This is a genomic window from Roseococcus thiosulfatophilus (assembly GCF_017311575.1).
Taxonomy (GTDB): Bacteria; Pseudomonadota; Alphaproteobacteria; order Acetobacterales; family Acetobacteraceae; genus Roseococcus; species Roseococcus thiosulfatophilus.
In genome coordinates this window covers 1-417,281 of the sequence record NZ_JAFFQY010000011.1, presented here as the reverse complement: position 1 = coordinate 417,281, position 417,281 = coordinate 1, and the positions used below count along the sequence as shown (strand labels likewise).

The window sequence follows — 417,281 nt, the reverse complement described above, 5'->3', positions numbered from 1 at the left end:
CTAGGCCGGGCCGTCCACCAGCCGCGTCTCGAATGTCGCGGGCGAGGTGATTTCCACCAGTTCCAGGTCATCCGAATGCGCGATCTCGCGGTGGCGCACGCGCGGCGGCTGGTAGACGCTGGTGCCGGCGGTCAGCGTCACCTCGCCGATATCCTCGTATTCGAAGCGCACCCAGCCCCGCACCACCCAGACCATCTGGAAGTCGAGCTCGTGCAGGTGCCATTTGGGCTCCGGGTGCTCGCCCGGGATGGCGCGGATGACATGGGCGCCGAAACGCCCCTCGGTGGCGCCGGCGATGCCGAGGTCGCCATATTCGAAGAAGGCGCGCAGGCCGCGGGTGAAGTCCCGCCCCTCCGCATGGGTGACGGTTGTTCGCATGCGCGCTCTCCTTCTCAGCTCATCGGCACGGCGATGTGGGTGGCATAGCCCGGGCGCTGCTTCAGCCGCGCATGCCAGGCCTCGAGGCGCGGCTGCGCCTTGCGGGTGATGGGCAGGTTCAGCCAGCGGTGCAGGTAGGGGCCGAGGGCCACGTCCGCCAGGCTCGGTTCCGCGCCGCCCAGGTAGGGGTCGTCGCCCAGCGCGTTCTCCACCATGTCCCACAGCGCCTCGGCCTCGTTCCGGGCGGCGGCGGTGGCCACCATGTCGCGCTTCTCCTCGGGCGTGCGGACATAGGTGAAGAAGATCACGGTCATGGGCGCGTTGAGGTGGCCGAGCTGCCAGTCCATCCAGCGCTCCGTCCGCGCCCGCGCGCGGGGTTCGGTGGGGTGCATGGCGTGGCCGGGGGCGCGGGTGGCCACCAGGTAGCGGCAGATGGAGTTGCTCTCCCACAGGGTGAAGCCATCGGGCTCCTCGATGGTGGGCACGCGGGCATTGGGGTTCATGGCCAGGTATTCGGGCTCGCGCGTGCGGCCGAAGGCGCCGCCGGCATCCACCCGCTCATAGGGAATGCCCAGCTCCTCGCAGAGCCAGAGCAGCTTCATGACGTTGGACGAGCTCGTGCGGCCCCAGATTCGCAGCATGGACAATGGCCTCCCTTGATGCGGGAAGCGTAACGTGGCCGCCGGGCATTGCGGAAGGGCCGGGCACAGGGCACATGCGCCCCCATGTCCGGTGCCCTTCTTGTCGCTCTGCTGGCCGTCGCCGCGCCGCTCTTCGCGCATGGCAGCGAAACCTGGTTCGAACTCGTCCCCTGCGAGCTGTGCCTGTGGCAGCGCTGGCCCTATTGGGCGGCGGCGGCGCTGGCGCTGGCGGCGCATTTCGTGGCGCGGCGCCGGCTGCTCTGGGCGGCGGGGGCGGCCTGCCTCGTCTCGGCCGCCATCGCGGGTTTTCATGTGGGGGTCGAGTTCCGCTGGTGGCCCTCGCCCCTGCCGGGCTGCGCCGCCCCCACGGCCGGCGGCGCCATGACGGTGGAGCAGATGATGGCGAGCCTCGCCGCCGCCCCCACCAAGCCCTGTGACGAGCCGGTGTGGCTGATTCCGGGCGTGCCCCTTTCCATGGCCGCCTTGAACCTGATCTATGGTCTTTCCCTGGCGGGGCTCGCCCTCGTCATCGCCGAGAGGAGCCGCCGCCGATGAGCACCACCCCCCGCCGCTACCTGGAGCAGGTCATCCGTGTGGATCATGCGGGCGAATACGGCGCGAAGCGGATCTACCAGGGACAGCTCGCGGTGCTGCGCGGCACGAAGCACGAGCCCACCATCCGCCACATGCAGGAGCAGGAGCAGGAGCACCTCGACACCTTCTCCCGCCTGATCGCGGAACGCCGGGTGCGCCCCACCGCCCTGCTGCCCTTCTGGCACGTGGCCGGATTCGCGCTGGGCGCGGCCACCGCCGCCATGGGCCCCCGCGCCGCCATGGCCTGCACGGTCGCCGTCGAGGAGGCCATTGACGAGCATTACCAGGAGCAGGAGGCGAATCTCGGCCCCGACGAGGCGAAGCTGCGCGAGGACATCGCCCGCTTCCGCGCGGAGGAGCTGGAGCACCGCGACATCGGCCTCGCCAACGAGGCGGAGCTGACGCCCGGCTACCGCGTGCTCTCGGCCGCGATCAAGCTGGGCTGCAAGGTCGCGATCAAGGTGGCCGAGCGGGTCTGAGACCTTTCGCAACAGGCCGCCACGACTCTGGCATGATCCTTGCCTTGACCCCGGCCCGGCCCGGCCCCCATACAAGGCCTGTGTCCAGCCTGCGTCCACCCCCTGCCGCGCCCTGGCCCGCCCGCGCCCGCGTGGCGCCCGGGCGGAGCTGCGCTCGCGCCGGGGAAGGGGGGGTGGCGTGGCCGACCCGGTGAACGCCAACCGCCCGGTGCGCCAGGACTTCGCGGTGCTGCCCACCGAGCGCGACCGCGGCCTGGTCCCCTCGCGCGCCCGCATCGCGCCCAGCAAGCGCGCGCTGACCCGGCGGCGCTGGATGGTGCGGCTGGCCAAGCTCGGCCTGCCGCTGCTGGCGGCGGGGCTGTTCTCCCTGATCCTGTTCTGGCCGGACATTGACGGGCGCGACGCGCGCCTGTCCTTCCGCCGCGCCACGGGGCCCGAGCCCGAGGCCCTGCAGATGCTCGCCCCGCGCTACCAGGGCGTGGACGAGGTGAGCCGCCCCTATACCGTCAGCGCCGCCGGCGGGCGGGTGGCGCGCGGCGAGGAGGGCCGGCCCGAGGGGCAGGAGATCGTGGTGCTGGACCAGCCCAAGGCCGACATCCTGCTGACCGATGGCGGCTGGGTCTATCTCGAAAGCCGGGACGGCCGCTACGACCGCGCCGGCGCCCTGCTGGACTTGGAGGGCGATGTGACCGTCTTTCACGACAACGGGATGATGTTCCGCACCCAGCGCGCGGCCGTGCGCGTGACCGAGGGCGCGGCCAGCGGCCAGAGCCGCACCCGGGCCCAGGGCCCCTTCGGCACCATCCATTCGGAAGGCTTCGAAATGACCGATCGCGGCGCCGTCGTCATCTTCACCGGGCGCGCCCATGCGGTGCTGGAGGCGCGGGAATGATCCGCACCCTGGCCCTCCTCGCGCCCCTGCTGTGGGCCGGCCCGGCGCTGGCCCAGACCATAGACCTCAGCCAGGGCGGGCCGGTGGACATCACGGCCAATGACGGCATCGAGTGGCGCCAGGCCGAGCAGGTGGTCGTGGCGCGCGGCGGTGCGCGGGCGGAGCGCGCGGGCACGGCGGTGGATGCCGCCCGGCTGCTGGCGCGCTACCGCCCCCTGCCGGGCGCGGCCCCGGCGGCGCCGGGCAACGAGGCGCTGGGCGGCAGCAACGAGATCTGGCGGCTGGAGGCGGAGGGCAGTGTCCGCATCTCCACCGCGACCGACGTCGCGACCGGCGACCGCGCGGTCTATGACATGGACCAGTCGGTGCTGGTGCTCTCCGGCCGCAACATCAGCCTGACCACGCCGCAGCAGGCCATCACCGCGCGCGACAGCCTGGAATACTGGACGCAGCGCCGCATGGCGGTGGCCCGCGGCAACGCCCTGGTGGTGACCGAGGACGGGCGGCGCATCACCGCCGACGTGCTGGTGGCCTACCTGCTGGAGGACGCCAACAACCCGCAGGCCGCCGCCGCCCGCGCGGCGCCACGCCCGGGCACCCAGGGCGCCGCCTCGCCCCCTCCGGGCCAGGGGCGGCTGGACCGCGTGGAGCTGTTCGGCAATGTCGAGATCCGCAGCGCCGAGGAGGTGGTGCGGGGCGACCGCGGCGTCTACTCGGCCGAGACGGGCCAGGCGCGGCTGCTGGGCAATGTGCGGATCACGCGCGGCCAGAACCAGATCAACGGGCAGGAGGCGCTGGTGAACCTCAACACCGGCGTCTCCCGCCTGGTGGGCCAGCCCGGGCAGCGCGTGCAGGGCGTGGTGGCCCCGGGCACGCGGGAATCCACCCTGCCAGGCCAGGGCGCAAGGCCATGAGCGGCGGAAAGGACACCGCCCCGGAGGGGCGCGCGCCCGCCGCCGCGCCGACCCCGGCGCCCGCCTTCACCACGCCGGGCCGGAGCACGACCCTGGCGGGGCTGCTGGTGGCCGTCGCCACCCCGCCGGAGGTGCGCGTGGGGCAGGGGGGCGCGCCGCCCGCGGCCACAGCCTCCGGGCCGCTGGCGGCCACGCCTGCCGGGCCACCCGCGGCCACGCCGTCCGGGCCGCCCGCGGCCACGCCGTCCGCGCCGCCCGCGGCCACGCCCTCTGCTTCGGCTCCGCCCGCCGTTGCGAAACCCGTGGCGTCTCCCCCGGCGGAGGCTGCCGCATCCACGTCCCCGCCGCCCGAGGCGGCGGCGCCGGGCGCGGCGAGGCCTGTGCCACCGGGACCCCACCCCGCGACTCCGCCGCACACCGCCGAGGCCACGCCGCCCAAGCCCGCGCCGGTTCCGCCCGCTGCGCCGGCCCGCGCCGCCGCGATCTCGCCCCTGGCCGCCGAGGCCGCGCCATCCAAGCCCGCGCCGGCCTCGCCCGCCGCGCGGGCGCGCCCGGCCGGCACCCCGCCGCCGGCTGCCCCCGCCGTCATCCGCAACGCGCCCGCGCCGCGCCCCGCCACGCCGGCCCTGACCGCCGTCGAGGGGTCGGGCGGGCTGGTCGCGACGGGCCTCGGCAAGCGCTACAAGAAGCGGCCGGTGGTGCGGCAGGTCTCGCTGCACCTGAAGCGTGGCGAGGCGGTGGGGCTGCTCGGCCCCAATGGCGCGGGCAAGACCACCACCTTCTACATGATCACGGGCCTGGTGCGTCCCGACGAGGGCAGCGTCACCATGGACGGGGCCGACGTCACCCATATGCCCATGTATCGCCGCGCGCGGCTGGGCCTCGGCTACCTGCCGCAGGAGGCCTCGATCTTCCGGGGCCTCTCCGTCGAGGACAACATCCGTGCCGCGCTGGAGGTGGTGGAGCCCAAGCGCGACCGGCGCGAGCAGATGCTGGACAGCCTGCTGGCCGAATTCGGCATCGCGCACCTGCGCCGCGCGCCCTCGCTCGCGCTGTCGGGCGGCGAGCGGCGGCGCTGCGAGATCGCGCGCGCACTCGCCACCCACCCGGCCTACATCCTGCTGGACGAGCCGCTGGCGGGCATTGATCCCATCGCGGTGGGCGAAATCCGCGACCTGGTGAAGCACCTGAAGAACCGCGGCATCGGCGTGCTCATCACCGACCACAATGTGCGCGAGACGCTGGAGATCATTGACCGCGCCTACATCATGCATGACGGCCAGGTGCTGATGGAGGGCCGCCCGCAGGAGATCGTCGCCCATGAAGGCGTGCGGCGCGTCTATCTGGGCGAAAAATTCAGCCTTTGAGGGGGCCGGTGCCACCTGCCTCCACCCCTGACGGCGCCTGATGGCCTCCATGCTCGGCCCCCGCCTCGACCTGCGGCAGTCGCAGTCGCTGGTGATGACGCCGCAGCTGCGGCAGGCGATCAAGCTGCTGCAATCCTCCAACATGGAGGTGATGGCCTTCGTCGACGAGGAGCTGGAGCGCAACCCGCTGCTGGAGCGCGACGAAGCGCGCCTCGTGGCCGTGGCCGCCGAGGCGCCGCCCCCCGACGCCGCCGCCGCCGCCAGCGCCGATACCTTCCCCGAACCGGCGCTCGATGCCGATTATTCCAACGTGGTGGATGCGGGCGAGGCGCATACGCCCGATTTTGGGCCGGTGGGTTCCGGTGGCCGCGCGGATTTCAGCGATGACCTCTCGGGCATCGAGGAGATGGCCGGCGCCGGCCCTTCGCTTCGTGAGCGCCTGGCCGAACAGCTCCGCCTCAACCTCCCCGAGGGGCAGGAGCGGCTGATCGGCGCGGCGTTGCTGGCGATGGTGGAGCCCAGCGGCCGCCTGACCCTGGACGCCGACGCCATGGCCGCCCGCCTGGGCTGCGATGTCGCGGTGGTCGAGCGCGTGCGCCGCGCCATGCAGCGCTTCGAGCCGGTGGGCATGTTCTGCCGCGACCTGCGCGAATGCCTGCAGGTGCAGCTGGAGGAGCAGGGCCGCTACGACCCCTACATGGCCCGCCTGCTGGACCACCTGCCCCTGCTGGCCCGGCGCGACATGCGCGGGCTGATGGAAGCCTGCGGCGTGGATTCCGAGGACCTGGCCGAGATGGTGGCCGAGCTCAGGCGGCTCGACCCCAAGCCTGGCGCCGGCGCCGATGACACGCCCTTGCAGACCATCCAGCCCGATGTGCTGATGCGGCCCTCGCCCGAGGGCGGCTGGGTGCTGGAGCTGAACCCCGAGACCCTGCCCCGCGTGCTGGTCAACCGCGGCTTCGCCGCCCGCGCCGTGGTGAACCTGCGCGACCGCGAGCAGAAGACCTTCCTGGCCGAGCAGCTGCAATCCGCGAACTGGCTGGTGAAGAGCCTGGAGCAGCGCGCGAACACCATCCTGAAGGTGGCGGGCGAGATCATCCGCCGGCAGGACGCCTTCTTCCGCCATGGCGTCGAGCACCTGCGCCCGTTGATCCTGCGCGACGTGGCGGAAGCCGTGGAGATGCACGAGAGCACCGTCAGCCGCGTCACCGCCAACAAGTATCTCGCGACACCGCGCGGCACGCTGGAGCTGAAGTATTTCTTCACCACCGCCATCGCCGGTACCGCGGGTGGCGAGAGCGTGAGTGCCGAGGCGGTGCGTCATCGCATCCGCGGAATGATCAGCGCCGAGACGCCCTGCGCCATTCTTTCGGATGATGCAATCGTGTTGCGTCTACGTGAAGAAGGCGTGGACATCGCGCGCCGAACCGTGGCCAAATACCGGGAAGCGATGCGCATCCCGTCATCGGTGCAGCGCAAGCGCGAAAAGGCCGTCACGGCCTGAAGGGCGACCTCCCTGCTGGCCGGATGACGGCTGGACAGAGGAAAGGTAGCCCATGCACATCACTGTCGCTGGCAAGCAGGTCGAGACATCGGACGCGCTGCGCGTCCATGTGGCCGACGGACTGGAAGCGATCACGGGCAAGTATTTCGACCACGCGCTGGAAGCGCGCGTCACCTTCCACAAGGGCGCCAAGGGCAGCAGTGGCGGGCATTTCGCCTGCGACATCAACCTCCATGCCGGGCGCGGGCTGAGCCTGCGCGGCGAAGGGCAGGGGCCCGACGCGCAGCGCGCCTTCGACGAGGCGGCCGAGCATGTGGCCAAGCGCCTGCGCCGCTACCGCCGCCGCGCCAATGAGCATGCCCGCGGCCAGGCGTCGGAGCGCGAGACGTCCGAGGTGCTGCGCGAATATGTCGTCACGCATGATGAGGACGCGGAGGAGGGCGAGGCCATCACCAGCGCCGACCACCCCGCCGTGGTGGCGGAGCCGCTGGGCGAACTGCATGTGCTCTCGGTGGGCGAGGCGACCATGCGGCTTGATCTCTCCGGCGCGCCGGTGGTGGTGTTCCGCAACAGCGTGAGCCGCACGATCAACGTGGTCTATCGCCGCGCCGACGGGCATGTGGGGTGGATAGACCCCGGCTGACGCCGGTGCCGGACCTGCTGGAACGGGACACGCGATTCACGCCTCCGGGCTGCGCCCTACGGCGATCGCGTGTCAGTGATGAAACAGGTCCGGCTCCTCATACCCCAGCAGGTCGAGCTTTCCGCGCGTGGGGAGAAAATCGTAGCAGGCCTGGGCCAGTTCCAGCCTGCCCTCGCGCTTCAGCAGCGCCTCCAGCTTGGCCCAGAGCGCGTGCAGGTGCAGCACGTCGCTCGCGGCATAGGCGCATTGCTCGGGGGTGAGTTCGAGGGCGCCCCAGTCGCTCGTCTGCTGCTGCTTGCTGATCTCGACGCCCAGCAATTCGCGCAGCAGATCCTTCAGCCCGTGCCGGTCCGTGTAGGTCCGCACCAGCTTGGAGGCGATCTTGGTGCAGCGCACGGGGCGGATGTCCACGCCCAGCGCATGGTGCAGCAGCCCCACGTCGAAGCGGGCGAAGTGGAACAGCTTCACCACGCCCGGGTCGCTCATCAGCGCGGCCAGGTTGGGCGCCTTGTAGCCATGCCCGCCCAGGCTCTCGGGGATGAGCTGCACCAGATGCGCCGCGCCATCGCCGGAGGAGAGCTGCACAAGGCACAGCCGGTCGCGCCGCGCGTCCAGGCCCATCGCCTCCGTGTCCACCGCCACCACCGGCCCGAGGTCGAGCCCCGCGGGCAGGTCGTGCAAATGCAGGTGGACGGGGCCGGCCGGCGTGAACATGGTCTTCGCCATCGGGCGCACCTCGATCTCTGTCTGGGGGAGTGCGGAGAGGGATAGCCCCGGCCCCGGCCAGGCGGCAAGCCACCGCAGGCTGCGACCGCGCCCGGCGCCGCGATGCAGGGTTGGCAAATGGCGCGCCCGCCTTGACCCTGGCCGCGCCGCGCCCGTGAATGAGGGCAGATGAGCCACCACGACCTGCTTCGCCCCGGCCAGACCTGCTGGCGCACCGTCCGCGCCGACCGCATGGCCGTCGTCGTGGACGCGGCCGATTATTTCCGCGCGGCGCGCGACGCCATGCTGCGGGCGCGCCGGCGCATCATGCTGATCGGCTGGGACTTTGACGCGCGCATCGAGCTGACGCCGGGCGAGACGGAAGAGGGCGCGCCGCCCCGGCTGGGCGACTTCATCCTGTGGCTGGTGCGGAGGCGGCCGGAGCTCGAGGTCTTCATCCTGCGCTGGGATCTGGGCGCGGTCCGCACCCTGTTCCGCGGCACCACCTTCTTCACCCTGCTGCGCTGGAAGGCGCATCCGCGCATCACCGCGCGGCTGGATGGCGCGCACCCCGTGGGCGGCTCGCAGCACCAGAAGATCCTGGTGCTGGACGACGCCATCGCCTTCTGTGGCGGCATCGACATGACGGGCGAGCGCTGGGACACGCGCGACCACGCCGATGACGAGCCGCGCCGCATCCGCCCCAATGGCGCGCCCGAGAAGCCCTGGCACGACGCGACCACGGCGCTGACCGGGCCGGCCGCCGCGGCACTCGGCGAACTCGCGCGCGAACGCTGGAAGATCGCGGGCGGTGCCGAATTGCCGCCGGTGGAGGGCGGGGGCGATCTCTGGCCCGACTGGCTCGCGCCGCAATTCGAGGATGTCGAGATCGGCATCGCGCGCACGCGGCCCGAGATGCCGGATACACCCGCCATCCATGAGATCGAGGCGCTGTATCTCGACCTCATCCTGCGCGCGCGGCGGCACATCTATGCCGAAAGCCAGTATTTCGCCTCCCGCCGCATCGCCGAGGCCATGGCGCGGCGCCTGGCCGAGCCCGACGGGCCCGAGATCGTGCTGGTGAACCCGCACACCGCCCAGGGCTGGCTGGAGCCCATCGCCATGGACACCGCCCGCGCGCGGCTGCGCGAGGCGCTGCGCGGGCACGACCCGCATGGGCGCTTCCGCATCTACCACCCCGTCACCGCGGCCGGCCGGCACATCTACGTCCACGCGAAGGTCATGGTGGTGGACGAGGAGGTGCTGCGCGTCGGCTCCTCCAACATGAACAACCGCTCGCTGCGCCTCGACGTGGAGTGCGACGTGGTGCTGGAGGGGCGCGACGACGCCACGCGCGCCTCCATCACCAGCGTGCGCGACGGGCTGATGGCGGAGCATCTGGGTGTGGCGCGCGAGGAGGTCGCGGCGCGCATCGCGGAAGGTGGTTCCCTCATCGGCGCGATCGAGGCGCTGCGCGGCGAGGGGCGCAGCCTCGTGCCCTATGAGACGCCGGACCTGAACGCCGTCGAGACCTGGCTCGCGGACAATGAGGTGCTGGACCCGGAGGGGCCGGGCGAGGCCTTCGAAAGCCTGGCGAAGCGTGGCCTGTTCCGCCGCTTCGGGCGGCTGCGCCTCGCGCGGTCCCGGCGCGATTGACCCATCCTGGCGCGGGGCGCAACTTCGCGCCAAACCCGGAGGAGAGACCCATGCTCGAAACCCATCCCCGCCGCGAACTCCGCATCTCGTCCATGCACGACAAGGTGAGCCCGGCCGAATGGCAGGCCCGCGTGGACACCGCCGCCGCCTACCGTCTGGTGGTGCTCTACGGCATGGACGACATGGGGGCGAACCACATCTCGACGCGCGTGCCGGGCGAAGGGCACAACTTCCTCATCAACCCCTATGGCATGATGTATGACGAGATCACGGCCAGTTCGCTCATCAAGATTGACGAGCATGGCAATGTGCTGGGCAAGCCCGACTACGGGGATTTCGACTTCGGCATCAACCGCGCGGGCTTCGTCATCCATTCCGCCGTGCACATGGCGCGCGAGGATGCGGGCTGCGTCATCCATACCCACACCTGGCCGGGCATGGCCGTCTCCTCGCTGGAATGCGGGCTGCTGCCGCTGACGCAGACGGCGATGCGCTTCGCCAAGGTGCGCTACCACGACTTCAACTCCGTGGTGCTGGACCTCAGCGAGCAGGACCGGCTGGTGCGCGACCTGGGCGACGCCAACTGCATGGTGCTGCGCAACCACGGGCTGCTGGTGACGGGCAACACGGTGGCGGAGGCCTTCAACTGGCTGCACCGCATGGAGAAGAGCTGCATGGCGCAGCTCGCCGCCATGGCCTGCAACTCGCCCCTGCAGAAGGTGGCGCCGGAGGTCATCGAGAAGACCTGGCTCGCCTACCAGCCCGGCACGCGCCGCCCCTATGGCGTGATGGAATGGCCCGCCCTGCTGCGCCAGCTCGACCGGAAGAACCCCGGCTACGACGTCTGAGCCACGGGCAACCAAGCGGCGCGTGGCGCGCTTTTCCCTAGAGACGGCCTGGTCCGGGCCGTCACGGGGACAAGGAAGGCCGCCATGGTCGCCATTGCCACGCCGGGGCTCGCGAGGCCCCTGCATCCTTTTCACGCCATACTGCTTGCCTTCCCGCTGCCGCTCTTCCTGGGCGCGCTGCTGAGTGACCTGGCCTATGGCGCCAACTACCACCAGCAATGGGCCAACTTCGCCTCCTGGCTGATCGCGGGCGGGCTGCTGATGGGCGGCCTCGCGCTGCTCTGGGCGGTGGTGGAGCTGTTCCTCCTGCCGCGGCCGCTGCGCCGCTGGCACGGCTTCTACATCCTGGCCCTGCTGGTCATGTGGGGGGTGGGCTTCATCAACGCCCTGATCCACGCAAACGACGCCTGGGCGAGCATGCCGGAGGGCCTCTGGCTTTCCATCGCGACGGTTCTGCTGGCGCTGCTGGCGAGCTGGATGGGCTATTCCCGCTTCGAACGAGGAGATGTGCGATGAAGCGCCGCAGCTTCGCCACCGGCGTGGCCACCCTCGCGCTCGCCGCCTGCAACGAGGAACCCGGCGCGGTGCAGACGGGCCAATCGCCCAACCTGCCCCAGCCCAGCCGCGGCCTGCTGCCCGACATGACCATCCCCCGCCCGGCTGGCTGGGGCAATGACATGCCAGTGGTGCCCGAGGGCTACACCATCACCGCCATCGCGACCGACCTTCGCATTCCGCGCCAGACGCTGCTGCTGCCCAATGGCGACATCCTGGTGGCCGAGGGGTCGGGCGGCAACGCGCCGGTTCTGCGCCCGAAGGACTTCATCGCGGGCATCATCAAGTCCTGGGGCCGGAGCGGCGTCTCGGGCGGCAACCGACTGACGGTGCTGCGCGATGCCGATGGCGACGGCGTCTATGAGACACGGCGCGTCTATGCGGAGGGGCTGAACGCGCCCTATGGCCTCGCGCTGGTGGGCGGCACGATCTACGTGGCGAACCAGGATGCGCTGGTGGCCTTCGACCATGCGGAGGGCACGCTGGAGGCCATGGGTCCGCCGCGCCTGGTGGCGCGCCTGCCATCGGCCATCAACCACCACTGGACCAAGGCCCTGACCGCGAGTGCCGATGGGCGCTTCCTCTATGTGGGCATCGGCTCCAACAGCAACATCACGGAGCGCGGCTGGCCGGCCGAGGAGAACCGCGCCATGGTCTGGGAGATCGACGCCGCGACCGGCGCGCACCGCCCCTACGCCACCGGCCTTCGCAACCCCACCGCGCTGACCATCCAGCCCGACACCGGCCAGCTCTGGGCCGTGGTGAACGAGCGCGACGAGATCGGCCCCGACCTGGTGCCCGACTACCTCACCTCCGTGCGCGAGGGCGGCTTCTATGGCTGGCCCTACAGCTACTGGGGCAACCATGTGGATGAGCGCGTGCGCCCGCAGGACCCGGAGCGCGTGGCCGCGGCACTCACGCCCGACTACAGCCTGGGCGCGCATGTGGCGGCACTCGGCGTCGCCTTCTCGACGCCCGCCATGGGGCCCGCCTTCGCGGAAGGTGCCTTCGTGGGGATGCACGGCAGTTGGAACCGCACGCCGCCCTCGGGCTACAAGGTGGTCTTCGTGCCCTTCCGCGACGGCCGCCCCGTGGGCGAGGCGGTGGACTTCATCTCGGGCTTCCTCGACGCCGAAGGCAACGCGCGCGGAAGGCCGGTGGGCGTCACGGTGGACCCGCGCGGCGCCCTGATCATGGCCGATGACCTCACCAACACCATCTGGCGCGTGACGGCGCCCGGGGTGACCTAGCCGCCAGCGCCCCTCACGACTTCGGCGCGGCCAGGAATGCCAGCACGGCCGCGTTGAAGTCGGCCGGGTTGTCATTGTTCAGCCCGTGCGTGGCGCGTGCGATGGTCACGCGCCGCACATGGGGAATGACGCGTTCCAGCGCGTCCATGATGCGCCCGAACTGCGGCTGGCTCTGGTCGCCTCCCAGCAGCAGGGTGGGGGCCTGGATGGCCTCGGCCGAGGCGCGGGAATAGGGCGCGCGGCGCTCATCCACCTGGCCCAGCAGGGTGCGGGCGTTGTCGCGGCTGATGCGCTTGCGGTCCTCCGGGCGGCGGGCCCAGGCGCCGGGGCCGCCCGTCGCCTCGGCGGCGTGGGTCAGGCCGCCCTCGACATCCCCCGAGCCGATCATGGCCGCGGCGCGCGCGAAGGCGGCCCCCTGCGCGCCAGAGGGCGGCGCGCCGCCCAGGCTTTCATCCAGCTCCCCGCCCGGCTCGGCCAGGACCAGCGCGCGAACGAGGTGCGGGTGGCGCTCGGCCACGCGGAAGGCGATGTGCCCGCCGCGCGAATGGCCCAGCAGCGCCACCGGCCCCGCGCCGAGGGCGGCGATGACGCCCGCCACATCGGCCACGTGGCGGTCTATGGTGAAATCACCGCCTTCCTCCCACTGGCCGGGCCAGCAATGCCGCATGCTGAGCGCCATGACGCGGTGGCCGGCGGCGGCGAAGGCCTCCATCTGGGGCGCGAAGCTGCGCTGGTCGCCCAGGGTGCCGTGCACCAGCAGCAAGGGCGGGCCCTGGCCCGCTTCGGCATAGGCGATGGGATGACCGTCCACGGTGATGCTGGGCATGACGTTCCTCTTCCTGCCGCAGCGTCCCATGCCGCGGCCGGGACGTGAAGACGGCCGTGCCAATCTCAGGGTGTTGGCAAGGAATGGGAGTGCTACTCTGGGGCGGTCACGAGGAGGGCCCGCATTGCACCCTGACCTGGGCCGCGGCAGCCTGCGGCCCATCCCCGAACTGCCCGGCGGCGCGCCGCTGCTGGGGCATCTCCGCGCCATGGCCGCCGCGCCGCACCTCTTTCCGGTGCGCGCGCTGGCCGCGCATGGCGGCCTCGCCGCCTGGCGGGTGGGGCCGCGCCGCGTGGTGGCGGTGGGTCGGGCGGACCTGGCGCGGCATGTGCTGGTCACGGCGGCCGATCGCTATCCGCGCGGGGCGGTGAACCGCAACCTCGGCACCGTCATCGGCGACGGGCTGCTGGCGACCGAGGGCGAGCCCTGGCTCGCCCGCCGCCGCGCGCTGCAACCCGCCTTCCGGCCCGACCGCCTGCACGCGCTGGCCGCGGCCACCCACGCCGTGATGGGCGAGGTGCTCGCCCGCTGGCACGCCGGCGAGGTGCTGGACGCGCTGACGGAGGCGCGGCGCATCGCCATCCGCGTCATCGGCCGCGCGCTGCTCTCGCTCGACATTGACGAGGCGCGGGGGGCGGAATTCACGACGGCGGTGCAGGAGAGCCTGTGCATCTCTCGCGCCGCAACTGGTCGCTGCTGCGCCTGCCGCTCTGGATGCTGACGCCGCTGCACCGCGCCCTGCTGGGCACGCGCCGCACGCTGGATGATTTCGTGGGCGCGGTGATTGACGCGCGCCTGGCCGACCCCGGCGCCGCGCCCGATGACATGCTGGCCGCCATCATGGCCGGCAAGGCGGAGCTGTCGCGCGCGGCGCTGGTGAACGAGACCAAGACGCTGTTCGTGGCCGGCTTCGAGACGACCGCGACGGCGCTGACCTGGCTGTTCCATCTGCTGTCCCGCCACCCGGCATGGGCGGCCTCGCTGGGCGAGGAGGCGCGCGCGCTCGGCCGCCCGCCCGGCCTGTCGGACCTCCGGCAATTGCCCCGCATCGCGGCCACGGTGGAGGAGGCCATGCGCCTCTACCCGCCCGTCTACAACATGGGCCGCGAGGCGGCGCAGGACGACCTGCTGGACGGGCACGCCGTGCCAAAGGGGGTGACGGTGCTGGTCTCCATCCTCGCCATCCATCGCGACCCGGCCGCCTTCGAGGAGGCCACGCAGTTCCGCCCCGGGCGTTTCCTGGGTGACGGCGCGGCCGCGCGGCGCGCGCTGCTGCCCTATGCCTGGGGGCGGCACCAATGCATCGGGAACCACTTCGCCGACCTGGAGCTGGCGCTGGTGCTGGCGCGCATCGTGGCCGCGCGGCGGCTGCTGCCGGTGGAGGAGGGGGAGGTGGGGCTGCTGGGCCGCACCACCCTGGTGCCCGACCGGCCCATCCGGCTGAAGGTCGCGCCCCTGGCGCGCGGTGAGGTCGCGCCGGCATGAGCGCGCGGGCGGAGGAGGCGCCGGCCCAATGGCGCATCCTGGACACCGATGACGCCGCGGCCGTGGCGGAATACGAGCGCGCCTTCCACCGCGCCTTCCGCGACATCCGCCCTGACGGGCTGCTGCGGCGGCTCTGGCATTGGGATGACGCGGCCGGCCGCCTCGCCTCGCCCGTGCCCTATGCGGAGCAGCGCGTCTATGTGGAGGAGGATGCCGCGGGCCAGGTGCGGCGCGGCATGGCGGTGAACCTCACGGGCCGCATCCAGCAGGCGGGGCGCTTCGGCTTCACCCTGCCGCTGCACGAGCCGGGCAGCGCGGAAATCCTGGTCTTCTTCATTGACGGCGCCTGGAACTTCGCGGGCACGGTGGGCTTCTGGGCGCGCTGCGCGGCGGATCTGCAGGGGCTGGGCCTCGTCACCGGCTATGGCACCACGGCGCCGCGCCCGCTTCCCATCTATCGCCGCTTCGGCGCCGAGGTGGTGGAGCGGCGGGAGCTGGAGGGCGAGACGCGCTTCCTGCTGCGCTTCGACTTCCGCCGCAGCTGGTTCGTGCCCCGCCGCGAGGGCGGCGCATGACGGACGACTTCACCACCCAGCCCTGGCCGAAGCTGCGCGACGTGGTGCTGGACATGCTCTCGCTCGCGCGGCCTCTGACCTGCCATGGCGCGATGGAGGCGGACATCACCGAGGCGCTGGCGCTGATCCGCGCGCGCCGGCGCCAGGACCGCCAGCCCGTCTCGCTGCACGCCTTCCTGCTGCACGCCCTGGCCCATGCGGCGGCCGAGTGCCCGGAGGTGCTGACCTTCCGGCATGGACGCCGCCTGGTCACCTTCCGCGACGCGGATGTGGCGACGGTGGTGGACCGCAGGCAGCCGGACGGCACGCGCCTGCCCATGGGCCTGACCATCCGCGCGGCCCAGACCAAGACGGTGATGCAGATCCATGACGAGCTGCGCGCCGCCATCCGCGGCGACCTGACGCGCACGGCGGAGGTGAAGCGCCGGCGGATGCTGGGGCGCCTGCCGAAATTCCTCCGCAAACTGATCCTGCGGCGCATCGCGCAGGACCCGCATCTGCTGCGCCGCGTGCAGGGGACCATCGGGCTGACCAGCCTGCAAAGGCCGGGGCTCGATTTTCCCTTCACCGCCTTCCCGCCCAATGTCTTCACCATCACGGTGGCGGTGGGCGGCATCGCGCGGCGGCCCTGCCCTGAGGGGGGGCCGCCGCGCCATGTCGTGCTGCTGGGGGGTGCCATGGACCACGCCGTGCTGGACGGCGCGGCCCTGGCCCGCTTCAGCGTGGCCCTGCGGCGAAGGATCGCCTCCGCCGAGGGCCTTCGCTGAACCTTACTCGGCCGGGGCCGCCGCCGGGTTGGGCCGCCGCCGCTTGGACAGCCCGGCCATGATCGAGCCCGTGATGCCCTTGGGCATGTAGATGATGAAGAGCACCAGCAGCAGCCCGTAGATGGTGCCGTCCAGCCCATGGATGTCATGGCCGAAGGTGACGCGCAGCGTCTCGGCCAGCAGCAGGGTGAAGACGGCGCCGACGGTCGGGCCCAGCTGCGTGAACAGCCCGCCCGCGATGACCGCGAAGACGATCTGCAGCGAGATGGCGATGCCCGACACCGTCTCCGGGTTGATGTACATCTGGTACTGCGCGTAGAGCGCGCCGCCCAGCGTGGTCATGGCGGCGCTGATCATCAGGATCATCAGCTTGGCGCGGGTGACGTTGACGCCGACCGAGGCCGCCGCGTCCTCGTCTTCCGACGAGGCCTCCAGCGCGTAGCGCAGCATGGAACGGTCCACCAGGCGCCAGATGACCAACCCGCCCAGCCAGACCAGCAGGGCCACGTAGAAGAAGGTCGCGCGGTCGCCGAATTGCAGGGCGAGGAAGGAGGTGCCCTCCGGCACGCCCGTCACCGTCATGCCGAGCGAGCCGCCCGTCTGGTCGCGCAGGCCCACGATGGTGAGGCGCACCACCTCGCCCAGCGCCAGCGTGACCAGCGCGAAGTAGTGGCCCACGATGCGGAAGCGGAAGCAGGGGTAGCCCACCAGCAGCGCCATCGCCATCGAGACCAGCATGGCCACCGGAATACTCACCCAGGGCGTCAGCCCCATGGTGTTCCAGAGCATGGTGGCCACATAGGCGCCGACGCCGAGGAAGGCGCCATGCCCCAGCGACACCATCCCGAAGCGCCCCATGATGGACCAGGAGGTGTAGACGAAGCCCCAGATCAGCACCGTGATGAGCAGGTGCAGGTGGTAGTTGCCCAGCCCCAGCAGCGGCACCACCGCCAGCGCCGCGATGCCGATGCCGCCCCAGATGCGCGTGTCCATGAACCTGCTCCCCTCAGCGGCTGAACAGGCCCTTGGGCCTGATGAACATCATGGCGATGAAGAAGCAGAAGGCGATGACGTAGCCCCACTCGATCTGGAACAGGTAGCCGCCCACCGAGATGAACTGCGCGAAGATGAAGGCGGCGACGAAGCCGCCCAGCATGTTGCCGAGCCCCCCCATCACGCAGACCATGAAGGTGATGGGCCCGAAGCTGAGGCCGATGGCCGGGTGCACGTCGTATTGCAGCACCAGCAGGCTGGCCGCCACACCCGCCATGCCGCCGCCGATCGCGGAGGTGATGAGGTAGATGCGCCGCGGATCCACGCCCATCAGCGGCATGATCTCGCGGTCCTGGGAGATGGCGCGGATGGCGGTGCCCAGATAGGTGCGCGTCAGGAACAGCCACAGCAGCAGCACGCCCACCAGGGCGGTGGCGAAGGCCAGGATGCGCGCGAAGCTGAAGAACATGTCCCCGAACTCGACCACCGGCATGCGGATGCCGATGTTGCGGAACTCGATCCCGAAGGCGAGCGTCGCGGCTGCCTGCAGGAAGAACAGCACGCCACCCGTCACCAGCAGCTGGTTGATGGGGGCCGTGCCCAGCACGGGTTCGATCACGAAGCGGTGGAGTATGACGCCCAACAGCGCCACCCCCAGCACGGCGGCCGTGATGGCGCCTGGCAGCGGCACCTCGTAGTACACGTAGAGGAAGAAGATGGCGTACATGCCCACCATCACCAGCTCGGCATAGCAGATCCAGACCACGTCGATCACGCCGAAGACGAGGTTCAGGCCCAGCGCCAGCAGCGCCAGCACGCCCCCCAGCAGCAGCCCGTTGATGATGGATTCGAGCAGGAAGCTGTCGAACATGTCGGGGTTCCTAAAGCGGGATGCGTCGAGGCGGGAACGCCGAAGACGTTGAATCCCGCGCTCCAATGCAGCTGTGGCCATGATGCGTCAGCGTCATGGTCACAGCCCGAGATAGGCGCGGCGGATTTCGGGCGAGGCGAGCAGATCGGCCGAGGCGCCGGACTGCTTGATGGTGCCGACCTCCAGCAGGTAGGCGCGGTCCACGACCTGCAGCACCTGATGGATGTTCTGCTCCACGATCAGCACGGTGTAGCCCTCGGCGCGGATGCGCTTCACGAGCTCGAACACCTGCTGGACGATGACGGGGGCGAGGCCCGCCGAGGGCTCGTCCATGAGGAGGAGTTTCGGCCCGCTCATCAGCCCGCGGCCGATGGCGCACATCTGCTGCTCGCCGCCCGACATGGTGCCGGCCATCTGCAACCGGCGTTCCTTCATGCGGGGGAACAGCTCGTAGACGAAGTCCAGCCGTTCGGCGAAGCGGCGCCGCGCCTCCGGGTGGAAGGCGCCCATGCGCAGGTTCTCCTCCACCGTCAGGCGGGGGAAGAGGCGCCGGTGCTCGGGCACATGGGCGATGCCCATCTCGACCACGCGGTGCGCGGGCACGCGCGAGAGGTCCTGCCCCTCCATCACCACGGTGCCGGCGGTGGGCGAGATGATCTTGGAGATGACGCGCAGCAGCGTGGTCTTGCCCGCGCCATTGGGGCCGATGACGCCCACCGCCTCGCCGGCGCGGACCTCCAGGCTCACGTCGAAGAGCGCGCGGAAGCTGCCATAGCCGGCGGAGACGCCCTTCACCTCCAGCATCGGGGGGGCGCTCAAGACCGGGCCTCGTCGAAGGTGATCTTCTCGGAACCGAGGTAGATCTCGATCACGCGCGGGTCGCGCGCCACCTCGCGCGGCAGGCCCTCGAAGATCTTCTCGCCATGGTCGAGCACGATGGCGCGGTCCACGACGCGCATCAGCACGCCCATGATGTGTTCCACCCAGATGATGGTGATGTTCTTCTCGCGCCGGATGTGGTTCAGCATGTCGGCGGCCGCGTTCATCTCGGTCTCGTCGAGGCCACCCAGGCTCTCATCGGCCAGCAGCAGGCGCGGCTGGGTGGCGATGGCGCGGGCCAGCTCCAGCTTCTTCAGGCCTGCGGCGCCAAGCGACGCCACCTCCGCCTGCGGGTCGGTCGGCAGGCCCACCAGCGTCAGCGCCTCCTCCGCCTGGTCCAGCGCCTTCGCGCGGCTGACGCTGCCGCGCTGGCCGTAGAAGGCGGCGGTGACGACATTGTCCAGGATGGTGAGCTGCTTGAACGGGCGCGGAATCTGGAAGGTGCGCCCGATGCCGCTGTGGCAGATCTCGATGGGCGCGAGACCGCCGATCTCGCGCCCCTCCAGCCGGATGGAACCCTCGCTGGGCTTCAGCAGCCCCGCGATCATGTTGAAGGTCGTGCTCTTGCCCGAGCCGTTGGGGCCGATCAGCCCCAGGATCTCGCCTTGTTCGAGCGCGAAGGAGATGCGGTTCACGGCCACGAAGCCGCTGAACCGCTTGGTCAGATTCTCGACCCGCAGCATGCTCTAGCGGGCGGCGTAGGCATGGCCCGCGGGCAGCGGGAGCACGGGGTCGGCGGTTTTCAGTGCCTCCGGCCACACGATCTTCGTCTGCCCGTCCACATACTGCATCACCACCGGCGTCGAGCGCGCATTCTGCCCCGCCATCGGGTGGCCCGGCGGGTTGAACTGCACGCCATAGCCCTGGATGGTCCCGCCCACCGGAATGTCGGTGGCGAGTGCCGCCTGGCGCAGCGCGTCGGGCGTGAAGCCGCCATGGTTGCGGATGGCGCGCGGCAGCACGTCCGTCAGCAGGATCCAGGTCTGGTTGAAGCCCATGGAGGTGTGCGGCGGCACCTCGGTCACGTTGGTCTCGGCGCGGTAGCGGCGGACCATCTCGGCCGTCACGTCGCCGAGGCCCGGCGCGAGCGAGGCCGGGTTCAGCAGCTGCGCCGCCACCGGGTCCACGTTGTAGATGTAGTTCGCGTCCTGCCGGAAGGTCTGCTGCAGGCGGTCAATCTGCCCATAGCCCGCCCCATGCCCGATCAGCGCGCGCCAGCGCAGGCCCAGCTCACGCGACTGGCGCAGGAAGAGTGTGATGTCGGGGTTGTAGCCGGTGTGCAGGATGACGTCCGGCCGCTCGCGCCGCAGCTTCGTGACCAGCGAGGAGAGGTCGGGCGCGGTGGCCGCATAGCCCTCCTTCAGCACCAGGCGCAGGCCGAGTTCGCGCGCGGTGGCCTCGTTGCCGGCGGCCACGCCGGCGCCATAGGGGCCGTCCTCGTAGATGATGGCCACGCGCACGTCGCGCACGGGCTTGCCCAGGCGGGACTGCGCGTTCTCCGCCACGAAGCGGCAGGAGGCCTCGCCGAACTGGTCGCTGTGCACCTGCGCGCGGAAGACGTATTCGAGGTTGCGGTCCTTGAACACCGACGACGCCACGCAGACATTCGCCCACATGAAGCGGCGCTGCTGGTTCACGCGCTGCGCCATCGGCACGCAATGCGCGGACGAGAACACGCCCATGATGATGTCCACGCGCTCCTGCTCCAAGAGGCGCGTCATCTCGTTGATGGCGACCTCGGTGCGGGACTGCGCGTCGGCGTAGATGGCGTTGAGGCGATGGCCTTCCACGCCGCCACGCTCATTGATCATGTCGATGGCGTGCTTGGTGCCGATCGCGGAGGCGAGCGAGCCGCCGCCCGCGAAGGGCCCGGTGTAGTCATAGATGACGCCGAGCTTGATCTCGCGCTGCTGCCCGAAGGCCGTGGCGGGGACCAGCGGCAGCGCGCTCGCGCCACCCAGCAATCCGCGCCGGCTCAGATGATGGTGCATCCTGTCCCTCCCTGTCGTTCCGATTGTGCGGCTCTGCTGGCCGTTGGACGTTCCGGGGGTGAGTGCAGCGGGCGAGGGGATTGCTGTCAATGGGGAAAAGCGGTGGGGGGAAAAGCGCCGGGCGATGCACCGCCCGGCGCGTCGTGCCTCAGCCCCCGCGGTGGAAGGCGGCGCGGTCCATGCGGCCGAGTTCCGTCAGCAGCAGGGGCCACAGCCGCAGCCCCTCGTCGAAGGAGGAGAGGCGGAAGAACTCGTTGGGCGCATGCGCGTCCTCGTCCGCGCTGGACAGGCCGAACATCAGGCTGTCCATGCCGAGCTTCTCCTGGAAGATGGTGGTGATGGGCACGGTGCCGCCCAGGCGCGTCAGCGCGGGCTCACCACCCTTCTCCCGCCGCAGCACGGCAGTGGCGGCCGCGCGCAGCGGGTGGTCGCCGCCCAGCGTGTAAGCGCGGGTGCCGCCCGGCTGGTATTCGAAGGTGAGCGCCACGCCGGGCGGCGCGTGGCGTTCCAGATGCGCCTTCACCGCGGCCTGCGCGCCCTTCGGGTCCTGGCCGGGAATGAGGCGCATGGTCAGCTTCACATGCGCCTCGGCCGGGGTGACGGTCTTGCCGCCCTCGCCGATATAGCCGCCCCACATGCCGTTTACCTCGACGGTGGGGCGCAGCGTGGTGCGTTCGCGCACCGTATAGGCGGGGTCGCCGAAGGGGGTCGCGTCATAGAGCGCGTACCAGGCCGCCTCGTCGAAGGGCAGGGTGGCCGCCTCGGCGCGCAGCGCGTTGGTCATGGGCGGCGCGCCGGCCTCGAAGCCCTCCACCACCACGCGGCCATGCTCGTCGTGCAGCGTCGCGATCAGCCGCGCCATCTCGTGCAGGGCGTTGCGCAGCGCGCCGCCCACCTTGCCCGAATGGGCGTCCTTCCTCGCGGTCCGCAGGCTGAAGCGCAGCGAGGTGATGCCGCGGCAGCCGATGTTCAGCATGGGCTGCGGGCCCGAGGCGCCGCCGCCATCGGCCGAGAGCATGGCGTCCGCCGCCAGCAGCTCGCGATGCGCCTCGATCAGCACGGGCAGGCTCGGGCTGCCCACCTCCTCCTCGCCTTCCAGGAAGAGCTTCACGTTCACGGGGCAGCCGCCCTCGACCGCCAGGAAGGCGCCCACCGTCTCGATGGCGATGGTGGTGGAGCCCTTCACGTCCGAGGCGCCGCGCGCATAGATCCGCCCGTCGCGGATGGTGGGCTCGAAGGGCGGGGAGTGCCACAGCTCCATCGGGTCCGCGGGCTGCACGTCGTAATGGCCGTAGATCATGATGGTGGGCTTGTCGGGCCCCGCGCCCAGCCAGGCGCCATAGACGGCGGGCTGCCCGCCCTTGGGCATGCCGGGCGCGTCCAGCAGCCGCACATCCTGCAGGCCCAGCGCGCGCAGCCGCTCCAGCAGGAATTCCCGCGCGCCGCGCATGCCATGCTCATAGGCCGGGTCGGTGCTGACCGAGGGCAGGCGGATCAAGGCCAGCAGCCGGTCCAGGATGGCCTCGCGCTGGCCGGCCAGGTGACGCGCGACTTGTTCGCTCATGCAGGGATCTCCGCTTTTCCGCGGCCGAGGCTAGATCAGCGGCGAGGGGCTGGGAATTGGCGCGCCGGGGGCACACCTTCCGATGCTGGCATCGCCGATGCGCTGTGATAATCTGCGGCGGTCGCGCAGGCGGCGGAAGGGAAAGCAGGACATGGCGTTCCGGCCAAGGATGTCTCCGGTTGCAAGCGGGGCCGCGCGTCTCCACGTGCGGGTGTGATGGCTGCCATCCGCGTCGCCTCCGTCCGCCACATCCACCCCGATGTCGCCGCGCGTTTGTGCCGGCAGCGCCTGGGGCCGGAAACGCCGGCCATGCTGCTGGTCTTCTGCGGCGGCAAGCATGACCCCGAGGCCATGCTCGCGGCGCTGCGCGCGGAATTCGGCCCGGTGCCCGTCCATGGCGGTTCCGCGGCCGGCGTCATCGGCCGCGAGGGCTGCGGCTATGCCGGCTTCGAACTGGGCGTGCTGGCCATCATGGACCCTGGCCTCGTTCCCCAGGCGGTAATGACCGAGGGGCTGCGCCAGGACGAGGTGGCGGCCGGCGCGGAGCTGGGCGCCGCGGTGGGCGCCATCGCGAGCCCCGATGCCGCGGTGATGCTGCTGTTCGACAGCGTGGCCTCCCGCGCGCCGCCGCGGCTGCACTTCGCCAGCTCCATCGTGGAGGGCTTCCATGACGGCTTCGGCAACACGCCGCTCCAGCTCTTCGGCGGCGGGCTGCTGACCGACATGAATCTGACCGGCGGCTGGGTCTTCGCCGGCGACCGCGTGCTGAAGCACGCCGCGGTCGCGCTGGTGTTCCCGCCCGGCGTCGCGGTCGAGACGGTCATCATGCATGGCTGCCGGCCCATCAGCTCCTTCGTGGAGATCACGCGCATCCAGGGCGCCGAGGTGTTCGAGCTGGATGGCGAACCGGCACTCACCGTCATCGAGCGCATGCTGGGCCTGCCCCCAGGCGAGGTGCGCGGGCAGGAACTCTCGCTGACGGTGACGCTGGGCCAGAAGCTGGGCGACCCCTACGCCCCCTACCAGGAGGGCGACTATGTCAACCGCCTCATCCTGCGCGCCACGCCCGAGGCGGGCTCGGTCACGCTGTTCGAGCCGGACTTCGCCCTCGGCGCCCAGGTGCAGATCATGAGCCGCGACAACTCGCTCATGCTCGATTCCGTGCGCCGGGGTGTCGCGGCGATGAATGCGGGGCTGGTCGGCACCGACCCCCTCTTCGCCCTCTACATAGACTGCGCGGGCCGCGCGAGTGCCCGCAGCGGCGCCGCCATCGAGGAGGCGGAGCTGGTGGCGCAGGGCTTCGCGCCCGAGGTGCCGCTGCTGGGCTTCTATTCCGGGGTGGAGGTGGCCCAGGTGGGGGGCGGCATCGGGCGTTCCCTCGACTGGACCGGGGTGCTGGCCGTGCTGCGCCGCCGATGAGCCGCCACCCACCCCCGCAGAACCCGATCGAGCGCGAACTCGCCTACTACAGGCGCGAGTGCAACGACCTGGGTGCGAGGCTGCTGCGCCTGCAGGAGGAGCAGAGCCAGGCCTTCCGCGAGGCGCGCCGCAGCCGCACCGTGGCCAAGCTGATCCGGGAGGCGCACCGGCTGACCGATCTCTGCGAACTGCCCGGCGAGATCGGCGAGCCCATGCTGGAAGTGGTGGTGGACAACGCGCTCTGCGACCGCGCGGCCTTCCTGGAGCGCCTGGGCCAGGAGGAGCCGCCGCGCTTCCGCATCACCCACATGATCGGCATGGGCGGCGAGGCCTGGCAGCAGGAGGTGGTGCTGCCCACGGCGCCCGGTTTCTTCTTCACCACCTCGCGCACGCCGCTCGAGCCGCCGGCCTATGAGCTGACCTCGATCCTCCGCACGCCCTATGTGCTCTGGGCGCATGACCCCGGCAGCGGGGTCGCGCTCATCATGGGCAACCACAGCGAGGGCAACGTCACCCGCCCCTTCGAGGCGCGGGACCAGGAGTTGGTGGAGGGGGCGCTTTCCGTCTACATCGACGTGCGCGCGCGCAAGGCCGCGGAGGCGGAGCTGCGCGCGGCGAAGCTGGCCGCGGAGGCGAGCGGCGCCGCCCGCGCGCGCTTCCTGGCCACGCTGAGCCATGAGCTTCGCACGCCGCTGAATTCCATCATCGGGTTTTCGGAGATCCTGGCGCCGGGCTCCACCATCTCGCCCACCCCGGCGCAGCGCGGCGCCTATATCGCGCAGATCCATGACTCCGGCCGCATGCTCCTGGAGTTGATCGACAACATCCTGGACTACGCCAGCCTGGAGAACGCGACCCCGCAGCTGCGGCGCGAATGGATCGCGGGGCGGTCGCTGCTGGACGCGGCCCTGGGCGAGGCGGGCTCCATCGCGCTGCGCCAGGGGGTGGAGCTGGTCTGCGACCCGCCCGAGGAAGGGCTGCAATTGCATGTGGACCGGCTGCGCTTCCGCCAGGTGCTGACCAACCTGCTGGGCAATGCGGTGAAGTTCACGCCCGCCCGCGGCCGCGTCAGCCTCTCCATTCTGGCCACGACCGAGGGCGGGGCCCCCAACGGTGGAGCCATGGTGTGCGTGACGGATACGGGCATCGGCATCGCGCCCGAGGACATCCAGCGCGCCCTCGAACCCTTCCAGCAGGTCTCGGACGGGCATAGCCGGAGATTCGCGGGCACCGGCCTCGGCCTGCCCATCGCGAAGACGCTGGTGGAGGCGCATGGCGGCACGCTCCACATCGAGAGCGTGCCGGGGGAGGGCACCATCGTCACCGTGTCCCTGCCCCCCGAGGCGGTGCGGCGGCCGGGCGAGGGTTAGCGACCAATGGTGGCCGGCGCGGTCGCGGCCAGGGTGGCGAGGTTGCTGTCCACCGCCTCGAACAGGCCCCAGCACTCCGTATAGCCCTGCGGGAAGCCGGGTGAGCCGGCCTCGGCATCCTGCTGGCGCGCATGGATGTAGTTGGTCCAGCGGCGGGTCGCGGGGCGGCGGTGGTGGAAGTCGTGGCAGGGGGCATCGCCCACCAGCACGAAGAGCCGCACGAAGAGCTGCACGGTCAGCATGTTCAGCCACCAGCCGGCCCATTGCGCGAGGCCGCCCAGGCTGTCGGCGCGCCCGTTCGGCACCGGCCGGCCGGCGAAGACGCCCGTCGTGGCCTCGCAGACGAAGTGCTTGTCGCGCAGCGCGATGAAGCGCGCGTCGGGGAAGCGGTGCTCGCAGAGGATGCGGTAGATGGTCGCGACCTGGAGCAGCACGGTCACGGGCAGCACCCAGAGCAGCAGCAGCTCCATCACCGTGCCGGTCGCCAGCGCCAGGGCGATGAGGCCGGCCCAGAAGGCGCGGCCCATCCAGTCATGCCCGCGGTCCCCGGTGAAGAGGGAGGCCTGGATGCGGCGGCGCAGGAAGCGCAGGTGGAAGGCGGGCGAGACGGTGATCAGCGCCACGCGCCGCCACAGCTCGGCCTTGGGCAGGCCGGGTTCCAGCCGGCACATGCCCAGCACGAAATCGGCGAACTCATCCTCCTCGGTCAGCAGCTTCTTCGCGCTGTGGTGCATCATGTGCTCGCGCTGGTAGTCGTCGAAGCGCTTGAAGAGCAGGAAGGCCGAGACCATCCGCCCCACCTGGCGGTTGCGCCCGCGGTTGGCGAAGACGGTGCCGTGCGAGCAGTGGTGGAAGATCACCACCTGGAACAGCCCGAGGCCGGAGGAGGTCAGCAGCCACCCCAGCGGCAGCAGCAGCCAGGCGGCCAGCGGAGGGGCGGCGAGCATCAGGGGCAGGGCGCCGAGCGCCATGCCGCCCAGCACCAGCGCCAGCGCGCCGGCGACGAAATGCGCGGCCGGGCGGTCGGCGCGCGTCTCGCCTGGGGCCGGCATGGCGGTGAGCCAGGTGAGGAAGGGTTGCAACGCCGCCGGGAGACGGACGGCCATGGCTTCGCGGGGGTTGCGGAGGGCTGGCGCGGGGCTGAAGGCCGGCGCCTCCGCGGCGAAAGTGTCGCGGGAGAGAAACATCGGCAGCGTTCCTTGTCGAATGTCGCACTTTGTGGACTGGCGCCACCATACAACGTTCGAAAGGAATGCACGGCATAGGATCAATCATGAATGCGCGACGGGGCGGGCGCCGCATCGCGTTCACTTGAACCCTATTGTCTGGAGAGGGGTGGTGCCCAGGAAAGGACTCGAACCTTCACGACCTTGCGGTCACTGGCACCTGAAGCCAGCGCGTCTACCAATTCCACCACCTGGGCACGATGGGGTGAGCGGCCAGATAAAGGGGGGCCGGGGGGCCGTCAATCCCACCCCGCGCGGTTTTCGTCATCGCCGGCGCGGAGGAACCCCCTGGCCCCACGCGCCCGCCCCCCATATGGTCCGGCGCGACCGGAGGATGGTGCGATGCGCAAGGTGGCGACGGTGTTCGGTGGTGCGGGTTTCCTGGGGCGGCAGATCGTGCAGCGCCTGGTCCGCGAGGATTGGATGGTGCGGGTGGCCGTGCGCGACCCGGTGCGGGCGCATGGCATGCACACCATGGGCCGGGTGGGGCAGGTGGCGGCACTCGCCGCCGATGTGACGCGCGATTCGGGCGTGGCCCGCGCCGTCGAGGGTGCCGGCGTGGTGGTGAACTGCGTGGGCATCCTGCACGGCAATTTCGAGGCGGTGCAGGCGGAAGGCCCGGCGCGCATCGGGCGCCTCGCGGCCGCGGCGGGGGTGGAGAAGCTGGTCCATATCTCGGCCATCGGCGCCGACGCGACCAGCGAGAGCCGCTACGCCCGCAGCAAGGCGGCGGGCGAGGAGGGGCTGCGCGCCGCCTTCCCCAGCGCGACCATCCTGCGCCCCTCCATCGTCTTCGGGGCGGAGGACGCCTTCTTCAACCGCTTCGGCCAGATGGCCATGATCTCGCCCATCATGCCCGTGATCAGCGGCGAGACGCGCTTCCAGCCCGTGCATGTGGGCGATGTGGCCGATGCGGTGATGGCCGCCCTGGCCCGGCCCGAGGCCGCAGGGCGGACCTATGAGCTGGGCGGGCCGCGCGCCTGGACCTTCCGCGAGCTGCTGGCCTTCATCGTGAAGGAAACCCATCGCAAGCGCCGGCTGGTGAATATCCCGCTCGGCGTGGCTCGGTTGCAGGCGCGTTTCGCGGAGCTGCTGCCCAACCCGCCGCTGACGCGCGACCAGCTGATCCTGCTGCAAAAGGACAATGTGGTGGCGCCGGGCGCGCTGACGCTGCGGGACCTGGGCATCACCCCCGCCGCGGTGGAAGGGCTGGTGCCGGCCTATCTGGCGCGCTTCCGCCCAGGCGGAAACCGTCGGGAGCGGCCGGGGGCGGCATAGGTCCATTTCGGACCAATATAGCCAGCCAGGGTCACGACACTTTACCCGATCTCGGAACGATCTGGAAAAATAGGACAGATAGACTGCCCTTTATGTCGGTTTTTGGCTGGCGCCCAGGGGGATGAGCCGTTAATGGACCCTGCAAGGGAGAAGGCCGCGCGTCGCTGCACGGCCTTGCCCAATTCCCAGGCCGGCCCCCGCCGGACCCCAGGTTGCAAGGATCGCCCATGGCCGAGCGCATGCTCCAATTCGTCCGCCTGCAGCAGCAGACGCCGGACAAGCGCCCCGCCAGCGCCCGCCGCGAGGATTTCGACGAGATCTACGCCCGCTTCGACCCGGCGCGAGCGGCCGAGCAGGCCAGCCGCTGCAGCCAATGCGGCGTGCCCTTCTGCCAGGTGCATTGCCCGCTGCAGAACAACATCCCCGACTGGCTGAAACTCACCGCGGAAGGCCGGATGGAGGAGGCCTACGAGGTCGCCGCCGCCACCAACACCTTCCCCGAGATCTGCGGCCGCGTCTGCCCGCAGGACCGGCTCTGCGAGGGCAATTGCGTCATCGAGAAGGGCTTCGAGAGCGTCACCATCGGCTCGGTCGAGAAGTACATCGTGGACACCGCCTGGGAGAATGGCTGGGTGAAGGCGCCCACCCCCACGCGGGAACTGCCCCATTCCGTCGGCATCATCGGCGCGGGCCCCGCGGGGCTGGCGGCGGCCGAGCGCCTGCGCGTGCGGGGTTTCCAGGTGCATGTCTATGACCGCTACGACCGCGTCGGCGGGCTGATGATCTACGGCATCCCCAACTTCAAGCTGGAGAAGGAGGTGGTGCTGCGCCGCTGGGAGCAATACGCGGCGGGCGGCATCCATTTCCACATGAACACGGCGGTGGGCCAGGACGTGACGCTGGAGGAACTGCGCGCGCGGCATGACGCCATCTTCATCGCGACCGGCGTCTACAAGGCGCGCGACGTGGAGCTGCCCGGCGCTGACCTCGCGGGCGTCGTGCCGGCGCTGGACTACCTCACGGCCTCCAACCGCCAGAACCTGGGCGACACGGTGCCGGACTACGAGAGCGGCGCGCTGAACGCGGCGGGGCGCGAGGTGGTGGTGATCGGCGGCGGCGACACCGCCATGGATTGCGTCCGCACGGCCATCCGCCAGGGGGCCGAATTGGTCACCTGCCTCTATCGCCGCGACAAGGCGAACATGCCGGGCTCCATGCGCGAGGTGCACAATGCGGAGGAGGAGGGGGTGCGCTTCCTCTGGCTCTCCGCGCCTGAAGCCTTCCTGGGCGCGGGTTCGGTCACCGGCGTGCGTGCGGCGAAGATGCACCTCGGCCTGCCCGACGCCACCGGCCGCCAGCAGGTGGCGCCCATCGAGGGCAGCCATTTCGTCGTCCCCGGCAGCCTCGTCATCAAGGCGCTGGGCTTCGACCCCGAGGACCTGCCCACGATGTTCAATGAGCCCGCCTTGGCCGTGACCCGCTGGGGCACGCTGAAGGTGGACCACCGCACCATGATGACGGACCTGCCGGGCGTGTTTGCCGGCGGCGACATCGTCCGCGGCGCCTCGCTCGTGGTGTGGGGCATCCGGGATGGCCGCGACGCGGCCGAGCAGATCGCGCAATACGTGCTGGCCAAGGCCAGCCTCCAGCAGGCGGCGGAGTAAGCGACATGACCCAGGAAACCGGCGCGCAATTCGTCGAAAGCTTCGCCCGCAACCAGGAACTGCTGAACGCGGCGGGCATTGACACCACCGAGCATGACGCCTGCGGCGTGGGCCTGGTCGCAGCCCTCGACGGCAAGGCCTCGCGCGCGGTCGTGCAGGCGGGCATCGAGGCGCTGAAGGCCGTCTGGCACCGCGGCGCCGTGGACGCCGATGGCAAGACCGGCGATGGCGCGGGCATCCATGTGGAAATCCCGCAGGAGTTCTTCGCCGAAGCCGTCCGCAATGGCGGCGACAAGATCAAGCCCGGCCCCATCGCGGTGGGGCAGGTGTTTCTCCCGAAGACGGATTTCGGCGCGCAGGAACGCTGCCGCCAGATCGTGGAGACCGAAATCCTCGCCATGGGCTATGGCATCTATGGCTGGCGCCAGGTGCCCATCCACACCGCCGTCATCGGCGAGAAGGCGAACGCGACGCGGCCCGAGATCGAGCAGATCCTGATCCATGACCCCGAGTTGCGGGACGTGGAGACGATGGAGCGCGACCTCTACGTGATCCGCCGGCGCATTGAGAAGCAGGCCATCGCGGCGCAGATTCCGGAGCTGTACCTCTGCTCGCTCTCCAGCCGGTCCATCATCTACAAGGGCATGTTCCTGGCCGAGGCGCTGAGCGAATTCTACCCGGATCTGCAGGATGCGCGCTTCGTGTCGCGCTTCGCCATCTACCACCAGCGCTACAGCACCAACACCTTCCCCACCTGGCGCCTGGCGCAGCCCTTCCGGATGATCGCGCACAATGGCGAGATCAACACGCTGCACGGCAACGTCAACTGGATGAAGGCGCACGAGACGCGCCTCTCCCACCCGCTGCTCGACGCCTACCTGGATGACATCAAGCCCGTGATCCAGGCGGGCGGGTCCGACACCGCCAGCCTCGACAACGTGTTCGAGCTCCTGGTGCGCGGCGGGCGCGACGCGCCCATGGCCAAGGCCATGCTGATCCCGGAGAGCCTCGGCAACAACGCGACGATGCCGCCGGCGCACCATGACCTCTTCCTCTACTGCAACGCGGTGATGGAGCCCTGGGACGGGCCGGCGGCACTCTGCGGCACGGATGGGCGCTGGGTGGTGGCGGGGCTGGACCGCAACGGGCTGCGGCCTTTGCGCTACACCGTGACCGATGGCGGGCTGCTCATCATCGGCTCCGAGACGGGCATGGTGAAGGTGGCGGAGGACCGGGTGATGGCGAAGGGCCGCGTGGGCCCCGGCCAGTTCATCGGCGTGGACCTCGACAGCGGCCGCCTCTACCTGGACCACGAGCTGAAGGATCTGCTGGCCGCCCGCAAGCCCTTCGGCCAGTGGGTGAATCGCACCACGCGCATTGACGGCATCGTGAAGGCGCAGCCCGCCGCCCCCGCGCCGCTGACGGGCGAGGCGCTGCGCCGCGCGCAGCTCGCCGTCGGCTACACGCTGGAGGAGCTGGAGCAGATCCTGCACCCGATGGTCGAGGACATGGCCGAGGCCGTGGGCTCCATGGGCGACGACACGCCGGTGGCGGTGCTCTCGTCGCAATATCGCGGCCTGCACCACTACTTCCGGCAGAGCTTCAGCCAAGTCACCAACCCGCCCATCGACAGCCTGCGCGAAACCCGCGTGATGACGCTGCGCACGCGGCTGGGCAACCTCGGCAACATCCTCGACGAGGACCCGACGCAGTGCGACATGCTCATGCTCGACAGCCCCGTGCTGTCAAGTGCGGAGTTCGGCGCGATGCGGGCGCATATGGGCGCCTCGGCCTGCGAGGTGGACTGCACCTTCCCGGTCAGCGAGGGCGAGGCCGGGCTGCGCCGCGCGCTCGACCGCATCCGCCGCGAGAGCGAGGATGGCGTGCGCTCCGGCTGCCAGCACGTCATCCTGACCGATGAGGCCCAAGGGTCCGACCGCGTGGCGGTGCCGATGATCCTGGCGGTCAGCGCCGTTCACACGCATCTGGTGAAGACCTCGCTGCGCACCTTCACCTCGCTGAACGTGCGCTGCGCGGAATGCCTGGACGTGCACTACTTCGCGGTGCTGATCGGCGCCGGCGCCACCACGGTCAACGCCTATCTCGCGGAAGCCTCGGTGGCGGACCGGCACCGGCGCGGACTGTTCGGTGAGCTGACGCTGGACGCCGCCATCGCCCGCTACAAGAAGGCGGTGGACAAGGGGCTGCTGAAGGTGATGTCCAAGATGGGCATCTCGGTCCTCTCCTCCTATCGCGGGGGGATGAACTTCGAGGCCATCGGCCTCTCCCGCGCGCTGGTGGCGGAGTATTTCCCCGGCGTGCCCTCGCGCATCTCGGGCATCGGCCTGGCCGGCATCGCGCGGCGCGTGATGGCGCTGCATGAGCGTGCCTTCGGCTCCGAGGTGGTGACGCTGCCCGTGGGCGGCCTCTACAAGCTGCGCCAGCGTGGCGAGGCCCATGCCTTCGGCGGCACCTTGATCCACATGCTGCAAAAGGCGGTGGACACCGACAGCTACCAGACCTTCAAGCGCTACAGCGAGGCGGTGCGCCGCCAGCCCCCCGTGGCGCTGCGCGACCTGCTGGATTTCCGCGCCGAGGGCCGCCGCGCCATCGCCATCGAGGATGTCGAGAGCATCACGGAAATCCGCAAGCGGCTGCTGGCGCCGGGCATCTCGCTGGGCGCGCTGAGCCCGGAGGCGCATGAGACGCTCTCCATCGCCATGAACCGCATCGGCGCGCGCAGCGACAGCGGCGAGGGCGGGGAGGACCCGGAGCGCGCGAAGCCCCGCCCCAATGGCGACAACGCCAACAGCGCGATCAAGCAGATCGCCTCGGGCCGCTTCGGCGTCACGGCGGAGTATCTCAACAACTGCCGCGAGATCGAGATCAAGGTCGCCCAGGGCGCCAAGCCGGGCGAGGGCGGCCAGCTTCCGGGCTTCAAGGTGACGGGGCTGATCGCGAAGCTGCGCCACTCCACGCCCGGGGTGACGCTGATCTCGCCGCCGCCGCACCATGACATCTACTCGATCGAGGACCTGGCGCAGCTCATCTACGACCTGAAGCAGATCAACCCCGAGGCCACGGTCTGCGTGAAGCTGGTTTCGCGGTCGGGGATCGGCACCATCGCGGCCGGTGTGGCGAAGGCCAAGGCGGACGCCATCCTGATCTCGGGCCATTCGGGCGGCACGGGGGCCTCGCCGCTGACGTCCATCAAATATGCGGGCCTGCCCTGGGAGATGGGCCTCAGCGAAACCCACCAGGTGCTGCTGCTGAACCGGCTGCGCCACCGCGTGAAGCTGCGCACTGATGGCGGGCTCAAGACCGGGCGGGACGTGGTCATCGCGGCCATGCTGGGGGCCGAGGAATTCGGCATCGGCACCGCCTCCCTGGTGGCGATGGGCTGCATCATGGTGCGGCAATGCCACTCCAACACCTGCCCCGTGGGCGTCTGCACCCAGGACGAGGCGCTGCGCGCCAAGTTCGTGGGCAGCCCGGAGAAGGTGATCAACCTGTTCAGCTTCGTGGCGGAGGAGGTGCGGGAGATCCTGGCCGAACTCGGCTTCCGCAAGCTGGAGGACGTGATCGGCCGCACCGACCTGCTGAAGCAGGTGAGCCGTGGCGCGGAGGATCTGGACGACCTCGACCTCAACCCGCTGCTGGTGAAGGCCGACAGCGGCCCGCACGCGCCCTTCTGCACCCTGGAAGGCCGCAACGAGGTGCCGGAGACGCTCGACGCCGACATGCTGCGCGACGCCGCCCCGCTCTTCGAACGGGGCGAGAAGATGCAGCTCGCCTACAACATCCGGAACACCCACCGTGCCATCGGCACCAAGGTGTCGTCCCGCATCGTGCGGCAATACGGGATGACGGGGCTGCAGGAAGGCCACCTGACGGTGCGGCTGCGCGGTTCCGCCGGCCAGTCGCTGGGCGCCTTCGGCGTACGGGGCCTCAAGCTCGAAGTCTTCGGCGACGCCAATGACTATGTGGGCAAGGGGCTGTCCGGTGCGACCGTCGTGGTGCGGCCGGCACCTTCCTCAGGCCTCGTCTGGAACGAGAACACCATCATCGGCAACACCTGCCTCTATGGTGCCACAGCCGGCGCCCTCTTCGCCGCCGGCCAGGCGGGCGAGCGCTTCGCCGTCCGCAACTCCGGCGCGGTGACGGTGGTGGAGGGCTGCGGCGCCAATGGCTGCGAATACATGACCGGCGGCACCGTCGTGATCCTGGGCGAGGTCGGCGACAATTTCGGCGCGGGCTTCACGGGTGGACAGGCGTTCATCCATGACCCCGCGGGCACCTTCGAGCGGCGGGTGAACCCCGACACCCTGCTGTGGCAACGGCTGGAGAGCGCCCATTGGGAAGGTGAGCTCAAGCGCCTGATCGAACGCCATGTGGCCGAGACGGGCAGCCGAAACGCGGCCCGGCTGCTCAATGACTGGTCGAGCGAGCGGGGGCATTTCTGGCACATCGTGCCCAAGGAATACGCCCGTTACCTGCCGCGGCCGATGCGCGAAGTGGCCGAAGCGGCCGAGTAGCGTCCTTCACGCGACAGGGGCGAGGTGGCATAGAGTCCGGCGTGCGGATTCTCCACCACCTCCCCCTCTCGCCCTATTCGCGCAAGGTGCGCCTCGCCCTTGCGGAGAAGCGGATTCCCTTCGAACTGAAGACCGAGCGCGTGTGGGAGCGGCGCGAGGAGTTCCTCGCCCTGAACCCCGCCTGCACCGTGCCGGTTCTGGTGGAGGAGAACGGCTTCGTCATCGCCGACAGCTACGCCATCTGCGAATATCTGGACGAGGCCTATCCCGACACGCCCCTGATGGGCCGGACGCTGGGTGAGCGCGCGGAGGTGCGGCGCCTGGCGGCCTGGTTCGACACGCGCTTCGCGGGCGAGGTGACGCGCAACCTGATCTGGGAACGGCACCTGAAGCGGGCGCTGGGCCAGGGCAACCCGGACGCGGCGGCGATCCGCGCGGGCTATGCGAACCTCAAGCCGCATCTCGACGTGATCGGCTGGCTGGCGGAGGAGCGGCCGTGGCTCGCGGGGCCCAACCTGTCGCTGGCGGATTTCGCGGCGGCGGCGCATCTCTCTGCGCTGGACTACTGCAATGACGTGGACTGGGACTACAGCCCCGCGGCAAGGGACTGGTACAGCCGGGTGAAGTCACGGCCGGCGTTCCGGGGGCTGCTGGCGGATCGCGTCAGCGGGCTGGAGCCGCCGGTGCACTACGCTGACTTGGACTTCTAGGGTTCCCCACGAAACCGCTGCGCGCTTTCGCGGGGGCCCCGGAGCGGTGCCGGTCCTGGTGAGGGGCGCCGCCTGCCGAGGCGAAGCCTCGGCAGGGCATCGGAGCGGGAAGCGGAGGCGGGTCCGCGCGCCTGTCGCCGTCAGGCCTGCCGGGGGCTAAGCGGCAATCTCCACCCAAACCGGCGCATGGTCACTCGGGCTTTCCTCCGCCCGCGCCTCCGTATCCACCCCGCAGGCCACCAGCTTTTCCGCCAGCTCCGCGCTCAGCAGCGCGTGGTCGATCCGCAGGCCCCGGTTCTGCTCGAAGGCCGAGCCGTAATCCCAATAGGTGAAGGGCGCATCCGCCGGGTGCAGCGCCAGCACGGCATCCGTCAGTCCCAGATGCGTCAGCGCCCGCCAGCGCGCGCGGCTCTCGGGGTGGACCAGGGCGTCGGCGGGGGGCAGGGCGCCGGGGGCGAGGTCGGAGGCGGTGGGGCAGACATTGTAGTCGCCCAGGATGGCCAGCGGCCGGAAGGCGTCGAGCTGCGCCGCCGCCCAGACCCGCAGCCGGTCCATCCAGCGCCACTTATAGGCCATGCCCTCGGCACCGCCGGAATTGCCGTTGGGGAGGTAGATGCCTGCCGCCACCATGCCCGCGACCTCCACCGCCAGGAAGCGTGCATGGCCATCCTCATCCTCGCCGGGCAGCGACTCGGCCAGGATTGTGAAGGGCAGGCGCGACAGCACCGCCACCCCATTGCGCCCGCCATGCTGGCCGACGGCATGCAGGCTGTAGCCGCTGCCCTCGAATTCCAGCGCCGGGAATTCCTCCGTCTTGCACTTGGTTTCCTGGAGGAAGACCACGTCCGGCCCATGCCGCTCCAGGAAGCGGCGCAGATGCGGCACGCGCCGGCGGATGGAGTTCACATTGAAGGTGGCCAAACGAAGGGAAGAGGGGCGCATGGCGTGATCTTCACTGGCCACGCCGCCGGCGCAAGCCCGTCAGGCGACGGCGAAGCTCGTCCCGCAGCCGCAGCCGCTGACCGCCTGGGGGTTCCGCACCACGAAATGCGCGCCGATCAGCGCCTCATGCCAGTCGAGTTCCGCGCCGCGCACGAAGTCGAGCGAGACCTCGTCCACGAAGAGCGTCACGCCGTCCACCTCGACCATCACGTCGTCATCCTGGCGGATATCCTCCAGCGCGAAGCCATATTGCAGGCCGGAGCAGCCTCCGGCCGAGACGGTCAGCCGCAGCCCCGCGCCCGGCCGTCCCTCGCGTTCCGCGATGGCGCGGATTTCCTCGGCGGCGCGGGGGGTCATGGTGAAGCTGCCGTCGGGCATGGTGATCTCCTTGGCCTTCAATCTAGGCATGCCGACAAAGGATTTCCACCACCGCCCCCCGGCTGATAGGCAGGCGCGATGCTGGACGCCCCCACCTCCACCCCCAAGGCCCCCTATGCCGTGCGGACCACCCGCGGCCGCCTGCACGCCGAGCCGGAGGACCAGAGCCGCACCCCCTGGCAGCGCGACCGCGACCGCATCATCCATTCCCGCGCCTTCCGCCGGCTGCAATACAAGACGCAGGTCTTCGTCTTCCATGAGGGCGACCATTTCCGCACCCGGCTGACGCATTCCATCGAGGTCGCGCAGATCGCCCGCAGCCTGGCCCGCCGCCTGCGCCTGGACGAGGATCTGGCCGAGGCCCTGGCGCTGGCGCATGACCTGGGCCACCCCCCCTTCGGCCATGCGGGGGAGGAGGCGCTGGACGGCCTCATGCGCAGCCATGGCGGCTTCGACCACAACGCGCAGAGCCTGAAGCATGTGACGCAGCTCGAACGCCGCTATGCCGGCTTCGACGGGCTGAACCTCTCCTGGGAGACGCTGGAAGGGCTCGCCAAGCACAATGGCCCGGTGCGGCGGCCGGCGCCCTATCTGGCGCGCTACAACGCCGTGCAGGACCTCGAACTCGGCACCCATGCGAGCGCGGAGGCGCAGGTGGCCGCGCTCGCGGACGACATCGCCTACAACAACCATGACCTGGAGGATGGCCTGCGGGCGGGCCTCTTCACGGTGGAGGAGGTGGCCGCCATGGCCCTGCCGCGCCAGGCCCTGGCCGAGGCGCGGGCCGCCCACCCCAACCTGCCCGCCGACCGCGCGGCGCCCGAGATGGTGCGCCGCGTCATCGGCGCCATGATCCGCGATGTGGGCGAGGAGACGGAGCGCCGGCTGGCCACCCTCTCACCTGCCAGCGTGGATGCCATCCGCGCCGCGCCCCAGCCCGTGGTGGCCTTCGGCCCTGCGATGCGCGAAGCCAATGCCGAGATGCGCGAATTCCTGTTCGAGCGGATGTATCGGCATTTCCGGGTGAACCGGGCCACGCAGAAGTCCAAGCGGGTGGTGCAGATCCTGTTCCAGCTGCTGCATGGCGGCCCGCAGATGCTGCCCGATGAATGGCGCGCCCGCGCCGGAGAGGCCGGCAGCCCCCAGGCCGCCGAGACGGTGGGCGACTACATCGCCGGCATGACGGACCGCTACGCGCTGGAGGAATACCGTCGGCTGACGGACCCGCATGTGGGGGGGTAGAGCGCTGAATAGCATGACGAGGTGGTCGTGAAGCGTGACATGGACTTCGTCCGGGACATCCTGATTGCCATCGAGCAGGACTCCAGGTTCGACGCAACAAGCAGGTGGCAAATCGACGACCCCACAGAGATCGGCTTAGCGGGCCGCACGCCCGAGGAATTCGCCTATCACCTGACGCTTTTGATCGAGGCGGGTCTGATTGTAGGCGAGCCGAGAATGCATGGGCCGGTCATCGGGCGGCTGACATGGCAAGGTCATGAGTTCGTTTCGGACGTGCGTGACCCGGCCATTTGGCGCCGGACGAAGCAAGGCGCCAACGCTGCCGGGAACGCCGGCATCCAGTTCATGTGGGAACTTGCCAAGGCATACGGAAAGCAGGTGGCCAGGGAAAGGTTAGGTATCGACCTTCCGTAAGTCGGCGTCCACAGCTTGCGGCGCGAGATGCCAATCCCCGGCGCTCGCCGGGGGCGTGCCTCGGCCGCCGATGTTTCTACCGCCCCGCCTCCACATCATCCCCATAGCGGTTCGTGAAACGGTCCCCCTGCTGGCACAGCCAGAACAGCAGGGGAATGATGCCGATCACGGTCGGGATCAGCAGCAGCCACCAGCCGGAGCGGTTCACATCATGCAGCCGCCGCACCGCGAGGCCGAGCGAGGGCAGGATCAGCAGCAGCGAGGTCACGTTGCTCACCGGCTGCGGCGCGCCCCAGTAATAGCCGTAATTGTTGCCGTCGATCGTGCCCGTCACCATGCCGAGCAGCACCGTCGCCAGCACGAAATACCAATGCGCGGCGCGCGACGACCGCCCGCTGAAATTCACATAATTCTTCAGCGCCAGCGCGATGGCCTGGCCGAAGCCCACCACGCGGTGCGGCGGCACCTGGCCGCCCGAGAGGTTGTTCAGCACCGAAAGACGTTCCTGGTATTCGGCGGCGGAAATCTCGCCGCGCGCGAAGCGCTCTTCCAGCAATTGCCGTGCGTTGCTCATGAAATCCGTCCGGGTGATGGGCTTGGGCGGAAGTTTAGGCCATGCGCGGCGCGGGGGCACCCCTTGCCGAAACGCCCCCCCGCGCCGCACAACCCGCCCATGAGCCTGCCTCCCGCCCCCGCCGACATCTTCGCCCATCTGCGCGCCCGCATCGTGGAGGCGCTCAGCGCCCTGCTGCCCGAGCTGCCGGAGGAGGCCTTCGCCCGCGTCACCGTCGAACCCCCACGCGAGGCGGCGCATGGCGACATGGCGACCAATGCGGCGCTGGTGGTGGGCAAGGCGGCGAAGCAGGCCCCCCCCAAGCTCGCCGCCGCGCTGTCCGAGAAGCTGTCGGCCCTGCCCGAGGTGGCGGAAGCCAGCCCCGCCGGGCCGGGCTTCGTGAACATCCGCCTGGATGAGGGCTTCGTCCGCGCCCAGCTCGGCGTGATCCTGGCCGCCGGCGAGACCTATGGCCAGGGCGCGCCGCGGCCGGGCCGGGTCAATGTGGAATATGTCTCGGCCAACCCGACCGGCCCCATGCATGTGGGCCATTGCCGGGGGGCCGTGGTGGGCGATGCGCTGGCGGCGCTGCTGGCCAAGGCGGGCCACGAGGTCTGCCGCGAGTACTATATCAATGACGCCGGCGCGCAGGTGCAGGCGCTCGCCTATGCCGCCTATTGGCGCTACCTCCAGGCGCTCGGCACCACGCTGACCGAGGATGAGTATGCCCAGCTCATCCCCGGCGGGCTGCAATATCGCGGCGAATACCTGGTGCCGGTGGGCGAGGCCCTGGCCCGCCACCACGGCGATGCGCTGGCCGAAACCGGCACCGCCCATGGCCCGGGCCTGGCCGGCCCCGACCGCTGGTTTGCCACCGTGCGCGAAACCACCGTCGCCATGATGATGGACATGATCCGCGACGACCTCGGGGCTTTGGGCGTCCAGCACGACATCTTCATCAGCGAGGCCGCCATGGTGGCCGAGGGCAAGCTCGACGCCGCCGAGGCGCTGTTGAACGCCCAGGGCCTGATCTATCGCGGCGTGCTGGAACCCCCCAAGGGCAAGACCCCGGAGGATTGGGAGCCGCGCGAGCAGACCCTCTTCCGCGCCACCCAGTTCGGCGACGAGGTGGACCGGGCGCTGCGCAAATCCGACGGGTCGGGCACTTACTTCGCCAATGACATCGCGAACCACCTGGGCAAGATCGAGCGCGGCTTCGACGCGCTGGTCCATGTCTGGGGCGCCGACCATGGCGGCTATGTGAAGCGCATGCAGGCGGCGGTCGCCGCCCTGTCCGACCGGCGCGTGAGCCTGGACGTGGTGCTGGCGCAGATCGTCCATGTGGTGAAGGACGGGCAGCCGGTGCGGATGTCCAAGCGCGCCGGCACCTATGTCACGCTGCGCGACCTGATCGACGAGGTCGGCCGCGACGCCGTGCGCTTCACCATGCTGACCCGCAAGGCGGACGCGCAGATGGAGTTCGACCTCGATCTCGTCGTCCAGCAGTCGCGCGACAACCCGGTCTTCTACGTCCAATACGCCCATGCGCGCTGCCGCTCGGTGCTGCGCGCGGCGGGCGAACCGGCGGACCTGGCCGCGGCCCCGCTCGACGCGCTGACGGATCCGGCCGAACTGGCCCTCATCCGCCGCATGGCCGGCTGGCCGCGCGTGGTGGAGGCCGCCGCCGCCGCGCGGGAACCGCACCGGATCGCGTTTTTCCTGAGTGACCTCGCGGGTGATTTTCATCTATTGTGGAACAAGGGCAGGGAGGATTCTTCCCTGCGCTTCATCCAGGAAGGCGACCCCGAGGGGACACGGGCGCGCCTGGCCCTGGTGGCCGCGACGGCCGCGGTGATCAGGTCCGGGCTCGGCGTGATGGGGGTCGCGCCGGTCGAGGAGATGCGATGAGTGACACGACATTGCCCTCCTGGCGGGTCCGCCCGCCAGAGAGGGCGCGGGCGGGATGGGGGATCCCGCCCTTGGTCTGGCTGCTGGGGGGCGGCCTGATCGGGGTCAGCGCGCTCGGTGCGCTGTTCCTGTGGGGGAGCAACGCGCTCTCGCCCGGCGGGGTGCCGCTGATCGAGGCCGATGACCGGCCCTTCCGCGTGCGCCCGGAGAATTTCGTGGCGGCACCGGCCCCACGGCCTTCCGAGACCATTTTCGAACGCCCCGGCGCCCGGCAGGAACGTATGGGCGAGGCGCGCCTCGCGCCCGGGCCCGAGCGCCCGGTGCCGGAAGGCTGGCGCCAGGCGGTGGTGCCGCCGCCCACGCCGCTGCCGCCGGTGGCACCCGGTGGGTCGGGGCTGCAGCCGGCCATCACGCCGCCGCCCGTCGCGGCCCCTGCGCCCGCGCCCACCCCAGCCCCGCGCCCGGTGGCCGGCGGCGTGCAGGTGCAGCTGGGCGCGCTGCCGAGCGAGGAGGGTGCCATGGCGGAATGGAACCGCCTGCGCGGCCGCGTGCCCGAACTTGGCCCCTTCAGCCCCAATGTGGTCCGCTTCGACCGTGAGGGCCGCCCCACCTTCTGGCGCCTGCGCGTGAGCGGCCTGCCCGACCGTGACGCGGCCCAGGCGCTGTGCGAGCGGGTGCGCGCCAGCGGCGGCAATTGCGCGGTGCTGGGCAGTTGAGGGCAGGGGGCCGCAAGCCCGCCATCATCGGGCTGGCGGGCCCCACCCTGGCACCGGAGGAGGTGGCGCTCCTGCGGGCGGAACGCCCGCTCGGCGTCATCCTGTTCCGCCGCAATGTCGTGGACCCCGCGCAGCTGCGGGCGCTGACCGCCGCCATCCGTGACATCCTGGGGGCCACCACGCCCATCCTGGTGGACCAGGAGGGCGGGCGCGTGGCCCGGCTGCGCGCGCCGCACTGGCCCGAATTCCCGCCGCCCTCGGTGTTCGAACACGGCCCCGCCGAAGCCGCCCGCGCCAATGCCGAGGCCCTGGCCCGTATCTGCGTGGCGGAAGGGCTGGACGTGGTCTGCGCGCCCTGCCTGGATTTGCGCCTGCCCGGCGCCCATGACGTGATCGGCGACCGTGCCTTCTCGGCTGACCCGGAGGAAGTCACGCGCCTGGGGGCCGCCTGGATCGCGGGGCTGCGCGCCGGGGGCGTCATGCCGGTGCTGAAGCATATCCCGGGCCATGGCCGCGCCACGCTGGACAGCCACCTGGCCCTGCCGGTGGTCGAGGCGGACCGCGCCACGCTCGCCGCCGATTTCGCCCCTTTCCGGACCCTGGCGGCCCCCGATCTCTGGGCGATGACCGCGCATATCCTCTACCCGGCGCTGGATGCCGAGCGCTGCGCCACCCTCTCGCCCCGTGTGATCGCGGAGGTGATCCGGGGCGAGATCGGCTTCACGGGCTTCCTCATCTCCGACGATCTCGCGATGAAGGCGCTGGACGGCACGCCCGGCGCGCTGGCCATGCAGGCGCTTGCGGCGGGGTGCGATGCGGTGCTGCATTGCTCGGGCGTGCTGGCCGAGAGCGTCGCCGTGCTGGAAGCCTGCCCCATGGCGGCCGCCGCCTGATGCCCGACTGGTTCCCCGACGTCACGGCGGTGGTGATCGCCACCATCATCGCCATCACCTTCCACGAAGTGGCGCATGGCTGGGCCGCCCGCGCGCTGGGCGACCCGACGGCGGCACTCCTGGGCCGGCTCTCCTTCAACCCGCTGCGCCATGTGGACCCGGTGGGGACGGTCCTTGTGCCGGGCATCCTGCTGGTGTCGCAGCTCATGGCCACGGGCGGCGTGCAGATGATGTTCGGCTGGGCCAAGCCCGTTCCGGTGGACGTCCGCAACTTCGCCAATCCGCGCCTGGGGATGATGTGGGTGGCCATCGCCGGCCCGGCCATGAACTTCGCGCTGGCGGTGCTGGCGGGCCTGCTGATCCATGTGGCGGTGGCGGGGGATGCGTTTCTCTCGGCCGAATCGCTCGCCTGGGTCTATCGCTTCGTCAGCTTCGCGATCCTGGTGAACCTCGTGCTCGGCCTGTTCAACCTCATTCCCGTGCCGCCGCTGGATGGCGGGCGCATCGCGGTGGGCCTGCTGCCCTACCGCGCCGCCATGGCCTATGCGCGGCTGGAACATGCGGGGCTGTTCCTGGTGCTGGGCGTGCTGTTCCTGCTGCCCATGGCCATCCCCGCCTTCCGGCCGATGGACTGGTTCATCTTCGAGATCGTCCGCCCCGTCTTCGACTTCGTGGTCTGGCTGACCGGGAATGCGGGGCGATGAGCGAAGCCACCGCACCCGAGGCGCTGCTGCTGGACATCGAGGGCTTCCAAGGCCCGCTCGACGTGCTGCTGGAACTGGCGCGGGCGCAGAAGGTGGACATCCGCTCCATCTCCATCCTTTCGCTGGTGGACCAGTATCTCGCCGTGATCGAGGGCGCGCGCGGCGTGCGGATCGAGCTCGCGGCCGATTGGCTGGTCATGGCCGCCTGGCTCGCCTGGCTGAAATCCCGCCTGCTGCTGCCCGAGGAGGAGCGCGGCCCGGACGAGGAAGACCCTCTGCTCGCCGCCGCCCGCCTGACGGAGCGCCTGGCCGAGCTGGACCGCATGCGCGCCGCCGCCGAATGGCTGGGCCGCCGCGCCCAGCTGGGGCGCGAGACCTTCGCCCGCGGCGCCCCGGAATCGCTCCGCGTGGAAGACCGTTCGGGGCTGGTGACCGACCTCACCACCCTGCTGCGCGCCTATGCCGCCGTCCGCCGCCGCGCCGTCGCCTCGCGCCCCTTCACGCCCCGCCCGCGCAAGCTGTGGTCGGTGGCCGAGGCGCTGGGCCGCCTGCGCGCCCTGCTGGGCGAGGCCGGCACGGGCTGGTCCACGCTGGGCCAGTTCCTGCCGCCCGACATGCTCTCGCCGCTCGACCGCCGGGCCGCCATGGCCTCGACCCTGGTGGCGGCGCTGGAGGCGGCGCGGGGGGGCGCGGTGGAATTGCGCCAGGACACCGTCTTCGGGCCCATTCATCTGCGAAAAGGCGAGGGGGAGTTGCCGCATGTCGCCTGAACAGGACACCCACCCGGACTTCACCCGCGCCCTGCGGGTCGCCGAGGCGCTGGTCTTCGCCTCGGACAAGCCGGTGCCCCTGCCGCGCATCCAGTCCGCCCTGCCCGAGGGGGTGGATGCGGCCTCGGTGATGACGGCGCTCGCCGCCCGCACGGCGGGTGCCGCGGTGGAGCTGGTGGAGGTGGCCGGCGGCTTCGCCTTCCGCACCGCGCTGGACCTCGCACCCGCCATCACCCGCGTGGTGGAGGTGCCCCGCCGCCTGCCGCGCGCGGCCATGGAGGCGCTGTCCATCATCGCCTACCACCAGCCGGTGACGCGGGCCGAGATCGAGGAAATCCGCGGCGCTACCCTGTCCCAGACCACGCTGGACGCGCTGCTGGAGGCCGACCTCGTCACCCCCCGCGGGCGGCGGGAAAGCCCGGGGCGGCCCACCCTCTGGGGCACCACGAAGCATTTCCTGGACCAGTTCGGCCTGAAATCCCTGAACGACCTGCCTCGGCGGGAGGAGCTGGTTTCGGGCGACCTGGCCGTGGGCCCGCGCGACGGCGCGCCGCCGCTGGTGCCCGATGGGGGCGTGCCGCAGGCGGCGTGACGCCGCCCGCCATGGACAGGCGCGGCCCGGCCCGCCACAAGGCGCCCATGCTGCCCCCCATCATTCCCGCATGAGCCTCCGGCTCGAGGACATCCACCACGCCTATGGGCCGAAGGTGGTCCTGCGCGGGGTCAGCCTGGAGGTGGCGGCGGGCGAGATCGTCTGCCTGCTCGGCCCCTCGGGCGATGGCAAGACCACGCTGCTGCGGCTGGTGGCGGGGCTGGAGCCGCTGCAACAGGGGCGCATTTCGCTGGGCGGGCGCGTGCTGGCCGCCCCCGGCCAGGATGTGCCGCCCGAATCCCGCCATGTGGGCTTTGTCTTCCAGGACTATGCGCTGTTTCCGCATCTGACGGTGGCCGACAACGTGGCCTTCGGGCTGCGCCGCATCCCGCGCGGCGACCGCGGTTGGCGCGTGGCCGAGGCGCTGGCCCGGGTGGGGCTGGAGGCCTACGCCCAATCCTGGCCGCACCAGCTCTCGGGCGGGCAGCAGCAGCGCGTGGCGCTGGCCCGCGCGCTCGCCCCGCGCCCCGAGGCCCTTCTGCTGGACGAAGCCTTCGCGAGCCTCGACGCAAGGTTGCGCGAACAGGTGCGCGACGACACCCTGCATGTGCTGCAACAGGCCGGCATCCCCGCCCTGATCGTCACCCATGACGCGGAGGAGGCCATGTTCATGGCCGACCGCATCGCCCTGATGCGCGAGGGACGGGTGGTGCAGCTGGGCACGCCCGAACAGCTCTACCTCCACCCCGCCACCCCCTTCGTCGCCACCTTCCTGGGCGAGGTGAACCGCCTGCCCGCCCGCATCCGCCAGGGGGCCGCCGAGACCGTCATCGGCGCCGCCCCCGCCCGCGGCCTGCCGGAAGGGGCGCCGGCCGAATTGCTGCTGCGCCCCGAGGGGCTGCGCGTGATGGAAGCCGGCACATCGGGCAGCGCGCTGGCCGAGGTGCAGGCCTGCCGCCTGCTGGGCGCCACCACCCTGGTCCATATGGCGGTGGCGGACGGGGAGGGGGGTGTCCTGCACCTCCATGCCCGGCTGCCGCCCGGGGCGCGCCTCTCGCGCGGGGACCGGGTGGGGGTGGCGCTGGACCCCGAGCGTGCCTTCGCCTTCCCTTCCGAAAGCTCATGATCCGAATCCGCGCGGGCGGGGTGCAAGCGGGCCCTGGCGGGACTAAGTAGAAGCTTGCCGCATTGGCGCGGCGTGGCCCGGCTGGTATCCATGGCCCCCTTGAGGGCTAAGCAGAGGACTTGATGTTCAACCTCGCCTGGACAGAGATCCTGCTGATCATCATCGTCGCGGTGGTGGTCATCGGGCCCACGCAGCTTCCGGGCGCCATCCGCGGCATGGCGGACGGCATCAAGAAGGCGAAGCGGCAATTGGCGGCCTTTCAGCAGCAGGCTGATGAGCTGGTGCGCGAAGCCAAGCTCGAAGGCGTGCGCGATCAGATCGCCGACGTGAAGGGCGCCATCAACGAAATCCGCAGCTTCGACCTGAAGGGCCATATCCAGAAGGCGGTGGACGAGGACGGGACGCTGACGCGGACCTTCAACGAGGACCCGCTCTCGGGCTCCACCACCACGGCCAGCACGCCGGCCTGGACGCCGCCGCCCACGGCCCGCGACACGCCCGACGCGCCGGCCATGATCCCGCCGCAGACCATGGCGCCCTACAAGCCGCCGCCGGAGCCGCCCAAGCCCGAGGTGCCGGCCTTCCTGCCGCCCTCCACCCCCGCGCCGCTCAACATGGCGCCGCCGCCCCCGCCGCCTGAGCCCGCGCCCGTGGTGGCGCCGGCGGCCCAGGACGCGCCCGCCGAAATCCCGCCGGCCGAGGTGCCGCGGATCGAGAACGCCGCCACCGAAGCCCCCGCGCCGGCCCCCGTGCCGGCCAAGACCGCCTGAGGCCCCGCCGTGTCGGACATCACCAAGGACGATCCCATCAACGACAAGCCCATGTCGCTGATGGAACACCTGATGGAGCTGCGCGCGCGCCTGCTCTGGTCGGTGGGCACTTTCATCGTGATGTTCATCCTGTGCTACTACTACAGCGCACAGATCTACGGCTTCCTGGCCCGCCCGCTGGCCGACATCCTGATGGCCCAGGGCGCCGGCGCCGGCGACCGGCGGATGATCTTCACCGCCCTTTATGAGGCCTTCTTCACCTACCTGAAGGTGGCCTTCTTCGGCGCGGTCTTCTTCAGCTTCCCGATGTGGGCCACGCAGCTCTGGCTGTTCATCGCGCCCGGCCTCTACCGCTCCGAGAAGCGGACGATCATGCCCTTCCTGCTGGCCTCGCCCGTGCTGTTCGTGGCCGGCGCGGCGCTGGTCTACTACTTCATCTTCCCGCTGGCCTGGCACTTCTTCATCAGCTTCGAGACGCCGGCCGGGGCGGGCACCGTCGCCATCCAGCTGGAGGCGAAGGTCAGCGAATACCTCTCGCTGGTCATGCACATGATCCTGGCCTTCGGGCTGGCCTTCCAGCTGCCCATCCTGCTGGTGCTGCTGTGCAAGGTGGGCATCCTGAGCGTGGACAGCCTCCGCAAGGGGCGGCGCTATGCCATCGTGGGCATGTTCGTGGTGGCGGCCGTCATCACGCCGCCGGACATCATCAGCCAGGTGGGTCTCGCGGTGCCGCTGATCCTGCTCTACGAGGTGTCGATCCTGCTGGCCTCCTGGATGGCGCCCAAGCCCGCGAAGCTCGATCCCGACTGATTTTCCGGAACGCCTGACCCATGCATGACATCAAGACGGTCCGGACGGATCCGGCGGGCTTTGACGCGGCCCTGGCGCGGCGGGGCCTGCCGCCGCAATCGGCCGCCCTTCTCGCGCTGGACGAGGCGCGGCGCGCGGCCATCGGGCTGGGCGAGGGCGCCCAGGCCCGCCGCAACGCCCTCTCGCGCGAGATCGGCGCCGCCATGAAGCGCGGCGACACCGCGGAGGCCGAGCGGCTGAAGGCCGAGGTGGCGGCCGCGCTGGCCGAGGCCGCCGCCGCCGACCCCGTGGCGCGCCAGGCCGAGCTGGACGACGCGCTCTCGCGCCTGCCCAACACGCTGGACCCCGAGGTGCCCGAGGGCGCCGACGAGAGCGCCAATGTCGTGCTGCACCAGCACGGCGAACCCGCCGAAATCCCGGATGCGAAGCAGCATTTCGAGCTGGGCGAGGCGCTGGGCCTGATGGACTTCGCCACCGCCGCCCGCCTCTCCGGCAGCCGCTTCGTGGTGCTGAAGGGCGCGCTGGCGCGGCTCGAGCGCGCGCTCGGCCAATGGATGCTGGGCGTGCATGTGGACCGGCACGGCTACACCGAGGTGAACCCGCCCCTGCTGGTGCAGGCGCCGGCCCTCTACGGCACGGGGCAATTGCCCAAGTTCGAGGAAGACCTGTTCCGCGCCGGCGACCACTACCTGATCCCGACGGCGGAAGTGCCGCTGACCAACCTCGTCGCCGAGCAGATCATCCCCGAACCCGAACAACCGCTGCGCTACACCGCCCTCACCCCCTGCTTCCGCAGCGAGGCCGGCAGCGCGGGGCGCGACACGCGCGGCATGCTGCGCCAGCACCAATTCCCCAAGGTGGAGATGGTCTCCATCACCCGCCCCGAGGACAGCGCCGAAGAGCATGAGCGCATGACGCGCTGCGCCGAGGCCATCCTGACCGAACTCGGCCTGACCTGGCGGCGCATCATCCTTTGCGCCGGGGATACGGGCTTTGGTGCCGCCCGCACCTATGACCTCGAAGTCTGGCTGCCCGGGCAGCGCGCCTGGCGGGAAATTTCCTCCTGCTCCAACTGCCGGGACTTCCAGGCGCGGCGCATGAAGGCGCGCTTCAAGCGCGGCAAGGACAACCTGTTCGTCCACACGCTGAACGGCAGCGGCGTGGCCGTGGGCCGCGCGCTGATCGCGGTGATGGAGACGCACCAGCAGCCGGATGGCTCCATCCGCGTGCCGGAGGTGCTGCGGCCGTGGATGGGTGTGGAGAAGATCGGCAGCGTCTGATCGGCTTCGGTGGGATCACCGAAGGCGTGAATCAGCCGCGCAAAATTCCTAAACCGGCAGCCGCATCCGCGCCCGCAACCCCCCCATCGGGCTCTCCTCCAGCGCGATCTCGCCGCCATGGGCGCGCACCACGTCGCGCGCGATGGCGAGCCCGAGCCCCGTTCCGCTGGCCGAACCGCTCATGAAGGGCTTGAAGGCCTCGGCGCGCTGGGCCGCCGGGATGCCCGGGCCGTCATCATCCACCAGCACCTCCGCCCAGCCGCCCTCGGCGCCGACGGGCGGGCGCACCGTCACCGCGATGCGCCGCGCGTGGCGGCGCGCATTGTCCAGCAGGTTGCCGAGCGCGCGGGCCATGGCGTCGCTTCGCAGCCGGAGCGGCAGGGTCTCCGGCAGTTCCAGCTCCACCGTGGCCCCGCTGCGCCGCGCCTTGGCCGCGGCCTCGCTCACGATGGCGACGAGGTCCGCCGGCCGCGCCGCCTCCGTGCCCTCGCCGCGGGCGAAGGCCAGGTAGGCCTCCACCATCCGCTCCATCTCCTCGACATCCTGCGTCAGGGCCGCGATGTCCGCCTCGGTCTCGGGCGTGCGGGGCAGCATGGTGAGTTCCAGGCGCATGCGCGTGAGTGGCGTGCGCAGGTCATGGCTGATGCCGGCCAGCATCTCGGTGCGCTGGTTCACGAAGCGCAGGATGCGTTCGCGCATGGCGTTGAAGGCCACCGCCGCCTGGCGCACCTCGCGCGCCCCCTCGGGCTTGATGGGGCCGTTGTCGCGGCCGAGGCCGAAGGTCTCCGAGGCCTCGGCCAGCCTGCGGATGGCGCGCACCTGGTTCTTCATGAACAGCACCGCCACCACCGCCAGCAGCACGGCCGAGCCCACCAGCCAGATGACGAACACATAGAGCGTGGTGGTGATCAGCCGCCGGCGCGAGGCCTCGACGTTCAGCACCCCGTCGTCCAGCTGCGCGCGGATGATGATGACGTTGGGGTCGCTGTGCCAGTCCACGTCGAAGGGCAGGGCCAGGCGTTCGCTCAGCGCGCGGCGCAAATCGCCCTCCAGCGGCAGCAGGCGCATCCAGGCGGGGCGGTGGGGGATGGGGCCGAGGGCCGCGTCCGGCTCGAAGCTGAGGGCGAGGCCCAGCCGCCACTGCGCCTCGCGCATCACGAAGGGCCGCGTCTCGGGCGAGGCCGCCTCCACCATCACCGCGACGAAGCCCACATCGCCCGCGAGCCCCGAGGTGAGGCGGCGCGAGATCACGTCCAGGTGCCCGCCGTAGAAGAGCTGCAAGGCCACCCCCTGCAGCACCACCAACGGCAGCAGCAGGATCAGCAGCACGCGCGCGAGCAGGCCCCGCGGCAGCACCGCCGAGAGCCGCCTGGCCAGCGACTTGTCCGGCCGCAGCAGCGTGGCGAGCCAAGTGGCGCGCGCGGGCCGGCTGGTGCTCACGGCCCGGGCCGCAGGACGTAGCCGCGGTGGCGGATGGTGTGCAGGAAGCGCGGCTCGCGCGGGTCGGCCTCGATCTTGCGGCGCAGGCGCGTCACCTGCACGTCCACGCTGCGTTCGCCGGCATCGGGGGTGCCGAGCGCGGCCGCGATGTCCTCGCGCGAGAGCACCTCGCCGGCGCGGCGGGCCAGGGCCGTCAGCAGCGCCGTCTCGCCGCCCGTCAGGCGCAGCACGCCCTCGGGGGTGCGGAGTTCCGCGCGCTCCGCGTCGAACCAGCGCTCGCCGAGCTGCACGAGGCCGAGCGGTGCGGCGGCCGGGGCGGCGGGCTGGGCGCGGCGCAGGATGGTGCGGATTCGCAAAGCGAGTTCGCGCGGGTCGAAGGGCTTGGCCAGGTAGTCGTCGGCGCCGTGCTCGAAGCCCGCCACGCGGTCATCGGGGTCGCCGCGGGCGGTCAGCATCAGCACCGGCGTGTCGCGCCCCTCGCGGCGCAGGGCTTCGACGAATTCGAGGCCCGTCTCCCCCGGCATCATCACGTCCACCACCAGCAGGTCGAACTCCATGCTGGCGAGCGCGGCGCGCGCGGCGGCGGCATCGGCCGCACCCGCCACGCGGTGGCCCTGCTCGGCCAGGAAGCGTTGCAGCAGGGCGCGCAGCCTGGCGTCATCGTCCACGACCAGGATGTCGGCGGCGGGCTCGGCCATGGCGTCAGGCGCTCCGGCGGGCGGGCATGGGCGCGAAGGCCGGGGTGGTGCGGCCCGGGGCCGCCGCGCGTTCCAGCGCCTCGAACTGCGTGCGGGCCTCGGGGCCCATCAGCCCGCGCATGACGCGGCGGAAGCCCTCCACCGCCTCGGGCCCGGCCTCGCGATAGGCGCGCAGCACCCATTCGCGCTGGGCGTCGAAGAGGCGGCGTTCCAGCGCCTCGCCCTGCGGCGTCAGGCGCAGCAGGCGCTGGCGCTTGTCCTTCAGGCCGGGCGCCTGGTGGACATAGCCCTGGTCAATGAGGGGCTGCAGCACGCGGCCGAGGGATTGCTTGGTGATGGAGAGGATCGCCAGCAGCTCGCCCACCTTCATCCCCGGCGCGCGGCCCACGAAGTGCAGCACGCGGTGGTGCGCCCGCCCCATGTCGAGCTGCGCCAGGATGCGGTCCGCCCCGGCCGTGAAATCGCGATAGCCGAAATAGAGCAGGTCCTGGGCAAGACGGAGCTCCTCCTCGCGCAGGAACAGCAGGCTGCGCGCCGGCGCGCTGTCCGGGCGCATCACGTCCTGGTGCAGGCTGGGGGGGCGGTCCGGCATGGCTGCCATGCTCCTCTTTTCGGTCAGGTTCATTGACACATTTTTTCCGGACATTCTAGAAGCAAGGGGCATCACGCAATGATGCTGCGCCGCAAGGTGTCCGGGCATTCCTTTCCGAACATCCACCACGGCGCAAGCGCAATGTGCCAACAAGCGTGGAGAAACGCCCGTGGCCCTGGTTCCCTATGACGACCGTGACGGCTTCATCTGGTGGAATGGCGAGTTCCGCCCCTGGCGGGACGCCAAGCTGCACGTCCTGACGCACGGGCTGCACTACGCCTCCGCCGTCTTCGAGGGCGAGCGCGCCTATGGCGGGCAGATCTTCAAGCTGCGCGAGCACAGCGAACGCCTCATCAACTCCGGCCGCATCCTGGGCTTCGAGATTCCCTGGAGCGTGGAGCAGATTGACGCGGCCTGCCAGGAGACGGTGGCGAAGAACGGCCTCACCAACGCCTATGTGCGCCCCATCGCCTGGCGCGGCGCGGAGGAGATGGGCGTGGCCGCGCAGGCCACGAAGGTCCACATGGCCATCGCCGTCTGGGAATGGGGCGCCTATTTCGGCGTGGAGCAGCGCATGAAGGGCGTGAACCTGGCCTGGGCCAAGTGGCGCCGCCCGCACCCCGAGACGGCGCCCACCGCGTCGAAGGCCACCGGCCTCTACATGATCGGCACCATGAGCAAGCACGCCGCCATGGATGAGGGCGCGGACGACGCCATGATGCTCGACTGGAAGGGCGACATCGCGGAGGCCACCGGCGCCAACGCCTTCTTCGTCTTCGACGGCGAGATCCACACCCCGACGCCCACCTGCTTCCTGGACGGCATCACGCGGCGCACCGTCATGGGCCTCGCCCGCAAGCGGCAGATGAAGGTGGTGGAGCGCGTCATCAAGCCCGAGGAACTGCCCCGCGCCACCGAGGCCTTCCTGGCCGGCACGGCCGCCGAGGTGACGCCCATCCGCCGCATCGGCACGCAGGACTTCACGCCGGGCAGCATCACCGAGACGCTGATGAAGGACTACGAGGCCACGGTGAACAACCGGGCGTGATGTTGCGCCCGGCGTGATCCGCGCGCGCGGATCACGCAAGTCTTTTTCCGCGTGCGTGATTCGCCTCTCCGCGCGCGGAACGCCCGCGAAGCCTTGACGGCTGCGCCCCGCGCTGGAATGCAGGGGTCAGCCGGAGGTGAAGCGGAAGATGCCTGTGCCCAATGCCACGCAACCGCAGCCCGGCCGTCCCTCGCGGGCGATGCCGGCGTGATCGTCCGCGCACTGCGGCGTTGGCGCCTGCGCCCGGCCCTGCGGGCGCTGCGCGAGGCCGATGCGGCGCGTGACGCCGGGCGCTGGGCGCAGGCCGCGCAGCGCTACCGCCGCTACCTGCAGGACAGGCCGCAGGATGCCCCCGTCTGGGTCCAGCTCGGCCATGCCGAGAAGGAGGGCGGCGAGCATGCCCGCGCCGAGGCCGCCTATCGCGAGGCCATGCGGCTGCGCCCCGACGACCACGACGCCCCCCTGCACCTCGGCCATGTGCTGAAGCTGCAAGGCCGGCTGGTGGAGGCGACCGAGGCCTACGACCTTTCGGCCCGCCTCGCCCCCGTCAACCACGCGGCGACGGAGCTGCGCGCGCTGCGCCCGGAGCCGGAGGCCGACGCCCCACGCGGCCTGTTCCGCCCCGCCCCCGTGGCGCGGGTTGTGGAGCGCGAGGCCCTCGTCGCCGCCCAGCGCGCCGCCGAGGCCGCGCCCGAGGACCGCGAGGCCCGCCGTGCCCTGGCCGAGGCGGCGCTGGCTGCGCATGAGCACCTGCTGGCGCGCGAGGCCGCGCTGGCCTGCTGGGCGGCCCAGCCCGACCGGCGCCACTGGCAGCTCGCCCGCCGCACCACCGGCGCGCCGCCGCCCTCCTCCGGTGCGGCCGCCCCCGGCGCCACCCTCTACGATGTCACGGACCTGCTCAGCCTCGTGCGCCAGACTGGCCGCGCGACGGGCATCCAGCGCGTGCAGCTCGGCCTCGCCGAGGGCATCCTGGCCGACCCCGTGGCGGCCGCCGAGGCGCGCTTCGTGGTGCTGGCCGAGCGCATGGGCCCGCTCTGGACGCTGGAGGTGGCGGACCTTCGCGCCATCCTGACCTATTGCCTGGCCGAGCGGCACGACCCCGACCGCGCCCGCGCCCTGGTGGAGGCGGCCCATGACCGCGCCCGCCCCACCGACCTCACGGCCGCGCGGCACTTCGTCATCCTGGGTGCCTTCTGGTTCTGGACCGGGGCGCCGGCCGCGCTGGCGCGGCTGCGCGCGGCGGGCATCCGCATCGGCGTGCTGGTCTATGACCTGATCCCCGCGACCCACCCCGAATACACCAGCGAGGGCACGGTGCTGGCCTTCCGCCAGGGCCTGGCGGAGGGCGCCCAGCTCTGGGACTTCGCGCTGACCATCAGCGAATACACGGCGCGCGAGCTGCGGCGCGCCCTGCAGGAGCTGGGCGCGCCCGCCATTCCCATCCGGCCCGTGCCGCTCGCGCACCGCATGAACGCGGCCCTGCCGGAGACGGGCGAGGCCTGGCCCTCCGCGCTGGAGGGGCTGCGCGGGCAGGACTACATCCTCTCCGTCTCGACCATCGAGGCGCGGAAGAACCACCTGGCGCTGTTCCAGGCCTGGCGCCTGCTGCTGGCCGAGGGGTTCGAGCCGCCGTCGCTGGTCATCGTGGGGCGGCCCGGCTGGCGGGTGGACGACCTGATGGCGCAGCTCGAATCCACCCGCTACCTCGATGGGCGCATCCGCATCGTCCATGGCATCTCGGACCCCGAGCTGGACGCGCTGTATCGCGGCTGCCTGTTCTCCATCTTCCCCTCCTTCACCGAGGGCTGGGGGTTGCCGGTGGGCGAATCGCTGGCGCTGGGCAAGCTCTGCCTGGCCAGCCCCGAGGGCGCCACGCCCGAGGCCGGCGCGGGCTTCGCCGAACCCATTGACGCCTACAGCCCGCGCGCCATCGCGGAACGCGTGCGCCATTTCGTCACCGACCGCGCGGCACTCGCCGCCGCCGAGGCGCGCATCCGCGAGGGCTTCCGCGCGCGCAGCTGGGCCGAGGTCTCGGCCGATTTCCTGGCGGGCATGGCCGAACTCACCGCCGCCCCGCCCCCGCAGCGCGAGACGCCCACGCCGCCGCGCCTCGCCCCCGGCGAGCGCTGGGTGCTGAGCCAAGGCGCCCCCGCCTGCATGCTGCTGGGCGCGGGCTTCGAACCGCCCGAGGAGGGCGGCGCGCCCCTGCTCGGCGCCCATGGCTGCCTGGAGGTGACGCTGGACGCGCCCGCCACCCTGCTGCTGCGCCTGGCCGCGCGCCCCTGGGCCGAGATGAACCGCCTGGGCGCCTTCGCCGAGGGCGCCCAGCCCCGCTGGTTCGGCCTGATGCCGGGGCAGGAGGCGGCGGCGGTGCTGGACCTGCCCGCCGGCACGCACCAGATCGGCCTCGTGCTGGACGGCCCGCTGGAACCGCCGCCCGGCCACCCGGACCCGCGTCCCATCCGGGTGGCATTGCGCGAGGTGACGGCGGTGGCCCCGGGTGCCGCGCGCCTGCCGCCCCGGCGCTGCATCCAGCTCGGCCCGCTCGCCGAGAATCCCGCCTGGGCCGCCATGCTGGCCGAGGGGTGGGACCTTTCGCCCGACATGGTGGGGGTGCAGCCCATCTCGCTCGCGCCCGTCATCGCCTTCGCCGCCGAGGGGGTGGAGGCGGGCGAGGGGCTGCGCGTGCTGCTGCACCTCGCGGTCCAGCCCGGCGCGGGCGGGGTGCTGCGCCATGCGGAGGGCGAATTGCCGCTGCCACACGGGGGCGGGCCCCTCATTCTCCCGCAGCGCGTGGAGGCGGGCGAGGGGGGCCTTGTCCGGCTGCGCCTCTCCATGGCCGAGGGCGGGGTGCCGCCGCTGCGCCTCGTGGGGCTGCAATGGGCCGCGGAGAATGACACGGAGGGCCGGCTTGCCCTGCTGGAAGGCCTGCTGATGACGGGCGGCGAGGGGCTCGGCCTCTCGGGCGCCGAGCGTATCGCGCAGATCGAGGCGCGGCTGCAGCGCGGCGCCGGCGCGGCGCCCCTGCCGGGCGGCGAGGCGGGCCGGGCCGCCCTGCGCCTCGCCGGCGCGCGTCGCACCTGACCATGCGCGTGCTGCTCGACATGCAGGGCGCGCAGGGGGCGTCGCGTTCCTCGGGCGTGGGGCGCTACCTGCGGGGCCTCGCGCATGGCATGGCCCGCGCGCGCGGCGGGCGGGAGCTGCACCTGCTGCTCAATGCCAGGCTGCGCGAATCCGCCGCGAGGCTGGTGGAGGAGTTCACGCCCATCCTGGGGCGCGAGGCGCTGCACCTCTTCACCCCCCCCGCGGGCTGTGCCGCGGGCGACAACCCGCAATCGCCCCGCCGGCGGCTGGCGGAACTGTTGCGCGCCGAGGCGGTGCACGACGCGACGCCGGACCTGCTGCTGGTGGGCTCGGTCTTCGAGGGCTGGCGCGACGAGGCCGTCACCACCTGGCCCGCCAGCCTGCAACGCCCGCACACGGCGGCGGTGCTCTATGACCTCATCCCGCTCTCGCTCAGGCCCATGTATCTGGACGGGCTGTGGCGCGAGGCGGGGCTGCTGCCCTGGTATTTCCGCGCGCTGGACGAGGTGGCGCAGGCGGAGACGCTGCTCTGCCTCTCCGAGGCCACGCGGGAGGAGGCGCTGCGGCACCTTCGCAAGCCGCATGAGCGCCTGACGGTGCTGGGCGGCGGCGTCGAGCCCCACTTCGTGCCGCCCGAGGTGCCGGACCCCGGCCTGCCCGCGCGCTACGGCCTGCCGCCCGACTACCTGCTCTTCCTGGGGGCGGGCGACCCGCGCAAGAACGAGGCCGTGCTGCTGGACGCGCTGGCCCTGCTGCCGCCGGCGCTGCGCGCGCGCCACCCGCTCGCCATCGGCCATGTGAACCCGCCGCACCTGCGCGCCATGGCCGAGGCGCGCGGCCTGACGCCCCGCGAGGTCATCACGCTGCCCTTCGTGGCCGAGGCGGACCTGCCCGGCCTCTACGCGCAATGCGCCCTGCTGGTCTTTCCCTCGCTGGCCGAGGGGCTGGGCCTGCCGCTGATGGAGGCCATGGCCTGCGGCGCGCCCGTGATCGCGAGCAACCTCTCCGCCATGCCGGAGGTGATGGGCCGCGCCGACGCGCTGTTCGACCCCGAGGATGCGCCCGCCCTGGCCCGCATGATCGAGGCGCTGCTCCGTGATCCCGACCGCCTGGCCGAGATGCGCGCCTATGGGCTGCGCCGCGCGCGGGAGTTCAGCTGGGACGCCGCCGCCGCCCGCGCCTGGCCGGCGCTGGATGCCATGGGCGCGCGGCGCGGCTATTGGCGCCCGCTGCCGCGCCCGCGCCTGGCGCTGGTGGCGCCCCTGCCGCCCGCGCCCACCGGCATCGCGGACTACACGGCGGAACTCGCCCCCGCGCTGGCGCCGCACTACGCCGTGACGCTCGTTTCCGACACCCCGCCCGAGGGCGCGCTGCGCGGCCGCTTCCCCTGGATGCCGGAGACCGAGTTCCTGGCCGAGGGCGCGCGCTTCGACCGCATCCTCTACCAGGTGGGCAACAACGCGCTGCACGCCTCCACCCTGCGCCGCCTGCTGCCGCGCCACCCCGGCATGGTGACGCTGCACGACCCCGTGCTGACCGACCTCCGCAACTGGATGCTGACCGACCGCGCCGAGCGCGAGTCCGCGCTGGCCCGGCGGGTGGAGGAGGAAGGCTACCCCGCCGCCCTGGCCGGCCAGCCCGGCGCGGGCAGCGCGGGCGTGCTGGCCCAGGCGCTCGGCGTGCTGGTCCATTCCGCCCATGCGCGGCGCCGCCTGCTCGAGGAATACGGGGCGGAGGCCACCCGGCATGTGCGGGTGCTGCCGCATCTGCGCGCGGGGCCGGCCCTGCCCACCGCGCCGCGGGCGCGGCGGCTGCTGGGCGTCGGGCGCGGGGCGCTGGTCGTCGCCGCCTTCGGCCTCGTCACGGTCCGGAAGGGGCCGCTCGAACTGCTGGCCGCCTTCGCCCGCATCGCCACGCAATTTCCCGAGGCCCGGCTGGTCTTCGTGGGCGGCGCGCAGGATGCGCTGGACCAGCGCATCAGCGACGTGGCGCGGCGGCTGAACCTTGCCTCGCGCGTCATGGTCACGGGGCGCCTGCCGCTGCGCGACTACCGCCGCTGGCTGGCCGCGGCCGACCTCGCCGTGCAGCTGCGCGCCGACAGCACGGGCGAGACCTCGGGCGCGGTGAAGGATGCGCTGATGGCGGGGCTGCCCGTCGTGGTCAACGCCCATGGCGCCATGGCGGAACTGCCGGAGGAGGCCTGCCAGGTCATCCCCGACAACTTCACCGAGACGGAGCTGGCCGAGGCCATCGGCCGCCTGCTTGCCTCGCGCGAGGCGCGGGAGGCCCTGGGGCAGGCGGGCCGCGCCTGGGCGCAGGCCGCCCTGGCGCCGGAGGATGTGGGAAGGCGGCACCGGCAGCACATCGAGGAGGCCTATCTCTTCGGTCCCGGCGCCGGCGGCCATGACGTGACGCGCTGGGCGGCGGAGCTGCCGCTCTCGGCCGAGGATGCGGCGGCGGGCGGCGTCGCCATCGCGCGTGCCTGGACCGGGGCGCGCCGGCCCCGGCTGTGGCTGGACACCGCCGCCCCCGGCTTCGAGCCGGGCCTGCTCGCCCTGCTGCGCGAGGGGGCGGGGCGCTTCCGGCCGGAGCCCTGCCGCCTCGGCCCCGGCGGCTTCGTCACCGACCATGGCTGGGCCTGGGAGAAGCTCTCCCTGTCCGGCCTGCCGCCCGCCGAGGGCCCGGCCGCGCTGACCCCCTCCGACGCGCTGCTGACCGCCGCCCCCGCCGGCGGCGAGGCCGCCCTGATTGCCGGCTGCCGGCTGCTGGCCCCGCCCACCGCCGGCGCGGGCGAGGCCCAGCGCGCGGCGGTGCTGGATCAGCTCACGGATTGACCGTGATGCGCGCGGTGTTCTGCCGCGCGAAGAAGCTGGGGCGGTACATGTCCACCACCTCCGCCCCCGGCAGCTCGAAGCGGCCCGGCGTCACCACGCGGATGCGTGCGGCGATGCGGGCCTCACGCGCCTCGCGGGTGAAGGTGAGGGCGGCGGCCAGGCGGTCATCCAGGGCGGGCATGGCGTCCACCTCGGTCAGCGGGCCGAGGTCGGGCAGGTTCGGCACGGGCCCCGCGGGCAGGCGCGAGACGATCTCCCACCCCGCGGGCAGGCCCTGGGTCAGCATGGCCATGTGCTCCTGCCCGCTCTCGGCGCGGGCATCGAGCACCAGCAGGAACTCGACCCCGGGACGCAGCGCGTCGAGGTTCTGCGCCTGGCCATCCAGCGCCACGAAGCGGCGGCGGATGGTCATCTGCTGGCGCCCGGCGGGGGCGGCCTGGGCCGGCGTGCCGGAGATGGCGATCTGCACGGGCAGGGGCGCCTCGCCCGCGTTGCGGAGAACGCCGCCGCCGGTCACGTCCAGCGCGCGCGCCTGGGTGGCGCTGCCGTTCCAGGCGGCGCGGACGGGCCGCGCATCCTGGCCGAGGGTGACTGCCGCCAGCACCGCCCAGGCCTGTTCCTGGGTGGAGGCGCGCTGGGGCGTCAGTTCCGGCCCGGGCTGGCGGGCCGCGGCGGCGCTGACCTGGGCGGCGGGCAGTCCGGCCTCGCGCGCCAGCACCACCAGCGCCAGGGCGTCGCGCGCGGCGCTGCCATAGTCGTAGAGCCAGTCCGTGCGCGCCGTCATGGCCAGGGCCTCGGCGAAGGCCGCGTTCGCGCGTTCGGTGTCGCCCGCGCGGGCGAAGCTGGCGGCGAGCTGCGCGCGAGCGAGCGGCGTGGGCAGGCGCGAGGACACCTCCAGAAGCCGCCGCGCCGCGCCCAGCCGGTGCCGCCCGGCCAAGGACAGCGCGTTCAGCCGCGCCGCCTGGGCCGCGAACTGGGTGGGTTCGGAGGGGCTTTGCTCCAGGCGTTCCTCGAGGTCCGCCAGCGCCGCCTGCAAGGGCGCCTCGGGCACGGTGGCGCCGGCGGCCCGCGCCCGCAGCAGCGCCTCCACGGCATAGGCGGAGGTCCAATATTGCGGCTCGCCCTGCGCCGACCATAGGCCGAAGCTGCCGTCGAAGCGCTGCCGCGCCAGGATGCCGTCCACGGCGCGTTGCAGGGCCACGGCGTCGCGGGCCGGGCTGCCCTCGTTCAGCGCGGCCGCCATGCCGATGGCCTGGGAGGAGACCTGCTCCAGGCAGGCCAGCGGGAAGGCCTGCAACGCAGCCAGCATGCCCGCCGCGTCATAGCGCACGGGCGAACCCAGCCGCGCCACGGCCCGCCAGCCGGGCAGGAAGGCTCCGGCCGCAGGCGCCAGTCGCGCCTCGGCGCCGGGTGCCACCTCCAGCGTGGAGAGCGCGGTGGCGATGGGGCGGGAGGACCGCACCGTGATCCGCGCCTCGCGCGTCGCGGTGAAGCCGCCGGGGCCGGAGACGGCGAGGCGAAGCACGCCCTCGCCCGGCGCCACGGCCCGCAGCGGCAAAGGCGGCTGGGCGCGGGCGCCCGCCTCCAGCTGCGCCGTGATGCGCGCCTCGCCGCGCAGCGCCAGCGCTCCTTCGGCCGTGACGTTCACCACCACCTCGCCCGCCGGCAGTTCCAGGTTGTGCAGCAGCAGCGCCGCATCCGCCTCGTCGCCGGGGGCGAGGAAACGGGGCAGCAGCGGCTCGGCCAGCAGCGGGTCGCGCACGGTGAGCGGGCGCGAGGCCGCGCCCACCCGCGCCTCGGCCCAGGCCACGGCCATCAGGCGCAATTCGCCCGCGAAATCGGGCAGGTCGAGGGGGATGGTCGCGCGGCCCTGCGCGTCCGTCTCCACCACGCCGCTGAACAGCGCGACATTGCGCTGGGGCGGCGTGAGGGCGGCCAGCCCGTCCATGTCGTCGCCGCCCTGGCGCAGCGTGACGGGCGCGCCCTCGGGCGGCGCGATCAGCCGGCCGTAATCGTCGCGGATGTCCACGCCCAGCGTGCGGCGGCCCATGTAGTGCGTCAGCGGGTCGGGGCTCGCGAAGCGGGTCAGGCGCAATATGCCCTCATCCACCGCGGCCAGCGTCAGCCGCACGGGGCCGGAGGCGCCCGTCACGGTCACGGGCAGCTCCACGCGCGTGCTGGGGCGCACCCGGTCGGGCGCGTCCAGCGTCACCGCCAGCGCCCGGCTGTCGCGCGACATCTGCACCCAGGCGAGGCCCAGCGCGCGCCCCGGAAGCTGCGGCCCGGCCTCCGGCCGGAAGACGGTGACGGCCACATAGGCGCCGGCGCCCCAGGCCGCGTCGGCGGGCAGGGTGATTTCGGCGCCGGCCTCGGGCACCTCCATCTCGCGGATCGAGAGCAGGCGGTCGGTCAGCACCGCCACGGCGGCGCGGCCGGCGAAGGGGGGCGTGATCCGCAGCGTCACCGTCTCGCCCGGCGCGTAGCTGGCGCGGTCGGTGGCCACGTCCACGCGGTCGGGCACCTCGGCGCTCTCGCTCGCCACCCAGCCGGAGCGGAAGCGGATGGACGCCAGCGCCATGCCGCCCGCCTCCTGCGCCTCCAGCCGGTAGCGGCCGAAGGGCAGGGTGCGGGTGAAGCGGCCGGGCTCGGTGCCGGTCAGGCGGATGGGCGTGCTGTCCACCGGCTCATCGGTCCAGACCGTCTCGTAGCGGGGGGTGCCGCCGCGGACGACGATGCGCCAGTCGGGGCGCTCGCGCACGAGGCGCAGGTTCACCTCGCCGGCCAGCGGGTTGCCCTCGGCGTCGGTCATGATGACCTGGATGGCCGCCTCGGCCCCCGCATCCACGGCGGCGGGCGCGGCGAGGCCCAGGAAGCGCGGCTGGGCGGCCACCGCGAGGTCCAGCGTGGCGCGCGAGGCGCGGCCGCCCGGTTCCTCCACCAGCACCATCAATTCGCCGCGCAGCGGGCGCGTGGTGTCGGGGGCGCCGGGCAACTCCAGCCGCAGCGTGGCGCGGCCATCGGCGTCGGTCTCGGGCAGTTCGGCCTGGATCAGGTCGGGCGCGAAGCTCTCCTCCTCCAGCCCGAAGCGGAAGTCGCGCCAGCGCTCGAAGGGGCTGCGCTGGGTGGTGAGGCGCAGTTCGGCGCTGCCCGACAAGCCGCTGCCCGGCGCGCCATAGAGGAAGCGCGCCGTGACGGGGATCTCCATGGGCTGGCCGGGGCGCAGCGGGCCCGGGGCGGGGCCGGCCTCGACGGCCAGGCGCTCGGCCACGAAGCTGTCCACGCGGAAGGTGAGTTGGCCCACGGGGGGCGCATTGGGGTCCGCCACGGCCTCCAGCGTCCAGGCGCCGGCCTGGGCGGCGGCGGGAAGTGCCACGGGCCAATGCCCGCCATCGCGCACCACCTGCTCGGCCAGGATCTGCCCGTTGGGGCGGCGCAGGCGCAGGCGCAGCGGCGCGTCCACCGGCGCGCCGCCCGCATCGCGCAGCAGCGCCATGGCCTGCACCGTCTCGCCCGGCCGGTAGATGCCGCGATCGAGCCAGAGGAAGGCATCGAGCGGCCCGGGATGGGCGCGGCCGGCCACGCCCCGGTCGGAGAGGTCGAAGGACGCCGCCTCCAGGTTCAGCGTGACGAGATCGTCGTCCGTCATGGCGTGCAGCGCCACGGGCGCCATCGGCCCCTCGCCGCGCAGCAGGGGGGCGTGGAAGCGCGCCAGCCCGTCGGGGCCGGTCGTGGCCTCGGCCAGGATGTCGTTGTTGCGGGCCATCAGAGCCACCCGCACCCCCTCGCGCGGGGCGGCGGAGGCGAGCCCCCGCACCTGGGCCGCCAGCCCCCCCGCGCCGCGCCAGGCCGTCAGGCCAAGGTCCGTCACGATCAGCGGCTGCGCCGCCGTCAGCCCGCGCGAATCCCGCGCGCCATCGGCCGGGCGGGCCACCATGATGTAGAGGCCGGGGCCGGCCGTCCGCACCGCCTCCGGCAGGGGCACGGAGAGGCGCTGGAAGCGGTTCGCCTCGCCGCGGGGAAGCTCGATGGCGCCCTCCCACACCACCTGGCCCCATTCCTCGTGCAGGTAGCCGGCGGTCCAGCCGCTGATGGCCTCGCCCAGCCGCGTCTCGCGCGAGAAGGGGATCAGGCTGCGCTCCGTCAGGCGGATCACGCGCATCTCGATGGCCGAGATGTTCATCAGCGCCATGGGCACGCGGGCCTCGGCGCGGTCGCGCGGCATCAGGTAGTGGCCGGGGTCGAAGGCGAGGCGCGGTGCCCGGTCGGGCATGGCGATGTTCAGCACCTGGTCCTGGTTCACGCGCAGCCCGTCCTCGCCGGGCATGCCCGCGCGCAGGATCACGCGCGTGGTGCGGCCAAGCGGCAGGCCCAGGATGCAGATGGAATCCCGCTCGCGCGTGAAGCCGAGGCCGGGGATGGCGGGTTCGGCGCGCAGCCAATCCTCCGGGCGCCAGTCGTCGCGGCGGGCGGGCGGCGTGGTGAAGCCGAGGCAGGCGCGGGCGGGCTCGGCGTCCGGCTCGGTGTTGAGGCGGCGGACCAGCACACCCACCTCGCGCCGCGCGGCGGCGAGCGCCTGCTGGTGGCGGGGGTTCGACGGGTCGCGCTGCAACACGGCCTCCAGCGCGGCGAGGCGCGGCAGGGGGCGGTTCTGCGCGGCGAGCGCGTCCGCCATCACCAGCAGCGAGGGGATTTCGGGCGCGCCGCCCGGCACCTCGATGAAGTTTTGCCAGGCGGCGCGCAGGGCGCGGACGCCATCGGGCGGCGTGCGGCGGAGTTGCGCGCGGGCCAGCGCCAGCCATTGCTCGGGCGTGGCCTGGCCGAGGGCCACGCGGGCCTCCCAGGCCTCGGCGGCGGCGGCCCAGTTGTTCTGGCGTTCGGCGGTGGCGGCGCGGCTTTCGGCGGCCTGGCGCTGGGCCGGGGTGCCGCCGGCGGGGTAGCGGCGTTCCAGCTCATTGCGGTAGCGCTGCGAATCCTGCCACAGGCCGGGAATCTCGAAGCCCTGGGCGGCCAGCGGCGCGGCGGGCATGGTGAAGGCCAGCAGGAACAGCAGGAACAGGCGCCGGAACATGGGCAGGCTTCCTCGACCATTGCCGGGCGGCTGATTCACGGCATCGGTGATGTCACCGACGCCGATCAGGCGCCCCCAGGGAGGCGTCCCCCGGTTCGGCCCCAGCATGGCACGAAACAGGCGCGGCGGAAGCGCCTCAGCGCGGCGTCACCGAAAGCGTCATCCCGCCCCGCGGCCGCACGCTGAGCCGCGCGCGCGGCATGGGGCGCGTCGTCTCGGGCACCGCGAAGTCGAGGCGCTGGAGCAGCACGGCCAGGAAGGCCGTCATTTCGGCCTGGGCGAAGGCCGCGCCCGCGCAGATGCGCGGCCCCAGCGAGAAGGGGATGTAGCCGAAGCGCGGCGGCTTGCGCGGCGCGTCGGGCAGGAAGCGCTCGGGGCGGAAGGCGTGTGGTGCGTCCCACAGCTGCTCATGCCGGTGCAGCAGCCAGGGCAGGGCCATGACGGTGTCGCCCGCGCGCACCGTCACCTGGCCGATGCGGTCGGCCTTCGCCGCCTCGCGCGAGAGATAGGGCACGGGCGGGTAGAGGCGCATGGCCTCCTGCGTCACGGCCTTGGTGAAGGGCAGGCGGGGCAGGTCCGTGTAGTCCGGCGCGCGGCCGCCCAGGACTTCCGCGTGTTCGGCGCGGAGCCGTTCCAAGGTCGGTGGGTGGCGGGCGATGAGGTAGAGCGACCAGGTCAGCGCATTGGCCGAGGTCTCGCTGCCCGCCAGCAGCATCATGCCCAGTTCATTCACCAGGTCCTCGGCGTCGAGCAGCGGCTGGCCATCGGGGGCCAGGGCCGCGCGCATCTCGGCGAAGAGTCCGCCTTCCTCCGGGTCGGCGGCGGCGATGCAGCCCGCGATGGTGGCGCGGACGTCACGCGCATGGCGCAGCGCGCCGCGCAGCTGGAAGCCCGAAAGCCGCTCGGGCAGGCCCAGCAGATGGGCGAAATCCACCGCCAGCACGGATTGCTCATATTCCGCGAAGCTGGAGGCGATGCGGCGCGCGGCGGCTTCCGTGCCGGTGCGGGGGAACAGCGCGCGCATCACCGCGAGGGCCGTCGTGCCCGCCAGTTCCGCCGAGACATCCACCTGGCCGCGCCAGCGCGCCGCCATCTCCTCGGCTCCCTGCACGAACAGCGGAAAAAAGCCCGCCGTGCGCGAGGGGTGCAGCAGCTTCATCACGACGGCGCGCCGCTCGGCCCAGAGGGGGCCGTGGTTGCCGAACATGCTGTCGCCCAGCACGGGCGAGACGGCGGAGCGGAAATGCCGGCTCTTCGCCTCGTAGTCGGCCCCGCGCAGGATGAAGACGTGCCGCACCAGATCGGGCTCGTTCACCACCAGGGTGCGCTGGCGCAGGGTGCGGATGGGGATCAGGCGGTGGCGGAAGCCCGTCTCGGGGAAGAAGCGCAGCAAATCCTGCGCCGAGGTGCGGATCATCGCCCAGGGGCCGGGAAAGCGGGCGGGCAAGGCGGGGCGCGGCGGGATCAGGTCCGGCACGGACATCAGGCGGAACTCCAGGGCGCCAGAAGGGCGGCGCGGGGGAGTGGCTAATCCCGTGGCGGGGGCGCGTCCAGGGCGGCCAGTTCGTCGGCGATGGGTCCTTCCAGCGCCGCCTGCATGGCGGCCATGGCGCGGATGGCGTCCGACCCGTCCAGCACCCGGTGGTCCATGGCGAAATGCAGGTTCACCCCGCCATCGGGGGCGATGGGACCGAAGCTCAGGAAGACGGGCACGATGCTGACGCTGTCCAGCAATTCCGCCCCATGCTCGCCCAGCGCCGAGATGGCGTAGTTGCCGCCCAGCCGCAGCACGGGCCAGCCGAGGCCCATGGAGAGCGCATAGCCCGCGCGCCGCAGCGGCCAGGGGAGGCGGCCCGTGGCCAGCATCCAGCGCAGGGCGGGGCTCGCTTCGCGCGGGCTGGCCTTCACCGCGGCGAGTCGCCGGGCAAGGTCGGGCAGGGGCGCGTCATGGGCACGGAACAGGCGTGCGGGGGCGAGCAGTGTTTCTTCCCCGTCGCGCGCCTCGACCATCACGCAGCCCTGGGCATGCGGCGCCTCGATCAGGTGCGGCCAGGGCAGGCTGGCATGCACGCGGCGCAGCGGCGGATGCTGCTGGGCGGCCATGGCGAAGGCCTTGGCGAAGAGGGTGGTCCAGGGCGGGCGGGGCGCGGGCAGCGCCGCGCGGGCGGCGCGGGCGCGGGGAATGGAAAGCCGCCCGCGGATGAGAAAGCGCGGCACGGCGCGCGAGGCGGCGGAGAGATCGCCCATCAGCCGCCGCCCGGGGCTCAGGGGGATGCGCCGGTTCATCTCTTGCCGCTGACCTCCGCCCCCACGTCCCGCGGCAGCCGGAGTGCCAGCGGCGCCGCGCTGGCCACCACCAGCCCCGCCACCAGGAAGGCCGTCGTGAAGTCCGCCACCGCCAGCGCGTCCCGGCCGGCCAGGTGCTGGCTGACCTCCAGCGCGGTGGAGGCGATGACCACGCCGATGGCCGGCGGCAATTGCTGGGCGGTGCCGTAGAAGCTGGTGCCGGCGCTCAGCCGCTCGCGCGGGATGTCCGCGAAGGCCAGCGTGTTCAGCGAGGTGAATTGCAGCGAGCGGAACAGCCCGCCGAGGGCCAGGGCCGCGAAGAGTGCGGCCACCGGCCAGGCGGGTGAGAAGGCGGCGCCCACCGCCACCCCCGCCGCCGCCAGCAGCCCATTGGCCACCAGCACGTTGCGGAAGCCCCAGCGCCGCAGCACGGGCCGGGCCAGGGGCTTCATGGCGAAGGCGCCCAAGGCGGTCGCGAAGGCCACCAGCCCCGCCTGGGTCGCGCTCCAGCCGAAGCCAAGTTGCAGCAGCAGCGGCACCAGGAAGGGCACGCCGCCGGCGCCGGCGCGGAACAGGCTGCCGGCCAGGGTCGCGTGGTGGAAGGAGGGGAAGCGCAGCAGCGTCAGGTCAATGGCCGGGCGCGTGGCCCGCCGGCAATGGCGCAGCGCCAGAAGCGCCACGATGCCGCCCAGGACCAGCAAGGCCGCCGGCATCCCGGCGGGCAGCACGCCGCGGCCCACCGTCTCGAACCCGGCCATGAGGGTGGCCAGCGCGCCGCCGACCAGCAGCAGCCCCTTGATGTCCGGCGGGCCGGGGTTCTGGACGGGCAAAGGGGTGATCTTCCAGGCCACCAGCGCGAAGCCCAGCAGCGCCACCGGCACGTTCAGCCAGAACACGCTGCGCCAGCCGAACAGGTCCGTCATGATGCCGCCCAGGGGCGGCCCGGTGATGGGCCCCAGCATGGCGGGCATGGTCAGCCAGGCCATGGCCGTCAGCATCTCGTCCTTGCGGATGCCGCTGAGCAGCAACAGCCGCCCCACGGGCACCATCATGGCGCCGGCCATGCCCTGGAAGACGCGCGCCGCCACCAGCTCGCCCAGCGAATTGGCGAAGCCGCAGGCGGCGGACGCCGTGCCGAACAGCAATATGGCCATGAGGAAGACGCGCTTCGCCCCGAAGCGGTCCGCCACATAGCCGCTGACCGGGATGAACACCGTCAGCGCCACCAGGTAGGAGGTGATGGCGACCCCCAGCCGCGCCGGGTCCTCGTTCAGGTCGCGCGCCATGGCGGGCAGGGCGGTGACGACGGCCGAGCTGTCGAGGTTCTGCATGAACAGCGCCGAGGCGACGATGATCGCGGTGGTGCGTGTTCCTGCCATGCCCCGCAGGGTAGGGTGGCCCGCACCGCGCCGGAAGCAGGGCGAAACCCCTTTTCGCGGGCGCCGATTCCAGGCAAGGGCAGGGAATGCCCGACATGCTCCTCCTCACCCCCGGCCCCGTCCAGACGCACCCCTCGGTGCGCGCCGCCATGGACGAGGACATCGCCCCCTGGGATGCCGAGTTCCGCCCCTTCTACACGCGCCTGCGCGAGCGGCTGCGCGACCTCGCGGGCGGGGCCGAGGGGGTGCACGCCACCCTGCCGCTACAGGGTTCGGGCCATATGATCCTGGAGGCCGCGCTCCGCACCTATGTCGCGCCGGGCGCCACCCTCCTGGTGCCGATGAACGGCGAATACGCGGTGCGGATCGCGCGGCTGGCGCGCGAGGCGGGGCGCCTGGTGGTGGAACTGCCGGCCCAGGACACCCACGCCGTGACACCCGAGGCCGTGGCGGCGGCGCTGGCAGCCCACCCGGAGGCCACGCACCTCGCCATGGTGCAGAGCGAGACGGGCAGCGGCATCGTGAACGACGTGGCCGCCATCGGCGCCGTGGTGCGCGCGGCGGGGCGGCGGATGATCGTGGACGCGGTCTCGGCCTTCGGGGCGCTGCCGCTGGACATGTCGGCCCAGCCGGAACTGGACGCGGTGGTCTTCACCTCGAACAAATGCCTGGAGAGCGTGCCGGGCTTCGCCTTTGCCGTGGCGCGCATGGACCGCACGGAGGAAGGCGCGGGGCAGGCGGGGTCCTGGAGCCTCGACCTCTCGGATGTGCTGGCCCAGGCCAGGCGCAGCGGCTGGGGCAGCCTGCGCTTCACCGGGCCCGTGCAGACGCTGCGGGCGCTGGAAGTGGCGCTGGACCGGCTGGATGCGGAGGGCGGGCCTGCGCAGCGCCTTGCGCGCTACCGGGCCAATGCGGCGCGGCTTTACGCCGGGCTGTGCGGGTTGGGGCTGCGCCCCTACCTGAACCAGGCCGAGCAGGGGCCGGTGGTCGTCACCTTCCACCAGCCGGACGGCATGGATTTCGATGCCTTCGTGCGGGCGCTGAAGGCGCGCGGCGTGAACATCAGCGCCTACTACACGACCGAGGCGCCGACCTTCCGCGTCGGCGCAATCGGCGATGTGGGCTTGGCCGAGATGGACCGCGCCGTGGCGGCCATCGCCGAGACCCTGGCCGCGATGGGCAAGCTGCCCGCCGCGGCCTAGGGGGCGTGTGATCGCCGCAGGGCGAATGCCCGGAGGCGTGAATCACCCGCGCGAAAGGGCGTGTGATCGCCGCAGGGCGAATGCCCGGAGGCGTGAATCACCCGCCCCAATAAATCTCAGAACCGGTAGCGCAGCGTGGCCCCCAGCACGAAGGGGTTGATATCGGCCCGCGCACGGATGGTGCCGCTGTTCACGCTGACATCGGGCTGCATCAGCACCCATTTCAGGTCGAGGTTCGCCACCCAGTTGGGCGAGATCTCGTAGTTGAAGCCGATGCTGGGCGCCACGCCGACGCTCGGCTGCACGCGCACCCGGTTCACCGCGCCCGCCCGGCTGCCGCCATGGCCATAGAACCAGGTGGCGTTGAGGCCCAGGCCCACATAGGGGCTGAAGCGCGAAGCGGGCATCGGGTGGTATTGCACCGTCAGCGTGGGCGGCAGCGCCCAGACATGGCCGAGGCTCACATCGCCCAGCGCCGAATTCCGCACCCGGATGTCATGGCGCGTGGTGGCCGCGATCAGGTTCGCCGAGAAGTTGGGCGTCATGAAATAGGTGAAGTCGAGCAGGGGGCTCGCGCTGTTGGTCGCCTCCGGCCGGCCGCCGATCACGCCCACGCTGCCGCCATTGGTGGGCAGCACGCCCACGGCGCCGAAACCCACCATGAAATCGCCGGCGCGCAGGCCGCGCACCTCCTGCGCCCCCGCCAGACCGGTCGTCGCCACGAGCGCCGCACCGGCCAGCAATCCCAAACCACGCATGTCCAAACTCCCTTTCGCGGCATCCCGCCGCGCCGGAGCACTACGGCCGGGAAGGAAGCTGGACTTTGATGCACATCAACGGGTTTGCGCCTTGCGGCGGCGCCGTGGCCGCAGGGTCACGGCCAGGCGGCGCGCGACCCTGCGGTTGAGATCCTCAGTCCACCTTCACCCAGCGCAGATAGGGGCGTTCGGCCTTCCAGCCCTGGGGGAAGCGGGCCTTGGCGTCCTCGTCGGGGATGGAAGGGAGGATGATGGCGTCATGCCCCGGCTGCCAGTTCACGGGGGTGGCCACCTTCGCGCGGTCGGTCAGCTGCAGGCTGTCAATGACGCGCAGCACCTCATGGAAGTTGCGGCCCGTGCTGGGCGGGTAGGTGAGGGTGAGCCGCACCTTCCGCGACGGGTCCAGCACATAGACGGTGCGGACGGTGACCGAGGGGTCCGCCTCAGGATGGATCATGCCATAGAGCTGCGAGACATGGCGCGAGGGGTCCGCGATCATGGGGAAGTTCAGCGCATGGCCCTGGGTGTCCGCGATGTCCTCGGCCCAGGCGGCGTGGCGGTCCAGCGGGTCCACCGAGAGGCCGATCACCTTCACGCCGCGCTTGTCGAATTCCGGCTTGAGGCGCGCGGCCTCGCCGAGTTCGGTGGTGCAGACGGGGGTGAAATCTTTGGGGTGGGAGAAGATCACCACCCAGGAATCGCGCGCCCAGTCGCTGAAGCGGATGGGGCCTTCGGTGGTCTCGGCCTCGAAATCGGGCGCGACCTGGCCGAGGGTGAGGGGCATTCCGTATTGGAGGCTCATGGGCTCGTCTCCCTTGCCGCAGATTTGGGCGTGCGGGTTTGCGAATTGTGCCCGGGTATATGCGCGACCGGCGGCGCGAATTTAAGGGCCGTGCCGGGTAAAATCCGCGATAAATAACTATAATATATAGTGAATTATGGAGCGCATCCGGTCGCGCCCGCCGGCCGCGGGTCTTGCCCCCCGCGCCGCGCGGCGCCATTAGCGCCCCAACCCAGGGAGAAGCATCCGGAATGTCCATAGACCTCGAGATCGCCCGCGCGGCCACCCTCGCGCCCATCACGCGCATCGCGGCCGCCGCCGGCATCCCGGAGGAGGCGCTGGAACCCTACGGCAAGTTCAAGGCCAAGGTGGGCCTCGATTTCGTGGGCCGCGTGCGGGCGGAGCGGCCGCTGGGCAAGCTGGTGCTGGTGACCGGCATCAACCCGACGCCGGCGGGAGAGGGGAAGTCCACCACCACGGTCGGCCTGGGCGATGCGCTGAACGCCATCGGCCACCGCGCCATGATCTGCCTGCGCGAGCCGAGCCTCGGCCCCTGCTTCGGCGTGAAGGGCGGGGCCACGGGCGGCGGCCACGCGCAGGTGGTGCCGATGGAGGACATCAACCTTCATTTCACCGGGGATTTCCACGCCATCACCGCCGCCAACAACCTGCTGGCCGCGATGCTGGACAACCACATCTACTGGGGCAACGCGCTGGGCATTGATGCGCGGCGCATCTCCTGGCGGCGCGCGCTGGACATGAACGACCGCGCGCTGCGCTCGGTGGTGGGTTCGCTGGGCGGCACCGCCAATGGCTTCCCGCGCGAGGACGGGTTCGACATCGTCGTCGCCTCCGAGGTGATGGCGGCCTTCTGCTTGGCGCATGATTTGAAGGACCTCCAGCAGCGCCTGGGCCGCATCATCGTGGCGCAGACGCGCGAGGGGAAATCCGTCACCGCGGCCGACCTCAAGGCCGATGGCGCTATGGCCGTGCTGCTGCGCGACGCCTTCGCGCCCAACCTGGTGCAGACCCTGGCGGGCAGCCCCGCGCTGGTGCATGGCGGGCCCTTCGCCAACATCGCCCATGGCTGCAACAGCGTGGTGGCGACGAAGCTCGGCTTGCACCTCGCGGATGTGGTGGTGACGGAGGCGGGCTTCGGCGCCGACCTCGGCGCCGAGAAATTCCTCGACATCAAGTGCCGCCTGGCCGGCCTCGCCCCCGATGCCTGCGTGGTGGTCGCGACGGTGCGCGCGCTCAAGATGCATGGCGGCGTGGCGAAGTCGGCGCTGGGGCATGAGGATGTCCCGGCGGTGAAGCGCGGCGTGGTGAACCTCGCCCGCCATGTGGAGAACATGCGCAAGTTCGGCCTGCCGCCGGTGGTGGCGCTGAACCGCTTCAACGGCGACACGGCCGCCGAAATCCAGGCCGTGCAGGAGGCGATGGCGGCACTCGGCGTCGAGGCCATCCTCTGCACCCATTGGGCCGATGGCGCCCAGGGCGCGGTGCCGCTCGCGGAGGCCGTGATGCGCCGTATCGCGGCGGGCGAGGCGCGCTTCACGCCACTCTATCCGGACGACATGAAGCTGGCCGACAAGATCGGCACGATCGCCCGCGAGATCTACCGCGCGCGTGAGGTGTCCATCCCCGAATCGGTGCGCGCGAAGCTCTCGCGCTTCGAGGCGCAGGGCTTCGGCGGGGTGCCCGTCTGCATCGCCAAGACGCAATACTCCTTCAGCGCCGACCCCACGGCGCTGGGCGCGCCCGAGGGCCATGTGCTGCCGGTGCGCGACGTGCGGCTCTCCGCCGGGGCGGGCTTCGTGGTGGCCATCTGCGGCGATGTGATGACCATGCCGGGCCTGCCGCGCGTGCCGGCGGCGGAGAATATCCGCCTGGATGCGGAAGGCCGCATCGAGGGTTTGTTCTGAAGGTGAGGGCGATGGCACGCGACTCGGTGCCCATCGCGCATTTTCATGTTAATCTCTCCGAGAGAGAGAAGCAGCGGGCATTGTGTTGCGCCAAGGATATTGGCGCCGATCGTTCGGGCGAGGAGTGAGAGGCCGGGGGGCGGCATGGCCCACGGCATGGACATGGTCTTGGCAGGGGCGACGGGCGCGGGTGGAGCGGGAGATTGGCAATGTCGTGGCGGATGTGGGCCTGAGGGGCTTCCGCTATCTGAGCTTTCCGCCCGTCCTCTTCGAGGCGCGCCCGCGTCCGGTGGTGGCGTCGGAACCCGCGCCGGCGGCGGAACCGGCGCCCGCGCCACCTCCGCCGCTGGAGGCAGCGCCGCCGACACCGGTGGTTCAGGCCACCCCACCCGCGCCCGCCATGCCAGCCGCGGCACCGCCGCCCGCGGCCACCCGCTTCGCGGACGGCCTGCCCCGCTTCGGTGTCACGGCGCTGCCGGCCGGGGCCGCGGCCGCGTCCTCCGGCGGCATCGGCGGCGGCGGCCTTTTCGCGCCGCAGCCCGCCGCGCCGAGCTTCACCGCCCCCCCGCCTTCCAGCCCGGCCCCGGCCTTCGTGATGCCGGCCGCGCGGGCCGAAGCCGCGCCCAGCCCCGGGGCCGCGCTGTCGCTGTCGCTGCCGCCGGCCGTGGCGCCCCTGGCGGCGCAGGCCGTCATCCCGCCGCAACCGGCGACGCCCGCCGCCGTCCCGCCGCAACCGGCGCCGCCCGCCGCGCCGCCCGCCGCCGCCTGGCCCGATCCCTTCGCGCCCGCGACCCTGCCCGAGGCGCCACGGCTGCGTCGCCTGGCGGAGTTGCACGGCCTGGCGCCGCCACCGCCGCCGCCGCGCCCCACCGGCACGCGCGCCTACGCGTTGCTGCAGGATGTCCATGCGGAGCTGTCGGGCCGCACCCCAGCCGCGCCGCCCGCCCGGCGCGACCCTCCGGCATGACCGGCTGATGCCTCTGATCACCTTCGCATCCCCGAAAGGGGGGGTGGGCAAGACCACCCTGGCCGCGCATGTGGCGGCCCTGCTGGCGCGCGCCGGCCTGCCCGTGGTGGCGCTGGACCTCGACCCGCAGAACGCGCTGCGCCTGCATCTGGGCCTGCCCCTTTGGGAACCGGCCGCCTTCACGGCCAACATCGCCCAGCGGCCCAACTGGCGCGAATGCCTGGTCCAGACGGAATCCGGCGTGCGCGTCCTCCCCTTCGGCCCGGGTGACGCGGTGCGGGCCATGGGGGTCGCGCAGGCGCTGGCCACCAGCCCCGAGCTGCTGGCCGAGCCGCTGCGCGAGATGCTGGCGGTGCCGGGCCTCGTCGTGGTGGCGGACAGCCCGCCCGGCCCGAACCCGGCGCTGGCGGCCATCTCCCCGCTGACCGACATCCTGGTCATGGTGCTGCTGGCCGATGCCGGGAGTGCCGCGGTCATTCCCCAGATCGCGAGCAACCGCATCCTGGGCCGCGGCACGCTCGCGGCCCGGGTGGGAGAGCGCGCGGTGATGGTGCTGAACCAGGTGGAAACCGGAAATCCCTTGAGCGAGGCGGTGTTGGACATGGCCCAGAATGCCCTCGGGCCGCGTTTCCTGGGCGTGGTCTGCCGCGATCTCTCCGTGGCCGAGGCGCTCGCCGACCGGCGCATGCTGCTGGAGGGCGAGCCCGGTGCCGGCGAGGACCTGCTGGTGCTGACCGATGCGCTGGCCAAGCGGCTGCGCCCCCCGGCCCCCGGCTATGGCGCCCCCGGCTATGGCCCGCCCCCCTCCAGCGGCGCGCCCTGGAGCCGGCCATGAGCTTCCCCGCCCCCCCCGACCGCAAGATGCGCCTGCTGCGCGGCGCCTCCGGCGCGCTGGGCCTGCTGCTGGCCTTCGTCTTCATCACCCTGCCCATGGACGCGACGGCGCAGGCCTGGCTGACAGTGGCCGGCATCGGCGTCTTCCTGGTGCTGAACCGGAACAAGTCACGCCTGGTCAGTGTCATCCTGGTGATGCTCTCGGTCACCATCACCAGCCGCTACCTCTATTGGCGCGCCACCGAGACGCTGGAATTCGAAACCTTCCTCCAGACCATCTTCGGCTCCCTGCTCTTCCTCGCGGAGGTCTTCGCGGGGCTGCTGATGACGCTGTCCTACATCCAGACCACCTACCCGCTGAACCGCAAGCCGGTGCCGCTGCCGCGCGACGTGGAGAGCTGGCCGATGGTGGATGTCTACATCCCCACCTACAACGAGGATTTGGACCTCGTGCGGCCCACCGTGCTGGCCGCCATGAACATGGACTACCCGCGCGACAAGCTGAACGTCTGGATCCTGGATGATGGCCGCCGCCCCGCCTTCCGCGAATTCGCGGAGGAAGTCGGTTGCGGCTACATCATCCGCCCGGACAACAAGGGGGCCAAGGCCGGCAACCTCAACCACGCGATGAAGCACACGCCGGGCGAGTTCATCGCGATCTTCGACTGCGACCACGCGCCGACCCGCGCCTTCCTCCAGCTCACCCTGGGCTGGCTGGTGCGGGACAAGAAGCTCTCCATGGTGCAGACGCCGCACCACTTCTACAGCCCCGACCCCTTCGAGCGGAACCTCGCCCGCAAGCGCGCCGTGCCCAATGAGGGCCTGCTGTTCTACGGCCTGATCCAGCCAGGCAACGACCTGTGGAACGCCGCCTTCTTCTGCGGCTCCTGCGCCGTCATCCGCCGCTCCGCGCTGGAGGAGGTGGGGGGCGTGGCCCACGAGACCGTGACGGAGGACGCCCACACCGCCTTCCGCATGCAGCAGAAGGGCTGGGACACGGCCTATATCCGCATCCCGCTGGCCTCGGGGCTGGCCACGGAGCGCCTCGCGCTGCACATCGGCCAGCGGATGCGCTGGGCGCGCGGCATGCTCCAGATCATGCGGATCGAGAACACGCTCTTCGCCCGCGGCCTGACGATGATGCAGCGGCTTTGCTATTTCATCGCGCAGTTCGGCTTCATGTTCGCCATCCCGCGCATCGTCTTCCTCACCTCGCCGCTCGTGTTCCTGTTCCTGGGCGAGAGCGTCATCGCGGCCTCGCCGCTCGCCATCATCGCCTATGCGGGCGGGCATATCTTCCACGCCATCGCCACCACGGCGCGGCTGAACGGGCCGCACCGGCATTCCTTCTGGTCGGAGATCTACGAGGCCTCGCTCGCGGCGCAGCTCGTCCCGGTTACCATCCTCACCCTGCTCGACCCCAGGAAGGGAAAGTTCAACGTGACCGACAAGGGCGGCACCCTCGACGAAGGCTATCTCGACGTGCAGGCCGTGCTCGCGAACCTCATCCTGCTGGTGCTGGTGGGCATCGGCTTCGTCATCGGCCTGGTGGGCTACATCATGGCCGAGAGCGGCAGCCTGGAGGCGCGCGCCTACCTGCTGAACACCATCTGGGCGGGCCTGGCGCTGGTGCCGCTCTCGGCCGGCGTGGCCGTGGGGCGGGAGCGCGAGCAGTCGCGCCTGCGCGCGCGCGTCGCCGCCCATGTGCCGGGCGAGCTGGTGCTGGCCGATGGCACGCGCCTGCCGTCCATGACGCAGGACCTCTCGCTCTCCGGCACGCGGCTGCGGCTGGACCGTCCCCTTGGCCTCGCCGATGGCGACCGGGTGGACCTGCTCCTCCATTCGGGCGGCGAGGAAATTCCCCTGAAGGCGACCGTGGTGCGCTGGGAGGGCAATGACGCCTACCTGCAATTCCTGATCGAGGACCTGCAGGACGAATCCAACGTGGTGCGCGCCTTCTTCGGCCGCGCCGATGCCTGGCTCTACTGGGACAAGTGGCCGCTGGACCGGCCGCTGCGCTCGCTCGGCAATGTGGTCGCGGCCACGGCCGACGTGGTGTTCAACAAGTATCGCTTCGGCCGGGTGCGGCCGGGGCACAAGCCGGTGCCGCCCGAGGCGCCCAAGCCCGCCACCGAGGGGCGCGCCTCGGGCGTGGTGCCGCCACGCCGGCAACAGTCGTCGGGCGCCGCCACGGTGGTGACGGCCGGCGCGCGGGTGGTCGCGGGGCTCACCGGCCTGCTGCTGCTGGTGGGCACAGGTGGCGCCTTCGCGCAGCAGCCCCGGCCCGCGCAACGTGCCCCCACGCCCGCCCAGGCGCAGCCGGCGCCCGAGCCGCCGCCGCCCCTGGTGGCACCCGCCCCCCTGCTGCCGCCGGCGCCGCTGCCGGAGCCCGCGCCGGCCCTGGCGCCCGCCCCCAGCCTGCCGCCCCCGCCCAGCGGCGCGCGGGTGGTGACGCGCACCCTGCGCGACCTGGGGCTGACCGGCCCCATGCAGCTGCGCGGCATCCAGGATTTGCAGGGCGTCCTTTTCGGCCTGCGCGCCGATGAGGTGGTGACGGAGGCGAGCCTGATCGTCTCCGGCGCCGCCTCGCCCTCGCTCATCCCCTCGCTGAGCCAGGTGGCGGTGACGCTGAACGAGCAGGCGGTGGGCGCCATTCCGATAGATTCCGCCCGGCAGGCCTTCGGCCCGCTGGAATTTCCGGTGGACCCGCTGTTCTTCTCCGAGATCAACCGGCTGAACTTCCGCTTCTCCGGCCGCTACACCACCGAGTGCAACGACCCCAATTCCGGCCTGCTCTGGGCGAATGTGTCGGACCTCTCGACCATGCGGATGCGGATCGAGCGGCTGCCGCCCCAGCGCGACCTCTCCCGCCTGCCCGAGCCGCTGTTCGATCGGCGCGTGCTGCAAGGCCAGGTGATCATCCCCGTGGTCATCCCCGAGGGCGCGGGCCCCTCCGCGCTGCGGGCGGCGGGCATCGCGGCCTCCTGGTTCGCGGTGCAAGCCGATTATCGCGGCGCGACCTTCCCCGTGGGCCGCGCGCTCCCGCGCGAGGGCGATGCCATCATTCTCGCCACCGGCCCGGATGCCGTGCCGGGCCTCACCATGCCGCGCATGGACGGGCCCACGCTCGCCATGCTGCCGCATCCGGACGACCCCTTCGGCACGCTGCTGGTGCTGGGCGGGCGCAGCGAGGCGGAGCTGGTGCCGGCGGCCCTCGCCCTGGTGGCCGCGCGCGGCACCCTGGCGGGCGAGATGGCGCGCGTGGTCGCGCCCACCATTCCGCCGCGCCAGCCCTATGACAGCCCGCGCTGGGTCCGCACCGACGCGCCGCTGATGCTGGGTTCGCTGGTGGAACGGGAGGCCTTGCAGGCGACCGGCTATTCCACCGGTGCCATCCGTGTGCCGCTGCGCACCTCGCCCGACATCCTGACCTTCCGCGGGCGCGGTTTTCCGGTGGACCTCAATTTCCGCGCGCCGGAGGGGCCCATCATTGACGTCTCCTCCTCGCGGCTCGATGTCTCGGTCTCCGGCTCCTACCTGCGTTCCTTCCGCCTGGCGGACCCGGAGCCCTGGATCCCGACGCGCTGGGCCACCGACCCCTTCTGGGAGTTGCTGGGCTTCGACACCGCGCGGCGCAGCGGCCGCGCCATCATCCCGCCCTACCTGCTGCTGGGCCGCGACGAGCTGCAATTGCGCTTCGACATGCGGCCCCTGAACCGGGGCGAATGCGTGGACATCCCGGCCCCGCCGCGCGCGGCGCTGGAGCCGGACAGCACCATAGACCTGCGGCGCATCCATCGCTTCGCCCAGATGCCCAATCTCGGCTTCTTCGCCAGCGCGGGCTTCCCCTTCACCCGCATGGCGGACCTCTCGGGCACCGCCGCCGTGCTGCCCGAGCGCGCGAGCACGGTGGAGCAGGGGGCCTTCCTCGACGCCATCGGCCAGCTTTCGGCCATCACGGGCATCGCGGCCACGGGGCTGCAGGTGGTCACGCCGCCGCAGCTCGCCTCCGCCGCCGCGCGGGACCTGCTGGTGATCGGCGCGCTGGGCCGCCAGCCGGCCCTCAGCACCCTGCTGCGCGACGCGGCGGTGCGGATGGAGGGCGAACGCCTGTCCATCGCCCTGCCGGACGCCTTCCAGGAGGCGCGCGCCCTGATCCTGAGCGCGCCCTCGCGCGATGAGCGCAGCCGCGCCTCGGCGGCCCTCGGCACGCTGGGCGAGGGCTTCGGCGCGGTGCTGGGGGCGGAAAGCCCGCTCCAGTCCGGGCGTTCGGTCGTGGCCATCACGGGGGCCACCCCGGCCGCCGTGGCGCAGATGGTCCAGGCCCTGCGCGACCCGGTGCAGGCGCCGGCCATCCAGGGCGACACGGCGGTGCTGTCGGGCGGCACGGTGCAATCCTTCCGCACCATGTCGCCCTACCATGTGGGCGAGGCCCCCTGGTGGCTGCTGCCGCAGATCTGGCTGGGCGACCGCCCGGAACGCGCCCTGCTGCTGCTGCTGGCCGTGGGCGCGCTGCTGGGCCTGCCGGTCTACTGGATCCTGCGGCGGCGCGAGGTGAACCGCCTCAGAAGCCGCAGTTGATGGTGGCAAAGCGGGGGCACGGCCGTTATCCTGTGGGACGGTGCCGCCATGGGGATGGCGGTAGCCGAACGCGCGGGCCGTGGCCCGGCGCCGGGGGGATGTGATGCGTAGGCTGCGGGCCACTTTGCTGCTGGGCGGCGCCGTGCTGGTGCCGGCCTCGGGTCTGGCGCAGGCCGTCCCGCCCGCCACCAATGGCGTGGCGGCCGAGGCCGGTGCCTCGCGCGCCGTGGACATCCTGCTGCGGCAGGCCGAACGCTGGCTCTCCCTCGAACAGAACGACCAGGCCGCGGCCGCGGTGCAGCGCGCCCTGGCCGCCGACCCCCGCAATGCCGAGGCGCTGGCGCTTTCCGCCCGCATCGAGGCCGCGCGCGGCAACCAGGCGGGTGCGGCCGCCTTCACCCAGCGCCTGCGCGAGGCCGGCGCCACGCCCGAGCAGACCCGCGCCGCCGAACAGGCCATCCGCGGCGCTGCCATTGACCGCAACGCCATCGAGGAGGCGCGCGCCCTGGCCCGCGCCGGCCGCGCGGAGGAGGCCGCCGCCCGCTACCGCGCCATCTTCGGCGCGCAGGGGCCCACGCCGCCCTTCGCCCAGGAATACTTCCAGGCGCTGGCCGCCACCCGGGCCGGGGCCGCCGAGGGGCGGCGCGGCCTGGAGACGCTGGCCGACCGGCCCGATGCCTCGCCGCGCGTGCGCCTCGCCGCCGCCCAGACGCTGACCTTCCAGCCCGGCACCCGCGCCGAGGGCATCCGTCGCCTCGTGCCCCTGGCCGACAACCCCGAGGTCGCGGCCGAGGCGCGCGCCGCCTGGCGCCAGGCCCTGGTCTGGAGCGCGGGCGACCCCGCCTTCGTGGACGCCACCCAGGCCTATCTCCAGCGCTTCCCGGCCGATGCGGAGCTGCGCCGCTCGCTGGCCGCCATCCCCCGCCCCGACCCCACGGCCGAGGCCCGCCAGGAGGCCTTCCAGCGCCTGGAAGCCGGCGCCCCCACCGACGCGGCGCGGCGCTTCGAGGCCATCCTCGCCACCAACCCCAATGACGCGGATGCGCTGGGCGGGCTCGGCATCGTGCGCCTGCGCGAAGGGCGCGCCGCCGAGGCGCGGCGCCTGCTGGAACAGGCGGTGGCCGCCGACCCCTCCCGCGCCCAGCAATGGCAGCCCGCGCTGGACGGCGCGGCCTATGGGCTGGAACTGGCCGCCGGCCGCGCCGCGCTCAACCGCGGCCGGCTGGACGAGGCCGATGAGATCGCCCGCAGCGCCGCCCGCCGCACCGTCGAGGACCGCACGGACATCGAGGTGCTGCTGGGCGACATCGCGCTCCGCCGCCGCGACTTCGAGGCGGCCGAGCAGCGCTATCGCGCGGCCCTCGCCCGCCGCCCCGCCTTCGCCCCCGCCCAGGTCGGGCTGAACGCGGCCCTGCGCGGCCAGGGGCGCCCGGGCATCGCCCTGCCGCGCACAGCGGGCGGCGGCGAGGCTGGCGGCACCACCACCACCCCCGGCGAAGCCGGCCGCCTGCGCGCCGAGGCCGCCCGCGCCGCCGATGCGGGCGTGGCCGCCGCCCTGCTGCGCCAGGCCGTGCAACTCGCCCCCGACGACACCTGGCTGCGCCTGGACCTCGCCCGCGTGCTGCGCCGCCAGGGCCGCGCCATCGAGGGCCGCGCGCTGATGGAGGAGTTGGCCGCCCGCCGCGGCAGCCGCGACGACCTCTTCGCCGCCGCCCTGCTGGCCGAGGAGGAGGGGCGGCTCACCGAGGCCGAGGGCTTCCTCAACCGCATCCCCCCCGCCCAGCGCACGGCCGATATGGGGCGGCTCGCCACCGGCATCCGCGCCCAGCGCGACGTGCAGCGCGCCGCCCAGGGCCTGGCGCGCAGCGCGCCCGAGGCGCGGGTGCAGCTGGTGACGCTGGCCGCCCGGCCGGACCCCACCGGCGCCACCGCCGCCGCCGTCATCCGCGCCTTCGCCGATGCCAATGACCGTTTCGGCGCCGCCGAGGCGGCGCGGGTGGGCGAGGCCGCGAACCGCGCCGCCGGCGCCACGCCACGGCTCGCCATCGCGGGCGCGCTTCTGAGCGCCGGGCTCGACGCCGAGGCGCTGGCGCTCGCCGACCAGATCGAGCAGGGGCGCGTGACGGCCGAGCAGCGGCGCGACATCGCCTCGCTGCGGGCGGGCGCGGCCATCCGCGCCTCCGACCGGCTCAACAACGAGGGCAACCAGGCCCAGGCCTTCGAGCAGCTGCGCCCCGTGCTGCAACGCGACCCGGACAATACCGAAGCCCGCCTGGCACTCGCCCGCCTGCACCAGGGGGCGCGCGAGCCGGCCGAGGCCCTGCGCATCGCCGAGGGCATCCTGGCCCGCAACCCGCGCAGCCTGGATGCGCGGCAGGCGGCGCTGGATGCCGCCGTGGCGATGCGCGACTTCAACCGCGCCGAGGCGCTGGTGACGGAAGGCCTGCGCCTGCACCCGCGCGACAGCCGCATGTCGGTCCTGGAGGCGCGCTATGCCCGCGCCACCAACAACGAGGCCCGCGCCCGCCGCGCCCTGGAACAGGCGGCCGAGGCAAGGCGCGCCGAACTCGGCTTCCAGACCATCCCCGGCACGCCCGGCCTGCCGCCCGCCATGCTGCCCAACCCCTTCGCCCGCGCGGGCGCCGTGGCGACCAGCGCGCCCGCGCCCGGCGTGCCGCAGGACCGCGTCTCCCGCGAGATCGCGACGGAACTGGCCAGCCTGGAGCGGGAGACGGGCTTCATCGTCACCGCCACGCCCAGCTTCCGCCAGCGCTCGGGCAGCGCGGGGCTGGACCGGATGCAGTCCATCATCGCCCCCGTGGAGGCGGAGATCACGCCGCCGGGCATCGGCGGGCGGCTGACGGCGCGGATGACGGGCGTTTCGCTGGACAGCGGGACCCTGGGCACGGACCTGGCCACGCGCATCCGCTTCGGCGGCAACCCGCTGCTGGGGGCCGGGGCGGGCACGCCGCGGACCAATGCGGCCGGCGTGAATGTCGGCATGGCCTATCGGCGCGACGACTGGCTGCGGGCGGATGTCACCTCGTCGCCCATCGGCTTTCCGCGCGCGACCATCCTGGGCGGCGTGGAACTCGCCCCGCAGATCGGCGGCGTGCGGCTGCGCGTGGTGGGTGAGCGGCGTTCGGTGCAGGACAGCCTGCTCTCCTGGGCCGGGCAGCGCGACCGGCTGGCGGGGCGCGATTTCGGCATGGTGGTCCGCACGGGCGGGCGGGCGCAGGTGGAAATCCCGGTGGGACCGGGCTTCGCCTATGTCGGCGGCGGCTATTCGATCTTCGAGGGGCAGGAGGTGGCGCGCAACACGCGCGTCGAGGCGGGGGCGGGCATTTCCTACCCCATCCTGCGCAGCGAGGGCGGCGAACTGACCGTGGGCGGCGACCTGGTCTATTTCGGCTACCAGCGGAACCTGCGCTTCTTCACGCTGGGCCATGGCGGCTACTACAGCCCGCAGAGCTTCTTCGCGGCCAATATCCCGGTGGATTACCGCGGGCGTGCGGGGGACTTCACCTATCGCCTCGGCGGCACGGCGGGCTTCGCGGTGTGGCGCGAGAACCCGAGCGACGTGTTCCCGAACAACCGCTTCCTGCAGAACCAGCTGATCGCGGCGGCGGCGCAGGATGCGACGAACACGCTGATCACGCGCTATCCGGGGCAGAGCCAGCAGAACTTCATCGCGGGGCTGCGGGGGAATATTGATTACGCGATTACGCCGCGGATCAATATCGGGGCGGGGTTCCAGTACGACAAATCGGCGAACTGGGATGAGACGGTGGTGCAGCTCAGGTTGCAGGGGCGGTTCTGAGGGAGGCGCCTGATCCGCGAGGGCGTCGCGGGATCAGGCGCTGAAAGGCGCGTCAGCGCCCCCGAAACACCGGCGCCCTTTTCTCCCGGAACGCCGCCAGCCCCTCCTTCAGGTCCTCGCTCGCCTGGCTCTGATTGGCCCGCGCCAGCGCGCCGGCCTCGTCGAAATCCTGCCGGGCGATCTCGTTCAGGCTGCGCTTGATGCCCTGCACGGCCAGCGGCGCCATGGCGGCAAGGCGTTCGGCCAGCGCGCGCACCCGCGCGTCCAGCGCCTCGGCCGGCAGCATCTCGGTGAGGTAGCCGATGGCCAGCATCTCGGGCGCCTTGATGGTCTCGGCCGTCAGGAACAGCTTCTTGGCGGCGTTCAGCCCCAGCCGGCTCACATAGCGCAGCATGCCCGAGGGGTAGTAATGCACGCCCAGCTTGGCGGCCGGCATCATCATCTCGGCCGTGTCCACGCCGATGCGGAAGTCGCAGCACAGCGCGAGGTCCGTGGACCCCCCATAGACCCCGCCATTCAGCCGGCAGATCACGGGCACGCGCAGGTTTTCGAGCTGCGTCGCCACCCCCTCGAAGGAGGGCCCATCCGCCCGCGCCGTCACCTCCGCCCCCGGCCGCGCGGCCAAATCGCCCAGATGGTAGCCGGAGGAAAAGGACTTGCCCGTGCCCGTCAGGATGGCCACGCGGATGGCCGGGTTGGCCTCGATGGCCGTCAGGTGTTCGGACAGCGCCAGCAGGTCCGCCGGCTCGATGCGGTTGTGCACGCGCGGGCGGTTGAGGCGGATGGTGGCGATGGCGCCCTCCACCGTCAGGACCGGCGTGGTCGCCTCCTCCGTCATGCCGTCCATCGCGCATCCTCCCCTTGCTGGCGAAACAAGCGATAGCGCGGATCGGTCGCCCGGTCATCCGCTTGCGGCGCGCGGCGTGATGGCGCAATGCCCGGTTCATGCTCATCCGCGACAGCCGGGCAGGGGATTTGCCCGCCATCACCGCCATCTACGGCCATTGGGTCCGGCATGGCCTGGCCAGCTTCGAACTCGATCCGCCCGACCTGGAGGAGATGACGCGCCGGCGCGACGCCTTGTTGGCCGGCGGCTACCCCTACCTGGTGGCGGAAGAGGACGGCCGCGTGCTGGGCTATGCCTATGCCGGCGCCTTCCGCACCCGCCCGGCCTACCGCTTCACGGTGGAGGACAGCGTCTATGTGGCGCCGGACGCCGGGCGCGGCGGGGTGGGGCGGGCCCTGCTCGCGGCGCTGCTGCCGCGCTGCGAGGCATTGGGCGCGCGGCTGATGGTGGCCGTCATCGGCGACAGAGGGAATGCGGCCTCCATCGCGCTGCACGCCGCACTCGGCTTCACCCATGCCGGTGTGCTGCCGGGCACGGGCTGGAAGCATGGGCGCTGGGTGGACACGGTGCTGATGACGCGCGCATTGGGCGAGGGCATGGCGGCGCCGCCCATTCCCTGATGGCGACACAACCCCCGGTGGTGCTATGTCCTTCCGCGCACAGCGGGGGCGCAGGCGGCCATGGACGACACCCGGCGGAACATGGAACTGATCCGCAAGGTCTATGAGGTGGGCTTCAGCGCGGGCGACGTGGACATCATGGATGAGGCCTTCGCGCCCAACTATGTCTGCCGCTTCCCTGGCCTGCCGCCCATCATCGGCTTCGCGGCCTGCAAGGCGGCCATCGGCGCCTTCCTCACGGCCTTCCCCGCCCGCTACACGGTCGAGCACCTGCTGGGCGAGGGCGACCGCGTGGTCTGCCGCTGGAGCGCGGTGGGCACCCATGCCGGCCCCTTCACCGACCTGACCGACCCCGGGCGCGTCTATCCGCCCACCGGCCGGCCCGTCACCTTCAGCGCGACGGACATCTACCGCTTCGAGAACGGCAAGGTGGCGGAGGAGTGGAACAGCATCGAGGAATACGGGCTGCTGTTCCAGATCGGCGCGCTGGTGCGGCCGGGCTGAGGTTCAGACGGCCGGCAGGGGCATGAGGCGCTGGGCCAGCCGCTCCTGGTCCGCCCGCGCCATGTGCAGGCCAAGCTTGGTGCGGCGCCACAGCACGTCCTCGGCGGTGCGCGCCCATTCGTGGCGGCGCATCCAGTCCAGCTCCGCCTCGGTCAGCCCCGCGCCGAGGTCCTCGCCCAGGGCACCGCCCGCGAAGACCTCGGGCAGCAGGCTGCCATGGGTGCGGATCAGGCGCGGCAGGTGGCGCGCATCCAGGAAGGGCAGGGCGCGCGCCATCTCGGCCGCGAAACCCGCGCGGTCGGTGATGTCGCCGCCGGGCAGGGCGGCGGTCGCGGTCCAGGGCGTGCCGGCCCGGCCGAGCGCCTCGCCCACCTGGCCCGCCGCCTCCTCCGCCAGCCGGCGGAAGGTCGTGATCTTGCCGCCATAGACGCTGAGCAGGGGCGCGGCCTTGGTGTCCAGCTTCAGCACATAGTCGCGCGTGACGGCCGAGGGGTCCGCCGCGCCATCGTCATAGAGGGGCCGCACGCCCGAATAGCTGTGCACCACATCGGCCGGCGAGACGGGCCGGCGCAGCTGGCGCGAGACGGCGGTGCAGAGATAGGCCGTCTCCTCCGGCGTGCAGATGGCGGGGCCCCCCTCATGCGGCACATCGGTGGTGCCGATGAGGGAGAATTCCCCCTCATAGGGGATGACGAAGACCACGCGCCGGTCGTCATTCTGCAGGATGAAGGCGTGCTCGCCCTCATGGAGGCGCGGCACGATGATGTGGCTGCCGCGAATGAGGCGCACCGCACCCGGCCGGGGCACGGCCGTGGAATCCAGCGCCTCCTGCACCCAGGGGCCGGCGGCGTTGACGATGGCGCGCACGTGGAAGCGCTGCCCTTGCGCGTCGGGGCCACGCAGCCGCACCTCCCAATGGCCGGCATGGCGGGTGGCGCCTTCGAATTCGGTGCGGGTGCGGATGTCGGCGCCGCGCAGCGCCGCGTCGCGCGCCAGCAGCAGGACGAGGCGGCTGTCCTCCACCCAGGCGTCGGAATAGGCGAAGGCGTGGGTGATGGCGGGCTTCAGCGCCGCGCCCAGCGGGTTAGCCTCGGTGCGGAAGCCCTGGGCCGCGGGCATGGACACGCGCCGCGCCAGGTGGTCATAGAGGAACAGCCCCGCGCGGATCATCCAGCGCGGCCGCATCTCCGGCCGGTGCGGCAACACGAAGCGCAGCGGCCAGATGATGTGCGGGGCCACCCGCAGCAGCACCTCGCGCTCGGCCAGGGCTTCGCGCACCAGGCGGAACTCGTAATGCTCCAGGTAGCGCAGCCCGCCATGGATCAGCTTGGACGAGTTGGAGGAGGTGGCGCCCGCCAGATCCCCCCGTTCGGCCAGCAGCACCGAATAGCCGCGCCCCGCCAGGTCCCGCGCGATGCCCGCGCCATTCACCCCGCCCCCGATGACGAGGATGTCGTAGGCATGGGAAGAAGGGGGGAGGGCGTCGGTCGTCATGCAACGCCATGTGGAAGAGCGCGGGCGATCCGTCCAGGGTCTTATGGGGGGCCTTCCGCGCATGGCCCCTCTTCCCCATGTAGCTGCCATGAACGGGAAGGAGGGCATCATGGAATACGCGACGCTGGGCGGGGGGTGCTTCTGGTGCCTGGACGCCGCCTATCGCGACGTCTCCGGGGTGCGGCAGGTGGTCTCCGGCTATGCCGGGGGCCATGCCCAGAACCCGACCTATGAGCAGGTCTGCGGCAAGAAGACCGGCCATGCGGAGGTGGTGCGCGTGGGCTTCGACCCGGAGGTGGTCTCCTACGCCGACCTGCTGCGCATGTTCTTCACCCTGCACGACCCCACCACCAAGGACCGCCAGGGGGCGGATGTGGGCCCGCAATACCGCTCCATCATCCTGGCCGAGGACGAGGCCCAGATGGAGACGGCCCGCGCCGTGATGGCCGAGATCGAGGCCGCCGGCATCTGGGGCGCGCCGCTGGTGACGGAACTCGTCCCCGCCGGCGCCTTCTGGCCGGCGGAGCCCGAGCACCAGGATTATTTCCGCCTGAACCCCTGGTCCGGCTACTGCCGCGCCGTCATCGCGCCCAAGGTGGCCAAGTTCCGCAAGAGCTTCGCCGCGCGCCTCAACCCCGTGGGGGCCTGAGCCATGTTCTTCAAATCCAAGCCCGCCACCACGGACTTCCCCATCCAGCGCAGCGAGGAGGAGTGGCGCGCGGCGCTGGACCCCATGGCCTTCCGCGTGCTGCGCCAGCACGCGACGGAACGGCCCGGCACCTCGCCCCTCAATGCCGAGAAGCGCGCGGGCGTCTTCCACTGCGCCGGCTGCGGCACGCCCCTGTTCGAGAGCGACACCAAGTTCGAGAGCGGCACGGGCTGGCCCTCCTTCCATTCCCGCATCGAGGGCAATGTGGGCGAGACGGAGGACAACAGCTTCTTCATGCGCCGCACGGAGGTGCATTGCGCGGCCTGCGGCGGGCATCTGGGCCATGTGTTCCCGGATGGCCCGGAACCCACCGGGCTGCGCTACTGCATCAATGGCGCCGCGCTGGAGTTCAAGCCCGTGTAACGCCGCGCGCGCCATGCTATGGATGGATGACATTCCCGCCCGTTGAAAGCCTTGCCCATGCGGCGCCTGTTCCTTGCCTTCCTGTTCCTCAGCGCGGCTTTCCTGCCGGCCCGGGCGGACACCATCTTCGTGCTGAATTCGGGCGATGCCTCCATCTCGGTGATAGACGCGGTGGCGCGCGAGGAAATCCGCCGCATCCCCGTGCTGCGCGAGGTCCACCACCTGGTCGTGACGCCCGATGGGCGCGAATTGGTGGTGGGCGATTCCGGGGGGAATGAGCTGCTCTTCCTCGACCCCGTGAGCGGCGAGGTGCTGCGGCGGCTGCGCATCAGCAACCCCTACCACCTGGAATTCAGCCCTGACGGCCGGCACTTCGTGGTGGCCAGCCTGCGCCGCAACCAGGTGGACATCTATGACGCCGCCACGCTGGAGCTCCAGCAGCGGCTGCGCCATCCGGGCATGCCGAGCCACATCGCCTTCAGCCCCGACAGCCAATGGGCCTATGTGACCCTGCAGGGCCGCGGCCAGGTGGCGGCGATCGAGATGGCCAGCATGACCACCGCCTGGGTGCAGGATGTGGGGCCCGAACCCGCGGGCATCATCTGGCACCGCGGGCGGCTGCTGGTGGGGCTGATGGGGCGCGACGACTTCGTGGCGCTGGACCCCGAGACGCGCGCCGTCACCACCGCCTTCCGGGTGGGGCGCGGGGCGCACAATGTCTTCCCTTCGCCCGATGGGCGCTTCCTCTACGCCACCTCGCGCGTGGAAAGCCGCATCGCCGAGATTGATGCCGAGACGCTGGAGGTCCGGCGCATCTTCGAGGTCGCGGGCGGGCCGGACTGCATCGCCTTCGACCCCGATGGCCGCATCTACGCCACGCTGCGCTGGATCGGCCGCGTGCTGATCCTGGACCCCGCGACGGGCGACCACGCGCAGGTCCGGGTGGGGCGCAGCCCGCACGGCATCTTCGTCATGCCGCGCCGGCCCGGCGTGGGGGCCGATTTCGCCCTGCGGATGCCGGGTGCCGCCAGCGGCCCGCGCCCCATGGAACTGGCCCTGGCCGAGCAGGCCGACGCGCCCACCCGCGTGAACGCGGCGCCGGGCCGGTGAGGCGCCGGGCGCTCGCGGCCTTCCTGGCGGCGCCGGCCGTCGCGCGGGCGCAGCCCACGGGCGGCACGCTCTACCTCACCATAGACACCGGCTGGTCGCGCGAGGCCGAGCAGATCGCCGCCACGCTGCGCCGCCACGCCATCCGCGCCACGCTCTTCGTCGCCAATGAGCGCACCCATCGCGGCGACCGGCAGCTGGAAGAAAGCTGGGCGCCCTTCTGGCGCGCGCGCGCGAATGAGGGCCATGTCTTCGCCAGCCACACCTGGCGCCACTGGTATTTCCGGGGCGACCCGGGGCCGGGGCGCGTCACCTACACCTCCCGCCAGAATGAGGGCAGCGAGGTGCTGGACCAGGCGGCGCTCTGCGCGGAACTGGCCCGGCCCATCACGGCCCTGCGCGCCCTGGCGCCGGGTGCGGAGGTGCTGCCGCTCTGGCGCGCGCCGGGCGGCATCACCACGCCGGGGGCGCGCCGCATGGCCGAGGCCTGCGGGCTGCGGCACCAGGGCTGGACGCCCCGCGGCTTCCTGGGCGACGAATTGCCCGCCGATGCCCACCCCAATGCCGCCCTGCTGCGCCGCAACCTCGCCCAGATCCGCGATGGCGAGGTGCTGGTGATGCATTGGGGCGTCCGCTCCCGCCGCGAACCCTTCGCCGGCATCTTCGACGCGCTGGTCGAGGGGCTGCTCGCCCGCGGATTCCGCTTCGCCACGCTTCCCCCCCAGGGCATTCCGACATGATCGCCGCCATCGAGGACCTCTACGACCAGGTCACGGCCTGGCTTTTCCACGCCTGGGTCCAGCCGGTGATGTATGAACTGGGCCTCATGGCCTGGGCGGATGACGCCTTCGACTGGGTGGGCTTCTTCCTGTTCGGCGTGGTGCAGGTGGCGGTGGTGGCGCTGGTCTGCCTGCCGCTGGAACGCTGGCGGCCGGTGGAGCGCTGGGAGTCACGCCGGGTGGTCTGGACCGATGTGACCTACACGCTGCTGGCGCGCCTCGGGCTGCTGCCGCTGCTGGGCTTCGTGGTCTTCTCGGGGGCGGCGGTGGCCATCGAGGGCGCCATCGCGGATAGCGGCTTCGTGCCGCCCACGCTGGAGACGCTGATCCCGGGTCTGCGGGAATGGCCGCTGCTGGCGCTGGCCCTCTACATCATCATCCTGGATTTCGGGGAATACTGGCGCCACCGCTTCCAGCACCAGTTCCGCTGGTGGTGGGCGCTGCATTCCATCCATCACGCCCAGACGCAGATGACCTTCTGGACCGATGACCGCAACCATGTGCTGGACGACATCATCGCCGCGGCCTGGATCGGCGTCATCGCGGTCGCCATCGGCGTGCCGCCGGCGCAGTTCCCCGTCATCCTCCTGGTGCTGCGCCTCGCGGAAAGCCTCAGCCACGCCAATGTGTGCCTGGATTTCGGGCGGGTGGGGGAGCGGCTGCTGGTTTCGCCCCGCTTCCACCGGCTGCACCATGGCGTGCTGAGCGTGGGGCAGGCGGGCAAGAATTACGGCGTGCTGCTGCCCGTCTGGGACTGGATCTTCGGCACGGCGGATTTCAAGCGCGACCACTACCCCCGCACCGGTGACCCCGGCGCGCCGCCCGCCTATGTCACGGGCGGCTGGCTGCGCCAGCAGGGGCAGGGGCTGCGCGAGGTGTGGCGCGCCCTCAGACCCCCACGACAAGGCTGAGCACGAGGCCCAGCCCCGCCGAGACCGCCAGCGTCGGCACCAGCCCCAGCTTCAGCAAGAAGAGCGCCACGCCCGAGACCACCACCAGCACCAGCGCCAGGGGCTGCACCGAGGCGGGGTCCGGCAGGCTCAGCGCGAAGGGGCCAGGCTCCATCCGCGCGAAGATGACGCGCAGGGCGAACCAAAGTGCCAGGTTCGCAATGACGCCCACCACCGCCGCCGTCACCCCCGCCAGCGCGCCCTTGAGGCGCGGCTGGTCGTGCAGCCGCTCCACATAGGGGGCGCCCAGGAAGATCCAGGCGAAGCAGGGCAGGAAGGTGACGTAGAGCGTCAGCGCCGCGCCCAGCACCGCCCAGAGGGCGCCGCCCGCCTGGAACCCCGCCAGGAAGCCCACGAATTGCAGCACGAGGATGAGCGGGCCGGGCGTGGTCTCCGCCAGCCCCAGCCCCACCAGCATGTCGCTGGCGGTGAGCCAGGCGTAGTTCTCCACCGCCTGCTGGGCCACATAGGCCAGCACCGCATAGGCGCCGCCGAAGGTGACGACCGCCATGACGGAGAAGAAGCCCGCGATGTCGGCGAAGACCCCGCCCTGCACCCAGAGCAGCGCCACCGGCCAGACCCAGAAGGCGAGGCACACCAGCCCCGCCCGCCGCGCCGCCGCGGCCATCATGCCGATCCGCCCCGGATCGGCCGCCAGCGCGGCATCCAGCGCCGAATGCGCCACCCCGCGCCCGCCGCCATGCCCGCCGGCGGCGAAGGCCTGGGGCAGCGCCGCGCCCACGCCGGCGGCCAGCAGCACCACCACGGGGAAGGGCACGCCGAAGACGAAGAGCGCCGTGAACGCGGCCGCCGCCACCGCCCAGGGGACGGCGCCATGCAGCGCGCGGCGCGCCACCTTCAGCAGCGCCTCCAGCACCACCACCAGCACCGCGCATTTCAGCCCGAAGAAGAGGCCCGCCACCAAGGGCACCTCGCCCGCCCAGGCGTAGATGAAGGACAGCGCCAGGATCACGCAGGCGCCGGGCAGGATGAACAGCAGCCCCGCCGCGACGCCGCCCTTCACCCCGTGCATCAGCCAGCCGAGATAGGTGGCGAGCTGCATGGCCTCGGGCCCCGGCAGCAGCATGCAGAAGTTCAGCGCGTGCAGGAAACGCGCGTCGCTCACCCAGCGCCGCTGGTCCACCACCTCGCGCTGCATGAGCGCGATCTGCGAGGCCGGCCCGCCGAAGGAGAGCAGGCCGATGCGCGCCCAGACGCGCAGCGCCTCGCCGAAGCTGGGGAGTTGGGGCGCCTCGGGCGGGAGGTGGGTGTCGGGCATGGCGGTATCTGGCCCGAGCTTCCCGCGCGGGGCAAGGCTACTCCGCGGCTTGGGGGGTCAGCAGGCTTTGCCCCGGGCGGAGGCGTGTGAAGGCGACCTCCCGCCAGGAGAGGCGCACTTGGCCTTCCTCCAGCGTGACGAGGGTGTGGTGGAGGCCCGCCGCGTCGTCCTGGGTGTGGGGGAAATCCTCGCGCCAATGGGCGCCGCGGCTCTCCTGCCGCGCCTCGGCCGCCGCCACGATGGCGCGGCTGATGAGGATGAGGCTTTCCAGGTTCAGCCAGTCGGCCCAGGAGAGGTTGAAGCCGCGCATCCCGTCCGCCACGCCGGCCGCGTGGAGTTCCGCCTCCAGCGCATCCAGCCCGCTGCGCGCCTCGGCGAGGCCGGCCGCATCGCGCAGGATTCCGGCCTTGTCCCACATCAGCGCCGCCAGCGCGTCCCGCAGGGGACCGAGCGGCTGGGGCCGGCGGCCGAAGGGGGCCAGGGCCGCGCCCATGGCGGCGTCCAGCGCCGCCTCGTCCGGGGGGGCGAGTTCGCCCTCGGCGGGGACGAAGCGCGCCATGGCATCGCCCGCCAGCCCGCCGAAGACGGTGGAGTTGGCCACGCCATTCCCGCCCAGCCGGTTGGCGCCATGCACGCCCCCCGTGTCCTCGCCGGCGGCGAAGAGGCCGGGCAGGGCGGTGCTGCCATCGGCGCGGAACACCACGCCGCCCATCATGTAGTGGGCGGTGGGGACGACGGGCACGCGGTCGCCCGCCAGGTCGAAGCCCATATCGGCGCAGCGCTCGACCATGCCCTTGAACATCTTGGCCACCTTCTCGGGACCGAGATGCTTCATCTCCAGCCAGAGCCCGCCCGCCGCGTTCACGCGGCCGGCCTGGATTTCGCGTTCCATGGAGCGGCTGACGATGTCGCGCGTGGCGCGCTCCCCGCGCGGGTCGTAGTTGTGCATGAAGCGCTGGCCGCTGCCGTCCAGCAGATAGCCGCCCGCGCCGCGCAGCCCTTCCTCGATGATGGTGCCCGTCATGCGCGTGCCGGGGCCGGCCAGCACGCCCGTCGGGTGGAACTGCACCATCTCCATGTCGCGCAGTTCGAGGCCGGCGCGCAGGGCCATGGCCATGCCGTCGCAGGATTTGTCGCCCGAGGGGGTGTGGTACTTGTACATGGTTGGCCCGCCGCCGGTGCCGAGCAGCACCGCCTTGGCCTGCACGAAGACGAAGCCCCCGCGCCGGATGTCCAGCAGCAGCACGCCGCTGATGCGCGCGCCATCCGCGCTGCGGATGAGGGCGATGGCGCGGTGTTCCTCCAGCCGTTCGATGCCGCGCGCCCAGACCTGTTCGGCCAGGCGGTTGATGATCTCGATGCCGGTGAGATCACCCTTGTGGACGGTGCGGTCGAAGGTCTGCCCGGCGAAGGCCTTCTGGTGGATGGTGCCGTCGGGGTTGCGGTCGAAGAAGCAGCCCCAGCGGTTTTCGAGTTCGCGGATGCGGGTCTGCGCCTCGGTGACGAGGGTCCAGGCCAGGTCCTGGTCGTTCAGCCACTTCCCGCCGTCGAGCGTGTCCATGAAGTGGCGTTCGGCGGAATCCCCCGCGGCCAGCGCCACGTTGTAGCCGCCCTGCACCATGCGGGTGCAGCCGGATTTGCCGAGCAACCCCTTCACGGCGACCGTGACCCGCAGCTCCGGATTGGCGGATTTGGCGTGCAGCGCGGCCAGCAGCCCGGCGCCTCCGGAGCCGAGGATGAGGATGTCGGTGCTGCGGCGTTCGATGTGGGTCATCTCGGGCCTCGCGGGTTGGTAGGCACGCCGCAGCCGCAATCCTCGGCGGCGGGTGCGGGCGGGGGCGCGGGCTGCGCGGCGGCGGGCAGCGCCAGGAGCAGGGTGAGCAGGAGCGTGCGCATCACGCCCCCAGCTTAGCCAGCACCGCCGCGCGCCGCGCCTCCACGCTCGACTGCACGTCGCGGTAGAGGCTGCCGCCATGGGCATCCATGCCCACGATCAGCGGGCCGAAGTCGCGGATGGCGAAGCGCCAGAGGCTTTCGGGGTTGAGGTCGTCCAGGTCCACGTCCTCGATGGCCGTGATCCAGGTGGTCTCCAGCGCCGCCGCCCCGCCGATGACGGCCAGGTAGCAGCCGCCGAGTTCCTGGAAGGCGCGCGCGCTGTCGTCGCGCAGCCCGCCCTTGCCGATGATAATGCGGACCCCCTCGCGCTCCATCAGCGGCCGGGTGAAGCGCTCCATGCGGTCGGAGGTGGTGGTGCCGATGCAGACGGCCTCGTAGCCCGCCTGGTTCGTCCCGGTGGGTTCCACCTTCCGCACATTCGGTGCCGTGTGGATCACCGCATGGCCGTTCAAATCGAAGCGCGTGCGCCGGCCGCGGTCGAACATGTGGATCTGCGTGGCGTCGCGGATGCCGAAGAGCGTGTCCTGCAAGGTGACGGTGTCACCCACCCGCAGCTTGCGGATGTCGGCCTCGGTGCAGGGCATGTGGAGGGTGTGGTGGGCCATCGTCTAGAACCCCACCTCGACGCCTTCCGGCGTGAAGGTCGCACTCGCCCGCCGCGCCGAATGGCATTGCACGTTCACGGCCACGGGGTTCATGGTGATGTGCGTCGCCGCCACTTCCACATGCACCGCGAAGGCGGTGCTGTCCCCGCCCAGCCCCTGCGGGCCGATGCCGAGGCTGTTCACCGCCTCGGAAAGCTCCACCTCCAGCTTCGCCCCTTCCGCATCCGCGCAGACCGAGCCCAGCGGCCGCGTCGCCGCCACCTTGGCGAGGTGCATGCAGAGGTCGCTGGTGCCGCCGACACCCACGCCCAGGATGGTCGGCGGGCAGACCTTGCCGCCCGCCTTGATCGCCGCATCCACCACGAAGCGCTTCACGCCCGAAAGCCCATCGGCCGGGATGAGCATCTGTAGGAAGGAGCCGTTCTCGGACCCGCTGCCCTTCGGGATCATTTCCAGCCGCAGGGTGCGCGGCGTCTCCACGAAATCAATGTGGATGACGGGCACATGCGCCCCGCAGGAGGTGTGCGCGTTCACCCGCGTGATGGGGTGCACCACGGAACTGCGCAGCGGGTGCTCGCGCGTCGCGCGCTCGGTGCCGCGCGCGATGGCCTGCTTCAGCGCCCAGCCATCCACCTCCACATCGCGGCCGATCTGCACGTTGAAGATGGGAATGCCGGTGTCCTGGCAGAGCAGGTTTTCCGTGCGCTCGGCCACCGCGATGTTCTCGATCATGGTCGCCAGCACGGACTTGGCCAGCCCGTCCGTCTCGGTCGAATCCAATCGGAAAAAACCCTGCTTGATGTCATCGGGCAGGATCTTCAGCGCGCGGATGTAGAGAAGCTTCGCGGCCTCCTCGATCGCATCGGGGGTGACGCGCAGCTTGTCGGGGGCGGAGATCACGGACATGGGCGTTTCCCTCACAAAAGCAGAAAGATGCCGGAGACCAGCAGCAGCGACAGCAGCACCAGGCGGAAGCCCTGCGCCGGCAGGCGCCGGCCCGCGCGCAGGCCAAGCCAGGTGCCCAGCAGCAAAGCGGGCACGGCGGTCGCGGTCAGGATGGCGGCCTCGCGCGTGAAGAAGCCGGTGAAGGCGAGGCCCAGGATGGTGATGGCCTGCATGATGGCGATGAAGGGCTGCATCAGCGCGCGCGTGTCGCGCGGGGCCATGGCCTGCATATCGGCCCACATGCCCACCAGCGCGCCCACATAGCCGCCGATGCCGCCCAGGATGCCCGAGGCGAAGCCCACCGCGGCGTCCCGCCCCGTGCTGGCATGCAGGCGCGCGGGCGCCATCCGCAGCGCGATGCGTGCGAGCGTATAGCCCGCATAGACCACCAGCAGCACGCCGACACCCGCCACGATCCAGCGCGCGGGCCCCAGCGCCAGCACCGCGATGCCGAGCGGAATGCCCAGCGTCGCCGTCCCCACATACAGCCACATGCGCGGCCACGGGATGTCGCGCCAGACGGCGACGGTGCCGATGCCCTGCACGATCAGGCTGCCGATGACGAGAATGGGCGCCACCAGCGCCGGCGCCATGAATTGCAGCAGCACCGCGGCCCCCACCAGCACGAAGGCGAAGCCCGCGATGGAGGCGCAGAAGGCGGCCAGAAAGCCCCCCGCCGAGACGAGGAGGATCTCAGCCCACATTGAGGAGGAACAGCACGCCGGCCGCGAAGGCGAGGCCGGCGCTGACCGCCACCATGTCCTTCTGCCGGGCGCGCCAGCCCAAGAATTCCAGCGCCATCACGCGCAGGCCGCCGGCCAGGTGCAGCGCCAGCAGCACCACCAGCGCCCATTCGGCGGCCTTCACCAGCGGGTTGTCGGCCCAGCGCAGGAAGCCGTCCAGCGCGGCCTCGCCCTGGATCGCCTGGCCCAGTGCCCAGAAATGCAGCGGCAGGAACAGCGCCAGCAGCAGGCCCGAGACGCGATGCAGGATGAAGGCCACATAGGTGGGGTGCGACCGGCCGCGCATGTCAGGACGCATAAAGCCCCCAGGCGGCGCGGATGCCGAACAGCGCGGTGACGACGCCGATGCCGAGCCACGCCATGTCGAAGCCCCGCCCGCGCCAGCCCAGCCACTCCATCGCGATGTTGCGCAGCCCGATGGCGCCATGCAGGCCGGCCGCCAGGGCGAAGGCGGCGTAGAAGGCGAACCAGCCCGTCGCGCCCTGGGTGCGCCCCAGGATTTCCGTCGCACTCAGCCCGCCCCGCACCGCGACCATGATGGTGACCAGGTGCACCAGCACCGCCACACCCAGGAACATGGCGGTGACGCGCTGCGCCACCCACATGTGCCGGCCCGCCCGCGCGCTCATCGCAGCCTTCCCCACAGGCTGTCCCAGAACAGCGTCCGCTTCAGCCCCGCGATGGCCGAGGAGGGGTCGAGGTTCTTGGGGCACCTCTCCGTGCAGGATTGCGTGGAGTGGCAGGAATGGCAGCCCGCATCGCCACTGACCGCCTCCAGCCTTTCGCGCCGCGCCCCGTCGCGCACGTCATTCACCAGCGTCCAGGCGCGGTTCATGGCGGCGGGGCCGAGATAGTCCGGGTTCCAGGCCACGATGTCGCAGGAGGCATAGCAGACTCCGCAGCCGATGCACTCGATGCCCGCATCGGCCTCGCGCCGCTGTTTCGACTCCGGCGGCACCACGGAGAATTCCGCCGGCACCGCGCCATCGGGCGCGTCCTTGGGCTGGAAGGTCCCGCCCGCCCGCGCCCATTTGTCGAAGAAGGGCGCCATGTCGGTGGCCAGGTCGCGGATCACGGGCAGGTTGGCGAGCGGCCGGATCTCCAGCGCCTCGCCCGGGGCCGCTACGCGCTTCACATGGGTGCGGCAGGTCCAGCGGGCGCGGCCATTCACCTCCATGGCGCAGCTTCCGCACATGCCCACCCGGCAGGCGAAGCGGTAGGCGAGGTCGGGTTCCTGCTCGCGCTGGATCTGCGTCACCACGTCCAGCACCGTCTGGTTCTCGCGCGCGGGGACGGCGTATTCGCGGAATTCCCCGCCCGCCGCATCCCCGCGCCAGACCCTGACTTTCAGGGTGTCTTGGGCCTTTTCGCCCTTCGGGACCGTTTCCATCCCCGCACTCTGCCCCGGGCTTGAGTCTTATACAAGACCGGGGCAGGCTGCCGCCCTCTGGAGAGGGGAAACGAGACATGCAGCACGAACTCCGCGGCGCGGACATCCTGTGGGGGGCGCTCAAGCGCGGCGGCGTGACCCGCGTGTTCAGCCTCTCCGGCAACCACATCATGGAGGTCTATGACGCGGCCTTCGGCGACAACATCAGCATCATCCATGTCCGCCACGAGGCCGCCGCCGTCCACATGGCCGAAGCCTGGGCGCGGCTGACGGGCGAGGTGGGCGTGGCGCTGGTCACCGGCGGCCAGGGCCATTCCAATGCCTGCGCGGCGCTGCCGACGGCGATGGCCAGCGAGGTGCCGGTGCTGCTGCTCTCGGGCCACGCGCCGACCGACCAGCTGGGCATGGGCGCCTTCCAGGAGACGCCGCAGGTGGCCATGGCCGCGCCGCTGACCAAGGCCGCCTGGCTGGCCGAGAACACGGCGGGCCTCGCGCAGGATGTGGCGAAGGCGTTTGCCATCGCGCGCGGCGGGCGGCCCGGCCCCGTGCACATCTCGCTGCCGACCGATGTGCTGGAGGGTAAGGCCAAGCCCATCCTGCCCGACGAGGCCGCCTATCTCGCCCCGCCCATGCCGCTCTCGCCCGAAAGCTGCAAGGCGGTGCTGGGCGCGATCAACGCGGCCCAGAAGGCGCTGATCGTCGTCGGTTCCGCGCTGAACAATCCCGAGGGCAACGCCGCCCGCGCCGCGCTGGAGAAGGCCACGGGCCTGCCCAGCATCATGATGGAAAGCCCGCGCGGGCTGAACGACCCCTCGCTCGGCTCCATCGCGGAAGCCCTGGAGCAGGCGGACCTGGTGGTGCTGCTGGGCAAGCCGCTCGACTTCACGCTGAAATTCGGCAACGCCGCACCCAAGGCCCGCTTCATCGCCATCGAGCCGGACGGCGCGCTGGTCACGCGCGCGCAGAAGGGGCTGGGGGCGCGGCTCGCCATGGTCGCCATGGCCTCACCCATCGAGGCCTGCAAGGCGCTGGCCGAAGCCGCTACCGCGCACCCCAACCCCGCCTGGGGCGATTTCACGCGCGAGGTGCTGGCCTATCGCCCCCCCGCCTGGGCGCAATACCAGGACCGCGCGGGCGGCCCCATCCACCCCGCCACGCTCGCCATGGCGCTGCAGAGGCACCTGGGGGAGGACACGTCGCTGATGCTCGACGGCGGCGAGGTCGGCCAATGGATGCAGGCCATCCTGAAGGGCCGCGAGCGCATCACCAATGGCGTGGCGGGTGCCATCGGCGCCGTCACCTGCTTCGCCATCGGCGCCCGCGCGGCGCGGCCCGAGGGCAAGGTCGTGGCCTGCATGGGCGATGGCACCTTCGGCTTCCACATGGCCGAGTTCGACACGGCGGTGCGCCACAACCTCCCCTTCGTCTGCGTCGTCGGCAATGACGGGGTGTGGAACGCCGAATACCAGATCCAGAAGCGCGACTACGGTGCCGACCGCGCCCATGGCTGCGAACTGGGCCGCGCCACGCGCTATGACCTGGTGGCCGCCGCGCTGGGCGGGCATGGGGAATTCGTGACGCGCTTCGAGGAACTCCACCCCGCCCTGGAACGCGCCTTCGCCAGCGGCAAGCCCGCCGTGGTGAACGTGCTGATCGAGGGCCAGCCCGCCCCCGGCCTGCGCCGGCCCGCCGCTTGAAGACACAGCCGGCGCCCCTCTACGCCCGCATCGAGGCCGCGCTGCGCGCGCGCATCGCGGCGGGCGAATGGGCGCCGGGTGCCGCCTTGCCGACCGAACCCGTGCTCGCCGCCGAATACGGCATCAGCCAGGGCACGCTGCGCCGCGCCTTGGCAGCGCTGGAGGCGCAGAACGTCATCGAACGCCGCCAGGGGGCGGGCACCTATGTGGCCGAGGCCACCTCGGCCCGCGCCCTATTCCACTTCTTCCGCGTGGAGACGCCGGACGGCACGCGCCCCGTGCCCACCTCCATCGCGCATCTTCTGGAAACCCGCCCCGCGCGGGCGGAGGAGGCGGAGGCGCTCTCCCTCCCGCGCCGCGCCCGCGTGGTGGCGCTGGAACGCCTGCGCCTGGTGGAAGGCCGGCCCGTGGTGCTGGAATCCATCGCCCTGCCGACGCCCCTCTTCGCGGGCTTCGCCCTGCCGCTGGGCCAGGTGCTGGAGGATGAGCTCTACGTCCACTACCAGCGCCACCATGGCGTGACCGTACTGCGGGTGGAGGAAAGACTGACGGCCATCGCGGCCCCCGCCGAAGCCGCCGCGCGGCTGGGCGTGCCGGAGGGGACGCCCTTGCTCGCCATCTCCCGCGTCGCCTTCGACGTGCTGGACCGGCGGGTGGAGCACCGCCACACCCTGCTGCGGACGGACGCGCTGCGCTACGCGGTGGAGTTGCGCTAAGGCGGCGCCAGCAGCCGCCCATCCCAGGCCGCGCGCAGCGTCAGCGCCAGGATCACGCCGATCACCCCCGTCACCACCAGCAGCGCCGCCCAGGCCGGCCAACCCGGCGCCACCAGCGCCATCACCGCCGCGAAATTGGCCAGCGGGAAGGTGAAGGACCACAGCGCCGGGGTGAAGCCCGCCGCCAGCATGTAGGGCAGGCCCAGCACCAGCAGCGCCAGCAGGAAGGCGGACAGCCCGAACAGCGCCAGCACCCAGGGCCCCACGCCCGCGAGCGAGGCCACCGCCAGGCTGCCCACCGTGGGCGGCGCCAGGAAGATGGCGAGCGAAGGGCGCAGCGCCGGCGCCAGGTCCGGCCGCGCGATCAGCCGCCACAGCAGCAGCGGCATCACCAGCAGCCAGAGCAGGCCGCCCACCCCCAGCAGCATCCATCCCAGAAGGTGCATGCCGAGGGGCGCGCAGAACATCGCCGCCACAAGATGCCCCACCAGCGGCATCAGCAAGGGCGGGGCCAGCATGTCCACATGGCCGCGCCCGCGGATGCAGCGCGCCAGCAGCGCCAGCGCCACCCCCACATGCGCGGCGATGGCCAGCAGCAGCAGCCCGCGCGCCAGGCCCGGCGCCCAGGGGATGAAGGCCGCCGCCACCTCCATGGCGCCGATGCTGCCGGCGGCGAAGAAGCTCGCGCGCACCGGGTGGCGCCAATCCTCGGCCACCGCATCGGGGTGGCGCAGCGCGCGCAGCAGGTGCAGGCCGATCAGCAGCCCCCAGGCCAGCACGGCGAGCAGCATCACCGCCTCGCCCACCAGGGCCGAGGCGCCATGGTTCCGCGCCGCCTCGCGCCAGGTGAGGCCGAGCCCGCCCAGCCCCATCGGCATGGCGAGCAGCGGCAGGGGCAAATGGCGGAGTTGCACTGCCCCGGTCAGACCCCGCCGACCGCGATCCGCGCGGGGTCGAGCGTCACCCCATGATCGAGCGGCCCATGCCCCGCGCCGAAGCCCGGCGCCGACTGGATGGCCGCGCGCACATAGCGCCGCGCGCGCTCCACCGCGGGCAGCAGCGCCATGCCCTGGGCAAGGCCGGCCGCGATGGCGGAAGCGAGGGTGCAGCCCGTGCCATGGGTGTGCGGCGTGGCGATCCGCCGCTCCTCGAAGCGGGTGACGCCCTCGGGCGTGGCCAGCAAATCCACCAGCACCTCGCCCTCCATATGCCCGCCCTTGAGCAGCACGGCGGGTACGCCCAGCGTCAGCAGCGCCTCGGCCGCGCGCAGCATGTCGGCCTCGGACCGGATGTCCATCTCCGCCAGCACCTCGGCCTCGGGGATGTTGGGCGTCAGCACCGTGACCAGCGGCATGAGGCGGCGCTTCAGCGTCTCCACCGCGTCGGGCGCCAGCAGCCGGTGGCCGCCCTTGGCCACCATCACGGGGTCCGCCACCAGGGGCACGCCGGGGGCGCGGGCCAGCAATTCATCGCAGACCAGGTTGATGGTGGGCGTGTCGTGCAGCATGCCGGTCTTGATGGCGTCCGCCCCCAGGTCATCCATGACGGACGCGATCTGCGCCGCGATGAACTCCGTGGGCACGGGAAAGACGCCCTGCACGCCCAGCGTGTTCTGCGCCGTCAGCGCCGTGATGGCCGTCATGGCGAAGCCGCCCAGCGCGGTGACGGCCTTGATGTCCGCCTGGATGCCCGCGCCGCCCCCGGAATCGGAGCCCGCGCAGATGAGGACGCGGCCCTTCATGCCGCACCCGCCTTGGCGCGGATGGGGCCGCAAAGCCGGTCGAGCGATTCGTTCAGCAGGCCTTCCTCCTCCGCCTCCACCATCACGCGGATCAGGGGCTCGGTGCCCGAGGCGCGGATTAGCACGCGGCCCTGGGCGCCGAGGCGCCCCTCCTCCTCCGCGATCAGCGCCTGCACGCCCGTATCCTTCAGCGGCGAGGGGCCGGCGAAGCGGATGTTCACCAGGCGCTGGGGCAGGGGGGTGAAGCGATTGCAGGCCTGGCTAGCGGGGCGCCTCTCCTCGACCAGCGCGGCCAGCACCTGGAGGGCGGCCACGAGCCCGTCACCCGTGGTGCCGAAATCATTCATGATCATGTGGCCGGATTGCTCCCCGCCCAGGTTGCAGCCCAGTTCGCGCATGCGTTCGCCCACATAGCGGTCGCCCACCGGGGTGCGGTGCAGGGTGATGCCCTTGCGGCCGAGGAAGCGTTCCAGCCCCATATTGCTCATGACGGTGGCCACCACCGCGCCGCCCTTCAGCCGCCCCTCCCGCGCCCAGGATTCCGCGATCAGCGCCAGGATCTGGTCGCCATCCACCGGCGCGCCGCGCTCATCCACCAGCACCAGGCGGTCCGCGTCGCCATCCAGCGCGATGCCGATGTCGGCCCGCCGCTCCCGCACGATCTCGGCCAGCTGCTTGGGCGAGGTGCTGCCCACGCCGCGGTTGATGTTGAAGCCATCGGGCTGCACGCCGACCGAGACGACCTCGGCCCCCAGCTCCCACAGCACGGTGGGGGCGACCTTGTAGGCGGCGCCATGGGCGCAATCCACGATGATGCGAAGCCCCTCCAGCGTCAGGCCGCGGGGGAAACTGGCCTTCGCGGCCTCGATGTAGCGGCCCGGCGCGTCCTCGAGGCGCGAGGCGCGGCCGAGCTTGTCCGGCGCCACCAGGGCGGCGCTGAGGTCGCCGCCCATCAGCGCCTCGATCTCGCCCTCCTGCTCGTCCGAGAGCTTCAGGCCGTCGGGGCCGAACAGCTTGATGCCATTGTCCTCGTGCGGGTTGTGCGAGGCGCTGATCATCACGCCCAGGTCCGCGCGGAGCGAACGGGTCAGCAGCGCGATGGCGGGTGTCGGCAGCGGCCCCACCAGCACCACATCCATGCCCGCGCCGATGAAGCCCGCCGTCAGCGCCGGTTCCAGCATATAGCCCGACAGCCGCGTGTCCTTGCCGATGACCACGCGGTGGCGGTGCGTGCCCCGGTTGAAGAAGCGCCCCGCGGCCTGGCCGAGGCGCAGCGCCGTGCCGGCATCCATGGGCGGGCGGTTGGCCACGCCACGGATTCCATCGGTGCCGAAGAGTTTGCGCGGGCGTGCCGGCGGCAGGCTGTCGGGACTCATGGCATTTCTCTCTGGCCGCTGTAACTCAGGAAGTGCTAGCGCCGCCTTGGTCCTGCGTCCATCTTGACGGGCCGTGCGGGCGGCGCACCCTGGCCGCATGACCTCCGCCCGCGCCCGTGCCGATGCCTTCTGCGCCCGCTTCGGCCTGCGCCTTCCCATCCTGCAGGCGCCCATGGCCGGCGCGGCCCCGCCGGCGCTGGCCGCCGCCGTGGCCAATGCCGGCGGCATGGGCGGCTTCGGCGCGCTGCAATCCTCGCCCGCCGAGATCGCCGCCTGGGCGGCCGCCTTCCGCGGCGCCAGCAATGGCGCCTTCCAGGTGAACCTCTGGACGCCCGACCCGCCGCCCCCCCGCGACGCGGCGCGCGAGGAGGAAGCGCGCCAGGCGCTGGGCCGCCTCGGCCCCCTGCCGCCCGAACCTGGCGAGGGGCCCTTCCTGCCCGACTTCGCCGCGCAGTGCGAGGCGCTGCTCTCCGTGCGTCCCGCCGTGGTCTCCACCATCATGGGGCTGTGGGAGCCGGGCTTCGTGGCCGCGCTGAAGGCCGCCGGCATGCTCTGGATCGCCAACGCCACCACGCTGGACGAAGCATTGGCAGCCCAGGCCGCCGGCGCGGATGCCGTGGTCGCCCAGGGCGCCGAGGCGGGCGGGCATCGCGGCAGCTTCGACCCCGCGCGGGGCGAGGCCCAGGCCATCCCCCTCTTCGCCCTGATCCCCCGCCTGGCCGATGCGCTCAGCGTGCCCGTGGTGGCGGCGGGCGGCATCATGGACGGGCGGGGCATCGCGGCCGCGCTGACCCTGGGGGCCAGTGCCGTGCAGATGGGCACGGCCTTCCTCCGCACGCCCGAGGCCGCCATCCCCCCCGCCTGGGCCGACGCGCTGGCCCATGCGGCGCCCGAGGACACGGTGCTGACCCGCGCCTTCTCCGGCCGGGCGGGTCGGGGCCTGCGCAACGCCGCCACCGAGGCCTTCACGAAACTTCCCGCCGCGCCCTACCCGGTGCAGCGCAGCCTCAGCGCCCCCATGCGGGCCGAGGCCGTGGCGGCGGGCGACGTGTCGCGCATGCAGGCCTGGGCCGGGCAGGGGGCGGCGCTGGCCCGCGCCGAGCCGGCCGCCGAGATGGTGCGCCGCTGGTGGGCGGAGGCCGAGGCGCTGCTGCCCTGACGCGCGCGGCCGGCGCTTGGAGCAGGATGCGTTGAGGTGGAATCACCGAAAACGTTGAATCCCGCTCGCCACGAAGGCTGGAGCAGGCTGCGTGAACGCATGGGAACGCAGCATGATCTAGGCCGGCACGGCCTCGGCATGGGCGCGCATCAGCATGATCTCCGGCATGATGACCCGCGCGCCGCGCGGATGGGTTACGCCGTCGGGCAGGCGGACCAGCAGCTGGAACCCGCGGCTGCCCTTCGGGATGGGCAGCTCCATCATGTGCTTGCCTCCCTCGCCCTCCAGGCTCACGCTTTCCTTCCCCGCATCCGGCGGCCCCAGCCATTCCAGCTCCACCACCACGGGGTGGCCCGGCGCGCGGAGGTTGACGCGGATGCCGCCGAACTTCGCGAAGCCCGGCCCCGAGACCTCCAGCGCCGGCTTGGGCTGGTTCGGCCTGTTGGCGCTGAGCTTGGCGCCGAGGGGCGGCCGCAATTCGCAATGGGCGTTGGGGTGGCGCAGCTGGACCTCCACCCCCTCCGCCTCGAGGATGGGCGTGGCGAGGCCCGCCGCGCGCTCGGACAGCGCCTGGTCCTTCGCCTGCATGATGTCCGCCGCAGCGCGGAGCTTGTCGAGCATATGCGGGCCGAGCAGCGCGACGGAGCGCCAGGCCGGGTGCGGCGCGGGCGGGTGGGCCGCGATCCGGGCCAGGGCCGCCAGCGTCAACTCCGTCCCCCGCCACGCCACCGAGGGGTCGAGGTAGTGGTCCCGGAAGGCGGTGGAGCGGGTGGCGGAGCCGGGCAGCACCACCTCCGCGGCGGGAATGGGCGTGAGGTGGTGATAGCCGCGCGCCGTGCCCGTCTCCAGCAGCACGAAGGGCCGGTCCGCCAGGGCCGCCTCCAGCAGCGCGGTGGACTGGGTGCAGATGACGACATCCACCGCCCCCACCAGCGCCTGGAAGGTCAGGTTCATGCACAGCAGCATGGCGTCCGTGAGGAAGAGTACATTCTCCCCCACCTCCAGCTCGGCCGCCTTGATGTGCCGCTCGACCGGGTGGAACTTCCACAGGAAGAGCCAGTCCGGATGGCGGCGGGTGATGTCGGCGATGGCGGCCAGCATGTCGGGCTGGCTGTGGCCGTGGTTCAGCCAGTGGGTGTTGGCCGCGATCAGCGCCACATGGGCGTAGCGCCTTGTCCAGGGGCCGAATTGCAGGGCGAGTTCCGCCCGCCCCGCCAGCAGGTCGAATTTCGGGCAGCCGGTCACGACGAAATCCGGCGGGTCGCGCAGGCCCGCCTCGGCCAGGGTGGCCTCGTGTTCCGGCGCCCAGGACAGGACATGGGTGCTGAACATGCCGAAGGGGCGGGGGTCGGGCGGCGGCAGGAAGATGCCGTGCTGCATCTGCGCCGCCGGCAGCCCGTGGCCGCGCGCGGCGGCGGCCGCCAGGCTCGCCGTCACCGAGTTGCGGCTGAATGATCCCTCATGCGCGGACAGGAAGAGGCCTCCGGGCGCCAGCCGCGCCTCGGCCCATTCCGCGGGGTCCTCGAACCATTCGACGGCGAAGCCCCGCGCGGCCAGGAAGGCCTCGATCATGCCGCCGTCGAAACCGACCGTGCCCAGCCCCACGCTCCGCAGGCCGATCCGCCATTGGGACGGGGGCATCGCCGCCAGCAGGGGGCGCATGATGGCCAGGTCCTGCAAGGTGGCCAGGTGCAGCATCACCGGGCCCTGCGGCACCTCCGCGGCCGGCGCCGCGCGCCCGAGGCGCGGGTCGAGAACCGGGAAGAGGGCGGCGAAGCGCACGCGCATCGCCTCGCGCGGCGGCGTCTCGCCCCGCTTACGCAGCACGAGGCAGGAGGAGGCGAAGGGCGCCGCCGCGCGGAAGGGGTTGAGCGTGATCCATTGGCTGAGCAACAGGTCCGACACGCCCCGCGGCGGCAGGGCGGGCTTCACGAAGGGCGGCGTGTTGACCAGCACCACCTCGAAGCCAGCCGCCTCCAGCATGGCGCACCAGGTCTCCACGGGCAGGATCGCCGCGTGGAATCGGTTGAACTGCGAGGAGGGGCGGTGGCTGACCGTCACCACCAGCCACTCATGGGTCAGCAGGTGCAGGCTGTGCAGCGCGGCCCAGATCTCGGCGGGGTCAATGTGTTCCAGCGCGTCCAGGCAGGTGGTGAGCCAGGGGCCGGGCCAGCCCTCCCGCGCCGCGTCGCGCTTGGCATCGGGCACGGGCGCGGTCAGGTCCAGCGGCAGGACGCCCGCCTCCTCCGCGCCGCGATAGTCGAAGCTGCGGGCGGGCAGACCGAGCCCGGCCATGCGCGCGGCGAGCGTACCGTTGCCGGCGGCGAGGTCCAGCAGCCCCGTCAGCCCGTGCCGGCACGCGAAATCATGCAGGGTGGCGTGGAAGTCCGGCTGGAAGGAGGTGCGCCCCGCCGCATGCGCGAAATAGTCCCTGCCGTAGAGACTGTCGTAATCCGTCCGCATCCGTTTTTCCCTGGTCCGCGCCGCTGGCCTGCGTGACGCAAGCGTAACGCGCGGCGGCACAGCTTTGGGGCATGTTCGCTGCAATGCAACCTCTTCGAATGGCCCGCCCGGCCGCCCTGGCGCCGCTGCGCCACGCCGATTTCCGCACCCTCTGGCTCGCCAACCTCGTCTCCAACATCGGCCTGTTCATCCAGAACACGGCGGCGGGCTGGCTGATGACCGGGCTCGACCCCTCGCCGATGATGGTGAGCCTGGTGCAGGCCGCCTCCATGGTGCCGGTGTTCCTCCTGGCCCTGCCGGCCGGGGCGCTGGCGGACATCATTGACCGACGCCTGTTCCTGATCGGCGCGCAGCTGTGGATGACCTTCGTAGCGCTGCTGCTGTGTGTCCTGTCCTGGACGGGGCTGCTCGGCCCCTGGGGCCTGGTGGCGCTCACCTTCGGGCTGGGGGCGGGCCTGGCCATGAGCTTTCCCGGCTGGGCCGCCACCACGCCCGAACTGGTCCCGCGCGAGGATTTGATGGGCGCCATCGCGCTGAACGGCATCGGCTTCAACATCACCCGCGCGATTGGCCCCGCGGTGGGCGGGCTCGCCATCGCCTGGGCGGGGGTGGGCGCGGCCTTCCTGCTGAACGCGGTCTGCGTGCTGGTGCTGGTGGCGGCGCTGTGGCGCTGGAAGCGGCCCGTGGTGGCGAACCGCGCGGCGCCCGAGCCCTTTCTCTCCGCCGTGCGCGCCGGGGCGCGCTATGTGGCGGCCTCGCCCGCCATGCACGCGGCCATCCTCCGCGCGGTGGTGTTCTTCCTGTTCACCTCGGCCGTCTGGGGGCTGCTGCCGCTGCTGGTGCGCCATGAACTCGGCCTCGGCCCCGAGGCCTTCGGCCTGCTGCTGGGCTGCATGGGGGCGGGCGCCGTGGCCGCGGGCTTCCTGCTGCCCGCCGCACGGCGGCGGCTCGACCGGTCGGGGATGGTCTTCGTGGGCTCGCTGCTGGGCGCGCTCGCCATGGCGATGATGGCCACGCTGCACCATTGGGTCTTTGCCGCACTCGCCATGGTGATCTACGGCGTGGCCTGGATTTCCGCGGCCTCCACCCTGCAGGCAGCGGCGCAGATCGCGGCCCCCGCCTGGGTGCGGGCGCGGGCCATCGGCATCTACCAGATGTGCTTCTTCGGTGCGCTGGCCGGGGGCGCGGCCGGCGCGGGCTGGATCGCGGGGCTGATCGGCGTGCCGACCACACTCGGCCTCTTCGCGCTCGGCGGTGCGGCGGCGGCCGTGCTGGTGCGCGGCGCGCGGATTGATGGCGAGGCGCTGCGCGAGGCGCCCGCCGCCACGCCGCCCTTCGTGATGCCCGAACCCGAATCCGCCGAACTCCAGGCTCTGCTGGCCGGCGGCGAGAACCGCGTGCTGGAGGTGGTGCGCTACCGCGTGCCGCCCGCCCGCCGCGCCGCCTTCCTGGCCGCCATGCGCGAGGTGCGGCGCGCGCGCCTGCGCGGGGGGGCGGCGCTGTGGCGCCTCTACGAGGACGTGGCCCACCCTGAGCGCTGGGTGGAGCTCTGGACCATCGAGAACTGGGCCGAGCACCTGCGCGAGGCCGCCCGCATGACCGAGCAGGACCACGCCGTGCTGCGCCACGCCGCCACCTTCCACGAGGGCGGCCCCAATGGGCATGGGGGCCCGGAAGCCGCGCGCTATGTGAATGTTCCGGTCTAGGGGCAGCAATGCGCCCATGTGCGGTGAAGTCCGCGCCCGCCCTGCCTATCTGACGTGGAGAACCGAAGGAAGGACAAGACCATGGCCAAGCTCGCCGCCACCCGCAACGATTTGGGCGAGAATGCCCGCCTCGCCAGCGTGAACCTGCTCAACGCCGCGCTGGTGGACCTGATGGACCTGACCAACGCCGTCCGCATGGCGCACTGGACCGTGCGCGGCCCGCATTTCGCCGCCCTGCACGCGCAGTTCGGCGACTTCTACGAACAGCTCAGCGAGACGGTCGATGACGTGGCCGAGCGCGTGGTGCAGCTGGGCGGCACGCCCGATGGCACGACGCAGCTGGCCGCCAGCCGCACGCGCCTGGCCCCCTATTCCGAGGAGACGCGCGACGGGCTGGACCATGTGGCCGCGCTGACCGAGCGCTACGCCGCCCTGGCCCGCACCACCCGCGCCGCCGTGGACGCCGCCGCCGAGGCGGGCGATGCCGACACGGCCGATCTCCTGACCGGCACCTCGCGCATGCTCGACAAGGCGCTGTGGATGCTGGAGGCGCATATTTCTTAGCCCTCAGGCGCCGGGCGCGCGCTCCGCGCGCTTGGCTACGCCGCGCGACGGGGGCGCTGGCCGCGCGGTCAGTTGGGCGGCGCCGGCCGCCGTGCGGCCGGATTCTGTGTGGTTGGCGCCGGAGTTTTTCTGCCCTCAGGCGCCGGGCGCGCGCTCCGCGCGCTTGGCTACGCCGCGCGACAGGGGCGCTGGCTGCGCGGTCAGTTGGGCGCCGCCGGCCGCTGTGCGGCCGGATTCTGGATGCTCGGTGCCCTCAAGCGCCCGGTGCCGCTTCCGGTGGGTTGGCGGCGCGCCAGCCGCTTTGCGGCCGGATTCTCCTGGAGCGCGCCTGACCCTGGGTGGGCATGCTGCACCGCCATACCCTCGCCCCCGCTTTTCCTCTATGCCCGCCCCATGAGCGACCTTTTCGGAAAGCCCGGCCCGGCCAAGCCCGGTAACGCCTACACCGCCGCCGACATCGAGGTGCTGGAGGGGCTGGAGCCCGTCCGCCGCCGCCCCGGCATGTATATCGGCGGCACGGACGACAACGCCCTCCATCACCTCGCCGCCGAAATCCTGGACAACGCCATGGACGAGGCGGTGGCCGGCCACGCCGACCGCATCGAGGTGGTGCTGGAGGCGGGCAACCTGCTGTCGGTGCGCGACAATGGCCGCGGCATCCCGGTGGACCCGCACCCGAAATTCCCCAAGCTCTCCGCGCTGGAGGTCATCTTCACCACGCTGCACTCGGGCGGGAAGTTCTCGGGCAAGGCCTATGACACCTCGGGCGGCCTGCACGGCGTGGGCAGTTCGGTGGTGAACGCGCTGTCCGAATCGCTGGAGGTCGAGGTGGCCCGCGGCGGCGAGCTGTTCCGCCAATCCTACGCCCGCGGCAAACCCACCTCGAAGCTCAAGCGCGAGGGCGAGGTCCGCAACCGCCGCGGCACCCTCATCCGCTTCAAGCCGGACCCCGAGATTTTCGGGCAACTGGCCTTCCGGGCCGAGCGGCTGTTCAAGCTGTGCCGGTCCAAGGCCTATCTCTATCGCGGCGTCGAAATCCGCTGGCGCTGCGAGCCCAAGCTGGTCGCTGGCACCGACACCCCGCCCGAGGCGACCCTGCACTTCCCGGGCGGGCTGGCGGACTTCCTCTCCGCCGCCATCGAGGGGCGCGGGACGGTGGTGCCCGAGCCCTTCGCCGCCATGCTCGACTTCCCCGCCGGCGCCGGCCGCTGCGAATGCGCGCTAACCTGGCTGGAACAGGGCGACGGCTTCCTCTCCACCTACGCCAACACCATCCCAACCCCCCAGGGCGGCACGCATGAGGCCGGGCTGCGCGCGGCCCTGGTGAAGGGCCTGCGCGGCTATGGCGAGCTCAAGAAGGAAAAGCGCGCCGCCAGCATCACGGCCGAGGACGTGTTCACGGGCCTGGCCGGCATGCTCAGCGTCTTCATCCGCGAGCCGCAATTCCAGGGCCAGACCAAGGAGAAGCTGACCAACGCCGACGCCCAGCGCCTGGTGGAAACCGCCCTGCGCGACCGCTTCGACCATTGGCTGGCCGGCCACCCCGCCATGGCCGACAATTTGCTGGCCTTCGCCATCGAGCGCGCGGAGGAACGCCTGCGCCGCCGCGCCGAGAAGGACACGCCCCGCAAGACCGCGACCCGCAAGCTGCGCCTGCCCGGCAAGCTGGCCGACTGCTCGCGCGAGAGCGCCCAGGGCACGGAAATCTTCCTGGTGGAGGGCGACAGCGCCGGCGGCTCCGCCAAGCAGGCGCGCGACCGCGAGACCCAGGCGGTTCTCCCCCTGCGCGGGAAGATCCTGAACGTGGCCAGTGCCAGCGCGGAAAAGCTGCGCGGCAACCAGGAACTGAAGGATTTGATCGAGGCGCTGGGCTGCGGCGTGGGCGACCGCTTCGACCTGGCGCGCCTGCGCTATGGCCGCGTCGTCATCATGACGGACGCCGATGTGGACGGCGCGCACATCGCCGCCCTGCTGATGACCTTCTTCTACAAGGAATTGCCGGAACTGGTGCGGGCGGGGAGGGTCTTCCTGGCCCAGCCGCCGCTCTACCGCCTCCAGCACGGCGGCAAGAGCGTCTATGCGATGGACGACGCCGACCGCGAGCGCCAGATGAAGCGGGAATTCAAGCCGAACCAGAAGGTGGAGGTCAGCCGCTTCAAGGGGTTGGGCGAGATGCCCCCCGCCCTACTGCGCGAGACCACCATGGCGCCCGGCAAGCGCACCCTGCTGCAGGTGGTCCTGCCGCCCGAGGAGCGCGCCGCCACCGCCGACCTCATGGAGGCGCTGATGGGCAGAAAGCCCGAGCTGCGCTTCAAGTTCATCCAGGACAATGCGGCGAGCCTGGATGTGGAGATGGTGGATGCGTGAGGGGGGCGCCCCCACGCAAAACCGGAACCAAACGGCCTGAAGGGCCGAGGCCGCGAACGCGGCCTATGTGACCGGCGTGCCTTCGGCAGGACGCAACTGAGGGGCACGAAGGCAAAGCCCTCGTGCTCCCAAAATCAGGCGCTCTGGCCGCTCTTCAGCCCGCCCTGCTCCATCAGGCTCTCCACCACCGACCAATCCACGAGCTTGTTCAGGAAGTTGTCGAGGTAGTTCGGGCGGACATTGCGGAAGTCGAGGTAGTAGGCGTGCTCCCACACGTCCACGCCCAGGATGGGCGTGCCCTCGCCGGTCGAGATCGGGTTCGCGCCATTGGGCGTCTTGGTCACGGCCAGCTTGCCGTCGCCCTTCAGGATCAGCCAGGCCCAGCCCGAGCCGAACTGCGTCACGCCGGCCTGCTTGAAGGCCTCCTTGAAGGCGGCGAGGCCACCCAGGTCGCTGTCGATCTTGGCGGCCAGCTTGCCCGGCAGCTTGTCGCCGCCGCCATTGGGGCTCATCACCTGCCAAAACAGGATGTGGTTCCAGTGCTGGCCGGCCTGGTTCAGCACGGGAAGGCCATCGGCGCCGGCGGCACCGGCCTCGGCCACGATGGTTTCCAGCGACTTGCCGGCCAGGCCCTTGCTCTCGACCAGCCCGTTCAGCGCGGTGACATAGGCGTTGTGGTGCTTGCCGTGGTGCAGTTCCAGGGTTTCCTGGCACATGCCCTGGCCGGCGAGGGCGTTGGTGCTGTAGGGCAGGGGGGGGAGGCTGAAGGCCATGGGTCTTCTCCGAAATGGGATGCGGGGACTGGGGCGCAGCTAAGAGGCGCGCCCCCGGGGCGTCAACCGCTTGCGAAGCCCGGGGTTCGCCCCCATGGAGGCGCCATTCATGCCCGAACTCAGCCCCTGCGGCGCGCTCGCCCGCCGCCATGACCCGGACCGCTTCCTCTGCGCCCTCTTCGCGCCGCCCGCGCGGCGCGAGGCGCTGTTCACCCTGATCGCCTTCAACCATGAACTCGCCCGCGCGCGCGAGGTGGCCACCAACCCCATGCTGGCCCTGATGCGCCTGACCTGGTGGCGCGAGGTGGTGGAGCAGGCGGCCGAAGGCGCGCCCGCCCGCGCGCATGAGGTCGCGGCCCCGCTCCATGCCGCCATCACCGCGCGCGAACTGGACCCCGCCGACCTCATCGCCATGGCCGAGGCGCGCGAACCCGAGATGGAGGAGGACCCCATCCCCTCCACCGGCGCCTTCCACGCCTATCTGCGCGGCACGGCGGGCGGCTTCGCGGTGGCGGCGGGGCGGCTCCTGGGCGCACCGCCCGCGCTGATGCCGGCATTGCAGCAGGCGGGCGCGCTCTACGGGTTGGCGGGCGTGCTGCGCGCGGTGCCTGCCCTGGCCGCGCAGGGGCGCTGCCTGCTGCCCGCCGACGTGGTGGATTCGCATGCGGTGCTGATGGACCCGGGCGCGGCCGCCCCCGCCATTCGCCGCCTCGCCGCCGACGCCCCGCCCGCGCCCGACCTCTCGGCCCTGCCGCGCGATTCCATCGCGGCCGCGCTGCCGCTGGTGCTGGCGCGGCGGGATTTGCGGCGCCTCGCGCGGGGGAAGACGGTCAATCGTGGCGGAATGGACCGTATCGCCGTCACATGGGCCGGGATTCGTGGCAGGGCCTGACGCAACCACGCCACACTTCATGTGTAGACAGGCCGGTATCGAAGGATAGGGCGACGATGCGATACTTGGTTTCCGGCGGCGCGGGCTATGTGGGCAGCCATCTGGTGCTGGCGCTGCTCGATGCGGGGCATGAGGTGGTGGTGCTGGACGACCTCAGCGCGGGGCACCGCGCGGCCGTGCCGGCGGCGGCGGAGTTCGTGCAGGCCAACCTGGCCGACCGCGGGCGGGTGCAGGAGGTCTTCGCCGCCTGGTCCTTCGACGCCGTCTTCCACATGGCCGCCCTTTCGCTGGTGGGCGACAGCATGAAGGAGCCGCTGCGCTATTGCCGGGAGAATGTGGCGAACAGTCTGTCGCTGGCCGAGACGGCGGCGCGGGCGGGCTGCACGAAGTTCGTCCTCTCCTCCACCGCGGCCGTGTTCGGCGTGCCGCGCGAGGTGCCCATCACCGAGGACGCCCCCACCACCCCGGTCAACCCCTATGGCCTGTCCAAGCTGATGGTGGAGCAGGCGCTGGCCTGGGCGGAGGGCGCGCATGGTCTGCGCTCGGCCGCACTTCGCTATTTCAACGCGGCGGGGGCCGACCCCGCCGGCCGCGCCGGCGAGGACCATGACCCCGAGACGCACCTGATCCCGCGCGCCATCCTGGCCACGCTCGGCGAATTGCCGCCCCTGCACGTCTTCGGCACCGATTATGACACGCCCGACGGCACGGCCGTGCGCGACTATGTGCATGTGGCCGACCTCGCGGCCGCGCATATCGCGGTGCTGCCGCGGCTGGACCGCGGCTCGGTGCGCTACAACATCGGCAATGGCGCGGGGCATTCGGTGCGCGAGGTGATGGCGGCCGTCGAGCGCGTGGCCGGCCGGCCCGTGCCGCATGTGAACGGCCCCCGCCGCGCGGGCGACCCGCCGGCGCTTGTCGCCTCCTCAAGCCGGCTGCGGGCGGAGACGGGCTGGGCGCCGCGCTTCGCGGAACTGGACCAGATCGTCCGCACCGCCTGGGATTGGCACGCCGCCCGGCCCAAGGGCTACCGGGCGCGCGCGGCGGCTTAGGGCCTGCGTCCGATCGGCTTCGGTGATCTCACCGAAGCCGTGAATCGGCCGCTCGAAAACCTGCGTCCGATCGGCTTCGGTGGGATCACCGAAGCCGTGAATCGGCCGCTCAGCAACGCTCAGCCCCGCGGGGCGAAGCCCAGGAAGCCCAGCGAAGGGATGGGCTGGCCAGGATCGGCGCGCACCGTGGGCGCGGGCCGCACGGGCGCGGCAGGTGCCGCGCGCACCGGGCGGGGTGCCGGCTGCGGGCGGGCGCGCGGCGCGGGCGCGGCCTCGGGCGGCGGGCCGGAGGAGGCCATGCCCGCCCCGCCCCGCACCGAGAGCAGGTAGAAGGTGACATCCGCCCGCGCGCGGTCCACCGCGGCCTCGACCGGCGTCAGGCCCAGCGCGTTGCGCGCGCGCAGGTCGGCGCCCCGGTTCACCGCGTCGCGCACCGCCGGCAGGTCGCCGCGGGCGATGCCGTCGAACAGCGCGTCATTGGGGTTCATGGCCGAGGGGGGCACCTCGGCCGGGGCCACCGTGCCCTGGCGGCCCTGCAGCCCGGGCAGGGCGGGCGGTGCCTCGCGCTGCGGGGCGGGGGCGCCGGGCTGGGCGCCCGGAAGCCGCGTCGGCCCCTGGGCCAGGGCCAGGGAGGGCATGGCAAGGAGCAGGGCGGCCAGGGCCGCGCGATGCGGAAAACACGTCATGCCCCTGGATGCCATGGCGGCGTGGCGGAAGAAAGGCCTGTCTGTCAGGCGGCGCGCACCGCCTGGCGTAGCCGCCGCGCGGCCTCGGTCATTTCGTGCCGCAGGATCTCCCGCTCGGCCTCGTCGGTCACGCTGGCGAAATAGGCCAGCACGTCGCTGACCGTGTCCTCGAGCTCATGCGCGGCCAGCTTCTGGCGGATGCCGTCGCGCAATTGGAGGTAGAGGCGGCGGCCCTCGATCTCCTCCCGCTCGGCCTCGGTCATCGTCACATGTTCGGCCGGGTGGAACTGGAAGTCATGGCGCGAGAAGCTGCCCAGGAGCTGGCGCCGCGGCCGATCGGCCCCCGCGACTGGCCCCAGGCGATAGACGACGACCGCGTCGCGGCGGCTGACGAATTGCAGCGGCATGACCTGTCACCCCAACAGATTTCGCGCCGATGTAACATATTTGCGTGTGAACGCCAGATTGCGCACGGAATGAGACGATGCGTCAGGGCTCGGTGAAGGCGCGCCGCAGGCTCTCGCGCAGCGGCTGGGTCATGTAGCGCCAGAAGCTGCGCGCGCCGGTGAGGACATGCGCCTCCACCGGCATCCCCGGCGAGAGGAAGACGCCGGGCATGCGCGCCAGCGCCGCCTCGTCCAGCGCGATGCGCGCGCGGTAGTGGCTCATGCGCGTCTGCGGGTCGGTGGTGACGTCGGCCGCCACGAAGATCACCTCGCCCGAGAGGTAGGGCACCATGTTCTGGCGGAAGGCGGGCAGGCGCATCTGCGCCGGCAGGCCCGTCCGCACGGCGTCTATGTCGGTCGGGTTGATGTTCACCTCCGCCACCAGCCGGTCCGCGCTGGGCACGATGTCCAGCAGCGGCTCGCCGGGGCGGACCACGCCGCCCAGGGTGAAGACGCGCGAATTGACCACCGTGCCATCGGCGGGGGCCAGGATGTCGCGGCGCAGCGCCACGTCATCGGCGGCCATGAGGCGTTCCTCGACCTCGGCGAGGCGCTGGGCCACCTCCTGCGCCTCGGCGTTCACCTCCTGGCGGCGCTGGCTCAGCAGGGATTGCGCCTGGCGCTCCGCCTCCTCGATGGCGGCGCGGGCGCGGGCGATCTGGCCCTGCAATTCGCCGATGCTGCCCTCCACCGCCGCGCGGCCGCGCTGCACGGCCAGCAGCTCCGGCAGGCGGGAGAGGCCCTGGGTGACGAGGCCCCGGCGCATCGCCTCCTCCTGCACGATCAGGTCGCGCTGGCGCTCGGCGGCGCGCAGCTGTCCCTGAGCGGAGTCGAGGCTGGCGCGCCCCTGGGCCTCGCGCGCCGCGACGATGGCGAGCTGGCCGTCGAGCGCCGCGCGCCGTGCGGTGAAGAGTGCCACCTGCCCCGCCATGGCCTCGCGCGCGCGGGGGTTGTCCGCCTGTTGCAGCGCGGCGGGGAAGGTCAGCGCGCCATGGCCCGCGGCCTCGGCCGCAAGCCGCGCCGCATGGGCCATCAGCGAGGCCTGCTGCGCCCGCAGCGCCTCGCGCGTCGCGCCGGCCTGCACGTCGTCCAGCCGCAGCACCACCTGTCCCGCCCGCACGCGGTCGCCGTCGCGCGCCAGGATGGCGCGGACCACGCCGCCCTCCAGGTGCTGCACGGTGCGGCGCGTGCCCTCCACGGTGATGACGCCGGGGGCCACGGTGGCCTCGGCCAGGGGTGCGAGGGTGGCCCAGGCCATGAAGCCCCCGAAGCCGCCCAGCAGGACGAACATCCCGGCCAGGATCACGCCCCGCGTGGGCGGGTGCGGCGCCTCCATCACGGGCGCGGCGGTGGCAAGCTGCGTGGACATGTCAGAGCGTCCCGGTCAGGGCGGGCTTGGCGCCCGGCGGTGGCATCTCATGGGCGCGGGGCGGGGCCATCAGCCGCTTCATCACCTCGGCGCGGGGGCCGTAGAGCTCGGCCGCGCCGTCGCGCAGCACCAGCACCTTGTCGGCCACCTGCACGAGGCCAGGCCGGTGCGAGACCAGGATCAGCGTCGCCCCCGCCTGCTTCGCCCGCGCGAGCGAATGGAGAAGGATGGCCTCGCTCTCGCCATCCAGGTTCGAGTTGGGCTCATCCAGCACGACCAGGCGCGGATTGCCGAAGAGGGCGCGCGCCAGGCCGATCATCTGCCGCTGCCCGCCCGAGAGATGCTGCCCGCCCTCGCCGATCTCGGTGTCGTAGCCGCGGGGCAGGCGCAGGATCATCTCGTGGCAGCCCGCCAGACGCGCGGCCTCGAAGACCTGTTCGGGCGCGGCCGCGCCCATGCGCGCGATGTTCTGGAAGACCGTGCCGTCGAACAGCTCCACCGCCTGGGGCAGGTAGCCCACATGCCGGCCAAAATCCTCGCGCGGCCAGAGGAAGACGTCGGCGCCATCCAGCCGCGCCGTGCCGGCATTGGGCGGCAGCGTCCCCATGATCAGGCGGATCAGCGTGGTCTTGCCGGCGGCCGAGGGGCCGATGACGGCCAGCGCCTCGCCCGGCTCCAGCTGCAGGCTGATGCCCTTGATCATGGGGGCGGGGGTGCCGGGGAAGCCATAGGTCACGCGCTCCAGCTCCAGCCGGCCCCGGGGCGGGGGCGGGGCGGTGCCCACGGGGCGCCCGGGCGGCATGCGGAGGAAGGCCTGCAGGCGCTGGAAGCTCTGCCGCGCCTGGACCAGCTGCCGCCAGCCGCCGATCACCTGCTCGACCGGCGCCAGCGCGCGGCCCATGACGATGGAGGCCGCGATGGAGGCCCCCGGCGTCACCTGCTGGCGCAGCGTGAGCCAGGCGCCCACCCCCAGCACCGCGAGCTGCACGGCCAGGCGGCAGAACTTGGTGGCGGCCAGGATGACGGCCGCGCGGTCGCCGGCCCGGGACTGCGCGGGCAGGAACTCGCCCATGCCCGCGCGCCAGCGGGCCAGCACGGCGGGGGCCATGCCCATGCTGTCAATGACCTCGGCGTTGCGCGCCATGGCCTCGGTGCGGGATTGGGTGCGCTGGGCGGCGGTGGCGGCCTCGCGCAGCAGGCGGGAGGTGACGAGTTCGCTCAGCAGGGTCAGGCCGAACAGCAGCAGCGCGCCGGCCAGCGCCACCAGCCCCAGCAGCGGGTGCAGCAGGAAGATGACAGCCAGGTAGATGGGGACCCAGGGCAGGTCATAGAGGGCGAGCGCCCCGCCCGAGCCCAGGTAGGAACGGCAGGCGGCGAGGTCACGCAGCGCCTCCATCCGGTAGGGCAGGCCGCGCAGCTGGGCCTCCAGGCCGCGATGGAAGGCCTCCGGCGCCGCGCGCATCTCCATCCAGGCGGCCACGCGGTGCATGACCAGGCTGCGCACCCCCTCCAGCACCGCCAGCACCAGCAGGGCGAAGAGGGCGATGGCGCTGAGGAAGAACAGCGTGTCGCCGCTGCGCGCGGCCAGCACGCGGTCGAACACCATCATCATGTAGAGCGGCACGGTGAGCTGGAGCAGGTTGGCCACGCCCGAGAAGGCGCCGACGCTGGCGAATTGCCAGCGGCAGGCGGCCAGCGCCTCGTCCAGAGGGGTGGTGGTCTCACGCCGCGGTGCCATCATGGCATGTCAGTCCCTGTCCCATTCTGGGACGACGCCCGGAGGGGCGCCGTATCGCCGGGATGACCGCCAATTCTTGGCGCGCCCTCCCGACCGGGTGACTCTGCGGGCAATGGCTTAACGAAACGTGAAGCCGGAGCGGAGGGCTTAGCGCGCCCGGAAGACGACCTGCCGGTTGAGGGCGAAGTTCACGAACATGCCGGCGATGGACCCCGCCGCGACCCCCAGCACCAGGTGCCGCGCGCCGATCTCGGTCCAGGCGGTGATGGCGGCATAGGTGCCGTAGTTCACCGCGAAGCCCACCAGGTTCAGCGCGAGGTAGAGGCCCCATTGCCGCCCGATGCCGCCGCCGCCGCGCCGGTCGCGGAAGGTCCAGGCGCGGTTCAGCGCATAGACCCCGGTGGCCGCGACCACATAGGAGATGACGCGCCCCCAATAGGGCCCCGTGCCGAGCGCGACCGCGGCGCCCAGCACCGCGTAGTCCAGCAGGAAGCCCAGCGTTCCCACCACGCCGAAACGGAAGAATTGCAGGAGGATCGGTGGCATCCGCGGCAGCTAGGGGCAGCGGATGGCGCAATTGCGGCGCCAACCTATGCTTTCGCCGCAGCTCAGGAGGGCGATTCGTGATCGGGTTGGTGGGATTGGGCCGCATGGGCGGCGCGATGCTGGGGCGGCTGCGCGACCAGGGCCAGGATGTGGCGGCCTTCGACCAGGATGCGGGCCTGCGGGCACGCGCGGGCGGGGTGTCGGGCCTCGCCGATTGCGCGGCGCCGGTCGTGATCCTCTCGCTGCCGCATGAGGCGGCGGTGGAGGCCGTTCTGGCCACCCTGTTGCCCGCCATGCCGAGGGCCGGTGTGGTCGTGGACACGTCCACCATCGCCCCAGGGGCCGCGCGCCGATTCGCGGAACAGGCCGCGGCGAGGGGGGTGGGCTACCTGGATGCCCCCGTCTCGGGCGGGCCGGCGGGGGCGGCGGCGGGGACGCTGGCCATGATGCTGGGCGGCGAGGAAGCGGCCATCGCCGCCGCGCGGCCGGTGCTGGAACGGCTCGCCACCCGAATCACCCATGTGGGCGGGCCGGGGGCGGGGCAGGTGGCCAAGCTCGCCAACAACCTGCTGGTGGCCACGCACCTGATGGCGGCGGCCGAGGCGCTGCGGATGGCCGATGCGGCCGGCGTGAAGCCCGAGGCGCTGCTGCCGGTGCTGAACGCGGCCTCCGGCCGTTCGGCGGCGACCGAGGTGAACTGGCCGCGCTGGATCCTGCCCGGCGGCTTCGACAGCGGCTTCGCGGCGGGGCTGATGCGGAAGGATGTGCGGCTGGCGCTGGAACTGGCCGAGGCGGCCGGCACGAAGCTGCCCGTCTGCGGCGCCGCCGCCGCGCTGTGGGAGGCAAGCCCCGTGCCCGATTCCGAGGAGTTCAACCGCGTGCCCGCCGCCCTGTTCGAGGACCGTTCCCATGGCTGACCCCTCCCGCGCCGCCGCCGAGGCCGCTGCCCATATCCGCAACTGGTTCGGCGGCACCGTGCCGGGCGCCGTGCTGGACGGCGCGGCCCCTCCCGGCGCGGGCGAGGCCCTGGCGCTGACCGACCCCGTGACGGGCAAGCCGCTGTTTTCCTACCCTGTGGCGGACGCTGGCCTGGCCGCCGAGGCCGCCGCCGCCGCCGCGCGCGCCGCCGCACCTTGGGCCGCGCTGCCGGGGGCCGAGCGTGGCCGCCGCCTCTGGGCGCTGGGGGCCGCGATCCGTGCCGAGGCCGAGGCGTTGGCCCGCGCCGAATGCGCCAACACCGGCAAGCCCCTGCGTGACGCCCGCGCCGAGATGGCCCGGGTCGCCGAGATGGCCGAATACTTCGCCGGCTGGTGCGACAAGATCGAGGGGCGCGTCGTGGCGGTCCCCTCCGGCCATTTCGTGACGGTGCGGCCGGAGCCCTATGGCGTGATCCTCGCCATCACGCCCTGGAACGCGCCACTCTTCACCGCGGGCTGGAACGCCTTTCCGGCGCTGGCCGCCGGCAATGCCGTGGTGCTGAAGCCCAGCGAGATGACGCCGCTGACCTCGCTGCGCCTGGGGCAGATGGCGCAGGGGCTCGGGCTGCCGCTCATGGTGGTGGCGGGCGGGCCGGCGGCGGTGGAGGCGCTGGTGGCCGCACCCGAGGTGGGCAAGCTCTGCTTCGTGGGCAGCCCGGCCGTGGGCGCCCGGATCGCCGCGCTGTGCGCCGCGCGCACCCTGCCGCATGTGCTGGAGCTGGGCGGCAAGAGCGCGAACATCGTCTTCGCCGATGCCGACCTGGACGCGGCCCTGCTGGGCGCCCAGCAGGCCATCTTCGCGGGCGCCGGCCAGTCCTGCGTGGCGGGGTCGCGGCTGTTGCTGGAGGCCTCCATCGCCGAGGACTTCCTGGCCCGGCTGCGCGCCGGCATGGCAAAGATCAGGCTCGGCGACCCGCTGGACGACGCGACGGAGATGGGCCCCGTCGCCCACCCCCGCCAGCACGCGCATGTGCAATCGCTGCTGGAAGCCGCGGCCGCCGAGGGCGGTCGGGTGCTCACCGCCGCGCCCGGTCCCGGCGCCTGCTTCGTGCCGCCCACCGTGCTGGACGGGCTGCCACCCGGCGCGCGCGCCGTGCAGGAGGAGATTTTCGGCCCCGTGGTGGCGGTGCAGCGCTTCGCGGACGAGGCGGAAGCCGTGGCACTTGCGAATGGCACCCGCTTCGGCCTGGCGGGCGCGGTCTGGACGCGCGATGTGGGCCGCGCGCACCGCGTGGCCGCGGCTCTCCGCGCCGGCACCGTATGGGTGAATGGCTACCGCACCATCCATGTCAGCGTGCCCTTCGGTGGATTCGGCGCCTCCGGGCATGGGCGTTCCTCGGGGGCGGAGGTGCTCGCGGAATACACGCAGCCCAAGGCCGTCTGGACGGAGACGCGGCAGGCCCCGCCCGCGGGCTTCGGGCACCTGCCTTGATCCGCTTGCCAATCGGGGCGCGCTCTGGCTTGTATCCCGGGAACGCCAGGGGAGGCGGGTCGGTCGCGTCAACGTGACGGGAGTTTTCGCATGAAACGTCGTGACCTCATGCTGGGGGGCGGCGCGGCCCTGCTATCCGCGCCGGCTTACGCGCAGCCCGCCCAGAACCGCGTGCTGAAATTCGTGCCGCAGGCGAATTTGACCAGCGTGGACCCGGTCTGGACCACGGCCACCGTCACCCGCAACCACGGCTACATGGTCTTTGACTGCCTCTACGGCCTTGACGACCAGTTCCGCCCCTACCCGCAGATGGCGGAAGGCACCGCCTTCGAGAACGACAACCGCACGGCCACCATCACGCTGCGCCCGGGCCTGTTTTTCCATGATGGCGAGGCGGTGCGCGCGGCCGACGCGGTGGCGAGCCTCAAGCGCTGGATGCGCCGCAGCCCCATCGGCCAAAAGCTGAACGAATACACGGATGAACTGGTGGCGCTGGACGACCGCCGCCTGCGCTTCCGCCTCAAGCGGCCCTTCCCGCTGCTGCTGAACGCGCTGGGCTCGGTGGCAACCCCCACGCCCTTCATCATGCCCGAGCGCCTGGCGCAGACCGATGCCTTCACGCAAATCCGCGAGACCATCGGCAGCGGCCCCTTCCGCTTCGTGCAGAACGAGTTCAACTCGGGCAGCCTCGCGGTGTATGAGCGCAACCCGCGCTATGTGCCCAACCCGAACGCGGGCCCCGTCTCGCTGACGGCGGGCCCGAAGGAAGTGCATTTCGACCGGGTCGAGTGGCACATCATCACCGACACCTCGACCTCCACCTCCGCGCTGATCCGCGGCGAGATGGACTGGTTCGAGCAGCCCACGCCCGAGAACCAGCTTCTGCTGCGCCGCAACCGCAACGTGGTGGTGGAGATGCTGACGCCCTTCATGTCGGTGGGCATCATGCGGTTCAACCACCTGCACCCGCCCTTCGACAACCCGGCCATCCGCCGCGCCATCCTGCCCGCGGTGCAGCAATCGGATTTCATGATCGCGGCGCAGGGGCCGGAGCCCGAGAACTGGCGCGACGGCGTGGGCTGCTTCACCCCGGGCTCGCCCTTCGCCAATGACGAGGGGCTGGAGCCGCTGAAGGGCCCGCGCAGCATCGAGCGCGCGCGCCAGCTCCTGCGCGAGGCCGGCTACAACAACGAGCCCATCCGCATCCTGGGCCCGACCGACATCCTGAACCCCGCGGCGCTGACCCAGGTGGCGGCCGACCTGTTCCGCCGTTTGCAGGTGAACCTGGACGTGGTGCTGACCGACTGGGGCACCGTGGTGCAGCGCCGCGCGAGCCGGGAACCGCTGGACCGCGGCGGCTGGTCCATCACCTGCACCACCTTCGCGGGCTTCGAGGTGATGGACCCCGTGAGCCACTTCCCCCTGCGCGGCAATGGCAATGGCGCCTGGTTCGGCTGGCCCAACGTGCCGGAGCTGGAGACGCTGCGCGACAGCTGGTTCGACGCGCCCGACGTGCCGGCCCAGCAGGCCATCGCGCGGCGGATGCAGGGCATCGCCATGCATGAGCTGCCCTTCGTGCCGGTGGGCGCGGTGGCGTCCATCACCGCGCACCGCCGCAACCTGACGGGCCGGGTGCCCGGCTTCGCGCAGTTCTGGGGCATTCGCCGGGGCTAGCGCGTGATCCACCGTGTAGATCACGCGCTGGCCTTGTTTGGGCGGCTGATTCACCGCTTCGGCGTTGCCGCCTCCGCGGATCAGGCGCCAGGGCCCTCTGGCACGCTCCGTGCATTCCATCCGAATGCGCGGAGCGATGGGCCCTTCTTTGGTGGCGCTTTGCCCATGTGTGTTGCACGCTTCGCCCAAGCCGGAAGCAACCGGCCTGGAACAGGGAGAGAGTAGATGGATCGCAGGAGTTTTCTTCAATCGGGCGCCGTGGTCGCCGCCAGCGGGGCGCTGGCCGCCCCCGCGCTGAGCCAGGGTGCCGCCGCGCGCACGCTGCGCTTCGTGCCGCAGGCGAACTTGGCGAACTACGACCCGATCTGGGGCACGCAATTCGTCGTCCGCAACGCCTCGATGCTGGTGTGGGACACGCTCTACGGCATTGACAACACCTTCACCCCCCGCCGCCAGATGGTGGAGAGCGAGGAGGTCAGCAGCGACGGCCTGACCTGGACCTTCCGCCTCCGCGAGGGCCTGCGCTGGCACGACAACGAGCCGGTGCGCGCGCAGGATTGCGTGGCGAGCCTGGAGCGCTGGATGGTGCGCGACGGCATGGGCCAGATGATCCGCGCGCTGCGGCAGGAGCTGGCGGCGGTGGATGACCGGACCTTCCGCCTGCGCCTCTCGGCCCCCTATCCGAAGATGCTGCTGGCGCTGGGCAAGAACAACACGCCCATCGCCTTCATGATGCCCGAGCGCATCGCCCGCACCGACCCCTTCCAGCAGATCACGGAGTATGTCGGCTCCGGCCCCATGCGGTTCAACCGCAATGAGTGGGTGCCCGGTGCCCGCGCCACCTGGACGAAGTTCGACCAGTATGTCCCGCGCGACGAGGCGCCCAACTGGCTCTCGGGCGGCAAGCGCATGATGGTGGACCGCGTCGAGTGGATCATCCAGCCCGACCCCGCCACGGCCGCGGCCGCGCTGCAGCAGGGCGAGGTGGATTGGTGGGAAACCCCGCTGAACGACCTGATCCCGGTGCTGCGCCGCAACCGCAACATCCGCATTGATGTGGCTGATCCGCTCGGCAATGTGGGCTGCCTGCGCTTCAACCACCTGCACGCGCCCTTCAACGACCCGCGCGTGCGCCAGGCGGTGGCCTGGGTGGTGAACCAGCCCGACTTCATGGGCGCCGTGGTGGGCGGCGACGCCGCGCTGTGGAAGCAGATGAACGGCTTCTTCACGCCCGAGACGCCCAACTACACCGAGGCCGGCGGCGAGATCCTCTCGCGCCCGCGCAGCGTGGCCGATGCGCGCCGCCTGCTGCAGGAGGGCGGCTACAACGGCCAGCCCGTGACCATGCTGGTGGCGCAGGACATCGCGGCCCTTTCGGCCATGGGCCAGGTGGCCAACGCCGCGCTGCGCTCCATCGGCATGAATGTGGACTTCGTGGCGACGGACTGGGGCACGGTGGGTGCCCGCCGCGCCAGCCGTGAGCCGGTGGCGCGCGGCGGCTGGAACATCTTCTTCACCTGGTTCGCGGGGGCGGACTGCACGAACCCCGCCAGCTATCTCGGCCTGCGCGCGCATGGCGACGGCGCCTGGTTCGGCTGGCCCAACGACCCCGCGATCGAGGCGGGGCGCGACAAGTGGTTCGCCGCGGCCAACGCGGCCGAGGAAAAGGCCGCCTGCGAGGAGATCAACCGCGCCGCCTGCCAGAGCTTCCCCTTCGTGCCGACCGGCTTCTACCGCGCCTACCAGGCCTGGCGGGGCAATGTCACGGGCATCAATGCCGGCCCGCTGCCCTGGTTCTGGGGCGTCTCCAAGTCGTGAGTGTCCGGGGCGTCCCGCGTTCGGGGCGCCCCTTCTTCTGATCAGGACGGGCCCGCGCCTTGCGGGCCCGCCGCACCGAAGGGCTTCCCGCCATGTGGGCCTACATCTTCCGGCGCGTGCTCGCGACCATCCCGGTCATGGCCATCGTCGCGCTGTTCGTCTTCTCGCTGCTGTATCTCGCCCCAGGTGACCCGGCGGCGGTGATCGCGGGCGACCAGGCCTCGCCCGAGGATGTGGAGCGCATCCGCGCCTCGCTCGGCCTCGACCGGCCCTACCTGGTGCGCTTCGGCGAGTGGGTGTTCAACATCCTGCGCGGCGACCTCGGCACCTCCATCTTCACCAACCTGCCTGTCAGCCACATGATCATGCAGCGCGTGGAACCCACGCTGTCGCTGATGGTGGTGACGCTGGTGCTCTCCGTCACCATCGCCGTGCCCATGGGCGTGGTGGCGGCCTGGAAGCAGGGCACGCATGCGGACCGCGCCGTGATGGCCTTCGCCGTGCTGGGCTTCTCGGTGCCCGTCTTCGTGGTGGGCTATGTGCTGGCCTTCGTCTTCGCCCTCGAACTCGACTGGCTGCCGGTGCAGGGCTACACGCCGCTCAGCGAGGGTCTCTGGCCCTGGTTCGAGAACCTGATCCTGCCCGCCATCGCGCTCGGCACCGTCTACATCGCGCTGATCGCGCGCATCACCCGCGCCACCATGCTGGAGGTGCTGAGCCAGGACTACATCCGCACCGCGCGGGCGAAAGGTGTCGGCCAGCGCGCCATCCTCTTCCTGCACGCGCTGAAGAACGCGGCCGTGCCCATCGTCACCGTCATCGGCATCGGCATCGCGCTGCTGATCGGCGGCGCGGTGGTGACCGAGAGCGTCTTCGCCATCCCGGGCCTCGGCCGCCTCACGGTGGATGCCATTCTGCGGCGTGACTACCCGGTGATCCAGGGCGTCGTGCTTCTGTTCAGCTTCGTCTACGTGCTGGTCAACCTCGTGATTGACCTCCTCTACACCCTGTTTGACCCGAGGATCCGGTATTGAGCGCCTCAGCCCTCCCTCCTGGTCTCCCCCCCGGCGTGAGCATTCCGCCGGGCCTGGCCATCGCCAAGCTCCCGCCCGACATCCTTTCGGATGTGAAGCCGCGCCGCGGCATCTGGGGCTTCCTCGGGCGCTACCCGGCGATCGCGATCGGCGGTTCGCTGCTGTTCCTGATGATCTTCGTGGCCGTCTTCGCGCCCTTCCTCTGGACGAAGGACCCGACGGCGCTCGCGCCCGCGCTGCGCACGCGCGAACCCTCGGCCGAATTCTGGTTCGGCTCGGACATGCTGGGCCGCGACGTCTATTCGCGCGTGCTCTACGGTGCGCGCGTCTCGCTCATCGTGGGCTTCGCGGTGGCCTTCTTCGCCTCGCTGATCGGGCTGATCATCGGCCTGCTCTCGGGCTTCAACCGCATCGCGGACAGCATCATCATGCGCGTGATGGACGGCATGATGTCCATCCCGCCCATCCTGCTCGCCATCGCGCTGATGGCGCTGACGCGGGGCTCGGTGCAGAACGTGATCCTGGCCATCACGGTGGCGGAAATCCCGCGCGTGTCGCGCCTCGTGCGCGGCGTGGTGCTCTCCCTGCGTGAGCAGCCCTATGTGGAGGCGGCCGTGGCGTCCGGCACGCGCACCTGGAAGATCATCTTCAAGCACATCCTGCCCAACACGCTGGCGCCGCTGACCGTGCAGGCCACCTATATCTGCGCGGCGGCGATGATCACGGAGGCCATCCTCTCCTTCATCGGCGCGGGCACGCCGCCCATCATCCCCTCCTGGGGGAACATCATGGCGGAAGGCCGCGCGCTGTGGCAGGTGAAGCCCTACATCGTCTTCTTCCCGGCGGTGTTCCTCTCCATCACGGTGCTCGCCGTCAACCTGCTCGGCGACGGGCTGCGCGACGCGATCGACCCGCGCCTCGCCAAGAGGATCTGAGCCGATGAGCGAAATGGACAACCGGCCCATGCTGCTGGAGGTGGACAACCTCCAGACGCATTTCCGCACCATGGACGGCGTCAACCGCGCTGTGGACGGCGTCTCCTTCCATGTGCGTTCCGGCGAGACGCTGGCCATCGTGGGCGAGAGCGGCTGCGGAAAATCCGTCACCGCCATGTCCATCCTGCGGCTGATCCCGGAGCCGCCGGGCAAGATCGCGGGCGCCATCCGCTTCCAGGGCAAGGACCTGCTGAAGGCCTCGGACCGCGAGATGCGCGACATCCGCGGCAATGAGATCAGCATGATCTTCCAGGAGCCGATGACCTCGCTGAACCCGGTGCTGACCAATGGCCAGCAGATCGGCGAGACGCTGCGCCTGCACCAGGGCATGAGCGCCCAGCAGGCCGAGGCCCGCGCGATCGAGATGCTGAAGCTGGTGGGCATCCCGGAGCCCGAGCGGCGCGTGCGCGAGTATCCGCACCAGCTTTCGGGCGGCATGCGCCAGCGCGTGATGATCGCGATCGCGCTGGCCTGCAACCCGAAGCTGCTCATCGCGGATGAGCCGACCACGGCGCTCGACGTCACCATCCAGGCGCAGATCCTGGATCTGATGCGGGACCTCAAGACCAGCGTGGGGGCCGCCATCGTCATCATCACCCACGACCTCGGCGTGGTGGCCGAGGTGGCGGAGCGCGTGGTGGTCATGTATGCCGGCCGCAAGGTGGAGGAAGCCCGCGTGGGCGACCTGTTCCGCACGCCGCGCCACCCCTACACCCAGGGGCTGCTGGGTTCCGTGCCCAAGCTCGGCTCGTCGCTGACCGGCGAGACGACGCGGCTCGCGGAAATCCCGGGCCTGGTGCCCAGCCTCAAGCAGCGCATCCCGGGCTGTGTCTTCGCCACACGTTGCCCCAAGGTGACGGAACTTTGCCGGGCGGTGCCGCCCGCGCTCCAGGAAAAGGCGCCGGGCCACATCGCCGCCTGCCATTACGCCGAAGTGGAAGGGGTTGCCGCGGCATGACCAAGCGGGTTCTCGAAGTCTCGGACCTCAAGAAGCATTTCCCCATCCGCGGCGGCCTGCTGGGCGGCACGGTGGGGTATGTCTATGCGGTGGACGGCGTGTCCTTCCACATTGACCAGGGCGAGACGCTCTCCCTCGTGGGCGAGAGCGGCTGCGGCAAGTCCACCGTGGGCAAGTCGGTGCTGCGGCTCTTTCCGCTCACCTCCGGCCAGGTGGTGCTGAACGGCAAGCGCATTGACGACATGTCCACCGGCACGCTGCGGCCCCTGCGCCGGCAGATCCAGGTGGTGTTCCAGGACCCCTTCTCCTCGCTCAACCCGCGGCTGCGGGTGCGGGAAATCCTGGCCGAGCCCATCCGCAATTTCGGCCTGGCGAACAGCGAGGCCGAGATTGATGAGAAGGTCGGCCAGCTCATGGACAAGGTGCGGCTGCCGCGTGATGCGGTGAACCGCTGGCCGCATGAGTTCTCGGGCGGGCAGCGGCAGCGCATCTGCATCGCGCGCGCACTCGCCGCCGAGCCCGACATCATCGTCTGCGACGAGGCGGTCTCGGCACTCGACGTGTCGGTGAAGGCGCAGATCGTGAACCTGCTGCAGGACCTGCAGGCGGAACTGGGCCTGGCCATGCTGTTCATCAGCCATGACCTCGCGATCGTGGAGCACATGACGCACCGCGTGGCCGTCATGTATCTCGGCCAGATCGTAGAGGTGGCGGACCGCAAGCAGCTCTTCGGCGCGCCGCGCCACCCCTATACGGAGGCGCTGCTCTCCGCCGTGCCGGTGCCCATGCCGGGGGCGGCGCGCGAGCGCATCGTGCTGCAGGGCGACGTGCCGAGCCCGATCAAGCCGCCGCCGGGCTGCCGCTTCCACACGCGCTGCCCGTATGCCTTCGACCGCTGCCGCAAGGAGGTGCCGCGGCTGCAGGACAATGGCGCGGGGCACCAGGCGGCCTGCCACCTGCACGACCTGCCGGCCGAGCAGAACCCGCTGCTGAACAAGGCCCCGCCCACGGCATTCCGGGCGGCCTGACGCGTTTGATCGGCGGAGGCGTCACGCCGCAGCCGTGAAACAGCCGCGCGAACTCCGCGTCTGATCGGCGGAGGCGTCACGCCGCAGCCGTGAATCAGCCGCGCAAAACTACCCGGGCGGCCGCAGCGGCCGTCCGCGCTGGCTGTAGTTCACCGTGTCCGGCGCGTTGGAACCGCCGGTCACGATGAAGGCCATGGCCTCGTCGAAGCTCCAATCCGTCCAGGTCAGCGCCGTGATGGGCACGATCTCGATATAGCCCGAGGTGGGGTTGGGCGAGGTCGGCACATAGACCACCGCGAGTTCATCGCCCGTCGTGCTGTCCTTCAGCACGCGCGTCACGAGGCCCACCGCCTTCATCTCGGGCGAGGGGAAGTCGATCAGCACCACGCGCTGCCCGCCTTCCTGCTGGGTGCCGGCCACAGTCAGGAATCGCTTGGTCGCGCCATAGATCTTCTCGACGAAGGGGATGCGGCCGATCAGCCATTCCATGACCGCGATCAGCCGCTGGCCCACCATGCGGCTCGCCATCCAGCCCAGCAGCCACAGCAGCGCTAGCACGGCGAAGGTGGCCACGATGGAGACCACGGTCTCATTCGCCATGGCGCGCGCGGCGGCCGGGTTGTCAGGGTTCAGCGCCAGCGCCGCCGCCCGCACCAGCGGCCGGCCCAGCGCCGAGAGCTGCCGGAACAGGAAATCCACGATGAGCCAGGTGATGGCCAGCGGCGCGGCGGTCAGCACGCCCACCAGCAGGTAGCGCCCCGCCGAGCGCAGCCCCTGCCGCGCGTCAGGGTTGCTCACGCGCCGGCCGTTTCGTCACGCATGTGGTCCGTCTCCAGCGGTGAAGCCTCTATTCGTGAAGGTCAGGGTGAATTGGCCCAGCTTCCGTGATACTTAGCCCCGCGCGGCCGGGCCCGCCAACAGCAAAGGGACGCCCATGCACATCGCTGTCTTCAGCACGAAACCCTATGATCGCCACTTCCTGGACGCCGCCAACCAGGAGGCGGGCGCGCCCCACCAACTCACCTACCTGGAGCCGCGCCTGTCGCTCCAGACGGCCGTGCTGGCGAAGGGTGCGGACGCCGTCTGCGTCTTCGTGAACGACGGGGCCGGGGCCGAGGTGCTGGAGGCGCTGCACGCGCAAGGCGTGCGGATGCTGGCGCTGCGCTGCGCGGGCTTCAACAATGTGGACCTCGCGGCCGCCAGGCGACTCGGCCTGCCCGTGGGCCGCGTCCCCGCCTATTCGCCCGAGGCGGTGGCCGAGCACACGGTGGCCATGATCATGGCGCTGAACCGCAACATCCACCGCGCCCATGCCCGGGTGCGCGAGGGCAATTTCGCGCTCGACGGGCTGCTGGGCTTCGACATGAAGGGCCGCACCGTCGGCATCGTGGGCACGGGGCGCATCGGCGCCGCCTTCGCGCGCATCATGCGGGGCTTCGGCTGCCGTGTGCTGGCCTTCGACCCCATGCCGGATGCGGAACTCGGCCTCAATTACGTGCCGCTCGACCGGCTCCTGGCCGAGGCCGACATCGTCAGCCTGCATTGCCCGCTCAACCCCGCCACGCACCACCTGATCGACGAGGCGGCCATCGCGCGGATGAAGCGCGGCGTCATGCTCATCAACACCAGCCGCGGCGCCATCGTGGACACGCGCGCGGCCATCAAGGGGCTGAAGAGCGGCGCCATCGGCCATCTCGGCCTCGACGTCTATGAGGAGGAGGCGGACCTCTTCTTCGAGGACCTCTCGGGCCAGGTGTTGCAGGACGACATCTTCGCCCGCCTGCTGACCTTCCCCAACGTGCTCATCACCGCGCACCAGGCCTTCTTCACCGAGGATGCGCTGATGGCCATCGCGCGCACCACGCTCGACAACATCACCTGCTTCGCGGAGACGGGCGCGCCCCGGCACGAGGTCTCGGTCGAGAAGCTGGCCTGAACATGCTGGCGCTGACCGCGCTGCTGCCCATCCTGGTCATCCTCGCGCTCATGCTGGGCGCGCGCTGGGCAGCGGGGCCGGCGGGGCTCGCGGGCTTGGCCGTGGCACTTCCCGTGGCGCTCTGGGGCTTCGGCTGGGACGCGGCGGGGCTGCCCGGTGTGGCGGCCGAGGCGGGTTTCACGGCACTCACCATCCTCTGGATCGTCTTCCCGGCGCTGATGCTGCACGAGGCGCAGATGGCGGGCGGCGGCACGGCCACCATCCGCGCCGCCATCGCGCGCCTCTCCGACGATCCGCGCATCATGGCGCTGCTGGTGGCCTGGTTCTTCGCCCTCTTCGCGGAGGGGGCCGCGGGCTTCGGCACGCCGGTGGCACTCGCAGCCCCCATTCTGGTGGCGCTGGGCTTTTCGCCCGCGCGCGCCGTGGCGCTGGCCCTGGTGGGGCATGCGGTGGGGGTGAGCTTCGGCGCGGTGGGCACGCCGGTGGCCGCGCAACTCGCGCTGACGGGGCTCGATCCGCTGGCGCTCTCGGGTGCCACGGCGGGGCTGCATGCGGCGCTGGGCTGGACCATGGCGCTGGCGGTCCATCGGCTGGCGGCGGGGCAGGGGGGTTCGGCGGGCCCGGTCTGGGCGCTGGCCGCGGGCGTCGCTTTCTTGCTGCCGGCAACCGTCATCGCCGTCTTCGTGGGGCCCGAATTGCCCACGCTGGGCGGGGCGCTGCTGGGGGGCCTGGGCTTCGCGCTCTGGGTGCGCGGACGCGGCGCGGCGGGCGGCCCCGGCGCGCGCGAGATGCTGGGCGCGGCCCTTCCCTACCTGCTGCTGCTGGCGCTGATCCTGGCCACGCGCCTCATTCCGCCGCTGGGCGAGGCGCTGCGCGGCGTCACCCTCTCCTGGACCTTGCCCGGCGGCTTCGCGGGCAGCGTGCAGCCGCTCTACCACCCGGGCACCATGCTGCTGCTGGGGCTGCTGCTGGCCGCCCTGCTGCGCCGCACGCCGCCCGGCGTGCTGGCGGGTGCGGCCGGGCGGGCGGCGGCGCGGCTGCCTTCGGTGCTGCTGGCGCTGGTGGCCATGCTGGCGCTGGCGCGCCTCATGGTCCATGCCGGGCTGATCGAGGCCCTGGCCGAAGGCGCCTCCCTCGCGCTTGGCGGCGCCTGGCCGGCGCTTTCCCCGGCCGCGGGCGCGCTGGGCACCTTCGTCACCGGTTCGGCCACCGCGTCGAACATCCTGCTCACGGAATTCCAGCGCGCCACGGCCGAGACGCTGGGGCTGTCGGTGCCGCTGATGCTGGCGGGGCAGGGGGTGGGGGCGGCCATCGGCAACATCATCTGCCCGCACAACATCGTGGCCGGCGCCGCGACGGTGGGGCTGGTGGGCCGCCAGGCGAGCGAGGTGCTGCGCGCCACCCTGCCCGCCGCCCTGCTCTATGCCGCGCTGGCCGGCGCCTTGCTGCTGGCCATCACTTGATCACGGCGGCCAGAAGAACAGCAGCGAGGGCACGGCCACCGCCAGCACCACGATCTCCAGCGGCAAACCCAACCGCCAGTAGTCGCCGAAGCGCAGCCCGCCCGGCCCCAGGATCAGCGTGTTGTTCTGGTGCCCGATGGGCGTGAGGAAGGCGCAGGAGGCGCCGATGGCCACCGCCATCAGGAAGGCATCGGGCGAGGCGCCGAGCTGCGAGGCCGTGCCCAGCGCCACCGGGCACATCACCGCGGCCGTGCCCGCATTGTTCATGAAGTCCGACAGCGTCATGGTCACGGCCATGATCAGCGCCAGCGCCGCCGCCGGCCCCAGCGCGGCCACGGGCGCCAGCAGCAGCCCGGCCAGCATGTCGGCCGCGCCCGTGGTGGCCATCGCATCGGCCACCGGCAGCAGCGCGCCCAGCAGCACCACCACGGGCCAATCCACCGAATCATAGAGGCGGCGCAGCGGCAGCAGGCCCAGCGCCAGCACCGCCAGCACCCCGGCGGCAAAGGCGATGGCGGCGGGCAACAGCCCGAAGGCGGCACCCCCCACGGCCAGCGCCATCACGCTGGCGGCCAGCGTGGCGCGGCGGCCATCGGGCAGGCGCAGCTCGCGCTCGGCCAGCGGCACCAGGCCATAGGTCTGCGCGACCTCGGCCAGGGCTTCCTCCGAGCCCTGCATCAGCAGCACATCGCCCTCGCGCAGGCTCATCCCGCGCATGCGCGCCCCCATGCGCGCCCCCCGGCGCGAGATGGCCAGCAGGTTCACGCCAAAGCGGCGGCGCAGGTGCAGGTCGGTGGCCGAACGGCCCGCGATCTCGGCGCGGGGGCGGACCACGAATTCGGCCAGCACCACCTGTTCGGATTGCAGGGCGGCGCCCTTCACGCGCTCGGATTGCGCGGCGGCGTCGGGCAGATCCTCCTCCAGCCGCAGGCCGAGGTCGGAGAGCGCGCTGGCCAGCGCCTCGGGCTCGGCGCGGATCAGCAGGATGTCGTCCGCATGCACCTCGCGGAAGGGGTGGGGGGCGGCGATGCGGCGTTCGTGGCGCACCAGGCCCAGCACCTGCGCGTCGCTTTCGCGCAGCGCGGCCTCGATGGCGTTCAGCGTCATGCCGGCGGCCTTGGCCCCCTCGGGCACGCGGGCCTCCGTCAGATAGGGGCCGGTGGCGAAGCCCTCGGCGCCCGTCACGGCGCGGGCGGGGATCAGCCGCCAGCCGCCCAGCAGGATGAGGGCGAGGCCCGCCAGCGTCACCGCCACACCCACGCCGGCGAAGTCGAACATGCCAAAGCCGTAGCCGCCCGCGGCCTCCGCCCGGAAGCCCGAGACGATGAGGTTGGGCGGCGTGCCGATCAGCGTGGTCATGCCGCCCAGGATGGAGGCGAAGGCCAGCGGCATCAGCACCCGCCCCGGCGGCAGGCTGAGCCGCGCCGAGACCTGGATGGCCACCGGCATCAGCAGCGCCAGCGCGCCCACATTGTTCATGAAGGCCGAGAGCGTGGCCGCCAGTATGCACAGCGCCGCCAGCGTCAGCGTCGGCCCCGTGCTGCGCGGGATGGCGTTGCGCGTCAGCATGTCCACCGCCCCGCTGGCCTGGAGTGCCGCGCTCAGCACCAGCACGCAGGCGACGGTGATGACGGCCGGGTGCCCGAAGCCCGCGAAGGCATCGCCCGGCGCCACCAGCCCCGCCGCCACCGCCGCCAGCAGGGCCCCCATCGCCACCAGGTCATGCCGCCAGCGCCCCCACAGGAACAGGAGGATGGCCGCGGCCAGGATTCCGAGGATGGCCGCCTGGGGAAAGGTCATGTCGTGGGGTTCACCAGCAAAGCGGAGGCGATGCCGAAATAGATCAGCACCCCGCTGGCATCGGCGATGGAGGTGATGAGCGGGGCCGAGGCCGTCGCCGGATCCACCTTCAACCGACTGAGCAGAAAGGGCAAGGACAGGCCGATGACGCTGCCCACCAGCACCACGCAGACCATGGTCAGCGCCACCACCACCGCGATCTCGGGCCCGCCGCGCACCAGGCCCAGCAGGGAGACCGCACCCGCCATGGTCAGGCCCAGCAGGGCGGCCACCGTGACCTCGCGCCGGAGCATGCGCGCCCAATCGCCCATCCGCGCCTCGCCGGTGGCGAGCGCGCGGACCATCAGCGTGGCCGACTGGCTGCCCGCATTGCCGCCGCTGTCAATCAGCAGCGGCAGGAAGAAGACGAGCGCGACATTGGCCGCGATGACATCCTCGAAGGCCGCGATGCCCGCGCCCGAGAAGAGGTTGGCGAAGACCAGCACCACCAGCCAGGAGATGCGCTTGCGATAGAGCAGCCCCACCGTCGCGTTCAGCATCGAGACGCCGAGCGAGTTGGAGCCGCCGGCCTTGTGGAAATCATCTGTCGCCTCGGCCTCGGCCACGTCCATGGCGTCGTCGGCGGTGATGATGCCCACCATCATCTCGCCCCCGTTGATGACGGGGATGGCGGGCAGGTCGTAGCGGGCGATGGCGCGGGCGGCTTCCTCGGCCTTGTCCTGGGCGTGGACGGTGGGCGGGTCGCGCCGCATCAGCGCCTCGACGAGGCGCCCGGCGGGGGCCAGCACCAGGTCCTCCAGCGTCACGGTGCCGAGCAGCCGCCGCTGGGGCGACAGCACATAGGCGACGTGGATCGTCTCCTTGGAATGCGCCTGGCCGCGCAGCGTCTCGATGGCGTCGCGCGCCGTGAGTTCGCCGCGCAGCACGGCGTATTCGCTGGTCATCACCGCGCCCGCCGTGCCGGCCGGATAGGCGGCGAGGCGGCGGATGTCCTCGCGCTCGGCGGCGGCGAGCGCCGGCAGCAGCGCCTCCTGCGCCTCGGGGCCGAGGCGCGCCCAGAGGTCCGCGCGCTCATCCGCGTCCATGGCGGTGACCAGCGCCGCGAAGTCGCGCGGCGGGGCGGCGCGCGCCATGCCGAGCTGGAGCGCGGGGTCGAGGTAGCCGAAGGCCTCCGCGCGGCGGGTCAGCGGCAGGGTGGACATGATGGCCCAGCCCGCCTCGGCCGGGCGGCGGGAGAGCAGGGCGGCGAGGTCCGCCGGGTGCAGGGAGGCGGCGGTCTCGGGCGCGAGGGCCAGGGTCTGCGCGGTGGTCATGGGGGGCATCGCGTTCTCTTCGCTCGGCAGGGTGGGCGGACCCGCCGGAAAGAACGCGCGAACCGTCAGCCGGTCGGCGTCGTTCCGGTGCGGTGTCCGGTCGCGAGGGTCGGCCTCGGCCGACTGTCGCCTTCTTCGGGCATCGGGGTTCTCCAGGAATTCCGGCCGCGCGGGCCGGATGCGGGGGCATATGCCAGCGCGGGGGGGCGTGGGTCAATGCGACTTGCCATGGCGCGCCCGGGGCCTAGGCTTTCCGGAGGCAAAGGGGATGGCCGCATGGAAAGCTGGAAGACCGCCTGGCGCTCCTTCTACTACGAGGGGGCCCCGGAGGCGCCGGACCCGGCGCTGGAACGCGGCCGCGTGGCGCTGCTGGTGATTGACGTGCAGAACACCTACCTGGCGCGGCCCGACCCCGCGACGCTGCAGGGCGAGGAACTGGCGCGCTACCACCGCTGGACGCCCTTCCACGAGCGGATGCACGGCACCGTCATCCCCACCATCGCGCGGCTGATGGCGGCGTTCCGGGAGGGCGACAACCCCGTGGTCTTCGCCCGCATCGCGGCCCTGCTGCCCGATGGGCGGGACCGTTCGCTGAGCCAGCGCAAGCCCGGCTGGAACGATTTGCTGCTGCCCAAGGATGAGTGGGCATCGCAGGTGGTGCCCGACCTCGCCCCGCGGCCTGATGAGATCCAGGTCACCAAGACCACGGATTCGGCGCTGACCGGCACGAATCTGCGCCTGGTGCTGCAGAACATGGGCATCACGCATGTGGTGGCGACGGGCATCTTCACCGACCAGTGCGTGAGCTCCACCGTGCGGTCCCTGGCCGATGAGAGCTTCGACGTGATCCTGGTCGAGGATGCCTGCGCCGCCGGCAGCCAGGCGGAGCACGAGCAGGAGCTGCGAATCCTGAACCGCATCTATTGCGAGGTGATGACAGCGGACGAACTGCTGGGCTTCCTGCCCCGTTGAACCGGCATGGAATTCCCGTTGCCTGCGGGCGCGGCGGGGCGCTAGCCTCGCGCTGACCGAGGAATGCCCAGCATGACGCCACGCGAAGTCGCCGAGGCCTTCACCGCCGCCCTGAAGGAGGGGCGGGGCGAGGAAACCCGCTTCTGGTCCGATGATGTGGTCAGCCTGGAGGCCATGGACGGCCCCATGGCCCGTTGCGAGGGCCGCCCGGCCGTCGAGGCCAAGAGCGAATGGTGGATGGCCAACCACGAGGTCCACAGCTTCACGGTGGAGGGCCCCTTCGTCCATGGCGACCAGTTCGCCCTGCGCTTTGGCCTCGACTTCACGCGCAAGGAGGACGGGGCGCGCATGACCATGGCGGAGGTCGGGCTTTACACGGTGGCGGACGGGGCCATCATCGAGGAACGCTTCTTCTACTGAAGGCCGGCCCGGCCGGGCGCTTGACGGCGCCCATGCCAGCGGCAACCTTCGGCAACGAATTCGAACGCAGGGGAGGGCAGTCCATGCCTCAGGTTTCGCTGACGGTGAACGGCAAGCAGCACACGGTCGAGGTCGAGGGCCGCACCCTGCTGGTGGAGCTGCTGCGCGAGAAGCTGCGCCTGACCGGCACGCATGTGGGGTGCGACACCAGCCAGTGCGGCGCCTGCGTGGTGCATGTGGATGGCGAGAGCGTGAAGTCCTGCACCACGCTGGCCGTGATGTGCGACGGCGCTTCGGTCACCACCATCGAGGGCCTGGCCAAGCCCGACGGCACCCTGCACCCGATGCAGGAGGCCTTCCGCGAATACCACGCCCTGCAATGCGGCTTCTGCACGCCCGGCATGGTGATGTCGGCCGTGGACCTCGTGGCCAAGAACCCGCAGGGCCTGTCGGAGAAGGAAATCCGCGAGGGGCTGGAGGGCAATCTCTGCCGCTGCACCGGCTACCACAACATCGTGAAGGCCATCGCCGCCGCGCAGGACGTGATGCACGGGAAGCGCGAGACGGTGGCGGCCGCCGCCGAGTAACCGCCTCCCCGCACGCGGCGCCATAAGCCGCGGCGGGATGCGGGCGCTATGGGGCCAGGCGCCCGGGGCTATCCCGCCCCGGCGTCGCCAGGCCTGAGGGAGAGAACGAGAATGAACGTCGTCACCCCCTTCGAGGGCATCGGCGCGAGCGTGAAGCGCAAGGAGGATCTGCGCTTCCTCTCCGGCCGCGGGCAATACACGGACGACATCAACCGCCCCGGCCAGGCGCACGCCTATATTCTCCGCAGCCCGCACGCCCATGCGCGCATCAAGGGCGTGGACACGGCGGCGGCCGCCGCCATGCCGGGTGTCGCGGCCATCTACACCAGCGCGGACCTGGCCGCGATCGGCGGCATTCCCTGCGGCTGGCAGATCCACAACAAGGACGGCACGCCGATGGCGGAGCCGAAGCACCCCGTCCTCGCCGAGGGCAAGGTGCGCCATGTGGGCGACCCCGTGGCGGTGGTGGTGGCCGAAACCCGCCAACAGGCCCGCGACGCGGCCGAGCACATCCATGTGGACTACGAGGTGCTGCCCGCCTCCGTCACCATGGCGCAGGCCCAGGCGCCCGGCGCGCCGGCGGTGCATGACGACAACCCGTCCAACCTCTGCTACGACTGGCACATCGGCGACAAGGCGGCCACCGACGCGGCCTTCGCCGCCGCCGCCCACACCGTGGTCTTCGAGACGACCAACAACCGCCTCGTCCCCAACGCCATGGAGCCGCGCGCGGCCATCGGCGACTACGACACCACCACGGGCGAGCACACCCTCTACACCACCAGCCAGAACCCGCACGTCATCCGCCTGCTGATGGGCGCCTTCGTGCTGCAAATTCCGGAGAGCAAGCTGCGCGTGGTGGCGCCCGATGTGGGCGGCGGCTTCGGCTCCAAGATCTACCACTATGCCGAGGAGGCCATCGTCACCTGGGCGGCGGCGAAGCTGGGCCGGCCGGTGAAGTGGACCGCGGATCGGTCGGAGAGCTTCATGTCCGACGCCCATGGGCGCGACCACATCAGCCGGGCCGAACTGGCGCTCGATGCGGAAGGAAAATTCCTGGGCCTGCGCGTGCACACCCAGGCGAACATGGGCGCCTATCTCTCCACCTTCGCGCCCTGTGTGCCGACCTATCTCTACGCCACGCTGCTGGCCGGGGTGTATTCGACGCCCGCCATCTATGCCGAGGTGAAGGCCGTCTTCACCAACACCGTGCCGGTGGACGCCTATCGCGGCGCGGGCCGGCCGGAGGCCACCTATCTGCTGGAGCGCCTGGTGGACGTGGCGGCGAAGCAGACCGGCTTCGACAAGGTGGAGCTGCGCCGGCGCAACTTCATCCCGACCGACGCCTTCCCCTACCAGACGCCCGTCGCACTCCAGTATGACAGCGGCGACTATTTCTCGACGCTGGAACAGGCGCTGGAGACGGCGGGCTGGGCGACATTCGAGCAGCGCCGGGCCGAAGCGAAGGCGCGCGGCCGCCTGCGCGGCATCGGCATCTCCACCTATCTCGAGGCCTGCGGCATCGCGCCCTCGGCGGTGGTGGGTTCGCTGGGCGCGCGGGCGGGCCTCTATGAGGTCGGCACCATCCGCGTCCACCCCACGGGCAGCGTCACGGTGCTGACGGGCACGCACAGCCATGGCCAGGGGCACGAAACCACCTTCGCCCAGCTCATCGCGGACAAGCTCGGCGTCTCCATCGCCAATGTGGACATCGTCCATGGCGACACGGCCAAGATCCCCTTCGGCATGGGCACCTATGGCAGCCGCAGCCTTGCTGTGGGCGGTTCGGCCATGGACAAGGCGATGGACAAGATCATCGCCAAGGGCAAGCGCATCGCGGCCCATCTGATGGAAGCCTCGGTCGAGGATGTGGAGTTCGAGCGCGGCACCTTCCGCGTCGCCGGCACCGACAAGACCAAGAGCCTGACCGACATCAGCCTCGCGGCCTATGTCCCCCACAACTACCCGATTGATGAGATCGAGCCGGGGCTGGAGGAGACCGCCTTCTACGACCCCAAGAACTTCACCTATCCCGGCGGCTGCCACATCGCCGAGGTGGAGATCGAGATCGAGACGGGCGAGGTCCGCATGGTGAACTTCACCGCGGTGGATGATGTGGGCCGCGTCATCAACCCCATGATCGTGGAGGGCCAGGTGCAGGGCGGCGTCGCCCAGGGCATCGGCCAGGCGCTGCTGGAGGGCTGCGTCTATGACAGCCATGGCCAGCTCATCTCCGCCTCCATGATGGACTACACCATGCCGCGCGCCGATGACCTGGCCCCGGTCAGCGTCGCCACCCACACCACCCTCTGCACCCACAACCCGCTGGGGGTGAAGGGCTGCGGCGAGGTGGGGGCCATCGGCTCGCCGCCCGCCGTCATCAACGCGGTGGTGGACGCGCTGCGCGACTACGACATTTCGCATGTCGAGATGCCCGCGACACAAGAGAAGATCTGGTCCATCATCCACGGCAAGCGCTGACGTCTCAGGAGCCCCCGATGTACGATTTCGCCTATCACAAGCCCTCTTCCGTGGCCGATGCCGTGAAGCTCCTGGCCGCGGACCCCGATGCCAAGGCCGTCTCCGGCGGGCACACCCTGTTGCCCGCGCTGAAGCACCGGCTGAACAAGCCCTCCTCGCTGGTGGACCTCTCGGGCATCGCGGAGATGCGCGGCGTCCGGCGCGAGGGCAATGCCCTCATCATCGGCGCGCTGACCCGCCACCATGAGGTGGCGAACAGCGAGGAGGTGAAGTCCGCCATCCCCGCGCTGGCCTACATGGCGCAGCACATCGGCGACCAGCAGGTCCGCAACCGCGGCACGCTGGGTGGTTCCGTCTCCAACAACGACCCGGCGGCGGACTACCCGGCGGCGGTGCTGGGGCTGGGCGCCACCATCCACACCAGCAAGCGCAAGATCGCGGCGGATGACTTCTTCCTGGGGATGTTCACCACCGCCCTCGAACATGACGAGATCCTGGTGGCGGTGGAATTCCCCATCCCGGAGAAGGCGGGCTACGCCAAGATGCGCAACCCGGCCAGCCGCTACGTCATGGCCGGCGCCTTCGTCTCGAAGGGCCCCAAGGGCGTGCGCGTGGCCATCAATGGCGCCGCCGCCTGCGTGTTCCGCCAGTCGGAGATGGAGGCCGCGCTCTCGTCCAACTGGTCGGCCGATGCGGTGGCGGGCATCAAGCAGCCCGCCGATGACCTGAACAGCGACATCCATGGCAGCGCCGAGTACCGCGCGCACCTGGTGACGGTGATGGCGAAGCGGGCGGTCGCCGCCGCCGGCTGACGCGCCCCGATGACCGAAGGGCCGTCAGGCCCGGAGGTCTGAATCGGGTCGCCCGAGTGGAACGCCCCGATGACCGAGGGGCCGTCAGGCCCGGAGGTCTGAATCGGGTCGCCAGATGCTTTGGGCCGCGCTCCGCACGGGGCGCGGCCCTTTTGCTTTTCGCGCGCCGGGGGCAAGGTGCGCGCCATGGAACTGGACAACCCCTCCGTCATCGCCGAGGCCCGCGCCGTCTTCGACCGCTACGAGGACGCGCTGATGAACAACCGCACCGAGATCCTGAACGAGATCTTCTGGGCCGACCCGCGCACCGTGCGCTTCGGCATCACGGAAATCCTCTACGGCATCGAGGCCATCCGCGGCTTCCGCGCCTCGGTGAAGGCCTATGCGCAGCGGGTGCAGCGCAAGGTGCACATCACCAGCTTCGGCCAGGATTTCGCCTGCACCCACCTGGAATACGAACGCGTGGGCACGGGGCTGATCGGCCGCGAGACCAAGATTATGGTGCGCCTGCCCGACCTCGGCTGGCGGGTGGTGTCGGCGCATGTCTCGCTGCTGGCGGGGCAGGACCCGGGGAGGAATTGATGGCCACCGATTCACGCCTCCAGGCCATGCGGCCTTCCGGCGATCGGGGGCGGGCGTGATGGCCACCACCCAGGTCGCCATCATCGGCGGCGGCATCATGGGCGCCTGCGCGGCGCTGGCCGCCCAGCGCGAGGGCTTCGCCGTCACCCTCATCGAACCCGGCACCCCCGGTGGCGAACAGGCCGCCAGCTACGGCAATGGCTGCTGGCTCAGCCCCGCCAGCGTGGTGCCGCCCGCCTTGCCCGGCCTGTGGCGCAAGGTGCCGAAGTTCCTCATGGACCCGCTGGGGCCGCTCGCCATCCGCTGGTCCTACTTCCCCCGCGTGGCGCCCTGGCTGACGCGCTACCTGGCCTCGGGCTGGACCGAGGCGAAGGTGATGCGGACCGGCCATGCCCTACGCGCCCTGGTGCGCGGCGCCCCCGAACTGCACGCGGCCCTGGCCGAGGAAGCGGGCGTGGGCCACCTCATCGAACGGCGCGGCCTGCTCTACATCTACCCCTCCCGCGCGGATTTCGAGGCGGAGGCGCTGGCCTGGCGCGTCCGCGCCGAGACGGGGGTGAAGTGGCTCGAATTGAACGAGGACGAACTCCGCCAGCGCGAACCCGAGCTCGACCGCCGCTACCGCTTCGGCGTGCTGGTGGAGGAGGGCAGGCATTGCCGCGACCCCGGCGCCTATGTCGCCGCCCTGGTGGCGCTCGCCGAACGGCAGGGCGCGCGGCGCATGCCCTCCCGCGCCACCGGGTTCCGCATCGAGGGCGGGCGGCTGCGGGCCGTCCTGACCGACCAGGGCGAGGTGCCCGCCGACCGCGCCGTGATCTGCGCCGGCGCCCATTCCAAGGCATTGGCCCGCGCCGCCGGCGACAGCCTGCCGCTGGAGAGCGAGCGCGGCTACCACGCCATGGTCGAGGGCGCCGAGGCCGGCCCCCGCACGCCCATGATGCCCTCCGACGGCAAGATGAGCGTGACCATGACCGACCGCGGCCTCCGCTGCGCGGGCCAGGTCGAGATCGCGGGGATCGAGGCCGCCCCCAACTGGAAGCGCGCCGAAATCCTGCGCGACCACCTGCTGCGCAGCTTCCCCGCCCTGCCGCGTGACCTGCCGGCGGAGCGGGTGCGGTTCTGGATGGGCCACCGCCCCTCCATGCCCGACGGGCTGCCCGTGCTCGGCCCCGCCCGGGCCTGCCCGGACATCCTCTACGGCTTCGGCCATGGGCATGTGGGGCTGGTGGCGGCGCCGCGCTCGGCGGGAATCCTGGCCGCCATGCTGGCCGGCCGCCCGCCGGAGCCCGACGCCGCGCCCTATGCCCCCACGCGCTTTCGCTGACGCTTTTCCCGTGCAAAGCGTCGCGGAGAATGTCATTGTTGCCGTGGCGGCCTGGCATCCCGTTCGGCCGTGACGTGTTTATGGGTTGAAGAGCAACGTGTCTGACGATTATTCGCCTGATGGCGGCGAGGGCGGCCTGATCGAGGCCAAGGTGAAGTGGTACAACGGGCGAAAGGGCTTCGGCTTCGTGCTCGGCCCTGATGGGCAGGACGTGTTCTTCCACGCCTCGGCCCTGACCGAGGCCGGCGTGGACCAACCCGACACCGATGACATCCTGGTGTGCGAAATCGGCTCCGACCGGCAGGGCCGGCGGCTGGTCACCCGCATCACCGAACTGAAGCGCGGCCCCGGCGGCGGCGCTGGCGCGCCCCGCGGCGGCTTCGGCGACCGCCCCCCCCGGCGCGACTTCGGCGACCGTCCCCCCCGGCGTGACTTCGGCGGCCCCGGTGGCGGCTTCGGCGGCGGCGGCGGCTTTGGGGACCGTCCCCCCCGGCGCGATTTCGGCGCCCCCGGCGGCGGCTTCGGCGACCGTCCCCCCCGGCGTGACTTCGGTGGCGGCGGCGGTGGCTTCGGCGACCGTGGCGGCTTCGGCGGCGGCGGTGGCGGCTTTGGCGGCCCGCGCGGCGGCGGCGGCTTCGGCGGCGGCGATCGTGGCCCCCGGCGCAACTTCGACGAGGGCAGCGGCCCCGTCTATCCGCTGAACGGCACCGTGAAGTGGTTCGACCAGGTGCGCGGCTTCGGCTTCGTGACGCCGGAAGATGGCGGGCAGGACGTGTTCCTGCACTCCTCCGTGCTGACGCGCGCCGGCCGCACCGATCTGCAGCAGGGCGAGAAGGTCTCGCTCGACGTGCGGGACGGGCAGCGCGGCCGCCAGGCCGTCGGCATCAAGTAACGGCGCGGCCCACGCCGTCTCCGGGGCCCCGTGGCATCCGCCGCGGGGCCTTTTTCATGCGCGGTGGAGAAAGCCCATGTCCTCGCCGGCCGATGACATCCTCCGCCTCTACGACGACCACGCGGCCGCCTTCGCCCGGCTCCGCAGCCAGGCCCTGTTCGAGCGCGGCTGGCTCGATGCCTTCATGGATGCCATGCCGCCCTCCGGGCGGGAGGTGCTGGACCTGGGCTGCGGCACCGGCCTGCCGCTGGCCGCGCACCTGGCCGCGCGCGGCTGCCGCATCACCGGGCTGGACGGCGCGCCGGCCATGATCGCCGCGGCGCGCCGGAACCTGCCGGACCATCGCTGGCTCCTGGCGGACATGCGCGAGCCGCCGGCGCTCGGCCCCTTCCACGGCCTGCTGGCCTGGCACAGCTTCTTCCACCTGGCGCATGACGCGCAGCGCCGGATGTTCCCGGTCTTCGCCCGGCTGGCGCATGCCGGCGCGGCGCTGATGTTCACGAGCGGCCCCGGCCATGGCGAGGCGCTGGGCGAGTTCGAGGGCCGGCCCCTCTACCACGCGAGCCTCGACGCCGCGGAATACAAGGGCCTGCTGGCGACCAGCGGCTTCGAACTGCTGCGCCATGTCCGCGAGGACCCCTCCTGCGGCGGCGCCACGGTCTGGCTGGCCAGGAAAGGCCTGCCCGCGGATTGACCGCCTGTGCCTCCCGCCCGGGCGGCGGAACGCATGGTGGCGGAGTTTGGACCCGCACGCCCATGTTTCGGGATCTTGCAAGCTTGGCCTAGATTGCCCGCAACCTGACCGGAGACTGAACCATGCGCCGCCGCTCGCTTCTCGCGCTTCCCCTCCTCGCCACCCCCGCCATCGCCAGCGCCCAGGCCAACTGGCCCAGCCGCCCCATCACGCTGATCGGCGGCTTCCCGAACGGCTCGGGGGTGGACATCTACCAGCGCCGCCTGGCCGAGCCGCTCTCCCGCGCGCTGGGCCAGCCCATCGTGGTGGACAACCGCACCGGGGCGGGCGGCAATATCGGCTCCGACCATGTCGCGAAGGCGCGGCCCGATGGCTACACCTTCTATTTCGGCACGGCCGGCACGCACGCCATCAACGCCAGCCTCTACCGCAGCCTGCCCTTCGACGTGGTGCGCGACTTCACGCCCATCGCGCATCTGGGCGACGTGCCGAACCTGATGCTGGTCAGCCCCGAGCGTCGGCCGCAATTCACCGATTGCGCCACGGTGCTGGCCGCCGCCCGCGCCAATCCCGGCCGGCTGAACTTCTCCAGCACGGGCAATGGCGCCTCCACCCACCTGACGGGCGCGCAGTTCAACGCGGCGGCGGGCGTGGACATCACCCATGTGCCCTTCCGCGGCCAGCCGGGGGCGGCGCTGGCGCTGCTGAGCGGCGATGTGGACGTCTTCTTCAACCAGACCGGCCCGGGCATCGGCATGGTGCGCCAGGGCCAGGCCCGCGCCCTGGGGGTGACCACCGCGCAGCGCATCCCGAGCCTGCCCGACGTGCCCACCGTGGCCGAGGCCTGCAACCTGCCCGGCTTCGTCAGCAGCACCTGGTATGGCCTCTTCGGCCCCGCCAACCTGCCCGCGCCCATCCTGGAGCGCATGTCCTCCGAGGTGACGAAGATCCTGCAGACGGAGGAATTCCAGCGCTGGCTGGTGGACACGCAGGGCATCACGCCCCCCACCGTCTTCACCCCGGCCGAATTCGCCGCCATCCAGCGCCAGGACATCGCGCGCTGGGCCGAGGTGGTGCGCGTCTCCGGCGCGCGGGTGGACTGAGCGCCATGTGCCGCCGCGCCCTTCTGCTGGGTGGGGCGGCGCTTTCGCTGCCCGGCTTCGGCCCGGTGCCGCCCGTCCACCTGCACCGCCCCGCCGCATGGCGGCCGGGGGGCAGGGTGGTCGTGGTGGTGCACGGGGTGGGCCGCAACGCCGATGGCTACCGCGACGCCTGGGCCCCCCATGCCGAGGCGCAGGGATTCCTGCTGCTCTGCCCCGAATTTTCCCAGGCGCAGTTTCCTGGGGCGCGGCATTTCAGCCAGGGCAATGCCCGCGCGCCGCGCGCCCAATGGCGCTTCGCCGCGCTGGACGCGGCGGTGGACGCGGCGCTGGCGGCCCAGGGCGACGCGCCCGGCCGGGAGTTTTCCCTGTATGGCCATTCCGCCGGCGCGCAATTCGTCCACCGGCACCTGCTGCTGACCGGGGCGGCGCGCGCGCGGCGCGTGGTGATCGCCAATGCCGGCTGGTATTCCTTCCCCGACACCGGCACGCCCTTCCCGCATGGGTTGGGAGGCCTGGACCTTGACCCCGCGGCGCTGCGCGCCGCCCTGGCCCGCGACGTGGTGATCCTGCTGGGCGAGGCCGACACCGACCCGCACCACCCCAGCCTGCGGCGCGACGCCATGACCGACCGCCAGGGGGTGAACCGGCTGGAGCGCGGGCGGAACTTCCACGCCGCCGCGCAGGCGCTCGCGGCGGCGGAGGGTGTTCCCTTCCATTGGCGCCTGCTCACCGTTCCGGGGGTCGGGCACGTGAATGCGCGCATGGCCGTGGCGGCGGCGCCGCTGCTGGTCTGAAATTCACCTGGACTTCGCCTGACATGTCAGTGATATTGTACCCGTCATGTCGCTGCTCACGCCCATCGAGGCGCCGCCCTCGCTGACCGAACAGGCCGTCGCCGCCCTCCGCCGCGACATCCTCTCCACCCGCCTAGCCCCTGGTGAGACCATTTCCGAGGCCGCGGCAGCCCAGCGGCTCGACATGGGCAAGGCGCCCATCCGCGCCGCGCTGGCGCGGTTGGCGGAGGATGGGCTGGTGCAGGCCGTGCCGCGCCGGGGCTGGATGGTCAGCCTCGTCACCATTCGCGACATCCATGAGGTCTTCGACCTGCGCCTGCTGCTGGAGCCCGAGGCTGCCCGCCGCGCCGCCGGCCGGGTGGACACCACCATGCTGGCCCGCCTCGATGCCGTCTGCGCCGAGGGCTATGATTGCGGCGATGCCGAGAGCGCCATGTGCTACCTCGACGCCAACAAGCGCTTCCACGTCGCCATCGCGGAGCTTTCGGGCAACAACCGCCTGGCCCGCCAGCTCGATCGGATGTTGGACGAGAGCACGCGCATGCTGGTCCTGGGCCTGCGCCGGCGCGACCGCACCATGGAAATGGCGCATGAGCACCATGAGCTGGTAGAACGCCTGGCGCTCGGCCAGGGCGAGGCCGCGGCCGCCCTCATGCACGAACAGGTCGCCGCCAGCCGCGAGATGGTGCTGGCGGCGCTGACGGCCCCCGATGCGATGACGGCGGTGTAGCCCCATGAACGTGATCCTTCCCCTCGAAACCTCCCTCGACCGGATGCTGGCCGATGTGGCCGTCGCCGCCCGCGCGCCGCTGGCCCGCCGGGACCGCGCCGTGGCCGAGGCGCTGGCGCCGCACATGACGGACCCGCGCCTGCTCTCGGGCCGCGACTGTCCCTGCAACCCGGACCGCTATGTGCGGCACCTGCTGCACGCCGACCCGGCCGGCGAATATGCGGTGGTGGCGCTGGTCTGGCGGCCGGGGCAGATGTCGCCCGTGCATGCCCACCGCACCTGGTGCGCGCTGGGCGTCCACCAGGGAGTGCTGAGCGAGCATTATTACCGGCCGGGCGCCCCGCCGGTGCCGGACTCCGTCCATCTGCGCCGCGCGGGCGATGTCAGCCACGGCCCGGCCGACCCCGACCTCATCCACCGCCTGGCCAATTGCTCGGCAGAGGTGGCGGTCTCCATCCATGTCTATGGCGTGCCCTTCGAGGATTTCGGGGACCGGGTGAACCTGATCCTGGGCTGAATGCTGGACTTTTCGGGGCGCGCGGGCGCATGGTGATGTTCGCCTCGTGCCGTGCCGTGCCCGACAGGCCACCCCCGGTAAGATGGTAAGATCGTAAGATGGTAAGGCGGCCCAGCCCCGCGCCGCGCGCGGCCATGCCCCCCCAAAGCCGCGGTTGACCCGCGGCCCCCCGCCGCGTCTCCTGCCCCTGTGACGCCCCCCCGCCGCCCGTGACGCCTCCGCCCAAGCTCCTGCTCGGCCTGCTCTTCGGCACGGCCGCGGCCTTCATCTGGAGCGGCCATGCGGTGGTGGCCCGCAACGCGCTGGCCGGGCAGGGGCTGCACGCGCTGGACCTGCTCTTCTGCCGCTACATTCCGGGCGCGCTGCTGCTGGCGCCGCTGGCCTGGCGCGAGCGGCGGGTGCTGGCCGCGCTCGGCCCCTGGAAGCTGCTGGCGCTGAGCATCACGGGCGGGGCCTTCAACCTCAGCCTCTTCGTCACGGCGCTGTATTTCGCGCCCGCCAGCCACGGCGCCACCATCGCGCCCATGACCGGGCCGGTCGTGGCCGCACTCGCCGCCTGGTGGCTGCTGCGCGAACGGCCCACGGCCGGCCGTGCCGCGGCCCTCGGCGTCATGCTGCTGGGCGTGCTGCTGATCGGCTGGGACGGGCTGGGGCTGCACCCGGGCGCCTGGCGGGGCGACCTGATGCTGGTGGGGGCGGGCGCCACCTGGGGCCTCTTCACCGTGCTGCTGCGGCGCTGGCAGGTGGCGGCCATCCCGGCCACGGCGGCGGTCTCGGTGGTGTCGGCGCCCATGGTGCTGCCGCTGTTCCTGGCCTTCCGCGCGGAGGAATTCTTCGCCCAGCCCATCACGCTCATCGCCTGGATGATCGTGGCGCAGGGGCTGCTGCTGGGCGTTGTCTCCATGTTCCTCTTCGCCCGCTGCGTGGAGACGCTGGGGGCGACGCGGGCCGGCACCATCTCCGTGCTGGTGCCGGTGATGGGCCTGCTGATGGCCGCCTTCTTCCTGGCCGAGCCCATCGGCTGGTTCAAGGCGATCGGCGCCGGGCTGGCGGCGGGGGCGATGCTGGTGGCCGTGCTCTTCACCGGCCGCCGGCTGGGCTGACCGTGACCCAGCCGCTGGTCGCATGCGCCACCAGCACCCCGTCCTCGGCGCGGGTGATCCGCACCTCGCCATAGAGGCTGCGGCCCTTCGGCTTGATCAGCCGCGCATGGGCCACCACCGCCGCATTCCCCGCCGGGCGCAGGAACTGCATGGAGAGGCTGCTGGTCAGGCTGCGGTCCTCGCCCTCGCTGATGGCCAGCAGCGCGGCCCACATCGCCATATCCGCCAGCCCCATCATGGCGGGGCCCGAGAGGGTGGGGCCAGGCCGGAGCAGCACGGGCAGGGGGTCGAGCCGCAGCCGCGCCTCGCCCCCGCCCGCCTCCAGCACGCGCACGCCCCAGGCGGCGGTCATGGGCAGTTCGGCATGCATGAGGGCTTCGAGGGCCTGGATGTCCACGCGGTGTTCCTTCGGCGTCGGTTCTGCGCGTTCAGCATGCAGCGCCGCGTGCCGGGCCCCAAGCGGGGGTGCGGCCGGGCCTGGACGCGGGGTGCGGTGTTTCGCAACATCGCCCCATGTGCATGACAGGACCGATGGCATGAACGCGCCCGCCCATGGCCCGCTGGCCGGCAAGATCGCCTATGTGACCGGCGGCAGCCGCGGCATCGGGCGCGCCTGCGCCATCGCCTTCGCGGAAGCCGGCGCGGATGTCGCCATCTCCCACCTGGATGACGAGGCGGAGGCGCGCACCCTGGTCCAGGCCGTCACCGCCCGCGGCCGCCGCGCCTTCCAGATGGCGGCGGATGCGGGGGAGGTTGCGCGGATCAACGCCTTCATCGCGGCGGCCGAGGCCGCACTCGGCCCCTGCGACATCCTGCTGAACAATGCCGGCATCAACCTCCGCACCCCCTTCGGGCAGATCAGCGAGGCGGAGTTCGACCGCATGCTGAACATCCATCTGAAGGGCACGTTCTTCACCGCCCAGGCCGTCTATCCCGGCATGGTGGCGCGGGGTGGGGGGCGCATCATCAACATCGCCTCGCAGCTGGGCCTGAAGGGGTCGCCCGGGATCGTGACCTATTGCGCGGCCAAGGCGGGCATCATCGGCTTCACCCGGGCGCTGGCCTATGAGGCCGGGCCGCAGGGGGTGCTGGTGAACGCCATCGCGCCAGGTCCCATCGAGACGGACCTCACGCGCTCGCGCGGGCCGGAATGGAAGGCCGAGATCGAAAGCCGCCTGCCGCTGCGCCGCATGGGCCGGGTGGAGGAGATCGCGGCGACGGCCCTGCTGCTGGCGGGGCCTGGCGGCAGTTATTACTGCGGCGCCTGCCTGTCGCCCAATGGCGGGGACATCATGCATTGACCCTCATCTGCCGCCCCCTGCGCGCCGACGAGATCGCGACCGCCGTGGAGTGGGCGGCGGCCGAGGGCTGGAACCCGGGCCTGGCCGACGCCCAGGCCTTCGCCGCCGCCGACCCGGAGGGCTTCTGGGGCGCCGAGCGCGACGGCCAGTTGCTGGCCTGCATCACCGCCGTCCGCACCGGCGAGGATTTCGGCTTCATCGGCTTCTACATCGCCCGGCCGGAGGTGCGGGGGCAGGGGGTGGGCATCGCGCTGTGGCGCGCGGCCATGGCGCGGCTCGCGGGGCGCTGCGTCGGGCTGGATGGGGTGGTGGCGCAGCAGGCGAACTACCGCCGCTCGGGCTTCGAACTGGCCTGGAACAATGCGCGCTACCAGTCCGACGCGCCGCGCATCCCGGACGCCGCGCCGGCCGAGATCCGCGACGCGGCTGCCATCCCCTTCGCGCAGTTGCTGGCCTTCGATGCCCAGGCCTTCGGCCTGCCGCGCCCCGATTTTCTCCGCGCCTGGATCACCACGCCCGGCCACCGCGCCCGCGTGCTGCTGGACGGGGCCGGCGAGGTCGCGGGCTTCGCCGTGCTGCGGCCCTGCCGGGAGGGTTCGAAGCTCGCTCCCCTCTTCGCGCGGGATGCGAAGGTGGCCCGCGCCCTCATCGCCGATGCCGCCCCGCACCGCGCTCCCGGCCCGCTGATCCTGGACCTGCCCGAGCCGCATGCCGAGGCGGTGGCGCTGGCGCGGTCCATGGGCATGGAAAAGGGGTTCGAGACGGCGCGCATGTACACCAGCCCGCCGCCGCCCATGCGGCGGGACTGGATCTTCGGGCTGACGAGCTTCGAATTGGGTTAGCGTCCGATCGGCTTCGGCGTCATGCCGAAGCCGTGAATCGGCCGCTCGGCTAGCGTCCGATCGGCTTCGGCGGCATCGCCGAAGCCATGAATCGGCCGCTCAACTAGCGAGCAGCCCGAATGAGAGGCCCCAGATCAAACCCCTCGCGCCGCGCGATGGCGAGCGCACGCTCCACCTCCGCCTCCTCCAGCACCGGCGTGCGCGAGAGCAGCCAGAGCGATTGCCGCGAGGGCGAACCCACCAGCGCCCAGCGATACTCCGGGTGCAGCCCCAGCACCCAGTAGTCGCCGTAGAAGGGCCAGAAGAAGCTGACGCGCAGCCGCGCGCCATTGCTGCCCTCCACCACATAGGCCTGGCCGCGCGCCTCGCGCCGCGGGCGGGCGGGGTCGAGCGCATTCACGCAGGAGTTCACCACGGAGATACGGCCCGGCCCGGCGGCGGCGTATTCGGCCGTGACTTCCTCGCAGCGCAGCGTGCGGCTGTCCTGGAAGCTCTGCGGCAGGCGCGCCACCTCGTGCCAGAGGCCGAGATAGCGGTCGAGATCCACCCGCTCCACCGTGGCCGGCGTCTCGGGGCCCGGGCGGGTGGCGCCGCAGGCGGACAGCGCCAGCAGGGCGATGAGGAACAGCCCACGCGTCATCGCAGGCTTCCTTCTGGCCAGGTCATGCAATGGTCGTGGATGGCGCCGGCGGTGGTGATCCAGACCGCGTCGCGCTGCGCGGCGATGACGTTCAGCGCCCGTCGCAGCGCGCGCAGCCGGTAGGGCTGGCCGACGATATAGGGGTGCAGCGCGATGCCCATGACCTGCGGCAGCCCATCGGCCACCTGGCGCATGCGCTCGGAGAAATCCTCGATGATCAGGTCCGCGAACTGCTCCGCCCCATCCTTGCGGCCCACGATGGAGGGAATGTCGTTCGCCTCCTGCGGGTAGGGGATGGAGAGCAGTCGGCCGGCGCGCGTGCGCATCCAGACGGGCTGGTCGTCCATGCACCAGTTGAGCGTGTAGCGGTATCCGGCCTCGGCCAGCAGGTCGGGCGTGACCCGGCTTTCCGCGATCCAGGGCGAAAGCCAGCCGCGTGGCGCCGCGCCCTCATGCTGCGTGATGGCGGCGGTGCTCTCCGCGATCAGCGCCGCTTCCTCGGCCTCGGGCAGGATGGATTGGCGCTCGCTGTTGGTGCGGCCATGGCCCGCGATCTCGTCGCCGCGCGCACGATGCGCGGCCACGAGGTCCGGCGCGTAGTCATACATGGCGCTGTTCAGCAGCACTGTGGCGGGCAGGGACAACTCGTCGAGCATCTGCAGCAACCGCCAGGCGCCCACCCGGTTGCCATAGTCGCGCCAGGCATAGTTCAGGATGTCCGGCTGCGGCCCGCCGGGGGCCAGTTCCGCACCCAGCCCCTCGCCGAAGGCGAAATGCTCCAGGTTGACGCCGAGATAGACGGCCAGCTTCCGCCCACCCGGCCAGGACTCACGCGGGCGCTGGGCCCAGGGCAGGTAGTCATAGCGGCCATGGCTGGGCAGCATCTGTGTCCCCCTTCATCTCCCGTTCATGTCGCAAGGGGAAGCAGGTGCCGCAAGACATGGCGCGGCGGGCGCGATTCCCTTAAGAACCCAAGGGATGGAATCGCCTTCGAATGGCCGCGCGGCGTCGGCCTGGCTCATGCGGCAGGCGCGCGCCCAGCGGGGGCGCGTGGCGTTGCCGGTCGCGCTCGGCCTGGCCTCGACCCTGTGCTCGGTGGGCCTTGCCTTCCTCATCGCGCGGGTGCTGGCCACGCTGCTGGGCTTCGCGGCGGGCGGCTGGGAGGATCTGGGCGTGGCGGCACTTCTCGTGTTGGCCATGGCCGGGCTCGGCATGGCGCAGGAGGCCGCGCAGAACCGGGCGGGCGAGGCGGCGCGCGCCAGCCTCCGCACCGCCCTCTTCGCCCGCCTGTTGGAACTGGGCCCCGACGACAAGCGCGGCGTGGGCGAGAAGGCGACCCTGCTGGTGGACCGCGTGGAGGCGCTGGACGGTTTCTTCGCCCGCTGGCTGCCCGCGGTGGCGCTGGCCATCCTCGCACCCGCCACCATCATCCTGGTGGCCGCCTGGGCCGACTGGGTCACGGCGCTGGTCCTGCTGGTGATGGGCCTGCTGGTGCCGGTGGGCATGGCCGTGACCGGCATCGGCGCCGCGCGCGAGAGCCGGCGCCAGATGGACGTGCTGGGCCGCCTCTCGGGCCGCTTCGTGGACCGGCTGCGGGGCCTCTCCACCCTCGTGCAGTTCAACCGCGCCGAGGACGAGGCGCGGCACCTCGGCCAGGTCGCCGAGGAATTCCGCACCCGCACCATGCGCGTGCTGCGCGTGGCCTTCCTCTCGACCACCGTGCTGGAATTGCTGGCGGCCGGCACCATCGCCTACCTCGCCTGGCGGCATGGGGCGCATCTGGGCGCGAACCACACGGACCCGGTGGCGGCCATCTTCTGCATCCTGCTGGTGCCGGCCTTCTTCCAGCCGCTGCGGACCTTCTCCCAGGCCTATCACGAGGCCATGTCGGCGCGCGGGGCGGCCGCCGACCTCGCGCCCCTGCTGGAGGCCCCACCGGCCGAGGGCCTGCTGCTGGAATCCATGCCGCCGCGCGTGACGGTGGCCTTCACCGAGGTGGCGCTGCGCTATGAGGGCAACCCCAAGCCCGCCCTGGACCGCCTGACCTTCGCCGTCAGCCCCGGCGAGACGCTGCTGCTGGTGGGCCCCTCGGGCAGCGGGAAATCCTCGGTGCTGAAGCTGCTGATGGGCTTCGCGCGCCCCACTTCGGGCCGCATCGCGCTGAACGGGCAGGACGCGACGCGCCTCAAGCCCGCCGAGCTGCGCCGCCTCAGCGCCTATGTCGGCCAGCGCGCCCACCTGTTCCAGGGCACGCTGCGCGAGAACATCGCCCTTGCCCGCCCCGACGCCACCGAGGCCGAGATCACCCGCGCCGCGGAAGCCGCCCGCGTCATGTCCTTCGCCCGCCGCCTGCCGAAGGGCCTGGACACCGAGGTGGGCGAGGGGGGCTATGGCCTCTCCGGCGGGCAGCGCCAGCGCGTGGCGCTGGCCCGGGCCTTCCTGCGCGACGCCCCCCTCATCCTGCTGGACGAGCCCACCACCGCGCTCGACCCCGGCACGGAGGCGGAAGTGATGGAGTCCATTGCCCGCCTCTGCGCCGGGCGCACGGCCATCATCGCCACCCATTCGCCACAGCTGCGCGGGCTGTCGGGCCGGGTGCTGGAACTGGGCGCCGGGCGCATGGCGGTGTCGCATGTGGAGTGATCTGTGGCGGGTGGCGCGGCTGTGGCGGTCGCGCTGGACCGCGCTGGTCGCGGGGCTGGGCATCGCCATGGTCTCGGCGTTGTCCGGCATCGCGCTCATGACCCTGGCGGGCAAGGGGGTTGCGGCCGGCGTCACGGGCGGCGGGCTGCTGGGGATCGCGGCCCTGCTCTGGCTGCGGCCCTTTGTGCTGATCCGCCCCGCCACCCGCTGGTGGGAGCGCATGGCGAGCCATGACGCGGCCTTCCGGGCGCTGGCCGACACCCGCGTCTGGTTCTTCCGCCGCCTGGCCGAACGCCGCCCGGGTGGCATCGGCATGGGTGGCTCGGGCGACCTTTTGGGGCGGCTGATCGCGGATGTGGACGCGCTGGACCGCTTCTATTTGGGCGCCGTGGTGCCGGCGGCCGGCGCGCTCGCCGCCGTGCTGGCCATCGCCATCCTGCTGGGCGCCGAGCCCTGGCTGCTGCTGCTGATGGCCCTGCCGCTGCTGCTGGCGCTGGTGCTGCCGCTCGCCTTGGCCCCCGCCGCCGCCCGCGCCGCCACCGAGGCCGCCGCCCGCCGCGGCGAGATGCGCGCCGCCGCCGTGGACCCTCTGGCCGGGCTGGAGGACACGCTGGCCGCCAATGCCGAACCCGCCGCCGCCCGCCGCCTGGCCACCGCCGATGCCGCCATGATGCGCGCCCAGCGCCGCCTGGTGGCGCGCGGCGCCATGGCCGGCGCGCTGGGGCAGACATTGACGCAACTCGCCCTGCTGGGCGGCCTGGCCTGGGGGCTCTGGGCCGGCACGGCGGGCGCGGCGCTGGCCGTGCTGGCGCTGTTCCTGGGCATCGCCGCACTTGAGATGCTGGGGCTGATGCCCCGCGCGGGCGCGGCGCTCGCCACCGCCGGCGCCGGCGCGCGCCGCCTCTTCGAAACCACCGACACCGCGCCCCCCGTGGCCGAGCCCACCACCCCCGCCGCCATGCCCGAGGGGCGGGAGCTGCGCTTCGAGGGCGTGCGCTTCGGCTGGCGCGCGGGCATGCCGCCCGTGCTGGAGGGGCTGGACCTGACCCTGCGCCCCGCCGAGCGGCTGGCCATCCTGGGGCCTTCGGGGGCCGGCAAGTCCAGCATCGCCGCGCTGCTGATGAAGTTCGCGGCGCCCCAGGGCGGGCGGATCACGCTGGGCGGGGCCGACATCGCCACGCTGGCCGCGCCCGCGCTGCGTGCCCGCATCGCCTATCTTGCCCAGGATGCCCGGCTGTTCGACGACAGCATCGCCAACAACCTCCGTCTCGCCGCCCCCGGCGCGCCCGATGCGGCGCTCTGGCGCGCCTTGGCCAAGGCGGGGGTGGGCGAGTTCGTGCGCGGCCTGCCCGAGGGGCTGGAAACACTCTGCGGCGAGGGCGGCGCCCGCTTCTCGGGCGGGGAGGCGCGGCGCATCGCCCTCGCCCGCGCCCTGCTGCCGCCCGCCGACATCCTGATCCTGGACGAGCCCACCGCCGGGCTGGATGCCGAGGCCGCGCGCTCCTTCCTGGTGACGCTCGGCACCGCCTGCGAGGGGCGTTCCCTGCTGCTGCTGACCCATGAACTGACCGGGGTGGAGCCGCTGGACCGCGTCCTGCGCCTGGCGGGGGGGAGGCTGTTACCAGCCGCTGGTTGACGCGGGGCCAGGGTTGCTGGACGGATAACCTTCCATCCCCCCCGGAGAGAATCGCCATGCGCCGCCGCATGCTCCTGACCGCCGCCGCCCCCCTGATCCTCGCGGGCTGCGAGAGCTTCAACAACCTCACCGGGCGGCGCCTGGAAGACGAGCCGGTGGACGTCGTCTTCTTCACCATTGACGGCGACACCCTGGACGATGCCGGCCGCGCCGTGGTCCGCAGCGCGGCCCGCGCCGCCGCCCGCCACCCCTATGCCCGCGTGAACGTCTTCGGCTATGCCGGCCCCGCCGGTGGTGTCGCCTTCAACCGCGAGCTGTCGGACCGCCGCGCCCGCCATGTGGCGGATCTGCTGCGCGAAGCCGGCGTGGCGGGGGACCGCATCTTCGTCGTGCCCCGCGGCCCCGTGCCCTTCGAGGCCGCGCCGATCGAGAGCCGCCGCGTCGAGATCCGCCTCGCCCGCCAATAATGCCGCGCGACCCGGCGCAGGTTCTCCACGAGGTCTTCGGCCACCCCGGCTTCCGCGGCCGCCAGGCCGAGATCGTGGCGCATGTGATGGAGGGTGGCAGCGGCCTCGTCCTCATGCCCACGGGCGGGGGCAAGTCGCTCTGCTTCCAGGTGCCGGCGCTGTGCCGCGACGGGCTGGCGGTGGTCGTCTCGCCGCTGATCGCGCTGATGGAGGACCAGGTCTCGGCGCTCCGCCAGCAGGGGGTGGCCGCCGCCGCGCTGCATTCGGACCTGGACGAGCATGACCGCCGCGCGATCTGGCGCGGCGTCTTCGACGGTTCGCTGAAGCTGCTCTACGTCTCGCCCGAGCGGCTGGCGATGGACGGCATGATCGAGCGGCTGGCCGAACTGCCCATCGCCCTCTTCGCGGTGGACGAGGCGCATTGCATCAGCCAATGGGGCCATCACTTCCGGCCGGAATACCGCGCCCTCTCCTTCCTGCGCGACACCTTTCCGGGCGTGCCGCGCCTCGCTCTCACCGCCACCGCCGATGCGCGCACGGTGGAGGACATTCGCGGGCAGCTCGGCCTGCGGGAAGACCCGGTGTTCCGCGCGAGCTTCGACCGCCCGAACATCCACCTGGCCGCCGAACCGCGCGAGCAGGAGCGCGCCCAGCTGCGCGCCTTTCTCCGCACCGCCATCCATGGCACCGGCGCCGGCATCGTCTATTGCGGCACCCGCGCCCGCGCCGAGCAGACGGCCGACTGGCTGCGCGCCGATGGCCATGACGCCGCGGCCTACCATGCCGGCATGGACAGCGCGGCGCGGCGGGACGCGCATCACCGCTTCGCGCGCGGCGACGCCGTCATCATGTGCGCCACCATCGCCTTCGGCATGGGGATAGACCGGCCGGATGTGCGCTTCGTGGCGCATCTCGCTTTGCCGCAGGGGCCGGAGGGCTGGTACCAGGAGATCGGCCGCGCGGGCCGCGACGGGCTGCCGGCGCGCGCCCTGCTGCTCTACGGGCCGGGCGACATCGCGCTGGCCCGCCACCGCATCCAGGAAAGCCCGGCGAGCGACGACCAGAAGCGCATCGAGCGCGCGCGGCTGGACGCCATGGTGGGCATCGCCGAGGCCGCCACCTGCCGCCGCCGCGTGCTGCTGCGCTGCTTTGGCGAGGATCTTTCCGAAGACTGCGGCAATTGCGACGTCTGCGCCGCCCCGCCGAAACTTTCCGATGCGACGGTCGCAGCCCAAAAACTGCTGAGTGCGGCTGTCCGCACCGGGGGGCGCTTCGGCCTCGGGCACCTCGTGGACGTGCTGCGCGGCCGCCTGACGGACAAGGTGGCCCAGCATGGCCATGACCAGCTGCCCACCTTCGGCGTGGGCAGCGACCTGCCGGAGGGCACCTGGCGCGGCGTGGCGCGGCAATTGGTGGCCTCGGGTGCCCTGGATGTGCGCGTCGAGAACCATGGCGAGCTGGTCGCCACCGAGGCCGCCCGCCCCATCCTGCGCGGCGAGCAGCGGCTGATGCTGCGCGAGGCCCCCAACCTCGGCCCCCGCCATGCCCGCCCCCGCGCCGACCGCGCGCCCGTGGAGGAAGGCGACCCGCTCTTCGCCGCCCTGCGCGACTGGCGCAAATCCGAGGCGCGCGCCCAGGGCGTGCCGGCCTATGTCATCTTCCACGACGCCACGCTGGGCGAGATCGCGGCCCGCCGCCCCGGCAGCCTGTCGGAGCTGCGCGGCGTTCCGGGCGTGGGCGAAAGCAAGCTGGAACGCTATGGCGACGCGGTGCTGGAGGTGCTGGCGCGCGCCGATTGAAGTGCCGCCACGCGCGCCGTCACCTCCGGATGGCCGGGCGAGAGGCGGCAGGCCTGTTCGGCCAGCAGCGCCGCCGTCTCGTCCCGCCCCGCCACCGCCACCGCCTCGGCCAGGGCCAGCATGGCCTCGGCGCCATTGGGCGCGAAATCGCCGATCAAGGTCTGCTCGCCCGAGAGGGGCAGGCCGCGCGCCCAATACCCCTCGCGCCGCGCCTGCATCCCGGCGAGATGCCGTTCCACGGCGAAGCGCAGCGCGGGGCGCAGCGGTTCGGGCATGGCCTCCAGCGTGGGACGCAATGCGCGGGCATGGCTGCGATAGAGGAAATCCGCGGCGTGGGCGGCGGTCTGCGCGCCGTCCCAGATGCGGTAGCAGTAGAGGATCTCGGGCAGGCATTCGACCTTGAGCCCGGCCAGTGCCGCGGCCTGGAGGAACTCCCAATCCTCGAAATAGGCGCGGTCACGGGTGAAGCCGCCCATCCGGTCCCAGGCGTCGCGGCGCATGAACATGTTGGCGTCGCCCATCATGTTCGCGAAGGCGCCGACCGCCGGCGCGGGGCCGATGGGCACCCAGCGGCCGGGCCGCGTGGCGCGCGCGGGGGGCGGACGGCCGCCGCCGTGGAAGACCTGATTCTGGCAGCTCAGCACATCCGCGCCGGAATGGAGCGCGGCGGCCACGAAGGTCGCGACCTCGTCCGGCCAGGCGAAGTTGTCGTCATCCATGAACAGCAGGAATTCGCCTTGCGCCGCGTCCACCGCGTGGTGGCGGGTGATGCCCTGCCAGGAATTCTCGGCATTGCGCAGCAGCTTCCAGCCGCGCGCGGCGAAGCGCGGGCGCAGCGCATCCAGGAAGGCGAGGGTGGCGGGCGCGGTGCTGGCGTCATCCACCAGGATGAGTTCGAGGGCCGGGTGGGTCTGCGCCTCGATGGAGGCGATCGCGTCCGCCAGTGTGTCATGCCGGTTGAAGCTGCCCATGCAGACCGAGACGAGCGGCGGGGCGTCGCGCAGCAATGCAGGTGCCGCGGGCGGCACCGAAAGCCCGCCCTGGAAGCCGAGCCAGGCCTCGCGCGCCTCCTGCGCCGTCACGGCCGCGCGGCCTGGTGCCATCCCATGCTCCAGCGCGCGCCCCATGGCGGCCGCCAGCGCGCGCGGGTGGCGCGGGTAGAGCAGCCGCGCATGGTCCTCGGCCGCCACCAGTTCCGGGATGCCGCCCACCTCCGGCGCCAGCAGCGGGATGCCGGCGGCCAGGCACTCGATCACGGCATAGGGCGCGTTCTCCATGGCCGAGGCGATGATGGCCAGCCGGCCGGGCTGGGACAGGTAGTCGCGCGCGCCCGCCACATCGCGGTCATTCACCACCTGCCAGGGGAAGGACCAGCCGGCGGTGGCCTCGGCCAGCCAGGCCAGCGCGTGGCAGCGCTCCATGTGGCCGACCTTGCCCAGGAAGGTGACGCGGGCGGGGGGGCGGCCCTCGGCTTGCAGGCGCGAGACGGCGTCGCAGAACAGGTCCAGCCCCTTGCGGGCCTCCAGCCTTCCGAAGAAGACCAGCTCCTCCACCGGGCGCGCTGTGGCCGCCTCGGGCGCGCGGGCGGGAAAGCCCTGCGGCAGCATGTTGGGCAGCACGTCGTGGCGTGGCGGCAGGCGCCAGCCCATGCGCGCCACCTCGGCCAGCATGTAGCGCGAGGGGGCGATGACCACATCGGCGCCCTCGACGCTGCTGCGCTCCATCCAGTCGAGTTCCAGCTCCTCCAGGTGGCGCATGAAGTTGCCGGAATGGGCGAAGTGCCAAAGGGTGGGGCTGTGCACCTGGCAGACCAGCGCGGTGTCGCGCAGGCCGAGGCCGCAGCGCTTGGCCACCGTGAGCCAATGGCCGATGCCGCGCATCTCGTGGAAGTGGATGGCGTCGAACTGGCGGGACTTGATCCATTGCCAGGCGCCGTAGCCCAGTTCCTTCTCCAGCCCCGTCATGTGCAAGGGCACGAACTCAATGCCGCACGCGGCGTAGTGCGCGCGCCAATGGGTGAGCGGCAGCGTCTCGGTATAGGCGGCGGGGTAGAGCACCGTGACCTCGTGCCCCGCATCGCGGAAGGCCTCGGCGCAGGCCAGGAAGGCCGTGCCCATGCCGCCGTTCCGCACGGGCCCCACGAAGTCGAGCGTCAGCAGGCAGATGCGCTGGCGCCTCATGCGGCGGTGGCGGTCAGCAGCAGATGGGGGCCGTGGCGGGCGGCCTCGCCCGGGGTCCAGCCGGCCTCGGTGAGCAGGCGGCGCAGCGCGGCCGCGCCCATGAACCACCAGAACGGCTCATGAATCCCGGCGGCGCGGGCGGCCTCCGGCGTCATGCCGGCGGGCAGCAGGCGAAGCTGCGGCAGGTCGAGCCACCTCTCGGCCAGATGCGCGTGCAGCGCGGCGGAGGTCGCCGCGTCCAGCCGCGCCGCATGCCACAGGCTCTCCGCCTCGAAGCCGGGCGCGGCGCCGGGCGGCGGCACCAGGCAGCGCAGCAGCAGTGCGCGCGCCCCGCTGCCGCGCAACTGCGCGAGCCGGTGGCCCGGGTCGTCGGCGGCGGCGAGGTTGCCGGGGTCCACCACCAGGTCCAGCGGGCCCAGGCGCGCGGCGAGGTCTGGCGCGTCCCACTTGCCGCGCAGCCACCACAGCCAGGGCGGGTCCATGGCGCCTTCGATCTGGGCGGTGGTGCCGACACGGGCGCGGGCGAGCAGCGCCTCGGCCACCGCCTCCAGCCCCAGCGCGGCGCCGGCCGCGCGCAATTGCCCATCCGCGTCGTCGGGGCGTTGGGTGGAAAAGGCGCGCACGCTGGCCGCGCCATGGCTCGCCGCGTGCAGCACCAGGGCGGCCACGGCCGAGGGCGTATCGCCCGCCACCAGCACATGCCGCCCGGCGGCGTTGCCGGCCAGCGCCACGGCGAGGGGCGAGGGCGCGGGGGGCGGGGCCGGGGGCGGCGCGGCGCTTGCCGGGGCGGGCAAGGGCGGCAGCGGCCGCGCGGCCAGCGCCGCCAACCAGCGCGTGACCCGCGCCCGGTTCACCCCCATGTCCGACCAGCCCAGCAGGCTGTGCGAATAGAGGTGCAGCGTGGCCCCCGCCTCAGCGGGCCGCACCTCGGCATGGATCAGGTCCGGGAAGTTCGCCATGGCGGAGCGCTGCACCCATTGCGCCCGCAGCCCCGCGCCCGGCATGTCGCGGCGGGTGGTGCGGGGCTCGGCCGCCGCCACCTCCAGCAGCGCGTCGAACAGCGCCGTGGGCGGGGTCGCGTAGGCCGGGGTGGTGAGCTGCGCCCAGGGGTGCCCTTCCGGTGCGGCGAGGCAGGCATTGGGCGAGCGCGGCTGCGCCAGCCGGTCGAAATCCAGCGGCGTGGCCGGGGGCAGCCCGGCCTCGCCCCGGCCGAGCCAGGCGCGCAGCAGGCTCATCCGCGCGCCCTGAGGCGGATCACGCCGTGCATGGCCTCGGGCGGCACGGGCTTGCCCTTGCGCAGGATGTCCACCGCGCCCTCGGCGGAGAGCACCGCCGCCACGCCGCGCACGGCGGTCATGTGGCGGCGCCACTCCTCGGGGTCGAGCGCGCGGGCGACCTCGGAGGGGCAGATGGACTTCTCCGGCCCGCGCTCGGCGGTCTGGCGCAGGATTTCGGCGCGGATGGCCTCGGGGGTCAGGGCACCAGCCATGTGGCCTCCTCGTGGCCCGCCGCGTCCCAGGTGAAGCGCGCCCGGCGATGGCCCGCGGCGGCGAGCCAGAGCCATTCCATCCGGTCGAAGACGAGGCGCAGCGCCATGAAATGCGCCCGGCCCTCGCCGACCTCGGACGGCGCGGGCGGCGGTTCGGCGACGGGTGTGCCGGGGGCGGGGGCGATGCCGTAGCAGAGGCGGCTGAAGGGGCGGCTCGCTTCCCATGCGGCATTGGCCAGCGCGTCGTCCTGGTGCAGCGTGGCCTGGCCCACCAGCCGGATTTGCACCTGGTGGCCGGGGTCGTAGAGGTGCAGGCAGGCGCGCGGGTCGCGGGCCAGCTCGGCCCGCTTGTTGCTGCGCGCGTCGCTGTGCAGGCGCAGGCTGCGGGTCGCGGCGTCGAAGCCGCGCAGCACCAGGGTGCGGGCGCGCGGCGCGCCGTCCAGGCCGATGGTGGCCAGCGTGGGCGTGTGGAAGGGGCTGCGCCGGTCCGCCACGCCGCGCGCCAGCAGGGCGAAGGCCTCGGCACGCGTGGCCGCCAGGTCATCGGCGAAGGCGGGGCGCGGACGGGTCACGCGGCGAGGACCTTACGGGCGAGTGCCGCGCCGCTGTCGAAGGCGGCCTCCGCCCGGCCGGCGATGCAGCCATCCGAGGCATAGCCCAGCGCGCCATCCCACAGGCAGGGCGAACCGAGCGGCGATTGCAGCAGGGCGTAGCGCCAGCGATGCGCCTGGGCGAAGAGCGGCGCCTCGGCGGTGAAGGCGGCCAGCAGCGGCGGGATCACCTGCTCCGGCGTCTCCTCCAGATGCGCCGCCGAGAAGGCGGCGCTGGCCTGGATCACCCAGTTCTCCTGGCTGGCGTCGCGGCCCGGCTTGGCGCTGTCGCGCGCCGCCCAGCCGATGATGCCGCGGTGGCGCAGCGTGTCGGGCAGGGGCAGGCGCCTGGGGAAGGCGGCCAGCACGGTCCAGCAGGGGGCGTAGCGGATGCTGGCCAGGCTCTGCGCCAGGCGGGGCGCGTGCGGGGCCAGCAGGGGGATGGCCTGGGGGGCCGGGGTGGTGACCAGCACCGCGGCGAAAGGCCCCTCCGCGCCGGCGGCGTGGTCCAGGAACCAGCCCGCTTCCTCGCGCCGCAGGCCACGGATTTCGCGGGCGGTGGCGACGTCGAGCCCGCCCGCCATCGCGCGGCCCAGGGCGGACATGCCCGGCGCGGCCACGCGGCGCAGCGAATCGGGCCAGGGCCGCGCCTGGATTTCGTCGAGCAGGGCGGCGAAGTCCTTGCCCTCGGCGCGGACATATTGCGCGCCATGGTCGAAGCTGTGGGTGGCGCCCTCATGGGTGACGCGGCGCGTGGCCAGCCGCCCGCCCACGCCGCGCCCCTTGTCGAAGAGGCGCACCGGGCGCCCCGCGGCGGTGAGGAGGCGGGCGGCGGTCAGCCCCGCCAGGCCCGCCCCGATGATGGCGATGGGCAGCATCGTTGCATCAATGCCAGCTTGGGAGGCGGGCGCAAGGGTTAGGTGTCAGGCGGTCCAGGGGGGGAAGGGGTCGGGCAGGTCGCGCGCGCGCTTCACCTCGGCCGGCGTGCAGAGCGTCGCGTCGAATTGCCGGCGCAGCGCGGCCTCGTCCATGCCGATGCCGATGAGGACGATTTCCTGCCGCCGGTCGCCGAAGGGTTCTTCCCATAGGCGCTCGATCATGGCGCGCCAGCTTTCCTCTTCCGGCCAGCGGCCGGGCGGCACCGCGGCCCACCAATGGCCCGCGCCCTGGTGGCGGCCGACGCGGCCGGCCAACTGCCATTCCCCCACCCAGGCATTGCGCGTGGCGAGCCAGAAGAAGCCCTTGGCGCGGACGACGCCGGGCAAATCGCCCTCGATCAGCGCCTTGAAGCGGGCAGGGTGGACGGGGCGGCGGGCGCGCCAGACGAAGTTCGTGATGCCGAATTCCTCGCTCTCGGGCAGGTGGCCGCCGAGCAGCGCCTGCTGCCACCCCGCGGCCTCCTGCGCCGCGGCGAAGTCGAAGCGGCCGGTGCCGAGCACCTTGGCGAGCGGCACGCGGCCATGGGCGGTGGAGAGGATTTCGGCGCGCGGGTTGAAGGTGGCGAGCAGGCCCGCGAGGCGTCCGAGTTCCTCCGGCGTGACGAGGTCGGCCTTGTTCACCAGGATGACGTCGGCGAATTCCACCTGCTCCACCAGCAGGTCCACGAGCTGGCGGGTGTCGGCCTCGCCCGCCGTCTCGCCTCGCTGGGCCAGGGTGTCGGCGCTGGAATAGTCTTCGAGGAAAGCGCGCGCATCCACCACCGTCACCATGGTGTCGAGGCGCGCCACGTCGCCCAGGCGGAAGCCATCCTCGGTCGTGAAGTCGAAGGTGGCGGCGACGGGCATGGGTTCGCTGACGCCGGTGCTCTCGATCACCAGCGCGTCGAAGCGGTCTTCCGCCGCCAGTTTCGCCACCTCCTGCATCAGGTCCTCACGGAGGGTGCAGCAGATGCAGCCGTTCGACATCTCGACCAGCCTCTCCTCGGTGCGGGAGAGGCTGCCGGCATTGCCCACCAGCGCGCCGTCAATGTTCACCTCGCTCATGTCGTTCACGATGACGGCGACGCGCTGGCCCTCGCGGTTGGCGAGGATGTGATTCAGCAGCGTGGTCTTGCCCGCGCCCAGGAAGCCCGAGAGCACGGTGACGGGAAGGGGGCGTGCCATCAGCAGCACCCCGCCTCGTCAATGCAGAGCACGAGGCGCCGGCGCCGCGCCTCGGGCAGATGCGAGAGCGGCGGCGAGCGGTGCAGCACATGCCCGCCCGGCCGCGCCCGGCCGCGGAAGAGGGCGACCGCGCCCAAGGGCACCTCATGCGGCACCGCCTCCTGGTCCGCCATGGTCCATTGCGTGCCTGGCCCCGCATAGGTGACGAGCAGGCGCAGCCCCACCGCGTCCACGTGGAATTTCCGGCAGGCATCGCCGGTGACGCCATCGAAGCGCAGGCGGATGTGTTCGCTGCGGGTGAGGGCCGCGAAGATGTGCGCGAGCCGCAGCGCATCGGCCAGCAGGTTGAGCGGCGCGGGGCCGGGCAGGGCGGCCGCGGCGGCGTCCAGCGCCTCGTCCGGCGTGCCTTCGCCCAGGGCGCGGAAGGGGCCGGCGGCGGCGAGCGGCGCCATCTCCCGCTTCCACCCGCCCGGCATGTCGCGCAGCCAGAGGGCGAGGCCCACATCCTGGTGCAGGGCCGTGAGCAGCACGGTCTCCACCGTGGAGATCACGGCGCGGGGCGGGGGTTCGGCCACCGGGGTGGCGGGCGGGGCGAAGGCTTCGCAGAGGAAGGGCATGGATGTGATAGTATAACATAACTCAACCTGCGCAAGCCCCGACTTGCCCTTTGCCGGGGGCCGTCCTATCCGCCGCGCATCGCTGCCGGAAGGAAAACCCATGCCCGCCATCGCCGATATCGTCGCCCGCGAAGTGCTCGACAGCCGCGGCAACCCCACTGTCGAGGCCGAGGTGGTCCTGGACGACGGCAGCCAGGGCCGCGCCATCGTCCCCTCCGGCGCGTCCACCGGCGCGCATGAGGCGGCGGAGCTGCGCGATGGCGACAAGTCCCGCTTCGGCGGCAAGGGCGTGCGCCAGGCCTGCGCGAATGTGGAGGGCGAGATCTTCGACGCGATCGGCGGCATGGACGCCTCCGAGCAGGTGAAGATCGACAACCTGATGATCGAGCTGGACGGCACGCCCAACAAGTCGCGCCTGGGGGCCAATGCCATCCTGGCCGTCAGCCTGGCCGTGGCCAAGGCGGCGGCCAACGCGCATGAGCTGCCGCTGTATCGCTATGTCGGCGGCACCTTCGCCCGCACCCTGCCGGTGCCGATGATGAACATCATCAATGGCGGCAAGCATGCCGACAACCCGATCGACATCCAGGAATTCATGATCATGCCGGTGGCGGCCGGCACCTCGGCCGATGCCGCGCGGATCGGCGCCGAGGTCTTCGCGTCGCTCAAGAAGGCGCTGCACGATGCCGGCCACAACACCAATGTGGGCGACGAGGGCGGCTTCGCGCCGAACATCGGCAGCGCGGACGAGGCGCTGTCCTTCATTGCCAAGGCCTGCGAGGCGGCGGGCCACCGGGTCGGCGAGGACATCCTCTTCGCGCTCGACTGCGCGGCCAGCGAATTCTACCACGGCGGCAAGTATGTGATGGAAGGCGAGGGCAAGACGCTCGATGCCGGCGGCATGGTGGACTACCTGGCGGCGCTCTGCGCCAAGTGGCCCATCGTCTCCATTGAGGATGGCTGCCACGAGGATGACTGGGAGGGCTGGAAGCTGCTGACCGACCGCCTGGGTGCGACGGTGCAGCTGGTGGGCGACGACCTCTTCGTGACCAACCCCGAGCGCCTGCGCCAGGGCATCGAGCGCGCCACGGCCAACTCCATCCTGATCAAGGTGAACCAGATCGGCACGCTGACCGAGACGCTGGAGGCGGTGGAGACCGCGCACCGCGCCGGCTACACGGCGGTGATGAGCCACCGCTCCGGCGAGACGGAGGATGCGACCATCGCCGACCTCGCCGTCGCCACCAATTGCGGTCAGATCAAGACGGGTTCGCTCTCGCGCTCGGACCGGCTGGCCAAGTACAACCAGCTGATCCGCATCGAGCAGGACCTCGGGCCGGCCGCGCGCTATGCGGGGCGGACCATCCTGCGGCGCTAGCTTGCGCGGCGGGCGATACGCCCGCCTTTTCCCTTGCGAAACCATCGCTTTGATGATGTGTTGCGGCGGGCGGTCCGGGGGGACCGCCGGTCGTGGGGGATGATCACATGCTGGCGTGGCTGGGCCGTCTGGCGCGGGGGTTGATCGCGCCCGTGCTCTTCTTCGGGGCCTCGGCCTTCTTCATCTGGCATGCCCAGCAAGGCGAGGAGCGGCGCGTCGAGCGCCTGCAGGACCTCGCGCAGGCCCGTATCGGCCTCAACGTCGCCACCGCCGAACGCGAGGCCATGGAGCGCCGCGTGAACGCCGTGCACGGCCGGGAAATGGACCGCGACCAGGTGGAGGAGCGCGCCCGCGCCCTGCTGAACCTGAGCCGCCCGGGCGAGATCATCCTGCCCTACGCCCCGGGCGAACGCCTCTACTAGAGCGGGATGCGTTGAGGTGGAATCACCGAAAACGTTGAATCCCGCTCTCAACGACGGCTGGAGCAGGCTGCGTGAACGCATGTGAACGCAGCATGCTCCAGCGCCTGATCCGCGCAGGCGGAATCGCCGGAGCGGTGAATCAGTCGCCTTGAATCAGATCGAGGGCGGGTCCAGCGGCCCGCGCTCGCCCACCCAGCGCCAGCCGCCCTGCGCGCCGGTCAACCGCTTCACCGCATCCTGCGCCGCCCAGAAGCCGCGGATCACGCGCTTGTCGAGGCCCGTCGCCGACAGCACGTCGCCCCCCGGCCAGGGCTTGAAGGGGTTGCCCCGCGCATAGGCCCAGATGCTGACGCGCCGCGTGGGCCTGTCCGCGATGCCGCGGCGGTGGAAGTCGCTGGTGTCCGCGATGACGAGCGTGTTGGGCGCGACCGCGAGCTTGCGCGGCGAGGGGTAGCCGAGGCGCGGCAGCTCGGCCTCCTCGATGCGGAGCGAGCCTTCGCGCGTGCTGCGGTCCGCGGCGCGCGCCGCGCCGATGGAGACCTGCCGCTCCCACGCCAGGTGCCGCCGGTTGGGACGGTGCGAGCCGGGGACGTAGGTGAACCCCGCCTCGCCCTCCGCCACCTCGTCCAGGAAGAGCCAGGACTTCACCGTGGGGTGGAAGGTGTCGGTGTGGAAGTCCGACTGGATGTCGGGCGGCGCCTCGCGCACATGGCTGAACACGGTCTGCACGAAGAGGAAGGGCGACTGCCGGAAGCAGCCCACGAAATCATGTAGCGCGCGATAGGGCGCGAAGCCCAGCGCCGCGCGCGTGGCCGGCAGGTGCGCCAGCGAGGCGGCGTCGAGCGGGATGAGGCGCGTGAGCGTGTAGCCATCCAGGTATTCGCGCGCGGGCAGGCGGGCGGCGAAAAGCTCCGCGCGCATGGCGGTGAAATCCTGGGCGGGCAGGAAGTCGGGCTTGGCGAGGAAACCGTCTTCCAGCAGGGCGCGCCGGTCTTCCGCCTCCACCCCTTGCGCCAGGGCGGCGCGGCGGCGTTCGCCCAGGCGCTGGGCGAGGTTGCGGCGCGCGATGTGCAGACCGGCGCGGTTCAGCCGCGCGCTGCCGATCAGCGGGTTCTTCTCGAAGGATTTCGCGCCGGTGGCGAGCGCCATGGCATGGAGCGGAAGCAGCGGCCAACGGTGCCAGGCTATGGGGGTCCCTCATCTGACCTGGGCGGAATGTGCGGCAGGCGCCGCGGCCGCGCAATCCGTCGGGAAGGCGGCAAGGCCGCGCAGGGGTGCCCGCAGCACCAGCAGCACCGAGAGGCCGAAGCCCAGCAGGGCCAGCAGCAGCCCCGCCTCCGCGCCGTCCCAGGCCGCGAGCGCGCCGCCGGCCAACGCCCCCAGCGGCCGCACGCCGAAGACCGCCACCTGCATCACCGCCCCCACGCGGCCGAGCAGGGCCGAGGGCGTCACCGCCTGGCGCAGCGTGGTCTGCGTGACCTGCCAGAGCATCGGCCCGAACCCCACCAGCCATTGCGAGAGCGCGAGGCGCGGGAAGGCCGGCAGCAGCCCCGCCCAGAGCAGCAGCACGGCCCCCAGCGTCAGCGCCGGCCCCAGGGCCAGCACCTGGCCGGGTGGCAGCACGCGCAGCACCAGCGGCGCGGCCACCGCCCCCATCATCAGCCCCGCGCCATAGAAGCCCAGCGCCAGCCCCGTCTCGGCCGGGGTCAGGCCGAGTGGCCCCAGCGCCAGCGGCACCAGCACGGCCAGCAGGGCGAAGAAGGCGAAGTTCCAGGCGATGGCGCAGAGGGCGAGGCCGCGCAGATGCGCCTCGCGCCAGGTGAAGCGGGCGCCCTCGAGGATGGCGTGGCGCAGCGGCACGCGCGGGGCGGGCGGCGGTTCGGGCGGCAGGCGGCCCAGGGCCAGGGCGCCCAGCAGGGCGAAGGTGGCGGCCATGGGCAGCGCGAGGCCCGGCCAGCCCATTTGCGCGCAAAGCCCGGCCAGCGGCGCCGCCACCAGCGTCGCCACCCCGCGCGCGAGTTCGATGGCCGCATTGGCGCGGGGGCGGCGATCGGGCGCGACATAGCCCGGCAGCAGGGCGGCCACGGCCAGGATGCCCACCACCACCGCCCCGCTGCCCAGGAAGGCGGCCAACGCCAGCGTGGCCGGGTGGTGGCGCAGCGCCCAGGCCAGCAGGAAGCCCGCGGCCGCGGCCCAGAGCGCCACCCGCAGCGCCCGCGCCCGCCCCGCGCGGTCGAGCCAGGCGCCGGCCGGCAGCGAGACCAGCAGCCAGGCCGCGCCCTGGGCGGCGACGAGGGCGCCCGTCATGCCGGGCCCGCCGCCCAGGTGCAGCGTGGCGAGCAAGGGGAGGGCGGCCAGCGCCGCCTGGTCGGCGCCGTGCAGGGCGAAGGTGGCGAGGGCGAGGCGGCGTTCGGGTGTCATGCGGCGCTTGTGGCGGGGCGGGCGCCGTCATCGCCATCCGTCTGGTGCGTTGGTGCGCCGCAGCATGTTAACCAATATCTAGTTAAAATTCATAAATCGCTGATTTCCTGCCGGTTTGGCGCCGATGCTCCTCCTTGCAACGGCCGGTTCCCGCCCTTAATGATGGGGCACTTCGACAGGGAGACCGCCATGCCCCCCGAAACCTCGGGCGCCAAGCGCCGCAGCCGCGCGAAGGAACCCGCGCTGGCCCGTGACGCCCTGATGCAGGCCTATCGGGACATGCTGCTGATCCGCCGCTTCGAGGAGAAGGCGGGCCAGCTTTATGGCATGGGGCTCATCGGCGGCTTCTGCCACCTCTACATCGGCCAGGAGGCCGTGGTGGTGGGCATGCAGATGTGCCTGCAGCCCGGCGACCAGGTCATCACCTCCTACCGCGACCATGGGCACATGCTGGCGACCGGCATGGAGGCCCGCGGCGTGATGGCGGAGCTGACCGGGCGCATCGGCGGCTATTCCAAGGGCAAGGGCGGGAGCATGCACATGTTCTCGCGCGAGAAGGGCTTCTTCGGCGGCCATGGCATCGTGGGCGCGCAGGTCTCGCTGGGCGCGGGCCTCGCTTTCTCCAACATGTATCGCGGCAATGACAATGTGGCGCTGACCTATTTCGGGGAGGGCGCCTCCAACCAGGGCCAGGTCTTCGAGAGCCTGAACCTCGCCGCCCTGTTCAAGCTGCCCTGCATCTTCATCATCGAGAACAACAAATACGGCATGGGCACGAGCGTGGAGCGCGCCAGCGCCAGCCGTGACCTGTCGAAAAACGGCGCGCCCTGGGGCATTCCCGGTGAGCAGGTGGACGGCATGAACGTCCAGACCGTGTTCGAGGCCGGCAGCCGGGCGGTGGCCCACTGCCGCGCCGGCAACGGCCCCTATTTGCTGGAGATGAAGACCTACCGCTATCGCGGCCACTCCATGTCCGACCCCGCGAAGTACCGCACCCGCGAGGAGGTGCAGAAGATGCGCGAGCAGCATGACTGCCTGGAGACCGCGCGGGCCGAGCTGCTGGCCCAGGGCGTGACCGAGGCCGACCTCAAGAAGATCGACGACGAGGTGAAGGCCATCGTGCAGGACAGCGCGGAATTCGCGCAGGAATCGCCGGAGCCGCCGGAGAGCGAGCTCTGGACCGACATCCTTCTGGAGACCAAGTGAGATGGGCGTCGAGATCCTGATGCCGGCGCTTTCGCCCACCATGACGGAGGGCAAGCTCGCGCGGTGGCTGAAGAAGGAAGGCGATGCGGTGAAGTCCGGCGACGTGATCGCCGAGATCGAGACCGACAAGGCCACCATGGAGGTCGAGGCGGTGGATGAGGGCACCATCACCCGCATCCTCGTGCCCGAGGGCACGGAGAACGTGTCGGTGAACAGCCCGATCGCGGAGCTGGATGGCGGTTCGGGCGGGGCCAAGGCCGAGGCGCCGAAACCCGCGAAGGACGAGGCTCCGAAGGAGGAGGCCCCGAAGGCCGAGAAGCCCGCCGAGGCCAAGGGCAGCGCCGTGCCCTGGGACGTGGCCGCCACCCCCTCCGCCCAGCCCGAGAAGGATTGGGGCCCGACGCGCAGCATGACCGTGCGCGAGGCGCTGCGCGACGCCATGGCGGCCGAGATGCGCCTGGATGGCGACGTCTTCCTGATCGGCGAGGAGGTCGGCCAGTACCAGGGCGCCTACAAGATCAGCCAGGGCCTGCTGGACGAGTTCGGCCCCAAGCGCGTCATGGACATGCCGATCACGGAGCATGGCTTCACCGGCATGGCGGTGGGCGCGGCCTTCAACGGGTTGAAGCCCATCGTCGAGTTCATGACCTTCAACTTCTCGATGCAGGCCATTGACCAGATCATCAACTCGGCCGCCAAGACGCTCTACATGTCGGGCGGGCAACTGGGCTGCCCCATCGTGTTCCGCGGGCCCAATGGCGCCGCGTCCCGCGTGGCGGCGCAGCATTCGCAGTGCTACGCCTCCTGGTACGCGCATTGCCCGGGGCTGAAGGTGATCGCACCCTGGTCGGCCGCCGATGCGAAGGGGCTGCTGCGCGCGGCCATACGCGACCCAAACCCGGTCATCTTCCTGGAGAACGAGATCCTCTACGGGCAGAGCTTCGAATGCCCCACGGATGACGACTTCATCCTGCCCATCGGCAAGGCCAAGATCGAGCGCGAGGGCACGGACGTCACGCTCGTCGCCTTCTCCATCATGGTCGGCATGGCCATGCAGGCGGCGGAAAAGCTGGCCGAGCAGGGCATCAGCGCCGAGGTCATCAACCTTCGCACGCTGCGGCCGTTGGACACGGAGACCATCGTGAACTCCGTGAAGAAGACGAACCGCCTGGTGACGCTGGAAGAAGGGTGGCCCTATGCCGGTATCGGCGCCGAGGTGGCCATGCAGATCATGGAACACGCCTTCGACCACCTCGACGCGCCGCCGACCCGCGTGACGGGGCTTGACCTGCCGATGCCCTACGCCGCCAATCTCGAGAAGCTCGCCCTGCCGCGCCTCGAACAGGTGGTGGAAGCGGCGCGCGCCGTGACCTACCGCTGAAGCAAGGGGCGCCCGCACATGGCCACCAACATCCTGATGCCCGCCCTCTCGCCCACCATGACGGAGGGCACGCTCGCCCGCTGGCTGAAGAAGGAGGGCGATGCGATCAAGGCCGGCGACATTATCGCCGAGATCGAGACGGACAAGGCCACGATGGAGGTCGAGGCCGTGGATGAGGGCATCCTCGGCAAGATCGTGGTCGCCGACGGCACCGAGGGCGTGAAGGTGAACGACGTCATCGCCGTGCTGGTGGAGGAGGGCGAGGAGGCGCCGAAGGAGGCCGCCCCATCCCCTTCCGGCTCGCCCGCGCTGGAGGGCGTGAAGGAGGCCGGCGGCAAGGTCGCCGGCGCGCCGGAGCAGCCGGTGCCGCCGCCCGCTTCCAAGGCGGAGGCGCCGAAACCCGCGCCGGCGCCGGCCGCGTCGGGCGATCGCGTCTTCGCCTCGCCGCTCGCGCGGCGCATGGCGCAGCAGGCAGGAATTGAGTTGGCCGCGGTCACGGGCAGCGGACCGCAGGGGCGAATCGTGAAGGCCGATGTCGAGGCGGCAATGAACCGCCCGGCGGCCCCGAAGCGCGACGCTGCACCCGTGACCGCGGAGGCGGGGAAGCCCGCTTCCGCCCCGGCGCCAAAGCCCGCCGCGGCGCCCAACATCACGGCGCCGCACACGGCCGTGCCCAATTCCTCCATGCGCAAGGTCATCGCGCGGCGGCTCACGGAATCGAAGACCACCGTGCCGCATTTCTACGTGGCGATGGATTTCGAGATCGACGCGCTGCTGAAGCTGCGCGCCGACCTCAACGCGCAATCGCCCAAGGAGGGCGCGGGCGCCTTCAAGCTTTCGGTGAACGACCTCATCATCAAGGCCTGCGCCGTGGCGCTGCGCCGCCATCCGGGCGTGAATGCCGCCTGGACGGATGAGGCCATCCTGCAGTTCCAGGACGTGGACATCAGCGTGGCCGTGGCCATCCCGGACGGGCTGATCACGCCCATCGTGAAGGGCGCGGACCGCAAGGGGCTCGCCACCATCTCCAACGAGATGAAGGACCTCGGCGCGCGGGCGAAATCGGGCAAGCTGAAGCCTGAGGAGTTCCAGGGCGGCGGCTTCAGCATCTCCAACATGGGGATGTATGGCGTGTCCTTCTTCTCGGCCATCATCAACCCGCCCCAGGCCGCCATTCTGGCCGTGGGCGCGGGCGAGCAGCGGCCGGTGGTGAGGAATGGCGCGCTGGCCATCGCGACGGTGATGACCTGCCAGCTCTCGGCGGACCACCGCGTCGTGGATGGCGCGCTGGGGGCTGAGTTCATGGCCACGCTGAAGGGCCTGATCGAGAACCCGCTGAGCCTGATGCTGTGACCATCCGCCCGGCCAGCCCGGCCGATGCACCGGCCGTCTTCCGGCTGGTGCGGGCCCTGGCCGAGTATGAGGAACTGCTCGGCGAATTCCGCGCCACCGAGGCGGATTTCGCCCGGTTGCTCGACCAGGGCGCGGCCCGCGCCCTGCTGGCCGAGGTGGAGGGCGAGGCCGTCGGCATCGCCCTCTTCTACCCCACCGCGCTGACCTTCCTGGGCGGGCGGGGGCTATGGCTGGAGGACCTTTTCGTGCTCCCGGCCCATCGCGGCGCGGGGCATGGCATGGCGCTGCTGCGGGCGCTGGCGCGGCTGACGCTGGAGGAAGGCTTCGTCGCGCTGGAGTGGAATGTGCTCGACTGGAACGCGCCGGCCATCGCCCTCTATGACCGCATCGGGGCCACGGCGCGCACGCAATGGACGGACCGGCGGCTGACCGGCGCGGCACTCTCCGCGCTCGCCGCCTGAGGAGAGGCAAGATGGCCGAGACATTCGACCTGGTGGTGGTGGGCGGCGGGCCTGGCGGCTATGTGGCCGCCATCCGCGGCGCGCAGCTCAAGATGAAGGTCGCGCTGGTGGAGCGCGAGCACCTGGGCGGCATCTGCCTCAACTGGGGCTGCATCCCGACCAAGGCGCTGCTGCGCGCCTCCGAGATCAACCACCTGCTGCACAGCCTCGACGCCTATGGCTTCGCGGCCGACAATGTGCGCTTCGACTTCGCGAAGGTGGTGAAGCGTTCGCGCGGGGTGGCCAACCAGCTTTCGGGCGGGGTGAAGCACCTGCTCAAGAAGAACAAGGTCACGGTGTTCGACGGGCAGGGGGCGCTGGCCGGGCCGGGCAAGCTGAAGGTGACGAAGGAAGGGAAGGATGTCGCGGCGCTGGAGGCGAAGCACATCATCCTGGCCACCGGCGCCCGCGCCCGCGTGCTGCCGGGCATGGAGCCGGACGGCAAGCTGATCTGGTCCTACCGTGAGGCGATGGTGCCGGCTTCCCTGCCGAAAAAGATCATCGTCATGGGCTCGGGCGCCATCGGCAGCGAGTTCGCGTCCTTCTACCTCAACATGGGCGCCGAGGTGACGCTGATCGAGGTGATGGACCGCATCCTGCCCGTCGAGGACGCCGAGATCAGCGCCTTCGTGCACAAGGCCTTCGAGAAGCAGGGCATGAAGGTCATCACCAATGCGCGCGTGCAGGGCGTGCGGAAGGGCGCGGACAGCATCACGGCCATCGTGGAAGCGAATGGCAAGGTGCAGGACATCACGGCCGACAAGCTGATCTCGGCGGTCGGCATCGTGGGCAATGTGGAGAATCTCGGCCTGGAGGGCACCAAGGTCGAGGTCGAGCGCACCCATGTGAAGACCGACCCCATGGGCCGCACCGGCGAGCCCGGCGTCTATGCCATCGGCGACCTGACGGGCGCGCCCTGGCTCGCGCACAAGGCGAGCCATGAGGGCATCATCTGCGTGGAGGCCATCGCGGGGATGCACCCGCACCCGATGGACGTGCTGAACATCCCCGGCTGCACCTATTGCCGCCCGCAGGTGGCGAGCGTGGGCCTGACCGAGGCGCGCGCCAAGGAGGCCGGGCACGAGGTGCGCGTGGGCCGCTTCCCCTTCATCGGCAATGGCAAGGCCATCGCCATGGGCGAGCCCGAGGGCTTCGTGAAAACCGTCTTCGACGCCAAGACCGGTGAACTCCTGGGCGCGCATATGGTCGGGCCCGAGGTGACGGAGATGATCCAGGGCTATGGCATCGCCCGCACGCTGGAATCCACGGAAGCCGAACTGATGCACACCGTCTTCCCCCACCCGACGGTGAGCGAGGCGATGCATGAGAGCGTGCTGGATGCCTATGGAAGAGTGATTCACATTTAGCTTGCCTCAGACGCCGGCGCGCGCTCCGCGCGCTTGGCTTTCGCCGCGCTTCGGGTGCGCGGGTCGTGCGGTTGGTTGGGCGGCGCCGGCCGCTGTGCGGCCGGAGCGTGGGGAGGGGGCGCCGCGCCCCATTCAGCGGCAGGGGGCTGGGGAAAACCTCGCCCCGCGCTATATGGAGCCACCATGGCCCGCATCGAGATCGACCACCGCAGCAAGGCGGAGACCGCCCGCACCGGCGCCGCGCGGCACCCGGAAAAGGCGAACCGCCCCGACAACCCCATCCAGCGGAAGCCCGCCTGGATCCGGGTGAAGGCGCCCACCCACCCGATCTACCACGAGACGCGCGCCCTGATGCGCGACAACAAGCTGGTCACGGTCTGCGAGGAAGCGGCCTGCCCCAACATCGGCGAGTGCTGGTCCCAGCGCCACGCCACCATGATGATCATGGGCGAGATCTGCACCCGCGCCTGCGCCTTCTGCAATGTCGCGACCGGAATGCCCAACGCGCTGGACGGTGACGAACCCCGCCGGGTGGGCGAGGCGGTGGCCAAGCTCGGCCTGCGGCATGTCGTCATCACCAGCGTGGACCGCGATGACCTGGCCGATGGCGGCGCCCGCCACTTCGCGGAGACCATCGCCGCCATCCGCGCCAGCGCGCCCGAGACCACGGTCGAAATCCTGACGCCCGATTTCCTGCGCAAGCCCGGCGCGCTGGAGGTGGTGGTGGAAGCCCGGCCGGACGTGTTCAACCACAATCTGGAAACCGTGCCGCGCCTCTACCCCAGCATCCGTCCCGGCGCGCGCTACTACCATTCGCTGCGGCTACTGGACCGCGTGAAGCAGCTCGACAAGACGATCTTCACCAAGTCCGGCATCATGGTGGGCCTGGGCGAGGAGCGCATCGAGGTGCAGCAGGTGATGGATGACCTCCGCAGCGCGGAGGTGGATTTCCTGACGGTGGGGCAATACCTCCAGCCCACGGTGAAGCACGCCGCCGTCGCCCGTTTCGTGGAGCCCGCGGAGTTCGAGGACTATGCCAGCATGGCCCGGGCCAAGGGTTTCCTGCTGGTCTCGGCCACGCCGCTGACCCGCAGCTCCTACCACGCGGACCGGGACTTCGCGGCGCTGAAGGAAGCGCGCCTCAAGGCATTGGGCGCCTGATGCCCACCCATGCCGAAAAGCGCATCCTGCGCCACCGCCCGGAGGAGGTCTTCCAGATCGTCGCCGACGTCCACCGCTACCCGGAATTCCTGCCCTGGTGCGTGGGCGCGCGCGTGCTCAGCCGCGACGAGACCAAGCTGGTGGCGGACCTCACCATCGGCTTCAAGATGTTCCGTGAGACCTTCCGCAGCGACGTGACGCTCCAGCGGCCGGAGATGATCCAGGTGCAGTACCTGGACGGCCCCTTCCGCTATCTGAACAACACCTGGAAGCTCAACCCCGTGCAGCAGGGCACGGAGGTGGATTTCTTCGTGGACTTCGAATTCAAGTCCCGCCTGTTGCAGGCCGTGATCGGCACCGTCTTCAACGAGGCCACGCGGCTGATGGTGCGCGCCTTCGAGCGCCGGACCATGCAGGTCTATGGCCGCAACTCCGCCGCCGCGCCGCGGCCGGCGGAAGTGCCTTCCGCGCCCGGCTAGCGTCCGATCGGTGGAATCATCGGGGCGTGAATCGGCCGCCGCGGGCAAGAACCCCCCGTTCCCGGCGCGGGCAAAGCGTTCTAGCCTTCGCGCCATGGTCCACGCCCCCAACCGCCCGCCCGCCGGTGCGCCGCCCGTGCGCATCAACCTTTATTCCGACACCCAGACCCGCCCTACGCCGGCCATGAAGGCCGCGATGATGGAGGCCGAGGTGGGCGACGAGCAGCATGGCGACGACCCCACCGTCCATGCGCTGTGCGACCGCATGGCGGCGCTCATGGGCAAGGAGGCGGCGATGTATCTGCCGTCCGGGACCATGTGCAACGTCATCGCCATCCTCACCCACTGCAAGAAGGGCGATGAGGTGCTGGCGCACGAGACCAGCCACATCCTGCACAGCGAAGGCGGCACCCATGCCGCGCTGACGGGCGTGCAGATCATGCCGTTGAAGGGCGCGCGCGGCCTCTTCACCGCCGATGATGTCCGCGCCGGCATCCGCCCCAAGACCCGCTACGCGCCCCCCCAGCGCATGCTGGAGGTGGAGCAGACCGCCAATATCGGTGGCGGCGTGGTCTGGCCGCTGGAACAGCTCACCGCCGTCACCGATGTGGCGCGCGAACAGGGCTGGGCCACGCATATGGATGGCGCGCGGCTGATGAATGCCTGCGTCGCCGCCGGCGTGGCGCCGAAGGACATGGTGGCGGGCTTCGACAGCGTCTGGCTCGACTTCACCAAGGGGTTGGGCGCGCCGCTGGGGGCCGTGCTCTGCGGCAGTTCGGAGTTCATCGGCGAGGCCTGGCGCTGGAAGCAGCGCCTGGGCGGTTCCATGCGCCAGGCCGGCATCTGCGCCGCCGCATGCCTCTACGCGCTGGACCACCATGTGGACCGGCTGGCCGACGACCACGCCAACGCGAAAGCCCTCGCGCGCGGCCTCGCGCAGATCGAGGGCGTGGTGGTGGAGGAGCCGGACACCAACCTCGTCTTCTTCGACATCAAGGGCACGGGCGTTTCCGTGGAGGAACTCCAGCGCCGCCTCGCCCTGCAGGGCATCATGGTCAGCGGCCTCGGCGGCCGCGTGCGCGCCTGCACGCACCTGGACGTCACGGCGGCCATGATCCCCGAGGCCGTGACGGCCATCCGGGATGCGCTCCACGCCTGACCCCTGGGCGCGCGCCCGCCGTGGCGCGCGCGCCGACCGCTCCGGCCGCGACGCCGAGGCCATCGCGCGTGACCTGCTGCGGGCGGAGGGTTGGACCATCCTCGCCGAACGCGCCCGCACCCCGGCGGGCGAACTGGACCTGATCGCCGAACGCGCCGGGCTGCTGGTGTTCGTCGAGGTGAAGGCCCGCCCCAGCTTTCGTGACGCCGCCTATGCGCTCACGCCCCGCCAGCAGGCGCGGCTTCAGGCGGCGGCCGGCATCTGGCTGGCCGCGCATCCCGGCCATGGGGCCGCGGGAATGCGCTTCGACGTCATCCTTGTCGCCGCCGATGGGGCGGCGCGGCGCATCACGGACGCGCTGCGGGCCGGCTGACGGCGCTGGTGGTGGTCCAGCCCGGACGCGGACGATAGGCGTCCAGGTAGTCGTGGTTCATGAAGAACTCGTCGCGCGGGAACATGTCCGTCAGCGGCGGGTCCACCCGGGCGGTCTGCGGCGTCCAGACCTGCACCTCGCCCGCGACGAGGTGGCCGAGATCGGTGATGGAGGGGTTGCCGCGCTGGATGAAGGCCAGCGTCTCGGGCGCGCGCAGCCGCTCGATCAGCGCGGCCTGGTCGAGATGGATCGGCTGGTCGCTGCCGATCAGCGCGTTGAGGGGCCGCAGCAGCACCACATGCGGGAAGACGGCGGCGAAGGTGTCCACCACGCGCCAGGTGGGCGCCCATTGCACATAGATTCCGCCGGGGGCCAGCCGGTCCCGCACCTGCTGCAGGAACTCCGCGCTGTAGAGCAGGCCCGAATTCGAGGTCTGCGGGCGGATGGCATCGGCCTCGATCACGTCATAGAGCGTGTCGCCCTGGGTCAGCGCGCGCCGTCCGTCGCCGGCCTCCAGCCGCACGCGCGGGTCGGACAGCAGGGCCGCCACACCCGATTCCGGCCGAACGCGGGCGATGTGGCCCAACGCGTCCAGCACGGGTGCGATGAGTTCCACGCCACGGATCTCGCGCGTGGCGGGGTTCACGGTCGCGCCATAGGGCGTGCCGCCGGAGCCCACGCCGATGGCCAGCACCCGCTGTGGGTCGGGGTGGATCAGCGGCCCCAGCATGCCCAGCAGGATATGCGCGTCGAGGAAGGGCACGAAGCCCTGGCCGAAGCCCATGATGAAGAAGCGGCCCGGCTGGCGGCCCTGGCCCTCGCCATGCTCGCGCCAGAAGGCGATGCCGGAGCGGTCCTCGCCCCAGGCGAAGCGCGCCTGCTCGGGCAACCCGTGCAGCCGCGCCCAGAAACGCTCATTGCTGGGCATGACCAGCGCGATCGCGGCCGTGGCCACGGCCAGGGCGGCGGTCCAGGGGCGCGAAGGCCCGCGCGCCTGCCACAGCCAGGCGCCCAGCAGGCCGAGCGAGACGACGGCCAGCAGCAGCATCGTCCCCATCGTGCCGAAGAAGTGGAAGGTGATGAGGCCCGTGCCGATGGACCCCGCCGCATTGCCCAGGATGTTGGCCAGCTGCACCCAGCCCACCCGCGCCCCCACGCTCGCCAGGTCCTGCTGCACCGCGCGCTGCACGAAGGGGAAGGTCATGCCGATGATGAAGGAGGGCGGGCCGACCACCGCCACGATGATGGCTGTGGAGATGGCGAGGTGCGTGGGCCCGAAGCGGTCGAAGTCGGGCGCCATGAAATCGGCCAGCGGCGAATGGCCCATGGCCCACCACAGCGCGCCCAGCAGCAGCGCCCCCAGCGCGAAGCCCGCGCCCTGGGTGAGGAAGAAGGCCGGCCGCGGGTCGCGCATGTTCCGCACCATGCGCGCGGCCAGCGCCATGCCGAGGCCATCGGCCAGGAGGAAGACGCCGAGGATGGTCGGGAAAAGATAGGCGTGGAACTGCCCCACCTGGCCCAGCATCCGCACCCAGACGATCTCGAGCGCCACGATCACATAGCCCGAGAGGAAGACCAGCAGGCACCACAGCGGGAGCCCGCCGAAGGGGGCGGGGCCGCTGGTCACGGAGCGCGTCGCCACCGCCCGCGCCGGCACCTCGCGCGAGAGGGAGGCGAGCAGCGTCAGCGCCAGGATGGCCGCGATGACGTCGAGGGCCGCGGCCAGTCCCAGCGCGCCCACAAAGCCCAGGTGGCCCACGATGAACCAGCCGCCCACCAGCGCGCCCATCCCCGCGCCCAGGGTGTTGAGGCCGTAGAGCGTGCCCAGGCGTTCGGCGATGGAGCCGAGGTCCGTCGCCACGGCGCGGGCCAGCAGCGGCAGCGAGGCACCCATCAGCGTCGTGGGGATGACGAGGCCCGCGAAGCACAGCGCGAAGATGGCGGCGGCGCTCTCCACCTGGTCCACCATGCCGATGGCCAGGAAGTCATAGAGGAAGGGCTTGGAGGCCAGCGCGCAGGCGGCGACCGCCAGTTCCGCCATCGCGAAGGCCAGCATCGCGCCGCGCGGCGAGAGCCTGTCCGCGACCTTGGCGCCGATGATGGAGCCGAGCCCGAGGCCCGAGAGGAAGGCGCTGACCACCAGCGCCGCCGAGACGGTGTCGGAGCCCGCGAAGACCCCCAGCATGCGCTGCCAGATGATCTGACACAGGAGCGCGCCAAACCCCGAGAGGAAAAAGGCCACCATCAGCCGCGTCATGTGCCCGCCCCGGAAGATTATAATTCTGGGTTGACCCGGTGCCGGCAGCTCATGGCGGATTTGTGGCGAGACCGGTGATTTCGTAAGGCGCCCGCAAGGTTCTGTTGACGAAGCGACCAGAGCGGTTTCCCCTTCATCCAAACCACATCACAGGGAGGTTCCCATGCGCGCCTGGGCCGTCGTCGAGAACGGAAAGCCACTCCAGGAAATCGAGCTGCCCACCCCCGAGCCGCAGGGCGATGAGGTGCTGCTGGAAGTGACCCATGCCGGCGTCTGCCACAGCGACCTGCACATCTGGGAGGGCGAGTACGACATGGGCGCCCGCGGCAAGCTGCGCATGACGGACCGTGGGTTGAAGCTGCCGCTGGCCATGGGCCACGAGATCGTGGGCAAGGTGCTGAAATGGGGCCCGGGCGCCAAGGGGCAGGGGCTGAAGAAGGGGCAGGTCCGCCTCGTCTTCCCCTGGGTCGGCTGCGGCAATTGCGCCCGCTGCAAGCGCGGCGAGGAGAACATGTGCGCGGTGCAGTCGCGCTCGCTGGGCGTCTACCAGAATGGCGGCTACGCGACCCATGTGCTGGCCAGCCACTGGCGCCACCTGATCCCGATTGACGGCCTGGACCCCGCGCTGGCTGCAACCTATGCGTGTTCGGGCGTGACCGTCTATTCGGCCATCCGCAAGCTGATGCCCATGGGCAAGAAGGAGCCCATCGTGGTGGTGGGCGCGGGCGGGCTCGGGCTGCAGGCCATCGCGGTGCTGGCCGGCATGGGCCACAAGCGCATCTGCGCGGTGGATGTGGACCAGGCCAAGCTCGACGCCGCGCGCGCCCAGGGCGCCACCGAGACGGTGCTGGCGGGCGGCGACGACACGGCCAAGCGCATCATCCAGGCCTGCGGCGGCCCGGTGCAGGGCGTGATTGACCTGGTGAACGGCAGCCAGTCGGCGCTGGCGGCCTTCGACGCGCTGGGCAAGGGCGGCAAGCTCATCCAGGTGGGGCTGTTCGGCGGCGAGATGCGGGTGCCGCTGCCGCTGATGCCCATCCGCGCCATCACCATGCGCGGCAGCTATGTGGGCAGCCTCACGGAGCTGCGGGAGCTGGTGGAGATGGCCCAGAAGGGCAAGATCCCGCCCATCCCGGTCAGCACCGCCAAGCTGCATGAGGCGGATGCGGTGCTGAACCGGCTGCGCGAGGGGAAGATCACGGGGCGGACGATCCTGACCGCGTCCTGAGGTTTTTGGGCGGCCGATTCACGCGGCCGGCTAGCGCCGGCCACGATCGGAGGCCGGTGCTGCGCGGCCGATTCACGCGGCCGGCTGTGCCGGCCACGATCGGACGCGGGCCTCAGCCAAACCGCGCCCTGAGCCACGCCCCGGCCGCCTCCACCGCGCGGTCGGCCGCCCCCACCTGGCCGAGCGCGCGGAGAAAACCGTGCACCGTGCCGGGGAAGGCCTGCATTTCCAGACTGACCCCGGCCTCGCGCAGCCGGTCGGCGAAGGTGAAGTTCTCGCTGGCCAGCACGTCCAGTTCCGCGATGTGCAGCAGGGTGGAGGGCAGGGCGGAGAGGTCGCCCCGCATGGGCGAGGCGAAGGGCGAAAGCCGCGCCACCGGGTCGGGGCAATAGGCGTCCCAATAGAAGCGCATCTTCTCGAAGGTCAGCCCGTAGCCCTGGCCGAATTCGCGGTAGCTCGGCGTGTCGAGCACATGGTCGAAGACGCCGTAGTTCAGCAGCAGGCCGCGCAAGGGGACGGGGGCGGGGCATTCGGCATCCAGCAGCGCGAGGCCGGCGGCGAGGTTGGCGCCCGCGCTGTCGCCGCCCAGCACGATGCGCGTGGGGTCCACCCCCAGTTCCGCGCCGTGCCTGGCGACATGGCGCAGCACGGCCGCGCATTCCTCCAGCGCCTGGGGGAAGACGGCCTCCGGGCTCAGCGCATAGTCGGGGCCGAGCACCACGCAGTTCGCGGCGGCGGCATAGCTGCGCATCAGCCGGTCATGGGTGTCTATGCTGCCCCAGACCCAGCCGCCGCCATGCAGGTAGATGACCACGGGCAGGTTGGGATCCTGGCTCGGCCGGTGCAGCCGCACCTGCATGCGCCGCCCGCGGATGGGCAGCCAGAGGTCGCGGCTTTCGGCCATCACCGGCCCGCCCTCGGAGAGCGGTTCCTGCGGGCCGTCATTCAGCCGCCGCTGCTCGTCGAAGGAGCCGCTGCGCGGCGGCGAGGGAAAGATGATGGGGGGTTGCCGCGCCATGCGCGCCGCCATCATCGCGTTGAACTGCGCCATCTCGGGGTCGAGGCGCGGGTCGGTCGGGCTGGGTTCTGCTGTCATGCGGGCGGCCTATGATTTAGCCTCAGCGCAGCGCGCCCCGTCATTTTCCGCAAGATGCCGTTCCCATGTCCATGATCCTGAACGCCCGCCCCGGGCCGGGTTTCCGCGAGACGTCCCTGTTCCGCCCCGCCTCGGTGGTGCTGCTGGCGGACCCTGGCCTGCCCGAATCGGCCATCCTCGCGCGCAACCTGGCCAGCGGCGGCTTCCAGGGCAGGCTGATGATCGAGGGCATGGCGCACCCCGGCTTCGGCACGCATGACGCGCCGGCGGAGCTGGCCGTGCTCAGCCTCGCGCCCCCCGACCAGGAAGAGGCACTGCTGGCGCTCGCCGCCACGGGCTGCCGGGCGGTGGTGGTGCCGGTGGCGGCACCCGGCCTCGCGCGGATGGCGGCGGCGGCGGGCGTGCGCGCGCTGGGCGAGCGCAGCTTCGGCCTGGCCATCCCGGCGCTGGGCTTGAACGCCACCCTGGCCCAGGCGCCCATTCCGCGCGGGGGGCTCGCCTTGATGGCGCAATCCTCGGCGGTGGCGCGCGCGGTGCTGGACTGGGCGGTGGCGGAGGGGCTGGGCTTCAGCCACATCATCGGCGTGGGCGCCAATGACGATATCGGCTTCGCGGCGGGGCTGGACTGGCTGGCGCGCGACACGGGCACGGCCTGCGTGCTGCTGGAACTGCGGCGGGTGAAGCAGCGGCGGCTCTTCGTCTCGGCGGCACGGGCGGCGGCGCGGACGCGGCCCGTGCTGGCGCTGCGCCCCGGCGCGCGGGCGGCGGACCCCTCCGGCGTGGTGGAGGCGGTGATGGAGGCCACCTTGCGCCGCGCCGGCGTGCTGAGCGCGCGCGGGTTGGAGGATTGGCTGGCCGCCGCCGCGACGCTCGCCCGCGCCAAGCCGCGCACGGGGCAGGGCCGGGGCGATGCGGTGGCGATCGTGGCCAATGGCCTCGGCATGGCGCGGCTCGCCGCCGATGCGGCGCTGCGCGAGGGGCTGCGCCTCGCCACCCCCGGCGCGGAGACCGACGCCCTGCTGGCCCCCCTGCTGCCCGCGGGCTGGCCGCTGCGCCACCCGCTTTCGCTCGGCGGGCGGGCGGGGGGGCAGTTGCTGGAGGCGGCGCGGCTGCTCTCGACCGACCCCGGCGTGGATGTCGTGGTGGCGCTGCGCGCGCCGGAGGAGGGATCGCTGGCCCCGCTGGCCGTGCCCCGCGCCGGGCGTGGCGCGCCCATCCTCTTCTGCATGCCGGGCGAGGCGCGCGCGCCCTTCGTCGCCGCCGGCCTGCCCAGCTTCGCCACGCCGGAAGCCGCCCTGCGCGGCGCCGCCCATCTGGCGGAGGAGCGCCGCAACCGCGCGGCCGCGGCCGAGCTGCCCCCCTCCCAGGTGCTGGAGGTCCACCCCGAGGCGGAGAAGGTGCGGGCCATCTTCGCCGCCGCCCGCGCCGCCGGCCGCCTGGTGCTCTACGAGGATGAGGCGCTGGCGGTGCTGGCCGCCTATGGCGTGCCGGTGGTGGAGCACCGCCTGGCCGCGACGCCGGAGGAGGCCGCCGCCCATGCCGAGGCGCTCGGCCCGCCCTTGGTGCTGAAGGCCCGCACTCTGCTGGCGGACAAGAGCGAGTTCGGCGCGGTGATGCTGAACCTGCGCGAACCCGCCTCGGTGCGCGAGGCGGCGGCCGCCATGGCGGCGGAGATGGCGCGCCTCGATCCGGGCGCGGGTTTCGCGGGCTTCCTGTTGCAGCGCCAGGCGCCGCGCGGCCAGCTGGAACTGCGGCTGCGCGCGGGGGAGGAGGCCATGTTCGGCCCCTGGATCGGCTTCGGCCAGGGCGGCACCACGGCGGAACTCGCCCGCGACGAGGCCTTCGACCTGCCGCCGCTGAACCTGCCGCTGGCCCATGGCTTGATCGCGCGCACGCGGCTTTCCGCCCTGCTGCCTGGCTTCCGCGACCGCGCCCCGGTGGACGAGGCCGCCATCGCCGACACGCTGGTGCGCTTCAGCCAGCTGCTGGTGGACTTCCCCGAAATCGCTTCGCTCGACGTGAACCCGCTGCGCGCCGACGCCCGCGGCGTGGTGGCGGTGGACGGGCATGTGGTGCTGCGGCCGGCGGGGGAGCGCGCCATGCTCGCCATCCCGCCCTATCCCGCGCATCTGGGCGGGCTCTACACCGCGCCCGATGGCCGTGTCTTCGAGGTGCGCCCCATCCGCCCCGAGGATGCCGAGGCGCAGGGGGCCATGTTCCGCGAGATGCCGCCCGAGGATGTACGCTACCGCTTCTTCTCGGTGATGAAGGAGTTGCCGCCGCCCCTGCTGGCCCGCCTCACCCAGATCGACTACGGGCGGGAGATGGCCCTCATCGCCACGCGCGAGGGCCGCACCTTCGCCACCGCCCGCGTGATCCGCGAGCCCTTCGGCACGGCGGCCGAATTCGCCGTGGGCGTGGTGCCGGCGGCCAAGGGCACAGGCCTTGCCCGGCACCTGATGGCCCGGGTGGAGGAGTGGGCGAGGGCCGAGGGGGTAACGGAACTGGTCGGCCATGTGCTGGCGGACAACCGCCCCATGCTGCATTTCTGCGAGAAGCTGGGCTACCGCCTGCGCCGCAGCCCCGAGGACCATGACATCATGCTGGCGGTGAAGGTGCTGGAACCGGCGGGTTGACGTCAGGCCACGCGGCGGGCGAGGCTCGAGCCCAGGGAGAACGCAAGCACAGGCCATCCATGTCCGGCACCGCCGGCCATCGAGGAGCGATGCGATGCGTTATGTTCTCGCGATGCTGGCGAGCCTGCTCGCCCTTCCCGCCCAGGCGCAGGACCGCGCCCTTCTCCAGCTCGACTGGATCCCGACCGGGGAGCATGCCGCCTATTTCGCCGGCGCCCAGCGCGGCATCTGGCGGGAGCTGGGCATTGACCTCTCGCTGACGCGCGGCTTCGGCTCGGGCGACACCATCAACAAGCTGGCCAATGGCGCGGCGCAGTTCGGCGTGGCCGATATCGGCGCGCTGATGGTGGCGCACGCGCGGCAGAACGTGCCCGTGACCACGGTGATGCAGGTCTACACGCATTCGCCGCATTCCATGTTCGTGCTGCGGTCGAGCAACATCACGAATTTCCGGCAGCTGGAGGGGCGGCGCATCTCCATCACGCCCGGCAATTCCCACCGTCTCTATTTCCCCGAGGTGATGCGCCGCGCGGGCGGCAATGCGGACAGCATCACCTGGGTGAACATGGATGCTTCCGCCATGGCGGCCATGCTGATCTCGCGCCGGGTGGATGCCGCGCCCTTCTTCGCCATCCATCACTACTACCAGAACAAGGCGGCGCAGCGGGCGGGGCAGGAGATCGTGGCCCTGCCCTTCGTGGAGACGGGCTTCGCCATCTACTCGACGGGCCTGGTCGCGACCGATGCGCTGATCCAGCAGAACCCGGACCTCGTGCGCCGCTTCGTGCAGGGCGCGCAGCGCAGCTTCGAATGGGCGCGCGACAACCAGGCCGAGGCCTGCCGCCTGCACGTGACCCGCAACCCCGAGGTGGCGCAGGATGATTGCGAGGGCAGCCTGCGCGCCACCATGACCTACGTCTTCAACGACCACCAGCGCGCCACGGGCTTCGGCCGCTGGGAGAATGACCGCCTGGCCTTCACCTGGCGCAATGTGGCGGAAAGCCAGCAGATCGACCCAGCGACCATCAACCCCACCAGCTTCATCACCACGAACTTCCTGCCGTGATCCTGCTCTCGGGCGTGGGCAAGACCTTCCGCGGCCGCGATGGCGGCCGCGTGGAGGCGCTGTCGGACATCACGCTGCGCGTGGCCCCTGGCGAGTTCGTGGCCATCGTGGGCGCATCGGGCTGCGGCAAGTCCACGCTGCTGCGGCTGGTGGCGGGGCTGGTGCCCGTCAGCCTCGGCCGCGTCGAGGTAGGGGGCGAGCTGGTGACCGAGCCGCGCGCCGACACCGCCATGGTCTTCCAGGCGCCCACCCTGCTGCCCTGGGCCGATGTGCTGCGCAACGTGACCTTCCCGCTGCGGCTGATGGGCAAGGCCACCTCGCGCACCGAGGAGGATGCGCGCGCCCTGCTGGCGAAGGCGGGCCTGGCGGGCTTCGAGACCAAGCTGCCGCGCGAGTTGTCGGGCGGCATGCAGCAGCGCGTCGCCATCTGCCGCGCCCTGCTGCAACAGCCCCGCGTGTTGCTGATGGACGAGCCCTTCGGCGCGCTGGACGCGCTGACGCGCGAGGAGATGTCCATCGAACTTCTGCGCATCTGGGCCGAGACGGGGGCCGCGGTGCTGTTCGTGACGCACTCCATCAGCGAGGCCGTGCTGCTGGCCGACCGCGTGGTGGTGATGAGCCCCCGCCCGGGCCGGATCGCGGACATCATCGAGGTGGGGCTGCCCCGCCCGCGCGACTTCGCGCAGGAGGGCACACCCCAGTTCCACGAGGCCGCCCAGCGCATCCGCGCCCTGATCTACGCGAAGAAGGAGGTGGCCCATGGCGCGGCCTAATCTCTCCGGCCCCATCGCCGTGATCCTGCTCTTCGTGCTGTGGGAGGGCAGCGTGCAGGCCTTCGGCATCCGCGAATTCCTGCTGCCGGCGCCGAGCGTCATCGCCTCCGAGGCCTGGACCATCCGCGGCGCCATCCTGAACCACACGCTGGCCACCTTGCAGACGGTGCTGCTGGGCTTCGCGGCGGCGGTGCTGATCTCGCTGCCGCTGGCGATGGCGATCGCCTCCTCGCCGGTGATCTCGGCGGCCATCTATCCGCTGCTGGTCATCACGCAGTCCATTCCGAAGGTGGCGCTGGCGCCCATCCTGATCGTGGCGCTGGGCGCCAACGAGGTGCCGCGCGTGATCGTGACCTTCCTCGTCGCCTTCTTCCCGCTGGTGGTGGCGAGTGTCGCGGGGCTGCTGGCGGCGCCGCCCGAACTCATCGAACTCGGCCGGGCCTGCCGCGCGGGGCGGGTGCAGCAGATGCTGCGCATCCGGCTGCCCTATGCCGTGCCCTTTGTCTTCGGCGGGCTGAAGGTGGCGGCCGCACTTTCCGTGGTGGGCGCGGTCGTGGCCGAATTCGTGGGGGCCGATGCGGGGCTGGGCTACCTGATCCAGACCTCCATGGCCTTCTTCCGCACGCCGCTCGCCTTCGCCGCCGTCGTCATCCTGGCCCTGATGGGGATGACGCTGTTTGCCCTTGTGGGGCTGATGGAGCGCATACTCTTCCCCTGGTCCAGCTCCAGCCAGACCAACATCCCCGCCGCCTGAGGAAACGCAGCATGGCCACCATGAAACCCGGCTTCACCATCATCCGCGGCGCGCGCCTGGCCGACCCTGCCCTGCGCCGCGCCGAACCGACCGATGTGCTGATCCAGGACGGCGTGATCCGCGAGGTGGGCGTGGGCCTGGCGGCCCCCGAGGGCGCCGAGGTGGTGGACGCGGCCGGCATGGTGATCCACCCCGGCCTCATCAACGCGCACACCCACGGCCATGGCGGCCTGGCGCGCGGGCAGGGCGACAAGTGGACGTTGGAACTGCTCCTGGCCGCCGGCCCCTGGATCTCGGGCGGGCGCAACCTCGAAGACAAGAAGCTCTCCACCCTCATCTGCGCGGCCGAGATGGTGGCGAAGGGCTGCACCGCGGCCTATGACCTCTATTACGAATTCCCGCTGCCCTCGCGCGAGGGGCTGGATGCCGTGGCCGAGGCCTATGCGGAGGTGGGCATGCGCGCCGTCGTCGCGCCCATGGTGGCCGACCGCACCATGTATGAAGCGATCCCCGGCCTGATGGAGGCCCTGCCACCTGGCCTGCAGAAGGATGTGGAGGCGCTGCGCCTGCGCCCGGCCGAGGAAACGCTGGCCGCCATGTCCGGCATCCTGAAGAACTGGCGCTGGAATGCCGCGGACATCCGCGCGGCCGTCGCCCCCACAATCCCGCACCACTGCTCCGACGCCTTCCTGTGTGGGTGCATGAAGCTGGCCAAGGACCACGGCGTGGGGCTGCACAGCCATGTGGGCGAAAGCAAGGTGCAGGCCATCACCGGCATCAAGCGCTATGGGCGCACCCTGCTGCAGCACATGGACCACCTCGGCCTGGTGGATGAGAACTTCACCGCGGCCCATGCCATCTGGCTCGATGATGACGACCTGAAGCTGATGCGCGACCGCGGCGGCGCGCTGGCGCACAACCCGGGTTCCAACATGCGCCTGGGCAACGGGATGTTCCGGCTGCGCCGCGCGCTGGATCTCGGCGTGAATGTCGGCATCGGCACGGATGGCGTGAACTGCTCCGACAACGGGAACATGTATGAGGCGCTGCGCTACGCCTCCATGGTCAGCAAGGTGCAGTCCCCGGACCCCCGCACCTGGGCCAGCGTGGAGGAGGTCTACAAGGCCGGCACCCAGGGCTCGGCCCGCGCGCTGGGCTTCACCGATGTCGGCGCCATCGCGCCGGGGATGAAGGCGGACATCGTCTTCCTGGACCTGAACAGCCTCTCCTGGATTCCGCACAACTGGACGGTCAACCAGATCGTCCATGCCGAGGACGCGACCGGGGTGCGCCACGTCATGATCGGCGGCGACTTCGTCTACTATGACCGCAGGCACACGAAGCTCGACATCGCCAAACTGGCTGCCCAGGCCGAGGCCGCCCGCGCCCGCCTGGAGGAAGCCAGCACCGCCATGCGCCACCTCTACGACAAGCTGGAACCCGTGGTGTCGAGCTTCTGCCCCGGCCTGGCCGCCCAGCCCTACCACCTGAACCGCTACCTCTGCGACGCGCCGGGGTCGGGGGTCTGAGGGGCGCGCTGGCAGGGGCTGCCGCCCCCGCCAGACCACCCCCGCCAGGGGCCGTGGGCCCCTGACCCCGTTCGATTCAGTGGGTATTCGGAGGGAGGGGCGTCACGGGTGCGCGTTCGATCCAGGGCACGCTATGCCCCTCCCTCCGAATACCCATTAAGTCAAAGGGTTCCGAGGGCCTGGGCCCTCGGCGGGAGGGGTGCGGGGAGGGCGGCGCCCTCCCCGCAGCGCCCCCTCAGGCCGTCCGGTCCACCCCGCCCGCGTGGAGCGCGGCCTGGGCGGCCGCCAGGCGTGCGACGGGCACGCGGTAGGGCGAGCAGGAGACGTATTCCAGCCCCACGGTTTCGCAGAACTGGATGGAGGCCGGGTCGCCGCCATGCTCGCCGCAGATGCCGAGCTTGAGGCCGTTCTTCACGCTCCGCCCGCGTTGCGCCGCGATCTCGACCAGCGCGCCCACGCCTTCGACGTCCAGCGACACGAACGGGTCCTTCGGCAGGATGTTCTTCTCGACGTAGGAGGGCAGGAACTTGCCGGCGTCGTCGCGCGAGAGGCCGAAGACCGTCTGCGTCAGGTCGTTCGTGCCGAAGCTGAAGAAGTCGGCGCTTTCGGCGATCTGGTTGGCGGTGAGGGCCGCGCGCGGCAGCTCGATCATGGTGCCCACTAGGTATTCGATGGTGGTGCCGGATTCCGCGAAGACCTCGGCGGCCATGCGGTCCACCTGGGCGCGGGTGATGTCGAGCTCGCGCTTGGTCATCACCAGCGGGATCATGATCTCGGGCACCGGGGCCGCGCCGGTTTCCTTGGCCACCTGCACCGCGGCCTCGAAAATGGCGCGGGCCTGCATCTCGTAGATCTCGGGGTAGGAGATGCCCAGGCGGCAGCCGCGATGGCCGAGCATGGGGTTGGCTTCCGACAGGTCCGCGGCCCGGCGCTGCATGGCCACCACGTCCACCCCCAGGCCCTCGGCCACCTCCGCGATCTCGGCGTCGCTGTGCGGCAGGAATTCGTGCAGCGGCGGGTCGAGCAGGCGGATCGTCACCGGCAGGCCGGCCATGATGCGGAACAGGTCGTGGAAGTCCTGGCGCTGGAAGGGCAGCAGCTTGGCGAGTGCGGCGCGGCGGCCGGTCTCGTGCTCGGACATGATCATCTGCCGCACGGCGCCGATGCGCTCGGGGTCGAAGAACATGTGCTCGGTGCGGCAGAGGCCGATGCCCTCCGCGCCGAACTTGCGCGCGGTTTCGGCGTCCAGCGGCGTCTCGGCATTGGCGCGCACCTTCATGCGGCGCACCTGGTCGGCCCATTCCATCAGCGCGGCGAAGTCACCGGAGAGCTGGGGTTCGATCATGGCGACGGAGCCGATGAAGATCTCGCCCGTCGCGCCATCCAGTGTGATGGTCTCGCCCGCGCGGATGATGTGCCCGCCGGCGGAGAGCGCCTGGGCGGTGTAGTCCACCGTGATGCCGCCCGCACCCGCCACGCAGGGCCGGCCCATGCCTCGGGCGACGACCGCCGCGTGGCTGGTCATGCCGCCGCGGGTGGTCAGGATGCCGCGGGCGGCGTGCATCCCGTGGATGTCCTCGGGGCTGGTTTCGATGCGGACGAGGATGACGCTCTCGCCCTCGCGCGCGCGCAGCTCCGCCTCATCGGCGCTGAACACCACCACGCCGCAAGCGGCCCCCGGCGAGGCCGGCAGGCCCTTGGAGAGCAGCTTGCGCGGCGCCTTCGGGTCCAGCGTCGGGTGGAGAAGCTGGTCGAGCGAGCCGGGCGCGACGCGCTTGATGGCCTCGCTCTGGTCAATCAGCCCCTCGCGGCACATGTCCACCGCGATCTTGAGGCTGGCGGCCGCGGTGCGCTTCCCGTTGCGCGTCTGCAGCATGTAGAGCTTGTTCTGCTGGACCGTGAACTCGATGTCCTGCATGTCCTTGTAGTGCTTTTCCAGCGTCTCGCGGACGCGGACCAGCTCGGCATAGGCGGCGGGCATCACCTCTTCCATCGGGCGCTCGCCGGGCTTGGCGCGCAGCTTGGACATGGGCTGCGGCGTGCGGATGCCGGCCACCACATCCTCGCCCTGCGCGTTCACCAGGTATTCGCCGTAGAAGATGTCCTCGCCCGTGGACGGGTCGCGCGTGAAGCAGACGCCCGTCGCGCAATCCTCGCCCATGTTGCCGAAGACCATGGCCTGGACGTTCACCGCCGTGCCCCATTCGGCCGGGATGTCGTGCAGGCGGCGATAGGTGATGGCGCGCTGGTTCATCCAGGACCCGAAGACGGCGCCGATGGCGGCCCAGAGCTGGGCCTCGGGCTCCTGCGGGAAGGGGTTGCCGGTCGCTTCCTGCACGGCGTCCTTGTAGCCGGCGATGACGGTCTTCCAGTCCTCGGCGGTCAGCGCCGTGTCCTCGATTACGCCGCGGTCGAGCTTCACGCCCTCGATGATTTCCTCGAAGCGGTGATGGTCCACGCCCAGCACCACGCCGCCGAACATCTGGATGAAGCGGCGGTAGCTGTCCCAGGCGAAGCGTTCATCGCCGCTGGCCCGCGCCAGGCCTTCCACCGTCGCGTCGTTCAGGCCGAGGTTCAGCACCGTGTCCATCATGCCCGGCATGGAAACCCGCGCGCCGGAGCGCACGGAGACGAGCAGCGGCTTGTCCGTGTCACCGAATTTCAGGCCAACGGCGTCCTCCACGCGGGCGAGCGCCGCGCGCACCTGGGCCTGGAGTTCGCCCGGGTATTGCTCGCCATTGGCATAGTAGTGGGTGCAGACCTCGGTCGTGATGGTGAAGCCGGGGGGCACGGGCAGGCCGATGCTGGCCATCTCGGCCAGGTTGGCGCCCTTGCCGCCCAGGAGGTTGCGCATGTCCGCGCGGCCCTCATTGCGGCCGGCGCCGAAGCTGTAGACCCACTGCGTCATGCGGACATGTTCCCTTGAGCTTCGATTTTCGACAGGTCGGCCACGCGGTCCATGGCCGAGCGCAGCCTTGAGAGTAGCCGTAAACGGTTTTTCCGGAAGGCGGGGTCATTGACCAGCGTCTTCTCGAAGAAATCATCGGTGGGGGCGCGAAGCGCGGCCAGGGCCGCCATGGCGGCGGGGAAGTCCTCTGCCGCGAGGGCGGCCTTTACGGCCCCCTCGGCCTGGGTCAGCGCCGCGTTCAGCGCGCGTTCCTCCGGCGCCTCCAGCGCGGCCTCGTCCACCGGGCCCTGGTGGGGCCCGTCCTTCTTGTCCTCGATGCGGAGGATGTTTTGCGCGCGCTTATAGGCCGCGAGCAGGTTTTTCCCGGCTTCGGTGTCCATCAGGGATTGCAACGCCGCCGCGCGGGAAAGGATGCGGGTGATGTCGTCATCCTCCCCGATGGAGGCGGCCACGAGGTCGTGGCGGGCACCCTCGGCGCGGAGCTGGACGCGGAGGCGGTCCAGCAGGAAGTCGAGCACGCCGCCCGCGAAGGCCGCGACCATGGGCGGGTGCCGGCCCTCGGGGGGCGCGCCCGCCTTCATCCGCTCGGTGGCGACGGACATGCCGAATTCCGGGCGGGCGGTGGTGCCGGTGGATTGGGGGAAGCCGAAGAAGGCCTCGCCCATCACATCAGCGAGGTTCAGCCGCAGCCCATTCTCCCGCACCATCCGGATCACCCCCAGCGCCGCCCGCCGCAGCGCATAGGGGTCGCCCGAGCCCGTCGGCCGCTCATCCACCGCGAAGAAGCCCGCCAGCTGGTCCAGCTTGTCCGCCAGCGCCACCGCGACCGCCACGGGCTCCGTCGGCACCGCATCGGTCGGGCCCAGCGGGCGGTAATGCTGCGCGATGGCGTCGGCCACCCGCGCATCCTCCCCCTGAGCGCGGGCGTAGTAGCCGCCCATGACGCCCTGAAGCTCTGGAAATTCGCCCACCATGCCCGAGGCCAAATCCGCCTTGCACAGCAGCGCCGCGCGCTCGGCCAGCGCCACATCGGCGCCCACCAGCGGCGCCAGGTGCCCCGCCAGCCGCACCAGCCGCTCCACCCGCTGCCGCTGCGTGCCGAGCTTGGCGTGGAAGGTCACGTCCTCCAGCTTCGGCAAAAAATCTTCCAGCTTCTGCTTGCGGTCCTGGTCCCAGAAGAAGCGCGCATCGGACAGGCGCGCGCGCAGCACGCGCTCATTGCCCGCCACCAGCGCGGCCCCGCCATCGCTGGCCGCGATGTTCGCCACCAGCGCGAAGCGCGGCGCGGCGCGGCCGTCCGGGTGGCGCAGCGCGAAGTAGCGCTGGTTCACGCGCATGGAGGTCCGCATCACCTCGGGCGGCAGGTCCATGAAGGCGTCGTCAATGCGGCCCAGCAGCGGCACGGGCCATTCGACCAGGCCCGCCACCTCGGCCAGCAGGCCTTCATCGGGCACCACCTCCAGCCCCTCCGCGGCGGCGAGCGCCGTGATGCCCTCGCGGATCACGGCCATGCGCGCGCCCGCGTCGCGCAGCACGAAGCGTTCGCGCAATTCCGCCTCGTGCTCGGCGGCCGAGGTCACGGGGAAGGGGCCGGGCGCATGGACGCGATGGCCCTCGCTGATGGCCGCACCCACCAGCCCATGCGCGCCGTCCTCGCCGCGCGCCAGCGCCACCGGCACCGAACGCCCGTCCAGCAGGCAGAGCACCCGTTGCAGGGGCCGCACCCAGGTCAATTGGCTGGTGCCCCAGCGCATGGATTTGGGCCAGGGGAAGGACCACAGCAGGTCCGGCAGGGCGCGGGCCAGCAGCGCCTCGGCGGTGATGGTCTCGCCGGGCTTCACCAGCACCAGGAAGCCGTTCTGCTCGACCAGTTGCTCGCGCGTCGCGTTGTGTTTCTTGAGGAAGCCGGCCAGCGCCTGTTCGGGCGCGCCGAGGCGGGGCCCGCGTTCCTCCTTGGCCGGCGTCTCGGCCGAGAGCGCCATTTCGCCCACCAGCCCGATGCGGCGCGGCCCGTGGAAGCCCTGAGGCGCCACCGTCATCAGCGGCGCGAGGGCGGCGGCGGCGAGGCGGCACAGGTCGTCGGCCGCCCGCGCCTGCATCCGCGCCGGAATTTCCTCGGTGACGAGTTCGATCAGAAGCTCGGCCATCAAGCGGCGCCCTCCAGCCAGGTCTCGCAACAGGCCTTCGCCAAATTCCGCACGCGGCCGATATAGGCGGCGCGCTCGGTCACGCTGATGGCGCCGCGCGCATCCAGCAGGTTGAAGCGGTGGCTGGCCTTGATGCAGTGGTCATAGGCGGGCAGGGCGAGCTTCTGCGCCACCAGCGCGTTGCATTCCTGCTCGGCCTCCTCGAACTGGCGCTTCAGCAGCGCCACGTCGGCATGTTCGAAGTTGTGGGCGGAGTATTCGCGTTCGGCGCGGAGGAACACCTCGCCATAGGTCACGCCCGCGTCGTTGAAGCGCAGATCGTACACGTTCTCGACGCCCTGGATGTACATGGCCAGGCGTTCGAGGCCGTAGGTCAGCTCGCAGGAGGGCACCTCGCAGGCGATGCCGCCGACCTGCTGGAAATAGGTGAACTGCGTCACCTCCATGCCGTCGCACCAGACCTCCCAGCCCAGGCCCCAGGCGCCGAGCGTGGGGCTCTCCCAGTCATCCTCCACGAAGCGGATGTCGTGCAGCGCGGGGTCGAGGCCGAGTGCCCGGTAGCTGTCCATCAGCAGCGCCTGCGGGTCGCGCGGGCTGGGCTTCAGGATCACCTGGTACTGGTAGTAGTGCTGCAGCCTGTTCGGGTTCTCGCCATAGCGCCCATCCGACGGGCGGCGGGAAGGCTGCACATAGGCGGCACTCCAGGGCGTCGGGCCCAGCGCGCGCAGGGTGGTGGCCGGGTGGAAGGTGCCGGCGCCCATCTCCATGTCATAGGGCTGGAGGATGAGGCAGCCCTGCGCCGACCAGAAGGCGTGCAGGCGCAGGATGATGTCCTGGAAAGACAGGGGGCGGGTCAAGGTCATTTCAATCCGGGCAACGGCGTTGCAGCGCAGCATACTCAACCCCTCGCAGAGCGGGAAGTTGTGGCCGCGAATCCTATTCTGCTCTCGCCTTTCACGGAGATCAGCGCAAGCATATCGTCCATGAGCGTGACTTCGATGAAACGGCGTGCGCGTCGCCGGCTGCACTTTCCGGCGTGGATGGACCGCCGCCGCGACCATCGTGTCCGCCCGCCGCCGGACCTTCTGGCCGCGCCCTCGGACACGGTGCCGGCCGGCATCGCCGTCGGGCTGGCCTTGCAGCATCTGTCGGTGCAGGCCGTCTATCTCCTCCTGCCCCTGGCGGTGGCGCGGGCGCTGGACCTCGATGCGGTGGCGACGGTCCAGTTCCTGTCGCTGACCCTGCTCGCGATGGCCGTGACCACGGCGCTGCACACGATGTCGCGCGGGCCCATCGGGTCGGGCTATCCGCTGAGCTGCATTCCCGCGCCGGTCGCGATGTCGAGCTATGTGGGGCTGGCCGCCTTCAGCCTCACCCCGGGCCAGGCGGCACCCTCCATCATCCTGGCCGGGCTGGGCGGCCTCGCCCTCGTGCTGCTGCTGCCCGGATTGCTGCGCCGCCTGCCGGTGGAGGTGGCGGGCGTCGTCTCCTTCGTGCTGGGCATGAGCCTGTTGCCCGTGGCGGCCGAGATGGGCCTCCGCAGCCCGGCCGATCCCTGGGTCAGCGGCTTCGCCGTGCTGGTGCTGCTGGGCATCGTGGTGGCCAATGTGGCGAATTGGCGCTTCGCCTCCTTCGGCCTGCTGCTGGGGGGCGGCGTGGGCAGCGTCATCGCCCTCGCGGCATGGACGCCGGCCTCGGCCATCCTGGCCGAGCTGTGGGAGCAGCCGCTTTTCTCCCCTCCCCAGCTGGCGTTCCCGCCGGTGACGGAGTTTCGGCTGGACGTGACCCTGGCCTTCCTCGTGATCTCGGTGGGGCTGCTGCCCGGCGTGCTCGCCAATGTGCTGACGCTGCAGCGCCTGGGCAACGCGGATTGGCTGAAGCCCGACCCGGGGCCGCTGCAGCGCTCCTTCGTCGCGACCTCGCTGGGCCTGGTCTCGGCCGGGGCGCTGGGGGGGATGGTGGCCACCACCTCGGCCGGCGGCGTCGGGCTCACGGCCGCCACCCGGCTGATGTCGCGGCGCATCATCTGGGTGAACCTGGCCATCCTGGTGGGGCTGGCCTGTTCGCCCTGGCTCATCGGCCATCTGCTGCTGCTGCCCGCGCCGGTCTCCGCGGCCATGCTGCTGTTCATCGCCTGCTTCATGCTGGGTTCGGGCGTGCAGCAGATCGCGGGGCGCGTGCTGGACAAGCGACGGACCTGCGTGGTCGGCCTCGGCCTCAGCGCCGCCTTCCTGGACCTGCTGGCGCGGGAGCATCTGGCGGCCCTGCTGCCCGCGGCGCTGCTGGGCCCGGTGACGCTGGGCTTCCTCGTCTCCCTCGGCGTGCATGTGCTGACCTTGCCGTTGGTGACGCGGCGGACAGAGGCGGTGATCACCCTCGACGAGAGCGCGCCGCGCGCGCTGGACCGGTTCGTCACCGCCTCGGCCGGCGCCTTCGGCCTGCGCCGCGCCACGGCCGAGGCGGCCGGCCATGCCGCGATCGAGGTGGGCGAGATCCTGGCCGCGCGCGGGGTGGCGCAGCTGGAGGCCGAGATGCGCGTCGCCGACAACCGCGTGCGCCTCCTGCTCCGTCACGCCGGCGCGCCCCTGCCGCGCCCCGCGCGGGACCCCAAGGCCCATGACGTCGCGGCCGGCGAGGATGATGCGAGGGAGGCCTTCGCCATGTGGCTGGCCGCGCGCGAGGCCGATGCCTGCGTGCCCCGCGCCCTGCCGCAGGGTTCGCAGCTGGTGCTGGAGTTCAGCGAATAGGGAAGCCCTATCCGATGCGCCGGTAGCGCAGCCCGCGCGCCAGCCAGCAGCCCACCACCACCTCTGTCGCCACGCCGCCGCCATCACGGCGGAAATGCAGCGTCCAGTCGCCGGGCGGCGTGTGGTCCAGGGCGCGCGGGCAGGGCAGGGCCCAGACATCGGGGCCGATGGGTTCCAGCAATTCCATCCGCCCCTGGCCCAGGAAGCCCGAGAAGCCGCCATAGGGGGCGCCGCCGGCCTGGGTCACCCAGAGTTCCGCGTCGAGTTCCTCGCAGCGGAAGCGGCCCTCGATGTCCATGCGGGATTCGCCGCGCAGGGGTTCGAGGCGGGTGGACATGTTCTCCTGCGGGCGGTCCATCCAGAGCCCGTCGGCGGCAGGGCGGAGGCGGGTGCGGCCATTTGTGGCGCCGCCCTCGGGCAGCATCTCCAGCCGCTCCGGCCCATGGCCGAAGCGCAGGCGGATGGCGCCGCCCGGCGCGTCCAGCCGCACGGCCAACCCGCTCTCGGGTTCCAGATAGGCGCCGAGCCAGTCGGGGCCGGGGCCTTCCAGCGGGCCGGGGCGGGGGCGTTCCTCGCCCAGCACGGCGGCCAGCGCGTCGAGCGCCGCGGCCTGGGCATCGGCGAAATGGTTGAACATGACGACCACGGAGATGCGCGCCTCGGCCACATGCAGGCGGTGGCTGCGCCAGCCGCGCAGCGCGCCGCCATGGCCCGTCACCGCCATGCCGAATTCCCGGCCGCGGCCCAGGCCGAACCCATAGGGCGCCTCTTCCCCGCCCGCGAAATGCACGGGGGCAGAGAGGCGGTTGTAGAGGCCGCGCGGCGCCTCGCGCGTGGCGTCAATGTAGCGTTCCCAGGCGATCATGTCGTCCAAGGTGGCGCCCAACGCCGCATCGCCGGTCCAGAGGATGCGGTTCTCGGCCGCGCGGAAGCCCGAGACGGGGTTGCCCTCATAGCCCTCGGTACCGTCGGGCATGGCGCGGGTGTCGGCGGCGAGGAAGGCGCCCTCCATGCCCGCGCGGTCGAAGATGTAGCGGCGCAGCAATTCCGCGAAGCCGCGGCCGGTGTGGTTCTCCACCAGGTCCGACAGCAGGCGGAAATTCTGGTTCACATAGGAATAGCGCGTGCCGGGGGCGAAATGCAGGCTGCGCGTGCCGCCGATGACGCGCGCGGCCTCCACATCGCCGAAGGGCGCCTCGGCGGGCGAGCCGTGCAGCATGGCCACGGCCCAATAGTCCCGCAGGCCGGACTGGTTGTGGCAGAGATCCAGGATGGACGGGGCCGCCCCCTCCAGCAGCGGCAGGCGCGCGCGCAGGGGCGCGTCCAGCGCGGACAGATCCTCCACCGCCTCCAGCACCGTGCCGCAGGTGAACTGCTTGGTGATGGAGCACATGCGGAAGAGGGTGCGCGGCGTGAAGGGGATGCGGCGCTCGGCATTGGCGAAGCCCCAGGCGTGGCGCACCAGCACCTCGCCCGCGCGCAGCACCGCGATGGCCCCGCCCGGCCCGGGATGGGTGTGCGGGAGTGACTCCACGAATCGGTTCAGGCGGGCGTGCAGGTTCGGCATGCGGCTGCTGTACACAATTCAGTGGCGGCGTGCATCCGGCCAGAACCGCACGCCGGAGGCCGCCCAGCCGCCCGAAAGTGCCGCGGGCGCGCCATCGGCCCGCCAGCAGGCCGCGCCCTCCATCATGCCATCCGGCTGGAAGGCGATGCCGCACATGCCGCCCGCCACATGGGGCAGGCGCAGCACCTCATGGCCGCGGGCTTGCAGCGCGGCGATGGTGGCGTCGTCGAAGGCGGGTTCCATCTCAAGCGGCCCGCCATTGGTCCAGATGCGCGGCGCCTCCATCGCCTCCTGGAGCGACATGCCATGGTCCAGCAGGTTCACCACCGCCTGGAAGGTGGAGGGGAAGATCCGCAAGCCGCCCGGCAGGCCCAGCGCGAAGATGGGCTTGCCCCCGCGCCGCAGGATCAAGGGCGACATGGAGGTGGTGACGCGCTTGCCCGCCGCGATGGATTGCGCGCGACCCGGCACGGGGTCGAACAGCGCCATGTAGTTGTTCGGGATCAGCCCCGTCTCGCGCAGCAGGATGCGCGCGCCGAACAGGGAGTTGATGGTGTGCGTGCAGCAGGCGATGCGCCCCTCGTGATCCGCCACGGTCACATGGGTGGTGTTGGCGCTCTCGCGGTCCGGCGTCAGGCCGGCCGTCCAGGCGCGGCTGCGCGCGGGGTCGAAGAGGGCGCGGCGTTCGGCGGCGTAGTCCTTGGCGATGAGGCGGGCCACGGGCACCGGCACGAACTCCGGGTCGGCGGTGGCGACGGCGCGGTCGGCGAAAGCCATCCGCATGGCCTCGGCCATCAGGTGCAGGCTCTCGGCCGTGCCGAAGCCCTGGGCCGCGAGGTCGAAGCCTTCCACCATGTTCAGCATCTGCAGCACGTGCACGCCGCCGGCCGAGGGCGGCGGCGGGCCCCAGACCTCCACGCCGCGATAGCTGCCATGGACGGGCGCGCGGGGGATGACGCGGGCGGCCGCCAGGTCATCGGTCGAGATCATCCCGCCCTTGCGCGCCAGGTCCATGACGCAGGAGCTGCCCACATCGCCCTCGTGCAGCGCGGCCGCACCCTCCTTGGCGATGGCCTCCAGCGTCTCGGCCAGCGCCGCGTTCACCACGCGCTGGCCGGGGGCGATGGGCTTGCCGTCGGGCAGGAAGAGGCGCGCCATGCCGGCATCGCGCGCGAGGTCCACCGCCACCTCGGCCGTGCACTCGCTGAGATAGGCGCTGGCCGCGAAGCCCCGCCGCGCGAGGCGGATGGCGGGCTCGGCCACATCGGCGAGCGTGAAGCGGCCGTGGCGGGCCAGCGCCGCCTCCCAGGCCAGCAGGTTCGCCGGCACGCAGACGCTGCGCCCGCCGACCGTCTGCGCCGTGGGCGGCGCGTTCTCGAACATCTCGGGCCGCGCGGCGAAGGGGGCGGTGGCCATGCCGTCCAGCACCTCGTGCCGGCCATCGGGGTCGGCGATGTGCATGAGGCCGCCGCCGAAGACGCCCACCATCATGGGCTCCACCACCGTCAGCGCCAGAAGGCTCGCCACCGCCGCATCCACCGCCGTGCCGCCCTCGGCCAGCATCTGCGCGCCGGCGGCGCTCGCGGCCGGGTGGTTGGTGACGACCATGCCGCGCGCCCCTTGGGCGGGCTGCTTGGTGGGGGTGAAGACGGTGCCCGCGCGGGCGCGCCAATCGCTCATGGCGGAAGCGTCGCGCGGGCGGGGGCCGCCGGCAAGGGGAGGGCGGGCTCAGGCAGCGAGCGCGACCGCGCGGTCCAGCAACGCCTGATTGATCGGGCTGTGCGGCCGAAGGGCGAGGCGCGCCCGTCCCACCGACGCCGCCAGGGCGCGGTCGCCGCCGCGCAGCGCCGCCTCGGCCAGCGTCCAGCCGATCACGTCGCGCTGGGCGTGGCTGCCGCCGAACCGGCCCCTGATCTCGCCCAGACCGCGCAGCCAGCGCAGCGCCTCGGCATGGGCACCCCGGTGGAAGGCGGCGAAGCCCTCCAGCAGCGGCAGGCCGGTGGTCGCGATCCAGCGCGCCGTCTCGCCCTCGCCACGCGCCGCGTCGCGCATGGCGGCGCGCAGCGCCTCCAGCCGGTCCATCCGCCCCGCGCCGAGATGCGCCATCGCCGCGTGCCAGTCGTTGAAGGGGTAGAGCCGGCCATCGGCGTGCGACGCCCAGAGGTTCGACAGCGCCTCCCAGCGCGAACCGACCTCCACCCCCGCGAGATCGAGCCGCCAGAGCAGCGCCGCCCCGTCCACGAGGTCGAGCGCCACCGGGTTGTGCCCGCCCTGGATGGGTCCGTCATGCAGCTCGAGCGCGGCCTTCGCCTCACCCAGCTCGATGTGGCAGAGCGCCTGATGCCACCAGTTGTGCACCTGGAAGAAGCCGCCCGGGGCCGCCCAATGCGGTGCCCGCCCGGTGATCCAGGCGAGGCCCTCGGCGGCGCGGCCCTGCATCTCCATCACATGCGCGACGGCATGGTGCGCCCAGACGTCGCGCGGCTCGGCGTCCACCGCCGCACGGCCGGCCTCCTCGGCGGCGCCATACTCGCCCATCTCCTCAAGCCCGAAGGCGAGCATGCCGAGCAGGAAGGAGCGTCCCGGCACGCCCGCCCAGGCCGGCAGCAGGGCCGCGATCCGGTCGCGCAGGGCGACGCCGTCGGCGCGGAGGAAGTCCATCAGATGGGCCGCCTGCACGGCCGCGAGGTCGCGCGGGAAGGCCACCAGGTGCTCGCCCAGCGCGTGCGCGGCCGCACTCCACTCCCCCAGCAGCGCGAGGTCGAGTGCCCTCGCATGCCCCGCCGAGCGGGCATCGAGCGCCGCGTCACGCAGCCCGTCCAGCAGCGCGCGGGCGGCGCGGCTTGCCTCGGGCTCGGTCGCCAGGGCCAGCATCCAGCCCTGCATGAGGGAAGCGAGATGGAAGCCCGGTGCCTCGTTCCGCGCGGCGTCAAGCTGCGCGAAAGGGTCGCCGTGGTAGAGGGCGAAGCCCGTGCAGGCCTCGTCAAAGAGGGCGGCGGCGGCGAGGTTGGCGCCGGCCAGCGGCATTCCCTGGCGGTCGGTGATCATGGCGAATTCTCCGTTCTGGGGTGGCCTTTTCTGGCCGGATGCGGCGCGCGCACCCAGCGGGCACATGGTCCAGTCAACGCGATCGGCTTTTGCGGAGGCGGGGCAGGGGGTTACACTGTCACCCGCCCATTCGCCCCCCGGGCCGGGCCCCGAAAACCGACCGGAGGTGCGGAGAGATGGCCGACCAGCGGCTCACCAAGGGGCAGGAGACGCGCCAGCGGATCCTGGATGCCGCCCAGGCGTCGGTGCTGGAGAAGGGCTTCGCCGCAACCTCCATCGAGGAACTGATCGCCGAGACGGGACTGACCAAGAGCGGCTTCTTCTACCACTTCCGCGACAAGAACGCCTTGGCCAAGGCGCTGCTGCGCCGCTACATCGCCGATGACGAGCGCATCTATGACGAGATCTTCGGCCAGGCGCGCAGCCTGGTGGACGACCCGCTGCAGGTGCTTCTGGTGGGCCTCAAGCTCCTGGCCGACCTGATGGGCGACATGCCCAAGGGGCATCCGGGCTGCCTCGTCGCCGCCGCCTGCTATTACGAGCGCCTGTTCGATCGCGAGGTGCGCGCCATCAACGCCGAGGCCGCCATGCTCTGGCGCGCCCGCTTCCGGGCCATGCTCGATGCCGTGGCAACCCGCTACCGCCCGCGCGAGGAGGTGCCGCCCGATGAGCTGGCGGACATGATCTCTACCGTGCTGGAAGGCGGCATCATCATGGCCAAGGCGCTGCAGGAGCCGGAGGCGCTGCGGCGACAGATCATGGCCTTCCGCGCGCTGCTCAAGGGCTTCTTCGTGCCCCTGCCCGAGGCCTGATCAGAGCAGCCAAGGGTCGGACAGCACCACCCCCTGGTCCACCCAGGGCGCGGTGGCGCGGATGACGGGGAGCGACCAGGCGGTGTCCAGCAGCGCCTGGCCACTCGCGTAGCCATGGCCCGGATGGGCATCGAGGAAGGCCTGCGCCGCATCGGCGTGGTCGGGCGCGGCCTCCAGCGCCGCGAACCAGGTGTCGAAGCGCGCGCGGTCCGGTGCGGCGCCGGCCACCAGCAGATGGAAGCGCACGGCCAGGACCGCGGCCTTGTTGGGCACCCAGATGGGGGTGTCCAGCAGGGCGTCGGGCGCGGGCTCCAGGGCGGCCATGGCGCGCGCCAGGGCGGCCGCATCGGGCGTGCCGAAGCGTTCGCGGTATTCGGGGCTGCCGGTGATGCGGCCGATCAATTGCTCGCCGGTGCCGCCCGTTTCCAGGAAGCGTGTCCAGGTGGTGAGGCCCGTGGGGTCCGCCGGGCGCAGCAGCAGCGCCTGGTAGAGGCGGTCCACCAGCGCCGCGTTTTCCTGCTGGTGCAGGGCGAAGCCGCCATCGCGGAAGCGCAGGTATTCCACCTGGTCCCACTGGTCGGTGCCCCATTCGGTGCTGAGGCGCTGGAAGCGGAAGTCGAGCGTCGTCTCGGCGCGCAGGAAGCCCGACACCACCACGTCGCGCCCCGCGCCGCCGAGATAGGCGTTCTGCCCCGGCCCGCCCATGAAGAGGTCATCGCCCGCGCCGCCGATCAGCAGGTCGTCGCCGATGTCGCCGAAGAGGGCGGTGCCCTTGTTGCCACCGAAGACGGTGCGGCTTTCGAAGGCGAAGAGGTCGCCGCGCACCATGTCCAGCACGGGGTCGTAGCGCCAGCGCACGCCCTGGGCATCGGCCTCGGCGCGAGGGCCGAAAAGGGCGGCGATGGCCTCGGCATCCGCCCAACCCAGGCCGCTGGCCGGGCCTGCCTCGGCCGCCATGACGGTGGCCGAGAGCGAGGCGCCCGGCAGGTCGGCCGCGAGGCCGAGGGCCGCACCCGTCACCTTCAGCGCGTCGCGCAGCGTGGGGTCGGGCGGGAGGAGGATGTTGTCGCCCGGCGCGCCGAAGCCGAAGACGAGGTCCGCGCGGTGCCAGGGTGTTTCGACGAAGGTGACGCCGGCCACCACCTGCCAGGCGAAGAGGGCCTGGCGGAGCAGGTCCTGCACCGCCCCGTCCAGCGTGCCGCCGGTGGAGGCGAAGGAGACGCCCAGCACCGCGGGCCGGGGAAATCCGCCGGTCCAGCCATGGGTGCCGGGCGGGGGCAGGAGGTCGCTGGGGGAGAAGGCGAGCATCCGCGAGGAATGTTCACCTTTTCTTTACCTGTCAATCAAAAATTAGACAATTCATTTTGCGTTCATCTCGAACAGCCGCCCGGCTGGCAGCGCCATGGGCCGCCCCGCCGCCACCAGCCCGCCCCAGAGCGAGACGGCCACGCTGTCCAGCATCAGCGGTCCCAGCCGCGCCTCCAGGCCAATGGCGCCGGGCAGGCCGCGGAAATTGGTGCAGTGGATGATGACGGCCTCGGTCGGCGCCTCGGCCACCGCTTCCTGCACCAGCGCGTCCACGCGGGCGGGGGAGTGGGCGGCGAAGCTGTAGTTGCCGGGGTCGTCCAGATGGCGTTCGGCGGTGACGGTGAAGCCCTCGCGCTCCAGGTTCGCGATGATGGCGGCCTGCACGTCGCCCAGATAGGGCGTGATCAGCGCGACGCGCTTGGCACCCGCCGCCCGCAGCGCATCGCGCAGCGCCAGCGTGGCGGTGGTGGCCGGAATGCCGGTGCGCGCCGTGATGGCCGCGCACAGCGCCTCATCCTGCGCGAAGCCGAGCCAGGAGCCGGAGGTTCCCGCCCAGCAGATGGAATGCACATGCGCATCCGCCAGCATCTCGGCCGCCGCCAGCACGGGGCCTGTGTCGAACTGGGTGCGCGAGGCCTCGCCCAGATTGATGGCCACCACGCGGAAGCGCGCGAAATGCGCCGTGACCTCGGGCGTGTCGTGCAGCAGCCCCGAGATGAGGGGCTCCAGCACGGTGTTGGAGGAGGGGGTGAGGAAGCCGAGGCGGGTGGACATGCGGGGCGGGGTCTCCGAGAGGCGTGCGCCAGCACTACCCCCGATGCGCCCCGGCCCCAAGCCGTTCAGCCGCCGGGGGTGAAGTTCGACCCCTCGGTGCTGCGCGTGGCCCAGCCCGTGGTGCGGCGCTCGATCCATTCCGCGATCCAGTAGAGCATGATGCCCATCAGCCCCGTGGTGATGAGGCCGGCAAACACCAGCGGCACGTCGAAGCGGGAGGAGGCCACCATCATCAGCCGCCCGATCCCCGCGTTCGGCGCCACGGATTCCGCGATGATGGAGCCCACGAACGCCACCGTGATCGCGATCTTCAGCGAGGCGAAGAAATAGGGCATGGCCCGCGGCAGGCCGACCTTGCGGATGATGTCCACCGGCCGCGCGCCCAGCGCCCGCAGCACGTCGCGCAATTCGGGCTCCACGGTCGCGATGCCGGTGGCCACGTTCACCAATATGGGGAAGAAGCTGATCAGGAAGGCCGTGATGATGGCCGGCCAGACGCCGATGCCGAACCACACGATCAGCACCGGCACCACCGCCACCTTGGGGATGGAGTTGAAGGCGATCAACAGCGGGTAGAGCCCCTTGTAGACCAGGGTGGAACTGCCGATGGCCACCCCCAGCAGCAGCCCCGCCACCACGGCCAGGCCGAAGCCCACCAGGGTGGTGAACAGCGTCTGCAGGCTGTCATCCAGCAGCGGCTTCCACCATTTCACCGCGGCCTCGAAGATGTCGGACGGCGCGGGCAGGATGAAGGGGACGATGCCGAAGGCGCGGACCACCAGCTCCCACAGCCCGAAGGTGCCGAAGATCACGATCCAGGGCAGCCAGGCTTGCAGGCGGCGGTGGCGGCGCGCCGCGGCCGCCATGGCGATGAGGCGGGCATTGGCCTTGGCGGACATCAGACCACCTCCTCGCCGCGACGCGCGGCGGCGATATAGGCGCGGAGGTCCGCGACCAGGGCTGTGAACTCGGGCAGGAAGGTCGTCTCCATGGTGCGCGGGCGGGGGAAGGGGACCTTGCGTTCCGCGATGATGCGGCCCGGCCGGCTGCTCATCACCAGCACGCGGTCCGCCAGGTAGGCGGCCTCGCGCAGGTCATGCGTGACCAGGATCACGGTGGGCTTGCGCGCCATCCAGACCTGCTGGAGCACGTCCCACAGATCCTCGCGCGTGAAGACGTCGAGCGCGCTGAAGGGTTCGTCCAGCATCAGCAGCGGCGGTTCGTGGATCAGCGCGCGGCAGAGGCTGGTGCGCTGCTGCATGCCGCCCGAGAGCTGGTAGGGATACTTGGCGCCGAAGCCCTCCAGCCCGACCAGCTTCAAGAGGTCCAGCGCCTTCTGCTCATAGGCCGGGCGTTCGCGCCGCAGCCGCGCGCGGTGGGCGGGCACGACCTCCAGCGGGAGCATGACGTTGTCCAGGATGCGCCGCCAGGGCAGCAAGGTCGGGTTCTGGAAGGCCATGCCGACCAGGCTGAGGGGCTCGTCCACCTCGCGCCCGGCCACCACCACATTGCCGTCCGTCGCGGGCCAGAGGCCGGAGACCAGGCGCATCAGCGTGGACTTGCCGCAGCCCGAGGGGCCGACCACGGCCACGAACTCGCCCTCGGCCACGTTCATGGAACAGCCTTCGAGGGCGAGCGTGCCCTCCACCCCGCCATAGCGCATGGCGACGTTGTCGATCTCGACGAAGGCCCGGCTCATGCGGAACCTGCTTGCGGGGTGCGATGGGTCATGCGGGCGGCCTCAACGGATGCGTCCAGCCCACCGCTAGCAAAGCCGGGCGCGCCTGCCCATGCATGGTTGACGGCGCCGGGCGGGGCCAGGGCGGCGCCTGCCCAGGAAACGGGCGTTTCCCGGGGGCGCCGCCCGGCCGTGGGGCAGGCTCAGATCCGGCGCTGGTCGGCCGGCGGCAGGAACTCCTCCGTGTAGAAGGCGCTGGCCTGCACGCGCTGGGGCAGGTTGAAGGCGCCCTCGACGGCCTGGATGCCGGTCTGCATCCGGCCCATGTCCACGGCCGAGATGCCATTGGCGCGGACATGGGGCGTGATGACCACGCGCTCCATGTTCAGCTCGTGCCGGGCCAGTTCGAGCGTGGCGTCGGTCAGCGGCTCCACCTGGCGCAGCGTGCGGATCATGCCCTGGGGGTCGCTGATCGTGTCGCGGAAGCCGCGGATCAGCGCCGAGACGGCGCCGCGCACCACGGCGGGGTTGCGCTGGGCATAGGCGCGGGTGGTGAGGATGGCGCCGCCATAGAGGTTCAGCCCGTGGTCGTAATACATCATGGTCCGCTGCGCCGGCAGGTCCATGCCGATGCCGCGCAGGGCCAGCGCCGAGGTGGTGACGAAGCCCGTGATGCCATCGGCCTCGCGCCGCACCAGCATCGGCTCGCGCAGCGCCGGCGCCACCGAGATGAACGTCACCTTGGAGGCATCCACGCCCGCGGCCCTGGCAAAGGCGGGGAAAAGCTGCCGGCCCGCGTCGAAATCGGGCGCGGCGAGGCGCTTGCCCTCCAGATCCTTGGGTTCGCGGATGGGGCCGTCGGCGCGCACGATGGCGCAGAGCGGCGCGCGGTCATGCAGCACGGCCACGCAGATGAGCCCCGCATCGGGGTTCTGCGCCACGAATCGGATGGCGGGGTTGATGTCGGCATAGCCCATGTCGTGGCTGCCGCTGATCAGCGCCGGCGGCACCCCGCCCGAGCCCTGGCCGCGGTCGATCTGCACATCGATGTTGGCCTCGCGGAAATAGCCCTTCTCCCGCGCCACCAGGGCGAAGGCGTTGGGCGACTGGAAGGCCCAGTCCAGCGTCAGGCGCAGCCGCGCGGCCTGGGCGCGGGCGAGGCCGGGGGCGGCGAGCGGCAGCGCACCCGCGCCGATCAGCGCGGCGCGGCGGGGAAGGCGGGTCATGCGGGACGTCCTTGCGTGCATGGAAGGCGCGCAAAGTGGCGCAGCAGGGGGGCGCCGATCAAGCGCCGTGCATTGTCCTGGGCCGCCGCGCGCCCCATCCTCTTGGCAAAGCGAGGCAGGAGAGCCCCATGACCCATGTCCCCGACGTCTCCCCCCAGGCCGCCTGGGAGGCGCTGAAGACCGACCCGAATGCCGTGCTGGTGGATGTCCGCACCGATGCCGAGTGGAACTTCGTGGGCCTGCCCGACCTGTCGGAGCTGGGAAAGAAGGTCGTGCTGATCCCCTGGCAGATGTTCCCCACCATGCAGGTGAACAGCCAGTTCACCGAGCACCTCCGCAAGGCCGGCGTGACGCCCGAGAGCCGCGTCTACTACCTCTGCCGTTCCGGCGCGCGCAGCCTGGCGGCGGGCCAGGCGGCGCAGGCCGCGGGCTTCCCCCAGGCCTTCAATGTGGCCGATGGCTTCGAGGGGCCGGTGGGGCCCGATGGCCATCGCGGCGGCGTGGCCGGGTGGAAGGCGGAGGGCCTGCCCTGGGTGCAGCGGTAGGCGGAGAAGGGCCGGCTCTCACTCCGCCGGCTCCAGCACCGCCGGCCGTGGGGCCGGCGCCGCCGGGCTGGCCGGGCGGTTCCGCCCCAGCGCCAGGGCGTGCATGGCCGGCACCACCACCAGCGTCGCCACCGTCCCCACCAGCAGCCCGCCGATCATCGCGATGGCCATCGGCCCCCAGAAGACCGAGGTGGTCAGCGGGATGAAGGCCAGGATGGCGGCGAGTGCCGTCAGGATCACCGGCCGGGCGCGGCGCACGGTGCTTTCGATGATGGCCTCGCGGAGCGGCAGGCCGGCCGCCTGGTCCTGCTGCACCTGGTCCACCAGGATCAGCGTGTTCCGCATCACCATGCCCGCCAGCGCGATCACGCCCAGCAGCGCCACGAAGCCGAAGGGCGCGTCCATGATGAGCAGCGCGGCCGCCGCCCCCGGAATGCCCAGCGGCGCGGTGGCCATCACCAGCGCCATGTTGCCGAGATGCCGCAGCTGCAGCATCAGCAGCGCCATCATCACCGCCACCATCACGGGGAAGAGGGCGAAGAGGGAGGCGTTGGCCTTGGCGCTCTCGCCCGCCGCGCCGCTCACCTCCATGCGGTAGCCGGGGGGGAGCGCGGCCACGAAGGGGGCCAGCACGGGCAGGGCGGCGGCGGTCACATCGGGCGCCTGCAGGCCGGGGCGGATCTGCGACTGCACGGTGATGAAGGGCTCGCGGTTGCGGCGCCACAGGATGGGCTCCTCCATCACCGGCACCAGGCGCGCCACCTGCGAGAGCGGCACGGCACCCGCCGGCGTGGCGAGCGTCAAATCACCCAGCCGGTCCAGCCCCGCGCGTTCCTCCGGCGTCGCGCGCAGCCGCACCGCCACCTCGCGCGTGCCCTCGCGCACCGAGGTCGCGTCCACGCCGGAGAGCAGGGTGGCGAGCGAGGTCGCCACCGCCTGGGGCGAAAGACCCAGCTGCGCCACACGTTCCCGGTCCAGCTCCAGGCGCAGGGCGGGGGCACGTTCGCTCCAGTCGGTCTGGAGGGACACCGTGCCGGGCACCTCGCGCAGCAGCGCGATCATCCGGTCGGCCTGCTCGCGCAGCACATCGGGGTCGGGGCCGGTGATGCGGAAGGCCACGGGGAAGGCCACGGGCGGGCCGAAATCCAGGCGCGAGACACGCACCCGGGCCTCGGGGAAGGCGCCGTCATCCACCAGGCCGATCAGCCGCTCGCGAAGGCGTTCGCGCGCCGCCACGTCGCGCGTGACGATGACGAGCTTGGCGAAGTTCTCATTGGGCAGATCGGGGTTGAGTGCGAGGAAGAAGCGCGGCGCGCCCGCGCCCAGATAGGTGGTGAAGTGCACCGCGTCCGGGTCACCCTCGACGGCCTGTTCCATGCGCCGCGCCACCGCTTCGGTGGCGGCGAAGGAGGCGCCCTGGCGGAGGTTGATGTCCACCAGCAACTCCAGCCGCTGCGAGGCCGGGAAGAACTGCTTCTTGGTGGCGGCCATGCCGGCGAAGCCCGCCGCCATCAGCACCAGCAGCGCGGCGAGCGTCAGCAGACGGTTGTTCACCGTCCAGGTCACGCCGCGCCGGAGCAGCCGGTACCAGCGGCCGTCATGCACGTCATGGCCCGGGTTGTGCGGCGCCACGCGCAGCAGCTTGGCGCCCAGCCAGGGGGTGAAGACGATGGCGACCAGCCAGCTCGCGACCAGCGCCGCCCCCACCACCCAGAAGATGCCGCCCGCATATTCGCCCGAAGTGGACGCCGCGAAGCCCACCGGGATGAAGCCGGCCACCGTCACCAGCGTGCCCGTCAGCATCGGCCCCGCCGTGCTGGTCCAGGCGAAGCCCGCCGCCCGCACCTTCTCCCACCCCTGTTCCAGCTTCACCGCCATGGCCTCGATGGCGATGATCGCGTCATCCACCAGCAGGCCGAGTGCGAGGATCAGCGCGCCGAGCGAGATCCGCTCCAGCTCCGTCCCGCGCCAGGCCATGAAGAGGAAGACGAAGGAGAGGGTGAGCGGCACGGCCAGCGCCACGATGATCCCCGCCCGGAAGCCCAGCGAGAGGAAGGAGACGAGCAGCACCACGCCAAGCGCCGCCGCCAGCTTCACAAGGAATTCGTCCACGCTTTCCGCCACGATGGCCGGCTGGTCCGCCACGGCGGACAGCGTCAGCCCCAGCGGCAATTCGGCGCGGATGGCGGCCAGTTCCGCGTTCAGCGCCGCCCCCAGCCGCAGCACGTCGCGGCCCGGTTGCTTGGTCAGGCCCAGCAGCACCGCGGGCTCGCCCATGTGGCGGATGGCGGTGGAGGGCGGGTCGGCCAGCCCGCGCGTGATGGTGGCGATGTCGCCCAGGCGGATGCTGGTGCCGCCGGCCGCGATCGGGATTTCCGCGATGCTCGCCATGCCGTCGAGCCCCTCAGGCAGGCGCAGGTTCACGCGCGTGGTGCCGGTCTCGACCTCGCCCGCCGGCGTCACGGGGTTGTGGCGGGCCAGCGCCTCGCTGATGGCCTGGGGCTGGATACCCAGGGTGGCGAGGCGCGCATGGCTGATCTCGACATGGATGCGCTGCGGTTCCTCGCCGAAGAGCGTGACCTTCTCGACGCCTTCGACGCGCCGCAGCCGGTCGCGCAGGCGTTCGCCCTGGCGCACCAGTTCCGCATTGTCGGCGCCGCGCAGCGCCAGCACGGCGGAATAGACGTCCGAGTATTCGTCGTCGAAGAAGGGGCCGCGTACGCCGGCGGGCAGGGTGTGGCGGATGTCGCCGACCCGCTTGCGGACCTGGTACCAGAGCTCGGGCACCATGCGGGGCGGCGTGTCGTCGCGCAGCAGCACGGTGGTGGTGGCCACACCCGGCCGGCTGTAGGTCTGCAGCACGTCCAGCCAGGGCAGGCCCACGAGGCGCGCCTCGATCCGCTCGGCCACCTGGTTCTGCATCTCCTCGGCGGTGGCGCCGGGCCAGGCGGTGCTGACGACCATCACCTTCAGGGTGAAGGCAGGGTCCTCGGCGCGGCCGAGCTTGGTCCAGGCCCAGGCGCCGGCCGCCAGCAGCAGGATCATGGCGAAGAGGGTGAGCTGCCCCTGCCGGATCGCCGCCTCGCTCGGGTTGAAGCGGCCGAACATCAGCGCAGGCTCCCGGCCAGGCGACTGTCCACCGCGCGCACCCGCGCCTCGGGCATCAGCAGCTGGGCGCCCATGGCGACGATGGGCGTGCCTTCCGGCAGCCCGGAGCGGATGGTGGCGGCCTGGGCGGTCAGCGCCACGACGGTGACGGGTTCGGACACCACGCGCCCCTCGGGGGTGATGCGCCAGACCATGGGGCCCTGGCCGCGGTCATGCAGCGCGCCCAGCGGCACGCGGGCCAGCGGGGTGGCGGCCGCCTGGGTGCCGAGCGTGACGGTCGCCGTCATGCCGAGCCGCGCCCATTCGGGCGGCTCGCTCAGCGTGAAGCGGGCGGCATAGGTGCGCAGCGTGGGGTCGGCGCTGGCGGCCACCTCGCGCAGCCGGGCCGGCAGAGCGACATCGGGGCGCGCCCAGAAGCGGATGCTGGCCTCGGCCGTGCCGGTCCGGTCCTCGGGGAGTTGCACCAGCACCTCGACCTCGCTCGGGTCGGCGAGGCGCAGCACGGGCGTGCCCTCGGCCACCACCTGGCCCGCCTCGCCCAGGATGGCGGTGACGAGGCCGGCGCCGGGGGCGCGCAGCGTGGCGTAGTCCAGGCGGTTCATGGCCAGGTCGCGCTGGGCGCGGGCGGCGGCGAGGCGCTGGGCGGCGGCGCGGGCGGTGGCGTCGCGCGCCTCGTGGAAGGCGCGGGCGACATGGCCCGCGGCCAGCAACTGGCGGGAGCGCGCGGCCTCGGCGGCGGCCTGGGTGGAATTGGCTTCGGCGGAGAGTACCTCGGCCTCGGCCGCGGCGAGGGAGAGTTCCAGGTCCCGCGCCTCAAGCCGGAAGAGGGGCTGGCCGGCGGTCACCTCGGCGCCCAGATCCACCAGCCGTTCGGCGATGCGGCCGGAGGCGCGGAAGGCCACATCGGCCTCGCGCCGGGCGCGCAGCGTGCCGGTGAAGGCGGGGCCGGCCTCGGCGGGGAGATGGGCGATGCGGGCGGCCTGGACGGCGCGAGGCGCCTCCTCTGGCGGTGGTGCGCTGGATTCCGCCTGGGGGAGGCAGGCCGAGAGCAGCAGCGCCGCGGGGATGAGGGCAAGGCGTGTCATGGGGGAGGCTCCGTCGCTGGAGCCTGATTATGCTATCCTCTGACGATTTTCAACAATCATCAGTCAACAAATCACCGATAAAACACTCGGCCATCACTCGGGCACCCGCAGCGCGTCCATCAGCAGGTCCATCGCCTCCTCAAGCTCCTGCTCCATGGCGCTGGGCGCTTCGCCATGGCTCAGGCAGTCGGCGATCAGCAGCGGGTGCATCCAGATCATGGTGCAGTGGTTGAGGGCGACCGCCGTGCGGGCCGGGTCGCGGCGGCGGAAATGCCCGGCTTCCATGCCTTCCGCCAGCAGCCCCGCCAGCACCGTCCGCACCGTTTCCACGAAGCGCTCGATCACGCCCCAATGCTCGGCCATGGCGGCGGCCACCATGTCGTGCAGGCGCTGCTCGCTGATGAAGAGGTCCCGGTCGCGCACATGCAGCAGCCGCAGGATGGCGCGGATGCGCGCCTCCGCCGTGCCGGGGCCGGCGGCGAGGTCGCGCACCTCCGCCTCGATCCCGGTCAGCAGGCGCTGGGCGATGGCCTCGTTGATCGCGCTCTTGGAAGGGAAGAAGCGATACACATTGGCCGGCGACATGCCGCATTCGCGCGCGATGTCGGCCACCGCCGTCTTCTGGTAGCCCAGGCGGCGGAACAGGCCTTCCGCCGCGTCGGCGATACGGGCGCGCGTGATGGCCTGGCTGTCGGGCATGTTCATGGGGCTACCACCGGCGCAAGAGAAGAGTGACGAAATTCGTCATCCAACATGGGGCCTGGTCGCCCCCCGGCGCAAGCCCCCACCTTTCCCCCATGCGCCCCACGGGGCAGGATCGCGGCGGAGGAACCAACATGACCCAGCCGCTCCCGCTCCATGTCGAGCACATCTTCACCATGGACATCACCGTGGGCGCCCCGCAGATGGCGGGCAAAGGCGCCGATGGCATGGATCTTCGGATCGTGCCGGTGACCGGCGGCGTGGTCTCCGGCCCCGCGCTTCAGGGTGAGGTGCTGGGCGGCACCGCGGCCGACTGGCTGCGCGTGGAGGCCGATGGCACCGCCCATATTGACGTGCGCCTGACCATCAAGGCGGCCTCGGGCGGCCTCGTCTATGTCCAATATGCCGGCATCCGCACCGGTGCGCCCGAGGTGCTGGCGCGCCTGGGCGCCGGCGAGGCCGTGCCCGCCAGCGACTACTACTTCCGCACGCTGATGCGCTTCCAGACCGTGGCACCCGATCTGGCCTGGCTGAACCGCACGCTGGGCGTGGGCGTGGGCCAGCGGCCGCCCTCCGGGCCGCGCTATGACATCTACGCGGTGCGTTAGGCGGCAGCTCCGCGCTTGGCGCATGATGGGGTGACGGCCGGGACATGCGCGGCCACGAAATCGCCCCATCATGTCCGTCATGCCGCCCCTTCCCAAGGGCAGTTTCGCCCTTGGAGAACATCATGATTCAGCGCCTCGGCCTCATCCTCGTCCTGTCCGGCCTGGTCCTCATCCTCGGGGTGGTGGGCCTGATGCTCACCGATGGCATCACCCCCGGCCGCTTCGCCCCCGGCTTTGCCGCCATCGGGGCGGCGCTCGGGGGCGTGCTGCTGGTGGTGGGCCTCTTCTCGCTCGAACGCGGGCGGGACCAGGGGCCGGAACTGGGCTGAGGCTCAGCCCTTTTCCGGATACAGCGCCAGCAGCGACGCCTCATCCGCCGCGCAGCGTCCGCGCTCCGTGATCAGGCCCGTCACCAGCCGGGCCGGCGTCACGTCGAAGGCGGGGTTGGCGGCCTCGCTGCCCTCGGCCACCACGCGCACCGTCTCGATGCGCCCGTCCGCGGTGCGGCCGGTCAGTTCCGTGACTTCCGTGCCGCTGCGTTCCTCGATCGGGATTTCCGCCACGCCATCGCGCACGCGCATGTCCAGCGTGGAATGGGGCAGGGCGACCCAGAAGGGCACGCCATTGTCCCGCGCGGCCAGCGCCTTCAGGTAGGTGCCGATCTTGTTGGCCACGTCGCCCGTGCGCGTCACGCGGTCGGTGCCGACGATGACGATGTCCACCTCGCCATGCTGCATGTAGTGGCCGCCGGCATTGTCGGCGATGACGGTGTGCTTCACGCCATGCGCGCCGAGCTCAAAGGCCGTCAGCGCGGCCCCCTGGTTGCGCGGCCGGGTCTCGTCCACCCAGACATGCACATCCAGCCCCGCATCATGCGCCATGTAGATGGGGGCGAGTGCCGTGCCCCAGTCCACGGTGGCGAGCCAGCCGGCATTGCAATGCGTCAGCACGTTCACGCGGCCCTTCTTCGCCGCGATCTCCTGCAGCAGGGGCAGCCCGTTCTCGCCGATGCGGCGGCAGGTCTCGGCGTCGTCATCGGCGATGGCGGCGGCCTCGGCATAGGCCGCGGCGGCGCGGGCCTCGGCGGGCAGGTTGTGCAGCTTGGCCCGCTGCCGGTCGAGCGCCCAGCGCAGGTTGATGGCGGTGGGCCGCGTCTCGGCCAGCGCCTCCAGCACGGCGTCGAGCTGTGCGGGATCCGCGCGCATGGCCAGCGCCACGCCGTAGGCGGCGACGGCACCGATCAGCGGCGCGCCGCGCACCTGCATGGAGCGGATGGCATGCGCCGCCTCCTGCCAGGTGGTCAGGCGCAATTCCTCCACCACCCAGGGCAGCTTCGTCTGGTCGAAGATGCGCACGCCCCAGCCATCCGAATCGAGCCAGACGGAACGATAGGCGACGCCGTTGATCTTCATCGTGCAACCTTCCGGTACCACATGGGTTGGCAGGGAAACCGGCCCCTAGATGCGCGCCTTCGCGCCCGGGGCCAAGCCGCAAGAAGGAATTTCCATGAACCGTCGTTTTCTCCCCGCCGCCGTGCTGGGTGCGGGCCTGCTTCTCTCCGGCCCCGTGCTGGCCGACCAGGACCGTCCGCCCGCGGGCAGCCTCGCGGCCTCCGAGGTGCTGCGCCAGGTGGAGCAGCGGCCGGACTTCGCCTCGCTGCACGACATGGAGTGGGATGACGACGGCTACTGGGAGATCGAATACGTGACGCGCGACGGCGGCAAGCGCACCGTGCGCCTCGACCCGCGCACCGGCGCGCCGCGCGGCCGCTGACCCTGAGGCCGGCGGGTGTGGCGCCGGGTCACACCCGCTGGTGCAACGCCGCGATCAGGGTGAAGAGGCGGCGCGCCGTCTCGAAATCCACCGCGATTCGGCCTTCCAGGCGTGACATCAGCAATTCGGCGGCCTCGTTGTGCAAACCACGGCGGCCCATGTCGATTGCCTGCACGCGTGCCTCCATGGCGCCATGGGTCACGGCCTCCTCGTGGTTTTCCACCAGCATCAGATAGTCCTTGATGAGGCGGCGGAAGGGGCCGAGCGAGAGCACGATGGCCCGCAGCGCCACATCATCCGCGCGCCGCACATCCAGCACCAGCCGCCCCTCGCGCACCATCAGGTGCAGCGCGAAGGGGCCTTCGCCCATGCCGGCGGGATCGAAACGGTTGCCACGCAAGAGGTCCTCGATGGCTTGGCGGCGATCGGCCTCGGCATAGGCGGAAGGCGGAGGTGGCGCGTCGGGCAGTTCGATCCGCACCAGGTGACGGTCGGGCACCTTCAGGTCCTGGGGTCTTCGGCCAGGCGGGGCTTGGCGTCGGGCGGCGGGCGCTGGTCATTGCCGGTGATGCCCAGCCGCAGCATGAGCCCCACCGTCGCCCCCTTCACCGGCCGCAGCAGCAGCGTGGTGAAGATCGTGATCAGCGGCAGCCACACCACCATGTGCACCCAGATGGGCCAGCCCCAGTGCCGCTCCACGAAGAGAATGGGCGGCAGCAGCAGGTGACCCACAATGAAGATGGTGAAGTAGGGCGGGGCGTCATCGGCGCGGAGCTGGCCCAGCGGCGCGTGGCAATGCCCGCATTCCTCGGCCACGCGCAGGAAGCCCGAAAAAACCTTGCCCTCGCCGCAGACCGGGCAACGGTTGTTCGCACCTCGCCACAGCGCGGTGGCGAAGGGCGGGCGCGGATAGCCGGGCGGCACCGCCGCGCGGGGCGGGGACCAATGGATCGTCTCGGCGGGGGTCGGCGGTGTGGGGGTCATGTTGCAATGCACAAAGGAGCGGAGAGGAATGGACCGGCGAAAAGATCATGGCAAGGAAATCCGCCCGATGCCATGCTCGACCACATGAGTGAGCGCATCCTTGTCATCAATCCGAACACCTCGCATGCCTGCACCGCAGGGATTGCGGAGGCCGTCTCCCCTTTCAACGCGCCCGGACTGCCGCGGTTGGACGTGGTGCAACTGGCCGATGACGAGGGCCCGCCAGCCATCGTCACCTGGCGGGACTGGTTCGCCGTGGCCGAGCCCCTGTGCCGGACCATCGAGCGCGAGGCGGCCGCCGCCTACATCATCGGCTGCGTGAGCGACCCGGGGCTGGAGGCCGCGCGCACCGTCACCGACAGGCCCGTGCTGGGCATGTTCCGCTGCGCCGTGGCGGCCGCGCTCACCCGCGCCGAGCGCTTCGGCGTGGTGGGCTTCACCTGGCGCTCCGAGCAGCGGCAGCGCCGCGCCCTGCAATCCATGGGGGTGGAGGGGCGCATGGCGGGCTGGCTGCCGCTGGACCTGCCCATGGAGGTGCTGACCGACCCCGTGGCCCCGCAGGCGCGCATCGCCGAGGCGTCGCGCCGGCTGGCGGCCGAGGGCGCCGAGGTCATCATCCTGGGCTGCGCCGGCATGGCGCGGCATGTGGCGGTGGCGGCCGAGGCCTCCGGCCTGCCGGTGATCGAGCCCTGCCAGGCGGCGGCGGCGGCGGCGCAGCTTGCCGTGATCGGCGCGCGCCAGCCGGCCCTGACGGCATGAGCGGGGCGGAATTGCTGCGGCGCTACTACGCCGCCTTCAACGCGGGCGACTGGGACGGGATGGCGGCACTGCTGACCGAGGATGTGGCGCATGACGTGAACCAGGGCGGGCGCGAGACGGGCCGCGCCGCCTTCCGCGCCTTCCTGGACCGGATGGCCCACCACTACGCGGAGCGGGTGGAGGACCTGGTCGTGATGGAAAGCGCGGATGGCGCCCGCGCGGCGGCGGAATTCACCATCCATGGCCGGTATCTGGTGACGGATTCCGGCCTGCCGGAGGCGCGGGGGCAGACCTACGCGCTCCCGGTCGGCGCCTTCTTCGAGATCGCGGGTGGGAAGATCGCCCGCGTCACGAATTTCTACAATCTGAAAGAGTGGATCGCGCAGGTCGGGTAGCGGATTGGCGGGCGGCTGATTCACGCCTTCGGTGATTCCACCGAAGGCGATCAGACGCTCAGACCCACTCCGGCTCCTCCACCGCGTCCACCTCGATGTTCACCACCACCTCCTCCGTGCCGCTGCGGACCAGGACGCAGTGCAGTTCCTCCGTGTCGGACGCGTTGAGTTCCTGGTGGGGCACATAAGGCGGCACCTGGAAGAAGTCGCCGGGGCCGGCCTTGGTGATGAATTCCAGCCGGTCGCCCCAGCGCATCAGCGCATGGCCGCGCACGATGTAGATGATGCTCTCCAGCGGGCCATGGTGATGCGGCCCGGTCTTGGCCCCCGGCTTGATGAGGTTGGTGCCGGCCCAGAGATGGGTGGAGCCGGTCTTGCTGCCGCTGATGGCGGCCATGCGGCCCATGCCCAGCGTCTCGGGCGTGTCGGCGCTGCGCTCGGCGGAGAGGACGCGGCGGATGCCGTGGTGGCGCCAATAGGCGCCGGACTGCTTGATGGAACCGTCGGGCATTTTCACATCCTATGAACGTGCATTCCTGGGGCGGCATTGTAGCCCTCCGCCGTGGAATGTCACGCCTTGAATGCGAAATTCTTGCGCAAGTAATTACGCGAACGGCGCGTGATATTACTACAACCCCAGCCGCGCCCAGGCCGCCCGCTCCTCCGCCGCCAGCGCCGCGCCCTCCAGCAGCGCGGCCCCGCCCCCCAGCAGCGAGAAGGGAAAGCGCCGCCGCCGGGGTCCGATGGGCACCAGCCGCGCCGTCTCGCCATAGCGGCGCCTGGCTTCGCCGAGCGCGTCGCCCAGCCCGTCGCATAGCCCCAGCGCCAGCGCCCGACGCCCGGCCCAGAAGCGGCCGGTGAAGACCTCCTCCTCCGGCGCCGTCAGCTTCGCGCCGCGCCGGGCGCGCACCCAGTCCTTGAACTCGGTGTGGAGTTCCTCCAGCAGCGCGTCGAGGCGCGCCGTGTCTTCGGGGCGCTGCGGGCGGAAGGCGTCGTTCAACGTCTTCTCGGTGCCGGCGGTGCGAAGGCGGCGCTCCACCCCCAGCCGCGCGATGGCCTCCTGGAAGCCGAAGCCCGAGGAGACGACGCCGATGGAGCCCAGGATGGAGGCCGGGTCCGCCACGATCTCATCCGCCGCGCAGGCGATCCAGTAGCCGCCCGAGGCCGCTGCGTCCTCGCAGATGGCGATGACGGGCTTCTTCTTCTCCTCCGCCAAGTGCCTGATGCGGTTTGCGATCAAGGCCGACTGCACGGGCGAACCACCCGGCGAGTTGATGGCCAGGAACACCGCCGGCGCGCGCTTCATCCCGAAGGCGCGCTCCAGCACCGGCGCCACGCCCGCCAGGTTCAGGCCGCTGATCACGCCGCCCCGGGCGGCGATCATCCCCTCCAGCCGGACCAGGGGGATGACGGGGGGGCGGGCGCGAAAGGGATTCCACATGCGGCCAAGATGCCCCCCCGGTGCATCGGCGCAAGCGGCGCCCCACATGGAGGGCATGGAAAACACCCGTGACATCCTGCTGGCCACGCGGCGCATCGCCCTGGTCGGCGCCTCCGACAAGCCGCACCGCGCCTCGCACGAGGTGATGGGCTTCCTGCTGGCGCGCGGCTACGAGGTGACGCCCGTGAACCCCGCCCTGGCCGGCCGCGAGATCCATGGCCAGCGCGTGGTGGCGAGCCTGGCCGAGGCCGGGCCGCTCGACATGGTGGACATCTTCCGCCGCAGCGAGGAGGCCGGGGCGGTGATGGACGAGGCGGTGGCGCTGGGCGCCCGCACCCTCTGGCTGCAATTGGGCGTGGTGGACGAGGCGGCCGCCGCCCGCGCCCGTGCGAAAGGGTTCGCTGTCGTCATGGACCGGTGCCCCGTGATCGAATGGCGCACACAGGGCCTGCCACCCCGTGTGACCCCTGTATGAACTTCTTGAAATCCACCCGCCGTTGTTCCACCTGCTGCGCCCAGGGGAGCACGCGAATCGCCCCCCGCCCCAAGAGAGGACACCCATGACCGACGAAGAGCGCCGGATCATCACCGACTACGTGCTGCGCGTGGCCGGCGCGCAGCCCGCGGCCACACAGGCCGCCCCCGGCCGCATGCCCAACACCGGCGCGGCGCCGACGCAGCCCCTGCCGCCGGTGGAGCCGCAGGCCGATGCGCTGATCGCGGAGCTCTTCGCCAAGCACCCCGAGGCGCGCTTCCGCATCACCCAGACCGCCTTCGTGCAGGAGCACGCGCTGGTGGCCGCCCAGAACCGCATCAAGGAGCTGGAGTGGGAGCTGGAGAAGGCCCAGCGCGAGGGCCAGGCCGCCCAGAACCGGGGCTTCTTCGGCTTCGGCGGGCAGAAGCCCGTCTCCATGCCGCCGCGCCCGGAGCCGCAATTCCCCCCTGGCCACAACCCGCAGGCCCTGCAGGGCCGCCAGGGGCCTGGCTTCCTGGGCACGGCCATGATGACGGCGGCCGGTGTCGCCGGCGGCATGGTGCTGGGCAACATGCTGATGGGCATGATGGGCGGCGGCGGCGCGCAGGCGGCCGGCGCCTCCGGCGGCGATTTCGCGCAGGAGGCGGTGCCCGCCTCGTCGCCCTGGACCGACCCGGGTGCGGCGGCCGAGCAGCAGGGCTGGGGCACGCCGCAGCAGGATGCCGGCGGCGGCTATGACGACATGGGCGGCCAGGACGCGCATGGCGCCTATGACGATGCCGGTTACGATGATGGCGGCGGCTTCGACGACGACCTCTGAGCCCTGACGGCTCTTTGTCTTTGCGCCTGGGGAGGGGATAACCATCTCCATGCGCATCCCTGATCTCGACCTCGACCTGCTGCGCGGCTTCGTGACGGTCGCCGAGCGCGGCGGCTTCACCGCGGCCGGACAGGCGCTGGGCCTCACCCAATCGGCCATCAGCCTGAAGGTGAAGCGGCTCGAGGATTTGCTGGGCGGCCCCGTCTTCCTGCGCGGCGCCAAGCGCGTGGCGCTGACGCCGGAGGGCGAAACCCTGCTGGCCTATGCCCGCCGCATGCTGGCGCTGAACGAGGAGGCGGTGCGCCGCTTCGTCACCCCCCCCGTGGAGGGCCGCCTGCGCCTGGGTGTGGCCGACCATTTCGTGCCGCGCCACCTGGCGCCCGCGCTGGCGCGCCTCTCCCGCACCTGGCCCGAATTGCGGATCGAGGTGGAGGTGGGCCGCAGCCACGAGCTCCGCGCGCGCCTGGCACGTGAGGAACTCGATCTTGTGCTGGGCAAGCGCCGCGATGGTGAGACGGAAGGCCGCGTCATCTTCACCGAGGCGGTGGTCTGGGTGGCCGCGCCCGATTTCGCGTGCCCGCCCGGCCGGCCCCTGCCGCTGGCCATGCTGCCCCAGGGCTGCATGTTCCGCGACCGCGCGCTGACGGCGCTGGCGCGGGCGGGCGTGGCGTCGGAGGTGGTCTACACCTCGCCCAGCCTCATGGGCGTCGCGGCCGCGGCCGAGGCGGGTTTTGCCGCCAGCGTCATGGGCCGCACCGGCCTGCCCGAGGGGCTGGTGGAACTGGACCACCTGCCCCCCTTGGGCACCGCCGAGATGTGCCTCTTTGGCGATGCCGCCGGGCAATCGCCGGTGGTGGAGCCGCTGCTGGAGTGGCTGCGGGGGGTGTGAGCCCCCCCGCGCGTCGTTCAGGCCGCGCTGCGTTCCAGCAGTTCGATCGAGATGTTCTCCGGCCCCTTGATGAAGCAGATATGGATCCCCGGGCGCGCCTCGTTGGGCTCCATTGTGAAGACCACGCCCTTGGACTTCAGCTCCGCCACCACGGCATCCAGCCCCTTCACCGCGAAGCCGAAATGATCAATGCCCTTGTTCAACCCATCGGGCGCCGTGAGGTCGCTGGCCTCCGCCTGGGTGATCAGGATGGTGGCGCCGCCCAGCTTCACATCCACCCGCGGCTTGCCCGTGGTGATGCGGCCGGTGATGGCGCCGCCCAGCATGTCCACGAACCATTGCGCGGCGGCCTCATGGTCAGCGGCCCGGAGGTGGATGTGGTCATAGGTGAGGTTCATGGGATGTCCTTTCAGGCGAAGCGGAAACGGCCATTGCTGACCACGACGATGTCGCGCTCGACGACGCGGGCGCGGAAGGCGGCCCCGCCTTCCTCGCGCCAGATCTCGGTGCGGATGGTCTCGCCCGGATAGACGGGCGAGGAGAAGCGCAGATCCATCCGGCCGAACCGCGCGGCGTCATAGCCGCACATCTCGCGCAGCAGGGCGTGGCAGACCACGCCGAAGGTGCAGAGCCCGTGCAGGATGGGGCGGGGGAAGCCGGCCTTGGTCGCCACATCGGGGTCGATGTGCAGCGGGTTGAAGTCGCCGTTCAGGCGGTAATAGGCGGCCTGTTCGGGGCGGGTGGCCAGGTCGCAGGTGATCTCGGGCGCGCCCTTGGGCTCCGGGTGCGGGGGCTTCACGGGGCCGGGCTTGCCGCCGAAGCCGCCATCGCCGCGGGCGAAGGTGGTGCTTTCGAGTGTCGCGATCTTCTCGCCGGTGGCGGCGTCCAGCACCACGCGGTCGGAGTAGATGAGCGCGCCCTTGCCCGGGCCGCGGTCCACGATGCCGGTGACGCTGGACCGCCCGATGATCTCGCCCGAGACGGGCACGGGCCGGTGCAGGATGAGCGATTGCTCGCCATGCACCACCTTCACCCAATCCACCCCAGTATCCGGCGCCTTCAGCCAGAAGCCCGGATAGCCCAGCACGACGGGCATGGAGGGCAGGGCGGTCATCTGCGGTTCGTAGGTGTAGGGAAGCTGGGCCTTGTCCATCGGGTCCTGGCCCAGGCCGACACTCAGGTTGTACAGCGCCACATCCTGCCAGCGCAGCACCTGCCGGATTTCCGGGATGGGGTAGTTCAGCAGATGCTGTTCGTCGATCACGGCGTGATCTCCAGCACGGCATCGGCGGCATAGGCGCCCTCGCCCTCGGGCAGCACCAGCAGCGGGTTGATGTCCACGCCCGCCAGGCGCGGCCCGGCCGCGGCGGCGAAGGCCGAGAGGTTGGCGAGCGCCTTGGCCAGCGCCGCCACATCCGCCTTCGGGCGCCCGCGCGCGCCGTCTAGCAGCGGGAAGCCCTTGAGCGAGCGGATCATCTGTTCGGCCTCCGCCTCGCCGAAGGGGCAGCGGCGGAAGGCGACATCCTTCAGCACCTCGATGAAGATGCCGCCCAGGCCCACCATCGCCACCGGCCCGAAGACCGGGTCGCGCAGGATGCCGAGCGCCATCTCGGTGGCACCCTTGATCTGCTTCGCGACCAGCACGCCCTCGATATGCGCGGTGGGGGCCTTCTCGCCCGCGCGGCGCAGCAATGTCGAAAAGCCCTCGCGCACCGCGTCCAGGCTGTTCACGTCCAGCAGCACGCCGCCGATCTCGCTCTTGTGGAGGATGTTGGGCGAGAGGATCTTCATCACCACCGGGAAGCCGAATTCGCGGGCGGCGGCGATGGCCTGGTCCACATCGGCGCAGGCGCGCTCGGGCACGGCGGGGATGCCGGCTTCGGTCAGGATGCGCTTGCCCTCGGCCTCGGTCGGCGTCTTGGCGGGCAGGGTCACGGCGGGGGCGGCGGGCGGTGCCGAAGCCACGCGCGCGAAGGCCTCGCCGAAGCGGCCCATGGCATGGAGCGCCGCCACGGCGCGCGTCGGGTCCTCATAGATCAGGAAGCCGTCCTGTTCGTATTCGCGCACCATCTCGTCCGAGGCGATGATGCACAGCGCCCAGAGCCGGTCCGGATGGTCCTTCATCACGGCCTTCATCTGCGCCCGCACCTTGGGCGCATTGGTCTTGGACCCGCCGACCTGGGTGAAGAAGCCGAGGCAGGAGGTGTAGCCGCCTTCCTCCACCATGGAGCGCGTGAATTCGCCGATCAGCTCGATCTGGTTGAAGGCCTGGGCCGTGCAGTCCACCGGGTTGCGCGGGGCGCAGAAGGGCACGAAGCCACGCAGCTTCGCCTGGGCGGCCTCCGGCATGGCGGGCATGGGGAAGTCGAGGCTCTCCGCCACGTCCGAGATCAGCACGCCCGCGCCGCCCGAGACGGTCATCACGCCCAGCGTGTTGTTCACCGGATAGATGCGCTTCGTCGCCGTATAGGCGATGTCCAGCAGCTCCTCCGTGTTGCGGGCGCGGACCACGCCATATTCGTTCAGCACCGCATCCGTCACCGCGTCATCGCCCGCGATGGAGGCGGTGTGGGACTGCGCGGCGGCGCCGCCGAGTTCGCTCTTGCCCACCTTCATCATCACGATGGGCTTGCGGTTGCGGCGGGCGAGGTCGAGGGCCGCCAGGAATTTGTCGCTCTCGCGGATGCCCTCGGCATAGGCGCAGATCACGTCCACGTCCGGCGAATGGGCCATCCAGCCCAGCACATCGCCCAGCGCCACCTCGGCCTCGTTGCCCGTGGTGACGACGACGCCCGTGCCGATGCCGCGCTTGCGCGCCAGCGAATAGACATGGGTGCCATAGGCGCCCGATTGCGAGGCGATGCCGATGCGCCCCGCGATGGGCCAGCCCTGCTCGAAGCTGGAGGAGAAGATCGGGTAGAAGCCGATCGCGTCATTGAACAAACCAAGGCAATTGGGCCCGAGCATGCGGATGCCGTGACGCTTCGCCGCCGCCACCATGCGCGCCTGCGCGGCCGCACCCTTCTCGTCCACCTCCGCGAAGCCCGCGGTGAAGACGATGGCGGCCTTGGTGCCCTTCTGGCCCAGCGCCTCGATGGCCTCGATCGCGGCCTCGCCGGGCACGGCGATCAGGCCCACATCCGGCGTCTCGGGCAGGCTCGCCACATCGGCGAAGGCCTTGATGTCCTGCACGGAAGGCCGCTTCGGGTTCACCGGGAAGATGGTGCCCTTAAAGCCGCGCTGCTTCATGTAGGCGATGGGCCGGCCACCGATGCGCGTGGCGTCATCCGAGGCGCCGATGATGGCGATCGAGCGCGGCCGGATCATCGGGTCGAGCGTGGAGAAGTCCATGTGACAGGCGTTCCTGTGTTCTTGCTTGGTCAGGCGTCGAGCAGGCGGCGCAGCACCGGCACCGCCCGGTTGAGGTCATCGAGCGGCACATGCTCATGCGGCGTGTGCGCGGTCACCATCACCGAGGGGCCCAGCACCACGCAGGGCGCCAGCGCCTGGAGTTCCGAGGCATCGGTGCCATAGGGCGCGGTGCGGGGTGCGGCGTTGGTGGCGCGCATGGCGGCGCGGATCAGCGGGTGCTCCTCGGGCAGTTCGGGCGGGCGGCCTTCATAGGCCTCCTCCAGCGTGATGCCCTGGGCGCGGGCGGCGCGGCGCATGGCCTCCACCACGGGCGCGGGGTCCACGCGGGCGGAATAGCGGAACTTGATGCGGGCGGTGGCGCGCGGCACCGTCACGTTTACCGCCGTGCCGTGATTGTCCAGCACCAGGTTGAAGTCGCTGAAGGGCGGGTCGTAGGCGGGGTCTTGCAGCGTTTCGTCCTGGCGCAGGCGCTCGAACATGGCGCGGGCTTCCACCAGGAAGGGGATCAGCGCCCAGTTCGCGTTGCGCCCCTGGCCGGTGGAGGAATGCGCCTGCACCCCCTCGGCCGTGGCGGTGAAGAGCACATGGGCGCGGTGGCCGCGCACCGGGGTCAGCGCGGTCGGCTCCGCCACCACGATGCCGCGCAGCTCGGCGCGGCGGGCCAGCGCGGATTGCTCCGCGATCAGGCGGGCACCCTGCTTCGTGGTTTCCTCGTCGGTGGTCAGCAGCAGCGTGGCGCGCGGCGCGGCGCGGGCGGCCATGACGCAGGCGGCGACCGGCCCCTTCATGTCCACGCTGCCCAACCCGTGCAGCACGCCGTCGCGGATCTCGCCGGACCATGGGTTGGTGGTCCAGCCCGTGTCGGGCACCGTGTCCATGTGGCCGGAGAGGGCGATGCCGCCCGGGCCGCCCTTGTGCGCCACGATCACGCATTTCGGCACGCCTGCGGGGTCGGTGAAGTCCAGACGCTCCACCTCGAACCCCTCCAGTTCCGCGACCAGGCGTTCGGCCACGGCCAGGTTGGACACGAAGCTGCGGCTGTCCATCCGCACAAGGTCGGCGGCCAGCCGCGCGAGGTCGTTTTCCATGGGCGCGAGGCTTGCCCGAAGCGCCGCCGCGCGCAACCCTCCCGCCCCGCATGACCCAGTATCTCGACCCCCGCACCGGCACCACCTGGCCCCTCGAAACCCCCCGCTGGTGCGGCGAGGGCAGGGCGCCCCTGCTGCTCACCGACCTGCCCGGCATCGGCCGCGACGACATCGCGACCGGCGTGCGGAGCATCTGGCGCTACGCCGCCGCCTTTCCCTTCCTGCCGAGGGCACCCATCACCATGGGCGAGGGTTGCACGCCGTTGGTCGAGACGGCGCTGCCGGCCGGCACCGCCCTGCTGAAATGCGAATGGTTCATGCCCACGGGCAGCTTCAAGGACCGCGGCGCCTCCGTCATGCTGTCGCTCCTGCGCGAGCAGGGCATCACCGCCGTGCTGGAGGACAGTTCGGGCAATGGCGGCGCGGCCGTTTCCGCCTATGCGGCCGCCGGCGGCATGGCGGCCACCATCTTCGTGCCCGCCAGCACCTCGCCCGCCAAGACGGTGCAGAGCCGGGCGGCGGGCGCCTCCATCACCCTCGTCCCCGGCACCCGGCAGGATTGCGCGGAAGCGGCCGAGCGCGAGGCGGAGCGCATCTTCTACGCCAGCCACAACTGGCACCCCTTCTTCCTGCAAGGCACCAAGACGCTCGCCTATGAGCTGTGGGAAGACCTGGGCTTCGTGGCCCCCGACAACATCATCATCCCCTGCGGGGCAGGGTCGAACGTGCTGGGGCTCTATATCGGCTTTTCCGAGCTGCTGCGGGCGGGGCAGATCGAGCGCCTGCCGCGCCTCTTCGCCGCCCAGCCGGCGCATTGCGGGCCCATCGCGCGCGCCGCGCTCGGCCTGCCGGCCGAGGACGCTAAGCCCACCATCGCGGAGGGCACCGCCATCGCCCAGCCGCTGCGCCTGCCCGAATGCGTGGCGGCCCTTCATCAATCGGGCGGCGGCGCGGTGCTGCTGGAGGAGGCGGAGATCGCCGAGGCCTCCTTGATGCTGGCGCGCCGCGGCATCTATGTGGAGCCCACCTGCGCCCAGGCGGCCGCGGGCTTCGCGCGGCTGTTGTCCGCCGGACAGATCGCGCCGGGCGAGAGCACGGTGGTGGTCCTGACCGGCACGGGGCTGAAGGCCACGCCGCGCTACGCCGAAATGCTGGGGGTCGAGATCTGATGAAACGCGTTGCCCTTCTGGGCTTTTCCATCGAGTGCAACCGCTTCGCCCCCGTGGCGACCGAGGCCGACTTCGCCGCGCGCTGCCTGCTGCGCGGCCAGGCCATCCTGGAGGATGCCCGCAGCCCCGCCCCGCGGGCGCTGGGCGAGATGCCGGGCTTCGTCGCCGACATGGACGCGGCCGGCCCGTGGCAGCCCCACCCTTTGCTGCTCGCCATGACCGAGCCCAATGGCCCGGTGGACCACGTCTTCTTCCTGCGCCTGATGGACGAGTGGCGCGAGGGCTTGCGCCTGCTGCGCGGCCGGGTGGACGGCGTCTATTGCGTGATGCATGGCGCGGGGCTGACCACCGTGCTGGATGACCCGGAGGGCGCCATCCAGGCGCTGATCCGCGCGGAACTGGGCGAAGTGCAGCTGGTGTGCAGCTACGACCTGCACGTGAATGTCAGTGACGCCAATGTGGCGCTGAACGACGCCTTCGTGGGCTACCTCACCAACCCGCATCTCGACATGCGCGAGCGTGGCGCCGAATCCGCGCAGCTTCTGTGCCGGCTGATGGGCGGCGAGCGTTTCGTGCGCGCCCATCGCCGCCTGCCTATCGTGCCGCCCACCGTCTCGCTGCTGACGGCGGCGGGGCCTTATGCGGAGGTCATCAACCTCGGCCAGGCGCGCTGCGCCGCTGACCCGCGCATCGTGAACGTCTCGGTGATGGCGGGCTTCGCCTATAGCGACACGCCCTTCAACGGCATGTGCGCCATCGTCACCGCCACGCACCAGGGCGCGGCGGATGCGCTGGCCGACGAACTCGCGGATGCCTTGTGGGAACGCCGCGCCCGCTTCGTGGCGGCGCTCACGCCCCTCGAGGAGGCGACGCAGCGCGCACTCACCACCGATGTCCCGCTCGCCTTCGCCGATGTGGCCGACAACCCGGGCGGCGGCGGGCGCGGCAACACGATGTGGCTGCTGGAGGCCTTCCACCGCGCGGGCGTGCAGGGCGCGGTGTTCGGCGTAATCCATGACCCGGAGCTGGCGCGCGAGGCCCATGCGCTGGGGCAGGGCGCCCGCTTCGAGGCGCGCTTCAACCGTAACAGCGGCCAGGACCCCTTCTCCCGCCCCTTTTCCGCCGAAGCCGAGGTGGTGGCCCTCTCCGACGGCAAGGTCACGGGGCGGCGCGGCATCTTCAAGGGCACGGCGATGCGCCTCGGCGCCACGGCGCGGCTGCGCCTGGGTGGCATCGAGGTGGTCGTCATCGAGGGCCGCACCCAATGCGCGGACCCGGCCTTCCTGGAGCACCTCGGCATTGACGTGGGCGCCGCGCGCTGCGTCGTCGTGAAGTCGCGCGGGCATTTCCGTGGCGGCTTCGACGAGTTCTTCGACCATTCGCGGATTGTGGAGGTGGACGCGCCGGGCCTGACCTCGCCCATCCTTTCCCGTTTTGAGTGGACCAAGCTGCCCCGCCCCGTCCTGCCGCTCGACGAGGAGAGCCAGTGGCGCTGAGAGGTGTTCTCGCCGCGCTGATCCTGCTCGCCGCGCCCGCCTGGGCGGATGAGGCGCATTGCGCCGCGCTGCGCCGCCTGCTGGCCGAGGCGCCGCAGGGCTTCGGCGGCGTGGCGGAGGGTGACCTCGTCTTCCCGGGCGCCCTGCGCGCGGCGCGTGACGGCACCCGCTTCGAGGTGACGCTGCTGCAGCACGAGGAAACCCGCGCGCCGGCCCCTCGCCTCTACCGCCAGCTCCGGCGCGCCATTCCCGAATGCCTGCCTGGGGCCGAGGCGCTCGGCGAATCCCGCATTCCCGCGCGCCACGCCATCGCCTGGGCCATGCCCGGCGCGGAGGTCGAGATGTGGCTGGACCGCCCGCCCGGCGCGGGCCACTACGCGCTGCATATCGCCGTCGCAAGGACGCAAGCCCGATGACCTTGGATGACCTGCCCACCCCCTGCCTGGTGCTCGACCTCGGCGTGCTCAAGCGCAACCTGGCGCTGATGGAGCGCGCGATGGCGCGCCACCCGGGCGTGGCGCTGCGCCCGCACCTGAAGACGGCGAAGTCGCGCGAGGTGGCGGAACTGGCGGCGCCGAACCACGGCCCCATCACCGTCAGCACGCTGGCCGAGGCGCGGTATTTCGCGGACGGCGGCTGGCGCGACCAGATCTACGCCGTGGGCATCACCCCGCAGAAGCTGGACGCGGTGGCGGCGCTGAATGCGGCTGGCGCGGATGTGAAGGTCATCACCGACGATGTGGAGGCGGCCGGCGCCATCGCCGCCCATCCCGGCCCGCTCCGTGCGCTGGTCGAGGTGGATGTGGGCGAGGGGCGCGGCGGCGTGCCGCCCGCCGAGGCGCTGCCGGTGGCGCGCGCCCTGGGCGGCAGGCTGGCCGGCATCTTCACCCATGCGGGCCATTCCTATGGCGGCCGCAGCGCGGCGGAGATGGAGGCCATCGCCGAGCAGGAACGCGCGGGCGTGGCCGGTGCGGCGCAGGCGTTGCGCGAGGCGGGGCTTTCCGTGGACATCGTGAGCCTGGGTTCCTCGCCCACCGCGCTGCACGCCAAGTCGCTGGCCGGGATCACGGAGGTGCGCGCGGGCGTCTACATGTTCGGCGACCTGTTCCAGGCGCAGCTCGGCACCCATCCGGAGCAGGACATCGCCGTGACGGTGCTGACCAGCGTCATCGGCCGCAAGCTTGCGCGCGGGGCGCTGCTGCTGGACGCGGGCGCGCTGGCGCTGTCCAAGGACCGCAGCACGGAGAAGGCGCCGCGCGACTACGGCTTCGGGCTGGTGCTGGACCTGGACGGGCAGCGCGCGCATGGCGAGGCCATCATCACCCGCGTCCACCAGGAGCATGGCGAGGCGAGCCCCATGCCCGACCTGCCCGTGGGCACGAAGCTGCGCGTCGCCCCCAACCATTCCTGCCTGACGGCGGCGGCCTATGAGCGCTATCATGTGGTGGACGGATCACGCCAGGTGATCGCCACATGGGGGCGCGTGAACGGATGGTAGCACGCCACGAGGACTGGTCGGCGCTGCGCGCCAGCGAGACGGCGCGGATGCTGGACGCCTGCACGCAATGCGGCGCCTGCGCCGAGGCCTGTCCCATGCTGCCCTATGCGCCGGCCGCCGCCGGCGCCGCCGCGCCGGACCTGGTGCGCGGCGTGCTGGGTGCGCTGACGGGCGGGCCGAGCGACCCGGCCGCGCTCGGTTGGATCGCCGCCTGCACCCGCACGGGAAGCTGCAATGCCGCTTGTCCGCACGGGGTGAACCCCATGCTGATGCTGCGCCTGGCCAAGTGGCGGGCCAACGAGACGGGTGCCCTGCCCAAGCGTGACGCGTCCGAGACCATGTCGCGCGTGAAGGTCTTCGCGCGGCTGGGCTTCACCGAGGAGGAGCAAAGGGAATGGCTGTGACCGAGAACCTCTTCTGGTATGGCTGCAACATGACGCGCCATGGCGAGATCATTCGCCTGAGCCAGCGCCTGCTGGAGGCGGTGGGCGTGGGTGCGGCGCCCGTCGGCGGTCCCGGCGCCTGCTGCGGCAGCCCCAAGGAAAGCACGCCGCGCATCGCGGAGGGCATGGCCGACCGCACCATGGACAAGTTCGCGGCGAGTGGTGCCAACCGCGTCATCACCTGGTGCCCGTCCTGCCACATGAACCTCGACGATTTCATGGGGCAGTCGAAGGAACAGGACTTCGACAGCCGCCACCTCTGCGAGGCGCTTTGGGAGCGGCGCGAGGCCCTGGCCCCGCTGCTGATCCATCCGGTGAAGACGCGCTTCCTGGTGGACCGGCATGTGGGCTTCCACAAGCAGGTGCCGGTGAACGACATCATTCCCGGGTTGCTTTCGATGATCCCGGGGGCGGAGCATGTGGATCACAAGCTGCGCGGCGCCTCCTACATGTGCTTCGGGCTGGCGAATGTGCCCGGCGCCCTGCCGGACCATCTGCGCGCCACGCTGGACGCGGTGCGGGAGTCGGGCGCGGACACGCTGGTGACCATCTTCCACTCCTGCCACCGCGAGATGGTGGGGCTGGAGCGCGACCATGGCGTGCGCGTGCTGAACTGGGTGCACCTCCTGGCCGAGGGCATGGGCTGGGACTACAGCGACGACTACAAGACCTGGCGCAACGCCGAGGACAAGCTGACCGCCATCGGCCCCGACCGCGTGGCCGAGGCCGGCGAGGTGGCGGTGCGCAAGCTGGTCCTGCCCGAACTGGAACGCCCCCGCCCGGTGTGACGAGGGGCCACGGGCCGTGCCCGTGATGCCCGGAAAGCCCCGATCGGCGGCGCGGCTTCGCCGCGCCAACGGGGAAGCCCCGGCAGGATCAACACCAAACCGGGGCCCCCACGAAAGCGCAAAGCGATTTCGTGGGGAATGGAGACGGGGCCCCCCGCGAAAGCGCAAAGCGATTTCGTGGGGAGTGAGACGGGGCCCCCGCGAAGGTTTCGGCGGCGCTCACGCCGCCGGCGTGACGTCCGCCGAAAACTTCGTGGGGATGGGCATCAGCCCATCTGCAAATCCATCCCCGCCGTCAGTTCGATCCACTTGGCCCGCACGCGCTCGATCGCCGCGCCGAAATCCTGCGGGCCGAGCCAGATCGGGTCCGTGTCCATCTGCCGCAGCCGCGCCTGCAGCGCGGGCCGCGCCATGGTCTCGCGGAAGGCCTCGGCCAGGCGGGTGTGGACGCGCTCGGGCAGGCGGGCGGGGGCGAGCATGCCCACGAAGCCGCTCCAGCCGCGGCCGATGTCGTGCCCCTGCTCGACAAAGGTGGGAACCTGCGGCAGTCCGCCCGCCCGCGCATCGCCGAGTGCGGCCAGCGGGACCATGGTGCCGCTCTCGATATGCGGGCGCATGGTGGTGAGGCTGTTGATGCCGCAATCCACCTCCTGCCCCAGATAGGCCGAGAGCATGGGCGCCTCGCCGCGATAGGCCACATGCGTCATGCCGAGGTTGAGCTGGTTGTTCAGCGCCAGCGCGAAGACATGCGCGCTGGACCCGGCGGCCCAGGAGCCGAGGTTCAGCCCCCGCCCACGCCGCGACTGCTCCCGCGCGAAGGTGATGAACTCCGGCAGGTTGCGCGGCCCGAGCGCCGCCCGGCTCATGAAGATCAGCGTGGTGGTGCCCATCTGGCCGATGGGCGTGAAGTCGCGCACCGCGTCATAGGGGTTCTGCCGCAGCACCACCGGCGACTGCACCAGCGAGGTGATGGTGAAGAGCAGCGTGTATCCATCCGCGGGCGCGCGGGCCACGGCCTCGGCGCCGATCATGCCCGCCGCACCCGAGCGGCTTTCCACCACGAAGCTGGTTCGCAAGATCTCGCTCATCGTCTCGCTGACCAGCCGCGCCCAGACATCGGTGGCGCCGCCGGGCGGGAAGGGAACGATGACGCGGATGGGGCGCTCGGGCTGCCAGGCGCCCTGGGCGAGGGCGGGGGCGGCAAGGCTTCCGGCACCAAGGGCCGAAGCCCCCGCAAGCGTGAGCACGCTGCGACGATTCATGTGTGTTTTCCTCCCTTTGGTGGGAGGGAGGTTAGGCAGCCGGGCCAGGGCTTGGGAAGCACCTATCTGTCACGCCCGTCACTTTCCAGGGCATGAAGCGGCGGGGCGGGCGTTACCGCCGCGCCTCCGCGATCTGCTGCGCCGTCAGGGGCGCGTGCGTGCGCTGGGCTTGCGCGGCGGGTGCCGCGGCCTGCGCGACCATGCTGCCGGCCGGGCGGTTGTGGATGAAGCCATGCGTCGGATAGACGCGGCCGAAGGCCTCGGCGCTGTGGCCGACCTGGACGCGCACGCGGGTCCAGTCATTGGCGTCCGAGACGTCCATCACGCGTACGCCGCGCATGACGCTGCCGCGGCGGATGCCGGGGCCACCCCAGTTCGCGTGGTCGATCTCGATGACGCGGGCATCCACCACGCGCGAGACGACGGCCACATGGCCCATCCGCATGCCGCCCGAGGCAGGGAAGGAGAGGATGGAGCCGCGCTCCGGCCGCTGGCCGCGGGCATAGCGCCCGGCGGCATTGTGCCACCAGTCGCGGCCATTGCCGCTGATGTCCATGCCCGTGACCTGGCGCGCATAGGGCACGCAGGAAATGCCACTAGAGGTGGCGGCGCGCTGGCCGGAGGTGGTACGGGCGGGGGCGGGACGGGTGGCCGCGGGCCGGCTGTTGGTGCCCGGATTGCGGGTTTCGGTGCGGGCGTCGCCGCGGGCGGCATAGGCGTCAGGGGCCCAGCTGAGAGCCAGGCTCATCGCGAATATGGCGGCCACACGGCGCATTCCGATCCCTCCTGGACCGCGGCCGACGGATATCGTCGGTGCGTGCAATCCGGGTATGCGGTGGTTGCACGCGGGGCAACCCAATCCACCGATACATGGCGCAATGTGCCGTGATTCGTTGGATCGGAGGTGGGGAGGGCCGCGAAATAAGGACGTCTGTCCTAGAGAGGGCTTGGCCAGCGAATCAGGCAACAGTGTTGCGGCCAAAAAGTCACAGTACAAAAAGTGTAAAAGGCTAGGACTTCGCGGGATATCCGTGCCTCAATCGCGCCTTATTTTTGCCTGAATTCGTTAAGGCGAAATCAATCGCCGTTCGGGCGGGCCCACCCGCCCCGGTTGTAGTCACCAGCCGGGGCGGATGAAGGCTTCGTTACTTGCAGGCCGTGACCATGATCTCAACCAGGTGGCGCGGGCTCGCCATGTTCGCTTCCACGCAGGCGCGCGCGGGGCGGCCGGCACTGCCCAGCCACTCGACCCACACCTTGTTCATGGCGTCGCGGTCGCGGATGTCCTTCAGCCAGATCTGCGCCTGCAGAAGGCGGGTGTTGTCGGTGCCGTTCGCCTCCAGCATGGCGTCGATCTTGGCGACCACCTGGCGGGTCTGGCCCGTGATGTCCTGCGTCAGGTCGTCGGCGGTCATGCCCGCGCAGAAGACGAAGTTGTGATACTCGACGGCACTCGAGAGAATCTCGTTGCTGCCGGTGCGATTGATCTTGCTCATCGGGCGGGTGTCCTCCTGCCTGTGGTGACGCCTCGCGTGTAACCCGCCCGGCCGGGGTGCGGAAGGCAGGTCGCGCTTCCATCGCCATCGCCACTCCGTCTAGCGTCCTGCAACCTGGGCGGGAGAAAGCCATGTCTGATCGTTCGGATTTCGTGCGCGACCCCCTGGAGTTCATGGGGCGGCACATCGTGCGTTGCCAGTTCTTCGACTGGAACAACACGGTGGACATCAGCCAGAGCCGCGCCCACGTCATCACCATCAAGGAGATGCAGGGCCCGCCGCTGGTGCTGAACCGCCCGGGCGCCAAGGTGTTCTATCTCTCCAACGACGTGTCGGGATGCGCGCGCGACGAGCGCCTGCCCATCTTCTGGCTGGGCTACCGGCCCAACAAGGTCACGCAGGGCACGCTCAACAACCAGTCGCGGGTGATGTTCACGGCGAACATGGATGGATGTTCGCTTGGCGTCGGCTCACAGGCGGGCGATGGGGGGTGCCTCGTCATGCACGCGAACAAGGCCCGCGGCATGCCGGACCGCGAGGCGCAGGCCACCGCCCAGCATGGGCAGTTGCAACGGAAGTTCGACGGGCAGGAATTCCACGTCGTGGAGCCCTCCACCTACCTCACGAACGAGGCCGACCCGGGCAAGTTCCTGGCCACCAATTTCGGCATCAACCGCGATGGGTGGTGGTTCTTCTACACCCATAGCTGGCGGCTGAAGACGGGCGGGATGGACGGCTACTACCTGCATGGCGGCACCCGCGAGGCCATCTTCACCCTGGGATAGCGTCTGATCGGCTTTGGTGGAATCGCCAAAGACGTAAATCAGCCGCCCGGCAATGCCTACAGCGTGATCAACGCATGGTGATCACGCTGTAGCCGGGGCCGGGGCGCGCCCGGCCCCGGCCGCGCCGTCACGCCACGGCGTAGGCGCTGCCCGAGGCCGCGGCGCCCATCATCGCCTCGAACACGGCCACGCCATGGATGGCGTCGGCCACCGGCAGGGGATAGGCCGGACCGCCGGCGACCGCGGCGGCGAAGGCTTCCAGCTCCGCGGCCTCGATGTCGGTCACGGGGAAGTCGCGCACCCATTCCTCGTTGCCCTCGCGGGCGCGGAAGAAGAGCTGCTCGTGGCCGCGCAGCTCCACCAGCCCCTCGGTGCCGAACAGTGCCACGCGCCAGAAACGCGGGCTGGCCGCCAGGGTGGCGAAGGTGAGGGTGGCGCCGCTGTCCAGCGTCGCCAGCATGGCGGTAGTGTCGTCAATGGTGGGCAGCACGCGGGCATGGCTCAGCACCCGCACGTCGCGGAAGCGGCCGGCCAGGTTGATGATCATGTCCACCATATGGATGCCCATGCCGCCCATGCCGCCGAGCGGGCTTTCGGCCCGGTCGGCGCGCCAGGCGCCGGGCTTGTAGGCGAAGCCGCCGGGGCCGCTGAACTGGCCCTCCACATGCAGCAGCGTGCCGAGCTTGCCGCCCTCCAGCATCGCCTTCATCTCGGCCACGGCCGGCAGGAAGCGGCGGTTGTGGCCGAGCGCCAGCACCACGCCGGCCTTGGCGCAGGCTTCCACGGCGGCCTCGGCGCTGGCCTTGGTCAGGGTGAAGGGCTTTTCCACGAAGACATGCTTGCCGGCGCGGGCGGCGGCGATGACCTGGTCCGCGTGCTGCGCGTGGGGGGTGGCCAGCACCACGGCCTTCACCTCCGGGTGGGCCAGCACCTGGTCGTAGCTGTCCAGCAGCGCGATGCCCTTCTGCGCCGCATAGGCCTCCGCCTTGCTGCGCGTGCCCGTGCTGCCGGCCACGAAGCGGATGCCCGCGTCATTGCGGCCCTGCACGCTGTCCACCAGCGTCTGGCCCCAGCGGCCCATTCCCACGATCGCGGCGTTCAGCATGGCGTGTCTCTCCTCATAGCGGGTTCTCGAGTTCTTTCGCCCAGGCGCGCATCCGTGTCACCGCCCAGACGCAGACCAGGAAGGCCATGCTGGCCGCGACCAGGGTGGGCACGCGCATGCCGAACAATTCGCCCGCCGTGCCCAGGATCAGCGCGCCCAGCGCCGGGCAGGCGCGGGTGATAAGGCCCCACAGCGCCAGCGTCCGTCCCCGCATGCGGGTGAGCGAGGCCGATTGCGCCAGGGTCTGCACCGAGATGCCGTGCATGGTGGCACAAGCCCCATAGAGCGCCCCGCACAGCACCGCGAAGGCGAAGTTGCCCGTGGCCACGAAGGCCGCCGCCACGCCGGCCTGTAGGGTGACGCCCACCACGGCGAGCCGCGTGGTGCCCTCCAGCCGCCCGCGCGAGGCCACCCAAAGGCCCCCCACCAGCGCGCCCACGCCGATGGCCGCCGTCAGCAGCGCGAGCCCCGCCGCCCCCTGGCCGAACAGCCGGTCCACATAGGGCGGCAGCACCTCCTGCACGCCGCGCAGCAGGATGGCCGTGATGCCCGCGAAGAGCAGGATGGGCCCGATGCCCGGGTGGCTCGCGGCATAGCGCACGCCCTCCACCGTCTCGGCCAGCAGCGAGGCCTCGGGCTTGTGGCCCTGGCGGTGCGTGGGGTCCACGCGCATGGTCAGCAGGCTGGCGGAGGCGATCGCATAGGCCACCATGTTGCACAGCAGGGCCGGCACCACGCCGCCGAGCGCGATCATCGGCCCCGCGATGGCCGGCCCCAGGAAGCGCGCCACGTTGAAGGTGAGCGAATTGGCCGCCACCGCCGCCGGCAGGTCCGCGCGCGGCACCAGGCCCGGCATCAACGCCTGGCGGGCGGGCTGGGCGAAGCTCGCCGCGATGCCGCCGATGACCTCGAAGACCAGCAGGATCTCGATGCCGATATTGCCCGTGGCGACCAGCAGCGCGATGCAGCCCGCCTGCGCGCCGATCACGCCCTGGGCGATCATGGTCAGGCGCACGCGGTCCATGCGGTCCGCCACGGCCCCGGCAATCGGGCTGAAGACGACCGCCGGCGCCAGGTCGCAGAAAGCCACCATGCCGACCCAGAAGGCGGAGCCCGTCAGCTCCCAGGCCAGCCACATGACGGCGATGCGGTGCATCCAGAGCCCGGTCCAGGCCGTGAGGCTGGCCGAGAAGAAGATGCGCGCGTCACGATGAGAGAGGGCGCGCCCGAGCGCGCCGAAGGCAGGCAGGGTCAGCGGCCCCCAGGGGTCGGTGCCGGGGCGGGCGGTGGGGCGGCCGGCGCGGTCTCGCGCGTGTTCGCCCGCACGCATTCATCCACCATCTGCTCGAAGCGGTATTCGCGGCTGAGGCGGTCAATGGGCGCGCGGAAGGCCAGCGAGCCCGTGGTCTCGGAGCCGAGGCGGCTGTTGCGCTCATCCTCGCGGATCAGCTGCCCGCGGTCCTGGCGGGTGATGACCGCGGCGGCCTGGCTGCGGCAGGCGGCCACCACCTCGGGGTTGCTGCTGCGCGCCCCGGGCGGGGGCGGCGGCGGCGCGAAGCCCTGGGCGCAGCCCGCGAGCAACAGGGCGGGCAGGAGCAGGGCGGCGGCGCGGGGCATGTGCGGGGCTTTCGTCAGGCGGGCACGCGGGATGCGTCGGGTGGAAGGGTCCGCGACAGCATGGCACGCATCGCCCGATCCTCGAAACGGCCCGTGGCGTCAATCGGCGCGCGGGCGGCGGCGGCGAGCAGAAGCGGGTGGAATTCCACGCCCCGCCGGCCAATGGCGAAGAAGCCGCGCAGCCATTCGGCCCGCCCCATGGCCTCGACCAGCGCCAGCAGGCGCAGGCAGAGCGCCACCCCCTCCAGCGAATCGAGGCCGGCATGGCGGTCCATCGCCGCGGCCCAGGCGGCGGCGTCTGGGTCGGTCAGCGCCATCTCGGGCCCATCGGCGAAGGCCAGCAGGCGCGGCGGCCCCCAATGCCCGGCCGAGGCCCCCTCGCGCGCCACCTCCCAGGCGATTTCCAGCGCGGCGGGCGCCACGGCGGGCAGGGCGCCGGCCGCCACGCCGAGCTCATGCCGGAGGGCGCCAGAAGGAAGGGCGGTGGTGCGGACCATTCCCCCCATATAAGGCAGGCGGGGGGATGGTTCACAGGCTGGGCCTCACGCGATTACGCTGGGTTCATGACGAACCCCGCACAACTCTCCGCCACCGACGCCGCGTCGCGCATCGCCGCCGGCACCCTCAAGGCCCGGGACCTGGCGGAAGCCATGCTCGACGTCATCGCGCGGCGCGAGCCGGTGGTGCGCGCCTTCGCCCACCTGGACCCCGCGCTGGTGCGGCGGCAGGCGGCGGCGGTGGATGCGGCGCCCTCCAAGGGGAAGCTGGCGGGGCTGTTCCTGGGCGTGAAGGACGTGCTCGACACCGCCGACCAGCCCTCGCAATACGGCTCCCCCATCTGGGCCGGGCACCAGCCGCGCACGGATGCGGCCTGCGTGGCGCTGGCGCGGCGGGCGGGCGCGGTCATCGCGGGCAAGACGGTGACGACGGAATTCGCCACGCGCTTTCCGGGCTTCACCACCAACCCGCACAACCCCGCATACACGCCGGGTGGCTCGTCCCAGGGTTCGGCGGCCGGGGTGGGGGCGGGCATGCTGCACCTGGCCTTCGGCACCCAGACCGCGGGCTCCATCATCCGGCCCGCGGCCTTCTGCGGGGCGGTGGGCTTCAAGCCCAGCTACGGCACGCTGCACCGGGCCGGCATGAAGGTGATGAGCGAGAGCCTCGACACCATCGGCATCATGGCGCGCAGCGTGGCCGATGCGGCGCTGGGCATGTCGGCGCTGACCGGGCTGGACCACGGCCCGGCCGAGGCGCCCCGCGCGCCGAAACTCGCTTTGGTCATGGGCGCCATGGAGGAGGCCGGCCCCGAGACCGCGCCCCATATGGAGCGGGTGGCCGAGGCCGCCCGCCGCGCCGGGGCGACCGTGACGCCCGTCACGCTGCCCGCCCTGTTCGACGCCGCCTTCGCCGCCCATGCCCATGTCATGCACATGGAGAGCGCGCAGGCCCTGGCCTGGGAGATCGACCACGCCCGCGCCCAGCTCAGCCCCGCCATGCGGACCAACATGGACTGGGCCATGGCCGAGCCGCCCCAGAAGCTGGTCGAGGCCCGCGCCGCCTTCGCCGCCGCCCAGGCCGCCTTCGCCGAGGCCATCGCGGGCTATGACGCGGTGCTGACGCCCTCCGCCCCCGGCGAGGCGCCGGAGGGCATCGCTTCCACCGGCACCCCCGTCTTCAACTCGCTCTGGACGCTGCTGCACACGCCCTGCGTCACCATCCCGGCGGGCACGGGTCCGCGCGGCCTGCCGCTGGGGGCGCAGATCGTCACCCCGCGCGGGCAGGACGCGGCGGCACTGATGTGGGCCGAATGGCTGCGCCGGGCGCTGGGCTGACCGCCATGGCGACCCCCATCCTCATCGCCGGCGGCGGCATTGGCGGGCTGACGGCGGCACTGTCCCTCAAGGCCGCGGGCTTCGCGCCGCGCGTGCTGGAATCCGCGCGCGAGGTGCGCCCGCTGGGTGTCGGCATCAACCTGCTGCCCCATGCGGTGCGGGAGCTGACAGAGCTCGGCCTCGGCGAGAAGCTGGCCGGGACGGGCGTCGCCACCAAGGAGCTGCGCTACGTCTCCGCCCATGGGCAGGAGATCTGGCGGGAGGATCGGGGCCTCGCCGCCGGCTATCGCTGGCCGCAATACTCCATCCATCGCGGCGAATTGCAGATGCTGCTGCTGGCCGAGGCCCGCGCGCGCGGCATCGCGGTCGAGACCGGGCAGCGCGTGGTGGGCTTCGCGCAGGATGCGGAGGGTGTGACGGCGCAGCTGGCCGGCGGCGGCACGGCGCGGGCGGCGGCGCTGATCGGCGCGGATGGCATCCACTCCGCCATCCGTGGCCATTTCGCGCCCGATGAGGGCCTGCCCAGCTGGTCGGGCGCCATGCTCTGGCGGGCGACCACCGTGGCCCCCAACTACCTGACCGGCGCCACCATGGTGCAGGCCGGGCACCACGCCCAGAAGTTCGTCTGCTACCCCATCCGGCAGTTGCCCGATGGCATGGCGGTGATCAACTGGATCGCGGAGATGCGGCCCGAGACGGCACCCGGCCGCGAGGACTGGAACCGCGAAATAGATCGCAACATCTTCCTCCCGCATTTCGAGGGCTGGAACTGGGGCTGGCTGGACGTGCCCGGCCTGATCCGCGGGGCCGAGCGCGTCTATGAATTCCCCATGGTGGACCGCGACCCCCTGCCGCGCTGGACGGAGGGGCGCGTGACGCTGCTGGGCGATGCGGCGCACCCGATGTACCCCATCGGCTCCAACGGCGCGTCGCAGGCGGTGCTGGATGCGCGGCAACTGGCGCTGCACCTGGCGCGCGCGGCGCGGATCGAGGACGGGCTGGCCGCCTATGAGGAAGCCCGCCGCCCGCCCACCGCGAAGCTGACGCTGGCCAACCGCGAGCTCGGCCCCGACCTGGTGCTGGAGGTGGTGCATCGCCGCGCCCCTGACGGGTTCAAGGCGCTGCACGACGTGATCTCGCACGAGGAGCTGGCCGGCACCGCCGCGCGCTACAAGAAGCTGGCGGGCTTCGACCCGCAGCTGCTCAATGCGCGCGAAAGCTGGAGCCCGTGACGCGCTTCGACCTCCTGGTCGAGGGCGTCACGCTCATTCCCTCCGCCTTCGAGCCGCCCGTCACCAACGCCAGCATCGGCATCACGGGCGGGCGTTTCGCCCATGTGGGGCCGGCGCTGCCCGGCGCCACCGCGGCGCGGCATCTGCGCCTGCCCGCGCATCTCGCCTTTCCGGGGCTGGTGAACACCCACCTGCACAGCGCGCTCGCCATGGTGCGCGGCACGGCGGAGGACATGGGCTTCGCGCCCTCCTACACGCGCGGCGTGCCGCAGGCGCAGATGCTCTCGCCCATGGAGGCGGTGGCGCTGGCGCGGCTGGGCGCGCTGGAGGCGCTGCTGTCCGGCTGCACCACCATCAACGACGTCTATGTCCACGCTTTGCACAGCCTGCCCGCCATCGCCGATCTCGGCCTGCGGGTGGTGGGCTGCAACCGCATCCATGACGTGGATTTCGACGCGGTGCTGGAAGGACGCTGGGAGCACCGCGAGGCCATCGGCCGCGCCATGCTGGACGAGGCCGAGGCCATCATCGGGACCCTGCACGGGCAGGGCCTGATCACCGCGCAGATCGCCCCGCACGCGCCCGACACCTGCTCCACCCCGCTGCTGCGCCAGGTGGCGGAGATGGCGGCGCGCACGGGGCTGACGGTGCAGACGCATCTCTGCCAGAGCCCCGCCGAACTCGCCCGGGTGAATGAGCGCGAGGGCTGCACGCCTGTGGAACTCCTGGCCCGTGTCGGCCTGCTGGACGAACGCCTGCTCGCCGCCCACTGCATCCATGTGACCGAGGCCGACATCGCCATGCTCGGCGCGGCGCGGGCGCATGTGGCGCATATCCCGAAGAACAACGCCGCCTCCGGCCGCTATGCGCCGACGCGCGCGCTGGTGGAGGCGGGCGCGCGGCTCACCCTCTGCACCGACAACCGCCATGGCGACATGATCGAGGCCATGCGCTGGGGCCTCGCCATGGGGCGCATCCAGGCGGGCCGCGTGGATGACGGCTGGCAGCCCGAGCACATGCTGCACGCGGCCACCGAGGCGGGAGCCGTGGCGCTGGGCCACGCGGGTGAACTGGGCGCGGTGCGCGAGGGCTGGCGGGCGGATCTGGCGCTGGTGGATCTGCGCCGCCCGCACCTCATTCCGCACAATGACCCGCTGGGCACGCTGGTGCACACGGGCATGGGGCGCGACGTGACGCATGTGGTGGTGGAGGGCGCGCTGGTGGTGGAAGACGGCCGCCCCACGCGCTGCGACATGGACGAGGTGATGCGCGAGGGCGCGGCGGCGGCGAGCGCCGTCTGGGCGCGGGCGCAGGCAATGGGAATGACGACATGAAGACCGCCTTCATCGGCCTTGGCAGCATGGGCGGCGGAGCCGCGCTCAGCGCGCTGCGCTCCGGCCTGGACGTGACCGGCGTGGACCCTTCCGACCGCGCGCGCCAGGCCTTCGGCAACCGCGCCGTGGCGCGCGGGGCCGACCTCGACCCCGGGCAGGACGCGGTGGTGGTGCTGACGGTGAACGCCGCCCAGGCCGAGGCCGCGCTCTACGGCGCGGAGGGCGCCGCGCAGCGCCTGGCGCCGGGCGGCGTGGTCATCTGCTCGGCCACCATGGCGCCCGCCGATGCGAAGCGCCTGGCCGCCGAGGCCGCGGCGCGGGGCCTGCTCTATCTCGACGCCCCCGTCTCCGGTGGCGCCGCCGCGGCGCGCGAGGGCCGCATGACGGTGATGGCGAGCGGCAGCGACGCCGCCTTCGCCGCCGCCAGGCCCGTGCTGGACGCCATCGCGGGCAAGGTCTGGTCGCTGGGCGCGGAGCCGGGCCAGGGTGCCGCCATGAAGGTGGTGCACCAGCTGCTGGCCGGCGTGCACATCGCGGCCGCCGCCGAGGCCATGGCGCTGGCGCTGCGTTCGGGCCTCGACCCCCACACCGTCTATGGCGTGGTGACGAGCGCGGCCGGCAATTCCTGGATGTTCGAGAACCGCATGGCCCATGTGCTGGCGGGTGACGACACGCCGCTTTCGGCCGGCGACATCTTCGTGAAGGATCTCGGCCTCGTGGAGGGCATGGCGCGGGAGGCCGCGCTGCCCGTGCCGCTCGCCGCCCAGGCGCTGCAATTGTTCGTGGCGCAGCGGGCGCTGGGCCATGGCGGGCGGGACGATGCCTTCGTGCTGCGCGTCTGGCAGGCGCTGGCGGGCTTCGCGCTGCCGGGCGAACCCGGCGGGGCGGAACCGGTCAAGCCCGGTCCGAAGTGACCCAGGGCAAGGGCGGGTCGTAGTCCACGCCCAGGAAGACGAGGCCCTCCGGCGGGGCGGTCTGGCCGGCGCGGCGGCGGTCGCGCCCCTCCAGCAGCTCGCGCGGCCAGGAGACGGGTCGGCGGCCCAGCCCCACCATGTGCAGCGTGCCCGCCAGGTTCCGGATCTGGTGGTGCAGGAAGCTGCGTGCGGAGGCGTGGATGACCACCTCCTCGCCCCAGCGCGCCACGTCCAGTCGGTCCAGCGTGCGGATGGCGTGCTCCGCTTGGCAGGAGGCGGCGCGGAAGGCGGAGAAATCGTGCTTGCCCAGCAAGGCCTGCGCGGCCTCATGCATGGCGGCGGCATCCAGCGGCAGGGGCACATGCCAGACGCGCCCTTCCTCCAGCGCGGGTTTGGCCGGGCGGTTCAGGATGCGGAAGCGGTAGTGCCGCCGCACGGCCGAGAAGCGCGGCGACCAGCCCTCGGGCGCGAGGCAGGCCGCGCGGATCGCGATGCGGTGGGGCCGCAGGTGGAAGTCGAGTGCCGCGCGCAGCCGGGCAGGGGGGAGGTCGGCGGCGAGGTCCAGATGCACCACCTGCCCCTCGGCATGCACGCCCGCATCGGTGCGGCCGGCGGCGGTCGCCAGCGGGGTGGCGCCGCCATTCAGCGTCGTGGCCGCGGTCTCGATCGCTTCCTGCACGGACATCCCGTTGGGTTGGCGCTGCCAGCCTACCAGGCCCGCGCCGTCATACTCCACCAGCAGGGCATAGGCGGTCATGCGCCGAGCTTGGTGCCGGGCGGCAGGTTGTAGCCGCGCAGGAAGGAATCGGCGTCGAGCGGCGCGCGGCCGGGGCGTTGCAGGCGGGTCAGGCGCAGGGCGCCCGTGCCGCAGGCCACGGTGAAGCCGTGCAGGATGGTGCCGGGCGGCCCGTTCCCCTCGGCGGGTTCGGCGGCCAGCACGCGCAGCGCCTCGCCGCCATGGGTGAAGAAGGCGCCGGGCCAGGGGTTCATGGCGCGGATGCGGGCGTCCAGCGCCGTGGCGGGCTGCGTGAAATCCAGCGCGCCATCGGCCTTGGTCAGCTTGGGCGCGTAGGTGACGCCCGCCTCGGGCTGCGGCGTGGCGGGCGGGTTCTCGTCCAGGGCGCGCAGGATCAGGCGCGCGCCCATCTCGGCCAGCGCGTCATGCACCTCGGGCGTGGTGGAGCGCGGCGTCAGCGGGAGCGCCTCGCGCCGCAGCATGGGGCCGGTGTCCAGCCCCTCCTCCATGCGCATGATGGTGATGCCCGTCTCGGCATCGCCATGCAGGATGGCGGCATGGATGGGCGCGGCACCCCGCCAGCGCGGCAGCAGCGAAGCATGGATGTTGAGGCAACCACGCCGGGGCGCCTCCAGCATGGCGGGCGGCAGGATCAGCCCATAGGCCGCCACCACCGCCACATCGAGGTCGAGCGCCGCGAAACCCGCGTGTTCCGCCGCGTCGCGCTTCACCCGCGCCGGCGTGCGGACGGAGAGGCCCAGTTCCAGCGCCGCGCGATGCACGGGGCAGGGGGTCTCCCGCTGGCCGCGCCCGGCGGGCTTGGGCGGCTGGCAATAGACCGCCGCCACCTCATGCCCCGCCGCGTGCAGCGCCCGCAGCGCCGGCACCGCGAAGTCCGGGCTGCCCATGAAGGCCAGGCGCAGCTTCGGGCTAATCGCGGCTCTCCCGCGCCTTCAGTTCCTTGGCGAGCTTGCGCAACAGCATGTTGCGCTTCAGTGCCGAGAGGTGGTCCACGAAGAGCACGCCGTTCAAATGGTCAATCTCGTGCTGGAGGCACACGCCCAGCAGCCCGTCCGCCTCGGCCTCGCGCTTCGTGCCGTCCAGCTCCAGCCAGCGCAGCTGGATGCGCGCCGGCCGCTCCACATCCGCATACTGGCCGGGGAGCGAGAGGCAGCCCTCCTCGCGCACCTCCATCTCGCGGCTGGCGGCGATGATCTCGGGGTTCACCAGCACCATGGGCGCCGGTGCCTCCTTGCCCCCCACATCCACGACGATGAGGCGCAGGTCCGACCCCACCTGGGGTGCGGCCAGCCCGATGCCGGGGGCGGCATACATGGTGGCCAGCATGCGCGGGGCCAGCGCCCGCACGGCATCCGCGTCGCCGGTGGACACGGGGCGCGCCTTCTTCCGCAGCCGCGGGTCGGGCACGTAGAGGATGGGGAGGGTTTCGTCCGTCATGACCGGCGCGGAGGTAGCCCCGCACGCGCCGCCTTGCAACACGACCCGGGGCGGGCCAATTCTGCGCGGTGGCGCGCCGCCTTTCCGGGGCGCGCCGTGGCTCGCTGCGGTCAGGAGGCCCCATGTCCCGTTCCTCGGTGTTCGGCTCGCCCTTGTTCCTGGGCTTCGACCACCTCGAGCAGATGCTCGACCGCGTGCAGAAGAGCGCGGATGGCTACCCGCCCTACAATATCGAGCAGACGGGCCCCGCGCGGCTTCGCATCACGCTGGCGGTGGCGGGTTTCGCCATGGAGGATCTCGCGATCACGCAGGAGGACAACCAGCTCGTCATCCGCGGGCGGCAGCGCGATGACACGGAAGGGCGGGTGTTCATCCATCGTGGCATCGCGGCACGGCAGTTCCAGCGCGCCTTCGTCCTGGCCGAGGGCATCGAGATCGAGGGCGCCTTCCTCGACAACGGCCTGCTGCACATAGACCTCCAGCGGCCGATGCCGGAGGTGAAGGTGCGCTCCATCCCGATCGGCCGGCAGGGCGCGGGGCCCACGCGGCCGGTGGTGCAGCAGCGGGTGCGGCGGGAGGAGGAGTAGCGTCCGATCGCCTCCGGTGGAACCACCGGAGGCGTGAATCGGCCGCGCGGCCGGCACCCTCCGAGACTTGCGGCATGCCGGGTCGCGCCCTAATCGGAAACGAAGAGGGAGACCCGCCATGGACCAGCCGCTGATCGCCGCCGACCCCCACGCCGAAATCCGCGAGGAGGTCCGCAAGCTCTGCGCGCGGTTCCCCGGCGAGTACTGGCGCGAACTGGACACGCGCCGCGGCTATCCCACCGAATTCGTGAAGGCGCTGACCGAGGCGGGCTATCTCGGCGCGCTGATCCCCGAGGAGTTCGGCGGCGCGGGCCTGCCGCTCTCGGCCGCCGCCGCCATCCTGGAGACCATCCACGCCGAGGGCTGCAACGGCGCGGCCTGCCACGCCCAGATGTACATCATGGGCACCATCCTCAAGCATGGCAGCCCGGACCAGAAGCAGCGCTATCTGCCCGGCATCGCCAGCGGCGAACTGCGCCTGCAGGCCTTCGGCGTGACGGAGCCCACATCGGGGACCGACACCACCAACCTGCGCACCTTCGCCCGCAAGGAGGGCGACAAGTACATCGTCAACGGCCAGAAGATCTGGACCAGCCGCGCCGAGCACAGCGACCTGATGCTGCTGCTGGCCCGCACCACGCCCAAGGACCAGGTGGCGAAGAAGACCGAGGGCCTCTCCACCTTCATCGTGGACATGCGCACGGCCAAGGGCCTCACCATCCGCCCCATCCGCACCATGATGAACCACAACTCGTGCGAAGTGTTCTTCGACAACATGGAGGTTCCGGCCGAGAACCTGGTGGGCGTCGAGGGCCGCGGCTTCCGCTACATCCTGGACGGGATGAATGCCGAGCGCCTGCTCATCGCGTCGGAATCCATCGGCGACGCCAAGTGGTTCACCCAGAAGTCGGTGGCCTATTCCAAGGAGCGCGTGCTGTTCGGCCGTCCCATCGGCCAGAACCAGGGCGTGCAGTTCCCCATCGCCAAGGCCTATGCCCAGATGCGCGCGGCCGAGGCCATCGTGAAGCAGGGTCTGGAGAAGTTCGAGGCCGGCATCCCCTGCGGCGAGGAAGCCAACATGGGCAAGATGCTCGCCGCCGACGCCGCCTGGGCGGCGGCCGAGGCCTGTGTGCAGACCCATGGCGGCTTCGGCTTCGCCGAGGAATACGACGTGGAGCGCAAGTTCCGCGAGGCGCGTCTCTACCAGGTGGCGCCGATCAGCACGAACCTTGTGCTTTCCTACATCGGCGAGCATGTGCTGGGCATGCCGCGCAGCTACTGATGGCGGCTTCGGGGGCGGGTGCGCCCGCCGCCTGGCGCCTGCATGACACCCCGCCGCCCCCCCTGCTGCTGGCCGCGGCCTTGCAGCAGGCGGGGCTGGCCGCGGTCACGCTGGGCTTTCCCCTGCTGGTGGCCGAGGCCGCCGGCGCCGACATCGCGCTGAAGGCCGCGGTGCTGCAATGGTCCATGCTGGCCATGGGCATCGCGACCCTGCTGCAATGCTGGGGGCGCTGGGGCATCGGCTCGGGCTATCTCATCTGCGGCATCTTCACCGCCATCTACCTGCCGCTCTCGGTCGTGGTCGCGCAGCGCAGCGGGCTCGCGGACGTGGCGGGCATGACGATCGTGGCCGGCCTGACGCAGATGGCGCTCTCGCCCTTCGTGCGGCGGCTTCGCAACCAGGTGCCCAACGAGATCATCGGGCTCATCGTGCTGCTCGTCGGGCTGGCGCTGGGCATCCTGGCCGTGCGTCTCATGGCCCTGGGCTCGCCCTCCGAGCCGGCGCTGGGCCTTGACCGCACGGTGGCCATCACGACCTTCGGGCTGATCGTGGGCCTCGCCATCTGGGGGCCGCCGCGCCTCCGCCCGCTGGCGGTGCTGGCGGGCATGCTGGGCGGCACGGCGCTGGCGCTGCTGCTGGGCAGCGCGCCCGAGACGCCCGGTGTCCATGGCGTGAGCCTGCTGGACGGCCCGCCCGTGCTGCCCAGCTTCAACTGGGCCCTTCTGCCCGGCTTCCTGCTGGGCGCGCTGGCGAGCCTGGTGCGCTGCATGGGCGACGTCATCGCCGCCCAGCGCGCCGAGGATCCCAACTGGACCCGCCCCGACCAGCGCAGCATCCGTGGCGGCGTGCTGGCCGATGGCATGGGCACGGCCCTGGCCGGGTGCATGGGCCTGCCGGGCATGAACAGCTACACGGGCAGCGTGGGCCTGGCCGTGGCCTCGGGCGTGCGGTCGCGCGTGGTGGGGCTGGCGGCGGGCACCATCTGGGTGGGGCTGGCGCTGATTCCCTCCGCCGGCGTCTGGATGCTGCTGATCCCGCAGGGGGTGCTGGGCGCGGCGCTGCTCTACGTCTCGGCCTTCATCATCGCCTCGGGCTTCATCACCATCACGCAGCGGCTGCTGGACCAGCGGCGGACGGTGCTGCTGGGGGTCTCGCTGGTGGTGGGGCTGTCGGGCGCGCTGATCCCCGGGCTTTACGCGGACCTGCCCTTCGCGGTGCAGGCGCTGACCTTCTCCTCGCTGCCTTTGGCCCTTGCCGTCGCGCTGGTGCTGGGGCCGCTGCTGCGGATCGGCCTCGCGCGGGAGGTGGCGCTGGAATGGCGCCCCGCCCAGGGCGTGCCGGCCCTGCTGGAGGCCGCGCGCGCGCCCTTGCAGCAATGGGGCGTGCGCCGTGCGGTGGCCGACCGGGTAGGCGCCGCGCTGGAGGAATTCGCCCTGCTGGCCGAGGAGGACATCGCCGCCGGCGGCGCGGTGCATGTCCGGATGGAAACCACCGACCCGGTGCTGCGCCTGACGCTGTCCTGGCAAGGCGCGCCCATCACCCCCGCCGATGCGGCCACGCCGCCCGACGAGCCGGACCTGCGCCGCGTGGCGCTGCTGCTGCTGCGCCACAAGACGGATGCGATGCGCCTGCGCCCCGGGGCCGAGGCGCGGCAGGAGGCGGTGCTGGAGTTCGACCAGGATTGAGGCCGATCACCCCTCGGCTTCGCGCCGCTGGCGGAGGAATTCGGGCCCGCAGGAGAGCCTGCGCGCCAGCGGGGTCTCCGGCGGGATGGCGCGCCAGAACGGGGTGGCTTCGTCGCCCGCGGCCAGCCGCTCCAGGGCGCATTCGGCCAGGATGCGAAGATGGATGGCCGTCGCCACGGGGCAGGTCGCGTCCGCGCCGTGCTCCCGCGCCAGCGCCGCGCGCAGCGCCACCGGATCGGTGCGGGTGCCGGGGGCCAGGGCCCTGATCCGCTCGGCCAGCAGCGCCGGGGAGGGGATGAACAGGCGCTGCCCCGCCTGCGCCCCCGCGAAGGGCTTCTCGAGCACCACGACATGGGGCGGCCTGGCCCCATGGAACTTCTCGGTCCAGCTCTTTGCCATGGGGCGAGCTTAACGCGCCCGCGCGGCGGTGGCATGTTCCAGGTCAGGAAAGTTTGGGGGAAGCGCATGACGCCCGGAAAGCCACTTGAAGGCCTGCTAGTCATCTCGATGGAACAGGCGGTGGCGGCCCCCACCTGCTCGGCCAAGCTGTGCGACGCGGGCGCGCGCGTCATCAAGATCGAGCGTGCCGAGGGGGATTTCGCGCGCGGCTATGACGCCGCCTGCAACGGGCTTTCCACCTACTTCGTCTGGCTGAACCGCGGCAAGGAGAGCATCTGCCTCGACATCAAGCAGGAGGCTGACAAGGCGCTGCTGGCCCGCCTGCTGGAGAAGGCCGATGTGTTCATCCAGAACCTGGCACCCGGTGCGATGGCCCGGGCGGGCTTCGGCAGCGCGGAACTGCGCGCGAAGCATCCGCGCCTGATCACCGTGGACATCTCGGGCTATGGCGAGGAGGGCGAATACGCCTCCATGAAGGCCTACGACTTGCTGGTGCAGGCGGAATCCGGGTTGTGCAGCGTGACGGGCCGCGCCGAGGGGCCGGGCCGCGTGGGCGTCTCCGCCTGCGACATCGCCTGCGGCATGAACGCCCACGCCGCCGTGCTGGAGGCGCTGATCGAGCGCGGCATCACGGGCCGCGGCAAGGGTGTCGCCGTCAGCCTCTTCGACGGCATGGCGGATTGGATGAACGTGCCGCTGCTCTACTTCGAGGGCACGGGCAAGTCGCCCCAGCGCATCGGCCTCGCCCATCCGTCGCTGTGCCCCTATGGCGCCTTCGAGTCGCGGGATGGCGCGCTGATCCTGATCTCCATCCAGAATGAGCGCGAATGGGCGCTCTTCGCCGCGAACTTCCTGGATGACGCCACGCTGACCCAGCGCGACGGCTTCCGCACCAATGTGGAGCGCGTGGCGCACCGGCCCATGGTGGACGCGCACATCGCCGCCGTCTTCGCGTCGCGCACGCGCGAGGAGTGCGTGGCGAAGCTGCAGGCCGCCAACACCGCCTATGGCTTCGTGAACGGCGTGGATGGGCTGGCGAAGCACCCGGCGTTGCGCCGCGTGACCGTGGAGACGGAGCGCGGCCCCGTCGCCATCGCCGCGCCCGCCGCGCGCTTCAGCGATGGGCCGCGCGCGCTGGGCCCCGTGCCGGCGCTGGGCGCGCACACCGAGAAGGTGCGGGCGGAATTCGCCGCCTGAACCGGCCTCAACCCGCCGGCAGGGCGCGGTTGCGCCCCGCCGCCTTGGCGGCATAGAGCGCGCCATCCGCCGCCCGCAGCGCCGCCTCCAGCGCCTCGGGGCGGGGGGCCTCCAGGGTGGCGACGCCGGCCGAGAGCGTCACCCGCTCCTCGCCCCCGCCCGGGTGGGGCACGGCCTGTTCCACCGCGGCCCGCACCCGGTCGAGCACGGGCAGGGCGGATTGCGCGTCCAGCCCCGGCAGCAGCAGCGCGAATTCCTCTCCCCCCATCCGCCCCAGGATGTCGCCCGGACGCATGGCCTGGCGCATGGCATCCGCGGCACCGCGCAGCACCGCATCGCCCGCCGCATGGCCCCAGCCATCGTTGACGCGCTTGAAGCGGTCGAGGTCGAGCATCGCGGCGGCCACGGGCCCGCCGGCGCGCGCGGCGCGCGCCAGGGCCTGCGCCACCTCCTCGGCGAAGCCCGCGCGGTTGGGCAGGCCGGTCAGCGGGTCATGCCGGGCGGCGGCGGCGAGCTGCCCCGCCAGCGCGTTGCGCTCGCGCAGGATGGCCAGCAGCAGCACGGCGAGCGGGATGACGAGGTCCGTGCCGAGCCAGAACCAGTCCAGCAGCGGTGTGCGGGACCCCGCCCAGGTGGTGATCTGCCGGTAGCCTTCCGCCATGGTCAGCGCGGCCAGCAGCAGCAGGTAGAGGATGGCGGCCGCGCGGTAGCCCCAGCCCGTGCCGTGCCGCCCGCGCCCGTGCCGCGCCACGGCCACGGCCGCGACCACGCAGGTGACGGAGGTGGCGGCCCGGAGCAGCAGGAAGCTCCAGTTCCAGGCGGTCATCGAATCCATGTTCAGTCCCGGCCGAGGTCCATTCCGCGCAGGATGGCGTTCCACCCCGCGATCTCGTGCCGGAGATAGCTGCGGATCTGCGAGGGCGCGAGGTCCAGCGGCTCACCGCCTTCCGCCAGGATGCGCGCGCGTTCCTCCGGCCGGGCCAGGAAGCGGCGCCCCACGTCATTGAGCTGCGAGACGATGAGGCGATGCGTGCCCCCCGGCGCCACCAGCACCGAGAAGGTGGACAGCCGCACGCCCTCCAGCGCCGGCACGCCCGGCCAGGCGGTCTGCGGCGCCTCGGTCGTGATGGCCACCGCCCGCACCCGCCCCGCCCGCGCATGCCGCCCGGCCGAGGCCGCGTTGTCGAAGAGCATGTCGCAGCGCGCGGCGATCACGTCGGTCATGGCGGCGTAGGAGCCGCGATAGGGCACGTGCACGAAATCGAGGTCCAGGGTGCGGGCAAACAGCACGGCGGCGATGTGCGAAGGGGTCGCGATGCCGGTGGAGCAGGCCGCGAGGCCGCGCCGCTGGCCGCGCGCGCGCAGCACCAGGTCCTGTACCCGGGCATAGGCGGGGCCCTCGGGGGCCAGCAGAAGCAGCGGCATCGCGGCGGGCAGCAGCACCGGCTCGAAGCTCACCAGCGGGTCATAGCCTGCGCCCAGGATCTGCGGCACCAGCGTCAGCGGGCCGCTGGCCGTCATGATGAGGGTGTAGCCATCGGCCGCCAGCCGCGCGCTGACCTCGGTGCCCATGCGGCCCGAGACGCCCGGCCGGTTGTCCACCACGAAGTTGACGCCGAACACCTCGGCGTAATGGCTGGCCAGGCGCCGTGCCTCGCTGTCCGCCGCGTCGCCGGGCGGGAAGGGGACGATGATGCGGATGTCGCGGGTGGGCCAAGCCTCGGCGGGCTCCGCGCGCGCGACCGCACCCCCGAGGCAGGGCAGCAGCAGCATTGCCATCAGGAGCCATCGCATGGTGCCGAGCCTTGCATCCCGCGCGCGCCATCCGCAAGGCCGGCCTGGGTGGGCAAGGCCGCGCGGCGGGAGTAACCCTGGCGTTGCGATGAACATCCTCTCCATCCAGTCCTGGGTGGCCTATGGCCATGTGGGCAATGCCTCCGCGATGTTTCCCCTCCAGCGGCTCGGCGCCGAGGTCTGGGGCATCCACACCGTCCAGTTCAGCAACCACACGGGCTATGGCGCCTGGCGCGGCCAGGTCTTCGAGGCCGGGCTGGTGCGCGACTGCGTGCAGGGCATCGAGGAGCGCGGCGCCATGGCGCGCTGCGACGCCGTGCTGTCGGGCTATATGGGCGGTGCCGAGATCGGCGAGGCGATCCTGGACGCCGTTGCCCGCGCCAAGGCCGCGAACCCCAAGGCGCTCTACTGCTGCGACCCCGTGATCGGCGATGTGGGCCGCGGCGTCTTCGTCCGCCCCGGCATTCCGGAACTCCTGCGCGACGCGGCCATTCCCCGCGCCGACATCGCGACCCCCAACCGCTTCGAGCTGGAATGGCTCACGGGGCGCCAGGTGACGGACCTCGCCTCCGCCAAGGCCGCCATCGCCGCCTTGCAGGCGATGGGCCCGCGCTGCGTGCTGCTGACCAGCTTCGACGCCGAGGATGCGGAGGGCATCGCCATGCTGGCGGCCGAGGGCGGGCGCTTCTGGCGCGTCACCACGCCGCTGCTGCCCCTGAACGTGAACGGGGCGGGGGATGCCATCGCAGCCCTCTTCCTGTTCCATCGCCTGCGGAGCGGCTCGGCGGAGGTGGCGCTGTCCGCCGCCGCCTCCAGCATCTTCGGCCTGCTGCGGCGGACGGCCGAGGCGGGCTCGCGCGAGATCCTCACCGTGGCGGCGCAGGAGGAATTCGTGGCGCCCAGCCGGGTCTTCGTGACGGAACAGGTTTAACGGCGCGCCCTGCATCCGCCTTCCGGTTCATGCGTTGGGGCAGCAGAGGCGGGCCATCTCGGCGCTGCCCAAAGGAACCTCGCGACATGACCCTTTCCCGACGCCAATTCCCCCTCCTCGCCGCCGGTGCCGGGCTGCTGGCCAGCGCGCCGCTGGCCCGTGATGCCGCCGCCGCCACCGCCACCGAGATCAGCCGCGACGTGGCCGAGGCCGAGCGCCGGCTGCGCGCCATGGAGAACACCGCGCCGCTGTTCAGCCAGGCCCAGGCGGTGCTGATCTTCCCGCGCATCATCCAGGGCGGCTTCATCGTCGGCGGCCAGTATGGCGAGGGCGCGCTGCGCCGCGGCGCCAGCCACCAGGGTTACTACCGCATCGTCGGCGCCTCCTTCGGGCTGCAGGCCGGCGCGCAGACCTCGGGCCTGGCGATGTTCTTCATGACGGAAGCCGCGCTGCGCGCGCTGGACAACGCCGATGGCTGGGAAATCGGCACCGGCCCCTCGGTCGTGGCGCTCGACCGTGGCCTGCAGGCGAACGTGACCTCCACCACGCTGGCCGAGCCCGTCTATGCCATCACCTTTGGCCAGCAGGGCCTGATGGCGGCGCTGGCGCTGAACGGCACCAAGATCACGCGCTTCACGCCGGAGCGGTGATCCGTCCGGCCGCGAGGCCGACACGCCCCGCGTGGCCCCGCGCCACGCGGGGTTTTCCTTGCCCTGAGGGCAGGGTGCCGGACACGAAAAAACCCGCCACCCACCCCGGTCAGGGGCAGGTTGCGGGTCTCAAGGTATAGGCCGCCTGGACACAGGCGCCGGTCCGGAACCTATTTGTTGTTCCGGTCCTGCTCGATCAGCTTCAGCAGCTCTTCCGGAATCGGCTCCTTCGCCACCTCGTCGAACATGGCGTGCAACCCCTGGTCGAGCCAGAGGTCGAACGCCTTGTCCGAGGGTGCCTTGCGGGCGCGCTTCGGAGGGGAGCCAGGCTTGCTCATCCGTGGTCCAGGCCTGTCCGATTCTTCCGTATCGCCGCTCACCGCCGCTCCAGCTGTGCCCCAGCCTTCTCACGGCCAAGCTTAGCCATGACAGGGGCCGCGGGCAAAGCGGAGAGCGCATGAGACGGCACGGAAGCGCGCGCGCGGGGCTTGGGCGCGGCGACGCGGGGCTTCGGGGCCTCGTCCTCGCCCAGCAGCCAGCGGCGCAGCATGGCGCGCGCGCGGGAGACGCGGCACTTCAGCGTGCCGACGGGAACATCGAGCTGCTCCGAGGCTTCCTCATAGGAAAGCCCCTGCACGGAGATCATGATCAGCACGAGGCGATGATCCGCCGGCAGCTTGCCGATCAGGTGGCGCAGCTGCTGGATGGCGAGACCCTCCTCCTGGCCGCCGCTGCGGGCGAGCAGGGAGGCGGGCGCGTCCTCGATGTCCACGATCTCGCGCCGGCGGCGCATGTTGGAAAGGAAGCGGTTGCGCAGGATGCGCGCCATCCAGGCCCCGAAATTCGTGCCGGGCTGGAAGGAGGTCTGGGCAGCCAGCGCGCTGCTGACGCTGGTCTGCACCAGGTCGTCGGCATCGGCGCGGTTGCGCGTCAGGGCCAGGGCCTGCTGCCGCAGGGCGGGCAGGGCGGCGACAAGGAGGTCATGGAAGCTGACCTCGGGTGCGGAAGCGACCATGGTGGCCTCGGCCTGGTCATCCTGGGGAAGGGGCATCGTGGTTGTGTCCGGTGCTCGCATGCCCCCCCAACGCTGAAACCGGGCCTTCATTGCATTAAAAAATTGTAATGTAGTGCGCGAGGCGTGCGGGCAACCAGACCGGACCGACCGCGTTGAGCAGTTGAGATGCCATCAAATACCTGGAGGGGTCCGCAACCTAGGCTCGAGCGCGCGCCGCAAGGCGCTCCGCGCCCGACTGAGGCGTGCGCGCATGGTGCCCTCCGGCACGCCGCAGATCTGTGCGGCTTCCGTGGCGGACATCCCCTGGGCGCCCATCAGCACCACCGCCTCGCGCTGCGGGGCGGGCAGGCTCCGCATGGCGCGCGCCAGGTCGTCCAGGGCCAGGCTGTCCGCCGGCCCGGCCACACCCTCCATCCCCTCCTCCAGCGGCGTCAGCCGCCGTCCCGCGCGCAGGCCGGACAGCCAGGCATGGCGCAGTATGGTGAAGACCCAGGCGCGCAGCTCCCCCACCTCCGTCATGCGGCGTTCGCTGGACAGGGCCCGCAGCAGCGTCTCCTGCACCAGCTCGTCCGCGGCCGCGACGGAGCCGCTGAGCGCCCGTCCATAGCCACGCAGCGCCGGCATCAGCGCGACCAGCGCCGCGCGGAAGGCGACTTCGGCGGGGGCGGCGACCGTGTCCTCCCCCATCAAACCATTCCCGCGCGGCCCGAGTTTGGGCATCCTGCCCCACGCCCCCTCATATCTGTCGTCGAGGAGACTGTTCCATGAGCGCCACCCAGCAGGAGCTGATCGCAGCCCTGCCCTATGCCCGCCGCTTCGCCCGCGCGCTCACCGGCAGCCAGGGGGAGGGCGACGGGCTGGTGGGCCGCGCCATCCCGCGCATGCCGCGCGACATGCCGCCCCGCCTCGGCTTCTACGCCGCCATCACCCAGCTCATGCGCGACCATCCGCAGCGCGAGGCGCCGGGGCTGACGCTGGTGCAGCGCCAGCTGCTGCTGCTGACGGCGCTGGAGGAGGTGACGCTGGCCGACGCGGCCCGCGTGCTGGACATGACGCCCGAACAGGCCGCCGAGGAGGTGCGACAGGCGCGGCATGACCTGCGCCAGGTGGCCGCCACCGACATCCTCATCATTGAGGACGAGCCGGTGATCGCCATGGATCTGCAGATGCTGGTGCAGGGCTGCGGCCACCGCGTGGCCGGCGTGGCCATGACCGAGCGCGAGGCCGTACGGCTGGCGAATAAACGCCCGGTGGGGCTGATCCTGGCGGACGTGAACCTGGGCCGGGGCGGCAGCGGCATCTCGGCCGTGCGGACCATCATGGAGAGCACGACCACGCCGGTGATCTTCGTCACCGCCTATCCCGAGCTGCTGCTGACCGCGGAGGGCATCGAGCCCGCCTTCATCGTCCGCAAGCCCTTCGACCCGCTGAGCCTCGCCATCGCCACCTACCAGGCGGTTCACGCGGGGCGCGTGCCGATTCCGTGACAGGGCATGCTGCAACCCCAGGGCCCCTTGCCCGTTCTCCTCGCCGAGGCGGCAGCAACGCCGCCAGCAAGGAGAAAGACGATGAACAGCGATACCATCAAGGGCAACTGGAAGCAGATGACCGGCAAGGTCAAGGAGCAGTGGGGCAAGCTGACCGATGACGACCTGACCGTCATCGAGGGCAAGCGCGACCAGCTGATCGGGCGCATCCAGGAGCGCTACGGCGTGGCCCGCGACGAGGCCGAGTCCCAGGTGAAGCAGTGGGAAAGCAAGTACTGATCCGGGCTTGATGCCATCCCGGGCCGCCGGGCGGGAAGGGCGCGCGCATCTGGCGCGCGCATCCCGCCCCGCGAGACGCCACCGGCTTGCGGCCGCGCCCCGGCGCGGGTCGCGGGCCGGGGCGCCCGGGTTCCTCATCCAGGGGCCGGGCGGGGCCAGCGTCTGAACCGGCGCGCGGCCCGCCACCCGGTCCCGCCGCAGCCCGGAGTGCAGACCCATGCTGGCTTGGAGCATCACTTTTCTTGTTGTCGCCTTGATTGCCGGTGTTCTCGGCTTCGGCGGCATCGCATCCACGGCGGCCGGCATCGCGCGCATCCTGTTCTTCGTGTTCCTGGTGTTGTTCGCGGTGTCCCTGCTGACCGGCCGCGGCGTCACGCTCTGACGCCCCGGCCCGTCCTCCCTGGCGCGGGGGCGGCATGCCCCTCAAGCGGCCTCCAGCACCCGCTCCCGCCAGCCCCGCGACGTGACCTCGCGCGTGGTGACGCGCAGCCTCCCCTCATCCCATTCAATCAGGTTCCAGCCATTCGTGGACGAGGCGCCGCGCGGCGAGAAGGCGCTCGGCGCCATCACCTGGCAGGGCGCCCCGGGCTCCGGCCCCAGGGGCGTCAATTCGGCGCGGTGCAGGTGGCCGCAGAGCAGCCCGTCCACATTCTCGCGCCGCAGCACGCGCATGGTGGCTTCCGCCCCGCGCGGCGGGCGCCGGCGCCGCGCCCAGGCGCCATGCACCAGCGGGTGGTGGCAGACCACGAGGGTGGGCTTGCCGCGCCCCACCGCCAGCGCGGCCTCCAGCCGTTCCAGCCGATGCTGCGGCACCGCCCCGGCCGACCAGTCCACATGCCATTGCGCACGGCTGACCGTGTCGAGGCCGATCAGCCGCGCGTGGTCGAGGTCGAGCCGCTCGGCCGGTGCCGTCAGCCGCGCCGCGCGCCAGCGGCGCTTGGGCGCCATGAAGCGCTCCCACAGCGCCGAATGCGGGATGTCGTGATTGCCGGGCACCACCAGCAGGGGCGCGTCGAGGCCCGCCAGGAAGGTGAAGGCCGCCTCGAATTCCTGCGGCTGGGCGCGGCGCGTGAGGTCGCCGCTGATCACGACCGCATCGGGCGAGGCGGCCCGCACATCGGCCGCCATCTCGGCCACGCGCGCGGGGTCGGCCTCACCGAAATGCAGGTCGGAGAGATGGGCGAGGCGAGGGGTCATGCCGGGACTCCCGGTGGGGGCGTCGCCCGCTCGCCATCCTGCGGCCGCTGCGGCGGCACCACCAGGACGGACAGCGCCCGCTTGTGAAGGTTGACGCGCACGGGCGTGCGCGCGAGGCGCATCTCGCCATCCAGGCTCATCCGCACGCCGTCCTGGCGGCCATGCACGGCCACGCGCGCCACCTCGCGCTCGGCCACCTCGGCATCCTGGCCGAGCTTGCCTCGGAACCAGCGCCAGGTCTGCCGCAGCCGCGCCACGGCGCCCGCGGGGCGGGCCACGTGCAGCAGCAGCCCGGTGGGGCGGTTGGGCTCGGGCAGGGTGATGACCACGGCCTGGCCGGTCTGCCGCGCGCCAGGGCCGAGCCGCACCCAGAGTTCGCGCGGGAAAGGTCGGGTCAGCGCGCGGAACAGGGCCTGCACCAGGGGCCACCAGCCGCCGGCGCCGCCGCCGCGTTGCATCTCGCGGAAGCGCATCAGCCGCGTCGCGCGGCCGATGATGAGCTGGTAGAGAAAGACCTCGCCATTGGCGGTGGCCGTGTCGATCAGCCCGGGCGCGGCCGCGGCATAGAGCGCGGCCGCCTCGACCGGGTCATTGGGCAGGTCGAGCCGCGCGCAGAGCCGGTTCAGCGTCCCGCCGGGCAGGGGGGCGAGGTAGCGCCCCGTGCCGCGCAGCCGCGACGCCGCATCGCGCAGCGTGCCATCGCCGCCGGCCACGAAGACGATGATGGCCGCCTCCGCGCGCTCCCATTGCGTGTCGAGGTCGGCGCCGGCATCCGGGTCCTCCACGGCGAAGCCCGCGGCGCGCAGCGTGGCCGCGAGCTGGCGGGCGGGGTCCTCCATCGCCGAGAGGTTGCCGGCCAGCGGGTTCACGATGAGGCAGGCCGGCCAGGCCGTGACGGGGCCGGCGGGGGCCTCGGGGGGTGGGGCGGTCATGCCCGCCGCCCCGCCATGCGAGGCGCCGCAACCACGGGCGTCACATTGCGTTGCTTAGACATCGCCAACAGGGAGATGATCATGCGCACCATTCTGCTCTGGTTCCTGGGAATTCCCATTCCCATCCTGATCCTGCTTCTGCTCTTCGGAGTGTTGTGAACGTAAAGGCCCCGCGGTGACGCGGGGCCTTTTTCATGTCCTCCGAGCGAGGGCAGGGTAGATGGGAAAGCGATCCGGCGAAGCACAAAAAGCCCGGAATGAAGAAAGGGCCGCTCCCCGGAGGGAGCGGCCCCGTTCAATCAGCCGCTGGTGCGGACGCTGTCGTAGTTGAACTCCGGACGCTCGCGCAGGCCATCGCGGGTCGCACCCGGCAGCACGATGCGCTCACGCTCGGCGTTCCACTGCAGGTCGGTCAGCGGCACCGCGACCAGGCGACCGCCCAGGCCCAGGAAGCCACCCACCTGGATCACGGCCAGCGGGCCACGACCCGCGCCGGCGGCGGCGCCGGCGGCCGCAGCACCCGCGGGCGGCACCAGGATGATGTCATCCACCGAGCCGATGCTGTTGTTCTCGTCGTTGTAGACGTTGGCGCCGATGACCTGGCTCATCCGGGGGCGCGCCATCACGGCGGAACCAGCGGGGAAGGCGGCCTGGCCGGTGGCACCGGCGGTCGTGCCGGGGGCGGTCATGCCCGCCGCGGGGGCGGTCGTGCCGGGGGTCGTGCCGGGCGTGGCGCTGCCGGGCGTCTGGCCGATGGCGCCACCCGGCGTCATGCCCGGAGCGGTGCCGGCGGTGGGCGGGGCGGGCTGGCCGGGGGTCACGGCCTGCGGCGTCGCGGGCGTCATGGTCGGACCGCCGCCCGGAGGCGCGGACTGCGTCTGGCCATAAGCCAGCATCGGGGCCACGAGCAGGGCGGCAGCCAGGGTGGCCGGCGTCAGGATGGTGCGTCGCATGATGGTGTTCTCCTTGTCTGGCAGGCCTCGAAGGGACCCACGCACAACAAACGCTTGGGCTTGAGCTTGGTTTCCAAGGTTTTTCAATGTTTTGAACGCGCGCGAAATGCAGATGGCCGCGACCGGGGGGAACCGGTCGCGGCACCAGTGAAACGCACGCCTGACCTTGTCGGCGTCTCCGGCAATTCGCCTAACGGCGCCGCCGGCGACGTCCGAAGAGCAGGGCGAGGAAGGCGACCAGGATCTTCCGCCCGATCCCCACGCCCACCCGGCCGGCGAGGCCGACCGCGAGGCCACGCCAGGGAACGATGTTCGCCACCTCTCCCACGGGGGAGGAGTGACGGACCATCCGCAGGCTGTCGCGCCGGATCTCGAGCGCCTCATCCGCGACGCGACGGTACTTGTTCCGTTTCGCCACGAGGAGGAAGAGCCCCGCGATCACCGCATCGGCGGCGGCGACGTAGAGCACCGCCCGCAACTCCCCGTGATCCTCGGCGAGCCACAGCAGCGCAGCGAGATGGAGCAGCGCGAGCATGAACACGCCGAACAAGGCCGCGACGGCCGCCAGCGCGGCGGAGCGCGCCGCGCCCATGGCCTGGCAGCGCAGGCGGAGGGCTTCCGCCTGCGCCGCGACCTCGAGAAGCCGCAGGCTTCGCATGCTCAGCGCCGCACGAGCAGCGCGAACACGAAGCCGGCCAGCGCGGCCGAAGCCATCGCCGTCAGCGGCTTCTCATGCACGAAGTCGCTCAGGTTCTCGGCCTGGTGGCGCACGGCGTCGGTGGCGCGATGGGCGGCCGCCTCGGCGGTACCCACGGCGTTGCCGATCGCGGGCGAAACGCGCTCGCTCATCAGGGCCTCGACCTTCTCGCGCAGCGCCGTGATCTCGGCATGCGGGTCGAAGCTGCTGGAGCCGGTGGTGGTGCCGGCGGTGCCCATGCGGGGCGGATCATTGCGGAAGTCGCTCATGGAAATTCTCCTTGGCCAATGTCGTCTTGGACGGTGTCGTCTCGGGTCAGGCGATGTGGCTGCGCAGCAGCCAGGCCGCCTTCTCATGCACCTCGATGCGGTGGACGAGCATGTCGTGGGTCGCGATGTCCTCCGCCTCCTCGGCGGCCTCGGCCAGTTCGCGCGCGCGGGCGGCGACCTTGGTGTTGTCCTCGGCCAAGGTGCGGTAGGCGCCGGCGACATCCACCTTGCCGTCCAGCTCATCCAGCGAGGCCAGGTCCAGCATCGCGGACAGGCCGCGCGGGGCCGGCTCGCCCAGGGCGCGCAGGCGTTCCGCCAGCTCGTCCACGGCGAGGAACAGCTCCTTGTACTGCGCCTCGGTCAGCTGGTGCATGCCGATGAAGCCCGGGCCGGTCGCGTTCCAATGGCAGGCCTGGGTCTTGGCCATCAGCACATAGGTATCCGCGACATAGCCGGTCAGGGCGGCGGCGATGCCCCCCGCCGCGTCATTGGCGGCGGGGTTCTTCTTCGTCGAGCTCATGGTGTCGCTCAGCGCCAGGCCGGACGGCCGACGTTCACGTCACGCGGGCTGGTCAGCACGCCCGTCGCGCCACCGGCCACGCCGCCGATCGCCGCACCCGCCAGCGGGCTGCCACCCGTCGCGGCGCCAATCGCGGCGCCACCGGCCGCGCCCAGGCCCGCGCCGGAGAGCAGGCGGTCGCCCTGCGTCTGCCCGCAGGCGGCGAGGCCACCGGCGAGGATGAGGCCCAGGGCCAGCTTCGGGCCCACCTTCGAAAGATTGCGCATGTCGGCTTCTCCTTCTGCGTCTGTCTGGAGAAGCAACGTGCGCGACCTCGTCCGGTTGCAGCGCGACCCGCTCAGCTGCCGTTTCGCGACGCCTCCAGCGCCTCCACCAGGGCGCGGCGGATGCCCTCGGCGGTGTGCGGCGGGCGCAGCATGCGCGGCGGCGCCTCATCGCTCTCGCTGTCGAGGCCGAGCGTGTTGAGGAACAGCAGCGCCGAGGCCCGCCGGCGCAGCAACTGCGCGAGCGGCTGCGCCGAACGGCCCTGCAGCGTGCCCGACAGCACGGCCGCATCCACCCGCTTCTCGGCCTCGATCAGCTCCACCGCCTCCTCGATGCTGGCGGCGGGGCCCAGCACCGCGCAGCCCGAGGCGCGCAGCAGCTCCGCGAGGCTGCGTGCCTCGGCGGCGTTCTCCACCGCCACGATCACGCGCCGGCCCGCGAGCGGCGAGGTCTCGCGCAGGCCCGTGACGAAGCGGCTGCCGGTCAGCGCCTCGGGGCCCAGCACCAGGGTGCAGCGCAGGCCGGTCTCGGCCCAGTCGCGCTCGATGTCGCCGGCCAGCAGGCCGCGGATATTGGCGTCGATCAGCCTGGTGCCGAAGCCGCGGCGCAGCGGCGGCTCGACCATGGGCGGCCCGCCCTCCTCGCACCATTGCATGTGCAGCTTGTCCTGCTGGCGCTCCCAGCGCAGCGTGACCTTCCCCTCCGGCACCGAGAGCGCGCCGTATTTCAGCGCATTGGTCACGAGTTCGTGCAGCACGAGGGTGAGCGGCTGCGCGGCCTCGGCCGTCAGGCGCACGGGTGGGCCCTGGGTCAGGATGCGGCCCGACTGCGGCGCGAATTCCTCGCGCACGATCTCGCCCAGCTCCGCGCCCACCCATTTCTCGCGCGAGAGCAGCGTGTGCGCGCGGCTCATGGCCGCGATCCGTCCCTCCAGCACCTCGACCAGCGCCGGCACGTCGTCGGGCGCATCCGCCGCGGAAAGGCGGATCAGCCCGCGCACCACGGCCAGGGCGTTCTGCGCGCGGTGGTCCACCTCGCGCGAGAGCAGGCGCTCGCTCTCCTCCACGCGCTTGCGCGCCGTGATGTCCACCTTCGAGCCGGTGACGCAGGTGATGCTGCCATCCGCGCCGAAAATGGGCCGGTAGCTGGCCAGCCAGAAGCGGGGCTGGCCGTCCACCTCGCACATGACCTCCAGCTCCTCCACCGCCTCGCCCGTGGCGACGACGCGGCGCATGGCCTCCTCGATGACGGGCGGCATGTCGGGCGCCACCTCGGACAGCGTGCGTCCGATGTGGTCGGCGACCGGCACGCCATGGATGGCCGCCAGCATGTCGTTGATGGCGATGAAGCGCAGGTCGCGGTCCAGCAGGCACAGCCCCACCGGCGCGTTCTCATAGGTGGCGCGCAGCTGGGCCGCCGTGTCCTCGGCCTGGGCCTGGATGACGCGCAGCTCGTGGAAGTCGATGCCCACCATGGCCCAGGCCGCGATCTCGGACGGGTCGTGCCGGATGGCCGCGCCCTTCATGAGATGCCAGCGCCATTGCTTGTCGTCCGCGCGGCAGATCCGCACCTCATGGCTGAACCCCTGCGCGCCGTCGCCCAGGCCGCTCGCCACCATGGCATCCCAGGCAGCGCGCAGCCCCGGCCGGTCATCGGGATGGGTGGCCTCCATCCAGCCCAGCCCCAGGCTGCGGGCGGTGTCGAAGCCCGTCAGCTCCTGCCAGTAGGGGTTGGTCCAATCCACATGGCCCGCGCGGTCCGCGGTCATGACAATCTGCGGCGCGACACCCACCACCGCCTCCATGCGGGTCAGCGCGCGGCGGCGGGCCGCCTCGCGCGTCAGCACCGCATCGGCCATGGTGTCGAGCGCCGCGGCCAGACGCTGGAATTCGCGCCCGCCGCGGATATGGCCCACGCGCGCGCTCCAGTCCTGCCGCGCCCAGTGGCTGGCCACGCGCAGCATGCGCTGCACCGGCCGGTCCACCGCCGCGTTGAAGAAGACGAGGCCCACCACGAAGGTCAGCAGCAGCGAGCCCACCACCATCACCGCTGCCTGGACATTGGCCTCCTCCTGCGCGGCGATGGCGCTGGCCGTGTCGAGCCCCACCGCGACGAAGAGGCCCTCGGGCTCCATCTCCACGGGCAGGTAGGCCACGGTGCGGACCATGCCATCGAGCGAGGTGGCCTCCATCACGCCCGGCGCGCCGGCATGGAGCATGGTCATGCCCTGCGCGCCCAGGGGGCGGCCCACGAAGCGCTCCCGCGCGGCGGAGCGCGCGACCACGATGCCCGTGCGGTCGGCGATCACGGCGACGCCGCCCTCCGGCAGCAGCAGGCCCTGCAACTCGTCGTTCAGCCACCCGACCGAGATGGCGAGGACGAGCACGCCGGCCACCTCGCCGCCCGCGCCCAACAGGGGCTGGCTCATGTGCAGCGAGGCCTGGCCGCTGGCGCGCCCGGTGGCGAATTTACCAAGTTCCATCCGGCCCGAATTGAGGGTGCGCTGGAAATAGGGGCGGTCCGCGATGTTGGTGGACAGCACCGCCGGGTTGGAGGCGCAGAGCGCGTTCCCTTCGCGGTCGAAGACGTTGGCCGTGGCATAGCGGGGCGCCACGGCGACGACGCGCTGGAGGAACAGGTCGCAGGCCGCGCTGGCCTCCAGCCGGCGGACATCCTCATGCGCCGCCATGGTCCGCAGCGTGTGGCGCGCGCCTTCCAGCGTGCTAGCGACCTGGCGGCCCACCAGGCTCGCCAGCTGCATGGCCTGCGCCTCAAGGTCCCGCGTGCGCGTATCCCGCGCCTCGCGTTCCAGCTGCACCTGGACGATGCCGGCGGGAATCAACGCGAGGAGCAGTCCGAGAAACGCGATGAGCGCGAGGGGCACTGGTGGTCATCTCCCGAATGCGGGCGCCGAGGGATGCCGGCGCCGCCTTTCGTGCGGCGGTATTCCGCCGTCAGTCGCTCTGCCCTCCCGTGGCACCAGGCGGTGCCGCCACCGCCCGCGCCTGGACCTCCACGGTGAGAGGCAGCGGGTCGGTGGGGTCGCCCACGAATCCGCCGGCCACCGGCATGGCCTGTGCGGGGGTGCGTGTCACCCCCACCCGGATGAGGTTCTGCCCGGCGATGATGCCGTTCGTCGGGTCATATTCCACCCAACCCGCCCCCGGCAGATAGACCCCGCACCAGGCATGGGTGGCGCCGGCGCCCTGGTTAGGGGCGTTCGGCTCCTCATAGAGGTAACCTGTGATGAAGCGCGCGGCGAAGCCCAGGCTGCGCGCGGCCTCCATCATCAGCACGGCGAAGTCCCGGCAGGTGCCGCTGCCCAGGGAGAGCGTCTCGGCCGGGGCCTGGGTGCCCTCCGCCTCGCGCCCCACATAGGTGAATTCCGTCTTGATGGCGCGCGTCATCTCCTCCAGCAGCTCCAGCGTGTGCACCCCGCCCTCGCGCGCGGCGAAGCGACGCGCCCAGGCATCCACCTGGCGCTCGGGGTCGGGCAGCTGGCGTTCGGTCAGGCGGGCCAGGTCCGGGATTTCATCGGCCGCGTAGGAGAAGGGGTAGAGCTCGGCCAGGGGATCCAGCGCCTCCCGCCGCAGCGAGGTTCCGGCGGGGTAATGGGTCAGCGACAGCTCCGAGACGATGCGCAGATGGGGCGTGCGCAGCCCCTCATCCCATTCCAGGTGGCAGATGGAATTGCCGAAGACGTCATGCGCCCAGCGGGTGCGGGCGGCGGGCGGGTCCACCGTGAGCGTGGCCTCGTGCAGCCGCAGGTCATGGCTGTCCTGGGGACGCAGCATGAGCCGGTGCGGCATGAGGCCTACCGGACGTTGATAGGCATATTCTGTTCGATGGCTGATCTGCACGTCGGGCATGGGTGGTCCTTGGCCGGGGTCGCGGGCGGCTTGTTTGGCGGGAGAGAAAGTCGTGTCGGCAGATGCAACGCGGCAGGCGGCTCGTCGTTGATATGGTATCATTCCGGCGGTGCGGCGGTTGTCTTCGCCAGATCCCCCCCCACTCCCTTGCTCCGGTTCACCGGGCAGGGGAGGGCGGAGCCCCGCCATGCCAGGCTTATGCGGCGTTCCCGCGGGCCCGGCGTCGCCGGATGGTGCCATTTCGCCCCCCGCGGGCGGGCTTGGAACAGGGTGCCGGTTTCCCCCCCCCTCCGGCATCCTTTCTCCTTTGGCCGGAACCCCCCAGGGGTTCCGGCCATTTTTTTACCCGATTGGCAGCGCCATGGCGCGGGTGAAGGCTTGGGCGAAGCGCACCGGGTCGCGGTCGGTCTGGTGGCGGCCCGGTTCGCTGTCGATTCGCGCGGCGATCAGATGCGGCCCGTCGGTGGTCAGCGCCGTCTCGATCAGCGTGTCGAACTCCGCCTCATCCGCCGCCCAATGGCTCTTCGCGATGCCGCTGGCGCGGGCGATGGCCACCCAATCCGTGCCCGACTGCGCGGCCGGCGTCGGCTGCCCGCCCGTGATCTGGTAGATGGCGTTGTCCCAGACCACGATGATGAGGTTGCGCGGCGCCTGCGCCGCGATGGTGGACAGGCAGCCCAGCTGCATCAGCAGGGAGCCATCGCCCTCCAGCGCCAGCACGCGCCGCTCGGGCTGGGCCAGCGCCACGCCCAGCGCGATGGGCGCGGCCAGGCCCATGCTGCCCAGCATGTAGAAATTCTCGGGCCGTGACGGGGCGGCCGCCCAGAGGTCCCAGTTGGAATTGCCGATGCCGCCCACCACGGCCTCGCGCTTGTGCAGCTTGCCCAGGATGCGCTTCGTCAGCGCGGCGCGGTTCATGACTTGCGTGTTCGGACGGGTCATTGCGGCCTCGCGGTCAGCAGCGGGGACAGGATCAGGCAGGCGGGCCAGCGCGTCGCGAAAGCCTGGCGCAGCGCGCGGTCGGCCTGGAAGCCGCATTCGTCGAGGCGTGTCAGCGTGTGGTGCTCGATGCCCATGCTATCCAGGATGGGGCGCATGGTGCGGCAGACGATGGCCTGGCCGGGGTTGAACTCGCCAAGCGTGCCACGCTCGCTCACCACCATCACCACCGGAAGCTGGAAGGCGCAGACCAGCGAGGCCAGCGCGTTGGGCAAGGTGGCGAAGCCCGAGGTCTGCATGAGGCAGGCGGCGCGCATGCCCGACATGACTGCGCCGGCGGCGATGCCGATGGCCTCCTCCTCGCGCGCGCAGGGGAAGGCGGTGAAGTGCGGGTCGGCCTCGATGGCCGCGATCAGCGGGCGCAGGACATTGTCGGGCACATAGGGCACCAGGCGCACATCCTGGGCCTTGAAGGCCGCAAGGATCTCGCCCGGCCAATGGGATGGCGCGGCGGTGGTCATGGATGTTCCTCCTCTCCGACGCGGCACAGGGCCGCCCGGCCCCCGAGGGGGCATTGGGGGGGTGGCACGGATCGCCCCGGATCGCCAGATGAGGGGAAAGTCGGGGCTTGAACGGGCCCTTGGGTCAATGCAAGGTTTTGCTGGCAGGACATGGCAGCGTTGCAGTATGAGCGCGCGGCTGTCCCGGGGAGTGCGAGCGTCATCACCACGTCATCCGAGCCGGGCGCGCAGGGCGCGCCCAGGGAATCCGGCCCGCATGTGGGGCCGGCGGCAGGGTCCCATGCCGGGCCCGAGAGCGCCGAGGCGGCCCTGCATGCGGAACATCCGGTTCCCATTTCCGAGCTGATCGGCATCATCGCGCGCGACTGGCCGACCGAGCGCGTGACGCTGGGCGACCTGATCGAATCGCTGGGCCCGCGCGGCTACGGCATCCTGATCGTGCTCTTCGCCCTGCCGAACCTGCTGCCGATCTACATTCCCGGCCTCAGCCCCATCTTCGGCTTCCCGCTGATGATCATCTGCGCGCAGCTGGCCTATGGGCTGCCCACGCCCCGGCTGCCGGCCTTCCTGACGCGGCGTTCCATGAAGCGGTCGGACCTGCGGATGATCACGAGCCGGGCGCTGCCCTGGCTGAAGCGGGTGGAGCGCTGGGTGAGGCCGCGGCCCTCCATCGTCACCTCCCGCCTGGGCGACCGGATGATCGGCGCCTATGGCGTGCTGCTGGCCTGCATCGTGGTCATCCCGCTGCCCTTCACCAATGGCCCGCCGTCGCTCGCCTGCCTCATCATGGCGATGGGGATGATGGAGGAGGACACCTTCACCATCCTGGGCGGGGCGGTGTTCGGCCTCATGGGCATCGCGCTGGCGCTGTCCATCATGGGCAGCGTGGGCTGGCTGCTGATGGCAGGCTTCGGCTGGATGTTCGGGATGTAAGGGGCGCGGTGGTGCTGCCGAAGAGGATTGAACTCTTGACCTCTCCCTTACCAAGGGAGTGCTCTACCACTGAGCTACGGCAGCGCGCGGCACGTCCCTAGAGCCAAGCGCGCGGCGCCGCAAGCCCCGTTGGCGCGCTTCCTGCCCCCGCCGGGGCCCAAAGGTTGCCCTGGGCGCCGCCCACGTGTAAGCCCCGCCTCCACAATCCACCGCAACCCACAGACAATTGCAGGGGCCCGCCCATGGCGAAGATGCAGGCCAACCAGATGCGTGCCGGCATGGTCATCGAGTTCGAAGGCCAGCGCTACACCATCCTCAAGCAGAACATCATGATCCCGGGCAAAGGCAACGCGATCATCCAGGTGGACATGCGCAACATCAAGACGGGCGCCAAGAAGGACCAGCGCTGGCGCACCGCCGACGTGGTCGAGCGCCTGACGACCGAGGACAAGGAGTTCACCTACTCCTACTCCGACGGCGAGAACCTGGTGCTCATGGACCCCGAGACCTATGAGCAGACGCAGATCCCCGCCGCCATCCTGGGTGACCGCCTGCCCTTCCTGCAGGAGAACATGACGGTGAACGTCCGCCTCATCGAGGGCGACCCCGTCTCCATGGACCTGCCGGAACTGGTCACGCTCGAGATCGCCGAGGCGGATCCGGTGGTGAAGGGGCAGACCGCCTCCTCCTCCTACAAGCCGGCCGTGCTGGTGAATGGCGTGAAGACCATGGTGCCGCCCTTCATCACGGCGGGCGAGAAGATCGTGGTCCGCACCGAGGACGCCTCCTACGTCGAGCGCGCCAAGGGCTGAGGCCCGCCCGCCGGGGGCGCCGCCCCCGGCCCCCCACTTCACGCCAAGGCTCTCCCATGTCCGGTGCCAACTCCCCCCGCCTGTCGCCCGCGCTGAACGTGGTGGTCGCCGCCTGCCGCAAGGCCTCGCGCCGCCTGCTGCGCGACTTCACGGAGGTGGAGACGCTGCAGGTCTCGGCCAAGTCCGCGGGCGACTTCGTCTCCCAGGCCGACCTGCGCGCCGAGCAGACCCTGCGCGAGGAACTCTCCAAGGCCCGCCCCGGCTTCGGCTTCCTCATGGAGGAAAGCGGCGCCAGCGGCGACAAGGACTGGGAGTGGCGCTGGGTGGTGGACCCGCTGGACGGCACCACCAACTTCCTGCACGGCATCCCGCACTGGGCTATCTCGGTCGGCATCGAGAAGCGGGTGAGCGAGACGTCGGGCGAGATCATGGCCGGCGTCATCTACAACCCCGCCTCGGACGAGCTGTTCTGGGCCGAGAAGGGCATGGGCGCCTTCCTCAACGACAAGCGCCTGCGCGTCTCCGGCCGTCGCGTGATGAACGAGGCGCTCTTCGCCACCGGCATCCCCTTCGCCTCGGTGCCGCGCAAGGCGGAGTTCACCCACACCCTGGTGCGGATCATGCCGCAGGTGGCGGGCGTGCGCCGCTTCGGCTCGGCGGCGCTGGACCTCGCCTGGACCGCGGCCGGCCGGTATGACGGCTACTGGGAACTCGGCCTCAACAAGTGGGACATCGCGGCGGGCCTGGTCATGGTGCGCGAGGCGGGCGGCTACGTCACCGCGCCCGATGGTGGCGACCCCTATGCCGAGGGCCATGTGGTCGCCGGCAACCCGCACCTCCAGGGCAAGCTGCGCGAGATCGTGGCCGACAGCATCGCCGCCGCCGCCGGCCGGGGCCGCGTCGAGGCTGGCTGATGCGTATGCGTGGCCGCCGCGCGCTGCTGGCCGCGATGGCGGGGCTGCTGGCGCGGCCCGCCGGCGCCCAGACAAACCCCGCCTTGCCCGACCCCGCCCTGGCCCCCCCGCCACCCGCGCGCCTGCCCGCCTCGCCACCGCCGGCCGCGGCGCCGGACCCCCTGCCGCGGCCGGTGGCGATCGGCGGCCTGCTCAGCATGAGCGGCGGTGGTTGGCGCCTCGCCTTCGAGCCGGGCGCCGATGCGCCCACAGCCGCCCAGCGCCTGGGGCTGCTGCGGCTGGGCGGGCATCTGGCGCGGGAGACCACCGGCCGGATCACCCTCTGGGCCGAGGCGGCGGGGAATGAGGATGTCTCCACCACCCGCCGCCTTTCCCTGCGGCGCGGGCTGGCCGTGCGGGCGGGCCTCGTGGCGGGCGGCCTGCCGGAGACGCGGGTGGACATCCGCGCGCTCGGCCGTGTCGAGGCGGGGCGGGACCTGGTGGACATCCTGCCCATGGGCGCCACACGCAGCTGAACCCGGACGGAGTCGCGGCACAGCGCGGAAGCCGCCCGGGGCGGGCCGGCGCGGCCCCGGCCTGCCCGACGAGGCTTCGCTTGGTGCGGCGGGGCCCAGCCTCTACTCTCCCGCCCCATGACGCAGCCTTTGCAATATCTCTGGCGCATGCTGGGCTTCCTGGCGCTGGTCCTGCTCGCGGCCCTGCCGCTGGCCGGCACGCTCTGGACCGCCTTCCTGGCCAACCCCGCGCTGAATGGCGTGATCCTGGGCGTGCTGGCCATCGGCATCGCCTGGAACATCCGCCAGGTGCTGCTGCTGCGCGACGAGGTCGCCTGGCTGTCCGCCTTCCGCAACGCCCGCCAGGGCGCGCCGGCGCGGGAGGCGCCGCGGCTGCTGGCGCCGCTGGCCAGCATGCTGGCCACCCGCCGCTCCGACCGGCTGAGCCTTTCGGCGGCCGCGCTGCGCTCGGTGCTGGACGGCATCCTGTCGCGGCTGGACGAGACGCGCGAGCTATCGCGCTACATGACGGGGCTGCTGATCTTCCTGGGCCTGCTCGGCACCTTCTGGGGGCTGCTGCTGACCATCGGGGCCGTCGCCGACGTGATCGGCGCCATGACGCTGGGTGCGGGCGATGTGAACGCGCTGTTCGACCAGTTGCGGGGTGGGCTCGCGCAGCCGCTGCGGGGGATGGGCGTGGCCTTCTCCTCCTCGCTGCTGGGGTTGGCGGGCGCCTTGGTGCTGGGGTTCCTCGACCTCACGGCCGGGCAGGCGCAGAACCGCTTCGCGACCGAGCTGGAGGATTGGCTGGCCGGCCAGACCCGCCTCTCGGCCGGGGCGGGCGGCGAGCTGGAGGGGGAGGTCGAACTCCCCGCCCTGCTGGAGGCCAATGCCCACAGCCTGGAAGTGGTGGCCGGCATGATGGCCCGCGCCGAGGAGGGCCGTGCCCAGCACGAGGCCGGCCTGCACCAGCTGGCCGAGCGCATGTCCGTGCTGACCGAACAGATGCGCGCCACTCAGATGCTGCTGGCGCGACTGGTGGACCAGCGGCTTTCCACCGGCGAGGAGGCCAATCGCGGCCATCTGCGCGCCATCGAGGCGCAGCTGGGCCAACTCGTGCAGGAGCTGGCGCAAGGCCGCCAGCAATCCACCGCTGAACTCCGCGCGGATATCCAGGAACTCACGCGCATCCTTGCCGCCTTGGCCGAAGGCCCGCGCTGATGGCCCGGCGCGCGCGGCGCGGCGGGGGCGGGTTCGACGCCTGGCCCGGCTATGTGGACGCGCTGTCCACCCTGCTGATGGTGATCATCTTCGCGCTGCTGGTCTTCGCGCTGGGGCAGGGCTTCCTCTCGGCCGCGCTGTCCAGCCGCGACCGGGCGCTGGACGCGCTGAACCGCCAGGTGGCGGAGCTGGCCGAGATGCTGGCGCTGGAGGAGGGCAGGGCGCGCGCCCTGCGGGGCGAGCTTTCCGCCGCCACCGCCCGCGCCGCCACGGCTGAGGAGCGCGCGCGGGATGAGGAGGCCGTCGCCGCCGCCTCGCGCGAGGAGGTGGGGCTGCTGGTGCGGCAGATCACCGACCTGCGCGCGCAGCTTTCCCGCCTCGCCGCCGCGCTGGACGTGGCCGACACGCGCGAGGCCGAGACCATGACGCGGGTCGAGAACCTGCAGGCCCGGCTGGACGCCGCGCTGCTGGCGCGCGTCGAGGATTTGCAGGGCTATCGCAGCGAGTTCTTCGGCCGCCTCTCCGCCCTGCTGGGCGAGCGGCCGGAAATCCGGGTGGTGGGCGACCGCTTCGTCTTCCAGTCGGAGGTGCTGTTCCCCACCGGCTCGGCCGACCTGACACCCGCCGGGCAGGCGCAGCTGCGCACCCTGTCGCGCCTGCTGAACGAGATCGCGGCCAGCATTCCGCCCGGCGTGAACTGGCTGCTGCGGGTGGACGGGCATGCGGACCGGAACCCCATCCGCTCCACCCGCTTCGCCACGAACTGGGAGCTTTCGGCGGCGCGCGCCATCGCGGTGGTGAACCTGCTGATCGAGGCCGGGCTGCCCCCGAGCCGCGTGGCGGCCGCCGCCTTCGGCGAGCACCAGCCGCTGGACGAGGGCACCACGCCCGAGGCCTTCGCCCGCAACCGCCGCATCGAGCTGCGGCTGACCGACCGCTGACACAGGCTTCCGGCGGGCGTGATTGTGGGTTAACCGCCATCCATGGACTCGACCTTCCGCGTGCCGCGCCACGCCCTCCTGCGCGCGAAGCTGACCCTGATCCGCCGCCGCGAGACGGACAGCGCCACCTTCCGCCGCGTGCTGGCCGAGATGGGCGCCATCCTCACCGCCGAGATCCTGCGCGACCTGCCCGAGGCGATGGCCGCCATCCAGACGCCGGTCGGCCCCATGGATGCGCCGGTGCTCCAGGCGCCCGAGCCCTGCCTGGTGGCGGTGCTGCGCGCCGGTCTCGGCCTGCTGGAGGGCGCGCGCATGGTGCTGCCCGATGCGCCGGTCGGGCATTTGGGGCTGGTGCGCGACGAGGCGACGCTCCAGGCCAGCGAATACGTCGTGCGGCTGCCGCGCGACCTGGCCCAGCGTGGCGCGCTGGTGCTGGACCCCATGCTGGCCACCGGCGGCTCGGCCATCCAGGCCATCGCACGGGTGAAGCAGGCCGGCGCCACCAGCGTACGCTTCGCCTGCGTGGTGGCGGCGCCCGAGGGCGTGCGGGCGCTTCAGGCCGCGCATCCGGACGTGCCCATCCTCTCCGCCGCGCTGGATGAGCGGCTGAACGAGCATGGCTATATCGTCCCCGGCCTCGGCGATGCCGGGGACCGGTGCTTCGGGACGGACTAGCCCGGCGCTGGAACGCGCCCATTCGCCAGGAACAGGTCCAGCAGCTCCAGCCGGTCATTGCCGAAGAAGAGCTTGCCGTCGGCGATGGTGGCCGGCAGGCCGAAGATGCCGGCTTGCGCGGCGGCCTCGGTATTGGCCTCCACCTCCGCCTTCCAGCGCGCATCGTTGGTGGCGGAGATGATGGCGGCGCGGTCCAGCCCCACCACCGCGCCGATGTCGCCCAGCAGGCCCGCGTCATCAATCTGCGCGGCCTCGGTCCAGTAGGCGGTGAGCACGGCGCGGGCGAAGGCGCCGCCCTTTCCCTCGCTCCGGGCGAAGCAGCAGGCGCGCAGCGCGCGGGCCGGGCGCAGCGGGTAGTCGGGGTGCTGGCGCAAGGTCACGCCCGCCAGCGTCGCCCAGTCCTGCAAATCCTGGCGGTACCAGGCGACGAAGGCGGGGTTGCCCTCCAACGGGCGGCGGCCGTTGATCCGCTCCATCAGCCGCGCCAGGTGCAGCGGCACCCAGTCCACCGCGCGGCCATGCCTGGCCGCGATGCCCTCGACCCTGAGCGAGGCCAGGAAGCACCAGGGGCTGTGCACGTCGAAATGAAAGGCGAGGGGGGTCGTCATGCCCCGCGATGAGACGGGCGCCGCCGGGCCCGGTCAAGACGTGGTAGGGTGGCGCCATTGCCGGAGGAACCCCATGCGCCACGCCATCATCGCCCTTGCCGTGACACTCGGCGCCTGCGCCACCCCGCCCAATCCCGCCACGCTGACCGGCCCCGAATGGCGTCTGGAAAGCATCGCCGGCGCGGCGCCCGCGCGCCCCTCCACGTTGCGCTTCGAGGAGGATGGCCGGCTCGCGGGGCGGGGGCCGTGCAACAATTACGGCGGGTCCTGGCGCATGGAGGAGGGACGGCTTCGCACCGGCCCCCTCATCGCCACCCGCATGGCCTGCCCCGAGCCCGCCATGGGGCAGGAGGGTGTGGTGCTGCGCCTGATCGAGACCGGGCGCATCGCGCGCCTCACCGGCGACCGGCTGGAACTGGTGGGCCCGGACGGCACGCGTCTGGTGGCGCGGCGCTGAAGGGTTCATTCTGCACGCAACACCGCGCTGAGAAGGCCCGCCCCATGAATTCCTCCGTCATCGAGACCGTGCGCCAATGGCAGCCCGAGCTGGCCGCCATCCGCCAGGACATCCACGCCCATCCTGAACTCGGCATGGAGGAGGTCCGCACCGCCGCCCTGGTGGCGAAGGAACTCCGCGCGCTGGGCATCGAGGTGACGGAGGGCGTGGGCAAGCTTGGCGTCGTCGGCACCATCAAGGGCACGCGGCCGGGCCAGCGCGTCATCGGCCTGCGCGCCGACATGGATGCGCTGCAGATCCCGGAGGCGACGGGCAAGCCCTATGCCTCGAAGCATGAGGGGCTAATGCATGCCTGCGGCCATGACGGCCACACCACCATGCTGCTGGGCGCGGCGCGCTACCTCTCGCAGCACCGCGATTTCGCGGGCACCGTCCACCTGATCTTCCAGCCGGCCGAGGAAGGCCGCGGCGGCGCCAAGGCCATGATCGCCGACGGGCTGTTCGAGCGCTTCCCGGTGGACGCCGTCTATGGGCTGCACAACAAGCCCACCATCCCCGCCGGCAGCTTCGCCATCCGCAAGGGGCCGGCGCTGGCGGCCTCCGACCGCTTCATCGTCACCTTCAAGGGCACGGGCGGGCATGGCGGCTCCACGCCGCATTTGGCCACCGACGTCACCATCGTGCAGGCGCATTTCGTGCTGGCGCTGCAGACCATCATCGGCCGCAACGTGCCGGCGGTGGAGACGGCGGTGCTGAGCGTGGGCTCGATCCAGGGCGGCTCCCCAATCTCGGCCAATGTCATGCCGGCGGAGATGACGGTCACCGGCACCGCGCGCAGCTACACGCCGGCCATCCGCGACCTGCTGGAGCGGCGCATCGGGGAACTCGCGCACGGCCTTGCCGCCTCCTATGGCGTGACGGCTGATGTCACCTATCGCCGCGGCACGCCCGCCACCGTGAACCATGACGAGCAGACGGATGTGGCGGCCGCCGCCGCCCGTGCGCTGGTGGGCGATGCGGCGGTGAACACCAACAACGCCCTGGTGACGGGGGCCGAGGATTTCGCGCTGATGCTGGAACAGCGGCCCGGCGCCTTCATGTTCATCGGCGGCGGCAACGGGCCGGATGGCACCTCCGCCAACCTGCACACGCCGCATTTCGACTTCAACGACGACATCATCCCGCTGGGCGTCGCCTATTGGGTCAGCGTCGTGGATCAGGAACTGCGCGGCGCCTGAAAGAAGTGGTTCCTGCCTGACGCGATGCGTTAGCCTTTCCCGGGAGACACATCACGGGAGAGGCGGACATGGACGAAAACGGTCTGCGCGAACTGATCGGCCGCGTGAAGCGCGGCACCCTCTCGCGCCGCGGCTTCGTCCGGCGCATGGCGGCGGTGGGCTTCACCGCGCCGATGGCGACGCAGCTCCTCGCCATCTCGGGCGTCTCGGCCCAGACGGCGGAGGGCGGCGGCGTGCCGCCCTATCCCGGCACGCGGCGCGGCGGCGGCGGGCCGCTGCGGGTGCTGTACTGGCAGGCGCCCACCCTGCTGAACCCGCATTTCGCCGTGGGCACCACGAACCAGGATGCCTCGCGCGTCTTCCATGAGCCGCTGGCCGGCTGGGCGGCGGATGGCACCCTGCACCCGATCCTGGCGGCCGAGATCCCCTCGGTCGAGAATGGGGGGCTGGCGGAGGATGGGCGCTCCGTCACCTGGAAGCTCAAGCGCGGCGTGAAGTGGCATGACGGCCAGGACTTCTCGGCCGATGACGTGGTGTTCAACTGGGAATATGGCCGCAACCCCGCCACCGCGGGCGTCACCTCGGGCAGCTATCGCGGCGTGAACGTGGTGAAGCTGGACGACCACACCGTGCGCGTGGAGTTCGACCGCCCCACGCCCTTCTGGGCGGACACCTTCGTGGGCTCGCGCGGGATGCTGATCCCGAAGCACAAGTTCCAGGACTTCGTGGGCGCCAATTCGCGCGACGCACCCACCAACCTGCGCCCCGTGGGCACCGGCCCCTACAACTTCACCAGCTTCACACCCGGCGACACGCTGCGGGGCGAGCTGAACCCCCGCTACCACGCCGAGAACCGCCCCTTCTTCGACACGCTGGAGATCAAGGGCGGGGGCGATGCGGCCTCCGCCGCGCGGGCCGTGCTGCAGACCGGCGATTTCGACTTCGCCTGGAGCCTGCGCGTGGAGGATGACCTGCTGCGCCGGCTGGAATCCGCCGGCCGCGGCACGGTCAGCTACCTGCCCACGGGCGGCATCGAGCACATCCAGCTCAACCGCACCGACCCCAATGTCGAGGTGAATGGCGAGCGTGCCCATGCCTCCACCCAGCACCCCGCCTTCCGCGACCCGGCCGTGCGCCAGGCCATCGCCCTGCTGGTGGACCGCGATTCCGTGCAGCGCTTCATCTATGGCCGGGGCGGTGTCGCCACCGGCAATTTCCTGAACCAGCCGCCGCGCTTCGCCTCGCCCAACACGCGGGCCGAGTTCAGCATCGAGAAGGCGAACGAGGTGCTGGACGCGGCGGGCTGGGTGCGCGGGCGCGACGGCATCCGCGCGAAAGATGGCGTGCGCCTGCGCTTCATCTTCCAGACCTCGGTCAGCGCGCCGCGCCAGCGCACCCAGGCCATCGTGAAGCAGGCGGCCATGCGCGCGGGCATTGATATCGAGCTGAAGTCGGTCGTGGCCTCGGTGTTCTTCTCGGCCGATGTCGGCAATCCGGACACCTACACCAAGTTCTTCGCCGACATCCAGATGTACAACACGACCATGCCGCAGGCGGACCCGCAGCTCTTCATGAACCAGTTCACCTCCTGGGAGCTGTCCACGCGGGAGAATCGGTGGCAGGGCCGCAACATCACGCGCTGGCACAGCGATGAATACGATGCGCTGTTCCGCGCGGCGGAAGGGGAGCTGGACCCGGTGCGGCGCGCGGCGATGTTCATCCGCATGAACGACCTGGTGGTGGGCAGCAACCACATCATCCCGCTCATGAATCAACGCCTGGTGAATGGCCATCTGAACAACCTGAGACCCGTGCTGAGCGGGTGGGAAAATACCCTCTGGTTGTTGCGAGACTGGCATCGCGTGTCCTGATCCGCCTCTGCCCCGGCGCGCGGCACGGGGCGCCCAGCCTCTGTGCAGCCGGGGCGCCGCGCGCCATCACGCGGTGTTCACAAAAGGGTGGTGCGCGCCGTGGGCGGTGCTATAGCCTTGGTCCAGGAAGAGGCGACCCCACCGACCGGCGAGAAACCGGCGGCTTGGGCAAGGCTGTGATCTGGGAGAGTTAGATGAGAGAAGATGATCTGCGCCAGATGATCGGGCGCGTGAAGCGTGGTTCGCTGTCGCGCCGCGGTTTCGTCACGCGCATGGTGGCGCTGGGCATGACGGCGCCGATGGCGACGCAGCTTCTGGCCATCGCGGGCGCGGGCTCGGCCCAGGCGCAGGCGGGCTCGATCCCGGCCTATACCCCCACGCGGCGCGGCGGCGGCGGGGCGCTTCGCATCCTCTACTGGCAGGCCTCCACCCTGCTGAACCCGCATTTCGCGGTGGGCACGACCAACCAGGAATCGAGCCGCGTCTTCTACGAGCCGCTGGCCGGCTGGGCCACGGACGGCACGCTGGTGCCCATCCTGGCCGCCGAGATCCCCTCCATCGAGAATGGCGGGCTGCGCGAGGACGGCAGGGCCGTCACCTGGAAGCTGAAGCGCGGCGTGAAGTGGCATGACGGCCAGGACTTCACCGCCGACGACGTCGTCTTCACCTGGGAGTATGCCCGCGACCCGGCCAATGCCACGACCACCAGCGGCAGCTACCGCGACGTGAACGTGGTGAAGGTGGACAGCCACACGGTGCGCGTGGAGTTCGAGCGGCCGACGCCCTTCTGGGCCGACGCCTTCGTGGCCTCGGCCGGCTGCATCATCCCGCAGCACCTCTTCGGCGGCTTCCGCGGCGCCACCGCGCGCGATGCCCCCACCAACCTGCGCCCCGTGGGCACCGGCCCCTATCGCTTCGTCAGCTTCGCGCCCGGCGACAACCTGATCGGCGCGCTGAACCCCAATTATCACGGCGAGAACCGCCCCTTCTTCGACACGATCGAGGTGAAGGGCGGCGGCGATGCGGTCTCGGCCGCGCGCGCCGTGCTGCAGACCGGCGACTTCGACTACGCCTGGAACCTTCAGGTCGAGGATGAGCTGCTCCGTCGCCTCGAGGCCGCCAACCGCGGCCGCGTGAACATCGTGGATGGCGGCAGCATCGAGTTCGTGCAGCTCAACGTCACCGACCCGCACCGCGAGGTCGAGGGCGAGCGCGCGCATATCAGCACGCAGCACCCGGCCTTCCGCGACCCGGCGGTGCGCCAGGCGATGGCCCTGCTGATCGACCGCAACGCGCTGCAGCAGTTCATCTATGGCCGCAGCGGCCCCGCCACCTCCAACTTCCTGAACAACCCCCCGCGCTTCGTCTCGCAGAACACGCGGCACGAGTTCAACGTGCAGCGCGCCAACGAGATCCTGGACGCGGCGGGCTGGGTGCGCGGCCGCGACGGCGTGCGCGCGAAGGATGGCGTGCGGCTCTCCTTCGTCTACCAGACCTCGGTCAACGCGCCGCGCCAGCGTACCCAGGCGATCTACCGCCAGGCGGCGCAGCGCGCGGGCATCAACCTCGATCTGAAGTCGGTGACGGCCTCGGTGTTCTTCTCGGCGGATGTCGGCAATCCGGATACCTTCGGGAAGTTCTGGGCCGACATGCAGATGTACACGACCACCATGCCGCAGGCCGACCCGCAGCGCTTCATGAACCAGTACGTCTCCTGGGAAGTGTCGCAGCGGGCGAACAACTGGCAGGGCCGCAACATCGTCCGCTGGCGGAACGAGGAATACGACAACATCTTCCGTCAGGCCGAGAACGAGCTCGACCCCGTGAAGCGGGCCGAGATGTTCATCCGCATGAACGACCTGATCGTGGGCAGCAACCACATCATCCCGCTGGTGAAGCGGCCGCTCACCTCGGGCAGCCTGCTGAACCTGCGCCCGGTGCTGAGCGCGTGGGACAACACGCATTGGCTGCTCGCCGACTGGTTCCGTGAGGGCTGATTTCCGCACGTGACCCAGTATCTGATCCGTCGTTTGATGATCGCGATCCCGAGCCTGCTCGGGATCAGCGTCATCCTCTTCACCGTGCTCGCGCTGGCTCCTGGAGATCCCTTCGAGGAGCTGGCGACGAACCCCGCCATCCCGCCCGAGGTGCGCATGCAGCTGCGCGCCTCGCTCGGCATGGATGACCCCATCTACATCCGCTACTTCCGCTGGCTCTTCGCCATGTTGCAGGGCGAATGGGGCTTCTCCTTCGTCAGCCGCATCAATGTGGATCAGCTGATCCTGCAACGCCTGCCCACGACGCTGATCGTCATCGGCAGCTCGCAGATCCTGGCACTCGCCATCGCGCTGCCCGTGGGCGTGCTGGCCGCGACCCGGCCCTATTCCATCTTCGACCAGGTGGTGAACACGCTGGCCTTCGTGGGCTTCTCGCTGCCCACCTTCTTCACGGGCCTGCTGTTCATCATGTTCTTCTCGATCTGGCTCGGCTGGCTGCCCTTCGTCTACAACACCAACATCACGGCCACGGGCTGGCAGTGGTGGTGGGAGCATATCCGGCAATCCATCATGCCGGTGCTCGTGCTGGGGCTGTTCCAGGGCGCGGCCTGGACGCGTTTCGTCCGCTCGGCCGTGCTGGACGTGATCCGGCTCGACCACGTGACCACGGCGCGCGCCAAGGGCCTGCCCGAGGGCCGGGTGACCACGCGCCACGTCGTCCGCAACGCGCTCATCCCCGTGGTGACGCTGGTGGCGCTGCAGATGCCCATCGTCTTCGGTGGCGCCATCGTGACGGAGCAGATCTTCCGCGTGCCGGGCATCGGCTCGCTGCTGATCAGCGCGATCCTGGCCAATGACACGCCGGTGATCATGGCCGTGACCTTCGTCTTCGCCTGCCTCGTCATCTTCTTCAACCTGCTCGCGGACATCATTTATGGCTGGCTCGACCCCCGTATCAGCTACCGTTAGCGCCGGGGGCGCCCCGGGCGTCCTCGTGGCGCCCGAGACCCGGCGGCCGCCGATCTCGCCCTGGCAGGATGCATGGCGGCGTTTCCGCAAGCACCGGCTGGCGGTTGTCTGCTCCGGCATCTTGATCACGCTGATCGTGGCGGTGCTGGTCGGACCCTTCTTCTACCGGGTTCCGATTGACGGCATTGATTTCTCGGTGCGGCTGCAAGGCCCCTCCTGGGACCACCCGCTCGGCACCGATGACCTCGGGCAGGATCTGCTGGCACGCATCCTCTATGGCGGGCGGATCTCGCTCGCCGTGGGATTCGCCGCGATGTTCGTGGCCGTCTTCGTGGGCGTGCTGGTGGGTTCGGTCGCCGGCATGGCCGGCGGGAAGACCGACGCGGCCCTGATGTGGCTGACGGACCTGTTCCTCTCCCTGCCGCAGCTGCCGCTGCTGCTGCTCATCATCTATCTGTTCCGTGATTCGCTGACCGGCATGGTGGGGCCGGAGATGGGCGTCTTCATCCTCATCGTCACCATCATCGGGTTGTTCAACTGGATGCAGGTGGCGCGCCTGGTGCGCGCGCAGTTCTTCTCCCTGCGCGAGAAGGAGTTCGTGGAAGCCGCCCGCGCGCTCGGCGCCTCGCGCTTCCGGCTGGTGTGGAAGCACATCCTGCCCAATGCGCTGGGGCCCGTCATCGTCGCCGCCACCATTGACGTGGCGGCCGCCATCATCGCGGAGAGCACGCTCTCCTTCCTGGGCCTGGGTTTCCCGCCCGACATCCCGACCTGGGGGCGACTGCTGTTCGATGCCAAGGACAATCTCGACTTCGCGCCGCATTGGGCGCTGTTTCCCGGCCTCGCCATCTTCCTCACGGTGCTCAGCATCAACTTCGTGGGTGACGGGCTGCGCGATGCCCTCGACCCGAGGCGCGTGAAATGAGCGCGAGCACGACCGAAGCGCGCACCGCCCCCGCGGCGGTGGGCCAGCGCCTGCTGGAGATCAGCGGCCTCAAGGTGCATTTCCGCACCGATGACGGCATGGTGCGCGCCGTGGACGGCGTGGACATCGGCGTGGACCGTGGCGAGACGGTCTGCGTGGTGGGCGAGAGTGGCTGCGGCAAGACCGTGACCGCCATGACGGTGCTGAAGCTGATCGCGATGCCGCCCGGCCAGATCGTGGCCGGCAGCATCATGTTCGAGGGGCGCGACATCGTCCCCATGACGCCCGCGCAGATGCGCGCCATCCGTTCCAAGCAGATCGGCATCGTCTTCCAGGAGCCGATGACCTCGCTCAACCCCGTCTACACGGTGGGCCACCAGATCGCCGAGACGGTGCGCCACCATGAAGGCCTGTCGAAGAAGGCGGCCTATGAGCGGGCGGCGGACATGCTGCGGCTGGTCAATATCCCGAGCCCGCAGCGCCGCGTGCATGACTACCCGCACCAGTTCTCGGGCGGCATGCGCCAGCGCGTCATGATCGCCATGGCGCTGTCCTGCAATCCGAAGCTGCTGATCGCGGATGAGCCGACCACCGCGCTCGACGTCACCATCCAGGCCCAGATTCTCGAACTGCTGACCGAGATGAAGGAACGCCTGGGCATGGCCGTCATGCTCATCACCCACGCCATGGGGGTGGTGGCGGAGACGGCGCAGCGCGTGGTGGTGATGTATGCGGGCAAGGTGGTGGAGGAGGCGCGGGTCGAGGACCTCTTCGCCAACCCTCGCCACCCCTACACCCAGGGCCTCATCCGCTCCATTCCGCGCATTGACCTCGCGGCCACGACCCACACCCGGCTCGAGGCCATTCCCGGCACCGTGCCTTCCCTGCTGAACCCGCCCAAGGGCTGCCGCTTCGCCGCGCGCTGCCGCTACGTGACCGAGGCCTGCCTCGCCGCCGAACCGCCGCTGGTCGAGAAGGCGCCGGGCCACAAGGCGGCGTGCATTCTGTGATGGATTCCTCCGCGCCCATGACCGAACCTCTCCTGCGCGTCCAGAACCTGGTGAAGAAGTTCCCGGTGAAGGGCGGCCTGCTGCAGCGCACCGTGGACCATGTGCACGCCGTCAGCGATGTCAGCTTCACCCTCAACCCCGGCGAGACGCTCGGCCTCGTGGGCGAGAGCGGCTGCGGCAAGTCCACCACCGGCCGCCTGATCCTGCGGCTGATCGAGCCCACCTCGGGCCAGGTCTGGTTCCAGGGCCAGGATGTGACCGCGCTCAACAACGAGCAGCTTGGCAGCCTGCGCCGGGACATGCAGATCATCTTCCAGGACCCCTTCGCGTCCTTGAACCCGCGCATGACGGTGGGCTCCATCATCGGCGAGGCGCTGGTCATCCATGGCCTCGCGAAATCCGCGCGCGAGCGCGAGGACCGGGTGGTGGAGCTGATGGAGACGGTGGGCCTCAAGGCCGACCAGATGCGCCGCTTCCCGCATGAATTCTCGGGCGGGCAGCGGCAGCGCATCGGCATCGCCCGCGCGCTGGCCGTCTCGCCCAAGCTCGTGGTCTGCGATGAGCCCGTCTCGGCGCTGGACGTGTCCATCCAGGCGCAGGTGGTGAACCTGCTGGAGGACCTCCAGGAGAAGCTGGGCCTCACCTACCTCTTCATCGCCCATGACCTGAGCGTGGTGGAGCACACCTCCGACCGCGTGGCGGTGATGTACCTGGGGCGCATCGTCGAGATCGCCTCGGCGCGGGACCTCTACACCAACCCGCTGCACCCCTACACCGAGGCGCTGCTCTCGGCCGTGCCCATCCCGGACCCGACCGTGAAGCGCAAGCGCATCATGTTGCAGGGGGACGTGCCGAACCCGCTGCGCCCGCCCTCGGGCTGCCATTTCCACACGCGCTGCCCCATCGCGAAGAAGCCTTCGCCCTGCGCGGACACGGTGCCGGAACTGCGTGAGTCCACGCCTGGCCATTGGGTGTCCTGCCACCTGCGCGGGTGAACGCAGGCCCCGGGAAGCCGGGGCCAACCCGCCAGAATCTAGGTGAGTAACGGCGGCCATGGCTTGGTCATGGCCGCCGTCAACGCAGAATATCGGCCGGGCTGCCAAGTTCACCGCAAGATGGCCTGGCGCGGCTTCCTCCTGATGTGCGGGCCTTGTTGTCAGCTGACTGGTCGGTGGCGGCCAACTCAGCGCCGAATCGGGCAGGCGCGGGCCGCTTCATTTCCCCTCGTGACGCCATGACACAAGGCGCGCGCAGCATGCCCTGCCACCATCTGCACGCTTTTCCGGCGCGGATGCGGACCACTGACCAGATCATCGGCATGCGCTCGTCCGGCAGCACATATTCGCCCGTGCCGCGGGCAAGAGGCGCATGGCAGCCGCCGCGGCCGCCTCCTATCGTTCCGGCATGCGAGGTTGGGAAATGCACGGCAGCGTCACGATCCGGTTGAACCGGGATGGTGACAACCGTCATGCTTCCTTCCGCGCAGACGGCCGCATGTGCCCTCGGCGCATGTGACTGCCTTCAACGTCTGGGAGTGCAACAAATGAAACTGGGACTCACCCTCCTCGCCGCCGCCGCGGCGATGGTGACAGTCAGCACCGCCGCCTACGCGCAGCAGACGCTGCAACAGGTCCGCACCCGCGGCAGCCTGAACTGCCAGGTGGGCCTGCCCACCCCGGGCTTCTACGCACTGGCCGCGAATGGCACCTGGTCCGGCCTCGACGTGGACATGTGCCGCGCCGTCGCCGCCGCCATCTTCGACGATCCCAACCGCGTGCAGTACCAGTCCGTGACCTCGGCGGTGCGCTTCACCTCGCTCGCCAATGGCGAGAGCGACATGCTCTCCCGCACCACCACCTGGACCGCGGTGCGCGACACGCAGCTCGGCCTCGAATTCGCGGGCGTGAACTTCTATGACGGCCAGGGCTTCCTGGTGCCGCGCGCGTCCAACATCACCTCGGCCCGCCAGCTCGACGGCGCCACGGTCTGCGTCCTGACCGGCACGACGACCGAGCTGAACCTCGCCGACTATTTCCGCGCCAACAACATGACCTTCCGCGCGGTGACGAACGAGAACGTCAACGTGCTGGTCGAGACCTATCTCGGCGGCGGCTGCGACGCCTACACCAATGACAAGTCGGGCCTGGCCTCGCGCCGCGCCGCCTTCCCGAACCCGAACGACCACGTGATCCTGCCCGAGACCATCTCGAAGGAGCCGCTGGGCCCCGTGGTCCGCCATGGCGACCAGAACTGGGGCGACATCGTCCGCTGGGTCCTCTACGGGATGATCGAGGCGGAGGAGATGGGCGTCACCCAGGCCAACCTTGCCGAGATGCAGCGCTCCACCAACCCCGGCATCCGCCGCCTGCTCGGCACCGAGGGCAATATCGGCCAGGGGATGGGCTTGCCGGCCGACTTCATGGTCCGCGTCATCCGCCACATCGGCAACTACGGCGAGGCCTATGAGCGCCATGTGGGCGCCAACACGCCCATCGGCATTCCCCGCGCCAACTCGCTGAACGCGCTCTGGACCAATGGCGGGCTGATGTACGCCATGCCCTTCCGGTGATCCGCGCCACCTGACGCCAGAACGGGGCCGCGCGCCGGGCGCGGCCCCCATCAAGCCCCGGAGCAGGCCCCGCATGTCCAGCAGCACCAGCACGGCGCCGCCGCGCGCCTCATTCCTCAATGATGCCGGCGTGCGGGCCTTCGTCTATCAGGCCGCCGTGTTTCTGGCCGTCACGGGCCTGTTCTACTACCTGATCTCGAACACCATCACGAACATGTCCCAGCGGAACATGTCCGCGGGGTTCGACTTCCTGGACGTCTCGGCCGGGTTCAACATCGCCTTCACGCTGATCCCGTACCGGGAGGGCGACAGCTATCTGCGCGTGTTCCAGGTGGGCATCGCCAACACCTTGCTGGTGGCCGTCATCGGCATCGTCTTCGCCACCATCATCGGGCTCATCGTGGGGCTGGCGCGGCTTTCCACCAACTGGCTGATCGCGACGCTGGCGCGCTGGTACATCGAGGTGCTGCGGAACACGCCGCTGCTGCTGCAGATCATCGCGTGGTATTTCGGCGTCTTCAACCTGCTGCCCCGCCCGCGCGAGAGCATCGACTGGGGCGGCCTCTTCTTCCTGAACAACCGCGGCTTCTACATGCCGGGCCCCGTGCCGCAGGAGGGCTTCGGCTGGACGCTGGCCGCCCTGCTGGTCGCGATCCTGGGCGCGGTGCTGATCGTCACGTGGTCCAACCGCCGCCGCCGCGCCACGGGGCGCATCTTCCCGGGCGGAACCGTCGCCACCGCCCTCATCATCCTGCTGCCGCTCGCGGTCTTCTACGGCAGCGGCGCGCCGCTCACCTGGGACTGGCCGACGCTGCGCGGCTTCAACTTCGTGGGCGGCATCAGCGTGCCGCCGGCCTTCTGCGCGCTGGTGGTGGCGCTGTCCATCTACACCTCCTGCTTCATCGCGGAGATCGTGCGCGCGGGCATCCAGTCCGTGGCGCATGGGCAGACGGAGGCGGCGCGCGCGCTGGGCGTGAAGCCCTCCCGCACCATGCGCTTCATCATCCTGCCCCAGGCCATGCGCGTGATCATCCCGCCGCTCATCAGCCAGTATCTGAACCTGACGAAGAACTCCTCGCTCGCCATCGCGATCGGCTTCCCCGACCTGGTGAGCGTGTGGATGAACACCTCGCTCAACCAGTCGGGCCGCGCCATCCCGATCGTGGCGATGACTATGGCCTTCTATTGCGTGGTGAGCCTCGCCGTGTCGGGGCTGCTCAACCTCTACAACCGCCGCATGCAGCTGACGGAGCGTTGAGCCATGGCCCCCGACCACACGCCCACGCCGCCCCTCGTCTTCACACCGCGCCCCTCGGCGCCGCCGCCGCCCAGCACGGTGGGGGTGATGGGCTGGCTGCGCGCCAACCTCTTCTCCTCGGTGCCGAACACGATCCTGACCTTCCTGGGCGCCTACATCCTCTATGTGTTCCTGGAGGCCATCATCTCCTGGGCGCTGATCAACGCGGTGTGGGAGGCGCCCAACCGCCGCGCCTGCCTCGATGCGGTGGGGCGTTCGGGCGCCTGCTGGCCGGGCGTCATCGCCTGGCTGCCTAACCTCATCTACGGCCTCTATCCCAAGGACCAGGTGTGGCGCATTGACCTGGGCGCGCTGATCCTGGTGCTCTGGGCGCTGCCGCTCTTCCTGCCGCGGGTGAAGTCCAAGATCGCGATCGGGCTGACGGCGGTGCTGGTGTATCCCTTCCTCGTCTCCTACCTCTTCCTGGGCGGCGAGAAGGGCTGGATCTGGATGGTGCTGGTGGCGGGCAGCCTCGCCACCTTCTTCTGGGTCTGGCTGACGGCCATCAGCGAGATGCGGACGGGGCTGCCCTTCCTCGCGCTGCTGGTCCGCACCCTGGCGGGGCCCGACCCCATCCCGGAGCGCGCGCGGCTGGTTCGGCAGCTGGCCTGGGCCGCGCTGTTCGTCACGGCGCTGGTCATCGTCTCCCGCTGGCAACTGGTGGAGGTGCCCACGCGGCTCTGGGGCGGGCTGTTCCTGACCATGGTGATCTCGGGCATCGGCATCACCTTCTCGCTGCCCGCGGGCGTGATGCTGGCGCTGGGGCGGCGATCCTCCATGCCGCTGATCCGCGGCTTCTGCGTGGCCTTCATCGAGCTGTTCCGCTCCGTCCCCCTCATCACCATCCTGTTCATGTTCAACACCATGCTGCCGCTGTTCCTGCCGGTGGGGGTGGAGGTGGACCGGCTGCTGCGCGCCATCGTGGCCGTCTGCCTCTTCGCCGCCGCCTACATGGCCGAGATCGTGCGCGGTGGGCTGCAGGCCATCCCGAAAGGCCAATACGAGGCCGCGGCCGCCATGGGGCTGGGCTACTGGCAGTCCACCACGCTGATCATCCTGCCCCAGGCGCTCAAGATCATGATCCCGGCCATCGTCGGCAACTTCATCGGGCTGTTCAAGGACACCACGCTGGTTTCCATCATCGGCCTGTTCGACATGCTGAGCATGGCGCGGGCGGTGGGCGAGGACACGCGCTGGCTAGGCCTCTTCATCGAGCCCTTCTTCTTCATCACGATGATCTACTTCGTGTTCTGCTTCGCCATGTCGCAATACAGCATGAACCTGGAACGCCGGCTGGGCGGGGGGCAGCGCCGATGACCACGCCCGCCATCGAACTCGTCGGCGTCAGCAAATGGTATGGCAGCTTCCAGGCGCTGAAGGAGATCAACCTCTCCATCTCCGAGGGCGAGCGCGTGGTGGTCTGCGGCCCCTCGGGCTCCGGCAAGTCCACCATGATCCGCTGCGTGAACCAGCTGGAGCGCCACCAGCGCGGCGACATCCGCATCCATGGCCGCGCCTTCGGCGGCGGCGCGCGGGATGACGAGGCCATCCGCCGCGAGACGGGCATGGTGTTCCAGTCCTTCAACCTCTTCCCGCACATGACGGTGCTGGAAAACTGCACCTTCGCCCTGACCTGGGTGAAGCAGATGCCGGAGGAGGAAGCGAAGCGCATCGCCCTGTCGCACCTGGAGCGCGTGCGCATCCCCGAACAGGCGCTGAAGTACCCGCTGCAACTCTCCGGCGGGCAGCAGCAGCGCGTCGCCATCGCGCGCGCGCTGTGCATGCAGCCGCGCATCATGCTGTTCGACGAGCCCACCTCCGCCCTCGACCCCGAGATGATCAAGGAGGTGCTGGACGTGATGGTCGAACTCGCCAACACGGGCATGACCATGGTGGTGGTGACGCACGAGATGGGCTTCGCCCGCCAGGTGGCCGACCGCGTGGTGTTCATGGACCAGGGGGAGGTGGTGGAGCAGGCGCCGCCCGAGGACTTCTTCGCCAACCCGCGCTATGACCGCACGCGGATGTTCCTCAGCCAGATCCTCTGAGGGGTTTGGCCGGCACGCCCGCCACCACCGCGCCCGGTGGCACGTCACGCACCACCGCCGCACCCGCGCCGGCCACGGCGCCCGCGCCCAGCCGGCGCCCCGGCGCCACCACCGCGCCCGCGCCGACCAGCGCGCCCGCGCCCACGCGCACGGTGCCACAAAGCACCGCGCCGGGGGCGATATGCGCGCCGTCTTCCACCACGCAGTCATGCTCGACCACGGCGGCGGTGTTCACCACGGCCAGCGCCCCGATCGCCGCCAGGGGCCCGACCGAGGCGCGGGCCATCACCTGCGCCCCGTCGCCGACCCGCGCGCTGGGCGAGACCAGCGCCGCCGGATGCACCAGGGCGGGCAGGGCGAGGCCCGCCCGCCGCGCCGCCTCGCCCCAATGCAGGCGCAGCGCGTTGTCGCCCAGCGCCACCACCGCGCCCCCCGCGCCATGCGCCTCCAGGGATGCGAGCGGCCCCAGCACGGGCCTTCCCAGCACGGGTGCCGTGGCGCGGTCATCCAGCACGCCGGCCACCTCCCGGCCCAGTGCGTCCAGCGCCTCCAGCACCACCAGCGCGTGGCCGCCGGCGCCGAGGACGAGCAGCCTCACCCGCCCGCGCCGTCCAGCGCGTCCAGCACATGCAGGGAATAGGTCAGCGCGGCCCCGGCGTTGAGCGCGATGGCGACACCCAGCGCCTCCGCCACCTCCTCCTTCGTGGCCCCGGCGGCGCGGGCCTTGCGGGCATGGGCGTCAATGCAGCCCTCGCAGCGCGTGGTGACGGCGACGGCCAGCGCGATCATCTCCCGCGTCTTGGCGTCCAGGTGCTTCGTGGTGCTGCTGCCGCGGCTCAGCGCGCCAAAGCCCTTCATCAGCTCCGGGTGCAGGGCGGAAAGCTCCTTGCCCCGATCCCGCAGCCCCGCATTGTAGCTGTCCCAATCCTCGATCCGCGTGTCGGTCGTCACCTGTCTGGCTCCCAAATGGAAAGGCCCCGATGGTTTCCCATCGGGGCCTCCACGTCCATTGATATGGCGCAGCCTATTCGGCGGTCTCGGGTTCCTTCTCCGCCTCGCCATCGCCCTCGGGGCGGGGCAGGGCGGCGACGGGTGCCTCGGCCAGGTCGAAGGCCAGCGCGCCATCCACCAGGTTGACCTTGACCGCGCCACCCTTGGCCAGCTTGCCGAAGAGGAGTTCCTCGGCCAGCGGCTTCTTGATGTGCTCCTGGATCACGCGGGCCAGCGGCCGCGCGCCATAGAGCGGGTCATAGCCACGCTCGGCCAGCCATTCCTTGGCGGCGGAGGAGAGCTCGATCGTCACGTTGCGATCGGCCAGCTGGGCCTCCAGCTGCATGACGAACTTCTCCACCACCTGCGCCACGATCTCCTGCGTCAGCCCCGCGAAGGGGATGACAGCGTCGAGGCGGTTGCGGAATTCGGGCGTGAACATGCGCTTCACCGCCTCCTCATCCTCGCCGGTGCGGACGGGGCTGCCGAAGCCGATGGCGGGCTTCTGCATGTCGGCTGCGCCCGCATTGGTCGTCATGATGAGGATGACGTTGCGGAAATCCACGGTCTTGCCGTTGTGGTCCGTCAGCTTCCCGTGGTCCATCACCTGCAGCAGGATGTTGTAGAGATCCTGGTGCGCCTTTTCGATCTCATCGAGCAGCAGCACGCAATGCGGGTGCTGGTCGATGCCATCCGTCAGCAGCCCGCCCTGGTCGAAGCCCACATAGCCCGGGGGTGCGCCGATCAGGCGGGAGACGCTGTGCCGCTCCATGTATTCGGACATGTCGAAGCGGATCAGCTCGATGCCGAGCGTCTTGGAGAGCTGCTTGGCGACTTCCGTCTTGCCGACGCCCGTGGGACCGGAGAACAGGTAGTTGCCGATGGGCTTCTCCGGATCGCGCAGGCCCGCGCGGCTCAGCTTGATGGCCGAGGACAGCGCCTCGATGGCGCGATCCTGGCCGAAGACCATGGCCTTGAGGTCACGCTCCAGGGTGCGGAGCGTCTCCTTGTCGTCCGCGCTGACGGATTTGGGAGGAATGCGGGCGATCTTGGCGACCACCTCCTCCACATCCTTCAGCGTGACCGTCTTCTTGCGCTTGTTCTCGGGCACCAGCATGCGCGAGGCGCCCACCTCGTCGATCACGTCGATCGCCTTGTCGGGCAGCTTGCGGTCATGGATGTACTTGGCCGAAAGCTCCACCGCGGCGCGGACGGCTTCCGGCGTGTACTTCACCTTGTGGTGCTTCTCGTAGTTGGTCTTGAGCCCCTGCAGGATCTTGACCGTGTCCTCGACCGAGGGCTCGTTCACGTCGATCTTCTGGAAGCGCCGCACCAAAGCGCGGTCCTTCTCGAAGTGGACGCGGTATTCCTTGTAGGTGGTGCTGCCGATGCAGCGCAGCGTGCCCTGCGCCAGCGCGGGCTTGAGCAGGTTGGACGCGTCCATCGCGCCCCCCGAGGTGGCGCCCGCGCCGATCACGGTGTGGATCTCGTCAATGAAGAGGATGGCGCCGGGCTGGGCTTCCAGCTCGCTCACCACCGCCTTCAGGCGTTCCTCGAAATCGCCGCGATAGCGCGTGCCGGCCAGCAGCGAACCCATGTCCAGCGAGTAGATGGTGGACTTGGCCAGCACCTCCGGCACGTCGCCTTCGACGATGCGCTTGGCCAGGCCCTCGGCGATGGCGGTCTTGCCCACGCCCGGATCACCCACATAGAGCGGGTTGTTCTTGGTGCGCCGGCACAGGATCTGGATGGTGCGCTCGATCTCGGAATCGCGGCCGATCAGCGGGTCGATCTTGCCCTGGCCCGCCTTCTTGTTGAGGTTCACGCAATAGGTGCTGAGCGCATCCTGGTTGCGGTTGCCCCCGCGCGGCTTTTCCTCGCGTTCGCTGTTGCCAGCGCCTTCCTCGGGCGGCGTCTGCGCGCTGCCCTGCACGGGGCGGGGCTGGCTGCGGCCGGGCGCCTTGGCGATGCCGTGGCTGATGAAGTTGACGGCGTCCAGCCGCGTCATGTCCTGCAGTTGCAGGAAATAGACGGCATGGCTCTCGCGTTCGCTGAACAGGGCCACCAGCACATTGGCGCCCGTGACTTCGTCGCGGCCGCTGCTCTGCACATGGATGGCGGCGCGCTGGACCACGCGCTGGAAGCCCGCGGTGGGCTTCGGGTCGCCGCCGCGGTCGGAGACCAGGCCGGCCAGGTCCTTGTCGAGGAACTCGCCCAGGTCGCGCTTCAGCTTGTCCACATCCACGCCGCAGGCGCGCAGCACGGTGGTGGCATCGGCATCCTCGGCCAGCGCGAGGAGGAGGTGTTCGAGTGTCGCGTATTCGTGCCGGCGGTCATTGGCGAGGCCGAGGGCCCGATGGAGCGTCTGCTCGAGATTGCGGGACAGCATGTTCAGTACGCTCCCCTAAGGGTGGCGGGCCGCGGAAATGCGGCCCGGCCGTTGAAAGGTGATGTGATGGCACTTCCCCCAAATTCACCTCCCCCGGCGGAAGTCTCCTGCAAGTCAGGCACCGGGGTGTCGTTCCGCCGTGGTCCGGCGCGCCGCCCGGGGGCGGCCGTCCCGAACCGAGAGTCCGGGCGGAAGGGTAAAGCCTGTATGGCCGAAAGGGGGGATTTTTTTCGCGTCACACGCGCTCCGGCTTCACTCTTTCTCAATCGTGCACTGGAGCGGGTGCTGGTTCTGCCGCGCCAGGTCCATGACCTGCGTGACCTTCGTCTCGGCCACCTCATAGGTATAGACGCCGCAGACGCCGACACCGCGCCGGTGCACATGCATCATGATGCGCGTGGCCTCGTCGCGGTTCTTCTGGAAGAAGCGTTCCAGGACGTGGACGACGAACTCCATCGGCGTGTAGTCGTCGTTCAGCATCAGCACCTTGTACATCGCCGGCTTCTTGGTCTTGGGGCGCGGCTTGACGACGACGCCGGTCGCCGGGCCGCCATCGCCCTCGCGCTTGTCGCCGTCCGAGAGGATGATGCGCAGCTTGTCCCGCGCCAGGGCGCGATCCTCCAGGAAATTCGTTCCGGGCTGCATGATGGGCCGCTTGTCCGTATGCGTCATGATCGCTGGAGGATATCGGGTGCCGGCCGCCCAGGAAAAGGGCTTGCCTGCTCCGCGCGGCACGCGGGGCGAAGAAAATGCCATGCGGCCCGCCCAACGCAAAAGCCCCGGGCTCCTTGCGGAACCCGGGGCCATGTTCGCTCATGCCCTCGCGGGGAGGGCAGCGCGTCAGGCGGCCAGCGGCTTGCCCATCTTCTCCATCGCGGCCGTCATGCGGGCGGCGATGGGCTCGATGGAGGTCTCGGCGACCTTCAGCGCGGTCTCCTGCAGCTTCACGCCGTCATTCATGGCGCGCTCCAGCGAGGCCTTGGCGAAGGAGGCCTGGAAATCGGCGGCTTCCTTCAGGCTCTTGGCGGAAGACAGGGTCTTCATGCCTTCCATCGCCTGCTCCGACATCGTCTGGAACATCGCCATGGTCTGGCGCGACAGGTCCTGCACGCCGGTCACATAGGCCTGCGAGGCCTTGGTCATGGCTTCGAGGTTGCCGCGGCTGAACTCCACCGCGTCCTCGGCCACCTTCATCATGTCGGCGGTGGCCTTGTGGGCGGCTTCCATGCTCTTCTCCATGGTGGCGCGGGCCTGGGTGGCGCCGTCCTCCATGATCTTCTTCGCCTGGTCGGCGCCGGTCTGGGCGGCGGTGGTCATCGCCTTCTTCATGTCAGCCTGGGTGGCCATCTGCGTCATCCTTGTCCAAGACCGCCTCTCGGCCTGGATGGGGCGAGGCGGCACGTTTTGTCGTGGCGAAGCGGCCACGACGGGCTTTGCTGCGATGCAGCATGAGTGTGATCTAGCGGGCCACACCGGGCATTTCAAGGAAAAATGGTGCAGCGCACAAAATTCCCGTCAGCCCATCCGCTGCCCCAAAAGCGCGGGCGTGGCCCGAAACCGGTGGACATCCCTCCGCATCGCTGATTGATTGCGCGGACGGGACGCTCAGCCTTGGGGGAGGCCGCGTCCCTGACCGATCCGGGGGGATTGCTGCATGTCGTGTCGTTTCCAGGCCTTGGGCCTTGCCGTGGTGCTTCTGCTCGCGGCCATGGCGCCCGGCCGCGCCCAGGTGGCCGCCATCGAACGGAGCGAGCGCTACGCCGCCATCGTCCTGGACCACCAGACCGGCAACATCCTGGTGTCGCACCATGCCGATGCGCTGCGCCACCCAGCCTCGCTCACCAAGGCCATGACGCTCTACATGCTGTTCGAGGCCATGCAGGGCGGGCGGCTCGCGCTCAACTCGCCGATTCGCATGTCGGCGGAGGCGCAGTCCCGCCCGCCCTCCAAGCTCGGCCTGCCCGTGGGCACGCTGTTCTCGGTGGAGACGGCCATCCTGGCCCTCGTCACCCGCTCGGCGAATGACGTGGCGGCCGCGGTGGGCGAGCACCTGGCCGGCAGCGAGGAGGCCTTCGCGCGGCAGATGACGCTGCGCGCCCGCCAGCTCGGCATGACGCGCACGGTCTTTCGCAATGCCTCGGGCCTGCCCGACCCCGACCAGGTGACGACGGCGCGCGACATGGCGCTGCTGGGCCGCCGCCTGCTGCAGGATTTCCCACAGCATTACCACTATTTCAGCGCGACCCATTTCCGGCACAACCAGGGCCTGATCCGCAGCCACAACGGCATGCTGGTGGACTACCCCGGCACGGACGGCATCAAGACCGGCTATATCCGCGCCTCGGGCTACAACATCCTGACCTCCGCCGAGCGGGGCGGGGTGCGCCTCGTGGGCGCCGTCTTCGGCGGGTCCAACTGGCGCGAGCGCAACGCCCAGATGGCGAGCCTCTTCGACGAGGGCTTCGCGCGCCAGGGCGTGCGCGGCATCCCGCCCGCCGCCGCCGAGATGGCCGCGGCCGCCGCCGCCGGCCGGGTACTGGCCGCCCGCGCGGTGGGCGGTGGGCTGCCGCCGCCCGTGCCCGCGGCCGTCGCCGCCCGCGCCGCGCGCCCGCCCGCCACCGCCCAGGCCACCGCCCGGCCGCCCGCGCGCGCCCAGGCCGCCGCGCGGCCGCCCGCCCGCGCCCAGGCCGCCCGCACGGCGCCCTCGCGCCGGCAGGCCGCGCGCACCCAGCCCGCCCGCACCCAGGCGGCCGCCCGGACCCAGCCCAGCGCCGCCGCGCGCCGCGCCCCGGCCAATGCGCCCCGCGGCACCCGCGCCACCCCGCCCGGCACGCAGCGCGTCGCGGGCACGCGTTGAGGCGCAGCCGGGGGCTGGCTTGCCGGTGGCACCTTGGCCGTGGCAACAACGGCTTGCACCGGTAAAGGAGCCCACGTGATGAAGCCCCTCAAGAAGGCCGTCCTGCCCGTGGCAGGCTTCGGCACCCGCTTCCTGCCGGCGACGAAGGCGGTGGCGAAGGAAATGCTGCCCGTCGTGGATCGCCCGCTGATCCAATATGCGGTGGACGAGGCGCGCGCCGCCGGCATCGAGCAGTTCTGCTTCATCACCGGCCGCGGCAAGACCGCGATCGTCGAGCATTTCGACATCGCCTATGAGCTGGAAAAGAGCCTGGAGGAGCGCAACAAGGCCGACATCCTGGCCGAGCTGCGCGGCCTCGCCGTCACCCCCGGCTCCATCGTCACCGTCCGCCAGCAGGTACCGATGGGCCTCGGCCACGCCATCTGGTGCGCCCGCGCCTTCGTGGGCGACGACCCCTTCGCCATCATCCTTCCCGACGACCTGATGCAGTGCGAGACCTCCTGCGTGGCCCAGCTCGCGGAGGCCTATCGCGAGACGGGCGGCAATGTCGTCGCCATCGAGGAAGTCCCGATGGAGCGGGTGAACAAGTATGGCGTGCTCGACATCGAGAAGGACATGGGCCGCCTCGTCTCCGTGAAGGGGCTGGTGGAGAAGCCGCCGGTCGAGAAGGCGCCCTCCAACCTCACCATCATCGGCCGCTACGTGCTGATGCCCGAGGTGATGACGCACCTGGCCAAGCTCGAAAAGGGCGCGGGGGGCGAGGTGCAGCTGACCGACAGCATGGCCAAGCTCATCGGCACCCAGCCCTTCCACGGGCTGCGCTATGAGGGGCGGCGCTTCGACTGCGGCGACAAGCTGGGCTTCCTGGAGGCGCAGATCGCCTTCGCCCTGGAACGCCCGGAGCTGGCGCCCGCGGTGCGCGGCTTCCTCGACCGCTACCGCTGACCCTTCCCCCGCACCCGATCGGACGCCCCTGATGGACGCCTTCACCCACCGCTTCGACCCGACCTCGCTGCGCGAATACGACATTCGCGGCATCGTGGGCAAAACGCTCCATGGGGCGGATGCCTTCGCCATCGGCCGCGTCTTCGGCACCATCGTGGCCCGCGCCGGCGGCGGCCGCGTGGCGGTGGGGCGTGACGGGCGGCTGTCCTCGCCCGAGCTGGAAACCCATCTGGTGGCCGGCCTCGTGGCGTCGGGCATGGAGGTGGTGCGCGTGGGCTGCGGCCCCACGCCCATGCTCTACTTCGCGAGCTACGACCAGAAGGCCGATGGCGCGGTGATGCTGACGGGCAGCCACAACCCGCCCGACTACAACGGCTTCAAGATGATGATCGGCAAGAAGCCGTTCTTCGGGAAGGACATCCAGGAACTCGGCCGCATGGCCGCCGAGGGCGACGTGGTGCCGGAGGCGAAGGGCTCCTCGCGCGAGGTGGATGTGTCCGCCACCTATATCGCGCGCATGGTCCAGGATTACGGCGGGGGCGCCAAGAAGCTGAACGTGGTGTGGGACCCCGGCAATGGTTCGGGCGGCGCCATCACCGAGCGCCTGGTGCGCGAGCTTCCCGGCACCCACCACGTCATCAACGCCGAGATTGATGGCCGCTTTCCCAACCACCACCCCGACCCCACGGTGCTGAAGAACCTCGCGCAGATCATCGCGAAGGTGCGCGAAACCAAGGCCGACCTCGGCATCGCCTTCGACGGCGACGCGGACCGCATCGGCGTGGTGGATGGCGAGGGCAACATGCTCTTCGGCGACCAGCTGCTGGTGGTGCTGGCGCGTGACGTGCTGAAGGCCCACCCGGGCGCCACCATCATCGCCGATGTGAAGGCAAGCCAGGTGCTGTTCGACGAGATCGCGGCCGCCGGCGGCACGCCGCTGATGTGGCGCACCGGCCACTCCCTCATCAAGCAAAAGATGGCGGAGACGGGCTGCCCGCTGGCCGGCGAGATGTCGGGCCACATCTTCTTCGCCGACAAATGGTATGGCTTCGACGACGCGCTCTATTCCGCCCTGCGGCTGCTGGACACCCTGGCCCGCAGCGAACAGAGCCTGGCCCAGATGCGCGCGGGGCTGCCGCAGGTGCTGAACACGCCCGAACTCCGCTTCAACTGCGAGGACACGCGCAAGTTCGAGGTGGTGCGCGAGGTCGCCGCCCGCCTCGATGCCGAGGGCGCCGATGTCTCCGCGGTGGATGGCGTGCGCGTGAACACGCCCGATGGCTGGTGGCTGCTGCGTGCCTCCAACACCCAGGCCGTGCTGGTGGCCCGTGCCGAGGCCTCCAGCGCCGAGGGGCTGGAACGCCTCAAGGCGCAGCTCGCCGCGCAGATCGAGGCCTCGGGCCTCGCCGCGCCCGACTTCTCGGGCGAAAACGCGGGGCATTGACGGGCGCGCGGCGACGCGCCCACCCTTCCTTCCATGCGCCGGACAGCAAAGAGCCGGCGCGGCTGGAAGGAACGGACCCATGCTCAACCGCCGCACGCTCGGCCTGGCCCTTGCCGGGCTGCCCGCCGCACCTGCCGTCCTGCGCGCCCAGTCCTGGACGCCGAGCGGCCCCATCCGCATCGTCGTGCCCTTTCCGGCGGGCGGCACCACCGACATCCTGGCGCGCATCTTCGCCCAGCGCCTGGGAGACACCCTGGGCCCCGCCGTGGTCGAGAACCGGGGCGGGGGCGGGGGCTCCATCGGCGCCGACTATGTGGCCAAGGCCCCGCCCGATGGCCAGGTGCTGCTGTTCCACAACCTGACTTTCTCCACCACGACGGCCGCGCTCGAAATCGCCGGCCGCGCGCCGCACCGCATCGAGACGGATTTCGCGCCCATCACCCTCGGCGCCGCGGTCCCTATGATCCTTCTGGCCAACGCGCAGGTGCCGGCGCGTGACCTCACGGAATTCGTCGCCTGGGCGAAGGCCCAGAACCCGCCGCCCTTCTACGGCTCCACCGGCCCCGGCAGCACCATGCACATGATCAGCGAGGTGCTGAAGCGCGACGGGCAGTTCCAGATGGAGCACATCCCCTTCCGCGGCGCGGCGCCCCTGGTGCAGGACCTGCTGGCCGGCCGCGTGGTGTTCGGCGGCGACCAGCTTTCCTCCTCGCTCCAGCACATCCGCGGCGGCGCGCTGCGCCCCATCGCCACCCTGGCCGACCGCCGCCCGCGCGTGCTGCCCGAGGTCCGCACCGTGCGCGAACAAGGCTTCCCCAACGCCGAACTCCTCGGCTGGAACGGCTTCTTCGCGCCCGCCCGCACGCCTGCGCCCGTGCTCGAACGCCTGCACCGCGAACTCGCCGCCGCTGCGCGCCACGAAAGCGTGGCCAGCCGCATCCTGGAACTGGGCGCGGAACCCGGCGGCAACAGCGCCCAGGAATTCGGCGCCTCCGTCCACAACCAGATCGCCGCCGTGCGCCCGCTGGTGCAGGCCCTGAACATCCAGATGTGACCCACGGCCGCAGGCGGGGAGGGGGGGCCGCGGCGTCCCAGGCCGCCCTCCTCGGCGGCCGCGCTCAGTCCGCGAAGTCGACGGGCGTGTTCAGCGCCGGGTCCTCATGGCGCCGCCAGTACAGGTCATGGATGCGGCGCGTGATCGGCCCGGTACGCCCATCGCCCACGGGGCGGCCCTCATACCAGGTCACCGCGCTGATCCCGCCCGCGGTGGTGCTGGTAAAAATCTCGTCCGCGGCCAGCACCTCCTCCGCGCGCACCGCGCGGATCTCGCAGCGCAGCTGGAGGTCGGCGGCGATCTCGGTGACGGTGCGGCGCGTGATGCCCTCGAACATCCCCTGCGCCGGCGTCGCCAGCACGCCATCCTTCACGATGAAGATGTTGAAGCCCGGGCCCTCGGTGATGGTGCCGTCGGCGGCGGGCAGGATCGCGACGGTGGCGTCGCGCTCATAGGCCTCGAACAGCCCCATGTCAGGTCGAGCCAGTGGAAGTTCTTGATCCGCTGATCGAGGGATTCGGAGGGGATGCGCTGCGTCCGCGCCAGGATCATGCGGAAGCCCTCGGCCTGCTGGCGGGGCTCGGCGATGTTCATGAAGGGCTGCGCCCAGGCATAGAGGCGGTTGCGGCACAGCCGCGGGTCGCGCGTGCCGGGCGGCGGCACCCCGCGCGAGCAGATCACCATGATGAAGGCGTCGCGGAAGCCGCTGCGGCGCACGCATTCCTTCAGGATGGCGGCGATGTCCGCCCCGCTGTGCGGCAATTGCATGCGCAGCCCGCGCATCGAGGCCTCGAAGCGCGCGATGTGGTCATCGAGGCGGAAGATGCGGCCCTTCCAGGCATGCAGGGCATCATAGGTCACGTCCGAGCGCACGAAGCCGCGGTCCACCACCGGGATCGCGGCCTCGGCCAGCGGGACGAAGCGGCCATCCATATAGGCGACGCCCCGGATCGGGGCGAGTTCCTCCTCGTGCGTCATGCGCCTGCCTCCCTTCCCTCGAAGCCGGCGAGGGCGGTGCGCACGCAGCGGGCGATGGTGCCGATGTTGTAGCCGCCCTCCTGCACGATCACCGTGGGCAGGCCGAGGGCGGCGAGCCGCGCGCCGATGCGCCGGAAACCGTCATGGGTGATGGCGAGGCCCTGCGTCGGGTCCTCCTCATGCCCATCCACGCCGAGCGAGACCACCAGCGCCGTCGCGCCATGGGCGGTGATGCGCGTGCAGGCGGTCTCGAGCGCGGCCAGCACCGCCCCATCGCCCGAGCCCGCGGGCAGCGGCAGGTTGAGGTTGCACCCCATCCCCGCCCCGGTGCCGCGTTCCTGCGCGTGGCCGCAGAAGAAGGGGTGGTAGTCCACCGGGTCGCGGTGGAGGGAGGCGAAGAACACGTCGTCGCGCGCATAGAGGATGGCCTGCGTGCCGTTGCCGTGGTGGACATCCACATCCACCAGCGCGACGCGGCCATGGCCGCGCCGGAGGTGCTGGGCGGCGATCGCGGCATTGTTCAGGAAGCAGTTGCCTCCCGCCATGTCGGCGAAGGCGTGGTGGCCCGAGGGCCGGCACAGCGCATAGGCCATGGGCGCGCCGGCGAGCACCTGCGCGGCCGCCTCCACCGCCAAATTGGCCGAGGCCATGGCCACGGCGCAGCTGTGCTCGCCGATCGGCGCCCAGAGATCCTGCGCGTGCCAGCCCGCGCGCCCGGCGACCGAGGTCGGGTAGGCATGGTCCATGCCGCGCACCGGGAAGACATAGGGTATGACTTCCTCCGCCGCGCCCTCGATGCATTGCCACTCGGCCCAGGCGGTGGCGAGGAAGTCGAGGTATTCCGGGGTGTGGATGGCGGCGACCGGGGCGGGGCCATGGTCCGGCGCCTCGCGGATCACGTGGCCGTCGGCGCGCAGCGCGGCGAGGATGTTGTCCGCGCGCGCCGGCACGTCGCGCGTCGCGACGAAGCGGCCATGGCGCAGGAATTGGCGGGAGTGGTGCCGCGCCTGGAGCGGCGAATGAAGAACGAGCACGTGGCGACCCCTGGCTGAAACTCGAACAGGACCGAGTTTCGGAAGGGTCACATGCCGGGCGGCGCGGGGCAAGGAAATTCGAAAATTCCCGAGTTTTGCCGCGGGATCAGGCGGCGGGGTCAAGCGGCCTGGCCCGCTTCTCCACATATTCGCCGACATAGAGCCGCAGATAGGCCAGCCGCGCGCGAAGCGCCTCGCGCGCCATGGCGGGCTCCACCTCCCCGGTCCGCGCGAAGGACATCGCCCAGATGGCGTCCGAGATGGTGACGGCGATGACCATCGCCTGCTCCAGCGCCGCGCTCTCGGCCACGGCGAAGTGACGGATCAGCTTGCGATAGTAGATGCCGCCGATGCGCCGGTTGGCGGCAAGGTCGGCGTGGCGGATCTCCCAGCCGCTCTCGGGGCCGAGGAAGAGGCGCATCGCCACCGGATGCTCATGGTAGAAGCCCAGGGCCGTCTCGGCATGCCGCGCGCAGAGGTCGCTCCAGGAGGTCAGGCCGCCATGATCCATCTCGCGCGCGGCCAGCGTCTCGAAGACCGCGATGTAGCGCTGCGCGAGGCCGGTCAGCAGCGCCTGGGGCGTCGGGAAGTAATGGTAGAGCGATGCGGGCGGGATGCCCGCCGCCTCCGCGACCTGCTGGAGGCTGAGGCCCACCTGGCCGTCGCGGCGGATCAGCCCGTCGGCGGCATCGAGGATGCGCCCGGCCCGCTGCCTGCCGCGCGCCTGCCGCTGCGGTTCCGCCTCGCCCGCCATGCCGCCTGTTCCCTCACGACGCGCCGCCGATCGGCGCGGGACCGAGGATAGGTGAGCCCTTCGTCCCGGCAAGCCGCCGCCTGGCGGGCTCAGCCGAGCGCCTTGGGGTCGTGGACCGGCGTCGGCAGGCCCAGCATCCGCGCCTGGATCTGCAGCGCGAGGATGCGCGAATAGGTGCGGACCTGCTGCAGGTTGCCGGCCTGCAGCCAGAGGCCGGGCTGGCGCGTCGGCTTCCACATGTTGCGAAGCTCGCCCACCCAGGGGCCGGGGTCGCGCCGCGTGCCGGAGCCGAGGCCCCAGACAGGCCCCACGCGCGCCGCGACTTCCGGCGAGATCAGCTCCGCGATCACGCTTTCCATCGGCTGGTAGCCGGTGGCATGGACGATGAGGTCGGCGGGCAGCAGCGTCCCGTCGGAAAGCTCCACGCCCTCCGGCCGCAGCCGCGCCACCTCCACGCCGCTGCGCAGCGCCACCTCCCCGCGCGCGATGAGGCCCGAGGCGCCCACGTCAATGTAATAGCCCGAGGCGCGGCGGAGATACTTGAGCGAAAGGCCGGTCTCGTCCTCCCCGAAATCGAGCATGAAGCCCGCACGCGCGAGGCTGTCGTAGAACTCGGCATCCACCTCGCGGATGCGACGGTAGAGGCCGCGGTGCAGCTCCGTCAGCATGGCGAAGGGGCGTGAGGCCGCGATGTCGTCGGCCTGCTCGGTGCCGATGCCCGCGGCCAGCGCGTCCTCCGAGAACAGCCGGCTCGTGATCTCCCGGAACAGCGTCTCGGCGCGGACAACGAGGGTGGAGGAGCGCTGGACCATCGTGACGGAGGCGCCCTGTTCCCAGAGCTCGGCGCAGATGTCGTGCGCGGAGTTGTTCGAGCCGATCACGACGGCGCGCCGGCCGGCATGGCCCGCGCCGCCCTCGAAGGCGCTCGAATGGCATTGCACGCCGCGGAAGGTCTCGGCGCCGGGAAAGCGCGGGATCGCCGGCGCGCCCGACAGGCCGGTCGCGATGACGAGCTGGCGCGGGTGCAGCGTCGTCGCCACGCCCTCGCGCTCGACCTCGACCGACCAGCCCTGTCGCGCCTCATCGAAGCGCGCGCGCCGCGCGACGGTGCCGCCCTGGAAATCAATGTCCATCAGGCCGGCATAGGCATCGAGCCAGTCGGCCATCCGGTCCTTGGGGATGTAGACCGGCCAGTGGTCGGGGAAGGGCAGGTAGGGCAGGTGGTTCGCCCAGATGGGGTCGTGCAGGCAGAGGGAGCGGTAGCGCCGCCGCCAGGCATCGCCGGGGCGCGCCAGGCGGTCGATGACCAGCGTCGGCACGTCCAGCCGGCGCAGCCGTGCCGCCAGCGCGAGCCCGCCCTGGCTGCCGCCGATGATCAGGCAATAGGGCTGTTCGCTGCGGCCGAGCGCCTCGGCCTGCCGCCGGCGCCGCTCCGTCCAGGTCTCGGCGTGCCGCGCGGGGCCTGGCGGGGCGCCGCGCTCACGCCGCCGGCCGGCGCGTTCCTCATGCCCGATGATGGCGCGGGCCGTGGTGAAGAGCGTCTGGCAGCGCCCCTCGCGCAGCCTCAGATGGCCGCGGGCGCGCAGCTGCGAGGTCTCCAGCGTGAACCAGGCCTCGACCAGGCCCTCGGTGTCGCGCGCGGTGCCGGGCTCGAGGGTCAGGTGGCGCGGAGCGGCCCGGTGCAGGCAGTTCGCCAGCATGGCCTCGATCTCCGCCCGGCCCTCGAAGGTGGCGATGGACCAGGTGAAGCAGAGCAGGTCGCGCCAGATGCCGTTGGTGTCGAACAGCTCGGCGACGGCGGGCGCCTTCCCCGCGCCCAGCGCCACGGAGAGGCGCGTGAGCCAGGAACGGGCCTGATCCTCGGCCGTCAGATGCAGCATGGAAGCTCTCCCCCGGCGCGGCCGCGCGGCCGGCGCCGGGGGCGACCTTCGCACCCGGGCGCGATGTCGTGCAAGCCGCCGAAACTCGGAAAAAGTCGAATTTCTGCCTTGGCGTGGTCGAAGCTTCGCGGCGCGGATGCGCCTGGTGGTGGAGGGCGCGCCTCGGGTCGTGCCCCGCCCTGGCACCATGCCCAGGATTTCGGCGAAGGGAGCAAGGCGGGCGACGGTGCCGGCCTCAAGCCGCGCTCATGCGTTGAACCTCCGTCGCAGCGTTGGAGGTGACCCGTGGCGTCCTATGAACTGCTCTACTGGCCCGGCCTGCAGGGGCGGGGCGAATTCGTGCGCCTCGCGCTGGAGGAGGCCGGCGCCGCGTATCGCGACGTCGCGCAGGAGGGGGCGGAGGGCAAGGCCTCGCGCCTCGTCGCCGCGGGCCTGACCGAGGCCGGCCTCGCCACCCCGCCCTTCGCGCCGCCCCATCTGCGGCATGGCAGGCGGGTCATCGGCCAGACCGCCGCCATCCTGCTCTACCTGGGCGACCGGCACGGCCTGGCGCCGAACACCGAGACCGGCCGCCTCTGGACGCACCAGCTCCAGCTGACCATCGCCGATGCGGTGACGGAGGCGCATGACACGCAACACCCCGTCGCGTCGCAGCTCTACTACGAGGACCAGAAGCCGGAGGCGAAGCGGCGCGCGGAGGATTTCTGCCGCCACCGCATGCCCAAGTTCCTCGGCTGGTTCGAGATGGTGCTGAAGCGCAATCCGAAGGGCGGCGGGCACCTGGTGGGCGCGCGCATCTCCTACGCGGATCTCTCGCTGTTCCAGCTTGTCGCGGGGCTCGGCTACGCCTTCCCGAAGGCGACCCGGCGGGCGCTGCGGCGCACGCCCCAGGTGGCGGCGCTGGCGAAGGCGGTGGCCGCGCGGCCGCGCATCGCCGCCTACCTGGCGAGCGAACGCCGCATTCCCTTCAACGAATACGGCATCTTCCGGAACTACCCGGAGCTCGACCTGTAGGGCCGCCGCCGGCTTCAGGAATTCCCGGCCGGATAGGCCAGCGCCGACATCAGCGCCAGCGCCGCCTGCCGGGAATCCAGCCGCGAATGCTGCACGATGACCGGCACGTCGGAGCGGAGCAGGCTTGCGTAATCCGTGTCGCGCGGCACGCGCGCGGGCTCGGACAGGTCGTTGAAGCGCAGATGGCGCGTCCGGCGCGCCGGCACCGCGACGCGATAGGGCCCGACCGGCTCGCGGTCCGCGAAGAAGAGCGTCACCTCGACCATCGCGTCGCGGTCATTGGGGTTGAGGATGCAGGCGGTCTCATGGCTCTCCATGGCGCGCCCCTCGCCGGTGCTTTCGGAGGGAATGTAGCCCTCCGCGATCGCCCAGGTCGTTTGCCCGATCGTGCACGCTCCTCCTCTCGTCTCGCCCGTTCCTGCCCGGCCGTCGCATCCTCCCGCCGCGCGGCGATGCGTCCGGCGCGGTCCGCATGCGTGCCCCGCAGCGCCTCGGCCCCGCCGGCCTCGTAGAGATCCAGCATCAGCGCAGATTGCAGCAGCGCCAGGTGCGTGAAGGCCTGCGGAAAATTGCCGAGGAAGGTGCCATCCGCCTCCATCTCCTCGGAGAAGAGGCCAAGGTCATTGCCCAGCGCCAGCAGCGCCTCGAAGCGCGCGCGCGCCTCCTCCCCACGGCCGAGGACGAGCAGCGCATCCACCAGCCAGAAGGCGCAGGCGAGGAAGCTGCCTTCCTCGCCGGGCAGGCCGTCCTCGCTGCGATAGCGCCAGACCAGCGGCCCCTCGCCGAGTTGCCCGATCACCGCGTCCACCGTCCGCTCAAGCACCGCGTCTTCGACCGGCAGGTGGATCATGGGCGCGAGCAGCAGCGCGGCGTCCACATCCTCGCCATCCAGCACCTGGGTGAGGTAGCCGCCCTCGGGGTGCACGCCGCGTGTGCGGATGTCGTGCAGCAGGCCGCGCCGTGCTTCCTCCCAGCCGGGATGGGGGCCGAACAGGTCCTGCGCGCGGTCCAGCGCCGCCCAGGCCATCATGGCGCTGTGGGTGTTGCGGCGCGGCGGCAGACGGGGCTCCCAGATGCCGTGGTCGGGGTCCTGCCAATGGGCCGCCACATGGTCCGCCAGCGCCGTGCCCACGCGCCGCAGGTCGCCATTCAACGGCTCGCGGCCGCGGGCGTGCAGGTGCATCAGGTCCAGCAGCTGGCCATAGACGTCCAGCTGGTGCTGCTCCGCCGCCTCGTTGCCGAGCCTGACGGGGCGGCTGCCCATGTAGCCCTCGGCCTCCTCCACGGTGCGCTCCTTGTGGCAGCGCTTGCCATCCAGGCTGAACAGGGGCGGGACGCTGGGCAGGGTCCCTTTGGCGGCCTCCAGCAGGAAGCGGAAGAAGCCCTCGGTTTCCTGCCGCAGCCCCAGCTTCTGGAAGGCATAGAGAACGAAGCAGGCATCCCGCGGCCAGCAGAAGCGGTAGTCCCAGTTGCGGCAGCCGCCCAGCGCCTCGGGCAGGGAGGTCGTGGGTGCGGCGACCATCGCGCCGGTGGGCGCGTAGATCAGCAGCTTCAGCACGAGCGCGCTGCGGACCACCGCTTCGCGGTAGGGTCCGGCATAGGTGATGCCGCGCACCCATTCGCGCCAGAAGGCCTGGGTCGCGTGGAAGAACTCGGCGGCGGTGGCGGCGGGGTCCGCCACCTCCGCGCCGGCCGGCGCCAGGACGAAGGCGCGCCGCTCCCCTGCGCGCAGCGTGAAGGAGGCGACCGCGGTGACGGGCGCCCCTTCGCCCGCGCCCGGGTGCAGCGTGAAGGGGGTGTCGGCGTGCAGGGTGGGGCAGCCCTCCGGCAGCACGCAGCATCCGTCCCGCCCCAGCCGGATGTCCGGCTGGGGCGCGCCGAGATCCGCGATGGGCTGATGGCTGGCCCGCGTGGCCACCTCGCCGCGCCGCCCCTCCACCAGCCGCACGATCCAGCCGGCGGGGCCCGCGCTGCCATCGGGCCGGCTCGCGATGGGCATCAGGTCGGTGACGACAACGATGCCGGTGCCGGTCTCGAAGCTGGTCTCCAGCAGCGCGGTCTCTTCCAGGTAGCGGCGGCGAACCACCGTCACCTCGCCCTCCGGGCGAAGCTGCAGGAAGCCCCCCCGGCGGCGGTCGAGCAGCCGCGCGAAGCTGGGCCGCGCGTCGAACCGCTCGAAGCAGCACCAGTCTATGGAACCATCGCGGCCCACCAGCGCGGCGCCGTGGCCGTCGCCGATCAGCCCATAGGCGCTGATGGGCAGGAAGTCGCGCTCGGCCTCGCGGCCCGGCGGGGGCAGGGCGGCCAGCCCGTTCGGACCCGGCATCGGTCAATCCACTCCCATCGGGGGGCGGATGGGGCCGACGCGGCCCTCCTTGCGCTCCTTCGCGATGGATTCCTCCGGGCCGAAGGGGTGGCCGCCGAAGCCGTGGCGCATGGCCATGATGGCGCGCGCCCCATCCCGTTCGGCGGGCGCGCGGCGGGATTCGAAGAGCTGCATGACGGATTGCGCGATGACCGGCACGGGCACCTCCATCCGCATCGCGTCCATCACCAGCCAGTTCACCTCGCCGGTGTCCTCGATGTAGCCGCTTTCGGCACGGCCGAGGCCGGGATCGCCGCGATGCGCCTCCGCCAGCAGATCCACCAGCCAGGAGCGGATGACCGAGCCATGGCGCCAAGCCTCCAGGGTGCCCTGCAGGTCGAGCTGCTTTTCGTGGTGGCGCAGCAGCGCGTAGCCCTCGGCGATGGCCTGCAGCATGCCGAACTCGATCCCGTTATGGACGAGCTTCACGAAATGCCCCATGCCCGGCCCCCCCGCATGGACGAAGCCGCCCTCGACGGCGAGCGCCCGGCAGACGGGTTCCAGCCGCTCCACCGCCTCGGCCTCGCCACCCGCCATGAAGCAGGCGCCGTCCCGCGCGCCGGAGAGGCCGCCACTCGTGCCCAGGTCCACGAACCGGATCTGCCGCTCACGCAGACGCGCATGGCGCGCGATGGAATCGCCCCAGTAGGAATTGCCGCCGTCTACGAGGATGTCGCCCGGCTCCAGCGCATCGGCCAGCGTATCAAGCATCTGGTCCACGATGGGGCCGGCCGGCACCCAGAGGAACACCAGGCGCGGCCGGCTCAGCGCCGCGCGGAACCCCTCGGGGTTCTCCATCACCTCCAGGCCGGCCTCGACCAGTTCCGGCGGCGCCTCGCCCTTGGTCTGCCCCGCGACGCGGAACCCGGCCTCCAAGGCTTGGCGCGCGATGTTGCCGCCCATCTTGCCCAGGCCGACGATGCCGATCTCCCGTGGACCGGCCGATGGCTGTTGCTCGCGCATGGTCCTTCCCTCCTGCCGTTCTTGCCAGGATGAATGCGGGGATTGCCGGGGGGTTGCGCCGGTGTCATCCGGCGTGGCCCGAAAGCCTCAGCGACGGCCGCGCAACAGCCGCCGGCCGAGCAGGGAGGCCCCGCCCACGGCACCCGCGCCCAGCACCGCCCCCGCCACGCGCAGCGCGGTGGGGTTGAAGGCACGCACATGGTGCTGGGCCTCGCCCGCGAACCTGCCATCGGCCGCCTGGTTCCCCGGCGCCGGCTCGAAGAGGTTGTCGGGCGCCATGGGCTTCGGCTCCTCGCTCATCTGCCCGTCATGCGCGGTGTGGGCCATGTAGCGGTCCAGCATGCCAGGTCCGACGAACTGCCCCAGGATGCCCTGCACGGTGGGCCCGCCGACCCAGATTTCGCGCGGGGCCTGTAAGGCGGCGTCGCGGATGTGCTCGGCCACGGCCTCGGGCGTGAAGACCGGGGCCACCGGCCGCGGCCGGTGCGGCATGTGGTTGCGCGCCCAGTCGAACTGCGGCGTGTTCACGGCCGGCAGGTGCACCATGGTCAGCCGCACGGCGCTGCCCGCGTAAATGAGTTCGCTCCGCAGGGAATCGGTGAAGCCCCGCAGCGCGAACTTCGCCCCGCAATAGGCCGATTGCAGGGGAATGGCGCGATAGGCGAGGGTGGAGCCGATCTGGACGATGGTGCCGGCGTCGCGCGGCTGCATGTGCCGCAGCGCGGCCATGGTGCCATGCACCCCGCCCAGATAGGTCACCTCGGTGACGCGCCGCACCTCCGCGGGGCTGATCTGCGACACCGCGCCCAGCACCGTGGCCATGGCGTTGTTGACCCAGACATCCATGCCGCCAAAGCCGTCCAGGACCTGCCTGGCGGCGGCGAACACCGCGTCCGCATCGGCGACATCGGCGGAGATGGCCAGCACGCCGGCCGCTCCCGCCTCGGTCATCTCGGCGCACGCGGCCTCCAGCCGTTCCCGCCCGCGCGCGATGAGCGCGACATTCCAGCCCAGGCGCGCGAAGGCGCGCGCCGTGGCGCGCCCAACCCCCGCGGATCCGCCCGTGACTACGACCGTGCGTGGCTTCGGCATCGCGCTGTCCTTCCGGGGCCGCCCCGGCTGCGGTGCGCGCCCTTCTGTTCGGCGTGGTGGCCCATCTCGCGGCGATGGGCGGCGTCAGCGGGATTAATCGCGGATGGCGCCCCCGGGTTGCGTGAGGATGCGGTGGGGGAACCTCCCGGCGCGGGGCGGGCATGGAGGGTTGACGCGCATCAAGGCGGTGCATGACGGGAAATGCGAAGCCTCCGTCATCGCCCAGGAAGAAGGGAGGACAAGATGTCCGATACGATGGACGCCAAGCCCGGTGACGCCGACGCCAACGGCCTGGACGAAGGCCGGCTCCGCGAAGTCGCCTATTTCCTCTGGATCGAGGAAGGCTGCCCGGACGGGCGCGCGGAGGCGCATTGGATGATGGCCTGCGCCAAGCTCGGCGGGCCGCCGGCCACCCCGGCGGCGGAGGAGGCCGAGGCCCCGGCCAAGCCCTGACCCTGCCGCACCGCCGCCACCTCAGGCGCAGCAGGCATCGCCCGCGGTGACCAGGCGCGAGGTGCGCAGGATGCGCACCTGGCCCAGGTCGCCCTGCAGCGGGTTGTCGAAGCGGCCATTCGGCTCCGGCAGCAGCTCGACCGCCAGGAAGGTGAGCGGCGTGTTCTCGGGCAGCCCGAAGATGGCCAGGCGCTGGCGCAACTCGTCCTGCGTCCACGCCGCGGTGCCGACCACCCCGCCCGCGAGGTTGGAGGCCCGCGCGCGCCGGCTGCGCTGCGGCGCCGCCCGGCGCTGCGCGAGCTTCACGTTCCGCCAGGCCGTGCCATCCGCCTGGCGCAGCCGCGCATAGGCCACGAGCCAGAGCTCGGTCGCCGGCTCGCGCGGGCCAAGGTCCCGCCCGTCCCGCACCGCGCGCGCGAAGCCCGAGGACAGCTCGATGCGCCGCCCCGGCTTGTCGCGGCGGATGTCGAGCGCGAGCGGCGGCGGCGGGTGCTGCACGCCTTCCAGCACCAGCCCCGGCCCGAAGCGGCCCTGCGCCGTGACCCAGAGCGGCTCGTCATGCCCCACCGTCAGCTCGTAGGTGAAGAAGCCGAACAGCTCCGGCGCGTGGGGCGTGAGCGAGGGCGGGATGCGCAGCAGGAAGTGGCGCGGCGCGACGCCCGGCGGCGTGGCGCAGGGGATCAGCCGCTGCGCGATCGAGAGCCCCGCCTGGTCGCGCACCTGGCCGGGGCGGATCACCCGGACCAGCTCCGGGTCGAGCGGCGGCTTGTCATAGGCGGGCGGGTCCGCCAGGGGCTCCGCCGCCGGCATCAGCATCGGGTCGGTCGTGCCGTGCAGCAGCCGCGCGAAATAGGCGTCGCGCGGGTCGCGCAGGGGCTCGGCCATCTCGATCCACAGCACGCGCTCGCGCGCCGCCGTTTCCTCGTAGTCGCCGATCACCCGGTAGTCGCTGAAGGCATGGCCGGTCGCGACCACGCGCGGCACCTGGTCGGGGGGCGTCGTGACCGGCAGGCGCGTCTCCACCGTGAAGACCTGCTCGGGCCCGGTCCGCAGCCGCGCGCGGACCTCGTAGCGGACGTCCAGCTCATAGGGCAGGCCGTCCGCGCCCAGCATCGGCTCGAAGGCGTCCAGGATGCAGAGGTGGAAGCGGTCGCGCTGCACGGCCCCTCGCACGGCCTGAAGACCGACCGTGTTCTGGATGCCGATGACGCCGAGCTGCCGCTGCCGCACCTCGCCGGTGCCGACCAGCGAGATGGTGCGCGTCACCACGAAGGTGCCGTCCTGGTAGCCGAGCCAGCTCCAGTCCCGCTCGATGTCCAGCCGCAGCACGCCGATCCAGCGCCCCGGCAGCTCCGCGAGGGAGGTGAGCTGCAGGCTGGAAAGATCGGGCGCCAGCGCGTGCTTCAGGCCGTGGCAGGCGAACAGCGTCCGCCGTCCCGGCGCATCCAGCAGAACCGCCTCGTCCTCGACGAGCCCCACCGCGCCCGCGAGCCGCGTCGCCAGCACGGCGGCGGGGCGCGCCTGCACGACCGGCGCCTCCGAGCCGTTCTCCGAGACGGGGTCGGGCCGGAGCAGCACCGTGGCCAGGGCGGCCGCGGGCTGCACGGGGCGGAAGAAGGGCGCGGCCTCGGCCGTCGCGTTGCGCCGCAGCGGCTGCGGCGTCAGCAGGGCGACGTCGCCGAGGGCCGCGCGCGCGTCGCCGAAATAGGTGGCATCGGCCTGGCCCATGGCCCGCGCCTCCACCCGCACCGCGCGCGCGGTCGGCAATGGCAGCGGGCCCGTCACGCTGCCGGCGGGCGCCGCGGGGTCGGGCCAGGCCACGTCCGACAGCCGCGCGCAATCCACCCAGTCGAACCCGATGTCGAGCGGCCCCGTCTCCTCGCCCCCGGCGTCCAGCGCGGGGAAGGCGCGCGTGGTGCGGTAGAGCTCCACATAGCCCGCCTCGTCGCCGAGCGGGTCGAAGCGCGGGTGCAGCACCAGCACGCGGATCTCGACGAAGAGCGCGTCCGGGTCGGGCAGGCCGAGCGGCACGACCACGCCGCCCGCGCGGTTCGCCCGCGCCTGCGCGGCCAGCCGCGCCGCCGCGTCCACCGCGCCGGCGAAACCCGCCTGGGGCCAGCCGATGCGCGGGCGGGTCAGCGCGAAGCCCGCCGCCGGCGTCGCGCCGCGCGCCGCGACGCCGAGCGCGCCGAGGGGGACGAAGCGGCGGAAGGGCAGGGCGGCCACCGGCGCCTCGCCCTCGTGGAAGGGCGCCTCGTCCGGGCCCGGGCCGCCGCCGGTGATGTCGGCCATGCGGACGCGGAATTCGTAGCTCTCGCCATAGCGCAGCGGCAGGGGCCCGGGCTGCGCCGGCTCATAGGGCGGCTCCGAGACGCGCTCGGGGTCGGTGATGTCGCGTTCGTCGCGGCTCTCGGCCACGAGCGAGCCGCCGCGCCAGCGCGTGTACCAGGGCGGCACCCAGAACTGCGTGCCGAGCTGGCTCGGATGCACCTCCACCAGCAGCTCGCTGCGGAAGGGCGGGATCATCGCCGCGCCGACCATGAGCCCGGCGCTGTCAATCAGGTTCAGCGAGGTCCAGGCCCCGCCGCCCTGCGGCCGCACATCCACCCGGAAGCCGGCCGCGCCGGTCGGCGCATCGGGCAGCGGGGCGCCCTCCGGCGTCTCGGTGGAGAGGCCGCGGTCCAGCCGTTCCACCACACTCTCGTCGTCCCAGCCGAGGCGCACGCCCTCGTCGCGCAATGGCAGCGGGAAATCGTCGTTCGCGTCATCCTCGCCATGGTCGGCGGTGCGCGCCTGGCTGGCATGGACGATGCGCGCGAAGCCGTCGTCATAGGCCACCGCCTCAGGATAGGCCTGGTCCAGCGGCCCGAAGGCGGCGGCGGCGGCCGCGTTGGCGGCCACGGGGAACAGCACGGCGGTGAAGACCGGCCGGCGCCCGGCCAGTGGCGGGATGCGCGTGGCGAAGCTGCGCGCGAAGCCCGCGGAGGCCGCGGCCTGCGCCTGGAAGGTGCCGCCCGGCGCCAGGCGGAAGAACAGCCAGCCGCCCGCCGCCAGCGTCGTGCCGACATCGAGCGTCACGGTATGGATCAGCCCCGCCGCGCGCGCGACGCGGGGCTGGCGCAGCAGCATGGCGAAGACGTCGCCCCAGCTGATCCTGGTCTCCCACGGCGTGCCGGGCGGCGTCGCCTCGGGCGGGCAGCGGCGGGCGCAGTGATAGCTGTCATCCGTGACGGCGAGCGCGGTGGCCGGCGCGGTGAAGCCGAAGGCCTCGCGGTAGGAGGTGGGCAGGTATTTCTTGAGGTTGGCCCGGCCGCTGCGCACCGGCGCATCCTGGCCCGCCGTCACGTCATAGGTGGCCGCCATGTGGCGCAGGATGGCGTCCTGCTCGGCCGGCGGGGCGAGGGTGAAGGTGGCGGGCCCGGCCGGCACATCGGCATCGGTGGGGGGGCGCGTGGGGTCGGTGCCGAGATGCGCCACGACGTCCAGCGTCGCGCCCGCGAAGGGCGGGCTCGCCGGCACGCCCGGCCAGCCCTGCGAGAGCGGTGCGAAGGGGTCGCCGACCGGCACCACCAGGATGTTGACCGAGAGCCGCCCGGCATCGGGGTCCCAGCGGTCCAGATAGGCGGCGAGGGTCAGGCGCGCGGGTGCGGTGCTCATCGCTGGATCCCCATTCTCAATCCACCTTCTTCTCGTCGCTGACGTCGGCGGACATCTTGATCGAGATGACCATGAAGAAGGACACGTTGATGCCCACCGAGCCGCTCCAGCGGTGATACTTCCCGTCGGGCTTCTCGATCTGCAGGCAGGCGAATTCGCCGGTGATCTTCAGCTTCACCACCGGATCGAGCTTCGCGTTGATCTCGAGGAAGATGAAGCCGCCGATCCCCATCTCGCTGCCGCGGATGATGATCAGCCCGGCACCGGTCGCGACCGTCGCCTTGAAGGGCCCGAGGTCCTTGCCGAAGGCGAGGCCGATGTAGATGCGCGCCTCGATCAGCCCTTTCGTCTTCCCGGCATCCGGCCCCTTCAGGTAGACCTTGCCGCCCAGCGTGATCTGCCAGCCGAAGATCACCGCGACCGGATAGGGCTCGATCGGGATGCTGAAGCGCGCCTCGTAGCCCGTCTTGGCGCCGAGCGAGACGGCGGCGGGGCTGCCGGACTTGATCTCCTCCGCGAACTCGAGCAGCGCGTAGAGCCGGATGGCGACGTAGGGCGGCGCCTCGATGATGGTGTCGAGCCCGGCCGTGAACTTGCCGCCGACCTTGAGGTTGGTCGCGCCGAGGTCCACCGGGCCGTGCGTCCCGCGGTTGCCCATCATCGGCAGCGCGTTGAACAGCCCTTCCAGCACCGGGCTCATCAGCGTCTGGATACGGTCGAGCTGCGCCCGGCGCCCCGTTCCGCCCTGCAGCTTCACCCGCGTCCCGCTGAGCTGCGGCACATCCGCCGTGTCGGTCCAGAGCTCCAGCCGGTCGAACTCCAGCGACCAGTCGGTGGGGCCCAGGCTGAAGCGCAGCCGCGCCCCGCCATAGGCGATGCGGAAGGCATCCGCCACCGTCTCGGACATCACCAGGTCGGGGCGCGGCGCGGTGAGGTCCACGGCCGGCTGCAAGCCCAGGAAGCCGGTGCCGGGCTGCACCTCCAGCCGGTAGGCCCGGTCGGTCAGCTGGATCGCGTTGGCGATGGGCGGGAAGAGGCCCTTGGACGAGGTGGCGGCGAAGAAGTCCACGAAGGCGGGCGGCAGCGCGGATTCCAGCCGCCGCGTGCCGGCCGGCAGGATGGGCCGGCGGAACAGGAAGCGGTGCGTCGTGTCGCCCTGCAGCAGGCCGTAATCGGTCGCGGGGGTGGCCCCGGCGAAGAGGTCCGCCGGGTCGGCGAAGCGGTAGGGGCCGGTCAGCGGCGCGTTGATCACCTGACTGTCGCCGGGCTGGGCGCTGCCCTCGCGCAGCACGGGCAGCCCGTCCTCCACGGCGCTCGCATCGCCCGGCGGGCCGCCGGCGGGGCCGGGCAGGCGCACGACGGACCAGGCGCCCGAAGGGCCGAAGCGTGGCGCGCCGCGCACCGCGCCGACGAAGCGGAGGTTGCCCGCCGTCTCCGACAGCCCCACCTCGATCCGCAGCGCCCGCAGCACGAAGCCCGAGCCGCCGACATCCACCAGCGCGTCCACCGGCCCGCCGATGGCGCCCTGGTGGCGGATCAGCTCGGCCAGCGCCGCGGGAGTGATGGGCTGGCCGAGCGGTGCCAGATGCAGGTAGCCCACGAGGCCCATGGCGCGCGTGCGCCCCGGCCCCTGCAACCCCTCCAGCGCCACCTCGGCGTCGAAGGCCATGGGCAGCACCGCCCCGCCGCCCGGCAGCGGGATGGCCGCGTTCGCCAGCGGGCGCACCCGCTCGACCGCGTGGATGCCGCGGATCAGGCCGGGATGGATCTCGAAGGGCTGCGTCGGCCGGGTGTCGGTGGTGAAGTCGAACAGGCCCGGCGTCTGCGCCTGCCAGCCGCTGTCGCGCCGCAGCACGCCGCCGCCGCCCCGCCGCTCGATGGTGACGGAGCGCGTCAGCCGGATGCCCCAGGGGTAGAGCACGCTCGCGACCTTCACCACCTCCAGCGCGGTGCGCCCGACCATCACCTGGAACTGCGCGCGCGTCGTCTCGGCGTAGCTGCCCTTGGGGTTCGCCCAGTCGCTGAAGGTGGAGGCGCCGTAGCCCGAGATGTCGTAGCGCGTCACCGGCACGCGCGGGCGGGCCAGGGCGAATTCCTGGTTGAACAGCGTCTCGACCGAGCCCGCGCTGCCCACCGTCGCGCCCAGCACGCTGATGTCGAGCGGCGCGCCAGTGAGCAGATCCACGCCGTTCAGGGTCTGCACCGCGAGGCCGTCGAAGGAGGGGCTCTCGGCGCCCGCCACCCCCCGGCCGCCCTGCGCCTCGAGCGCGAGCTGCAACCCGCCCGAGAGCGGCAGCGCGCCGTCGAAGCTGGGGCGCACATAGCTCGCGGTATCGGCCGCGCGGCCGCCGGTGGCGCGCGGGCGCAGCCGCACCAGCGCGCGCAGGCCGAAGGGCAGGGTGGTGACGACCGTCATGCCCTCCCCGCCCTCGAAGGCCGCGAGCGCGCCGTCGAGCGCCAAATCGGGGATCGCGGGGGCGAGGGTGGCGGCATTGGCCGCGATCACCGTGGGCCCGCCATCCGACGCCGAGGCCAGCGGCGTCGGGAAGAGGCCGAGCGTGACCGGGTCCTGGTCTATGTCCAGGGTGCGGACCGGCTCCCATTGGATCTGCGGCAGGGCGAAGACGCGCAGCGCCGACAGCAGGGTGCCGAGCCGCATGCCCTGCACCAGGAAGCGCACGGCGGTGGGGGGCGGCGCGGACACGCTGGCATAGGTGTCGCCCGCGAGCAGGCTGAGCGCCACGCCGACCTGGTGACGCGCGGTCGAGACGTCGAGCAGCAGCGCCGTGGGCCCGAGCCGTATCTCCGTCAGGTTGCGCTCGAAGATGGCGTTGGCCGCGCGGGAGGCCTCGGCGGGCTGCCCCGGCTGGGCGCGCGCCGGCGCGGCGCTGACGCGCTCGTCGCGGATCCCCTTGCCCTGGGGGATCCGGGCGCCCTGGGCCGTCTGGCCGCGATAGGCTGGCTCCCCGTCACTGGCGCGCAGCGGCCGAGTGCCGCCCTTGGAGGGGTTGCCCTGGCGGGCGGTGGGCGAGCTGAGCTGGCCGTTCAGCGTGAACTCGGCCTCGCCCGCCTCCCAGGCGAAGAGGCCGAGCAGGTTCGCCACCACCTGCCGCCCGGCGAAGCTGCCCTGGTCGGGGTCGAGGTTGTCCACATAGGGGTCGGGCAGCGTCGGGATCCAGCCGAGCACCGGCACCAGCAGGCCCGCGCGCGCATCCCGCACCTCGGTGCCGCCGTGAAGCGCGCCGGCCATCCCCACGAAGCGCAGCGCGCCGGCGGCCAGGTAGGCGTTCTCCAGCACCAGCATCCGCCGGGACGGCGCGACGCTCCGGCCGAGATCGGTCGCCGCGATGCGAAGCTGCCGGCTGTCACCCTCGCCGAGGATCTGCACCCGCACCGGCTCGTCCACGAAGGGCACGGGCACGCCCATCGCGTCCACCGGCCGGTCCAGGCGGCCCGAGAGCAGGCCCTCGAAGGCCACGAACTCTCCGCCCTCCGCCGTCCAGCCGGTCGAGAAGGCGAAGGGCGCCGTGAGCGTGACCGAAACGTTGGCGCGGTGCGGCCGGCCGGGCAGTTGCCAGAGCTGGAAGCGGTGCCGGTCGCCCGCCGCGCCGGGCGTGGCCTGGTCCTGCAGCAGGAAGGAGCCGGGGGCGATGGCGAGCCGCGCGGCGGCAAGGCGTGCCGGCGTCGCGGGGCCACCGGGCCAGCGGGCGGTGACCGCGTCGGCGAAGGCGACGGTCCAGGCGAAGAGGCCGGCCGCCTCCGGCAGGCTGAGCGGATCGGCCGTGGTGGTGATGGGCACCGCCCAGCCCGGGCTCGCCAGCCGCGTGGCGCCGGCGAGTTCCGCGCCGCCCAGCGTCAGCGCCGCCGAATCCAGCCGGTCGGGCGCCACCGTGCAGGTCCAGGCGATCTCGCCCCGCGCGGCGTCATGGCGCAGCCCATTGGCCGGGGAGAAGGCCAGGCCAACCGCGCCCACCGTCACCGTCGTCGCGGTCAGCCCCGCCGCGACCCCGCGCGTGGTCCAGTCGAGCGTCACCTCCGCGGGCGGCGGGGCGGTGACCTCGCCCGTCGGGCCCGCGGGCTGGCGGAGCGTCAGGCGCAGCCGGCCGCGCCGCTGCCCGCCGAGGATCAGGTCATCCCCGCTGATGGTGGGGGCCGAGGGCAGGTCCAGCGTGCCGCCCTCGACGAGCAGCCCGACATAGCCATTCGCCGGCGCCCCCGCGACGAGGGCGCTGGCGGCGATCCAGACCGTGCCGGCGCGGATCGCCACGGAGGTCTCGCCCGCGCGGGGCAGCCTGGCGCGCGTGAACAGCAGCCAGGGCGTGGCCGAGGCGCTGGTCCGCAACGCGACCTTGCGGACGGGCCGCAGCACGTCGATCACCACGTCGCGCCCCAGCCGGTCGCGGAAGGGGCCGAGCACCTCCGCGGGCTGGAGGTTGCGGATGGCGGGATCGGCGCGCGCGGCGTCGAGCAGGCGCGGGCCCGCCTCGTGCCGCAGCAGCGTCACGGGGCCGGCGGGGCCGCGCCCTCCGAGGGGCGGGGTGCTGACGGCGGGGGTGGGCACCAGGTCCTCGATGCCGCGCGCGGCCTCGGGCGCCTCGGGCAGCGAGAGGTTCGACGCCTTCGCGGCGCGACCGAGCAATTCCTCCAGCGCACGCAGCGATGCGGCGGAAGTAACGTCACGTGCGCTGAGATCCTCGAGCAGGATGCGACGCAGAGCGGTCAAATGATCATCGGACATTGCGCGCTCTCCGCCCTGCTCATGCCGTCACGATGGCGGTTCGCCCGCCGATCAGCCGGGGGAGCGGACACGAGGCAGGGGTCGAAGTTCAATGTTTTTCTTTTGGACGCGGCGCGCATCTCAAGTCACGACGCAGGCGTGAAACTTGATGCTTTATGCTCTGAAGTATCGTTCAGCGAGATGTTTCAACTCTTCGTTGCGCCGGCGTGCGGGGGTGCCATTTGGCCGGCGCCTGCGGGGGATGGCCACCCAGGGTTTGCGGCGGCGCCGCGAACGGTCGCGCCCGAGCGATCCATGGGTTGACTGTCCGGCGTCGGCGCCGTCCCGCGACGCCGCGGCCCTCGCACACCCACCCGCAAGCGGCCGGTCACGGCACATGACGCCGTTCCCGCACGGGGCCGACCAGGCGGCCGGCCTCGTGTCATCCCCCCCTGGCGGGTTTGGGAGGCTGGTGGCTCGCGCCTCAGGCCGCCAGCATGCGCCCGTGGTTGCGCTCGGCGAGCAGGGGGCGGACCAGCCGGGCGAAGCGGGTCGCTTCCTCGTCGTGGAGGTAGCCCGAGAGGCAGAAGGAGGTGCAGCCGGCCTCGATGAACTCCTGCAGGGTGGCCGCGCATTGCTGCGGGTTCCCCACCACCATGATGCCGGCCCCTTGGCGCGCGCGGGTGAGGCCCGACCAGAGGTGGGGCGCGATGAGGTCGCCATGCTCGCGGGCGAGCTGCTGCACGCGCTGGTTGGCAGCGGAGCCCGCGATGTTGGCCTGCACCTTGCGCGTCTGTTCCTCCGTGACGCCGCGGACCAGCTCATGCGCGGCATCCCAGGCTTCTTCCTCAGTTTCGCGGCAGCAGATCTGCAGGCGCATGCCGAAGCCGAGTGCCCCGCGCCGGCCATGGCGTTCGGCCATGTCGCGCAGGGTGGCGATGTTGCTCGCGATGGTGGCGGGTGTGTCGCCCCAGAAGAGGTGGACGTCGGCGTGCTTCGCCGAGACCTCCCAGGCCTCCATGGACCCGCCGCCGAGGTAGAAGCGCGGGCTGGGCTGCTGCAGCGTCTGCGGCGCGATGCGCGCGCCTTCCAGGGTGTGGAAGCGGCCCTTGAAGGTGACGGGCGTGGGGCTGCTCCACAGCGCCTTCATGATGGAGACATCCTCCTCCATCATCGCGTAGCGGTCTTCCTTGGCGAGGTTCACGCCCTCCGCGCGGTTCTCCGCCTCGCTCTGCCCGGCGATGAGGTTGACGGCGATGCGCCCGCCCGAGAGCTGGTCGAAGGTCGCGATCATCTTCGCGAATTGCAGGGGGGTGATGTAGCCGGGGCGGGCGGCGACCAGCGCCTTGATGGTCTTCGTCTTGGCCACCGCCATGGCGCTGGCCGTGAAGGCCTCCCAGCACGGCGCGGCGACGGGCACCAGGAAGTATTCGAAGCCCGCGGCCTCGGCCGCCATCACCACGCGATCGAACATCTCGGCCGAGGGCGGGATGTCGCTGCCACGGTCGCCATAGCAGACCGTGTCGCCCGAGGTGGGCAGGTACCAGCCGAATTCGAGGCGGTCGGACATGGGGCGTTCCTCCTGCCCGCAACGCTAGGCGCGGCGCGTGGCGTGGGCAATGCCGCGCTACTTCGTCGCCACCAGCAGGCTGGTCAGCATGGGGGTGCGGGTGCGGACGGGGCGGGAGTGCGCGAAGCCGGCCCGCGCCAGCATGGCCTGCAACTCCTCCATCCGGCGCGGCCGGCCTCGCCCCATGGCCAGCAGATAGAAGCCGAAATAGGCCTCGCCGATGGGCTCGGCGCCGGGCGTGCCGGACATCGGCTCGGCCAGCAGCAGTGTGCCGCCTGGCGGCAGGGCGGCGTGCGCGCGGGCGAGGATGCCGGCCGCGGCGTCATCGTCATGGTCGTGGATGACGCGCACGAGGGAGATGACGTCCGCGCCCTCGGGCAGCGCATCGGTGTGGAAGCTGCCGCCATGGGTGGTGGCACGGTCGGACAGGCCCTCGGCGGCCAGCCGCGCGCGGGCGCGCTCGGCCACGGCGGGCAGGTCGAACAGCATCAGGCGCAGGTGGGGCGCGCTGTGGCCGGCGGCGGCGAGGAAGGCGCCCTCGCCGCCGCCCACATCCAACAGGCAGCGATGCTTCGTCAGCGGGTAGGCGCCCAGGATCTCGGCCGCGATCATGGGCTGGGAGGCCGCCATCAGCGCGCTGTATTCGCCGACCGCGCCGGGGTCGAGCGCGGCCGCCCCGTCATTGCCCGCATAGGCCCAATAGGCCGCGAGCCTGGTGCCCCCGCGCGGGTTGCGTAGCAGCGCCACGGGGTCGGCCAGGTCCGCGTAGAGCATGGCATGATGCTCCACCATCGCGACCACGCCCGCATTGTCCACCAGCGCGGCCCCGAGCGAGCCCAGGCCGTAGCGGCCCGCGCCGCGCGCCTCGACCAGGTCGAGCGCGGCCGCCGCCTCCATCAGCCGCAGCGTGGCGTCGGTGGAGAGAGACAGCCTCCCGGCCAGCCACGGCACGGAGCGCGGCCCTTCGCGCAGCGCGTCGAAGACCCGCAGCCGCACGCAGGCCGTCAGGATCTGCGAGTAGACGAAGCCCGCATTGAGGTCGAACAGCGCCCGCGCGCGGCGCCGCGCGAGCGGACGCGTCAGCGGGAAGCGCGCCGCCCAGGCGCGGAACCGCGCGCTGGAGACCATGCGGTCCCGGAAGGCGAGGAATCGGTCCCGCAGCGAAAGGGCAAGCGGGGCTTCGGCCACCTGGTCGCTCATGCGAAACTTCCTGCGGTCTTCATGCGGGGAGGATAGACCAGCGCGCCGCCCTGTCACCAGCATTGTCAGGATGGATTGACAATCACGGCCGGGAAGGGGTCACTCGGGAGATGACCGGGCGGGACAGGTGCGTGGCCATCGTGGGGGCCGGGGTGGGGGGGCTGGCGGCTTCCATCCATCTCGCCGCGCGTGGCTGTGCCGTGTCGGTCTTCGAACGGGCGGCGGTGCCGGGCGGCAAGCTGCGCGCGGTGGAACTGGGCGGCGTCGCGATGGATGCCGGGCCCACGCAGCTCACGCTGCGCCCGGTCTTCGAGGCGCTGTTCGCCCTGGGCGGCACCTCGCTCGACGCGCATCTGGACCTGGCCGAGGCGCAATCCCTCGGCCGTCATGTCTGGCCCGATGGCGGCACGCTCGACCTGCACCGCGACGAGGCCCGCAACGCCGACGCCATCGGCGTTTTCGCGGGCGCGGCCGAGGCGCGCGGCTATCGCGACTTCATGGCCCATGCGCGACGGGTGCGGGCCGCGCTGGACGCCGCCTTCCTGCAACGCGCGCGGCCCACCGCGCTGGGGCTGGCGGCGGAGCTCGGCATGGCGCGGCTGCTCGGCCTTTCGCCCTTCGCGCGGCTGGATGACGCGCTGGGCAAGCATTTCCGCGACGCCCGGCTGCGGCAATTGTTCGGCGGCTACGCGGCCTATGTGGGTGCCTCGCCGCTGCGCGCGCCGGCGACGTTGATGATGGTGGCGGCGGTGGAGCAGGAGGGCGTGTGGCGCATCGCGGGGGGCGCGCACCGCCTGGCGGCCGCCCTGGCGCGCGTGGCGGAGGGCATGGGCGTGACGTTGCGCTGTGACACCCCCGTGGCCGAGGTGCTGGTGTCGGGCGGGCGCGCCGCCGGACTGCGCCTCGCGGATGGCGAAGAACGCGCGGCCGATGCGGTGGTGATCAACGCCGATCTCGCGGCTCTCGGCGCGGGGCTGTTCGGCGCGGCGGCGGCGGGGGCGGTGGCCCCGGTGCCGCCCCGCCAGCGTTCCTTCTCGGCCGTGACCTGGTTGCTGCGCGGGCGCGTCACCGGCCGTCCCGCGCTACCCACCAACGTGGTCTTCCCGGCGCCGGGGGGGGAATATGCCGCGCTGGATTTCCGCGCCCGGCTGCCCGCCGCCTCCACCCTGCACCTGACCGCGCTCGACCGCGGCGATGACGGCGCGGCGCCGGGCGGCGAGGAGGGGTTTCAGCTCAACCTCACCGCCCCTGCGCGCGGCGCGGCCGCGGTGCCGGACCTGGCGGCGCTGACGCGATCGCGCCTCGCGCAGCTTGCGGCGGCGGGTTTCGCGCTGGAGGTCACGCAGCGCCACGCCACCACCCCCGCCGATTACGAGGCGCTGTTCCCCGGCACGGGCGGCGCCCTCTACGGCCCGGCCATGCAGGGCTGGAACGCCGCCTTCGAACGCCCGCGCGCGGCCACGCGCCTGCCCGGGCTGTTCCTGGCGGGCGGCGGCACCCATCCTGGCGCGGGGCTCGCCATGGCGGCACTCTCGGGGCGCTTCGCCGCCGAGGCCATTCTTGAGGAGCAAAGATGAGAGGTTGGGAGTTCGACCGGCACGTGCCCGAGCGCGGCTATGCCTGGTGGTATGTGGACGCGCTGTCCGATGACGGGGCGCATGGCATCACCCTCATCGCCTTCATCGGCACGGTGTTCTCGCCCTGGTACGCGGCCGCGCACCGGCGTGGTGCCGCCGACCCGCGCAACCATTGCTGCCTGAACGTCGCGCTCTACGGCAAGCCGCGTCGCTGGGCGATGACGGACCGGCGCAGCGGCGCGCTTTCGCGCGGGCCGGATCACCTGCAGATCGGCCCCTCGCGCCTCGACTGGGATGGCGAGACGCTGACCATCCACATCAACGAGGTCACGGCCCCCATCCCCTCGCGGCTGACCGGCACGGTGCGCGTGCGGCCGCGCGCGCTGGGCACGCGGGAGTTCACGCTGGACACGCATGGGCGGCACCGCTGGCAGCCCATCGCCCCGCGTTCGCGCGTGGAGGTGGAACTGACAAGCCCCGGCCTGCGCTGGTCCGGCCCCGCCTATTTCGACACCAACCACGGCGCCGCGCCGCTTGAGGAGGATTTCCGCGAGTGGGACTGGTGCCGCGCGCCGATGCACGACGCCACGGCCATCCTCTACAACGCGGAACGGCGCGACGGCTCCAAGCAATCCCTGGCCCTGAAGGCGACGGATGACGGCGCGGTGCTGGACATCGCCGTGCCGCCGCCGGCGACCATGCCACGCACCCTGTGGCGCATCCGCCGGCCCACGCGCTCCGAGACAGGCCATGCCCGCATCGTGCGGACATTGGAGGACACACCCTTCTATTCCCGCTCCGAAATCCGCACGACGCTGCTGGGGCAGGAGACGACGGCGGTGCATGAAAGCCTGGAGCTGGACCGCTTCAAGAACCCGGCCATGTACGCGATGCTGCCGTGGAAGGTGCCGCGGGCGCTGGGTTAGCCGGGCCTCCAGGCGTAGATTGCGTCCGGCTCCCGCTCCTCATTCTCCTGGCCGTCGCGCAGGGCAAGGAGGTGGAAGCCGCGACGCGCATAGAAGCGCCGCGCGGGCGTGTTGCGCTGGAAGACGTGCAAGGTCAGCCCCGCCGGGCTGGCCGCCTTGGCCGCGTGCAACAACGCGTCGCCGAGGCCGCGCCCCTGCGCGGCGGGGGCGACATAGAGGTGGTCGAGGTGGCCTGGCGTCAGCGCGGCGAAGCCGGCCGGCACACCCGCCTCGTCATCGGCCACGAACACCCGGCTCTGCGGCAGCACCATCGCCTCCATCCACTGAAGCGTCTGCGCCTGGCTGTAGAGTTCCGGCAGCCAGGGCATGGCGGCGCGGCGTGCGGCCAGGAAGAGCGCGGTGAGGGCCGGCGCGTCCTGCGGCACCGCGGGCCTCAAGGGGCTTCCTCCCCCTCGAACCAACCCACATCCAGCGTCGCCACCTCGCCGAAGGGCACGCCCTTCCGCATGGCGAGGCGGATGATGGGCCAGGTGGTCCAGATCATGGTCAGCGCGGGCATGGGGTCGCTCGCGTCGAAGGTGACGTCCTTCGTGCCGAGCAGTTGCCGCAGCACCGCGAAGTAGCCGCGCCGGAACATCACGCCCGAGAGCGCCGTCAGCACCGAGTAAAATTGCTGCAACCGTCGCTCCGCGCGCGGCGTGGCGGGGGCGCCCTCCAGCACGGCGCGGGCGATGGTGGGGTTGTCGAAGAAGTGGATGCCGGAGGTGGTGCGCGGGTTGCACTCGATGCCCCAGACCTCGCCCGCCGCATCCTGGATCAGGTCGAAGGAGATGAAGCCGGTGTGGCCGGAGGCCGCGACGAAGCGCGTGATCCAGTCGGTGAGGCGCTGGTCCTCCACGCGTTCGAAGACGATGGCCACAGAGCCCTGGAACATCGCGCCGCGGTAGAGGATGTTGCCCAGGATGCGCCCCTCCCGCGCGATGGCGCAGGAGGAGAAGATCTGCCCTTCCACGAAGCGCTGCACCACGCAGGGCACGTCATCGGCGGGCAGGGGCGCGCCGGCCTCCAGCACCCGCACGCCGCGGCCGGCGCAGGAATGGAGGGGCTTCACCACCACCTTGTGCGCGGCCGCCAGCGCCTTGGCCTCGGGCGTGCCGAGGCGGTGCGTCTCCGGTGCGCGCACGCCGTATTCGGCGCAGAGGTGGGTGAAGCCGTGCTTGTCGTAGAGCTTCAGCAGCGCCGCGGGCGGCGGCGTGAAGATCGTCACATGGTCCGGCAACAGCTCGCGCAGGAAGGTGACGTGCATCGTCTCCTCCGAGATGGGGATGACCCAGTCCACCCCCTCCTCGCGCACCACCCGCGCCAGGTCTTCCAGATAGGCGCGCTTGCCCAGGCTGGGTGGCCGCACCACCACCGATTTCGCCACCGCGCGCGAGGCACCGACCAGGTGGCGCGAGAAGGGTTCCGCCACCACCACGCGGCAGCCGGCGGCCGCGAAGGACCGCGCCACGTCCAGCCCCTTGGGCAGCCGCCCCAGCGTCAGCAGGATGGTGGGCGTCAGCAGGATGGTGGGCGCGCTCATCCGCCCGCGCGGCTCACGGTGCAGAAGATTTGCTCGGTGGGGCGGGTGGTGAGGCGGGCGGCGGGGCGCACGCGCTCCGGCGCCTCGATGTGGAAGTCGAAGCGGCGGAAGAGGCGCGCGATGAGCAGCACGGCCTCGGTCGTGGCGAAGGCGGCACCCGCGCAGACGCGCGGGCCCTGGCCGAAGGGGATGTAGGTGCCGGGCGTGATCTCGCCCTCGCGCTCGGGGCTGAAGCGGTCGGCGTCGAACTCATGCGGGCGCTTCCAGTAGCGCGCATGGCGGTGCAGCACCCAGGGCGCGACCATGACCAGCGCGCCGCGCCGCACCTTGAGGTCGCCGATGGTGGTCGCCTCCTGGGCGATGCGGGGCAGGAAGGTGATGGGCGGGTAGAGGCGCAGCGTTTCCCTGAAGATGTTTCGCACGAAGGGCAGGCGTTTGGTGTGCTCGAACTCCACCGGCCCGTCGCCGCAGACTTCCTGCACTTCGGCGCGCAGGCGCGCCACCAGCGCCGGATGCGTCGCCAGCAGATAAAACACCCAGGTCAGCGCGCTGGCGGAGGTCTCGTGGCCGGCGAGGAACAGCACGCCCAGCTGGTCGATCAGCTCCTCCCGGGTGAAGGGCGCGTCGGTCTCCGGGTCGCGCGCGCCAAGCACCGCGGTCGCGATGTCATCGAAGCGGGCGGCATCCTCGCCTACATGGGTGTCGATCAGCGCGGCCAGATGCGATCGGATGGTCGCGCAGGCCTCCAGCACCTCGGGCTTTTGCGGCGCGCGGGTCCAGGCCGGGTCGAAGATGAGGCGCTTGATCTCCACCTGCGCCACGCTGCGCTCGAACAGGGTGAAGGCCTCGAAGACGTCGTGCGCGGCCTGGTGCTGGAGGTTCGTGGAGAACACCGTGCGACAGATGATGTCGGCCGTCAGGTGGCTCATGGCGAGGTCCAGGGACAGGCGCGTGCCGTCGCGGGCCGCCTGGTCCAGCGTGTGTTCCGCCGCCTCGCAGCCCGCCACCATGTCGGGATAGGCGTTGTTCACCCGCATCATGCTGAGCGAGGGGTCGATCATCCGACGCTGGCGCTTCCAGGTGGCGCCGGAGGAGACGAAGATGCTGTCGCCGATCAGCGGGTCCAGCGCCTCCACCATCAGGTCGCTCTTGGGGAAGATGCCCTCGGGGTCGGAGAGCACGCGGCGCACCTGGTCGGGGCGGTTCACGATCACGGTCTGCCGACGGGACCAGCCGAGGTGGCCGATCTCGGTGCGGTAGGCCGAGGCCGGCAGCAGGGAGAGCAGGTCGCCATCGCCCCGCAGGACCACGCGGAGCAGGGCCACCAGCGCCGCGAAGGAGGTGGGCTTGGGCGGGGTGAAGACGCTGTTCATCGGTAGACTCATTGCCGCGCTTTACAGCCAAAACTGTCAAGTGGCATTGTCATGGCCGAGAAGGGCTGGGCCACGCGCATGGATCTCTTTCACACCCTGGTGGCGCTGCACATCGTCACCGGCAGCATCGGCGCCATCGCCTTCTGGGTGCCGATCGCGGGCAAGAAGGGCGGGGCGAAGCACAAATCCTGGGGCAAGGTGTTCAACACCTGTCTCCTGATCACGGGCGTCTTCGCCGTGGGAATGAGCATCCTCACCCTGCTGGACCCGCTGGGCACCCACCCGCACCTGGTGGGCATGTTCGACGCCGAGTTCATCCGCGGCATCTTCGGCTGGATGATGCTGCACAACGCCATCCTGACCGTGAACCTGGTCTGGTATGGCTGGCTCTGCGTGTGGAACCGGCGCAACCATGCGGCCAACCGCTCGGCCCTGAACCTGGCGCTGCAATGGCTGCTGCTGGCCGCCGCCTTCGCCTGCGCGCTGGATGGCTGGCTGATCGGCCAGCCGCTGATGGTGGGCATCGCGCTGGTGGGCTTCGCCACCTTCGGCACGAACATGTATTTCATCCTGAACCCGCGCCCGGGCCAGATGGACTGGCTGAAGGAGCACCTGAAGGGCCTCGTGGGCGCGGGCATCAGCGTCTACACCGCCTTCTTCGCCTTCGGCTCGGTGCGGGTGCTGCCTTGGCTGGCGCTGCACCCGGCCATGTGGGCGGTGCCGCTGGTCATCGGCGTGGGGCTGATCATCTGGCACCGGCGGAAGATTGACCTGGGCCTGCGGGCCCGGCGCGCGGCGGCGGCGGCCGTCGCGTGACGATGCGCGGGATGTTCCCCTGACCATGCGCGTCATTGTCGTAGGGGCCGGGATGGGCGGGCTCGCCGCCGCCACGGACCTGGCGCGGCAGGGCTGCGAGGTGACGGTGCTGGAGGCCGCCGCCTCACCCGGCGGGAAGATGCGCCATGTGGAGGTGGCTGGCCGCGGCGTGGATGCGGGCCCCACCGTCTTCACCATGCGCTGGATCTTCGAGGGGCTGTTCGCCGATGCCGGGCAGCGCCTCACGGACCACCTGACCATCGCGGCGTCGGACCTGCTGGCGCGCCATGCCTGGCGGACGGGCGGGCGGCTCGACCTCTTCGCCGACATCGAACGCTCGGCCGAGGCCATCGCGGCCTTCGCCTCGCCCGCCGACGCCCAGGGCTATCGCGATTTCTGCGCACGGAGCGCCACCATCCACGACACGCTGGTCGGGCCCTTCATCGCCTCCGAGCGGCCTTCCATGCTCGACCTGGTGCGGCGTGTGGGCGACCTGCGTGCGCTGTGGCGCACCATGCCGATGCGCACGCTGCATTCGGCACTGGGCGTGCATTTCCGCGACGTGCGGCTGCGGCAGCTCTTTGCGCGCTATGCGACCTATGTGGGTTCCTCGCCCTTCCTCGCGCCCGCCACGCTGATGCTGGTGGCGCATGTGGAGCAGGATGGCGTCTGGCAGGTGAAGGGCGGCATGCGCGCCGTGGCGCTGGCGCTGCATGGGCTGGCCGAGGGGCAGGGGGCCGGTTTCCGCTTCAACGCGCGGGTGGAGCGCGTGCTGATCGAGGGCGGGCGTGCGGCCGGCGTGCGGCTGGCGGGCGGGGAGGAACTGCGCGCCGATGCGGTGGTGTTCAACGGCGACGTCTCGGCGCTGCCCGCGCTGGGTGCGCGGGGCGAGGCCACGCCGCGCGCGAAGCGTTCCCTCTCCGCCATCACCTGGTGCGTGAACGCGCCGACCTCCGGCTTCGACCTCGCGCACCACAACGTCTTCTTCGCCGAGGATTACGCCGCCGAATTCGACGCGGTGTTCAAGCGCCGCCGCGTGGCCGAGGCGCCCACCGTCTACATCTGCGCGCAGGATCGCGGCGCGGTGGGCGAGGCGCCCGCACCCGGCGCGCCCGAACGCCTGCTGGTGCTGGTCAACGCGCCGCCCGATGGCGATGTGGCGCGCTTCGACGCCTCGGCCGAGGAAGCCCGCGCCTTCGCCCTGCTGCGCGCCTGCGGCCTGGAGGTGGAACGCGAGGGCATGGTCGCCACCACGCCGGAGGGCTTTCACGCAGTGTTTCCCGCGACCGGCGGCGCGCTCTATGGCCGCGCCAATCACGGCATGGCGGGCAGCTTCGCGCGGCTGGGCGCGCGTGGACCGTTGCCTGGCCTGTATCTCGCCGGCGGCTCCGTGCATCCGGGGCCGGGCATTCCCATGGCGGCCATGTCCGGGCGGCTTGCGGCGGCGCGGCTGCTGGAAGACCGCGCGGGCCGCCCGCGCCCCGTGCAGGGCCTGGGCCTTCAGGCCCGCGCGCGCTGAAAACTGGCCGCGTCCGGCACCACCTGGTCCAGCACGCGCGCCGAGGCCACCACGCCCGGAACCCCCGCGCCCGGATGCGTGCCGGCGCCCACCAGGAAGAGGTTGCGCGCCTCCTCGCTGACATTGTGCGGGCGGAACCAGGCGGATTGGAACAACTGCGGCTCCATGGCGAAGGCCGCGCCGTCGCGCGCGTTCAGGCGGTGCTGGAAGTCGAGCGGCGTCAGGATGCGTTCGGTCGTGATGTGGCGGCCGAGGCCGGGCAGCACCGTCTCCTCCAGCCGCTTCAGCACGCGGTCGCGATAGGGCTGAGCTTCGCGCGCCCAGTCGGTGCCGCTGCCGAGATTGGGCACGGGCGAGAGGACATAGAAGCTGTCGCGGCCTTCCGGCGCCAGCGAGGGGTCGTTCGCCGTCGGGCGGTGCAGATACAGCGAGAAGTCCTCAGTCAGCTTCTTGCGGGAGAAGATGTCGCGCAGCAGCCCTTCATAGCGCGGGCCCAGCACCATCGTGTGGTGATAGACGTCGTCGAAACGGCGATCGGTGCCGAAATACCAGACGAAAAGCCCCATGGAGTAGGCGGCGCGCGAGAGCTTCGCGTCCGTCCAGCGCCGGCGCTTCGCGGCCCCCATCAGCTTGCCATAGGTCCAGGCCGGATCGGCGTTGGAAACGACGACATCGGCCGCCAGCACCTCGCCCGACATCAGGCGCACGCCGCTGACGGCGCCATCCTGCGTCGTGATCTCGGCCACCTCGCTGTTCATGCGCAAGCTGCCGCCCTGGCGCGTGATCAGGTCGCACAGCGCCTGCACGATCGCCCCCGTGCCGCCCATGGCGTAGTGGACGCCGTGCAGCTTCTCCAGATGCGCGATGAGGCAGTAATAGGCCGTGGTGCTGAGCGGATTGCCGCCGATCAGCAGCGGGTGAAAGCTGAAGGCCACCCGCATCTTGTGGTTCTTGAAGTTCGAGGCGACCTTGCCGAAGACTGAGCGATAGCCCTGCAGCCGCACCATGTCCGGGATGGCGCGCAGCATGGTCGTGAAGCGGTGGAAGGGGCGGTCGGCGAGTTCGGCGAAGGCCACGTCGTAGATGGCCTTGCTGGCGGCGATATGCCGGTCAAAGCCTGCCACATCCTCGGGCGCCAGGCGCGCCACCTCGGCGCGCATCTTCTCCACATCGGCGCTGGCGCGGAACTCGGTGCCGTCGTCGAAGCGGATCACGTAGAAGGGGTCTATCGCGCGCAAATCCACCGCGTCCTGCATGCGTTCGCCGTGCAGCGCCCACAGCTCCTCCAGCAGGTAGGGCGCCGTGATGATGGTGGGGCCGGCGTCGAAGACATGCCCGTCCTGGCGGAAGGTGTAGGCGCGGCCGCCTGGCGCATCGAGCTTCTCGACCAGCGTCACGCGGAAGCCACGCGCCAGCAGCCGCACCGCGGCCGCGAGCCCGCCAAAGCCCGCGCCGATCACGACGGCCTCAGGGCGGGGCGGGGAGGAGATGACGTTCATCGTGGCGTGTTCCTGCAAGCGCGCCATCATCGCGCATCACGCGCGCGGAGGCCAAGGGAAAGCGCGGCTTTCAGACGAAGCCGAGCGTGATGAGCGCGAGCACGACATAGCGCCCGGTCTTCGCGATGGCGACGAGCAGCACGAAGCTCCAGAGCGGTTCGCGCATGATGCCCGCCACCACCGTCAACGGGTCGCCGATGATGGGCGCCCAGCTCAGCAGCAGCGACCAGCGGCCCCAGCGGTGATACCAGGCCTGGGCGCGGTCGAGCGAAGCCTCGCTCGCGGGAAACCAGCGCCGGTGGCGGAAGCGCTCCACCAGCCGCCCCAGCACGTAGTTGATGACGGAGCCCAGCGTGTTGCCGAGGCTCGCCACCGCGACCAGCAGCCAGGGTTCGATGTCGGACGCCAGCAGCATGCCGACCAGCACGGGCTCGGACGCCATGGGCAGCAGCGAGGCGGCGCCCAGCGCCACGAAGAACAGGCTGAGCAGGGCAAGGAAGGTCGTCATCGGCACCACAAAGGAAAGGGGCGGAAGGCCTGCGCCCTCCGCCCCCCTGGTCTAGCACGGCGTCCGGCTCAGTTGAGCGCGGGCGCCGGTGCGGGTGCCGCGGCCGGCTGCACGGGGGCCGAGGGGTCCGCCGCGGGGGCCGAGGTCTGGGTGGGCAGGATCAGCTCCGGGTAGTTCCGCAGCATCGGCGCACCATAGAGCGGCTGGTAGACGCCCAGGTGGCAGGTGGAGCAGTTCACCTTCAGCGTGTCGCCCAGCGGGCCGAGGCGGTTGGGCGGGAAGCGGTCCCGCAGGCTCTCGATGTAGTCGTTGTTGATGGCGCGCACCATCCGGATCCCGTGCCAGGCGGTCACGCGCTGCGGCGTGCTGCTGTCCCAGGAGGCGAAGGAACGGCTGTTGTGGCAGAAGGTGCAGTTCACGCCGAGCGACGTGGACATGTGCATCATCAGCCCATAGGTCCATTCGGTCTGCAGGATGCTCTGGTTGTTGTTCCGTTCGCGCGCGGAGCCCGAGATCACCCGGATTTCCTCGTCACCCCAGAGGTAGGGGGTGAAGGGGTCGGTCGGCAGGGTGGCGTAGCCGGTGGCCGAGACGGGCCGGTTCTGCTCGCCCGCCACCGCCCACATGCGCGAGGGCGCGGCGTTGGAAGGCTCCTGCGACCACACGGCGGCCGGCACGGCCTGGCCACGGTGGCAGGTGTAGCAGGTCACGCCCACTTCGCCATTCGCGTTTACGTGGTTGCTGTAGGTGGTGTTGATGGTGTGCACCATCTGCAGCATTCGCCGCGCCACGTGCTTGGTGTAGATGTCCTCGGACGCGAAGTTGCCGGGGACGTGGCAGCCATTGCAGCTCTGCGCGGGGTCCTCGGCGTTCGGATAGATCCACTCGCTCATCGCGAGCATGATCCGGCCGAACTGCTCCACGCTCAGGTGGCCCAGGATCTGCACGTTCTCGTAGACCTCGGAGGCCCGGGGGCTTTCGGGATCATTGGGAATGGCCTCGTCCATCTCCGGCACCACGTTGCGAGCCTGCACCGCGGCCAGGGTGCGGGTGTTGTAGACCTGCCCCATGGAAGTGCCGCGGAAGCCGGACTGCACCGTCTCGACCGTGGGCCGCTCGAAGGTGACGACCAGGAAGGCCGCGGCGGCAAGAGCCACCACCGCGGTCCCGAAGAGGAAGTTGAACTTCCTGAAGAACTCGGGCTTCATTTGTTCTCCTCCCTCAGCGCGTCGGGTCGATGATCGGGCCCCACACGGCCGGGTAGGCCGGCGCGAAGCGCTTCTCGATCGCCCAAAGGTACCAGTTGTCCACGACCGTGCCGGTGAGCAGGATGCCGATGCCGCCGGTCAGTGGCGTCAGCACCGCGAACCACCAGGCCCAGCGGTGGATGCTCTCGTAGGTGGCGTTGAAGCCCATGGTCCAGCGCCAGAAGATGCCGGCGCGTTCGGCGGCGGTGCCGCGGTCCATGGCCTGGTCCACCTCGCGCTCACCGCCGAAGCGGGCCACGGCCAGGATCGTGGCGCCGTGCATCGCGAACAGCAGCACGGAGCCGTAGAGGAACACGATCGAGAGCGCGTGGAACGGGTTGTAGAAGAGGTTCCCGTAGCGGATGGAGAAGGCGGCCGTCCAATCCAGGTGCGGGAAGATGCCGAAGGGCACCGCCTCGCTCCAGGAGCCCATCCAGAGCGGGCGCAGGAAGCCCAGCACCAGGAAGAGCCAGATGGCCGCCGCGAAGGCCCAGAAGGTGTGCTGGCCGAGCCCCAGCTGGTCCGCCCGGCGCCAGGTCCGCGCGAGCCAGAGCAGCACGGAGGCTGTCAGGAAGAAGCCGGCCATCAGCCACCAGCCGCCCTGGTTCAGCGGCGGGATGCGCAGCCCCCATTGCGGGCCAGGGGGCTCCAGCGCCAGCCAGGGCAGCAGGCGGATGAACTCCACCACGTTCCAGTTCACCGAGGCCAGCATGTTCAGGCCGATGATCTCGAAGGCGATGAAGCCGCAGGCCACCGACAGGATGCCGAGCCAACCCAGGTAGAAGGGCCCGATCTGCGCGTCGGCGATCAGGCCCAGCAGGCGGGAATGGCCTGGCCGTGCAACGCGCACCTCATTGTCGCGCGGCAGCGGCACGCCGGGATAGGAGACGCCCTTCGGCTGGATCCGCGTGAAGATAAATTGGTATTCCATCGTCGCGTCCCTCCCTCAGTTCCAGATCGGCAGCTGAAGCCACCAGTTCCACCATTCGGGCCAGCCGCGGGTCCAGAAGGGGCCGCTGATCACGATGCACACCGCGCTCCAGAACCCCGCCGACAGCGCGATGAACAGGCCGAGGCGATGGATGCCCAGCGTGCCGATCGAGTAGCCGATGAAGTCGCGGTAGAAGGTGTTCTCGTGCTCGGCGGTCTTCACCGTCTCACCCTTCTTGGGGTTGATGGCGGCGAGCACCAGCGAGGCATGGAGCGACAGCGCCAGCGTCGTGGTGAAGAAGAACGTCACCGCGATCATGTGCGCCGGGTTGTAGTGGAAGTGCAGGTACTGGTAGCCGACGTTGCTCACCCAATCGAGGTGGCTGAAAATCCCGTAGGGGAAGGCATGCCCCCAGGCACCCATCAGCACCGGGCGGATGACCACCAGGGTGATGTAGGCGAAGACCGCCATGCTGTAGGCCCAGGGGATGTGCATCCCCATGCCGAGCTTGCGCGAGATCTCGGCCTGGCGGAGTGCCCAGGACACGAAGGCGCCGATCGCGCAGATGGTGATCATCTGCCACAACCCGCCCTCGCGCAGCGGAGCAAGGCCCAGGCCATAGCGAAGGTCCGGAGGTGCTATGTTGATCAGCCACGGATTCCACGTGCCGCCGATGGCCGCGCCGTAGAGGATCAGGGCCGTGCCCACCAGCGAGAAGAAGAAGGTCGTGAGGCCGAAGAAGCCCACGTAGAAGGGACCCACCCAGAAATCGAACAGGTTCCCCCCGACGAGGGTGCCTCCCCGGACACGGTATTTGGCTTCGAAAGTCAGCATCGCCATGGCTTGATGCTCCTGTCATGGCAGGCGCGGAACCTGCCCCTGTGTGTCGTCATCCGCGACAGCGGGCGACGCCCGCTGCGCTTGCTTCGCCCACTGCCGTGGAGCGACACGGCCTGTGCCTACCGGACGCCGGCGGGCGTACGGGCCACGGGCTGACCCGCCGTGTAGGCGAGGCTTTCCGAGCACCAGCCGAGGTGGTCGCAGTAACGGGGCGAGCTGAGGACCACGAAGTGGATCACCGCCGCGATGCCGATGACGCCGACGGCGCCCAGCATGCCGAGACGGAGCGGGTTCGCCACCATCCAGATCTTATGCATGTGTTGGTCTCCTGAATGAGAACGTGAGGTGCAGGCCGCCCGCGGACGGGCAGCCTGCGCGCCTCAGTTGATGAAGAAGCGCCAGTCGGGCGGAACCACCTGGCTGCCGTAGACGAGCGGCCGCCACATCCACACCAGGATGTGCGCGCCCATCGAGGCGAAAACCGAGAAGATCCAGCCCTGCATGACGAGGCGGTGGACTTCACGCGCTTCGGGCTCGGTCAGACCTGCCCTAGCAATCACTTCGGCCATGTGTTGACCTCCATACGACCTTGCGGCCGGTTACCGCGCAAATCCCGCGCAGCAGGGTCGTGCAGGGCGAGGACCGCCCGGCACATCTGTCTTCCCGGCGGGGCCGGGCGGGCAGGGGGTTGGGCCGGATGCGCGGTCATGCCGGCTGCATCTCTGGCGAGAGGATGGTGCGCGCGCGCTCCAGCGTCACACGCGGCTCTCCGGCATCGCGCGCCGCCTGCTCCACCTGCTCGCGCAGGCGCTTGGCGGCCGAGATGCGGATGAGGAAGGGCTCGCGCTCCACACGCGCATCGAGCAGCGCCTGCGCCGCCTCCTCCCACACGTCGGAGGCGCGCGCGGGCGTCGCCGCGATCTTGTCGAGCTCGGTGCCCAGCGGAAGGATGTGGAACAGCGCGTCGAACAGCGCGTTGCAGTATTCCTGGACGATGTAGGTCGCCCCCGCATAGCCCATGAAGGGCGTGCCAGTGGCGCGGCGGATGATCGCGCCCGGGAAGCTCGCCGGGATGTAGGCCGCCTTCTGCCCGGCCTCGGCCATGTACATGCGCTCGTTGAAGCTGCCGAAGACGACTAGGCCCGGGGACTTCATCGCCTCGCGCGTGGCCGCGTTGTCGGGCTTCTGGCCCGCCTGGCGGCTGGCGGAATAGGCGCAGGGGATGCCCATCTCCTCGGTGAGGAACTGCGTCAGCCCATGCGTGTAGGTGTGCGTCGCCACCACGGAATAGGGCGCCGAGGCGAAGAAGTCCTGCGTCACCGAACGCCACAGATCCCACAGCGGCTTCAGCGTGGTGTGCTTCTCGCGCTCGATGAAGGGCTCGGGGTCGAGGCCTGTGAGTTCGCCCAGCTTGCGCAGGAAATTCGTGGTCGCGAACATGCCGATGGGCGCCTGGAGGTAGGGGCGCTCCAGCTCCTCGCAGAGCTTCCGGCCGAACTCGCGGTAGAGGCAGATGTTCACATCCGCGTCCGGCAGCTTCGCGATGTCCTCCACATGGGAGCCCAGCGGGAAGACCAGGTTCACCTCGCAGCCGATGCCCTCCACCAGGCGGCGGATTTCCGCGAGGTCGGAGGGCATGTTGAAGGTGCCGTAGATGGGCCCGATGATGTTCACCCGCGGCGTGGGGCCGAGCTTCGGGTTGCGCGCGCGCACCTTGCGCCCCCGCGCGCCGAACTCGGTCCAGAGCCACATGATGGCGCGGTCCGCCGCCTGCCACTGATCCTCGTCGATCGTGCGGCAGATGAAGCGCTGCAGGTTGCTGCCCTGCGGTGTCACGCCGCCGCCGATCATCTCGGCGATGGAGCCCGTCACCACCACGGCGGGCAGGTCGGGGTCCTGCGTGGCGGCCGCGCGGCGCATGTTGGGCTCGGTGCCGTTCTGGCTGAGGCTTTCCTCATCGAGGCCCGTGACCACGATGGGCAGCTCATGCGGCGGCAGCGCGTCGGTGTAGTGCAGCACCGCCGTCACGGGCAGGTTCTCGCAGCCCACCGGGCCGTCGATCACCACGCGCATCCCGCGCACCGCGGCGAAGGCGTAGATGGCACCCCAGTAGCCGCCGGCGCGGTCATGGTCGAGGACGAGCATGGCGTCAGCTCCCCACCGCTTCTTCGGCCTTGGCCTTCGCCGCGCGCAGCTTGCGCTGGCGCTCGCGGAAGCCGGGCGGGTCGGTCGGCTTCTCGCGGAAGCCGTAGCCCGCGCCGTCCGGCGTGCCGACGCCCTCGAAGAAGCTCACCATGCGGCCGAAGCGCTCGCGCCCGCGCGTCTGCGCGGCCACGATGCCGGCCATGGAGGCCGCGCCCGCGATGCCGAAGAGCGGCCGCGCGCTCACCATGTTGGTGAAGTAGAGGGCGGGCGTGCCCATCTCCTTCGCCTTCTGCACCAGCGGCGTGGTGCCGAGCGCCAGGTCCGGCTTGGCCTCCTTCATCGCGGCCAAATCCTGCTCCAGGCTCGCGCGGTACTGCACGTGGCAGCCATGGGCCTTCAGCCAGTCGGCATCGGCCGCGGACCATTCGGTGCGCGGGCAGGCGGTGCCAACATAGGGCACCTCGGCGCCGGCCTCGATCAGCAGGCGGGCCACGAGCAGCTCACTGCCCTCATAGCCCGAGACGGTGATGCGCGCGTTCACGCTGTTCTTCGCCAGCACGCCGCGGATGGCGGGGATCACCGCCTGGCGCGCGGCTTCGCGCTGGGCGGAGGGCACGTCGGCGGCGAGCCCGATGGCCTCGATCCAGTCGGCCGTGCCGTCCACGCCCACGGGGCCCGAGCCCACCACCTGGCGACCGGCCGCACGGAACTCGCGCACGCTCGCCGTGTAGAAGGGGTGCAGGGCGGCGACGGCGGCGCAGTCCAGCGCGGCATACATGTCGCGCCATTCGCGGCAGGGCGCCTGCGCGCCGGCGGCCAGGCCCATGGGTGCGAGGATCTGGCCGATGCCCACCGGGTCGGCGGGAAAGAGTTCGCCGATCAGCGTGATGCGGCGTGCGTCGGTCAGGTTGCGCGGGCGCGCGACGGGGCCGGCCTCGGCCTCGTTGCGGGCGTAGCGCAGCATGGCACCGGCCAGCACGTCCTTGGCTTCCGCATGGGTCGGCACGCCGAAGCCCGGCACGTCAATGCCGATGATCCGCACGCCGTTGATCTCCTTCGGCAGGAGTTCCAGCGGCACGCCCGAGGCGGTGGGCACGCAGAGATTCGTGATGACGACCGCGTCGTAATCCTCGGGCTTCGCGATCTCGTGCACCGCCTCGCGGATGTCCTCGAACAGCTTGCCCGTGACCAGCGTCTCGGAGTTGAAGGGCACATAGCCCACGGTGCGCTTCGCGCCGTAGAAGTGGCTCGTGAAGGTCAGCCCATAGACGCAGCAGGCGCTGCCCGAGAGGATGGTCGCCACGCGCCGCATGCGCAGCCCCACGCGCAAGGACCCGAAGGCGGGGCACATGCTCTGCGGCTGGTCATGCGGGCCGCGCGGGTAGTCGGCCATCAACTGGTCCATCACCGCAGTCTTGCCGGCGGCGCGGGCGGCGGCGTCCAGCGTCTCGCGGCCACCATGGCAGCCGGAGCCTTCCGTCGCGCGTGGGGGGAGGGCGTCCATGCCTCAGACCCCCTCGTAGACCACTTCGAGGGAGGGCTTGTTCAGCACTTCGCTGCCACACATGTCCTCCATGGTGGCGGGGTCGAGCACCACGCCACGGCCCACCGCATCGCCCTTGAACAGGTTCAGCAGGTTCTCGTGGGTCAGCGGGTTGGGGCGCAGCGGGGGCGCTTCCGCCACCTGCACGCCGAGCGCTTCGAACAGCGAGGCCCATGGACCGCCTGGCGTGCCCACGATCTCGTAATTGGCACTCTTGCGGCGGATGTCGTCATCGGCGGGGATGGCGGCCAGGACAGGGATGCCCACGGCGTCCGCGAAGGCCTGCGCCTCGCCCGTGCCGTCATCCTTGTTGATGACGAGGCCCGCGACGCCGACATTGCCGCCCAGCTTGCGGAAGTAGTCCACCGCCGAGCAGACATTGTTCGCGACATAGAGCGACTGCAGGTCGTTCGAGCCGACCACGATCACCTTCTGGCACATGTCGCGCGCGATCGGCAGGCCGAAGCCGCCGCACACCACGTCGCCCAGGAAGTCGAGCAGCACGTAGTCGAAATCCCACTGGTGGAAGCCCAGCTTCTCCAGCAGCTCGAAGCCATGGATGATGCCGCGGCCGCCGCAGCCGCGGCCCACTTCCGGCCCGCCCAGCTCCATCGCGAAGACGCCGTCGCGCTTGAAGCAGACATCGCCGATCTGCACCTGCTCACCGGCCGCCTTCTTCTTGGAGGAGGTCTCGATGATGGTGGGGCAGGAGCGCCCGCCGAACAGCAGCGAGGTGGTGTCGCTCTTGGGGTCGCAGCCGATGAGCAGCACGCGCTTGCCCTGCTGCGCCATCATGTAGCTGAGGTTCGCGAGGGTGAAGGACTTCCCGATGCCCCCCTTGCCATAGATCGCGATGATCTGGGTTTGCTTCACGGCCGGCGGCGCCTCGATCGAGGCGGCGTCGGCGGAAGACGAAGGCTGCATGTTCCCGGACACAGCGTTCATTCGAACTTCCTCCAATCAAGAATCATCTTCAGGCAGCGCGCATCGCCGAAGGCGGTGCGATAGGCATCGGGCGCCGACTCCGCGGGTTCCCGATGGGTGATGAGACCGTCCAGCGAGAGCTTCCCGGACGCGATCAGCGCGTTCAGCGCCGCCATGTCGTTCGGGTGCCACTCGGCGGCGATGCGAATGCGCGCCTCGCGCATGAAGGCGGGGGCGAAGGCGAAGGAGAGGCGGTCGTAGAAGCCTGCCAGCGTGATCTCGCCGCCGGAGCGCAGCCGGCCGATCAGCAGGTCCAGGATGTTCGCATCGCCGCTCGCGTCGCAGATGCGGCCGTAGTCGCGGCGCCCGTCCCGGTCGGCGTCGAGCACCTGGTAGCCCCGCGCGTCATCGGCACGCTCGGGGCTGCTCTCCCACACCACCGGCGCGGGGGCACCCATGGCCAGCGTGATGCGCGCGAGCAGCCGGCCCAGCACGCCATGGCCGATGATGAGCTCGGGCGGGTGTTCGGCAATGGCGTGGTAGGCGGTGGCGGCCAGCGCCAGCAGCACCGCGCGCTCACCCAGCTCCTCGCCCACGGGCACGACGCGCTTGCCGGAGGAGACGAGGCGGCCGGCCGCGCCGCCGAACAACCCCCGCACGTCCCGGAACCCGCGCGAGCCGGGGATGAATACCCGCGAGCCCACCGCCTGGCCCGAGGCCGGGCCCGCCTGCACCACGCGGCCCACGCTCTCATAGCCGGGCACCAGCGGATAGCCCATGCCGGGGAAGTTCGGCATGCGGCCGGTGTAGAGGAGCTTTTCCGTGCCGGTGGAGATGCCGGACCACTCGACATCCACGACCACATCCTCGTCCCCCGGCGCGACGAGGCCCACACGCTGCAGCCGCAGGTTTTCCGGCTCGGTCAGGATGACGGCGATCGTGTCCATTTGGACGGGACTTCCCCCAGGAAGATGCAGGGTCACTGTAAGGTGACGATGACAGGTGTCAAGTAAAATGGACATATACCCATGGTGGCGGGGCCGTCACAGCGCCCCCGCGGGCAATGTCTTCGGCAGGAGGCGCCGCGCGCCCTCGCGAATCAGCGCGCCCAGCGCCGCGCGGCCGCGGCAGGGCGGCACGGCGGCGGCGGCGGCATCGGCCAGGGCTTCGAGTCGCGCCACGGCGCCGCGCAGCCCCAGCTCGCGCACCGCGCTGGGCCGGCCCAGCGCCGCATCGCGGCCCACGGGCTTGCCCATCTCCTCGGCGGCCGAGATGGCGTCGCCGATGTCGTCGGCCACCTGGTAGGCCTCGCCCAGCCGCTCGCCGACCGCGCGCCAATCCTCGATGGGGCCGCCCGCCGCCGCCGCGCCGGCCATGCTGGCGCCCGCGAAGAGCGCCGCCGTCTTGGCGCGGTGGTAGGCGGAGACGTCCACATGCGTCTCGCATTCCCAGGCCTGGCCGGCGACGATTCCGCTCGGTGTCCCCACGGAATCCGCCACGATGCGCATGACCTGGGCGCTCCGCGCGGGGTGGCGCGCCGGGGCGCGCAGCACGGTCTGGAAGGCCAGCACGATGAGCGCATCGCCCGCGAGAAGCGCCAGCGGCTCGCCGAAGGCGCGGTGGACGGACAGCCGCCCGCGCCGCGTCGCCGCGTCGTCGAAGCAGGGCATGTCGTCGTGCACGAGCGAGGCGCAGTGCATCAGCTCGATGGCGGCCGCCGCGGCCTCGGCCAGCGCCGGGTCATCCCCCCCGCAGGCCTCGGCCGCGGCCAGGCACAGCCTGGGCCGCACCCGCGCGCCGCCGGGAAAGACGGCGTGCTGCATGGCCAGGTTCAAGAGGGGCGGCGTCGCCCCGGGGGCGAGGGCCGTGTGCAGGCTCCGCTCGATCCGCGCGGTGATGTCCATGGGGCGTCTCCCTTCCGAAGGGAGACCATGGCACCTCACACCCCCGTGTGTCACTTAGAATTGACACAAGAAGCTGTCCAATCCGCGTGCGGGCCTTACATCATGCCCAGCACGGCCTCCGCCGCCGCCTCACTGGGCAGGCCCTGGGCGGGACGGAGCCGGGCCAGCGCCTCGGCGAAGCCCGCCCGCTGCAACGCCACCGCCTCGCCGCCCGCCAGCAGGGGGCGCAGCGCGGCGGCCAGCTTGTCTGGCGTGCAGTCCTGCTGGATGAATTCCGGCACCACCTGGCGGTCGCAGAGCAGGTTCACCAGGCTCGCGAAGCGCACCCGCACCAGCCGCCGCGCGATGGCGGCCGTGATGGGGTTCACCCGATAGGCCACCACATGCGGCAGCCCCGCCACCGCCGCCTCCAGCGAGGAGGTCCCGGATTTGATCAGCCCTGCCGTGGCCGCCGCGAAGGCATCGGCCTTCTCGCGCGGCTCCCGCACGAAATGGACGGGGCGGCCGAAGCCCGCCGCCTCGCGCCGCACCTCCTCGGCCACCGTGCCGGCGAGGCCCAGCACGGGGACGACCTCTTCCCGCAGGGCGCGGATGGCCTCGGTGAAGATGGGAAGCAGCCGCCCGACCTCGCCGCGCCGGCTGCCGGGCATGACGACCAGCCCCGGCCCCTCCAGCGGGAAGCGCGTGGCGTCGCCCTGGGCGGCCTCGCTTTCCAGGATGGGGTGGCCCACGAAGCTGACGGGGATGCCCGCCGCCTCGAACAGCGGCGCCTCGAAGGGCAGCAGGGCGAGGATACGGTCCACCCGCTGCGCGATCTTCTTCACGCGCCCCGGCCGCCAGGCCCAGATCTGCGGCGCGACGTAGTGCACCACCGGGATGCCCAGCGGCCGCACGCGGGCCGCGAGGCGCAAATTGAAGCCCGGGCTGTCAATGGTGACGACGATGCGCGGGCGGCGGCGCGCGATGTCGGCCGCGGTCTCATCCAGCCGTCGGGCCAGGCGCCGCAGGCTGGGCAGCACCTCCAGGAAGCCCATCAGCGCGAGTTCACGGATGGGAAACAGGCTCTCGAAGCCCTGTTCCGCCATGCGCTCCCCGCCCAGACCGGCGAACTCCACATCGGGCGCGCGGGCATGCAGCGCCTTCATCAGCCGCGCCCCCAGCACATCGCCCGAGGCCTCGCCAGCCGAGAGGTAGAGCAGCGTCACGTGAAGGGCAGGGGGGCGGGGGGCGGGATGGGGCCCGGCCAGTCGCGGTGGTTCCGCACCGCGCCATCCGCCCGCACCGCCTCCAGCCGCGCGGGGTCTAGGTCGGCGAACACCAGCCCCGGCGCGTCCAGCACGCCCGCCGCCACCACACCATCCGCCGCGAAGCCGCGGTCCACCGGGCCGAAGACGCAGGCCGCGCCGTGGTTCTCATCCAGCGCCGCCGAGGCCGCGAAGCCGCCCACCGTCGGCGCCACCGCCACGAAGCACTGGTTTTCCATGGCGCGCGCCTGGGCCGCGATGCGCACGCGGTGCCAGCCATGCAGCGTGTCGGTGCAGGAGGGCACCAGCACCAGCCAGGCGCCCGCCTCCACCTGCGCGCGCACCAGCGATGGGAACTCCGCGTCGTAGCAGATGGCCAGCCCGACGCGCCCCCAGGGTGTGTCGAAGACACCGGGCGGGGCGCCGGCCTCGACGCCCCAGCGCTCGGCCTCGAAGCGCGTCATGCGGAACTTGTCCTGGAAGGCCAGGCGTCCCTCGGGCGTGATCAGCGGCGCGCGGTTGATGACGCGCCCGCCCATCGCCACCGGCAGCGTGCCGGGCGCCAGCCAGAGACCATGCCGCGTCGCCGCCCCGCGCATGGCGTCCAAGATGGCGCCGCTCGCGGCCACCATGGCGCGCAGCTCCGTGGCTTCGTCCGCCTCGCGGTTGCCGGCCAGGGCGGCGCCCAGCTCCACGCAGGCATATTCGGCCGTCAGCAGCAGATCGGCGCCGCCCGCGCGCGCCTGCCCGCACCAATGGTCGAGCTTGGCCACATAGGCCGCCACATCGGGCAACGGCTCCACCGGCCAGGCCAGCGTCGCGAGCCTCACGCCAGTTCCTTCACCCAGAAGGCGAGGGTGTGCGGCGTCTCCCGGTCATCCCCCAGCTCCCGCCAGCGCATCACGCAGGAAAGTTCCGGGTGGTGCACATAGCCGCGCTTGCGCCAGAAGGCGTCGAGCGGCGTGTAATCCGCTGGCCGGCGCGGATCGTTGGGATTGCGGACCACGGCGCAGAAGGTCGCGATGCGAAGCCCCAGCGCGCGCGCATGCGCCTCGCGCGCCGTGAAGAAGGCTACACCGAGCCCCTGGCCGCGATAGGAGGCGCGCAGCACCGATTCCCCGAAATAGCACGTGGCCGCGATGTCATGGCCCGAGCGCGCGAAGGCCTCCCGCACCTCGCCATGGGTTTCCGCCATGGGCTGGCAAGTCGCGGCCCCCACGGCCGCCTCGCCATCCAGCGCCACGACGATGGCGGCGCCTTTCCCCTCGGCATAGGTGGCGAGGTAGCGCGCCTCCTCCTCGCGGTCGCCCGCGTAGAGGTAGGGGAATTCCGCGAAGACCTCCGTCCGCAGCGCGGCCAACGAGGCGAGGTGCGGGCGCGCGGCGGCGCCGGCCAGGGTTTCGAGCCGAACCGTCATGCCGCGGCGTCCAGGAAGGCGCGCAGCCCATCCTCGACCACCTGCGGCTCCAGGTCGCGCAGGATGAAGACGAGGCGCGAGGACCGGTCATCCCCCGCCGGCCATTCCGCCAGGCGCTGGGGCGGGTGGAAGCTGTGCTGCACAGCGTGCATCACGACCGGCCCGGCCTCGCCCTTCAGGTTCAGGATGCCCTTCATGCGCAGCATCCGCTCGCCCTGGGTCATGGCCATCATTTCCAGGTAGCTGGCCAGGCCTTCCCAGGGCAAAGGCGCGTCGAAGCGCAGGCACAGCGCGCGGATGCGCGAATCATGCCGATTCACGTCATGGTGGTGATGGTGGTGGTGATGCCCGGCGGCGGCGATCCAGCCCGTGATGTCGGGCAGCTTGCCATCCGCGCCGAAGGGCCCGGCGTCGAGCAGTTCCTCGACCGTGGCCGTGCGCGCATCCAGCACCGGCGCCACCGGGTTCAGCGCGGCAAGGCGTTCCCGCAACGGCGCCGGGTCCGCCAGGTCCGCCTTGCTGATGACGAGCCGGTCCGCCACGGCCACCTGCCGCCGCGCCTCCTCCTGGGCATCGAGCGTCGCCATGCCCGCCACCGCGTCCACCAGCGTCACCACCCCATCGAGGCGGTAGTCGCGCAGCAGCAGCGGGTCGCGCATCAGGGTGTGCAGGATGGGGGCGGGGTCGGCCAGGCCCGTCGTCTCGATCACCACGCGCCGGAATTCCCGCCCGCGTGCCGCGAGGTCACGCAGCGCGCGCGACAGGTCACCCCGAATGGTGCAGCACAGGCAGCCCGAGGCCAGCAGCACCGAATCCTCCTCCGGCGCGCTGATGAAGAGGTGATCGAGCCCCACCTCCCCGAACTCGTTGATCAGCACGGCGGTGCCGGCCATGGCCGGGTCGTGCAGCAGGCGGTTCAGCAGCGTGGTCTTGCCCGCGCCCAGGAAGCCGGTCAGCAGCGTGACGGGGGTGCTCATGCGCCATAGAGCCTTTCGGGGCTGATGAGGGGGGCCATGATCTCGGAAAGCTCCCCCTCGCGCGGGGCCAGGTAGAAGCAGCTGCGGCGCCCGGTGTGGCAGGCCACGCCATGCTGATGGACCAGCAGGAGAATGGTGTCGCCGTCGCAGTCGAGGCGCAAATCCCGCACCTCCTGGTGCTGGCCGGAGGTCTCGCCCTTGCGCCACAGCCCGCCGCGGCTGCGGCTGTAGTAGCAGGCGCGGGCGGTGGCGAGCGTCTCGTCCAGCGCCGCTTCGTTCATCCAGGCCATCATCAGCACCTCGCCCGTGTCGTGCTGCTGGGCGATGGCGGGGACGAGGCCGCGCATGTCGAAGCGCACCGCGGCCAGGATGCGGGCGCGGGCGGCCGCATCCTGGAGAGGGAGGGGGGAGGGGGTGTCCGTCATCGTCCGACACTATATGTCAGAAGCGGCAGCGCGATGAGGGGCGGATGGAGCTGGACACCATGCTCGAACAGGCGGCGGCGCAATGCGCGAAGCGTGGCGCGCAGCTCACGCCCCTGCGCCGCCAGGTTCTCCGCCTGGTGCTGGAGGCCGAGCAGCCCGTGGGCGCCTACGCCCTGCTGGACCAGTTGAAGGCCCAGCGCGCCGGCGCCGCCCCGCCCACCGTCTATCGCGCGCTGGATTTCCTGCTGGAACAGGGGCTGATCCACAAGCTGGAGCGGCTGAACGCCTTCACCCCCTGCATCGAGGCCGGGCACGACCATGGCGCCCACAGCCACCCGCACCAGTTCCTGATCTGCCGCCGCTGCGGCACCACCACCGAACTCACCGACCACGACGCCGCCCATGCGCTGGAGGCGGCCGCCGCCCGCGCGGGCTTTCGCGTGGAGCGCATGACGGTGGAGCTGGAAGGCCTCTGCGCCGCCTGCGCCAAGCCCTGAACGACCCGGAGAGAATGAACCGCATGGACATCGCCACCCCGATCGCCGCCACGAAGCAGGAGGCGCTTTCGGCGCGCTATGGCGCCGCCATCCCGCCCGCCGGCCCCTGGAACGAGCATGTCGCGCTGCTGCTCTCCCACCGCTCCATCCGCGGCTACCGGCCGGACGCGCCGCCCGCCGGCACGCTGGAGACGCTGGTCGCCGCCGCGCAATCCGCCGCCACCAGCTCCAACCTGCAGACCTGGTCGGTCGTCTCGGTGACGGACCCGGCCAAGCGCGCCGCCATGGCGAAGCTGGCCGGCAACCAGAAGCATATCGAGCAATGCCCCATCTTCCTGGTGTGGTGCGCCGACCTCTCGCGCAACGCCCGCATGGCGGAGGAGGCGGGCCGCGTGCTGGAAGGCCTGCCCTACCTGGAAAGCTTCCTGGTGGCCGCCATTGACGCGGCGCTGGCCGCGCAGAACGCGGTGGTGGCCGCGGAATCGCTGGGGCTTTCCACCGTCTATATCGGCGCCCTCCGCAATGACCCCGAGCAGGTGTCGCAGTTGCTGGCCCTGCCGCCGGGCGTCATGGGCGTCTTTGGCCTCTGCGTGGGCTATGCCGCCGAGGGCGTGGCGAACGAGGTGAAGCCGCGCCTGCCCCAGGCCAGCGTGCTGCACCACGACACCTACGCCACGAAGGACGAAGCCAGCCTGCGCGCCGCCTATGATAACGAGATGGCCGCCTTCTCCGCCCGCCAGGGCATGGACAATGACAACTGGTCGGGCCGCGTCCTGCAACGCATGGACACCATCCGCGCGCTGAACGGCCGCGACCGGCTGAAGGCGGCGGTGCGCGCGCTGGGCTTCCCGCTCAGGTAGCGGGCAGGGGATACCGGTCCAGATAGGGCCGGTATTCCGGCTCCACATCGATGGCGAGGCTGGCCAGCGTCCGCACCACGGCGCAGTAGAAGGCGCAGGTCAGGGTCAGCTCCACCATCCGGGCATCGTCCAATTCGGCCTGGAGGGCGGTGAAGGTCGCCGCCTCCATCCCGCCCGCGAAGACCTCCGCGGCACCTTGCAGGACGAGGCGGGCCAGGGGCTCCAGCCCCTCGCCCCCCGCCATCAGGGCGCGGATGTCGGCGTCGGTCACGCCGAATTCCATGCCGATCTTCACATGGTGCGACCACTCATAGGGCGAGCGCGCGAGCCAGCCGACCTGCAGGATGGCCAGTTCCCGCAGCCGGGCGTCCAGCGCCATGCCGTAGCGGATATGCTTGCCCAGCCCCGAGAAGGCCCGCGCCATGCCCGGCGCGTTGACCAGCGCGCGGTGCAGGGTGATGGGCCGGGCCAGCAGCTCCTGGTCCTCGGGCGCCAGATCCTCGCGGTCGCGATAGGGGATGCGGGCCATCAGCCCTTCTCCTTCACCCGGCCGGCCTGGAAGCCCGGGCTGGCCCGCAGCGCCTCGGTCGTGTCGAAGTCGCGCAGCACGCCGTCATCGGCGACCTCCACCTCGACCAGCCGGTCGGCGTGGCGGCCCACCAGTTGCCGCGCGCCCACATCGCCCGTGATCTCCATCATGGCCGGCACGAATTCGCGCGCCCAGAGCACGGGGTTGCCCTGCTTGCCGCGGAAGGTGGGCTGGACGATGGCGCGGCCCTCCTCCGGGTCGAAGGCCGAGACCAGGCGCTGGATCACGGAAGGCGTCACCAGCGGCATGTCGCCGAGTGCCACCAGGACGCCCTCCGCGCTTTCGGGCAGGGCCGCGAGACCGGCGCGCAGGCTGGCGGAGAGCCCCTCCGCGTAGTCCTCCGCATGGGCGAAGATGACGGGGCGGCCGAACAATGCCTCCTGCACCCGCTCCCGCTCATGGCCGGTCACCACCAGCACGGGGCGCACGCCGCTTTCCAGCACCGAATCCACCACGCGGGCGATCATGGCGACACCTTGCGTGTCGGCCACCAGCAGCTTGTTCAGCGGCGCCATGCGGCGCGAGCGTCCGGCGGCGAGCACCAAGCCCGCCACCTGGCGCGGCCGGCGCGGGGCGCGGGTGGGGGGCGGGGTGGCCGGCGCCTTCTCGCGCGGCAGCGGCCGCGTCTCGATCTCCTTGAGCAGGCCGCCCACGCCCATGGCCATGATGTCGCGCGCGCGCACGGGAATGCCGGCGAAGAGGCGCTGCAACACCCAGTCGAAGCCGTTCAGCTTGGGGCTGCGGGCGCAGCCGGGCAGCACCATGGCGGGAATGCCGTCCAGCTCGCCCAGGCAGATCAGGTTGCCCGGGTCCACCGGCATGCCGAAATGCTCGATGCGGCCGCCCGCCTTCACGATGGCAGCGGGGCCGACATCGCGCCGGTCCACCGTGGCTGAGGCGCCGGCGATGAGCAGCATCTCCGCCCCCTGGCGCTTGAGCCGCGCAAGGGCATCGGCCGTGGGGCCGGCCTCGTGGCGGGCGCGCTCCACCGGCAGCAGCGTGCCCATCAGGGCCTCCACGCGGGCGCGGGTGACCTCCACCGCGCCCTCCATGGCGCTTTCCTTCACGCCCGGCAGCTCGGTCATCACCAGCCCCACCTTCATGGCGCGGTAGGGGTGCAGCGAGAGCGCCTGGCCGCCGCGCAGCAACGCCTCGGCCACCGAGAGCGCCGGCCCCGGCACCGCGAAGGGGATGATCTTGATGGTGGCCAGCATCTCCTTCGGGCTGACCTGGCTGTAATTGGGCAGGGTGGCCAGGGTGATGCTTTCGTCCAGCGTGTTCAGCCGCTCGATCAGCGCGGCGTCCAGCACCAGCAGCCCGGCGCTTTCGGCCAGCAGGTTCACCCGCCCCGTCGCGGCCTTGCTGCGCGCGATCAGCGGCCGCAGCGCGGCATCGGCGATGCGGGACGCCGCCTCATCCTCCGGCACGTCGCCCGGGGCCATGCGGGCGGCCACCACCTGGGGCTGCCCCGCGGCGCGCAGCGCGGCCACGGCGTCGGCATCCAGCACCGTGCCCTTCTTCAGCACGCGCTCTTTCAGGCGGATGGTGTGGGCGAGGATGGCGCCCTCGGCCTCGTCCAGGGGCGTGGGACCAAAGATCATTTGCCGCGCCTCCGCGCCACCACCTGCGCCATGATGGACAGCGCGATTTCCGGCGCCGTCACGGCGCCGATGTCCAGCCCCACCGGGGCCGCGATGCGGGCGATGGCGGCATCGCCATGGCCCAGTTCCTTCAGACGGTCCAAGCGCTTGGCATGGGTGCGCCGGCTGCCGAGCGCGCCCACGTAGAAGGCGCGGCTCTTCAGCGCCACGTCGAGCGCGGGGTCATCGAGCTTGGGGTCATGCGTGAGCGTCACGATGGCCGTGCGCGTGTCGGGGGCCAGCGCCACCATCGCCTCATCCGGCCAGTCGTGGTTGAGTGCCACACCGGTGAAGCGTTCCTCGGTGGCGAAGGCGCGGCGTGGGTCCACGATGGTGACGGCGAAGCCCATCCCGGCCGCCATGGGCGCCAGCGCCTGGGCCACATGGACCGCGCCCACGATGATGAGGCGCAGCGCCGGGTTGTGCGGCTGGAGGAACCAGGCCTCGCCCTCGCTTTCCAGATTGGCCGTGCGGTCGGAATCCAGCGCCGCCTGCGCGGCCTCGGCCAGGCTTCCCGGCAGCGCCTCATCCGGCCAGAGGCATTGGTGGCCGTCCGAGAGCCGCGTCAGCAGCACCACGGGGCGGCCCGCCGCGCGTGCGGCGCGCAGGCTGGCCAGCAAAGCGAGTTTCACGCCAGTTTCTCCACGAAGACCTTGAGCTTGCCGCCGCAGGCCAGCCCCACCTCCCAGGCACGCTCATCGCTGATGCCGAAGTCGAGCAGCTGCGGCTGGCCGGTCCGCATCGTCTCCTGCGCCACATCGGCCACCGCGCCCTCGATGCAGCCGCCCGAGACGGAACCCGCCATCCGCCCCGAGGCGGTGACGACCAGCATGGACCCCGCCGGCCGCGGCGAGGAACCCCAGGTTTCCACCACCGTCGCGATGGCGACCTGCTCTCCCGCCTCGGCCCAGGCGGCGGCGGTCTCCAGCATGTCTTCGGTCATCGTCCGTGCTCCCGCTTGGGGGTTTCACTCAGCGCATCCACCAGCGCCTTGAGGCTGGCGAGGTTGTGCACCGGGCGGAAGTCATGGACATGGGGCAGCATCGCCCGGATGCCCTGGGATTTGGGTTGGAAGCCGGCGTAGCGCAACAGCGGATTCAGCCAGATCAGCCGCCGGCAGGAGCGCTGCAGCCGGTCCGTGGCTTCCGCCAGCCCCCGCCCGCCCTCGCGGTCCAGCCCGTCGGTGATCAGCAGCACCACGGCCCCCTGGCCCAGCACGCGGCGGCCCCAATCCTGGTTGAAGCGTTCCAGCGCCTCGCCGATGCGCGTCCCGCCCGACCAGTCGGGGACGATGTGGCTGATCATCTCGAAGGCGATCTCGGGGTCCTTGTGGCGCAATTGCCGCGTGATGTTGGACAGGCGCGTGCCGAAGAGGAAGCTGTGCACCCGGTCGCGGTCGGCCGTGACCGCGTGCATGAAGTGCAGCAGGATCTGCGCGTAGCGCGCCATGCTGCCCGAGATGTCGCAGATCGCCACCAGCGGCGGCGTGCGCTCGACCTGGCGGCGGCGGGCGATGGTCGCGATCTCGCCGCCCGTGCGCGTCGCGGCACGGATGGTGGCGCGCACATCCACGCGCGGCCCCAGCGGGTCCGGGCGGAAGCGGCGGGTGGGGCGGGCGTCCAGCGGCAGGACGAGCTTGCGGATTTCCTGCTTGGCCTGGCTGATCTCGGCGGCGCTCATCGCCTCGAAATCCATCTGCTGCAGGCGTTCGCGCTCGGACACCGTCATGGAGGCGTCCAGCTCGCGCTTCTCCTCCTCCTCGGGCGGGGGGGGCGGCTTGGGGCGGTCGCCCGCCATGGCCTCGGCGAGGCGACGTCCGCCGGGCTTGGCGCGCTCCTCGGGCTTCTGCGCCTCCATCAGCGCGAGCGCCGCCCCGGCGCGGGCGCGTTCCGGGTCGCGCCAGAACAGCTCGAAGGCGGCGTCGAAGACCTCGTTCTGCTCGTGCTTGCGCAGCAGCGTGGCCTTGAGCGCGGCGCGGAACCCCGCCCGGCTGTCGAGGCCCGCGATGCTCAGCGCCTCCATGGCCAGCAGCGCATCGCCGGGCCCGACGGAAAGCCCCACGCGCCGCAGTAGGCGCACGAAGGCCTGGATGTTCGGCGCGAGCGCGGCCGCCGGCCTGAGCGGCGCCGGCGGAACCTGCATGGATTCGCGGGGCGGGATCACGCCCGCGCGCCTTCCTTCGCCTCCGCCACCAGCCGCGCCGCCTCCTCGCCGCGCAGCTTCGCGATGTCGTCCTGGTATTTCAGCAGCACGCCGAGCGTGGCGTTCACCGCGCCGGCCTCCAGCTCCCGCGCATCCAGCGCCGCCAGGGCATTGGCCCAGTCGATCGTCTCCGCGACACCCGGCAGCTTGTAGTAGTCGCCCTGGCGGAGCCGCTGCACGAAGGCCACGACCTGGGCCGAGAGGCTTGCCGCCACATGCGGCGCGCGCATGGCCAGGATGGCGCGCTCCCGCGCCGCGTCGGGGTAATCCACCCAATGATAGAGGCAGCGCCGGCGGATGGCGTCATGCACCTCCCGCGTACGGTTGGAGGTGATGATGACCACGGGCGGCGTGGCCGCATGGATGGTGCCGAGCTCGGGCACCGTGATCTGGAAGTCGCTCAGCACCTCCAGCAGGAAGGCCTCGAAGGGCTCGTCCGCGCGGTCCAGCTCGTCAATCAGCAGGACGGAGGGCTCGCCCTCCAGCGCGCGCAGCAAAGGCCGCGCCTCCAGGTAGCGCCGTTCGTAGATGGAGGCTTCGAGGTTCGCCGTCTCGCCACGCGCCTCGGCCATGCGGATGGCCATGAGCTGGCGCGCATGGTTCCACTCATAGGCCGCCGCCGAGAGGTCCAGCCCGTCATAGCATTGCAGCCGCACCAGGCCGCGCGGGAGTTGCGCGGCCAGGACCTTCGCGATCTCGGTCTTGCCGGTGCCGGGCTCGCCCTCCAGGAAGAGGGGGCGGCCCATCCGCAGCGCCAGGTGCACCGTGGTGGCCAGCGCCGCATCCGCCACATAGCCGCCCGCCGCGAGCAGCGCGGTGGTGGCCGCGACGTCGGCCGGCAGCGTGGCGGTCACGTCAGGAAGATCAGGAACAGCACGAAGAGCATGCCGGCGCTGCCGATCCAGAAGACGAGAGGCATTCCAAGGAACTCCGAAGGGATGAGGGAGAAGACCGAGATGGCGGCCGGCGCGGGCGCGGCGGCAGGAGCCGGGGCGGGGGCCGCGCCGGGCATGGCCACCACCTGAGCCTTGGGCTCCAGGTTCGCCTTGAAACGGTCGAAGAACTGGTCGGCCATCTGCTTGGCGGTGCTGTCGATCAGCCGCGCGCCGAGCTGGGCCATCTTGCCGCCCACCTGCGCCTTCACATGGTAGCGCAGCAGGGTCTCGGTGGGGCTGACCTCGTCCAGGTGGACATCGGCGCCGCCCTTGGCGAAGCCCATGGCGCCGCCATTGCCCTCGCCGGTGATGGTGTAGCTGGCCGGCGGGTTGAGGTTGTCGAGCTTCACCTTCGCCGAGAACTTGGCCGCCATCGGCCCGATCTTGATGGCCAGGCGGGCCGCAAGCTCGGTCTCGGACAGTTTCTCGATGCTCTCGCAGCCCGGGATGGCGGCCTTCAGCGCCTCGGGGTCGTTCAGGGCCGCCCAGACCTCGGCGCGGGGCGCCTCGATCCGGCGCTCGCCTGACATTTCCATGGGATATCTCCTAAGCTTGTCGCGTTATTAGGGGCCGGGGCGCCCCCACGCAAACCCCCCGGCGCGCCGGGGGGTGTCCCAAGGGCTGGAAACCGTGGTCGTTCTGTTGACGCGCGGGGCTTTTTGGGGAAAGCCTTGCCCGCTTTTTCCAGGGGGTGGCCTTGCGTCCGGTTCTGATCGCGCTCTTGCTCGCCTGTGTCGTTACCCCCGCCCATGCCGCGTCCATAGATGGCAGCCAGATCGGATTGATCTGGGGCCTGCCCTTCGCGGGCATCCTGCTCTCCATCGCGCTGATGCCGCTGCTGGCCCCGCATTTCTGGCACCACCACTACGGCAAGGTGGCGGCCGCCTGGGGGGCGGCCTTCCTCGTGCCCTTCGCCGCCCTCTTCGGGGTGGGGGCGGCGGCGAACGAGGTCGCCTTCGTGCTGGTGGATGAATACATCCCCTTCATCGTGCTGCTGCTGGCGCTCTACACCACGGGCGGCGGGGTGCTGCTGCGCGGCACGCTGGTGGGCACGCCGCTGACCAACACGGCCATCCTGGCCGTCGGCACCATCCTGGCCAGCATGATGGGCACCACCGGCGCCTCCATGCTGCTGATCCGCCCGTTGCTGCGCGCCAATGCCGACCGCACGCGCAAGGTGCACAGCTTCGTCTTCTTCATCTTCCTGGTGTCCAACATCGGCGGCAGCCTGACGCCCATCGGCGACCCGCCGCTCTATCTCGGCTTCCTGAAGGGCGTGTCCTTCTTCTGGCCCACCATCCACCTCTTCCTGCCCTTCGCGCTCTGCGCCGTGGCGCTGCTCGGCATCTACTTCCTGCTGGACAGCTGGCTCTACGCGAAGGAGCCGGTGAAGCCCGGCTTCGAGGGCGCGCGGGTGCGCCTGTCCATCGAGGGCTGGGTGAACGTCGCCCTCATCCTCGTCGTGGTCTTCGGCGTGCTGCTCCAGGGCATCTGGAGCCCGGGCACCACCACCGTGCTGGGCCAGACCATCGGCATCGAGCGGCTGGTCGCCATCGCGATCTTCCTGGGCGTCACCGCCGTCTCCATGCTGCTGACCTCCAAGACCCTGCGCGAGGCGAATGGCTTCACCTGGGGCGCGATGGCGGAGGTGGCCAAGCTCTTCGCCGCCATCTTCATCTGCATGGGCCCGGTCATCGCCATCCTGAAGGCCGGCCCCGCGGGGGCCATGGCGCCGCTGGTGGCGCTGACCTCCGATGGCGCCGGCGCGCCCATCCCCTGGGTGTATTTCTGGCTGACCGGCGGGCTGTCGAGCTTCCTCGACAACGCGCCCACCTACCTGGTCTTCTTCAACCTGGCGGGCGGCGACCCCGCCTTCCTGATGACGCAGGGGGCCGCGACGCTGGCCGCCATCTCGGCCGGCGCGGTGTTCATGGGCGCCAACACCTATATCGGCAACGCGCCGAACTTCATGGTGAAGGCCATCGTGGAGGAGAACGGGGTGCGGATGCCCTCCTTCTTCGGCTATTTCGCCTGGGCCTGCCTGTTCCTGGTGCCGCTCTTCGTGCTGTGCACCTTCCTGTTCTTCATCTGACCGATTTTCCCCGCGTGATCCGGTGATCACGCCCAGACCGGAGCCCCGCCCATGCCCTATGTGATCGGCGCCGACCTCCCCGACCGCCCCGCCGGCGAGCGTTTCCGCGCCCTGCTGGACCGCCCGAACATCCTGCAGATGCCGGGCGCCCATCTGGGCCTGGCCGCGCTGCTGGCGCAGAAGCAGGGCTTCGAGGCGCTGTATCTCTCGGGTGCCGCCATGTCCGCCACCATGGGCCTGCCCGACCTCGGCATGATCACGGTCGAGGATGTCTGCTTCCACATCCGCCAGGTGGCGCGCGCCACCGGAATGCCGCTGCTGGTGGACGGCGACACCGGCTATGGCGAGGCGCTGAACGTCATGCACATGGTCCGCGCCTTCGAGGATGCGGGCGCGGCCGCCGTGCACCTGGAAGACCAGCACCTCCCCAAGAAGTGCGGCCATTTGAACGACAAGAAGCTCGCCTCCGTGGACGAGATGGCCGCCAAGGTCGCCGCCGCCCGCAAGGCGCGCCGCCACCTCTACGTCATCGCCCGCACCGACGCGGTGGCGAGCGAGGGGATGGACGCCGCCGTGGACCGCGCCAAGCGCTACCTGGAAGCCGGCGCCGACGCCATCTTCCCCGAGGCGCTGGTCACCCGCGACATGTTCATCGAGTTCGCGCGGCGGATGCCGGGCGTGAAGCTGCTCGCCAACATGACGGAGTTCGGCCGCACCCCCTTCTTCACCGCCGCCGAGTTCGAATCCATGGGCTATTCCATGGTGATCTGGCCCGTCTCCCACCTGCGCATCGCCGCCAAGGCCTGGGAAAAGCTCTACGCCCAGATCGCGGCCGAGGGCGGCACGCAGGGCGCGCTGGACCGCATGCAGACCCGGGCCGAGCTCTACGCCACCATCCGCTACCACGAATACGAGGAGCTGGACGCGAGCCTGGTGCGGACCATCATCCCCGAGGGCATGCCGCAAAGCTCTTGAGCCGCCCGCTGCTGGTGGGCAGCGAGATCTATCGCCGCTCCACCTATGGCCCCAAGCACCCGCTGGCCATCCCGCGCGTCTCCACCACGCTCGACCTGATCCGGGCGCTGGGCTGGGTGGAGCCCGCGCAATACCGCGACAGCCCCATGGCGGATGTCGCGGCGCTGACGCGCTTCCACGACCCCGGCTACATCGCGGCCCTGCAACGCGCCGAAGCCACGCAGGCGGTGAGCGCCGAGGACCGCGACCGCTACCGCATCGGCGCCGACGGCAACCCCGTCTATCGCGAGGTCTTCCGCCGCCCGGCCACCAGCGCGGGCGGCGTGCTGCTGGCGGCTGAACTGACGCGCCACAGTGGCGTGGTGCATGTGCCCGGCGGCGGCACGCATCATGGCCGGCGCGATCGGGCCAGCGGCTTTTGCTATGTGAACGACGCCGTGCTGGGGCTGCTGGCCTGGCTGGACCAAGGGCTGACGCGCCTCCTCTACCTCGACGTGGATGCGCATCACGGCGATGGCGTGCAGGACGCCTTCCAGGACGAGCCGCGCGTGGTGACCGTCTCCATCCATGAGGGCGCGCGCTGGCCCTTCTCCGGCGCGGCCGAGGACATGGCCGGCGGCCAGGCCCTGAACCTGCCCGTGCCCGAGGGCTTCCACGACACCGAGATGCGCGCCCTGCGGGAGGGGCTGATCGAACCCCTCATCGCCCGCCTCAAGCCCCAGGCCATCATGCTGCAATGCGGCTCGGACGCGCTGCTGGAAGACCCGCTCTCGCGCCTGGCGCTGTCCAACAACGCGCACCGGGACCTCGTGGCGGCCCTGCGTGGCGCCGCGCCGCGGCTGATCCTGCTGGGGGGAGGGGGCTACAACCCCTGGTCCGTGGCGCGCTGCTGGACGCTGGCCTGGGCGGAGCTGAACGGCATCGCCCCGCCGCTGCGCCTGCCGGACGCCGCCGAACAGGTGCTGCGCGGCCTCAGCTTCCACCGCGCCGCCGGCCGCAACCCCGCGCCGCATTGGTTCACCACCTTGCTCGACACCCCGCGCGAAGGCCCCGTGCGCGCGGAGGTGCGCGCCCTGCTCGCCCGGGGGCTGCCCGAAAGCCTCTTCGCCATGGCATGATGGCGGCCATGAAGAAGCGCCCCTTCCTGCTCGCCCTCCTGCTCGCGCCTTTCATGGCCGCCGCCCAGCCCGGCGTGGACCGACCCCAGCCGCGCCTGCCCACGGAGCCGCTGGTCATCGTCACCCGCGACGGCACGCGCCACACCTTCCGCACCGAGATGGCGCTGAGCCCCGATCAGCAGATGGTCGGCATGATGTTCCGCAGCAGCATGGAGCCGGACGAGGGCATGCTCTTCGACTGGGGCGCGCCGCGCGAAAGCTCCATGTGGATGCGCAACACGCTCATCTCGCTCGACATGGTGTTCATCCGCGCCGATGGCCGCATCCATCGCATCCATGAGCGCGCGACACCCCTCAGCCTCGCCACGATAGACAGCCGCGGCCCCGTGCGCGCCACGCTGGAATTGCAGGCGGGGGCCGCCGAACGCTTCGGGCTGCGCGTCGGAGATCTGGTCGAGCACCGCATCTTCGGCACCGCCCGCTGAACTTCACCACACCAAGGGAGAGAGAACCATGGACCTCGGCATCAAGGGGCGCAGCGCGATCGTCTGCGCGGCCAGCAAGGGGCTCGGCCGCGCTTGCGCTTTTGCGCTTGCAGGGGAAGGCGTGCGCCTCGTCATCACGGCCCGCGGGCGTGAGGCGCTGGAGGCCACCGCCGCCGAAATCCGCGCCGCCACCGGCGCCGATGTGACGGCCGTGGCCGGCGACATCACCACCGAGGAAGGCCGTGCCGCCGCGCTCGCCGCCTGCCCGGAGCCGGACATCCTGATCAACAACGCGGGCGGCCCGCCCCCTGGCGATTTCCGCGACTGGGAGCGCGACGCCTGGATCAAGGCGCTCGACGCCAACATGCTGACGCCGATCTTCCTCATCCGCTCGGTGGTGGATGGCATGATCGCACGGCGCTTCGGGCGCATCGTGAACATCACCTCGGCCTCGGTGAAGGCGCCCATCCCGGCGCTGGGCATGAGCAATGGCGCGCGGGCGGGGCTGACGGGCTTCGTGGCGGGGCTGGCGCGCCAGGTGGCGGCGCACAACGTCACCATCAACGGGTTGCTGCCCGGCCCCTTCCTCACCGACCGGCTGCGCGGCAACGCGGCCGCGGCCGCCGCCAAGAGCGGCAAGACGGCCGAGGAGGAGCTGGCCGCCAACGCCGCGCGCAACCCCGCCGGGCGTCTCGGCGACCCCGACGAGTTCGGCCGCGCCTGCGCCTTCCTGTGCAGCGCGCAGGCGGGCTTCATCGTGGGGCAGAACCTCGTGATGGATGGCGGCGCGTTCAATTCCTCGATGGGCTGAACACGAAAAAGCCCCCGCCGTTTCCGGCGGGGGCTCCTTACCGGATCCGACCTGACTTCAGGCCAGCACGAACATCGGCACCGGGGCGCCATCGCCCTCGGTCGCCTTGAACTTCACCTTCACCTTCTGGCCGCACTTCAGCGCGTCCAGGTCGCACTCGATGATGTTGGTCAGCATGATCGGACCTTCATCGAGCTTCACATAGGCGACGCAGAACGGCTCCTTCCCGCGCGCGACCGACCAGGAGTAGATCTCCCCGGTGCCTTTCGCCTCGACGAACTCGACATTGTTCGAGAGCGTGAAGGGCGAGACATGGCGCGGGTAGTGGAACAGCTTCCCCGTGTCCTTGCACTTGCCCAGGATCAGCTTGCCCTCGCGGCAGCCGTCGAAATAGGGCTTGTTGTCGGGGCTTTCCGCGGGCGCCTGGGGCGTGCGGTCAAAGGCTTGCGTTGCCATGAGGATCACTCCCTCTCCAGGATGACGGTGCCGCAGCCATGCCGCGTGCCGAGGTTGCCGCCCTTGCCGTTGGCGAGCACGAGGTCCGCGTTCGGAACCTGCACCTTCGGGTGCGCCTCGCCGCGCGCCTGGCGCACCGCCTCGATCACCTTGGTCATACCGCCGCGGTTGGACGGGTGGTTGTTGCAGAGCCCGCCGCCATCCGTGTTGAAGGGCAGCTTGCCCACGCCCGAGATCAGGCCGCCATCCTGCACGAACTGGCCGCCCTTGCCCTTCTCGCAGAAGCCGAGGTCTTCGAGCTGCACCAGCACCGAGATGGTGAAGCTGTCATAGATGGAGGCGTACTTGATGTCGGAAGGCTTCACCTTGGCCTTCTCATAGGCCATCGGCCCGGACATGGCGGCGGCGGAGTAGGTGAGGTCAATGCCGCCCGCATTCTGGTGCTTGTAGGCCTCGCCCCAGCCCTTCACGCCCACCTTGGGGCGGTTCAGCGACTTCGCGATCTCGGGCCGCGCCACGATCAGCGCGCCGCCGCCATCGGAGATCACGCAGCAATCGAGGCGGTGCAGCGGGTCCGCCACCATGGGCGAGTTCACCACATCCTCGACCGTCACCACCTTGGGCAGCATGGCGTGCGGGTTGTACTGCGCATGGGTGGACGCCGCGACCTTGATCCAGGCGAGCTGCTCGCTGGTCGTGCCGAACTCGTACATGTGGCGCGTCGCGACCATGGCGTGCATGGTCGCGATGGTGCGGCCATAGGGGATTTCGAAGCTCTCATCCGGCACGCCCACGCCCATGCTGCGCACGGCGGTGCCGGTCTGCATGCCCTCGGCGCGCGGACGGCCGGCGAGCGTGATCAGCGCGACGTTGCACTTGCCCTGCAGGATGGCCTCGACCGCATGGCCCACATGGATCACGTAGGAGGAGCCACCGCTCTCCGTCGTGTCGTAGTGGCGCAGCTTGTTGAGGCCCATGTAGTCGATCATGGACAGGCCGCCCATGCCGGGGGCGTCGCCGGCGCAGAAATAGCCGTCAATGTCGGAGGCCTGCAGCCCCGCATCCTGCAGCGCGCCATAGGCGACTTCCGCATGGAGCTGGGCGGTGGACTTGGTTTCGGCCTTGCGCGTCGGATGCTCGAAGGCACCGACGATGTAGGCGGGGTTCTTCATGGGCGTTTGGCCCCCTTTCTGGCGTGTGGCGTCATCGCGGAATTCAACTCCCCCGGGATCGGCGTCAGCATTCATGCCGCGAGCGATCATCGCGGCCAGAGGGTTGCCCCCGCGCCGCGATCCGTCAACCGCATGGCCGGTGAAATGGGGCAGGTTTTCGGAGGCTGCCCTCAGCCCAGGCCGAGCCGCCGCGCGATGTCGCGGTAGAGGGCGATCTGCGCCAGCACATGCGCCCTGGCACCCGCGCCATCGGTGACGAGGGGGCGGCTGCCCTCGGCCTCGGTCTCGCGGATCCAGCGCGGGTCGGCGCCGGTGCGCTGGATCACGCCTTCCCAGTGGCGGGTCAGGTCGTCCGGCAGGCCGGCGGGCGCGGCGATGGCGCTCCAGCCCGACAGGTAGGCCATGTCCGGCAGCCCCGCCTCGGCGGTGCTGGGCACGTCCGGCAGCAAAGGCAGCCGCGCCGTGCCCGCAATGGCGAGCGGCCGCACGCGCCGCGCGCGGATGGCCTCCATCATGTCGCCGAGGTTGCCGCCCAGGAAATCCGCCTCGCCGGACAGCAGGGCCGCCACCGCCTCGCCCCCGCCACGCGTCGCCACGGCCTCCGCCGCGTCAATGGGCAGGCCGGCGAGGACGAACATCTTGCGGATGCCGAGGTCGAGCAGGGTGGCGGGCCCGCTGGTGGCGAAGCGCAGCGGCGGCTGGACCGTGTCGTGCAGCCTGGCCAGCAGCGCGGGAAGGTCCGCGAAGGGCGCGCCCGCCGGCACGGCAATGACGAAGGGGTTGGCATCCAGCAGGCCGAGCCAGGTGAAGTCATCCACGCCATAGCCGGTGCGCGGATCGGTGGCGGGCAGGATGGCGGAGGAGGCGACGCGCGCCAGCAGCAGCGTCTCGCCATCGGGTGCCGCGCGCGCGACGGCGGCGGTGCCCAGCGCGCCCGAGGCGCCGGGCATGTTCTCAACGCGCAGTGGTGGCGCCCCGGCGCCCATGTGCCGCGTGGCGTGACGGGCGAAGCGGCGGGCGGCGATGTCCGCCACGCCGCCTTCCGAGAAGGGCGCGATGAGGCGCACCGGTGCGGGCTGGGCGCGCGCCGCCAAAGGCACAAAACCAAAAGTGGCAGCCGTGAGCAGAATGCGGCGGGAATTGGGCATGAATATCCCCTCCTTCTCCGTCAGATGGGGCAGTCCTGGCATCAGGAAAACCACTTGGGTTGCCCTTTCGCGTCACAGCATGCTACGCGCTGTTTCATGTTGGACGGGCATCACCTTCCCGCGGCGGCGCCGGATCGGCGCGTACCCCGGGGCCCCCGCATGGCGTACAAGCGCTTTGCTTTCGGAATACTTGCTGGCTGCGTCCTCGCGGTCGGCTTTTCTGTCGCGCCAAGTAGTGCGCGGGCGGATCAGCCGCGCATGCGCGACGCCCCGCAGGAGTTGCTGCCGGCCTTCGATCCCAATTTCCGGGGTGCCACGCGCGGCCCCCGGGCGGCCTGCCTGCTCGCCACCCGCCGGGCCGAGGACATCCATGGCCTGCCCCGCGGGCTGCTGACCGCCATCGCCCTTTCGGAGAGCGGGCTGCACGCCCATGCCCTCTCCATCGGCGGCACGCCGCACTACCCTTCGGACCTCGATGACGCGCGCCGCCTGCTCCGCCAGGCGCGGGGCAGCGTGATGGCCGGCTGCATGCAGGTGAACGCCCGCGTCCATGCGCGCGGCGAGGACTGGCCGCTGGACCCCTTCACCGCCGCCGACTGGGCCGGCGGGATCCTGGCGCGCTGGGCACGCGAGAACAATGGTTCCTGGACCGAGGCGCTGCGCCGCTGGCATGGCGCGAGCCGGGGCAACACCCGCGGCCTGGTCTGCCGCGTGCGCGCCAAGCTCGAGGTGACGAACCCGGGCAGCGACCTCTTCCAGAGCGTGCGCTGCCCCGAGAGCACGGCCCAGCGCCTCCGCAACGACGCGGCGGAGCATCTGCAGACCGCGGAAGCCCAGGCGGGCCGCCGCGGCGTCGCGAGTGCCGCGGCCGGGTTGTGACACCCGGCCGTCCGGCCCCTACTGGCGGGAGACCTCGGTCTCCTTGCTGGTGATGAATTCGAGCAGCGCGGGCACGCCGTTCCGCGTCTGCTCGATGCCCCGCTGGATGGCGGGGATGATCTGCGCCACCTCCGTCACCCGCTCGCCATAGCCGCCGAAGGCGCGGGCCATCGCGGCATAGTCGCCGCTGATGTCGGTGGTGCGGTATTTCTCGGTGCTGAGCGCCATGATCTTCAGCTCGATCGCCATCGAGAAATTGTTCAGGAGGATGGAGAGGATAGGGATGCGCTCGCGCACCGCCGTCTCGAAATCCATCCCCGTGAAGCCGATGGCCGCATCGCCCCAGACATTGATGCAGAGCTTGTCCGGGGCCGCGAGCTTCGCCCCCATCGCCAGCCCCAGCCCGTAGCCCAGCTGCGTCGTCTTGCCCCAGCCGAGATAGGAGAGCGGCGTGCGGCTGATCCAGAAGGGGCTGAGCTGGTCACGCGGCGAACCCGCGTCATGGGTGATGATGGTGTTGTCCACATCCACCGTGCGCCAGAGGTCGCGCAGCACGCGGTAGGGGTTGAGCGGCGCGTCGTTGGAATCCCGCTTGTGCGCCCATTGCGCGAGCCAGGGCGCGCGGATGGCCTCGATCTCCTGCTGCACGGGGGTGTGGTCGCGCTTTTCCTTCACGCGCCCACGCAGCTCCTCCAGTAGCGCGTCCAGGATCAGCCCCGCATCGCCCACCAGGCCGATGTCGCAGCGGATGTCCTTGTCGATGTGGTCGGGGTCGAGCGTCGCGTGGATGAACTTCACGCCGCCAGGCTTCCGCGCCGGCATCTTCACGCCGAAATTCGTCTCGGTGAAGGAGCAGCCGATGCCGAAGATCACATCGGCGTTGTCCAGGAAGTGCCGTACGGGCTTGGGCATGGCGAGGCCGCCCGAGCCCAGCGCCAGCGCATGGTCCTCGGGGAAGGAGGACTTTCCGCCCAGGCTGGACGTCACGGGAATGGCGAGCAGTTCCGCCAGCTCCCGCAGCTGCGGCCAGGCCTGCGCCCAATGCACGCCCGTGCCGGCATAGATGACGGGGCGGCGGGCATTGGCCAGCATCTCGGCGGCGCGCCTGATGTCCACCGGGTCCGCGCCGGAGCGCGTGGCGACGACGGGCGTGTAGTCCAGCTCGCCGGGCAGTTCCTCGTTGAACATGTCGGTCGGGATTTCGACCAGCACGGGCCCGCCGCGCCCGTTCCGCAGGCGCGCGAAGGCGCGGCGCATGATGTTGGGGACCTCGGCCGCCGACATGATGGCCTCGGCCGATTTCGTCACGCCGCGCATCTGGATGGTGGAATTGTAGTTGGGCGGCACATGCGCGATGCGGCGCGGATAGCCCATGGGCATGACCAGCACCGGGATGCTCTCGCCGAAGCATTGCGCGACGCCGCCATAGGCGTTCTCCGCCCCCGGCCCGTGCTGCATGCAGAAGGCGCCGAGCTTCTTGCCCGAGGTGACGCGGCTGATGGCGTCCGCCATGTGCAGCCCGATGCGCTCCTGCCGGACCATGACGGGGCGGATATCCACCGCCGCCGCGTGCTCGATGAGGTGGTTCACGGGATAGCCGGTGAGGATCTCGATCCCCTCCCGCTTCATGATCTCCGCGATGGCGTCGCCGACCTTCATGGCGTTTCCTTCCCTTGCTGGCTGGGGGGCACGCTAGACCCCGGCTCCAAGGGGCCGCAAGCTGGCACCCCGCACAGGAGACGCGCATGGCCGAGCCGCACCCGCCCTTGAGCCCCGAGGAATTCACCCTGGTGATGCGCCAGGTCGGCCTCGACCTCCCGCCGGCCGAGGCGGAGGCGCTGCGCCTGGCCCACCCCCATCTTCGCGTGCTGCTGGACCGGCTGCGCGCCCCCTCCAACCCCATGGCCGCCGAGCCTGCCTATACCTTCGCCCTGCCGGTGGCGCGCGCATGATCCCCACCATCGCCGAGGCCGTGCGCGAGATCGCGGCCAAGCGCCTCTCGCCCGTGGAACTCGCGCAGGCCTGCCTGGCGCGCGTGGAGGCCCACCAGCCCGCTTTGCACGCCTTCATCCTGCAAACGCCCGAACGCGCGATGGACGACGCCCGCGCCGCCGAGAAGCGCCAGATGGCGGGCAGCCTGCGCGGGAAGCTCGACGGCATCCCCATCGGCCACAAGGATATCTACGAGACGGCCGGCATCGCCACCACCGGCCATTCCGCCCAGATGCAAGACCATGTGCCGGCGCAGGACGCCTTCACCGTGGCGCGCTGGCGCGAGGCGGGCGTGGTGCTGCTGGGCAAGCTCGCCACCCATGAATTCGCCTTTGGCGGCCCGAGCTTCGACCTGCCCTGGCCCCCCGCCCGCAACCCCTGGGACACGGAGCGCTTCACCGCCGGCAGCAGCAGCGGCACGGGGGCCGCGGTGGCGTCCGGCATGGTACTGGGCGGCACCGGTTCGGACACGGGCGGCTCCATCCGCGGCCCCGCGGCGCTCTGCGGCATCGCCGGCATCAAGCCGAGCTACGGGCTGTGCTCACGTTCCGGCGTGCTGCCGCTGGCGCACACGCTCGACACGACCGGGCCCATGGCCTGGACCAGCGAGGATTGCGCCCTGCTGCTGGAGGCCATGGCCGGCCACGACCCCGCCGACCCCAGCAGCGCCAGCCACCCTGTGCCCAGCTTCGACGTGACGCAGGACCTCCGCGCGCGGCGCGTCGGCGTGATCCGGCATTTCCACGAAAGCGATCACCGCGTCTCCGACGCCACGCTGCGCGGCATCGAGGAGAGCCTCGCCATCTTCCGCGCGCGGGGCATGGAGGTGGTGGAGGTCACCCTGCCGCCGCTCCAGGATTTCCACGCCGCCGGCTGGGTGACGCTGGCGGCCGAGGCCTGGGCCGTGCATGAACCATGGATGCGCGAGAGGCCCATGAAGTATGGCGAGGCCCTGCGCGCGCGGCTGGGCATGGGCGCGCTGCTGACGGCAGGCGACTACCTCCAGGCCCAGCGCAAGCGGCGGGAGATCATCGCCCGCACCCTGGCCGCGACCGAGGGCGTGGATCTGCTGGTCACCGCCGCCGTGGTGGGCGAGGCGCCGAAGATCACGGAGGTGGGCAAGTTCGCCAGCATCGAGAAGCCGGGCTTCACCATCCCCTTCAACATCCTGGGCTGGCCCGCCCTGTCGGTCTGCACGGGCTTCGGGGAGGGCGGGCTGCCGGTGGCGGTGCAGATCGTGGGCAAGCCCTGGCAGGATGGGCTGGTGCTGGCGGCTGGACATGCGCTGGAACGCGAGAACGGCCACCGGGCAAAGCGGCCCGCCCTGTAGGCGTCACCCCCGCCCGCGATAGGGCGCCACCCCCTGGTCCGGGATCCACACCCCCTCGGGCGGCGCCCCGGTCGCGTAGAAGACGTCGATCGGGATGCCGCCGCGCGGATACCAATACCCCCCGATCCGCAACCACACCGGGTCGAGCAGCGCCACCAGCCGCCGCGCGATCTCCACCGTGCAGGCCTCGTGGAAGGCGCCATGGTTGCGGAAGCTGCCGAGGAAGAGCTTCAGGCTCTTGCTCTCCACCAGATGCGCGCGGGGGATGTAATCAATGACCAGATGCGCGAAATCCGGCTGCCCCGTCAGCGGGCAGAGCGAGGTGAATTCGGGGGCCGCGAAGCGCACGCAATAAGCGAGGTCCGGGTGCGGGTTGGGCACGCGCTCCAGCACGGCCTCGTCCGGGTTGGCGGGCAGGCGAGAGGCGGCGCCCAGCAGGGTCAGGCCGGTGGTGTCGGTGGTGGCGGTCATTCGGGTCGGTTCCAATCGGCCTCGATGCGGGCGGCCTCGTCCTCGAAGCACCCCTGCTGGATGGCCTGGCGCATCCGGCGCATCAGCGCCTGGTAGTAGTGGATGTTGTGCCAACTCAGCAGGATGGGTCCCAGCATCTCGTCGCATTTCAACAGATGATGGATATAGGCGCGGCTGTGGTTCCGGCAGGCCGGGCAGTCGCAATCGGGGTCGAGCGGGCGGAGATCCTCGGCGTGCTTCGCGTTCCGCAGGTTGAGCGGCCCACGCGAGGTATAGGCCCGGCCCATGCGCCCCGAACGCGTCGGGATCACGCAGTCGAACATGTCCACGCCGCGGCGCACCGCGCCCAGCAAATCGTCGGGCTTGCCGACACCCATCAGGTAGCGCGCATGGGTTTCCGGCAGCAGGGGCGTGGTCACGTCGAGCGTGTCGAACATCGCCTCCTGGCCCTCGCCGACCGCGAGGCCGCCGATGGCATAGCCCTCGAAGCCGATGGCCGTCAGCGCCGCGACACTCTCGGCGCGCAGATCGGGATAGGTGCTGCCCTGGACAATGCCGAACAGCCCATAGCCCTCGCGCGGGGTGAAGGCGGCGCGGCTGCGCGCGGCCCAGCGCATGGACAGCCGCATGGAACGCGCGGCTTCCTCATGCGTGGCGGGGAAGGGGGTGCATTCGTCGAAGCACATGGTGATGTCGGAGCCCAGCAAATGCTGGATCTCGATGCTGCGCTCGGGTGTGACGCGGTGCTTCGAGCCGTCCACATGGGAGGCGAAGGTCACGCCATCCTCGTCCATCTTCCTGAGGCCCGAGAGGCTCATCACCTGGAAGCCGCCGGAATCCGTGAGGATCGGCCCGTGCCAGTCCATCATCTTGTGCAGGCCGCCCAGGCGCGCCACGCGCTCCGCCCCCGGCCGCAGCATCAGGTGGTAGGTGTTGCCCAGCACGATGCGCGCGCCCGTGCTGCGTACGCCATCGGCCGTCATGCCCTTCACCGTGCCGGCGGTGCCGACGGGCATGAAGACGGGGGTCTCCACCTCGCCATGGGCGGTGTGCAGACGCCCGGCGCGGGCGCGCCCATCGGTGGCTTCGAGCGTCCAGCGCAGCGTCATGCGGAAATGTCCTGGTCCTGGCGGAACAGCAGCGAGGCATCGCCATAGGAGAAGAAGCGGTAGCGCTGCGCCACCGCATGCGCGTAAGCCGCGCGCATCCGCCGCATGCCCGCGAAGGCCGAGACCAGCATCAGCAGCGTGGAACGCGGCAGGTGGAAATTGGTCAGCAGCATGTCGGCCGCGCGGAACTCGAAGCCGGGCAGGATGAAGATGTCCGTCAGGCCGCGATAGGGCGGGATGGGGGCGCGAGCGTCGGTGATGCCACGCGCCGCCGTCTCCAGCAGCCGCAGCGCGGTGGTGCCGCAGCACAGCACGCGCCTTCCCTCGGCGCGGGCCTGGTTGATGGTGGCGGCGGCCTGGGGGCTCAACTCGCACCATTCGGCGTGCAGCTTGTGGGTGGCGATCTGCTCGTCGCGGACGGGCAGGAAGGTGCCGGCGCCCACGTGCAGGGTGACGGTGGCGCGCTGCACACCCCGTGCCTCGATGGCCGCCAGCAATTCGGGCGTGAAATGCAGGCTGGCCGTGGGGGCCGCCACCGCGCCAGGCCGGGCGGCGAAGAGGGTCTGGTAGTCGTCCCGGTCCTCGGGCCGCGCGCCGCCCTCCCGCGCGATGTAAGGGGGCAGGGGGATTTCCCCCGCGACCTCCAGCGCGGCCGCCAGCCGCGCCGGGTCGGCCCCGAAGTCAAGCCGCGCCGCCCCGCCGTCGAACTTCTCCAGCACGCGGGCGGTGAGATCGGCGCCCTCGATGGCCACCTCATCGCCGGGCTTCAGCCGCCGCGCGTTGCGGATGAGGGCGTGCCAGGACCCGTCGCCCTCGGCGCGGTTCAGCATGATCTCGACCCGCGCCTCGCCCCGCCGCCCGCGCAGCCGGGCAGGGATCACCTGGGTGTTGTTGACCACCATCACGTCGCCGGGCTCAAGGAAGCGCGGCAGGTCGCGCACGCCAAAATCCTCGGGCGCGTCGCCGCGCAGCACCAGCATCCGCGCCGCGTCGCGCGGGCGGGTGGGCGATTGGGCGATCAGCGCCTCGGGCAGGGCGAAGTCGAAATCGGCGGGGGAGAGCGGCATGGGAGGCCGGGCGGTAGCGCGCCCGCGCCCCCCGCGCAACCGCCGGATGACCGCACGCCCCCACCATGCCAGGATGGGCCGAACCGGAGAGACTCGCCCCATGTCCGCCACCCCCCGCGCCGCGGGGCTGCTGATCGCCTGTGCCGTGCTGGGTGCCGCCCTCGCCATGGGGCTGCGCCAGAGCTTCGGCCTCTTCCTCGCCCCCATGACCACCACGCTGGGCTGGTCGGCCTCGGGCTTCGCGCTGGCCATCGCCTTGCAGGTGCTGGTGAATGGCGTGGCCCAGCCCATCTGCGGCCAGGTGGCCGACCGCATCGGCGGCCGGCGCGTCATCATGGGCGGCGCGGTGCTCTATGCGCTGGGCATCCTGGGCATGGCGCTCTCCACCTCGTTGTTCTGGTTCACCTTCTTCGCGGGCATCGTCATGGGCGTGGCCGTCTCCGCCGCCGGCATGCCCGTCATCATCGCGAGCCTGACGCGGCTGCTGCCGCCCGAGATGCGCGGCCGCGCGGTGGGCCTCGGCACGGCGGGCTCCAGCTTCGGGCAGTTCCTCGTGGTGCCGCTGAGCCAATTGGGCATCTCGGTGGCCGGCTGGCAGGGGGCGCTGTTCCTGCTGGCGGGGGCCGCGCTGCTGATGGTGCCACTCGCCTTGCCGCTGAACGACAAGCCCGCGCCCCCCGTGGCGGGCGAGGTGGAGCAGACGGCAGGCGAGGCGCTGTCCCTCGCTCTGCGCTCACCCAGCTTCTGGTGCCTCTTCTTCGGCTTCTTCGTCTGCGGCCTGCATGTCAGCTTCCTCGCCGTCCACATGCCGGGCTTCGTCGCCTCCTGCATGCTGCCGGCCAGCGTGGGCGCGGCCTCCATCGCGCTGATCGGGCTGTTCAACATCGCGGGCTCGCTGGCCGCGGGCGAACTCTCGCAGCGCTGGCGGCGGCGGGAATTGCTGGTGCTGATCTATGCCGGCCGCGGCGTGCTGATGACGGCCTTCCTGCTCGCCGACAAGACGACGACCAACGTGCTGATCTTCTCCGCCCTGATGGGCGTGCTCTGGCTTTCCACCGTGCCGCCCACCGTGGCGCTGGTCGCGCGCAACTACGGCACGCGCTGGCTCGCCACCATCTTCGGCCTGGTCTTCCTCGGCCACCAGGTCGGCGGCTTCACGGGGGCCTATCTGGGCGGGCTGATCTTCGACCTGACGGGCAGCTATGACCTGATGTGGAGCCTCTGCATCGCCGCCGCCGCCTTCGCCGCGCTGGTGCATTTGCCGGTGCGCGACGGCCCGGCTTTGGCACTCCCGGCGCAAGCCGCTACAAAGCCCTGACCCCGGCCCGGAGAATTCACCTTGCCCATCTTGCGCCGCCGTTCCCTGCTGCTCGCCGCCCCCGCCCTCGCGGCCCCCGCCACGCTGCGTGCCCAGTCGGGCCCGCCCCATGAATGGCTCTTCGGCACCTGGACCGGCGGCATCTTTCCCGCCGTGGACACCCAGGGCCCGGGCTGCTTCGGCAATGCCGTCGTCATCTTCACGCGCGACGTGATCATGCGGATGGCGAATCTCGACATCGCCTACCGCCAGCGCCTGATCGAGACGGTGGCCGTCACGAATGACGGGGTGGAGATCCGCCTGGTCGCGCAGAGCGGGCGGGTGCCGCCCGAATCCGGCTTCGGCTGCCAGAACAATCCCGACCTGCTGCGCGTGGTCCGCCGCGGCGATGACGAGATCGCCTTTCCCAACTGCATCGAATTCCCCTCGGTGCTGCGCCGCTGCAAGACCTGACCCATGGCCCACCGCATCACCCTGATCCATGCGCTGCGCCACTCGCCGCCGCCCATCGAGGCCGCCTTCGCCCGCCTCTGGCCCGGCCAGGTGCTGATGAACCTGCTGGATGACAGCCTCTCCGCCGACCTGGCACGCGAGGGCAAGCTGACGCCCGGCATGACCGAGCGCTTCCTGACGCTGGGCCGCTATGCCGCCGGCACGGGGAGTGCCGCCATCCTCTTCACCTGTTCGGCCTTCGGCCCCTGCATCGAGGCGGTGGCGGCGGAGCAAGCCGCCATCCCCGTGCTCAAGCCCAATGAGGCGATGATCGAGGAGATCATCGAGGCCGGGCACCGCCGCATCGGTCTGCTGGCCACCTTCCCCGGCACACTGACCTCCATGCCGCCCGAATTCCCGCCCGGCATCGAGGTGGTGCCCATGCTGGCCGAGGGCGCGCTGGCCGCCCTCGACGCCGGCGGGGTGGCGCGGCATGACACGCTGGCCATCGAGGCGGCGCAGCGCTTCCAGGGCGTGGACGCCATCGCGCTGGGCCAGTTCAGCCTGGCCCATGTGGCGCCCGCGGTCGCCGAGGCCACGGGCCTGCCGGTCTTCACCACCCCCGACAGTGCGGTGCGCAAGCTGCGCCGCGTGCTGGGCGGTTGAAAGACGTGGGCGCGGACGCATCTGCGGTTCGCGACCAGAGAGGGATGCGCGCGAAATGAGCGAATTGTCGGTGGGCGATGCGGCGCCGGACTTCACCATGCCGGCCTCGGGCGGGCGGCAGGTCAGCCGCGAGGCGCTGAAGGGCCAGCCCTACCTGCTCTACTTCTACCCCAAGGCCGACACGCCCGGCTGCACCAAGCAGGCCTGCGGCATCCAGGAGGCGCTGCCGCAGCTCGGCAAGCTCGGCCTCACCGTCATCGGCGTCAGCCCCGACGCCATGCCGCCCATCGAGAAGTTCGCGAAGAAGTACGGCCTGGAATTCCCGCTGGCCTCCGACGCGGACCAGAAGGTGGCCGGCGCCTATGGCACCTGGGTCGAGAAATCCATGTATGGCAAGAAATACATGGGCATGGAGCGGACGAGCTTCCTGGTCGGCGCCGACGGCACCATCAAGGCCATCTGGCGCAAGGTGAAGCCCGAGGCCCATGCGGCCCAGGTGATGGAAGCGGCGAAGGCCCTCTGAAGGGAAGGGGCGCGCGCGCCCCTTACAATTCCTGGTCGGCGTCAGGGTGGCGCAGGTGCCACAGCCGCTCATGCGCGGCCACCAGCGTCTCGATGTTGCGGCGGCGATTGGCGTCGGGCGAGACGGCGCGGCGCGTCAGCATCATTTCCAGCACGCGCAGCAACTGCTCCGCCACCTCGAAATCCGACTGGTCGCAGGCCTGGTGGAAGGCCACCAGGATCTTGTCCGACAGGCGGCGGCCCTGGCGCGGCGGCGCACCGGCGCGCGCGCCCTCTTCTCCAGCCTGGCCGTGTTCGTCTTCATCCGCCATGTCGCACTCCTCGCACGGCGGCGCCGTGCCCGTATTCCTCAATTGGGAAGCTTATGGACATGGAACGGCGCATGCCGCCAGGGGCAGACGCATGCACGCCCCTTTGGCCAGACCCGCGCCGCCTCACGTCCCGATACGCCCCGCCGCGCGCAACTGCCCGCGCACCGCGGCCGCCATCGCCTCCGGCGTGGTCTCGGCCCGGAACAGCATCCGCACCAGCCCGTCTGGCCCCACCAGGTAGACGAAGCTGGAATGGTCCATGGTGTATTCGGTCATCTCCGGCCGTTGCGCGCGCGCGTAGAAGACGCGGTAGCGCCGCGCGGCATCGGCGACCTGCTGCGCCGTGCCGGTCAGGCCGACCATGCGCGGGTGGAAGGCCGCCACATAGTCGGCCAGCTGCGCCGGCGTGTCGCGCTCGGGGTCAATGGTGATGAGGACGGGCGTCACCGCCTCGCCCTCCGCGCCCATGGTGTCCAGCGCGGCCGCGATGGTGCCGAGCTCGGTCGGGCACACATCGGGGCAATAGGTGAAGCCGAAATAGACCAGCAGCCAGCGCCCGGCGAAATCCTGCTGGGTCACGTCGCGGCCGGTGTGGTCGGTCAGGCTGAAGGCGCCGCCCAGCGTCACCCCGGGCGGGAGCTGCATGCCACCGCCGCCGGCCGAGGGGCTCGGCATGTCCTGCCCGAAGACCGAGGCCAGGCGGTTGGCGAAGGCCTCGCCCAGGGTTTCCTGCGGGGATTTGGTGGCCCAGGCGAAGGCCCAGACGCCACCCACCATCAGGATCAGGAGCAGGCTGGAGAGACGAAGGATTCGAAGCATGCGTCGTATATAGCGCAGTGCGCCGCGGCGTGCATGGGGCCGCGGCGCGCGCCCGCCCTCAGTGGGGAGGCAGCTTGATCTCGCCCTCGGGCTGGGCGCTGCTGAAGGTGTGGCCGGCGAAGGCCTCCTCCCAGGTGCCCTCGGTCGAGGCGCGGGAATATTCGGTCGCGCGGTTCTCGAAGAAGTTGGTGTGCTCGATGGCGCCCAGCATCTCGTCAAGCCAGGGCAGGGGGTTCTTCTCGACGTGGTAGAGTGGGTCGAGGCCCAGCTGCGTCAGGCGGCGGTCGGCGATGAAGCGGATGTACTGCTTCACGTCATCGGCCGTCATGCCCTCCACGCCGCCCAGCTCAAAGGCCAGGTCAATGAAGGAATCCTCATGGTCCACGATGGTGGCGCAGATGAGGTAGAGGTCCCGCCGCAGCTCCTCGTTCCAGATCTCCGGGTTTTCCTGCACGAAGGTGCGGAAGAGGCGGATCACGGAGAGGCAATGCAGCGTCTCGTCCCGCACCGACCAGGAGACGATCTGCCCCATGCCCTTCATCTTGTTGAAGCGAGGGAAATTCATGAGGATGGCGAAGGAGGCGAAGAGCTGCAGGCCTTCCGTGAAGGCGCCGAAGGCGGCCAGCGTCTTGGCGATTTCGGTCTTGCTCTCGACCGAGAAGGTCTGCATGTAGTCGTACTTGTCCTTCATCTCCTTGTACTTCAGGAAGGCCGTGTATTCGATTTCCGGCATCCCGATGGTATCAAGCAGATGGGAATAGGCGGCGATGTGGATGGTCTCGGTGTTCGAGAAGGCCGACATCATCATCAGCACTTCGGTCGGCTTGAACACCTGGGAATACTGCTTCATGTAGCAGTTGTTCACCTCGACATCCGCCTGGGTGAAGAAGCGGAAAATCTGGGTGAGCAGGTTCTTTTCCGCGGCCGTCAGGTTCTTCTGCCAGTCCTTGACGTCGTCGGCGAGCGGCACTTCCTCCGGCAGCCAGTGAATCCGCTGCTGCTGCAACCAGGCCTCATAGGCCCAGGGGTAGCGGAACGGCTTGTAGACCGGGTTGGAGGTGAGAAGATCAAAGCGGATGGGAAGCTGATCTTGCGTGCCGTCGGGCATGGGTTGTGTCCTTTGATTGAAGATCAGGGGCTCTGCCCCTGAAACCCCGCCAGGAAACTCGTTTCCTGGACCTTCATTACTTTGGCTGATCTATGGTCGAACTGGCGCGCTGCAAGAAACCCGAAGGTGCAGGAAACTAAGTTTCCTGCCGGGGAGTGTGAGGGGCAGCGCCCCTCACTGACACGCCAGACATTCCTCATAATCCGTCGTGCTCGTCGCCTTCGCCAGCACCGGCTGGTCCACCGCGATCGCCACCGCCTTCTCGCTGACGGCATCCGCGCGCTGGATGGACAGCGAGCGGCAGTAGTAGAGCGACTTCACCCCCCGCTTCCACGCCATCCAGTGCAGCCCATGCAGGTCGCGCTTGTGGATGTTCGCCGGCAGGAACAGGTTCAGCGACTGCGCCTGGCAGATATAGGGCGTGCGGTCCGCCGCATGCTCGATCACCCAGCGCTGGTCCAGCTCGAAGGCCGTCTTGAACACGCCCTTCTCATCCTCGCTCAGGAAGTCGAGGTGCTGCACCGAACCCTTGTTGACCGTGATGGAGGTCCAGGTGTCCGCGTCATCCCGCCCATGCCGCGCCAGCACCTTCTTGAGGTACGGGTTGCGGACGATGTAGCTGCCCGACAGCGTCTTGTGGTTATAGACATTGGCCGCGATCGGCTCGATGCCCGGCGAGGCCCCGCCGCAGATGATCGAGATGGACGCCGTCGGCGCGATCGCCATCTTGTTCGAGAAGCGCTCCTGGAAGCCGTATTCGGCCGCATCCGGGCAGGCGCCGCGCTCTTCCGCCAGCAGGCGCGAAGCCGCATCCGCCTGGGTGCGGATGTGCTTGAACATCTTCTTGTTCCAGGCCTTCGCCACCGCGCTCTCGAAGGGCACCTCCTTCAATTGCAGGAAGGAGTGGAAGCCCATGACGCCCAGCCCCACCGACCGCTCGCGCATCGCGGAATAGCGGGCCTTGGCCATGCTGTCCGGCGCGGTGTCAATGAAGTTCTGCAGGACGTTGTCCAGGAAGCGCATCACGTCGGTGATGAACAGCGGGTCCTTGTTCCACTCATCCCAGGTCTCGAGGTTGAGGGAGGAGAGGCAGCACACCGCCGTCCGCTGCTCGCCATGCTGGTCGAGGCCGGTGGGCAGCGTGATCTCGGAGCAGAGGTTGGAGGTCTTCACCTCCAGCCCCGCCAGCTTGTGGTGCTCCGGCCGCGCCGAATTCACGTGGTCGGCATAGATGATGTAGGGCTCGCCCGTCTCGATGCGCGCCGTCAGGATGCGGATCCACAAGCCCCGCGCCGAGACGGTGCGCACGATCGCGCCATCCTTGGGCGAGGTCAGCGCCCAGGCCTCATCGGCCTCGACGGCCCGCATGAAGGCGTCGCTGATCAGGATGCCGTGGTGCAGGTTCAGCGCCTTGCGGTTCGGGTCGCCGCCGGTGGGCCGGCGGATTTCCACGAACTCCTCGATCTCCGGGTGGTGCACCGGCAGGTAGACCGCCGCCGAACCGCGCCGCAGCGAACCCTGGGAAATGGCCAGCGTCAGGCTGTCCATGACGCGGATGAAGGGGACGATGCCCGAGGTCTTGCCGTTCTGCCCGACCTTCTCACCGAGCGAACGCAGGTTGCCCCAGTAGGAGCCGATGCCGCCGCCCTTCGACGCCAGCCAGACATTCTCGTTCCAGAGCCCCACAATGGATTCGAGACTGTCGCTGGCTTCGTTCAGGAAGCAGGAGATGGGCAGCCCGCGCGTCGTCCCCCCATTGGACAGCACGGGCGTCGCGGGCATGAACCACAACCGCGAGATGTAGTCATAGAGGCGCTGCGCGTGGGCCGCGTCGTCGCCATAGGCCGAGGCCACGCGCGCGAAGAGGTCCTGGTAGCTTTCTCCCGGCAGGAGGTAGCGGTCATCGAGCGTGGCGCGGCCGAAATCGGTCAGCAGCGCATCGCGCGACCGGTCCACCTGCACCTGGTGGTGCCCCTGCAATTGTACGGCGTCGAACACGGTAGGCACCCCCTCTGCTACGGTCGGCGAACATGCCCCAACTCTTCCCGCCATTCAACCACATCTAGAGGCCGGGTCGGCGCCAGATACCAGATCATGTGTGGCGCCCGGGCCACAAGCGGCGGTTTTCTGCGCCTTGCGGGCGCCAGAATTGGTGCCTCGCCCGGCGGCTGCAACCGTCGCTTGTGGCATGGCAGGGGCGCGGACCGGGGGGAAGGGGGTGCCGGAAGATACCCCCGGGATTCACCGAATCCCCAGAAAACCGCGCGGGACTCGCGGAAGCGAAAACCAGCGTCTGATCCGCGGAGGCGGAAACGCCGGAGCGGTGAATCAGCCGCTCAGGACCAGCGCCTGATCCGCGGAGGCGGAAACGCCGGAGCGGTGAATCAGCCGCCCAGGACCAGCGCCTGATCCGCGGAGGCGAAATCGCCGGAGCGGTGAATCAGTCGCCCAAACGACGCTAACGGCCGGCGCGCCAATGCGCGGGCGGGGTGAAGCCCCCGGCCCAGAGCCCGCTCTGCCGGGCGCGCGCCGCGGCCTCCAGCGGCACCAGGGCCGGCTGGAGGGAGGCATCGGCCAGCGCCCAGCCGGCCGAGACGAGGGAGGCGTTCAGCTCCACCCCCTCCGCTTGGCAGACGCCCAGCGCCCGCCCGAAGCGGTCCCGCCCATGCAGCCGGCAGGTGACGGGGCGCTCGGCCACCAGCTGCGCCAGCGCGGCCGCGGCGGCGCCCCCACAGTCATAGGTCTGGCCCGCCGGCGTCACGCATTGCTGCCCGCGCTCGGGCGCATCGAGGCCATAGAGGCGCAAGGTGCGGTCGCCCAGGCGCAGCGTGTCACCATCCAGCACGCGAACATCCGCGGCCTCAGCCCGCCACTCAGGGTTGCGCGGGGCGGAGCCCATCAACTCCGCCGGGAGGCCAAAGCCCAGGATCAGCACGCCAAGCCCGGCGGCCCCCCCAAGAAGAAGGGCCTTTCCCCCACGGAAGGGGGGGCGCGCGGGACGGAAAATACGGCGGCGACGCATAGGGGGTCGTTAACCCGTGCGGAGGGACGCTGGCAACCCGGAAGATCGGGAACTCATTCGCATTCATTCTCTGAGGCGGTCCAGAATCGGCTGGCCTTTCGCAGCCGCCCCCAGGCCTCCAGGGCCGCCAGGCGGCTGCCCTCGGCCCGGCCCGCGGCGAAGCCCGAGACGGCGCCCAGCGCGAAGCCGCCCGCGCCCTTGCCCTCGAGCCGCCCCGCCAGGTCGCGCGCCACCACGGCGTCGTTGGCGAGGCCCAGCGCCTCCTGCAACCCGGCCAGGCGCCGGTTGAACCGGCGTGGCGCCTTGCCCGGCCAGAGTGTGGCGAAGGGCTCGGCAGCGTAGCGCAGCCGCTTGGCGTCGAGCCGCATCTCGTGCAGCGCCTCGGCGTCCAGCTCCTCCATCCGCGCGCCCGCCCGGCGCAGCCGCTTCCAGCGCTTTCGCAGCACCTCCGCCGCGAAGGGGCGCAGGGGCGCGTCGGGCGCGGCCACCGGCCGCAGCGCCAGCAGCGCGACGCCGGACCAGATGGCGCCACGGAACAGGGGACCTTCCAGCAGGGTGGCCACCTGCTCATAGGCCAGGGCCCGCTCCCGCCCCGCCGCCGCCAGCATCCGCTTCAGGCGCGGGTCGCGGTCCAGCGCCTGGAAGGCGGCCTCGCCCAGGCCCCCCAAAAAGACATCCCAGTCGCGCGCCCCGCCCAGCACGGCGGCGGCCTCCTTCAGCCGCGCATCCCAGTCGCGCCATTCGGGCCCGTCCACCACGGGGCGGAAGATCTTCAGCAGGGAGCGCAGGCGGCGCAGCGCCACGCGCGACTGATGGACGCCGCGCGGCCCGGCCTCCAGGGTGCAATGGGCGCTCTCGGCCAGCAGCACCTCCAGCAGGTGCCCGATGGCCGCGCGCAGCGCCTCCTCCACGGTGCGGGCCTGGCCCAGGGCGGCGGGGCCGGCGCGGCGGGGGCGGGGCGCACGGCCCTCGGCGAGTGCCAGGGCCAACTCGTCGAGGCTCGCACGCGCGGGCAGCAGGGGCAGCGTCTCGGCCAGGGTGGCAGCCTGCGACAGCACCTCGGCGGCCGGCCCCTCCAAAAGGAGGCGCCCCACGCGGCGCGAGGCCTCGCCTGCCACGATCCGCCCCTCGATCCAGGTGAGGCCGGGCAGGGGGGAGGTCATGCGGCCGGTGAAGCGCGCCACCTCGGCCAGCTCGCCCTCGGGTGGGGCCTCCAGCGGCAGGGGGGCGGGCAGGTCGCCGGGCAGCAGGGCGGCGTCCTCGGGCGGCAGGGGCTCCACCGCGTGCAGCCGGCGCTGGCGGCGCAGCAGCAGCGGGGCGTCATCATCGCCGGCGGCGCGCAGCCAGGTCCAGCTCTCGCGCCGCCAGAGGGGCGGCGTGCCAGGGGAGAGCAGGGGGTGGCGGGGCAGGCTCTCGCCGCACTCCGCCTCAAGGCGCAGGCTCAGGCGGCCACCTCCGGCAGGTCGCGCGGGGCCAGGAAACGCACCAGCCGCCCGCTGCCCTCGCCGATCTGCGCCCAGGGCGCGGCCAGGGTGAATTCGGCCAGCGCGCCGGTGGGGAAGCCCGCCGCCAGGCGCTGCGCGGCCGCGCTGCCCATCGCCGCCCCCGCCGGGCCCAGCAGGGCCAGCGCCAGATCATGTAGCCCCGGATTGTGGCCGATCACCATGGCCGAGCGCGCGGTCTGCGGCAGCCGGCGCAGCACGTCCAGCATGGCGGGCCAGGGGGCCAGGTAGAGGTCGTCCATCACCTCGATGATGGGCGGGCCTTCCAGCGGCTGCAGCGCCTCCAGCGTCTGGAGCGTGCGCCGCGCGGAGGAAACCAGCACCACATCCGGCGCCAGGCCCAGCTCGCGCATCTCGGCCGCCATGGCGTCGGCGGCCTTGCGCCCGCGCGTGTTCAGCGGCCGGGCGTGGTCGGTGAGCCGCGCGTCATCCCAGGAGGATTTGGCGTGGCGGAACAGCAGGAGCTGACGCATCGCGCGGCATCATGCCACGGCGTGGGCGCCCTGTCCCACCCCCCCTCATCGCCGGGGTTTCGCAACCGCGAAGCAGCCCCATCTGTGCGGCCTTGCAAGGAAAGGGCAGGCAGATGGCCGGACGCATCGTGATCCTGGGGGCGACGGGGGGCATCGGGTCGGCGCTCGCGCGGCGGGTGGCGGCGCGGGGGGCGACGCCCGTGCTGATGGCGCGCGACGCGGCGCGGCTGGAGGCGCTGGCCGCCGAAATCCCGGGCGCGGAGGCCCATGTGGTGGATGTGACGGACACGGCCGCGCTGAAATCCGCCATCACGGGGCTGGGCACCCCCCTCGCGGGGCTGGCCTACTGCGTGGGCTCCATCCTGCTCAAGCCCGCGACGCGGGTGACCGAGGCCGACCTCGCCGACACCTACCGCCTCAATGTCATCGGCGCGGCCATGGCGGTGCAGGCCGCGATCCCCGCGCTGCAATCCGGGAATGGCGGCGTGGTGCTGTTCAGCAGCGTGGCCGCGCGGGCAGGCTTTGCCAACCATTTGGCCATCGGCGCGGCCAAGGCGGCGGTGGAGGGCATGACCGTCTCGCTGGCCGCCGAACTCGCCCCCGCCGTGCGGGTGAACTGCATCGCGCCCAGCCTGACCCGGACCCGCATCGCCGAGCCCTTGACGCGCAACCCCGCCATGGCCGAAGCCATCGGCAAGCTGCACCCCATCCCGCGCCTCGGCGAGCCCGAGGACGTGGCCGCGCTCGCCGACCTGCTGCTCTCGCCTGATGCCGGCTGGATCACGGGCCAGGTCATCGGCGTGGATGGGGGGCGCGGCACCCTGCGGACCAAGACCGGCTGAGGCCTTTGCATGATCCTCCGACGCGCGCTTCCCTTGTTGCTGGCCACGCCGGCCACCGCCATTGCCCCCATTTCCGCTGCGCGGGGCCAGGGACGGGGCGTTCCCCCCCGCGAGGCCTATCGCTGGCGGGTGATGCGCCAGGGCAGCGCCATCGGCACCCACAATGTCACCTTCACCCAGCGCGGCGAGGAGGTGGTGGCGCTGTCGGACGTCACCATCACGCCCTCCTTCCTGGGCGTCGTCGTCTATCGCTATGAGCACCGCTACAGCGAGGTGACGCGGGGCGGGCGCTTCGTCTCCGTCGCCTCGCGCCTCAACCGCAACGGCACCATCGTGGAGGTCGAGGCGCGGGCCGGCGCCAATGGCGTGGAGGTGCAGGGGCCCGAGGGCGTGCTGCGCCTGCCAAGCGGCGCGGTGCCGCTGTCCTGGTGGGAGCCGCAGCGCTTCGGCGGCCAGGTGCCGCTGTTCGGCACCAGCCATGGCCGGCCCTTCGACCTGCGCTGGGCGCGCGAGGCGCTGCCCGGCGGCGGCACGCGCTGGCGCACCGCGGGCGAGATCGAGGCGGTGCTGGACTATGACGCGTCCGGCCGCTGGGTGGGCTATTCCGTGCGCGGCGATGACGGCGTGACCGTGAGCTACGCCCCCGCATGACGAAGGGCGGCGCGCTGCGCCTGGTGCTGGGCGACCAGCTGAGCGAGGGGCTTTCCGCCCTGGATGGCCTGGACGCGGCCCGCGACGTGGTGCTGATGCTGGAGGTGCGCGAGGAATGCACCTACGTCCCGCACCACCCGCAGAAGATCGTCCTGATCCTCTCCGCCATGCGCCATTTCGCGGCCGCCCTGCGCGCGCGCGGCGTCACGGTGGACTACGTGGCGCTGGACGACCCCGCAAACACCCATTCCTTCACGGATGAGGTGGCGCGCGCCGTGGCACGCCACAGGCCCGAGGGCGTCATCGCCACCCACCCCGGCGAATGGCGGGTGCTGGAGGCGATGCGCGGCTGGGAAGACAGCCTTGGCCTGCCTTTGGACATCCGCGACGACACCCGCTTCCTGGCCAGCCTGGAATTCTTCCGCCGCTGGGCGCAGGGGAAGAAGGCGCTGCGGATGGAGTTCTTCTACCGCGAGATGCGCCGCGCCACCGGCCTGCTGATGGACGGCGACGCCCCAGAGGGCGGCGAATGGAACTACGATTCCGAGAACCGCAAGCGCCTGCCCCGCGACCTCATCCCGCCACCGCCCAAGCGCTTCCCGCCCGACGACACCACGCGCGAGGTGATGGCCCTGGTCGGCCGCGAATTCCCCCGCCATTTCGGCAGCCTGGACGGCTTCGCCTGGCCCGTCACGGCGGAACAGGCGCAGGCCGCGCTGGACGCCTTCATCGCCGAACGCCTGCCCCGCTTCGGCGACTACCAGGACGCCATGGCCGAGGGGGAAACCACCCTCTTTCACGCGCTGATCAGCACCAGCCTGAACCTCGGCCTCCTCGACCCCCGCGCGGCCTGCGATGCGGCCGAAGCCGCCTGGCGGCGAGGCGATGCGCCGCTCAACGCCGTGGAAGGCTTCATCCGGCAGATCCTGGGCTGGCGGGAATATGTGCGCGGCCTCTACTGGCTGCGCATGCCGGGCTACGCGAAGCTCAACGCCCTGGAAGCCCACCGCGCCCTGCCGGAATTCTACTGGACCGCGAAAAGCGGCATGCGCTGCATGGACGCCGCCATCGGCCAGACGCGCGACATGGCCTATGCCCACCACATCCAGCGCCTGATGGTGACCGGGAACTTCGCCCTGCTGGCCGGCGTGGCGCCGGACGCCATCAATGAATGGTATCTCGCCGTCTACGCCGATGCCTATGAATGGGTGGAGCTGCCCAACACCCATGGCATGGCCATCCATGCCGATGGCGGCGTGATGGCCTCCAAGCCCTATGCGGCCTCCGGCGCCTACATCAACAGAATGAGCGACCATTGCGGCAAATGCCGCTTCGACGTGAAGGCCAGCACGGGCGAGGGGGCCTGCCCCTTCAACTATCTCTACTGGGACTTCATCGCGCGCCACGAACGCCGCTTCGCGTCGAACCCGCGCATGTCCATGCCGCTGGCGAACCTCCGCAAGATGGAGGGGGCGAAGCTCAAGGACATGCGGGCGCAGGCGAAGGCCTTCCTGGACCAGCACGCGCCCCTGCCTTGACCCGGCGGCCCGCGCGCGGTCCCCTCGGGCGGACAACCGGAGAACAGCCATGCCCCGCGCCCTCGAATGGATGAAGCTCACCGCCGCCGAGGTGCAGCAGGCGGCGGCCGAGAACGCGCTGGTCATCGTGCCCGTGGCCTCGCTGGAACAGCACGGCCCGCATCTCTGCACCGGCACGGACATCATCCTGGGCGGGAATGTCGCGCTGGAGACGGCGAAGCGCCTCCAGGCCGGCGGAATGCCCGTGATCGTGACGCCCGTGGTCTGGACGGGCCTCGCTGAGCACCACATGGCCTTCGGCGGCACCGTGACGCTCGATTCCAGCGTCTTCCTGGCGCTGCTGCACGGCGTGGTGGGCAGCGTGGCGCGCCACGGCTTCCAGCGCGTGATGCTGATGAACGGCCATGGCGGCAATGCCGAGGCCATCGGCACCGCCGCCACCGAGCTCGCGGTGGATTTCGGCATCCGCGTCGCCGGCGCCACCTATTGGCACATGGTGCCCGAGGCCATCGCCCCCCTGCTCGAAGCCCAGCCCACCCTGATGCATGCCTGCGAGGCCGAAACCTCCATGGTGTGGCACCTGATGCCCGAGGGCGTGCGGCCCGACCGCCTGCCCGAAGCGGTGGGCCCGAAGTCCAGCCGTGTCGAAGGCCAGCCCCCCGGCCTGCTGATGCGCCGTTCCTTCCGCGAGATCAGCGAAACGGGCGTGGTGGGCGATGCCCGCACCGCCAGCGCCGAGAAGGGCGCGAAACTGCTCGACGCCATCGCCACCCGCGCGGCCGAGGTGCTGGCCAACCCGCGGCTTTGGGGCGAGGAATAGATGGCCGGCACCATGGCGCCGCCCGCCATCGAAAGCCTCGGCCACACCATCCTCCTGTGCCGCGACCTGCCGGGGATGCGCGCCTTCTATCAGGACATCCTGGGCCTTCCGCTGGCGGAGGACCGCGAGACCTGGGTCAGCTTCCGCCTGGGCGCCACAATGCTGACCCTGCGCCCGCGGGGCGCCTGGTCCGTCTGCGATGACGGGCCATGGCCGCCCGGCTCGGCGGCCATCCAGCTGGCCTTCCAGGTGCCGCTGGCCGGCGTGGATGCGTGGCACCGCCTTCTGGAAGCCCGCGGCGTTCCCATCCTCCGGGCGCCCACGGACCTGCCGCAGTGGCGGCACCGGACGCTGTTCTTCCGCGACCCGGAGGACAACATCATCGAGATCTACGCCGAATACTGAGGGCGCCGCCGCGTGGTGGCGGGGCCTAGCCCACCACGATGCCCTCCGCCCGCGCCATTGCCACCCAATGGTCGCGGAATCCCGCCACGAAGCGCGTGAACTCCGCACCCAGCGGCGCCGGGCTGCGCGGCGTCGAGGCGAATTCCGTGAGCCGCTGTTGCACCAGCGGCTGGGCCGCGGCGCCCGGAATGGCCGCGATGATGCGCTCCGCGATGGGGCCGGGCAGGTTGCGCGGGGCGCTGATGCCGATCCATTGCGTGTGGGTCGCCTGGGGCATCCCCAGCTCCGCCAGCGTCGGTGCGTCGGGGAAGGCGGCCACCCGCGCCTCGCTCGACACCGCCAGCAGCCGCAGCGAACCGTCGCGCAGCTGCGGCACCAGGGTTGTGATGGGCGCGTTCAGCGCCTCGATCTGCCCCGCCATCAAATCCTGCAGGGCGGGCGTGGTGCCGCGATAGGGAATGTGGTCGAGCTGCGTGGCCCCGCTCGCGCGCTGGACCACCGCGCCCATGATATGCTCGGCCGAACCGACGCCGAAGGAGCCGTAGCGCACGGGCCGCGACTTCGCCGCCTCCAGCATCTCGCGCATGCCGCGATAGGGTGAGCGGCCCAGCACCACCGTCACCGTCGGCGCCTCGGCCAGCAGGCCCAGATGGGTGAAGTCCGCCACCGGGTCATAGGGGATGCCCGGCAGCACGCCGGGCGCGAAGCCGAAGGGAATGGCGTGGGAGACGGCCAGCGTGAAGCCATCGGGCGCCGCCTTGGCCACCGCATCGGCGCCCAGCGTGCACGAGGCGCCGGTGCGGTTCTCGACCACCACGGAGGTGCCCAGCGCCTCGCCCAGCGGCCCGGCGAAGAGGCGGCCGATGGCATCCGCCAGCCCGCCCGCCGGAAAGCCCGCGATGAAGCGGATGGGCTGGCGGTTGGGCCAGGAGGGCTGCGCCATCGCGGCGGCGGGCAGCAGGGCGGGCAGCGCGAGAATCGCGCGGCGCGAGGTGGGGAAAGATTGCATGGGGATTGGGCTCCGTGATCGGCAGATGCCCACGGCGCGGGCGGAAAACCCCGCCAGCGCCACGGCTTGCGCCAGGAGTTGCAAGTACCGTGCCGGAAGCCCCACCTGTCTTGCGGATTGATCCCGCGCAATCCATTCCCCTGCGGAATCGGCTTCAATGCCCCTGACACACGGACCACAAGGAGACGCCATGCGCGCCGAGGACATCATGACGCGGGAGGTGGTCACCGTCCGCCCCGAGACGCCCGTGGGCGAATTGGCCCGCCTCTTCTCCGACCGCGGCATCTCCGGCGCGCCGGTGGTGGACGCGGAGGGCACGCTGCTCGGCGTCGTCACCGAGACGGACCTCATGCGCCGAATCGCCGCCCCCACCGATGCGAAGCCCGGCTGGCTGGGCGGGCTGTTCCATGACCCCGCCGACCTCGCCCGCCGCTACGCCCGCAGCCATGGCCGCACCGCGCAGGATGTGATGACGCCCGAGCCCATGACGCTCGGCCCCGACGTCCCCATCGCCCGGGTGGCGAAGCTGCTGGAGGACAAGGACATCCGCCGCGTGCCCATCGTGGCGGCCGGCCGGCTGCTCGGCGTCGTCAGCCGCGCGGACCTGCTGAAGGCCGTGCTGGACGCGCCCGCCCCCGAGGCGCCGCCCGAGGCCGCGGACGATGCCGCCATCCGCACCGAGCTCGCCCGGCGCCTGCGCCAGCAGCCCTGGGTGGACCGCCACTTCCTGCATGCCAGCGTGCAGCACGGCCACGTCACCTTCTCGGGCTTCGCCCGCAGCCCCGCCGTGGTGCAGGGGCTGCGCGCGCTGGCCGAGGGCGTGCCGGGCGTGCGGGGGGTCAGCCTTGACCTCGCGCCGCCGCCGCCCTTCATGCTGGGCATGCCGTGATCCCGAAAGGTTGAGGACAATGCAGGTCAAGGACGTCATGTCGCGCGGGGTGCTGACCGTCGCCCCCGAGACGCCCATCCAGGAGGTGGCCGCCCAGCTGTCGGAGGCGCACATCTCCGGCGCCCCGGTGGTGGCGGCCGATGGCACGGTGCTGGGCGTGGTCACGGAAAGCGACCTGGCGCACCGCCTGGCCGCCAAGGCCGCCCCCGCGCCCACCTGGCTGCAAAGCCTGTTCTCGGCGGCACCCGCCGAGGCGCTGGACTACGCCAAGACGCGCGGCCGCACGGCGCGCGACATCATGACCTCGCCGCTGAAGTTCGTCTCGGAGGAGACGAGCATCGAGGAGGCGGCGCAGATGCTCGAATCGCTCAACATCCGCCGCCTGCCGGTGCTGCGGGATGGGCGGCTGGTGGGCATGCTCAGCCGCGCCGACCTGCTGCGCGCCCTGCTGACGCCCGACGCCCCCGGCCCCGCCAGCGTGGATGACCGCGACCTGCGCGCCGCCATCCTGCGCGCCCTGCACCAGGCCGCCTGGTCGCACGCCTATTCGGTGCATTTCACCGTGCGGGCGGGGCACGTCTCCTTCTACGGCTTCGCCGAGCCCACCGAGGTGCAGCGCGCCCTGCGGGTGCTGGCCGAGGGCGTGCCGGGCGTGAAGGGCGTGAGCTTCCCGGGCGAGCCGGCGCCAGCGAAGGACTGAGTCCTGCCGAGAGGGCGATTCACCGCGATGGCGAAGCCGCCATCGCGGATCGCACTCTAGCCGCCGTAAAGCCGCGCCAGCCCCTCCGGATAGCCCGAGAGGGGGCGGGCGCGGGGCGTGCGCCGGGCGGGCGCCATGTGGGCCAGGGCGGCGGCGAGGCGCACACCCGCCACCGTGCCGTCCACCAGCGGCACCGCCACCTCCTTCTGGAGGGTGGCGGCCACGCCGGCCAGCGGCCCGCCGGCCAGGATCACGACCTCCGCGCCATCCTCCTCGACGCTGGCGCGCACGAGGTCCAGCAGCAGCCCGCGCCGTTCCTCGGCCACCCGGCCCGGATCGCCCGCGAAGGCCGGGCCCATGCGGAAGCCCGCGCAGCGCGCGGCGAGGCCCGAACGCTCCAGGCAATCCTCGAACATGGGCCGCAGGGCCGCGGTGAAGCTGACGATGCCGAAGCGCCGTCCCAGCAGGCAGGCGGCATGGAAGGCGGCCTCGCTGATGCCGATGACGGGCACCTCGAACATCTCCCGCGCCGCCTCCACGCCCGGGTCGCCGAAGCAGGCCACCACGGCGGCGTCGAATTGGCCCCGCCGGGCTTCCAGCCCCGCCAGCGTGGCCGGGCCGGCCACCAGCCAATCCGCCCGCGTGACGATCAGCGGCAGGCCGAAGGGGGCGGTGATGGTCGTCACCTCCGCCCCCGGCGGCGCGGCGGCGGCCGCGGCATCGGCGATGCGCCGCGTCACGCCCTCGGTGGTGTTGCTGTTGATGACCAGGATGCGCGCCACGGGGGGGTCCTTGTGCTGTGGCCCGCCTGGGCCAGGCAGTTTCGCGGCTGATTCACCGCTTCGGCGATTCCGCCTTCGCGGATCAGGCGCTAGGCTACCCGCCATGGCACCGGACACCCAGGCCCCCATCCCCCCGCAGGCCGCCCCGCCCCCCAGGACGGCGGCGCCGCGCGGCCGCTTCATGGGGCGCATCGGCACGCGCGCGGCCGGCATCGTGCTGCTGATCTTCGCGGTGCTGGTCTACCTCGCCGGGAGTTCGCTGCTGCTGCTGTCGCGCCAGGGCGAGATCATCGAGCTCATGGGCGTGCGCGACCGCGTGGCGATCGAGGCGGTGGACGATTTCTCCAACGACGTCGCCGAATACGCCCAGGCCTTCGCCGCCGTCATGGCCGGCGCCCTGCCGCCCGGCGTCACCGCGGGCCGCATGGTCCGCAACGCCGAGGGCATCTCGGAATCCTTCGCCCTGCTGGACAGCCTGGTGGGCCACCGGCTGGACAGCGTGGTGATCGAGGCCGCGCGCGATATGGCCGCCCGCCTGCCCAACCTGTCGGACCGCGTGCGCGACGCCTTCACTGCCCGCGCGCGGGACCAGTATGGCCCGCTGCAGGAGGAATGGCTCGACATCGTCGTGGCCTTCAACGCCGTCTCGGCCCGGGCGCGCGAGATCATCAAGGCCGATGCCGATGCCTCGCTGGCCGCCGCGCGCGACATCCAGGAATCCGGGCGGCAGGCCATCCTGATCGCGACGGGCGTGGGCATGCTGGGCGTGCTGCTGGTCTGGGTGGTGCTGGTGCGGCTGACGGCCCAGCCGCTGGAGCGCCTGGCCCGCGCAATGCAAGGGCTGGCCCGCGGCGATGCCAGCCTACGCGTGCCCGAGGCCGGCCGCCCCGACCAGGTGGGCGAGATGGCGCGCGCCGTGGAGGTCTTCAAGCTGAACCTCGCCAACACCCAGCGGCTGATGGACCAGGCGCTGGAGGGAGCCCGGCGCACCGCCGTCGTCACCACCCAGGCCAGCCAGGCCATCGGCCAGGTGAGCGAGGGCGCCATGACGCAGCTGGCCGAGCTGCGGCAGGTCTCCGACGCCCTCTCCCAGACCGCGGACGCCATCGCCGAGGTGGGCCGCGGCACCCAGCAGGCCCGCGACACGGCCGCCGAGGCCCGCGCCTTGCTGGCGGAGAACTTGAAGAAGGTGCGCCAACTCATTGAAACCGTGGATGCGGTGGGCGAGGATACGGAGCGCGTGACGCGCATCGCCGGCGTCATCGCCAAGATCGCGACCCAGACCAACATCCTCGCCATCAACGCCGCCATCGAGGCCGCCCGCGCGGGCGAGCATGGGCGGGGCCTCGCCGTCGTGGCCGAGGAGGTGCGGGCGCTGGCCGCCAATTCCGAGGCGCTCGCGCAGGAGATCGCGGATGTGGTGCTGCTGGCCGGGCGCCGCGCGCGCGAGGGCGCGGGCACGGCGGCGGCCGTGGGCGAGGCGATGGACGGGCTGGAGACGCTCTCCAGCGAGAGCGCGCGGCTGGCCGCCGGCATCGCGGTCGCGATGGAAGAACAACAGGCCACCATGGCCTCGCTCGACACCCGCGTGGCGACGCTCACGCGCATCGGCCAGTCCAACGCGACGGCCGCGGAGGAAATCACGGTGACCATGATCGACCTGTCCCGCCTCGCCAGCGAATCCCGCGCGGCGGTGGAGAGTATGGCGGCCCGCCCGGCATGAGCGCCTCGATCCTGGTCGTGGACGACAGCAGCTTCAACCGGCTGCTGCTGAAGCGCCGCCTCTCGGAACTGGGCTACCCCGAGCCGGAGATGGTCACGAACGGCCGCGAGGCGCTCTCCGCCATCGCCGCCCGCCGCTTCGACGTGATGCTGCTCGATCTGGAGATGCCCGAACTCGACGGCATCGGCGTGCTGGAGGCGCTGCACGGCCAGCCCCATGCGCCGCCCGTCATCGTCATCTCCGCGCAGACCGAGATGTCGGGCGTGATCCGCTGCATCGAGCTGGGCGCGGAGGACTACCTCCCCAAATCCTTCGACCCGCCGCTGCTGCGCGCGCGCCTGGCCGCCGTGCTGGAGAAGAAGCGCCTGCGGGACCTGGCCGATGAACGGCTGGCGGCGCTGGAGGCGGAGCTCGAATCCGCCCGCCGCGCGCAGCTCTCCCTGGTGCCGCGCGACTTCGCGGGGCTTTCGCGCGGCGCCATCACGGTGGCGGCGCATATGGAGCCGGCGCGGGAGGTGGGGGGCGATCTCTATGACATCCTGCCGCTCGGCGCCCACCACCTGATGTTCGTGGTGGCGGATGTGGCGGGGAAGGGGGCTTCCGCCGGCATGACGATGGCGCGGGCCTTCGGCCTGCTGCGCGCGGCGGCGCGGCTGGCCGATGCCGGCGGCACGCTGCCCGACCCGGGCGCGCTGCTCGCCACCGCCAATGAGGACCTCGCCGCCGACAATGAGGACATGACCTTCATCACCGCCGCACTCGGCATCGTGGACACGCGCGATGGCGCGGGCCGCATCGCGGTGGCCGGGCATGAGGCGCCGCTGCTGCTGGGCCCGGCCGGCGTGGAGACGCTGGGCGGCTATCGCATCCAGCCCGCGCTCGGCATCATCGAGGGGCTGACCTATGCCAGCGCCCCCTTCGCGCTGGCCCCCGGGCAGGGGCTGCTGCTGCTGAGCGATGGCGTGACCGAGGCGCATGACCATGCGGGCGCGCTGTTCGGCAAGGAGCGCGTGGTGGAGGCGCTGACCGGCCAGGTGGAACCGGCCCCCGCCATCGCCACCCTGCTGGCGGCGGTGGCGGGGTTCGTGGACGGGGCGCCGGCCGCCGATGACGTGACCGTGCTGGCGCTGCGCCGCGCCGCAACCTGAGCCGCGCTCCGGCGCTTTTCCTCAACGAACAAGATGAGGAAAACGCGTGCAGATCCAGGTCAACACGGATTACAACATCGCCGGCCGCGAGACGCTGGTGGCCCGGGTGCAGGAGGATGTGGAGCAGGGGCTTTCCCGCTTCGCGCAGCAGGTGACGCGCATCGAGGTGCACCTCAGCGACGAGAATGCCGCCAAGCCCGGCGACAACGACAAGCGCTGCCTGATGGAGGCCCGGCCCTCCGGCCAGAAGCCCGTGGCCGTGACGCATATGGCGGCCACGCTGCCCGAGGCCTGGGCCGGCGCCATCAAGAAGCTGCGCGCCCTGCTGGACACGCAGCTGGGCAAGCTGAACGAGAAGAAGGGCGCGGAATCCATCCGGGACAATGAGTTGAGATAAAAAGCTGAGACAGGCTTAAAGCCCGTCCGGCTCCAGCAGCAGCACCGCCTCGCCATTGCCCAGCACGCCCACGCCCCCCACCCCGGGCGTCGCGGCGAGGTCGGGGTGCAGCGGCTTCAGCAGCAAATCCGTCCGCCGCCCCAGCCGCGCCACGGCCAGCGAAAGCTTCCCGGCCGGCCGGCGCAACACCACCACCGCGCCTGGCCGCGCGGGCGGCAGGCGCAGCACGGTCTCCAGCGCCAGGGGGGCGGCATCGGCCGGGCATTCCTCGGGCCGCAGCACGGCCTCCACCCGCCCCGCCGGCAGCGCATAGGCATGCCCGCCCGCCTCCACCAGCAGCACGGGTTGGATGGCGGCATTGAGCGGCACGTCCAGCGTGAAGCGCGTGCCCTGGCCCCGCGTGCTTTCCACCCGCACCACGCCCCCCGCGCGCCGCGCCGCCTCCTGCACCACATCGAGGCCCACGCCGCGGCCGGAGGTCTCGCTCACCGCCTCGCGCGTCGAGAAGCCGGGCAGGAAGAGCAGCGCATGGATGTCGGCCGGCGCTAGGCGCTGGGCGGAGTCGGGCGAGACAAGGCCGCGTTCGACCGCGCGTGCCAGCACCAGCGCCTCGTCAATGCCGAGCCCATCATCGGAAAGGCTCACGCGCAGCCGGCCCGGCAGGCGTTCCGCGCTCAGCACGAGCTGGGCCGTGGCGGGCTTGCCGGCGGCCATGCGCTCGGCCGGCGGTTCCACGCCATGGTCGGCGGCATTGCGGATCAGGTGCAGCAGCGGGTCCGCCAGCGCATCGGCCAGCGCGCGGTCGAGCTGCACATCCTCGCCCTCCACCACCAGCGCGGCCTGCTTGCCCCCGGCTTCGGCGGCCGCGCGCAGGGCACGGGGCAGGCGGGCGGCCAGGGTCGCGAAGGGCACGACGCGGAGCGCCAGCACCGCCTCGTCCAGTTGGCCGAGGGTGAGCGCCACCCGGCCCGCCGCGCGCTCTGCGGCGCCCGTGGCGGCGCGCAGCCGCTCCAGCGGCCCCGCGATGCGCGCGGCGAAGGCCGGCGGCAGGCGGCCCTGCAAGGCGCCCAGCTCCGCCAGGGCCGAGCGCGCCTCGGGGGCCGCCAGCGCCTCGGTCAGGGCGAGCGAGGCCGCGCGCAGCTCCGTCTCCAGCGCGATGACGGCATCAATCCGGTCCTGCCGCACGCGCATGGTGGGGGCGGGGGGCGGGGCGTCGGCGGGGGCCAGATGGGCCAGCGCCACGCCCTCGGGGTCCGTCTCGGCGCGGAGCGCCGCCATCTCGCCGGCCGGCAGGGCGCTGGCCAGGAAGATGTCCATGGCCTCGGGCGGGCCGGCGCTGGCCAGCACCTCGCCGGCGCGCGCGAGGAAGGGGGCGGCCAGGGCCTCGGCGGCGGCGAGCGGCCCCAGGCGCAGCCGCCAGATGCGCTGCCCCGATGCCATGGCGGCGGCGGCGCGCGCATGGGAAGAGGGCGGCAGCACGGCGGCCAGCCCCGGTGTGAGCGGCGGCGGCGGCGGCGCCAGCGCGCCCTCGATCGGCCGCCCGGCCGCCAGCGCCGCCTCCAGCCCCGCCGGCCGGGGCAGGCCGCGCAGCGCCAAATCCTGCACCTGCCGACCGAGCGTCTCGGCGCCCTCCACCCCATAGGCGAGGGCCGCATCGGCATAGTCGCGCGCGGCCTCGGCCAGTCGGGCATCGGGGGCCGTCAGCAGCGGGTCGGGGTCGGGCGGGTCGGGCCAGGCGATGCTGGCGCCGGCGGGCATGCCGGTATTCTCCTCCAGCAGGCGCAGCGCCGTGCGCAGCCGCCCGAAACCGGCGGCGGAGCCGGGGGCGGCGCGCAGCAGCATGGCCAGGCGCGGCAGCTCCGCGCCCTCGGCGGCTTCGGCCAGGCCGGGCAGGGCCTCGCCCCGCGCCAGGGCCGGCACCTCCTCGGCGAGGCGCGCGGCGAGGCTGAGGCGCAAGGGCGAAGCATCCGTGGCCGGCGCTGAGGGTGCGGCGGCGGGCGCGGATTCGGGGCGCCCCTCGGCCAAGGCGGCCAGCCGCGTCAGCAGCTCCGGCGGCGGCGGCGCATCGGCTTGGCGTTCCAGCAGCGCCGTCCGCTGCGCCCGCAGCGCGTCCACCGCCGCCAGCAGCGCGTCACGCGCGGGCGCGTCCAGCGCCATGCGGCCGGCCCGGACCAGCCCCAGCACATCCTCCGCGCGATGCGCCAGCGCGCCCATGCCCTGCGCGCCGAGTGCGGCCGACATGCCCTTCAGGCTGTGCATGGCGCGGAACAGCACATCCACCGGCGCGCTACCGTCGAGGCCCTGTTCGAGCGTGTCCAGGTGCTCGGCCGTCTCGGCCGCGAATTCCTGCCAGAGCGGGTCGTCGGCTTCCATCAGCGCTCCAGTGCGGCCCGCGCCGCGCGCAGGATGGCCTCGCCCGATCGCGCGGCGAGGTCGGGCGAAAGCGCGCCCGAGGGCTTGGCCACCGCCGCCCGCGCCCCGCGCCGCAGCGCCTCCAGCGCCGCCGGGCTGCCCGGATGCGCGGCGGAGGAGACGACCACCACCTCGCCCGGCCCCGTCAACGCCCATTCGGCCAGGAAGCCCATGCCGTCCAGCACGGGCATCTCGAGGTCGAGCAGGGTCAGGTCCGGCCGCAGCCGGGCCAGTTCGGCGAGGCCCGCGCTTCCGTCCATCGCCTCGCCCACCACGGTGAAGAAGGGGTCGGTGGCCAGGATTTCGCGCAACAGGCGGCGGATGGTGGCGCTGTCATCCACGATCAGCACGCGGGCCGTGGTGTCGGCGGCTTGGGTGTCGCCGGAAGCGAGCGCGGCCAGCACGGGGGCGCCCTGGCGCAACGCCTCCAGCGCCTCCTCGCCCTCCAGCGCGGCCAGGGCCTCGCGCAGCGGCGCCATCTCCAGCGCCTCGGCCATGGCGAGAAGCTGCGCCACCTGCCGCCGGGCGGCCGTGAGGTCGGGGGCGGTGGCCAGGGCGGCGCAACCGGCGGCGAATTCCTCCTGGAAGGCGGCCAGAAGCTCGGGGTCGGTCATGCGGGCCACCAGCCGCGCAGCAGCGCGCCGAGATCAGCGGGCCGCAGCGCCTCCGCCCCCGCCACCCGGGCGGCGGCGGCGCGCGGCATGCCCGGAACCACGGCGCTCTCGGCCGATTGCACCAGCACGCGCCCGCCGATGGCCGCCAGCGCCTCCGCCCCCGCCGCGCCATCCTCGCCCATGCCGGTCAGCACCACGGCGGCGGCCGGCAGGCCCGAGGTGGCGGCGGAACGGAACAGCAGGTCGGCCGAGGGGTGCACCACGCCGCCGCCCGGTGCCAGGCGCAGCCGCAGCCCGTCGCCCGCGCGCAGCACCACGCCATCCTCGGGCAGCAGCAGCGCCTCGCCGCCGCGCAGCGCCTCCTCCGGCCCCGCCGCGCGCACCGGCCAGCCCGCCCGGCGGCCAAGCTGCGCGGCCAGTTCCGGCGCCAGGCCGCGCGGCATGTGCTGGGCGATGACCATGGGCACGGGCAGTGGGCCCGAGGCCGCCAGCAGCGCGGCCAGCGCCTCCGGCCCTCCGGTCGAGGCCGCGACGAGCACAAGTGGCGGCGGTGCCCCCAGCGCGGCCCGCCCCGGCGCGGCCCCGGGCCGCCCCACCATCGCCCGCGCCCGCGCCCAGTGCCGCAGCCGCTCGCGCAGCGCGCGGTCGAGATGGCCGAGGTCGAGCCCGCCCAGCCCCGTCTCCTTGCTGATGTAGTCGGCGGCGCCGGCGGCCAGTGCCTCCAGCGCGGCGGGGCTGTGGTCCTGCGTGTGCTGGCTGACCATGACCACGGCGGGCGGGGTGTCGAGCGCCATGATTCGCCGCGTGGCCTCGATGCCGGAGAGGACGGGCATCTCCACATCCATCGCCACCAGCTCGGGCCGCAGCCGGCGCACGGCTTCGACGCCGGCCTCGCCATCGGCGGCCTCGCCCACCACGCTGAGGTCGCCCTCCGCCTCGATGATGCGGCGCAGCGCCATGCGCATGAAGGCGCTGTCATCCACCACGACGACGCGGAGGGGGGCCGCGTTCATGCGGCCAGCGCCGTGGGGGAGAGCAGCATCAGGTTCTCGCCCTGCACCCGCGCGAGCCCCGCCACCAGGCCTTCGCCCGCGCCGAGGGGGGTGATGTCGGCGGCGGGGATGCGCCGCACCCCCTCGATGGCCGTGACCGCCACCAGGCATTCGCGCGCCAGGGCAAGGCGGATCATCGGCACGGCGGCACCGGGCGCGGCGGGGGCGGCACCCAGGCGCAGCCCGGCGTCGCGCACCGGCAGCAATTCGCCCCGGTGGGGCGCCACCACACCGCCGCCGCCGGGCAGGGATTGCGCGCGGACGGGGGCGAGCACGGCGTGCACCGCCTCGGCCGGCAGGGCGGCGCGCAGCCCGCCCGCGCGGAACAGCACCAGGTGGCGTTCGGCGATGGGGCGGCTCATGGCCTCCTCCAGCGCGGGGGGCGCCAGGGCCAGCGCCGCCTGGGCGGGGCGAGTCTCCAGCCATGTCTCGAAATGCCGCAGCGCCGGCACGGCGGGGCCGGCGGCGATGCGCCCGGCAGGCAGGCCGAGCCGCCGCCCCTTCCAGCGCAGCGCCAGCAGCCAGGCGGGGGCCTCCGCCACGCCGCCACCGCCCGCCACTTCCAGGCTGTCCAGCACCAGGATGGGCGCGCCGCCGGCCAGCGCCAGCCCGCGCACGCAGGCGGGCGCGCCGGGCAGGGGCATGAGCTCCGGCATGGGGTGGATGTGCTCGGCCAGCGCCGAGGGCAGGGCCAGCGCCACGCCGGAGAGGCTCAGGTGCAGCGCCTCCAGACCCGTGCCGCGCCGGCGGGGGGCGGGGGGTGGCGCGGCCTCGGCCAGGGGCGCGGCCTGCTCGGGGATGGCGCGCGGCGGGGCGGAGACGGGCTCGGCCGTGCCGCCGCCCAGCGCGCACCAGCCGCCGCCGGGCAGGGGCAGCAGGGGGGCGGGCTCAGCCATCCAGAAGGTTCTCGCCCAGATGCGCCATGCCGGGCGGGTGGCGGTCGGTGGGGCCGAGGCCCAGCACCCCGCCCGGCGCCAGCGCCGCGCGCAGCCGCGCCAGCAGCGCCTCCCGCGCCGGCTCCGTCAGGTAGATCAGCACGTTGCGGCAGAAGACCACGTCGAACTCGCCCGCCGCGCCGAGATCGAGGTGCAGGTTGGCGCGCCGGAAACGCGCCCGCGCGCGCAGGGCCGGCGCGGGCTGGCCGTTCGCGAAGTCGGGCAGCAGGGCAGGGGGCACCAGGGCCAGCGGGTCACCCAGGCCGGGTTCCAGCCGGCCCGATTGGGCGCGGGCCAAGGCGGGGCGGCAGAGGTCGAGGCCGAGCACCTCCACCGGCCAGTCGGGTGCCGCGGCGCGGGCCAGGGCGGCGAGGGTGAATGCCTCCTCGCCCGAGGCGCAGCCGGCCGAGAGCAGGCGCAGCGCCCGCCCCTCCGCCCGCGCGCGCGCGGCGATTCCGGGCAGCAACGCGCCAAGTGCGGCGCATTGCGCGGGGATGCGGAACAGCCGCGTCTCCTGCACCGTCACCGCATCGAGCAGCGCGGCCCAGGCCGGGTGGTCATGGTGTTCGGGGGCGGCGGCGCAGGCGGGCAGCAGCGCGGCGGCGGCCGCGAGCCGCCCCGCCAGCACGGGCGAGGGCGCGAGCCCCGCGATGCGCCCGACCGCCGCCATCACGCCCTCCGCCAGGTCGCCATCGGCCAGGCGGGCGGGCGCGGACATGGGCGGTCAGCCCGCCGCGGCGTCGGCCCGCGTGTCGTAGGCGGGGATGATCTTGTCGAAGCCGCTGATCTCGAAGACCTCGCGCACCGCGGGCTGCAGCCCGGCCACCGCGAAGCCATGGCCCGCCGCCTTGGCCTGCTTGGCCGCCTTGAGCAGCACGCGCAGCCCGGCCGAGGAGACGTAGCGCACCGCCGAGAGGTCCGCGATCACGGCCCCCTGGCCCAGCATCGCCAGCAGCTTCGCCTCGGCCGCCGCCGCCGTCGCGGTGTCGAGGCGGCCGTCGAGGATGGCCACCGCCTTTCCGCCTTCGCTGGTCTCGGTGATCTCCATGCGTGGTCGCTCCGTGTGATGCGGCGTTCCGCGAGGGCGGTGCCCAATGTCAGCCGCAGATTAATCCAAGAACCGCGCGGCGCGAAATCCGGCCCTTGATGGGAATGTTCAGTGGTCGCGGGGCAGCAGGCAGGTCAGGCGGTTGACGCCGCCCGCCCGTTCCCAGGCGGCGCCCCGCGTCATCTTCCGCAGCAGATGCAGGCCGAGCCCGCCCACCTCGCGCGAATCCACGCCCGCGCCGGTCGCGGCCTCGGGGGCGGCCAGCGGGTCGAATGCCGGGCCGTCATCCTCGAAGAGGATGGCCACGCCCGCCTCGGTGACCGTGGCGGTGAAGGCGAAGTAGCCCGCGCCCGTGCCGTGCATGACCACGTTCGCCGCCAGCTCCTCCGCGACGAGGGCGAGCCGCATGGCGAGCGCGGTGGGGATTTCGGCCTCCTCGGCGAAGGCTTCCACCTCGTCCAGCAGACGCGCCACCTCCTCCGTGCCGGGGGGCAGGCGCAGCGTCATGCGGGGCTGGTCCATGCGGGCGGGCCTCGTGTGGTTGGGGGGTGAGACTAGCCCCGCCGCCGCCCGCTGGGAAATCCTTGGCTTGACGCGGCGCGGGCTTCGGCGGCACCTCGGGCCAGGGAGGGCAAGCCCCTGATGTTTCTTTGCATTTTTATGACATGATGCCCAGGGCCGCTGCATAGCATGGACCTCACCGCCACCCTCCTGGGCGGGCTTGGCCTGTTCTTTTTGGGCGTGCGCGGCCTTTCGGGGCCGCTGGCCGCGCTGGCCGGGCCGCGCCTGCGGGCGGGGCTGGCCGGCGGCACGGGCTCGGCCGCGCTGCTGGGCCTGATGCTGGGCGGGCTGACGCAGAGCAGCAACGCCGTCACCTTCATCACCGCCTCCATGCGCGCCGCGGGTCTGCTGCCCCCGCACCGCGCCCTGCCGCTGCTGGCCTGGGCCAATGTCGGCACCGCGGGGCTGGTGCTGGTGGCCACCATGGATTTGCGCCTGGCCGCGCTGTGGGTGCTGTTCCTGGCCGGGGTGATGACCTTCCTGGACCGCGGGCCGGCGGCGGGCGGGCGTCGGGCGGGGGACGCGCAGGGGCGGCTGCGCCCGGCGCTGGCGGCACTGACCGGGCTGGGCCTGATGCTGCTGGGGCTTGGCCTGCTGCAGGCGGGTGCGGCCCCGCTGCGCGATGCGCCGGGGGTGCAGTGGCTGCTCGCCGCCACCGCGGGCATGGCCTGGCTGCTGGTGCCGCTGGGGGCGGGGCTGGTGCTGGTCACGCAATCCTCCTCCACCGTCTCCATCCTGCTGATCACGCTGCACGGGGCGGGGCTGGTCTCATTGGAGCAGGCGGCGCTGGGGATCTGCGGTGCGTCCTTCGGCTCGGGGCTGGCGGCCTGGCTGCTGGGGCGGGGGCTGCGCGGCTCGGCGCGGCAGGTGGTGTTGTTTCAACTTGTGTTGCGGACGTTGGGGGCCGCGATCTTCCTGGCGGCCCTGGCGCTGGAGATGGCCAGCGGCGCGCCCCTGGTCCTGGCCGCGACCGGCTGGCTGGCCGAGGGGGCCGCCACGCGGCTCGCCCTTCTCTTCCTGTGGCTGCAACTGGCCATGGCATTGCTGGCGCTCGTCCGGCCCGATGCCTGGGCGGGGCTGATGGCGCGCCTGGCCCCCGCCGACGCGCTGGAAGCCGCGGGCCAGCCCCGCTTCCTGCACGCCCAGGCGCTGGCCGACCCGCCCTCCGCCCTGCCGCTGGTGGCGGCCGAGCAGGCCCGGCTGCTGGCGCGGCTGCCCGGCACGCTGGGCCCCCTGCGCGGCGAGGCGGCGAACCCCGACGCCGCCGGCAGCCCCGCGCTGGAGGCGGCCATCGGCCATTTCCTGGCGGGGCTGCTGGCGCGCGAACTGGCGCCCGAGGACCTCACCGCCGCCGTCACCGCCCGCGCGCGGCTGGATGGGCTGGTCGCCCTGCGCGAGGCGGTGGAGGGCTTCGCGGAGGCGGGCGCGGAGCTGGCCCACCCGCGCGTGGCGCCCATGGCCGAGGCGCTGCACCTGCTGCTGGAGGAACTCTCCGCCCTCGCCCCCGGCGACGACCCCGCCTGGCTGGTGGAACTCGCCGCCGACCGGGGCGAGATGATGCAGCGCCTGCGCCGCGAGGCCGCCCAGGACGCGCCGGAGCCCATGTTCCGCCTGACCGGCCATTTCGAGCGCGCGGTGTGGTGGGTGCGGCGCCTTGCCTTGCTGGCGCGGGAGGCCGCTTGACAGCCTGGCGCGCGCGCGCCGACGCTTTCGCCACAATCACAACGGGGGGCGCGTCATGAATGACGGCATGCCGGCGCGCGCCGGCGAAGCGGAATTCGCCGAATACCTGGAGAATGTCCGCCGCCTGGTGGACGAGGTGCTGATCCCCGCCGAGCCCCGCCTGGAAGGCCAGGAAACCCTCCCCGAGGATTTGACGCAGCGCCTGCGCGAGATGGGCCTCTTCGGCATCTCCATCCCCACGCGCCATGGCGGGCTGGGCCTCAGCATGGAACAGCAGGTGCGCGTGATGCTGGAGGTGACGCGGGCCAGTTCCGTCTTCCGCGCGCGCTTCTCCACCACCATCGGCCTCGGCTCCCAGCCCATCCTCTACAATGGCAGCGAGGCGCAGCGCGCCGAATGGCTGCCCCGCATGGCGAGCGGCGAGGTCACCGCCGCCTTCTGCCTGACCGAACCCGAGGCCGGCAGCGATGCCGGCGGCGTGCGGACCACGGCCCGCCGTGAGGGCAGCGAGTATGTGCTGGACGGGGTGAAGCGCTACATCACCAATGCCCGCCAGGCCGATGTCTTCATCGTGATGGCGCGCACGGATCTGGAGACGCGCGACGCCTCCGGCATCTCGGCCTTCATCGTGCCCGCGGGCACGCCGGGCGTGAGCTGCGGCCCGGCGGACCGCAAGATGGGCCAGGATGGCAGCGCCACCTCCGAGGTCCTCTTCCAGGGCGTGCGCGTGCCGGCGGAGAACCTCATCGGCGGGCGCGAGGGCGGGGGCTTCAAGACCGCCATGCGCGGCATCAACCACGCGCGGCTGCACGTGGCCGTCACCTGCGCGGGCCAGGCCGAGCGGCTGATCCAGGAGACGCTGTTCCACGCCCGGAACCGCCGGCAGTTCGGCCAGGCCCTGGCCGAATTCCAGATGGTGCAGGGCCGCCTTGCCGACATGCGCGCCGAGACGCTCGCCGCGCGCAGCATGATCCTGGAGACGGCCCGCGCCTTCGACGCGGCGGGCGAGGCGCAGGGCCCCATCATCGCCGACATCGCCTGCTGCAAGCTCTTCGCCTCCGAGATGGTGGGGCGCGTCGCCGACCACGCCGTGCAGATCCATGGCGGCGCCGGCTACATGCGCGGCACGGCGGTGGAGCAATTGTTCCGCGATGTGCGGCTCTTCCGCATCTTCGAGGGCGCCTCGGACATCCAGCGCCTGCTGATCGCCCGCGACATGATCAAGGAGAGGAACGCAAGATGATGCGACGCCGCCATCTGCTCGCCGCGCCGGCTTTGCTGGCCGCGCCCGCGCTCGCGCAATCCTGGCCGCAGGGCCCGGTGCGGATCGTCTCGCCCTTCACGCCGGGCGGGGCGTCGGACCTCTCGGCCCGCTTCGTCGCCCAGGCGCTCGGCGCCGCCACGGGCGGCACCTTCCTGGTGGAGAACCGCACCGGCGCGGGCGGCAATCTCGGCATGGACCATGTGGCGCGCGGCCCGGCCGATGGCTCGGTCTTCGTGGTGGCCGCCGCCGCCGCGGCCATCAATCACAGCTACTACCGCAACATGCCCTTCGACCTGCTGCGGGACCTCGCACCCGTCACGGTCGTGATGATGGTGCCCAATGTGCTGTCGGTGCACCCAGGCTCGCCCGCGCGGGATGCGCGGGGCTTCGTGGACTGGGCGCGCGGGCAGTCGGGCGGCATCACCTATGGCTCGGCCGGCATCGGCACGGTGCCGCATCTGGCCATGGAGATGTTCTGCCGCCGCGCGGGCATCAGCGCGACCCATGTGCCCTTCCGGGGTTCCGCGCCGGCCGTGACGGAGCTGGTGGCGGGGCGGCTGCAGGCGGTGTTCGAGAACCTGCCGCCGCAATCGGGGCAGTTGCGGGCGGGCAGCATCCGGGGCCTCGGCATTTCCTCGACCGAGCCGCACCCGGACTTCGCCGACATCCGCCCCATCGGCGCGGCGCTGGGCTGGGAGGGTTTCGCGCCCGTGGCCTGGCAATCGCTGATGGCGCCGGCCGCCACCCCCGCGCCCATCATCGCGCGCGTGGCCGAGATCATCGCTGCCGCGCTGCGCCAGGAGGAACACGCGGCGCGGCTGCGCGCGGCCGGCGCCTTGCCCTCCGGCATGCCACCCGCCGAATTCCGCGACTTCCTGGCGCGCGAGGTCGCGACCTGGGGCGAGGCCGTGCGCGCCGCCAACATCAGGGCCGACGGATGACCCATTCCATTCAGACCCGCGCCTCGCGCCTGCTCGGCGTGCGCTATCCCATCGTGCAGGGGGGGCTGGCGCGCGTCGCCAAGGCGGAGCTGTGCGCGGCCGTCAGCGCGGCGGGGGGGCTGGGGCAGATCTCCACCGTGGGGCTGGCCGATGCCGAGGCGCTGCGCGCCGAAATCCGTCGCGCGCGGGCGCTCACCGACAAGCCCTTCGGCGTGAACTTCCCCCTCGGCCGGATGGACTTCACCGCCATGATGGAGGTGGCGCTGGAGGAGGGGGTGGCGGTCATCGCGCTCACCGCCGGCAACCCCGCGCCCTGGATCAAGCGCATTGATGGCCGCGCCAAGGTGCTGGTGCTGATCGCGGGGCCGGAACTGGCGAAGAAGGCCGAGGGCGCGGGCGCGGACCTCGTCGCCACCGTGGGCTATGAGGGCGGCGGGCATCTCGGCCGGGGCGACGAGACGACCATGGTGATGGTGCCGCGCGTGGTGCGCGCCGTGTCCATTCCCGTGCTGGCCTCGGGCGGCATCGCGGATGGGGCGGGGCTGCTGGCGGCGCTGGCGCTGGGGGCCGAGGGTGTCGAGATGGGCACCCGCTTCGTGGCCAGCGCCGAGGCCCACGCGCATGCGAACTACAAGCAGGCGCTGGTTTCGGCGGAGCCCATGGGCACCACCGTCATCAAGCGCTCGCTCGGCATGCCGGGGCGTGCTTTGCGCTCGGCCCACACCGAGGCCATCCTGGCCGCCGAGGCGGCGGGCGAGGACATCGTGCCCATGATCGCGGGCCCGCTGAACGCGCGCGGCGTGGACGATGGCGAGCTGGACCAGAGCTACCTCTGGGCCGGGCAATGCGTGGGGCTGATCGAGGGCGTGGAGCCCGCCGGCCTGATCGTGGAACGCATGGCGCGCGAGGCCGCGGAGGGCCTCGCGCGGATGAACCGGATGCTCGGCGCCTGATCGTCCCCGCCGTAGGCGGGGGCGTGAATCAGTCGCGTTGAAAAGTTAGCCGACCGGGTGAAGCGCCGGCTTGCCGGCCAGCACGGCGGCCAGATTGTCCAGCGAGCGGTGCCCCATGGCGTCGCGCACCTCGATGGTGGCGCTGCCCAGATGCGGCAGCAGCACCACGTTCTCCAGGCCGAAATAGCCCTCATGGACCACCGGCTCGCCGTCATACACGTCGAGGCCCGCGGCGCGGATGTGGCCGGACTTCAGGGCCGCCACCAGCGCCACATCGTCCACGCTGCCGCCGCGGCCGGAATTCACCACCAGGCTGCCGGGCTTCATCTGCGCCAGCCGCTCGGCGTTCAGCCATTTGCGCGTGGCATCCCCGCCCGGGACGTGCATGGAGATGACGTCAATGGTGGCGAGGAAGCCCGCGTCATTGTCGTGGAAGATGGCGCCCTGCTCCATCTCGGCCGGCAGGCGCTGCACATCGCGGTAATGGATTTCCATCTTGAGGCCGCGCGCCATGGCGGCGAGTTCCCGCCCGATGCGGCCCATGCCGAGGATGCCGAGCTTCTTGCCCTCCAGCGTGACACCCATCAGCTGCGTGGGCGCCCAGCCCTCCCATTTGCGGGCGCGCACCATGCGCTCGCCCTCGCCGGCGCGGCGGGCGGCCATGAGCATGAGGGTCAGCGCGGTTTCGGCCGTGGCGAAGGACAGCACCTCGGGCGTGTTCGTCACCGTGATGCCGCGCGCCTTCGCGGCGGGCACGTTGATATGGTCATAGCCTACGCTGAAGGTGGCGATGGCCTTCACACTGGCGGGGAGCGCCGCGATGGTCTCGGCATTCATCGGGTCGCCGGCCGCGCAGAGGATGCCGGCCGCACCGGCCTCGGCCGCACGGCGGGCGATCTCGGCGCCGTCGCGGAACCAGGGTTCGTCCTGCGGGTTGAGCCGCGCGTCGAACTCCGCGGCGGCGCGGGCCTCGATCGCCTGGGGCAGCTTGCGGGTCAGCAGCAGGACGGGCTTGGGCATGGTGAATTCCTGGTCAGTTCCGGTCTTGGCCCGCACCATAGCCGCTGGCCCCCGCCTTGCCAGAGGGGGCGCCATTGGGCAGGGTCCGGCACAGGTTCACGACAGGGGTTTTTCGCATGGATTTCGGGCTGGCAGGGCGTCGCGCGCTGGTGATGGGGGCCTCGAAAGGGCTGGGGCGGAGCATCGCGGAAGCGCTGGCGGCCGAGGGCGCCTCGCTCGTCATCACCGGCCGCGACCAGTCGAGCCTGGATGCCGCCTGCGCCGAACTCCGCGCCAAGGGCGCCAGCTTCGCCCAGGGCATCGTGGCCGATGTGGCGGACGCGGCGCAGATGGACGCGCTGGCCCAGGGGGCCACGGCCGCCATGGGCGGCGTGGACATCCTGGTGCAGAACCATGGCGGCCCGCCGCCCGGCCCGGCGCTGGAGGTCAGCGAGGAACTGCTGTCCACCTGGTTCCAGCGCATCGTCCTTTCGCCGGTTCGCCTCACCAACGCGCTGCTGCCCGGCATGCGCGAGCGCAAGTGGGGCCGCATCATCAATGTGGGCAGCACGGGCATGTTGCAGCCGCTTCCCAACATGGTGCTGAGCAACACGCTGCGCGCCTCGATCATGGGCTGGATGAAGACGCTCTCGGCCGAGGTGGCGCATGAGGGCATCACCTGCAACATCGTGGCCCCCGGCGCAATCCGCACCGACCGCAGCCTGGAAACCGCGGGCAGCCTGGCCGCGCGCCAGGGCAAGTCGGTGGACGACGTGATCGCGGAGCGTTCCAAGACCATCCCCGCCGGCCGCTACGGCCTGCCCGACGAATACGGCCCGCTGGTCGCTTTCCTGTGCAGCAACCAGGCCGCCTACATGACGGGCTGCGTGCTGCGCGTGGATGGCGGGATGGTGCGCGGGTGGTGAACACGTCTGTCAGACTTGCTGCCGATATCGGCGGCACCTTCACCGATGTCGCATTGGAAGCTCAGGACGCCGAAGGCGAGGCCACGCGCTGGACCGCCAAGGTCCTGACCACGCCGCACGCGCCCGAACTCGGCGTGCTGGAGGGCGTGCGCGTGGCGCTGGCCCGCGCCTCCCTCACCCCCGCCGACGTCACGCTCGTGATTCATGGCACCACGCTGGCCACCAATGCGCTGATCGAGCGCAAGGGGGCGAAGACGGCGCTGATCACCACCGAGGGCTTCCGCGACGTCCTGGCGCTGGGCAATGAGAGCCGCTACGACCAGTACGACCTCAACATCGAGCTGCCGCAGCCGCTGGTGCCGCGCCGCTGGCGCCTGCCGGTGGTGGAACGGCTGGACAACACCGGCAAGGTGCTGCGCCCGCTGGATGAGGCGAGCCTGCGCGCCCACATCCTCTTCCTGAAATCCGAGGGCATCGAGGCCATCGCGGTGGGCTTCCTGCACGGCTTCGTGAACCCCGCGCACGAACAGCGCGCGGCCGAAATCCTGCGCGCCGAACTGCCGGACGTGCCCGTCTCGCTGGCCAGCGAAGTCAGCCCCGAGATGCGCGAGTGGGAGCGGTTCAGCACCACCGTCGCCAACGCCTATGTGCAGCCCCTGATGGCCAGCTACCTCGGCCGGCTGGAGGCGGGGCTGCGCGAGATGGGTGTCGCGGCACCCCTGTTCCTGATGCTCTCGGGCGGCGGCCTGACCACGGTCGAGACCGCCGCGCGCTTCCCCATCCGCCTGGTGGAGAGCGGGCCCGCGGGCGGCGCCATCTTCTCGGCCTTCGTGGCGCGGCAGCGCGGATTGTCGAAGGTGCTGAGCTTCGACATGGGCGGCACCACCGCCAAGGTCTGCCTCATCGACGACTACGCGCCGCAGGCGAGCCGCACCTTCGAGGTGGCGCGCGTGGGCCGCTTCAAGCGCGGCTCCGGCCTGCCGCTGCGCATCCCCGTGATCGAGATGGTGGAGATCGGCGCGGGCGGCGGTTCGCTGGCCTCGCTCGACGCCATGGGTCGCATCCAGGTGGGGCCCGAAAGTGCCGGTGCCATGCCCGGCCCCGCCTGCTATGGCCGCGGCGGTACCAAGCCCGCGGTGACGGATGCGAACCTCACCCTCGGCCGCTATGACGCGGCGAGCTTCGCGGGCGGGTCGCTGGCGCTGAATGAAGCGGCGGCCGCCACCGCGCTGGACGCGCATGTGGGCGGCAAGCTGGGTCTGGAGCCCGGCATGGCGGCGCTGGGCGTGGTCGAGATGGTGGACGAGAACATGGCCAACGCCGCCCGCGTCCATGCCATCGAGAGCGCGAAGTCCTATGAGGGCCGCGCCATCATCGCCTTCGGCGGCGGCGGGCCCGTGCATGGGTATCGCGTGGCGGAGAAGATCGGCGTGAACCGGCTGCTGGTGCCCTCGGGCGCGGGCGTGGGTTCGGCCATCGGCTTCCTGCGCGCGCCCGTGGCCTATGAGGTGGTCAAAAGCCTCTACACCCGCTTCGCCCGCTTCGACCTGGACGGCGTGAACGCGCTGCTGGCGGCGATGAGCGCGGAGGCGTCGCAGGTCGTGGCCCAGGGCAGCTTCGGCGCGCCCACGACCGAAACGCGCATCGCCTATATGCGCTATGTGGGGCAGGGGCATGAGATCGCGGTGCCCATGCCCGTGCGGCCGCTGGTGCCCGCCGACATCGCCGACATCCGCGCGGCCTATGACGCCGAGTACACGCGCTTCTACGACCGGCCCGTTCCTGGTTCGGATGTGGAGGTGCTGAGCTTCGCCGTCACCGTCGCCACCGTGGTGGACCACGCCGACCCGGTGGCCGAGGTGATGGACGCCCCCGCGCCCGCGCCCATCCGCACCCAGCAGGTGCGCGACACCGCGACGGGCCAGGTGGCCGAGTGGGCCGTCTATGCGCGCGACGACATGGCACCTGGGGCGACCGTGCCCGGGCCCTGCATCGTGGTGGAGGATGAGACGTCCACGCTGGTGGGGCCGGGGTGGGCCTGCCGGATGGATGGCTTGGGATACCTGGAGCTGACCAAGGGAGACGCGGCATGAACGCCCTCGAAAAAATCCAGCGCCAGATCCAATGGAACCGCCTCATCGCGGTGGTCGAGGAACAGGCGCAGACCATGATCCGCACCGCCTTCAGCACCACGGTGCGCGAGGCGGGTGATCTTTCAGCCGGCATCTTCGACCTGGAAGGGCGCATGCTGGCCCAGGCCGTGACCGGCACGCCGGGCCATGTGAATTCCATGATGGAATCCGTGGGGCATTTCCTCGCGAAATTCCCCGCCGCCACCATGAAGCCCGGCGACCACTACATCACCAACGACCCCTGGCTCGGCACCGGGCACCTGCATGACCTGACGGTGGTGACACCCGCCTTCCGCAACGGCGCCATCGTGGGGCTCTTCGCCAACACCGCGCACATCATTGACATCGGCGGCCTCGGCATGGGGCCGGAGGGGCGTTCGGTCTTCGAGGAAGGCCTCTACATCCCCATCGTGAAGTGCTTCGACCAGGGCACGCCCAACGAGACCTTCTTCGACTTCATCCGCGTCGGCTCCCGCACGCCGGTGGAGCTGGAAGGCGACATCTACTCCCTCTGCGCCTGCAATGATGCGGGGGCGAAGCGCCTCGTCGAGATGATGGACGAGTACAAGATGGACAGCCTGGACGGGCTCGCCACCTTCATCTTCGACAGCAGCCTGGCCGCCACGCAGGAAGCGATCGCGGCCCTGCCGCGCGGCACCTTCCACGCCGAAATCCGCAGCGATGGCTATGAGGCGCCCGTCACGCTCAAGGCCGCCATGACGCTGCACGCGGACCGCATCGTGGTGGATTATGCCGGCACCTCGGGGCTCTCCACGCGCGGCATCAACGTGCCGCCCTCCTATTGCCGCGCCTATTCCTGCTTCGGGATCAAGTGCGTGGTAGCGCCCGAGATCCCCAACAACTGGGCCAGCCTCAAGCCCTTCGAGATGGTGATCCCGGAGGGCTGCATCCTCAACGCGCCGCGACCCTATCCGGTCAGTGTGCGGCACGTCATCGGCCAGCTCATCCCCGATCTGATGATGGGCTGCCTCAGCCATGCCGTGCCCGACCGCGTGAACGCCGAAGGTTCGTCGGCGCTATGGAACCCGCCCCTGCGCGGCGGCAGCCAGGTCAGCGGCCAGGCGGCCGAGACCGAGGATTTCGAGATCATCACCTTCAACTCCGGCGGCACCGGCGCGCGCCCCACGAAGGACGGGCTGGACGGCATCGCCTTCCCCTCCGGCGTGCGGACCATGCCGGTGGAGGCCACGGAGAACGTGGCCCCCGTCATCTTCTGGCGGAAGGAATTGCGGCCCGACAGCGCGGGTGCCGGCCGAACGCGCGGCGGCTTCGGGCAGGTCATGGAGATCGGCGCCAAGGGCGACGCCGAGTTCGCGGTTAACGCCATCTTCGACCGCGTGGCGAACGCGCCGAAGGGGCGCCTCGGCGGCGGGGAAGGGGCCAATGGCTGGGTCGGCCTCGACGACGCCAACGGCACCGTGCTCCGCACCAAGGGCTTCCAGGTGGTGCCCAAGGGCCGGCATCTGCTGCTGAAGCTGCCCGGCGGCGGCGGCATGGGCGATGCGAAGGCGCGCGACCCGGAACTGGTCGCGCGCGACGTGGCCGATGGGCTGGTCAGCCCGGCGGAGGCGAAGCGCCTTTACGGGTGGGGGGGCTGAGCCCCCCGCTCACCCCTTCGTCGGCCGGCGATAGGTGTTCCGCACCGTCTGCAGCAGCGCGTTGTTGTCCTCGCGGCTCACCACATAGATGAAGATGACCGCGAGCCGTCGGTCGCCGATGCAGCGGATGGCGATGCTGTCATCGCCGCGCCAGCCGAACACCGTCTGGCGGTCATTGGAGATGCTGCCGCGGAAGCCCGCCTGCCGCGTGGCCTCCACGCCGGTGTTGAGGCAGGCATCCTGCCCGTCGCTGATGGCTTCCCAGGCGGTGGTCACGGTCGCGGCCTGGACCGTGCCGATGCCGATGCCGGCGGCCAGCGCGAGGCCCAGCATCCAGTTGCGCGGCTTCATCATGGCTTCTCCCTCGATGTCCCGGGGCGAAGGGTGCCGCCCCCGGTCGCCAGTATGGCAGAAGGGGACGGGCTGAAAACGCTTGACCCCAGAAATTTCCTCCTAATGAATTTCCGGCTCTTCCACCGGTTCGGCGCCGCGCTCCAGGAAATCCATGTCGCAACCGGTGTCCGCCTGGCGCACATGGGCCTGGTAGAGCCCCGTCCAGCCGCGCGCCTGCACGGGCTTGCGCGGCGTGAAGCCGGCGCGGCGGGCTTCGAGTTCGGCCGCCTCCACCAGCAGGTCCAGCCGCCGCCCCTCCACGTCGAGCCGGATCATGTCGCCGTCGCGCACAAGTGCCAGCGGCCCGCCCAGCGCCGCCTCGGGCGCGACGTGCAGCACGCAGGTGCCATAGCTGGTGCCCGACATGCGGGCGTCCGAGACGCGCACCATGTCGCGCACGCCCAGCGCCAGCAGCTTCTTCGGGATGGGCAGCATGCCCCATTCGGGGAAGCCGGGGCCCCCCACGGGGCCGGCATTCTTCAGCACCAGCACGCTGTCCGGCGTCACCTCCAGCGCGGGGTCGTCCAGCCGCGCGTCGAGGTCGTTGTAGTCCTCGAACACCACCGCGGGGCCGGTGTGGAAGAGCTTCTCGGGGCTGGCGGCACTCTGCTTGATGACCGCGCCATCAGGGGCCAGCGAACCGCGCAGCACCACCACGCCGCCATTGGGGTGCAGCGGGTTGTCGAGGGCGCGGATCACGTCGCGGTCGAACACCTCGGCCCCTTCCAGCTGCGCGCCCAGCGTGCCGTTCACCGTGATGGCATCCAGCGCCAGGTGTGGCGCCAGGGTCGCGAGGAAGCCCCGGCTGCCCCCGGCATAGAAGAAGTCCTCCATCAGGTAACGGTCGCCATTGGGGCGCAAATTCGCGATCAGCGGCACGCGCGCGCTGATGGCATCAAACCGCTCCAGGTCCATCGCAATGCCCGCCCGCCGCGCGATGGCGACGAGGTGCGGGATGGCGTTGGTGGAGCCGCCGAAGGCCATGGTCGCCGCCACCGCATTGTCCAGGCTGCGCTGGTCCAGCAGGCGGGTGATGGTGAGGTCTTCCCACACCATCTCCACGATGCGGCTGCCCGCCGCCGCCGCCATGCGCGGATGGGCGCTGTCCACGGCGGGGATGCTGCCGGCCCCCGGCAGGGTCAGCCCCAGCGCCTCGGCGGCCAGCGCCATGGTGCTGGCCGTGCCCGCCGTCATGCAGGTGCCGGCGGAGCGGGAAAGCCCCGCCTCCATCTCGTTCCAGTCGGATTGCGCGATCGTGCCCGCGCGCAGTTCCGAATAATACTTCCACACATCGCTGCCCGAACCGAGCTTCCGCCCGCGCCAGTTGCCGCTCAGCATCGGCCCGGCCGGCACATAGATGGCCGGCAGCCCCATGCTGATGGCGCCCATGATCAGCGCGGGGCCGGTCTTGTCGCAGCCGCCCATCAGCACGAGGCCATCCAGCGGCAGGCTGCGCGCAATCTCCTCCGTCTCCATCGCCAGGAAGTTGCGGTAGAGCATGGTGGAGGGCTTCTGGAACACCTCCGGCAGCGCCATCGCCGGGATTTCCACGGGGAAGCCCCCCGCCGCCCAGACGCCGCGCTTCACATCCTGCGCGCGCTCGCGGAAATGGCCGTGGCAATGCATCAGGTCGGACCAGGTGTTGATCACCCCGATCACCGGCCTTCCGCGGAATTCCTGCGGCCCGAAGCCCAGTTGCAGAAGTCGCGAACGGTGGTTGGCCGAGCGCATGGTCTCGACGCCGAACCAGCGATGGCTGCGGAGGTCCTCGGGCCGCTTGCGCATCAGCGGGGCGCCATGCGGATGGCGCCGTCGAGGCGGATGGTCTCGCCGTTCAGGTAGCCGTTTTCCACGATCATCATCGCGAGCTTGCCATACTCATCCGGGTTGCCCAGCCGATGTGGGTTCGGCACCGTCTGCGCCAGCGACTGCTTGATGGGGTCCGCCAGCCTTTGCAGCATGGGCGTGTCGAAGATGCCCGGCGCGATGGTGCAGACGCGGATGGACTTGCTCGCCAGGTCGCGCGCCGCGCAGATGGTGAAGCCGATGACGCCCGCCTTGGACGACGCATAGGGGATCTGCCCGATCTGCCCCTCATAGCCGGCCACGGACGCGGTCAGGATGCACACGCCGCGCTCGCCATCCGCCATCGCCTCGGTCTTGGCCATCGCCGCGGCGGCCAGGCGCACCGCGTTGAAGGTGCCCGTCAGGTTCACGCGGATGATGTTCTCGAAATGCGCGAGGCTGCCCGGCGTGCCGTCGCGCTCCAGGATGCGCAGCGCGCCGCCACGGCCCGCGCAATGCACCAGCACGCGCACGGGGCCCATCGTCTCGGCCTGCGCCACGGCCGCCTGCATGGTCGCCTCGTCGGTCACGTCGGCGGCGGCGAACCGGCCGCCCAGCTCCTTGGCCACGGCCTCACCATTGCTGGTCTCGAGATCCACGATCATGACCTTGGCGCCCTTGGCCGCCAGCCGCCTGGCACTGGCCAGTCCGAGCCCGGAGGCGCCCCCCGTCACGATCGCGACGGCACCCTGAACATCCATGCGTCTTCTCCCGAATTGCAGGCGCAGCGCACCACTTCCCCTTGCTTGACGCAAGCCGCCGCCCTCACGACCATGCCATGAAACAACATGAGGAACGTCCATGCCGCTGCTCGCCGAACGCGCCGCGCGCACGCCGGACAAGCTGGCCGCCATCTTTCCGGATTCGGGCGAGGCGCTGACCTTCCGCGAGCTCGACACCCGGGCGAACCAGGCGGCGCATGGGTTCATCGCCCTTGGCCTGGAGCCCGGCCAGGGCATCGCCCTGCTGCTGGAAAACGGGCCGGACTTCCTCATCCTGACCTATGGCGCGAAGCGGGCGGGGCTGATGGTCACGCCGCTCTCCATCCACCTGCGCCCCAACGAGGTCGCGCATGTATTGCGCGATTCGGGCGCGGCGCTGCTGGTGGCGAGCGCCTCCCTCGCCACGCTGGCCGGCGCGCTGGACCTGGGCGGCATCGCGCACCGCTATGCCGCGGGCGGCGCGCTGCCCGGCTTCGCGCCGCTGGCCGAACTGCTGGAGGGCAACCCGACCACCTGGCCGGGCGCAAGGCCGATCGGGCGGGAGTTCCTTTATTCGTCGGGCACCACGGGCCTGCCCAAGGGCATCCGCCGCCCCCTCATTCCCTACGAGGACCGGCACAAGTCCGAATTCGACATGACGTGGAAGGGTTTCTACGGCTTCGACGAGACCACGGTGTATCTCTCGCCCGCGCCGCTCTATCACGCCGCGCCCAATCGCTATGTCCAGCGCGCCATGGACCATGGCGGCACCGCCGTCATCCTGAGGAAGTTCGACGCCGAGCGCTGCCTGCGCCTGATCGCGCGGCACCGCGTCACCCACAGCCAATGGGTGCCCACCATGTTCGTGCGGCTGCTGGCCCTGCCGGAGGCCGTCCGCGCCAACCATGACCTCTCCAGCCACCGCTGCGCCATCCACGCCGCCGCGCCATGCCCCGTGCCCGTCAAGCGCGCGATGATCGAGTGGTGGGGCCCCATTATCCGCGAGTACTACGCGGGCAGCGAGGGCATCGGCACCTGCTTCATCGACAGCGAGACCTGGCTGCACAAGCCCGGCTCCGTCGGCCGCCCGGCCTATGGCAAGGTCCATATCCTCGACGATGAAGGGCGGGAGTTGCCGCCGGGCGAGACCGGCCGCATCTGGTTCGAGGGCGGCCCCCGCTTCGCCTACCACAATGACACTGACAAGACCGCCCAGGCCTACAACGACCGCGGCTGGGCCAGCCTGCATGACCTGGGCTGGCTGGACGAGGACGGCTTCCTCTTCCTCTCCGACCGCCGCGCGGACCTGATCCTGTCCGGCGGCGTCAACGTCTATCCCGCCGAGATCGAGGCCGTCCTCCTCACCCATCCCGAGGTGAGCGAGGCCGCCGTCATCGGCGTGAAGGACGAGGAGTTCGGCGAACGCCCGCGCGCCCTGATCGTGCCGCGCCATCCGCCCGGCACCGATGCCCTGGCGCAAGACCTGCTGGCGCTGTGCAAGCGCGAGCTGGCCGGCCCCAAGCAGCCGCGCGCCGTGGAGTTCCTCGACGAGCTCCCGCGCAGCGAGGCGGGCAAGCTGCTCCGCCGCGTGCTCAAGGAACGCTACCTGTAGCGCGTGGGGGCAGCGCTACGCGCGCTGCGCCTTGTCCGCCGCGTTGCGCGCCTTGATGCGTTCGCGCGCCTCGTTCCATTCGGCATCGCCCCAGGCCAGGTATTCCGTGTAGGACCCCGCGCCATTGGCCAGCCACTGCCCGCCATCGAGTGCCACGGTCTGGCCCGTGATCCAGCCCGCGCCGTCGCTCAGCAGGAAGCCAGCCAGGCGGCCGATATCCTCGGGCGTGCCGGTGCGGCCCAGCGGGTTGCGCGCGTTCCACTTGGCGGCCGGGTCGTTCTCGCCGGGGCGGATGCGGGCGAGCATGCCTTCGGTCGGGATGAGGCCAGGCGCGATGCCGTTCAGCCTGATGCCATGCCGCCCCCACTCGATGGCGAGCGACTTCGTCATGGCGTCCAGCCCCGCCTTGGACATGGCGGACGGCACCACGAAGGGCGACCCCGTCCAGATCCAGGTGACGAGGATGGTGACGATGGCACCCCCCGTGCCCTCGGCGATCCAGCGCTTGCCCAGCGCATGGGTGACGTGGAAGGTCCCGTTGAAGACGATGTCCGAGACGGCGCGGAAGCCGCGATGCGACAGGTCCTCGGTGCGGGAGATGAAGTTGCCCGCCGCGTTGTTGATCAGCCGCGTGGGCCCGTGCCCGGCCGCGAAGCTGGCCGCGATGGCGGCCTCGACGGCATCGGCGTCCTTGATGTCCACCGCCTGGAAGCGCGCGCGGCCGGGGTGGGCGGCGTTGAGCTCGGCGCAGGCGGCTTCGAGCACCGGCGCGCGCCTTCCCCAGATCTCCACCTCCGCGCCATGGGTCAGCAGGAACTCGGCCATCATCCGGCCGAGCCCCGACCCGCCCCCGGTGACGAGGACGCGCTGCCCCGCCATGAAGTCGGGCGCGAACATCACATCCTGAGCCCCAGGCGCGTCACCCGCGCCTCTTCCTCATCGGTCGTGCGGGCCATGAAGGCTGCGTAGTCAGCGGTGTTGAGGTATTCGAGCGGCATGTCGATCCGCTCCAGGGTCGCCAGGTGCGCGGGGTCGTGCAGCGCCGCGCGGAAGCCCTCGTGCAGGCGATGGACGATCTCGGGGTTCATGCCGCGCGGCCCCACCAGCCCATAGGGCGAGGTGACGACCATGTTCTCGTAGCCCAGCTCGGTCAGCGTCGGCACGTCGGGGATCTTGGCCGAGCGTTCGCGCGACCAGACGTTCAAGGCCCGCATCCGCCCCTGCGCGATGAGGGTGAGCGGCCCCGAACCCGTCGCCGCCGCCTCGATATGCCCGCCCAGGATGTTGGGCGTGCTGTCGGCCTCGCCGCGGAAGGGGACGTGGATGACGTCCAGGTTCTCGCGCTGCGCGATGTCCACCAGCGTCAAATGCGGGGTGCCATTGGCGCCGGTATTGCCCCAGCGCACCTCGCCCGGGCGGCGGCGGCAATCGGCCAGCAGGTCCGCCCAGCTCTGGTAGGGGCTGTCCTGGCGCACGCACATCATGAACAGGTAGCCCGTCAGGTGGATGATGGGCGTGAAGTCGGTACGTGGGTTGAAGGCCATGCGCTGCATGAAGGGCAGGCGCAGCGCGGGCAGGGGAAGCTGCGCGATGGTGTAGCCATCGGGCGGCGTCCGCAGCATGGCGGCCGCCGAAAGCGTGGCGCCCGCCCCCGGCCGGTTTTCCGTGATGACGTTCACGCCGAAGGCGCGCGTGGCGGCCTCGGCGAAGGCGCGCATCTGGATGTCGGTCGAACCACCCGGCGGGAAGGGCACCAGCAGGGTGATGGGCCGGCTGGGGAAGCTCTGCGCGGCGGCGAGGCCGGGGGCGAAGGCCGGCGCGGCGAGGCCGGCCAGCAGCAGGTTGCGACGGTTCATCTGGCGCCTCCTCAACCGCGCAGGCCGAGGCGCGTCACGCGGGCCTCTTCCTCGTTCACGGTGCGCTGGATGAAGGCGCCGTAGTCGGCGGGGTTCAGGTATTCCACCGGCATGTCCAGGCGCTCCAGCGTGGCCAGGTGCGCGGGGTCGTTCAGCGCGGTGCGGAAGCCCTGGTGCAGCTTCTCCACAATCTCGGGATCCATGCCCGCGGGGCCGACCAAGCCATAGGGCGAGGTGATGACCATGTCCTGGAAGCCCAGTTCGATCAGTGTCGGCACATCGGGGATGCGGCGCGAGCGTTCGCGCGTCCAGACGTTCAGCGCGCGCAGCCGCCCCTCGGTGATGAGCTGCAGCGGCCCCGAGCCGCTGGCGGTGGCTTCGATATGGCCACCCAGCAGGGCCGGGATGGCATCGCCCTCGCCCCGGAAGGGAACGTGGATGATCTCGATGTTGGACCGCGTGGCGATGTCGATATTGGCCAGATGCGGCGTGCCATTGGCGCCGGTGTTGCCGATGCGGACCTCGCCCGGGCGGCGCCGCGCATCGGCCACCAGGTCGGCCCATGTGCGGTAGGGGCTGTCGCCGCGCACGCACATGATGAAGAGATAGCCCGTCAGGTGCATGATGGGCGTGAAGTCGGTGCGCGGGTTGAAGGCCATGCGCTGCATGAAGGGCAGGCGCATGGCCGGCAGCGGGAACTGCGCGATGGTGTAGCCATCGGGCCGCGCGCGCGCGACCGTCGAGGCCGAGAGCGTGGCGCCGGCCCCCGGCCGGTTTTCCGTGATGACGTTCACGCCGAAGGCGCGCGTCGCGGCCTCGGCGAAGCTGCGCATCTGGATGTCGGTGGCCCCCCCTGGCGGGAAGGGCACCAGCAGCGTGATGGGGCGGCTGGGGAAGGATTGCGCGGCGGCGAGGCCGGGGGCGAAGGCCGGGGCGGCCAGCCCCGCCAGCAGCAGCTTGCGACGGTTCATGTGACGTTCTCCCTGTAGGTTCTTTTCGTTCTTACAGCGTGCGCGCGATGATCTCTCGCATCACCTCGGAGGAGCCGCCGTAGATCCGGCCCACCCGCGCATCGGCCCAGGCGCGGCCGATCTCGTATTCGGCCATGTAGCCATAGCCGCCATGCATCTGCAGGAAATCATCCAGCAGCCGGTTCTGCATCTCGGTGCCCAGCAGCTTCACCGCCGCCGCCTCCTCCGCCGAAAGCTCGCCCTTCATGTGGCGGGCGATGCAGTCGTCCAGATAGACGCGGAACATGCCGATCTCGGCCTTGGCCTGGGCCAGCTTGAAGCGGTGCACCTGGAAGTCGAACACCGTCTGGCCGAAGATCTGCCGCTGCTTGGTGTATTCGATGGTCTTCTCCAGCATGGTCTCCATGCTGATGCCGCAGCGCACGGCGATGATCAGCCGCTCCTGCGGCAGCTGGTGCATCAGCTGGCGGAAGCCCATGTTCAGCTCGCCCAGCAGGTTGGCGGCGGGCACGCGCACATCCTCGAAGAACAGCTCGCTCGTGTCCTGGGCGTGCATGCCGATCTTCTCGAGGTTGCGGCCGCGGGTGAAGCCGGGCGTGCCCTCCTCCACGCAGATCAGCGACATGCCGCGCCGCCCGGCTTCCGGATCCGTGCGGCAGACCACGATGACCAGGCCCGCATTCTGCCCGTTCGAGATGAAGGTCTTGGACCCGTTGATGACCCACTCATCGCCATCGCGCACGGCGGAGGTGCGCACGGCCTTGAGGTCGCTGCCCATGCCCGGCTCGGTCATGGCGATGGCACCGATCATCTCGCCCGAGACCATCTTCGGCAGCCATTCCGCGCGCTTCTCCGGCGTGGCGTAGTGCTGGATATAGGGCACCACGATGTCCGAATGCAGTTGGAAGGCCACGCCCGAGGCGTTCACGCGGGCCAGCTCCTCCAGCACGATGCAGGCATGGCCGAAATCCCCGCCCGCGCCGCCCAGCTCCTCGGGCAGCATGGTGCAGAGCAGGCCCTGCTCGCCCGCGCGGCGCCAGAGTTCGCGCGGCACCACGCCCGCATGTTCCCAGTCGCGGTGGTGCGGCGCGACCTCCCGCTCCACGAAGCGGCGCACCTGGTCGCGGAACATCTCGTGCTCGGTCGAGAAGATGGTCCGGGCCCGGAAGGGGCGCGCGGCGGCGGCGTTGGTGTCCATGGACGTTCTCCGGGTTTCTTGGCCGCGAGGCTAGCGCGCGGGCGCGGCGGGCGCGAGGGCTTCGATTTCGTCCGGCGCGAAGCCGAATTCCGCCAGCACCTCCCGGCTGTGCTCGCCCTTCAGCGCCGGCGGCGCGCCCATCTCCGCCGGCGTGCGCGAGAAGCGCGGCGCGGGGGCGGGCTGCACGGCGCCATCCCACTCCACGAAGGTGCCGCGGGCCGCGTTGTGCGGGTGGGCGGGCGCCTCCTCCATGGAGAGGATGGGCGCCACGCAGCCATCGCTGTCCGCGAACACCGCCGCCCATTCGTCGCGCGTGCGGGCGCGGAAGGCCTCGGCCAGAATCGCCTTGTGTTCGGCCCAGCGGGCGGGGCTCATCCGGTCGTCGAAACGGGCGGGGTCGAGGCCCATGCGCGCCAGCATCTCCGCGAAGAATTGCGGCTCGATGGCGCCGACGGCCACGAAGCCCCCGCAGGCGCATTCATAGCTGTCATAGAAGCTGGCCGCGCCGTCGAGGAAATTGGCGCCGCGCTTGGCACCCCAGCGCCCGCGCGCCTTCATGCCGAAGATGGGCGCCATCAGCAGGGCCGCGCCATCCACCATGGCGGCGTCCACCACCTGGCCCTCGCCGCTGGTGGCCCGCTCCACCAGGGCCGCCATGATGCCCATGGCGAGCAGCATGCCGCCGCCGCCGTAATCGCCCACCAGGTTCAGCGGCGGGGCAGGGGGCTCGCCCGCCCGGCCCATCGCGTGCAGCGCGCCCGTCAGCGCGATGTAGTTGATGTCATGGCCCGCCAGCTTGGCCATGGGCCCGTCCTGCCCCCAGCCCGTCATGCGGCCATAGACCAGGCGCGGGTTGCGGCCGCGCACCGCCTCGGGGCCGAGGCCCAGACGCTCCATGACGCCGGGCCGGAAGCCCTCGATCAGCACGTCGGATTGTTCCGCCAAGCGCAGCACGGCCTCCACCGCCTTCGGGTTCTTGAGGTCCAGCGCGAGGGAGCGGCGGCCGCGCATCACCACGTCGCGCCGGTCGCCGGGCGGGCCGTCGGGGCGTTCGACGCGGATCACCGTGGCGCCCAAGTCGGCCAGCAGCATGGCGCAGAAGGGGCCGGGGCCGATGCCCGCCATTTCCAGCACCTTCACCCCGCGCAATGGACCCATGTCGTTTCTCTCCTCCTAGGTGGCGCCGAGGGCGCGTGGGTTGCTGATGGCGCAGCGCAGCCGGGCGAGGCGGCGCAGCAGGGCGCGCACCTCCTCCCGCCGCGCGGTGCCGTTGCGGATTTCGGTGGCCAACGCCGCGAGGTCCACCTCGAAGCCCGGCGCCACGCCGATGGCACGCGAGGCGATGGCGATGGCATTGGCCGCCATCCGCGCCTCGTAGTGCAGGGCGGGCGGCAGGGCGGGCAGCAGCTTGCCCAGCAGCGCCTCGCGCGCGGTGGCGAGGAGGTCGGCGGCGTCCGGTGCCTCCAGCAGCGGCGAGGGCGCGTGGCGCGGCACGGCTTCCGGTGCAGTCGGCTGCACCGCAACACCCTCCAGCCCGTCCACCTGCGCCAGGATGTCGAGTTCCAGCTCGGGCACGATCTGCGCCGTCAGCGCCAGCTCCAGCCCGCGCTCGCGCCCCGAGAGATGCCGCGCGCCCTGGTCCGCCGCGATCACCGCCCAGCGGAGGGTCGCGGCCAGCTCCCAGAAGGGCAGGCGGTCGGGGTCGGGCGGGGCGGCCGCCTCGGCATATCCCGCGAGGAAGGCGGCGCGGGAGCCCAGCCCCCCCGCCTCCAGCGCGCGGTTGCCGAAGCGCCAGCAGGGCGCGCAAAACCAGCCCAGATCGGCATGCGGGTCGCCCCAGGCGGCGAATTCCCAGTCGAGCACCGCCGTCAGCCGGCCGCCCTCCACCATCAGGTTGCCGGTGCGGAAGTCATTGTGGTTCAGCACGGGCGGCAGGGGCGGCGGCGCGTGGCGGGAGAGCGCCTCCAGCCCCCATTCCAGCACAGGGCGCGGCGTGCCGGCGGCGTTCAGCCGCGCGCGCATCGCGGCCACGAAGGCCTGGGCGGGGTCGGCGGGCGGTGCGCCCAGGAAGGCGAGGTCCGTGCGCGGCGGCGTGATGCGATGGATGCGCGCCAACTCGCGCCCGAGTGCCCTCACCAGCGCGTCATCGCCGCCCTTCGCCGCCGCTTCCTTGGCCAGCTTGTGCGCCGTCGCACGCCCGGCCACGCGGCGCATCACGAAGAAGGGGGCACCCAGCACCGAGCTGTCGGCGCAGGCGAAGAGGGGTTCGGGCACCGTCACACCCGCCGCATGCGCCGCCTGGAACAGCGCGAACTCCTCCAGCCGCGGCAGCGAGACGGCGAGGGTGGCGGCATTGTCCGTCCGCAGCACCCACTCTTCCGGCGCGCCGCCGCGCGTGACGGCCAGCAGCCAGTTCTGCTGGATCGCACCCCCCGTCAGCAGCGAGGCCGCGCGGATGGCAACAGGCGCACCCGCCGCCTGGCTCAGCCAGGCGCCAAGCCGCGCCTCATCCATGGGTGCGCCAGCCGAAGTAGTCACCGCCCTCGCGGCGGAGGAAGTTGGCGATCACCATGCGGTGCACCTCGGAGGCGCCATCCACCAGCCGCGCCTGGCGGGCATAGCGGTAGATCCACTCCACGATCGTGTCCTTGGAGTAGCCGCGGGCCCCCAGCAATTGCAGCGCGGTGTCGGCCGCGCGGTGCAACGCGTCGGCGGCGACGATTTTGGCGGTGCTGATCTCCTTGCGCGCGAAATCGCCCTGGTCGAGCTTCCAGGCCGCGCGCATGGTCAGCATCCGCGAGATGTCGAGCTGCATCGCCGCCTCGCCCACCATCATCTGGATGCTCTCCTTGTCGGCGAGCTTCTGGCCGAAGGCGTGGCGCTGCTCGATGCGCGCCATGGCGATTTCCAGCGCGCGGCGGCCGAGGCCCGTCCAGCGCATGCAGTGTGTGAGACGTGCCGGGCCAAGCCGGATCTGCGTGAGCTTCAAGCCATCGCCCACGCCCATCACCACATTCTCGTCCGGGATTTCGAGCCCGTCGAAGGTGATCTCGCAATGCCCGCCATGTTCCTCCGGGCCCATGATCGGGATGCGCCGCTCGATCTTCCAGCCGGGCTGGTCGGCGTGGAAGAGGAAGGCGGTGAGGCCCTTGCGCGCGTCGTCGCTGGTGCGCGCCATCACGATGAAATGCTTGCTCTCGCCCGCGCCGGTGATGAACCACTTGCGGCCGTAAATGCGCCAGCGGTCATTGCCCACGCGCTCGGCGCGCGTCAGCGTCATGCCAGGGTCGCTGCCCGCGCCCTCGGGCTCGGTCATGGCGAAGCTGGACTGCACCTCGCCCCGCACCACCGGCATCATCCACCATTCCTTCTGGTGCGGCGTGCCGACCTTGTTCATCACCATCATGTTGCCGTCATCGGGGGCGGCGGAGTTGAAGCAGACGGGGCCGAAGATGGAGCGGTTCATCTCCTCGTAGCAGGCGGCCATGCCGGTGAAGGGCAGGCCCTGGCCGCCGATCTCCTCGGGCAGTTGCAGGCACCAGAGGCCCGCCGCCTTCACCTCCGCGCGCAGCGTCTTCAGCAGCGCGGGCGCGATGTTCTCATGCTCGTCGTAATTCGCGCGGTCGGCCTCCAGCGGAATCAGCCGGTCCTGCACGAAGGCGCGCACGGCCTGGCGCTTGGCTTCGCTGCGGGGGTCGAGGGTGAAGTCCATGTGTCGCCGTCCTAATGTTTTACGGGCATCTTCACGCACCGGGCCGCCATCGGCCCGGCGCGATCTGCCCTAAAGTGGGTTCACGGAATGCCCGCCATCCACCGTCACCACGCTGCCCGTCATGTGGCGGCCGGCGTCGGAGGCGAGCAGCAGCAGCGGGCCGCTGAGGTCGTCAGGGTTGCCCAGGCGCCGCTGCGGGATGCGCTTGACCATGGCCTGCCCGGCCTCGGTCGCGAAGAATTCGGCGTTGATGTCGGAGGCGATGTAGCCGGGTGCGATCGCGTTCACGCGGATGTTGTGCCGCGCCAGTTCCACCGCCATCTGCCGCGTGAGATGCACCAGCCCCGCCTTGGCCGCCGTATAGCCCGCGACACCTGGAATGATCCGCGCCCCCAGCACCGAGGCGATGTTGATGATGGCGCCACCCGTCTTCGCCGCCGCCATGCGCCGCGCCGCCTCCTGCCCCACCAGGAAGGCGCCGCGCAGGTTCACGTCCAGCACGCGGTCGAAATCCTCCAGGGAATGCTCCAGGAAGCCGCGCGTGGCGGCGATGCCGGCATTGTTCACCAATATGTCCACGCGCCCCGCCGCGTCGAAGGCGGGTGCCACGCTCTCCGGCGCCTGCACGTCGAGCGCCACCACGGTGGCGCCGAGTTCCTCAGCCAGCGCCGCGCAGGCCTCGGGGCGGCGCGCGGCCAGCACAACCTCCGCCCCCGCGCCGCGCAGCACGCGGGCGAAATGCGCGCCCAGCAGGCCGCTCGCCCCCGTCACCAGCGCGCGCTTGCCGTTCAATGCGAACATGGCCGCCCCTCCCCATCGCTCCGGGGAGGTTTGGCCGCTCGGCGCGTGAGGTCAAGCTGGCTTCAGCGCGGGATGCGTTCGGCGATGGGCGCCCAGACCTCCACCTCGCGCGCCACATGGCGGGCGGCGGCGGCGGGGGTGGCGTCGGGCCAGGGCTCCACATTGGCGCCGCGCAGCTTTTCGAGGGTCGCGGGGTCGCGCAGCACGCGGGCGGCGGTCTCGGTCAGGATGCGCTTGGCGTCCTCCGGCGCGCCGGGTCGCAGGAACAGCACCTGCCAGGCCACCAGCGCATAGCCGGGCAGGGCGGTGGCGATGGGCGGCAGGTTGGGCACCAGCGCCGACGGCCCCTCGCTCGTCACCGCGATGGCGCGCAGGCGCCCGTCGCGGATCAGCGGCATCATCAGCGTGGGGCTGTCGATGGACAGCTGCATGCGCCCGGCCAGCAGGTCCGCCACCGCCTGGGCCGCGGTGCGATAGGGCACCAGGGTGAAGCTCGTCCCCGACAATTGCTGGAACAGCGCGCCCGCCATGTAGTTCGTGGCGCCGGGCGCGGCCGTGCCGAAATTCGCGCGCTCGCCCTGGGCGCGCAGCCAGGTGAGCAGGCTGGGCAGGTCATTCGCCGGCACGTCGGGGTGCACGGCCAAGACGAAAGGCTGCTGCGCGACGAGCGAGATGGGCTCGAAGTCGCGGATCGGGTGGTGCGGGAAGTTCGGGTCTATCGCCTGCATCACCGGGTGGTTGTTGGTGCCGATGAAGACGGTGTAGCCGTCATTGGGCAGGCGGTGGAAACCCGCGGCACCCACGCGGCTGCCCGCGCCCACCAGGTTCTCGGGCACCACGGGCTGGCCGAGCGCGGCTTGCAGCGCCTCCGCCATCACGCGGCCCACGATGTCGGTCACGCCGCCCACGCCGACCGGGATCAGCATGCGAAGGGGGCGGTTGGGAAAGGCCCCCTGCGCGCGCGCGAGGCCGGGCAGGGCAAGTGCCGCGCCGGCGCCCAGCAGTGAACGACGGGAAGAATGCGGAAGCGGCATGGATCAGTTCCTCATCTTGCGTTTCGGCGTGCCTGGGCGACACTAACCCCATGAGCACGCTGCGCCAGATCAATCTGCAAGAACCATTCCGCGCATTGTTTTATGCGCCCTACTATGCCGCGCTCGCGCGCGATGCCTATGCGGCGGAAGGTGTCACGGTGCGCGTGCTGCCGGGCGAGGTGCCCTCGCTCGCGAAGGACAGCGTGCTGGGCGGGGCCGCGCATCTCGCCTGGGGTGGGCCCATGCGCATCCTGCTCGCGCATGACGCCGACCCTGCCTGCCCGCTGCGCAACTTCGGCGCGGCCATATTGGGCGATCCCTTCCTGCTGGTGGGCCGCGAACCACGCCCAGGCTTCACGCTGCGTGACCTGGCGGGGATGACGCTCGGCACCGTGGCCGAGGTGCCGACACCCTGGTGGGCCTTGCAGGAGGATGTGCGCCAGGCGGGCGTTGATCCCACCACGCTGAGCCGCGTCACCGACCGTTCCATGGCCGAGAACGCGGCGGCGGTGGCGGAAGGCCGCCTCGATGTCGCGCAGCTCTTCGAGCCGCTGGTGTCGCAGATGGAAATGGCGGGCACGGGCCATGTCTGGCACGCTTGCGCCGCGCGCGGGCCCACCAGCTACACCACCTTCTATTCCACCGCGGCCAACATCGCGGAATACGCGCCGGAGTTCATGGCGATGATCCGCGCGCTGGCCACCACGCAGCGCTGGTTCCACGCCGCCGGCCCCGCCGCCATCGCCGCCACCATCCGCCCCTATTTCCCGGACCTGGATGCGGCGGTGATGGAACGCGCCATCGCGCGCTATCTGGAACTGGGCATCTGGACCCGCACGCCCCACTTCCCGCCCGAACCTTTCGAGCGGCTGGAGCGGCACATGCTCACCGCCGGCGCCATCAGGCGCGCGCCAGGTTACACCGCCTGCGTGGATGACGAGATCGTGCGCCGCGCGCTTGCCTGAAAGACCCGCAAGACCGGGGGAGGAATCAAGAATGCCCAGCACCATGTTCGACCGCATCTGGGATCAGCACGTTGTCGCTGATCTCGGCGAGGGCTGGTCGCTGCTCTACCTCGACCGCATCCTGGTGCATGACCTCTCGGGCGGCCGCGCCATGCAGGAGGTGGCGGAGGCCGGCTACAAGGTGGCCGAGCCGCGCCATGTCTTCGCCACGCCCGACCACGCCGTCAGCTCCGCGCCCGGCCGCACCGCCGAGACCTTCCCGGTCGGTGCGAAGCTGCTGAAGAGCCTGCGTGCCCGCTGCGCGGCGGAAGGCGTGCGGATGTTCGACCTGGGCCAGCGCGGCAACGGCATCGTGCATGTGGTGGCGCCCGAGATGGCCATCGTGTTGCCGGGCCTGACCCTTGCTTGCGGGGATAGCCACACCTGCACCAATGGCGGGGTGGGGGCCATGGCCTTCGGCATCGGCGCCTCCGAACTCAGCCACGCGCTGGCAACGCAGACCCTGCCGCAGCGCCGCCCCGGCACCTTCCGCATCCGCTTCGAGGGCGCGCGTCCGGCTGGCGTCACGGCCAAGGACATGATCCTCGCCGCCATCGGCCGCTTCAGCGCGGCGGCCGGCACGGGCATGGCCATCGAATATGCCGGAAGTGCCGTGCGCGCCATGTCGCTGGAGGAGCGGCTGACCCTATGCAACCTCTCCATCGAGATGGGGGCGAAGGTCGGCATGGTGGCGCCCGATGACACCACCTTCGAATATCTCGCCGGCCGCGACTTCGCGCCGAAGGGCCGCGCCTGGGAGGCCGCGCTCGCCGATTGGCGCCGCCTGCCCTCCGACGCCGAGGCCCGCTTCACCCGCGACGAGGTGATCGAGATGGCCTCCATCGCGCCGCAGATCACCTGGGGCACCAGCCCCGAGCAGGTGACGGCGGTGACCGGCCACGCCCCCCGCCCGGAGGAAGCCCCCGACGCGGCCCGCGCCCGCAACTGGCAGGCCGCTCTGGACTACATGGGCCTTGCCCCCGGCCAGCCCCTCATCGGCACCAAGGTGGACTGGGTCTTCATCGGCTCCTGCACCAATTCCCGCGTGAGCGATCTGCGCGCGGCTGCCGAGGTGCTGCGCGGCCGCAAGCGCGCCGAGCACGTCACCGCCTGGGTGGTGCCGGGCAGCGAGAAGGTGAAGGCCGAGGCCGAGGCCGAAGGCCTGCACCACCGCTTCCTCGAAGCCGGCTTCGAATGGCGGGAACCGGGCTGCGCGCTGTGTGTTTCGGCCAATGGCGAGGCGGTGCCGCCCGGCGCCCGCTGCGTCTCCACCTCCAACCGCAACTTCGTGGGGCGGCAGGGCACGGGGGCGCGGACGCATCTCGCCTCGCCCGCCATGGCGGCCGCGGCGGCACTTGCTGGCACCATCGTGGATGTGAGGAATTTCTGATGGCCATGCAGAGTTTCACCACCGTCACCGGCCCCGCCATCCCGCTCATGGCCGCCAATGTGGACACGGATGTCATCATCCCCATCCAGCGGCTCGTCGGCACGGGGCGCGACGGCCTTGGCCCCTACGCCTTCGAACGCCTGCGCTACAACAAGGATGGCAGCGACAACCCGGACTTCATCCCCAACCGCGAGCCCTATCGCGGCAGCCCCATCCTACTCGCCGCCGAGAATTTCGGCTGCGGGAGTTCGCGCGAGGGCGCGGTCTGGGCGCTGATGGGCATGGGCGTGCGCTGCGTCATCGCCCCCAGCTTCGGCGACATCTTCTTCGCCAACTGCTTCCAGAACGGGCTGCTGCCCGTGCGCCTGCCCATCGAGGAAATCCGTCGCATCGCGGAGGAAACCGGGGCCAGCCCCGGCAATGCCCGCACCACCGTGGACCTCGCGCGCCAGGTGGTCGTGACGCCCACCGGCCGCGAAATCCCCTTCCAGGTGGATGGCCGCAAGAAGGAGGCGATGCTGCAAGGCCTCGATGACATCGCAATGACGCTGAAGCAGGCGGACGCCATCGCCGCCTGGAAGGCGCGCGACCAGGCCGCGCGCGGCTGGGCCTGGGAGAGCGTGGCATGAAGCTGCTCGTCCTGCCCGGGGATGGCGTGGGCACGGAGGTGACGGAACAGGGGCTGCGCGTGCTGGATTGGTTCGCGCGCCACCGTGGCCTCGCGCTCGACATCACCCACCGCTATTTCGGCATGGAGAACTGGCGCCGCCACGGCACCATGATGCCGGATGAGACCTGGGCACAGATCCAGGACGCCGACGCCATCCTCTTCGGCGCCACGGGCAGCCTCGACCAGGCCGCCGCCGTGCCGCCCGAGGAACGCCGGAAGGGATCGCTGCTGCGGATGCGCGGGGCGCTCGACCTCTTCGCCAACCTGCGGCCCGTGAAGATGCCGGCCGCACTTGCCGAGGCCAGCCCCTACAAGCCGCGCATCACCGAGGGCGTGGACCTGATCTTCATCCGCGAACTCACCGCCGGCATCTATTTCGGCGAACCGCGCGGGGTGGAGACGCTGGAGGACGGCACCCGGCGCGGCATCAACACCCACAGCTACACCGAGGCGCAGATCACCCGCGCCGCCCGCTTCGCCTTCGACCTGGCGCGCACGCGGCGGATGCACGTCACCAGCGTGGACAAGGCCAATGTGATGGAGGCCGGGGCACTTTGGCGCCAGGTGGTGGGCGCGCTGCACGCGCGCGAATACCCCGACGTGACGCTGGAACACATGCTGGCCGACAATTGCGTCATGCAACT

At 71.5% G+C, this 417,281-nt stretch carries 393 protein-coding genes, 2 tRNA genes and 1 pseudogene; 200 read left to right on the top strand and 196 right to left on the bottom strand.

The genetic code is table 11. The annotated features are described in order from the left end of the window. Window positions 1-378 (bottom strand): cupin domain-containing protein, encoded by a 378-nt coding sequence (locus JTN19_RS07630; RefSeq protein ID WP_206931299.1) that lies wholly within the window; start codon window positions 376-378, stop codon window positions 1-3. 14 nt (window positions 379-392) lie between these two features. Then, on the bottom strand, window positions 393-1,019 hold the full coding sequence (locus JTN19_RS07625) for a glutathione S-transferase family protein (RefSeq protein ID WP_206931298.1): 627 nt from the start codon (window positions 1,017-1,019) through the stop codon (window positions 393-395). An 84-nt stretch (window positions 1,020-1,103) separates the two neighbouring features. On the opposite strand from JTN19_RS07625, the gene JTN19_RS07620 reads away from it, so the two are divergent. The 7 genes from JTN19_RS07620 (at window position 1,104) to hpf (ending at window position 7,412) form a co-directional block, all read left to right on the top strand. After that, on the top strand, window positions 1,104-1,574 hold the full coding sequence (locus JTN19_RS07620; protein ID WP_206931297.1) for a disulfide bond formation protein B: 471 nt from the start codon (window positions 1,104-1,106) through the stop codon (window positions 1,572-1,574). Beyond that, entirely contained in the window at window positions 1,571-2,092 is a 522-nt protein-coding gene (locus tag JTN19_RS07615) for a demethoxyubiquinone hydroxylase family protein (RefSeq protein ID WP_206931296.1), read from the top strand. Before JTN19_RS07620 ends, JTN19_RS07615 begins: the two co-directional genes overlap by 4 nt. 178 nt (window positions 2,093-2,270) lie before the next feature. Continuing rightward, window positions 2,271-2,984 (top strand): LPS export ABC transporter periplasmic protein LptC, encoded by a 714-nt coding sequence (gene lptC, locus JTN19_RS20515; protein WP_206931295.1) that lies wholly within the window; start codon window positions 2,271-2,273, stop codon window positions 2,982-2,984. After that, a complete protein-coding gene (locus JTN19_RS07605; protein ID WP_206931294.1) occupies window positions 2,981-3,898 on the top strand; it encodes an LptA/OstA family protein in 918 nt (305 codons plus the stop codon). Before lptC ends, JTN19_RS07605 begins: the two co-directional genes overlap by 4 nt. Before the next feature lie 626 nt (window positions 3,899-4,524). Beyond that, window positions 4,525-5,265: an LPS export ABC transporter ATP-binding protein gene (gene lptB / locus JTN19_RS07600; protein ID WP_206931322.1), complete on the top strand. Its 741-nt coding sequence runs from the start codon at window positions 4,525-4,527 to the stop codon at window positions 5,263-5,265. 40 nt (window positions 5,266-5,305) lie between these two features. Beyond that, window positions 5,306-6,769, top strand: coding sequence for an RNA polymerase factor sigma-54 (rpoN, locus tag JTN19_RS07595; protein WP_206931293.1), 1,464 nt, complete (start codon window positions 5,306-5,308; stop codon window positions 6,767-6,769). A gap of 52 nt (window positions 6,770-6,821) precedes the next feature. Next, window positions 6,822-7,412: a ribosome hibernation-promoting factor, HPF/YfiA family gene (hpf, locus tag JTN19_RS07590; protein WP_206931292.1), complete on the top strand. Its 591-nt coding sequence runs from the start codon at window positions 6,822-6,824 to the stop codon at window positions 7,410-7,412. Between the two features lie 72 nt (window positions 7,413-7,484). Here the strand turns inward: hpf and JTN19_RS07585 are convergent, their stop codons facing one another. Then, complete coding sequence (locus JTN19_RS07585) at window positions 7,485-8,138, bottom strand: ribonuclease D (RefSeq protein WP_206931291.1); 654 nt, start codon at window positions 8,136-8,138, stop codon at window positions 7,485-7,487. A 168-nt stretch (window positions 8,139-8,306) separates the two neighbouring features. On the opposite strand from JTN19_RS07585, the gene JTN19_RS07580 reads away from it, so the two are divergent. The 4 genes from JTN19_RS07580 to JTN19_RS07565 all read left to right on the top strand — a co-directional run bounded on the left by JTN19_RS07580 (window position 8,307) and on the right by JTN19_RS07565 (window position 12,426). Beyond that, on the top strand, window positions 8,307-9,773 hold the full coding sequence (locus JTN19_RS07580; RefSeq protein WP_206931290.1) for a phospholipase D-like domain-containing protein: 1,467 nt from the start codon (window positions 8,307-8,309) through the stop codon (window positions 9,771-9,773). Between the two features lie 50 nt (window positions 9,774-9,823). Continuing rightward, on the top strand, window positions 9,824-10,621 hold the full coding sequence (locus JTN19_RS07575; RefSeq protein ID WP_242530931.1) for a class II aldolase/adducin family protein: 798 nt from the start codon (window positions 9,824-9,826) through the stop codon (window positions 10,619-10,621). An 84-nt stretch (window positions 10,622-10,705) separates the two neighbouring features. Then, window positions 10,706-11,137, top strand: coding sequence for a DUF2231 domain-containing protein (locus tag JTN19_RS07570; RefSeq protein WP_206931289.1), 432 nt, complete (start codon window positions 10,706-10,708; stop codon window positions 11,135-11,137). After that, entirely contained in the window at window positions 11,134-12,426 is a 1,293-nt protein-coding gene (locus tag JTN19_RS07565; RefSeq protein WP_206931288.1) for a PQQ-dependent sugar dehydrogenase, read from the top strand. Before JTN19_RS07570 ends, JTN19_RS07565 begins: the two co-directional genes overlap by 4 nt. Window positions 12,427-12,439: 13 nt before the next feature. Here the strand turns inward: JTN19_RS07565 and JTN19_RS07560 are convergent, their stop codons facing one another. Beyond that, window positions 12,440-13,252, bottom strand: a complete 813-nt coding sequence (locus tag JTN19_RS07560) for an alpha/beta fold hydrolase (RefSeq protein WP_206931287.1) — start codon at window positions 13,250-13,252, stop codon at window positions 12,440-12,442. A gap of 124 nt (window positions 13,253-13,376) precedes the next feature. Here JTN19_RS07560 and JTN19_RS20370 point away from each other — a divergent pair, with 124 nt between their 5' ends. Genes JTN19_RS20370 through JTN19_RS07540 form a run of 4 tightly spaced genes read left to right on the top strand, consistent with a single transcriptional unit; the run spans window position 13,377 to window position 16,079 of the window. Beyond that, window positions 13,377-13,973, top strand: coding sequence for a cytochrome P450 (locus JTN19_RS20370; RefSeq protein ID WP_206931286.1), 597 nt, complete (start codon window positions 13,377-13,379; stop codon window positions 13,971-13,973). Beyond that, window positions 13,919-14,737, top strand: a complete 819-nt coding sequence (locus JTN19_RS20365) for a cytochrome P450 (RefSeq protein WP_206931285.1) — start codon at window positions 13,919-13,921, stop codon at window positions 14,735-14,737. Before JTN19_RS20370 ends, JTN19_RS20365 begins: the two co-directional genes overlap by 55 nt. Then, complete coding sequence (locus tag JTN19_RS07545) at window positions 14,734-15,312, top strand: hypothetical protein (protein WP_206931284.1); 579 nt, start codon at window positions 14,734-14,736, stop codon at window positions 15,310-15,312. Before JTN19_RS20365 ends, JTN19_RS07545 begins: the two co-directional genes overlap by 4 nt. After that, window positions 15,309-16,079, top strand: coding sequence for a 2-oxo acid dehydrogenase subunit E2 (locus JTN19_RS07540; RefSeq protein ID WP_206931283.1), 771 nt, complete (start codon window positions 15,309-15,311; stop codon window positions 16,077-16,079). The genes JTN19_RS07545 and JTN19_RS07540 overlap by 4 nt, the downstream gene beginning before the upstream one ends. Before the next feature lie 3 nt (window positions 16,080-16,082). Here JTN19_RS07540 and JTN19_RS07535 read toward each other — a convergent pair whose 3' ends face one another. From JTN19_RS07535 to JTN19_RS07510, 6 genes are all read right to left on the bottom strand, one after another. Beyond that, the gene (locus tag JTN19_RS07535) at window positions 16,083-17,072 is read right to left on the bottom strand and encodes a branched-chain amino acid ABC transporter permease (protein ID WP_206931282.1); all 990 of its coding nucleotides are present in this window, start codon (window positions 17,070-17,072) and stop codon (window positions 16,083-16,085) included. A 13-nt stretch (window positions 17,073-17,085) separates the two neighbouring features. Beyond that, a complete protein-coding gene (locus tag JTN19_RS07530) occupies window positions 17,086-17,943 on the bottom strand; it encodes a branched-chain amino acid ABC transporter permease (protein WP_206931281.1) in 858 nt (285 codons plus the stop codon). A 99-nt stretch (window positions 17,944-18,042) separates the two neighbouring features. Further along, on the bottom strand, window positions 18,043-18,762 hold the full coding sequence (locus JTN19_RS07525) for an ABC transporter ATP-binding protein (protein ID WP_456315793.1): 720 nt from the start codon (window positions 18,760-18,762) through the stop codon (window positions 18,043-18,045). Beyond that, entirely contained in the window at window positions 18,759-19,505 is a 747-nt protein-coding gene (locus JTN19_RS07520) for an ABC transporter ATP-binding protein (protein ID WP_206931280.1), read from the bottom strand. The genes JTN19_RS07525 and JTN19_RS07520 overlap by 4 nt, the downstream gene beginning before the upstream one ends. A gap of 3 nt (window positions 19,506-19,508) precedes the next feature. After that, window positions 19,509-20,813 (bottom strand): ABC transporter substrate-binding protein, encoded by a 1,305-nt coding sequence (locus tag JTN19_RS07515; RefSeq protein ID WP_206931279.1) that lies wholly within the window; start codon window positions 20,811-20,813, stop codon window positions 19,509-19,511. Between the two features lie 148 nt (window positions 20,814-20,961). After that, window positions 20,962-22,377, bottom strand: a complete 1,416-nt coding sequence (locus JTN19_RS07510; RefSeq protein WP_206931278.1) for a M20/M25/M40 family metallo-hydrolase — start codon at window positions 22,375-22,377, stop codon at window positions 20,962-20,964. 216 nt (window positions 22,378-22,593) lie between these two features. Between JTN19_RS07510 and JTN19_RS07505 the strand changes: the two genes are divergently transcribed. Continuing rightward, a complete protein-coding gene (locus JTN19_RS07505; RefSeq protein WP_206931277.1) occupies window positions 22,594-23,796 on the top strand; it encodes an FIST signal transduction protein in 1,203 nt (400 codons plus the stop codon). Further along, complete coding sequence (locus JTN19_RS07500) at window positions 23,793-25,166, top strand: sensor histidine kinase (RefSeq protein WP_206931276.1); 1,374 nt, start codon at window positions 23,793-23,795, stop codon at window positions 25,164-25,166. The genes JTN19_RS07505 and JTN19_RS07500 overlap by 4 nt, the downstream gene beginning before the upstream one ends. On the opposite strand, the gene JTN19_RS07495 is transcribed toward JTN19_RS07500, so the two are convergent. Together JTN19_RS07495 and JTN19_RS07490 are read right to left on the bottom strand one after the other, a co-directional pair. Beyond that, entirely contained in the window at window positions 25,163-26,272 is a 1,110-nt protein-coding gene (locus JTN19_RS07495; protein ID WP_206931275.1) for a fatty acid desaturase, read from the bottom strand. The genes JTN19_RS07500 and JTN19_RS07495 overlap by 4 nt on opposite strands. Before the next feature lie 230 nt (window positions 26,273-26,502). Then, a tRNA-Leu gene (locus JTN19_RS07490) sits at window positions 26,503-26,589 on the bottom strand. A 145-nt stretch (window positions 26,590-26,734) separates the two neighbouring features. Here JTN19_RS07490 and JTN19_RS07485 point away from each other — a divergent pair. The 4 genes from JTN19_RS07485 (at window position 26,735) to fzlA (ending at window position 34,579) form a co-directional block, all read left to right on the top strand. Then, on the top strand, window positions 26,735-27,670 hold the full coding sequence (locus tag JTN19_RS07485; RefSeq protein ID WP_206931274.1) for a complex I NDUFA9 subunit family protein: 936 nt from the start codon (window positions 26,735-26,737) through the stop codon (window positions 27,668-27,670). A 227-nt stretch (window positions 27,671-27,897) separates the two neighbouring features. Further along, the gene (locus JTN19_RS07480) at window positions 27,898-29,334 is read left to right on the top strand and encodes an NAD(P)-dependent oxidoreductase (protein WP_206931273.1); all 1,437 of its coding nucleotides are present in this window, start codon (window positions 27,898-27,900) and stop codon (window positions 29,332-29,334) included. Window positions 29,335-29,339: 5 nt separating this feature from the next. Then, window positions 29,340-33,869, top strand: a complete 4,530-nt coding sequence (gene gltB / locus JTN19_RS07475; protein WP_206931272.1) for a glutamate synthase large subunit — start codon at window positions 29,340-29,342, stop codon at window positions 33,867-33,869. Window positions 33,870-33,910: 41 nt separating this feature from the next. Next, complete coding sequence (fzlA, locus tag JTN19_RS07470; protein WP_206931271.1) at window positions 33,911-34,579, top strand: FtsZ-binding protein FzlA; 669 nt, start codon at window positions 33,911-33,913, stop codon at window positions 34,577-34,579. A 156-nt stretch (window positions 34,580-34,735) separates the two neighbouring features. On the opposite strand, the gene JTN19_RS07465 is transcribed toward fzlA, so the two are convergent. Both JTN19_RS07465 and JTN19_RS07460 read right to left on the bottom strand, forming a co-directional pair. Further along, window positions 34,736-35,521: an exodeoxyribonuclease III gene (locus JTN19_RS07465; RefSeq protein ID WP_206931270.1), complete on the bottom strand. Its 786-nt coding sequence runs from the start codon at window positions 35,519-35,521 to the stop codon at window positions 34,736-34,738. 39 nt (window positions 35,522-35,560) lie between these two features. Further along, entirely contained in the window at window positions 35,561-35,929 is a 369-nt protein-coding gene (locus tag JTN19_RS07460) for a HesB/IscA family protein (protein WP_242530930.1), read from the bottom strand. A 48-nt stretch (window positions 35,930-35,977) separates the two neighbouring features. On the opposite strand from JTN19_RS07460, the gene JTN19_RS07455 reads away from it, so the two are divergent. Together JTN19_RS07455 and JTN19_RS07450 are read left to right on the top strand one after the other, a co-directional pair. Continuing rightward, entirely contained in the window at window positions 35,978-37,141 is a 1,164-nt protein-coding gene (locus JTN19_RS07455) for a deoxyguanosinetriphosphate triphosphohydrolase (RefSeq protein WP_206931269.1), read from the top strand. Window positions 37,142-37,168: 27 nt separating this feature from the next. Further along, a complete protein-coding gene (locus JTN19_RS07450; RefSeq protein WP_206931268.1) occupies window positions 37,169-37,555 on the top strand; it encodes a DUF2513 domain-containing protein in 387 nt (128 codons plus the stop codon). A 76-nt stretch (window positions 37,556-37,631) separates the two neighbouring features. On the opposite strand, the gene JTN19_RS07445 is transcribed toward JTN19_RS07450, so the two are convergent. After that, entirely contained in the window at window positions 37,632-38,129 is a 498-nt protein-coding gene (locus tag JTN19_RS07445) for a DUF805 domain-containing protein (protein WP_206931267.1), read from the bottom strand. 99 nt (window positions 38,130-38,228) lie between these two features. On the opposite strand from JTN19_RS07445, the gene argS reads away from it, so the two are divergent. The 10 genes from argS to serS all read left to right on the top strand — a co-directional run bounded on the left by argS (window position 38,229) and on the right by serS (window position 47,677). Beyond that, a complete protein-coding gene (gene argS, locus JTN19_RS07440) occupies window positions 38,229-40,016 on the top strand; it encodes an arginine--tRNA ligase (RefSeq protein ID WP_206931266.1) in 1,788 nt (595 codons plus the stop codon). 71 nt (window positions 40,017-40,087) lie between these two features. After that, on the top strand, window positions 40,088-40,732 hold the full coding sequence (locus JTN19_RS20100; RefSeq protein ID WP_242530929.1) for an SPOR domain-containing protein: 645 nt from the start codon (window positions 40,088-40,090) through the stop codon (window positions 40,730-40,732). Next, window positions 40,729-41,625 carry a beta-N-acetylhexosaminidase gene (gene nagZ / locus JTN19_RS07430; RefSeq protein ID WP_206931265.1) on the top strand — a complete coding sequence of 299 codons (897 nt, stop codon included), beginning with the start codon at window positions 40,729-40,731 and terminating at the stop codon, window positions 41,623-41,625. Before JTN19_RS20100 ends, nagZ begins: the two co-directional genes overlap by 4 nt. Continuing rightward, on the top strand, window positions 41,625-42,329 hold the full coding sequence (locus tag JTN19_RS07425; protein WP_206931264.1) for a site-2 protease family protein: 705 nt from the start codon (window positions 41,625-41,627) through the stop codon (window positions 42,327-42,329). Before nagZ ends, JTN19_RS07425 begins: the two co-directional genes overlap by 1 nt. After that, window positions 42,326-43,099, top strand: a complete 774-nt coding sequence (locus JTN19_RS07420; protein WP_206931263.1) for a segregation and condensation protein A — start codon at window positions 42,326-42,328, stop codon at window positions 43,097-43,099. The genes JTN19_RS07425 and JTN19_RS07420 overlap by 4 nt, the downstream gene beginning before the upstream one ends. Further along, window positions 43,089-43,691 carry an SMC-Scp complex subunit ScpB gene (scpB, locus tag JTN19_RS07415; RefSeq protein ID WP_206931262.1) on the top strand — a complete coding sequence of 201 codons (603 nt, stop codon included), beginning with the start codon at window positions 43,089-43,091 and terminating at the stop codon, window positions 43,689-43,691. Before JTN19_RS07420 ends, scpB begins: the two co-directional genes overlap by 11 nt. A gap of 70 nt (window positions 43,692-43,761) precedes the next feature. Next, complete coding sequence (locus JTN19_RS07410; RefSeq protein WP_206931261.1) at window positions 43,762-44,817, top strand: ABC transporter ATP-binding protein; 1,056 nt, start codon at window positions 43,762-43,764, stop codon at window positions 44,815-44,817. Window positions 44,818-44,939: 122 nt separating this feature from the next. Beyond that, on the top strand, window positions 44,940-45,587 hold the full coding sequence (locus JTN19_RS07405) for a twin-arginine translocase TatA/TatE family subunit (RefSeq protein WP_206931260.1): 648 nt from the start codon (window positions 44,940-44,942) through the stop codon (window positions 45,585-45,587). A gap of 51 nt (window positions 45,588-45,638) precedes the next feature. Then, window positions 45,639-46,397, top strand: coding sequence for a twin-arginine translocase subunit TatC (gene tatC / locus JTN19_RS07400; RefSeq protein WP_206931317.1), 759 nt, complete (start codon window positions 45,639-45,641; stop codon window positions 46,395-46,397). A gap of 20 nt (window positions 46,398-46,417) precedes the next feature. After that, on the top strand, window positions 46,418-47,677 hold the full coding sequence (serS, locus tag JTN19_RS07395) for a serine--tRNA ligase (protein WP_206931259.1): 1,260 nt from the start codon (window positions 46,418-46,420) through the stop codon (window positions 47,675-47,677). Window positions 47,678-47,725: 48 nt separating this feature from the next. Here the strand turns inward: serS and JTN19_RS07390 are convergent, their stop codons facing one another. From JTN19_RS07390 to JTN19_RS07380, 3 genes are read right to left on the bottom strand one after another with little or no spacing between them, the layout of a single operon-like run. Beyond that, the gene (locus JTN19_RS07390; protein WP_206931258.1) at window positions 47,726-49,117 is read right to left on the bottom strand and encodes an ATP-binding protein; all 1,392 of its coding nucleotides are present in this window, start codon (window positions 49,115-49,117) and stop codon (window positions 47,726-47,728) included. Continuing rightward, a complete protein-coding gene (locus tag JTN19_RS07385; protein ID WP_206931257.1) occupies window positions 49,114-49,815 on the bottom strand; it encodes a response regulator in 702 nt (233 codons plus the stop codon). Before JTN19_RS07385 ends, JTN19_RS07390 begins: the two co-directional genes overlap by 4 nt. Before the next feature lie 4 nt (window positions 49,816-49,819). Then, window positions 49,820-50,407 carry a MarR family winged helix-turn-helix transcriptional regulator gene (locus JTN19_RS07380; protein WP_408901857.1) on the bottom strand — a complete coding sequence of 196 codons (588 nt, stop codon included), beginning with the start codon at window positions 50,405-50,407 and terminating at the stop codon, window positions 49,820-49,822. 169 nt (window positions 50,408-50,576) lie between these two features. Between JTN19_RS07380 and JTN19_RS07375 the strand changes: the two genes are divergently transcribed. The 3 genes from JTN19_RS07375 (at window position 50,577) to JTN19_RS07365 (ending at window position 57,373) form a co-directional block, all read left to right on the top strand. Next, the gene (locus tag JTN19_RS07375; RefSeq protein ID WP_206931255.1) at window positions 50,577-51,455 is read left to right on the top strand and encodes a branched-chain amino acid aminotransferase; all 879 of its coding nucleotides are present in this window, start codon (window positions 50,577-50,579) and stop codon (window positions 51,453-51,455) included. Window positions 51,456-51,662: 207 nt separating this feature from the next. After that, window positions 51,663-54,539 carry a glycosyltransferase gene (locus JTN19_RS20510; RefSeq protein ID WP_206931254.1) on the top strand — a complete coding sequence of 959 codons (2,877 nt, stop codon included), beginning with the start codon at window positions 51,663-51,665 and terminating at the stop codon, window positions 54,537-54,539. 2 nt (window positions 54,540-54,541) lie between these two features. Further along, window positions 54,542-57,373, top strand: a complete 2,832-nt coding sequence (locus JTN19_RS07365) for a glycosyltransferase (protein WP_206931253.1) — start codon at window positions 54,542-54,544, stop codon at window positions 57,371-57,373. Here the strand turns inward: JTN19_RS07365 and JTN19_RS07360 are convergent. From JTN19_RS07360 to JTN19_RS07345, 4 genes are all read right to left on the bottom strand, one after another. Beyond that, entirely contained in the window at window positions 57,363-62,441 is a 5,079-nt protein-coding gene (locus JTN19_RS07360) for an alpha-2-macroglobulin family protein (RefSeq protein ID WP_206931252.1), read from the bottom strand. The genes JTN19_RS07365 and JTN19_RS07360 overlap by 11 nt on opposite strands. Before the next feature lie 136 nt (window positions 62,442-62,577). After that, the gene (locus JTN19_RS07355; protein WP_206931251.1) at window positions 62,578-63,924 is read right to left on the bottom strand and encodes a cytochrome P450; all 1,347 of its coding nucleotides are present in this window, start codon (window positions 63,922-63,924) and stop codon (window positions 62,578-62,580) included. Between the two features lie 44 nt (window positions 63,925-63,968). Then, entirely contained in the window at window positions 63,969-64,727 is a 759-nt protein-coding gene (locus JTN19_RS07350) for a hypothetical protein (RefSeq protein ID WP_206931250.1), read from the bottom strand. Continuing rightward, window positions 64,724-66,106, bottom strand: coding sequence for an MFS transporter (locus JTN19_RS07345; RefSeq protein ID WP_206931249.1), 1,383 nt, complete (start codon window positions 66,104-66,106; stop codon window positions 64,724-64,726). Before JTN19_RS07345 ends, JTN19_RS07350 begins: the two co-directional genes overlap by 4 nt. Before the next feature lie 95 nt (window positions 66,107-66,201). Between JTN19_RS07345 and JTN19_RS07340 the strand changes: the two genes are divergently transcribed. Continuing rightward, window positions 66,202-67,308, top strand: a complete 1,107-nt coding sequence (locus JTN19_RS07340) for a 2-aminoethylphosphonate--pyruvate transaminase (RefSeq protein ID WP_206931248.1) — start codon at window positions 66,202-66,204, stop codon at window positions 67,306-67,308. A 116-nt stretch (window positions 67,309-67,424) separates the two neighbouring features. On the opposite strand, the gene JTN19_RS07335 is transcribed toward JTN19_RS07340, so the two are convergent. Both JTN19_RS07335 and JTN19_RS07330 read right to left on the bottom strand, forming a co-directional pair. Then, complete coding sequence (locus tag JTN19_RS07335; protein WP_206931247.1) at window positions 67,425-68,066, bottom strand: OmpW/AlkL family protein; 642 nt, start codon at window positions 68,064-68,066, stop codon at window positions 67,425-67,427. 154 nt (window positions 68,067-68,220) lie between these two features. Beyond that, window positions 68,221-68,850: a peroxiredoxin gene (locus JTN19_RS07330; protein ID WP_206931316.1), complete on the bottom strand. Its 630-nt coding sequence runs from the start codon at window positions 68,848-68,850 to the stop codon at window positions 68,221-68,223. A gap of 248 nt (window positions 68,851-69,098) precedes the next feature. Here JTN19_RS07330 and JTN19_RS07325 point away from each other — a divergent pair, with 248 nt between their 5' ends. The 5 genes from JTN19_RS07325 (at window position 69,099) to JTN19_RS07305 (ending at window position 80,974) form a co-directional block, all read left to right on the top strand. Then, window positions 69,099-70,772, top strand: coding sequence for a formate--tetrahydrofolate ligase (locus JTN19_RS07325; RefSeq protein ID WP_206931246.1), 1,674 nt, complete (start codon window positions 69,099-69,101; stop codon window positions 70,770-70,772). A gap of 190 nt (window positions 70,773-70,962) precedes the next feature. Then, entirely contained in the window at window positions 70,963-71,739 is a 777-nt protein-coding gene (locus JTN19_RS07320) for a hypothetical protein (RefSeq protein WP_206931245.1), read from the top strand. A gap of 7 nt (window positions 71,740-71,746) precedes the next feature. Further along, complete coding sequence (locus JTN19_RS07315) at window positions 71,747-72,574, top strand: nucleotide-binding protein (protein WP_206931244.1); 828 nt, start codon at window positions 71,747-71,749, stop codon at window positions 72,572-72,574. Then, a complete protein-coding gene (gene bcsA / locus JTN19_RS07310; RefSeq protein ID WP_206931243.1) occupies window positions 72,571-77,154 on the top strand; it encodes a UDP-forming cellulose synthase catalytic subunit in 4,584 nt (1,527 codons plus the stop codon). Before JTN19_RS07315 ends, bcsA begins: the two co-directional genes overlap by 4 nt. A gap of 103 nt (window positions 77,155-77,257) precedes the next feature. After that, on the top strand, window positions 77,258-80,974 hold the full coding sequence (locus tag JTN19_RS07305) for a cellulose synthase subunit BcsC-related outer membrane protein (protein ID WP_206931242.1): 3,717 nt from the start codon (window positions 77,258-77,260) through the stop codon (window positions 80,972-80,974). Between the two features lie 52 nt (window positions 80,975-81,026). On the opposite strand, the gene JTN19_RS07300 is transcribed toward JTN19_RS07305, so the two are convergent. Beyond that, the gene (locus tag JTN19_RS07300; RefSeq protein ID WP_206931241.1) at window positions 81,027-81,821 is read right to left on the bottom strand and encodes an enoyl-CoA hydratase/isomerase family protein; all 795 of its coding nucleotides are present in this window, start codon (window positions 81,819-81,821) and stop codon (window positions 81,027-81,029) included. Window positions 81,822-81,919: 98 nt separating this feature from the next. Here JTN19_RS07300 and JTN19_RS07295 point away from each other — a divergent pair, with 98 nt between their 5' ends. Continuing rightward, complete coding sequence (locus JTN19_RS07295; RefSeq protein ID WP_206931240.1) at window positions 81,920-82,441, top strand: GNAT family N-acetyltransferase; 522 nt, start codon at window positions 81,920-81,922, stop codon at window positions 82,439-82,441. Window positions 82,442-82,501: 60 nt separating this feature from the next. After that, window positions 82,502-82,945 (top strand): ester cyclase, encoded by a 444-nt coding sequence (locus JTN19_RS07290; protein WP_206931239.1) that lies wholly within the window; start codon window positions 82,502-82,504, stop codon window positions 82,943-82,945. Between the two features lie 3 nt (window positions 82,946-82,948). Here the strand turns inward: JTN19_RS07290 and glpD are convergent, their stop codons facing one another. Then, on the bottom strand, window positions 82,949-84,439 hold the full coding sequence (gene glpD / locus JTN19_RS07285; RefSeq protein ID WP_206931238.1) for a glycerol-3-phosphate dehydrogenase: 1,491 nt from the start codon (window positions 84,437-84,439) through the stop codon (window positions 82,949-82,951). Between the two features lie 109 nt (window positions 84,440-84,548). Here glpD and msrA point away from each other — a divergent pair, with 109 nt between their 5' ends. The 5 genes from msrA to JTN19_RS07260 are packed head-to-tail and all read left to right on the top strand — an operon-like array spanning window position 84,549 to window position 88,308. Next, on the top strand, window positions 84,549-85,088 hold the full coding sequence (msrA, locus tag JTN19_RS07280; protein ID WP_206931315.1) for a peptide-methionine (S)-S-oxide reductase MsrA: 540 nt from the start codon (window positions 84,549-84,551) through the stop codon (window positions 85,086-85,088). A gap of 3 nt (window positions 85,089-85,091) precedes the next feature. Beyond that, the gene (gene msrB / locus JTN19_RS07275) at window positions 85,092-85,511 is read left to right on the top strand and encodes a peptide-methionine (R)-S-oxide reductase MsrB (protein ID WP_206931237.1); all 420 of its coding nucleotides are present in this window, start codon (window positions 85,092-85,094) and stop codon (window positions 85,509-85,511) included. A 57-nt stretch (window positions 85,512-85,568) separates the two neighbouring features. Beyond that, the gene (locus tag JTN19_RS07270) at window positions 85,569-86,621 is read left to right on the top strand and encodes a YncE family protein (protein WP_206931236.1); all 1,053 of its coding nucleotides are present in this window, start codon (window positions 85,569-85,571) and stop codon (window positions 86,619-86,621) included. Continuing rightward, window positions 86,618-87,358 (top strand): polysaccharide deacetylase family protein, encoded by a 741-nt coding sequence (locus tag JTN19_RS07265; RefSeq protein ID WP_206931235.1) that lies wholly within the window; start codon window positions 86,618-86,620, stop codon window positions 87,356-87,358. The genes JTN19_RS07270 and JTN19_RS07265 overlap by 4 nt, the downstream gene beginning before the upstream one ends. Beyond that, window positions 87,355-88,308: a sterol desaturase family protein gene (locus tag JTN19_RS07260; protein ID WP_206931234.1), complete on the top strand. Its 954-nt coding sequence runs from the start codon at window positions 87,355-87,357 to the stop codon at window positions 88,306-88,308. Before JTN19_RS07265 ends, JTN19_RS07260 begins: the two co-directional genes overlap by 4 nt. Here JTN19_RS07260 and chrA read toward each other — a convergent pair. Genes chrA through JTN19_RS07220 form a run of 9 tightly spaced genes read right to left on the bottom strand, consistent with a single transcriptional unit; the run spans window position 88,286 to window position 95,205 of the window. After that, window positions 88,286-89,626 carry a chromate efflux transporter gene (gene chrA, locus JTN19_RS07255; RefSeq protein ID WP_206931233.1) on the bottom strand — a complete coding sequence of 447 codons (1,341 nt, stop codon included), beginning with the start codon at window positions 89,624-89,626 and terminating at the stop codon, window positions 88,286-88,288. The two genes, JTN19_RS07260 and chrA, sit on opposite strands and share 23 nt — an antisense overlap. 37 nt (window positions 89,627-89,663) lie before the next feature. After that, window positions 89,664-91,400 carry an L-aspartate oxidase gene (locus tag JTN19_RS07250; protein ID WP_206931232.1) on the bottom strand — a complete coding sequence of 579 codons (1,737 nt, stop codon included), beginning with the start codon at window positions 91,398-91,400 and terminating at the stop codon, window positions 89,664-89,666. Beyond that, on the bottom strand, window positions 91,397-91,525 hold the full coding sequence (locus JTN19_RS20360) for a hypothetical protein (RefSeq protein WP_278008366.1): 129 nt from the start codon (window positions 91,523-91,525) through the stop codon (window positions 91,397-91,399). The genes JTN19_RS07250 and JTN19_RS20360 overlap by 4 nt, the downstream gene beginning before the upstream one ends. Further along, a complete protein-coding gene (locus tag JTN19_RS07245) occupies window positions 91,522-92,127 on the bottom strand; it encodes a fumarate hydratase C-terminal domain-containing protein (RefSeq protein ID WP_191084404.1) in 606 nt (201 codons plus the stop codon). Before JTN19_RS07245 ends, JTN19_RS20360 begins: the two co-directional genes overlap by 4 nt. Before the next feature lie 3 nt (window positions 92,128-92,130). Then, entirely contained in the window at window positions 92,131-93,033 is a 903-nt protein-coding gene (locus JTN19_RS07240) for a fumarate hydratase (RefSeq protein WP_206931231.1), read from the bottom strand. 11 nt (window positions 93,034-93,044) lie between these two features. Then, window positions 93,045-93,776: a sulfite exporter TauE/SafE family protein gene (locus JTN19_RS07235; RefSeq protein ID WP_206931230.1), complete on the bottom strand. Its 732-nt coding sequence runs from the start codon at window positions 93,774-93,776 to the stop codon at window positions 93,045-93,047. Continuing rightward, entirely contained in the window at window positions 93,766-94,101 is a 336-nt protein-coding gene (sdhC, locus tag JTN19_RS07230) for a succinate dehydrogenase, cytochrome b556 subunit (protein ID WP_206931229.1), read from the bottom strand. The genes JTN19_RS07235 and sdhC overlap by 11 nt, the downstream gene beginning before the upstream one ends. Before the next feature lies 1 nt (window position 94,102). Further along, complete coding sequence (locus JTN19_RS07225; RefSeq protein ID WP_206931228.1) at window positions 94,103-94,444, bottom strand: succinate dehydrogenase; 342 nt, start codon at window positions 94,442-94,444, stop codon at window positions 94,103-94,105. Further along, the gene (locus tag JTN19_RS07220; RefSeq protein WP_206931227.1) at window positions 94,441-95,205 is read right to left on the bottom strand and encodes a succinate dehydrogenase/fumarate reductase iron-sulfur subunit; all 765 of its coding nucleotides are present in this window, start codon (window positions 95,203-95,205) and stop codon (window positions 94,441-94,443) included. The genes JTN19_RS07225 and JTN19_RS07220 overlap by 4 nt, the downstream gene beginning before the upstream one ends. 77 nt (window positions 95,206-95,282) lie before the next feature. Here JTN19_RS07220 and JTN19_RS07215 point away from each other — a divergent pair, with 77 nt between their 5' ends. Together JTN19_RS07215 and JTN19_RS07210 are read left to right on the top strand one after the other, a co-directional pair. Then, window positions 95,283-96,902, top strand: a complete 1,620-nt coding sequence (locus JTN19_RS07215) for a thiamine pyrophosphate-binding protein (protein WP_206931226.1) — start codon at window positions 95,283-95,285, stop codon at window positions 96,900-96,902. Beyond that, window positions 96,899-97,618 carry a GntR family transcriptional regulator gene (locus tag JTN19_RS07210; protein ID WP_206931225.1) on the top strand — a complete coding sequence of 240 codons (720 nt, stop codon included), beginning with the start codon at window positions 96,899-96,901 and terminating at the stop codon, window positions 97,616-97,618. The genes JTN19_RS07215 and JTN19_RS07210 overlap by 4 nt, the downstream gene beginning before the upstream one ends. On the opposite strand, the gene JTN19_RS07205 is transcribed toward JTN19_RS07210, so the two are convergent. The 3 genes from JTN19_RS07205 to glmM are packed head-to-tail and all read right to left on the bottom strand — an operon-like array spanning window position 97,615 to window position 100,735. After that, window positions 97,615-98,517: a TDT family transporter gene (locus JTN19_RS07205; protein ID WP_206931224.1), complete on the bottom strand. Its 903-nt coding sequence runs from the start codon at window positions 98,515-98,517 to the stop codon at window positions 97,615-97,617. The two genes, JTN19_RS07210 and JTN19_RS07205, sit on opposite strands and share 4 nt — an antisense overlap. A 23-nt stretch (window positions 98,518-98,540) precedes the next feature. Next, window positions 98,541-99,359, bottom strand: coding sequence for a bifunctional hydroxymethylpyrimidine kinase/phosphomethylpyrimidine kinase (gene thiD / locus JTN19_RS07200; RefSeq protein WP_206931223.1), 819 nt, complete (start codon window positions 99,357-99,359; stop codon window positions 98,541-98,543). Continuing rightward, window positions 99,356-100,735: a phosphoglucosamine mutase gene (gene glmM, locus JTN19_RS07195; RefSeq protein ID WP_206931222.1), complete on the bottom strand. Its 1,380-nt coding sequence runs from the start codon at window positions 100,733-100,735 to the stop codon at window positions 99,356-99,358. The genes thiD and glmM overlap by 4 nt, the downstream gene beginning before the upstream one ends. A 97-nt stretch (window positions 100,736-100,832) precedes the next feature. Here glmM and JTN19_RS07190 point away from each other — a divergent pair, with 97 nt between their 5' ends. After that, a complete protein-coding gene (locus tag JTN19_RS07190; protein WP_206931221.1) occupies window positions 100,833-101,894 on the top strand; it encodes an NAD(P)H-dependent flavin oxidoreductase in 1,062 nt (353 codons plus the stop codon). Window positions 101,895-102,011: 117 nt separating this feature from the next. Here JTN19_RS07190 and JTN19_RS07185 read toward each other — a convergent pair whose 3' ends face one another. Next, on the bottom strand, window positions 102,012-104,357 hold the full coding sequence (locus tag JTN19_RS07185) for a hypothetical protein (protein WP_206931220.1): 2,346 nt from the start codon (window positions 104,355-104,357) through the stop codon (window positions 102,012-102,014). An 83-nt stretch (window positions 104,358-104,440) separates the two neighbouring features. On the opposite strand from JTN19_RS07185, the gene JTN19_RS07180 reads away from it, so the two are divergent. The 3 genes from JTN19_RS07180 to parE all read left to right on the top strand — a co-directional run bounded on the left by JTN19_RS07180 (window position 104,441) and on the right by parE (window position 108,994). After that, entirely contained in the window at window positions 104,441-106,063 is a 1,623-nt protein-coding gene (locus tag JTN19_RS07180; protein WP_242530928.1) for an MFS transporter, read from the top strand. 81 nt (window positions 106,064-106,144) lie between these two features. Continuing rightward, window positions 106,145-106,627, top strand: coding sequence for a DNA starvation/stationary phase protection protein Dps (dps, locus tag JTN19_RS07175; protein WP_206931219.1), 483 nt, complete (start codon window positions 106,145-106,147; stop codon window positions 106,625-106,627). A gap of 393 nt (window positions 106,628-107,020) precedes the next feature. Then, a complete protein-coding gene (gene parE / locus JTN19_RS07170) occupies window positions 107,021-108,994 on the top strand; it encodes a DNA topoisomerase IV subunit B (protein WP_206931218.1) in 1,974 nt (657 codons plus the stop codon). 134 nt (window positions 108,995-109,128) lie between these two features. Here parE and JTN19_RS07165 read toward each other — a convergent pair whose 3' ends face one another. Beyond that, window positions 109,129-109,767, bottom strand: coding sequence for a superoxide dismutase (locus JTN19_RS07165; protein ID WP_206931217.1), 639 nt, complete (start codon window positions 109,765-109,767; stop codon window positions 109,129-109,131). A gap of 109 nt (window positions 109,768-109,876) precedes the next feature. Here JTN19_RS07165 and JTN19_RS07160 point away from each other — a divergent pair, with 109 nt between their 5' ends. Both JTN19_RS07160 and galE read left to right on the top strand, forming a co-directional pair. Continuing rightward, window positions 109,877-110,659, top strand: a complete 783-nt coding sequence (locus tag JTN19_RS07160) for a phytoene/squalene synthase family protein (protein ID WP_206931216.1) — start codon at window positions 109,877-109,879, stop codon at window positions 110,657-110,659. A 56-nt stretch (window positions 110,660-110,715) separates the two neighbouring features. Continuing rightward, window positions 110,716-111,711, top strand: coding sequence for a UDP-glucose 4-epimerase GalE (galE, locus tag JTN19_RS07155; RefSeq protein ID WP_206931215.1), 996 nt, complete (start codon window positions 110,716-110,718; stop codon window positions 111,709-111,711). A 119-nt stretch (window positions 111,712-111,830) separates the two neighbouring features. On the opposite strand, the gene JTN19_RS07150 is transcribed toward galE, so the two are convergent. The 5 genes from JTN19_RS07150 to JTN19_RS07130 form a co-directional block, all read right to left on the bottom strand. Then, window positions 111,831-112,397 (bottom strand): ankyrin repeat domain-containing protein, encoded by a 567-nt coding sequence (locus JTN19_RS07150; protein ID WP_206931214.1) that lies wholly within the window; start codon window positions 112,395-112,397, stop codon window positions 111,831-111,833. 44 nt (window positions 112,398-112,441) lie between these two features. Continuing rightward, a complete protein-coding gene (locus JTN19_RS07145) occupies window positions 112,442-112,804 on the bottom strand; it encodes a hypothetical protein (protein WP_206931213.1) in 363 nt (120 codons plus the stop codon). Window positions 112,805-112,886: 82 nt separating this feature from the next. Continuing rightward, complete coding sequence (locus JTN19_RS07140; protein WP_206931212.1) at window positions 112,887-114,212, bottom strand: HlyD family type I secretion periplasmic adaptor subunit; 1,326 nt, start codon at window positions 114,210-114,212, stop codon at window positions 112,887-112,889. 1 nt (window position 114,213) lies between these two features. Continuing rightward, window positions 114,214-115,953, bottom strand: a complete 1,740-nt coding sequence (locus tag JTN19_RS07135; RefSeq protein WP_206931211.1) for a type I secretion system permease/ATPase — start codon at window positions 115,951-115,953, stop codon at window positions 114,214-114,216. A 144-nt stretch (window positions 115,954-116,097) separates the two neighbouring features. Continuing rightward, window positions 116,098-116,496: a GtrA family protein gene (locus tag JTN19_RS07130; RefSeq protein ID WP_206931210.1), complete on the bottom strand. Its 399-nt coding sequence runs from the start codon at window positions 116,494-116,496 to the stop codon at window positions 116,098-116,100. 77 nt (window positions 116,497-116,573) lie between these two features. On the opposite strand from JTN19_RS07130, the gene JTN19_RS07125 reads away from it, so the two are divergent. The 8 genes from JTN19_RS07125 (at window position 116,574) to JTN19_RS07090 (ending at window position 126,412) form a co-directional block, all read left to right on the top strand. Continuing rightward, complete coding sequence (locus JTN19_RS07125) at window positions 116,574-117,413, top strand: NAD(P)-binding domain-containing protein (RefSeq protein WP_206931209.1); 840 nt, start codon at window positions 116,574-116,576, stop codon at window positions 117,411-117,413. After that, complete coding sequence (locus JTN19_RS07120) at window positions 117,406-118,905, top strand: aldehyde dehydrogenase family protein (RefSeq protein ID WP_206931208.1); 1,500 nt, start codon at window positions 117,406-117,408, stop codon at window positions 118,903-118,905. The genes JTN19_RS07125 and JTN19_RS07120 overlap by 8 nt, the downstream gene beginning before the upstream one ends. A 90-nt stretch (window positions 118,906-118,995) precedes the next feature. Continuing rightward, the gene (locus tag JTN19_RS07115; protein ID WP_206931207.1) at window positions 118,996-120,579 is read left to right on the top strand and encodes an ABC transporter substrate-binding protein; all 1,584 of its coding nucleotides are present in this window, start codon (window positions 118,996-118,998) and stop codon (window positions 120,577-120,579) included. 225 nt (window positions 120,580-120,804) lie between these two features. Further along, window positions 120,805-122,397, top strand: coding sequence for an ABC transporter substrate-binding protein (locus JTN19_RS07110; RefSeq protein WP_206931206.1), 1,593 nt, complete (start codon window positions 120,805-120,807; stop codon window positions 122,395-122,397). A gap of 92 nt (window positions 122,398-122,489) precedes the next feature. Beyond that, window positions 122,490-123,431, top strand: coding sequence for an ABC transporter permease (locus tag JTN19_RS07105; protein WP_206931205.1), 942 nt, complete (start codon window positions 122,490-122,492; stop codon window positions 123,429-123,431). Between the two features lie 35 nt (window positions 123,432-123,466). After that, window positions 123,467-124,366, top strand: coding sequence for an ABC transporter permease (locus tag JTN19_RS07100; protein ID WP_340643289.1), 900 nt, complete (start codon window positions 123,467-123,469; stop codon window positions 124,364-124,366). A 13-nt stretch (window positions 124,367-124,379) separates the two neighbouring features. Next, the gene (locus JTN19_RS07095; RefSeq protein ID WP_242530956.1) at window positions 124,380-125,384 is read left to right on the top strand and encodes an ABC transporter ATP-binding protein; all 1,005 of its coding nucleotides are present in this window, start codon (window positions 124,380-124,382) and stop codon (window positions 125,382-125,384) included. After that, the gene (locus JTN19_RS07090) at window positions 125,381-126,412 is read left to right on the top strand and encodes an ABC transporter ATP-binding protein (protein ID WP_206931202.1); all 1,032 of its coding nucleotides are present in this window, start codon (window positions 125,381-125,383) and stop codon (window positions 126,410-126,412) included. Before JTN19_RS07095 ends, JTN19_RS07090 begins: the two co-directional genes overlap by 4 nt. Before the next feature lie 108 nt (window positions 126,413-126,520). Here JTN19_RS07090 and JTN19_RS20090 read toward each other — a convergent pair whose 3' ends face one another. Continuing rightward, window positions 126,521-127,210, bottom strand: coding sequence for a DUF502 domain-containing protein (locus tag JTN19_RS20090; protein WP_206931201.1), 690 nt, complete (start codon window positions 127,208-127,210; stop codon window positions 126,521-126,523). Window positions 127,211-127,346: 136 nt separating this feature from the next. Here JTN19_RS20090 and JTN19_RS07080 point away from each other — a divergent pair, with 136 nt between their 5' ends. Further along, window positions 127,347-128,348: a 2-hydroxyacid dehydrogenase gene (locus JTN19_RS07080; RefSeq protein ID WP_206931200.1), complete on the top strand. Its 1,002-nt coding sequence runs from the start codon at window positions 127,347-127,349 to the stop codon at window positions 128,346-128,348. 2 nt (window positions 128,349-128,350) lie between these two features. Next, on the top strand, window positions 128,351-129,811 hold the full coding sequence (locus JTN19_RS07075; RefSeq protein WP_206931199.1) for an L-lactate permease: 1,461 nt from the start codon (window positions 128,351-128,353) through the stop codon (window positions 129,809-129,811). Here the strand turns inward: JTN19_RS07075 and JTN19_RS07070 are convergent, their stop codons facing one another. Next, window positions 129,812-131,611, bottom strand: a complete 1,800-nt coding sequence (locus JTN19_RS07070) for an SLC13 family permease (RefSeq protein WP_206931198.1) — start codon at window positions 131,609-131,611, stop codon at window positions 129,812-129,814. Beyond that, complete coding sequence (gene mgtE, locus JTN19_RS07065; protein WP_206931197.1) at window positions 131,608-132,933, bottom strand: magnesium transporter; 1,326 nt, start codon at window positions 132,931-132,933, stop codon at window positions 131,608-131,610. Before mgtE ends, JTN19_RS07070 begins: the two co-directional genes overlap by 4 nt. A 267-nt stretch (window positions 132,934-133,200) precedes the next feature. Here mgtE and JTN19_RS07060 point away from each other — a divergent pair, with 267 nt between their 5' ends. The 14 genes from JTN19_RS07060 to JTN19_RS06990 all read left to right on the top strand — a co-directional run bounded on the left by JTN19_RS07060 (window position 133,201) and on the right by JTN19_RS06990 (window position 145,935). Continuing rightward, entirely contained in the window at window positions 133,201-133,896 is a 696-nt protein-coding gene (locus JTN19_RS07060) for a cysteine hydrolase family protein (RefSeq protein ID WP_206931196.1), read from the top strand. A gap of 72 nt (window positions 133,897-133,968) precedes the next feature. After that, window positions 133,969-134,316, top strand: a complete 348-nt coding sequence (locus JTN19_RS07055) for a nuclear transport factor 2 family protein (RefSeq protein ID WP_206931195.1) — start codon at window positions 133,969-133,971, stop codon at window positions 134,314-134,316. Between the two features lie 83 nt (window positions 134,317-134,399). Beyond that, window positions 134,400-134,903: a (2Fe-2S)-binding protein gene (locus JTN19_RS07050; protein ID WP_206931194.1), complete on the top strand. Its 504-nt coding sequence runs from the start codon at window positions 134,400-134,402 to the stop codon at window positions 134,901-134,903. Between the two features lie 111 nt (window positions 134,904-135,014). Continuing rightward, window positions 135,015-137,384, top strand: coding sequence for a xanthine dehydrogenase family protein molybdopterin-binding subunit (locus tag JTN19_RS07045; RefSeq protein WP_206931193.1), 2,370 nt, complete (start codon window positions 135,015-135,017; stop codon window positions 137,382-137,384). A 17-nt stretch (window positions 137,385-137,401) separates the two neighbouring features. Beyond that, window positions 137,402-138,196: an FAD binding domain-containing protein gene (locus JTN19_RS07040; protein WP_206931192.1), complete on the top strand. Its 795-nt coding sequence runs from the start codon at window positions 137,402-137,404 to the stop codon at window positions 138,194-138,196. 186 nt (window positions 138,197-138,382) lie between these two features. After that, entirely contained in the window at window positions 138,383-138,778 is a 396-nt protein-coding gene (locus tag JTN19_RS07035; protein ID WP_206931191.1) for an AtzH-like domain-containing protein, read from the top strand. 58 nt (window positions 138,779-138,836) lie between these two features. Continuing rightward, on the top strand, window positions 138,837-140,102 hold the full coding sequence (locus JTN19_RS07030) for an NAD(P)/FAD-dependent oxidoreductase (protein ID WP_206931190.1): 1,266 nt from the start codon (window positions 138,837-138,839) through the stop codon (window positions 140,100-140,102). Window positions 140,103-140,199: 97 nt separating this feature from the next. Continuing rightward, the gene (locus tag JTN19_RS07020) at window positions 140,200-140,994 is read left to right on the top strand and encodes a cold-shock protein (RefSeq protein ID WP_340643288.1); all 795 of its coding nucleotides are present in this window, start codon (window positions 140,200-140,202) and stop codon (window positions 140,992-140,994) included. Between the two features lie 76 nt (window positions 140,995-141,070). Beyond that, complete coding sequence (locus JTN19_RS07015) at window positions 141,071-141,688, top strand: class I SAM-dependent DNA methyltransferase (protein WP_206931189.1); 618 nt, start codon at window positions 141,071-141,073, stop codon at window positions 141,686-141,688. A gap of 122 nt (window positions 141,689-141,810) precedes the next feature. Continuing rightward, window positions 141,811-142,791: a Bug family tripartite tricarboxylate transporter substrate binding protein gene (locus JTN19_RS07010; protein WP_206931188.1), complete on the top strand. Its 981-nt coding sequence runs from the start codon at window positions 141,811-141,813 to the stop codon at window positions 142,789-142,791. Window positions 142,792-142,796: 5 nt separating this feature from the next. After that, entirely contained in the window at window positions 142,797-143,585 is a 789-nt protein-coding gene (locus JTN19_RS07005; RefSeq protein WP_206931187.1) for an alpha/beta hydrolase, read from the top strand. A 46-nt stretch (window positions 143,586-143,631) separates the two neighbouring features. After that, entirely contained in the window at window positions 143,632-144,315 is a 684-nt protein-coding gene (locus JTN19_RS07000) for a GntR family transcriptional regulator (RefSeq protein ID WP_206931186.1), read from the top strand. A 4-nt stretch (window positions 144,316-144,319) separates the two neighbouring features. Next, window positions 144,320-144,832: a cysteine dioxygenase family protein gene (locus tag JTN19_RS06995; RefSeq protein WP_206931185.1), complete on the top strand. Its 513-nt coding sequence runs from the start codon at window positions 144,320-144,322 to the stop codon at window positions 144,830-144,832. A 209-nt stretch (window positions 144,833-145,041) separates the two neighbouring features. Then, the gene (locus JTN19_RS06990; RefSeq protein WP_206931184.1) at window positions 145,042-145,935 is read left to right on the top strand and encodes an EamA family transporter; all 894 of its coding nucleotides are present in this window, start codon (window positions 145,042-145,044) and stop codon (window positions 145,933-145,935) included. On the opposite strand, the gene JTN19_RS20355 is transcribed toward JTN19_RS06990, so the two are convergent. Further along, complete coding sequence (locus tag JTN19_RS20355; protein WP_206931183.1) at window positions 145,913-146,332, bottom strand: hotdog domain-containing protein; 420 nt, start codon at window positions 146,330-146,332, stop codon at window positions 145,913-145,915. The two genes, JTN19_RS06990 and JTN19_RS20355, sit on opposite strands and share 23 nt — an antisense overlap. A 139-nt stretch (window positions 146,333-146,471) precedes the next feature. Here JTN19_RS20355 and JTN19_RS06980 point away from each other — a divergent pair, with 139 nt between their 5' ends. Then, complete coding sequence (locus JTN19_RS06980) at window positions 146,472-147,236, top strand: SDR family NAD(P)-dependent oxidoreductase (protein WP_206931182.1); 765 nt, start codon at window positions 146,472-146,474, stop codon at window positions 147,234-147,236. Further along, window positions 147,233-148,078, top strand: coding sequence for a GNAT family N-acetyltransferase (locus tag JTN19_RS06975; protein WP_206931181.1), 846 nt, complete (start codon window positions 147,233-147,235; stop codon window positions 148,076-148,078). The genes JTN19_RS06980 and JTN19_RS06975 overlap by 4 nt, the downstream gene beginning before the upstream one ends. 103 nt (window positions 148,079-148,181) lie before the next feature. Here the strand turns inward: JTN19_RS06975 and JTN19_RS06970 are convergent, their stop codons facing one another. Next, window positions 148,182-148,718 (bottom strand): lipocalin family protein, encoded by a 537-nt coding sequence (locus tag JTN19_RS06970; protein ID WP_206931180.1) that lies wholly within the window; start codon window positions 148,716-148,718, stop codon window positions 148,182-148,184. Then, window positions 148,715-149,602 (bottom strand): polysaccharide deacetylase family protein, encoded by an 888-nt coding sequence (locus tag JTN19_RS06965; RefSeq protein WP_206931179.1) that lies wholly within the window; start codon window positions 149,600-149,602, stop codon window positions 148,715-148,717. Before JTN19_RS06965 ends, JTN19_RS06970 begins: the two co-directional genes overlap by 4 nt. A gap of 94 nt (window positions 149,603-149,696) precedes the next feature. On the opposite strand from JTN19_RS06965, the gene cydD reads away from it, so the two are divergent. The 4 genes from cydD to recQ all read left to right on the top strand — a co-directional run bounded on the left by cydD (window position 149,697) and on the right by recQ (window position 155,263). Beyond that, window positions 149,697-151,361, top strand: a complete 1,665-nt coding sequence (cydD, locus tag JTN19_RS06960) for a thiol reductant ABC exporter subunit CydD (RefSeq protein WP_206931178.1) — start codon at window positions 149,697-149,699, stop codon at window positions 151,359-151,361. Next, the gene (cydC, locus tag JTN19_RS06955; protein ID WP_206931177.1) at window positions 151,351-152,997 is read left to right on the top strand and encodes a thiol reductant ABC exporter subunit CydC; all 1,647 of its coding nucleotides are present in this window, start codon (window positions 151,351-151,353) and stop codon (window positions 152,995-152,997) included. The genes cydD and cydC overlap by 11 nt, the downstream gene beginning before the upstream one ends. A 68-nt stretch (window positions 152,998-153,065) precedes the next feature. Next, window positions 153,066-153,464, top strand: coding sequence for an OmpA family protein (locus tag JTN19_RS06950; protein ID WP_242530926.1), 399 nt, complete (start codon window positions 153,066-153,068; stop codon window positions 153,462-153,464). After that, on the top strand, window positions 153,464-155,263 hold the full coding sequence (gene recQ / locus JTN19_RS06945) for a DNA helicase RecQ (protein ID WP_206931175.1): 1,800 nt from the start codon (window positions 153,464-153,466) through the stop codon (window positions 155,261-155,263). Before JTN19_RS06950 ends, recQ begins: the two co-directional genes overlap by 1 nt. Here the strand turns inward: recQ and JTN19_RS06940 are convergent. Genes JTN19_RS06940 through JTN19_RS06910 form a run of 7 tightly spaced genes read right to left on the bottom strand, consistent with a single transcriptional unit; the run spans window position 155,221 to window position 162,241 of the window. Further along, window positions 155,221-157,443, bottom strand: coding sequence for a glycosyltransferase (locus JTN19_RS06940; protein WP_206931174.1), 2,223 nt, complete (start codon window positions 157,441-157,443; stop codon window positions 155,221-155,223). The two genes, recQ and JTN19_RS06940, sit on opposite strands and share 43 nt — an antisense overlap. Continuing rightward, window positions 157,440-158,678, bottom strand: coding sequence for a DUF1499 domain-containing protein (locus JTN19_RS06935; RefSeq protein WP_206931173.1), 1,239 nt, complete (start codon window positions 158,676-158,678; stop codon window positions 157,440-157,442). Before JTN19_RS06935 ends, JTN19_RS06940 begins: the two co-directional genes overlap by 4 nt. Beyond that, window positions 158,675-158,932, bottom strand: a complete 258-nt coding sequence (locus JTN19_RS06930; protein ID WP_206931172.1) for a DUF3253 domain-containing protein — start codon at window positions 158,930-158,932, stop codon at window positions 158,675-158,677. Before JTN19_RS06930 ends, JTN19_RS06935 begins: the two co-directional genes overlap by 4 nt. Further along, window positions 158,917-159,504 carry a pyridoxamine 5'-phosphate oxidase family protein gene (locus JTN19_RS06925; protein WP_206931171.1) on the bottom strand — a complete coding sequence of 196 codons (588 nt, stop codon included), beginning with the start codon at window positions 159,502-159,504 and terminating at the stop codon, window positions 158,917-158,919. Before JTN19_RS06925 ends, JTN19_RS06930 begins: the two co-directional genes overlap by 16 nt. Continuing rightward, window positions 159,501-160,400 (bottom strand): NAD(P)/FAD-dependent oxidoreductase, encoded by a 900-nt coding sequence (locus JTN19_RS06920; protein WP_206931170.1) that lies wholly within the window; start codon window positions 160,398-160,400, stop codon window positions 159,501-159,503. Before JTN19_RS06920 ends, JTN19_RS06925 begins: the two co-directional genes overlap by 4 nt. A 45-nt stretch (window positions 160,401-160,445) precedes the next feature. Beyond that, window positions 160,446-161,624 carry a GTP-binding protein gene (locus JTN19_RS06915; protein WP_206931169.1) on the bottom strand — a complete coding sequence of 393 codons (1,179 nt, stop codon included), beginning with the start codon at window positions 161,622-161,624 and terminating at the stop codon, window positions 160,446-160,448. After that, the gene (locus JTN19_RS06910; RefSeq protein WP_206931168.1) at window positions 161,624-162,241 is read right to left on the bottom strand and encodes a DUF1826 domain-containing protein; all 618 of its coding nucleotides are present in this window, start codon (window positions 162,239-162,241) and stop codon (window positions 161,624-161,626) included. The genes JTN19_RS06915 and JTN19_RS06910 overlap by 1 nt, the downstream gene beginning before the upstream one ends. 100 nt (window positions 162,242-162,341) lie before the next feature. Here JTN19_RS06910 and eno point away from each other — a divergent pair, with 100 nt between their 5' ends. Both eno and JTN19_RS06900 read left to right on the top strand, forming a co-directional pair. After that, the gene (gene eno, locus JTN19_RS06905) at window positions 162,342-163,619 is read left to right on the top strand and encodes a phosphopyruvate hydratase (RefSeq protein ID WP_206931167.1); all 1,278 of its coding nucleotides are present in this window, start codon (window positions 162,342-162,344) and stop codon (window positions 163,617-163,619) included. A gap of 107 nt (window positions 163,620-163,726) precedes the next feature. Further along, the gene (locus tag JTN19_RS06900) at window positions 163,727-164,041 is read left to right on the top strand and encodes an FtsB family cell division protein (protein WP_206931166.1); all 315 of its coding nucleotides are present in this window, start codon (window positions 163,727-163,729) and stop codon (window positions 164,039-164,041) included. A 153-nt stretch (window positions 164,042-164,194) separates the two neighbouring features. On the opposite strand, the gene JTN19_RS06895 is transcribed toward JTN19_RS06900, so the two are convergent. Further along, entirely contained in the window at window positions 164,195-165,190 is a 996-nt protein-coding gene (locus JTN19_RS06895) for a phytanoyl-CoA dioxygenase family protein (protein WP_206931165.1), read from the bottom strand. Window positions 165,191-165,238: 48 nt separating this feature from the next. Further along, entirely contained in the window at window positions 165,239-166,462 is a 1,224-nt protein-coding gene (locus JTN19_RS06890; protein WP_206931164.1) for an MFS transporter, read from the bottom strand. 189 nt (window positions 166,463-166,651) lie between these two features. Between JTN19_RS06890 and pdhA the strand changes: the two genes are divergently transcribed. From pdhA to JTN19_RS06845, 9 genes are all read left to right on the top strand, one after another. Beyond that, a complete protein-coding gene (pdhA, locus tag JTN19_RS06885; protein ID WP_242530925.1) occupies window positions 166,652-167,668 on the top strand; it encodes a pyruvate dehydrogenase (acetyl-transferring) E1 component subunit alpha in 1,017 nt (338 codons plus the stop codon). 1 nt (window position 167,669) lies between these two features. After that, complete coding sequence (locus JTN19_RS06880; RefSeq protein ID WP_206931163.1) at window positions 167,670-169,049, top strand: pyruvate dehydrogenase complex E1 component subunit beta; 1,380 nt, start codon at window positions 167,670-167,672, stop codon at window positions 169,047-169,049. An 18-nt stretch (window positions 169,050-169,067) separates the two neighbouring features. Beyond that, entirely contained in the window at window positions 169,068-170,402 is a 1,335-nt protein-coding gene (locus JTN19_RS06875; RefSeq protein ID WP_206931162.1) for a pyruvate dehydrogenase complex dihydrolipoamide acetyltransferase, read from the top strand. Further along, a complete protein-coding gene (locus JTN19_RS06870) occupies window positions 170,399-170,863 on the top strand; it encodes a GNAT family N-acetyltransferase (protein WP_206931161.1) in 465 nt (154 codons plus the stop codon). The genes JTN19_RS06875 and JTN19_RS06870 overlap by 4 nt, the downstream gene beginning before the upstream one ends. Before the next feature lie 11 nt (window positions 170,864-170,874). Then, complete coding sequence (gene lpdA, locus JTN19_RS06865; RefSeq protein ID WP_206931160.1) at window positions 170,875-172,269, top strand: dihydrolipoyl dehydrogenase; 1,395 nt, start codon at window positions 170,875-170,877, stop codon at window positions 172,267-172,269. Between the two features lie 183 nt (window positions 172,270-172,452). Continuing rightward, the gene (gene lipA, locus JTN19_RS06860) at window positions 172,453-173,430 is read left to right on the top strand and encodes a lipoyl synthase (protein ID WP_206931159.1); all 978 of its coding nucleotides are present in this window, start codon (window positions 172,453-172,455) and stop codon (window positions 173,428-173,430) included. After that, window positions 173,430-173,909 carry a type II toxin-antitoxin system RatA family toxin gene (locus JTN19_RS06855; RefSeq protein WP_206931158.1) on the top strand — a complete coding sequence of 160 codons (480 nt, stop codon included), beginning with the start codon at window positions 173,430-173,432 and terminating at the stop codon, window positions 173,907-173,909. The genes lipA and JTN19_RS06855 overlap by 1 nt, the downstream gene beginning before the upstream one ends. Window positions 173,910-174,003: 94 nt before the next feature. Then, on the top strand, window positions 174,004-175,068 hold the full coding sequence (locus tag JTN19_RS06850; protein WP_206931157.1) for a threonine aldolase family protein: 1,065 nt from the start codon (window positions 174,004-174,006) through the stop codon (window positions 175,066-175,068). Further along, entirely contained in the window at window positions 175,052-175,441 is a 390-nt protein-coding gene (locus JTN19_RS06845; RefSeq protein WP_206931156.1) for a YraN family protein, read from the top strand. Before JTN19_RS06850 ends, JTN19_RS06845 begins: the two co-directional genes overlap by 17 nt. Here the strand turns inward: JTN19_RS06845 and JTN19_RS06840 are convergent. Further along, the gene (locus JTN19_RS06840) at window positions 175,416-177,686 is read right to left on the bottom strand and encodes a fused MFS/spermidine synthase (RefSeq protein WP_206931155.1); all 2,271 of its coding nucleotides are present in this window, start codon (window positions 177,684-177,686) and stop codon (window positions 175,416-175,418) included. The two genes, JTN19_RS06845 and JTN19_RS06840, sit on opposite strands and share 26 nt — an antisense overlap. A 175-nt stretch (window positions 177,687-177,861) precedes the next feature. Between JTN19_RS06840 and JTN19_RS06835 the strand changes: the two genes are divergently transcribed. After that, a complete protein-coding gene (locus tag JTN19_RS06835; RefSeq protein ID WP_206931154.1) occupies window positions 177,862-178,926 on the top strand; it encodes an alcohol dehydrogenase in 1,065 nt (354 codons plus the stop codon). 112 nt (window positions 178,927-179,038) lie between these two features. On the opposite strand, the gene JTN19_RS06830 is transcribed toward JTN19_RS06835, so the two are convergent. Continuing rightward, window positions 179,039-180,022 carry an alpha/beta hydrolase fold domain-containing protein gene (locus JTN19_RS06830; protein WP_242530924.1) on the bottom strand — a complete coding sequence of 328 codons (984 nt, stop codon included), beginning with the start codon at window positions 180,020-180,022 and terminating at the stop codon, window positions 179,039-179,041. A gap of 65 nt (window positions 180,023-180,087) precedes the next feature. On the opposite strand from JTN19_RS06830, the gene JTN19_RS06825 reads away from it, so the two are divergent. The 5 genes from JTN19_RS06825 to JTN19_RS06805 all read left to right on the top strand — a co-directional run bounded on the left by JTN19_RS06825 (window position 180,088) and on the right by JTN19_RS06805 (window position 186,780). Continuing rightward, entirely contained in the window at window positions 180,088-182,658 is a 2,571-nt protein-coding gene (locus tag JTN19_RS06825; protein ID WP_206931153.1) for a bifunctional acetate--CoA ligase family protein/GNAT family N-acetyltransferase, read from the top strand. A gap of 94 nt (window positions 182,659-182,752) precedes the next feature. Further along, window positions 182,753-183,724 carry an ABC transporter substrate-binding protein gene (locus JTN19_RS06820; protein ID WP_206931152.1) on the top strand — a complete coding sequence of 324 codons (972 nt, stop codon included), beginning with the start codon at window positions 182,753-182,755 and terminating at the stop codon, window positions 183,722-183,724. Continuing rightward, complete coding sequence (locus JTN19_RS06815) at window positions 183,721-184,497, top strand: ATP-binding cassette domain-containing protein (protein WP_206931151.1); 777 nt, start codon at window positions 183,721-183,723, stop codon at window positions 184,495-184,497. The genes JTN19_RS06820 and JTN19_RS06815 overlap by 4 nt, the downstream gene beginning before the upstream one ends. Further along, entirely contained in the window at window positions 184,484-185,251 is a 768-nt protein-coding gene (locus JTN19_RS06810) for an ABC transporter permease (RefSeq protein WP_242530923.1), read from the top strand. Before JTN19_RS06815 ends, JTN19_RS06810 begins: the two co-directional genes overlap by 14 nt. Before the next feature lie 11 nt (window positions 185,252-185,262). Next, window positions 185,263-186,780 carry an amidohydrolase family protein gene (locus JTN19_RS06805; protein ID WP_206931150.1) on the top strand — a complete coding sequence of 506 codons (1,518 nt, stop codon included), beginning with the start codon at window positions 185,263-185,265 and terminating at the stop codon, window positions 186,778-186,780. A 235-nt stretch (window positions 186,781-187,015) separates the two neighbouring features. On the opposite strand, the gene ppdK is transcribed toward JTN19_RS06805, so the two are convergent. Genes ppdK through JTN19_RS06790 form a run of 3 tightly spaced genes read right to left on the bottom strand, consistent with a single transcriptional unit; the run spans window position 187,016 to window position 192,692 of the window. Beyond that, on the bottom strand, window positions 187,016-189,688 hold the full coding sequence (gene ppdK, locus JTN19_RS06800) for a pyruvate, phosphate dikinase (RefSeq protein ID WP_206931149.1): 2,673 nt from the start codon (window positions 189,686-189,688) through the stop codon (window positions 187,016-187,018). Then, window positions 189,685-191,835 (bottom strand): glycine--tRNA ligase subunit beta, encoded by a 2,151-nt coding sequence (gene glyS, locus JTN19_RS06795; RefSeq protein ID WP_206931148.1) that lies wholly within the window; start codon window positions 191,833-191,835, stop codon window positions 189,685-189,687. Before glyS ends, ppdK begins: the two co-directional genes overlap by 4 nt. Then, complete coding sequence (locus JTN19_RS06790; RefSeq protein ID WP_456315792.1) at window positions 191,835-192,692, bottom strand: glycine--tRNA ligase subunit alpha; 858 nt, start codon at window positions 192,690-192,692, stop codon at window positions 191,835-191,837. The genes glyS and JTN19_RS06790 overlap by 1 nt, the downstream gene beginning before the upstream one ends. A 183-nt stretch (window positions 192,693-192,875) precedes the next feature. Between JTN19_RS06790 and JTN19_RS06785 the strand changes: the two genes are divergently transcribed. Continuing rightward, window positions 192,876-194,582 (top strand): solute carrier family 23 protein, encoded by a 1,707-nt coding sequence (locus JTN19_RS06785; protein ID WP_206931146.1) that lies wholly within the window; start codon window positions 192,876-192,878, stop codon window positions 194,580-194,582. 7 nt (window positions 194,583-194,589) lie between these two features. Here JTN19_RS06785 and JTN19_RS06780 read toward each other — a convergent pair whose 3' ends face one another. The 3 genes from JTN19_RS06780 to JTN19_RS06770 are packed head-to-tail and all read right to left on the bottom strand — an operon-like array spanning window position 194,590 to window position 199,197. Further along, complete coding sequence (locus JTN19_RS06780; RefSeq protein WP_206931145.1) at window positions 194,590-196,149, bottom strand: D-aminopeptidase; 1,560 nt, start codon at window positions 196,147-196,149, stop codon at window positions 194,590-194,592. Between the two features lie 18 nt (window positions 196,150-196,167). After that, the gene (gene ggt, locus JTN19_RS06775; protein ID WP_242530922.1) at window positions 196,168-197,829 is read right to left on the bottom strand and encodes a gamma-glutamyltransferase; all 1,662 of its coding nucleotides are present in this window, start codon (window positions 197,827-197,829) and stop codon (window positions 196,168-196,170) included. 48 nt (window positions 197,830-197,877) lie between these two features. Further along, a complete protein-coding gene (locus JTN19_RS06770) occupies window positions 197,878-199,197 on the bottom strand; it encodes a tetratricopeptide repeat protein (protein WP_206931144.1) in 1,320 nt (439 codons plus the stop codon). Between the two features lie 176 nt (window positions 199,198-199,373). Here JTN19_RS06770 and JTN19_RS06765 point away from each other — a divergent pair, with 176 nt between their 5' ends. Beyond that, entirely contained in the window at window positions 199,374-200,009 is a 636-nt protein-coding gene (locus tag JTN19_RS06765; protein ID WP_206931143.1) for a TetR/AcrR family transcriptional regulator, read from the top strand. On the opposite strand, the gene JTN19_RS20350 is transcribed toward JTN19_RS06765, so the two are convergent. The 5 genes from JTN19_RS20350 to JTN19_RS06740 form a co-directional block, all read right to left on the bottom strand. Further along, a complete protein-coding gene (locus JTN19_RS20350) occupies window positions 200,010-201,317 on the bottom strand; it encodes a DUF4214 domain-containing protein (RefSeq protein ID WP_206931142.1) in 1,308 nt (435 codons plus the stop codon). A 51-nt stretch (window positions 201,318-201,368) separates the two neighbouring features. Continuing rightward, a complete protein-coding gene (locus JTN19_RS06755; RefSeq protein ID WP_206931141.1) occupies window positions 201,369-202,091 on the bottom strand; it encodes a maleate cis-trans isomerase family protein in 723 nt (240 codons plus the stop codon). Window positions 202,092-202,156: 65 nt separating this feature from the next. After that, on the bottom strand, window positions 202,157-202,990 hold the full coding sequence (locus JTN19_RS06750) for an ABC transporter permease (protein WP_206931140.1): 834 nt from the start codon (window positions 202,988-202,990) through the stop codon (window positions 202,157-202,159). After that, entirely contained in the window at window positions 202,990-203,790 is an 801-nt protein-coding gene (locus JTN19_RS06745) for an ABC transporter ATP-binding protein (protein ID WP_206931139.1), read from the bottom strand. The genes JTN19_RS06750 and JTN19_RS06745 overlap by 1 nt, the downstream gene beginning before the upstream one ends. Window positions 203,791-203,972: 182 nt before the next feature. Next, window positions 203,973-204,995: an ABC transporter substrate-binding protein gene (locus JTN19_RS06740; protein WP_206931138.1), complete on the bottom strand. Its 1,023-nt coding sequence runs from the start codon at window positions 204,993-204,995 to the stop codon at window positions 203,973-203,975. A 128-nt stretch (window positions 204,996-205,123) separates the two neighbouring features. On the opposite strand from JTN19_RS06740, the gene JTN19_RS06735 reads away from it, so the two are divergent. Continuing rightward, window positions 205,124-205,540 carry a rhodanese-like domain-containing protein gene (locus JTN19_RS06735; protein ID WP_191084490.1) on the top strand — a complete coding sequence of 139 codons (417 nt, stop codon included), beginning with the start codon at window positions 205,124-205,126 and terminating at the stop codon, window positions 205,538-205,540. A gap of 18 nt (window positions 205,541-205,558) precedes the next feature. Here JTN19_RS06735 and JTN19_RS06730 read toward each other — a convergent pair whose 3' ends face one another. The 3 genes from JTN19_RS06730 to JTN19_RS06720 all read right to left on the bottom strand — a co-directional run bounded on the left by JTN19_RS06730 (window position 205,559) and on the right by JTN19_RS06720 (window position 210,438). After that, complete coding sequence (locus JTN19_RS06730) at window positions 205,559-208,648, bottom strand: efflux RND transporter permease subunit (protein ID WP_206931137.1); 3,090 nt, start codon at window positions 208,646-208,648, stop codon at window positions 205,559-205,561. Then, window positions 208,648-209,733: an efflux RND transporter periplasmic adaptor subunit gene (locus tag JTN19_RS06725; protein WP_206931136.1), complete on the bottom strand. Its 1,086-nt coding sequence runs from the start codon at window positions 209,731-209,733 to the stop codon at window positions 208,648-208,650. Before JTN19_RS06725 ends, JTN19_RS06730 begins: the two co-directional genes overlap by 1 nt. 93 nt (window positions 209,734-209,826) lie before the next feature. Next, window positions 209,827-210,438, bottom strand: a complete 612-nt coding sequence (locus JTN19_RS06720) for a TetR/AcrR family transcriptional regulator (protein WP_206931135.1) — start codon at window positions 210,436-210,438, stop codon at window positions 209,827-209,829. A gap of 131 nt (window positions 210,439-210,569) precedes the next feature. Between JTN19_RS06720 and JTN19_RS06715 the strand changes: the two genes are divergently transcribed. After that, a complete protein-coding gene (locus tag JTN19_RS06715; RefSeq protein WP_206931134.1) occupies window positions 210,570-211,043 on the top strand; it encodes a DUF3237 domain-containing protein in 474 nt (157 codons plus the stop codon). 122 nt (window positions 211,044-211,165) lie between these two features. Next, complete coding sequence (locus JTN19_RS06710; RefSeq protein ID WP_184384220.1) at window positions 211,166-211,372, top strand: hypothetical protein; 207 nt, start codon at window positions 211,166-211,168, stop codon at window positions 211,370-211,372. Window positions 211,373-211,375: 3 nt separating this feature from the next. Here JTN19_RS06710 and mtnA read toward each other — a convergent pair whose 3' ends face one another. After that, window positions 211,376-212,455 (bottom strand): S-methyl-5-thioribose-1-phosphate isomerase, encoded by a 1,080-nt coding sequence (gene mtnA / locus JTN19_RS06705; protein WP_206931133.1) that lies wholly within the window; start codon window positions 212,453-212,455, stop codon window positions 211,376-211,378. 94 nt (window positions 212,456-212,549) lie between these two features. Between mtnA and JTN19_RS06700 the strand changes: the two genes are divergently transcribed. Further along, complete coding sequence (locus JTN19_RS06700; RefSeq protein WP_206931132.1) at window positions 212,550-212,816, top strand: PepSY domain-containing protein; 267 nt, start codon at window positions 212,550-212,552, stop codon at window positions 212,814-212,816. A gap of 28 nt (window positions 212,817-212,844) precedes the next feature. Here the strand turns inward: JTN19_RS06700 and JTN19_RS06695 are convergent, their stop codons facing one another. Further along, window positions 212,845-213,315 carry a UPF0262 family protein gene (locus tag JTN19_RS06695; protein ID WP_184384214.1) on the bottom strand — a complete coding sequence of 157 codons (471 nt, stop codon included), beginning with the start codon at window positions 213,313-213,315 and terminating at the stop codon, window positions 212,845-212,847. Between the two features lie 2 nt (window positions 213,316-213,317). Then, the gene (locus tag JTN19_RS06690) at window positions 213,318-213,800 is read right to left on the bottom strand and encodes a DUF983 domain-containing protein (RefSeq protein ID WP_206931131.1); all 483 of its coding nucleotides are present in this window, start codon (window positions 213,798-213,800) and stop codon (window positions 213,318-213,320) included. 84 nt (window positions 213,801-213,884) lie between these two features. Here JTN19_RS06690 and JTN19_RS06685 point away from each other — a divergent pair, with 84 nt between their 5' ends. After that, on the top strand, window positions 213,885-214,559 hold the full coding sequence (locus tag JTN19_RS06685; RefSeq protein ID WP_206931130.1) for an aspartate/glutamate racemase family protein: 675 nt from the start codon (window positions 213,885-213,887) through the stop codon (window positions 214,557-214,559). Continuing rightward, window positions 214,556-214,954, top strand: coding sequence for a ketosteroid isomerase-related protein (locus tag JTN19_RS06680; protein WP_206931129.1), 399 nt, complete (start codon window positions 214,556-214,558; stop codon window positions 214,952-214,954). The genes JTN19_RS06685 and JTN19_RS06680 overlap by 4 nt, the downstream gene beginning before the upstream one ends. 58 nt (window positions 214,955-215,012) lie before the next feature. Here the strand turns inward: JTN19_RS06680 and JTN19_RS06675 are convergent, their stop codons facing one another. Both JTN19_RS06675 and JTN19_RS06670 read right to left on the bottom strand, forming a co-directional pair. Continuing rightward, window positions 215,013-215,465, bottom strand: coding sequence for a cupin domain-containing protein (locus JTN19_RS06675; RefSeq protein ID WP_206931128.1), 453 nt, complete (start codon window positions 215,463-215,465; stop codon window positions 215,013-215,015). Between the two features lie 117 nt (window positions 215,466-215,582). After that, window positions 215,583-216,395, bottom strand: a complete 813-nt coding sequence (locus JTN19_RS06670; protein WP_206931127.1) for a S49 family peptidase — start codon at window positions 216,393-216,395, stop codon at window positions 215,583-215,585. A gap of 55 nt (window positions 216,396-216,450) precedes the next feature. Between JTN19_RS06670 and JTN19_RS06665 the strand changes: the two genes are divergently transcribed. The 3 genes from JTN19_RS06665 (at window position 216,451) to JTN19_RS06655 (ending at window position 218,579) form a co-directional block, all read left to right on the top strand. Continuing rightward, complete coding sequence (locus JTN19_RS06665) at window positions 216,451-216,870, top strand: CoA-binding protein (protein ID WP_242530921.1); 420 nt, start codon at window positions 216,451-216,453, stop codon at window positions 216,868-216,870. A gap of 85 nt (window positions 216,871-216,955) precedes the next feature. After that, window positions 216,956-217,690, top strand: coding sequence for a DUF2076 domain-containing protein (locus JTN19_RS06660; protein WP_206931125.1), 735 nt, complete (start codon window positions 216,956-216,958; stop codon window positions 217,688-217,690). Between the two features lie 49 nt (window positions 217,691-217,739). Beyond that, window positions 217,740-218,579, top strand: coding sequence for a LysR family transcriptional regulator (locus JTN19_RS06655; protein ID WP_206931124.1), 840 nt, complete (start codon window positions 217,740-217,742; stop codon window positions 218,577-218,579). A 17-nt stretch (window positions 218,580-218,596) separates the two neighbouring features. Here the strand turns inward: JTN19_RS06655 and JTN19_RS06650 are convergent, their stop codons facing one another. From JTN19_RS06650 to JTN19_RS06635, 4 genes are read right to left on the bottom strand one after another with little or no spacing between them, the layout of a single operon-like run. Next, a complete protein-coding gene (locus JTN19_RS06650) occupies window positions 218,597-218,977 on the bottom strand; it encodes a VOC family protein (RefSeq protein WP_206931123.1) in 381 nt (126 codons plus the stop codon). A gap of 11 nt (window positions 218,978-218,988) precedes the next feature. Then, window positions 218,989-219,843, bottom strand: coding sequence for a MaoC/PaaZ C-terminal domain-containing protein (locus JTN19_RS06645; RefSeq protein WP_206931122.1), 855 nt, complete (start codon window positions 219,841-219,843; stop codon window positions 218,989-218,991). Beyond that, the gene (locus JTN19_RS06640; protein ID WP_206931121.1) at window positions 219,840-221,930 is read right to left on the bottom strand and encodes an acetate--CoA ligase family protein; all 2,091 of its coding nucleotides are present in this window, start codon (window positions 221,928-221,930) and stop codon (window positions 219,840-219,842) included. Before JTN19_RS06640 ends, JTN19_RS06645 begins: the two co-directional genes overlap by 4 nt. Window positions 221,931-221,959: 29 nt before the next feature. Next, window positions 221,960-223,039, bottom strand: coding sequence for a M20/M25/M40 family metallo-hydrolase (locus tag JTN19_RS06635; RefSeq protein WP_206931120.1), 1,080 nt, complete (start codon window positions 223,037-223,039; stop codon window positions 221,960-221,962). A gap of 50 nt (window positions 223,040-223,089) precedes the next feature. On the opposite strand from JTN19_RS06635, the gene JTN19_RS06630 reads away from it, so the two are divergent. From JTN19_RS06630 to JTN19_RS06605, 6 genes are read left to right on the top strand one after another with little or no spacing between them, the layout of a single operon-like run. Next, window positions 223,090-224,208, top strand: a complete 1,119-nt coding sequence (locus JTN19_RS06630) for a pyridoxal-phosphate dependent enzyme (protein WP_206931119.1) — start codon at window positions 223,090-223,092, stop codon at window positions 224,206-224,208. Then, a complete protein-coding gene (locus JTN19_RS06625) occupies window positions 224,208-225,704 on the top strand; it encodes a M81 family metallopeptidase (RefSeq protein WP_206931118.1) in 1,497 nt (498 codons plus the stop codon). Before JTN19_RS06630 ends, JTN19_RS06625 begins: the two co-directional genes overlap by 1 nt. Beyond that, window positions 225,695-226,120, top strand: coding sequence for a hypothetical protein (locus tag JTN19_RS06620; RefSeq protein ID WP_206931117.1), 426 nt, complete (start codon window positions 225,695-225,697; stop codon window positions 226,118-226,120). Before JTN19_RS06625 ends, JTN19_RS06620 begins: the two co-directional genes overlap by 10 nt. Next, window positions 226,117-227,202 (top strand): alanine racemase, encoded by a 1,086-nt coding sequence (locus JTN19_RS06615; RefSeq protein WP_206931116.1) that lies wholly within the window; start codon window positions 226,117-226,119, stop codon window positions 227,200-227,202. The genes JTN19_RS06620 and JTN19_RS06615 overlap by 4 nt, the downstream gene beginning before the upstream one ends. Next, window positions 227,196-227,606, top strand: coding sequence for a (Fe-S)-binding protein (locus JTN19_RS06610; RefSeq protein ID WP_206931115.1), 411 nt, complete (start codon window positions 227,196-227,198; stop codon window positions 227,604-227,606). Before JTN19_RS06615 ends, JTN19_RS06610 begins: the two co-directional genes overlap by 7 nt. Next, window positions 227,597-228,433 carry a heterodisulfide reductase-related iron-sulfur binding cluster gene (locus JTN19_RS06605; RefSeq protein WP_206931114.1) on the top strand — a complete coding sequence of 279 codons (837 nt, stop codon included), beginning with the start codon at window positions 227,597-227,599 and terminating at the stop codon, window positions 228,431-228,433. The genes JTN19_RS06610 and JTN19_RS06605 overlap by 10 nt, the downstream gene beginning before the upstream one ends. A 266-nt stretch (window positions 228,434-228,699) precedes the next feature. Here JTN19_RS06605 and JTN19_RS06600 read toward each other — a convergent pair whose 3' ends face one another. The 3 genes from JTN19_RS06600 to JTN19_RS06590 all read right to left on the bottom strand — a co-directional run bounded on the left by JTN19_RS06600 (window position 228,700) and on the right by JTN19_RS06590 (window position 231,191). Further along, window positions 228,700-229,695 carry a Bug family tripartite tricarboxylate transporter substrate binding protein gene (locus tag JTN19_RS06600; RefSeq protein WP_206931113.1) on the bottom strand — a complete coding sequence of 332 codons (996 nt, stop codon included), beginning with the start codon at window positions 229,693-229,695 and terminating at the stop codon, window positions 228,700-228,702. Between the two features lie 112 nt (window positions 229,696-229,807). Further along, window positions 229,808-230,443, bottom strand: coding sequence for a CHAP domain-containing protein (locus tag JTN19_RS06595; RefSeq protein ID WP_242530920.1), 636 nt, complete (start codon window positions 230,441-230,443; stop codon window positions 229,808-229,810). A gap of 397 nt (window positions 230,444-230,840) precedes the next feature. After that, window positions 230,841-231,191, bottom strand: coding sequence for a RidA family protein (locus JTN19_RS06590; RefSeq protein WP_191084512.1), 351 nt, complete (start codon window positions 231,189-231,191; stop codon window positions 230,841-230,843). A gap of 131 nt (window positions 231,192-231,322) precedes the next feature. On the opposite strand from JTN19_RS06590, the gene JTN19_RS06585 reads away from it, so the two are divergent. Beyond that, window positions 231,323-231,976: a hypothetical protein gene (locus tag JTN19_RS06585; protein WP_206931111.1), complete on the top strand. Its 654-nt coding sequence runs from the start codon at window positions 231,323-231,325 to the stop codon at window positions 231,974-231,976. Window positions 231,977-232,103: 127 nt separating this feature from the next. Here the strand turns inward: JTN19_RS06585 and JTN19_RS06580 are convergent, their stop codons facing one another. From JTN19_RS06580 to JTN19_RS06565, 4 genes are read right to left on the bottom strand one after another with little or no spacing between them, the layout of a single operon-like run. Then, the gene (locus tag JTN19_RS06580; RefSeq protein ID WP_206931110.1) at window positions 232,104-233,081 is read right to left on the bottom strand and encodes a Gfo/Idh/MocA family protein; all 978 of its coding nucleotides are present in this window, start codon (window positions 233,079-233,081) and stop codon (window positions 232,104-232,106) included. A 13-nt stretch (window positions 233,082-233,094) separates the two neighbouring features. Continuing rightward, complete coding sequence (locus tag JTN19_RS06575; protein WP_206931109.1) at window positions 233,095-234,411, bottom strand: MFS transporter; 1,317 nt, start codon at window positions 234,409-234,411, stop codon at window positions 233,095-233,097. Then, window positions 234,333-234,698, bottom strand: a complete 366-nt coding sequence (locus JTN19_RS06570; protein WP_206931108.1) for a hypothetical protein — start codon at window positions 234,696-234,698, stop codon at window positions 234,333-234,335. The genes JTN19_RS06575 and JTN19_RS06570 overlap by 79 nt, the downstream gene beginning before the upstream one ends. Window positions 234,699-234,712: 14 nt before the next feature. Continuing rightward, the gene (locus JTN19_RS06565) at window positions 234,713-235,195 is read right to left on the bottom strand and encodes a hypothetical protein (RefSeq protein ID WP_242530919.1); all 483 of its coding nucleotides are present in this window, start codon (window positions 235,193-235,195) and stop codon (window positions 234,713-234,715) included. 66 nt (window positions 235,196-235,261) lie between these two features. Between JTN19_RS06565 and JTN19_RS06560 the strand changes: the two genes are divergently transcribed. The 4 genes from JTN19_RS06560 to ltnD are packed head-to-tail and all read left to right on the top strand — an operon-like array spanning window position 235,262 to window position 240,013. After that, on the top strand, window positions 235,262-236,533 hold the full coding sequence (locus tag JTN19_RS06560; protein WP_206931107.1) for an amidase: 1,272 nt from the start codon (window positions 235,262-235,264) through the stop codon (window positions 236,531-236,533). Next, window positions 236,509-237,765, top strand: coding sequence for a flavin-dependent oxidoreductase (locus tag JTN19_RS06555; protein ID WP_242530918.1), 1,257 nt, complete (start codon window positions 236,509-236,511; stop codon window positions 237,763-237,765). Before JTN19_RS06560 ends, JTN19_RS06555 begins: the two co-directional genes overlap by 25 nt. Continuing rightward, complete coding sequence (locus JTN19_RS06550; protein ID WP_206931106.1) at window positions 237,762-239,099, top strand: amidohydrolase family protein; 1,338 nt, start codon at window positions 237,762-237,764, stop codon at window positions 239,097-239,099. The genes JTN19_RS06555 and JTN19_RS06550 overlap by 4 nt, the downstream gene beginning before the upstream one ends. After that, a complete protein-coding gene (ltnD, locus tag JTN19_RS06545; protein ID WP_206931105.1) occupies window positions 239,096-240,013 on the top strand; it encodes an L-threonate dehydrogenase in 918 nt (305 codons plus the stop codon). Before JTN19_RS06550 ends, ltnD begins: the two co-directional genes overlap by 4 nt. On the opposite strand, the gene truA is transcribed toward ltnD, so the two are convergent. From truA to def, 3 genes are read right to left on the bottom strand one after another with little or no spacing between them, the layout of a single operon-like run. Beyond that, window positions 239,994-240,770: a tRNA pseudouridine(38-40) synthase TruA gene (truA, locus tag JTN19_RS06540; protein WP_206931104.1), complete on the bottom strand. Its 777-nt coding sequence runs from the start codon at window positions 240,768-240,770 to the stop codon at window positions 239,994-239,996. The two genes, ltnD and truA, sit on opposite strands and share 20 nt — an antisense overlap. Further along, window positions 240,767-241,672, bottom strand: a complete 906-nt coding sequence (fmt, locus tag JTN19_RS06535; RefSeq protein WP_206931306.1) for a methionyl-tRNA formyltransferase — start codon at window positions 241,670-241,672, stop codon at window positions 240,767-240,769. Before fmt ends, truA begins: the two co-directional genes overlap by 4 nt. 7 nt (window positions 241,673-241,679) lie before the next feature. Further along, window positions 241,680-242,207 carry a peptide deformylase gene (gene def, locus JTN19_RS06530; protein WP_206931103.1) on the bottom strand — a complete coding sequence of 176 codons (528 nt, stop codon included), beginning with the start codon at window positions 242,205-242,207 and terminating at the stop codon, window positions 241,680-241,682. 122 nt (window positions 242,208-242,329) lie between these two features. Here def and JTN19_RS06525 point away from each other — a divergent pair, with 122 nt between their 5' ends. The 3 genes from JTN19_RS06525 (at window position 242,330) to JTN19_RS06515 (ending at window position 245,761) form a co-directional block, all read left to right on the top strand. Next, window positions 242,330-242,794 carry an Hsp20 family protein gene (locus tag JTN19_RS06525; RefSeq protein WP_206931102.1) on the top strand — a complete coding sequence of 155 codons (465 nt, stop codon included), beginning with the start codon at window positions 242,330-242,332 and terminating at the stop codon, window positions 242,792-242,794. Window positions 242,795-242,912: 118 nt separating this feature from the next. Beyond that, complete coding sequence (locus tag JTN19_RS06520; RefSeq protein ID WP_206931101.1) at window positions 242,913-244,076, top strand: acyl-CoA dehydrogenase family protein; 1,164 nt, start codon at window positions 242,913-242,915, stop codon at window positions 244,074-244,076. Continuing rightward, window positions 244,076-245,761, top strand: coding sequence for a solute carrier family 23 protein (locus tag JTN19_RS06515; RefSeq protein WP_206931100.1), 1,686 nt, complete (start codon window positions 244,076-244,078; stop codon window positions 245,759-245,761). The genes JTN19_RS06520 and JTN19_RS06515 overlap by 1 nt, the downstream gene beginning before the upstream one ends. A 6-nt stretch (window positions 245,762-245,767) precedes the next feature. Here JTN19_RS06515 and JTN19_RS06510 read toward each other — a convergent pair whose 3' ends face one another. Beyond that, the gene (locus tag JTN19_RS06510; protein ID WP_206931099.1) at window positions 245,768-246,160 is read right to left on the bottom strand and encodes a hypothetical protein; all 393 of its coding nucleotides are present in this window, start codon (window positions 246,158-246,160) and stop codon (window positions 245,768-245,770) included. Window positions 246,161-246,226: 66 nt separating this feature from the next. Here JTN19_RS06510 and JTN19_RS06505 point away from each other — a divergent pair, with 66 nt between their 5' ends. Then, window positions 246,227-247,357 (top strand): CaiB/BaiF CoA transferase family protein, encoded by a 1,131-nt coding sequence (locus tag JTN19_RS06505; RefSeq protein ID WP_206931098.1) that lies wholly within the window; start codon window positions 246,227-246,229, stop codon window positions 247,355-247,357. A gap of 7 nt (window positions 247,358-247,364) precedes the next feature. Here JTN19_RS06505 and JTN19_RS06500 read toward each other — a convergent pair whose 3' ends face one another. Together JTN19_RS06500 and JTN19_RS06495 are read right to left on the bottom strand one after the other, a co-directional pair. Beyond that, window positions 247,365-248,192, bottom strand: coding sequence for a GGDEF domain-containing protein (locus JTN19_RS06500; protein WP_206931097.1), 828 nt, complete (start codon window positions 248,190-248,192; stop codon window positions 247,365-247,367). 2 nt (window positions 248,193-248,194) lie between these two features. Further along, window positions 248,195-249,151: a tripartite tricarboxylate transporter substrate binding protein gene (locus JTN19_RS06495; protein WP_206931096.1), complete on the bottom strand. Its 957-nt coding sequence runs from the start codon at window positions 249,149-249,151 to the stop codon at window positions 248,195-248,197. An 88-nt stretch (window positions 249,152-249,239) separates the two neighbouring features. Between JTN19_RS06495 and pdxY the strand changes: the two genes are divergently transcribed. Beyond that, window positions 249,240-250,082 (top strand): pyridoxal kinase PdxY, encoded by an 843-nt coding sequence (gene pdxY / locus JTN19_RS06490; RefSeq protein WP_206931095.1) that lies wholly within the window; start codon window positions 249,240-249,242, stop codon window positions 250,080-250,082. 86 nt (window positions 250,083-250,168) lie between these two features. Continuing rightward, a complete protein-coding gene (locus tag JTN19_RS06485; RefSeq protein WP_206931094.1) occupies window positions 250,169-250,732 on the top strand; it encodes a lipid-binding SYLF domain-containing protein in 564 nt (187 codons plus the stop codon). A 170-nt stretch (window positions 250,733-250,902) separates the two neighbouring features. Here the strand turns inward: JTN19_RS06485 and JTN19_RS06480 are convergent, their stop codons facing one another. From JTN19_RS06480 to JTN19_RS06470, 3 genes are all read right to left on the bottom strand, one after another. Continuing rightward, on the bottom strand, window positions 250,903-251,070 hold the full coding sequence (locus JTN19_RS06480) for a NepR family anti-sigma factor (RefSeq protein ID WP_206931093.1): 168 nt from the start codon (window positions 251,068-251,070) through the stop codon (window positions 250,903-250,905). 38 nt (window positions 251,071-251,108) lie between these two features. Then, window positions 251,109-251,783, bottom strand: coding sequence for a sigma-70 family RNA polymerase sigma factor (locus JTN19_RS06475; protein WP_206931092.1), 675 nt, complete (start codon window positions 251,781-251,783; stop codon window positions 251,109-251,111). A 135-nt stretch (window positions 251,784-251,918) separates the two neighbouring features. Continuing rightward, a complete protein-coding gene (locus JTN19_RS06470) occupies window positions 251,919-252,434 on the bottom strand; it encodes an RNA polymerase sigma factor (RefSeq protein ID WP_206931091.1) in 516 nt (171 codons plus the stop codon). Between the two features lie 77 nt (window positions 252,435-252,511). On the opposite strand from JTN19_RS06470, the gene JTN19_RS06465 reads away from it, so the two are divergent. From JTN19_RS06465 to JTN19_RS06455, 3 genes are all read left to right on the top strand, one after another. Further along, a complete protein-coding gene (locus JTN19_RS06465; RefSeq protein ID WP_206931090.1) occupies window positions 252,512-253,234 on the top strand; it encodes a PhyR family response regulator anti-anti-sigma factor in 723 nt (240 codons plus the stop codon). Window positions 253,235-253,315: 81 nt separating this feature from the next. Beyond that, on the top strand, window positions 253,316-253,513 hold the full coding sequence (locus JTN19_RS06460; protein WP_206931089.1) for a CsbD family protein: 198 nt from the start codon (window positions 253,316-253,318) through the stop codon (window positions 253,511-253,513). Window positions 253,514-253,730: 217 nt separating this feature from the next. After that, window positions 253,731-253,895: a DUF1328 domain-containing protein gene (locus JTN19_RS06455; protein WP_206931088.1), complete on the top strand. Its 165-nt coding sequence runs from the start codon at window positions 253,731-253,733 to the stop codon at window positions 253,893-253,895. Window positions 253,896-253,936: 41 nt separating this feature from the next. Here JTN19_RS06455 and JTN19_RS06450 read toward each other — a convergent pair whose 3' ends face one another. From JTN19_RS06450 to JTN19_RS06400, 11 genes are all read right to left on the bottom strand, one after another. Beyond that, a complete protein-coding gene (locus JTN19_RS06450; protein ID WP_206931087.1) occupies window positions 253,937-254,710 on the bottom strand; it encodes a metallophosphoesterase family protein in 774 nt (257 codons plus the stop codon). After that, window positions 254,707-255,642 carry a diacylglycerol/lipid kinase family protein gene (locus JTN19_RS06445; RefSeq protein WP_206931086.1) on the bottom strand — a complete coding sequence of 312 codons (936 nt, stop codon included), beginning with the start codon at window positions 255,640-255,642 and terminating at the stop codon, window positions 254,707-254,709. The genes JTN19_RS06450 and JTN19_RS06445 overlap by 4 nt, the downstream gene beginning before the upstream one ends. A 299-nt stretch (window positions 255,643-255,941) precedes the next feature. Continuing rightward, on the bottom strand, window positions 255,942-256,595 hold the full coding sequence (locus JTN19_RS06440; protein ID WP_206931085.1) for a hypothetical protein: 654 nt from the start codon (window positions 256,593-256,595) through the stop codon (window positions 255,942-255,944). A gap of 190 nt (window positions 256,596-256,785) precedes the next feature. Next, window positions 256,786-257,253 carry a hypothetical protein gene (locus tag JTN19_RS06435; protein WP_206931084.1) on the bottom strand — a complete coding sequence of 156 codons (468 nt, stop codon included), beginning with the start codon at window positions 257,251-257,253 and terminating at the stop codon, window positions 256,786-256,788. Between the two features lie 2 nt (window positions 257,254-257,255). After that, window positions 257,256-257,561, bottom strand: coding sequence for a DUF883 family protein (locus JTN19_RS06430; RefSeq protein WP_206931083.1), 306 nt, complete (start codon window positions 257,559-257,561; stop codon window positions 257,256-257,258). A 46-nt stretch (window positions 257,562-257,607) separates the two neighbouring features. Then, a complete protein-coding gene (locus JTN19_RS06425; RefSeq protein WP_206931082.1) occupies window positions 257,608-258,081 on the bottom strand; it encodes a Dps family protein in 474 nt (157 codons plus the stop codon). Between the two features lie 8 nt (window positions 258,082-258,089). Continuing rightward, complete coding sequence (locus tag JTN19_RS06420; protein WP_206931081.1) at window positions 258,090-258,347, bottom strand: hypothetical protein; 258 nt, start codon at window positions 258,345-258,347, stop codon at window positions 258,090-258,092. 71 nt (window positions 258,348-258,418) lie between these two features. After that, window positions 258,419-261,229 carry a PAS domain-containing protein gene (locus JTN19_RS06415; RefSeq protein ID WP_206931080.1) on the bottom strand — a complete coding sequence of 937 codons (2,811 nt, stop codon included), beginning with the start codon at window positions 261,227-261,229 and terminating at the stop codon, window positions 258,419-258,421. Between the two features lie 70 nt (window positions 261,230-261,299). After that, entirely contained in the window at window positions 261,300-262,214 is a 915-nt protein-coding gene (locus JTN19_RS06410; RefSeq protein WP_206931079.1) for a transglutaminase family protein, read from the bottom strand. A gap of 342 nt (window positions 262,215-262,556) precedes the next feature. Further along, the gene (locus JTN19_RS06405) at window positions 262,557-263,132 is read right to left on the bottom strand and encodes a thiamine pyrophosphate-dependent enzyme (protein WP_242530916.1); all 576 of its coding nucleotides are present in this window, start codon (window positions 263,130-263,132) and stop codon (window positions 262,557-262,559) included. A gap of 20 nt (window positions 263,133-263,152) precedes the next feature. Then, window positions 263,153-263,674, bottom strand: coding sequence for a thiamine pyrophosphate-binding protein (locus JTN19_RS06400; protein WP_206931077.1), 522 nt, complete (start codon window positions 263,672-263,674; stop codon window positions 263,153-263,155). A 150-nt stretch (window positions 263,675-263,824) separates the two neighbouring features. Here JTN19_RS06400 and JTN19_RS06395 point away from each other — a divergent pair, with 150 nt between their 5' ends. After that, complete coding sequence (locus tag JTN19_RS06395) at window positions 263,825-264,607, top strand: exopolysaccharide biosynthesis protein (RefSeq protein ID WP_206931076.1); 783 nt, start codon at window positions 263,825-263,827, stop codon at window positions 264,605-264,607. A gap of 9 nt (window positions 264,608-264,616) precedes the next feature. Here the strand turns inward: JTN19_RS06395 and JTN19_RS06390 are convergent. Further along, window positions 264,617-264,691: transfer RNA gene (locus JTN19_RS06390), tRNA-Thr, on the bottom strand. Window positions 264,692-264,849: 158 nt separating this feature from the next. Here JTN19_RS06390 and efp point away from each other — a divergent pair. The 6 genes from efp to upp all read left to right on the top strand — a co-directional run bounded on the left by efp (window position 264,850) and on the right by upp (window position 269,664). Then, complete coding sequence (gene efp / locus JTN19_RS06385; RefSeq protein WP_206931075.1) at window positions 264,850-265,419, top strand: elongation factor P; 570 nt, start codon at window positions 264,850-264,852, stop codon at window positions 265,417-265,419. Between the two features lie 56 nt (window positions 265,420-265,475). Further along, complete coding sequence (locus JTN19_RS06380; protein ID WP_206931074.1) at window positions 265,476-266,333, top strand: inositol monophosphatase family protein; 858 nt, start codon at window positions 265,476-265,478, stop codon at window positions 266,331-266,333. Next, entirely contained in the window at window positions 266,333-266,848 is a 516-nt protein-coding gene (locus JTN19_RS06375; RefSeq protein ID WP_206931073.1) for a hypothetical protein, read from the top strand. Before JTN19_RS06380 ends, JTN19_RS06375 begins: the two co-directional genes overlap by 1 nt. A gap of 117 nt (window positions 266,849-266,965) precedes the next feature. Continuing rightward, window positions 266,966-268,048: a flagellar motor protein MotA gene (locus JTN19_RS06370; protein ID WP_206931072.1), complete on the top strand. Its 1,083-nt coding sequence runs from the start codon at window positions 266,966-266,968 to the stop codon at window positions 268,046-268,048. After that, complete coding sequence (locus JTN19_RS06365) at window positions 268,048-268,989, top strand: peptidoglycan -binding protein (protein WP_206931071.1); 942 nt, start codon at window positions 268,048-268,050, stop codon at window positions 268,987-268,989. The genes JTN19_RS06370 and JTN19_RS06365 overlap by 1 nt, the downstream gene beginning before the upstream one ends. Before the next feature lie 42 nt (window positions 268,990-269,031). Then, on the top strand, window positions 269,032-269,664 hold the full coding sequence (gene upp / locus JTN19_RS06360; protein WP_206931070.1) for a uracil phosphoribosyltransferase: 633 nt from the start codon (window positions 269,032-269,034) through the stop codon (window positions 269,662-269,664). On the opposite strand, the gene JTN19_RS06355 is transcribed toward upp, so the two are convergent. After that, window positions 269,661-270,272: a 2-hydroxychromene-2-carboxylate isomerase gene (locus tag JTN19_RS06355; RefSeq protein ID WP_206931069.1), complete on the bottom strand. Its 612-nt coding sequence runs from the start codon at window positions 270,270-270,272 to the stop codon at window positions 269,661-269,663. The genes upp and JTN19_RS06355 overlap by 4 nt on opposite strands. 73 nt (window positions 270,273-270,345) lie before the next feature. On the opposite strand from JTN19_RS06355, the gene JTN19_RS06350 reads away from it, so the two are divergent. The 8 genes from JTN19_RS06350 (at window position 270,346) to JTN19_RS06315 (ending at window position 279,734) form a co-directional block, all read left to right on the top strand. Then, entirely contained in the window at window positions 270,346-270,729 is a 384-nt protein-coding gene (locus JTN19_RS06350; RefSeq protein WP_206931068.1) for an META domain-containing protein, read from the top strand. A gap of 44 nt (window positions 270,730-270,773) precedes the next feature. Then, window positions 270,774-271,967, top strand: a complete 1,194-nt coding sequence (locus JTN19_RS06345; protein ID WP_206931067.1) for a M20 aminoacylase family protein — start codon at window positions 270,774-270,776, stop codon at window positions 271,965-271,967. A 68-nt stretch (window positions 271,968-272,035) separates the two neighbouring features. Next, window positions 272,036-273,838 (top strand): peptide ABC transporter substrate-binding protein, encoded by a 1,803-nt coding sequence (locus JTN19_RS06340; protein WP_206931066.1) that lies wholly within the window; start codon window positions 272,036-272,038, stop codon window positions 273,836-273,838. Window positions 273,839-274,032: 194 nt separating this feature from the next. Then, window positions 274,033-275,835, top strand: coding sequence for a peptide ABC transporter substrate-binding protein (locus JTN19_RS06335; RefSeq protein ID WP_206931065.1), 1,803 nt, complete (start codon window positions 274,033-274,035; stop codon window positions 275,833-275,835). Window positions 275,836-275,844: 9 nt separating this feature from the next. Further along, window positions 275,845-276,804, top strand: a complete 960-nt coding sequence (locus JTN19_RS06330) for an ABC transporter permease subunit (RefSeq protein WP_206931064.1) — start codon at window positions 275,845-275,847, stop codon at window positions 276,802-276,804. Between the two features lie 25 nt (window positions 276,805-276,829). Beyond that, window positions 276,830-277,729 carry an ABC transporter permease gene (locus tag JTN19_RS06325; protein ID WP_340643287.1) on the top strand — a complete coding sequence of 300 codons (900 nt, stop codon included), beginning with the start codon at window positions 276,830-276,832 and terminating at the stop codon, window positions 277,727-277,729. Further along, window positions 277,726-278,739: an ABC transporter ATP-binding protein gene (locus JTN19_RS06320; protein WP_206931062.1), complete on the top strand. Its 1,014-nt coding sequence runs from the start codon at window positions 277,726-277,728 to the stop codon at window positions 278,737-278,739. The genes JTN19_RS06325 and JTN19_RS06320 overlap by 4 nt, the downstream gene beginning before the upstream one ends. A gap of 17 nt (window positions 278,740-278,756) precedes the next feature. Further along, on the top strand, window positions 278,757-279,734 hold the full coding sequence (locus JTN19_RS06315; protein ID WP_206931061.1) for an ABC transporter ATP-binding protein: 978 nt from the start codon (window positions 278,757-278,759) through the stop codon (window positions 279,732-279,734). A gap of 79 nt (window positions 279,735-279,813) precedes the next feature. Here JTN19_RS06315 and JTN19_RS06310 read toward each other — a convergent pair whose 3' ends face one another. Continuing rightward, entirely contained in the window at window positions 279,814-280,209 is a 396-nt protein-coding gene (locus JTN19_RS06310; RefSeq protein WP_206931060.1) for a hypothetical protein, read from the bottom strand. A 73-nt stretch (window positions 280,210-280,282) separates the two neighbouring features. Between JTN19_RS06310 and JTN19_RS06305 the strand changes: the two genes are divergently transcribed. The 4 genes from JTN19_RS06305 to JTN19_RS06290 all read left to right on the top strand — a co-directional run bounded on the left by JTN19_RS06305 (window position 280,283) and on the right by JTN19_RS06290 (window position 284,653). After that, the gene (locus tag JTN19_RS06305; RefSeq protein ID WP_206931059.1) at window positions 280,283-281,308 is read left to right on the top strand and encodes an amino acid ABC transporter substrate-binding protein; all 1,026 of its coding nucleotides are present in this window, start codon (window positions 280,283-280,285) and stop codon (window positions 281,306-281,308) included. Window positions 281,309-281,381: 73 nt separating this feature from the next. Then, window positions 281,382-282,566, top strand: a complete 1,185-nt coding sequence (locus tag JTN19_RS06300; protein WP_206931058.1) for an amino acid ABC transporter permease — start codon at window positions 281,382-281,384, stop codon at window positions 282,564-282,566. A gap of 3 nt (window positions 282,567-282,569) precedes the next feature. Further along, the gene (locus JTN19_RS06295; RefSeq protein ID WP_206931057.1) at window positions 282,570-283,922 is read left to right on the top strand and encodes an amino acid ABC transporter permease; all 1,353 of its coding nucleotides are present in this window, start codon (window positions 282,570-282,572) and stop codon (window positions 283,920-283,922) included. Further along, on the top strand, window positions 283,919-284,653 hold the full coding sequence (locus JTN19_RS06290; RefSeq protein ID WP_206931056.1) for an amino acid ABC transporter ATP-binding protein: 735 nt from the start codon (window positions 283,919-283,921) through the stop codon (window positions 284,651-284,653). Before JTN19_RS06295 ends, JTN19_RS06290 begins: the two co-directional genes overlap by 4 nt. Here the strand turns inward: JTN19_RS06290 and JTN19_RS06285 are convergent. From JTN19_RS06285 to JTN19_RS06265, 5 genes are all read right to left on the bottom strand, one after another. Further along, window positions 284,637-285,251, bottom strand: coding sequence for a NeuD/PglB/VioB family sugar acetyltransferase (locus JTN19_RS06285; RefSeq protein WP_206931055.1), 615 nt, complete (start codon window positions 285,249-285,251; stop codon window positions 284,637-284,639). The two genes, JTN19_RS06290 and JTN19_RS06285, sit on opposite strands and share 17 nt — an antisense overlap. Then, window positions 285,248-285,586, bottom strand: coding sequence for a carboxymuconolactone decarboxylase family protein (locus JTN19_RS06280; protein WP_206931305.1), 339 nt, complete (start codon window positions 285,584-285,586; stop codon window positions 285,248-285,250). Before JTN19_RS06280 ends, JTN19_RS06285 begins: the two co-directional genes overlap by 4 nt. Window positions 285,587-285,677: 91 nt before the next feature. After that, window positions 285,678-288,032, bottom strand: a complete 2,355-nt coding sequence (clpA, locus tag JTN19_RS06275) for an ATP-dependent Clp protease ATP-binding subunit ClpA (RefSeq protein WP_206931054.1) — start codon at window positions 288,030-288,032, stop codon at window positions 285,678-285,680. A gap of 252 nt (window positions 288,033-288,284) precedes the next feature. Next, entirely contained in the window at window positions 288,285-288,704 is a 420-nt protein-coding gene (gene clpS, locus JTN19_RS06270; protein ID WP_456315791.1) for an ATP-dependent Clp protease adapter ClpS, read from the bottom strand. Window positions 288,705-288,872: 168 nt separating this feature from the next. After that, the gene (locus tag JTN19_RS06265) at window positions 288,873-289,379 is read right to left on the bottom strand and encodes a phasin family protein (protein ID WP_242530914.1); all 507 of its coding nucleotides are present in this window, start codon (window positions 289,377-289,379) and stop codon (window positions 288,873-288,875) included. A 307-nt stretch (window positions 289,380-289,686) separates the two neighbouring features. On the opposite strand from JTN19_RS06265, the gene JTN19_RS20345 reads away from it, so the two are divergent. The 4 genes from JTN19_RS20345 (at window position 289,687) to JTN19_RS06245 (ending at window position 294,332) form a co-directional block, all read left to right on the top strand. Continuing rightward, window positions 289,687-290,889: a D-alanyl-D-alanine carboxypeptidase family protein gene (locus tag JTN19_RS20345; protein ID WP_206931052.1), complete on the top strand. Its 1,203-nt coding sequence runs from the start codon at window positions 289,687-289,689 to the stop codon at window positions 290,887-290,889. 78 nt (window positions 290,890-290,967) lie between these two features. Continuing rightward, window positions 290,968-291,834: a UTP--glucose-1-phosphate uridylyltransferase GalU gene (gene galU / locus JTN19_RS06255; protein ID WP_206931051.1), complete on the top strand. Its 867-nt coding sequence runs from the start codon at window positions 290,968-290,970 to the stop codon at window positions 291,832-291,834. A 31-nt stretch (window positions 291,835-291,865) separates the two neighbouring features. After that, window positions 291,866-293,278, top strand: a complete 1,413-nt coding sequence (gene pgmG, locus JTN19_RS06250) for a phosphoglucomutase/phosphomannomutase PgmG (protein ID WP_206931050.1) — start codon at window positions 291,866-291,868, stop codon at window positions 293,276-293,278. A 79-nt stretch (window positions 293,279-293,357) separates the two neighbouring features. After that, on the top strand, window positions 293,358-294,332 hold the full coding sequence (locus JTN19_RS06245) for a Bug family tripartite tricarboxylate transporter substrate binding protein (protein ID WP_206931049.1): 975 nt from the start codon (window positions 293,358-293,360) through the stop codon (window positions 294,330-294,332). Window positions 294,333-294,396: 64 nt separating this feature from the next. On the opposite strand, the gene JTN19_RS06240 is transcribed toward JTN19_RS06245, so the two are convergent. The 5 genes from JTN19_RS06240 to JTN19_RS06220 form a co-directional block, all read right to left on the bottom strand. Further along, a complete protein-coding gene (locus JTN19_RS06240; protein WP_206931048.1) occupies window positions 294,397-294,804 on the bottom strand; it encodes an aminotransferase class IV in 408 nt (135 codons plus the stop codon). Further along, complete coding sequence (locus tag JTN19_RS06235) at window positions 294,702-295,310, bottom strand: aminotransferase class IV (RefSeq protein WP_206931047.1); 609 nt, start codon at window positions 295,308-295,310, stop codon at window positions 294,702-294,704. Before JTN19_RS06235 ends, JTN19_RS06240 begins: the two co-directional genes overlap by 103 nt. Then, window positions 295,307-296,344 (bottom strand): arginase family protein, encoded by a 1,038-nt coding sequence (locus JTN19_RS06230; RefSeq protein WP_206931046.1) that lies wholly within the window; start codon window positions 296,342-296,344, stop codon window positions 295,307-295,309. The genes JTN19_RS06235 and JTN19_RS06230 overlap by 4 nt, the downstream gene beginning before the upstream one ends. A gap of 106 nt (window positions 296,345-296,450) precedes the next feature. Further along, complete coding sequence (locus tag JTN19_RS06225; RefSeq protein WP_206931045.1) at window positions 296,451-297,098, bottom strand: TetR/AcrR family transcriptional regulator; 648 nt, start codon at window positions 297,096-297,098, stop codon at window positions 296,451-296,453. Window positions 297,099-297,187: 89 nt separating this feature from the next. Continuing rightward, complete coding sequence (locus JTN19_RS06220) at window positions 297,188-298,978, bottom strand: NAD(P)/FAD-dependent oxidoreductase (protein WP_206931044.1); 1,791 nt, start codon at window positions 298,976-298,978, stop codon at window positions 297,188-297,190. A 285-nt stretch (window positions 298,979-299,263) separates the two neighbouring features. On the opposite strand from JTN19_RS06220, the gene JTN19_RS06215 reads away from it, so the two are divergent. After that, complete coding sequence (locus tag JTN19_RS06215) at window positions 299,264-299,992, top strand: glutathione S-transferase family protein (protein WP_206931043.1); 729 nt, start codon at window positions 299,264-299,266, stop codon at window positions 299,990-299,992. 14 nt (window positions 299,993-300,006) lie between these two features. Here the strand turns inward: JTN19_RS06215 and JTN19_RS06210 are convergent, their stop codons facing one another. The 4 genes from JTN19_RS06210 to JTN19_RS06195 all read right to left on the bottom strand — a co-directional run bounded on the left by JTN19_RS06210 (window position 300,007) and on the right by JTN19_RS06195 (window position 304,412). Further along, window positions 300,007-300,342 (bottom strand): sensory rhodopsin transducer, encoded by a 336-nt coding sequence (locus tag JTN19_RS06210; protein WP_340643290.1) that lies wholly within the window; start codon window positions 300,340-300,342, stop codon window positions 300,007-300,009. Next, window positions 300,246-302,318, bottom strand: a complete 2,073-nt coding sequence (locus JTN19_RS06205; RefSeq protein ID WP_242530912.1) for a glycoside hydrolase family 15 protein — start codon at window positions 302,316-302,318, stop codon at window positions 300,246-300,248. The genes JTN19_RS06210 and JTN19_RS06205 overlap by 97 nt, the downstream gene beginning before the upstream one ends. 3 nt (window positions 302,319-302,321) lie before the next feature. Next, on the bottom strand, window positions 302,322-303,320 hold the full coding sequence (locus tag JTN19_RS06200; RefSeq protein WP_206931042.1) for an NADP-dependent phosphogluconate dehydrogenase: 999 nt from the start codon (window positions 303,318-303,320) through the stop codon (window positions 302,322-302,324). An 87-nt stretch (window positions 303,321-303,407) separates the two neighbouring features. Then, complete coding sequence (locus JTN19_RS06195; protein ID WP_206931041.1) at window positions 303,408-304,412, bottom strand: SDR family oxidoreductase; 1,005 nt, start codon at window positions 304,410-304,412, stop codon at window positions 303,408-303,410. 243 nt (window positions 304,413-304,655) lie between these two features. On the opposite strand from JTN19_RS06195, the gene JTN19_RS06190 reads away from it, so the two are divergent. Next, on the top strand, window positions 304,656-304,865 hold the full coding sequence (locus tag JTN19_RS06190; RefSeq protein WP_206931040.1) for a DUF2934 domain-containing protein: 210 nt from the start codon (window positions 304,656-304,658) through the stop codon (window positions 304,863-304,865). Window positions 304,866-304,886: 21 nt separating this feature from the next. Here the strand turns inward: JTN19_RS06190 and JTN19_RS06185 are convergent, their stop codons facing one another. The 4 genes from JTN19_RS06185 to JTN19_RS06170 all read right to left on the bottom strand — a co-directional run bounded on the left by JTN19_RS06185 (window position 304,887) and on the right by JTN19_RS06170 (window position 316,009). Continuing rightward, window positions 304,887-308,522: a hypothetical protein gene (locus JTN19_RS06185; protein ID WP_206931039.1), complete on the bottom strand. Its 3,636-nt coding sequence runs from the start codon at window positions 308,520-308,522 to the stop codon at window positions 304,887-304,889. A gap of 16 nt (window positions 308,523-308,538) precedes the next feature. Further along, a complete protein-coding gene (locus JTN19_RS06180) occupies window positions 308,539-313,245 on the bottom strand; it encodes a hypothetical protein (RefSeq protein ID WP_206931038.1) in 4,707 nt (1,568 codons plus the stop codon). A 478-nt stretch (window positions 313,246-313,723) separates the two neighbouring features. Continuing rightward, on the bottom strand, window positions 313,724-314,809 hold the full coding sequence (locus JTN19_RS06175; RefSeq protein WP_206931037.1) for an LLM class flavin-dependent oxidoreductase: 1,086 nt from the start codon (window positions 314,807-314,809) through the stop codon (window positions 313,724-313,726). A gap of 57 nt (window positions 314,810-314,866) precedes the next feature. Next, the gene (locus JTN19_RS06170) at window positions 314,867-316,009 is read right to left on the bottom strand and encodes a methyltransferase (protein ID WP_206931036.1); all 1,143 of its coding nucleotides are present in this window, start codon (window positions 316,007-316,009) and stop codon (window positions 314,867-314,869) included. A 131-nt stretch (window positions 316,010-316,140) separates the two neighbouring features. On the opposite strand from JTN19_RS06170, the gene JTN19_RS06165 reads away from it, so the two are divergent. Together JTN19_RS06165 and JTN19_RS06160 are read left to right on the top strand one after the other, a co-directional pair. Further along, complete coding sequence (locus JTN19_RS06165; RefSeq protein ID WP_340643286.1) at window positions 316,141-317,586, top strand: phytoene desaturase family protein; 1,446 nt, start codon at window positions 316,141-316,143, stop codon at window positions 317,584-317,586. Then, window positions 317,583-318,512: a carotenoid 1,2-hydratase gene (locus tag JTN19_RS06160; RefSeq protein ID WP_242530911.1), complete on the top strand. Its 930-nt coding sequence runs from the start codon at window positions 317,583-317,585 to the stop codon at window positions 318,510-318,512. Before JTN19_RS06165 ends, JTN19_RS06160 begins: the two co-directional genes overlap by 4 nt. Here the strand turns inward: JTN19_RS06160 and JTN19_RS06155 are convergent. From JTN19_RS06155 to JTN19_RS06145, 3 genes are read right to left on the bottom strand one after another with little or no spacing between them, the layout of a single operon-like run. Further along, window positions 318,509-318,949: a GNAT family N-acetyltransferase gene (locus JTN19_RS06155; protein ID WP_206931034.1), complete on the bottom strand. Its 441-nt coding sequence runs from the start codon at window positions 318,947-318,949 to the stop codon at window positions 318,509-318,511. The genes JTN19_RS06160 and JTN19_RS06155 overlap by 4 nt on opposite strands. Further along, window positions 318,946-320,094 (bottom strand): ATP-grasp domain-containing protein, encoded by a 1,149-nt coding sequence (locus JTN19_RS06150; protein WP_206931033.1) that lies wholly within the window; start codon window positions 320,092-320,094, stop codon window positions 318,946-318,948. The genes JTN19_RS06155 and JTN19_RS06150 overlap by 4 nt, the downstream gene beginning before the upstream one ends. Beyond that, entirely contained in the window at window positions 320,091-321,467 is a 1,377-nt protein-coding gene (locus JTN19_RS06145; RefSeq protein WP_206931032.1) for a cytochrome P450, read from the bottom strand. The genes JTN19_RS06150 and JTN19_RS06145 overlap by 4 nt, the downstream gene beginning before the upstream one ends. Window positions 321,468-321,518: 51 nt before the next feature. Here JTN19_RS06145 and JTN19_RS06140 point away from each other — a divergent pair, with 51 nt between their 5' ends. Both JTN19_RS06140 and crtD read left to right on the top strand, forming a co-directional pair. Continuing rightward, the gene (locus JTN19_RS06140) at window positions 321,519-322,283 is read left to right on the top strand and encodes a hypothetical protein (protein WP_206931031.1); all 765 of its coding nucleotides are present in this window, start codon (window positions 321,519-321,521) and stop codon (window positions 322,281-322,283) included. 25 nt (window positions 322,284-322,308) lie between these two features. Beyond that, window positions 322,309-323,802 carry a 1-hydroxycarotenoid 3,4-desaturase CrtD gene (crtD, locus tag JTN19_RS06135; RefSeq protein WP_206931030.1) on the top strand — a complete coding sequence of 498 codons (1,494 nt, stop codon included), beginning with the start codon at window positions 322,309-322,311 and terminating at the stop codon, window positions 323,800-323,802. On the opposite strand, the gene crtI is transcribed toward crtD, so the two are convergent. From crtI to hisI, 17 genes are all read right to left on the bottom strand, one after another. Beyond that, window positions 323,784-325,301: a phytoene desaturase family protein gene (crtI, locus tag JTN19_RS06130; protein ID WP_206931029.1), complete on the bottom strand. Its 1,518-nt coding sequence runs from the start codon at window positions 325,299-325,301 to the stop codon at window positions 323,784-323,786. The two genes, crtD and crtI, sit on opposite strands and share 19 nt — an antisense overlap. Before the next feature lie 70 nt (window positions 325,302-325,371). After that, window positions 325,372-325,809 carry a YqaA family protein gene (locus JTN19_RS06125; protein WP_206931028.1) on the bottom strand — a complete coding sequence of 146 codons (438 nt, stop codon included), beginning with the start codon at window positions 325,807-325,809 and terminating at the stop codon, window positions 325,372-325,374. 68 nt (window positions 325,810-325,877) lie between these two features. Continuing rightward, window positions 325,878-327,017: a photosynthetic reaction center cytochrome PufC gene (gene pufC, locus JTN19_RS06120; protein WP_206931027.1), complete on the bottom strand. Its 1,140-nt coding sequence runs from the start codon at window positions 327,015-327,017 to the stop codon at window positions 325,878-325,880. Window positions 327,018-327,030: 13 nt separating this feature from the next. Continuing rightward, entirely contained in the window at window positions 327,031-327,987 is a 957-nt protein-coding gene (pufM, locus tag JTN19_RS06115; RefSeq protein ID WP_206931026.1) for a photosynthetic reaction center subunit M, read from the bottom strand. A 15-nt stretch (window positions 327,988-328,002) separates the two neighbouring features. Next, on the bottom strand, window positions 328,003-328,827 hold the full coding sequence (pufL, locus tag JTN19_RS06110; RefSeq protein ID WP_206931025.1) for a photosynthetic reaction center subunit L: 825 nt from the start codon (window positions 328,825-328,827) through the stop codon (window positions 328,003-328,005). A 119-nt stretch (window positions 328,828-328,946) separates the two neighbouring features. Beyond that, window positions 328,947-329,144 (bottom strand): light-harvesting antenna LH1, alpha subunit, encoded by a 198-nt coding sequence (gene pufA / locus JTN19_RS06105; protein ID WP_191084598.1) that lies wholly within the window; start codon window positions 329,142-329,144, stop codon window positions 328,947-328,949. Window positions 329,145-329,207: 63 nt separating this feature from the next. Next, the gene (locus JTN19_RS06100) at window positions 329,208-329,396 is read right to left on the bottom strand and encodes a M14 family metallopeptidase (RefSeq protein WP_191084599.1); all 189 of its coding nucleotides are present in this window, start codon (window positions 329,394-329,396) and stop codon (window positions 329,208-329,210) included. A gap of 136 nt (window positions 329,397-329,532) precedes the next feature. Continuing rightward, window positions 329,533-330,972: a chlorophyllide a reductase subunit Z gene (gene bchZ / locus JTN19_RS06095; RefSeq protein ID WP_206931024.1), complete on the bottom strand. Its 1,440-nt coding sequence runs from the start codon at window positions 330,970-330,972 to the stop codon at window positions 329,533-329,535. A 4-nt stretch (window positions 330,973-330,976) separates the two neighbouring features. Next, window positions 330,977-332,476 carry a chlorophyllide a reductase subunit Y gene (bchY, locus tag JTN19_RS06090; RefSeq protein ID WP_206931023.1) on the bottom strand — a complete coding sequence of 500 codons (1,500 nt, stop codon included), beginning with the start codon at window positions 332,474-332,476 and terminating at the stop codon, window positions 330,977-330,979. Window positions 332,477-332,479: 3 nt separating this feature from the next. After that, a complete protein-coding gene (locus tag JTN19_RS06085; protein ID WP_206931022.1) occupies window positions 332,480-333,460 on the bottom strand; it encodes a chlorophyllide a reductase iron protein subunit X in 981 nt (326 codons plus the stop codon). Beyond that, window positions 333,457-334,386, bottom strand: a complete 930-nt coding sequence (gene bchC, locus JTN19_RS06080; protein WP_206931021.1) for a chlorophyll synthesis pathway protein BchC — start codon at window positions 334,384-334,386, stop codon at window positions 333,457-333,459. Before bchC ends, JTN19_RS06085 begins: the two co-directional genes overlap by 4 nt. A 96-nt stretch (window positions 334,387-334,482) precedes the next feature. Beyond that, window positions 334,483-335,343 (bottom strand): polyprenyl synthetase family protein, encoded by an 861-nt coding sequence (locus tag JTN19_RS06075; RefSeq protein ID WP_206931020.1) that lies wholly within the window; start codon window positions 335,341-335,343, stop codon window positions 334,483-334,485. Window positions 335,344-335,438: 95 nt separating this feature from the next. Further along, window positions 335,439-336,548: a lipid-A-disaccharide synthase gene (lpxB, locus tag JTN19_RS06070; protein WP_206931019.1), complete on the bottom strand. Its 1,110-nt coding sequence runs from the start codon at window positions 336,546-336,548 to the stop codon at window positions 335,439-335,441. Beyond that, a complete protein-coding gene (locus tag JTN19_RS06065) occupies window positions 336,545-337,417 on the bottom strand; it encodes a nitrilase-related carbon-nitrogen hydrolase (RefSeq protein ID WP_206931018.1) in 873 nt (290 codons plus the stop codon). The genes lpxB and JTN19_RS06065 overlap by 4 nt, the downstream gene beginning before the upstream one ends. Then, on the bottom strand, window positions 337,414-338,004 hold the full coding sequence (locus tag JTN19_RS06060; protein WP_206931017.1) for a GNAT family N-acetyltransferase: 591 nt from the start codon (window positions 338,002-338,004) through the stop codon (window positions 337,414-337,416). The genes JTN19_RS06065 and JTN19_RS06060 overlap by 4 nt, the downstream gene beginning before the upstream one ends. Continuing rightward, window positions 338,001-338,981 (bottom strand): CobW family GTP-binding protein, encoded by a 981-nt coding sequence (locus JTN19_RS06055; protein WP_206931016.1) that lies wholly within the window; start codon window positions 338,979-338,981, stop codon window positions 338,001-338,003. The genes JTN19_RS06060 and JTN19_RS06055 overlap by 4 nt, the downstream gene beginning before the upstream one ends. Further along, complete coding sequence (gene hisI / locus JTN19_RS06050; RefSeq protein WP_206931015.1) at window positions 338,978-339,406, bottom strand: phosphoribosyl-AMP cyclohydrolase; 429 nt, start codon at window positions 339,404-339,406, stop codon at window positions 338,978-338,980. The genes JTN19_RS06055 and hisI overlap by 4 nt, the downstream gene beginning before the upstream one ends. Before the next feature lie 44 nt (window positions 339,407-339,450). Here hisI and JTN19_RS06045 point away from each other — a divergent pair, with 44 nt between their 5' ends. Both JTN19_RS06045 and JTN19_RS06040 read left to right on the top strand, forming a co-directional pair. Beyond that, complete coding sequence (locus tag JTN19_RS06045; RefSeq protein ID WP_206931014.1) at window positions 339,451-339,903, top strand: Fur family transcriptional regulator; 453 nt, start codon at window positions 339,451-339,453, stop codon at window positions 339,901-339,903. Window positions 339,904-339,926: 23 nt separating this feature from the next. Beyond that, on the top strand, window positions 339,927-340,763 hold the full coding sequence (locus tag JTN19_RS06040; protein WP_206931013.1) for an NADPH-dependent oxidoreductase: 837 nt from the start codon (window positions 339,927-339,929) through the stop codon (window positions 340,761-340,763). Here the strand turns inward: JTN19_RS06040 and JTN19_RS06035 are convergent. From JTN19_RS06035 to JTN19_RS06005, 7 genes are read right to left on the bottom strand one after another with little or no spacing between them, the layout of a single operon-like run. Continuing rightward, complete coding sequence (locus tag JTN19_RS06035; protein ID WP_206931012.1) at window positions 340,756-341,292, bottom strand: carboxymuconolactone decarboxylase family protein; 537 nt, start codon at window positions 341,290-341,292, stop codon at window positions 340,756-340,758. The genes JTN19_RS06040 and JTN19_RS06035 overlap by 8 nt on opposite strands. Beyond that, window positions 341,292-342,953 (bottom strand): NTP transferase domain-containing protein, encoded by a 1,662-nt coding sequence (locus JTN19_RS06030; protein ID WP_206931011.1) that lies wholly within the window; start codon window positions 342,951-342,953, stop codon window positions 341,292-341,294. The genes JTN19_RS06035 and JTN19_RS06030 overlap by 1 nt, the downstream gene beginning before the upstream one ends. Then, on the bottom strand, window positions 342,950-343,624 hold the full coding sequence (locus tag JTN19_RS06025) for an XdhC family protein (RefSeq protein WP_206931010.1): 675 nt from the start codon (window positions 343,622-343,624) through the stop codon (window positions 342,950-342,952). The genes JTN19_RS06030 and JTN19_RS06025 overlap by 4 nt, the downstream gene beginning before the upstream one ends. Beyond that, the gene (locus tag JTN19_RS06020; protein ID WP_206931009.1) at window positions 343,621-343,935 is read right to left on the bottom strand and encodes an XdhC family protein; all 315 of its coding nucleotides are present in this window, start codon (window positions 343,933-343,935) and stop codon (window positions 343,621-343,623) included. Before JTN19_RS06020 ends, JTN19_RS06025 begins: the two co-directional genes overlap by 4 nt. Then, on the bottom strand, window positions 343,932-345,155 hold the full coding sequence (locus tag JTN19_RS06015; RefSeq protein ID WP_340643285.1) for a vWA domain-containing protein: 1,224 nt from the start codon (window positions 345,153-345,155) through the stop codon (window positions 343,932-343,934). Before JTN19_RS06015 ends, JTN19_RS06020 begins: the two co-directional genes overlap by 4 nt. Beyond that, the gene (locus JTN19_RS06010) at window positions 345,152-346,048 is read right to left on the bottom strand and encodes an AAA family ATPase (protein WP_206931008.1); all 897 of its coding nucleotides are present in this window, start codon (window positions 346,046-346,048) and stop codon (window positions 345,152-345,154) included. The genes JTN19_RS06015 and JTN19_RS06010 overlap by 4 nt, the downstream gene beginning before the upstream one ends. After that, window positions 346,045-346,665: a CoxG family protein gene (locus tag JTN19_RS06005; RefSeq protein WP_206931007.1), complete on the bottom strand. Its 621-nt coding sequence runs from the start codon at window positions 346,663-346,665 to the stop codon at window positions 346,045-346,047. The genes JTN19_RS06010 and JTN19_RS06005 overlap by 4 nt, the downstream gene beginning before the upstream one ends. A gap of 161 nt (window positions 346,666-346,826) precedes the next feature. On the opposite strand from JTN19_RS06005, the gene JTN19_RS06000 reads away from it, so the two are divergent. Genes JTN19_RS06000 through JTN19_RS05980 form a run of 5 tightly spaced genes read left to right on the top strand, consistent with a single transcriptional unit; the run spans window position 346,827 to window position 351,610 of the window. Further along, window positions 346,827-348,221 carry a sodium:proton antiporter gene (locus JTN19_RS06000; RefSeq protein WP_242530910.1) on the top strand — a complete coding sequence of 465 codons (1,395 nt, stop codon included), beginning with the start codon at window positions 346,827-346,829 and terminating at the stop codon, window positions 348,219-348,221. Window positions 348,222-348,272: 51 nt separating this feature from the next. Then, a complete protein-coding gene (prpB, locus tag JTN19_RS05995) occupies window positions 348,273-349,196 on the top strand; it encodes a methylisocitrate lyase (protein ID WP_191084616.1) in 924 nt (307 codons plus the stop codon). After that, window positions 349,193-350,314, top strand: a complete 1,122-nt coding sequence (locus JTN19_RS05990; protein WP_206931005.1) for an acetoin utilization protein AcuC — start codon at window positions 349,193-349,195, stop codon at window positions 350,312-350,314. Before prpB ends, JTN19_RS05990 begins: the two co-directional genes overlap by 4 nt. Window positions 350,315-350,322: 8 nt before the next feature. After that, entirely contained in the window at window positions 350,323-350,799 is a 477-nt protein-coding gene (locus JTN19_RS05985; RefSeq protein ID WP_206931004.1) for a DUF192 domain-containing protein, read from the top strand. 28 nt (window positions 350,800-350,827) lie between these two features. Continuing rightward, on the top strand, window positions 350,828-351,610 hold the full coding sequence (locus tag JTN19_RS05980; RefSeq protein WP_206931003.1) for an SDR family oxidoreductase: 783 nt from the start codon (window positions 350,828-350,830) through the stop codon (window positions 351,608-351,610). A gap of 57 nt (window positions 351,611-351,667) precedes the next feature. Here JTN19_RS05980 and JTN19_RS05975 read toward each other — a convergent pair whose 3' ends face one another. From JTN19_RS05975 to JTN19_RS05965, 3 genes are all read right to left on the bottom strand, one after another. Then, window positions 351,668-352,066, bottom strand: coding sequence for a Zn-ribbon domain-containing OB-fold protein (locus tag JTN19_RS05975; RefSeq protein ID WP_191084620.1), 399 nt, complete (start codon window positions 352,064-352,066; stop codon window positions 351,668-351,670). Between the two features lie 5 nt (window positions 352,067-352,071). Beyond that, a complete protein-coding gene (locus JTN19_RS05970) occupies window positions 352,072-353,238 on the bottom strand; it encodes a thiolase domain-containing protein (protein ID WP_206931002.1) in 1,167 nt (388 codons plus the stop codon). A gap of 170 nt (window positions 353,239-353,408) precedes the next feature. Continuing rightward, on the bottom strand, window positions 353,409-354,386 hold the full coding sequence (locus JTN19_RS05965) for a Bug family tripartite tricarboxylate transporter substrate binding protein (protein WP_206931001.1): 978 nt from the start codon (window positions 354,384-354,386) through the stop codon (window positions 353,409-353,411). A 258-nt stretch (window positions 354,387-354,644) separates the two neighbouring features. Between JTN19_RS05965 and JTN19_RS05960 the strand changes: the two genes are divergently transcribed. Next, the gene (locus JTN19_RS05960; RefSeq protein WP_206931000.1) at window positions 354,645-355,265 is read left to right on the top strand and encodes a transglycosylase; all 621 of its coding nucleotides are present in this window, start codon (window positions 354,645-354,647) and stop codon (window positions 355,263-355,265) included. 18 nt (window positions 355,266-355,283) lie between these two features. Here the strand turns inward: JTN19_RS05960 and JTN19_RS05955 are convergent. Then, window positions 355,284-356,930, bottom strand: a pseudogene (locus JTN19_RS05955) (thiamine pyrophosphate-requiring protein); the annotation flags it as partial. An 80-nt stretch (window positions 356,931-357,010) separates the two neighbouring features. Between JTN19_RS05955 and JTN19_RS05950 the strand changes: the two are divergent. Beyond that, window positions 357,011-357,217, top strand: coding sequence for a hypothetical protein (locus tag JTN19_RS05950; RefSeq protein ID WP_206930998.1), 207 nt, complete (start codon window positions 357,011-357,013; stop codon window positions 357,215-357,217). After that, window positions 357,214-358,587 carry an amidase gene (locus JTN19_RS05945; protein ID WP_206930997.1) on the top strand — a complete coding sequence of 458 codons (1,374 nt, stop codon included), beginning with the start codon at window positions 357,214-357,216 and terminating at the stop codon, window positions 358,585-358,587. Before JTN19_RS05950 ends, JTN19_RS05945 begins: the two co-directional genes overlap by 4 nt. 3 nt (window positions 358,588-358,590) lie before the next feature. On the opposite strand, the gene queF is transcribed toward JTN19_RS05945, so the two are convergent. Genes queF through queA form a run of 3 tightly spaced genes read right to left on the bottom strand, consistent with a single transcriptional unit; the run spans window position 358,591 to window position 361,234 of the window. Next, entirely contained in the window at window positions 358,591-359,058 is a 468-nt protein-coding gene (gene queF, locus JTN19_RS05940) for a preQ(1) synthase (RefSeq protein ID WP_191084627.1), read from the bottom strand. Next, window positions 359,055-360,167, bottom strand: coding sequence for a tRNA guanosine(34) transglycosylase Tgt (gene tgt / locus JTN19_RS05935; RefSeq protein ID WP_206930996.1), 1,113 nt, complete (start codon window positions 360,165-360,167; stop codon window positions 359,055-359,057). The genes queF and tgt overlap by 4 nt, the downstream gene beginning before the upstream one ends. Beyond that, window positions 360,164-361,234 (bottom strand): tRNA preQ1(34) S-adenosylmethionine ribosyltransferase-isomerase QueA, encoded by a 1,071-nt coding sequence (gene queA / locus JTN19_RS05930; RefSeq protein WP_206930995.1) that lies wholly within the window; start codon window positions 361,232-361,234, stop codon window positions 360,164-360,166. The genes tgt and queA overlap by 4 nt, the downstream gene beginning before the upstream one ends. Before the next feature lie 100 nt (window positions 361,235-361,334). Between queA and JTN19_RS05925 the strand changes: the two genes are divergently transcribed. From JTN19_RS05925 to bcp, 4 genes are read left to right on the top strand one after another with little or no spacing between them, the layout of a single operon-like run. Then, the gene (locus tag JTN19_RS05925; protein WP_206930994.1) at window positions 361,335-362,552 is read left to right on the top strand and encodes an MFS transporter; all 1,218 of its coding nucleotides are present in this window, start codon (window positions 361,335-361,337) and stop codon (window positions 362,550-362,552) included. A 30-nt stretch (window positions 362,553-362,582) separates the two neighbouring features. Next, entirely contained in the window at window positions 362,583-363,005 is a 423-nt protein-coding gene (locus JTN19_RS05920) for a hypothetical protein (protein WP_206930993.1), read from the top strand. Window positions 363,006-363,008: 3 nt separating this feature from the next. Next, window positions 363,009-363,650 carry an aspartate/glutamate racemase family protein gene (locus JTN19_RS05915; RefSeq protein WP_206930992.1) on the top strand — a complete coding sequence of 214 codons (642 nt, stop codon included), beginning with the start codon at window positions 363,009-363,011 and terminating at the stop codon, window positions 363,648-363,650. A 55-nt stretch (window positions 363,651-363,705) separates the two neighbouring features. Next, window positions 363,706-364,173 (top strand): thioredoxin-dependent thiol peroxidase, encoded by a 468-nt coding sequence (bcp, locus tag JTN19_RS05910; protein ID WP_206930991.1) that lies wholly within the window; start codon window positions 363,706-363,708, stop codon window positions 364,171-364,173. A gap of 22 nt (window positions 364,174-364,195) precedes the next feature. Here bcp and JTN19_RS05905 read toward each other — a convergent pair whose 3' ends face one another. From JTN19_RS05905 to JTN19_RS05875, 7 genes are all read right to left on the bottom strand, one after another. Continuing rightward, the gene (locus tag JTN19_RS05905) at window positions 364,196-364,483 is read right to left on the bottom strand and encodes a hypothetical protein (RefSeq protein ID WP_206930990.1); all 288 of its coding nucleotides are present in this window, start codon (window positions 364,481-364,483) and stop codon (window positions 364,196-364,198) included. Window positions 364,484-364,606: 123 nt separating this feature from the next. Continuing rightward, window positions 364,607-365,302: an SCO family protein gene (locus JTN19_RS05900; protein ID WP_206930989.1), complete on the bottom strand. Its 696-nt coding sequence runs from the start codon at window positions 365,300-365,302 to the stop codon at window positions 364,607-364,609. A 58-nt stretch (window positions 365,303-365,360) separates the two neighbouring features. Then, window positions 365,361-366,410 carry a ribonucleotide-diphosphate reductase subunit beta gene (locus JTN19_RS05895; RefSeq protein WP_206930988.1) on the bottom strand — a complete coding sequence of 350 codons (1,050 nt, stop codon included), beginning with the start codon at window positions 366,408-366,410 and terminating at the stop codon, window positions 365,361-365,363. Between the two features lie 174 nt (window positions 366,411-366,584). Then, a complete protein-coding gene (locus JTN19_RS05890) occupies window positions 366,585-368,462 on the bottom strand; it encodes a ribonucleoside-diphosphate reductase subunit alpha (protein ID WP_206930987.1) in 1,878 nt (625 codons plus the stop codon). Window positions 368,463-368,868: 406 nt separating this feature from the next. Then, entirely contained in the window at window positions 368,869-369,255 is a 387-nt protein-coding gene (locus tag JTN19_RS05885; protein WP_206930986.1) for a thermonuclease family protein, read from the bottom strand. A gap of 230 nt (window positions 369,256-369,485) precedes the next feature. Continuing rightward, on the bottom strand, window positions 369,486-370,712 hold the full coding sequence (locus tag JTN19_RS05880) for a CHAD domain-containing protein (protein ID WP_206930985.1): 1,227 nt from the start codon (window positions 370,710-370,712) through the stop codon (window positions 369,486-369,488). 161 nt (window positions 370,713-370,873) lie between these two features. Then, window positions 370,874-371,407: a SixA phosphatase family protein gene (locus JTN19_RS05875; protein ID WP_206930984.1), complete on the bottom strand. Its 534-nt coding sequence runs from the start codon at window positions 371,405-371,407 to the stop codon at window positions 370,874-370,876. 113 nt (window positions 371,408-371,520) lie between these two features. Here JTN19_RS05875 and JTN19_RS05870 point away from each other — a divergent pair, with 113 nt between their 5' ends. From JTN19_RS05870 to JTN19_RS05850, 5 genes are read left to right on the top strand one after another with little or no spacing between them, the layout of a single operon-like run. After that, window positions 371,521-372,249, top strand: coding sequence for an SDR family NAD(P)-dependent oxidoreductase (locus tag JTN19_RS05870; protein ID WP_206930983.1), 729 nt, complete (start codon window positions 371,521-371,523; stop codon window positions 372,247-372,249). A gap of 9 nt (window positions 372,250-372,258) precedes the next feature. Further along, window positions 372,259-372,900, top strand: a complete 642-nt coding sequence (locus tag JTN19_RS05865) for a DUF6134 family protein (protein WP_206930982.1) — start codon at window positions 372,259-372,261, stop codon at window positions 372,898-372,900. Beyond that, the gene (locus tag JTN19_RS05860) at window positions 372,897-374,438 is read left to right on the top strand and encodes a cryptochrome/photolyase family protein (RefSeq protein ID WP_206930981.1); all 1,542 of its coding nucleotides are present in this window, start codon (window positions 372,897-372,899) and stop codon (window positions 374,436-374,438) included. Before JTN19_RS05865 ends, JTN19_RS05860 begins: the two co-directional genes overlap by 4 nt. 49 nt (window positions 374,439-374,487) lie before the next feature. Beyond that, window positions 374,488-375,258, top strand: a complete 771-nt coding sequence (locus JTN19_RS05855) for a creatininase family protein (protein ID WP_206930980.1) — start codon at window positions 374,488-374,490, stop codon at window positions 375,256-375,258. Then, window positions 375,259-375,663 carry a VOC family protein gene (locus JTN19_RS05850; protein WP_206930979.1) on the top strand — a complete coding sequence of 135 codons (405 nt, stop codon included), beginning with the start codon at window positions 375,259-375,261 and terminating at the stop codon, window positions 375,661-375,663. Window positions 375,664-375,688: 25 nt separating this feature from the next. Here JTN19_RS05850 and JTN19_RS05845 read toward each other — a convergent pair whose 3' ends face one another. Beyond that, a complete protein-coding gene (locus JTN19_RS05845) occupies window positions 375,689-376,672 on the bottom strand; it encodes a Bug family tripartite tricarboxylate transporter substrate binding protein (RefSeq protein WP_206930978.1) in 984 nt (327 codons plus the stop codon). A gap of 190 nt (window positions 376,673-376,862) precedes the next feature. Between JTN19_RS05845 and JTN19_RS05840 the strand changes: the two genes are divergently transcribed. Continuing rightward, entirely contained in the window at window positions 376,863-377,561 is a 699-nt protein-coding gene (locus tag JTN19_RS05840) for a CBS domain-containing protein (protein WP_206930977.1), read from the top strand. Between the two features lie 19 nt (window positions 377,562-377,580). Beyond that, on the top strand, window positions 377,581-378,261 hold the full coding sequence (locus JTN19_RS05835) for a CBS domain-containing protein (RefSeq protein WP_206930976.1): 681 nt from the start codon (window positions 377,581-377,583) through the stop codon (window positions 378,259-378,261). 56 nt (window positions 378,262-378,317) lie between these two features. On the opposite strand, the gene JTN19_RS05830 is transcribed toward JTN19_RS05835, so the two are convergent. Further along, window positions 378,318-379,043 (bottom strand): aspartate/glutamate racemase family protein, encoded by a 726-nt coding sequence (locus JTN19_RS05830; RefSeq protein ID WP_206930975.1) that lies wholly within the window; start codon window positions 379,041-379,043, stop codon window positions 378,318-378,320. A 103-nt stretch (window positions 379,044-379,146) separates the two neighbouring features. Between JTN19_RS05830 and JTN19_RS05825 the strand changes: the two genes are divergently transcribed. Genes JTN19_RS05825 through JTN19_RS05815 form a run of 3 tightly spaced genes read left to right on the top strand, consistent with a single transcriptional unit; the run spans window position 379,147 to window position 382,311 of the window. Beyond that, the gene (locus tag JTN19_RS05825; RefSeq protein ID WP_206930974.1) at window positions 379,147-380,766 is read left to right on the top strand and encodes a methyl-accepting chemotaxis protein; all 1,620 of its coding nucleotides are present in this window, start codon (window positions 379,147-379,149) and stop codon (window positions 380,764-380,766) included. Continuing rightward, a complete protein-coding gene (locus JTN19_RS05820; protein WP_206930973.1) occupies window positions 380,763-381,914 on the top strand; it encodes a PP2C family protein-serine/threonine phosphatase in 1,152 nt (383 codons plus the stop codon). The genes JTN19_RS05825 and JTN19_RS05820 overlap by 4 nt, the downstream gene beginning before the upstream one ends. A 46-nt stretch (window positions 381,915-381,960) precedes the next feature. Beyond that, window positions 381,961-382,311, top strand: a complete 351-nt coding sequence (locus JTN19_RS05815) for a ribosomal subunit interface protein (protein WP_206930972.1) — start codon at window positions 381,961-381,963, stop codon at window positions 382,309-382,311. Window positions 382,312-382,326: 15 nt separating this feature from the next. On the opposite strand, the gene JTN19_RS05810 is transcribed toward JTN19_RS05815, so the two are convergent. The 7 genes from JTN19_RS05810 to JTN19_RS05780 form a co-directional block, all read right to left on the bottom strand. After that, on the bottom strand, window positions 382,327-384,684 hold the full coding sequence (locus tag JTN19_RS05810; protein WP_206930971.1) for a chemotaxis protein CheA: 2,358 nt from the start codon (window positions 384,682-384,684) through the stop codon (window positions 382,327-382,329). Then, complete coding sequence (locus JTN19_RS05805; protein ID WP_206930970.1) at window positions 384,684-385,337, bottom strand: response regulator; 654 nt, start codon at window positions 385,335-385,337, stop codon at window positions 384,684-384,686. Before JTN19_RS05805 ends, JTN19_RS05810 begins: the two co-directional genes overlap by 1 nt. After that, window positions 385,334-386,350 (bottom strand): chemotaxis protein CheB, encoded by a 1,017-nt coding sequence (locus tag JTN19_RS05800; RefSeq protein WP_206930969.1) that lies wholly within the window; start codon window positions 386,348-386,350, stop codon window positions 385,334-385,336. Before JTN19_RS05800 ends, JTN19_RS05805 begins: the two co-directional genes overlap by 4 nt. Further along, a complete protein-coding gene (locus JTN19_RS05795; protein WP_206930968.1) occupies window positions 386,347-387,285 on the bottom strand; it encodes a chemotaxis protein CheW in 939 nt (312 codons plus the stop codon). The genes JTN19_RS05800 and JTN19_RS05795 overlap by 4 nt, the downstream gene beginning before the upstream one ends. Further along, on the bottom strand, window positions 387,278-388,042 hold the full coding sequence (locus JTN19_RS05790; protein ID WP_206930967.1) for a CheR family methyltransferase: 765 nt from the start codon (window positions 388,040-388,042) through the stop codon (window positions 387,278-387,280). Before JTN19_RS05790 ends, JTN19_RS05795 begins: the two co-directional genes overlap by 8 nt. 6 nt (window positions 388,043-388,048) lie before the next feature. Further along, on the bottom strand, window positions 388,049-388,372 hold the full coding sequence (locus JTN19_RS05785; RefSeq protein WP_206930966.1) for an STAS domain-containing protein: 324 nt from the start codon (window positions 388,370-388,372) through the stop codon (window positions 388,049-388,051). A gap of 108 nt (window positions 388,373-388,480) precedes the next feature. Beyond that, a complete protein-coding gene (locus JTN19_RS05780) occupies window positions 388,481-388,894 on the bottom strand; it encodes an ATP-binding protein (RefSeq protein WP_206930965.1) in 414 nt (137 codons plus the stop codon). A gap of 168 nt (window positions 388,895-389,062) precedes the next feature. Here JTN19_RS05780 and JTN19_RS05775 point away from each other — a divergent pair, with 168 nt between their 5' ends. The 4 genes from JTN19_RS05775 to JTN19_RS05760 all read left to right on the top strand — a co-directional run bounded on the left by JTN19_RS05775 (window position 389,063) and on the right by JTN19_RS05760 (window position 393,774). Beyond that, entirely contained in the window at window positions 389,063-390,616 is a 1,554-nt protein-coding gene (locus JTN19_RS05775; RefSeq protein ID WP_206930964.1) for a Na/Pi symporter, read from the top strand. Window positions 390,617-390,683: 67 nt separating this feature from the next. Further along, a complete protein-coding gene (locus JTN19_RS05770; RefSeq protein WP_206930963.1) occupies window positions 390,684-391,859 on the top strand; it encodes an acyl-CoA dehydrogenase family protein in 1,176 nt (391 codons plus the stop codon). After that, window positions 391,856-392,821 carry a Bug family tripartite tricarboxylate transporter substrate binding protein gene (locus JTN19_RS05765; protein WP_206930962.1) on the top strand — a complete coding sequence of 322 codons (966 nt, stop codon included), beginning with the start codon at window positions 391,856-391,858 and terminating at the stop codon, window positions 392,819-392,821. The genes JTN19_RS05770 and JTN19_RS05765 overlap by 4 nt, the downstream gene beginning before the upstream one ends. Next, window positions 392,818-393,774, top strand: a complete 957-nt coding sequence (locus JTN19_RS05760; RefSeq protein WP_206930961.1) for an NAD(P)H-dependent flavin oxidoreductase — start codon at window positions 392,818-392,820, stop codon at window positions 393,772-393,774. The genes JTN19_RS05765 and JTN19_RS05760 overlap by 4 nt, the downstream gene beginning before the upstream one ends. A 45-nt stretch (window positions 393,775-393,819) precedes the next feature. On the opposite strand, the gene JTN19_RS05755 is transcribed toward JTN19_RS05760, so the two are convergent. Then, entirely contained in the window at window positions 393,820-394,794 is a 975-nt protein-coding gene (locus JTN19_RS05755) for a 2-hydroxyacid dehydrogenase (protein ID WP_206930960.1), read from the bottom strand. 116 nt (window positions 394,795-394,910) lie between these two features. Here JTN19_RS05755 and JTN19_RS05750 point away from each other — a divergent pair, with 116 nt between their 5' ends. The 3 genes from JTN19_RS05750 to JTN19_RS05740 are packed head-to-tail and all read left to right on the top strand — an operon-like array spanning window position 394,911 to window position 399,450. Continuing rightward, window positions 394,911-395,699 (top strand): SDR family oxidoreductase, encoded by a 789-nt coding sequence (locus tag JTN19_RS05750; protein WP_206930959.1) that lies wholly within the window; start codon window positions 394,911-394,913, stop codon window positions 395,697-395,699. Beyond that, entirely contained in the window at window positions 395,696-397,792 is a 2,097-nt protein-coding gene (locus JTN19_RS05745) for a hydantoinase/oxoprolinase family protein (RefSeq protein WP_206930958.1), read from the top strand. Before JTN19_RS05750 ends, JTN19_RS05745 begins: the two co-directional genes overlap by 4 nt. After that, window positions 397,789-399,450 (top strand): hydantoinase B/oxoprolinase family protein, encoded by a 1,662-nt coding sequence (locus JTN19_RS05740; RefSeq protein ID WP_206930957.1) that lies wholly within the window; start codon window positions 397,789-397,791, stop codon window positions 399,448-399,450. The genes JTN19_RS05745 and JTN19_RS05740 overlap by 4 nt, the downstream gene beginning before the upstream one ends. Before the next feature lie 9 nt (window positions 399,451-399,459). Here JTN19_RS05740 and JTN19_RS05735 read toward each other — a convergent pair whose 3' ends face one another. The 3 genes from JTN19_RS05735 to JTN19_RS05725 all read right to left on the bottom strand — a co-directional run bounded on the left by JTN19_RS05735 (window position 399,460) and on the right by JTN19_RS05725 (window position 402,389). Continuing rightward, window positions 399,460-399,804 carry a hypothetical protein gene (locus JTN19_RS05735; protein WP_206930956.1) on the bottom strand — a complete coding sequence of 115 codons (345 nt, stop codon included), beginning with the start codon at window positions 399,802-399,804 and terminating at the stop codon, window positions 399,460-399,462. 99 nt (window positions 399,805-399,903) lie between these two features. After that, window positions 399,904-401,628 carry an L-arabinonate dehydratase gene (araD, locus tag JTN19_RS05730; protein ID WP_206930955.1) on the bottom strand — a complete coding sequence of 575 codons (1,725 nt, stop codon included), beginning with the start codon at window positions 401,626-401,628 and terminating at the stop codon, window positions 399,904-399,906. Next, entirely contained in the window at window positions 401,628-402,389 is a 762-nt protein-coding gene (locus JTN19_RS05725) for an SDR family NAD(P)-dependent oxidoreductase (RefSeq protein WP_206930954.1), read from the bottom strand. The genes araD and JTN19_RS05725 overlap by 1 nt, the downstream gene beginning before the upstream one ends. Window positions 402,390-402,489: 100 nt before the next feature. Between JTN19_RS05725 and JTN19_RS05720 the strand changes: the two genes are divergently transcribed. Further along, complete coding sequence (locus JTN19_RS05720; protein WP_206930953.1) at window positions 402,490-404,001, top strand: AMP-binding protein; 1,512 nt, start codon at window positions 402,490-402,492, stop codon at window positions 403,999-404,001. A 15-nt stretch (window positions 404,002-404,016) separates the two neighbouring features. Here the strand turns inward: JTN19_RS05720 and JTN19_RS05715 are convergent, their stop codons facing one another. From JTN19_RS05715 to JTN19_RS05675, 9 genes are all read right to left on the bottom strand, one after another. Beyond that, on the bottom strand, window positions 404,017-404,898 hold the full coding sequence (locus JTN19_RS05715; RefSeq protein ID WP_206930952.1) for an SDR family oxidoreductase: 882 nt from the start codon (window positions 404,896-404,898) through the stop codon (window positions 404,017-404,019). Further along, a complete protein-coding gene (locus JTN19_RS05710; protein ID WP_206930951.1) occupies window positions 404,898-405,857 on the bottom strand; it encodes a tripartite tricarboxylate transporter substrate binding protein in 960 nt (319 codons plus the stop codon). Before JTN19_RS05710 ends, JTN19_RS05715 begins: the two co-directional genes overlap by 1 nt. Before the next feature lie 11 nt (window positions 405,858-405,868). After that, the gene (locus tag JTN19_RS05705) at window positions 405,869-406,828 is read right to left on the bottom strand and encodes a tripartite tricarboxylate transporter substrate binding protein (protein ID WP_206930950.1); all 960 of its coding nucleotides are present in this window, start codon (window positions 406,826-406,828) and stop codon (window positions 405,869-405,871) included. A 31-nt stretch (window positions 406,829-406,859) separates the two neighbouring features. Beyond that, a complete protein-coding gene (locus JTN19_RS05700; RefSeq protein WP_206930949.1) occupies window positions 406,860-408,026 on the bottom strand; it encodes an acyl-CoA dehydrogenase family protein in 1,167 nt (388 codons plus the stop codon). Between the two features lie 30 nt (window positions 408,027-408,056). Beyond that, window positions 408,057-409,184 (bottom strand): CaiB/BaiF CoA transferase family protein, encoded by a 1,128-nt coding sequence (locus JTN19_RS05695; RefSeq protein WP_206930948.1) that lies wholly within the window; start codon window positions 409,182-409,184, stop codon window positions 408,057-408,059. A 15-nt stretch (window positions 409,185-409,199) separates the two neighbouring features. Beyond that, a complete protein-coding gene (locus tag JTN19_RS05690; RefSeq protein ID WP_206930947.1) occupies window positions 409,200-410,540 on the bottom strand; it encodes a phosphotransferase in 1,341 nt (446 codons plus the stop codon). Beyond that, window positions 410,533-411,738: an acyl-CoA dehydrogenase family protein gene (locus JTN19_RS05685; protein ID WP_206930946.1), complete on the bottom strand. Its 1,206-nt coding sequence runs from the start codon at window positions 411,736-411,738 to the stop codon at window positions 410,533-410,535. Before JTN19_RS05685 ends, JTN19_RS05690 begins: the two co-directional genes overlap by 8 nt. 69 nt (window positions 411,739-411,807) lie before the next feature. Then, on the bottom strand, window positions 411,808-412,539 hold the full coding sequence (locus JTN19_RS05680) for an SDR family NAD(P)-dependent oxidoreductase (RefSeq protein ID WP_206930945.1): 732 nt from the start codon (window positions 412,537-412,539) through the stop codon (window positions 411,808-411,810). 62 nt (window positions 412,540-412,601) lie between these two features. Beyond that, a complete protein-coding gene (locus JTN19_RS05675) occupies window positions 412,602-413,573 on the bottom strand; it encodes a Bug family tripartite tricarboxylate transporter substrate binding protein (protein WP_206930944.1) in 972 nt (323 codons plus the stop codon). Between the two features lie 50 nt (window positions 413,574-413,623). Here JTN19_RS05675 and JTN19_RS05670 point away from each other — a divergent pair, with 50 nt between their 5' ends. From JTN19_RS05670 to JTN19_RS05655, 4 genes are all read left to right on the top strand, one after another. Then, on the top strand, window positions 413,624-414,538 hold the full coding sequence (locus JTN19_RS05670; RefSeq protein WP_206930943.1) for an ABC transporter substrate-binding protein: 915 nt from the start codon (window positions 413,624-413,626) through the stop codon (window positions 414,536-414,538). A 31-nt stretch (window positions 414,539-414,569) separates the two neighbouring features. Continuing rightward, window positions 414,570-415,967, top strand: a complete 1,398-nt coding sequence (gene leuC, locus JTN19_RS05665; protein ID WP_206930942.1) for a 3-isopropylmalate dehydratase large subunit — start codon at window positions 414,570-414,572, stop codon at window positions 415,965-415,967. Window positions 415,968-415,972: 5 nt separating this feature from the next. Further along, window positions 415,973-416,596 (top strand): 3-isopropylmalate dehydratase small subunit, encoded by a 624-nt coding sequence (gene leuD / locus JTN19_RS05660; RefSeq protein ID WP_206931300.1) that lies wholly within the window; start codon window positions 415,973-415,975, stop codon window positions 416,594-416,596. Further along, window positions 416,593-417,281: isocitrate/isopropylmalate family dehydrogenase (locus JTN19_RS05655; protein WP_242530908.1), on the top strand; the 689-nt coding region annotated here is incomplete at its 3' end. The genes leuD and JTN19_RS05655, both read left to right, overlap by 4 nt.

Excerpts from the sequence above, each read along its gene's own strand:
- JTN19_RS07630 (WP_206931299.1), bottom strand. The coding sequence starts at position 378 with ATGCGAACAACCGTCACCCATGCGGAGGGGCGGGACTTCACCCGCGGC.
- JTN19_RS07625 (WP_206931298.1), bottom strand. The coding sequence starts at position 1,019 with ATGCTGCGAATCTGGGGCCGCACGAGCTCGTCCAACGTCATGAAGCTG.
- JTN19_RS07620 (WP_206931297.1), top strand. The coding sequence starts at position 1,104 with ATGTCCGGTGCCCTTCTTGTCGCTCTGCTGGCCGTCGCCGCGCCGCTC.
- JTN19_RS07615 (WP_206931296.1), top strand. The coding sequence starts at position 1,571 with ATGAGCACCACCCCCCGCCGCTACCTGGAGCAGGTCATCCGTGTGGAT.
- JTN19_RS07605 (WP_206931294.1), top strand. The coding sequence starts at position 2,981 with ATGATCCGCACCCTGGCCCTCCTCGCGCCCCTGCTGTGGGCCGGCCCG.
- rpoN (WP_206931293.1), top strand. The coding sequence starts at position 5,306 with ATGGCCTCCATGCTCGGCCCCCGCCTCGACCTGCGGCAGTCGCAGTCG.
- hpf (WP_206931292.1), top strand. The coding sequence starts at position 6,822 with ATGCACATCACTGTCGCTGGCAAGCAGGTCGAGACATCGGACGCGCTG.
- JTN19_RS07585 (WP_206931291.1), bottom strand. The coding sequence starts at position 8,138 with ATGGCGAAGACCATGTTCACGCCGGCCGGCCCCGTCCACCTGCATTTG.
- JTN19_RS07580 (WP_206931290.1), top strand. The coding sequence starts at position 8,307 with ATGAGCCACCACGACCTGCTTCGCCCCGGCCAGACCTGCTGGCGCACC.
- JTN19_RS07575 (WP_242530931.1), top strand. The coding sequence starts at position 9,824 with ATGCTCGAAACCCATCCCCGCCGCGAACTCCGCATCTCGTCCATGCAC.
- JTN19_RS07570 (WP_206931289.1), top strand. The coding sequence starts at position 10,706 with ATGGTCGCCATTGCCACGCCGGGGCTCGCGAGGCCCCTGCATCCTTTT.
- JTN19_RS07565 (WP_206931288.1), top strand. The coding sequence starts at position 11,134 with ATGAAGCGCCGCAGCTTCGCCACCGGCGTGGCCACCCTCGCGCTCGCC.
- JTN19_RS07560 (WP_206931287.1), bottom strand. The coding sequence starts at position 13,252 with ATGCCCAGCATCACCGTGGACGGTCATCCCATCGCCTATGCCGAAGCG.
- JTN19_RS07545 (WP_206931284.1), top strand. The coding sequence starts at position 14,734 with ATGAGCGCGCGGGCGGAGGAGGCGCCGGCCCAATGGCGCATCCTGGAC.
- JTN19_RS07540 (WP_206931283.1), top strand. The coding sequence starts at position 15,309 with ATGACGGACGACTTCACCACCCAGCCCTGGCCGAAGCTGCGCGACGTG.
- JTN19_RS07535 (WP_206931282.1), bottom strand. The coding sequence starts at position 17,072 with ATGGACACGCGCATCTGGGGCGGCATCGGCATCGCGGCGCTGGCGGTG.
- JTN19_RS07530 (WP_206931281.1), bottom strand. The coding sequence starts at position 17,943 with ATGTTCGACAGCTTCCTGCTCGAATCCATCATCAACGGGCTGCTGCTG.
- JTN19_RS07520 (WP_206931280.1), bottom strand. The coding sequence starts at position 19,505 with ATGCTGCGGGTCGAGAATCTGACCAAGCGGTTCAGCGGCTTCGTGGCC.
- JTN19_RS07515 (WP_206931279.1), bottom strand. The coding sequence starts at position 20,813 with ATGCACCATCATCTGAGCCGGCGCGGATTGCTGGGTGGCGCGAGCGCG.
- JTN19_RS07510 (WP_206931278.1), bottom strand. The coding sequence starts at position 22,377 with ATGAGCGAACAAGTCGCGCGTCACCTGGCCGGCCAGCGCGAGGCCATC.
- JTN19_RS07505 (WP_206931277.1), top strand. The coding sequence starts at position 22,594 with ATGGCTGCCATCCGCGTCGCCTCCGTCCGCCACATCCACCCCGATGTC.
- JTN19_RS07500 (WP_206931276.1), top strand. The coding sequence starts at position 23,793 with ATGAGCCGCCACCCACCCCCGCAGAACCCGATCGAGCGCGAACTCGCC.
- JTN19_RS07495 (WP_206931275.1), bottom strand. The coding sequence starts at position 26,272 with ATGGCCGTCCGTCTCCCGGCGGCGTTGCAACCCTTCCTCACCTGGCTC.
- JTN19_RS07485 (WP_206931274.1), top strand. The coding sequence starts at position 26,735 with ATGCGCAAGGTGGCGACGGTGTTCGGTGGTGCGGGTTTCCTGGGGCGG.
- JTN19_RS07480 (WP_206931273.1), top strand. The coding sequence starts at position 27,898 with ATGGCCGAGCGCATGCTCCAATTCGTCCGCCTGCAGCAGCAGACGCCG.
- gltB (WP_206931272.1), top strand. The coding sequence starts at position 29,340 with ATGACCCAGGAAACCGGCGCGCAATTCGTCGAAAGCTTCGCCCGCAAC.
- JTN19_RS07465 (WP_206931270.1), bottom strand. The coding sequence starts at position 35,521 with ATGCGCCCCTCTTCCCTTCGTTTGGCCACCTTCAATGTGAACTCCATC.
- JTN19_RS07460 (WP_242530930.1), bottom strand. The coding sequence starts at position 35,929 with ATGCCTAGATTGAAGGCCAAGGAGATCACCATGCCCGACGGCAGCTTC.
- JTN19_RS07455 (WP_206931269.1), top strand. The coding sequence starts at position 35,978 with ATGCTGGACGCCCCCACCTCCACCCCCAAGGCCCCCTATGCCGTGCGG.
- JTN19_RS07445 (WP_206931267.1), bottom strand. The coding sequence starts at position 38,129 with ATGAGCAACGCACGGCAATTGCTGGAAGAGCGCTTCGCGCGCGGCGAG.
- argS (WP_206931266.1), top strand. The coding sequence starts at position 38,229 with ATGAGCCTGCCTCCCGCCCCCGCCGACATCTTCGCCCATCTGCGCGCC.
- JTN19_RS07425 (WP_206931264.1), top strand. The coding sequence starts at position 41,625 with ATGCCCGACTGGTTCCCCGACGTCACGGCGGTGGTGATCGCCACCATC.
- JTN19_RS07420 (WP_206931263.1), top strand. The coding sequence starts at position 42,326 with ATGAGCGAAGCCACCGCACCCGAGGCGCTGCTGCTGGACATCGAGGGC.
- scpB (WP_206931262.1), top strand. The coding sequence starts at position 43,089 with ATGTCGCCTGAACAGGACACCCACCCGGACTTCACCCGCGCCCTGCGG.
- JTN19_RS07410 (WP_206931261.1), top strand. The coding sequence starts at position 43,762 with ATGAGCCTCCGGCTCGAGGACATCCACCACGCCTATGGGCCGAAGGTG.
- JTN19_RS07405 (WP_206931260.1), top strand. The coding sequence starts at position 44,940 with ATGTTCAACCTCGCCTGGACAGAGATCCTGCTGATCATCATCGTCGCG.
- tatC (WP_206931317.1), top strand. The coding sequence starts at position 45,639 with ATGTCGCTGATGGAACACCTGATGGAGCTGCGCGCGCGCCTGCTCTGG.
- serS (WP_206931259.1), top strand. The coding sequence starts at position 46,418 with ATGCATGACATCAAGACGGTCCGGACGGATCCGGCGGGCTTTGACGCG.
- JTN19_RS07385 (WP_206931257.1), bottom strand. The coding sequence starts at position 49,815 with ATGGCCGAGCCCGCCGCCGACATCCTGGTCGTGGACGATGACGCCAGG.
- JTN19_RS07380 (WP_408901857.1), bottom strand. The coding sequence starts at position 50,407 with ATGCCGGACCGCCCCCCCAGCCTGCACCAGGACGTGATGCGCCCGGAC.
- JTN19_RS07365 (WP_206931253.1), top strand. The coding sequence starts at position 54,542 with ATGCGCGTGCTGCTCGACATGCAGGGCGCGCAGGGGGCGTCGCGTTCC.
- JTN19_RS07360 (WP_206931252.1), bottom strand. The coding sequence starts at position 62,441 with ATGTTCCGGCGCCTGTTCCTGCTGTTCCTGCTGGCCTTCACCATGCCC.
- JTN19_RS07355 (WP_206931251.1), bottom strand. The coding sequence starts at position 63,924 with ATGTCCGTGCCGGACCTGATCCCGCCGCGCCCCGCCTTGCCCGCCCGC.
- JTN19_RS07350 (WP_206931250.1), bottom strand. The coding sequence starts at position 64,727 with ATGAACCGGCGCATCCCCCTGAGCCCCGGGCGGCGGCTGATGGGCGAT.
- JTN19_RS07345 (WP_206931249.1), bottom strand. The coding sequence starts at position 66,106 with ATGGCAGGAACACGCACCACCGCGATCATCGTCGCCTCGGCGCTGTTC.
- JTN19_RS07340 (WP_206931248.1), top strand. The coding sequence starts at position 66,202 with ATGCTCCTCCTCACCCCCGGCCCCGTCCAGACGCACCCCTCGGTGCGC.
- JTN19_RS07335 (WP_206931247.1), bottom strand. The coding sequence starts at position 68,066 with ATGCGTGGTTTGGGATTGCTGGCCGGTGCGGCGCTCGTGGCGACGACC.
- JTN19_RS07330 (WP_206931316.1), bottom strand. The coding sequence starts at position 68,850 with ATGCCCCTCACCCTCGGCCAGGTCGCGCCCGATTTCGAGGCCGAGACC.
- JTN19_RS07325 (WP_206931246.1), top strand. The coding sequence starts at position 69,099 with ATGTCCATAGACCTCGAGATCGCCCGCGCGGCCACCCTCGCGCCCATC.
- JTN19_RS07315 (WP_206931244.1), top strand. The coding sequence starts at position 71,747 with ATGCCTCTGATCACCTTCGCATCCCCGAAAGGGGGGGTGGGCAAGACC.
- bcsA (WP_206931243.1), top strand. The coding sequence starts at position 72,571 with ATGAGCTTCCCCGCCCCCCCCGACCGCAAGATGCGCCTGCTGCGCGGC.
- JTN19_RS07305 (WP_206931242.1), top strand. The coding sequence starts at position 77,258 with ATGCGTAGGCTGCGGGCCACTTTGCTGCTGGGCGGCGCCGTGCTGGTG.
- JTN19_RS07300 (WP_206931241.1), bottom strand. The coding sequence starts at position 81,821 with ATGGACGGCATGACGGAGGAGGCGACCACGCCGGTCCTGACGGTGGAG.
- JTN19_RS07295 (WP_206931240.1), top strand. The coding sequence starts at position 81,920 with ATGCTCATCCGCGACAGCCGGGCAGGGGATTTGCCCGCCATCACCGCC.
- JTN19_RS07290 (WP_206931239.1), top strand. The coding sequence starts at position 82,502 with ATGGACGACACCCGGCGGAACATGGAACTGATCCGCAAGGTCTATGAG.
- glpD (WP_206931238.1), bottom strand. The coding sequence starts at position 84,439 with ATGACGACCGACGCCCTCCCCCCTTCTTCCCATGCCTACGACATCCTC.
- msrA (WP_206931315.1), top strand. The coding sequence starts at position 84,549 with ATGGAATACGCGACGCTGGGCGGGGGGTGCTTCTGGTGCCTGGACGCC.
- msrB (WP_206931237.1), top strand. The coding sequence starts at position 85,092 with ATGTTCTTCAAATCCAAGCCCGCCACCACGGACTTCCCCATCCAGCGC.
- JTN19_RS07270 (WP_206931236.1), top strand. The coding sequence starts at position 85,569 with ATGCGGCGCCTGTTCCTTGCCTTCCTGTTCCTCAGCGCGGCTTTCCTG.
- JTN19_RS07260 (WP_206931234.1), top strand. The coding sequence starts at position 87,355 with ATGATCGCCGCCATCGAGGACCTCTACGACCAGGTCACGGCCTGGCTT.
- chrA (WP_206931233.1), bottom strand. The coding sequence starts at position 89,626 with ATGCCCGACACCCACCTCCCGCCCGAGGCGCCCCAACTCCCCAGCTTC.
- JTN19_RS07250 (WP_206931232.1), bottom strand. The coding sequence starts at position 91,400 with ATGACCCACATCGAACGCCGCAGCACCGACATCCTCATCCTCGGCTCC.
- JTN19_RS07245 (WP_191084404.1), bottom strand. The coding sequence starts at position 92,127 with ATGGCCCACCACACCCTCCACATGCCCTGCACCGAGGCCGACATCCGC.
- JTN19_RS07240 (WP_206931231.1), bottom strand. The coding sequence starts at position 93,033 with ATGTCCGTGATCTCCGCCCCCGACAAGCTGCGCGTCACCCCCGATGCG.
- JTN19_RS07235 (WP_206931230.1), bottom strand. The coding sequence starts at position 93,776 with ATGTGGGCTGAGATCCTCCTCGTCTCGGCGGGGGGCTTTCTGGCCGCC.
- sdhC (WP_206931229.1), bottom strand. The coding sequence starts at position 94,101 with ATGCGCGGCCGGTCGCACCCCACCTATGTGGCCTTCATCCTGCATCGC.
- JTN19_RS07225 (WP_206931228.1), bottom strand. The coding sequence starts at position 94,444 with ATGAGCGCGCGGGCGGGCCGGCACATGTGGGTGGCGCAGCGCGTCACC.
- JTN19_RS07220 (WP_206931227.1), bottom strand. The coding sequence starts at position 95,205 with ATGGAAACGGTCCCGAAGGGCGAAAAGGCCCAAGACACCCTGAAAGTC.
- JTN19_RS07215 (WP_206931226.1), top strand. The coding sequence starts at position 95,283 with ATGCAGCACGAACTCCGCGGCGCGGACATCCTGTGGGGGGCGCTCAAG.
- thiD (WP_206931223.1), bottom strand. The coding sequence starts at position 99,359 with ATGAAGGGCCGCGTCCTCATCTGCGCGGGCTCCGATTCCGGGGGCGGC.
- glmM (WP_206931222.1), bottom strand. The coding sequence starts at position 100,735 with ATGAGTCCCGACAGCCTGCCGCCGGCACGCCCGCGCAAACTCTTCGGC.
- JTN19_RS07190 (WP_206931221.1), top strand. The coding sequence starts at position 100,833 with ATGACCTCCGCCCGCGCCCGTGCCGATGCCTTCTGCGCCCGCTTCGGC.
- JTN19_RS07185 (WP_206931220.1), bottom strand. The coding sequence starts at position 104,357 with ATGCGGACGGATTACGACAGTCTCTACGGCAGGGACTATTTCGCGCAT.
- JTN19_RS07180 (WP_242530928.1), top strand. The coding sequence starts at position 104,441 with ATGCAACCTCTTCGAATGGCCCGCCCGGCCGCCCTGGCGCCGCTGCGC.
- dps (WP_206931219.1), top strand. The coding sequence starts at position 106,145 with ATGGCCAAGCTCGCCGCCACCCGCAACGATTTGGGCGAGAATGCCCGC.
- parE (WP_206931218.1), top strand. The coding sequence starts at position 107,021 with ATGAGCGACCTTTTCGGAAAGCCCGGCCCGGCCAAGCCCGGTAACGCC.
- JTN19_RS07165 (WP_206931217.1), bottom strand. The coding sequence starts at position 109,767 with ATGGCCTTCAGCCTCCCCCCCCTGCCCTACAGCACCAACGCCCTCGCC.
- JTN19_RS07160 (WP_206931216.1), top strand. The coding sequence starts at position 109,877 with ATGCCCGAACTCAGCCCCTGCGGCGCGCTCGCCCGCCGCCATGACCCG.
- galE (WP_206931215.1), top strand. The coding sequence starts at position 110,716 with ATGCGATACTTGGTTTCCGGCGGCGCGGGCTATGTGGGCAGCCATCTG.
- JTN19_RS07150 (WP_206931214.1), bottom strand. The coding sequence starts at position 112,397 with ATGACGTGTTTTCCGCATCGCGCGGCCCTGGCCGCCCTGCTCCTTGCC.
- JTN19_RS07145 (WP_206931213.1), bottom strand. The coding sequence starts at position 112,804 with ATGCCGCTGCAATTCGTCAGCCGCCGCGACGCGGTCGTCGTCTATCGC.
- JTN19_RS07140 (WP_206931212.1), bottom strand. The coding sequence starts at position 114,212 with ATGTCCACGCAGCTTGCCACCGCCGCGCCCGTGATGGAGGCGCCGCAC.
- JTN19_RS07135 (WP_206931211.1), bottom strand. The coding sequence starts at position 115,953 with ATGATGGCACCGCGGCGTGAGACCACCACCCCTCTGGACGAGGCGCTG.
- JTN19_RS07130 (WP_206931210.1), bottom strand. The coding sequence starts at position 116,496 with ATGCCACCGATCCTCCTGCAATTCTTCCGTTTCGGCGTGGTGGGAACG.
- JTN19_RS07120 (WP_206931208.1), top strand. The coding sequence starts at position 117,406 with ATGGCTGACCCCTCCCGCGCCGCCGCCGAGGCCGCTGCCCATATCCGC.
- JTN19_RS07115 (WP_206931207.1), top strand. The coding sequence starts at position 118,996 with ATGAAACGTCGTGACCTCATGCTGGGGGGCGGCGCGGCCCTGCTATCC.
- JTN19_RS07110 (WP_206931206.1), top strand. The coding sequence starts at position 120,805 with ATGGATCGCAGGAGTTTTCTTCAATCGGGCGCCGTGGTCGCCGCCAGC.
- JTN19_RS07105 (WP_206931205.1), top strand. The coding sequence starts at position 122,490 with ATGTGGGCCTACATCTTCCGGCGCGTGCTCGCGACCATCCCGGTCATG.
- JTN19_RS07095 (WP_242530956.1), top strand. The coding sequence starts at position 124,380 with ATGGACAACCGGCCCATGCTGCTGGAGGTGGACAACCTCCAGACGCAT.
- JTN19_RS07090 (WP_206931202.1), top strand. The coding sequence starts at position 125,381 with ATGACCAAGCGGGTTCTCGAAGTCTCGGACCTCAAGAAGCATTTCCCC.
- JTN19_RS07080 (WP_206931200.1), top strand. The coding sequence starts at position 127,347 with ATGCACATCGCTGTCTTCAGCACGAAACCCTATGATCGCCACTTCCTG.
- JTN19_RS07075 (WP_206931199.1), top strand. The coding sequence starts at position 128,351 with ATGCTGGCGCTGACCGCGCTGCTGCCCATCCTGGTCATCCTCGCGCTC.
- JTN19_RS07070 (WP_206931198.1), bottom strand. The coding sequence starts at position 131,611 with ATGACCTTTCCCCAGGCGGCCATCCTCGGAATCCTGGCCGCGGCCATC.
- mgtE (WP_206931197.1), bottom strand. The coding sequence starts at position 132,933 with ATGCCCCCCATGACCACCGCGCAGACCCTGGCCCTCGCGCCCGAGACC.
- JTN19_RS07060 (WP_206931196.1), top strand. The coding sequence starts at position 133,201 with ATGGAAAGCTGGAAGACCGCCTGGCGCTCCTTCTACTACGAGGGGGCC.
- JTN19_RS07055 (WP_206931195.1), top strand. The coding sequence starts at position 133,969 with ATGACGCCACGCGAAGTCGCCGAGGCCTTCACCGCCGCCCTGAAGGAG.
- JTN19_RS07050 (WP_206931194.1), top strand. The coding sequence starts at position 134,400 with ATGCCTCAGGTTTCGCTGACGGTGAACGGCAAGCAGCACACGGTCGAG.
- JTN19_RS07045 (WP_206931193.1), top strand. The coding sequence starts at position 135,015 with ATGAACGTCGTCACCCCCTTCGAGGGCATCGGCGCGAGCGTGAAGCGC.
- JTN19_RS07040 (WP_206931192.1), top strand. The coding sequence starts at position 137,402 with ATGTACGATTTCGCCTATCACAAGCCCTCTTCCGTGGCCGATGCCGTG.
- JTN19_RS07035 (WP_206931191.1), top strand. The coding sequence starts at position 138,383 with ATGGAACTGGACAACCCCTCCGTCATCGCCGAGGCCCGCGCCGTCTTC.
- JTN19_RS07030 (WP_206931190.1), top strand. The coding sequence starts at position 138,837 with ATGGCCACCACCCAGGTCGCCATCATCGGCGGCGGCATCATGGGCGCC.
- JTN19_RS07015 (WP_206931189.1), top strand. The coding sequence starts at position 141,071 with ATGTCCTCGCCGGCCGATGACATCCTCCGCCTCTACGACGACCACGCG.
- JTN19_RS07010 (WP_206931188.1), top strand. The coding sequence starts at position 141,811 with ATGCGCCGCCGCTCGCTTCTCGCGCTTCCCCTCCTCGCCACCCCCGCC.
- JTN19_RS07005 (WP_206931187.1), top strand. The coding sequence starts at position 142,797 with ATGTGCCGCCGCGCCCTTCTGCTGGGTGGGGCGGCGCTTTCGCTGCCC.
- JTN19_RS07000 (WP_206931186.1), top strand. The coding sequence starts at position 143,632 with ATGTCGCTGCTCACGCCCATCGAGGCGCCGCCCTCGCTGACCGAACAG.
- JTN19_RS06995 (WP_206931185.1), top strand. The coding sequence starts at position 144,320 with ATGAACGTGATCCTTCCCCTCGAAACCTCCCTCGACCGGATGCTGGCC.
- JTN19_RS06980 (WP_206931182.1), top strand. The coding sequence starts at position 146,472 with ATGAACGCGCCCGCCCATGGCCCGCTGGCCGGCAAGATCGCCTATGTG.
- JTN19_RS06970 (WP_206931180.1), bottom strand. The coding sequence starts at position 148,718 with ATGACGCGTGGGCTGTTCCTCATCGCCCTGCTGGCGCTGTCCGCCTGC.
- JTN19_RS06965 (WP_206931179.1), bottom strand. The coding sequence starts at position 149,602 with ATGCTGCCCAGCCATGGCCGCTATGACTACCTGCCCTGGGCCCAGCGC.
- cydD (WP_206931178.1), top strand. The coding sequence starts at position 149,697 with ATGGAATCGCCTTCGAATGGCCGCGCGGCGTCGGCCTGGCTCATGCGG.
- cydC (WP_206931177.1), top strand. The coding sequence starts at position 151,351 with ATGTGGAGTGATCTGTGGCGGGTGGCGCGGCTGTGGCGGTCGCGCTGG.
- JTN19_RS06950 (WP_242530926.1), top strand. The coding sequence starts at position 153,066 with ATGCTCCTGACCGCCGCCGCCCCCCTGATCCTCGCGGGCTGCGAGAGC.
- recQ (WP_206931175.1), top strand. The coding sequence starts at position 153,464 with ATGCCGCGCGACCCGGCGCAGGTTCTCCACGAGGTCTTCGGCCACCCC.
- JTN19_RS06940 (WP_206931174.1), bottom strand. The coding sequence starts at position 157,443 with ATGAGGCGCCAGCGCATCTGCCTGCTGACGCTCGACTTCGTGGGGCCC.
- JTN19_RS06935 (WP_206931173.1), bottom strand. The coding sequence starts at position 158,678 with ATGAGCCTGCTGCGCGCCTGGCTCGGCCGGGGCGAGGCCGGGCTGCCC.
- JTN19_RS06930 (WP_206931172.1), bottom strand. The coding sequence starts at position 158,932 with ATGGCTGGTGCCCTGACCCCCGAGGCCATCCGCGCCGAAATCCTGCGC.
- JTN19_RS06920 (WP_206931170.1), bottom strand. The coding sequence starts at position 160,400 with ATGCTGCCCATCGCCATCATCGGGGCGGGCCTGGCGGGGCTGACCGCC.
- JTN19_RS06915 (WP_206931169.1), bottom strand. The coding sequence starts at position 161,624 with ATGGCACGCCCCCTTCCCGTCACCGTGCTCTCGGGCTTCCTGGGCGCG.
- JTN19_RS06910 (WP_206931168.1), bottom strand. The coding sequence starts at position 162,241 with ATGCCCTTCCTCTGCGAAGCCTTCGCCCCGCCCGCCACCCCGGTGGCC.
- eno (WP_206931167.1), top strand. The coding sequence starts at position 162,342 with ATGCCCGCCATCGCCGATATCGTCGCCCGCGAAGTGCTCGACAGCCGC.
- JTN19_RS06900 (WP_206931166.1), top strand. The coding sequence starts at position 163,727 with ATGCTGGCGTGGCTGGGCCGTCTGGCGCGGGGGTTGATCGCGCCCGTG.
- JTN19_RS06895 (WP_206931165.1), bottom strand. The coding sequence starts at position 165,190 with ATGGCGCTCGCCACCGGCGCGAAATCCTTCGAGAAGAACCCGCTGATC.
- JTN19_RS06890 (WP_206931164.1), bottom strand. The coding sequence starts at position 166,462 with ATGACACCCGAACGCCGCCTCGCCCTCGCCACCTTCGCCCTGCACGGC.
- pdhA (WP_242530925.1), top strand. The coding sequence starts at position 166,652 with ATGCCCCCCGAAACCTCGGGCGCCAAGCGCCGCAGCCGCGCGAAGGAA.
- JTN19_RS06880 (WP_206931163.1), top strand. The coding sequence starts at position 167,670 with ATGGGCGTCGAGATCCTGATGCCGGCGCTTTCGCCCACCATGACGGAG.
- JTN19_RS06875 (WP_206931162.1), top strand. The coding sequence starts at position 169,068 with ATGGCCACCAACATCCTGATGCCCGCCCTCTCGCCCACCATGACGGAG.
- lpdA (WP_206931160.1), top strand. The coding sequence starts at position 170,875 with ATGGCCGAGACATTCGACCTGGTGGTGGTGGGCGGCGGGCCTGGCGGC.
- lipA (WP_206931159.1), top strand. The coding sequence starts at position 172,453 with ATGGCCCGCATCGAGATCGACCACCGCAGCAAGGCGGAGACCGCCCGC.
- JTN19_RS06855 (WP_206931158.1), top strand. The coding sequence starts at position 173,430 with ATGCCCACCCATGCCGAAAAGCGCATCCTGCGCCACCGCCCGGAGGAG.
- JTN19_RS06850 (WP_206931157.1), top strand. The coding sequence starts at position 174,004 with ATGGTCCACGCCCCCAACCGCCCGCCCGCCGGTGCGCCGCCCGTGCGC.
- JTN19_RS06845 (WP_206931156.1), top strand. The coding sequence starts at position 175,052 with ATGCGCTCCACGCCTGACCCCTGGGCGCGCGCCCGCCGTGGCGCGCGC.
- JTN19_RS06840 (WP_206931155.1), bottom strand. The coding sequence starts at position 177,686 with ATGGTGGCCTTTTTCCTCTCGGGGTTTGGCGCGCTCCTGTGTCAGATC.
- JTN19_RS06835 (WP_206931154.1), top strand. The coding sequence starts at position 177,862 with ATGCGCGCCTGGGCCGTCGTCGAGAACGGAAAGCCACTCCAGGAAATC.
- JTN19_RS06830 (WP_242530924.1), bottom strand. The coding sequence starts at position 180,022 with ATGACAGCAGAACCCAGCCCGACCGACCCGCGCCTCGACCCCGAGATG.
- JTN19_RS06825 (WP_206931153.1), top strand. The coding sequence starts at position 180,088 with ATGTCCATGATCCTGAACGCCCGCCCCGGGCCGGGTTTCCGCGAGACG.
- JTN19_RS06820 (WP_206931152.1), top strand. The coding sequence starts at position 182,753 with ATGCGTTATGTTCTCGCGATGCTGGCGAGCCTGCTCGCCCTTCCCGCC.
- JTN19_RS06810 (WP_242530923.1), top strand. The coding sequence starts at position 184,484 with ATGGCGCGGCCTAATCTCTCCGGCCCCATCGCCGTGATCCTGCTCTTC.
- JTN19_RS06805 (WP_206931150.1), top strand. The coding sequence starts at position 185,263 with ATGGCCACCATGAAACCCGGCTTCACCATCATCCGCGGCGCGCGCCTG.
- ppdK (WP_206931149.1), bottom strand. The coding sequence starts at position 189,688 with ATGACGCAGTGGGTCTACAGCTTCGGCGCCGGCCGCAATGAGGGCCGC.
- glyS (WP_206931148.1), bottom strand. The coding sequence starts at position 191,835 with ATGGCCGAGCTTCTGATCGAACTCGTCACCGAGGAAATTCCGGCGCGG.
- JTN19_RS06785 (WP_206931146.1), top strand. The coding sequence starts at position 192,876 with ATGGACCGCCGCCGCGACCATCGTGTCCGCCCGCCGCCGGACCTTCTG.
- JTN19_RS06780 (WP_206931145.1), bottom strand. The coding sequence starts at position 196,149 with ATGCCGAACCTGCACGCCCGCCTGAACCGATTCGTGGAGTCACTCCCG.
- ggt (WP_242530922.1), bottom strand. The coding sequence starts at position 197,829 with ATGAGCGATTGGCGCGCCCGCGCGGGCACCGTCTTCACCCCCACCAAG.
- JTN19_RS06770 (WP_206931144.1), bottom strand. The coding sequence starts at position 199,197 with ATGATCACCGACCGCCAGGGAATGCCGCTGGCCGGCGCCAACCTCGCC.
- JTN19_RS06765 (WP_206931143.1), top strand. The coding sequence starts at position 199,374 with ATGGCCGACCAGCGGCTCACCAAGGGGCAGGAGACGCGCCAGCGGATC.
- JTN19_RS20350 (WP_206931142.1), bottom strand. The coding sequence starts at position 201,317 with ATGCTCGCCTTCTCCCCCAGCGACCTCCTGCCCCCGCCCGGCACCCAT.
- JTN19_RS06755 (WP_206931141.1), bottom strand. The coding sequence starts at position 202,091 with ATGTCCACCCGCCTCGGCTTCCTCACCCCCTCCTCCAACACCGTGCTG.
- JTN19_RS06750 (WP_206931140.1), bottom strand. The coding sequence starts at position 202,990 with ATGTCCGCCAAGGCCAATGCCCGCCTCATCGCCATGGCGGCCGCGGCG.
- JTN19_RS06745 (WP_206931139.1), bottom strand. The coding sequence starts at position 203,790 with ATGAGCCGGGCCTTCGTCGAGATCGACAACGTCGCCATGCGCTATGGC.
- JTN19_RS06740 (WP_206931138.1), bottom strand. The coding sequence starts at position 204,995 with ATGACCCGCCTTCCCCGCCGCGCCGCGCTGATCGGCGCGGGTGCGCTG.
- JTN19_RS06735 (WP_191084490.1), top strand. The coding sequence starts at position 205,124 with ATGACCCATGTCCCCGACGTCTCCCCCCAGGCCGCCTGGGAGGCGCTG.
- JTN19_RS06730 (WP_206931137.1), bottom strand. The coding sequence starts at position 208,648 with ATGTTCGGCCGCTTCAACCCGAGCGAGGCGGCGATCCGGCAGGGGCAG.
- JTN19_RS06725 (WP_206931136.1), bottom strand. The coding sequence starts at position 209,733 with ATGACACGCCTTGCCCTCATCCCCGCGGCGCTGCTGCTCTCGGCCTGC.
- JTN19_RS06720 (WP_206931135.1), bottom strand. The coding sequence starts at position 210,438 with ATGAACATGCCCGACAGCCAGGCCATCACGCGCGCCCGTATCGCCGAC.
- JTN19_RS06715 (WP_206931134.1), top strand. The coding sequence starts at position 210,570 with ATGACCCAGCCGCTCCCGCTCCATGTCGAGCACATCTTCACCATGGAC.
- JTN19_RS06710 (WP_184384220.1), top strand. The coding sequence starts at position 211,166 with ATGATTCAGCGCCTCGGCCTCATCCTCGTCCTGTCCGGCCTGGTCCTC.
- mtnA (WP_206931133.1), bottom strand. The coding sequence starts at position 212,455 with ATGAAGATCAACGGCGTCGCCTATCGTTCCGTCTGGCTCGATTCGGAT.
- JTN19_RS06700 (WP_206931132.1), top strand. The coding sequence starts at position 212,550 with ATGAACCGTCGTTTTCTCCCCGCCGCCGTGCTGGGTGCGGGCCTGCTT.
- JTN19_RS06690 (WP_206931131.1), bottom strand. The coding sequence starts at position 213,800 with ATGACCCCCACACCGCCGACCCCCGCCGAGACGATCCATTGGTCCCCG.
- JTN19_RS06685 (WP_206931130.1), top strand. The coding sequence starts at position 213,885 with ATGAGTGAGCGCATCCTTGTCATCAATCCGAACACCTCGCATGCCTGC.
- JTN19_RS06680 (WP_206931129.1), top strand. The coding sequence starts at position 214,556 with ATGAGCGGGGCGGAATTGCTGCGGCGCTACTACGCCGCCTTCAACGCG.
- JTN19_RS06675 (WP_206931128.1), bottom strand. The coding sequence starts at position 215,465 with ATGCCCGACGGTTCCATCAAGCAGTCCGGCGCCTATTGGCGCCACCAC.
- JTN19_RS06670 (WP_206931127.1), bottom strand. The coding sequence starts at position 216,395 with ATGTGGAATCCCTTTCGCGCCCGCCCCCCCGTCATCCCCCTGGTCCGG.
- JTN19_RS06665 (WP_242530921.1), top strand. The coding sequence starts at position 216,451 with ATGGAAAACACCCGTGACATCCTGCTGGCCACGCGGCGCATCGCCCTG.
- JTN19_RS06660 (WP_206931125.1), top strand. The coding sequence starts at position 216,956 with ATGACCGACGAAGAGCGCCGGATCATCACCGACTACGTGCTGCGCGTG.
- JTN19_RS06655 (WP_206931124.1), top strand. The coding sequence starts at position 217,740 with ATGCGCATCCCTGATCTCGACCTCGACCTGCTGCGCGGCTTCGTGACG.
- JTN19_RS06650 (WP_206931123.1), bottom strand. The coding sequence starts at position 218,977 with ATGAACCTCACCTATGACCACATCCACCTCCGGGCCGCTGACCATGAG.
- JTN19_RS06640 (WP_206931121.1), bottom strand. The coding sequence starts at position 221,930 with ATGGACTTCTCCACGCTCGACCCGATGATCCGGCCGCGCTCGATCGCC.
- JTN19_RS06635 (WP_206931120.1), bottom strand. The coding sequence starts at position 223,039 with ATGGAAAACGACCTCGCGCGGCTGGCCGCCGACCTTGTGCGGATGGAC.
- JTN19_RS06630 (WP_206931119.1), top strand. The coding sequence starts at position 223,090 with ATGACCCAGTATCTCGACCCCCGCACCGGCACCACCTGGCCCCTCGAA.
- JTN19_RS06625 (WP_206931118.1), top strand. The coding sequence starts at position 224,208 with ATGAAACGCGTTGCCCTTCTGGGCTTTTCCATCGAGTGCAACCGCTTC.
- JTN19_RS06615 (WP_206931116.1), top strand. The coding sequence starts at position 226,117 with ATGACCTTGGATGACCTGCCCACCCCCTGCCTGGTGCTCGACCTCGGC.
- JTN19_RS06610 (WP_206931115.1), top strand. The coding sequence starts at position 227,196 with ATGGTAGCACGCCACGAGGACTGGTCGGCGCTGCGCGCCAGCGAGACG.
- JTN19_RS06605 (WP_206931114.1), top strand. The coding sequence starts at position 227,597 with ATGGCTGTGACCGAGAACCTCTTCTGGTATGGCTGCAACATGACGCGC.
- JTN19_RS06600 (WP_206931113.1), bottom strand. The coding sequence starts at position 229,695 with ATGAATCGTCGCAGCGTGCTCACGCTTGCGGGGGCTTCGGCCCTTGGT.
- JTN19_RS06595 (WP_242530920.1), bottom strand. The coding sequence starts at position 230,443 with ATGAGCCTGGCTCTCAGCTGGGCCCCTGACGCCTATGCCGCCCGCGGC.
- JTN19_RS06590 (WP_191084512.1), bottom strand. The coding sequence starts at position 231,191 with ATGAGCAAGATCAATCGCACCGGCAGCAACGAGATTCTCTCGAGTGCC.
- JTN19_RS06585 (WP_206931111.1), top strand. The coding sequence starts at position 231,323 with ATGTCTGATCGTTCGGATTTCGTGCGCGACCCCCTGGAGTTCATGGGG.
- JTN19_RS06580 (WP_206931110.1), bottom strand. The coding sequence starts at position 233,081 with ATGCTGAACGCCGCGATCGTGGGAATGGGCCGCTGGGGCCAGACGCTG.
- JTN19_RS06575 (WP_206931109.1), bottom strand. The coding sequence starts at position 234,411 with ATGCGTGCGGGCGAACACGCGCGAGACCGCGCCGGCCGCCCCACCGCC.
- JTN19_RS06570 (WP_206931108.1), bottom strand. The coding sequence starts at position 234,698 with ATGCCCCGCGCCGCCGCCCTGCTCCTGCCCGCCCTGTTGCTCGCGGGC.
- JTN19_RS06565 (WP_242530919.1), bottom strand. The coding sequence starts at position 235,195 with ATGGTCCGCACCACCGCCCTTCCTTCTGGCGCCCTCCGGCATGAGCTC.
- JTN19_RS06560 (WP_206931107.1), top strand. The coding sequence starts at position 235,262 with ATGACGAACCCCGCACAACTCTCCGCCACCGACGCCGCGTCGCGCATC.
- JTN19_RS06555 (WP_242530918.1), top strand. The coding sequence starts at position 236,509 with ATGGCTGCGCCGGGCGCTGGGCTGACCGCCATGGCGACCCCCATCCTC.
- ltnD (WP_206931105.1), top strand. The coding sequence starts at position 239,096 with ATGAAGACCGCCTTCATCGGCCTTGGCAGCATGGGCGGCGGAGCCGCG.
- truA (WP_206931104.1), bottom strand. The coding sequence starts at position 240,770 with ATGACCGCCTATGCCCTGCTGGTGGAGTATGACGGCGCGGGCCTGGTA.
- def (WP_206931103.1), bottom strand. The coding sequence starts at position 242,207 with ATGACGGACGAAACCCTCCCCATCCTCTACGTGCCCGACCCGCGGCTG.
- JTN19_RS06525 (WP_206931102.1), top strand. The coding sequence starts at position 242,330 with ATGTCCCGTTCCTCGGTGTTCGGCTCGCCCTTGTTCCTGGGCTTCGAC.
- JTN19_RS06520 (WP_206931101.1), top strand. The coding sequence starts at position 242,913 with ATGGACCAGCCGCTGATCGCCGCCGACCCCCACGCCGAAATCCGCGAG.
- JTN19_RS06515 (WP_206931100.1), top strand. The coding sequence starts at position 244,076 with ATGGCGGCTTCGGGGGCGGGTGCGCCCGCCGCCTGGCGCCTGCATGAC.
- JTN19_RS06510 (WP_206931099.1), bottom strand. The coding sequence starts at position 246,160 with ATGGCAAAGAGCTGGACCGAGAAGTTCCATGGGGCCAGGCCGCCCCAT.
- JTN19_RS06505 (WP_206931098.1), top strand. The coding sequence starts at position 246,227 with ATGACGCCCGGAAAGCCACTTGAAGGCCTGCTAGTCATCTCGATGGAA.
- JTN19_RS06500 (WP_206931097.1), bottom strand. The coding sequence starts at position 248,192 with ATGGATTCGATGACCGCCTGGAACTGGAGCTTCCTGCTGCTCCGGGCC.
- JTN19_RS06495 (WP_206931096.1), bottom strand. The coding sequence starts at position 249,151 with ATGCGATGGCTCCTGATGGCAATGCTGCTGCTGCCCTGCCTCGGGGGT.
- pdxY (WP_206931095.1), top strand. The coding sequence starts at position 249,240 with ATGAACATCCTCTCCATCCAGTCCTGGGTGGCCTATGGCCATGTGGGC.
- JTN19_RS06485 (WP_206931094.1), top strand. The coding sequence starts at position 250,169 with ATGACCCTTTCCCGACGCCAATTCCCCCTCCTCGCCGCCGGTGCCGGG.
- JTN19_RS06480 (WP_206931093.1), bottom strand. The coding sequence starts at position 251,070 with ATGAGCAAGCCTGGCTCCCCTCCGAAGCGCGCCCGCAAGGCACCCTCG.
- JTN19_RS06475 (WP_206931092.1), bottom strand. The coding sequence starts at position 251,783 with ATGCCCCTTCCCCAGGATGACCAGGCCGAGGCCACCATGGTCGCTTCC.
- JTN19_RS06470 (WP_206931091.1), bottom strand. The coding sequence starts at position 252,434 with ATGGGGGAGGACACGGTCGCCGCCCCCGCCGAAGTCGCCTTCCGCGCG.
- JTN19_RS06465 (WP_206931090.1), top strand. The coding sequence starts at position 252,512 with ATGAGCGCCACCCAGCAGGAGCTGATCGCAGCCCTGCCCTATGCCCGC.
- JTN19_RS06460 (WP_206931089.1), top strand. The coding sequence starts at position 253,316 with ATGAACAGCGATACCATCAAGGGCAACTGGAAGCAGATGACCGGCAAG.
- JTN19_RS06455 (WP_206931088.1), top strand. The coding sequence starts at position 253,731 with ATGCTGGCTTGGAGCATCACTTTTCTTGTTGTCGCCTTGATTGCCGGT.
- JTN19_RS06450 (WP_206931087.1), bottom strand. The coding sequence starts at position 254,710 with ATGACCCCTCGCCTCGCCCATCTCTCCGACCTGCATTTCGGTGAGGCC.
- JTN19_RS06445 (WP_206931086.1), bottom strand. The coding sequence starts at position 255,642 with ATGACCGCCCCACCCCCCGAGGCCCCCGCCGGCCCCGTCACGGCCTGG.
- JTN19_RS06440 (WP_206931085.1), bottom strand. The coding sequence starts at position 256,595 with ATGCGACGCACCATCCTGACGCCGGCCACCCTGGCTGCCGCCCTGCTC.
- JTN19_RS06435 (WP_206931084.1), bottom strand. The coding sequence starts at position 257,253 with ATGCGAAGCCTGCGGCTTCTCGAGGTCGCGGCGCAGGCGGAAGCCCTC.
- JTN19_RS06430 (WP_206931083.1), bottom strand. The coding sequence starts at position 257,561 with ATGAGCGACTTCCGCAATGATCCGCCCCGCATGGGCACCGCCGGCACC.
- JTN19_RS06425 (WP_206931082.1), bottom strand. The coding sequence starts at position 258,081 with ATGAGCTCGACGAAGAAGAACCCCGCCGCCAATGACGCGGCGGGGGGC.
- JTN19_RS06420 (WP_206931081.1), bottom strand. The coding sequence starts at position 258,347 with ATGCGCAATCTTTCGAAGGTGGGCCCGAAGCTGGCCCTGGGCCTCATC.
- JTN19_RS06410 (WP_206931079.1), bottom strand. The coding sequence starts at position 262,214 with ATGCCCGACGTGCAGATCAGCCATCGAACAGAATATGCCTATCAACGT.
- JTN19_RS06405 (WP_242530916.1), bottom strand. The coding sequence starts at position 263,132 with ATGAACCGCGCCGCGCTGACGAAGCGCATCCTGGGCAAGCTGCACAAG.
- JTN19_RS06400 (WP_206931077.1), bottom strand. The coding sequence starts at position 263,674 with ATGACCACCGCCGCGCCATCCCATTGGCCGGGCGAGATCCTTGCGGCC.
- JTN19_RS06395 (WP_206931076.1), top strand. The coding sequence starts at position 263,825 with ATGGCAGCGTTGCAGTATGAGCGCGCGGCTGTCCCGGGGAGTGCGAGC.
- efp (WP_206931075.1), top strand. The coding sequence starts at position 264,850 with ATGGCGAAGATGCAGGCCAACCAGATGCGTGCCGGCATGGTCATCGAG.
- JTN19_RS06380 (WP_206931074.1), top strand. The coding sequence starts at position 265,476 with ATGTCCGGTGCCAACTCCCCCCGCCTGTCGCCCGCGCTGAACGTGGTG.
- JTN19_RS06375 (WP_206931073.1), top strand. The coding sequence starts at position 266,333 with ATGCGTATGCGTGGCCGCCGCGCGCTGCTGGCCGCGATGGCGGGGCTG.
- JTN19_RS06370 (WP_206931072.1), top strand. The coding sequence starts at position 266,966 with ATGACGCAGCCTTTGCAATATCTCTGGCGCATGCTGGGCTTCCTGGCG.
- JTN19_RS06365 (WP_206931071.1), top strand. The coding sequence starts at position 268,048 with ATGGCCCGGCGCGCGCGGCGCGGCGGGGGCGGGTTCGACGCCTGGCCC.
- upp (WP_206931070.1), top strand. The coding sequence starts at position 269,032 with ATGGACTCGACCTTCCGCGTGCCGCGCCACGCCCTCCTGCGCGCGAAG.
- JTN19_RS06355 (WP_206931069.1), bottom strand. The coding sequence starts at position 270,272 with ATGACGACCCCCCTCGCCTTTCATTTCGACGTGCACAGCCCCTGGTGC.
- JTN19_RS06350 (WP_206931068.1), top strand. The coding sequence starts at position 270,346 with ATGCGCCACGCCATCATCGCCCTTGCCGTGACACTCGGCGCCTGCGCC.
- JTN19_RS06345 (WP_206931067.1), top strand. The coding sequence starts at position 270,774 with ATGAATTCCTCCGTCATCGAGACCGTGCGCCAATGGCAGCCCGAGCTG.
- JTN19_RS06340 (WP_206931066.1), top strand. The coding sequence starts at position 272,036 with ATGGACGAAAACGGTCTGCGCGAACTGATCGGCCGCGTGAAGCGCGGC.
- JTN19_RS06335 (WP_206931065.1), top strand. The coding sequence starts at position 274,033 with ATGAGAGAAGATGATCTGCGCCAGATGATCGGGCGCGTGAAGCGTGGT.
- JTN19_RS06320 (WP_206931062.1), top strand. The coding sequence starts at position 277,726 with ATGAGCGCGAGCACGACCGAAGCGCGCACCGCCCCCGCGGCGGTGGGC.
- JTN19_RS06315 (WP_206931061.1), top strand. The coding sequence starts at position 278,757 with ATGACCGAACCTCTCCTGCGCGTCCAGAACCTGGTGAAGAAGTTCCCG.
- JTN19_RS06310 (WP_206931060.1), bottom strand. The coding sequence starts at position 280,209 with ATGACGGTTGTCACCATCCCGGTTCAACCGGATCGTGACGCTGCCGTG.
- JTN19_RS06305 (WP_206931059.1), top strand. The coding sequence starts at position 280,283 with ATGAAACTGGGACTCACCCTCCTCGCCGCCGCCGCGGCGATGGTGACA.
- JTN19_RS06300 (WP_206931058.1), top strand. The coding sequence starts at position 281,382 with ATGTCCAGCAGCACCAGCACGGCGCCGCCGCGCGCCTCATTCCTCAAT.
- JTN19_RS06295 (WP_206931057.1), top strand. The coding sequence starts at position 282,570 with ATGGCCCCCGACCACACGCCCACGCCGCCCCTCGTCTTCACACCGCGC.
- JTN19_RS06290 (WP_206931056.1), top strand. The coding sequence starts at position 283,919 with ATGACCACGCCCGCCATCGAACTCGTCGGCGTCAGCAAATGGTATGGC.
- clpA (WP_206931054.1), bottom strand. The coding sequence starts at position 288,032 with ATGCTGTCCCGCAATCTCGAGCAGACGCTCCATCGGGCCCTCGGCCTC.
- clpS (WP_456315791.1), bottom strand. The coding sequence starts at position 288,704 with ATGACGCATACGGACAAGCGGCCCATCATGCAGCCCGGAACGAATTTC.
- JTN19_RS06265 (WP_242530914.1), bottom strand. The coding sequence starts at position 289,379 with ATGGCCACCCAGGCTGACATGAAGAAGGCGATGACCACCGCCGCCCAG.
- JTN19_RS20345 (WP_206931052.1), top strand. The coding sequence starts at position 289,687 with ATGTCGTGTCGTTTCCAGGCCTTGGGCCTTGCCGTGGTGCTTCTGCTC.
- galU (WP_206931051.1), top strand. The coding sequence starts at position 290,968 with ATGAAGCCCCTCAAGAAGGCCGTCCTGCCCGTGGCAGGCTTCGGCACC.
- pgmG (WP_206931050.1), top strand. The coding sequence starts at position 291,866 with ATGGACGCCTTCACCCACCGCTTCGACCCGACCTCGCTGCGCGAATAC.
- JTN19_RS06245 (WP_206931049.1), top strand. The coding sequence starts at position 293,358 with ATGCTCAACCGCCGCACGCTCGGCCTGGCCCTTGCCGGGCTGCCCGCC.
- JTN19_RS06240 (WP_206931048.1), bottom strand. The coding sequence starts at position 294,804 with ATGGGGCTGTTCGAGGCCTATGAGCGCGACGCCACCGTCGCGATCCTG.
- JTN19_RS06235 (WP_206931047.1), bottom strand. The coding sequence starts at position 295,310 with ATGACGCACGAGGAGGAACTCGCCCCGATCCGGGGCGTCGCCTATATG.
- JTN19_RS06225 (WP_206931045.1), bottom strand. The coding sequence starts at position 297,098 with ATGGCGGGCGAGGCGGAACCGCAGCGGCAGGCGCGCGGCAGGCAGCGG.
- JTN19_RS06220 (WP_206931044.1), bottom strand. The coding sequence starts at position 298,978 with ATGCTGCATCTGACGGCCGAGGATCAGGCCCGTTCCTGGCTCACGCGC.
- JTN19_RS06205 (WP_242530912.1), bottom strand. The coding sequence starts at position 302,318 with ATGCCGGGTCCGAACGGGCTGGCCGCCCTGCCCCCGCCGGGCCGCGAG.
- JTN19_RS06200 (WP_206931042.1), bottom strand. The coding sequence starts at position 303,320 with ATGCGCGAGCAACAGCCATCGGCCGGTCCACGGGAGATCGGCATCGTC.
- JTN19_RS06195 (WP_206931041.1), bottom strand. The coding sequence starts at position 304,412 with ATGCCGAAGCCACGCACGGTCGTAGTCACGGGCGGATCCGCGGGGGTT.
- JTN19_RS06190 (WP_206931040.1), top strand. The coding sequence starts at position 304,656 with ATGTCCGATACGATGGACGCCAAGCCCGGTGACGCCGACGCCAACGGC.
- JTN19_RS06185 (WP_206931039.1), bottom strand. The coding sequence starts at position 308,522 with ATGAGCACCGCACCCGCGCGCCTGACCCTCGCCGCCTATCTGGACCGC.
- JTN19_RS06175 (WP_206931037.1), bottom strand. The coding sequence starts at position 314,809 with ATGTCCGACCGCCTCGAATTCGGCTGGTACCTGCCCACCTCGGGCGAC.
- JTN19_RS06170 (WP_206931036.1), bottom strand. The coding sequence starts at position 316,009 with ATGAGCGACCAGGTGGCCGAAGCCCCGCTTGCCCTTTCGCTGCGGGAC.
- JTN19_RS06160 (WP_242530911.1), top strand. The coding sequence starts at position 317,583 with ATGAGAGGTTGGGAGTTCGACCGGCACGTGCCCGAGCGCGGCTATGCC.
- JTN19_RS06150 (WP_206931033.1), bottom strand. The coding sequence starts at position 320,094 with ATGAGCGCGCCCACCATCCTGCTGACGCCCACCATCCTGCTGACGCTG.
- JTN19_RS06145 (WP_206931032.1), bottom strand. The coding sequence starts at position 321,467 with ATGAACAGCGTCTTCACCCCGCCCAAGCCCACCTCCTTCGCGGCGCTG.
- JTN19_RS06140 (WP_206931031.1), top strand. The coding sequence starts at position 321,519 with ATGGCCGAGAAGGGCTGGGCCACGCGCATGGATCTCTTTCACACCCTG.
- crtD (WP_206931030.1), top strand. The coding sequence starts at position 322,309 with ATGCGCGTCATTGTCGTAGGGGCCGGGATGGGCGGGCTCGCCGCCGCC.
- crtI (WP_206931029.1), bottom strand. The coding sequence starts at position 325,301 with ATGAACGTCATCTCCTCCCCGCCCCGCCCTGAGGCCGTCGTGATCGGC.
- JTN19_RS06125 (WP_206931028.1), bottom strand. The coding sequence starts at position 325,809 with ATGACGACCTTCCTTGCCCTGCTCAGCCTGTTCTTCGTGGCGCTGGGC.
- pufC (WP_206931027.1), bottom strand. The coding sequence starts at position 327,017 with ATGAAGCCCGAGTTCTTCAGGAAGTTCAACTTCCTCTTCGGGACCGCG.
- pufM (WP_206931026.1), bottom strand. The coding sequence starts at position 327,987 with ATGGAATACCAATTTATCTTCACGCGGATCCAGCCGAAGGGCGTCTCC.
- pufL (WP_206931025.1), bottom strand. The coding sequence starts at position 328,827 with ATGGCGATGCTGACTTTCGAAGCCAAATACCGTGTCCGGGGAGGCACC.
- pufA (WP_191084598.1), bottom strand. The coding sequence starts at position 329,144 with ATGCATAAGATCTGGATGGTGGCGAACCCGCTCCGTCTCGGCATGCTG.
- JTN19_RS06100 (WP_191084599.1), bottom strand. The coding sequence starts at position 329,396 with ATGGCCGAAGTGATTGCTAGGGCAGGTCTGACCGAGCCCGAAGCGCGT.
- bchZ (WP_206931024.1), bottom strand. The coding sequence starts at position 330,972 with ATGCTCGTCCTCGACCATGACCGCGCCGGCGGCTACTGGGGTGCCATC.
- bchY (WP_206931023.1), bottom strand. The coding sequence starts at position 332,476 with ATGGACGCCCTCCCCCCACGCGCGACGGAAGGCTCCGGCTGCCATGGT.
- JTN19_RS06085 (WP_206931022.1), bottom strand. The coding sequence starts at position 333,460 with ATGAACGCTGTGTCCGGGAACATGCAGCCTTCGTCTTCCGCCGACGCC.
- bchC (WP_206931021.1), bottom strand. The coding sequence starts at position 334,386 with ATGGACACGATCGCCGTCATCCTGACCGAGCCGGAAAACCTGCGGCTG.
- JTN19_RS06075 (WP_206931020.1), bottom strand. The coding sequence starts at position 335,343 with ATGGACATCACCGCGCGGATCGAGCGGAGCCTGCACACGGCCCTCGCC.
- JTN19_RS06060 (WP_206931017.1), bottom strand. The coding sequence starts at position 338,004 with ATGACGGTTCGGCTCGAAACCCTGGCCGGCGCCGCCGCGCGCCCGCAC.
- JTN19_RS06055 (WP_206931016.1), bottom strand. The coding sequence starts at position 338,981 with ATGAGCACCCCCGTCACGCTGCTGACCGGCTTCCTGGGCGCGGGCAAG.
- hisI (WP_206931015.1), bottom strand. The coding sequence starts at position 339,406 with ATGACGGACACCCCCTCCCCCCTCCCTCTCCAGGATGCGGCCGCCCGC.
- JTN19_RS06045 (WP_206931014.1), top strand. The coding sequence starts at position 339,451 with ATGGAGCTGGACACCATGCTCGAACAGGCGGCGGCGCAATGCGCGAAG.
- JTN19_RS06040 (WP_206931013.1), top strand. The coding sequence starts at position 339,927 with ATGGACATCGCCACCCCGATCGCCGCCACGAAGCAGGAGGCGCTTTCG.
- JTN19_RS06035 (WP_206931012.1), bottom strand. The coding sequence starts at position 341,292 with ATGGCCCGCATCCCCTATCGCGACCGCGAGGATCTGGCGCCCGAGGAC.
- JTN19_RS06030 (WP_206931011.1), bottom strand. The coding sequence starts at position 342,953 with ATGATCTTTGGTCCCACGCCCCTGGACGAGGCCGAGGGCGCCATCCTC.
- JTN19_RS06020 (WP_206931009.1), bottom strand. The coding sequence starts at position 343,935 with ATGACCGAAGACATGCTGGAGACCGCCGCCGCCTGGGCCGAGGCGGGA.
- JTN19_RS06005 (WP_206931007.1), bottom strand. The coding sequence starts at position 346,665 with ATGGAAATGTCAGGCGAGCGCCGGATCGAGGCGCCCCGCGCCGAGGTC.
- prpB (WP_191084616.1), top strand. The coding sequence starts at position 348,273 with ATGCCCTATGTGATCGGCGCCGACCTCCCCGACCGCCCCGCCGGCGAG.
- JTN19_RS05985 (WP_206931004.1), top strand. The coding sequence starts at position 350,323 with ATGAAGAAGCGCCCCTTCCTGCTCGCCCTCCTGCTCGCGCCTTTCATG.
- JTN19_RS05980 (WP_206931003.1), top strand. The coding sequence starts at position 350,828 with ATGGACCTCGGCATCAAGGGGCGCAGCGCGATCGTCTGCGCGGCCAGC.
- JTN19_RS05975 (WP_191084620.1), bottom strand. The coding sequence starts at position 352,066 with ATGGCAACGCAAGCCTTTGACCGCACGCCCCAGGCGCCCGCGGAAAGC.
- JTN19_RS05970 (WP_206931002.1), bottom strand. The coding sequence starts at position 353,238 with ATGAAGAACCCCGCCTACATCGTCGGTGCCTTCGAGCATCCGACGCGC.
- JTN19_RS05965 (WP_206931001.1), bottom strand. The coding sequence starts at position 354,386 with ATGCCCAATTCCCGCCGCATTCTGCTCACGGCTGCCACTTTTGGTTTT.
- JTN19_RS05960 (WP_206931000.1), top strand. The coding sequence starts at position 354,645 with ATGCGCGACGCCCCGCAGGAGTTGCTGCCGGCCTTCGATCCCAATTTC.
- JTN19_RS05950 (WP_206930998.1), top strand. The coding sequence starts at position 357,011 with ATGGCCGAGCCGCACCCGCCCTTGAGCCCCGAGGAATTCACCCTGGTG.
- JTN19_RS05945 (WP_206930997.1), top strand. The coding sequence starts at position 357,214 with ATGATCCCCACCATCGCCGAGGCCGTGCGCGAGATCGCGGCCAAGCGC.
- queF (WP_191084627.1), bottom strand. The coding sequence starts at position 359,058 with ATGACCGCCACCACCGACACCACCGGCCTGACCCTGCTGGGCGCCGCC.
- tgt (WP_206930996.1), bottom strand. The coding sequence starts at position 360,167 with ATGACGCTGCGCTGGACGCTCGAAGCCACCGATGGGCGCGCCCGCGCC.
- queA (WP_206930995.1), bottom strand. The coding sequence starts at position 361,234 with ATGCCGCTCTCCCCCGCCGATTTCGACTTCGCCCTGCCCGAGGCGCTG.
- JTN19_RS05925 (WP_206930994.1), top strand. The coding sequence starts at position 361,335 with ATGTCCGCCACCCCCCGCGCCGCGGGGCTGCTGATCGCCTGTGCCGTG.
- JTN19_RS05915 (WP_206930992.1), top strand. The coding sequence starts at position 363,009 with ATGGCCCACCGCATCACCCTGATCCATGCGCTGCGCCACTCGCCGCCG.
- bcp (WP_206930991.1), top strand. The coding sequence starts at position 363,706 with ATGAGCGAATTGTCGGTGGGCGATGCGGCGCCGGACTTCACCATGCCG.
- JTN19_RS05905 (WP_206930990.1), bottom strand. The coding sequence starts at position 364,483 with ATGGCGGATGAAGACGAACACGGCCAGGCTGGAGAAGAGGGCGCGCGC.
- JTN19_RS05900 (WP_206930989.1), bottom strand. The coding sequence starts at position 365,302 with ATGCTTCGAATCCTTCGTCTCTCCAGCCTGCTCCTGATCCTGATGGTG.
- JTN19_RS05895 (WP_206930988.1), bottom strand. The coding sequence starts at position 366,410 with ATGCCCGACGGCACGCAAGATCAGCTTCCCATCCGCTTTGATCTTCTC.
- JTN19_RS05890 (WP_206930987.1), bottom strand. The coding sequence starts at position 368,462 with ATGGCGGGAAGAGTTGGGGCATGTTCGCCGACCGTAGCAGAGGGGGTG.
- JTN19_RS05875 (WP_206930984.1), bottom strand. The coding sequence starts at position 371,407 with ATGCGTCAGCTCCTGCTGTTCCGCCACGCCAAATCCTCCTGGGATGAC.
- JTN19_RS05870 (WP_206930983.1), top strand. The coding sequence starts at position 371,521 with ATGGCCGGACGCATCGTGATCCTGGGGGCGACGGGGGGCATCGGGTCG.
- JTN19_RS05865 (WP_206930982.1), top strand. The coding sequence starts at position 372,259 with ATGATCCTCCGACGCGCGCTTCCCTTGTTGCTGGCCACGCCGGCCACC.
- JTN19_RS05860 (WP_206930981.1), top strand. The coding sequence starts at position 372,897 with ATGACGAAGGGCGGCGCGCTGCGCCTGGTGCTGGGCGACCAGCTGAGC.
- JTN19_RS05855 (WP_206930980.1), top strand. The coding sequence starts at position 374,488 with ATGCCCCGCGCCCTCGAATGGATGAAGCTCACCGCCGCCGAGGTGCAG.
- JTN19_RS05850 (WP_206930979.1), top strand. The coding sequence starts at position 375,259 with ATGGCCGGCACCATGGCGCCGCCCGCCATCGAAAGCCTCGGCCACACC.
- JTN19_RS05845 (WP_206930978.1), bottom strand. The coding sequence starts at position 376,672 with ATGCAATCTTTCCCCACCTCGCGCCGCGCGATTCTCGCGCTGCCCGCC.
- JTN19_RS05840 (WP_206930977.1), top strand. The coding sequence starts at position 376,863 with ATGCGCGCCGAGGACATCATGACGCGGGAGGTGGTCACCGTCCGCCCC.
- JTN19_RS05835 (WP_206930976.1), top strand. The coding sequence starts at position 377,581 with ATGCAGGTCAAGGACGTCATGTCGCGCGGGGTGCTGACCGTCGCCCCC.
- JTN19_RS05825 (WP_206930974.1), top strand. The coding sequence starts at position 379,147 with ATGGCACCGGACACCCAGGCCCCCATCCCCCCGCAGGCCGCCCCGCCC.
- JTN19_RS05820 (WP_206930973.1), top strand. The coding sequence starts at position 380,763 with ATGAGCGCCTCGATCCTGGTCGTGGACGACAGCAGCTTCAACCGGCTG.
- JTN19_RS05810 (WP_206930971.1), bottom strand. The coding sequence starts at position 384,684 with ATGGAAGCCGACGACCCGCTCTGGCAGGAATTCGCGGCCGAGACGGCC.
- JTN19_RS05805 (WP_206930970.1), bottom strand. The coding sequence starts at position 385,337 with ATGACCGACCCCGAGCTTCTGGCCGCCTTCCAGGAGGAATTCGCCGCC.
- JTN19_RS05800 (WP_206930969.1), bottom strand. The coding sequence starts at position 386,350 with ATGAACGCGGCCCCCCTCCGCGTCGTCGTGGTGGATGACAGCGCCTTC.
- JTN19_RS05795 (WP_206930968.1), bottom strand. The coding sequence starts at position 387,285 with ATGGCTGAGCCCGCCCCCCTGCTGCCCCTGCCCGGCGGCGGCTGGTGC.
- JTN19_RS05790 (WP_206930967.1), bottom strand. The coding sequence starts at position 388,042 with ATGTCCGCGCCCGCCCGCCTGGCCGATGGCGACCTGGCGGAGGGCGTG.
- JTN19_RS05785 (WP_206930966.1), bottom strand. The coding sequence starts at position 388,372 with ATGGAGATCACCGAGACCAGCGAAGGCGGAAAGGCGGTGGCCATCCTC.
- JTN19_RS05780 (WP_206930965.1), bottom strand. The coding sequence starts at position 388,894 with ATGGACCAGCCCCGCATGACGCTGCGCCTGCCCCCCGGCACGGAGGAG.
- JTN19_RS05775 (WP_206930964.1), top strand. The coding sequence starts at position 389,063 with ATGGACCTCACCGCCACCCTCCTGGGCGGGCTTGGCCTGTTCTTTTTG.
- JTN19_RS05770 (WP_206930963.1), top strand. The coding sequence starts at position 390,684 with ATGCCGGCGCGCGCCGGCGAAGCGGAATTCGCCGAATACCTGGAGAAT.
- JTN19_RS05765 (WP_206930962.1), top strand. The coding sequence starts at position 391,856 with ATGATGCGACGCCGCCATCTGCTCGCCGCGCCGGCTTTGCTGGCCGCG.
- JTN19_RS05760 (WP_206930961.1), top strand. The coding sequence starts at position 392,818 with ATGACCCATTCCATTCAGACCCGCGCCTCGCGCCTGCTCGGCGTGCGC.
- JTN19_RS05755 (WP_206930960.1), bottom strand. The coding sequence starts at position 394,794 with ATGCCCAAGCCCGTCCTGCTGCTGACCCGCAAGCTGCCCCAGGCGATC.
- JTN19_RS05750 (WP_206930959.1), top strand. The coding sequence starts at position 394,911 with ATGGATTTCGGGCTGGCAGGGCGTCGCGCGCTGGTGATGGGGGCCTCG.
- JTN19_RS05740 (WP_206930957.1), top strand. The coding sequence starts at position 397,789 with ATGAACGCCCTCGAAAAAATCCAGCGCCAGATCCAATGGAACCGCCTC.
- JTN19_RS05735 (WP_206930956.1), bottom strand. The coding sequence starts at position 399,804 with ATGATGAAGCCGCGCAACTGGATGCTGGGCCTCGCGCTGGCCGCCGGC.
- araD (WP_206930955.1), bottom strand. The coding sequence starts at position 401,628 with ATGCGCAAGCGGCCCGAGGACCTCCGCAGCCATCGCTGGTTCGGCGTC.
- JTN19_RS05725 (WP_206930954.1), bottom strand. The coding sequence starts at position 402,389 with ATGGATGTTCAGGGTGCCGTCGCGATCGTGACGGGGGGCGCCTCCGGG.
- JTN19_RS05720 (WP_206930953.1), top strand. The coding sequence starts at position 402,490 with ATGCCGCTGCTCGCCGAACGCGCCGCGCGCACGCCGGACAAGCTGGCC.
- JTN19_RS05715 (WP_206930952.1), bottom strand. The coding sequence starts at position 404,898 with ATGTTCGCGCCCGACTTCATGGCGGGGCAGCGCGTCCTCGTCACCGGG.
- JTN19_RS05710 (WP_206930951.1), bottom strand. The coding sequence starts at position 405,857 with ATGAACCGTCGCAACCTGCTGCTGGCCGGCCTCGCCGCGCCGGCCTTC.
- JTN19_RS05705 (WP_206930950.1), bottom strand. The coding sequence starts at position 406,828 with ATGAACCGTCGCAAGCTGCTGCTGGCGGGGCTGGCCGCCCCGGCCTTC.
- JTN19_RS05700 (WP_206930949.1), bottom strand. The coding sequence starts at position 408,026 with ATGGACACCAACGCCGCCGCCGCGCGCCCCTTCCGGGCCCGGACCATC.
- JTN19_RS05695 (WP_206930948.1), bottom strand. The coding sequence starts at position 409,184 with ATGGGTCCATTGCGCGGGGTGAAGGTGCTGGAAATGGCGGGCATCGGC.
- JTN19_RS05690 (WP_206930947.1), bottom strand. The coding sequence starts at position 410,540 with ATGGATGAGGCGCGGCTTGGCGCCTGGCTGAGCCAGGCGGCGGGTGCG.
- JTN19_RS05685 (WP_206930946.1), bottom strand. The coding sequence starts at position 411,738 with ATGGACTTCACCCTCGACCCCCGCAGCGAAGCCAAGCGCCAGGCCGTG.
- JTN19_RS05680 (WP_206930945.1), bottom strand. The coding sequence starts at position 412,539 with ATGTTCGCATTGAACGGCAAGCGCGCGCTGGTGACGGGGGCGAGCGGC.
- JTN19_RS05675 (WP_206930944.1), bottom strand. The coding sequence starts at position 413,573 with ATGCCGCTTCCGCATTCTTCCCGTCGTTCACTGCTGGGCGCCGGCGCG.
- JTN19_RS05670 (WP_206930943.1), top strand. The coding sequence starts at position 413,624 with ATGAGCACGCTGCGCCAGATCAATCTGCAAGAACCATTCCGCGCATTG.
- leuC (WP_206930942.1), top strand. The coding sequence starts at position 414,570 with ATGCCCAGCACCATGTTCGACCGCATCTGGGATCAGCACGTTGTCGCT.
- leuD (WP_206931300.1), top strand. The coding sequence starts at position 415,973 with ATGCAGAGTTTCACCACCGTCACCGGCCCCGCCATCCCGCTCATGGCC.